This window comes from Streptococcus sp. 29887 (genome assembly GCF_032595075.1).
GTDB lineage: Bacteria > Bacillota > Bacilli > Lactobacillales > Streptococcaceae > Streptococcus > Streptococcus iners.
Genome location: NZ_CP118735.1, coordinates 263,015 through 724,387, shown reverse-complemented (window position 1 = coordinate 724,387; position 461,373 = coordinate 263,015). Strand labels below are relative to the sequence as shown.

The window sequence follows — 461,373 nt, the reverse complement described above, 5'->3', positions numbered from 1 at the left end:
AGCTGCAGTTTCTTCACGGCTAGATAAACCAACAACTGCAATAGTTTTAGATTGTTTCAAGTAGTCAAAAATGACAGTTTGACTAGGATTTTGAAATGAATAGGTCATAGCTTTCTCCTTTAGGATACATCAAATCGAAAGATAAATAGAAATAAAACAAGTGCAAGGATTGCCACCAAGCGAATGGTCTTCTCTTCCTTTTCTGTCAGCCGTGTCCGATTGGGGAGTTTAGGAAAAACCAACATCAAGACAGCATAGGAGGCACAGCCGAGATTTGCCAGGTAATTGATTTTAGTAACCCTGGCTAATACCATACCTAATAGACAAAAGGAAAATCCAACCCAAAATTGCTGACCATAGGTTCTAGTCTTCAACCAGTCTACCATCTGCTACCTCATTCTAGCTAACTTTACTTCTTAGAAATATTGTACAGAACGTCCTTGAGCTCGCCAATTGTTTTCTTAAGGTTGGTACGGTCCTTGTCCATACCTGGATCTAGGGAGTAATAAATGGAGCCAACGACAACTGAATCATCATAGGCACCTGTCGATTCCATACGGTAGAAGGTAATACGAGCCATTTTTTGATCCTTCATAATTTGACGACCGACCTGCCATTCTTGGTTGTTTATGGTGACAATTGTCTTTTCAATAAATGAATGGTTGGTTTCAGCCATACGAGCCTCCAGCTCTTCTGGTGTCATATTACGGCCTTCTTCAAGAGGTGATGTATTAAATGCATTGATATTATACAGCTGAACCATAAAGTTACTAGAATTGGTCTTTACATCATAGACGGCTGCAATCGTTTCATCTTCCGTGTTCTCAGCGTTAATAGTCCAAGTTGCCGGCACATCATAGTAACGGAAATGTTCCTTAATATTGCCAGCCTCATCCTTTTCTGCAACACCATTGTTGGCAGCATGGATTTTGTGACCTTTTTGAGCTGGATCTGCCGGTGGATTAGCATTAACAACTACGACAGGAGCATTAGCAAGAACATTCATGGTTTCGTTGCTTGTGTCTTGTTTCTCTTTTAAAATAGGTAATTGTGTTGAAAAATCAGCTCCAGAAGGGTTGGTACCCTTGTTTTCCGTTTTTTCTCCACAGCCTGCCAAAAGCAAGCTACATAATCCAATACATACTAGTGTTTTCTTCATGTCATTCCTTTCTATTTTGCTTCATACCAGGTCTGTCCATCATTTTCATCGGCAATCAGTGGAACAGACAAGGCAATAGCTGATTCCATGGTTTCTTTCACAAGTTTTTTTACTGTTTCCAATTCAGTTTTTGGTACTTCAAGCACAATCTCATCGTGTACCTGAAGGAGCATGCGTGTTGACAGACCTGTTTCTACAATCGCCTTGTCCAAGTTGATCATGGCTACCTTGAGAATATCGGCGGCAGATCCTTGGATTGGGGAGTTGATGGCAGTCCGTTCCGCAAAATTACGGACATTGAAATTACGGGAATTGATTTCTGGCAATTCACGACGGCGCTTGTAGATGGTTTCTACAAAGCCCTTATCTCTAGCCTCACGAACAATGGTTTCCATATAGTTCTTGATACCTGGGAAACGTTCAAAGTAGGTTTCAATATATTCCTTGGCTTCTTTACGAGTAATGCCCAGGTTGTTGGACAAGCCGAAATCTGATATGCCATAAACCACACCGAAGTTGACTGCCTTGGCATTGCGACGGTCGTTCGCCGTCACATCTTCAGCCTTTTCAATGCCAAAGACCCGCATGGCTGTCGAGGTATGAATGTCCACACCTTTTTGGAAGGCTTCAATCAAATGCTCATCCTTAGAAATATGTGCCAAGACCCGCAATTCAATCTGGGAATAGTCGGATGCCAAAAGGACACTGTCTTCAAGCGAAGGTACAAAAGCCTTACGAATGAGGCGACCTTGTTCCAGACGAACAGGGATATTTTGCAGGTTGGGGTCCGTCGAAGACAGACGACCAGTTTGGGTCAAGTCCTGCACATATCGAGTATGGATCTTACCGTCTTCTAAAATGGCATCCTGCAAGCCGATAACATAGGTTGACTGCAACTTGGTAATCTGACGGTAGTCCAAAATCTTGGAAACGACGGGTGCAATTGGAGCAAGCCTTTCTAAGACATCCACGGCTGTTGAGTAACCTGTCTTGGTTTTCTTGGTGTATTCCAAAGGCAAGCCCATGTCTTCAAAGAGAATGGTTCCCAGTTGTTTTGGCGAGTTGATATTAAATTCCTGACCAGCCAACTCATAGATTTCCCTGGTCAACTGTTCAATTAGAACTTCATTTTCAGCCTGCATGGTCTGTAAGGTTTCTTTTTGAACCTTGATGCCTGTGATTTCCATCTTGGCTAGGACATTTGCTAGGGGCAATTCCATATCAAAGAGCAGGGAAACTTGCTGGTTTTCTTCCAGTTTTTCTAACATGACTGCTTCTGTTTCAATAAGAACTTGTAGCTTGTTGGCAAGATGTGAGAAGTATTCTGGTCTCTCTGGAAGTGCCAGTTTCGCCCCCTTGCCATAGACCACCTCGTCTGGCACCACTCGGGACTGACCATAAAGATTGGCAATGGTAGTAATGGCGTTGTCCTCTACTGTTGACAGGAGGTACTTGGCCAAACGGCTGTCAAAGCTAGCTAATGGCAAGTCAATACCGTAACGGGCTAGGAGGACTTTTCCACGTTTAAAATCATAGGTTTTAACAGGCTGATTTTCTAAGAAATCACGCAAGATTGGGCTGTCGAGGAGTTCTGGTCCCCCAACATAAATCTGCTCCTTGTCACCCCAAGCTAGTCCCACCAAGTCTTCTCGATGGTAGTTTTCGCCCAAGATTTCAAAATAGAAAAATTGATCTGCGTGTAGCATGCCCTCAGTCAATTCGGTGACTGTTTGAAACTCGACTGCAGGACGTTCTTCCTCAGCGCTAGTTCCCAACTGAGCTCTCAACTGCTTGAAGCCCATATCATCGTAGAATTGTCCTAGTTCTTCGACTTTTGGTCCCTCGTAGATAAGGTCATCCAGTCCGATTTCAATAGGTGCATTAGTGTCGATGGTCGCAAGAGTGCGTGACAGAAAAGCCTGTTCCTTATCAGCAATTAGGTTTTCCTTCATCTTGGATGCCTTCATGCTGTCGATATTCTCGTAAATACCATCCAAAGAACCATATTCGGTTAGGAGCTTAAGACCTGTTTTTTCACCGATTTTGGTCACGCCAGGGATGTTATCGGATTTATCACCCATGAGTGCTTTGAGGTCGATAAACTGAGTGGGAGTGATACCCATTTTTTCCATGAGGTAGGCTGGGGTAAATTCTTCGAATTCGGCAACGCCTTTCTTAGAAATCTCAACTACGGTGTTTTCGTCTGTCAGCTGGATCAAGTCCTTGTCACCGCTGACAATGGTCACATCGAAGGGAATGTCTGTCCGCTCTGCCATTTTGTCCAAGGTACCGATAATATCATCTGCCTCGTACTGAGCCAGTTCATAGTACTTAACCCCCATAGCATCCAACATCTGACGGATGAAGGGGAACTGCTCGCGGAACTCGTCTGGTGTCTTGGCCCGGCCCGCCTTGTAATCGGCGTACATCTCAGTACGGAAGGTGGTCTTTCCAGCATCAAAAGCCACGAGAATGTGGGTCGGCTCAATCCGCTTCATCATGTGGTCCAACATCAGATTAAAGCCGTAAATGGCGTTGGTATGCAGACCATTGGCATTCTTGAAACGGTCGATTTGATTATAAAGTGCAAAGAAAGCACGGAAGGCTACCGATGAGCCATCGATGAGTAATAATTTATTTTTTTTCATGTTTCTATTATAGCATGGATGGGGAAGATTTGTGGGTAGTAGAGGGCTGGAATACAAAGAAAATCCTAGCCGAGACTAGGATTTAAAATGTGTTTTCATATTGTCAGTTGATAATCTTCTTTGACCTCTTCAAAGAACTTATCTATATTGGCATAAATTTGATCGTATTGTAAATTATCATTCTCCTCAAAGAACTTCCTCTTTTGCTCTGATTCCAAAAACAGTCGATAATGGACTTCTTGATAGGAGTATTTGAAAAATGCTAACCATTGTGGATAGTTAATGGCAAGGGGATTTTCAGTAATAATGATTTTGCCGAGATTAACAGCTGTACTCACTGAATGAGCAGTAAAGAGTATGGTTCCCAACTTTGGATATTTTTTCCTATTAGTAGAAAAAGCAACAGCATCTGAAAGGCTGGCTCCCTGTGACAAGCGGCGACAAGCATAGCCTAATCTAACCAAAACTTCGATCAGCATCACTGGAATGGACATAGTAGCAAAGTGAATAAAATCATATCCATCTTGATACATTCCCTGAACGATTTGAGCAATGGTTTCTTCCTCTTTGCCAATTTCTCCAAACTGTAAGAGATTAAATAGACCCATCAGAGGAGCAGGTAAACCCATTGAGGTTGTGATATCTGATTTAAAATGGACTAATAGCTTAGCTATTGCAAAAAAGATATTTTCTTCTTTGCGATCTAGGTAGTTTGGCATGTCTTGAACTACAATTTTGCCAAATTTATCAATTGTAGTCATCTGCCCATTCATGATATCCAAGACTCCAATGATGAATCCCACTAATGGATCATGCCCCAAGGAATAGAGACGATGATATTGTGGAGATAGTCCATTTATAATACGTTCAGTATTTCGATTATCCTGAGCGTCAAATGGAACTTTTGCAAATTTCCAATTCTCCAAATCACCCGGAGAAAAAATAGTCTCAAATCTATTTCTGACATAGTTGGCAAGCGGTCCTGCATTAACTGACTTTGCTGGCATACCAATTAAAAGAATATCAACTAAAGAAGCTAGAATGCCACTGCCCACACCAAGCAAGATATCAAATTTATCCAGGTTATAAATTGCTTGGTATTCAGCTCTAAGTGCTGTTAGGACTTCACGATTTTCTGCTATTTCATCAGCAGTCAATATATCTTCAAAAACAATATCGTCCTGAACTTGCTGATTAGCCTTTTCTACTAATTGTTCCCATGAAAGTATGGCACGCTCTTTCTTGGAACCGATTTGAGCTTCTTTATTTTTAGTCATCTTAGCTTTACTTGGAAGTTGATAACCTAAAGAAATCAGAAGTTCTTCACTTGTCGAGATTCGCTGATCAAGTCGTTTGGTATCCTCCTGTCTTTGTTTTTCCAATCCTACCAATTCCTGTTGCTGGTATTTTAGAACTTTCAATACTTCCTTTTCGCCATGGCTATATTTATATCGACTCTGCTTGTTCTGATTCATCTTGCATCCCTATATCCTCTTTCAATTCTTCAATAGCTTTTTGCAATAGAATATTTAAACTGGTCAAATAATCAATCCGTTCTTTATTCTCTTGATTTTCAGATTTTAGAGCCTCGATGATAGCTTGATGTTTTTGTAATGCAACTTTATAGAGGCGTTTTTTCTCCTGTTGGAGATGTTGTTGGGTAAGAATATTGGCAATTGCTAAACCACCACCAGCTAAAATTGCAACTGGAGCTGCAAGTACAAACAAACCTGCTACCATGCCACCACCAACAAGGGCACCAGCAGCAGCTAAACCTGAGGTAATTCCTGCAGCCGAAAGCCCCACTGTTCCTAGTCCATATAAGGCACCGTAAGAAACAACACCGCCTAAGCCTGCTCCTAGCCCCATAGCCAACACATCTTTTAGAGGACTGTCTGCAATGACACGATTTGGATCAAGAGTTGATAAATCCGCTTCATTTACGATATGAACTACACTTTGTAATGATTCCATAGAATCAAAATGCATTTTCTTAGCTGGTTCTTTTTTTACACCAGACATTTCAGCAGATTTTTGATTTGTTTTGTCCCTGGTTTGAGTCGTCTTATTTGCCGATTTCCATAAATGATTCCAACCTTTTCCTAAATCAGCGCCAATTTGACCTACGAAATCTACTGAACCTTGAACAACTTTTCCTGCCTCATTGCCTACGATACCTAGTCCTTTACCAATCTCATTCCCAAGCTGACCTATTCCTAAATCAGCGCCAATTTGACCTACGAAATCTGCTGAACCTTGAACAACTTTTCCTGCCTCATTGCCTACGATACCTAGTCCTTTACCAATCTCATTCCCAAGCTGACCTAACATATCCAATGAGTTATCCACTGCATTCTGAACTCCCTCCACTACCAAATCAAAAGGAGCTTGTACCTTATTTTTCTTTGCGAAGTCAATTAGATTTTTATCAAAGGACGAAAAATCTAACTGAATATATTGCTCATCAGGTTGTACTTTGATTGCACCATTCGGATATTCTTCTAATATTTCAACCGGTGCACCTTTAGGAATGATTCTACCAACACAATCATCTATTAACTGGAAAAGGCTAACCATTTCAAATTGTCCTTCGTTCATGTGAGAACATCTAAGACCTTTACTTGGATAATCTTGCTCGAAATAATACGAAACTTCCATAATTAAACTAGGTAGGTAATCAGTAGTTCGATAGACTATTTCTTCTGGAATGCCAAAAAATGGTTCAGCGATACTGCCAGCTATAGCAGCCAGGGTGTCACTATCTCCACCAAGAGACACTGCATTACGAATCGCATCTTCAAAATCTTCTGCTTCTAAAAATGCTACGATGGCTTGAGGAACACTTCCTTGACAACTACTATCAAATTGATATGAGGGACGGATAGCATCCAGCGTAAAATCGAGATTGTAGAATCTATCAGCTACAAATTGTCTAATCTCTTCTTTATTTTTTCCAGTTCGAGCCAAAAATATTGCACCAGCTACTGCTTTAGCTCCCTTAATTCCTTCTGGATGATTATGGGTTACAGAAGCAACTCGTTCAGCCAAATCCAATGTCTCTTCTAATGATTTTCCTACATGACCACAGGCTGAGACACGCATGGCAGATCCATTCCCAAAACTATTGTAAGGATCAGAATCCTTGCTCTCAATCCATTTTTTAAATTGAGGTCCGTAGCCAGCTCTAGGATACAGCTTACCAAAATCTTTCATATTCAAGACTAAAGCTTTTTCTAAATCATCAAATAGTTCATTCAAACCCAAGAAACTAGCCGCAACTGCAGCTGTCATGACACTATCATCTGTAAATCGACAAGTTGGGTGGAATAAATCAAATTCTTTTGACTTATTATTTCTACCCTCAAACCGTGACCCAATTACATCCCCAACAATTGCACCAAACATAGCCTATCCTTTCTTTTTATGGACAAAAGAGAATTTTTTCTCTATAATTTTTATATATTATATCCATAATACTACCATATCCTTATCACTCTGTAAAGTGATTTTTTGTTATTTACCACTAAAAACGGTGATTTGTTTTTCAAATGGTAGTTTTCGGAGGAATTTCATGAAACAGTACCCATTACAAGAACATATTACAAATCGTATTCGATATCTTCGCCAAGAAAAAAAGCTAAGTCAAGAACAACTCAGCGAAAAAGCAGAACTCGGAACCAACTATATCCATAACGTTGAGAAAAAGTCTTCCAATATTAAAGTTGAAACCTTAGAAAAAATAATGGAAGCCTTGTCCGTCACTCCCGATCAATTCTTTAATTTTCAGATTTCCGAAGCCAGTCCAGAAGCTCGTGAAGTCTTTGAAGCGATTACTCAGCTTCCTCAAGAAAAACAAACTAAAGTATTACAAGCTATCCGACTATTACTTGAAACAATCAATGATTGATAAATACATTATCTTTGTTCCATTGGAAACAAAGATGCCCATAAGTATCCCATTTTATTGAACGAAAGATAGTAAAAATCCTAGCCGAGACTAGGATTTTTCTTTACGATAATAAATATTCTTCGCAACCACTAAACTATGTGGCTTTTCATATTCCTGATCCAGGTAAGATTGGTAGGTGCCTGGTGCGATAAATCCGCGCATACCAAGTATGTCGGTTCCAGCTTGTCCAATCACAGAATCAGCCAGAAGAACGCAATTAGTAGATAGGACGAAATAGGTTTTAAATTTAGATTTTCTAAATTTGAATAATTCCGCATGTATTGTTTCTTTCATTCGATAGGCATACATTTCAATCGGCTGTCCATCTGCCGTTTTCGATACTTTTTCAGGACTTGGATTCCAAGAAAGAAGCAGATTATCAATTTCAGCCAATCGAGTTTCTATTGCCTCTTCTTGCTCTGGTCTTAAACTCAGCTGGTAACCCAACATGGTCATTCCTTCTTGATTACAGAAGTCAACATAGGCTTGGCGCTCTGCTTTGAACAAGACCCCATCACCAATCGCACCACCCAAACGCTCAGACAGGACATCGTATGAGCCGTAACCATAAACCTGTCCTTTGTAACTCAAATCAACATGTCCAACAGCCCCAAAACCCTCTTCACCTACATGCACAAATATTTCTAAAATAGGCGTTTCTGTAATATCTTTTTGACTATTGTAAACTGATTGAGCCGTCTGATCCTTATTGTCAGCTAAATAATTATTGACTTTTTCTAGGGTCATCCGTGGTACGAGAGCTGCAAGGAACAAGGGTAAGGTTAGGCGGACATGACGCTTTAGACTCTGTTGCTCGATTGCTTCTTCAAATAGGAAGCCATCACGTAAATTGGTGAGTCCATACAAGATCAGATAACCTCCGATGACAATGGTTTGAACAACCAGCTGTGTGCCTGACACAAATAGGGAAGCCGAACCTAGTAAGGATAACCAAATTCCATCTATTAAATAGCGAATCCGTGGCTGTACCCCATCTTTTCGATATAGGTAAAAAGTAATGAAATTGATAAGAGCTGTAAAAAGTTGGTAAATCCCAACAAAAATAGCCGCGAAATAGAGGGGAATTTGAACAGCTAAATCGAGACTGGCTAGGATCCCGAAAAGAACAGCTTTCCCAACTAGTGCAATGACACTTTCACTCGATTTCTTCTTTCTGAAAAATGTCATGCTTAATTCATATAAAGCTAAAAAGAATAGACCTGCATGAATGAACCGAAGAATCAAACCTGGAAATTGCCAGCCAGCAATTAAAAATCCAAGTCCAAGAATAATCAAAATCAAACCTTGACCAACTAGTTTGCGACCTGTCAATCCCAATTCACTAATTTTTTTCATGCCTCTATTATAGCATGACTTCTATATTTCTCCTATAATATAAGAAGTCAAAGATAAATATAAAATAGCTAGACTTGAATAGCCCAGACTTGTCAAATATCTTCGATAGGTTTACAATAGTAACATGATTACAATTGAACGTGTATTAGAAATCTTAACCGCGGATGACAACTTCCGCCATATCAAAAATAACAACCTGACTGCAAGCACTTGGACTGAGGTGCAATTTGATGCTCTCAGCTATGACAGCCGTAAGGTTAGCCCAACAACCCTCTTTTTTGCCAAGGGCTTGGCTTTTAAGAAGGAATTTCTGGAAAAGGCTATTGAGGCTGGACTGGCTTTTTATGTGTCTGAAATCGACTATGAGATCAGCATTCCTGCTATCATCGTCCATGACATCAAGCAGGCCATGAGCCTGATTGCTATGGAATTTCATGGTCATCCCCAGAAAAAGCTCAAACTCCTGGCCTTCACCGGCACCAAGGGCAAGACAACGGCGGCTTATTTTGCTTTTAACATTCTTAAAATCAACCACAAGCCTGCCATGCTTTCGACCATGAACACCACCTTGGATGGCAAGAATTTCTTTAAATCTGCCCTGACTACGCCTGAAAGTCTGGACCTGATTGCCATGATGGCGGGGGCTGTCAAGAACGGCATGACCCACTTGATTATGGAAGTGTCCAGCCAGGCCTATCTGGTCAAGCGAGTTTATGGACTGACCTTTGATGTCGGTGTTTTTCTCAATATCAGCCCCGACCACATCGGTCCCATTGAGCATCCAACTTTTGAGGACTATTTCTACCACAAGCGTCTGTTGATGGACAATAGCAGAGCAGTCATTGTCAATGCTGGAATGGACCATTTTGAAGTCGTGAAAGAGCAAGTCAACTCCAAAGACCATGACTTTTATGGACCGAGCTCTGAAAATGAAATCACTCAGACAGCAGGTTTTGACTTCACAGCGACCGGCAAATTAGCTGGCCATTACGACATCCAGCTGATCGGTGGCTTCAACCAAGAAAATGCCATCGCAGCTGGGCTGGCCTGTCTTCGCTTGGGTGCGAGTTTAGAGGACATTCACTCAGGAATTGCCCAAACCAATGTCCCTGGCCGTATGGAAGTCCTGACCCAGCAAAATGGTGCCAAGGTCTTCGTAGATTACGCCCATAACGGCGATAGTGTGAAAAAGCTAATCGATGTCGTCTTGGAACACCAGACAGGCAAGGTCATCTTGATTTTAGGCGCTCCAGGTAACAAGGGAGAAAGTCGCCGCAAGGACTTCGGTCTTTTGCTCAATGACTATCCGCAGATTGAAGTGATCTTGACAGCTGATGATCCCAACCGTGAAGATCCAGCTGCTATTGCCCAGCAAATTCGTGCCCACATGAACCGTCCAAGCGACTTCATCTTGGACCGTGAAGAAGCTATCCGTAGGGCCATGAGCCAGACGACTTCTTCTCAAGATGCTGTCATTATCGCCGGTAAGGGAGCCGATGCCTACCAGATTGTCAATGACCAGCGTGAAGAATATGCTGGTGACCTTGAAATCGCTAAAAAATATAGATAAAACCTATAAAAGCCACCGCTCATTTGGAACGGTGGCTTATTTCAGTCATTCTGAATATTTCTTATAAAATAGCCAATAATAGTGAAGGAAGTAGAGAGCAAGGAAGACCAACAAAGAGAGAAAGACCATCCTCTTGGACACTGCAAATCAACTATTCCACTGTCAGGAAGAAGGCTAGTGAAATCATTCTCCCATTATTTTATATCTATTATGAAATTGCATAAAACTATGGACAAATATAATTGTTTTTCCTAAGTATTTCTGCTACTTCTTTGGCATTTTTATAATCATTCTTATTAAATTAAAATTGTCAGAAAACTCTTTGTTTCCCTCGATAACTATGATATAATAGAAATCAATGTGAGTAAAGGAGGACTTATGGTCACCATCTCAGCCAAGGATTTAGAACTTTCTTATGGACAAAAAACTGTTCTATCCGAGCTGTCCATTGAAATTCCAAGTGGAAAAATAAGTAGTATTATCGGTCCCAATGGGTGTGGAAAATCTACGCTATTAAAGGCTCTCAGCCGTATCTTGCCTGCGGATAAGGGAATGGTTTATCTGGATGGAAAACTCATCCAAGAACTGCCAACTAAGGAAGTAGCCAAGCGATTAGCCCTACTCCCGCAGGTCCAGGAAAATCTAGACGGTATCAGTGTCTATGACCTAGTGTCCTATGGACGCTTTCCCCATCAAAATGCCTTTGGTCGACTGACTGATTTAGATAAAGAGAAAATTGCATGGGCTTTGACAGAAACACAGACCATGGCATTCGCCCACACTCCTCTCCAATCCCTTTCAGGTGGTCAACGGCAACGAGTTTGGATTGCCATGGCGCTAGCCCAGGATACAGATATCATCCTTCTAGACGAACCGACAACCTATCTGGATATGCACCACCAGTTAGAAGTTCTTGAGTTGCTACAAAGGCTCAATCGGGATAATGGCAAAACCATTGTCATGGTACTCCATGACCTCAACCATGCCGCCCGTTTTTCTGACTACATCATTGCTATGAAAGACGGACACATTCTTCAAGAAGGAAGTCCAGAAGAAGTCATCACGGTTGAACACCTGCGCCAACTATTTGCTATTGAAGCAGATATTTTACCAGCCAGCCACTTTGGTTATCCAATATTAGCTACCTATACTCACGCAAAACCTTCTACAAAAAAATAAGGAGTTCCCATGAAAAAGTTTTTACTTTCTCTTAGTCTTGCTTTGTCAGTTCTAGTCTTGACTGCCTGCTCTGCTATTTCCCAAAAGGAAAACCAGACTAGCCTATCCACTATGCCAACTATCGAGGGCGTTACCTACTATGGTGATGTGCCAGCTCAGCCTAAAAAGGTTGTCAGCCTCAACTTTGCCAACACTGGTTATCTCTTGCAGCTGGGCTTTGATGTGGTCGGTGCGACTTCCTACGACTTGGAAAATCCAGCCTTCTCTGAAAAACTCAAAGGAGCTACTGCTGTTACCAGCGAGGATTTGGAAGCCATCGCTGCGCTGGAACCGGACCTTATCGTAACGGGTTCAACCGATGAAAAAATCGAACAACTTGCTGAAATTGCACCAACTATTTCCCTAGAATACGGCAAGCACTCCTATGCTGAAACCTTGTCAGTTTTTGGTCAAATCTTTGGTCAAGAAACTGCTGTTGAAAAATGGCAAACTACTTGGAAGGAAAGTGTTGCAAGCGCTGCAAAGGAAATCAAGGCAAAAACTGGGGATACAGCAAGCTTTACTATCATGGGCTACCTTGGTCAAGACCTCTACCTCTTCGGTAATAACTGGGGACGTGGTGGGGAAATTATCTACCAAGAACTGGGCTACACAGCTCCACAAAAAGTCAAAGATGAGGTATTTGGACCTGGTTTTCTAGCTGTTTCCCAAGAAGTATTGCCTGACTATGCAGGCGACTACATCATCTTGGCTGTGGAAGACGAAAGTGTCGCAGCTGGTCTATTAAATAGTGATGTTTGGAAAAACCTTCCAGCTGTTCAAAACAACCACGTTATCAAGGTAGATAGCAAGGCCTTCTACTTCAATGACCCGATTTCACTTGAGTACCAACTGAACGTTCTCAAAGATGCTATCACAAAATAAGGATTGATTCTCTATGTTTTTTAAACACTTGGAGAGAAAAAATGGGGAAGAGGTTACGGCTGGCTTCAAGGCTAGTCTGTCACCTATCCCTCTTTTTTTCCTTCTTCTCTTCATACTCTTATTGGGTTCCTACTGGGGCTTTCGTTTGGGGGCTATTTCCTATACTCATGACCAAATTCTCTCCGTCTTAAAAGCACCCTTGAAGCAGTCTGAACTTCAAGATGTTTTGATTGATTTGCGCCTACCCCGCATACTGGCGGCTGGCTTGGTTGGAGCTAGTCTAGCAACTTCTGGAAGCATTATGCAGGCTGTGACACGCAATCGCTTGGCGGACCCTGGACTACTGGGAATTCCTGCTGGTGCGGGGCTCTTTCTGATTTTGAAAATGGTCTTCCTGCCACATTCTTCTGAGCTCCTCAGTCTTTTCACCTGCTTGTTAGGTGCTGGAATAACTGCTGGCTTGGTTATTTTTTTCAGCCGGCAAAATAAATATAGCAATAGTCCACTACATTTGATTTTGGCTGGAATAATGGTTACCGCCGTCGTGCAAGCCTTGGGACAAGGAATGGCCTTATTATTTGACTTATCCAATCACATCATCGGACTAGAGGCAGGTAGCCTGACCTCGATTAGTTGGCACAGTCTATTGTGGATTGCACCGCTTATTCTACTGGTGCTTCTTCTGGCACAAGTCTTTGCCCATTCCTTGACCATTCTCAGTTTGGACGATACTGTGGCCAGGGCCTTAGGACAAAACACGCAGAAAATGACCCTCTTCTTCCTGACCATGGTTGTCCTCTTGTCTGCCTCTTCCGTTGCCCTGGTCGGTTCCCTCTCCTTTATCGGCTTGATTATCCCCAATCTCTTGACCTCTCTACTTCCCAAAGATTACCGTTATATCCTACCTTTTTCATCCTTGGCTGGTGCTGGTTTTCTCGTTTGGTTGGATTTGATTAGTCGAACTCTCCATCCACCTTATGAAACTCCCCTGTCCAGTCTAATTAGCTTTGTTGGCCTACCAATCTTTCTCTGGCTCATTCGAAAGGGGGAATGGCAAGCATGAAGAAAAAAGCTATCTTTCTCTTCCTCTCACTCTTGCTCATCAGTTTGTCCTGTTTGTCCCTCATTATTGGCTACAGTAAATTAGGACTGACCGACCTTTTGACTACCATGAGTGGACAAGCTAGCTCCGCTACCCAGTTGATTTTTTGGAAAATTCGTCTGCCACGTCTGATGGTTTCCATTCTTGCTGGTGGTGCTCTGGCAATCAGCGGACATCTTTTTCAAACCCTCACTCGAAATCCCTTGGCAGACTCTGGTATCCTTGGTGTCAATGCTGGTGCTGGACTTCTACTAACCCTCGCACTTACTTGGAATATTTCTTTCCAACTTTCTCAGCCTCTTCTGGCTTTAGCTGGCGGATTTTTAGCTACTGGCTTGGTTTATCTACTGGCCTATAAAAAAGGACAAGGGTTAGAACCAACACGCCTGGTCCTAACGGGTGTTGGTCTGGCTAGCTTGTTTTCAAGTAGCATGGTTAGCCTCATGGTTCGGTTTGACCGCTACAAGTTAGATAGTATTATAGGCTGGTTGTCGGGAAGATATGTTGGAGATGATTGGCAGACCATCAGCCTTGTCGGTCCTGGCTTACTTGTCCTCTGCCTGTTTAGTTTTATCCGCTTCTCCAGACTAAATATTCTGCAACTAGAAGCCGATCTGGGAATTGGCCTGGGCCTAAATCGACAAAAAGAAAGCATCCTCGTCTTAATCTTAGCCACAAGCCTAGCCAGCCTCAGCTCGCTCTTGGTAGGCAATACTGCCTTTGTCGGCCTCTTGGCCAGTCATTTGGCCAAACAATTAGTCGGCAAGCAGCACCAGTATAGTCTGCCCCTGGCCTTTCTAATCGGTAGCATCTTGCTCATCATAGCCGACATTATCGCACGGTCCCTACTTGTCGGAACAGGCATCCCAACCGGCATTATCGTCTCCCTTATCGGCGCTCCTTATTTTCTCTTATTGCTTAAAAAAGAAGGCTAGATTGTTTCCAGCCTTCTTATTCTTTTGCCAAATAATGTTCAATATCCGCTTTCAATCTTAGCGGGCTAGTTGTTGGTAAATAGCGTTTGACCACGCGCCCCTGTCTATCCACCAAAAACTTAGTAAAATTCCATTCTATGCGACCTCCTAATAAGGTCCTTTTCTCTTTTTTCAGATAGCGATAAAGCGGACTAGCATCAGGACCGTTTACAGCAATCTTTGCAAAACGTGGAAAATTTGTCCCATAATTCAAACTGCATGCCTGATTGATTTCCTCCGCAGAGCCTGGTGCCTGCTCTAAAAATTGATTACAGGGAAAATCCAATACGACAAACCCCTGGTCTTTATAGGTGTCATATAGGTCCTGTAATTCCTTGTATTGAGGAGCCAGACCACAACCTGTTGCCGTATTGACAATCAATAAAACCTGTCCCTGAAAGTCACTCATGGCCTGGTCTGTCCCATCTTGTTTTTCCACCCTAAACTTGTAGATACTCATGATAAGCACCTCCTTAATCAAAATAGGTTAATACATGCTGGATCTCATCTGAAGTAAGCTCACGGTAAGCTCCACATTCCAAATCCCCCAATTCAAATCCGCCAAAGGCCATGCGTTTGAGATAGGTGACCTTGACACCATAGGCTAAAAACATCTTCTTGACCTGATGAAACTTGCCTTCTGCCAACTGGATGGTCGCTCTGCTATGTCCCAAAGAAACCTCTAAAATGGTCAGCTCCGCTGGCTGACACCGAGTACCATCCAAGAAGGTGACGCCCGAGGCAAAAAAGGTTTGTGCGTCTGACCCCAAGGGTCCATTGACTTCCACATAGTAGACCTTATCGACATGGTGGCTGGGGTGGAGCATACGATAACCCAATGGACCGTTGTTGGTCACGAGAACCAGTCCCTCCGTATCTCTGTCCAAGCGCCCAACTGGATAAAGACCTTCCCTTCGGTCCTGAGGAGCAATTAGATCAATGACAGTTTCATGCTCCTTGTCGGTCACAGCCGATACCACTCCTCTTGGCTTATGGAGTAGATAATAGACCGAGCCTTCTAGCTCAACCATTTTTCCCGATACCTGTATATCTTGTAAGTCAGGATCAACGATCTGACTAAGACTACGAGCCGACTGTCCATCTATCCTGATTTGCTGGGCCTTAAATAATTTCTTGACTTGCTTGCGCGAACCAATTTGGGCCTTTTCTAAACACTTATCCAATCTCATACAACTATTCTAGCATAAATCATTTGGCTTGACTTTATTGGGAAATGTTTTATAATACTAATTAGTGATATATACAAAAATCTGTTTAATGGATTTTCTATTTTTGATAAAGGAGAATAGTATGGGACTTTTACAAGATGGCAAATGGGTAGATCAATGGTATGATACCAAATCAACAGGTGGCAAGTTTGTCCGGACTGTCACGCAATTTCGCAACTGGATTACGCCAGATGGACAGGCTGGTCCAACAGGAAAAGGCGGTTTCAAGGCCGAGTCTGGTCGCTACCACCTCTATATTTCTCTAGCTTGTCCATGGGCTAGTCGGACCTTGATGATGCGAAAATTGAAGGGCTTGGAAGACCATATTTCCTTGTCTGTCGTTCATCCCCTTATGTTAGAAAATGGCTGGACATTCGAAGATGGTCCAGGTGTTATCAAGGATCCCCTCTTTAACAGCGACTATCTCTATCAGGTCTATTTGAAGGCTGACCCAACTTACTCTGGTCGGGTGACGGTGCCTGTACTTTGGGACAAAGAAACCAATACCATTGTCAGCAACGAATCCGCAGAAATTATGCGCATGTTCAATACCGCTTTCAATGACATTACAGGTAATCATGACGACTACTATCCAGAACACCTGCAAGCTGAGATTGATGCCATGAATGATTTTGTTTATCCCAACATCAACAATGGAGTCTACAAGGCTGGATTTTCAACCAATCAGAAAGTCTATGAAAAAGAAGTCAAAAACCTCTTTGCTGCCTTGGACAAACTAGAAGAGCATTTGGCTGATAAGGACTATCTGGTGGGCAACCAGCTGACAGAGGCTGACCTGCGTCTCTTTACCACCTTGGTACGTTTTGACCCTGTTTACTTTGGACATTTCAAATGCAATATCAAGGCTTTGGTTGACTATCCAAACTTGTGGAATTACACCAAGCGGATTTACAACCATGCTGGCATTGCAGAAACGGTTGACTTTGACCATATCAAGCAGCACTACTACGGCAGTCACAAGACCATCAATCCTACTGGCATCGTTCCTGTAGGACCCGACTTGGACTGGACGCTTGAAAACTAAGAACAAATGTGTTCACTAACCGAGCTTAAAAATTCAGAAAACTAAGCATAAGAAAAATACCCACGGTGGTCGCCATGGGTATTTTTTGTGCTTGCTCAAGGCACTCAGGCTAAGTTTCTTGTCGTGTTTGTCTTGCCACTTACGGATTAGACACTCCGCAATTCGTTCTGCTGCTTGGCTGACTATCAAGGGTAGCAAAACAAGTTTCAGAAAACTATCTGCATAAGTTTTCACCTCCCAACTTGCGCTGTTTAGTGAATGTGACTTAGACAGTAGGCCATAGCTATTCGATCAGACTACAAAAATAGACCCACCGAAAAGGCATTAACATGAAGTTTTCAGCGGGTTCATTCATATAAAGTGGTTTTGTCTATTATGCTAACTTACTAGCTGCCGATTCATCGATGATGAGGACAACATCTTCATGGTTTTGAAGGACGCTTGCTGGAACTTGCTCCGTCACTGGTCCTTCCACTGTCGCCTTAATGGCGTCAGCTTTTTCCTGACCATAGGCCATGAGAACAATGGTTTTGGCAGATAGGATGTTAGCAATACCCATCGAGATAGCTTGTTTTGGAACATCTTCTGGATTTTCAAAGAAGCGGGCGTTGGCTTCGATGGTTGATGGCGCCAAATCGACAACGCGGGCAATTCCGTCAAAAGAAGCACCTGGTTCGTTAAAGCCGATGTGACCATTCCGACCAATTCCAAGGATTTGGAAATCAACTGGATGGTTTTCCAAGATGGCATTGTAACGCTCCAACTCCGCATCAAGATCAGCAGCCAGACCATTTGGTAAATAGTTTTCCTTGAATGGTTTGGCATTAAAGAGATGTTCTTTCATAAAATAAACATAGGATTGGTCACTGTCTTCACCTAAGCCGACATACTCATCTAAGTTAACTGATGTCACCTCAGAAAAGTCCAAGTCACTCTCACGAATCTGTTTATAAAATTCGATTGGGCTAGAACCTGTTGCCAAGCCAAGAACTTGCGCACCAGCTGCTAATTTCTGTTTGAGAATATCAAAGGCAATAGCTGCCCCTTCCACTTGGTTCTTAACGATATGAACTTTCATTCTTATTTCTCCTTTTTTGGTATAGACCGATTTTATAATTCTATTATATGGTATAGACCAATTTTTGTCAAGCCTTTCACATTATATTTTTTACTAATATTAGTATAATAAATTAGAAAATTATTGCTAACTCTTTCTCGTCCACCAAGACTTAGGAATACAACTATGGTATAATGAAAGTATGACAAATGTACTTATATACCTATTCTTTCTCGGTATTCTGAATTGCCTGGCAGGCTATCTCATCACCAATTCGAGAACACTAAAAATAATCTTTTTCTCAATTGGTCTTCCCTTGTTATTGCTTCCATTTGGCCTGCTCATCTATTTTTTAATACTAATTTAAACAGGAGAACTCATGAATACCGCAGATTTTGATTTTGAATTACCTGAAGAACTGATTGCCCAAGTCCCACTTGAGAAGCGCGACAGCTCTCGCCTACTCATCCTCGACCACCAGCAAAAGACCATGGTCGACAGCCACTTCGACCACATCATTGACCAGCTAAACCCTGGTGATGCTCTGGTCATGAACAACACACGCGTGCTCCCTGCCCGCCTCTATGGTTACAAGCCCGAAACCAATGGTCATGTGGAATTGTTGCTTTTGAAAAATACCCAAGGTGATCAGTGGGAAGTCCTTGCTAAGCCAGCCAAACGCCTGAAAGTCGGTACCACGGTTGCCTTTGGTGATGGAAGATTGACAGCCACTATCATTGAAGAATTAGAACACGGTGGACGAATTGTTGAGTTCACCTATGATGGTATTTTCCTTGAAGTGTTGGAAAGTCTTGGAGAAATGCCCCTTCCGCCTTACATTCATGAGAAATTGGAAGACCGCGAGCGCTATCAAACTGTCTATGCCAAAGAAAACGGATCTGCCGCAGCCCCAACTGCTGGACTGCATTTCACCCAAGAATTACTTGAGAAGATTGAGGCAAAGGGAGTGAAATTAGTTTACCTAACCCTTCATGTCGGTCTTGGCACCTTCCGACCGGTTTCCGTTGACAATCTTGATGAACATGAAATGCATTCTGAATTTTATACCCTATCTGCTGAAGCAGCCCAGACCCTCAATCAAGTCAAGGCTGCAGGCGGTCGGATTGTGGCAGTGGGTACAACATCTATTCGTACCTTAGAAACGATTGGCAACAAATTTGATGGTCGACTAGAAGCTGATGCTGGCTGGACAAATATTTTCATCAAGCCAGGCTATGAATTCCGCATCGTTGATGCCTTTTCAACCAATTTCCACCTACCCAAATCAACTCTGGTCATGCTGGTATCTGCCTTTGCTGGCCGAGAATTTGTCTTAGAAGCCTATAAACACGCTGTTGAAGAAGGCTACCGCTTCTTCAGTTTTGGAGATGCTATGTTTCTTCAATAGCGACACTTTCCTTGTCCATGGCCAATCCAGTCAAGACTTTCTGCTGAATTTTCCGTGTACAACCATATTTGTAGGAGGTTCCTATGAACAAGATTGAAAGTCGTCACCAATTGATTTTGTCCTTGGTTATGGAGAAAAAAATCCATACCCAACAAGAACTACAAGAACTCCTCAATTTGAACGGTGTAACTGTCACCCAGTCCACCCTATCCCGCGACATCAAGATGCTCAATTTGGTCAAGGTCAATGAAGACGATTCTTCTCATTATGTCATCAACCCCATTGCTCCAAGTCGCTGGGAAAAACGCCTTCGGCTCTATATGGAAGATGCCTTGGTCATGCTTAAGCCTGTTCAGCATCAGGTCATCTTGAAAGCCCTGCCAGGTCTGGCCAATTCCTTCGGCTCTATTTTGGATGCCATGGAAATCCCTGAAATCATTGCGACAGTTTGTGGCGATGATGTCTGCTTGATTATCTGTGAGGATAATGAAAGTGCCCAGTCTTGTTTTGAGTACCTCAAACAGTATGCCCCTCCTTTCTTCTTTAGCAAGGCTTGATTAGAAAGCTGTCGAATAAAAGAAAAGTTCTCAGACCAAACAATCTGAGAACTTTTCTTTTATTCAGCAGCCAAACGATAAATAGCTTCCGCGTAAATGTCCATTGTTTTGTACAAATCTTCCAATGGCATGCGTTCATTTTCCTGATGTTCCGTCTGTTCTGTGTCAGGGAAACAAGCTCCAAAAGCCACACAGTTTGGCATGGTTCGAGCAAAAGTCGCTCCCCCAGATGAGATAGGCTGGCTGTCCATATCTCCTGTTTTATCCTGATAGACGGACATGAGGGTCGATACAAGCTGGCTATCCAGTGGGACATAGAGAGATGCTAAGTAATCAAATTCTTCATAGGTCAGACCACACTCCTGAGCCTTGGCTTGCAGGGTCGCCACCAATTTTTCCTTGTCCGCTGTGACAGGTATGCGAATATCCAAACGAATTTCTGATTTCTTGGCATTGATGGTCAGACCCGCAATATTGAAACTCAAGGTACCTGACGGCTCGTCGGTTACATCGCCAAACAGCTTGAAGCCTGTGGCATCTTCTCCAATAGCATTGACAATAAAGTTTAAAGTCGGATGGTCTTCAAATTTGTCCAAGGCCTTGGCCAAACGTACGATGGCATTGACACCCTCAGCAGCATCCTTGGCGTGCCGCGAAATACCCAGAACGGTCACTTGGTCATCATTGCTTTCATAATCAAAGCCCAGCTGGTCCAACTCTGCCATGACCCCAGCTAATAAGTGGCCTGAATAGCTAGCCTTAGCAGGTACGACATTATAGGCAGTTCCCGCTTCGATACTCAGACAAGGGTGGCCTGGTCCATGCAATTTAGCTTGTAACAAGCCTTTTTCCGCATAGGTTAAAGGGAAGGAGGAATCAGGTGCAAAGCCCATAGTTGCCACTTCTTCTAGTTGATTGTAGCGATTCATACAGCGCCAAAGTGTTTCTTCATCGGTACCAAAAATAAAGCGAATACGTTTGGTAAAAGTGACACCTGCATCCATTAAAGCCTTGACAGCAAAGAGAGCCGCCATAGAGGGTCCCTTATCGTCTTGGACACCGCGACCAATCAGGAAGCCATCTTTTACGACTGCTTCAAATGGCGGTGTGTTCCATTGCTTGAGATCACCAGCAGGTACGACATCCAAATGACAGAGAACAGCCAGCAAGTCTTTCCCTTGACCAATTTCTGCATAGCCATAATAGCCTTCTGGATCCAGATAGGTAGTAAAGCCCATCTTCTCAGTCATAGCTAGGGTGTGTTCCAAGACATCCTGAATAGCCTGACCAAATGGTGTTTGGTTTTGACCTTCATGTAGGACAGACGGAAAAGCTACCAGTTCCTTAATCGCCTCGACACAAGCCTCTTGATGCTGTGCTTGAATAAAACTTGTTTCCATTGTTTCTCCTTTCAACAGATTAAAATATAGTTCTTTCTGTTTTCATTCTATCACAAATGGAAAAACTGAGCCAGATTTCATCTGCAATTATGACAAAATCTGACCCAGAATTTCGATTAGAAGAATGTCGCAATGACAAGAATCGCAATTGATGCAAGTACGATAGCTGCAATCAATTTACCTACAAATTTATACCAAGTTCCGATCTCTACACGACCTAAAGCCAAGGCTCCCATTACAATACCTGAGGTTGGAGCCACTAAGTTCAGTACACCAGAAGCAGCTTGGAAGGCTGTGATAATCAAATGAGCTGGCACATTAACAAACTCACCGAGAGGTGCCATAATACCCATGGATGCCCCTGCAAGACCAGATGTTGATGGAATTAGGAAGGACATGGGCAGGTAGAAGAGATAGGTCAAGATGATGAAGACTTGTGAAGACAAACCTTGCAAGCCAACTTCACCCCAGTGTAGAATAGTCGCTGTAATCATACCGTCATTCATGATGACTTGAATACCACGCGCCACCGCGCAGATAAGAGCAACACTGAGCAAGTCCGCCGCACCATTCATAAAGGCCTTCACCAGACGCGCTTCGTCCATGCCATAGACAATACCGACCAAGACACCTGCTACTGCAAAGAGCATAGCTCCTTCAGGGAAATACCACCAGCCAAATGGATAAGCCGAACTACCAATCACCTGACCGATACCTGGCAAGCCAAGCAACCAGGTATTGAAATCTGCAAAGACAGAAACACCCAAGTCTTCCCAAGGAATAAAGCTACAAATCATGACAACAAAAGTCAAGACGAAGACCCAAAGAACACGTTTTTGAGCTGGTGTTAAGACAGCATTGACTTCTTCAGATGTGTTGACATTGAAATGAGCCATATCTGCTTCACGTTGTTTGTAAACCAAGGATTTAGTTGGGTCGTTTTTCACTTTTTCAGCATAGTTGGCAACAAACCACACACCCAGGCCCAAAATGACGATAAAGAAGATAATCCGCCATATCATACCATCTGCCAAGGAAACTCCTGCTGCATCCGAAGCCACACCTGTCGCAAATGGGTTTACAGTCGAAGCCAAACAGCCGATTTGAGAACCCAGCAAGATAATGGCAACACCTGTAATACTATCAAAACCAACTGCCATCATAACAGGAACTAAGAGTGGGAAGAAGGCCATGGTTTCCTCACCCATACCGTAGGTAGAACCACCCAAGGCAAACAAAGGCATGAGGATGTAAATCAACATTTTCTCACGACCCTTGAAGCGTTTCACAATGGAAGCAATCCCCACATCAAGAGCACCCGTTTCATTGACCACGCCCAAGAAGGAACCAACCATCAGGATGAAGAAGGCAACGTCGATAGCCTTGCTAGTATCACCATGCCCCAACATAGCCCGAACTGGCGCCATCACAATATCCCAAATTCCCTGCGGATTTTGAGCTACTGCTTGGTAAGTGCCTGTAATATATTTTCCAGCTTCGTCTTTTTCATACTGACCAGCTGGAATAACCCATGTCATAACTGCCATAAAGGCAATAATGAGCATCAAAATAGAATACGATGAAGGCATTTTAAAGCCTTTTTTCACTTTTTCGCTCATCGCAAAAACCTCCTATAATATTTTTAAGTGAAATGTATCCACAATGACCTTATCAAATATCCACCTATCTTCAAGAGATTGCCATCTCTTTCAGAGTATCGTCTGAAAACATTGCTTATAGATAGATACTTGATAGAATGGATGGAAGGGGGAGGACCTTGAAAATCTGAAGGAAGACACTTATTGGTCAGCCATTTTCGCTAACCATCCATTTCTTCCCTACTCCCCCGTCCATCTCAAAAGAACTCGTTACTCTTTCACAATAATAGTACCGCTGTCTGATTCAATCAAGGCACCCAAGTTTTCGAGCGATGTAATGACTGCTTTTGATTGCGGTTTATGATTGACAAAGGCAATAGCAGCTTCTACTTTCGGTAGCATGGAACCTGGCGCAAATTGGTTTTGCTTGATATATTCTTCCAATTCAGCCACGGTAACTGTTTCTAATTTTTCTTGGTCTGGTTTGTTGTAGTTGACAAAGACATAATCTACACCTGTCAATACGATAAATAGGTCTGCATCGACTAATTCAGCCAAACATTGGGAAGCAAAGTCCTTATCAATAACCGCTTCCACACCTGTCAAGGTACCATCTGCTTCTTGAACGACTGGAATACCACCGCCACCAGCAGCTACGACTACTTCACCTGCATTGAGAAGGGTACGAATGGTGCCGATTTCCTTAATGCCTACTGGTTTTGGTGAAGCCACGACTTTACGCCAGCCACGACCGGCATCTTCTTTGAAGGTCGCACCTGTCTTTTCAGCTTCCGCCTTAGCTTCTTCTTCTGTGTAGAATGGTCCAATTGGCTTGGTCAAATTTTCAAAGGCTGGGTCATGTTTATCAACAATAACCTGGGTAACGACGGAAGCTACATCCTTTTCAATGCCTTCCTTAGCCAATTCATTTTCCAAGGCATTTTGGAGCCAGAAACCGATGGAACCTTCTGTCATAGCTACCAAGCTATCCAGTGGAAAAGCTGGGTTCTTTTCTGAATCAGCTGCCAGGTTTTGGAGCAACAGGTTTCCGACTTGAGGACCATTACCATGGGTAATAATCAAGTCGTCGCCATTTTTGATTAGTTTAACAAGGTGCTTGGCTGTTTGTACCAAGGCCTCTTTTTGTGCTTTAGCCGATGGGTCGGAGGATAAAATAGCATTGCCACCCAAGGCTACTACAATTTTACGATTTACCATATCTTGTGTTTTCGCCTCTCTTTCATATTCTAGAAATCGCTTTCATTTTTTTATCTAAGAAAAGGGGGCTGGGTTCAGCCCCCAGGAGGTGCGATGACTAGAGAATATACTCAATGAAAATCAAAATCAGACTAGGCGACGAAGATGAAGATAGAACTGAAGTTCATCAAATCGAGGCAACAACGTATGAGTTTGATTTTCGAAGAGTATTACACACGTGGAACAAATGGATCCCCTAAGGTAGCCGCCATCACTGCTTTAATAGTGTGCATACGGTTTTCAGCCTGGTCGAAGTGACGTGCATATTTGCTACGGAAGACTTCATCAGTTACTTCCATTTCTTCTACGCCGAATTTTTCAGCAACATCTTTACCATAAACAGTATTTGTATCATGGAAGGCAGGTAAGCAGTGTAGGAAGATAAGATTGTCGTTTTCTGCTTTTTTCACCAATTCCATATTCACTTGGTATGGTTTCAGGAGAGCAACACGTTCTGCAAATTTAGCTTCTTCACCCATGGATACCCAAACGTCTGTATAGAGAACATCTGCGCCTTTAACTGCCTCGTCAGCATTGTCAGTAATAAGAACACGCGCGCCGCTTTCTTTGGCAAAGCCTTCTGCCAATGCCACAACAGTTTCATCTGGGAAGAGTTCTTTTGGAGAGAAGATATGGACGTTGACACCAAGAATGGCACCTGTCACCAAGAGAGAGTTGGCAACGTTGTTACGACCATCACCACAGTAAACCAAAGTCAATCCTTCCAACTTGCCAAAGTTTTCTTTGACAGTCAAGTAGTCAGCCAACATTTGAGTTGGGTGCCATGCATCTGTCAATCCATTCCATACTGGCACACCTGAGAATTCTGCCAATTCTTCCACCATCTTTTGGCTGAAACCACGGAATTCAATACCGTCGAACATACGTCCCAAAACCTTAGCAGTATCTTCTGTCGATTCCTTCTTGCCAAGCTGGATATCATTTGCACCGAGGTATTCTGGATGAGCACCAAGGTCAATGGATGCTACTGTGAAGGCAGCACGAGTACGAGTAGATGTTTTTTCAAACAAGAGAGCAATATTTTTACCTTCCAAATAACGGTGTGGAATATTGCGTTTTTTCAAATCTTTCAAATGAGCTGAGAAATCAATCAACCATTCCAATTCTGCGCGTGTGAAATCTTTCTCTGCAAGGAAGTGTCTGCCTTTAAAAATGTTTGTCATTGTTTCTTCTCCTATCAGTTTATTCTATTTCATACAGTTTTATAGGTCTTCCCGTTCAAATGGCATGGACATACAACGTGGTCCACCACGACCGCGAACCAACTCACTTCCGCTAACCTTGATTAAACGAAGCCCCTTGGATTCAAGAATTGCATTTGTAATGGTATTGCGTTTGTAAACAACAACTACACCTGGTGCAATGGTCAGGGTATTGGAACCGTCATTCCATTGCTCACGCCCTGCTGCAACGATATTATCACCACCACAACGGATGAGCTCTACTTTTTCAAGACCCAAATTACTTGCCAAAACCTCTGCCAAATCACCATGTTCTTCTTCGATATGGAGAGTTTCATTTTCATAAGTCACAGAGAAGACACGGAGGGTTCCTTCTATTTCAGGGTGAATGGTAAATTTATCGTAGTCTACCATGGTAAAGACAGTATCCAAATGCATAAACTTGCGACTATTTGCAAACTCAAAGGCTAAAACTTTCTTGAAGCCAACGCCCCGTTCAAAAATATTAACTAATAGTTTTTCGATAGAGGCAGCATCTGTCCGTTGGGAAATACCCACTGCCAACAAATCTTTGGAAAGAATTAACTCATCTCCACCTTCGATACGGGTGGTTTCATCACGGTTATAGACCAGTGGAACCTTTCCAGCATAGTCTGGGTGATAGGTGAAGATATACTTACCGTAGAGGGTTTCACGGTTACGGGTTTCAGCATACATATGGTTGAGTGATACCGCATTACCAATGGTCGCAAATGGATCCCGTGTGAAGTAAAGGTTCGGCATTGGATCAATGGCAAATGGGTAAGATGATTCGACCAAATCTGTCAACCCTTTTTCATCAGCTGGAACCGGTGGCAGTTCTGCCTTTTGAACACCAGCCATGGTTTTTTCTACTAACTCCTTGTTATCCTCAATAGCTAGCAAGAGCTTACGAATGGCTTTCTTAGTAGCACGACCACGAATATTTGCTTCATCAAGATACTCATCGATAAATTGCTCACGAATTTCAGGTGTTACCAGTGATTCAGCGACCAATTGCTCCAGATAGAGCACCTCAACTCCTTCGTCACGAAGGGCTTGCGCAAAGGCATCGTGTTCCCTCTGAGCATCTTCTAGGAAGGGAATATCATCAAATAATAGACGCTCCAAGTGGTCAGGCATCAAGTTTTCAATTTCTTTACCCGGCCTATGTAGCATAACTTTTTTCAGTTTACCAATTTCTGAAAACACATGGATTGGATGATGTGACATGATCTGTCCTCCTAATATTTTTTTCTTTGATTGGAAATGTTAGTGGACCGTACGCTTTCCACCCTTTCCTTGACAACTACAGTCTATCAAATATCAGAAAGAAAAACTTGAAAACGTTCACATCTTTTTGAGAAATTCATCACATTTTTCACAGGATTTTTGGGTAAATATTAATAATATCACTTTAATTACGCATATTTCTATCTATCTATATCATTATGTGAATTTTTATTTTTTGTAAAAAAAGAACGAAAACTTCAATAAGTTTCCGTTAAATTGGCTAGAAAATAATCAACATCCAGATAAGTCAGGATTTTTCGCCTATAGATAATCTTTTTATCCTGCTTTAATTGCTTGAGAACATGGCTAACTGTTTCCCTTGTCGTTGCGGCCAGGCGAGCAATTTCCTGAATATGAATATCAAATGGCAAACTTGCCAACCCTTCCCGCTGGCACATATCCCAATAGAGAAGTGCTAAGGCCTGAACAACTCGCTCCGAAGCCTTGGACCGCATACTATTACGCAGGCGCAATTCCTGAAAGCCCAGGATTTTGGATAATTTTTGACAAATATAAACCAACTGACAAGGATTGGTCTTTGATATACTTTCAAATAAGGACATAGGGATAATCAAACATTCCAAATCTGTGATAGCAATAGCTGTGTAATGATAGGGTTTATCTTGGAACATGTCCGCCAATGGAAAGGCACCACCCTGTCGGATATAGTCCAGATAGGTAAAACTGTCTGTTTCATCATACTGTTCAATCCTGGCATAGCCCTTCTGCAAGACAAATAAATAGTCTCTTGGATCCTCGGCATAAAAAAATATCTGCCCTTTAGGAACCTTTCGAAAGCGGATATGCTTGGCCAGCTGGTCAAAGCTATCTCGGTTAAGGTTTTCAAAGGTTGGATGTTTCCTAAGATAGCTATACTGCTCGCGGCTGATCATTTTCAAGCTCCTTTATCAATCATTCTCCTACGATTATAACATATATTAACTTATAAGACGAATGATTATAATCAAATTTACAACAGAAAAACCAGCTCAAAAGAACTGGTTCGAAAAAACTATAAATCATCCGCAATCTTATTGATTTTCCGCAGTCGATGATTAACCCCGCTCTTTGTGATGGGTACTGTCAAACTATCTGCTAATTGTTGAATCGAATAATCAGGATGTTGGATACGGAGTTGGGCAATCTCTTGCAAGTCTCCCGTCAGCTGGTCTAAGCCTATGGTATCCATAATTTTTATAATGTTGTTGATGGTCTTCATGCTGGCGTTGACAGTTTTAGCAATGTTAGCCGTTTCAGCATTGTTAGCTCGGTTGAGGTCGTTTCTGGCCTCACGCAAGAGCTTAATATCTTCAAAGGCTGTCTTGGCTTCCTCTGCCCCTATGACTAAGAGAAAGTCCATAATATCTTCTGCCCGTTGCAGATAGGTAATGGTTCCCTTGCTTCGCTCAATAACCTTGGCATCCAAGAGAAATTTTTGTAACAGATTAGCTAAGTCATGGGCATGGTCACTATAAACAGAGGCAATTTCTAACTGATACCGTCCCTTTTCAGGGTCCTTGACAGAACCTGCTGCCAAGAAAGCCCCACGCAAATAGGCTTGGCTCCAGCTATCATTTTCAAGGACAAGGGGCGAAATCCCTGTTTCCAATCCAAAAAAACTATCCGCCAAATGCAAATCATTTAAGATGTCATTGACCCCCTCCTCAATGACTACTGCATAAACACGGTTCTTTTTGAGATTAGGTTTTTGATGGTGACGGATTTCAGCTTTTACCTGATAAAAATGCAGGAACAATTCGTAGATATGTCTTGCAATTTTGGCATTTTCAGTCGAGATAGACAGGGTCAAGCCTGATGAAGCCAGCCCCAGACTACCAGACAGTTTGATAATAGCTGACAGCTCACTCTTATTTTGAATAGCTTGTATCAAAAGCTCTTCTTTGACTTTTATAGTAAAACTCATGACCGCACCTGCAAAATCTTGAGCAACTCTTCTACCACCAAATCACCATCATGAAAAGCTCCGCCATTTTCCAAACGTAAGAAATTAGATGAAATCACACGGCGAGCTTGTTCTTGTAGGCCAGCAAAATCATGCTTAACCTGAACCAAATATTCATCAAACTGGTGGGTATTCATGTAGTCTTGCGGAACGGGTTCACTATTAACCAAAACAGTATCGATGAACTTTTCGCCCAGATGACCATTCAAGACGGTCACATGGTCAGCATCTGAGAAAAACTCAGTTTCACCACGCTGGGTCATAATATTGCAGACATAGGTCACTTCAGCCTTGGTTTCCTTCAGAGCTTTCCCAAGATCTGAAATCATGAGATTGGGCAGAATGGAAGTAAAGAGCGAACCAGGTCCCAAGACCACCATGTCACTCTCCATAATGGCCTCGACCACCTGACGACTGGCCTTAGGCTCATCATCATTGTAGGAATTGGTCACATAGACATGGCCAATCATGCCCTTATGTTTGGCAATCTTGCTCTCACCCGACACCTCAGTACCATCTGTAAATACAGCATGGAGAGTCAAGGCTTGTTCACTAGAAGGGTAAATCCGACCTGTCGTGTGGAAAAATCGAGTTAGCAGCCGCATAGCATTATAGGTCGAACCCTGCATCTCCGAAATTCCAGCAATAATCAGATTTCCTAGGGGATGTCCGGCCAGAGGACCGTCCGAATCCGCAAAGCGATACTGGAAAATCTTCTCATACAATTTGGGCATATCGGACATGGCCAGAAGGACGTTACGCAGATCTCCTGGGGGCGTCACCTGCAGAGCTTGACGAATTTCACCTGAGGAACCCCCGTCATCTGCTACCGTCACGATGGCCGTAATGTCCACATCCTTGTCCCGCAAACTCTTCAAAATGACTGGAATTCCCGTACCGCCCCCAATCACTGTAATCTTTGGTTTTCTCATGAGCGGTTGACCGTTTCCTTCCGTCTATCCTTGTCACGATGGCTACGATTGACAATCCAGTTTTTCTCCAAATCATCTGCCAAGCGTTTGGCAAAAGCAACGCTTCTGTGTTGACCGCCCGTGCAACCAACAGCAATGGTCAGAACAGACTTGCCTTCCTTCTGATAACCTGGCAGAATTGGCTCAATCAAGCCGATAAGGTGGCTGTAAAATTCTTCAGATTCCTGGTGGTCCATGACATAATCAAAGACAGGAGCATCCAGACCAGTCAGATTGCGTAATTCTTTCTGATAATAAGGATTTGGCAAGAAACGCACATCAAAAACCAAGTCCGCATCCAGAGGCAGACCATATTTGAAACCAAAGGACATGACTTCCACACGGAAGGATGGTTGATTGTCCTGACTAGCAAATTGCTCAGAAATGGCCATCCGCAGATTACGCGGTGTCAATTCTGTCGTATCAATGACATTCTGGCTCATATTTTTCAGAGGTGCCAAGAGCTCACGCTCAAGCTGTATCCCGTCCAAAACCCGACCATCTGCTGCAAGCGGATGCGAACGTCGAGTTTCCTTATAGCGAGCAACCAATTCGCTATCTGTCGCATCCAAAAACAAGACCTTGAAATCCAAATCTTCTGCAGATTCAATCTCATCTAAGACTTCTCGAATTTCCGAAAAGAAAGACCTGCTCCGCATATCCACCACCAAGGCAATCTTATTGTTGTCTTGGCTGTAGCGAATCAATTCTAAAAATTTTGGCAAGAGGGTCGGTGGCATATTGTCAATGGTAAAATAGCCCAAATCCTCAAAAGACTGAATGGCTACTGTCTTACCAGCTCCCGACATCCCTGTCACAATAACTAAGTGGAGTTTGTCTGCCATGACATTCCCTCCTTTTCTTTCTTAATCAATTACCGCAATGACTTCAATCTCAACCTTAACATCACGTGGCAAGCGCGCCACTTCTACCGCTGAGCGTGCTGGGAAATCTGATGAAAAGGCTGTTTTATAAACTTCGTTAAAAGCCACAAAGTCATTCATATCCTTGAGGAAACAAGTTGTTTTCACCACATGGTCAAAATCTGTACCAGCTGCTTCTAAAATGGCAGCAATATTTTTCAAGACCTGCTCTGTCTGTTCTTGAATGGTTACTCCCACAACTTCACCCGTTTCTGGTGACAAGGGAACCTGACCAGAAGCAAAGAGGAAATTTCCTACAACCTTACCTTGTACGTATGGTCCGATAGCTGCTGGTGCCTTATCTGTGTGAATGGTTTTCATCTGTCAATCTCCTTTATTCTTTCTAAGTCTATTATAGCATACTAGAGAGCGAAAATGAGCATGTCATCACCTCCTAGCAAAGCAAAATCTACACAACTTAGCAAACAAGCACATTGACACAAGAAAACAGACCACATTTGTAGTCTGCTTATGTATCTCTATCCTAGTTTCCTAGAATCTTACTTTTTATAGATTTCTTTACGATGCCCAACTTCAAGAGCTAAAATGACCATTTTATTGTCAATGATATCACAAATCACACGGTAATTTCCTACTCGATACCGCCACAGACCCTTGTACTCTCCGACCAAGGCCTTGCCAAACTGCCTTGGATGTTCCAAACCATCCAAACGTTTTTTCAAATCCTTAGCAAGCATCAGTCCCACATGCCTGTCCATTTTTTTCAACTGCTTCAAGGCATCATCGCTGAGCACAAGTTTATAGGCCATCTTCTAACTCCGCAAGCACATCATCTATCGAATGAGTTACTGGATTTTCTTGGAATTTCTTCAAAGCCTTGATGCCAATCTCATAATCCAGCTGGTCTTCAATCTGTTCCGCCAGTGCAGATTTGAATAACTCAGACAAACTTTTTCCCGTATGAATAGCATAGCTTCTAAAAAGTTCCTCTTCTGCTTCATTTAATCGCAGGGATACAATACCCATTATTCCACCTACTTTCTTATTGTAATACATTGTAAAACAATTATTCAGAAATGTCAACTAAAAGAAAACAGACCACATTTGTAGTCTGTCAGTAAATATTTATTTCGCAGTCTTTCAGTTTACTTTTAGTACTAGCTCTAACAGTCTAGGAATAGACTGTTAGAGGTCGGAAATAGAGCGAACGAAGTTCGTACCCAAAACTGCAGACTGCTTGTTCAGTCAAAAGACTGTATTACGGATGCAAGCGGTGCAACATTCTCGGGAACGGAATGGCTTCACGGATGTGTTTTGTACCAGCTACAAAGGTCACCATACGCTCAATACCGATACCGAAACCACCGTGTGGCACTGAGCCGTACTTACGAAGGTCAAGGTAGAATTCATATTCGGACTTGTCCATGCCGAGCTCGTCCATCTTAGCTACCAAGGCATCGTAGTTGTCCTCACGCATAGAACCACCGATAATTTCACCGTAGCCTTCTGGTGCCAAGAGGTCCGCACAAAGCACGCGCTCTGGATTACCAGGAACTGGCTTCATGTAGAAGGCCTTGAAGCTAGCTGGATAGTTGACAACGAAAGTCGGTACACCAAAGTAGTTTGAAATCCAAGTTTCATGTGGTGAGCCGAAGTCATCACCATGTTCGATGTGTTCGTAGTCTGTACCTTCATCAGCCTCATGCTCTTGAAGAAGGGTAATAGCATCATCATAAGCCACACGTTTGAATGGTTCTGCAATGTAGCGTTTAAGGGCATCCACATCACGCTCAAGAGTTTCCAAGGCTTGTGGAGCACGGTCGATAACACCTTGAATCAAGGCTTTGACATAAGCTTCTTGCAAGTCTAGTGACTCGTCATGGCTGAGGAAGGAATACTCGGCATCCATCATCCAGAACTCCGTCAAGTGCCGGCGAGTTTTTGATTTTTCCGCACGGAAAACAGGACCGAAGTCGAAAACACGACCAAGGGCCATAGCACCAGCTTCTAGGTAAAGCTGACCTGATTGACTGAGATAAGCTGGTTGACCAAAGTAGTCTGTTTCAAACAATTCTGTCGAATCTTCTGCCGCATTTCCAGACAAGATTGGGCTATCAAACTTGATGAAGCCATTCTTTTCAAAGAATTCATAAGTCGCATAGATGATGGCGTTACGGATTTGCTGGATAGCAACCTGTTTACGCGAACGCAACCAGAGGTGACGATTGTCCATGAGGAAGTCCGTACCGTGTTCTTTTGGTGTGATAGGGTAATCTTGTGACTCACCGATGACCTCGATGTCTGTCACATCCAACTCGTAACCAAATTTAGAACGCTCATCTTCCTTGACAATCCCTGTTACATAGACAGAGGTTTCTTGGCTGAGGCGTTTTGCAACATCAAACTTCTCCGCACCAGCTGCCTCGCCGAACTTTTCAATGAAGTTTGGTTTGAAAGCAACTGCTTGGAAGAAGGCTGTTCCGTCACGCAACTGCAAGAAAGCCAACTTGCCCTTACCTGACTTGTTGGCAACCCAGGCTCCAATGGTCACTTCTTGACCAACATAATCTTTTACTTGGTTAATGGTAATCAATTTTCTAGACATTATTTTTCCTCTTTTACTTTTTCATAAATGTGTGTAGTCGAGCCACCGCTTCTTTTAGTGTATCCATATCCATCGCATAGCTGAGGCGAATATTTTCAGGAGCTCCAAAACCTGCACCTGTCACCAAGGCGACACCAACCTCTTCCAAGATAGCAGTGGTAAATTCGGTCACATCTGTGTAGCCCTTCATTTCCATTGCTTTTTTGACATTTGGGAAGAGATAGAAGGCACCTTCTGGCTTGATGACTTCAAAACCTGGCACTTCTGCTAGTAATGGATAGATGGTGTTAAGTCGTTCTTCAAAGGCCTGACGCATGGTTTCTACCGTATCTTGCGGACCTGTAAAGGCTTCTATGGCCGCATACTGAGCAGCAGTCGTTAAATTCGAAGTCGTTTGTCCGACAATCTTGCTCATGGCCGCAATGATTTCAGGATTACCAACCGCAAAACCAACCCGCCAACCTGTCATGGCATAAGCTTTTGCAACACCATTGACCACAATAGTCTGCTGGCGAATGCTTTCTGAAATGCTTGAAATCGGCGTGAAGCTGTTCCCATTGTAAACCAAACGACCGTAAATATCGTCTGCCAAGATGAGAATGTCGTGCTCCACAGCCCAGTTTCCGATAGCTTCCAATTCCTCACGACTGTATATCATACCAGTCGGATTGGACGGACTATTGAGCAAGAGGACCTTGGTCTTGTCAGTCCGAGCCGCTTCCAACTGGTCAACCGTTACCTTGAAATTGTGCTCTTCCGTCGCTGTGACAAAAACTGGCACGCCTTCGTTCATCTTAATCTGGTCGGCATAGGAAACCCAGTAAGGTGTTGGAATCAGAACCTCATCACCAGGATTGATAACCGCCGCAAAGAAGGCATAGAGAACAAACTTGGCACCCGTGGCAAGAACGACTTGGTTGCGTTCGATGGAGTAGCCGTAGAACTTCTCAAAATAAGTATTGACCGCGTCCTTCAATTCTGGCAGACCTGAAGCCACTGTGTAAAAGCTGGCCTCGCCATTTTCAATAGAACGAACAGCTGCTTCTTGAATATTCTTCGGTGTGACAAAGTCTGGCTCACCCAAGGTCAGCTCTAAAATATCACGTCCTTCCGCCTTCAAGGCCTTGGCCCGCGCACCAGCTGCCAGGGTGACACTTTCTTCCATCTCTAAGACACGTTTTGATAGCTTGTTCATAAGCCCTCCTTCTTGACAAAACTTCCTGTTTCAAACTCTACTAAATAATAGGCTGTTCCTGATTTGACTTCCCAAATTGGCTTGCCATCCCGCAAGCCTAGAATAGTTCGCTCTACCTGACCTGCACCATTTTCCTTGGCAATAGCTTGCGCTTCTTCTTGCGAAATTCCCTGAGCCAAAGGATAGACATACACAGTGCTAGAAGCCTCTGGAATCAAAACTGCAACGTCTTCTCCCTGACTGGTAGTACCAAATACACTAAAATAGGTTTCCATGCCATTGTAGATAGAAAAATCCTTGACAGTTTGTAAATCTGCATATTCTGTAGCTACAGTAACTGCGTGACTACGCGCCTTGTTGAAGGGTGCTGCAGCCATATCCCAAATAGTAAAAATTGAAAAAGTTACAACACTGAGGAGGATAAAAGAGCCCAACACCAACTGCCCAGTCTTAGAAGCCATCCACTCCAAAAGTTGAAATATCTTTTTTTCCATAGTAGTCCTATTATACTACAAGTCACAAGAGATTTCCATTCTTTCAGCAAGTGAATAAGAATTTTACAGACATAATTTGCCATTTGACTTGCATATAGGACTAATTATTGCTAAAATATTCTCATGAAAACTGTTGAACAATCTTTAAATGAAAACAAGAATGCACTCCATAGCCTTGTCGTCTTTCGCAGAGCAGCCAATACCATCTCAAAATCAGAGTTAGAAACCATCAAAAAATACGGACTGACCGTCTGTCAGTTTGGCGTGATGGAAGCACTTTACAACAAGGGTAACCTCCGCATTCAAGACTTGATTGATAAGCTACTCAGCACATCTGGAAATATGACCGTCGTCATCAAAAATATGATACGAGATGGCTATGTCTATAAAACCAGTGACGCAAGCGACCGTCGCGCCTCCCTGATTGCCTTGACAGACAAAGGACGTCAGACCATCGAAGCTATCCTGCCAGAACACTACGATCATGTCGGACATATTTTCTCTGTATTAAGCCCAGAAGAACAAGAACAGCTGGCAAACATTTTGAAAAAATTTAAGAAAGAATGACAAATCCCAAAGCCTAAACAACTTTGGGATTTTGATATATTTTGCTCGATACAAAACCTGATTAGAACTTGAAAATAGACAATATATGGCCATAAACTTTGCTATACAAGAAATTTGACCTACCTATGACACCATTCTAACTATCCCAAAGGTCCTACTTCATTTCTGACACACTGCAAGGCCGCTCCAATTACCTGGTTCATATCGTAGTAACGATAGTGACCTAGACGACCACCGAAAATAACATTCTCCTGTTGTTCAGCTAGGCGCTTGTAAGCTGTGTAAAGTTTGTTGTTGCGGTCATTGTTAACTGGATAGTATGGCTCATCTCCACGTTTCCAAGTTTTAGAATACTCGCGTGTAATAATGGTTTTTTCTTGTGTACCAAATTCGAAATGTTTGTGTTCGATAATACGAGTAAAGGGTGTTTCACTATCTGTGTAGTTGACAACCGCATTTCCTTGGTAGTTTTCCATATCCAAGACTTCAGTTTCAAAACGAAGGCTACGATATTCCAACTCCCCAAGCTCATAATCAAAGAACTCATCAATCATACCTGTAAAGACAACTTTTGGATAGTTTGCCAAGTATTCTTCCTTATTAGCAAAGAAATCAACATTTATCTCCACATCGATATTTTCATGATCCAACATTTTTTCAACAATCTGCGTGTAACCACCGATTGGAATACCTTGGTAAGTATCGTTGAAATAGTTGTTGTCATAAGTCAAACGCACTGGCAAGCGACGGATGATAAAGGCTGGCAACTCCGTACAAGGTTTTTCCCATTGCTTCTCAGTGTATGACTTGATCAATTTTTCATAGATGTCTGTACCAACTAGGGAGATTGCTTGCTCTTCCAAGTTCTCAGGCGTTTTTCCTCCCAAAACAGCGCGTTGCTCAGCAATTTTTGCCTCAGCTTCAGCAGGAGTAACTACACCCCAAAGCTTGTTAAAGGTATTCATGTTGAATGGAAGGTTGTAAATTTCACCCTTGTAGTTGGCAACTGGTGTGTTGGTGTAGCGGTTGAATTCCGCAAATTGATTGACATAGTCCCAGATTTCCTTTTCAGAAGTATGGAAAATGTGTGCACCATACTCATGAACCTGGATGCCTTCTACTTCTTTGGTATAAATATTACCTGCGATGTGGTCACGTTTTTCAATCACCTTGACCTTTTTGCCTTTTTTAGCTGCTTCATGGGCAAATACGGCACCAAACAAACCAGCACCAACTACTAGATAGTCGTAATGTTTCATATATTTTGTATTTTTCTCCTAAACCTGATGATTTTGTGACAGTTGATCGATTTGTACAGAAGATAGACCGGTCAACTTTTCAATCATTTCATACGAAAAACCTTCACGCAACATTTGATAGGCGACATCTATACGACCTTTCTCCAAACCTTCTTCTAAACCTTCGGCTCTACCCTCTTCCTTACCTCGCCGTCTACCACGTATGTAGGAGCTTTCCAATTCGCCAAAGTGGTTGGAAGCATTACGTAACCATTGATCTACCATTTCGATTTCCTCTTAAACCTGATGATTTTGTGACAGTTGATTGATTTGATCTGAAGATAGACCGGTCAATTTTTCAATCAGTTCATACGAAAAACCTTCACGCAACATTTGATAGGCGACCTCTATACGACCTTTCTCCAAACCCTTCTCCAGGCCTTCTTCTAAACCTTCTGCTCTGCCTTCCTCCTTACCTCGCCGTATACCACGTATGTAGGAGCTTTCCAATTCGCCAAAGTGGTTGGAAGCATTACGTAACCATTGATCTACCATTTCGATTTCCTCCTCTGTCCATGTGTTTCTATCCAGCAGGTGTTCTGCTTTTTCAATAACATCTGATGTAGATTGACTAAATGCTCGGTTGGCGAAAAATTCTATCCATTGGCGCTGATTTTTCTCTAGCTGACCCTTGCGGAATTTTTTCAGTTCAATAATGACCATTTCAAATGGTTTTCTCAATTCTTCATGTTCACCAAATGGCAATTCCAAGACTTGACCCCCATCTTTTTCAGTCAGTACAAAACTGTGAATCGGCTGGTCATCATCAAAATACTTACTGGCCACTAAGGCAATCGAATATATCGGAGAAATTTTATCATACATATCATGCGTCTGCGTGACCTTGTCACGAACATTGGGCAAGTCCTTAACCAAATGTTGGCAGGAATAGGTCCATAAGCGCTTGATAAAACTATTTTGATAGGCAACCTGTATCTCAATGATGACTTGTGTTCCATCATCCATACGAGCCAAAATATCCACCGTAGTACTAAAGTGACTAGTCCTTTCTTTTTTCACATCCGCAATGGTTCCATTCAAAATCTGAACAGACTTGGGGCGAAAACCTAGAAAAGTATTGATGAAATCAATAGTGATTTCGTGGTCATTGAAAATCTTTTTTGCAATAATGTCAGCCATTGGACTGACTGCCTGACGGCGTTTTGTCATCTACTTTCCTCCGAATAAAGTAATCGAGAAATACTCCCTATCTATTTATTCGGAAAAGTTTCTAGTTATATTATAGCATGATAGCCAAAACTTTTCCATTTTTATAGTACACAAGTAGACGACAAATCGGGAATAAAGAACCTTTTGAGCACATTAAACATAATGGGTTTTGATTGCTTTGAATATAAAGAAAGAGAGAACGAAGTTCGTCCTCTCTAGGTGTTAGCTTTTCATCTACCCACTACAGTTGACAAAGATCCTTTTTAATGAATAGTTTCAACCTATATATTCACAACGGTAAGTCCTATCACTACGAATTCATTTTTTGTAAAATAAGAAGTGTCATTGATGATAGTTAATTTCTTATAAATATGCAATTATTTCTTCCTTCAAATTAAATTTTTATATCTAAATTAATTTTACAAATTGGGTATTGAAATACAAACTGACAAATGCTTTTCTACCTCAATCTAAACCAAATTCTTCTTAATCTCAGCAGGTACTCCAGCAACCATTACATTATCAGGAATTGATCTTGTCACAACTGAACCTGCAGCAATTACAGAACCTTTTCCGATTACAACACCTGGAAGAACTGTAACATTAGCTCCAATCCATGTCCCATCCCCAATAGTTACTGATTTACAAACAGTCTCACTAGATGCTCTTTGGACACTTTCCGAAATGTAGTGTGTAGCAGTGCTAATAAATACTCTAGGACCAATAAAAACACGCTTACCAACAGTTATAACAGTATCTTCTTTTAGCTGATCTCCAAAATGAAAAAAGCAATCATAACTAATAAATGAGTTATCTCCTATATATACATGGTCCAAATGATCAGAAGATACCCCCCCTAATATTTACACCTTTTCCAAGATTAGAAAATAATTTAAATTTAGCTCGAGTAATTTTCTCATTAATACTTTCAATTAATCTTTTATAAAATATATAGTTGTACTTCATAGGAATTCTCCCTATACTAATTTGAACCAGTAATAATATTATCAGTTATTAATTTTGAATTTCCATTAATAGGCTCAACTGAATATAAATCTTTCTTTATTTGTGAGGTACTAATTTCTGGTGTCCTCGGTAGATAGACAACTTCTACACCTTCTTCTCTAAGGAAATCAAATTTCCCTTCCCAATCATCACCCATGACAAAAGTATCTATATGGTATTCATGTACATCCGATTTTTTTTGATTCCAGCTTTGTTCAGGTATCACTAAATCGACATATCTAACGGCCTCAACCAGTGATTTCCTTTGTTCATATGTAAAGTAACATTTCTTTTGTTTTTCATTCCAGTTAAATTCATCAGATGAGACAACTACAACTAGGTAGTCACCTAATGCCTTAGCACGTTTTAATAAATTAATGTGCCCATAATGTAATAAATCGAAAGTACCATATGTAATAACTCTTTTCAAAATATGTCCTCCGTTATTTGAATATGCTAATCATCTAAATGACCAAAGAGCTGAGTGTCAATATGAAATGAAGGTGAATCAAAATCTTTCCAATTAGGATTTGGAGTTCTCCAGTCTCTTGTATATAGAGTTTCTAAATAAGGTTCAATAGGTTCTGGAAGAGACTTAGAACCTAATGCTGTTTCTAATTTTGCTACAGTTAATTCGAATGGCAAGATTAGATTAATTGATGTAAATTCTTTATCACTTGAATACTCAACTCCAGGGACTCTGTAGTATGCTTGAGTTTGACATTTTCCATTAGAGTTCACGTATAGAAAGAAATCAATATTAACTCCTTCAAGAAGATAAGCCTGCTCCGTAATTGTGTTATTGGTTTTGAATTCCTTAATTTTTTCTAATCCGTTAGAAACTAAAAATTTTTCAAACTCTAACCAATTAAATTGCTCATTCATCAAGATTCCTACATCAATATCGATATCTCCATTGATAAATTTTCCGTCTCTATAGAGACCCAAAGCACTACCACTAGCATAAAAAAAAGTATATGGAGATGCATCAAAAATACTATCTAGTTTTTGAGAAACTAATTCTCCATTTTCTAATAAAAACTTACTCATTTTTCTCTTTTTTGGTAATAGTAAAACATTATTCAATTTTAAAAATAAGTCATAAATAATCTTATTTTTTTTTATTATTTTTTTTATTTTGTGCATAGATACTCCTTAAAATCTAGCTATATTTTTTAATAATTAATGCTCTGAAAATAACCTCAATTATTGTAGTCAAAGAAAATAAATAACCTAAACTAATTGGATTTATTCTATGACAGATCCATAGAACTAATAATAGTAATACATAGACTGTAAAACTAAGAAAAATTGATATATTTGCGTATTTTTCTCTATTAATTGCTGATAATGCTGGAAATCCTAATAGATAATTTGGAAACATTAAAATCATACTGGGGATTAATGAAATTATTATATCTATCGCCCCGATGTATTCTATTCCAAAAATTAAAACTGTTAATTCTTTAATAAAAATAAAACAAATAATTGAAATGATAATTAATGCGGGTATAGTAATTTTTAATATTTTATAGATAATGTTTAGGTCTTTTGTTCTGATAAGGTATGGATACAGACTATCTGCTATAGGTGAATAAATTGAAAAGACCATTTGGGCAATTCTGAATGCAAATGAATAGTAACCAACTTCTACTTTTGAAGGATCTAGTACTCCAAGAATAAATATTCCTGCTGAGGAGTATATTACAGAGACGATTCTGGAGATGAAAAACTGTACTGAATCTAAAAATATCTCCGAAATTAACTTAAAATTAAATCTAAAATATTTAAAAACATTCACAATCCTATTTAAGTCAATCAATGCCCATACCAAAGCCAACGCATTTCCAATTAAGGTAGCAACTGGAATAAGATTCAAATCCTCTTTCGTTTTTAAAAAAATAAAAAGCAGTAATGTAAAAATTAATCTAATAAAAATTGTCCGATAAGTAAACGACTGCATTTTTTCCAAACCTCTAAAAACAAAGTCTGGTAAGAAGCCGTTAATTAGTATTGCAATTAGAAACCAAATATACAAAGGATAAAAACTACTCTCAACTCTAAGTAAGATTAAGTATATCCAAAGAAATATGATTGATACTACTGAAATAAGTAATTTAATTACAGATACACTCCAAAAAAGTTCAGTAATATATATTGGATTATTTCGATTTTTTGAAACTAATCCCGTCGCTGAAATAGTAAATCCAAAATCAATAAATAATGTAAAATATGTCATTAGGGCAGTTGCAATACCTAATTCTCCATAATATGAAACACCTAATACTCTAGCTTGTAATGGAATTGTTATCATGGAAAAAAATACTGTTGAAAATTTTAATAAGTATAATAAAACAGTATTTTTAAATAATGAACTCTTAACCATTATTTCCCCCTATAAATAATGCTAATAAGAGCTGGAAAATATCTGAAAAGAATTAAGGCTATTTTCTTACCTAAAGTATTTTTAGAATTCAAAACTTTAGGAAATGAAAAATATTTTTTATACTGAATATGGAATATTTCCTTTACATATTTATCAGAATAAAATATTTGATACTGTCCAAATGTGAATTTAAGAATCGAAGATACAAAATTATTTCTAATTTCATCTTTATCTAAAAGGATCAACCATTTCTCAAACTCATCATAAACCCATAATCTTGTATAGCTAAAACTTCTTGTATTAGTATTTCCCAACCTTAGCTTTAGATAATTATGGAAAACATAATTACTAGCAAAATATTTAGGTTTACGATTTAATAATTCCAAGTTAAAATAAACATCCTCAAAAGGTTGTGACACTTTAAACTTTATATCAACTAAGAAATCTTTTCTAAAGACTTTAGTCCACATTTCATATCTTATCAAATCTTGATTAACCACATTCTCAGTAAAGTAGTTAAAATCAACTTCCTGTAAGCAAGTAGACTCCATATTTATTTGATTGTAAATCTGTAACTCATTTTTAGAAAATACATCTTTAGACTTAAATGAAAATACATCCAAATTGTTCTTATCTAATGCTTCAACACATTTTTCTATTGCTATTGGATGAAGTGAATCATCCCCATCAAAAAAATATATGTAAAATCCATTTGCCTTTTCCAACCCAAGGTTTCTAGCAGCTGAAAGTCCCTCATTCTTTTGAGAGTAAACTTTCAACCTCCTATCAGCGGAATACTTTTCTAAAATATCAACACTATTATCAGTAGAACCATCATTAACAACAATTACTTCTAAATTTTGATAAGTCTGATTAAGTATTGACGAAATTGACACTTCTAAGTATTCCTCTAAATTATATACTGGAATTATTATTGAAACTAATCTATCCATATTATTGCTCCTATATTATTTTTTATCAGAATTTCGTACCACATTGACTAAAATTTTTAGTTTTTTAATCATTGAGTATTTTTTTACTTTGAGTGATAGGATTAAAATAATATAGGGAAATCAATAAAATAACTAAAAAATTCATTACTGCATTATATGAAAAGATATATCCTTTAACATTTACAAAAATAAGAGTAAAAAATACAAATAGTGTATACATTAGATTTCGATTTTCACTTAATAAATACCCTCGTACTAAGTTTAAAATTACAATAATAAAAATACAGATCAAATAGATATAACCACCTAACCAAATATCATTAATATAACCAATATCTGTACCTGCCATATTAAGTGTTGTATTCCCCATCAATCTTGTTCCTTGCCCGAAAATTTGTGAAATTCCATCTGGTAAGACTGTTCTTTGTGCAGATGTCACATATCCAAAATAACCTACCTCCTGACCATAAAAAAATAATACTATCTCTTTCATTCCAGCATATATCCAGTTTATAGTCGGGTTTATAGAATGTAAGGACAAAATAAAACTAGGTTGATATAAAACAAAATACATGGATAAGATTGATAAATTAATAAACAAAATGCCAATAATTTTCTTGTAGTTTATTAAAGAATAACAAAGAATTCCAATTAACAATACAACAATACCTGTCCTAGCATTGATAATCGAGGAAAATACAAAAATTGGAGATAAAAAGAGTGATAATTTTTTATACTTATTTGAAGACAGACCTAAAAACAATATCATGATTTGAACAATTGGAGTTGAATATGTTAAGTTTCCAGCCCATCCATACATTCGATGCCCTGAAAGGGCACTAACAATTTGAGATTGTCCAGCTAATAATAGTTGTGAAATAAAGAATTGCTGAAGCTGAGGGAAAAAGTAACTAAACCCTGCCAGAAAAGATTGAATTATTCCTGAAATAAATAATATCTCTACTACTCCGTCAGAGGTCTTAGCTAAAATTGATATTACTATAGCTGTCGGTATTAATTTAAACAATATATTTAAATGAGTACCTAAATTAGTTATGCTTTGATAATTGAAAGTGATTACAATTAGCAAGTACAATAAAATTAAAAAAATCGGTAAGATAAGATTGAAAAAAATTTTTTTATTAATGACTTTATTACCAGTAACAGTTTTCAAAAATAGAAAAACAAGAGAAAATATAGCACAAAAATCAGCTAAATAAATTCCAAATAATGGTGGATTATAAATAATTGAAAAAGTAAGAATTAGTAAAATTAGTCGTTTCAAAACAAAATCCTCAACTAAATCTTTATGCTAGCTAATACTTTAGCGATCTGATGTTCAGGCAATTTATTATTCTTAATAAAATTTAATGCGTTTATTCCCATTTTTTCTATCTCTTTTTTTTCTAATTTAGATATTGCGAGTAGTGACTCAACTAATGAATCATTGAAATTTTCAATTAAGTACATATAGTCATAATATTCATCAGGAATTCCAGATAATTTATATCCTAGCATTGGAGTTCCTGATGATAAATACTCCATTATTTTTGATGGAAAACTATATTTCGTGAATTCCTGATCATTTTTTCTCGGATTGATTAACAGATCTGACTTCGATTGTAATTCAACTACTTCTAAATTATTCAATATTCCTAGATATCTAATATTTCCAGCTTGTTTTGAAATTTCAATGACCTCATTTTTCATAGGTCCATCACCACAAATTTGAAGGATAATATTTGTATCTTTTAATTTACCAAATGATTCCAACATATCCTTGACTCCATACATTTTATCTAAAGTCCCCGTGTATAATACAATAAATTCAGCAGAATCTTCTACATCATCTTTCAGACTTTCAAAGTTATTTATACTAACTTCATTAGGAATCCCTTCAACTACAATAGCATTATTAGCCTGTAAATATTCAGCCACTGACTTTGTTATCGTAATAGTTAAATCAATTTTATCTTGAATACGTCTATACTCTTCAATTACTTTATTTTTTATCATTCTATAAAAATAGTAACGAGATAAGGATGGATTCATAAAAATTGGTAAATCTGGAACGATAAGTACAATCTTAATATCTTGATAATATTTTCTTAATAATTTTATCCAATTTAGATGCTCTGATGTTAATGCATAGAAAAAAAATATTAATTTATCGTTTTTGTGAGAACTTATCTTTTTTAGGTAGTTCAAGAAAATCTTTCTTTTTTCAATATTCGACACTATCGACAATGTACTATAAGATTGTTTAGCTATCACTTTACCATTACCGTCAAGTAATTCTGATTCAACGGTCTGACTTTTAAAACTTCTAGGATAATTTCCAACAAATGGGAAACTTATAGTATAAATTGTTTTAAAATCATATTGACGGATTCCTGTAAGGTATTGTCGTTGCAATTTATCTGCAGCAAATTGAATGGTCCGACGAGAATTTTTTAGAATAAATTCTCTACTTTCTTCAGAAATTAGACCACCTACAAAAACGCAAGAATAATTTTGAAATTTATCCTGCATATTATTTTCTCCAAACTACTCGATTCACATAATCAGTATAGCTGAGAATGATCCGTAATACCTTCTCTGATACATTTGGCATTGAATAGTCCGAAACAAGACGAAGAGTTTCGTTTTCCTGTGTTTCTAATACTGTCAATCCTTGTAGTACACGCTCAACATTAAGCCCTGTCATCATGACACTGGCTTCTTCCATTGCCTCAGGGCGTTCATGTGCTTCACGAATATTTAAAGCACGGAAACCTAAAATTGAACTTTCTTCTGAAATGGTCCCTGAATCTGACAACACTGCTTTTGCATTAATTTGTAAATTATTGTAATCATAGAATCCTAGTGGTTTCAGTAATCGCACATGCTCATTGAATTGAATATTCAACTGCTCAATACGTTTACGTGTACGAGGGTGAGTTGATACAATAACAGGAATCTGATATACTTCTGCAATACTGTTCAAAATATCCACCAATTTCAAAAATTGATGATCCGATCCTACATTTTCCTCACGATGGGCTGAAATAACGAAGTATTGTCCCTTTGTCAACCCCAAACGCTCTAAAATATCTGACTTCTCAATATCCTCTTTATGTTTGTTCAAAACTTCAAACATTGGGCTACCTGTTTTAATGACTTGAGCTGGGTGAAGTCCCTCTGCCAACAAGTATTCTCTAGCAATATCTGAGTATGTTAAATTGATATCGGCTGTATGATCGACAATTCGACGGTTTGTTTCTTCTGGAACTCGTAGGTCAAAACAGCGATTCCCTGCTTCCATATGAAAGACTGGAATATGACGACGTTTGGCTGCGATAGCTGTCAAACAGCTATTTGTATCTCCCAATACTAGCAAGGCATCTGGTTTAACTTCTTCTAAAACAGGATCAATTTTTAAGAAAATATTACCAATTGTTTCAATAGCTGTCCCAACTGCTGCATCAAGGAAGAAATCCGGCTTCCGGAGTCCAAAATCGTCAAAAAAGACTTGATTCAATTCGTAATCATAATTTTGTCCAGTGTGAACAACGATATGCTCGACTGCTTCAGATTCTTCTAACTGCTTCATGACTGCAGATAGCCTTATTATTTCAGGACGTGTCCCTACAACAGTCATCACTTTCAATTTATTCATTATTATACCTCTTCAAAATATGTATCTGGTCTATTAGGATCAAAAGCTTCATTTGCCCACATTACTGTAACCATATCAGTATCGCCAATATTCTCAATATTATGAGTATATCCTGTTGGAATATCAACTACTTCTAGTTTTTCTCCTGATACGAAATACTCCAATACTTCATCTGTAGCTACTTTTCTAAAGCGAATGACTCCAGTTCCTGAAACAACTAGAAACTTTTCATTTTTTGTATGATGCCAATGTTGGCCTTTAGTAATTCCCGGTTTAGAAATATTGATTGAGACTTGACCTCTATCCGTTGTTCTTAAAAATTCAGTAAATGAACCTCTATCATCAACATTCATTTTTAATGGATAAGAAAATTGGTCTTCTGGTAAAAAACTTAGATAGGTAGAGTATAATTTTTTAGAGAGAGGATCTGACATGTTCGCAAGAGATAAATCAGTTCTACTTTCTTTAAATGAGCTAATCATGTCTGCGAGCTTCCCAATAGTAACCCTATGCAATGTTGGAACATAATAATACCCATCTTTTTCATGTCCCTTACCACTCAAAGCTAGTTTCATTTCTTCAATCACATCATCTATATAGCAAAGTTCAATCTCTGCATTTGGATTATCAATTTGAATATCAATGCCTCTAGCAATATTATAGCAGAAAGTTGCCACTACAGTATTGTAATTCGGACGTGACCATTTACCAAATAAATTTGAAAAACGGTACACATATACAGGAACATTCTCTGCTTCTGAATAGGATAGTAACAAATCCTCTCCTGCTTTTTTACTAATACCATACTCGTTATCTCTAGTCGCTTGAATAGAGGACGATAAAACAATAGGTGCTTTATTGTTGTTTTTCTTCAATAGATCCAACAATTCGGAAGTAAATCCAAAGTTCCCTGCCATGAAGTCTTCTTGCTTCTCCGGACGATTGACACCCGCTAGATGAAATACAAACTCTACTTCTTTCGTCCACTCTTCCAACAATTCAAAGGGTGTGTCTAAATCATACTCAAAAAGTTCGATATCTTCTTGACGATTGAGTTCTGCAACTAAATTTCGCCCCAGAAAACCTTTTGCACCAGTAACTAGTATTTTCATTTTATTGCCTCCCACTTAGCAAGTTCCTCAACAACCAATGGTACCGTCAATAATTTTTCTTTCACTTCTTCCACTGTCATCAGTTCTGTATTATTGGAATTAAATTCAACAAGTGGATTTCGTTCCTCGTTACCCTCAGAAAAGTATTTATCATAGTTTAAATCACGCTTATCCGCCGGAACACGATAGAAATTTCCCATATCAATAGCATTGGCGCATTCCTCATTTGTCAACAAGGTCTCATACATTTTTTCTCCATGACGAATACCAATAACTTTCATCTCATTTTCAACATTGAATAGTTGGCGAGTTGCTTCCATTAGATCTCCAATCGTAGAAGCTGGTGCCTTTTGAACCATGATATCTCCTGATTGAGCATTTTCAAAAGCATATACAACCAGGTCAACAGCTTCTTCAAGTGTCATAATAAAGCGAGTCATAGTAGGATCTGTAACAGTTAATTCTTTATTCTCTTTAATTTGATTAATGAAAAGTGGCACAACTGACCCGCGTGAAGCAAGAACATTTCCATAACGTGTACAGCAAATCATCGTATCCTCCGGAGATACCGTTCTTGATTTTGCAACAACTACTTTTTCCATCATAGCTTTAGAGGTTCCCATTGCATTCACTGGGTATGCTGCCTTATCCGTAGACAAACAAATAACTTTTTTAACTCCAGCTTCTATTGCTGCTGTCAAGACATTTTCTGTTCCAACAACATTTGTTTTCACTGCTTCCATCGGAAAAAATTCACAGGATGGAACTTGTTTCAAGGCAGCAGCATGGTAAACGTAATCAACACCATGCATTGCATTACGAATGCTATTTATATCACGAACATCTCCAATATAGAACTTTAGTTTATCACTATATTCAGGAAATTTTTGTTGATAATGATGACGCATGTTATCTTGCTTTAATTCATCTCTTGAAAACACACGAATCTCTTTAATATCTGAACTTAAAAATCTATCTAATACAGCATTTCCAAATGACCCTGTACCACCTGTGATTAACAATACTTTATCCTTAAACATTTTCTTCTCCTTTAAAGTTTTTCATAATTACATTGTAGGAAGTGTTAACAGTATAATTTTCAATTAAGTACTTATAGGCATTCTCACCCATAATCTGTCTAACATCACTTTCATTAAGCACATCCATATTTTCAAAAAATTTAGTGGAATCACCACTCATACACCATAGACCAAACTGCCCCTCTTCTATTTTTTTTGATAAATCTGTAACCTTATCTGTTGCAGCAAGAATTGGTAGGCTATATTCCATATAGGACAATATCCTTGAAGGGAAGTTAGGAATTGTAAACCGTGGGTCTAGAAAAATTAATCCCACATCACAAATTTCTAGTAAACTATCAAATTTTTCTTTCGAAAGTTGGCTAATTAATTTAGCATTTTTTATCTTGTTTTCTACAAAGAAATGTTGAAGATTTGAAAACTCTGTACCCGAACCTACAATACAAATGAAACTCTTTGTAGCTTCTTCATTTTTCAAGATGATTTTTTTTAGAAATTCAACACCTTGGGGTTTACCGAGATTTCCTCCGTAAACATATATTACTTTATTTTCTGGCAAACTGAAGTCAGATTTTTTTGTTGTACTCAAGGTTTTCGGAGTAATCTCAATAGAATTTGGACAAACTTCAACTTTTTTTCCTTTTAAATCATTATTTTTTTTGATATATTCCACATTCGCTTCGGACATGCAGCCAATAACATCTGACTGATGGTAAAGCCTTAATTCTTTGGCTTTAAAAAAAGAATAAATTGGTGATCTTTTTGAGATCAGTCCTAAATCTACTGCGTTTTGTGGAAATATGTCCTTTAATAAAAGATAAGATCTTGCCGATGATTTTTTCTTCAAATACTTAATTACTGATGCAAAAGTAATTGGTGGAGTTGAGTATAGAATTAAATCAAAATTTTCATTTTTGAGGTACTTAGATATTGCCCTTTTAAATTGGAACTCTAACATCAACGTCGCAATACCTTTTTCTAAAAAATTTGATTTTGTAATATTTCCAGTCTTAACTCGTAGATAGCTTACTTCCGTTCCTTTTATGTACTGTGTTGCTAATCCTAGTCGCTTTTCATTTGGATGAACAATTGTTATGCTATGTCCTTCTCTTACAAATTTTCTCATAAGATCTGCATATATTGAACTTTCTTTCTCAATATCATCAATTCTCAATAAAGATAAAAAAACTATTCTCATTATTAGTAACTCAATTTTTCCTTAATTCCTTAGCAGGTATTCCAATGTATGTTTTATTTGATACTAAATTTTTTATAACAGTACTGCCTGCACCGATGGTTACAGAATTTTCAATATTAATATTGTTGATTACAGTAGTTCCAACACCAAGCCACGTATTATGACCAATTTTTACATTGCCCGCAATATGACATCCTGGAGAAAGATGAACGAAGTCCCCAATTATACAATCATGATCAACAGAAGATGCCGTATTTATTATAGCACCTCTCCCAATTGTTACATCAGAATTAATAACCACACCTGCCATAATAACTGTCCCAGCATTAACAACAACACGTCTTGAAATAACGGCTGATGGATGAATCAAAGTCGCAATCCTATCCTGAGGTAATAAACATTGTTTACTAGTTCTAATTTTGTTATTACCTATAGCTATAATAAATTCAAAGTCAGATAATTCTTCAATGTTTTGTGACGTACCAACAATAGGATACCCTGCGCATTCACCAGTAGCAAAATCATCTAAAAATACAATTTCCTTGTAGCCATTTTTTTCAGCAATATCAGCAACTACTTTCCCATGACCACTAGCTCCAATAATCGCAAGTTTTTTCATTAATTTCCTTTAAATTCTTCCATTGTGACAGAGTCTTCTGATGAAATCCCACTTCTCTTAAACACTGCTAAAACCGTTTGTAAAATAATTTTTACATCACCGATGAATGTAATATTATCTACATATTCAACATCCATTTTAAACTTTTCATCCCAAGTTAGAGAGTTCCTACCATTCGCTTGAGCATAACCTGTCAAACCAGGTCTAACCTCATGTCTCCTCGCTTGCTCCTCAGAGTAAAGCGGCAAATATTTTACTAATAGAGGTCTCGGCCCTACTATACTCATATTCCCCTTCAAGATATTAAAGAGTTCAGGAAGTTCATCTAAACTTGTTGAACGAAGCCATTTCCCAAATGCCGTAAGTCGAACACTGTCTGGTAAAAGTTCTCCCTTTTCATCTTTTTCATCTGTCATAGTTCGAAATTTATACATTCTAAAAATCTTTTCATCTTTGCCAGGGCGTTCTTGACTAAACAAGACTGGTGAACCCAACTTAAAGTATACTAGAATATAAAGCAGAACAATAACAGGAGATAGAAAAACAATCGCTATTAAAGATAAAATAAAATCTATCAAACGTTTAAAATATTTTTTGTATAATCCTTTATTCATATTCTCTTAGTTTCTATTCAAAACAAGCTTTAATTGTCTCAATAATAATATTCTGCTCTTCTACAGACATTTTATTATCACTAGGAAGACATAGTCCACGTTCAAAAAGATCTGTACCTACATCTGAGTAGTCTCCCGCAATATAAGCATTGGTTTGAGCTCTACCATTACCATTCTTTGTAATAAATGGATTCATTCTAAAAATTGGTTGTGAGTGCATTGGCTTCCAAATTGGGCGACCTTCCGCATTAATTGTGTTCAGGGCATCTAAAATTTCTGAAGGAGTAGTTTTTCCCTTCTCAGGAGTATAAAGAACATCATTATCAGATCGCACTTGCTTTGCCATAGCTTCTGGATTAATAGTCAAGCAAGATAACCAATAATTTGGTACTGAATTGCTTGAATCAAACGGATTCATTTTTATAGGTAAATCTTTCAATCCTTCTTGATAACGTTCATAGATAGCTTTTTTCTGGGCAATGTGCTCATCTAAATAAGACATTTGTCCACGTACCACACCTGCAATAACGTTGCTCATTCGGTAATTGTAACCAATCTCTTCATGCTGGTACCAAGTAGCCTGTTCACGTGCTTGTGTTGACCATTTTCTCACTTTATTTGCCGCCTGCAAATCATTGGTCAATAAAGCTCCACCGCTTGAACCAGTAATAATTTTATTTCCATTGAAAGAAATCACCGAATGCTGACCAAAAGTTCCTGTCTGTTGTCCTTTATAACTTGCTCCTAAAGACTCCGCTGCATCTTCGATAAGAACTGCACCGTGTTTATCACATATTGCTCGAATTTCATCTATTTTTGCAGGTACTCCATACAAGTGAACTAACACAACAACTTTTACATCCGGATAAATTTCGAATGCTTTCTCCAGTGCTTCTGGGTCCATATTCCATGTCTCGTACTCAGAATCAATAAACACTGGAATTCCACCTTCATATGTGATTGGATTTACAGTGGCTGAGAACGTAACATCCGAACAAAAAACATAATTGCCATTCTTTACCCCTGCTAGCTTCATTGCTAAGTGTAGCGCAGATGTTCCTGAAGAAAGTGCAACTACATGCTCACTCTTGGTATAGTTTTTTATCATTTCTTCCAGAGCATTGATATTTGATCCTGCAGTTGTCATCCAATTGGTATCATAGGCTTCCTTCATATATGCTAATTCATCACCATGCATAGTTGGCGAAGATAACCAAACCTTATTTTTAAAAGGGGTTGCTTTTCTTGAAAAATCAAATGCCATTATAATCTCCTCTTAATTAACTGTCTTGGTCAGTTAATTCTCAATCCTAAAATACTCTAAATAGTCCTTAAATAGATCTTGTGCCGCTAGACAAGTGTCCAATAGAAAACCATTCTGTTCTCCCCATTCGGCTAAGCCACGATAGTAAAAATACTTCATATCATCTCCAATGATAAAGGGCACATGTCCATGCTTGAGACATTCTTTGAACATAATCAATCGACCAACTCGACCATTACCATCTTGAAAGGGATGGATGCGTTCAAATCGAACATGAAAGTCAAGAATAGCCTCAAAGGAAGTCTCAGGCAAGCCGTGATAGTTGTTCAGCAATTCTTGCATGTCCGACTCCACTTCTTCAGGTAGGCTTGTTTCTCGACCGCCGACTTCATTTGGAAATCTCTTATACTCTCCGACCTGAAACCAGGCTTTCCGAGAATCAGACGTTCCTCTCTTCAAAATAGCATGGACACTCTTTATCCATCTCTCATTCAAGTCATCTTGAAAACTATCCAAAAGAAAATCGACTGCAGTAAAATGGTTGGTAGTTTCGATGATATCATCAACTCGTATAGTTGAACTTTCTTCAAAACCAATCGTATTGGTTTCATAGATATATCTTGTCTGATCATGGGTCAATTGGCTGCCTTCAATGTGGTTAGAATTAAAAGCCAACTCTATCTGAACCTTATGATATAGACTACCTTTCAAACCTTGATTTTTTTCTTCTAATAATCTATGACCTAGCATATCTTACCTCAAAAAAGTTTTTCAACCTTCCTAGAATTTAAATCTCATTTAAACTCTAGGAAAGTAAAAATAACTTTTACTTTCTTCTATTCTTGCTTAGCAAATTCAAGCAAGACGTTTCTTAATTCAATCTTATCTTTTGATAATAGACTATCAATAAAAGTTTGAACTACCTCATCTGCTTTATTGGTTACACGACCTACGAAAATCTTTTCATGAATCTGTTCGCTAACACGTTCTTCAGTGGATAGTAACTCTTCGTAGAGTTTTTCTCCAGGACGAATCCCAGATTCCACAATTCCAATTTCATCTTCAGTATGACCGCTTAATAAGATAACTTTTCTAGCTAGTTCTATGATATGTACTGGTTCACCCATGTCTAAGACAAAGATTTCACCACCTTGTGCCAAATGTCCAGCTTGGATAACCAAACGACTGGCTTCTGGAATCGTCATGAAATAGCGTGTCATCCTAAAGTCTGTAACTGTAACCGGACCACCTTTTTTGATTTGTTCCTTAAACAGAGGCACAACACTTCCACGACTACCTAAAACATTTCCGAACCGTACTGCAGCAAATTGTGTTTGTCCAGGTTCATTTAGGCCAGTAACAATCATTTCTGCTACCCGCTTAGTCGCCCCCATAACATTTGGTGGATTGACTGCCTTATCGGTCGAAACCATTACAAATTTTTCAACCCTAGCTGCTTTGGCTGCCTCAGCCACATTCTTTGTCCCAAAAATATTATTCTTTACTGCTTCATGTGGGTTATATTCCATCAATGGAACATGCTTATGGGCTGCAGCATGATAAACAAGATCCGGCTTATATTCAACCATGATTTCAAATAATAAATCTCTATCTTGAATATCCGCTATAAGAGGGATGAGTTCGAGCTTGTCTTGGCATTTTCCAGATAACTCACGATGAATGAGGTAAATAGAATTTTCTCCATGTCCCAGCAAAAGCAATCTCTTAGGTGAAAACTTGACAATCTGACGACACAATTCTGAACCAATAGAGCCTCCAGCCCCTGTAACAAGAATCGTTTTCCCCTCAAAGTAGTGATTCAGTTCTTCTTGGTCCAACTCAACTTCTGGACGGCCTAGAAGGTCTGCCACATCAATTTCCTGAAAAGCACTGACGGACATATTACCTGCCAGTATATCCTCAATACTTGGCATATTATTGACTTTTACACCTATGCTATTGCAGATCTCAACAACTTTTTCTCTTTCCTTACCATTTAAAGACGGAATAGCTATTGTTACTTGATCAACAGCCAACTCTTCAACCAATCGAGGTATGTCATTTCGATTTCCTAAAACCTTGACATTGCGAATAAAAGTCCCCAGTTTATTTGGATCTCGATCAACAATACCCACGATTTCAAAGTTCAACTTTCTATCTTTAACGGTATTGATAAAGATATTTCCACCATCTCCTGCACCCACAACAAGAATTCGCAAAGAACTATCCGCCTTATGAAGCGCGTTTTTCTTCGTGTCATGCATCACCTTCCAAATGATACGTGGAGTGATCAGCATGACAAATGATAGAACGATTGATACTAAAATAAATCGATAGCTAAAGGTTTGCCAGATGATTATTGAAAGTATCAAAAAAATAACGTGGGCTGAAAATAAACTCAGGCCAATTTTAATAAAACTTTGATAACCAGTGTATCTTGTTATTAGTGAAAACACTTTTAATCTAACGGATATTATTAGATAGAAGATAAGAATAAATAAAACTGCTAAGTAAAATCTATCGTCCGAAATATCTACAATAATATCTAAAAATAATCTACTTAAGATCATGGATAGGATGATTAAGCAGCTATCCATAAACATTAGTATTAATCTTTTACTGTTTCTCTCCAAAAGTTTGTCAGTAACAGTTCCTAAATCCATTCTCTTCTCCACAATCTAGTACAAACAGCCTACAAGACCTGATTTTTTAATAACATTAGCGGATTTTTCTTAAACAAGGCTTTTGCTTTATCTTGGCCATATTCTTCGGTAACCAGCTGATAAGCATCCTTCATAAATGGTGGACGTGTTGTAGTATTGTGCATATCACTTGCAACGCAGTGAACAAGGTCTCTTTCTAAGAAGTACTGAACACGTTTCTTAAACTCTTTAGACTTATCACCAATTAATCCTGGTTTCAAAACATGGCTACTATTGACCTGCATGTAACATCCCTTGTCAATCAGTTCCTCTACACGATCAGCCTTATAGGCCAGAGCATCGTAGCGTTCAATATGGGCGAGTAAGGGCGTTACTCCTAATAACATCACCTCATGAACGGCCTCTTGAATGTCCTTCCAAGGAGTTTTCATGCTAAATTCTAGCAAGACATAGCGTGACCCATTCATCGTTGGTAGTTTTTTCTTTTCTAACTTTTCTAAAACATCACGGCTATAGTAGATTTCAGCCCCATAACACAGCCGAACCTCTGGGTAAGCTGCTTTTACAGCCTCTTTCAGTTCAAGAAAATTAGCCATGATCACTTTTTCAGGTGTTTCAAACATGCCTTTGCGTCTATGGGAGGTTGCTACGATAAAGCGCACTCCTTGTCGGTGAGCATGACCAATCAAGGCCAAGCTCTCCTCAATACTCTTTGGACCATCATCCACACCAAAGATTACATGCGAATGAATATCAATCATCTCTCAAGTCCCTCTCTTATTGATGAAATACCTTTACTACCTTTAGGCTTTCTTCCCGTAATTACCATAATTTCCGTAATTACCATAATCACCATATTTTTCAGTTGTTACATCATATTTGTTCAAAATGACACCAAGGAATGATGTCCCGGTTTGTTCCAGCTGCTCTTTTACCTTTTTGACAGCTGAACGCTTGATATTACCAGATTCCACAACAACCGCCATAGCATCACAGCGTTGTGCAATAATAGCCGCATCGATAACCATTCCTAAAGGTGGACAGTCTACAATAACATAATCATAATAACGACGGAGGGTCGCAACCAAGTTTTCAAAATGCTTACTCTGCAAGAGGGCGGTCGGGTTTGGAGAAATTTTTCCAGACTCAATAACCGTCAAATTTTGGATATCAGTATCACACAAGCCCTGTGATAAATCTGTCGTTCCGGCCAGATAGTCTGTCAAACCAGTAATTTTCGTCGTTGGCTTGAAGAAACCAGACATTACGGAGTTGCGAATATCCGCATCGACTAGAACCGTTTTATAACCTGAGCGAGCATAGGCAATTGCCAAACTAGCTGCTGTCGTACTTTTTCCTTCATTGGATTGTACTGAAGTAATACCAACTACCTTGATGTCTGAACCGCTTAATTGAATATTGGTTCGAATGGCATTGAAATATTCTTCTGTTTTTTTAACAAGTTCTTTTTTCGTACGCGCAATTTCTAAAGTTGCCATATTTTTCTCCTATTTCAATTTCTTAGAATCGGGTACCACACCCAAAAGAGGCATTCCTAAAACTTCCTCAATATCCTGAGGACGTTTCACTCGGTCGTCTAGTACCTCAACAACCAAAACTAGTGCAACTGCTAGAAAACCTCCCGCTAATAGACCTAGAACGATATTACGTTTGGTCCGTGGTGTAGACGGTTCTTCGGCTGGAACAGCCTCTTCAAGCGTTGTCACGTCGCTGACCTTGGTTACTTCGATAATTTTCTGAGCCGCTACCACACGCAAACCATTTGCGATACGAGCCGCTTCATTAGGATCTGCATCACGGACAGAGATAGAAACAATACGTGTATCAACTGGAATACTTACCGCAATTTTTTCCTTGATGCTTTCTGTTAGACCGAGTTCTGTCTGTACTTTAGTCAACACATCTTGTGACAGGATAATTTCTTTATAGTCTTTAACTAGGTAGGAACCTGCTTGCAATTCTTGGTTGGTCAAGCCCGCACCTGCCTCAACATTCTGGCTAACCACATAGATTCGTGTCGTAGAATCATACTGAGGTGTCACTAGAAAACTGCTAAATGCAAAGGCAAGCATTGCACCTAGAAAGGCTGTTAAAACAATTAAAATTTTCTTTCTCCAAATGGTACGCAATAAAAATAGTACGTCGATTTCAATGGCATTTACTTCTTGCTTATTCATAATTTCTCCTAATTTATTTACTATTGTCCGTCCAAGACTGCTTGGATGGCTGATTTTACTTGTGTCAAACTATCTTGACTGATTTCCATCATGTAGAGCTGGGAACCCGGCATCGCATAGGATGGTAAATCCATACGACCATAGCCTGTCAAAGCTTGAGATTCCACAGTAAACTGGCTTCCAGACTCTAGCTGCCGATTGACTAAATCCATAATGGTTTCGATCGATAGGTCAGTTTGAATAGAACCTTCCAAACCTTTCAGAATGGCCTGGTAGTTACCTAAATTCTCTGGCGAACTGAGTTTCTTAATCAAGGCTGCAATGACCTTCTCCTGATTTTTTCCTCGATCATTATCTCCATTAGCTAAGGAGTAGCGTTCGCGAACAAAGGCAAGTGCCAACTCCGAATTTAAATGGATATTACCTACAGGAAATTGGTGACCACCAATATGGCTAGTAAACTCTTGATCATTGTAAACATCAATACCGCCAACCAGATCAATGAGTTGGAGGAAGGAGGTGAAGTTTAGTCGGATATAGTTGCTAATATCAATGCCATAAAGATTTTCCAAGGTGTGAACAGAAGCATTTACCCCGTAAATTCCTGCATGAGTCAACTTATCATACTGGTTTTGTCCTCCGTCAGCAATTGCAACATAGGAATCGCGTGGTGTCGTTGTCAAGAGTATCTTATGTGTTGTCCGATTGATGGTCATGATAATATTAACATCCGAACGAGATACCGACGAAATCGGCCCATAAGTATCTATACCACTAATGTAGATATTGAAGCTATCACCACTAGCCTGTTCTACCGCTGTTTCAACTGGTTTAGACATTTTGAAACTGTAGATTTTCTTCACTTTGGAAGAAAAATCTGGGTCTTCGCTTTCCAGAATATTTGTGAAAACTCCGTTTAAGACCATAGCCTGACTTTCGCCATTCATCATAGCTTGATAGGCTGTCAAGTAAGAACTGGTCGGCATAGTTGCTAACTGAACCGATTTGGTCGTAGACACATCCTGCAATAGGGCCGAAACATTGTCCTGATCATATTCAGCTGGAGCCAGCAAACTGGTTAACTGACTAATGTCACTGATATCACTACTTGCTGGGACCACAATACTCATTTCATATTCTGAAAAGGAAGCATTTGAATTCAGCTTGCTAGAAAAATCAACTACCTCTCGCATACCATAGACACCAGCTGAGGTGACAAGTAGCGAAAGGAGGAGAATAACTGTTGTGAAAATAGGCAATTTCTTGCGCCATATCAACCAAACAGTGAACAGCGCTAGTCCAATACTTACACCTGTAACGATATGGTTCAAATACCTAAAGTTTAAGATATTGTATCGATACATACTAAATAAAAACAGGCACAGGAAAATTAGATAGGCAACCCACAAGCCCCAATTGACCATTCGGAGTATTGTGGGCTTCTTTCGACCACTTCTCTTCTTCATAACTAACCTTTCTTCCAATAGTATTCTTCTCATTATAACACAGACTTCCAAGAATATCTACCTAGTTGCTACCCAAGAAAACGCTCTACTGCATGGAGAAAGCGTTATTTTACATCTATCTTATTGCGGTCGTTTGAAGACGATGGTCTGGGACGTAGATTGTTCTGGACAGTAATGAAATCCATCGACATCAAATTTTTTTATTTCTTCTGGATCTTGAATATTGTGCTTAGCCAACCACGAAAGCATCCGACCACGCCCTTTTTTGGAGATGGTTGAATGGACTTTTAGCTGACCATTTTTCTCTTCCTTGAAAATAACCTTGACCAATTTTTCCTGAACTTTTGGTGAAAAGACTTGTTCAAATTCTGACGAAGCAAGCGAGAGCAGGACATCCTCATCAGCCACCTCTGCATCATAATGGGAACGCCAGTATTGTTTTAAAGATTGTTTACCAATCTTTAAATTTCCCTGAAAGTCAAGACGATGGGGTGAAATGAGTTCAAATGGAGAGATGAGACCATATAAGGCTGTTGCCACCCGTACATGCTTCTTGTGATAGTTCTCCTCTTCTGCTGTCAGGTCCCTTCTAGTCATGTAACGATACATAAGGCCATCATATAGTTGCCAGGCCGGGTAAGACTTGGCTTGACTTTGCCTAATCCTCTGCCATCGATCCAGTTCTAACTGGGCCTTGTCCTCGGATAATTTATATAAACTAGCCAGCTCCTCTAGGCTATATTGACCAATAGCCTCTAGGACCGATATGCTGGTATCAGACAGGGTTTGAAAGGCTTGATTATCCAGATTGGTATTTAGTTCTTTGGCGTTAGGAATAATGATTTTCATTCCCTCATTATACCATATAACTACTTGGCTTCTCAAAGTAAACAATCTGGCTCGACCTTGTTTTTCCAAAAAAATTACCTTATACTAGTCTTAATCATTTCTGTAGGGGGACAGTTACAATGGATAAGTACCAGCGAATTATTCAGGATATCTTAGAGGGGATTGAAAACAATCAGTTTAAACGTGGTGAAAAACTGCCCTCTATTCGACAGCTCAGTCAGAACTACCAGTGCAGTAAGGACACTGTTCAGAAGGCCATGTTGGAACTAAAATACCAAAACAAGATTTATGCAGTAGAAAAGAGCGGCTACTATATATTGGAAGACAAAGACTCTAAAAACCAAATGGTTGAACTTGACCCTGCGGATTTTCAGGAGCTACCCTACGAGGATTTTCGAGTGTGCCTACATGAAAGTCTGATTGGGCGGGAGAACTATCTGTTTAACTACTACCATCAGCAAGAAGGGCTGGCAGAGTTAATCTCCTCTGTCCAACAACTCTTGATGAACTATCATGTCTACACAAAAAAAGACCAACTGGTTATTACAGCTGGTAGTCAACAGGCCCTCTATATCTTGACACAAATGGACTTCGGACCTGAGAAAACTGAAATATTGCTAGAAAACCCAACTTATTCCAGGATGGTTGACTTGATGCAACATCAAGCTATCCCCTATCAGACAATTGAACGGGATTTTGATGGCATTGACCTGGTCAAGCTGGAAAAAATCTTTCAAACTGGAAAAATTAAATTCTTCTACACCATTCCCCGACTCCACAATCCTCTGGGAAGCACCTACGATACAACAAGTAAGTCTTCCATATTGAAGCTAGCTAAGAAATACGGGGTCTACATTATCGAAGATGATTATCTGGCAGATTTTGATTCTAATCGGAGCCTGCCCCTCCACTATCTAGACACCGATAATCTGGTCATCTATATCAAATCCTTTACCCCTACACTCTTTCCAGCCCTGCGGATTGGTGCCATCAGTCTGCCCCAGCAGTTGAAGTCTGCTTTTATTAAACATAAGAGTTTGATTGACTACGATACCAACCTCATCATGCAGAAGGCTCTTTCCCTCTATATCGACAATGGAATGTTTGCCCGTAATACCCAAAATCTCCATCAGGTTCATCATGCCCAAAAATTAGATATAGAGACCAACATGGGCGAAACTTCACCAAATATTCCCTATCGCATTTCCAAAGGAAGCGTGACCTTCCAGCTGAAAAAAGGGCAGGTCAGTCCATTTATAGAGAAACAACTTGAAGGAGCCGCCTTCTTTTCTGGAGAGGACCATGATTTTCTACAAATTCAGTACACTAGTGATTTTAAGACAAGACTGGAAACCTTCTTAAAGAAAATGACAATGTGAGGACAACATTTGAAATAGATCCCCTACTAGCTATACTGTATTGCGAAACAAAGGTCCTCAAACCTGTAGCTTGAGGACCTTTCTTGTATCTAAGTCATTTTCAAAATGAACTCTTATTTTGAATTTATTTCATAACCCATCAAGAGACCGCCTTCTTCAGCGTAGAAGCTACAGAGTCCAGATGTTGCAACTTGGTCAACAACAGCATTTGGGAAACTTGCTTTTACAAGTTCTGAAAACTGCTGGAAAAACTTGGCGTTATTACGGTGAGCCATGACAATACGACCTCCCTTATAGCCAGCCTTCTTCATCTCATCAAAAGCAGCTGTGACAGATTTCTTATGACCACGCGCCTTTTGGAGCAATTCCAGCTTTCCTTCGCTACTTGCTTCACCAACCATACGGATATTGAGAAGGCCAACGACTGTTCCAATCAATTTGCTGAGACGACCATTTTTCACCAAATTATCAACCTTGGCAAGGACAAAGAGCAATTTACTATTTTCTTGGTAGGCGGTGATGGCTTGTACAAGCTCATCAAATTCCAAACCAGTCGCAATCAGTCGATTGATTTCATCCACAATCAAATCCATTTCCCCGCCAGCTGAAAGGCTATCAATGAGATGGATATTGACTTCAGGATGTTCCTCGACAAACATATCACGCGCCACACGAGCAGCATTGAAACTACCTGACAAACCACCTGTCAAGGTTATAACAACAACATTTTCCGCTCCCTCAAATGCTGTCTGATAGGCCTGTGGGCTTGGACAGGCAGAACTAGCAGCTTCAGAAGAGGCGTACATCACCTCCATCATCTTGTCAATATCCAAGTCAGCCTGGTCAACAAAGGTGTCTGCACCAATCTGAATGGTCAAGGGCACACTGACAAATTCTGTATCAGGGGCAAGGTTATTTAACTGACGATAATCACAGCCTGAATCTGCAACGATTTTCCATTTTTTCATGTTCTACTCATTTCTAGTGTTACTTTTTTATTTGACAATAGCAGACTATTTCCTTACAATTATATCATTAAACTAGTCCTTCTGAAAGCATTTTCTTTCAGATGTAACAGTCAGGAAAGGAAAGCTATGGCAGAACGTAAGATTTCACCAACTTCTTTAAAAAATCTCTATCAATCCAATAAAGAAACCAATCAACTGACCAAAGAATCTATCGAAACAGCTCTGCTATTTCTCCTAGAAAAAAAGGACATCAAGCAGATATCGGTATCCGAGTTGGTCAGAAAGGCTGGTGTGTCACGCAATGCCTTCTACCGCAATTACAAGTCCAAGGAAGAGATTTTGGAAACCTACTACGAGCGGACTTCTAGCAGCCTTAAGAAGAAATGGCAAGACTTGCAGGACAAGGTTCAAAAGGAGGGCGTCAAGCAGAGTTTTGCAGAGTTTGTCCAGGAGCAAAAACGCAAAGCAGAGCAAAGCAAAACCTTTTCCAATGTCAGTCAATGGATCAAAGAAAAAACAAAACGGGATTAAAAAGTCCTGTTTTTTTGTGCTTTCTCACCAAAAAAACTTGACCAAAATAGCCAAGTTTTTAAGGAGATTATGAAAATATTTAGGATTGACTATAGTATATCTCAACTGCCTACCGTTTCTATCGGTCTTAGGACTGATACTCTTCGAAAATCAAAATTATCCGTTGTCAACTTGCCTAGATGAACTTCAGTTCTATCGTCGGCTTCGTTTCCTAGGCTACTTTTGATTTTCATTGAGTATGAAAAAACTGTTCGGATAAGATTTTCTACAATTCCTCTATTTCTTTCCTAATTCTCTATTCTTTTTGAGGGCGGCAGCGACTGCCTTGATAATGGCATAGCGGAAACCTTCTTTTTCAAGAGCCACTACGCCTGCAATAGTCGATCCACCTGGCGAGGTCACTTCTTGCCTCAACTGGGATGGATGCTTGTCGCTGGATAATACCATTTGAGCAGTTCCAGCCAAGGTTTGTGCAGCCAAAATTTTCGCATCCTCCGCTGTAAGACCATTCTGCACACCCGCATCTGTCAGGGCCTCAATCATCTGATAGACGAAGGCAGGTCCACAGCCCGCGATAGCCGTCGCAGCATCTATCAACTTCTCTGGCACCTGCTGTACCTTGCCAGATTTTTCTAAAATTTGTTCCAATAGCTGAGCGAGTTCTTGATTGACCACGCTATAGGTTGTCATACCTTGGCCGATAGCGACAGGTGTATTGGGCATGATACGAATGAGGTTGTTTGCCGACACATATTCTGCCAGGCTGTCAATGGTCACTCCCGCTGCCATGGAAATCCAGATAGCTGATGGATTCTGGCTGATCTGGTCCTGTAAGCCTGACAAGACTGACTGAATCAGGTGAGGCTTGACCCCAAGGAAAATAAGCTCTGCCTGCTCTGCTATTTGACCATTAGAATAAAGCTGACCGCCCAGCTGTTCTTGAAGTGCCTGAGCTTTTGCTGGGTTGTGGTTGCTGAGGAGGAGCTGGGTATCTGGCTGCTGACTGACTGCATGAGCCAATGCTGCTCCCATGTTGCCCAGTCCGATAAATCCAATCTTCATCTTGACCTCCTAACGAATGTGGCCGTCGCCTGTGATGATGTACTTGTAGGTGGTCATCTCACGCAGTCCCATTGGACCACGGGCGTGCATCTTCTGGGTGGAAATGCCCAACTCGCAGCCCAGACCGAACTCGCCACCGTCAGTAAAACGGGTCGAGGCATTGACATAAACTGCCGCCGAGTCTACGTAGAGCGTAAAGAGGTCTGCCGTCTGGCTGTTTTCCGTCACAATGGCCTCGCTGTGCCCTGTTGAATGCTGAGCGATGTGGCTGATAGCTTCTTCCACACTTGAAACGACTTTAACTGCCAAGACATAATCCAGAAACTCTGTGTCAAAATCTTGGTCGCCTGCTGGTGTAGATTGGTTGAACAAAGCCTGAGCCTTCTCGTCAGCCCGCAATTCTACCTGACCAGAAAGAGCTTCTTCCAAACGAGGTAGGAATTGGCTGGCAATTTCTTCGTGGACTAGCAAGACCTCTGCCGCATTGCAGACAGATGGACGGCTGGTTTTGGCATTGACCACAATCTGCAAGGCCTTGTCCAAGTCTGCATCTTTATCTACATAGACATGGCAGATGCCTGTACCTGTTTCGATAACAGGCACTGTCGCATTTTCCACAACAGCTTGAATGAGCCCTGCGCCACCACGAGGCACCAAGAGGTCAATCTTGCCTTTGGCAGTCATCAATTCCGTCGCAGAGGCACGGCTGGTATCTTGGACTAATTCGATGACCTTAGGTGACACCCCAACTTCTTCCAAACCAGCTTTGAGGGCTGTGACAATAGCTTGAGCTGAATGAAAGGCTTCCTTTCCTCCACGCAAGATAACTGCGTTGCCACTTTTGATGGCCAAGCCAGCGGCATCTGAAGTCACATTGGGACGACTTTCGTAAATCATTCCTACCAATCCAAAGGGTATTGATTTCTTGCGAATCTGTAAACCGTCTGCCCGAGTGTATTCTTCCAAGGTCAAACCAACTGGATCTGGCAAGCCAATCAAGGCACGAATACCATCAGCCATAGCTTCAATCCGCTCTGTTGTCAGGAGTAATCTGTCCTGCATAACTTGGCTAATTTTGCCTTGGGCATGTTCCATGTCGATAGCATTGCCTGCTAGGATCGCCTCAGTTTGGGCAACCAACTGGTCTGCCATGGCTGATAGGGCTTGGTTTTTTTGTTCGGTTGTAGCAAGGTTGATAGAGGCCTTATGGGCCAATAAACTGTCTAATAATGCTTGTGTTGTTGTCATATCTTTCTCCTATTTAGTCTTTCAGTTTGCTTTTAGTACTTGCTCCAACAGTCTAGGAATAGACTGTTGAAGGTCAGAAATAAAGCGAATGATGTTCGCACCAAAAGCTGCAGGCAGCTTGTACAGTCAAGTGACTGTACAAGGTTGGAGATTGCACTTGCGAAGCAAGTTACTTCTACCAAGTACGGCAAAGCGAGTTCAAACAATCCGGTGGATTGTTTGAAGTTGGAAACAAGGAAACGAAGTTTCCTCATGCGTCGAAGTAATAAAAGATAAACTGAACGACTATAAGCTAACCCAATCGTTGCGGTGAATCAACACGCCTTCCGCTCTGCCATTTGCCAACTGGTCCTGCAAGTCCTTGGAGGACAATTTGACGCGGCCCTTACCAATCAAACGGTGGTCTGCTTGACTGTAAACTTCCACGACCTGTCCCACTTCAAAGTCGCCTTCCAGGGCTTTGACACCAGCAGCTAACAAACTGCGGCCTTGGTGCAACATGGCCTCAACCGCACCAGCATCCACCTCAACTGCTGCATCTGTCCGAGCGTAGAAAGCCATCCACTGCTTGCGTTGGTTCATGGCATGGTCATCTGCTAAAAAGAGGGTGCCACGATTGGCTTGAGTGACGGCTTGTAAAAGGGCCGTATCCTCCTTGGACGAGCAGATAAAGACAGGTACACCCGATTTGGTCGCAATCTGTGCCGCCTGCAATTTGGTGGTCATGCCTCCTGTTCCGTTGGACGAGCCAGCTCCTGCTGCCATGGCAAACAAGTCTTCCGTAATTTCCTTAATCTCTGGCAAATGTTTGGCGTTGGGATCGCTGTTAGGATTGGCCGTGTAAAGCCCATCCACATCTGTCAAGAGCACCAAGAGGTCTGCTTTCAAAAGGGAAGCCACCTGGGCAGACAGGGTATCATTGTCCCCTACCTTAATCTCCTCAATGGCAATGGTATCATTTTCGTTGATAATAGGAATAGCACGTTGTTTCAGTAAGACCTGCAAGGCTTGAGAGGCATTCTGATAACGTCTGGCATCCGCAAAATCATCCTGGGTCAACAAGATCTGAGCTGACACAATCCCATCTTTCATCAGGTTCTGCGTATATTCCTCAATCAACAAGCCCTGACCAACGGCCGCAGAAGCCTGCTTCTCCGCAATCTTGGTCGGTCGCTTGTCAAAGCCCAATCTCCGAAAACCAGCAGCAATCGAACCAGATGTTACTAGCACAATCTGGTAACCCTTCTGGTGCAACTGAGCTAGCTGATTGGTAATCCGAGCAATCTTAATGCGGTCCAAGCTGCCATTTTCTTGGGTCAGGGAGCTGGTTCCTACCTTAAAAACAATCGTTTTTTCTGTCATAATCTCTTCTCACAAAAACTAATATTTGGAAAATTATACCATATTTTAATCATAAAGAAAATCGCTGATATAAAGTATGGAGCGGAGGAAAGCATTCTTAATGATAAGGAGCTTGACAAAATGTAATATTTTCAAACACTAAAAGAAAAGGAAGCCTTGTTGCTCCCTTATACTTCTTCAAAAAAATCCTGAACAAGCCCTTCTATTTCCTTCTCATTCATACTTAAAACTTGATACTCTTTCTCAAAGAAGGAAAGAATTTGTTGTCCATAACGTTTGGTATGCACACGTGGATCCAAGACCAGAACCACTGAATCTTGTTTGTCATGTCGATTGGTACGTCCGATGGCTTGTTTTAACTTAATCATCATCATGGGCAGGCTGTAATCATAAAATGGATTCTTGCCTTGCTCACGCAGATGGTGATTGATTTTCTGGACAAAACGGTCCTTAGGATTGTCGAATGGCAGTCTTGTAATGACCTGAATCAATTGGTCCTGACTGGCAAAGTCTACTCCCTCCCAGAATACACCTGTGCCCAGTAAAATCTGACATTCACCCCGTTCAAATTTGCGTTTGAGGGGCATTTCTTGTCCATGCTTGTGTTGGGCTAGGTGGGGAATGTTATTGTCTTCTAGTAAATCCGACACTTGTAAGAGCAGGGAAATAGAGGTAAATAAGACCAAAATCGGTCGGCCCAGCTCTGCTATTTTCCCTAAGGAATGCACCAAATAGGTTGCGTGCTCTTCCTTGGAACCAGCCAGGATATCAGGGAGATTGGTCGGAAAGAGTAGCTGCTGGTTGGGCACTGCCTGTGTGGGAAGCAAGTCCATGGTGACCTGCTCAAAACCCAGTAGGTCGGCCAGACTGACCTTTTTGCTGATGGTCAAGGTGGCGCTGATACAGAAAATCTTAGTATCTGGCAGGTAAGTAGCCACATTCAAGAGGCTGTCCTTGGAGCCTCGCAAATAAGCAATTCGCTTGTCCTCAAGATACTTTTCTTCCAGCCAAAAACTGTCATAATAGTCTAGGAGTTGAGCCAGGTCCTGCAGGTCAATGTCCTGTAATTCAGCTAAATTCTGCTTGAGTTGACCTAAGTCTTCTTTTGCTATTTCCCTTTGACCATAATGGCGAAAACGATTCAAGAGGTGGTTGAGCTCAAATTGACAGGACTCATAGAGACGTTGGTCTAAAACCCTATCCGCCCTATCTTTTTTACTCTGCAATATTTGTAATAGCGCTGTAAGTTCCTGAGAATCTGTCGCTAGATTTTCGGCAGCCAAGAGGAATTTCTGAGCCTCATCAATGACCACCAAACGATTGTCCATCAGGGGATCTTGGTCCTTGAGGTGACTGAGGAAATAGGCATGATTGGTAATGAGCACCCTGCTGGATAGGGCTTGCTGATTCAAATGCTGCCAAAAATCCCAACCCCAGAAAAGACTGGTAGGCTCCAAGTTTCCATCATGGGCAATCTCATCAAAGTAGGCTTGGTAGCGTTGTTTCTGCTTGAGCTCATCCAAATCACCTGTTGTAGTTTCTGTCAGCCAGACAAGGACCTGCATCTTAAATTGATTGACTAGACGGTTGTCATCTTGTCGCTGCAAGGTTTTCCAAAAACTATCCAATTTGATAAAATGCTTGGGCGACTTGAGGGAAGCCATGGAAATATGAAAAATCTCTCGAAGCTTGCTCCCCTCGTTTTCCATAATCTGCTCTTGAAGGAGCTTGGTCGGCACCGTCACCAAGAGAGGCTGGTCCGACTTAGCAAGTAGTGGCAAGAGATAACCGTAGGTCTTGCCCAAGCCGGCCTGAGCCTGTATAAAATGTACTTGTTCTACATCAGCCAATCGGTTTTCAACCACTTGAGCAAAGGCAGTTTGTTTTTTGCGTTCGTGTAGACCTAGAAGGGCAATATTGGTCGCAAAATCTTCTGACAGATGATAGGCTGGCTGGGCTTTGACTGGCTTTTTCAATACCAAGCCATGAATACTTTCCAGATCGGTCGACATCGTTTCAGCTAGATAAGGCACCAGCTCATCAATAACTAGACGGGATTCAAAGAGTAGATTGTCCGCCAAATCAAGAATGTCTTCAACTACAGTTCGAGGCAAACTCTTGATTTTCTCTTGAATTTTGATAAGAAGTCGAGCCGTTGCCAGAGCATCTGAAATAGCCGTGTGTGCCTGGTCCAGACCCAAGTCCAAATGCTCTGCTAGATTGCCCAGACTGTATTTATCAAATGTCGGAAAAAATAATTGTGCTAATTCCACCGTATCCACGCGCGGAGTTAGCAATTCAAAGCCTTCAAAAAAGAGAGCTTCCGCCAAGAGATTGGCATCAAACTTGACATTATGGGCGACGAAAATAGCATCTCCAATCATGTCGTAAATGGTACTTGCGACCTGACCAAAATCAGGAGCCCGCTCCAACTGCTGGTCTGTGATTCCCGTCAGATTTTTAATATGGTCATCAAGTAGCTCGTAGGGATTGATGTCCGTCGCATAGCTGTCAATAATTTCTCCGTTTTCAACCAGAACAATCCCGATTTGAATGATTTTTGCATCGGCACCTGTACCTGTTGCTTCCAAATCGACAACGGCATACCGATTGCTTGGTGGTGTATCTTTCATACTGTTCATTATAGCACAATCGACCGTCAGGAAAAAGCCTCAAACAAAATCCATGAAGTCACTGGATTTTTTTGTTAGACTACTTATATAAAAACCGTTTCTGTGAGGAGAACTACCATGATTATCCACAAATCTGTCAATCCTGTTGCCTTTCAAAATACCTACTATATTGAAAATGATAGCCACCTACTTGTCGTTGACCCAGGAAGTGACTGGGCTAAAATCCAAGCCACTATTGAAAAAATTGGTAAACCGATTGCGGCCATTCTCTTGACCCACACCCACTACGACCATATTATGAGCTTGGACATCCTACGTGAAACCTACGATTTTCCACCTGTCTATGTAGCTGAAAGCGAGGCTAGCTGGCTCTATACACCAGAGATGAACCTGTCTGGCCTAGCTCGTCACGATGATATGGAAAATGTGGTCTGCCGACCTGCTGAGCACATGTTCCAATACCAAGACGACTACCAGTTTGACGGTTTCCATTTCAAGGTTGTGCCAACACCAGGCCACTCCATCGGTGGCGTATCCTTTATCTTTCCAGAAGCTGAAGCTGTTGTCACTGGAGATGCTCTCTTCCGGGAAACCATTGGACGCACAGACCTACCAACCAGCAACTTTGATGACTTGATTGCGGGTATCCGAGAACACATCTTCACCCTGCCAAACCACTACACTGTCCATCCTGGACATGGTCAAAATACCAGCGTTGGACACGAAAAAAACTTCAATCCATTTTTTAGATGACAAGAAAACCTGCCTAGTTCAGATTAAACCAGGCAGGTTTTAATTTACCACATAACCAGTCTCTCTTCGGGTGCCCTATACATTGGGTCACCTTCTTGAATATGGTAGACTTTATAAAAATCATCCATTTGCTGTAATTGGAGATTGACCCGAAATTCCTCAGGAGAATGTGTGTCTACCTGAAGTTGATAACGGCCATAATCAACCGCAACCATTTCTCGACGGCTACGGGCATAGTGCTCAAAAAATTCTTTTAGATTAGCTGACGGTTCTTCTTCTTTGAGCGTAGCCAAGGCAATCTGTATTCCTCCCAAATCCGCAAGATTTTCAGACAAGGTTAAATGACCATCTACTCTACCACCATAAACTTCCAGACCATCAAACAAGTCTACTAGGGCTTGATTTTTTTCTTCAAACGCTAGTCTATCTCGCTCTGTCCACCAGTCTTTTAGACTACCAGTCTCATCAAAATTTGCTCCTGTGGCATCAAAGGCATGAACAAACTCATGAGCGATAATTTTGCCAATCCCACCATAATTCTCGGCTACAGATTGATTTTTGTCATAATAGGGAGCTTGTAAAATAGCCGCCGGAATATAAATAGCATTCTGACTAGGAGCGTAGGCGGCTGTTACTTCACTTGCCGATACATTGCTAGCCCAAGTTTGTCTATCTATTGGCTGACTATAACGCTCGAAAACTCCTGTTCTAGCTTGAATCGTAATAGCCAAAACATTTTCAATATAAGACAAGTCTTCACGCACCTTTAATGACTTGGTCCAGTCGCTCAACTCCCTTGGATAACCGATATGATAAGTGATATTTTCTAATTTTTTAATTGCGGCTTGCTTGGTGGTTTGACTGAGCCAATCATTGGCTAGAATCCTTTCCTGATAGGTACTAGAGATTGCCTCAGCCATTTCCTGAATGGCAAGTAAGTCCGTTTCATCGGCATAGTTATGACCATAATAAACACCCAAGCTTTCCTTGAAAATTCCAGTCACATCCAGATAAGTCATGTAATCATTTGGATAGGAGGCTGAAACTCCTTGGACTTCTGCATGAAATCTCCCTGCTGTCTGCATGATTTCCCCAGTCAAATAGGGAGCTAACTTCATTGCTTGGCTAACCAAAGCCCATGATCGATATTCTGAGAAATTTTCTTCCTTGATAAATTGGGATAATTGTTCAAAATAGCTTGGATTAGAAACATAAACTTCCTCCGGTTCCAAGCCCACCAGTCCTACTAATTGTTCTCCAATCGATAAAGCTGGAGAGTAGTTTTTGACCTCTGAGAATGATCTAAGTTCTTCTGCGTTCACAGGCCCCCAATCACTATGCACATTCTCACTAGCTGGTAGAGTGTCAACGAGTCGATTGTCAAAAGCAATGGCACCTTCAACCAAAGCAGTAGCCTCCCCGTCTGAGTAGCCACATTTTTCCAAAATATGTCTCGCAGATATACGGTAAGAATCCATGAGTTTCTCACGAACAGTCCTGTCTTCATAGTAGGACTTATCAGGTAGAATCGTCTGAGGTGGTAGCAAAATTAGCATTCTTTCAGATGTGTTTCGTGGATTGGCAATCACATCAAGACCATAGGGCAATGGATAGTCCTTACGAATCCAATCTTGGCTAAGCGATTTCAGCTCGGAAAACGAAGCAATTCCCATCATTTCATCCAGTATCATTCTAGCTACTCTGACACCATCTTCTTCCCTTTTGGTAAAATCAAGACCTTGCTGATACAACTTGATAAATTCTACTAAATCCTCCGACTGAGGCTCTAGCTGACCAGCTACCATTTTGTCAAAATCCGATTTTAATTGCTCATCTACTTCCATTTGCAATCTTGTAAACTCATTGTAGAATGGTGTGCCACTTGATAACCAGCCACCATTTAACCAGTCCCTATTTATAGCTTGATAAAAATTAGTTTGGATAGTCGGTTCTGCTTTTTCAACTTGTGTTTGGTCATCTCCTATTTTCTGACCACCGCAGGCAGCTAAGAGACAGACAAAACCAAGCAAAACCAATCTAAGTAGACCTTGTTTTATCACGCGTCACTCCTTCACTTGTTTTCCACAAACTATTTCGACAGGAAAAGATGCAGAAAATAATTACTCCTCCGCATCTTTCTCTTTCCTCAACTCCCCAATCGTCTCAAAACTTGCCCGACCATCCGCAGCCAGCACCTCCTGCTCGTAAGCGTTAATAATCTGGGCAACGACTGGATGGCGGACCACATCCTTGGCTGAAAAATGGACGAAATCAATCTGCGGTATTTTGCTCAACTTCTCTGTCGCATCAATCAAGCCCGACTTAACCTTGCGAGGTAGGTCAATCTGACTAATATCCCCATTGACAATCATCTTGGAATTAAAGCCCAGACGAGTCAGGAACATCTTCATCTGCATAATGGTGGTATTTTGCGCCTCATCCAAGATAACAAAGGCATCCTCCAAGGTCCGACCCCGCATATAGGCCAGCGGTGCAATCTCGATAATCTCGCGCTCCATTAGGCGCGTGGTCTGCTCTTTGCCAAGGATCTGGTAGAGGGCATCATAGACCGGGCGCAAATAAGGGTCTACTTTTTCTTTTAAGTCCCCTGGCAAAAAACCTAAACTTTCGCCCGCCTCTACCGCAGGACGAGTTAGGACGATACGCTTTACCTGCCCCCGCTTGAGGGCTGTGACCGCGAGAGTAACCGCCAAGAAGGTCTTACCTGTACCAGCAGGACCAATTCCAAATACGATGTCATGACGCTTTACGCTATCCACATAGAGTTTTTGACCAAGGGTCTTTACGCGAATGGGCTTGCCGTAGTTATCCTTGATGATTTCTTCTTCGTAGAGGGCAACGAATTTCTCAATCTCATCATTTTTGACCATGGAAATAGCCGTGACCACATCTGGCGTATTGATGACCAGGCCTCGATTAACCAAGACTAAGAGGGACTGGATAACCAGGCGAGCTTGCTCCACCTGAATTACCTGACCGATAACTTGCACAACTTCTGTCCGTGCATGGATCACCACCCCCAATTCCTGTTCCATCAATCTCAGATGGCGTTCATTCGAACCAAATAGGCTAAACAAATCATCTGGATGTTTTAAATGAATATCAATTGAATGTTCTAGCAAGAAACTTCTCCTTTGGTAGCTTTTCTATTATTATACCAAAATTTTCCACCAACTGAATTTTCGAGGTAAAAAGAAAAACAGCGAACATGGCGACATTCACTGTTTTAGAAAGACCAAACTTGAATTTTCTATGTGGGGTGTAGAATAATTAAGAAAGGAAGGAAAGTTTGGTTTCCTGTTGTATCACCGTTTTCTCAGGTACTGTACTGAAATCATCAAGTTATTCCAGTAGCTTGAATCCAAACGGCTTATCAGGACAAATCCTATCCTGAATATATATTATACCCCCCCCCGAAAAAATGCAAGTATATGGCTTGAAAAAATATTCTTGTTCATTTTAAGCTATTTTTCAAAAAAAGAGTAGTTGCACTTTTACAACTACTCTCACATATTCATATCATCAATGTCCCAAATACTCTTCCCAAATGGCATCAAAGTCTGACATGGAAAAGGCAAAGCTAGCAGATTCTTCCAAAAATCGACTGACCTCATCAAAATTATCTGATTGCTTGGGAAAATCAACTTCCTCAAAAGCATAATCTGCTAAAATCGCAACAGGCTCATTGCTCTTAGGATTGCGTTGGGTCATCAACCAAGAATAAAAACTTCTTCTCACAACTCTTACTTTCTAATATGATTTTCTTCGTAGAGGGCAATATAGCGCTCCATAGACATCTTACTCACCAATTGGCCAATCAATTCATAGGGAATATTCTTGGGATTTTTCATGCGAACGCAGGATTTTCCCATGTCCATTTTGGTCGGAACCTGTTCCTGATACTTTTCTACAAACCAGTCATTCAATTCCTTATCCATATAAATTCCCATATGATAGAGGGCAATATGAGCCTTTTGTGAGGCCAAGGCCAAGAAAGGCAAGGGTTCCCCAGGTGTACAATGATAACCATTTGGATAGGCTGACAGAGGGACGTAATAATTGATCATCCCACCCAGCACACCGACCTCAAAACCAGCAGGCAAATGCTCAACAATGACTTGGTGAAGGCGTTCCACTGCTTCCTTTCGCCTATCTGGTAAAGTAGAAAAATAAGCTTCGATGCTTTCTACTTCATAATTCATACAATCTCCCTAACTAAAAAGTGCTATCTATTCCTACGTGAGCGCCCTTCCATTCTTAATTTTGTTTTACGAGCACGATCGCGTTCAACGACAACAATGATTAGGATAACAAGAACAATAGGCAGTCCAATGAGGAGAATTGGTAGGAATCTTGAAATAACAGAAAATAAAGCATCTGGGTTAAAATGTTCAGAAACCTGAAGCATACCTTGGGATTCAGATGTAGCATTCTCAATTGTTACTGCATTGTTTATCACTGGACTAACCCCTTCAAGTCCATTTTCTAAGATGAGAGTATTGTTTTCTATTAAAAATTTAGGTTCTGTTCCCTTTGGAATAGTTCCGTAGAAATCATTACTCAACTGAATGACTTGACCATTGATTTCGTGCTTACCAGCAGAAAATAATTTTTTATATTCAAAATCTTGATAAGACTTTTCAATCAGGGCATTCCCAAACGGATGACGCTTATATTCACCGTTCTGATCCGACCAATCTCCCACCCCCATAACGACAGCAATATGGCGTTGCTCTCCACGTTTAATCGTAGCGATATAGTTAAAGCCTGCACTTGGACTCGAACCCGTTTTTAAACCATCAACCCCATCAATTCCATATTGAGCACCTGGCAAGGAATAATTATAGGTTTTAAAGGTTTCCTCATAGGGAGTCCCTGCTTTAACGGTAACAACTGGATCTTTTGTATGTTCTAAAATCCCAGGATAATTCTTCAAAAAATGGTAGGTTAAAATAGCCAAATCACGCGCAGTCGTTTGGTTTGTTTGGTGAATGTCATAACGCGTTGGAACATAGTACCCCTCAAAAGCCACAGCAACTGCTCCACTTGCATTGTGCCACACTGTATTGGTCATCCCTAATTCTTGCGCCTTAGCATTCATCCTATCGATAAAAGCATCTGGGTCATTGTTTGACAAATGATTTGCAAGCATGATGGTTGTAACATTGGATGACGGGACTGCAGTCATCGTTATCAATTCTCTAACGGTGTAATCCACATCCGCCACTATTTTATTGTTTGAAAGTGCGTAGATAGTTGCAATAGCTTGATCAGTAGCCGTTGCGCGAATGATACTATCTTCCGATAATTCTCCTTTGGCTATCGCTTCATACACTAAATAAAGCGTCATTAGTTTACTCATACTTGCAGGATCACGAACCTCATCAACATTATCCTGCCATAGAATATCTCCAGTATTTCCATCAATTACAATGGTAGACTTGGGACGATTGACTTCACTGACTTCATAGCCAGCAGCTCGCGTAATGTCCATCAATTCATCTGCACGTACTGGTAGGAGGATCATCGTTAATAGAACAATTACCCAACAAACAATACTCTTTTTCACCTTTATCTCCTAAAATCCCCTATCTCAACCCAAGCATGGCTTCCTTGGCATGAACCATCTCTGTAATCATTTGGCAATAAGGAGTTGGAATGCCTGCACGTTTGCCTTTAAAAACAACAGCGCCATTTAGGTAATCAATTTCAGTCTTACGACCATTTTGCACCAAATCCTGATGCATAGATGGATAGTGATTAGATGCTTTTTTAGAAGCATCAATGATATATTTCCAAATAGCCTCTTCATCAATTCCAGCGGTTTCTGATTTGGCAACGGCGATGAATTCCTTGAAAATTCCTTGCACCAAATTTAGCCCGCCCTCTGTTCCAAAGAGTTCTCCAATGGTGCAATTCAAGATTGTACAAGTCGGATTCATGGTGCCATTGACACAGGCCTTTTGCCAAATAGCATTGATAACGTGGTCATCATAGGTCGCATTTAGACCAGCCTCATTAAACATAGCAATCATATCAGCAACTGACTGACCATCACCAACCATATTCTGCACAGAGATAGAACCAGGACCCTGCAAATGCGCATGACCAGGACCCTTAAGACCAGCCAACCAAATCGTTACACCGACCATAATACTCTCATCAGGCACATAACGGCGCATGGTGGTCGCATGTCCAAGTCCATTCAAGAGGCTAAGAACCTTAGTCTTTTCACCAATGATACCCTTAATATCCTGCAACATTTTTGGCAGCTGGTCCGCCTTGGTTAAGAGGATAATCAGGTCAGCAACTTCCGTCGCCTCAGTCGGCTTCATAATAGGGAGCTGGACGACATCATCAAAATCTCCCGTCACCTTCAGACCATTTTCACGAATCGCTTCGATATGGGCATCCCAATTATCCAACAAAATCACTTCATGCTTTGTCTTTGATAACTGATAGCCAAAACGGCAACCCATGGCACCACTTCCAGCGATATATACTCTCATTTTTAGATCAACTCCGTTCCAAACTCGTCTTGTTTGACCTTCCCAGCCTTCATCAAACCACCCAGGGCTTTTTTGAATTGTCCCTTGGAAATACCAAAGGTGGACTTGATATCTTCCGGAGCAGACTTGTCGTTCAAGGTCATAAAGCCCCCACTGCTCTCCAGATAAGTCAAAATCATCTGAGCATCATTTTCCAACATCTCAAATGAACGTGGTTTAAGAGAAAGGTTCAAGGTTCGGTCAACTGCCCGATAACCAATCACACGCGCCTCCAAAACCTGCCCCAAGCGTGGCTCGGCAAATCGTTCACTAGGATGGATAAATCCAAGCATATTGTTATCAGGTAGATAGACAAAGGTCCCTGTCATCTTCAGACGGTAAACGATGGCACGCAGGGTTTGGTTCTGCATATTATCATAAGCAGGGCCTGCCATCTTTTGAAAATCTTCTTGAAAGGCTGGTAGAGCCCAGATACGGTCTTTCTTATCCACGTCCAATTTCACATAAAGTTGGTCGCCTTTTTTAGGCCACAACTCCTTGATTTCAGGCAAAATATCCAAGGAAACAACCACCTGCTTGTCTGGTAAACCAGTGTCCACAAAAACACCCAAGTCTTTACGAACGTCAGTCACTGTTCCCCAACCAAAGCTAGTCCGGCTTGCTCCCACTTCTTTAGTGGTTAAACGCAGCTTTTGTTTCATATCTGTATAAGCGAAACCCTTGACAGATTGCCCTAGTTGGAACTCTCCTTCATCTTTTGAAAGAGCAAAGGTCAGCCCTTCTTTCTGGATAAAGTAAAATTGGTCATTTTGGTCGGTCACAAGACCAACCACATAGTGTGCTAATAAATCATTCATGATTTTCTTCTTTCTGATTAAAAATGGGAGTGGGAAAGAACTCAACTAGTCAAAAAAGAGTTCGTGTTCCCACCCCCGCACAGTTGATTAGGTCAGATTTCGAGTGTGAAACACGAACAAATCTGCCAATCAACCACTGCGCTGAGATGTTGACACGAACTCTGAGAAGTGGCTTTAGACTTTTTGCCCAGCCCCATTAGATGTTTATTGTATCATCACTTCCGTTAGACATGTTAGCAATGACATTTACTTGCATTTAAGGAAATCGATTAAACTTCCAACAATTCTTTTTCCTTGTCGGCAGTCATCTTATCGATAGTCTTGATGGCATCGTCAGTGACTTTTTGAATGTCTTTCTCAAGTGTTTTCAAATCGTCTTCCGTGATTTCTTTAGCTTTTTCAGCTTTCTTAGCCTCGTCCATAGCATCACGACGGATGTTTCGGATAGCCACTTTAGAGTTTTCACCCACTTTTTTCACATCTTTTGCCAAGTTTTTACGCGTTTCCTCTGTCAATGCAGGAATAACCAAGCGAATAACTGTACCATCAGACTGTGGTGTCAAACCAAGGTCAGATGCGTTCAAGGCACGCTCAATATCCTTCAAGATAGACTTGTCAAATGGTGTAATCAAGAGAACACGCGCTTCTGGAACGGTAATACCAGCCAATTGGTTCAAGGGTGTTGGAGCACCGTAGTATTCTACTGAAATGCGGTCCAACAAGCTAGCATTGGCACGACCAGCACGGATATGGCTGAACTCACGAGCCAAACTCTGATGAGATTGGTTCATGCGTTCTTGGGCTTTTGCAATAATTTCTTTTGACATAAGACTTCCTTCTTTATATTTTATCTTTTATTTTTCTTCTGTAGAATTAGAAACCGTTGTACCGATTTGTTCACCAAAGACAACACGCTTGATATTGCCTGGCTCGTTCATGTTAAAGACTACCAAGTCAATGTCGTTGTCCATTGACAGCGTAGAAGCTGTTGCATCCATGATTTTCAAGCCACGGCTGATGACTTCACGGTGGGTTAATTCATTAAATTTAACCGCATTTGCATCTTTCTTAGGATCGGCATTGTAGACACCATCCACACCGTTTTTAGCCATCAAGATGGCATCTGCTTCAATCTCTGCTGCACGAAGAGCGGCAGTTGTATCTGTTGAGAAGTATGGTGAACCGATTCCAGCACCGAAGATGACAATCCGACCTTTTTCAAGGTGACGCAAGGCACGACCACGAATATATGGCTCAGCCACAGACTGCATGGCAATTGCTGTCTGCACACGCGTATCCACACCAAGTTGTTTAAGGGAATCAGCCATTACAAGAGCATTCATAACCGTACCAAGCATACCAGTATAGTCTGCCTGCACACGATCCATACCAGCCTCAGCAGCAGGTTCACCACGCCAAAGGTTACCACCACCAATAACAAGGGCAATTTGAACACCTGATTCTGCTACTTCTTGAATTTCCTTAGCCATTGCTTGAACCGTTTGGATGTCAATACCGACACCACGTTCACCGGCCAAGGCCTCGCCAGATAGTTTGATTAGAATACGTTGGTATTTAGGTTTCATCATCTCTCTCCTCTTTTTTATCCCTACTATTCTACCACAAAATCAAAATTTTTTATAGAAAAATCTCCACGAAAAAAGGAAAATCCATTCCAGATTTTCCTAGAGTTTATTAAGCCAATTTTAGTTTGCGACGGAGCAAGTCTGCCCGACTGCCAATCAAACGATCTAGCTGTCGTGTCTTCAAGGTCAAAATGACAAAAACGAATACGCCCACCCCTCCCGAAAGGAGCAAATGAACAAAGCTCGATAGATAACCACCAGCTGGTAGCAAGTGATTGAGAAGCAATTCAAGTAGCCAAACAATGCCCCCCATAACCAAGGAAATCCAGCTGATTGTCACAATGTCTTTCACAATCAAACCTTCGTCCACACCTAAGACTGCGTCAATACGCTTATAGAATAAATAGAGCATGACGGTAAGACTGACCAGGGTTGAAAGGAAGGGACCGTAAACTTGGAAGAGATAAATCATTGGCAACTGCAAGATCACTTTTATCAGTATTCCAATTGCAAAATAGATAACCGCTCGACGATTTTCAAAAATCGCTTGAATAACAACACTGATAACAGAGTATAAGCCAAGAGGTAAAATCATGACCAGGTTCCAAACAAAGAGCTGTATTTCAATGTCCTGCGATTGACCGTAGAAGACTGAGTAGAGTGGTCTAGCCAACAAGACCGTTCCAACAATGGCTGGAATGGTAAAAATAAAGAGTAACTGCAAGTTATCCGCCACCAAATTGGAAGCTGCCTTCAAGTCTTTTTTTACAAACTTCTCAGTAATGAGTGGGATAGCTACACTGCCCAGACTGATAGAAATCCCGATAATCATCATGGTAATCTTATTGGGATTGGCAGACATAAAGGAATAGAGTTCCAAGAGTTCCGAATTGGTCAGGCTAGTAATCTTCTCCATGACATTGATAAAGGTAACTTGGTCAATAAATTGGAGCAACTGGATGGTCAAACTCAAAATAATAATCGGAATAGCATCCTTGACTGTTTCTTTGATGAGTTGACCTGTATTGACAGATATTTTCTGCTTCTTGGCATGGAGCAACTTACCCAAGTACCCCTGTTTCCAGAGAGTATAAACCAGAATTCCTACACTTGCCAGCATACCTACAAAGGCAGCAAAGGTCGACTGTACTACTGCGTCTAGATAGTTCCCATTGCCCAGCTTCATGATAATAAAGGTAGCTGCTAAAATCCAAATAACACGAACCAACTGTTCAGCCAACTGACTGATAGCGTAGGGTTTCATATCGTGCCGCCCTTGGAAAAAACCACGTAGGATACTCATAGCTGGAAAAATGAATAAGGGAGGAACCAGACTATACATGACTGGAATGAGTTTTTCTTTGGAACCTGACGCTTCAGCTAGCCAAGGCGAACTGATAAACATGGCTCCGGCAAAGACCGCACCAAAGACCAACATGAGCTTAAAGAATTCCCGAACCAGATAGAGGGAAACTTCTTCTTTCCCTAGTACATTGTACTTGGCAACCTGTTTGGCAATGGCGGTCGGCAAACCAGCCGTAGAAATCAAGAGGAAGTTGGCATAAATTTGATAGCCCATGCTAAATAAGGCATTGGCCTCCGCCCGATGTTCTCCCAGCCAGATATACCAAGGTATTACATAGGCAACACCCAGCAAACGACTGAGAAAATTCCCGGCAGTCAACCAGGCCATGCCTCGCACCATTGTTTCTTGCTCACGGGATTGGCCCGTTTTTGTTTGTTCAGACATGATAAAACTTCTTTCTTTTAAGATAATACTCTTCGAAAATCAAAATCAGACGTTGTTGACTTGATTTGATGAGTGAAAGGCTCCAGTGGAGCCTTTCAGCCTGTTACCTTGAAATAAAATAGTAACAGGGTTCTATCTGCATAAGTAGAAACGAACTACGTTCACCCATCTCCAACCTCCAAAGGTTCCCCAAACCTTTGGAGCTAGTCTGTTTTTGATTTTCATTGAGTATAACTCCTCTATTATAAACTTTTATCAAACCATTGTAAAATATGAGCAAGCAAAAGGGAGTGGGACAGAACTCAACAATTAAAAGAAGAGTTCGTCAACAAGTCCTTATTTCCAGTTGTTGAGCTGAAACAGTCTATCCCCAGACTGTTTCACTCCCACCCCCGCATAGCTCCAACAGTCAGAGTAGTGACTGTTGGAGGTTGGAAATAGAGCGAACTTTGTTCGCAACAGTCGTAATGGTCAGATTTGGAGTGTGAAACACGAACAAATCTGCCAATCAACCACTGCGCTGAGATGTTGACGCTAACTTTGAGAAGTGGTGCTGGGCTTGAGCCCAGCCTCGTTACTTAGAACCAGAATTCACAAGCGAAGTACTTTTAAACAAGAGCTAGTTTTTCGCTAATCAAGGCAGCTTTTTAGGGAATATTAACAAAGGCTGAGTAGCTGAAAATCTAGCCATAGGTGGAAGTGCTGAAGGGTGAATACAGGTTTTTAATCTTCTATAGAAGCATATTTTACTGCCAGGCCTTTCTGAACGGCTGGACGGTCTGCAATTTTCTCCACCCAGGCATTCAAATGGCGATAAGAGGCTACATCCAGAAATTCTGCTGAACCAGGATAGAGTTGACCTTGCACCAAGCGTCCATACCAGGACCAGATGGCAATATCTGCGATGGTATAGTCTTTTCCAGCAATATATTCTCTGGTCGCCAATAATTGATCCAACAAATCTAATTGGCGTTTGGTTTCCATGGCATAGCGGTTAATCGGATATTCCTGCGCTGTCGGAGCGTAATGGAAGAAATGCCCAAAACCACCGCCAACAAATGGCGCGGCGCCAGTTTGCCAGAAGAGCCAGTTAAGGACTTCTGTACGTTCCGCCCAAGCTTTGGGTATGAAGGCGTCAAATTTTTCTGCCAGGTAAAGTAGAATGTTGGCTGATTCAAAAACTGGAACCGGCTCCTTCTCAGAGTAATCTACCATAGCTGGAATTTTTGAATTTGGATTTATTCCAACAAAATCAGAGCCAAACTGGTCCCCTTGACCAATATTGATCAGATAAAGGTCGTAAGCAGCTTCGGAAATCCCTAACTCCTTCAACTCTTCCAGCATGATAGCAACCTTAATACCATTCGGTGTCCCCAAGGAATAAACTTGGAAAGGCTGTTCTCCTTTTGGTAGTTTTTGCTCAAAGCGACTGCCTGCTGTGGGGCGATTGCCCGAACGATTGTCATTTTCATCTTCCCACTTCCATACCAGTGGTTTTGCGTATTCTGTCATCATTCTTCCTCTAAATTATCTATTCCTAGTACATAACGTCGATAGGTCACTTGTAATTCCTGGATATAGCGCCCCAATTCTACCAACTCCTTTGGCGCTCTCCAGGTCAAGCCAGTCAATTCAGCATTGACAAATACCGACAACTGATCAGCCAACAAATAAAGATTATCTGACTGGTCGAGCTTCTGCGCAAATTCAACTACTTTCTCACGCAAGACCGGTGAAATAGCTTCCGGAGCCAGTTGATAAAGGGCAGATAAATGGGAGTAAAATTCTTCACGATTGGCTTTTTTCATACGAAACTCCTATAAATTATCTAATCGGGCCATATACCGACTATGGCTGACCTGCAGTTCCTGGATATAAGAAGCTAAATCAAGCAGCTCCTTTGGTGCTTTTCCAGCCTGCTCAAGTAATTCCCTATTCACATATACCGAAAGCTGACTCGCCAACAAATAAAGATTATCTGACTGGTCGAGCTTCTGAGCAAATTCAACTACTTTCTCACGCAAGACCGGTGAAATAGCTTCCGGAGCCAACTGATAAAGGGCAGATAAATGGGAATAAAATTCTTCACGATTAGCTTTTTTCATACGAAACTCCTATATCCTTGTTTTTTATATCAGTATAACCCTTTTTCAAACCTCTGTCAATATATCAAAAAAGACTGCCCTAAGACAATCTTTTTATTGATTAAAGTGAGTTTGGATCTACTTTAATACCAACACCTTGTGTTGTAGTGATAGATACTGAAGTCATGTAAGTACCTTTAGCTGTAGCTGGTTTTGCTTTAACCATTACTTCGTTGAAAGCTTTGAAGTTTTCAACAAGTTTGTCAGCATCAAATGATACTTTACCGATAAGAGCTTGTACGATACCTGCTTTGTCAGCACGGTAAGTGATTTTACCACCTTTAGACTCTTCAACTGCTTTAGCAACATCCATTGTTACTGTACCAGTTTTAGGGTTTGGCATCAAGTTACGTGGACCAAGTACACGACCAAGACGTCCAACAACTGCCATCATATCTGGAGTTGCGATAACAACGTCGAAGTCCAACCAACCACCGTTGATTTTAGCAACCAAGTCATCTTCACCAACAAAGTCTGCACCAGCAGCTTTTGCTTCTTCTGCTTTCGCACCACGCGCGAAAACAAGAACGCGAGCAGTTTTACCAGTACCGTTTGGCAACACCATTGCACCACGGATTTGTTGGTCTGCTTTACGAACGTCGATGTTCAAGTTGTAAGCAACTTCAACTGACGCATCAAATTTAGCGAAGTTAGTTTCTTTTGCAAGTGCAACAGCTTCTTCTACGCTGTAAAGTTTTGTGCTGTCGATTTTCTCAAGAGCAGCACGTAAGTTTTTGCTTTTTTTAGCCATTTTTATTCTCCTTGTAATGTGGTCATATCGATTTTCATCTCCCACGTCACCTATCGAAGCGATGAGGATATGCGGGTCTTGGGTTTGCTACTGATTAGTCAGTAACAGTGAAGCCCATAGAACGAGCAGTACCTTCGATCATACGCATTGCAGCTTCCAAGCTAGCAGCGTTCAAATCTGGCATTTTTGTTTCAGCAATTTCTTGTACTTGTGCACGAGTTACTGAAGCAACTTTCGTTTTGTTAGGTGTACCTGAACCTTTTTCAACACCTGCAGCTTTTTTCAAAAGAACAGCAGCTGGTGGTGTCTTACAGATGAAATCAAATGATTTATCTTCATATACAGAGATTACAACTGGAATGATCATACCAGCTTGGTCAGCTGTACGAGCGTTAAATTCCTTAGTGAATCCCATGATGTTGATACCTGCTTGACCAAGTGCTGGTCCGACTGGTGGAGCTGGAGTAGCTTTACCAGCAGGGATCTGAAGTTTTACAAGTTTTTCGACTTTCTTAGCCATCTTAAAAATCCTCCTATTGTGGTTTTGGCGGTAATTACAGATTTTTACCTCCCACAAATATGCGTTTTACACATACCTTTTCATTATACATGATTTTAAAAGAAATGCAAGCTTTATGTTTACTTTTCTTCACATTTTTTATAGAATGAAAGTATGTTTGAATCAATCCTCTTTATAAAAATCATTGCAGTTCTGTTCATCTTTCTGACCTTGGCAATTTCCATTATTGCCGTCAAGTTTTTTAAGCTGCACAAATACGGGCGAAACTTTGCTGATATTGCCTTTCCACTTTATGGCCTGGAATTTTATCTTATCTCGGACAGGATTTACTATAGCAGTCTACTCCCACACCTGCTCCTAGCCCTTTCCCTACTATCCATGGGATTGTGCGCCTTCTTCCTCTTTAAGAAAAAGGAATTCTCCTATAAGCGTTTTTTCAAAGTATTTTGGAGAGCTAGCTTTATCCTGACCTTCTTTATGTATTTGGCCTTGGTCATTGCTGTATTGACACTCAAATCCTAGAACAAAGCCCCCTGTAGCTAGCTGTTACAAGGGGCTCTTTTTATTCATGAATTTCTAAGGGGAGGCCATCTGGATCAAAGAAGAAGGCCATCTTCTTCCCGTCAAAATCATCTGTCCGGATAGGTTCATGCCGAATACCTAAACGGTCAAATTCTTTCAGAGAAGCTTCCACATCTGCCACTTTAAATGCAAGATGGCGAAGCCCAGTGTGTTCTGGATTGGGCATGGCTGGACGAATAGGTGCATCCGGCTTGATGAAAATTTCCAAGACCATATTTCCTTTTTTGACATTGAAAAGAATGTCATTTTTTTCTGGTCTGATATGTTCATCCAGCTGCTCAAAGCCTAATTTTTCAACATAGAACTCTCGTGTTCGTTCATAATGGCTACCAATAATAGCAATATGGTGGACTGCTTCAAATTTCATTACTGCGTTTCCAATACCTTTCTGGGTTTGGTGCCTTCTGCTGGACCAATCACTCCTGCTGCTTCCAATTCTTCCATCAGTCTAGTTGCTCGGTTAAAGCCGACAGACAAGCGTCGTTGGATCATAGAGGCACTGGCTTTCTGTGTTTCCACTACCAAGGCACGCGCTTCATTGAAGAGTGGATCTCCCCCCTCATCACCAAAGCCAGCCTCGCCATCCCCCTCTGCCACTTCACCAGGATCAAAGGTTTCGTCATATTCTGCTTCTGCTTGTTCCTTGACAAAGTTGACAATTCGCTCAACGTCGTCATCGGAAATAAAGGAACCTTGTAATCGAACGGGTGCAGACTCTCCAATAGGATGGAAGAGCATATCTCCACGACCTAGCAATTTCTCCGCTCCATTTTCTCCCAAAATGGTCCGTGAATCGGTGCCAGATGCCACCGCAAAGGCAACTCGAGATGGAACATTAGCCTTAATTAAACCAGAAATAACATCAACAGACGGACGTTGGGTGGCCAAAATCATGTGAATACCTGCTGCACGCGCCTTTTGCCCCAAACGAATAATGGCATCTTCCACTTCCTTGCTGGCTACCATCATCAAGTCTGCCAACTCATCGACAATGACGACAATGAGGGGAAGTGGAATTTGTTTTTCTTCTGAACGACTGTTAAACTCTTCTACCTTGGCATTGTAACCTTCCAAATTACGCACACCGATATGACTAAATAGTTCGTAGCGTTTTTCCATTTCGTCCACAACTTTTTGCAAGGCCCGAGCTGCCTTGCGCGGATTGGTCACTACTGGAATGAGCAAATGAGGGATGTCATTATAGACGGACAATTCAACCATTTTAGGGTCAATCATCATGAATTTGACTTGGTCAGGTCCTGCCTTCATCAAAATAGAAGAGATAATACCATTAACTGCAACGGATTTCCCTGAACCAGTTGAACCAGCAACCAAGAGATGGGGCATTTTGGTCAAATCAAAAGAACGGACTGTGCCATTGACTGCCTTACCAAGTGGAATTTCTAAGAGCTTGCTAGCATCTGTCTTGGATTGTTCCCAAAGTTCTCGGAAAGGAACCATGGCCACTTCTGAGTTTGGCACTTCGATACCAACCAAGGATTTACCAGGAATGGGTGCTTCAATCCGGACATCCTTAGCAGCCAGTGCCAAAGCCAAATCATCTGCCAGATTGGAAATCCGATTGACCCGCACACCGACAGCCGGTTTTAATTCATAACGGGTTACGGATGGACCGATCTCCGCACGCTCAACCACTACCTTTATACCAAAGCTCGCAAAAGTATCTTCCAAAACCTTGATATTTTGCCGAACAATCTTTTTCTCATTCCCTTGTCCTTTAGACTTGACAGGTGCAAATAGGTCAATGGACGGCAGTTTGTAAACCAAATTCTTCTTGGGTTTGAAATCAATCTGAATATCTTGACCATCATCTTCAGCAATAGGCTGGCTCTGAGGGGAAATTTCCTCCTCATCCTCCACCAGCATAACCGGAAATTCATCTTCTACCTGATGGTCATAGCCAGAGATAATAGGAACTTGGAAAGTTTGTTCTTCCAGGATTTCACCAGTTTCCAAGTCAATCCGTCTATCATCTAACTCAATGGTCTGAGTGTTTTCCGTTTCCTCTAATTGAAGTCGTTCTTCCACAAGACGAGCCAATTCTAGCTGACGTTTTTCTTCTCGTTCAGCCCGCTTAATCTCACGAAGCTCTGCCCTTTTTGCCTGCCCCTCAGCCAACTTATCCTTAGCCAGTGACAAGCCATCCGCCACATCATAGACAGACCATGGACCTAACTTAAAAATCCCAAAGGCCAAGACCAAGAAACCGATGAAGAAGGCACCGGCATTGGAAAAGAGGACGGACACCGGCCAATAAAAGACACTGCCCAGTAAGCCACCTCCAGCAAAGTTGGTCACCTGAAACTTTGATAAATCCCTCACGATAAGTTTGAAGGTCTGGTTGAATAAGTCACTTCCTTTATAACCTAGATCCAAATAAGCCTGAAATTCGATTAGAAGTCCGATAAGAAGAAAACAGAACCCCGATATAGTCCCTTTGCGACTGCGAATACGTGCCGGCGCAAAGAGGAAAATAAGGGCACCTACCAAAACTAGGTAGGTCACACTTCCAAACAGTAAGCGCAGTAAATTATAACTCGTTACCCCAAATGCTCCCAAGCGAATAGCAGCGAAGAGGACAAAAAGTATACCAGCCACTCGTAATGTGACATTTTTTACCTTATCTTGCTGGGCCTGTTCTGCCTTGGTCGGCCTGCGGGTCGCCTTTCCTTTTTTACTAGTTTTTGCCATAAAATCCTCAACTTTCTCAATCTCTTTATTTTATCATAATTGAGAATATTTTTCATATCAGAAAAAGCCCTGCATTCACAGGACTTCTCTTGGAGTGAAAGAATATTTTAGGGGGGACAATGTTATTTAATTGCCCGCTTACCTTCTACATAGAAGGTCGAGGTCAAACCACTATTTTCAATTTTTTGTCGTTTTTCCTTCTAGATAAGAAATTGGTAATGTGACTTGGAGAGGACGCTCCCTTTTCTCAATAATGTCGACTAAACAAGCCACTGCTTCTTGGGCCATAGCCTCTAAAGGTTGACGGATGGTGGAAAGTTCTAGAGAGCGTTCACTTGCTAACTGAATACCGTCATAGCCAATGACCTGCACATCTTCTGGAACCCGTTTACCCAATTTTTCCAAAATAGAGAGGGTGTCGAGAGCCACAAAATCATTGATGGTAAAAATGGCATCAATTTGCGGGTTGGCAATCAAAAATTTCTCTACTGTTCCAACAAAATCATCATAGGGTTCTTCCAAATCCAAGACTTGACAAGGAAAACCAGCTTCTACTATTCGTTTTTCAAAATAGATTCTGCGCTTCTTGGTTTCGTTGATGGTTTTATTGTGCCCACCAATAAAGGCAAAATGGCTACCACCTTTTGCAATCAAGATGTCCGCCGCTAGCTCTGCTCCTGCTTGGTTGTCCGAACTGACACAGGGAATAGCCTTATTTTCATAGGTGCGGTCGATACTCACAAAAGGAATATTGGACGATAGGTAATCATCAATGGGACTGTAGGTGATGGCGATAATGCCGTCCACCTTATTTTGTTGCAGCATAGTCAGATAATCCAGTTCCCTTTTTGGACCAGAAATATTGCAAAGGAGCAACTTGTAATTTTTCTTACTCAGTTCAACTTCAACATGATAGGCAAATTCTCCAAAAAAAGGATGCCAAACTGTCGGAATAATCAAGGCAATGGTTTCGGTCTTGTTCTTCTTCATGCCACGGGCGTAAACATCTGGGATGTAATTTAATTCCTTAATGGCTGCATTGACTTTTTCAAGCGTACTTTCCTTAATACCTGGCTCATTGTTGATAACTCTTGATACAGTTCCAACGCTTACACCAGCAACCCGCGCAACGTCTTTCATGGTGATTGATTTTTGCTCTTCCATGGTTTACCCCTTTCTTTTGAAACGTTTCAATAATTTACACTAGAATATCATTGATAGCGTTTTCTGTCAAGGGAAATAGACATATTAGCAAATAAAAACACCCAAAAAGCTAGAATGTTTCTAACTTTTGGGTGCCGTTCAAAAATCTTTTCTATTTTTATTTGTACATCTTCTTCATTGGGTGTTTTGCAAGCACTTCTGGGTGATTATCGAGAGCAGCTCTACCTTTTTCCGTCAAAGCATAACCTCTGACGGTAAAGTAAGGTGCCAGTTTTTCTTCTGTCAAGTTGTCCTTGAGGGCAGTGTCCAGGTCTGCTGCCTTCATCTTGGACAGACCTGTCACTCCTTCTGCTTTGAGGATATTTTTCTTAGCAGTCGAGGTGATATGGTCTAGGGAATCAAAGGCTGATTCCACATAGGCATAACCGTCTACGATCAACTGCTCCATGTGAGCAGGACCGTTGATACCATACATGTACTCAAAGTACTTGGAGTAGGGCGTCGTCGTTTCAAAAGAACCTAGGCTAATCCGCCATAGCAAAATAATATCACCTGGCAAAATGCCTTCTTCCAGACGAACCATATTGCGTTTGGGCACTGGCTTGGCTTCTAAGAGCCAGGTCGCTAGGTCGCGTTCTGGGGAGATATAGGGCTTGACCTCGTGGTCCTTATACATTTCTTCAATACGTTTTTCTAGTGACATGTTCAACTTTCTCCAAGGGTATTTCTATCAGCCTGACTGGTTTGATCGACCAAGATTTTTGACTGATAAACTCCTGCTATTATACACTATTTTGTGGATTTCAAACAGAAAAGGAACCCTAGCTCCGATTAAAGCCTAGGAATCGGGTCCCCTGAAAATGTAGGGTTCCCCTGTCGCCCTCAGCCAAGAGGGCAAATTCATCCGAGCGAACACGAAACTCTTGCCGTTTGCCTTCCCATTCGAAAGTCACATAATAATTGGTCCGTGCCATTTCATTACCAAAGACATGGGTCCGTTTGGCAACAAGCTTGGCAGTACACCTTTCTCTTGGTGACTGATTATTACGAAGCCACTCCGTCGTATTTTTGAATATCTGAAAACAAACGGTTCCTAGTATGAGTGTCGCAAGAGCGTAGAAAAACAACATAAACATACTAAGATTAGTAGTGAGGAAATCTCCGACGGGAGAGAGTACTCACTACTTTTTCTTTATGATAAAGTAGAGGTGTCTTGTTAAGTCGAGAACTCTTTTGACGCTAGACGTCGCATCAAAAACTGGCAAGGCACCTGTTTTAGAAAGAATGTTATCAAAGTATGTGGGACGCCAGACGTCGAGTATTGAAAATGACATCACTAAAACAAGGAATCATTCAAGACAAAGAGGTAATATCATGCGTGCAGTTTTTGGGATTGATGTGAGTAAGGCAAGTTCAGAAGTGGCCATTCTAGTCAATGGTGAGAAAGTTCATGGCTATACCATGTCCAATGACGCCTTAGGCTTTGCTCGGCTACTTGGCGATTTGAGAACCGTCCATAAGCCAGAAATCATCTTTGAAGCAACAGGTGTCTACTCTCGCCGTCTTCAAGCTTTTCTGGATGAACATGGCTATGCTTATATACGGCTTAATCCCTTAGAAGCTAAGAAGCAACTGGATAGCTTGCGTGTGCGGAAAACAGATCAAATTGACGCCGAAAAACTGGCTCAATCTCAATTTGTGCTGAATCGTAAACCCACTTATGTCCAAGAAGAAGTCTACCAAAACTTGCGGGATCTCAGTCGTTTCTATCAGAATCTGACCGAGGACATTGTTCGGGCTAAAAACCGCCTACACAAGATCTTACAGGTCACGTTCACTGAATTGGAAAATATCTTGTCAACACCATCTGGCGAACAATACTGGAACCTGGTCATAGCTTTTCCTTGCAAGGACTTCGTGCTTGATTTAAGCAAGGACGAACTCTCAGAGAGCATTCGTCAGTCCACCTCAAAACGGATTTCGGACAAGCGTGTGGCGTACTTAGCTGAGAAACTGATAGCACTAGCTAATCAATCTTATTGTGCTGTCAAGAAAACCTCTCCAATACTAGAAGAGGTGCGTTACTATGGAAAAGAATTGCTTCGGCTTTCTGAACAGAGACAAACTGTCCTAGACCAAATGGTGGAACTAGCTCAGCCATTACCTGAATATGACATTCTGCTCTCTATTCCTGGAATAGCTGAGACTACTGCAACAAGTATTATTGGTGAACTGGGAGATATTCGCCGTTTTCAGTCTGCCAATCAAATCAATGCCTTTATCGGTATTGACCTGAGACACTATGAATCTGGTAACTTCCTAGCTAAGGAACACATTACCAAGCGTGGCAATCCCTACGCTAGAAAGATTCTGTTCAAGTGTATCCATAATATCGCTTCAGCCAGTCACACCAATCCTTGCCATATCGCCGACTTTTATGAGAAACGAAAAAGACAATCGCAAACGACTTCTACAAAGCCACACACGATTGCCTCCATACATCGTCTCATTCGGACAATGTATTACCTCATAACGCATAACAAACTTTACGATTACACTTTAACCCAAAATCAGTAAGATTGTTTATGCAATATTATTGTAACACCTTATCAAAAATTTTCAACATAAGGTGTTAATTTCGTGTACTCTTTTTTACACGAAACCTTAGTCCAAAAGAAAACAATTTTCTTATTTTGACTATTGAACTCAAAATATTTTTCATCAAATACCTTGATAGGCTTGACAAATGGTAGAAAACAAACCCGAACTATTAACCAAATCTTCCATACTTAACTGCTCCTTTTTTACTAATAGTATATCAAATTATCCACAAAAATCTATAGAATTTTTGTCACTTCAGCAGAAAATTGAAAATTGTATGAAATCATGGTAAAATGAGCATAATTTTACGTTTCCCAGAAAGGATTATCCATGAAAAAACGACTATTTCTTGCTCTTGCATCTACAATTTTATTAACAGCCTGTGCAAGCAATTCCACTACCAGCACTGAACAATCAAGCTCATCTAGCTCCAGCTCGACCCTGGCAACCACCACGGACACAACTGCGTCTAGTAAGTATGCCAAAGACTTAGCCTACGCCATCAACAATCCCGATGCTAGCTTTCCACAGCTATCTAGCGAGGTTGCTGAAAACGAGGCGGCTGTAACAATCAAAACTACCCAAGGGGACATCACTATCAAACTCTTCCCTGAGCAAGCACCATTAACGGTGGAAAACTTCCTGACCCACGCCAAAAATGGTTACTACAATGGTACTATTTTCCACAGGGTCATCAAGGACTTCATGATTCAAGGAGGAGATCCTCTAGGAAATGGTACAGGTGGTGAATCTATCTGGGCTGGAAAGGGAACAACTATCGACGCCGGCTATGGTTTCAAAGATGAGATTTCTGCCTTCCTCTACAATATACGCGGTTCATTGTCTATGGCTAATGCTGGCGCAGGAACAAACGGCAGTCAGTTCTTTATCAATCAGAATACAACTGATATGTCAAGCCAACTATCATCTTCAAAGTATCCAACAAAAATCGTTGACGCCTATAAAAACGGTGGAAATCCAAACCTAGATGGCAAGCATACCGTCTTTGGCCAAGTCATCGAGGGAATGGATATTGTGGATAAGATCGCTGCTGTCGAAACAGATAGCAGTGATAAACCAAAAACAGATGTCAAAATTGAAGCTATTGAGATACTGAAAGATTACACCTTTGAATAAAGAAAGCCCAGCCGCTTGGCTGGGTTTTAAACTTGTTCTAAAAAGGCAATCAGGGTCTGAGCAGAACGCTCTCCTGCTTGAATGATAAATTCATCAAAGGTAATATTGGCATCCCCTTGTGCTGTATCGCTCATGGCACGGATGACTAAGAAGGGCTTACCTGTATTGACGGCCGCTTGGGCAATAGCCGCTCCTTCCATCTCCACAGCAAGAACTTCTGGGAAGTTTTCCTTTATGCTGGCGATCTTATCTTGACCGGCAATAAAACTGTCACCGGTTACAATCAGACCCTGATGACTGGTTATTTCCTGCTCTGCCAAAACGCCTGTTAACTGTTCTAACAAGACTTGGTCTGCTGGATAATACAATTCCTGCCCTGCCATTTGCCCATAGGCGTAGCCAAAAGCCGTCACATCAACATCGTGGTAGGCCAAGTGAGTAGCTACCACCACATCACCGATGGCAATCCCGTCAGCTACTGCCCCTGCTGAGCCTGTGTTGACAATGGCGTCCACTGCAAAGCGGTCAGCCAAGATGGCCACAGACATAGCTGACATGACCTTGCCAATGCCCGACTGGACAAGCACTACTTCATGCTGACCAATACGGCCTTGGTAATAGATCCGACCCAAGACAGCTACTTCTACCTTGTCTTGCAGCTGCTCTACCAAAATCTTCAGCTCCTGGGGCATGGCTGCGATAATTCCAAATTTCATGATTTCTCCTAAATAAATAAAACTGCAATAATAAAGATAATCAATAATACGATGACCCAAAAGAGAATTTTATTGACTTTTCCCCGAAATTCTTCGCGTTTGATGGTTTCAATTCTACGACTTTTGACCACCGATGGTTTGACAGGAATACGGATGGTCTGTCCTTCCTCGTAGCCTTGGTAGTCTTCATCTAAAATGGGCTCAAAAATCTTTTCATCCATGGATACCGTTTGCTTGGGACTAAAATGTCCAAAGCGTTCATCTGTATCAGCCTCCTGCATTTTTTTCACTCGTTTTAGTATGTCATCCGTTAACAAGGGCTTGCCCATTGCCAATTTCCTACTTTCTCATGAGTTGTAAATATTGAACCGCCATAATAGTCTTGGCATCACAAATATCCCCACTTGCGACCAAGTCCAAGGCTTCTTCTAGGGTTACATAAGACAGTTCAATGACCTCGTCCTCATCCATGGGACGAGGGTTTTCCACTTTAACCAAGTTATCAGCTAAATAGAGGCGAATACGCTCATTACAAAAACCGATAGCTGAGTAAAAATCTGCTAACAAGGTCAGCTTGTCACTGGTATAGCCTGTTTCCTCTTCCAATTCACGCAAGGCAGCATCTTCCAGCGTATCTTCTTCGCCTAGTTCCAACTTACCTGCTGGAATTTCATAGATAGCGCGCTCGATAGCCTTGCGGTATTGTTTAACCAAAATCATTTTATCTTCTGGAGTGACTGCTAAGACACATACTGCCCCCTTGTGAAAAATCAGTTCACGCTTGCCAGTCCCACCATTTGGCAAAGCCACATCATCGACAACGACATCAAAGATATGACCCTTGAAAATCTCTTTTCGCTCAATGGTTTTTTCTTCAAAATTCATAATAGTACCTATTTTTGGCTTGGGTGGAAGGGGAAGCGGGTCGCATAGCCTTCCTTGTTTTCCTGACGACCTCGACCAATCCCGATGGCATCTTTTGGAATGTCTTTGGTAATGGCAGAGCCAGCAGCAAGCAGGGCATTGTCACCAATTGTTACTGGAGCGATGATGGTTGAGTTGGAACCGATAAAGGCATTGTCGCCAATCGTGGTCTTGAATTTGTTTTTACCATCGTAGTTGACCGTAATGGTTCCAGCACCGACATTGACATTGCTGCCGATTGTCGCATTGCCCAAATAAGTCAAGTGACCTGATTTGGTTCCCTCACCTAGCGTAGAAGCCTTAACTTCCACAAAGTTTCCAACGTGAACATCTTTTTTCAGAAGGCTATCTGGACGAATATGGGCATACGGGCCAACAGTCACACCCTCTTCGATAACCGATTCTTCAATGTCTGAGTTGCTAATGACCACATCTGCAGCGATTTTAGAATCACGCACGCGGGTGCCGTTTGTCAAAATCGTGCGTTCACCGATGACTGTCTGACCTTTCAAGACAACGTTGGCTTCGATAACTGCTTCTGCTCCGATTTCTACATCAATGTCGATATAAGTTGCTTCTGGATTGACAAAGGTGACACCGTTAATCATGTGCTTTTCATTGATTCGCTTGCGCATGACAGTTTCTGCAGTCGCAAGGGCGATACGGTCATTGACACCGAGACTTTCATCAAAGTCTTTGAGGACATAGGCCCCAACTTTTTCGCCAGCCTGACGGAAAATAGAGATGACATCCGTCAAATAGTACTCACCTTGGGCATTGTCCGTATTGATCTCCTTAAGAGCTTCAAACAGACGCTTGTTGTCAAAGAGATAGGTACCGGTGTTGATTTCCTTGACCTGTTTTTCGAAATCGTTAGCGTCTTTTTGCTCAACAATCTTCAAGACTTCATCATCAGCATTACGGATAATCCGACCGTAGCCGAAGGGATTGTCAGCCTGAGCTGTCAAAATAGTCGCAACGTTTTTGTGGCTAATATGGAAGTTAATCAAGTTTTTCAAGCTCTCGCCTGTAATCAGCGGAGTGTCACCAGCAATAACAAGGGTCTGACCTTCCAAACCTGCCAAAGCTGGCTCAGCCATCATAACGGCATGACCTGTTCCCAACTGCTCTGACTGGAGGGCAAATGCTGATTGACCTTCTAAAACAGTCTGCACCAATTCTGCCTTGTGACCGACAATGGTTACAGTTTTGGCAGGCTCCATGGCATCCACGGCACGCTTGACATGCTCCAACATGGTAATTCCGGCCACCTTATGTAGGACCTTCGGTAAGTCAGACTTCATGCGAGTTCCCTTACCCGCTGCTAGGATAATTGCATAGTTATTGCTCATAAGTATCTCTCTTTTCATTTGTATATGACCCTATTATAGCAAATTTTGTGTTTTTTGGAAAATGACAGTATTATAAGGAATTTTCGTGAATAAAAAAACTGGAATGAAGCCAGTTTCTCAAAAATTTTTAGTATTAGAAAACAAACTAAAGGATGATTGCATCCAGTAGAACTGTCTATTTAGGATAAACCAATTCAAATTCTTCACAGACGACCAGCATATCTTCTGAGAAGGTCAGACCTGCTTCTGCCAGCCAAATAGTGAAGAGTTCCTCATGGACCTGCCGCCAGTGAACCAGACTTTTCGCTTTTATGTCAGACAAGTCACCTCCCTGACGGAACTCGCCCTCCATATAGGCATGTTCTTCCGTCACTTGGGAAAAGGGCGTCACATAGACCTTGGTGGTCTGGATAATGCACACAGCCTTACCTTGTCCGTCCAGAATGATGTCATAGCCACCAGCTGTTGGAATTTCTTCTCCCTCCACTGCGTAGAGGGCATGGGCAGAGCTGGTCGAGGTTTTTATGCCCCTGGCCACCAAGTCAGCCAGTCTATCAGCTTCCGCCCCAAAAGCCCAGGCCTCTGGCTCAGGACCTGCTTGGGGATTGATGGCAAGAAATTCTTGCCAAAGTTGTGTAGGGGTCATAGGGGGTCCTTTCTAGAGATTTGCCAATTCTTTGCTTGATCAAGTAAAGCCTCAAATCCATAAGGGATTTGATTTAGAAGTGTTTCGGTTATCCCAAACTGAAGTATCTCAACTAAAGCAATTAATTGAGCATCTGCAATGTCATGAATATCTCCACAAAGAAATTGCCACATCCCATCTTCCAAGTCGTGACTGATATAGGTTATCGGTTTATTCTCTTCACTTATGTGTTTACAGATTACCACTGCTACATGAGGATTATCATCAAAGATCAACATCACTTTCCTCCCTACTTCAAACTCCAGCCACCGTCAATGGTGATAATCTGGCCCTGCATGGAGGCGAGTTTGCCACTAGCCAGCATGAAGGTCAGCTCTGCTATTTCGTTGGGCTGGGTCCAGCGTCCAATCGGAGTCTGGTCTGCCACCCAGTCCGCCAGGCCACCAGGCTCAAAGTCCTTCTGGGTCATGCCTGTCTGGACGGCACCAGGAGCGATGCCGAAGACCTGGACCTTGTCCTTGGCATAGTCCAGGGCCAACTGCTTGGTGAAACCTGCCAAAGCGTGCTTGGAGGCAGTATAGGCAGAGCCTCCTCCACCTGCTAGGCTGGAGGCAATGGAGCACATATTGATAATGATGCCGGACTGCCTGTCCACCATTTGCTGCAGATAGGGACGAGTTAGTCTGGTCACCGCGAAAAAATTGACCGCGAAGACCTGAGCTAATTCATCCTCTTCAATATCGAGGTGGGGACGGTAGTCGTCTAGAATGCCTGCGGTGTTACAGAGGACATCGACTGACTGGCACCAGGAAAAGACGGGCGATAAATCGCCTGTCAGGTCCAGCTGTAGAAAGTGGAAATCGCCTGCCAAATCGGGCTTGCTGGCCTGATCAATCCCGAAGACACGCCAGCCATTTTCCAAAAAAATCTCCGCCTGTGCTAAACCAATGCCGCTGGAGACGCCGGTGATGAGGGCTGTCTTAGTCATGGACTTCTACCCAGTCGGTGGCAAGGACGTCGCAAGGGGTAGGGCTCCACATGGAGAAGCCCTCACCCTCGCCGGTCACGTTGATGAGGAAATAGGGCGTCGCCTCCAGCTTTTGCCCGTGGACCTCGATGGTGTCAAAGAGCTGGACGTAGTTCTCCGCCCCGCCCCAGCCTGTGCGAACGTACTTTTTCTTGGCTTTCAAGCCTGGTAAAATCTCTTCAAATGTCATTTGAAACTCCTTGTTCTTCTATCTTTCAACCATTATACCAAAAAATCGCTTCTATTTCGGTTTCCTCACCAACAAAACCGCAGTTCCAATCCAAAAGGCCATAGCTGCCAGAATGAGCAACACCAGATTGAACCAAACTGGGACGGTCATGACCATATTCACCACACCGCCAACAATCATAAAGAGATAACTAGGCATAAAGAGATAACTAGGCATAAAGACATAGCGGACCAACTTTTCCTTTTGGAAAAATAGCAGAGCGAGACCGAGCAAGGTGAGTGGTACTAGAAGCCCCCAGCCAGTCAAGACTAGGTCAGGTTCCTTGGGGATTGCCCAAAGACGAAGTCCACAAATTACTAGAAAAAGAAGGGGAATGCAGAGAAAGCTTGCCCAAACCTTGATTTTGCTGGTCTGGTAAATCAGACCGCGAATGATGAGGAAAATCCCTGCCGGCAGGAGGAAACTGAGAGCCGTGTCACACACCAAATCCAGCCAGTTGAGCGAAATGGTGCCTGTCCCTGCAAAGTCCATCAGCCATTGGCTGCCCAGGTAAATGATGAGCATGAGGCCACTCAGGTTTGCGACTTCCATGAAACCAATCGGAGGGAGGTAGCTGAGTAGGTCGTCTGCCATCTGCTTGCTGTCTTTGCCCAGAAAATCCTCCGCAGAAAGCCCGTCTTTTTGGGCTTCAAGTACGTCTTGGTAAATGGATAAGAGCTGGGCAGTCACTGCTTCTTCCTGCCTGTGAAAGACAGAGGCAATCATCATATAGCCATTGATACGGCCCATGTATTCCTTGTTTTCCTTGGTCAGCTGGTTTTCAATCACTTCAATCTGCTTGCGGTATTCCATTTGTTTGCTCATCTTATTCTCCTTTCACTTTCTCCACTTTTTCGACGAGTTCTCCCCACTGGACCCAGAAATCGTTTAAGTAGCTCAGCCCTTGGTCTGTCAAATAAAAATACTTCCTGTCTGGTCCGTCTGGCGAGGGCTTGTTTTGGCTGAAAATTAAGCCATTTTTTTCTAACTTCTGGAGCAGAGGATAGACTGTTCCTCCGACCATGTTTTCAAAGCCCTGTTTTCTCAACTCCTGAACCAGCTCATAACCATAAATCTCCTTCTGACTGATAATTTGTAAAACACAGCCATCCAGGACCCCCTTGAGCATCTGGGTTTCTTTCATACGTCCTCCTCTTCCTCTACAAAAAATCCAAACAGCAAGCCTGACGCTAACAGTATACTTAAGATCAAAATAGAATCCAAGGCCCAGCCAGTTATAATAGCCGTCACAAGCGTGATGCCTGCTAGTTTCCAATTTCCCCGACTTTTCTTATCCAACTTCATACTGCCTCCCTACCTAGTTTGTAATACCGACTAGTCTGATAAAAATAAAAGTGATTTTCTTTGTCATCTATCACTAGTTTGTTTTACCTATTAGCTTTGTATCTATAGTATAACGCAAGCTGACTAGTATGTAAAGCATAATAGCGAATATTGAAAGAAAATAGAAATTTAGTTAAGCTTCTAGCCAACCCAGATTTGTCATTCCACACATATTTCGATATACTTGAAAAAAGAAAGGATTGCCATGCCGAATTTACTCAACTACATCGAAGAAACGCAATACGACAGCTTTTACGACCAGCCCCTCAACAAACTGGACATTCTGGCTCTGACCGAACTAGCCTATCTGCCTTTTGACAGACTGGTTCCCGCTTCCTTTACAGAAACTGGCATCCGGCTGGACCATCTGGCAGAGCAGTTTGAGGCCACCTATCAGAATGATTTCCCACCTTTTTCCATGGTGACCAAAAACCGCCTAGCCTTATTTACCCTTCTAGCCAAATCCATACGCTTCAAGTCTATCAAGGCATTTGGCTTCGTTGACGACTATCAGTTAGACCAAGAACAACAATTCTCCGCTATCAGCTATCGCCTAGATAGACAGACCATCTTAACAGCTTTTCGTGGGACTGACGACACTATCATCGGTTGGAAGGAAGATTTCCAAATGACCTATATGGATGAAATTCCTGCCCAGCGTTCTGCAAGTGGCTATTTAGAAAAGCTGATGGCTAGTCAAGATGGAAATTTCTATATCGCTGGGCATTCAAAAGGTGGAAATTTAGCCCTTTATGCTGCCAGCCAGCAAGCTCCTGAGTTGCAAGAACGCATCCTTGCTATTTATCCTTTTGATTCTCCTGGACTTCATAAAAAACATTTAGATGACCCTGGCTACAAGAACATCCAAGACCGTATCCACCCTATCATTCCTCAAAATTCTATTGTAGGAATGATGTTGGAAGCACCTAAAAACGCCCAAATTGTTCAGAGCAACACAGTCGGACTGCTCCAACACATCAGCTTTTCGTGGGAAATTGAAGGAAATGATTTCAAGTCAGCCCCCACCCTGACCAATGACAGCCTCCAAACCGACCAAACCCTAAAAGCTTGGACTGCCAGCCTGACGGATGAAGAATTAAAAGCATTCTTTGACCTCTTCTTTGGTATTTTCATTCAGGCAGGTATTGAGCGTTTCAGCGACATAACTGTCAATCCCCTACAAAAATTACAGGAAATGGACCGATTAAGGAAAGAATTCACTCCCCAAGAAGCTGAAATGGTGGACAAGCTCATTCGACTACTCTTCGATACACGCTATCAAATATGGAAAGAGCATGTTAACACCTCCATTCCAAGTCCAGACATTTCTCTGCCAGACTGGCGCAAACTCTTCCAATTGGATCATTCAGATAACTCAAAAACTAGCTCAGGTGACTGAACTAGTTTTTGTTATCGAATCTTCTTAAAAATTGAGATAGCTTTTCCAAGCCCTTAATTAAGGTTTCTTGTTCACAGGCAAAACCTAGACGGACATAGCCGTCACGTTCAAACCGATTACCAGGAACTAGAAGAACTCCATGTTCTTGCAAGAGTTGCAAGCAAAATTCTTCCATAGGCATCTCCACTGCAATCTTGACAAAGCTTGTGGATACGACCGCTGGTCGGATATAGGAAACCAAGGGTTCCTTCTCCATCCATTGGTCCAAAATAGCTAAATTTTCTTCTAAGATGCGCCGATTTCTCTTCAAAATCTCTTGGCGAGATGCCAGAGCGAGTTGGGCCACCATGTCATCAAAGACACCTGCACAAATCATAGTGTAATCCCGGTAATCTCTCAGAATATCGGTTACTTGATGATTAGCAGCCACCCAACCGACACGAATACCTGGCAGAGAATAGGTCTTAGACAGACTATTAACCGCAATACCCTTGTCATAGACATCAATGATAGACGGCACATCCAGTCCAGAAAAGGAACGATAGACTTCATCCGATAGAATGTAAGCCCCAACTTCACCAGCAATGGCTGCTAACTCCTCCAAATAAGCCCTATCCATGACAGCACCAGTTGGATTATTGGCATTGTTGATGCAAATCATCTTAGTGTTAGGACGGATGAGCTGACGCAGTTTTTCCAAGTCTGGCAACCAGTCATTTTCTTCCTCAATCTGCCACAAATCCACTTCTGCTCCTAAGGACTTTGGAATATCGTAGAGTTGTTGGTAGGTCGGGTAGAGAGAAATGACATGGTCACCTGGCTCAATCAAACTATACAGAACTAACAAGTTGGCCCCTGTTGCCCCATTGGTTTGGAGAATTTGTTCGGGACTGACCTGTTCGTAGAGCTGACTAACAGCTTCTTTAAATTCCGGTGAACCTTCTATCCAGCCATAATTAAGTTTAGTGCCCTGCAATTTTTTATAAAAATCCTCAGGATTGGTACCCGACAAGGCGAATAATTCATCTAAGGTTAAGGCAGAAATGGACACTCCTGCAATGTCATAGGTAGCGCTGGTTTCATGGACATTTAGCCACTCCTCAACGCCGAAACGTGGTAATTTCATTTTTATTCCAACTTCATTTTTTTACTGTCTATATTGTACCACATTCTTCAGGCTTAGTGATGAGGGATTGTTCCAGTGCCGACACTTGAAAAATATATAGTATTTTAGTTTTCATTTACTACGCTTACCTATTGATGATAGCAAGCGTTTTTGTGTAAACGCTTACTATATAGAAACTAATTTCAAAATATTCATAATCAGGCTATCCACTGAAAATAGAATGCAGGATGACATCTTAAAACATAGAAAAAACCAGCCTAGAAAAATCTAAGCTAGTTTCTTCTAATTAACCTTCATTTCTTTCTTCTGAGACTGGTTCCGTCACAACATCATCAATGGAAATTTCAATATCCTCTGATACAATGACAGCGTCCTCGACTTCTTCTTCCGTCACATCTACCGTTGGAGCCTTGACTGTTTTAGCCTTAATAGCTTCCAAAATATCCGCAGTAGTCAGATTTTGTTCTGCAATTTTTTCCTTGATTTGCTCAAAGGTTTCGACAGATTTTTCCTTACCTGACTTGACCAAATCTTCAACAGTCAATTCACCAGTTTCCAACTGGGTTTTGACTTCTGCAAAGCGGTCTGTAGCTTGTTTACCCAAATCCTGGGCCTTGTTGACCAAATCAGCATTGATTTCCTCATGATTTTCCTTGTAGTCATTGGCAAAGTTGACTACTTTTTCTTTGACCGCTTGACCGGTTTTACTTGCCAGAAAGGCTGCCGCAGCTGCACCACCAGCCACTCCCAATAAGATACTGGTCAAAACACTAGATTTTTTTACCATTTTTTTCTCCTTTCTTACCTAAGAGAGATGAGATAGTTGACAAGGCAGAGAGGGCTCCGCCAGCTTTAACCGTATTGGCACCTGCCGACTTGGCCTTGACCGTCAAATCACGCGCCGAAGCATTCAAGTCAGACACAGAAGTGGACAAATCTGCCACCGCAACAAACAAAGGGTCCAAGGTCGAAACCTTCCCGTTGACATCTTCCACCAAAACATTGGTCTTGGCCAAGAGTTCATTGGTCTGGTAGAGAGTCACATTCACATCGCTGGTCAAGACCTTGAGGGTCTGTTGGGCCTCTTCCGTCACCGTCCCCAACTTTTTCAATAACAAGATAACATAGATTGCAACCGCCGCAATGGACAGGGCAATAATCAAGACAGAAATTTCAATAATCATACCTTCTCCTTTATGATTGATAAAATGGAATAGAAGTTTTTCTTCTCCGCACCACAACCATGCTAATTCCAATGAGGATAAGAAGTCCAGACAGCCATTGGGAAACACGAATTCCCAAGAACATGAGGCTATCTGTCCGCAGGCCTTCTATCAAGAGGCGACCAAAACCATACCAAATCAGGTAAAAGGCTGTGATCTCACCTTGCTTGAGCAAGTTTGGCCGTCTACGCAAGACACAAATCAAACCAAAACCAAGTAGGTTCCAAAGACTTTCAAACAAGAAGGTCGGCTGACGATAAGCTCCATCAATGTACATCTGGTCACGGATAAAAGCTGGCAAATAGTCCAAACTCGCCACTGCCTTACCATAGGCCTCCTGGTTAAAGAAATTCCCCCAACGTCCAATGGCTTGAGCAATCATGACTGAGGGAGCTACCACATCCAGAAAATCTAGCGTATTGATAAAGCGGTAGCGAGTGAAGAAATAAAGTACAAGGGCACCTGTTATCAAACCACCATAGATAGCAATGCCACCATTCCAAATGGCAAAGACAGAGAGCAGATTATCCTTGTATTCACTCCAAGAAAAAGCTACATAGTAAATCCTTGCTCCGATGATGGAAAGTGGAAAGGCCAACAAGATAAAATCTAAAATATCATCCTGCAAAATCTTCTTGCGTGGTGCCTCCTTAGTCGCCAGGTAAACACCCAAGACCAAACCCAGCAAAATACAGATAGCATACCAGCGAATTTCTAAGGGGCCTAATCGAATGGCAATTGGATCCATATACTAGCCCTCTTCCTTATTCTGCTGGATAAGATTTCCTAGACGCTCCTCAAAAATTTTAGTAGCGTCGTAGCCCATCTGCTTAGCACGGTAGTTCATGGCTGCTGCCTCAATGACCACAGAAATGTTTCGACCTGTCTTAACTGGGATACGAATTTGCGGAATAGAAATGCCAGCAATTTCAATAGTATCGCCAGAATTCCCAAGACGATCAAAGACCTTGCCCGTTTCATAATTTTCCAAGTAGACAGCCAATTGAACCTCTGATGAATCCTTAACAGCACTGGCACCATACAAACTCATGATATCGATAATTCCAGCTCCACGGATTTCTAGTAGGTGGCGCAGAATTTCCGCAGGCTCACCCCAGAGGGTCACATCATCCTTGGCATAGACATCCACACGGTCATCCGCAACCAAGCGGTGACCACGCTTGACCAACTCCAGACCCGTTTCACTTTTACCGATACCAGAATCCCCTTGGATGAGAACACCCATCCCGTAAATATCCATCAAGACACCATGAACGCTAGTCCGTTGTGCAAGTCGGCTATCCAGATAGGAAGACAATTCCCCTGATAGACGGCTGGTCGCAGTCTTGCTCCGGCAAATAGCAATCTTCTTCTCCTTAGCTGCTCGATACATCTCCTCTGGGATTTCCAAACCACGCGCCACAATGATTACTGGCGTTTCTGGTTGAAACATCTGCGAGAGCACTTGATAGCGGTTATGGGCTGTCATGGCCATCAAATAGGACCATTCCTTCATCCCCATAAGCTGAATACGCTCTGGAGAATAATAATCAAAGTAACCTGTCATTTCCAAACCAGGCCGGGTAATATCCGCAGTAGTAATCTCTTTTTTGAGTAATTCCTCAGTGCTGTAGGCGCACTCAATCCGCAGATTGTCAAGCAAATCTTTCACAAATACGGTCATTTCTTCCCTCTCTTTCGGTTTTAGTATATTATACCACAAGCATGGGGTGGGAGGGCAAAACAAGTAGAACTTTTCCTCAGAATATAGGTGCTTCTGACATCATAGTAGTTGTTAATCAGATAAGGAATTATCACGCTACTACAAAATTCTTTGGTAATCTGTTATACTATTGATAGAAAAACAACAATAAGGAGAAGAGATTATGGAGCCATTATTCCTGACACCTGTCATGCATGAAAAAATTTGGGGTGGCAATCGCCTGAAAACCAACTACCACTACGACATCCCAAGCGAAAAAACGGGTGAATGTTGGGCTATTTCTGCCCATCCAAATGGTGTCACTACCGTTTCAAACGGTCGCTATGAGGGTCGTGGACTAGATGACCTCTACACAAATGAAAAACAGCTATTTGGCAACCCAAAAGATAAGGTCTTTCCACTCTTAACCAAAATCCTCGATGCTGAAGATTGGCTCAGCGTCCAAGTCCATCCTGATGATAGCTACGGCCTAGCTCATGAAGGCGAACTTGGAAAAACAGAATGTTGGTACATTTTGGAAGCCGAGGAAGGGGCTGAAATCATTTACGGTCACAATGCCCAATCCAAAGAAGAACTCCGCCAGCAAATCCAAGCTGGAGATTGGGACAAGCTCTTGACCCATGTACCCGTAAAAAAAGGCGACTTCTTCTTCGTTCCAAGCGGGACCATGCACGCCATCGGTAAGGGTATCATGATCTTAGAAACCCAGCAGTCTAGCGATACAACCTACCGGGTCTATGATTTTGACCGCCGCGATGATGCTGGAAATCTTCGTGAACTCCACATTGAAAAGTCTATCGACGTATTGACAATCGGTCCCGTAGCCAATTCAACACCTGCCCAACTCAAAGTAGACAAGCTTGACACCACCCTCCTGGTTTCTAATCCCTTCTTCACTGTCTATAAATGGCAGACCAAAGGAGAAATCCAGATGGAGCAAACCGTTCCCTACCTACTTGTCAGTGTTATTGACGGTCAAGGAACCATCCAGGTCGGTGAAACCAGCTACCCACTTGAAAAAGGAACCCACTTCATCCTGCCGGCCGATGTGACTGAATGGACCTTTACAGGCCGGATGGAAATCATCGCTAGCCATGCCAATTAAGAACCTCTATTCTCATTTTAACATCAAAAAACTTGAGCTTTCAAAACTCAAGTTTTTTTTCTATTCAAACCAAGATTTATGTATCTTCTCCGCATCCTTTATCTTTCGAGGACCAGTTCCAAAGCGTTCCGCATCCCTATCTTCCTTGTAGGGCAGGAAGTAAGCCCCTGCAATATAAAGTGCCAGTGTGAGCAAAGAAGTTTTTCCTAAAAAGAGGGCAGCTAGAAAAAGTACACGAGTGACCCAAGCTTCCCAGCCCAATTTGTGGGCTAGACCTGCAAGTACCCCCGATACAATCTTACCCTGTCTTACCTTATACAAATCAATTGACATCTTTTATTCCTTTCACATAGATAGCCCCCTGTCCCATCTGCCCTTTCACAAAGAGCAAATCACTGCCAGATTTTTCAAACTGATAGGGGCTATCTTTCTTCTTACGATTAACTAGAACCTGACCAGATGAAGAAAGCAGTTGCCCTTGTATCCCTTGAGATTTTCCTGGGTAGAGGGTGACTTGCGCCTGGTTTAATTGAACAGATAGATGCTGTGGGTAGCCACCGCAGGTTGTCAAGCGGATATCCTGTTGTTTTTTATCCCTTGCACTACGGATAGAAATATCCTCAAACGGTAAATAATCCAAGCGAGCATCTGCCTGCCCCAGTTCCAAGTCAAGTACGGACATCCATTCCTGAGGCAAATTAATGGTCAGACGACAAGGCAAGCTGCTACTAAAATACAGACCACGTTTCTCCACATAGATACGAGGCAACTGGTTTTCAGGAGCATCTTGATTGTAGATAATTTCAACCCCGACCTGATTAGACTTAGCCTTGGTCATGGTTAGCCGTCCTTCTGATAGCTGTAAAAATAAGGATTCTATCCCTTCAAAGCTATAGGCCTGCTTCAATTTTGACGAAGCAAAGACCTTGAAATTGGGCAAGGTAAAGCCAGTCTTGTGTTTTTCTTCCACAAAGAGCACATCCGGTCGTTCCTCAAATTTCAAAAAACAGGCCCGTGCCTCTTCCTTGGTCAAAATCCCCTTTTCATAAAGCTCAATCAATCGTTCTTGTTGTTTCTGTACCATGATTTCACCTCAATTCCCTTCTAGTATATCACAAACTTCCTGAAAAACATCAGCCCAAAGGCTGATATTGGCAAACCGAGGCTAATCCAGAAGACTGGAGCACCTTTTCTGAAAATAATTGAAAATGTGACAGCGAAACAAGAAAATAGAAAGAAGTATCTCAGATTTGGACGGTAAAAAATGAATACGCTTGGGAACTGCGTAAGGGCTTTCTATAAAATTATATCATGTAGATAGAAAAATCCCAAGACTTTCCGAAATTTAGAATGACAAAGCATAAAGAAAACCAGTCCTCAGTAGGTATCTAAGAACTGGTTCTTTTATGATTTATGAAATTGTCCTCTAGGAGCCCCCGACATTTCCCACATCGGTATTTTTTTAGGTCAATGCGGCGCTTGCGCTGATAGATTTGTCCACAGGACTGACAGCTATAAATCAAACTAGGCTTGGCAGTTTGTTCTAGTTTGGGAGCATAGCGCAGGCCGTCCACCGCAGCCAGCAGTTCCTTAAAGTCCTTGTCCCCATGCCGATAGCCTTTCTTCTCAAAGTAAAGATGGTAATGGCAGAGCTCGTGGCGGACAATCTTCCGAAAGACTTCTAAACCTTGCTCCTCTAAGTGCTTGGGATTGAAGTCCAAGTGGCCATCTTTAGGAAAGAAGCGACCACCCGTTGACCTCAATCGTCTGTTCCAGACTGCGACATGCCGAAATTCCTTACCGAAGTCTTGCAGGGAAACTTCCTGCACATACTTATTCAGATCCATTTGGCTTCAAAAGGCTAAGACCAATACGGTTACGTTTGATATCTACTTCAGCCACCCAAACGGTTACAATTTCCCCAACGGCGAGGACTTCGCTAGGATGCGGAAAGACTTGTTGGCGTCCATTTTTATCCCGTTTGCGCTTAACCATGCGTGAAATGTGGACCAGACCATCCTCGTGGACACCGATATCCACAAAGGCTCCAAAGTCCACAATATTGCGGACCGTGCCTTGCAATTCCTGTCCGACTACCAAGTCCTTGACATCCAAGACATCTTGGCGGAGGACTGGTGCTTCAAAGTCATCCCGTAAATCACGACCAGGTTTGAGCAAGTCTGCGATGATGTCCTTCAAGGTTTCCTGACCGACACCGATTTTTTCTGCCGTATCTGCAATAGCAAGCTGCTTCAATTTTTCCTGCGCAGCCTCATCTAAGTGGTCAATCGCTAGAAGTTCTAACAGGTTTTCCACAGCCTTGTAAGACTCGGGGTGCACGCCAGTATTGTCCAAAAAGTTAGTCGCATCTGGGATGCGTAAGAAACCAGCTGCCTGCTCAAAGGCCTTGTCACCCAGTCGAGGCACCTTTTTGAGTTGCTGACGAGAGGTCAGGGCACCATTTTCCTCGCGGTACTTGACGATGTTCTCAGAAATGGTCTTGTTGAGACCAGCCACGTGAGCTAGAAGGGCTGGACTGGCCGTATTGACATTGACACCGACCTGGTTGACCACAGTATCAACCACAAAGTCCAGGCTTTCAGACAGAGATTTCTGGTTGACATCGTGCTGGTACTGGCCGACACCAATGGACTTGGGATCGATTTTGACTAGCTCAGCCAGAGGGTCTTGCAGACGGCGGGCAATGGAAATGGCAGAGCGTTTCTCGACGGGGAGGTCTGGGAACTCGTATCGCGCCAGCTCAGAAGCTGAGTAGACAGATGCTCCGCTTTCATTGACGATGACGTAAGAAACTTCTGAAAAGTCTTTGAGCAAATCAGCGACGAAGGCTTCAGACTCACGGCTGGCCGTTCCATTTCCGATAGCAATGATTTCCACTTGGTATTGCCCAATCAGGTCTGCCAAGTCTTTTTTAGCCTGAGCAATTTGTCGCTGACCAGCCGGCTCAACTGGATAGATGACCTGCGTAGTCAATAGTTTTCCAGTCTGGTCTACCACTGCTAGCTTGGCCCCTGTTCGAAAGGCAGGGTCAAAACCAAGGACAACCTTGCCTTTTAGAGGAGATACGAGGAGCAGATTGCGGAGGTTTTTAGAGAAAAGTTGAATAGCTCCTTCTTCTGCTTCTTCCGTCAATTCTGTCCGAATACGGCGCTCCATGGCAGGTAGAATTTTCTTCTTAATAGCCTGCTGGATGACATCCTTGATATAGCTATTAGACTGTGGAAAACGCAACTCAAAGAAACGAATCATTTTATCCACATTGTGTTCAAAAGAAACCTTGAGAATACCTAGCTTCTCCCCACGGTTAATGGCCAGGGTCTTATAGCCCTGCATCTTCGCCACTTTCTCAGAAAAATCATAGTAAATCTGAAAGACTTCCTTCTCGTCTGCTTCTTGATCTTTTAGCTCTGAAGTCAGGCTTGAATTGGTTTGTACTTCATGATAAACCCAGGCCCGAAGCTTATTGTCTTCTGAGATAGCTTCCACCAAAATATCCACAGCACCAGCCAAACAAGACTGAGCAGTGTCAAAGCCCTCGCAGATAAAGCCAGCAGCCTGTTCTTCCAAGTCAGCCACATTTTGCAAAATCAATCGAGCCAGCGGGAACAGTCCAGCCTCACGCGCCACCGTTGCCTTGGTCCGACGTTTTTCCTTATAAGGCAGATAGAGCTCTTCCACATCTGCTAATTTTTCCGCTTCCTCGATAGCCTGACGAAGCTGGTCTGTCAACTTGCCCTGTTCTTCAATCTTGGCAAGGACAGTAGCCTTACGGTCAGCAAGAGCAGTCAAGGCCTTATCCCGATCAATGATAGACTTGATGACCACCTCGTCCAAGTTTCCCGTCACGTCCTTCCGATAACGAGCAATAAAGGGAATGGTATTGCCTTCAGCCGTCAAGGTTAGGACTGTATCAATCTGTTTTAAACTCACGCCCAATTCCTGAGCAATTTTCAAATATTTTTCTTCCATAGCTACTATTATAGCATGAAAGTGGTAGGTTGGAGATGACAAAAGAGTATGCTGCAATGACAACATACTCTTTTATATTAAAATTCTGCCAAATCAGGATCCAACTGGCCTTTTAGGCCTGTCAATGTATCCAACTGAGCAACTGCTTCAGGACTAATGACCAAATCTTCTATCTCCAAATTAGCCTGGATGTTTTCTGGGCTGGTTGATTTTGGCAAGGGTAGGAAGCCTTTTTCCAAGGACCATGCCAATGCTAGTTGGGCAACGCTACAGCCTGCTTCCTTGGCCAAGTCCGCGGCTTCTTGACTTTGGAAGAGGGTTCCTGTACCAAATGGACTATAGGCCTCCAAGAGAATGCCTTTGGATTTACAGTAGGCAACTAATTCTGGCTGAGGAGTTCCTGGGGCCAGCATAATCTGGTTGACCATGGGTGTGATTTCAGCCGTTTCAAGCAAGCCTTCCAGGTGATGTTCCATAAAGTTAGACACCCCGATAGCCTTGACCTTACCTGCACGATACAAGTCTTCCAAGGCTTTCCAAACTTGGGCATTGCGCTCCTTCCAGCCGATACCGTCACGAATAGCCTTTGGATTTGGCCAGTGGATGAGGAGCAGGTCCAGATAATCCACGCCCAGCTTGGTCATGGATCCTTCAACTGATGCCAGTGTGTCCTCCACACCAATCTTGTCATTCCATACCTTGGTTGTCAGGAAAATATCCTCACGTGCCACACTGCTATCAGCAATGGCCTGACCGACGCTGGCTTCGTTGCCGTAAATTTGAGCCGTGTCAATGTGGCGGTAGCCTGCTTCCAGAGCATAGAGAACAGCACGATGTGCTTCTTCGCCATCTGGGATTTGCCAGGTGCCAAAGGCGATTTTTGGAATGGAAACACCATTTGATAATTGATATGTCTTCATAAAAGACCTCCTGTATGTTCTAGTTCCAGTATAACCTAAATTGTAAGCCCTGACAAAAATTTTGTAGAAAAAAGACACCCGAAGGTGTCTGCTCACATTTATCTCTAAAACTTATCTTTCGAAATTGATTTTTTTCGCTAACTTATCAATGACTACTGCACCAACCAATAGGGACAGCAATTCTCCACCTGCAGTTGTCAACCAAGTTAAGAAGAATGGCAAATCATATAAGAATTTCAACTCTAGAGCGATTGTAAACATGGTCGCTGCGAAAAAGAATGAGAAATAGAAGAATGCCTTGTTAAACAAGCCTCCGAAGAGATAGTCTTTCTTGTATTTTTCAAAGAGGATCACCCCAAGGCTAACAAAGATAAGGGTTGAAAATCCACCTACAAAGAGGTCAATCACACCGAAACCAATCAAGTTAGAAATCATACAACCGATGGTCACGGCGATGATATACTTACGGTTGTAAAAGGCCAAGAAATTGAGCATTTCTGACAAGCGGAACTGAATGGCTCCGAAGGAAATGGCGTTCAATGGTGGTGTCAGAGTCAAAGCCACATAGATGGCTGCGACAAGAGCGATTTCTGCCAAATCTCTGGCAGTCCATTTAGATGTATTCATAAAAATTCTCCTTTAGCAAAATGCTTAAAATATGCTTGGGTAAAGTGAGCAAGCCCCAAGGGTCATTGAAAATTCAACAACGTTGTCTAGTATAGCATATTTTCCAAAAAAATGGTAGACTATTCCTTATGAAAAAGTTATTTTATCAACTCATAAACAACGAAGTCATTCTTTATTTGATTGCTGGTGTCGCAGCAACCCTGGTCTATATGGTCACTCGAATGGGACTATTTTTAGTCATCCCTTCCATTCTCCTAGTCACCCTTTTGGCCAATGCAGTTGCCATCCTCTTTGCCTTCTGGACCAACGACCGTTTTGTCTTTAAGCAAGAACATAATGGCTGGCCTCAGCGACTGGTCAAGTTTGTATCTGCTCGCATCGCAACCTTGGTTATGGATATGGCCCTAGCCTACTTACTGGTTCAAGCCTATCCACAATTGATTGGACAATTTGTCAATCATGACCTGACTCTTGTCAATGCCATTGCCACACTCTTCTCACAAGTATTGGTTATCGTACTCAACTATTTCTTGAGTAAATTGTTTATTTTTAAAGATACGAAATGAGGCTCCGAACGGAACCTCACTTTTTTTACAAATATAGCTTGTTTTTCCAAGTTTATTCTTTATCTATCGGTGTAAATCGGCTTTTTATTCTGTTCAAGATGGAAACAATATCCCCATCTCTTGCATGAAATTCTTCCACTTGCATACTTTGAACGCTGGCATTGATAACCGCTCCAACAATCAGGACTTGCGCCATAAATATAAACCAGAGCATGAAGACTAGGAAGATAACGGCTGTAACCATACGAAAATCCAACAAGCGATTGGCATAATTATCCACATAGATAGTGAAAAGCTTGCCAACCGATGTCATAACCAAAAGAACAAAGCTTGTTCCAGGCAGAATATAGCGGATTTTCTGAATACGAATATTGGGTAAGAAAAAATAAAGCATGATCAAGCCTGTAAATAAGGCGATTAGACCCACTAATTGCGTCTGACTAAGCAGACCTTTTAGCCACTGGTTATCCAGCGGAAAAAGTTGACTAAGGTAAGAAATAATGACCTGACCAAAAGTCAGGAGGGTCATACTCAGCAGAATAATGACTTGTAAACCAATTCCTAAAAATATGCCTATCAAATGCCCGACAATAAAATCTCGATGCTCAGTGATACCATAGGCCTTGTTGACGGCCTTTTGCAAGATGGTCATACTGCGCGACAGGGTCCACAGGGTCGTCGCAATCGAAATTCCTAACCAAGACGACGACGGCTTGGTCAAAATAGAGGTGATAAAGTCCGATACTGAAGGATAGAGCTTATCCGGTACAAATTCAGCCACAACCGACAAAACCAAGTCAATGTCGAATGGAAAATACGGAAGTAGATTGGCCAGGGTTAACAAGATCGGAAAAATACCGATTAGCAAATAGTAGGCCACCGCCACACTGGTCACATCAATATCCGCATTCCGATAAAAAGAAAAGAAGGTCGAGCAGAATGTTTTCAAACCTTCAACAATTTTGGTTTTCTTCATTCCCTCTCCTTCTCTCTAGCTATTTTAATAGGTTCCCTCTTCACCTTGACTTGTCAAAATGACCGGACCATCTTTTGTAATGACAAATTGATGTTCATATTGGCAAGATAGACCACCATCAAGTGTCTTATGAGCCCAGCCAGTCTTCATATCCGTGTCAATTTCCCAGGTACCAGTGTTAATCATAGGCTCGATAGTCAAGACCATCCCTTCACGCAAGCGAAGTCCACGGCCTTTTGTTCCATAGTGGGGAACCATTGGCTCTTCGTGGAAGGTTGGACCCACACCGTGACCCACCAAGTCACGAACAACACCATAGCCAAGCCCCTCAGCATATTCTTGAATAGCAGCACCGATATCTCCGATACGATTGCCAACAACTGCCTGTTCAATACCGCGGTACAAACATTCCTTGGTCACATCCATCAAGTTCTGCACTTCTTCAGACACCTGACCAACTGCATAAGCCCAGCAAGAGTCTGCACAACCACCACGATAGGTTTGAGTGATTTTCTTCATAGCCTTGACATCATTAAAGTTGAGCTTAGACACGTCAACAACTGATTTGTCCAAAGGCTCACTGAGGACCATATCGACCTTGAGCAAATCGCCTTCCTTGAGTTTGTAGTGGCGTGGAAAGGCATGAGCCACTTCATCATTGAGCCCGCAGCAAGTTGCATAAGGATAATCCATCAACTCACCATCAACACCAATTTGAAGGGGCAAGACATTTTTCTCCTTACAAGTTTTACGAACATATTCTTCCACTTCCCACATGTCAACGCCTGGTTTGATGATGTCGCGCAAACCGATATGGACACCTGCTAGCACATCGCCAGCACGGTTCATGGCATCAATTTCTCTTTGAGATTTAATAGTAATCATTCATTTTCTCCTACATTTCTAAACTAAAATCAGCCCTCTTCAAGCTAAATCTTAGGTATTTTCTCATTTTATGGCTGTAGCGGTCACTGCCACGATATTGCTCCACTTGTACAAAACCCGTTTTTTTGGCAACCATCTGACTGGCCAGATTTTCCTCATGGGTGATGATAGTTAGTTCTTTAAGACCAATTTCATAAAAGGCCAGAAAGACCAGATTTTTCACCGCTTCCGTCATCAGCCCTTGACCCCAGTAGTCTTTTTTTAGGAAATAGCTGAGCTCCGCAGTAAGTTGACCTTCATCGATTTTTTCAAAACAAAGCGCACCAATCATCCGCCCTGAAACCTTGTCAATCAAGGCCCAATTCCCCAAAGGGTTACGCATAAATTTCTCAACCATGGTCGCAAGAGCCAGGTTCTTATCTTTCAAGGCTGGAAAGATAAAAGGAAGATTTTCAGGACGTGCAACAATCGCATAGAAATCATTCCCATCTTCATAAGAAAAGGGCCTCAAAATCAACTGTTCTGTTTCAAAGCAAGCACATTTAGCCAGACTTGTCCAAATTGTCATAGTGTACCCAAGGGGCTGAGAAATTCTCCCAGCCCCAGTTTGTTTGATTAAGTAAAAATTATATTTGAGAGCCGTCCTAGTCCTCAATCAACTGAATGTCAGCCCCAAGCTCAGTCAATTTCTCAATAATGTTTGAGTAGCCACGCAAGATAAACTCAATATTGGTAATTTCTGTGCGACCTTGAGCCATCAAACCAGCAATAACCATGGCAGCTCCGGCCCGCAAATCCGTTGCCTTAACTGATGCACCAGTCAATTGATTTGGACCTTCAAAGGCAATGTAATTACTACGAGTTGAAATATTTGCACCCATATTCGCCAATTCCTGCACATGACCGACACGTTTTTCATAAATGGTATCGATAATTTTTCCAGTTCCCTCTGCTGTCAAAAGGAGCGGTGTAATTGGCTGTTGCAAATCTGTCGCAAAACCAGGATATGGAGAGGTTTTGATGCTCACTGCCTTCAATTTTTCTTGTTTTTCAACAAAGATACTGTCTTCAGAAACGGTCATGCGAACGCCCATTTCTTCCAACTTAGCGATAAAGCTTTCCAAGTGTTCATAAAGGACATTATCAATGCGGATACCTTCACCTACTGCGGCAGCAAGCGCAATATAGGTTCCAGCTTCGATACGGTCTGGAATCACTTGGTGACGGGTTCCATGAAGGCTATCTACACCGTCGATAGTGATAATATCTGTACCAGCACCACGAATATGGGCACCCATGTTATTCAGAAGTGTTGCAACGTCAATGATTTCAGGCTCACGAGCTGCGTTTTCAATGACTGTACGACCCTCAGCTTTAACAGCAGCCAAAATCGTATTGATGGTTGCCCCAACGCTGACCACATCCATGAAGATATGAGCTCCTTGGATACGTTGACCATTGGTCGCCAAACGCATATAGTCACCTTCATAGGTCGTTTCAGCACCCATAGCCGCAAAGGCCTTCAAGTGCAAGTCAATGGGACGTGGACCCAAATCACAGCCACCAGGCAAGCCCACAACTGCTTGACCGAAGCGACCAAGGAGGGAACCGTAGAAATAGTAAGAAGCTCGCAAGCTATTGATTTTACCAAATGGCATAGGCATATCTTGTACACCACGAGGGTCAATTTCAAGCGTTTCCCCATCACGTTTAACAGTCGCCCCCATAGTTTCCATAATATCAATTAAACTATCAACATCTGAAATTGCTGGAACACCGTCTAGTGTGACAACACCGTCCGCCAAAATGATAGCCGGAATTAAGGCCACAACTGAGTTTTTGGCACCGCTAACGGTTACAGCTCCTTTCAGTGTCTTTCCACCATTGATAACAATCTTTCTCATACTAACTAATCACTTTCTCTTATTAACCTCATTAGAGTGGGAAATTTTCATTTCCAAAAAGGCAATACCAAATATTGATCCATTGCTTTTGACAAGTAGTATACCCATCCCTAATTGATTGCCTTAAAAAAGGCATACGTTTTATTCTACCACAAGGCAAGATAAAAAGCTAGATATTTGATACATAAAAGAAAGACAGGTCCTTTCGGACCTATCCTAAAAATCATCTATTTCTATCACTCATTTACAGCAGACTTTAATGCTTCTACCTTATCCAAGCGTTCCCATGGCAAGTCAATATCTGTCCGACCCATGTGACCATAGGCTGCCGTTTGCTTATAAATCGGACGTTTGAGGTCTAGCATTTGAATAATACCAGCTGGACGTAAGTCGAAAATCTGACGAACAGCTGCTTCTAATTTGCTTTCCGCTACTGTGCTCGTACCGAAGGTATCGATGCGAACTGAAACTGGGTGGGCAACACCGATGGCATAAGCCAGCTGCACTTCCGCCCGCTTAGCCAAACCAGCTCCTACGATATTTTTAGCGATATAGCGTGCTGCATAGGAAGCTGAACGATCCACTTTGGTCGCATCCTTACCAGAGAAGGCACCGCCGCCGTGACGAGAGTAACCGCCATAGGTATCAACGATAATCTTACGACCTGTCAGACCTGAGTCCCCTTGCGGACCACCAATAACAAAGCGACCTGTTGGGTTGATAAAATAGTTGGTTTGTTCATCCAGGTATTGAGCTGGAATAATGTCCTTAATGACACACTCAATGACATCCTGACGAATTTGCTCTTGACTAACTTCCGGATCGTGCTGAGTTGAGATAACGACTGTATCCACACGAACAGGTTGATTGTCTTCATCGTATTCAACTGTTACCTGTGACTTAGCATCTGGACGTAGATAAGCAATTTCCCCAGATTTTCGTAATTCTGCCAAACGGCGCACCAATTTGTGACTTAGTGAGATGGGCAATGGCATGAGTTCAGGCGTTTCATCTACCGCAAATCCAAACATGAGCCCCTGGTCACCTGCCCCAATCAAATCCAATGGATCTTGACTAGCATCTTGGCGTGCCTCCAAGGCTTCATTGACACCTTGGGCAATATCTGGTGACTGTTCTACTAGCGACGGATGAACCCCAACCGACTCTGCAGCAAAACCATACTCACCCTTGGTATAGCCAATCTCAGCAATGGTATCCCGTACCACACGGTTAATATCTACATAAGCAGTGGTTGAAATCTCACCAAAGACATGAACACTACCTGTATAAACAGCCGTTTCCGCCGCTACGTGTGCATCTGGATCCTCTGCTAAAATAGCATCCAAAATAGCATCTGAAATCTGGTCAGCAATCTTATCCGGATGTCCTTCCGATACTGACTCAGACGTAAACAACTTACGTTCTGACATAAAAATGTCCCCCTTAAAATAAATTGTTACTAAGGTTACAAAGAACTAGTCGAAGACTAGTTCTTTGCGAAAGACACCTGTCTTGAGCAAAGGAAAAATCCTATTTGCGAAAGACTTTTGTCTTGTGCAAAGGAAAAATTCCAGATACTCAACGAGAAAGACAATACCAGACTATATGAGAGTAGCCTAGCTTTGAAGAAAATGGTGACTGAAGTGTAGTAAAGTTTTCACGCTTACTATTCACTGTTACCTGTTTCTTTGATTGTGTTTCAAATGTTTCTGCAAATGTTAACTAGTCTATAAACTACCTTTTCGGGACCTAATAACGTTTCTAGTATAGCATAGATTGACCGACTATCCTAGTATTTTCTAAAAAATAAAGAGAGGTGTGCAAGACAACCTCCCTTACTAAATAAATTCTGCTTCTGCAATCGCCTTTTTAACAGTTTCCAGTTGTAAATGAACCAGCTCACAGCCCTTTTCCTTGTAAAGATACTGGGCATAGTCATCCATTCGGTATTCGTTGATATAGACGACACGCTTACAACCAACCTGTAGCAATTGCTTGGAACAATTGAGGCAGGGGAAATGGGTCACATAGGCAGTAAACCCTTTTGGAATTCCCCTTTCCGCTCCTTGTAAAATGGCATTGACTTCCGCATGCAGGGTCCTAGCACAATGACCATCAATCATGAGGCATTCCTGATCCAAACAATGCTCGGTTCCTGAAACAGAACCATTATAGCCCGTCGCAATGACCTTATTATCCTTAACCAAAACCGCACCGACCTTGGCCCGCTTACAAGTCGCCCGATTGGCAATCAAGAGAGCTTGGGCCGCAAAATATTCATCCCAGGCTAAACGATTTGTTGACATGATTTCTCCCTTCCACTCAATCCACCATTCCATAAATTTCTGCTATATCTTGTGCCGTAATGATACCAACAATATCTTCAGGAGAATGAAGCTTCTCATTATTTTGACGAGTAACCAAAACAGTTGTCCGTTTTCTTCCTTCAAAATGATTGATCAGCTGGTAAAGGCTTGTATCAGTTGGCAAAATAAGCACCTGAATACTATCCTCCTCGCAAGCCAAGACATCCGCCAGACTGGCTTTTTCTAATTTTTCACGGATAGAGCCCGTTTCCTTACTAGCCTTGGCCAACCAATTTGCCAATCCCTTATCTGACACCAAACCCTGATAGGATGTGCCTGAAAAGATAGGAAATTTGGAAACATGCTCACGCTCTACGATTTCTAAAGCCCTGGTCAACTTATCCCGACTATCAAACAGAATAGGCTTGAGTTTCTGGGTCTTTTGCAAATAGTCTGCGATAGTAATCGGTTCTTGGTACTGGGCAATAACCTTTTCCAAAACAGAAATTAACTCTTGTGAAGGCTGAGCCACTTCTTTCAAGCCTGTTCGTCTTTCATGGACCACAAGATTGCGTAACTGCCGAGCTACATAGAGATTGTCCCAGTTGGCTTGGACAGGATTGACTGGGCTTAAGTCCTTGGCCTTGGCCAACATGGAACCAACATCCGCATGTTCCCCATCCTCAACTTGACAGACCTTGCGCAAGACCTTGTCTAGGTCATTAAAGAGCTCTAAAAAACGGTTTTCATTCATCTTAGTCTACCATTGCTGATTTTAAATAGGCATCCACCATTCGCTCAGTCGCCTGAACAGAATCCAGATGGGTGCGTTCATAAGAATGGCTAGACTCAATCCCCGCACCTAGTAGGGCGTGCTTGACATCTGCACCTGCTCGCATGGCTGCTGAAGCATCCGAACCATAATATGGATAAATGTCTAATTTATATGGAATACCATCCCTCTCCGCCAAGGCTACCAAGTGCTGACGGAGTTCGTAATGATAAGGGCCTGAACCATCCTTGACGCAGATAGAAACTGTATATTCATCTGTCTGCTGGTCGTCGCCCATTGCCCCCATATCCACCGCTAGATACTCAACCACCTGAGCAGGAATGCTGGAATTGGCACCGTAACCAATTTCTTCATTATTGGAAAAATAGAAATGGGTCGTGTAAGGCAGGGCCACTCCCTCTTCCTTATAAACCTTCAAAAGATGGAGCAAGATCGCAGCTGAAACCTTATCATCAAGGTGGCGGCTCTTGATAAAGCCTGTTTCTGTCACAATAGTCCTTGGATCAAAGGAGATAAAGTCACCGACTTCAATCCCTAAGGCCCGCGTCTGATCGGCACTGGTCACTTTTTCATCCAAACGAATTTCCATATTGGTCTGGTTACGCTCGGCTGTGCTGGCATCTCGATAGACATGGACAGAGGTCTGGTGCATCAAAATCGTACCCGTAAAGGTCTTACCATTTTTGGCACAATGGACGAGGCAGTTTTCTCCCTCAATAGAAGGGTAGCCAAATCCCCCTACCAAATCCATTTTAAGTCGGCCGTCTGGCTTAACTGCACGGACCATGGCACCCAAAGTGTCCAGATGAGCAGTCAACATTCGGTGTTTCTGGTCATTTTCCCCAGGAACTGTCACCAAAACGCCTCCCTTGGCGGTCTTGATAGCCTCATAGCCGAAACCTTCTACTTCTGCCTTGATGTAGTTCATCATATCCGTCGTATAGCCCGTTGGCGACGGAGTGTTGGTTAGTTTAACGATGTAATCAAGTGTCTTCATGAAAACCTCCTTATTTTAAACTATTATATCATGTTTTAGGACATTTTTTTGCTATAATGAAGACATGAAAACCTACCAGAAGATTTATTTACTATTAAAAGAAAAAGAAGACTACATCAGCGGAGAAGACTTGGCACAGGAATTAGGTATTTCTCGGACCTCCATCTGGAAAGCTATTCGCCAGTTAGAGGCACACGGACTGACCATTGAGGCCGCCCGCAATCGTGGCTACAAATTGGCTGAAGGCGACTTACTCCTGCCAGACTTGATTGCCGAAGAACTCCAACTACCTGTCCACCTCAAAGCCGACAGTGACTCGACCCAGCTAGATGCCAAGCAAGGTATTGAATCCGGTCATAAAAGTCCAGCCCTCTACCTAGCTCCCCATCAAAATAGAGCCAAGGGGCGCTTTGGGCGTCCATTTTATGCTTCCAAGTCAGGCGGTATCTATATGTCCCTCCGCCTTTCTCCAAATGTCCCCTTCCTTGAATTTAAACCCTATACTATTCTGGCTGCCGCCGCTGTTGTCAAGGCCATTCAATCCCTCTGTGACCTAGATGTCCAAATCAAGTGGGTCAATGACATTTATCTGGGACAGAAAAAAGTAGCTGGCATTTTAACAGAAGCAATCTCTTCCATGGAAAACCAACGAGTGACTGATGTCATTATTGGAGTGGGTATCAATGTTCATATCGATGATTTTCCAAAAGAGCTCCAGCAATCCGCTGGAAACCTCTTTGACGACCAGCCACCATTTACCCGCAATCAGATGATTACAGCCATCTGGAAAGCCTTTTTAGAAACCGATGAAAAAGAATTGATTGCCCTTTATAAAGAAAAATCACTTGTCGTGGGGCAACAAGTGAGCTTTGTAGAAAATCAGGTTGAATTCAGGGGAACAGCCATTGCCGTCACCGACACAGGCAATCTAGTCATCCAACTGGATAACGGCAAGGCAAAAATCATCTCCAGCGGAGAAATCAGCCTTACTTCTTGGTCTGCTTCTCCACCAAACGAATAAATCGTGTCACCTTGTAAGCAAAGTGGAGGTTGCGAAAAGCTATGAAGGCAAAAATACCCGCAAGCAAAAAATCCTTGGAGAGAATAGAGATATTCATAAAGTAAACTGCAATAAGTGTCGAAATAGACAAGAAAAGAAATTGTGACATTTTCATAGCTAAATTATACCAAAAAATCAGCCAACTGGCTGATTTTTTATACCCCTTCTTTCTATGTATGCTAGCTAAACAAGAAAACACCAACTCAGTCGGTGCTTTCTTAAGGAGATTATGAAAAATATTTAGGATTGACTATAGTATACTTTAATCAAGCATATTTCACATCAGTCCTAAGACCGATATTGCTATCAATCATTTACTATCTCAACGGTGTCTGCTAGAAAGCCAAATTCTTCTGGAACAGGGCTTTCTTCTTTAACTCTTTCTTGTGTTTTTTGCCCCTTGGCCTTGGCTGAAAATTCAGCTCGTATGCTGACCCAATCTTCCTGAGCAATGGCCAAAATCTGTGGTGAAAAACCTGCGGCCTTGCTGAGAATGTTGCCAAACATGGTGTTTAGATTATCCCGTTTCATGGTCTGTTCGGCATTGAGTGGGGATTCAAATGCAAGAATGGCGTGGTTTTCATTGGCAGCTACTGGCTGGGAACCAACAAGCAAGGCACGATCTGCTCCTGACAAGCTCTCAATAATTTCACCCCAGGCATTTTGCAGGCGGGTCAAATTCTCACGCGCCTGAGCTGGATTTTCCATGGCTTCCTGCAAAATAGCATGAACCTTGCTGGTATCCAGTCGGTATTTTTTCGGTGCTTGTGGCTTGCGTGAAACGGGCTTGGCAGCACTTGGCTGGCTAGAGAGTTGGCTCAATTGCTTCTGTAAGTCAGCCACTTGTTCTTGTAGTTTACTGATTTGGCTGAGCAAATCCGCTGGCAGCTCTGCCATTGCCCCCGAAGTAGAACCACATTCAGCCAAACGAATAGTCATCATTTCAGCGTAAATCTTGGGTTGGGGGCTGGACTTGATGTCCGCCAAGCCCTTGGTCACCAACTCAATCATGGTAAAAATTCGATCCTGAGCCAGTGATAGATTGTCCGTAAAACCAGCCGTCAGGTGGGTATTCTCACCGCCAGTCCGAACGATGAGGAGATCCCGCAGATAATGCAAGAGGTCTGTCGCAAAACGGCTCATGCTCTTGCCCTGGTCAAACAAGATCTGCAGGTGTCCCAGTGCCGACACACTGTCCGCCTGACGCAGACTAGCTATATAGTCATCTAGAGCGCGCAGGCTAATGGAACCCGTGATTTCCTCGGCAATTTCCAAGGTAACCTTCTGGTCATGGCTGAGACTGAGAGCTTGGTCCAAAATAGACAGGGCATCCCGCATCCCACCTTCTGCACGACGGGCAATGATAGTCAAAGCCTGCTCGTCAAAAGCCAGACCTTCCTGGCTCAAAATCTTAGCCAAATGGGCCTGAATATCCGTCACCTTGATGGACTTGAACTCAAAGCGTTGCACCCTCGACAAAATGGTCGCAGGAATCTTGTGCAACTCCGTCGTGGCTAGGATAAAGACCACATTCTCAGTCGGCTCCTCCAAGGTCTTCAAGAGGGCGTTAAAAGCCCCGGTTGACAGCATGTGGACCTCGTCAATGATATAAACCTTGTAGGTGGCAAGACTTGGTGCATAGGTCGATTTGTCCCGAATGTCACGGATTTCATCGACACCATTGTTTGATGCCGCGTCAATTTCAATCACATCTTCTAGACTTCCCTCGGTAATGGCCTGACAGATATAGCAATCGTTACAAGGCTCACCATCCACCTGATTGGGACAGTTCATGGCCTTGGCAAAAATTTTGGCCGCCGAAGTCTTCCCCGTACCACGAGGACCTGAAAAGAGATAGGCATGGCTGATTTTCCCCTGCTCAATGGCTTGCTTGAGGGTGGTCGCCACCACTTCCTGCCCCACCATCTCTCCAAAGGTCTGGCTGCGGTACTTCCGATATAAAGCTTGGTACATTAAGATTTTTCTCCAAACATAGCAAAATTCCAGTCCGTTTTCTCTACAAGGAGGGCAACGAACTCTTCTAGGTATTCTTGGTCAATGGCATCATAATCAGCCACCAGTCTGGAATCCAAGTCCAGAACGCCCAGCAACTGACCGTTCTTCACCATGGGCACCACGATTTCTGACAGGGCTGCCGCATCGCAAGAAATGTAGTTGTCGTGCAGACGAACATCATCTACGAGAATGGTCTGGCGCTTGGCAGCAGCCTCACCGCAGACACCCTTTCCAAGTGAGATATGGACACAGGAAACGCCACCCTGAAAAGGCCCCAAAATCAATTCTTGCCCATCATATAAGTAAAAACCTGTGAAGACAGAATTAGGCAAAGCCTGATTGAGAAGAGCTGAAGCATTTGACATATTGGCAAGCGCGTTGGTTTCCCCATCTAACAGAGCTTCCAACTGGGTCAAAAGTAATTGGTAATTTGATTTTTTTTCTTCTTTATTCATAGGTACATTATAGCATAGAAAGACGGAGCTTGATAGTGCCGACTGCTAGAAACCAACAAAAAACGAGATCTTTCAATCTCGTTTAAAGGGTTCTTGATTAAGATGATTTGCGTGAGCGTCTTTTCACGACTAGCCCTACTAGTCCCAGTAAGCCCAGACCTGTCAGGTGTAGGACGGAGCTGACTTCACCAGTAGCTGGTAAAGTTTTTGCCTGTGACTGACTAGTTGATGCAGGTTTGACAGTTGTCCCTTTAGTCTGCGTGTGGCTACTTGAGCCAGTCTGATTGCTTTGAATAGATGGAGCTACCACCGGCTGCACTGATTGGCTTACGGAGCCTGGTTGAACCTGACTAACAGGCTTGCTAGCCTGATAAACGATACCATAGTGTGAAAAATGACTCACAACAAAGCTAACTTGATTAGTTGCCTTGTCTACAGTAAATGGTAATTCTTCAACAGCTCCTGTACTTGCTAGGAAGTAGATAACCTTTTCAATCTCTTTTCCAGCTGCCACTGGCAAGGTTACGGTAGCTTCTTCAGTGATTTGGACAAACTGACCTCTAGTATCAAGCGTCTTAATATCGTATAAATCAACCTGATGTTCTGCCAAGCCTTGAGGAAGTTTGGCAAATACTGCAGGATCATTTTCCTTCGTAACGGATAGTGAGGCAACCTTAGCCACATCCTCACCACGCACTCGTACAGTTACAGACGATGACGTTTCGGTCACATCTTTATATGAATCAAGGGAAGTGACCTTACTAGGTTCCAGCTGTTCTTTTACTGTCGGTTTAATTTCTTCTGATACAGGATTAGTAGTTTGATCAGTGCTTGGCTCGACAGGGCTAGTAGAGGTATTGACCGGCTTTCCTACTGTAGTCGTCGTTTCGCCTTCTTGCTTAGGCTGAGAATTCGTTTCGCTCAGTGTGGAAGGGGTTGTAGTTGTAGCATCAGAAGTTGGCTTCGTTTCGTTAGGAGAAGTATCTTTCACTTTCTCAGAACTTGAAGCTGGAACAATCGTCGGCCACACTCCTTGTGCCAATGGGATTCTGGTAACAGTATTTTCTGGAATCTGATTTTTAGGATACTGATAACTCAAGGTAAGTTGCCTTCTGTTATTTTGAGAACCATAAAAATCAGATACAACATAGCTCGATAACTGACCATAATTAGAATTGACTAAGAGCTCTGGAGCCACGGAGTTTTTAGAAGGAATAGAATAATAAGTTAGAGCTCTAAATTCTCCATTTATTTCATGTACTACTTTCAATAAATAAGAATGATCAACTGCCGACAATACCTTTCCAGTATAGTCTTTAGGAGGTATAGGAAGCTCATTTCTTTCCTTCCCTTTCCAAGCATAGATAAAAGAATACATCCCTTTTATTTCTGATTTTCCATCATTGGTAAGCGTTTTAGGGGTATTCGGCAACTCCGAATCTAATGAATACAATTCAAAATCTTCATAGACAGGTGGGGCAAGTGTGATACTTTCTCCAAATTTTAAAGTAATTGATTTGTGCTCAATTGGATAGTCACCAACTCCGCCACCCTCATGGAACAACAATCTAGTTATTACATCAAAAGTAACAGACTGATCATCGGATTTCTTTGCTTTTTTTACTAAATATAAGCTCAGAGAATCGCCATCAGTCACCTCCTCATAACTATATTCTAGTTTCTGAGTTTCTGAAGAGAGATGAGTTTCAGGATTGAAACTAAATGTATAGCTATCACCAGGATTTAAATTCACTACCTCTTCTGATAAAACCTGATCGCTATCATCATAGCTTGTAAATCGTACTGTTTTCGTCACGCCCTCTTCTGATTTACTCGCTTTCTTGAACTGGTCGCTGGTATAAGTTGCTCCATCTTCAACTTCATCGTAATGATAAGTTAAATCTTGTCCCTCTTTCAATGAATAATCAATTTCATTAAAATCAAATGTATAGGCCCCATCTGGATAAAGCGTTACCTGTTCAGAGTTGGTGTAGCTTTCGCTACCATCTTCATTATAAAATTTAACAACAAAAGTAGCAGTTTTAGGTACTTGATGAACTGAAGCGTCTGACTCTGACTTGCTATTTCCCTCAGTTTCATTAGCAGTTGTTTCGACGGACTTGCTATCTGACGATGGAGCAATTGGTTGGTCTGTCGGAGTTTCAAGCGATTTTGAAACAGGAACTAAATCTGCCATGGCTTGCTTCAGGATTGGGATAGCATTCTCAACAAATTGATAACCAAATAAATAGGTTGCATTTAGCTCATTTAATGTTTGGTGATTATCAACCCCATCCAAGCTCAATGAAGAAAAGGTTAAATCATCATTGTAAGCAGTAGCAATACTTTGTGCTCCAAGATAAATCCGAACATCGCCTTCGTAATTTCTATTCCAGGATTCTTCTGTATAGTCCGATGGATTAAGAGCTTTTATCTGACCAACTAAATCACGGTAGCTCTGGATCATGGTCTTTATTTCAGCCTTTCTTGCTTCCAAAGCTGGATCCACCTGCTCATTTGCATATACCTCTGTCGAACCAACTCCCTTAAAATCTACTGGCTCAACCAGTCCACCTAAAACTGCGACCGCAAGCAATCCAATACCTAGTCGAGTCCATTTGTGAACTTGTTTTTGGCTAGAACTTCTTTTGATTTTCATATAAAAACCTCCGTTTTATAATAATACTTCTGTATCAAAAACACTTTCACCAGTATACTAAAAAAAAAAAAAAACTGCGTCAAGCAATTTTGTGCTTTATAGATAAATGTTCGGTTCTTTCAGCTATTTCAAAGGACTTTTCATGATTTTCAGAAAAAGAAAAAGGCTTTCACCTATTTCCAAATCCAAAAGATAATAAGGACATCAATCAAGACACCCACAGCCCAAGCTAGCTGAAAATACTTTTTCTGGGTTTTGTGACGGAAATGGGTTCCACCTGCCCAGGCACCTAGACCACCACCCAAGTAAGCCATTAGTAATAAGGTTTTTTCAGAAATTCGATAGGCATCCTTTCTGGCTTTGCCCTTATCCAGACCATAGGTCAGAAATACAATTATATTCCAGACCATCAAAACCATACTCACCATTTGTTGAATGGACATTATCTTCTCCTTCTCTCACATTTCTTTTATAACTCTATCACAAACTATCTGACAGCACAAGAAAAAACGGCTCTATAATTTCTGTAGTGGGTAAATCCACTGTAGAGATTATGGAGCCTTTTTGAGTATATACAAAAAGTCCCATATGACCTATAATGAAAAGCAACCACACTCACATTAGAAAGACTCATATGGAACAACTTTATCATACCACAGAACTAATTGGAATCAAAGACAAAAACATCAAAATTCTCTTCGTTTTGAAACATCAGACCCATCTAGAAATCAGGGCAAAGCTAGATTACGACAGCCCTGGTTGTCCTCATTGCCAAGGGAAGTGTATCAAGTACGATTTTCAAAAGTCGTCAAAGATTCCGATTTTGGATTGCCAGGGGTTTCCAACCTTACTCCTGCTTAAAAAACGCCGGTTTCAATGCAAATCTTGCCAAAAAGTGACTGTAGCTGAGACAGCTCTAGTCAAGAAAAACTGTCAGATTTCCCAACCTATTTGGGAAAAAGTGACACAACTCCATACAGAAAACATGACCAATATAGCCATCGCTAGGAGATTACATATCTCCGTATCGGTCGTCCAGAGGAAACTGGCTCAGTTTCAATTTGAGCATGATTTTACAACATTACCAAAAGTCTTGAGCTGGGATGAATTTAGTCGGAACAAGGGAAAACTCGCCTTTATTGCTCAGAATTTTGAGACGAGATCGATTGTGACCATTCTTGACAACAACCGCCAAACCACCATCAAGAACTATTTCTACAAGTATCCTAGGGAGGTCAGAGAAACTGTCAAGGTCGTAACAGTGGACATGTCGGGTAGCTATATTCCCATCATCAAACAACTATTTCCAAGAGCTAAAATTGTCCTTGATAGATTTCACATTATCCAACATCTGAGCCGTGCTATGATGACGACTAGAATTGATATTATGAAGACTTTCGATACGCGTTCCCTACCTTATCGATCCATGAAAAATCACTGGCGTATTCTCCAAAAAGATAGCCGTAAACTGTCTCTGAATCGCTTCTTTTCTCGCACTTTTGGGCAAACAGTAACACCGAGAGAGGTTGTCCAGAAAACATTGAATTTCTCTGAGGAACTGAAATTCTATTACGAACTCTATCAGATCCTTCTCTTCCATTTCCAAGAGATGAACTCGAAATATTTCTTCGAGCTTCTAGAAGACAATCTGGAGCTTGTCAATCCTGCCTTTAAAACTGTTTTTAAAACTTTTCTAAAGTATAAAACGTACATCACGAACGCAATGGAGCTTCCATATTCCAACGCTAAGCTGGAAGCGACCAATAAACTCATCAAAGACATCAAGAGGCAAGCGTTCGGCTTTAGGAACTTTACGAACTTTAAAACCAAGATATATATTGCTTTAAACATCAAAAATGAGAGAACGAATTTCGTCCTCTCTAGGTGTTAGCTTTTCGTCTACCCACTACAGTTGACAAAGAGCCGAAAAAACGGCTCGGAAAGCCGAACCGTTACAAACTTGCTAGGGTATCTTCCAACCACTTGAGCTGGGCACGATTGCGCTCGATAGCTCGGGTCAAAATCAAGTAGTGACCATAGTTGTCTTGAATACTCTCCTTGGTTGAGAATAACTCAACCTTGCGACTGTCTAGGTGTTTCAAGTGCTTGGTGACTAATTCAATTTGATTCTCCAACAAACCTGGTATCCGTGGATCTTTCTTATCACGGATAAAGAACATCTTAATAGAAAACAGATCCTTTTGTTGAGGAGTTTCATCATTTGGAATGGATAGCCAATCTTCCAAAATCTGACGACCTGTCGCAGTCATAGCATACTGCTTCTCTTTTTCATTGCCAGGAACCGCATGACAGGTAATCAACTCTTCCTTGGTCATGCGTTTTAGCTCTGGATAGACTTGACTATGAGCTACCTGCCAAAATTCTCCTAAATCGCGTTGAACATAGTCGGTAATCTGCTTACCAGTTACCATCTGACCGCTAGCACCCATTATCCCTAGTATTATATGGGGTAATATTCTCTGCTTGGGCATCTTAACCACGCTCTCTTAATATACTCTCCACCTTGGTGTTGATCAAGTCGATGGCTACAAGATTGCTGACGCCTTCAGGAATGACGATATCTGCATAGCGCTTGGTCGGCTCGATAAACTGGTGATACATAGGTTTCACCACCGTGGTGTACTGTTCAATGATACTATCTAAGCTACGCCCACGTTCTTCCATATCTCTCTTAATACGGCGAATGATGCGAATATCATCGTCAGTATCGACGAAGATTTTAATATCCATCAAATCCCGCAACCGCTTGTCTTCCAATACCAAAATACCTTCCACAATAAATACATCTTGTGGCTCCTGACGATAGGTCTTATCTGAACGGGTGTGCTGAGTGTAATCATATATCGGAATATCCACTGAACGCCCTGCCAACAATTCACCCAGATGGTAAATCATCAAATCTGTGTCAAAGGCTAGTGGATGGTCATAATTGGTCAATATCCGTTCTTCAAAGGTTAGGTGTGACTGATTCTTATAGTAAGAATCGTGTTCAATCATTGATATGCGAGCATTTGGGAAATTATCCAGAATGGCACGCGACACACTTGTCTTGCCACCTCCAGATCCGCCGGTTACGCCAATAATAATGGGTTTCTGAGTCATCATCATCTCCTTCTATTTTCAATACTATTTTACCACGAAACATGGTATAATGGAAAGGATAACACATAAAGAAATGAGAATTTATGCTAAATTTTGGTATTATTGGTACTTCAGACATCAGTCACAAGTTCATTTCCTCTGCTCATTTGAGTAAATATCTTCAATTATCAGCGATATTTTCAAGAAAACTAGAAACTGCTATGTCATTTTCAACAAATTACGAAAATGTAAAATTATACACAGAATGGATAAAATTCCTTTCTGCACCCATTGACTTGGTCTATATTGCCAGTCCAAACGCCTTGCACTTTGAACAAGCAAAAGCTGTTCTCATGGCCGGTAAACACGCTATCGTTGAAAAGCCTATGGTGTCCACACCTCAAGAATTGGCCCAGCTTCGTCAGATTGCTAAGGAAAATGGTGTCTTCCTATTTGAAGCAGCTCGCAATTACCACGAAGAAGCCATCGCTATTATTAAGGACTTCTTGAAGGATAAGACTGTTTGGGGTGCCAACTTCTCCTATGCCAAATATTCTTCTAAAATGCCTGACCTCTTGGCAGGACAGACCCCAAATATCTTTTCAACTGATTTTTCTGGCGGAGCCTTAATGGATCTGGGTGTCTATACCCTCTATACTGCCATTGGCCTCTTTGGCAGACCAAATGCAGCCCGATACGCTGCCCACCAGCTCCCTTCATCCATTGATTTGAATGGAACTGGGCAACTGATTTATGATGATTTTCTAGTAAGCATTCAGGCTGGAAAGAATATCACTAGCAATCTACCGAGTGAAATTTATACTAGTGAAGGCACCCTCACCCTCAACGCCTGCCAACATATCAGCTCTGCTATTTTTACCAAACATGACGGTAGCCAAATTGTCCTCCCTATCCAAGCGCAGGAAGAGCCTATGCTGGAGGAAGCGCAAGCCATTGCCCAAGTCATCCAGCAGAACAATCATGAGCTAGCAGAAGAATGGCTGGATGTGGCTGAGGCCGTCCATCAAACTCTTTACACCATGCGCCAAGACGCAGGAATAACCTTTAAGGCGGATACCCATGAAAACTAATTTCCCAACCAGCTGGACTGACCAGCTGACTCAACTTGGCTTTGAGGACTTTACACCCATCCAAGTCCAAGCCTTCCAGCCAATCAGAACTGGCAAATCTCTCCTTGCCATCAGTCCAACAGGTACGGGCAAGACCCTTGCCTACCTCTGGCCCAGCTTACTGGCTTTGACACCTAAAAAGGCCCAACAATTACTGATCCTGGCTCCCAATACCGAGTTGGCTGGTCAAATCTTTGACGTCTGCAAAACCTGGTCAGAGGCTATTGGTCTTAACGTCCAACTCTTTCTTTCAGGTTCTAGTCAGAAACGGCAGATTGAGCGATTAAAAAAAGGACCGGAAATCCTGATTGGAACTCCTGGCCGCATTTTTGAGTTGATAAAATTGAAAAAAATCAAGATGATGAATATCAATACCATTGTCTTAGATGAATTTGACCAGCTCTTTTCTGATTCCCAATATCATTTTGTGGAAAAGATTATTGGCTATGTACCTCGTGACCACCAATTGATTTACATGAGTGCAACAGCTAAGTTTGACCGTCAAAAGATTGCTCAAGATATTGAAAGTATCGACTTATCTGAACAGAAATTGGATAACATTCAACATTGCTACATGATGGTGGACAAGCGTGACCGCTTAGAAACCCTTCGCAAGTTTGCCAATATTCCAGACTTTCGTGCTCTGGCATTCTTCAACAGCCTATCAGACCTGGGGGCCAGCGAAGACAAGCTCCTATATAATGGAGTAAACGCTGTTTCTCTGGCTTCGGATGTCAATGTCAAATTCCGCAAGGTCATCATTGAACGTTTCAAAAACCACGAACTCAATCTTTTATTGGCTACAGATATGGTTGCGCGTGGGATTGATATTGATAACTTGGAATGCGTCCTTAACTTTGACGTTCCATTTGACCAAGAAGCCTATACCCACCGAGCTGGACGGACTGGTCGCATGGGCAAGGAGGGGCTAGTCATTACCCTAGTATCCAGTCCAAGTGAAGTCAAGCAGTTGAAAAAATATGCTCAAGTCCAAGAAGTCATCTTGAAGAACCAAGAACTCTATAAAGTATAAGAAAAAGGAGGTCGAAACCTCCTTTTTAATGTTGCGCTGGACCATTGGCTTCCTGATCATAATAAATATGTTGGGGATTGAGATTTGGTCCCAATAATTCTGTTGTCGTCACTAGATTGTAGCCCTCAGATGTGAGGAACTGTAAGACAGGTTCCAAACTATCCACTGTCGGCTGACGGATATCATGCATAAGGATGATGCAGCCAGGACAAGCTTGCTCTTTCACTCTTTTAAAAATGGCATGGCTATCTCGATTTAGCCAGTCCTCTGTATCCACATTCCAGTAAATTGATGGAAGTCCCATAGCATCCACCACTGCCTGATTGACAGCTCCAAAAGGTGGACGCACCATGGTTGGACGCTTCCCAATAGCTTTTTCAACAATAGCCTGAGTCAACTCAATTTCTTCTTTAATTTGCTCGGTTGAAAGACGTGTCAAATTTGGATGGCTCCAAGTATGGTTAGCAACTTCATGCCCCTCCGCTACCATACGCTGGAGGATTCCCTCATTTCCTTCTACGACACTTCCCAATACAAAGAAGGTCGCCTTAGCATTGTATTTCTTTAAAAGGTCCAAAATAACCGGTGTCGTCGCAGGATTTGGCCCATCATCAAAGGTCAAGGCAATTTGACGAAGGGCTGTTTTATCCACTTGGTTTTGAGCAAGATACTGATCATAATTGGCCTTGTCAACATCTGCCAGATAATCCCCCTTCATAATCGGGAAGAAATCTGAAATAGCTAGTTCCAGACTAGCTGTCTTAAAAACTTCCTCAGACAATGCCAGAACTAATTGACTATTGGCATAACTAAAGACCACTGTTTCCAAGTCTAGATTTTGAAACTCTGCAATAATCCTGGCTTTTTCTGCCTCATCCAAGCCTTGACTGGTCAATTTTTCCTGCAACTTATTGACCATAATGGTCTTGGCGGCATTCAAGTCCAAGAACATATCCCCCAAGGTAAAGAGTTGCTGGTCCTCTGTCAGCAAGACACGTTCAGGTCTAGCCTCCTCCTCTTTTGTTACTTGTAAGGATTGGACAGCATACTGCTCACTATGGATTTCATGGGCACGAACCTTTTTAAAATTGGTCTGCCCCTCCTTGGTATGAACAACAAGGACATTCTTTATTTTTCCTGACGGCTTCTTATAGCCTAACTTATGGCGGACATGTCCCACTATTTTTTGTTCTAGTTGGGTAATTCTCTGACCAGACGGGTCTTTGGGTATGGTCGCAAGAACATGCGTAGAACCGATATTCCCCTCTTCTAAATCAGATGATTGTCCTTTCAGTACCAATTCTTCTTTCTCTTTAATAAAATGCGTTAATTGCCAATCTTGGAAGTTGCGGTATAGATAAATACTTGCAACCACCATCATGGCTACTAGAAATGCATTCAAGAGAAGCCAAAACAACTTTTTCATTTTATATTCATTCCTTTTCATATTCACCTTATACTATAATATAGGTTTATTCTCTTTCTGTCAAGCATAGCAAAAATTGTTCACCCCTCAAAACGAACATTCTTCCTGTTCATAGAAAAAAAGACTGCCTCGGCAATCTTTTAAGCTTAATTAGCACGGATGACTTCTACACGGTAGCCATCTGGATCTGTCACAAAATAGTAGCGACCTGGACTACCTGGCAAGCCCTTGATGTCTGTCGTTGGATAGCCTAGCTCCTTATGCTTAGCATTATCCCCTTCCAAATCATCTGACGAAAGGGCCAAATGCGAGAAGCCATCGCCTACGATATAAGGACCATGGTCATAGTTATAGGTCAATTCAATCTCAAAGTCATCCCCTTCAAGCGCCAAGTAAACCAAGGTAAACTTGTGCTCTGGATAGTCTTTGCGACGAGTTTCTTTAAATCCGAAAGCTTCCTCATAAAATTTTTGTGAAGCTTCTAAGTTTTCAACACGCAAGCAGGCGTGCAACATTTTCTTACTAGCCATATTGATCTCCTTTATTATTTGATAGATTTAGTATAGCACATTTTCTGTAATAAAACGCCTACTCAGTATGCAAAAACACCTGAGCAAGCTCAGGTGTCAATGAATTATGCTTCCAAGTAGTACTCTTTCACAATGTTCAAGTTTTCATCCAATTCGAAAACAAGTGGTGGGAAGTTTGGAATTTCCACATCCATGATTTCATCATCAGACAAGCCTTTGATGTGTTTTACAAGGGCACGGATAGAGTTGCCGTGTGCACCTACGAAAACATTTTTGCCGTCTTTCAAAGCTGGAGCAATCTTGTCTTCCCAGAATGGAAGTGCGCGCTCAAGCGTTACTTTCAAGTTTTCTGCATCTGGGATAACAGAACCGTCAAGGTGAGCATAACGACGGTCAGTGTGCGCTGAATGCTCATGATCCTTAGCCATTTCTGGTGGCAAAGTATCATAAGAACGACGCCAGATATGAACTTGATCATCACCAAATTCTGCTGCTGCTTCAGCCTTGTTCAAGCCAGTCAAACCGCCGTAGTGACGCTCGTTCAAACGCCATGATTTTTCAACTGGTACCCACAATTGATCTGCAGCTTCAAGAGCCAAGTTTGTTGTCTTGATAGCGCGTTTCAATACTGATGTAAAAGCAAGGTCAAAATCAATACCTGCTTCTTTGATCAATTTACCAGCGTCGATTGCTTGTTGAGTACCTTTTTCAGACAAATCAACATCAGCCCAACCAGTGAAAAGGTTAGCTTTGTTCCATTCAGACTCACCATGGCGAGCAAAAACCAATTTTACCATTTATGGATTCTCCTTTATATTTTGAGGTTTCCCTCTTATACTTCTCTATTTTACACGAAAATGTAAAAAAATGCTAGCTTTTCCACAATCTGTTTACGCTTTCATTCACTTTCATGTAAATTCAGTCTGTAGACCTATCTTTCTTCTTATGAAAAAAAATAAAATCATGGTATAATAGTTGGGCTGAACACGACAGTTCAAAACGATACCATATAGGAGTTATCATGCAAAAAGTAGCTATCGTGTCTGCCTACCGTTCTGCCATTGGCAGTTTCGGAGGTAGCCTAAAAGATATTGAAATCGCTGATTTAGGGGCGCAAGTTCTCCAAGCAGCTTTAGAAAATAAACAAATTTCAGCCAATCTTGTTGACGAGGTCATTTTCGGCAATGTCCTTTCAGCTGGTCATGGACAAAATATTGCCCGGCAGATTGCCATTAAAGCTGGTCTTCCAGAAACCACATCTGCTTACTGTGTCAATAAGGTTTGTGGCTCCGGATTAAAATCAGTCCTCCTGGCTGCCCAATCCATCATGCTTGGTGACAATGATGTGGTTCTTGCTGGAGGCATTGAAATCATGAGCCAAGCTGCCTACCTCTCCAAATCCAGCCGATTTGGCAGCAAGTTGGGTCATATCTCCCTCGAAGATTCCATGCTAACAGACGGTTTGACAGATGCCTTCAACGACTATCACATGGGCATTACAGCAGAAAATGTAGCTGAACGCTATCACATCAGCCGTGAAGCTCAGGACGTCTTTGCATACAGCAGTCAAGAAAAAGCTGCCAAAGCTATTACTGAAGGTCGTTTTGTAGATGAGATTGTTCCGATTAGGCTCAATAGTCGCAAGGGAGAAAGCATTTTTGACAAGGATGAATACCCCCGTCTAACCCCGCTTGACAAACTAGCCACTCTACGACCGGCCTTCAAAAAAGACGGTACGGTCACTGCTGCCAATGCTTCTGGTATCAATGATGGCTGTGCAGTCCTCCTTCTCATGTCTGAGGAAAAGGCTACCGAGCTGAACCTCACACCACTGGCCTATATCGAAAGTTATGCTACAAGCGGCCTAGATCCTGCCCTCATGGGAATGGGACCTGTTACTGCAAGCCAACAGGCGCTGCAAAAGATTGACAAAACAGTTGAAGATATTGACTTGTTCGAGCTGAACGAAGCCTTTGCAGCCCAGTCTATTCCAGTTGTTGACCAATTAGGAGCTGACCCTGCAAAGGTCAATGTCAACGGCGGTGCCATCGCTCTCGGTCACCCAATCGGAGCTAGTGGCAGTCGAATTTTGGTCAGTCTCATCCACGAACTCATCAAGCAAGATAAAGAGCTGGGTCTCTGTGCCCTCTGTATCGGAGGCGGTCAGGGTATCTCCCTTATCGTTTCCAATGCACAAAAAAATAGCAACTAATCATTTGTAAACAAAGGATAAAGTATGAACATCGGTATTGATAAAATCGGTTTTGCGGCACCCGATTATGTTTTAGATTTGGCTGATTTGGCCCTCGCCCGCAACATTGACCCTAACAAATATAAGATTGGACTTCTCCAGTCAGAGATGGCTGTCGCACCTGTTACACAAGATATTGTTACCCTTGGTGCTCAAGCTGCTGCAGCTATCTTGACAGAAGAAGACAAACAAACCATTGACATGGTCATCGTCGGAACTGAGTCAAGCGTGGATCAAAGTAAGGCCGCTGCTGTATCTATTCACGGTTTGTTAGGCATCCAGCCCTTTGCTCGCTCCATCGAGATGAAGGAAGCTTGTTACGGAGCCACAGCTGGACTAAGCTTAGCCAAGAGCCATATCGCTCAATTCCCTGAATCCAAAGTCTTAGTGATTGCAAGTGACATCGCCAAGTATGGAGTAGCTTCAGGAGGCGAGCCAACTCAAGGTGCTGGCGCCGTTGCCATGTTGGTCACTGCTAACCCACGCATTATGGTTCTCAATAATGACAATGTTTGCCAGACTCGCGACATTTATGACTTCTGGCGACCAAACTATGACAAGTACCCTCGCGTTGATGGTCGCTTCTCTACAATCCAATACACCGACTGCCTGACCACAACCTTTGATTACTACCAGAAGAAAACTGGCAAGTCACTGGAAGATTTTGCAGCCATGTGCTTGCACATCCCCTTCTCCAAGCAAGGTCTCAAAGGTTTACAAGCCATCGCTAAAAATGAAGAAACCCTCAACCGCTTGACAGAGCGCTTCCAAGAAGCCATCGTCTATAACAAGGTTGTCGGCAATATCTACACAGGCTCCATCTTCCTCTCTCTCCTTTCCCTTTTGGAAAATAGCAGAGCGCTCGAGGCAGGGGATCAAATCCTCTTTTATAGCTATGGTAGCGGTGCTGTCTGTGAAATCTTCAGCGGTCAGCTGGTGGATGGTTTCCAAAATCAATTAGAAGAAAACCGCTTAGAAAAACTCAACCAACGTAAAAAAATCAGTGTAGAAGAATACGAAAATATCTTCTTCCAAGAAGTCAGCCTAGACGAAACGGGTACGGCTATCGACCTACCCACAGACCCAGCACCATTTGCCCTTATCCAAGTAGATAAGCACAAACGCATCTATCGTAAATAAGCATTTTACCTATCATTCATTGGAATAATGAATGATAGGCTGATCGAATTTCCAGCACACTTTTCACAGTTAGCGTCAACATCTCAGCGCAGTGGTTGATTGGCAGATTTATTCGTGTTACCACACTCTAAATCTGACCATTTCGACTGTTGCGAACAATGTTCGCTCTATTTCCAACTTCCAACTGTCTCCCAGACAGTTGGAACTATGCGGGGGCGGGCTAAAATAGTCCAGTAGACTATTTTAGCCCGAGCCTATTGTTTGGAAGCGAGGAAAACTCTTTTCTATCAGTCAAGTTCTTTCCCGCTCCCCAAAACGGCGCCCTTTGGCTCTCAACCAAGGGCGCTTTTCTTTAGAAATTAGAAAGAGGAAATCATGGCACATTTCTCAGGATTCTATAAAAAATCACGTCAAGAACGCATTGATATTTTCCATCACCATCGTTCCCTATCCGAAGATAGCCTAGACATTCTTTACAAAGATGAAAACCTGTCTGAAGCAATTGCAGGTAAGATGGCGGAAAACCATCTGGGAACTTTTTCCCTACCCTTCTCTGTTCTGCCTGAACTGCTTGTGGATGGACAAATGTATTCTGTACCGATGGTCACTGAAGAACCTTCTGTGGTTGCAGCTGCCTCTTTTGGAGCCAAAATCATTGCCCGGTCTGGCGGTTTTACAACCACCATCCACAACCGCATCATGATTGGACAGGTAGCACTTTTTGATGTTCCTGATCATAGCAGAGCAAAACAAGTTATTCTTGACCAAAAGGACAATATTTTAGAAACTGCCAATCAAGCCCATCCATCTATTGTGAAACGCGGAGGGGGCGCTCGTGACCTGACTGTGGAAAGTAAGGAAGATTTTCTGATTGTCTATCTTCAGGTGGATGTTCAAGAAGCCATGGGTGCCAATATTCTCAATAATATGCTGGAAGCCATTAAGGATGACTTGGAAGTACTTAGCAATGGACAGGCTTTGATGGGTATTCTTTCCAACTACGCAACGGAATCCCTGGTCACTGCCCAGTGCCGTCTTTCCATCTCCAACCTTGCAACTAGCTCAGCTATTGCCCAAGAAACTGCTCAAAAAATCGCCCTGGCTAGCAAGCTGGCTCAGCTGGACCCTTATCGTGCTGCGACCCATAACAAGGGGATTTTTAACGGTATTGATGCCGTGGTGATTGCGACTGGAAACGACTGGCGGGCGGTGGAGGCTGGCGCTCATGCTTTTGCTAGTCGTGATGGCCACTATAAAGGGCTATCCACTTGGACAGTTGACGGGGAGCATTTGGTCGGCTCCATCACCCTGCCCCTTCCGATTGCATCGGTCGGTGGCTCCATTGGACTCAATCCCAAGGTGGCCGTTGCTTTTGACCTGCTCAACCAGCCCAAAGCCCGCCAACTGGCCTCCATCATCGCTTCTGTCGGGCTCTGTCAAAACTTTGCTGCCCTGCGTGCCCTAGTCACCTCTGGCATTCAGGCGGGACACATGAAACTCCATGCCAAATCCCTAGCCCTGCTTGCTGGCGCTGAGGAAGATGAAGTGGACAAACTAGCCCAGCTCTTGCGTCAGGAAAAACACAGCAACCTTGAAACTGCACAAAAGCTCTTAGCAAAAATGAGAGAACACTAAAAAAGAGGGAACCCCTCTTTTTTTAATCAATTATTTTCTCCATACGGAATTTTTGTGGTTTCATACCCAAACGGTCATAAAAGCGAACAGCCCCCGCATTGTCTGCCAATACATCCAAGGTTAGATTGTGGCAGCCCTGCTCCTTGGCATAAGAGAGAGCAAATGTATACAATTGCTCACCAATTTTTTGACCACGCGCAGAAGAGCCTACACACAGATCATCAATATACAAGGTCTTAACTGGTTCCAAAACATCACCAGTCGCAGTCGTGATTTCACAAAAAAGATGACCAACAACCTGACCTTCCAGTTCATAAACAAAAACTGACTTAGCAGGATTGTCCAAAAGTTTTCTTAATTCTTCCTCAGAATATTTTTGACCCTCACTCTTAAAAATATCTGGTCGTGCTTGATGATGAACCTGTAAAATATCTTGCAATAATTCATTTAATACTGGAATATCTGATTGTGTAGCTTTACGTATGGTCATAAAAATCTCCTCTTACTTTTGTTCTCTATTATAACAAAAGTTTGTTTTTTAACAAAATAGGTCTAAAGACCGATGAATTATCTGAAAATTCGGTTATACTGTAAGTGTATCCTAAAATTTTTCATAAATCTCCTTAAAAATCAGTCTACAAGGCTGGTTTTTTTGTTTTTCCAAAGTTACAAGTACTGTGATACAATTTGTCGATTACCTGTCACAAGGTCACCTACTCTTGTCAGCCGTCTAGCAGAAAACAGAGTTCCCTTGAAAGCCATCATGGACCGTGTCGGACATGCAGATGCTAAGACTACAACCCAAATTTACACCCATGTCACAAAGAAACTCAAGGCAAATGTAGCTGAAATCATGGAAAATTACTGATTTTATGCCCCAAAAATGCCCCAAAACACAGAAAAAAGCCCGTCGGACAAGCTAGAAAGCTTGATATGACGGGCTTTTTGATGCTTAGCCTCGCTCACTTATTTTTAGGCGAGGGATAAACCAGTCTATTCCCAGACTGGTTTTGCTCTCCTGTTTTCAAGCAAAAGATAAAAAGGTCCACTGGACCTAGTTTTGCTCTCCTATTTTCAAGCAAAAGATAAAAAGGTCCACTGGACCTTTTTATTATTTTACCGCATCCTTTTAATAGATGATAATTTCATAAGTATTATATAGTAGAAAATCTTGTTCTAATAGTGTTCATAAGTAGTAAAAATGAACAATTCCGACTGGTTAATATTGGTAAGTTTTAAACTTATGCCCCAATTTTGCCCCAACAAGAAATTCTGAATATTTTGGGGCATGCTTACTCTACTTTACTGTATTTTTGGCAAACAAAAAAGCCCCCAGCAATCGCTGAGGGGTTTTTGAAATACAATGATAGCGGTTGGGCGGCGTATCCAACATCTCAGGTACTCTCTCGAGTGCGTCAGGAGCCTTTCTGACCTCGTTATCATTCATTGTATTTAGTTTACTACTTATCTTCTATTTTGTCAAATGCTTTGATGCGACCGTTTCTCTTCATGTGATTTAATTTGGAATCTGTGATGTCATAAACCGAAGCCACAAAGAAATAGTCGTTTTTCTTATCTAGTTTGACAGCGACCAGAACATTATCTGCAAGGACTTTGATAACTTCAAAACTCTCTGTCTTCACATTCTTATTTTGACCAACAAAATCCGGCGAATCCAAAATAGTAGCAACATCTGGGATATATTTGATCATCTTTCGATGTCTGCTTTTTAACATATGTTTTTCAAGATTTTCTTCGTGGATCAGGATATCGGTTGCAGAAGTTTCTAACCCTACTATTTCCTTGATTTTTTGACTGATTTTTACATTGTATTTCATGATTTTTATTATACCACATTCCTTTTCACAAATCATAATCCCCAGCAAACGCTGGGCTGAAAAACTATTCTACACGCCCCCATGTTTCCACGGTCTGGCCATTTTTACGAACCTTAATCGGCATCCAACGACGGACACCAGCACGGGCAGAAACCCACGAAATCCAAACAAATCCATTGTATTCCACACGGACACGGTCATAGCGAACTGTTTCCCCCTTGTAATACATCCCTTGGGTCTTGCCCGATAGGTTAGGTTCATTGCGGAAGTAAATATCCTCGCTGGCTGTGAAACGCCCTGCTTCTGCATACTCCTGAGCCCCAGTCTGTGCGCCAGCCTGTCTAGGTTGGACTGTTGCTACTTGCGGGGCAGGTTGTGGGGTTGCTACTGACTTACCTTGCAGTTGGGCAAGATAGCTCTGGACCTTACGTTTGAAACCTTCCCAGTTGCCATTATCTAAGATACGATGTGGGCAATATTTTCCAGACCAATCCTGATGCTTGCGAATGCGGTCAATCCCCCAACCCATCTGGTGCAGGATAATAGCTGCCAGCTTAGCCCCATTGTCCTCGGACTTGGCATACCTTGGATTACCTGGGGTCAAGCTGTGGCAAATTTCAATACCGATAGAGGTCAAATTACCAGGACCAAGACCATCACCGCAATGCCAAGCATTACGATTGTGGGCAATCGCCTGAATGGCCTGAACATCATCGACAGCCCAGTGATACGAAACTTCATTCCAGTTGCCATTCATGTAGCTAATCTCAGCCAAGGCAGACGCGTCATTGGCTGTGTTGTGGATGGTCAGCCATTGCGGTGTCATGGCATTTGGACACTTGATACCCACCTTAGCAGCAGGCACTGGCATTTGTACAATTTTCAAACCAAGATTAGTCATTTGTTTCCCCCTTACCATCTAAGTCGTCTGTTTCAGAAAAAGTGTGGTCGGCAATATTTTTTTGATAGAGCTTGTCATCAAACTCCATGACTTCATCGAATTTCATTGTATCCTCCTACTGATTTTCTTTGTGATAGTTCTTGCTGGAAATCCCTAGTACAGTCCCTAGGAACGTCGCAAATAAGGCAATTGTGCCTGTGATGACCGACGTATCAAACTTGTATAAAGCACCCAGCCCTGTTATCAGTGTGATAACTGCTGGCACAACCACAGTCACGATACGTTTGGCAAGGTCGTACTCTTTATTGCTTAATGTCATCCTACCCCTCCTTCATAGGCAATTGAATATAGATTTGATACATGGTTTCAATTTCACCATTACCACCCAAAATCTTGTAACTATCAAAGAGTTTGGCAATCTCACGGCGTTCCTCAAGCGTTGTCCAGCCACGTTCGATAGCTGTGTCCAAGTCCTTAAAAAGCGTATAGCGGCGGCTACTGCGACTGCTGTTCTTGAGATTGTCCATATCGCTTTTTACAGCTTTTATGTTGCTCTGGTTGTCGTCAGCTACTTTCTTCAAGTTAGACACATCATCTTTGATACTCTCCATACCCTGTTTGAGTTCACCAAATTGAGCCTTATTGAGATTGTTAGACCGTGCCGCAAGATAGCCAAAACCACCAGTAGCGATGACACCGATAGTAGGTGCCACCGCTCCGATGATGTTTAAAATGTTATCTGGCATAGGCTAGACCTCGGTTGATTCTGCCCCTTGTGGGTCTGACCAATCTGGGTTGCCATGCTCATCAAATTTCATAATCCAATACTCTTCGTTGAGCATATCAGCAATGTTGATAGTCGTCGTAGTACTACCCCACTGGTTAAATGCCCAAATCGTTTCCACGTCCACAAATTTACGGCGACCATTCACAATTGCAGGACGCTTTTGGACATCGCGGTACATGTAGAAATCCTGCGTTGATGACTTGCAGCGGATAAATTCACCATTCTCTTTCATGTAGTGGAGCGCAGTCGCAAGGTCAAATGGTTGAGTAGTTTCTTCGAGGTTAAGCAATACGTTGTCAATAGTTTGAGTCATGATTATTCTCCTTTTTGTTCAATGATTTCTTCTGGTTTAGTAGCTTCGTCCAGTTGCTGAGTTAGATCATTAATTTCTGCCTGCAGACTAGCGATGGTACGCTGTGCCTCAGTTAGTTGTACAGCCAGCAAGTTCTTCGTCGTCATTTCCTCTGACAGTTTTGTCACGAGGTCGTTATTGGTCAAGCGTAGCGCTTGATTGATTTGTTCTTGGTTCATGTTTATCTCCTATTTATTATCCATTGTTTAAACGAATAGGTATTCCCATTCACGATTATATATACATCGGTGTCATCAAAGGCTATCCCGTTGCCAGAGTTTCTGGTAAGTTTCAACCCGGAATTACCAAAAGGATCAAGCCTCAGGTAGCCGTACGATTTCGTTGCCAGAGGGTAAATTTTGTCGGAAAGATATATTGGACTTGCAATACGCACTTCTCCGCTTCCGCCATCAACTTGAATAGCGGTACTGTACATGCCATTCGTCATTTCATAGCCTAAAGCAAGTGAATGATTTTTATTTGTATAAATATCAATCCCTTTTGATAATCCGGTACCTAACCTTGTAATATTTCCATATCCAATTCGTCCGACTACAGAATTGCCATCTTTGAATAAGAAACCGCTTTGATTATTATTTACGGTGATTAGCCCAGTTGTTAAATCAAAAGTAGTCACGTTGTTAACTGCAGATATAGTCTTCCCACGTAGCCAGCCTATCAAAGCATTCTCGATTTTCGCTTTGATAAATTCAGCATCAAGACCCTTGATCTTCGACACATCCAAGTTAATGATTTTAGCTATCCCTGCATCAATCTCACCGATGTGAGCCGTACCGATTTGACCTTTACCGATCATAGCTTCTTTGATGACACCGTCCTCGATGTATGTTTTACCAGTAATTTGTACGAGACTACCGTCAATCTTGACTGACCCATCTTTGTTTAGGTTGAGCTGGTTAAGTACATTGCCTGAGCTGGTCAGATTTTTAATCGCATAAGACCCAGCTAACGTGCTGACTTGGGTCTTAAGCCCGTTAGTACCAGACACCTCTTGGACCAAGCCAGCTGCCGTCTGAGTAACCTTACTGACATTGTCCAAAATGCTACCTGTCTCACCGACAGCACCAATAGTACGAGTGTGACTATCGACCGTGTCTGTGACATTATGTAAGGCTGTGACGGTGGCCAGGTCTTCAGGAGCTGGAGACCATGAACTAGCCATCGTACCAGCTTCTAGCTGCCATTCGCACAAGTCTAAGTAAAACTCAGCCAAATTTGGCACAGGAGGCAAAATCTGAAACGGATTAGCTCGTAATATAGTCATCCCTTTGATAAATTCAAAATCAAATGAATAGGTCTTCCATTCAGGCCCGATAGAGATTTGGCTTTTATTCCACGGCAAGTTGTTTGATGTACTACTTATCAAAATACCCATCACATTCATGTTGACTGGACTGCTTGCCCTTGCTTTAAAGCTAATTTTTCCTTTTCCAGACGTAGGCATTTCTGAGCTAAATCCCCCAATTTTGGTGTATAGTGATATGAGACTAGGATTAAGCGAGGGATTTGACCGTCTAATGCGTATAAACTCTCTGCTTCCATCTTTTAATTGTTCCGTTGATATTGGACAGGCCTGTGTGTCATTTGACAGCACCGAGACAGTTCGGCTACCAAGGATATAATTTCGTCCCCCTGCCTCCGTCGGTATCATGGCTTTAGTCTCACTTATCGTCCGGCTAAAACTATCCGCAGTCTCTCTGACGAGGTTTTGGACTGTTGTAGCCAAGGCATAAGGTTGCAATGCACTACTTGTAATATAACCACGACCTGTGATGTTGCTGTCAACATCAGACTTGGTCTGATAGCCTTTATCTGTGATTGCTTTATCAACTTGCGTACTTGTCAGACGTTTACTAATCTCTTGTGCATTTTGAGTAATCGCTGTCTCTGCACTACTCACACGACCAGTTAGTGTGTTGTAATCCGTTTGAGATACTTTACTTGATACGTCCCCTATCAGTTGATTGATTTTAGTCTCAGCAGTAGAGACCTTATCTTGAGTCGTTGTCAAGCGATTGGATAGTTGAGTCTGCCCTTCGGCGGTCTGAGTAATTAAGGTCTTAGTAGAGCTTAACTCCGAATTGATATCCTCTGGAGCTGGTGACCAGTCGCTTGGAATAGACGACAGTTCGAACTTTGGACGACCAGCTAAGGCTGTTCCACCAACCTGTATGTACATATTGACCCTATTTGCGCTGACGACAGACACGCCTTGCGGGATTTGTTTGGTCACCGAAATCCGTTCCCTCGGTTGGGTGCCTGATACGATCTTTTGACATTGCAGATACAAGACTTTACCGTCTGATAGATTAAGCCTTATCTCACACCCAATACGTGACAGTCCTCTTGAATCAGGAACTAGGTTTTCTCCCTTAATATCTAGACTAATAGTGACATATTTCCCTGAATATGCGTAGTCAATGAACTCTGGAGAGGTATCAAAATACCTACTTCCAGAGGTCGCATACACATCGCTTTTTAGGATATAGTTCCGCCCACCCAAATCACTCGGAATTTTACCCTCAACTCGAGTTAATTCCGTCCGAATTTGACCAGCCACGGTATCTACCTTGGCGCTAGCTGCATCGATTTTGCCATCAAGCGTCCGTGTGTTGGATGTTAGCTCAGTCAACTTACGGTCCACAGTCTCTTGATAAGTCGCTATATTTTGCAAATCGGTCTTAGCGGTATTTAACGCCTGACTAACCGTCGCTACCTGTGCTCTCGCATCTGCGATAGCTTCGGTCTTGACCTGGTTAGCTCTAGCCAATGCACTAGCAGCATCCGTCTTAGCTTGGTTGGCAAGTGATTCGACAGAATGGGTTTTGGACAATATATCCGCAACCTGTCTATCGTGTTCCTCAGATTGTGCTTGCATGGTTGTGTTGACTTGAGCGATTTCGGCATTGATACTTTCTTTAAAAGCCTCGACATCATTTATTACCGGCGGTTCTAGCCACTCCGCACCATTCCAGTAATACATCTTGGTCGTATCGCCAACTGTGAGATACAGGGTATCTCCCTTGGTTAAAGTCCCTTTCGGCACATCCTGTGGAAATTCTGTACCAAAGTACACGGTTGATTTACCGTCGGCTGACACCAGCGCTCTATTCGCTGTTTGAATTGCGCTTTCTGTCTCTTTTGAAACATTAGCTACACTACTCTTCAGCGAACTATATCCAACACTTTGTTTTTTAACTGATCCGATATCATTACAAGTTATGGCATGATCAATCACTTGACCTTTGATATCATATTTGGTTTCAAACGAGACGATACGTACGCGTTCTTTGAAATTGATATCTTCGTCAATGACCGTGATATAATCTCCAGCCAACGGTCTGGTGTATCGATAACCAGCTTTTTGCAAATCCTCCATGGCCAGCTGGACCGAGATAGAGTAACTATTTTCAACAGATTTTTTCAACACCGCCAGGAAGTTCTCGGCTATCGTAAATCGTTCATCAACATACGGCTCACCTTCCAAACGGCCATATATTGCTGCTAACGGAGAGACATACTCTACTTCAAGCCTGCCCTTCGAGTGGTCGTTCTCATCATGCCAAGCCCCCAAGCCTTTTTGATAAGTGATAAAATCACCTATTCGTTTTTCGATGCTTAGATCATTCAAGTTTAACTTTTTGCGGACAACTGTGGATAAATCTGTGCCGGTCCGTTCCAAAATCCGAACCACTTTTCCGCGTACTTGAAATTCAACACCAGCATGTTTTACCAAATCGTTGAATAGCTCAAGTCTCTTTTTCAGTCCAAAATTCTGCTTTCGCAAACTTCCGACTTCTACCTCAAGGTTGTATCGGTAACCACTGCCGTTGAAAATATGGTCTAGAAAAGTTTGAAACGGATAACTACCATCCAATTCCGAATAGACAGACGTCTTATCAAAATCCCAGAAGAATTGATGGACGGCATCGAACTGAACGATGTTTATTTTTCCGAGACTTTTCGGTTTTGCGTAAATGACTTTGTAATACTCATCTTCAAATCGAACACCCCATCCCTTCTCTATCTCAAGATTCCCATGCACAGTCCCCGAAAGCGACCTTTCGCCGTTCACGGAATTGGTATAGTTGAAGGTCGTTAATGCACCAATTTCATTTCCTTTATGATCTAAAAATGTTAGCATAGCACCTCCTTATTTATACAATTCCACAAAATTCAATAACTTAATAGTGCCATTAAAATTTGTGATAATTTGAGATTGTTTTCCAACACTTGGTTTAATCACGAAATATTCGTGGTTGGTTTTAGCTGTCACGCTTTGACCATTTAAAATCGTTTCGATGCCTTTGAGTTTGAATTTATCGCCAAGCGTCAAATTCGATGCCTGTTCAAACGTAAATCGCCTTCCGTCAATCTCAAAATAAAAACTAGATTGACCGCCAGCCGAAACCAATTCAACTTCAAAAGGCCAATCTAATTGACTTAGTTTAGCCGTTCCGTTATACGGTATAAGCTTGTTTGTCACCGCAAGTTCTCTCGGAACAGTCTGTCCAAACGGTAGCTCAGTCGTAACAAAAGACATTGATACGTCATACTTCAATCCTGCCGATGATTTCCCTATAAAAGAATAAGAACATCCATCCTCGGAAAGCACTTGATATCGGTAATGCCATGCTTTGTGTGGTAATTCCGAGACTGCTATGTCGCCAGTCGTGTGTCCAGGCAATTCAAAATTGTACAAATCATCTTTGACTGGCACCATTTTGGTAATATAAAATGCCTCGTCATCCATCAACAAGGCATTTAAGCTATCTTTTTTCGCTTCAAATTCTTCAATACTGATGCATGATAATCTCGCTGAAACCCGTATTGCTTTTTCAACAAAAACTGCATCTGCTAGTATTTTGCCAGAGCGCCCCCGCACCTTTCTAGAATCAAGCTCAAGAGCGGGAGAGGACTCACTGATAGCTATGTTGTATAAACCTAATTGCGAGAGTCTGATTGACAGACCCTCTTTATTTACCAATAAATCCATATTTTTCCTTCCTACTCATAAATAAAATATTCATTCTTTTGATATTCTCTTGATTCTTTCTCTTTGACAGAGGTGTAGATCTCATCGCCAACCAACTCATTGTGGATTTCAAAAACTGGCTCTGATAATTGACTTTCTAAGATGCCACTACTCAAACTTTCCAAGGAGTTTGAAATTCCATTGGCAGAAATCGAACCTGTAGAGGTGATGTGACTTTCTAATCCGTACTTTTGATCTGTAACAGCTTGGGCATATTGCTGACCCATGCTTTCGATTTTCCCTAGCCAATCTGCCATACCATTGTACATACCTTCGCCGGTGAATCCACCCAAAGCGAAAGTTGCACGAGACGGCGAATGGATGTCTAACGCTCTCCTGATAGTATTTACAACGTTATTTGCAATTGAATTAGCAATAGCATAGATAGAACCTGCAGAGCTAGCAAGGCCATTGGCAAAGCCGATACCTGCATAGTAACCGGCGGAATTCATCCCTCCGCTTGTACTTCGCATAACATTAATCATCTGATTTCCAGCATTCCGTGCAACACTTAATGCTTGGTTCATACCATTGGAAACTGCGTTTTGAACGGTATTCATACCATTTCGGGCTACGTCAGATGCCTTGCGGAACGAATTGGTAAATGCCGAATTAAATTTATTGCCAAACGATTGAATATCAGCATTTAATTTATTAAAGCTAGTTGTAACTGTCTGGTTAATACCTTTCATGGAATTATCGACAGATAACTTAGCTTTATTAAAGTTTGTCGTCACATTATTAGCCATTTGTGCACTTGAGGCATTCGCTGAACTTGAGGCTTGGTTTAGTCCAGCCGTAACATTACTTGCCAAACCACTCGTCGCGCTACTTGCGTTTGATTGCATCGAAGCCATGTTTGAAGTGACTGTAGCATTCATGGTTGATGCCGCGTTATTTGCATTTGCTTGAGCAGTTTGTAAATTCGATGTCACCCCAGCGGATAGACCTAAAGCTTCGTTTACTGCCGACAAATTCATCGACGATGCAGCTTGATTGACTCCATCAGCCATTGTCTGAGCTGCAGAAGTTGCGGACACGTTGGCCGTGTTCAAGTTTGAAGTTACGCCATTAGCTAATGCAATTGAGTCAAGGATTGCTTGCGAACTCATTGTCCCAGTCTGCCCGTTAACCCCAGTTGCCATTTGAATAGCTTGGTTGGTAGCTTGCATGTTGGCAAGCCCCATATTTTGATTAATGCTATTCAACATCGCTGTCATGTCTACGTTTGTGTTCGTAGACATCTGACTCGTTTGTGTTGCAACATTGGTAGTCATTGTTTGAGCATCTGTCGAAACCTTTTCCGTCGTTTCCGAGCTCTTACCGGTCAAGAAATCCCAAACTGAAGAAAAGCCCGTCTTGATACCTTCCCAAACTCCAGACAAAGCATTTGGGATAGCTTCTAACATCGCTTGACCAAGGCCGAGGATAAGTTTAACCCCTGCCTCCATAATTTGAGGCAGTCCCATAATCAATGTCACTACCAATTGGAAAATTAATTGTATTCCAGCAGCAATCAATTGAGGCAAAGCTTGAATGATTCCACCGATTAGTGACTGAACAATTTCCATTGCAGTTTGAACAATCGTTGGAAGGTTTTGGATCAATCCGGATACCAATGTGACAATGAGAGTCACACCAGTACCAAGCAAGGTTGGCAAGCTTTGAACAAATCCAGATATCAACGTTGTGATAACTGTACCGGCTAAACCTACCACTACAGGTAATAATTGAATCGCACCATTTACAAGATTAGTTAAAATCTCGGCGCCCTTAGCAATAATTGTCGGCAAATCATTTTGAATCCCGTTTGTAAACTGAGTTATGATTTGCGTTGCCGACTCTTGTATCTGAGGAATATTTTGGATAATTCCCAAAACAAGATTATTTAGGAAATTAAGGCCGATAATTATTAACTGAGGCAAGGCAGAGATGATAGTTGTGACGAAACTTGTAAAAACAGTGAGTGCCGAACTAATGAGAGATCCAGCATTTTGCCCAACCCCACTTACTAGCGAGCTGATAATATCTACACCAGCCTGGACAATGACAGGGAACATGACTGCAAAAGTCTGAGCAAGTTTTGCAATCAATTCGGAACCTAAAGTGATTAATTGAGGAATCTGACTTGTGATTCCTGCCACAAATCGCTGAATGACCTCAGGTCCCTTGGTCTGTACCATTGTTAAAACTTCGTCAATCTTATCTCCAAACATTTTATAGACAAGACCTAGCCCAACCAATACCATTCCAAGGATTGCTGCAGGACCGACTGAAGCAAGCGCAATACTTACGACACTAGACATACCTTGCGTCATCATAGCTAGAACCGACAGTCCTTTGCTGGCAGCATTACCAAAGATTGCTGGCAAACCTGTCATTTTAGCGGCAAATATACCGATAACCGACGATGCGCTAGATATAACACCAGAAAACAATCCACCAAAATTCAGAGCTCCGACAGCTACACCGCCTAATCCTGCCGTGAGCATTTGTAACCCTGCCACAGCTGGACCAAAAGCCAGTGAGCCAACTAACAAAGCAATCGCTGGCGCAACATTGCTAACGCTAGCCTTGAAAGCATCTAATTGTTGAGTTGATACTTTCGTTCCGTTCAAGAAATGATCCAATACCGGAGGAATCTTTTCCATCATATTGACAAAGTTATCTATCGCTTGAGATTGACTTAATTTGTCAATAAATCGATCTAACGCTTTCACAAAGACAGTAAAAATCGGCAAAACGGCACTGCCGACTTTAATTTGGAGCGTTTCGAATGACCCACTGAGCCCTTCTATCGCACCTTTAAAGTTGTTTAACTTCTCGGCAGCTACATCTGCAGCAGTAACCTTGCTGATTTCAGCTTGCATCTTGTTCGCGCCATCAGCGCCTTCATTCATCGCAATGGTTGCTGCACGAACAGCATCAGTACCGAACATGGTTTTAAGTGCTAACTGTTTCTCTTGGTCAGTCAAATGACTAAGTTTTGTATTCAGCAACTCCGAAATTTCTGCAAACGACTTTATCTTACCTTCAGCGGTAAAGAATTGGTTTGCTCCGTCTGCTGTAATCAGACCTAAATCTGACATCAAATTCCGAGCTTTCTTAGTCTGCGGTTGCAAGTTCATCAGCATCGTCTTGAGTGATGTACCTGCATCCGAGCCTTTAAGCCCATTTTGAGCAAACACAGCCAAAGCGTTTGTTGTATCATTAAATGACAATCCAAGTCCAGATGCTACTGCAGATACCATGGAAAGCCCGTACTTCAATTCGCCAACATCTGTAGCTGATGCGTTCGCTGCACCCGCTAACTGGTTTGCTGCATCTACTACTGTCAAATTATCATTTTTAAAGGCATTCAAAGCAGTCGAAGCGATTTCAGCGGCCGACTTCAAATCAAGTTCTCCAGCAGTTGCTAGGTTTAGAGCTCCTGTTAATCCACCTGCCAAGATATCCTTAGTGGACACGCCTGCTTTGGACAACTCTTCAATCGCATCTGCTGCTTCACTCGCTGAAAACGCAGTCTCAGCACCGGCTTTAATGGCCGCATCCTTAAATTGCGCCATCGTTTCGGCACTAGAACCTGTCACCGCTTTGATGCTACTCAACTTCGCTTCAAAGTCAGCAGACTTAGTGATTGCACCACCTATTGCCGTCTTAATGCCATTAAACGCTGCGTATGCAAGAGAGATACCAGCGACCTGTTGAATTAAATTGGTAGATGCGCTCGCAGCTCTATTTGTGTGACTTACTATGCCGGTCAGGGCTGAGACGGCCTTGCTCCCCATTGTTTGGAAACCTGTGCCAAGTCCTTGACTGACCTTTGTTGACAACTGACTAACAGTATTGGTTAATTTACCAGCGAACGAATTGTTAAAAGAATCTGCCTTAGTATTTAATTTCGAAAACAGATTAGACCAAGCGTTAGTAATTGGCGAAACAATTCTGTTTCCAAGGGCCTCTATCACTCTACTACTTGCATTTTGAACGCTACTTATAAACGGATTCAATGCCGTAGACAGCTTGCTAAATCCGTTTCTAATAGGTTCAGGAATCTTTTCGCCTATCCTGGAAGCAATACGTTGAATTTCACCAAGCGAAAGATTCAATCCGGTCGAATAAGCATTGCCTAAACGCTGACCCAAAGATTGACCGTTGCTTGCCAATTGAGCCATGACCTGCCCGACCATTTGAACCAAACGATTTGAACTATTGACAGCTGAGTCTTGAGCCTTTTGAAAAGCTTTTTGAGTAGATGCGGCAATCTCGTTCATAGCTTGCTCGTATGACTTCGTATCTGCTCCGATATAGGCATTTATAGCTCCGTCAAAAGCCATTTCTCACCTCTATCTATTTCTAAAATGAGCGTTTAATTTTTCGATTCTTGCCAACATGTCGGTCGGCTTATTTAGTTTGATTTGCTTCGAAGCATTAAACACTTTGCGTACTTTTTCCTTTTGTTTTTTCTTCGAAAGCTTATTTGGAGACACTTTTTTAGCATTTAATGTGTAGCGTAAGTTCAGAGCTAACTCTGCTAAATGCTCTTGTTCATCCAACTTCCGATAATTCAAGCCTTCAAGTAGGGCATCTAATTCCCACTTATTGCAAGAATAAATGGTATCAAGGTCTGTCAGACCGAGTCTAGCACACTCTGTTAAGACAGAGCGCTTTTCATCGTACCAATAATTTCGTCGAACTCTTCCAGTTGCATTTCTGAGTCCTCCTGAGTTTCGAAGTAACGACGAGCCTTTTCCAAATTCTTCAAATACTTCGAAATCTTGCTCTTGAAAAAACCAGAATCAACCATTTCTTGCTTGATTTCATTGAAGATAGAATCGTATGCTGCCTCAATTTCCATCCCTTCTTCGACGACCAAATGTTCGATGTGATTGCCGACAGCTGCAATGATATCGTTCTCTGCGACATTCTTAGCAGATTTAGGCATGGAAATTTTAATTAGATCCACAATACCAGAATCTTCCTTGTTAAGGATTTTTAAGAATAGAGCTCCAACGCCATCATTGTTGCTTTGACCTGTTTCCTTATTTCGTGTAGCCAATTCTTTGTCAACGCTAAACATCAATGCGTAATCAAATTTAATATTTACAACAGTTGATTTTACTTTAATTTCCATTTTATTCCTCCAATAAATAAAAGGGCTGACCTAAGCCAACCCTAACAAAATACCGATAATTAAGAGCTAGAAGGTTCTGGCTTAACCGGAGCACTTTGAATATTGTCATAGTCTCCAGTTGTTTCACCAGGATTTTGATATTCATAAACGCTATTCAGCATTTCGATTTCTTCCTTGGTGAGCGGGAACATTCCATCTTTCAGCGCTCCGATGACATTGCCAGTCCAACTTACTTCAACGAATTCACCAACAGCGTTGTTTCGCTCAAAATCAGCCACCTTGGCATATCCGAATTTAGCAGGGTACAAATCTTTACCGCCTTCATTCTTCTTGACTGATTCATCCGCAATTACTTCCCATACCTTAATGCTCTTGCCAGTACGCGAAGCCTCTTCTACCACGCCAATTGACGGATCAGCAGGAGCGAAATACTGTGTTAGGTCCACAGAGTGTTCATCCGTTGACTTTTCGACCAGACGTCCTTGCTGAGTCTGCTCATCAAGATATTCACCACCAAGAGTGGTGCTTCCGTCTGTGCGATAAGCCGGCAACATAGCAGCACTGCCAAGTTCTGCATCGACCGATTGGATGAAGTAAAAAATCTTATTCCCCGTAATCGGCTTGGCAGTCGTGATTTCAATATTTTTCTTTTCTTCAGACATTACAGTCCTCCTTTAATAAATTGTTTCTGTTATTTTGACAACAATATGATAGACAAGTCGTCCAACTGACTTATCCTGCAACACATTGCTTGTGATACGCTTGTTTCTTCCGAGGCTACGGACTATTTTCGAACGCATCTCCTCTGCGTAGGTCCTGCTATCTCCTGGCAGAAAACAATCAATTTGCACGGTCATATCCTCGATAAGAGCCCCTGTTTGAGCAGTTTTGCCAGAATCCGTGGAGTTCGTCCCAATGACAATGAATGGCTCGGGGATATCTGGAGATGGAAGCTCAAAGTGAATTGGCAACTCCAAAATCGAAAGTCTATCTTGGATACTTTTCAAGTATACCGTGGATGCTTGATACTCCAAATTCCATTACCTCCTAAACATTTTACTTAGATTCCTCATCAAGACTGGGTACTCCTCCTCAAGAGCAGGAAAGAGAAACGGTTGAGCGGATTGATAGCGAGTACCTAGTTCGACATAAATTGAGTAGTCGACCGGTGAAGATACCATCCACACCAGAAAGCGGTACTGGACACTGTAGATACTCAAGCTCATCCAACCAGTATCCCATGGAGCCAATTCCTTAGCCCTTAACTCAACCCTCAAACTTGACCGGCTAAGTTCTCTATTGACAGCTTGCTGAGCTCGCTTAGGCATCTGTTGGACCTGGTTAAGATACCGTTTTAGACCTTTGACGCGATAAGTTACACTCATAAAAAAATTACCGTACTATTCTTGTGATACTTTAGTCCTGCGATAGCCCTTTCTTTACCTCTATACTTAACGGACTGGATGTCCATGTGATTGCCTTGTAAGTGCAATTTCACAGCCTCGAGAGTATATTTCCCGTACACCCCAAGAAATTCCTTATCAGTCAGAGTTCCTCTCATGCAAGGGATTGGCTTGGATTCAACCTTGACTTTCGTTTGTCCCAAGTATTCATCTTTGGTTATTGTTCGAATTAAAACTACACGGTCGCTATAAATCATATTGACCTCCTAGAAAAATCTAGCAACACCTCGACCTGTCTGTCTACGGCCGAGAGCAACACGACGAAGGGTTGTATCGTACTCGTCGAGATAGCTATCCCAATTAAACGACCGTCCTTCCTCGCTATCAGCCTTAGCCCCTTCACTATTCAAGCGATTGTATCGCTTAATAGCAACATCGCGGACCACGAAAGTCAAACTTTCGGGAATGCTTAGGATATCTGTCTCGCTATAATCATTGATTTTAGCCAGGATGCGTTCAATGGACTCATCAATAGCCAAATTTATCAATTCGTCTTGAGTGGTATCTGTGCTTGCAATCCCTTTGTAGACTTTTATTTCAGCCTTGAGTTTCGTTTTGTCCATTGAATCCCTCCTGTCGTTAATTACCCACCAACGCCTGGTGCGGCTGCTTGAATAGTCGCTTCGATAACACCTTCTGGGATTTCAGCAAAGAGCGTATTAGCGCCAAAGAACACAGACTCAAAAGTCAAGTTTTTCAATTGGCGGTCACGAGATGCTGCGATAAAACCAGTTTCGTCAGTATAGTCAGCAAAGAGATTTCCGAGATCTGATGAGTTGACATTTAAGTATGCCCACACCAAGTTTTCGACTGCTGTCGTATAGACTTTTCCTTGTGGAATAGCGTTTAATACGATAACGTTTTCAGTACCTAAGAAGTTCTTGAGCAAAGTCATGCCGAAGGTATTTGAAGCATCGGCTAGCACTTTAGTATCGCCTAGGTAATCAGCGACATCAAGCGGGTTAACCAGAGAGACAAGCGGTGCACCGTCGAATTCTTCAAAAGTGGCAGCTTTACCCCAAGAAGCAGCAAGAGCCTTTTGCAAACTGGTAGATTCGATGCGAGTTGGATTTGCACCCAAAAAAGTCACAAATTGCTTCTTGATACCGTTTTGGATGTTGCGCATCAACTTCAAATCCGCCTCATCAATAGCGCGGGAAGCACCATGGCGAGCAATCGCTTCAGCACTTACTGCACGGCGGCGTTTAAACCATTCCACAGTAAATTCTTTCGCTTTCTTGCGAGTAACTTTAGACAACGGGATGTCTTCGCCTTCTCCGACCGCGTCAGTCTTCTCTACGACATCCCATTTGTAAGTCTGGATTTTCATGTCGCTGGATAGCGGCAGCATACGTGTCACGCCCAAAAGTTGCAATAGTTCTTTGATATTTGTGGAGAATTTCTCGACAAAGTCAATCGTCTTGATTTCTCCAAGGTCATTCATTTTAGTCAAATTTGTTTCAGCCATTTTAGCCTCCTCTTGTAAATAGATGTCTGTTCTCAGCAATTAATTGCTGGCGTTTTTCGGTGTCTGAAATCGCCATGATTTCAGCCTTTGTATATCCACCCTGGGTGTTCCCTTGGCGTGGTTTGTGTTGAGTCAATCGTGCATCCACACGCTTCTCAACTTCTCCATCAAAGATTGTCCGCAAGTTTGAGATGTTAGATTTTACCTGATCCGCGGAATCAGCCAAAACAACATCTAAGAATTCTATCGGCAGACCTTCGTCTTGTAGGATTTCCAAGGTAGCGATTCGCATTTCCTTTTCAGCAATCGCACGTTCACGTTCTGCGATGGCGTCTAGTCGTTTTTGCTCTTCTTCCTTAGCACGCTCATCTTTTGATAGCTTAGCTAAACGTTCTCCCTCGCTCTTAGCATTTTCCAGAGCTTTGGCTTGTTCGGCCTCCCACTTGGCGCGCTCAGCAGCAATCATCTTGCTTAAGTCTGAACGCGTAAAGGTCCGTTCCTGCTTGGTATCAACTGTTTCCTGTGTGTCGACTTGTTCGGTTTCTGTTGATACTTCTTCTTTGATTTCTTCTGACATAATTGTCCTCCAGCGGTTACGCCGCCACCCGATAATCTCGTTTTACGCCCGGCGGCGATACAGTGCAAGGATTAACGTCGCTAGCAAAGTTTGGACACAAAGAAAACTGGTCGATTTCAACCAGTTTTAAGTAATTTAGAGTAATTTCAAGTAGTCTTTCCTACTGTCAAGATGAGTGACCACCTCCTATTGTAAAAGTACTGCTGATGCAGACCAACCTGCAATATTATCCAAAAAGAACACCCCGCCTTTTTCTTGATTTGTGCTCTTGCCAAAATAATCAAAAGAAACGTATTCATCTGTCACATCCACATTACTTACATCTTGAAACAATAATGTTTCGCCATTTTTCAAAAAAATAATAATTTGTTTTTCCATTTTTCTCCTACTTTCTACCAAACCAAGACTTCTTGGCGTTGCTATTGGCCACTTGTTTTTCGATTTTATCAAATCTCGAATTAGTAGCCTGGGCATTGCGTTCGATAATCAAACGTAGGTCAGTGATTTCTTTTGCCTGCTTAACAATCTTGTCATTCTGCTCAATCACAGCTGACATAAGCAAATGCTCACGAGCTAAACACTCAGCTAACTTAATTTCAAGCCAGCGCTTCTTCTTGATACGCTTGTTCATGATTCACCTCTGAATTTTGAAATAATATCAGACAAAAACTGATAAACGATTGCAACCCACAGCGCTAGCAACAAAAGTGCGACCAACGACAAAAATAAAAAGCAGATAAAATACCAAAGTAGTTGTATCATAATACTCCATTCTTTTGGGAATAAGAAAAGCACATAGATTTCTCTAGGTGCTTAAGTTATAACTAATATTTTTAAAAAGCTCTATATAGTATTCGACATCAATATCATTACCCTTAAATCCATCAATTCCAAGTACATCTAATGCTGCTATTGCTAATGCACTGATTGGGGCATGAGTGACAGGGACTTTTTGATTGTCGAAAAGAAGTGATTTTAATTCGGTCACAGTCTTTTCTGAAATATCCTTTCGCAAAACGGAATTTCTTATAAAATTCGCTTTTTCCATTACACCCATAACTAGTACCCCCTTTCAAGTATTGATTTTATTGCTTCTTCCTTGAGTTTCTCTAATCTAATTATATAACTTTCGGGAACCTTAAGCAACTTATTTAGCGCAATTTCTGCATCATATGCTCTTGTCTCGTACCAAACAGCTAAATCTTTGTCCCAAACATCTCGCGATGCTGTCCAACCTCTCGAATAATCATCATTCGCATGTGTTGCTTCGTGGACCAATGCACTATAGCTAGCTTCTTTATTTATATAAATTCGTCCAGGATTTCCTAAAACAGGAGAGCCTTGATAGGTCATATTTGGTGACTCCCCGAAAACTACTTCAACACCGATTTTTTCTAAGGACTCGATTACCCTCTTGGAATCTTCTGGATGACTTTCAAACGCTGACCCCATGAATTCTCTAATCGGGTCCTCGTAAGTGTTAAATTCTTTCATGTACTCTCTTTCAATCCCAAGCTCCTCCTCATCAGGCACAATCCCTGACCGGCAATTAAAATGAAAAGGCGGAGCGTTCAGCCCAACCTTCATTTCATCTAGTCTATATCGTTTGTCTTCTGCATGAATCCTGCGACAAATCTCTGTTGTACGATTGTCCATGTGGACAAGGATGCGATAATATTCCAACCCTGCGTCCATGTACCGTCTAGCGGTCGCAGCGTTTACCACGGCAGTCCCATCAGTCCTAATCAATGTCTCCGCACGATGCTTGGCCACAGTGTACTTCTTAGCAAGTTCTTTGGCCAATACTCTAGGATGTTCGCCGTGAACAAAACCTCGCTTCAAGGCCTCTTTCAAATCCCTGGCCAAGTTATCGACGTGACCCCACAATTGCTCGGAGTAATTCTTGGCTTCAAACGGGGTCCTGATGACCTCTCTGAGTGCTGGGTCGTTCAACGTGCCCGACCTACCTCCCATGGCCTTTCGATAAGCATACTCGGCACTAGATTTTAGATAAGACTCAAAAGACTTATCCAGCAATCCCTTCAACACGCCCATCTTATAAACAATTTCCATGTTTAGCACATCCATTCGACTGGCCATGGAAGACATATACTGCTCATTGATTCGTCTGAGTAGTTCAGGGTCTTTCTCAGCCTGTTTTCGGTACCGTTCGACATTTGCCCGATAGTTGCTCAAATCTTCCCTGATGAGCCTCTGACGAGCTTCTGCTAAGCTAATCTGATTATCTTCAGCGTACTTGTTGTAAAACTCAAACAAGTCCTTCTGTAAGCTCAAAGAAGCCTCGGAATAGATTTGAGATAACTCCTTAAAAAAAGCCTCGTCGGTCATATCCTGATGTTTGAAGATGTCATCGACCCGCTTCTGCCAATAATCATTGTGATTCTTGGTCATCTTTCTCACCTACAATCCGTGGCTGTGGCTCCACTTCTGGCTCCTGGGCCTTCAAACGCTTCAGCTCCTCTTCAGCATCTACCCCAGTGAATGAAGATAGCAAACTGAACAAAGTCTCATCGCTGATAATGCCGTATAAAGCCTTGATTTGCTCGATCAACTCATTATCGTTCGCAGGTAGATTCGGAGTGAATACGATATTCGTTTGGTTAATCGCATCGTAGTTTGTAGCTTCTGACCCACGGATTGCCCAGACATTGACTGCGAGCCGTAGTCGTCTCATCAATCCCTTACGGAATAACTTTTCTGACATTCCACGGTAATTCTCCGAGCCCATGAGTTTATATCTCATAGCCACACCAGATTGCGTGCCAGCGAAGTTGTCATCGTTGGTGTCTGGTGTAAACGTGAATCGAAGGATATCAGCTACAAGGCGTTTTTTGTAAGCTTCCGCCCCTGATGAATCGTATTCCTTGACTAAGTAAAATGCATTCGGCTGAGCTCCGTCTGGGTTAGGATTGTCATCAAGTAACACGATTTGAGCTTCTTTAAAGCTTTTTGTCACTGCCAAGGCCCCGTTAGGATTAAGATTCCCATCTTCGTCAAAATCTTCCTCACTACCCGTATGAGGATTGCCGATGATAACCAATAGCGCATCGTTACTGTTTTGCTGGAAATTGGCCAATTCTGACTGTGATAAGTCATAAGCATCTATGTTATCTAGGACTGCTTCAAATGCCCCTGTCCTATCCTCATTGTTGCTATATTCGTTTATAGGGACACCTCGCAAATAATGAGGTTCCTCGTTGGTCAATGTCATACCTGTGACTTGCTGATTATCGTCAACATAGGTGTAGATTGCGTTTGCCGTATAAACCTTGATAATGAATTTTTTATGTCCCATACCATAGTCAATATTGTAGTAATTGACTGCCATGAGAGATTGCTTATCATATCCGTCGTCATAGATGACAAAAGTCTTTTCTGGATCAAATTTGTACAATTTCACCAAGACTTGCGACTTATCATCTTTTCGATAAGGCATAATCAATTCGTAAGCACGACCATAGATTGATAAATCTTTCTTGATGAGTACATTGTGGTACTCTTCGTTGTTCTGGTCGCTAAATTCCTTGATTTTGACCAACAGTTCCTCGTCTGCATTCTCGTACTCTACCGGTTGACCAAGCATATAGCCCTGTTCGAAAGTAGTGATATATTTAGCAAAATCGCTTGAAATACGGTTATCGGCGGCATACTCATCGGTCTTAGCTGGACGGTAATTAATGTTATTATCTCCCAGATAGTACCGCTTGAGCTCTTGCAATCGAGGCAGTTGGTTAGTTCTGTGGGTTGACACGTACCGTTGTAATTGTTTGATCCACTCTTGCGACGCCCATTCAATTGCATCAAAATCTTCCTGCAGCATAATTATCTGCTCGTTGGCTAGTTGAACAAAACGAGTGCCTTTCAAAAACTCTACTTCCATCTCTCACCTCCTAGCGAAAAGCCCTAATAGCATTTCTTAATCTTTCTTTTTGTGATTTCTTCTGCTTATAAATTCTATCTTGGATAGCATATCTAACCGCATCTAAGCAGTGGTTGTAACTATCAACAGGCTCATTGATGTACTCATTCGTAGCCTTGTCCTTCTTCCAAGTATAGTTCTCAAGCTCTTCAATGGTCTTCACGCAACGTTCATCTACTACGATGTCATATTGCAAGATATACTGGATGCCCTGCATGACCGACCCAGGACCTTTCTTAGCGTCGATGATTCGAGGTATGCCAGAGTTTCTTAATTCCTGGTTGGATTTCTTCTCGGCCGAGTCCGCCCTGATTTCCTCCTTGGCATATCCGAGGCTTTGAATAACTTCAGATATTTTGTCGTTCGTCAGGTTCTTTCTCACATACTCTTCCATGATGTAGAGCTTTCGGTTTTCATCATCAATCTTGACATGCAGGAATGCTGACGGATCATTGATGAAACCGTAGTCAAGACCAAAGTAGGACGGCAGATGCCTCATGTTGTCCTTGTTGAGCAACTTTTTCTCATATTTTGGAAACACCAACTTGTCTAGAGTTGCAAATTCCCCCAGGGCATAAATCTTGTAATATGCTTCATTTCTGTTAGCCAGCTCCTCGATGTTTTCACGAGTTATTTTGTCCAAGAAACGATTATCTTTATATGTCGTCTGATAGACAACGGTATTTTTAGGTTTTTTAACAAAAAATGCATTATAGACCCAGTTAACTTTAGATACCGGGTTAAACATCAAAAAAATCTGTTTCATTTTGTGCTTCTTATCCCTCAAACGTAGTGTAAGTTGTGTGTAATCATCCAAAGTAAACTCCGACGCTTCTTCCATGACCACGTCCGAAATACCTTTGATGGACTTGATTTTCTCTGGGTTATCTAGACCCTTGAAAATAAATTGAGCACCGTTTGGCAGCTCAATCCGATAGGCTGAATTATTAACCTTGCACTTATCCAGAATCTGAAAATAATCAAGACATTGCTTGACATCCTCAAAAATCGAATCATAGACTGTGGCCCCAACCTTTCGCAGAAATAAAATCTTACGAGGATGCTTCCAGTCCTGACACGCTTTAAAGACGACCTTTTGGATGACTCCGTGACTCTTTCCAGAAGATGCTCCACCGTAATGTACCTCGGTAAATGTCGAGTAGTCGTAGAGCTTGTCGTAGATGTGCTTATTGAAGACTCTGCTGGGATAGTTAATGACGATATTGATTTTAGGTCTAGTCTTCGTCAGCATCCCACTCACCTACCTTGATTTCAATCGTTCGTTGAGTGATTTCTTGCTTATCTGTCCAGATACCGTATCGTTTGCCAATCAATTCAGCAGCCTTAATTCTATCCTTAGCTCCGACATCAATATCTATGACCTGCTGACCAAGCTCGCCTATACTGCACAGTGTCTGTTCCTGAGTCTGACCTCGCATGACTGATGTGAGGTACTCAAGCACTTCCTGCTGATCAGCAACCTTTTCTGATTTCAGCTCCTCCAGCCGTTCGTCGATATAGGCTTTGATAACAGGTTTTAACAAGTTTTCACTTCCAACTTGCTGGGCCGAACGCTTTGCATACCCAGCCCTAATTGCTGCTTCAGTCGCATTTCCGCAGATGATATACTCATCTGCAAAACGTTGTTGTTTAAGCGTTAATTTGCTCAATTTTCTACCACCTTTCTGTAAAATAAAAAGCCACACTTCGTTGTGTGACTTTGCTTAGACTTCCAACTAAGCTGTGTGGGTTTGCGATGTTACTGTTGACACATCTAAGAATTGTGCTGTTTCCAACCAGGTTGCCACCACATTATAACGACTTAGGCACGCTGTAACAGTTGACTGCCATATCGCCTTAACGGGAACAGCAGGAATCGAACCTGCACATAGCGTTATGCCGTGGACGTCACACGGACTTGCTCAGGGCGCTACCCTTGCCAATTTCCAATCTTGGCTCATGTTCCCGAAAGGAGAGTGTGGGATTCGAACCTACGGACCGCACGTAGGCGGCCACCCGTCTAGCAAACGGGCGCATTCGACCAACTCTGCCAACTCTCCCGAAATAGATACCGAGTTCGATTTTCTAAGGAGATTGGTTGTCAATTAATAATGACTGAAAAATGTAAATACATATCTCTTCTCGGTATCCGATAATACTATTTTACTACATAAAAACGCTCATTCACTTGCAAGTTACTAGCAAATGTCTCCCAAAAACTTACGAAAGACCAGTAACTCACCACCACGGTAATTCTCGGCGAACTCAATCGCTCCACGCTCGAGCATACGATAAAACTCGCTTTCAGAATACCCTAAATCGGTATAGATAGCTTTATCTTGCTTAATGTGCCATTTGCAATACTTCTCAATCAGTATCTGCCTAATGTACGGGTCTATAACTCTGTTAATCGCTTTGGTGATTTCTTCTAACTCGTCGCACGCAGCAACTCTATTCGTGACCTGAATTTCAGTAGCTTTGTTAGTAAATCCACTTGATTTTGGTTCAAAAGAGTACGTGGCGGTCAATTTTGGTGTGTATTCCTCGCCAGCCATTCTGGCGTACCGTCTGTATAATTCTAGCACTTCGTAAGCGTTCTTTTTCGTAAAATACTTATCTATTTCTTTAAATAACCGCACTGCCGTACTCCTTTTGTGATATAATAGTTTTAGGTTTTACTCACAGTCAGTACAAGTGTGCTGGCTTTTTTATTTTGTCCTCAACCCGTACCGCAATAGGGTTTTGGACGGTGAAATATTTAAGATTGTTTCCTTTCTTTATTTGCGGTATTTCCCTTGTTTTACCACAATCCACAAGGGACAACGACTGTAAAGTTAAATGTTATTTGTGGCTGACCGTACTGCCATTGGTCCAATAATGTGTATATTTATTTCGCAAAGGAGTTCCTCCTTCTTTTTTTATTTTTGGCAGAATGACCAACCGACCTGTGACAATCGGTAGGCCTGACATTACCGCCACGCAATAACCGGATTTTCAATTTTCACTTTCCACGAAGTCTTGTCAAGTGGGTCTAGCTGACAGAAAGTCGGTCTGTGTTTTCGGAGTTTCGGTCTACTTTGGCCTTTTAACTCATCATACATGCGATTGATTTCTGCTACATATTTCAATTTTGTTTTTGCACCGTCCATCCAATCTTTGACAGACGTTCCATGGCTAGCTCCAACCAATTGAGCCAGGCTGTCATATGATATTCCGAGCCGATGTTTAAGGTAACTGAGTTTTTCAATGATGTCTACACCATCGTCTTTGATATGGTCTTTAGTATCTTCGTGCATCTTCTGCAATTTATGTATAACATCAGGCGGATTGGTATGTTTGCGTTCCCAATGACATATAGTTGTTTTAGGGACTTCCAATAGTTCCGCAAGCTCTTTCTGCGTCATGCCAAGCTTCAACCGTAGACCTTTCAATGTGCCTTCTGCATACGGTTCTGGCTCGGGTTTCGGTGCGTGTTTGTTAAATCTATGCCGTTTAATCATAAATCCTCCAACGCTACCCACCGAAATTGTGGGTATTTCTTTGCTTCTTCTTGGGTGCATTTGTACCCGAATTGAGATACCACCTTTACTACTGCAGTATCTTCAATGCTAAACCTATCTCTGTCATCATCTAATTCGACATAGGTATACTCCCACATGCTCGGCTCTGGCACATCGACCAGAAGCACGCCTAGTTTTTCGTTAGTCATTGGTTGCCTCCACCAATTCCGGATTCTCATAGATGTTGCCGATGAGTTCAAGGTGGTCGGATAAATAGACGTGTAAAGGTGTTCCTCCATTCAGAACCTCTACACAAAAAGCTCCTTCTGAATAATAGATTTTCGACAACTTTTCATCAAAAATATTAACCACATCTCCCTCAAAAATCTCCTTGCCATTTTTATCAAACACCTCTGTGGATGCTCCAATAGTTTTAGGGTCTACTGGACGCCATTCAGCGATAGTGATGTACTGGTCGTTACTCTCAATGACACCATTCACGATATAAGCATAGTTCCCATCTATAATCAGGTTACCATACATCCATTGACCTTTATTATTGTCTGAAATTGACACTCCTCTAAACTTCGGTACTACCATTCTTCTCCTCTTTCTACACGTTCAACCAAACAATCGCCACAGTACCCTGTCTGAAAGATACTGCTATAGTCCGATGTGCCCTCTTTGTACTTGCACCCGCATTCTTCGCAGGTCTCAATTTTCGGTATCATTTTCTGCCTCCTGTCATTTTTTTGTTGTGATTTTTACATAAATCCATACCGTGAAATCTGTTAGAACAATTATCACAGAGTTGCTTGTCACAGGTAAGAAACCTTGGTTGCTGATTTTTAAATAAACTGAAACTTCGATAGAATGTTATTCCTGTCTGACCAATTATAAAATCACACAACTTTATTGCTCTTCTCTTGTAGCATTCATGGCATATATCATGTTTCGGTATGAATTGGACAACGTTGGTCGTCATTTTCTGCCTTCACCTCTTTCGCAAACTGCCAAGCCCACTCAAAATCCTGTTTAATTTCGGATTCGGTGAGTTGATTATCTGGGTCTTTTTTCCAGTTATAGTTGGGTAGCTCATCCCAAAAGATATCACCTCCAATAAATACCTTTCCATTTTCTTTACACAAAAATGTGACCACATCTAGGCAATTTGGGCCTGGTATCTCGACCGTGTATAGCTTCTCCCGCTCAATCTCGTAGCCATAAAGATAAGCTAAGTGTAGTTTTTTTACATTGCAATCATAATTTTTGTAAACCCAATTCCAAACAGATTCGTCAACAACATCATAATTGAGACCGAACAGACCATGTTCATCTAATGTATCTATCCACTCCGCCACATACTTCGGCACCACAACCTTCTGCGGTTCGTGGATTTGGGAGATGATATTTAATACCGATGCCTTTGATATTGGTTCATCTACAAAACGTTCATACTCTCCCATTTGTTCAATTCGTTTTAACGCTTCCTGCTTCTTCATCTGTTTCCTCCAAATGTTCCTTTCTCCAACGTTCTTTCTGGGCAAATATCTTTTCCGCATCCAATCGCCAAGGATGGTTGTCGCTCCGTTTTTCTGGTTGGACCTTGATACCGTGCTCGTAAGCATAGTTTCTTAAATTTTTGACCGTCCCACCAGTCCGCTCAGCTATCTCACGGTATGATAACCCTTGTTCTGCTAAATATCTGATTTCATCTTCGTCGCGATAAATCATCTCATGCTTGCGAATACCTAATCGGACAACTTGTGTCTTAATAGCACTTTTGGTCCGTTTCAATCTCTCACAAACAGCTTCCATAGGCAGAATTGGATACAATTGACGTAATTCGTCAATCTCATCCGATGTCCAAGGTCGTCTAACTAATCCACCTTTATTGGTTCCTTTTGTAAGTTTCCAAACCTTACCTTTCACACCGCATACTGTACGACCAAGTAAAGCAGCCACGTCTTCATAATTGCTCTCTTTATCTTCGATAGCCAGCCAAAGATAATCTAGTTCTTCTTCTGTGTACAATCTGACAAGACCCATTGCTTTCCTCTTTCCTGTGTGGCGTATAGATAGGCGACACCATTCTTCCTGTTAACGTAATACCGCATCTGCCCATCCTTGGACTCGTACACGTCCTGCACCTCTCCGAGATGGATATTGGGCTTGGTGTTGATTTTGTGACAGGTTGTTATAATTTCATCGACTAACATCAACTCCCCCTCCTAAAATAATGTAATCTGCCTAGGATAGACATCCGCTAATGCTATCCCGACTCTATCGCAATCACGTTGGATTGCTAAAACATCAATAACTGATACAGCTTTATTACGTTTTAAGCTGTAATGTGGGTATGTATATCCGTCGTTATCTATTTTGGCAATAATACCCGATTTGTTTGTGGGTGTAGAAAGTGCTAGGTCAATCCATTCCAATACTAATCTCCCCGCCCTTTCAAATCCTCCTCTTTCACAAACGTACCATTCACCATCCGTCCCTTACGGTCTTTGATTTCGTCGTATGCGACTTCTAGACAATCGACCAAATCCAATCGCAACTGATAGGCCAGTACAATCAAAGTGACCAAGGAATCACCGAGCGCATCTTTTAGTGCTCGCTCTGGATTCTCGAACTTGGTTGGTTTTAATAACACATCTCGGATTTCACCGACTTCTTCTGTCACTCGCATCCATTGGATTTTAGGGTCTGCCTCATGTAAATCCCTCTCTAATGCCCAATGGACAACTTTATTTTTCAATTCTTCAAAATTACTCATGTATCTCTTTTACCTCTATTTCGATTCTGTATTTATCTTTCAGGCCACTCAAACCACCATACTCAAACGTCATAAACTTAATCACCTCATGACTATCATCTGTCCAGATGCCAGCGTCTGTCATGCCGTCAACCAAGGCTTTCACAGTCGGATAAAAGTTCGGTGGATCCATCCGTCTTTTAGTCGGTGCGTATATCGTCACCACAAGCCCACAGGGGCGTTTTTTTGTGTAAGGGGTATATTTACCCTTGGGAATATTTAAACACCCAATTTGGCGAAGATAGGCGGTAATTTTAGCCTTCCGTGCCCAGCTCATTCTGTCATTAGCGTTCAACATCTCTTTTTTGCGCTTAGTGTTAGACAAAATAAATTCAAACTTCAACTAATCGCCTCGCTTTCGTCTCGTTGGTTCGCTTGATATAGGCCGGCGACTTGTAAAAATGTATCGTCGATACCTTCACACCGAATTGTTCAGCTAATTCTTTTGCGGTACCGATTGCCAGTAGCTTATCGCCTTTGTAGAGAGCGTACTCTTTTTCATGAGCTACCATACAAAATCAGAATGGTAAGTCATCATCAGAGATGTCCATAGGGTTTGAATTACCAAATGGGGGCTGATAGCCTCCTTGGTTGTTTCCACTTTGGAAATTACCACTATTTCCATTTAAAAATGTATCGATAATAATCTGCGGTGTCTTAATAACCTGACCTTGCTGGTTTGTGTACTCGTTTAAGCGATAAGTACCCTCGATCTCTACCAACTGACCGATAGCATTTTCCAATCGTTGAATGTTATCACGGAAAGCAATAACATTGATGTAGCCATTCTTCCAATTTCCGTCTTCGTCTTTCCCATTCGCAAAGCTCATACTGGCAGTCATCATTGTGTCTGTCTTTTTGTTGTACTCGTTGTTAAAATTGATATATCCTTTGTTTGTTACTTTCATTGCTTATTCTCCAATTTCTTTAATAGCCCATCTGCTAGCGAGATTTGCTCCATGGTTATATCTTCGATTCTGGCAACTCCTAATTTTTCACAAAACCATCTTGTGATTGAACCGTCATTCTTGCCTGTCCGTTCGATAACAAACTGAATAGCGTCCTTGTATGCTTTGACTACTTCTGTCGGTATTTTAGTCTTCGCTTCTTTTTTCTTCTCGATTTCATCAACTAACGAATCAACATCCTCTTCACCAATCCCAAATAAACCTTGCAAAGCATATTTTCCTGCATAGGAACTAACTGCTCCTGTCCATTGCGGCACCTGCATTTGTTGGACTTGTTTAAGCTCGCCAGTTTTATAATCTTTTGTGTTCAAAATCGGCACAGTGTCAAGCTCTGAAAATCTAGTAGCGCAACGAACTTCATCACCTTTCTTAGCAGTCGCTGTAGCTTTAACAAATATCCTGTCACCTACTTCCACCAAATCGTCAGACACATTAATTTCCCAACCGCTATTCAATGTTTTGAAATGCGTGAAAATATCTTCTGCATTTCGAAAAGTATATTTAACTCCCTGCTTGCTAGTCTTACCGATTTGCATTTTTGTTTGTAATTCCGCAAAACTCATCGTCATATCACTTTACCTGTAAACTTTCTTTTTCAATCAATGTTGCGCCTTCGATGACTTCACCAGATTTTAAATGTTTAGCCAATTCAGTCTTAATAGGCTTGTACTCCAATTTCATAAACTCAAGTGGTATTTTTGTTTCGTCTAAAATGTCCACTTGCTTTGATTTTCGGAGTGAGACAGTGAACAATCCAGCGATCACTTTTTGTTTATTGCTCATCTTCAAAGCTCGTTCAATGGCTTCCTTATATTTTTCTGCCTTAGCTTTGGCATTTTTTTCTTTTTCGTAAAATTCCTGTTTCGCCTGTTTGAAACATTCTGCATCTGATAATGCGTTTTTCCACATCTTGACAAAATATTCGATGTTCTGTTCCAAATCTCCTTGGAAGTCAATGCTATCCAAAGTGTCATTGAATGTTTCATCGTCTAACTCCATCGCTTCCAGTTGTGCATAAATCCCTTCAAGTTCGTAAAGATAGCTCATTATTTTCTCCTTGCTAAGCCTCATAGCCTATAGCTACATTGTCTTTCCATTCGTCATAGGCTCTGTCTTCATCTTCGTCCATCTTCCAGATGTCGACCAGCGGTTCTGGCGGTGTGCTTAACCATGTATCATAATCAAACATCAAAACTCCACCTTTCCGCCAATCTCGGACCAACCGGCCCACTCATCCAGTTTCTTCTGGATAATGTGGTGTTTCTGCTGCAATAACAGTCCTCTGACCTCGTCGCCTATCTGACCATACCTCTCTTCATGGTCAGTAATCATTTTCAATTTTTCTTGCATTGTTCCTCCTAAAACGGTAATTCTCGTCTACTCTGTGCATTATCTGGATATTTAAAGATATTGTTCATCGCACCTTTCATAATTCGGCTAACAAGTGAGCGGTCATACACCTTCTGCATCTGTTCCCCTGTCAAATTGGTGTTGATGATGGTTGTGTCACGTTCGTCTAAAATCTGATAGAGGATATTTTGCTTCCAGTCGTTCGCTTCCTTGGCTTGTCTGCCAAATGTCGATTCCTTACCCAGGTCATCCAGAAAGAGATAATCAGCTTTTGTGAGCATGTCAATCATCTGCTGGGCGCTAGTCCCGTCTTTGTAACCAAACCCCTCTTGGATACGCTGAAACATCTTCGGCACTGAGATGAACAACACGCTCTTCGGTTCAGAGATTGACCGCCAGTCCATATTTAGTTTTCTAGCGATACTGATAGACAGATGGCTCTTGCCGATACCGGGCTTACCTTGGATAATAGCGTTCCCTTTGCCTTGGTGCTTAAAGTAAAACTCATTCAGCCTTAAAGCAAACTGTTTCGCTTCTCCCTCGATTCGATTGGTAATCGTGTAGGTTTTGTAAGATGCGTCTTTTAACTCTTTTGGTATCATGCTCTTCTTGGCGAATATGTCGTACGAACTAGCCCACGTTTCAGCTTCCAAGGCTTGGCCTACCTCTCTAATCTGTTGCTCGTTCATCTTCTCCCTGGTGCATTCAGGGCAACAAGTGATATACCGTGGCACTGTTTCATTCTTAACCATGACCTTATGCTTTGTTCGCCATAGGTAGACCTGATGTTTCAAACACATCTCATCTATCACATCATGGACTTCTCCAATCTTCATTTGCGCCTCTTTCTAGTAGGGTGGTGGGTAGTTTGGGTCTGGTGTGTCAACCTCTTTCCTTGTCCAACTCTTCTTAGCGAGTAAATAATCCTGTATCGCCGTGACAGTTTCCAAGTTGTTATGGACATACCAGTCTAGACAACACCTCTCCACCCAGCGAATTGTTTTCTTATTACGCAATGTCGCTTCTGAGATAGCGAAGTCAATAATCTCAAACGGGTAATCACCCAACATCTTCGTTACGGTTTCAAGTTCAATTGGTGTTAAATCTTTTCCCCAATTTTGTCTAATGGTGTAGACAATTTTTTTCAAGGGATTTTGCTCGCTAGTATTATTATTTATATTATTTAATTCAGTATTATTTAATTCAGTATTATTAGGGTAAAAATTTTTTACCTCCGTAGGTAAAGATTTTTTACTTACGAGGTAAAGATTTTTTACCTCGTTAGATAAAGTATTTTTACTAACAACATACTTAATCAAGTAAAGTTTACTAGCTTGGTTGAAAGTTTTTTTTTCTTCTAAGAGCCCAAAATCAATCAGTTCTTTCTTTGTTTTAATCGCAGTGGGTTTAGAAATCCCTAGAATTTCTTGTATCGCCTCGACAGTTAGAAAATGATAAACTCTTCCGTCACCATCTATATAGTTGTTTTTAATGGACAACTTATGTCTATCAATCGCAATCATGTATAATAATTTGGCATATCCAGAAAGTTCTCTGTACTTTTCCCCGTGGAAGAAATTTTTGGGCATTTGATAGAATTGCGCCATCTCAAAATCGTCAACAGTAAAGTATTTAGATTCCATTTGAATATACACCCTCTATCGCTATGTTGTTGATACGCTCTAAATATTCCTGTTTAGCAATTTTATTGATTGCTGTTACATAGCTAACTCCAACTTTGATTCTTTTTCTGCGATTAGTTTTTGTTATGCAGTCGACTATAATGAAACTATCTTCCTCGTAGTCGTTATTAAATTCTGCTTGCTTAAATCTACAAAATATAGTGTTTCGATAGTCTATTTCAATAGCAATGTAATCGTTGTAATTTACAGTAATACAATATCCGACAGGTCCTTGTTCGAAACAAGCTGTAAATGCCGGCTTAAACTCACTTAATCTTGCTCTCATATTCTTCCCTCAACTTTCTAATGTTTCCAATCGCTTATCATAAGCACGGATATACCACTCTTTCAGTTCTGCATATAGCTCCTGCGCCATTTCGTATTCCTCTTCGGTCAAGTCTCGGTTATTGGATTTGCCGAAAACATTCAAGACCAGAGAGCGAACAGAATTGTGAATCTGTCCAAATGACAACTTGTGGTAGCTTGTTTCGTCTATCACTTCGTTATACCGTGGTTTGTTGGTGTAGATAAAGCCAACAGGGTTGACGGACTTCACTCGCCAATTTTGGCTCAGCCTTGCTACGACTTCAGGATACTTCTGGTTGATTTCCAGCAACTCGCTACCCTCAAAAGCTACAGGGCTAAACAATCCTTGCGGTGTGATTGGCTTGTGTTCCATGCGTTCCTTGATAAGCGCTTCTAATTCTTCTTCGGTTAATGTGTATGTTTTTGCCATCTGATTGCCTCCTAGTTGTAATATCTACCTTGTGACTGAATATAAGCCCCATAATTCGCATTAGTCAGGGGTCTGGTGTGTTTACCCTCGGAAACTTTTTTCGGCTTGCTATGGGCTTGAAAAGTGCCTAAACCAACGCAAAACCATAGAAAGAGGTTCAGAGGTGTCAAAATGGCAATCAATGTTAATGTTTGCTCGATTGTTAATGTTAGTTCTTCCATGATGTGTCCTTTCGATTTCAAGGTACACAAAAAGCGTACCCTATTTTATCCCTGTATCTTTTAAGGGTTCACAAAATAGAGTACGCATGTTATAATATTTACGTGCCTACTTTGTGGGTGCTAGGACTTGTTACACTATCGCTTTGGTCGGTTGAGAGTGTAGCAGGTCTTCTTTTTATTTTGTAAGATTTTCAAAAGCTTTTCTCAAAGTCTCTGGTTTAGTCAAGTTATTTTCTTCAGCATATTTATTTAATTTGCTGTCCAACTCCTCGCTAATTCTCACAGTCAATTTAACTGTATTTGAGTTAACGCCTTTTGGTCGTCCTACTTTTTTAGGTTTGTCGCTCACTGAGTTCATCACTCCTTTCATGTCGACACAAATATTATAATTTATGTCGTCAATAATGTCAACCCCCTAAACCAAACTTTTTTTTGCGTACTCTATTCAATTTTTAAAGGACACTGCAATCTAACACGATTGCGGATTAACTAGCCACTAATAACTGATAAGCTTCTAAATCCAACTCCACCATGACACCTAAATTCTTAATAGAGGTGTCAATCTGTTTGCGGTATGCTGCGATACCTGCTTGCCGTTCTTCTTCTGTCTGAGCGATGAAATAACCGAAATGGTTGTCACGTTTTAGCCCGTAAACAGGGATTTTGAACTTGTTTCTCAACTTAACGACAATTTGTTCTACAGTTCTTTTCTCAATCCCAGTCACTCGAGTAATATCTTTTCGAGGTTTTGGGTTATCAAATGTTGCATATTTTACCTCTGCAAAAACAACCCGCTCATTTTCCGTCATATTGTTAATCATCTTCTGAAATTCCGTCATATTCTAAAATCCTTTCTACTTACAAATCCCACTATTCTTCATTACGACCGCCACAGAATCGACGATTGTTCTCAAATATCGATTTTCTGTCTGCAAGTCATTTACCTTGTTCCGGAGTTGAATATATTCTTCAACACTGATTTCAACCGTTGTATGATTATCCTGCATGTCTGCCCCACTTTCTAGCCGAGCAGGCTGGTGCATCAGCGAATTTGATTGGTTCCCAATTGGCAAGTGTTTGTTGAGCACTAGATTTCCGCGCTAACCGATCAGCTTCAACTGCACGTTCACAAGCTAGGGCTGTCAGTTGCTCTCTAAGTAATTCCGCTTCACGTTCCTTGCGTCGTTTTTCCGCATTCCTGTAATCAATCGCCGCAACCACTACACACGGAATGGCAAATACTGCACAGGTTCCGATGGCTATAAAAATAGATTCTGTCATTCTAAACTCCTAACTGTTTTTCTCGTTTGATATTTTCTAGCATTTCTGCCAATGTTTCTTTCTTGGGTCTGTATCGATTACGACTTTTCCACTTGATAAACAATCGGAAACCTTCGTAGTTAACAAAGACAATTCGATGAGTTGGATTTTCAATGTATTCCCTGAAGTCCGGATGCTCACGCATTTCTGCAGCCCAAACTTTAGCCGTTGTAACAGTCAATCCTTCCCAGATTTGGCAAAGGTGTGCATAGTCACCAGCTTCTGCCTTTTCAGATTGCTTAGCTGGTCTGTAAACTAATTCTGCTTTTGGCATAGCCATTCATTCCTTTCTGTGATATAATTTTGTTAGAAATTTTTTGTAAGCTCCTGACCTTTGTCATGGGGCTATTTTTATTAGCTTTTTGCTAATTCGTCCAGACTCACATCAAGAGCTTTGGCGATTTTTTTTACTGTTTCAAAGTGCAAATCTTTAACCTTTCCGTCACGAAGTCGATAAAGCATTGCTGGATCAAGTCCTGCATTCAATGCTAGCCTATAAACCGAAAAATTTTTTTCAGCCAAAATTCGTTCGATATTTTTCCACAACATATTGTTTTACTCCTTAGCCCAACGCACAATTGATTCAATCAAAAACAGTATTTCTCCAAATTCAAATGTCATTGACATGACTGATGATTAAATAGCGAGATAAGTTCTGCCGAACACTCTAATAAAATATCTTTATTTTTCTCCAAATCTTCAATAGTTTGGAGTTTTTTTATTATCGAATCCAATTTATCCATATTCTCACTCCTTTCTAAATTTGCTATAATAAAAATAAAAACGTGAGGTAAATTATGCTAACTAAAATAAGTATTGCATCTTCATTAAAGAAAACTGTTGAGATTGACGACTTTTGTCCTAATTGCAAAAAGCCAACCAATCCCCATTTAGTAAATTCCACTTACTTCGAACTAAATAATACAGCGAATAGTGTAGTAGCTACTTTTAGATGTTTAGGGTGTCTTCACTTTTGGAATGAAGAGTTTATTGCAACCTACACTTCAAATGACTACATAGTCGAACATCTTAATGTTACCCCTAGCCTCCCAAGTGACATACCTATATCTGACGATGTAGAGTTAGTTTCTCCAATTGGAAAACAAATCTATGTTCAAGCTCTAAAAGCAGAACATGAACAGCTCGACCACATCGCAGGCATCGGATATCGAAAGGCGCTTGAGTTTTTCGTTAAAGATTTCTCTATTGTCACAAATCCTGATGACGAAGATAAAATCATTAAAATGCCGTTAAAACAGGTTATCGAAAAATATATCAAGGATGATGATCTTAAAACATTTGCACTAGCATCTGCTTATATTGGTAATGACGAAGGTCATTACTATAGAAATAATCCTGATAAAGATTTTTCTCATCTCAAAAATTACCTTCACGGAGTTATTCACTACATGGAAATGAAGCTCAATTTTCTTGATGCTCAAGAACTTGTGAGTCGCTCGAAGAAATCTTAGCGCCAAGTTCATCCACCTTCTCCGCAATATACGTCACAGTCCTCAGTATTTCATTGAGGGCTGTTCTTTCTAGTTCGTTCATCCCCTTCTCCTTTCTAGTTTGGTCGGTTCTCCTCCCTGTGCTATAATCGATATATCAACACAGAAAGGAGGTGAATCACATGGAACCTAACTACTTCCATGTTCGATTCAAGCAAAGCGACAATGTGTCCTACTCAACACCGTCTGCTGAAGGTAGAGAAATCATCTCTATCAAAGGTGCTGAAGTGACAAAAATGCTCTTTGCTGACGGCAATGAATTATTGAGTGTTATTCACGATGGCTTCGTCGATGTCTACGCAACGTTCCCAATCGTTCTTAAACACCAATAATTCTCCATCTCTATACCAACAATCGCCCTCTACTGCGTTTGTTGGTTTTTCGTTTCCATGAAAAATTCGATTCGGTCTCATAATCGTCTCCTTTCTAGCCCTCAAGAACTAGACGCTTAGTCTTGATGATGACTTCTTCAATACGAGCACGTTTCAAGCCTTCACTGATAAAATAATCAATAATAGCACTACGGCTCATTCCTGTACCAAGCGACAAGTTATCAACCTCGTCGTAGTTCTCACGACTAATGACCACAGTAGGACGGTTATTCCCTTTCTGCCCTGTACTTGGGCGACCGTATCTTTGTTTTGACATGTTAGCCCCTTTCTAGTTTGGTTGGTTTACAAAATTACGTTTTAATTCGTAATTCGTTCCCAAAAAAATATCGTCTTGTGCAACTTTGTAAAATTCAGCTAATTGAGCAAGTAAGTCCGCTCTAATTCGACTGCTATCATTTTCGTATTTCAAAAGCGTTTGCTGGTGGATGCCGACCATATCAGCTACCTCTTTGGCAGTAAGACCAGCATTGACACGCAATGCTTTTAAAGACCATTTCAATACCCCTCACCCCTTTCTAAATTCATCTAGGCTGACATCCAAAGCGTCAGCGATTTTTTCCATTTTTTTGAAACCAATATCGTGATGCTTGACATTATATATGCTTGTCTTTGGAATACCTGCCATTTTTGCCAAGTCAACGACTGTCAGCCCTCGTTCTACCAATATTTTTTGTAGTTTTTCCCACATAATATCCTCCTTGTAAATCACTAGATATAGTAATGTAAGATATTTGTAATACTATATCTAGTAATTTGTGCTATAATATTCTCATGAATAACCCAACATCTTTTATTCATGAAATTTTGATAGAAAGGAGATAGGTATGAACAAATTAAATCCAAAACCAACCGCTAGTAAAAAATATAGTTGGGAGGAATTAGATTCCTACTTAACTATGATTTTTACTACCCAACATGATCATCCTAAAGCGTCGATAAACTACCATAACTACAACATGTCCAAAGACGAGATTATTGAAGAAGCAAGAAAATCTGGTTACCATGTCACAGATGAAGGAAACGGCTATTTAACTTTCGAGTAAAAATAATTAAGATTATCAGAAAGTTGGGATAGTATGACTTGCAACTTCGATATTTCAAAAGCAATCTGTTCTTCAGGTTGCTTTTTTATTCGCCCGCTATACGGATAACGCTTCGGTTTCATCTCTTCCTCCTTTATTTCTTCTTCCTCCACTTCACAATCTGCCGTATCACAAACGATAGAACCAACAAACCAGCTAACCAATAGATCATTGCATTCTTTGGCAAATGGTGGTATACTTCAAATAAGAGGTTGGGGCTTTCGCCCCTTGCTCTTACTTTTTGTTTTGTAAGTTCCGCTTGTGCTCAAGCACTTGTTTGTGCCATAAGCGAGCTTCTCTTACTAAGCCTAGAATGATAATCGGGATTGCTAAATCGTTATCAGCTAGGCTTTTTAGTATGTCCACCATTTGCTTTTCCTCCTGTTTTGATTCGGTTAATTCCTTAACCTTGATTAGATTATACTACGAATTAAATCGTATGTCAACAGTTTTTACGAAAAAAGTCGAAAAAATTTTGTATTTTTATTTTACAATTACGAAATAATTCGATATTATATAGTAAAGATAAAAAAGGAGATAATGTTATGGTTCGCGGTAGAGGAAAATTAACACCGCAAGAAATTGAATTGATGAGCGTGATTTCTGCTAACATCAATAGATATCTGACGGAACAGAATAAAAAACAAATCGATTTATCAAGGGGGACGGGTATTCCGCCGAGTACATTAACAGGGTATGTGAAAGGAACATCATTGCCAATTCCTGGTAACGTCCAAAAAATCGCAGATTATTTTGGATTGAAGAAATCAGATATAGACCCACGGTTTAAATCCACAATCCCTTCTTCTTCCATCCCTCTTCCCAACTTCGACCCACGTAAGACTATTCTGCTATCTAACTATGACAAGCTCAACAACACACGCAAGAATAAGCTCCTAGCGACCTCTGAGACGCTTCTAGCCGAAGAGCAAGGAAAAGTCATTGACATATCAGAAAAACGGGCAGAATACGACGCTAGGAAGCGTATCAGCCTACCCGTACCAGGCAAGGTGTCCGCAGGGACAGGCTACTGGCAAGAAGATGACTACGACACCATGGTGGACTTCTACGCAGACGACATTCCGGACGAAAGCAAGTACGACACCGTCGCAGTCGTCGTTGGCCACTCCATGGAACCCAAAATCAAAAACGGCGACTTCCTCTTTATCAAACTCAAGGACCAGGTAGATCTAAACAAAATCGGAATTTTCCAAGTTGACGGCGAAAACTACGTCAAGAAACTAAAAAGCGACCATCTACAGTCACTGAACCCAGACTATGACAACATCCCCTTCACCGAAGACATGCGCACCATCGGTGAAGTGGTGGATATTTATAGGGGATAGGAGGAAACATGGTAAAACAAATGACAAATAAAGAGGTCACCCATTTCAAAAAAGAAGTATTGACCGCATTAGATAAGTATCTGACCAGTTTAATATCCAAAGGAGAAAGTTCAAAAGCTACTAAAATAATAACTTGGATAAGAGATTGGACAAATTTTCTTAAATTTGAAAATAAATTCCAATCTAAACGGCTGCCTGCATTACAAAGAGGGAGCATTGTTAGCGCCAATCTCGGTTTCAACCTTGGCCAAGAGTACGGTGGTCCTCACTATGGAATTGTTTTAAATACTAGTGACTCACGTAGAAACTCCGTTGTGACGATACTCCCACTAACATCAATAAAACCTGAAACAAATTTGGAACATCTAGAGCATTTCAAATTAAATCTCGGGGACGAACTCTATCAATTACTAGGCCTAAAACTCCAAACTAAGAAAGCTCAATTAACTGAAAAGCAAGCTGAAAGTAACAGACAATATTCAGACATAATAGAAAGACTTTCCAAACTTGAACAATCACTTTTGGTAGAGTTTGAAGAGTATAGCTCTGATCCAATAACTTTAGCCAAAAGGTCGCAAGCCATTCTTTCCGATATGGATGGAATCACAAAGGATAAAGAGAGCTTTGAACAATTGATAGATGAATTGGATAAAGAAGAGGAGAACTTAAAAAATATCGCAAGGCAAGTTTTAAAAATGAAAAAAGGGAGCATAGCACTCTTAAACCAAGTAACGACTATTAGCAAAATGCGGATTTTTGATCCTAAAAATCAAACATCTGTATTATACGACATTGTTCTCTCAAAAGAAACAATGGATCGAATTGATGTAGCTTTGAAAAATTACATCATAAAATAATTGACATTTTTACAAACGAGGTTTATAATTATCTTACAAGGTCGCTAGACGACATAATAAAGATTTGGTCTCTCGAAGACCATTAAGCCTCACTTTAGCGAGTGAGGCTTTTCTTCTTAATTATTGAAACGTAACAAAAAAGCCCACGCTATCAACCAACCAAAGCGAAGCGTGAGGCAACATGTATAAAGAATTAGGCATTAAAAAGCCCTTTTCTTTGTACCCATTTTAACACAGAAATGAGGTAAAATCAATGTGGACTGAAGCACATAAATCCGGAAAAGTGAATTTTGTTGAAAGATACAAAGATCCATATACTCAAAAGTGGAAACGAACATCCGTCCTCATGGAGAAAGATACTCCACGGATCAGAAAAGAGGCCCAGAAAATACTGGATACAAAGATAGCGGACATCCTCAGCAAGCTGAAAAGCTCTGAAATGCTATTTACTGATTTATTCGACCAATGGTGGACTTTCTACCAGCAAGAAATCAAACGCACTTCAATCGCTTCTCTGAAGGGCAATATTAAGGAAATCAGAGACAGTTTTGGTCTGGGTATCAAAGTAGTCAATATTGACCCAAAATATGTCCAAAATTACCTAGACAACCTAGATTGCTCCAGGAACAAGAAAGAGCGTACCAAATCCATGTTGAACCTTGCTTTTGATTATGCAGTTGACCTGGACATCATCAAAGACAATCCTGCTAGGCGAGCTAAACTGCCACGGATAAAAAAGACCTTGGAAGACTGGAAAAAGATTGAAGAAAAATATCTTGAGGAAGAGGAAATTAAGCCCCTGCTGAAAGAATTGTTCAGGCGACCTAGCACATACCGAGCTGCATTACTAGCAGAATTTATGAGCCTAAATGGCTGCCGTATTGGTGAAGCGGTCAGTCTTGAACCAAACAATCGTGATTTTGAAACCAAGGTCTTACAACTGCACGGGACCTATGACCACACAGAAGGTTACCGCAACGGTGAGAAAACAACGCCAAAGACTAATGCTTCCTATCGCGAAACAATTATGACCACCCGCGAAATGGAAATTATTCAAGAGTTTGAATTTATGAATGAGCTAGAAAAAAATACTAACCCACGATATAAAGATATGGGCTACATCTTTACAACCAAGAATGGCGTACCTATACAAACCAACTCTTTCAACCTAGCCTTGAAGAAGGCAAATCAGCGACTTGAAAAACCAATTCAGAAAAACTTGACCAGCCACATCTTCCGCCATACCCTTGTCAGTCGTCTAGCAGAAAACAGAGTTCCCTTGAAAGCTATCATGGACCGTGTCGGACATGCAGATGCTAAGACTACAACCCAAATTTACACCCATGTCACAAAGAATCTTAAGGCAAATGTAGCTGAAATCATGGAAAATTACTGATTTTATGCCCCAAAAATGCCCCAAAACACAGAAAAAAGCCCGTCGGACAAGCTAGAAAGCTTGATGTGACGGGCTTTTTAATGCTGAATTATTTTACCGCATCCTTAAGTGCTTTACCAGCTTTGAATGCTGGAACTTTTGAAGCTGCGATTTTGATTTCTGCACCTGTTTGAGGGTTGCGACCTGTACGTGCTGAACGCTCACGAACTTCAAAGTTACCGAAGCCAATCAATTGTACTTTTTCACCAGCTGCAAGGTAGTCTGCTACTGCTGCAAATACTGCATCAACAGCTGCTGCTGAATCTTTTTTAGTCAATGAAGTTGCTTCTGCAACTTTTGCAATCAAATCTTGTTTATTAGCCATTTTGCTAAGTCCTCCAATAATTTTCTGAGATTTTACTCACTTTTATAGTGTACCGAAATTTAGTCATTTGGTCAAGTTTTTAATGCTGGTTTCTTACCTTTTTCTGTATATATCAACAATAATTTGGTCATTGTATAAATCAATGGTATTGGCCTGACCGTAAAGGCCAAATTTATTGTCCAATTCTGTTATTTTTAACTGAATTGCTGCCTCTTGGGAATTTATTTTGACAAAGGTGGGTAATTTGTAGTTTTTTTGCAGATAGGCTAAAACTTCTGCCTTGGGCAAGGACAAATTTCCTGCTGAAATTTCCAATATTCGTAGAAGAACATTGCCATCTTCCATTTTGAGAGGTTGAAAATAGATATAGAGGGGAATTTTCGCACCAAAAACCTGATAGGTTCCTTCAAAAACAACCTGTTGGTTAGTCACAAATAATTGGTAAGAAAAATTCTCCGTTTGATAATCTTTTAAATAGTTGGCAATGGTTTGATTAAGGGCTTCACGGTTGGTCGCGAAAGTCCCCACTTTTGCATCTGTCTGGCTAGATGGTACCAATTCCGTCATATTTTCTCTCTTAACTTGGATACGATTGAGAAAAACCAGACCCGCCCCCAATGTCAAAGCCAATTGAACCAAGAAGAGCCACTTCCAGATATTAAGGTGTCCAGCTTTTCTCAGTTTCATACATCTTCTCCAATAGTGCTTTTTTCATGATTTCATATCCCGTATTATTGGGATGAAAATGATCATCTTCGTACAATAAATTATTTGTGCTAGCCGAACTAGACTGGCTAAGCCCCATCTCGCCTTCCAAACCTTTATAGAGCAAGTCATTGATTTCTACAAAGTAAACATCCTTGTATTTTTCCGTGATTTGCTTGGTTGTCTGATTCCATTTATCAACCACAGTCTGCATCTCGGTCAATTCAGGAAAACTGAGATAGAAGGGATTGTAAATTCCCAAAATATAGATAGGGAGATCGGCATTCTCCTGTCTTGCCCGTTTGACAATCTTTTCTAGATTTCTCCCATATTCCCTTGCCGGCTTATCAAAGGTAGAGAGCTTGAGGTTACTTAAATTACTGACAATGACCTTACGAAGATCATTTCCACCGACCGTCAAGGTTAATAAATCAGCTTCTTTTAAGGCCTGTTGGAGTTCCTCATTCTCCTTCATCCGCTTCAAGATTTGCTTACTGGTATTGCCGGAAACTCCAAAATTTTGAACGTCTACCTCATAACCGTACTCATTGACTAGCGACTGGGCAAGCAAGGGGACAAAACCACCTTGACCTGTCACATCTCCCACTCCTTCTGTCAAGGAGTCCCCAAGAGCCAAATAGCGAAATTTCCTATTCACTGAAAGACCTAGCTCTTCCTGACTGATGCGTGACGGCGCCTGTGGGATTAACTGATGGAATAGGAAGATTGACCCTAATAGACAGAGAAAAAAGAAGACAAGTCCCTGTATCAACTTCCGATTATTCATAGCGAACTAGGATAGCCCAGGCATCTTCACCAGTGTGGGTTTGGATGATGGAACCTGTTTCCAATACAGAAATATCTGTTTCTACATGGGGCTGGAGCAAGTCTTTTATTTCATTGGCAAAGTCCGCCTTACCTGAGTAGGAAATACCAATTTCTGCAAGATCTTTATTGTTCAGACCGATTGCAAATTCATCCAACCATTTTTTGAACGCCTTATTGCCACGTCCTTTTACAATCGGAGTTAATTGATGATTCTTCATTTCCATGATAACACGGATGTTAAGCAGGCTACTAAGCATGCCTTGTACACGACCGATACGACCGCCCTTGACAAGATTTTCTAGGGTAGATACCCCGATATATAGTTCAGTCTTATCTTTGACCTCTTCAATGGCCGTAAGGATTTCTTCCTTGTTAGCACCAGCTTGTGCCAGTCTAGCCGCTTCCACTACCTGAAATTTTGCTGCCTGGTCGGTAAAGCCAGAGTCCAGAACAGTCACATCTGCACCAGACAAGGTAGCTCCTTGACGGGCTGCTTCAACCGTTCCTGACAAGGCATGAGAAAGAAGGATCGCAATAATCTGACTACCATCTTTAGCTAATTGGCTAAATGTTTCCGCAAAAAGACCTACCGGTGGTTGACTGGTCTTCGGTAAGTGCTTGGCTCCTCTCATCAATTCGAGAAACTCACCTTCTGATAAGTCGCTATCTGAATAGACAACCCCATCCACCATAACAGACAAAGGAATGATGGTAATCCCCAACTCCTTAGCCAAACCAGCTTCTATTGTAGTACTAGAATCTGTTACAATTTTAATCTTCATCATCAAGTGTCCTTCCGTTCTCTTCTGTATTATCCTTTATTATAACAAATTTCAAGCTAAAAATAAACATAAAAACAAAAGCAAAAAAGGCTAGTTGCCTAACCTTTTTCAACCAATTCTTTTGCTTGGCTACGGGCTGCATCCGTAATCTTGTCACCTGCCAACATCTTGGCGATTTCCTCGATACGCTCCTCTTTGGTCAAAAGGCGGACGCGGGAAACAGTCGAGTGGTCATCAGATATTTTCTCAATAAAGAACTGATAATCCGCGATGGCAATCACCTGTGGCAAATGTGAGATAGCCAAGACCTGACCATATTGTCCAATTTTATAAATCTTCTGGGCAATGGCCTGGGCAACACGGCCTGAAACTCCTGTATCCACCTCGTCAAAGACGATAGAAGTCTTGCCTTCCTTACGAGCAAAGGCTGACTTAATAGCTAACATCAAGCGGGATAATTCCCCACCCGAAGCAACCTTGACCAAAGGCTTGAAGTCTTCACCAGGGTTGGTAGAGATGTAAAACTCCACCATTTCATTCCCCTCTCGGTTAAACTTACCCTTGGCAAAACGAACCTGGAAGCGAGCCTTTTCCATATACAAGTCTTGTAATTCTTGACGGATAATCTCTTCCAGCAACTGGGCCAATTCATGTCGGGACTGGCTGAGCTGACTAGCTAAGGTCACTAATTCCTTCTCCATGGTCTTGAGTTGCACTTCCAAGTCATCTCCAGATAGGTCATTTCCTGTTAGAAGATTGTATTCTTCGCTGATCTTAGCAAAATAATCCAAGACATCATCGACCGTTCCACCGTATTTTTTAGTAATGGTGTGGAGCAAATCCAACCGACTTTCTAGCTGCAACAGGCGATTGCCATCGAAGTCTAGATTATCCACCACATCACTGAGGCGCTTGGTCACATCTTCAACGACATAGTAGGCTTCTGTCAGACTGCTAGAAAGCTGCTGGTATTCTGGGTCAAATTCTTCTAAGCTTTGCAGGTCCCCCATGGCTGAACGAAGGTTGTTCAAACTTGAAAAATCTTCATTGTCCAACAGAGCATAGGCATTGGTCAAGGTATCCGCAATCTGCTTGTGATTGAGTAACTTATCCCGCTCTTGATTGAGCTGAACATCCTCGCCAGACTGCAGGTCTGCTGCTTCAATCTCAGCAATTTGGTATTCCAGCATCTCAATGCGGGCCTTATGCTCCTGCTCATTTTTCTGCTTTTCGAGCACTCGTTTGCGGAGGCTACGATAGGCATCAAAAGTGGTCTGATAGCGGTCTTTTAAAGCCCAAAACTCATCTTCTCCAAAGCTGTCTAAAAGACGGATATGGTGCTGGGCCTTCATCAATTCTTCCTGGTCATGTTGGCCGTGGATGTCCACTAGGTGCTGACCGATTTGTTTCAAGACAGATAAATTAACCATCTGCCCATTGACACGGCTGACCGAACGGCCATTTTGTAGGATTTCCCGACGGATAATGAGTTCGTCCGCAACTTCAATCCCCTGTTCACTCAAAATCTGTTCCAGAGCTCTGCTATTTTCAAAGGAAAAAAGCCCCTCAATCTCCGCCTTGGCTGCTCCGTGGCGAATAACATCCGTCGTCGCACGCGCCCCTAACATCAGGTTCATGGCATCGATGATGATGGACTTTCCGGCCCCCGTTTCACCAGATAGGATGGTCATCCCCTTTTCAAAATTGAGGGATACCTGTTCAATAATGGCAAAATTCTTAATCGAAACTTCTAATAACATGACCTACCACCCTTTTATCGTACGTTCTAAATTGGGGATGGTTTCCTGGTCCTTCAGAATGAGCAGAATACTGTCATCATCAGCAATAATCGAGAAGATTTCCTCTTGGAAATACTCACAAATCTGCCTTTTTACGACCGTTGCACTCCCTGGTACCAATTTTAAGTTGACCATCTTGTCCATGACTGCAAAGTCAAGAATATTATTGGACTTGACCTTGACTAGGCTACTTTTGGGCAAGCCATAGACATATCCCTTGTCAGCTGATGGAACCTTGATAATGCCTAATTCCTTGATATCACGGGACACCGTAGCCTGGGTTGCATGAACCCCCAAGGCTTCCAAGCGTTCCACAATTTCTTCCTGAGTATCAATGGGAAATCGGACTACCAAATCTTTAATGACTTCTAATCGTTCTCGTTTATTCATCCTTCTTAAATTCCTCGTGTGCTTGATCGACTATATTTCTTATTTCACTGTGTTCAATCGGGCTAGGCTGGCTTGATTTCTCCAAATGAGCTAAAAATTCCGTGTTGCCATGACCGCCTTGAACAGGTGAAAAACTAAGGCTCTTTACAGAAAAACCGGTTGCGACAGCCATAGCAGTCACATCCTCCAAGACCTTGATGTGAACTGCCTTATCCTTGACAATCCCGTTCTTACCGATATGCTCCCGACCTGCTTCAAATTGGGGTTTAACCAAGGCCACGACCTGACCACCGTCTGCCAAAATACCGTGAAGGGCTGGTAAAATCAAGCCTAGAGAGATAAAACTGACATCAATCGAAGCAAAACTTGGCTGACCCACTTCAAAATCCGCCAACTCAGCATAACGGAAATTGTACTGTTCCATGCTGATGACACGCTCGTCCTGGCGCAATTTCCAAGCCAGTTGATTGGTTCCGACATCAACAGCATAGACCTGCTTGGCGCCAGCCTGCAACATGACATCCGTAAAACCACCTGTAGAAGCTCCAATATCAATGGTCGTTTGCCCCTCAACTGATAGGTCGAAAACCTGCAAGGCCTTTTCCAATTTCAGACCACCACGGCTGACATACTTGAGTTTTTCGCCCTTGAGTTTAAGCTCAATTCCCTCGTCAATCTTCTCGCCTGGTTTGTCGTAGCGTTCGCCATTGATGACCGATACCACTAGCCCTGCCATAACACCGCGCTTGGCCTGCTCTCTGGTTTCAAAAAGCCCCTGTTTGTAAGCCAGTACATCTACTCTTTCCTTAGCCATTGATTCGTAAACTTTCTATGATTTTTTTGATTTCTTCTCTTGAAAATGGGACTAGTTGAGCCACTTGATCTAGCTCACTGCTTGCTTGATTCAGGCTGTCTTCTAGAAAGACTTTTGAGGCCTCCAAGCCCATCAGAGCTGGGTAGGTAGACTTCTCTGCCAATAGATCCTTTTGAGGTGTTTTTCCGATTTCCTCAAAAGTGGCCGTCACATCCAATATATCATCCCGCACCTGAAAGGCTAGACCGACTAATTGACCTGCTTTTCGCAAATGGTGGATAACCTCATCTGACTGTCCAGCAATCAAACCAGCTGCGACAAAGGGAAAGGTCAATAATTTTCCAGTCTTATTGGCATGGATGGCTTGTAATTGTTCGAGAGATAATTTTTGTCCCTCGCCTGCCATATCCAAGACCTGACCAGCAACCATTCCAAAAGTCCCAGATGCCTGAGAAAGCTCTCTCACGAGAGCAAGGATGGTCTCAGCTGGCAAATCTACCTGAGCCAAAAATCCAAAAGGATCTAAAAATAGACTGTCCCCTGCTAAAATAGCTGTCGCTTCGTCGAATTTCTTATGGTTGGTCAAACGTCCCCGACGGTAATCATCATCGTCCATGGCTGGCAGATCATCATGTATCAGACTACCAGTGTGAATGAGCTCGACACAGGCAGCCACTTGGTAATGAGCTTTTTGCAAGGTCACTCCAAAAGCTTCCAAAAGCGTCAAAAGGAGCAAGGGACGAATTCGTTTCCCGCCAGCCTGTAGCGAATAAAGAACCGCTTGATTGAGCCGCTCAGCTACCTGAAGTTGGTAAAAGTCTGCCATGGTTTCCTCAAGTCGCTGCAATTTACTGGCTCCCATTAGTTCATCTCCGCTTCACTTCCATCCGCCTGCATGACCTTGACCAAGGTCTTTTCCGCTTCAGCAAGTGTCTTTTGTAAATCCTTAGATAAAACCATACCCTTTTGAAACTCGGCAAGTGCCTCTTCCAAGGCTACATCCCCACGCTCCAATTTGGTTACAATTCCTTCTAATTCAGCTAAATTTTCTTCAAATGTTTTTGTCTTTTTGGACATGTTTTACCTCCGCATCAAGTTGACCATCCTTCATCTGAATGGTCAGGTGTTCACCCTTTTGTATAGTTTCCACACTGTCTAGGACCCGACCATCTTGTAAAAGCATGGCATAACCACGAGCCACAATGCGACTGGTGTCCAGCATGGTCAGTGCCTCAATCAGCTTGTCTGCCTTGGACATCTTATTGTCATAGATATTGGCCATATTGCTCTTCAAGAGTCGTTCCTGCTGGATAATTCTTTCTTGGAAACTCTCGACTTTACGGCCAAGTTGTAAGCCTTGTAGGCGTTGATTGAGTAATAAGCTAGCCTGTTTCTGCTGGCTATATACTTCTTTCATCCGTGTCTGCAATTGATTGGTCAAGCGGTCTAATTTTTGCAAATAACCATCGTATAAGCGTTCAGGCTGGCGGAACATAACTGACTGACTAATTTTCTCAACCTGCCCTCTCAGGAATTTCAAGCGATTGGTCATGGCCTGATAGGCTCGATTTTCCTGCTGATTTAAATAGCCCAGTAAGTCTGCCTTGGTCACAGGGGTCGCCAATTCTGCTGCAGCTGTCGGAGTGGCTGCCCTTCGGTCTGCCACAAAGTCTGCCAGAGTTGTATCCGTTTCGTGACCCACACTGGAAATGATAGGAATACGAGATTCAAAAATAGCCCGAACCACTATTTCCTCATTGAAAGCCCACAGGTCTTCAATAGAACCACCACCACGACCAACAATGAGGACATCCAAATCATCACGCTCATTGGCTCTTTGGATATTGGCAACAACTTCTTGAGCAGCCCCATCTCCTTGCACCTTGGTCGGATAGAGGACTATTTCCACACCAGGAAACCGCCGACTGACTGTGGTAATAATATCTTGAATGACCGCTCCGCTAGGACTGGTAATGACACCGATTTTCTTAGTAAACCGTGGCAATTCCTGCTTGAATTCCTGTTTAAACAGGCCTTCCTGGGTCAGAGCTTGTTTGAGCTGTTCAAACTTGATAGCCAAGGCTCCAATACCATCTGGCTCTGCCTTTTCAATTATGATGGAATAAGCACCACTAGGCTCGTACAATTGCACACGCCCGACCACATTGATTTTCATTCCCTCTTCAAGATCAAAGCCCAGATTTTTATAGACACCAGCCCACATGGTCGCCTGAATGATTGCCTTATCATCCTTGAGCGAAAAATATTGATGGCTAGGTCGTTTGCGGAAATTGGACACTTGCCCTGTTAAATAGACCTTCTCCAAATAAGGATCTCGGTCAAATTTTAATTTTAAATACTTGGTTAGATGGCTAACCGTTAAATATTCAACCATGTCCACTCCTTCTGTCTGTATCTCTACTATTATACCAAAAATTGCACATTTATACAGAACTGGACACATCATTTCCAATAGCTTTCCTGTGTTTTTTTCTGCAATTTGCTATATAATAGTTTGTGAGAAAATAGGAACTTGATAACAGGTTCTAAGGAGTTTATGATGAAAATTGACGATTTACGAAAAAGTTCCAATATTGAAGACCGCAGGGGACAAAGAAGCTCAGGTCCGTCTTTCTCTGGTGGTTCAGCTGGCGGAAATCTCTTACTAAGCTTGCTCTTCTCCCGTCTAGGTTGGAAGGGAAAATTGGTGCTAGTGGTCCTCCTATTTGCTTTTGGTGGCATGTCCAATCTAGGTGGCCTACTTTCACCAACAACCAACACCAATCCTTATCAGTCTAGCCAGGTTACGACAAGCGGTAGCAGTGTTTCTGACGCAGATGCAGAATTCATGAGTAAGGTACTGGCCTCAACAGAAGATTTTTGGACACAAGAGTTTGCAAGAAATGGTCTAACCTACCAAGCACCAACCCTTGTTTTCTATACGGACCAGACCCAAACAGGCTGTGGAACCGGTTCTGCTCAAGCCGGCCCCTTCTATTGTTCAGCTGACCGAAATATTTATATTGATACATCTTTCTATCAGGAATTATCTAGCAAATACAAGGCTGCTGGTGACTTTGCCATGGCCTATGTCATCGCTCATGAAGTTGGTCACCATGTCCAAAATGAATTGGAAGTCCTTGGTGCCTACCACCAAAAACGTGCTCAATTATCAGACAAGGAAGGCAATGCCCTCAATGTCCGTCTAGAATTGCAAGCTGACTACTATGCAGGAGCCTGGGCCAAATATGTCGATGGTCAGGGTATCTTAGACGTTGGCGATATTGATGAAGCCATGAATGCTGCCCATGCAGTTGGTGATGACACTCTTCAACAAGAAGCCTACGGCCGTACTGTCCCAGATAGTTTCACCCACGGTACTTCTGAGCAACGTAAAAAATGGTTTAACCTTGGATATACCTATGGTGACCTTGCCCACGCCGACACCTTCTCAGTAAGCAATCCATAAAAGCAATCCCCAGTTTCATGACTGGGGATTTTCTTATAAAAAAATGAGGTCAGCTCTTGCCAACCTCGCCTACTTACCTATTTCCCACTTCTGACACAAGCCTCGAAGGTCTGCTCCATGAGCATGGTAATGGTCATAGGGCCAACTCCACCTGGAACAGGGGTAATATGGCTAGCAACTTCTGCTACTTCATCATATTTGACATCCCCAATCAGTTTGCCATTTTCATCACGATTCATACCCACGTCAATCACTACTGCACCTGGCTTGACAAATTCCTTGGTTACAAAATGTCCACGACCAATTGCAACGACTAAAATATCCGATTGACAAGCCAATTCTGCAAGATTTTTTGTACGTGAATGAGCAATGGTTACAGTTGCATTGGCATCCAAAAGGAGCTGAGCCATAGGTTTCCCAACGATGTTGGAACGACCGATAACCAGAGCTGACTTGCCTTCTAAATCTATCTGGTATTCCTTAAACATTTCCATAATCCCTGCGGGTGTGGATGGAATCATTACCGGGTGGCCTGACCAGAATTTACCCATGTTGGTCGGGTGGAAACCGTCCACATCCTTGTCTGGATCAATGGCTAACAAGACTTTCTCTTCACTGATATGGGCTGGTAGTGGCAACTGTACCAAGATCCCATGCCATGCATCATCTTGATTGTAGCGCTCAATCAATTCCAAAAGTTCATCTTCTGAAATGCTAGCTGGCACTCGTACAACCTCACTCTTGAAACCAGCTGCAAGGGCTGAACGTTCTTTATTTCGGACATAGACCTGGCTGGCTGGGTCTTCTCCAACCAAAATAACGACCAAGCCTGGTACCAGGCCCTTTTCCACTTTTAATCGAGCTGTTTTTTCTGCCAGAGCTGCCTGCATTTTGGCTGCCAAGGCCTTTCCATCAATCACTGTCATTGCTTAAAATCTCCTCATTTTTTCTTCATTATACCCTATTTTCCACTGATTTGACTAGGTTCTCACCCAATTCATCTGAAAACAGCAAAAAACTCCGAACAATGTCGGAGTTCCTTTACAAGACTTTGGATAAGAAATCCTTGGTCCGTTCTTCCTTGGTGTGTTCAAAAACTTCTTCTGGAGTTCCATCTTCAACAATGTAGCCTCCATCCATAAAGATAACACGGTCTGCCACTTCACGCGCAAAGCCCATCTCATGGGTTACGATAACCATGGTCATCCCAGACTTGGCCAAGTCCTGCATAACCGCAAGTACCTCACCAACCATTTCAGGGTCAAGGGCAGAAGTTGGTTCATCAAAGAGCAAGACATCTGGATCCATAGCTAAACCACGGGCAATGGCAATCCGCTGTTGCTGACCACCTGATAAACTTTGTGGATAGGCATCCGCCTTATCCGGTAAGCCAACCTTTTCAAGCAATTCCTTGGCCTTGGCTTCAGCTTCTGCCTTAGCAATTCCTTTTGTCTTAATAGGTGACAAGGTAATATTTTCTAATACGGTCATATTTGGAAAAAGGTTAAACTGCTGGAAAACCATCCCCATCTTTTCACGCATCTTGAAAATATCATTTGATTTGTCCGTAATATCGACCCCTTCAAAAGTCACCGTCCCCTTGGTCGGCACCTCTAAGAGATTCATGGTACGCAAGAAAGTTGATTTTCCTGAACCTGAGGGACCGATAATGACAACCACTTGACCTTGCTGGATATCTAAATCAATCCCTTTTAAAACTTCATTTTCACCAAAATACTTATGAAGATCTTTTATGGAAATAATTGCTTCTGTCATCTTAGTGTCCTCCCTTGTTTAATTTTTTCTCAAGAGCTTGAATGCCTAGGGTCAAAATACTGGTCATCATCAAATAATAGAAGGCTGCAAAAATAAGCGGACTTTGAGTGAGATAAGTCGTTGTCGCAACTGTCTGAGCACCATTCCACAACTCAATAACACCAATGGTTGATAGGAGCGAACTGTCCTTAACAATGGTTACAAACTCATTTCCCAAAGCAGGGAGAATATTCTTGATAGCCTGTGGCATAATGACATAGCGCATGGCTTGTTTTGGACGAATACCTAATGAATAAGCTGCTTCCAATTGACCCTTTGGCACAGCATTGATACCCGCACGAATGGTTTCAGACACATAGGCTGCGGAGTTCATAGAAATGACAATAATCCCTGGAATTAAACGCGTCAAATCTACATCTAAAATCCCTATTTGGATAGTCGGTGCAACAAAATTGGTCATGGCAAAGGCAATCATAATCTGTACTACCATTGGAGTACCGCGGAAAATCCAGACATAAATATTGGCAAGCCAAACCAGAACCTTATATCTACTGCGTTGGGCAAAGGCCAAGAGCGTCCCTAAAATACTACCAAAGAAAACCGAGAAAAAAGCGATAATAAGGGTTACAAGGGCCCCATAATTAAAATATGCCCAATAATCAGGCAAGAAAGAAAAATCCATTCATTCACTCCTCAAATATGATTTAGACACCATTATACCATTTTTGAATATTTATGCAACTGTTTTTGCTTAGATATTCATTTTATTGCAAGAAAAAAGCACCTATCGGTGCTCGAGCTTGTTCTTAGTACAACAATTCGTAGATTTCCATCGCAATCAAGTCAATGCTGTCAAACGTATAGGTTTCACGAGCAGCGACATCACGCAAGGTAAATACTGAACCATTTTCCTCGTCATAGCTATAAGCCACTTCTGCAACAACAACACCTTCACGCTCAAAATTACGTTTCAATGTACCGCCATCGTTAGCCATAGCTTCCAGACGATTGATAATTCTCACCAAATGTGATTCCATATTCCTTCTCCTAATCCTTTTTATAAAAACATTTTACCACATATTATAAAAAAAGTCTTGATTTTTCAACATTTTCTTGTCAGTTCCAAGGCATCCAAGAGATTATGTTCCGAATATAGCAGTTTCTTGATTTTTCCCTAAATCTTGTTATAATAAAGCTATAACTGACCTTTATTGACTATTTGACAAAGGTCCATTGCAAAGAAAGAGGTAGAACGATGCTCTGTCATAACTGTAAAATCAACGATGCAACCATCCATCTCTATACCAATCTAAATGGTAAGCAACAACAGGTAGATCTCTGCCATAACTGCTACCAAATTATGAAAACTGACCCTAATAATGCCATCTTGCGTGGTTTAGGGGATTTAACAAACCCAAATAATATGGACCCTTTCAGCGAGTTCTTCAATCACTTGGGAGGCTATCCAGGAAACACTCCAGCTGGCAAGAAACGTGACCAAACCCCACCAACACAAGCAGGAGGGAACAACGGGCGTGGTGGGCAAACTCCATCACCTCAGCAACCACAACAACCAAATGGATTGTTAGAAGAGTTTGGTATCAACATGACGGAAATTGCCCGCCGCGGTGATATTGACCCAGTGATTGGCCGTGACCAAGAAATTACACGTGTCATCGAAATCCTCAACCGCCGTACCAAGAACAATCCTGTCCTCATCGGTGAGCCAGGTGTCGGTAAAACCGCTGTTGTTGAAGGGTTGGCTCAAAAAATTGTCGACGGCGATGTGCCACAAAAATTGCAAGGTAAGGAAGTCATCCGATTAGATGTTGTCAGCCTGGTACAAGGAACTGGTATCCGTGGTCAATTTGAAGAACGTATGCAAAAACTAATGGAAGAAATCCGTAATCGTCGTGAGATTATCCTCTTTATCGACGAAATCCACGAGATTGTCGGTGCTGGCTCTGCTGGTGATGGCAATATGGATGCTGGAAATATCCTCAAACCTGCCCTTGCCCGTGGCGAAATGCAGCTAGTCGGTGCAACAACCCTCAACGAATACCGTATTATCGAGAAGGATGCAGCCTTAGAACGCCGTATGCAACCTGTAAAGGTCGAAGAACCAAGCGTTGAAGAAACCATTATCATTCTCAAGGGTATCCAGAATAAGTATCAGGACTACCACCATGTCAAATACTCTGACGCCGCTATTGAAGCTGCTGCGGTCCTTTCAAATCGCTATATCCAAGACCGTTTCTTGCCAGACAAGGCCATTGACCTACTGGACGAAGCTGGTTCTAAAATGAACCTGACCCTCAATTTTGTTGATCCAAAAGAAATCGACCAACGTTTGATTGATGCCGAAAATCGTAAGGCCCAAGCAACTCGTGACGAGGACTATGAAAAGGCTGCCTATTTCCGTGACCAGATTGCCAAGTATAAGGAAATGCAAAAGGCAACCATCAGCGAGGAAGACATTCCCCTCATTACTGAAAAGGAAATTGAAGCCATCGTAGAACAAAAAACCAACATACCTGTTGGCGATTTGAAAGAAAAAGAACAATCTCAATTAATCAACCTGGCTAGCGATCTCAAGGCACATGTTATCGGTCAAGATGAAGCTGTTGATAAGATTGCCAAGGCCATTCGCCGCAACCGTGTTGGTCTTGGTGCCCCAAACCGCCCAATTGGCTCCTTCCTCTTTGTTGGACCTACCGGTGTCGGTAAAACAGAGCTGTCCAAGCAACTAGCGATTGAACTCTTCGGTTCAGCCGATAGTATGATTCGCTTCGATATGTCTGAGTACATGGAGAAACATGCCGTTGCCAAGCTAGTCGGTGCCCCTCCAGGTTATGTAGGCTATGAAGAAGCCGGTCAGCTAACGGAAAAAGTCCGCCGCAATCCTTACTCTCTCATCCTCTTGGATGAGGTAGAAAAAGCTCACCCTGATGTCATGCACATGTTCCTCCAAGTCCTAGACGACGGCCGTCTGACAGATGGACAGGGACGCACAGTCAGCTTCAAGGACACCATTATCATCATGACTTCAAATGCTGGAACTGGTAAGGTTGAAGCAAGTGTAGGCTTTGGAGCAGCCATGGAAGGTCGCACCCAGTCGGTTCTTGGCCAACTCAGCAATTTCTTCAGTCCAGAATTCATGAACCGCTTTGACGGAATCATCGAGTTCCAACCACTCAGCAAGGAAAACCTTCTCGAAATTGTCAGCCTCATGCTTGATGATGTCAACAAACGCTTGTCTAACAACGGTATTAGCTTACATGTGACAGATAAGGTCAAAGAAAAGCTAGTTGATCTAGGTTACGATCCCAAAATGGGGGCTCGGCCACTACGCAGAACCATCCAAGATCAAATCGAAGATGCCATTACAGACTTTTACTTGGAAAACCCAAGCGAAAAAGACCTTCGCGCTGTTATGACCAGCAAGGGGAACATTCAAATCAAGGCACATACAAAAACAAAATAAGTAGGAAAAGCGGGACTGGTAACTTGACCAGTTCCATTTTTTCAAAAATCCTTCCTCGCATAGAAAAAATACCTGATTTGACCAGAAAAGTCTAGTCTGAGGAAAAATGTAAGAAAAATGGTATAATATAGTCATCTCAATTGAAAAAGGATTTAGTTTACTATGAATATTGCCGTTTTTGGAGAAAAGAAGGCTGACGTAGACTATCAAAATCGATTTGGTGTCTATGCTGTTATCCCTGATGAAAAGAAAGAAAATATCATCCTCGTTCAAGCACCAAATGGTGCCTGGTTCCTACCAGGTGGGGAAATCGAAAAAGGGGAAAATCATCTCATCGCCCTAGAACGCGAACTAATGGAAGAGCTTGGTTTTACAGCTGAAATTGGTCACTATTATGGTCAGGCTGACGAATATTTCTACTCTAGCCATCGAGATACCTACTTCTACAACCCCGCTTACATCTATCAAGTGACCAGCTACCACCAGGTCGGCCTACCTTTAGAGGATTTTAACCACATTGCCTGGTTCCCAATCGATGAAGCCATCGAAAAACTCAAACGAGGCAGTCACAAGTGGGGAATTGAACAATGGAAATTACAAGAAAATGTGTCTGATAACTAGCCAAAACACCCCCTAGCGTGCTATAATGGAACTAAAGAGATGTAGGAGGTTCCACATGAAAATCATAAATACGACAAATAGTCATTCATACCTGGTCCAAAATCAGTTGGCCAATACCGATGCCTTTCTAGTAGAAACCTATTCTGCTGGTAATACAGATGTTATTTTCACACAGGCCCCTCGTCACTATGAACTCTTGATTAGCAACAAATACAGGGCTGTGCAACAATCCGAAATCGAAAAAATCCGTGATTTCTTCCTTCACCGCAAGATTGATGAACGAACAATTGACAAGGCTGCTATTCAAACCATCCATACCGAACGGTTGATTGAAATGTCTATTCCCATTATCACTGAAATCTAAGAAGCCGAAAGGCTTCTTTTTTTGACCAATTGACAATAAAAAAGCCTATCGCTAGATAGACTTTAATTAACGAATATGGATTGCTTAGGCTTCAAAACCTTGAGCTACTGCTTCAGCAAAGTTTTCTTCTACTACGCTAGCACAGTGGTCACAGATTGTTGCACCATAGCTACGCTCAACAACGCTAGTATCAATGCGGCGGCAACGGTCACACACCTCTCCAGCTGCACGTTCTACAGCAAAGGCAACTTCATCCACCACAAGTGCTGTTGAAGGGGCAGTTTCAGTTGTTACTGTCAAGTTTGAAACGATGAGTAACTGAGCCAGGTCTGCATTCAAGCTCTCCAAGAAGGACTTGGTTTCAACTGACACATAGGCAGTCAGATGTGCTTCTAGCGATTTACCAATCACTTTAGCATTACGTGCTTCTTCCAAGGCTTTTTGAGCTTTTGTACGGAAGACCATAAAGCTTTCCCAATCAGCTAAAAGCTGCGCTTCATTGCCAAATGTTTCCACCTCTGGCATTTCCGCCAATTGTACAAATTCTTCTACTTCATGTTCCAAGTAGGACCAGATCTCTTCTGCCGTGTGTGGCAAGATCGGAGTCAAGAGCTTGGTAATTTTCACCAAGATGTCATAGAATACTGTCTGCATCTGACGACGAGAAAGCGATTTAGCACCATCAATGTAGACGACATCTTTGGCAAAATCGAGGTAAAAGGCTGACAAATCAAGTGTTACAAAGTTTACTACAGATTTGTAAATAGCCATGAAATCATAATTGTCGTAGGCTTCACGGATTTGAGCTACCAACTTGTTAAATTTCACCAAGAGATACTGGTCAACAGAACGAAGCTCGTCGTATGCCACCGCATCGCTTGCAGGATTGAAATCAGAAGTATTTGCAATCAAGAAACGAAGGGTATTACGGATTTTACGGTAGGTTTCAGAAACCTGTCCAAGAATATCCATAGACACACGTACGTCGTTTGAAGTATCCACAGAAGTTACCCACAGACGTAAGATTTCTGCACCAAACTGTTTCTCAACATCACTTGGAAGGATGGTATTTCCTAGGGATTTAGACATCTTCATGCCTTTACCATCAAGGACAAAACCTTGTGACAAGATAGCTTTGTATGGGGCATGACCATTTACGGCTACAGAGGTGATCAAGGATGAGTTAAACCAACCACGGTATTGGTCAGAACCTTCTAGGTAGAGGTCTGCTGGATAGGCAAGGTTTTCACGGGCATTCATAACGCCATTCCAAGACGAACCTGAGTCAAACCAAACGTCCATGATGTCTGTTTCTTTGGTAAATTCGCCATTTGGTGAACCTGGGTGAGTGAAACCAGCAGGCAAGAGGTCTTTTGCTTCAGATTTCCACCAGATGATAGACCCATGCTCTTCAAAAAGGGCAGCAACGTGGTCTGTCACTTCCTTGGTCATAATGGCTGTACCATCTTCTGCATAGAAGATTGGAAGCGGCACACCCCAAGCACGCTGACGAGAGATGACCCAGTCACCACGGTCACGGATCATGTTGTAAAGACGCGTTTTACCCCAAGATGGATTGAAAGTTGTTGCTTCGATTTGGTCCAAGATTTCCTGACGGAATTTAGAAACAGAGGCAAACCATTGCGGTACTGCACGCCAGATGATTGGCTTCTTGGTTCTCCAGTCGAATGGGTAGGAGTGATTGATCACTTCACTAGCAAGGAGCAAGTCACCCAATTTTTCTTTGACAGTTGGCACAACCTTGTCATAGAATTGACCTTCAAAATCAGGACCCGCAGCTTCATTCATCAAGCCACGTTCGTTGACAGTTACAGCAACTTCCAAGTCATATTTGACACCGACATTGTAGTCATCCTCACCAAAGCCTGGAGCCGTATGGACGATACCAGTACCCGAGTCCGTTGTGACGTGGTCACCCAAGATAACCAATTCATCAACTTCAGCATCCCATGGGTGTTCGGTCACAATGTATTCAAACTCAGCACCCTTGTGTTTTGAAATCACTTCAAAGGTTTCCCAACCGAATTTGGCTGCCAAGCTATCTACCAAAGCTTCTGCCAAGATGTACTTACGGTCTGAGCCAGCAGGTTGAACCAAGACATAGTCAATGTCTGCTCCCATTGTCAAACCGCGAGAAGCCGTTACCGTAAATGGAGTGGTTGTCCAGACAACGATGTAGCTATCTGTATCCAAGAGTCCCTTGCCATCTTTGACCTTGTTGGCATAGTAGAGAGAAGTAGAGTCAATGTCATGGTATTCGATTTCAGCTTCGGCAAGGGCTGATTCAGATGACCATGACCAGTAAACAGGCTTGGCACCACGGTAGATATAGCCCTTGTCTGCCATAGCACCGAAGACACGGATTTGAGCTGCTTCGTAGTCTTTTGTCAAGGTGATGTATGGATTTTCCCAGTCCGCAGAAACACCCAAGCGTTTGAAATCATCACGTTGCTTGTCAACCTGGCTGAGAGCATAATCACGGCACATTTCAAGGTATTCGACCAAGTCCATTTCCTTGCGTTTGACACCTTGTTTTGCCAAGACTTGCTCAATCGGAAGACCGTGCGTATCCCAACCCGGTACAAATGGTGCACGGAAGCCAGACATAGACTTAGAGCGAACGATGATGTCTTTCGAAATCTTGTTCAGGGCATGTCCAACGTGGATATTTCCGTTTGCGTATGGAGGGCCATCGTGGAGGTGGAAGGCTGGCTTGCCTGCGTTGAGTTCTTGACGACGAGCATACAAGTTTGCTTCATCCCAAGCCTTTTGCCATTCTGGTTCACGAGTTGGTAAGCCTGCACGCATTGGAAAGGCTGTTTGACCTAGATTAAGGGTTTCTTTTAATTTCATTTTATCTCCTTTTAAAAAGTTAATTCCATTTTTATTTCTTGTCCAATCATACCAACTGATTGGAAGCCAAATTTTTCTAAGATGTACCGCATTTTATGATTGCCGATTACATAATTCATGGTAATTGTGTGGCAACTTGGATCTTCCTTAGCCAGACCAATCACTTGCCGGATGACTTCCTTACCATAGCCTCTATTTTGATAATGCCTGTCTATTAACAAACGCCACACATAGTAGCTCTTGTCTTCTTGTATAGACAACAATACAAAACCTACGATTTTCTGTCCTGATTTGACTGCATAAGGAAGGAGAGTTCCTTCATCCCGATAGAGCCAAGCCTGAGCTAGAGAATATTCAACCGTTGCAACTCGACGCTGGTCCTCTTCTAAGACCTGCACTTGCAAGACTTCTTCAAAATTATCCTTATTTACTAATTCTAATCCGATCATAACAAACAAAAAAACTCCCGCCAATAAGGACGAAAGTTCGTGGTACCACCTTAGTTTAGATAGGGTTGCCCCCATCCCTCTATGTTCGTAACGTGAACCGACGTCTTTCCCTACTTAACTGTTCAGGAAAGATCAGACAAAGGGATCCTTGACTAGAAAGGGATTGCAGGTCTTCCACCATCACCTACTCGCTGAAAATATTTCTAGCAATACTGTCTTTGTATCTGAAAACTATTCTGTCACGGAAACTTCAACTGTTTCCCCTTTGTCGTAAGCTTCTGCTTGACGAGCTAATTCTGCAATTTCTTCAGAGGTTAACTGACGAGTATAATCTAAGCTATCCTCTTCAATCGATACTTCCTCATCCAAAGCCTTATGAAGCACCTCACGGAAGGCTTCATCACTGGTTTGAATATAGGTCGCTGTCGGACGAAGAATCTCTTCCCATTCAGACGAATTAACCAGTGATAATTGACTTTCCATGGTTGATTTCAAACGCTGATGGAAAATACGAGTTTTATTCTTCAATTCCTCAGTTTCAATAACAATTTTCTTAGCATTATCCGTTGCATTACGAAGGATTTCGTTAGCCTTATCCTTAGCTTCATGCAAAAGGGTAGCTGCATCGTAATCGGCTTGCTTAACAATATTTGTTGCCTGATCCTCAGCCGCATGTTTTACCTTTTCCGCTGTATCTTGCGCTAAAAGTACTGACTTACTCAAGGATTCTTTCATTTCATCGAAATATGTCAAGCGCTCACGAAGTGTCTTTAATTCTGTTTCTTGCTCATGATTTTTACGTATCAATTCCTCATAATCACGAGTAACAATATCCAAAAAATCATCTACTTCGTCCGCATCATAACCTCTAAATTTGGTTGCGAAAGTTTTATCTTTTAATTCTAGTGCTGTAAGTGCCATTTTTCCCCCTATGTTTTAATCATTTCTAACTTTAATTTTACTTTACCTTGCTTAGAAAAACCTAAAAGTTCGCTTACTCGAATTCTACCGTATTTCCTAAGACTAATCAATTGTCCTAACTCAACCTGCCTACCTGCTTGTTCTACCTGAACATAGTCCAATTTTACATGACCAGCTGCAATCAACTTGTCTACCTTGGTTCGTGACAGATGGAAGGCTACAGCAATTAGCTTGTCCAATCGCATACTGGAAACCAAGACTTCCTTAAAGAAAGGTTCTTCATTCATTTGGACTGGCGTAGACTGCCAATCTCGTTCCATCAGCTTAACAGGAACCCTTGCAATTTTAGCAATGGTCTGAATTGCCAGTTCTCCAAACTTCTTATCCAAAAAAATGAGTAACTCATCTTCTCTAATAAGAATATCACCTAGGTATTCTCTCCGAATACCTAATTTATTCAAGAAAGTTCCCAGTACCTGTGAATGTGATAAACTGTGAAACTTTCTAGAGTAGACAAGTTCTAGGGCCATCACATCAAAATCTTTTTTGTCCAAGACATAGTAGCTAGGAGCAAGAATGACACGAGAATACTCTGTCGGGACAAGGTCCCTTGTCGAAAACGCTTGTAAGTGGTAATAATTGGCAATCATCTGAGCAATAGCATCCTGCCTAGGATTTAGAAAACTTGTCAATCTATAGGAATAAGTATCCTCAACTTGCTGACACATATCCATCACCTTCTCGACAAATTCCCTCTCCTCTCGGGCAAAATGTTCCAAAATATGCTTTTCACTCTTCATGTTTATACCAGGCCAACTAAGAGTTGCACCAATAGGCGCGTTCCCATATTCAAGACTAGCATGGCCACCAGGACTGTCAAATCTAAGCCCATAAATTGTAAGTTCAAGCGCCGAAAGGGTTTCAAGAGCGGACTAACTAGACTTTCTAAGAAACGACCAAGGGGACTTGTGAATAGAGCAGGGAACCAACTCAATAAAGCGTAGGCAAATAAGAGATAGGAATAAATCTCTACAAATTTTAATAGGATTAAAATCAGAATTTGCATACGCTTATCGCTTCATATCAAAATCGAAAGTCGTATCTGCCCCTTGTCCATTATTGGCATTACGCAATTCTTCAATATGTACAGTAACATTGACGGGCGTCAATAACCACATGGTATTAGACACCTTCTTTAAATTACCAGATAAAACCGAACGTGCTCCATCTAGATAATCCAAACAACGTCTTGCCTGCTGCTCAGACATATACTGAAAATCAATCAAAATACTAGCATTGTCCAAGAGTAGATTAACCATTTCCGGAGCATCTTCATACCGCTTTGGAAACTTAATGTCAATCGTAGATTTGTTTTCCGTACCAGTGTCAACCACCTCGTGTTGACGCTCCATACGAGGACGTTGATTATCTACACGAACTTCTCTTCTATTTTCAATCTTAGCAGGTTGTTCTTTTGAAGCGACACTTGTCTGCTGAGCAACTCGCATTTTTGGTCTTTCATTTGGCATAGAATAAGCTTCTTCTTGCTCAGTTGCCTCATTGACATCGTCAACCTCAAAGTAATTGAATAAATTTTTAAATGTATCTTTTAGTGCCACGGTTTTCTCCCTATTTCACTGACTCAAAAAATGCCGTTCCTATTCTCACATAGGTTGCCCCATGTTCAATAGCTATGTCAAAATCACCACTCATGCCCATGCTTAATTCTGTAAAGGGCATACCGGGTAACTGCCGACCTGCCAACTCTTCTTGAACTTGCTTCATTTTAGAAAATATAGAAGCAAGCTCTACTTCATCTGCTTCAAAAGGAGCCATTGTCATCAAGCCAACAAGCTCAACATTTTTATAGTTAGCTATTTCAGATAAGACATCATCAATCTCCGACAAGGCAAAGCCATGCTTACTTTTCTCACCAGATATGTTGACTTGTAAAAAGCACTTAATTCTTCTGGTTGCTCGTTTATCGATCTCTTGAGCTAATTTGACAGAATCTAAGGCATGGAAATAGTCTACAAAATTGATGACATCTTTAACCTTGCGTCTTTGCAGTGTACCAATCAAGTGCCAAGTGAGATTTTGGTCTGCCAAGGCCTTATATTTATCTAAAAACAGGTCAACTCGGTTTTCACCGATGTGCCTTACCCCTGTTTTTACTAGCTTATTAGCAATAGAGCTGTCAACATACTTGGTGACAGCTATTACATTTACAGATTCAATTGGACGCCCTGCCTTTTCAGCTGCTTGAGCCACAGCTAAAAATACATTATCCTTGTTCTTTTGGAAATCCATCTTAACGGTTTCTGAAGAATGGTGGGGTATCCAACTCATCTTCATCATGCTCCATTGAAAACTTTTCAACAGCTACTGTTGAAGCTGGTTCTGTATCAGTGGGACGGATTAGATTTTCTCGACGTAAGTCCCATTCACCAAATGCTGAAGCTTTTGGCGTTTCTACCTGAGCTACTGCAGTGCGAACGGGAGCCGTTGCTGGAGCTACTGGATAATCAAAACGTTGTGTCTGACGTGGTGTAACAGTTTCTGTACGATGACGGACAGCTTTTTCAGCCGCATCCTGACGAACACCTGTCGCCACAACGGTTACGCGGATTTCATCCTTCATGGTCTCGTCAATAGATGTTCCCAACCAGATATTCACTCCTTGACCAGCTGCTTGATGAACAATCTCAGATGCATCCTCTGCTTCCGTCAAAGTCATATCATAGCCACCTGTAACGTTGACAATAACATCTTCCGCACCATCGATAGTTGTTTCAAGAAGTGGTGAGTAAATTGCTTTACGAGCGGCTTCAATAACACGGTCTTCACCAGTACCGATACCAATACCCATAAGAGCATTGCCCTTGTTTTCCATAACAGTCTTCACATCCGCAAAGTCCAAGTTAATCAAACCAGGATTGGTAATCAAGTCTGTAATGCCTTGAACACCCTGACGAAGAACATTATCAGCTTCACTCAAAGCTTCCAAAAGAGGTGTCTTCTTGTCAACAATTTCAAGAAGATTGTTATTTGAAATAATCAAAAGTGTGTCGACTTGTTCGCGAAGTCCTTCAATACCTTCGATGGCAAAGTTGCCACGTTTGTTTCCTTCAAAACCAAATGGACGTGTTACAACAGCTACTGTCAATGCACCCAAATTTTTGGCAATACGTGCGATAACTGGTGCTGCACCTGTACCTGATCCACCGCCCATACCAGCAGTGATGAAGACCATGTCAGCTCCTGTAAGAACATTGGTCAAGACTTCTTCGCTTTCCTCAGCTGCCTTACGACCAACTTCAGGCTGACCCCCAGCACCTAGACCGCGGGTTAATTTTGGACCCAACTGAATAACCGTTTCCGCTTTTGAACTACTCAAAGCTTGCACATCTGTGTTGGCTGCGATAAACTCAACACCTGCTACACCTTCTTCAATCATACGGTTGATAGCGTTACCACCGCCACCGCCGACACCGATTACTTTAATGACAGCACCATGACTTGCTGCTGCTTCAAATGAAAATGCCATAGTTTATATCACCTTTTCTATTCTCTTATTCAAACATACTACCGAACAAACCACGGATACGCTCTGTAATATTGCCTTTGTTTGCTGAACGTTCCTCATTCACTTCGTTATTGTAAATAGGAATAGATGTTTCTTCACTTTCAACCACATTCAATTCCTTAACAATTTCCTTTTGGATTGGTTGGCTAACACGAGGACGTGGAAGGCTAACATCTATTGGTTTGTGTCTTAACATGGTTTCACCATTTACTGCATATTGAGCAATTTTCTCAACGTCCTCTAGTTCACCCACGTATTCTACAAGGCTAATCACACTTGCAAAGGCTGGATTACGGATACCGATTTGATTTGGAACGAAGAGTTTGGTATGAACACCGAAGACCTCTTGTGCCAAGTCAGTAATACCTGGCAAGATAGCACCGCCACCTACAAGAACAATGCCACCTGGCAAGTCCAAGGCCCGTGTTCTTTCTAAGTCCTGTTTCACTCGCTCAAAGATTTGGCGAAGGCGAGCTGCAATCACTTCTGATAGGTAGCGTTCTGTTACTTCTACAGGCGCATTCTCACCAATAACCTCAACTGTAAATTTTTCCTTATCACTTGCTTCTTGTGGGAAGGCAATGCCATAATTGTATTTCAAATTCTCAGCAATGCTCTTTGAAGTTGTCAAGACTTTAGAAATGTCATTGGTGATGTAATCTCCGCCTTCTTGGTAGATATTGGTATATTGCAATTCCTGACCACGCATGACTGCTACGGTTGTTTGACCACCACCGAGATCAATCACTGTTGCACCAAATTCACGCTCTCCCTCATTCAATACAGAACGGGTCAAGGCAAGGGGAGAAATGACAACATTCTCAACCTGTACACCTGCACGTTCAACCGTTTTACGAAGGTTGTGAAGGATGGTACGTGGACCAGTATAGAGCATCCCACGCATCTCCAAACGAATACCCATCATGCCACGAGGATCTTTAATTCCTTGGAAACCATCAACTGTGAATTCCTCTGGAATAAATGAAATTACTTCACGTTCTGGGGTCATGCTCTTAGTCAATGCTGACTTCACAACATTTTCTACATCTACGTCTGTAATTTCTTGAGAATCCGTTGTGACAGGAATCATGCCTTGAGTTGGCTCGATTTGAAGTAGATTTGCAGGCAAACCAACGTTAATTGACTCAATACGCAAACCTGACTTTTCTTCCGCCTGCTCGATAGCTTTTTTTATCGCACCAGCAGCAACCTCAATATTGACAATAATCCCATCCTTGACACCAGCACTTTTCACATTGCTGACACCAATCACGTTCATTTCATTTTCATTATATTCTGCAACCAAGACTTTAACGGAGCTTGTACCAATATCTAATCCCGTAAAAAAGCCGTTTCTAGCCATTCTATCAGTCCTCTCTTACTTCCACTTTAACAAATCATCTTCCATTTTAAAAAATAGTATAATTAGTCATCTTTCATTATACCATATTCTATTCGAATTTGGGGATAATAAAGGATTATTTTATAATTTTTTCTTTATCCAACTATCAAATTTCACTTGAATAGCGATAGATACCAACTTCCATATCAATTGTTATTGGTCCCTCTGCTTCTGCCGCAATTTTATCATAATAAACAAGTTTTTCAGTCAATTCACTAAGGGGCACCATAACTGTATTTCCATCTGTCATACTGAATGTTAATAAATCAGCTGTTACCTGACTTGGAGTTAAACTTACAGTCTGGATTTTCTCCCTAATCGTAGGTTCAATCTCTCCAAGGGCAATGGCTAATTGTTTTACCTGATTTTTATCTGATAATTGAATGGTCGTATAGGTTTCCGGTAAGAAATCGGCTGCTACTGCCTCAGTGCCTACATTACCACTAGATAGAACAGGGTATAGCTGATTATTCTGCTGAATATAGCCAATGATAGCGTATTCTTTGATGCGGATAGTGAACTGGTTTGGAAACTGATAGCTAATCTCCGAAGTTTCCACAGATGGATTATTTTTTTTCACATTCTCAGCGTAAGCTGATGCATTCAACAAGGTAGTCAAGACATAGTCCTTCTCAGAAATCAAACTATACTTGATGACCTGTTCAGCTGTCAGCTTATCCTGACCTTTGACAACGATGTCTTTCGCCTTACTAGTTGGGGAAATGAAGTAGAGAGAAAGGGCCGCAAGTAATAAACTGACCACTAAAATAGGGACAGATTTCCAAATTACTTTTTTAGGTATTTCTACTTGCTTAATCTTCTTTCCTTCCAACTTATTCTTAGGAACAGAGCTAAGCTTGCCAGGCTTCTTAATCCCCTGAAAAAGCTTTTTCTTCTCTTGAACAATTGAAGGAACTTCCTCACTATCATCCGCTTTCACCTTACTTGCTAAATAGGCCTGATGCTTAGCCTTCCACTGTTCAAAAAAGGCACTTTTTTCTTCCTGAGAAGCTTCCATAGAAGGAACTTCTATGTCTGTCTGGTCATGGATCGTAGGTTCCTTATCATTTTTTTCGGTCATTGCACCTACCTCCCCATATCATCCCGCAATAAATTGTAAAAACTATCTACAGATTGGATTTCTTTAGAGTTAGCCATATTATTTTTGTAAAATTCCTTGTTTTCCAACAAATTTTCAACTTCGGCTAGTAGATTTTCCAAGGTCAATTGACTTTCATCAATTTGTTTGGAATACCCTTTTTTCTCCGCATAGAGAGCGTTTTCTATCTGATCCCCTCGACTAGCTTGACGTCCCAGGGGTACAATCAAGTGAAGTTGTTGCATGGCAATCAACTCAAACAGGGTATTGGAACCACCACGGGTAATAACGACATCCGCCAAATCCATCAAGGGCTGGTATAGTTCTGTTACATAGTCAACTCTATATAGGTTTCTATCTAATCGGTTAAGGCTACTATCCCCTGTCAAGTTGATAATATTGAACCGTTCTGTCAAGGCTACCATATGTTGACTAATCAAATCATTAAATACCTTAGCTCCTCCTGAACCACCTACAAATAAGAGAGTAGGTAAGGACTTGTCAAAATGACTAAGGATTTCTGGCAACTGGATTGGTGTAACTTTATCATTGGCTTGCCCCACTTTTGTAACCGCGCCAACATGTTTGACCTTGGTCAAACTAGCAGGTTGTTCAAAAGTACTATACATGGTTGTTGCAAATTTGTAGGCAATTTTATTGGCCAAACCCATAGACAAATCAGACTCATGAATGAAAACCGGTACACCGAGTAGTTTGCCTGCAATGACCGGCGGAACTGATACAAAACCACCTTTTGAGAACAGGGCCTGGGGTCTAATTTTAGCAATAATAGCTAACGATTGTAGCACCCCAAAACCAACCTTAAATACATCCAGCATATTCTGGAAAGAAAAATAGCGTCGTAATTTTCCTGTAGCAATCGAATGGAAGCGTACATCTAAGTCTGATTTTACAATCTGCTCATGCTCAATTCCATTTCCATCACCTATATAGTGAACTTCCCAGCCATCTTCAATAAAACGGGGAATCAAGAGAAGGTTGAGGGTCACGTGACCCACAGTACCTCCACCTGTAAAAACAATTTTTTTCATTAGTTACATAACTCCTCGTAGGTCTGCAAGAAAACATCTCCACGCACTTCAAAGTTTGGATACATATCCCAACTTGCATTAGCAGGGCTTAAGAGCACAACATCCCCTTCTCCTGCCGCTTCGAAGGCCTTCCGAGTTGCGTCCGCAATATCCTCTGCAGCAAGAGTTGGTACTCCTGCCTTGTCTGCTGCTCGCTGAACACGCGGGGCTGATTGACCCAGAATAACCATTTTCTTCAAACCAAGCAAATCTGGAACCAATTCATCAAATTCGTTGCCTCTATCCAAACCACCAGCAATCAAGATTACCTTACTATTATCAAAACCTGACAAGGCTTTTTGGGTCGCCAAAATATTGGTCGATTTACTATCGTTATAGAAGGTTACTCCCTTGATTTTACCAACCAATTGCAAGCGGTGTTTCACTCCACCAAAGGCAGACAAGCTTTCTTGAATAGCTTGGTTAGCAACTCCCCACAACTTAGCAACAGCAATCGTTGCCAAGGCATTCTCAATATTATGAGTTCCTGGAACACCAATCTGGTCTGCATCCATGATGAACTCACCCTTGAAATAGAGTTTGCCATCTTGCAAATAGGCACCATCCACCACTTCTTTGGTTGAAAACGGAAGAACTTTAGCCTTGGTTTTTTGAGCCAAATCCTTGGCTTCTTCTTGATTGAAGTTCAGAACAATCGTATCTTCTTCGTTCATCTGGCGTTGAAGCATCCATTTGGCTGCTACATACTCTTCATAGGTTCCATGATAGTCAATATGGTTGGCACTCAAATTAGTAATAACTGCCACATTTGGATGGAAAGCCTCTGTTCCCATCAATTGGAAAGAGGACAACTCCATTACCAAGGTATCATCCTTGGTCGCTGTTTGCGCGACAGAACAGGCTGGATAGCCAATATTTCCACATAATTTTGCAGACTTATTTCCTGCATTTAGGGCTTCCGCAATCATGGTTGTGGTTGTTGTCTTACCATTTGACCCTGTAATTCCGATAATCGGAGCATCTGAAATCAGGTAGGCCAATTCAACTTCTGTCCAGACCGGTATGCCTTTTTCAAGGGCTTTTTCAACCATCGGATTATCATAGCGGATACCTGGGTTCTTAACCATAAGAGCAAAATCCTCATCCAACAACTCCAGCGGATGGCCACCACAAACCACACGAATTCCTTCCTCAAGAAGTCCTTGAGCTGTCGGATTTTCTTCAAATGGCTTACCGTCATTTACTGTTACAATAGCCCCTAAGGTATCCAATAGGCGAGCTGCCGATTCGCCCGACTTAGCCAAACCGAGCACCAAAACTTTTTTATTTTTAAACGTATCAATCATTTTCATAGTATATTTCCTTCTTAAACCTCTAGAATGGTTCAGACGCTTCCTATCCTGTTTAGAAATCCCAAACATTCTAACACTTTATTTTACCCTTTACATGAAGCTTTTTCAAGCTAAAGGGAGTGGAAAAAGCTGGAATAGGGGGAAAATTCATCTTATTTGTCAATTCCTTATAAAAGTGATAGACTTAAAACGAAAATATTTTATTATAAGGAGTATTATATGACTACTATAATCGATAGTTTATTCTATCCTTTGCTTTCTGCTTTGCCAGGCGTCATCCGTATGCTTGTCCTGGTTATCATTGCCTTTGTGTTGGCTGGTTTATTACGCAAGCTAACTCTAGCTGGTTTGAACAAAATCCAGTTCTCACAAAAATTACAAGAATGGGGTGTTATTAAGCCTGAAGATAATGGCCAAGCCCTCATCAAAACACTTGGTCAACTTGTTTACTTCCTTGTGATTCTCTTCTTCCTTCCATCTATCTTGTCTGGTTTGAATATCAGCAGCACGGTAGATCCAATCTCTAGCATGTTTGAGAAATTCTTTGCCTTTATTCCAAACATGATTGCAGCTGGTTTGATTATCTTTGTTGGAACTTTCTTCTGCAAATTTATCAAAGGTCTGTTGACTGGTGTCCTAGAACGTTTAGACATTGATGCATGGTATACTAAAGTTACTGGTCAGGAAAAATTGCCATTTGACAGCAAACAAATCATTTCTGTCCTATCAACTGTTGTCTATGTATTGATCTTCATTCCGATCTTAACCTTGGCTTTGGAAACACTTGGTATCACAAGTATTTCTCAACCAATCGTTACCATTCTTAATCAAGTGATCGGTATCCTACCAAATGTTTTGGTTGCCCTTATCTTGATTGCAGTTGGTAGCTTTGTAGCTAAATTGATTGGCAACCTTCTTGAAAATCTTCTTGAAACTGCCGGCATCAACAACTACTCTAAATACCTATTCGCTAAAGAAGAAGCTAACTTTGAATTGTCAGCTATCATTACTCAAGTCGTTCGTGCTATCATCATCGTTTTCTTCTTTGTCCAAGCTATCCAAGTATTGAACCTTGAAGTATTTAATTCTGTTGGTTCTGCCCTACTTGCTTATCTGCCATCACTTATCAGCGCTCTTGCTATTGTTATCTTGGCAATCATCGCAAGCAATCTAGTAGCTAACTTCCTACAAAAAGTTACGGATAGCCCTCTTGTTATCACCATTGTACGCTACTTGATTATCGTATTTGCAGTCTTCATGGCTCTCGATCAATTGAAGTTTGCACAACATATCGTTCAATCAACCTTCACAATTATTCTTGGTGCACTAGCAGTAGCCTTCGCCCTTGCCTTCGGTTTAGGTGGTCGTGACTTTGCTGCAAGACAACTTGAAAAATTAGAAAAGAAAATTGATAAAGAATAACCATTACAAATAGCCTGAACACTCGTTTGGGCTATTTTTATACCTTAAAATCCTGAGAAAAAAGGCCGAACCAACTGTCCAGCCTTTTATTCTATTATTAACTTATTTTCCTTTAGGAGAACTATCTAGATAGTGAATATCCCTCATAGCCCAGCCCCCAATGAAAATCATGATCAAACCAAGCCAGAAATTTGTAGAAAACTGCATGATTTTTAGAAATCCAAGAATGAGCGCGATAACCAGTACGACTAGCAAAAACACTGCTAAAATCAAATTGATAGTCCCCTTGACATTTTTAGGGGCTACAAAAATATAAAAGAGTACCAATAAAATCGCTAGGATGAGGTAAAACATAGCTCTTCTCCTCGGAATTATTCTTCAGTTGCTAATTTTTTCTTCTTAGCCGCCTTGTCGCGCTCTGCCTTATTCAAGATTTGCTTACGAAGACGGATTGACTCAGGCGTTACTTCCATGTATTCATCATCGTTCAAGAATTCTAGTGATTCTTCAAGGGTCAAGATACGTGGTGTCTTAATTACAGACGTTTGGTCTTTGGTAGCTGAACGAACGTTGGTCATTTGTTTAGCAGTCGTGATGTTCACTGTCAAGTCATTTTCACGTGAGTTTTCACCGATAATCATTCCTTCGTAAACCTCAGTACCTGGGTTGACAAAGATTGTACCACGCTCTTCGATACGCATGATTGAGTAAGTAGTTGCCTTACCTTGATCGATAGAAACAAGGGCACCACGGTGGCGACCACCAATCTCACCTTGAACAACTGGCAAATACTGGTCGAAGGTATGGTTCATGATACCGTAACCACGAGTCATAGAAAGGAACTCTGTTGAGTAACCAATCAAACCACGCGCAGGTACAAGGAAGACAAGACGAGTTTGACCATTACCAGTTGAAATCATGTCCAACATGTCACCCTTACGCTCTGAAAGAGATTGGATAACAGAACCTTGGTATTCTTCTGGTGTGTCGATTTGCACGCGCTCAAATGGCTCCATTTTCACGCCATCGATTTCCTTGATGATAACTTCTGGACGTGATACCTGTAGCTCATAGCCTTCACGACGCATGGTTTCAATCAAGATAGACAAGTGCAATTCACCACGACCAGAAACAGTCCATTTGTCTGGCGAGTCTGTAGCTTCTACGCGGAGAGAAACGTCTGTCTGCAATTCTGCCAAAAGACGCTCTTCGATCTTACGTGATGTTACCCATTTCCCTTCACGACCTGCAAATGGTGAGTTGTTGACCAAGAAAGTCATTTGAAGAGTTGGCTCATCAATACGAAGAACTGGAAGTGGCTCAACCGTATCAGTTGGTGTTACAGTTTCACCAACGAAGATGTCTTCCATGCCTGAAACGGCAATCAAGTCACCAGCTTTTGCTTCTTGGATTTCTTTACGCTCAAGACCGAAGAAACCAAAGAGTTTTGTAACGCGGAAGTTTTTCGTTGTACCGTCTAGTTTTGAAAGGGTAACCTGGTCGCCAACTTTAACAGTACCACGGAAGACACGACCGATACCGATACGACCTACGAAGTCGTTGTAGTCCAAAAGCGATACTTGGAACTGCAAAGGCTCATCTGAGTTATCGACTGGCGCTGGAATATGCTCGATAATGGTATCAAAAATTGGTGCCATTGTTTCTTCTTGGTCCGCTGGATTGTCAGACAAGGAAGAAGTTCCGTTGATAGCTGATGCATAAACTACTGGGAATTCCAACTGGTCATCATCTGCACCGAGTTCGATGAAGAGTTCAAGGACTTCATCCACAACTTCTTCTGGACGAGCAGATGGCTTGTCGATTTTGTTGACAACAACGATTGGTGTCAAGTTTTGCTCAAGAGCCTTTTTCAATACGAAACGGGTCTGTGGCATAGTTCCTTCGTAGGCATCTACGACAAGAACCACACCGTCAACCATTTTCATAATCCGCTCAACCTCACCACCGAAGTCCGCGTGTCCTGGTGTATCCATGATGTTGATACGAGTACCGTTATAAGCTACAGCAGTGTTTTTAGCAAGGATAGTGATACCACGCTCTTTTTCGATATCGTTTGAGTCCATGGCACGCTCATCCAATTGCGTACGCTCATCAAGGGTTTGAGATTGTTTCAATAATTCATCAACGAGGGTTGTTTTTCCGTGGTCAACGTGGGCAATAATGGCAACGTTACGGATGTCTTCTCTAAGTTTTGTCATAATATCCTCTGTATCTTTTAATTTAACTAAAAAAGTATATCATAGATTGGCGAAAAAATCACAGATAATCACATTGTAAATGTTTTCAGACAGGACTTTGGAAGAAAAGGAAAAGAGATTGAAAACCAACCTCTCCTCTTTCTTACAAGATATTTTCAAAGTTATCACGCACTTCCTGTGGCCATACGCTAGATTGAACTTCACCGATATGTTTCTTACGAAGCAAGAACATGGCCAAACGAGATTGACCAATCCCACCACCAATAGACAGTGGAAGCAAGCCGCTCAAGAGCGCCTTGTGCCAGTCAAACTCTAGGCGGGCCTGATCACCAGTAATGGCTACCTGACGACGAAGGGCTGCCTCATCAACTCGAATACCCATTGATGACAATTCAAAAGCTGAACCCAGAACTTCGTTCCAGACCAAGATATCCCCATTGAGTCCCTTGTAATCCCCTTCTGATGGACTAGTCCAGTCATCGTAGTCAGATGCACGGCCATCATGTGGCTTACCATCTGCCAGTTCTCCACCAATACCGATTAGGAAGACCGCTCCGTATTCTTTAGCGACAACATTTTCACGTTCTTTTGGCGTCAAGTCTGGGAAGTTTTTCACTAGGTCTTCTGTATGAATAAAGGTGATTTTCTTTGGAAGAACAGACTCAATGTCATAGCGAGCCTCCACAGCCAATTCTGTCAGGCGGATGGCCTTATAAATCTGCTCAACCGTTTCCTTCAAATAAGCTAGGTTACGACGACCTGCTGGAATAACTTTCTCCCAGTCCCACTGATCCACATAAACCGAATGAATTTCATCTAAGGAGTCCTCATCAGGACGCAGGGCCTTCATATGAACAAAGAGCCCTTCTCCCTCATTAAAACCGAATCGAGCCAGGGTATGACGCTTCCACTTAGCAAGAGAGTGTACGACTTCGTAAGTTGCATCAGGAATCAATTTGACATTAACTGACACGGCATTCTCCACTCCTGACAAATTATCTTGAATACCGTCCCCGACACGACTTAAAATCGGTCCTTGCACTTCGACGATTTCTAACTTGTCTTTCAAATACTGTGTGAATGTATTTTTGACGAAAGAAATCTCCTCTTGCTGATGAATGAAGCTTTTCTTCATACCTTACCTCCTCGTAAAATTGATACACCTATTATACTCTTTTTTTTCAACTTGTAAAGCCTTTTTATTAAATATTCTGATAATTTAATGAACTATTAGAAATCCTGATAAGAAAATTGTTTCTGCAATTCTCTTATCAACTCTTCTGTCAACCGTCTAGGTCCACGGACAGCTTTCACTCCTAGGTCCATCATGCGTGATTTCGGCAACACATCATCAGTTAGTTGAGCAAGCAACTCTACCTGCATGAGTTTCTTTTCTGTCGGAATATCTGATTCCCCGTGATTTTCTAAATTCGCTCCTAAGACACGACAAACATAGCGAATGACCTGTACAGGCGCCGTCACATAGATGGCTACAATATCTCCAGCTTGAATGGTTGATTTTTGTGGCCAATAGACTACCTTATTTTCCGCAAACTCTGTATCAATATCATAGACCTTTGGATTGGCTGGAATAACCCAGTAATCAGGCCCTTTCGCCGCCTTGTAGGATTTTGGCCCCACCAGATAGCGACTTTTCTCAAGGAGGGCAAACACCGTCTGGTCCTCCACAGTCTCATCCAGCAAGACCGACACCCAAGACTTCTTAGACATGTGATAAGCTGGGAAAATGCCCGACTGACTTAGCAGCTTTGCTATTTCTCGACTATCGACCTTGAGATTGACAATCTCCACCTCTTCTTGAGAACCGCTCCCATCCAGCTTGTCCCTCGGAATCTGACTGACCAGGGCGTACCACTTGTTATTGTTGGGATGGCGAAAAGCCCCATAGGTCGGCAACTTGGCAAAAGGATAGTCAGGAAGGTCGCCCCACTTCTCCTTGATGAGCTGGGCTATGCGGTTGCTTTGGTCTTTGGAAAATGGCAGAGCGACACAGCAGGCTCTCTCTACCCGAGCCAAAATGGTCTGGTAAGCCTCACGCACCTGCCCCACAAAAGCCCCAGCCGGCGCAGTCACCATATGGGCAGTATAGACCTCCTCCATCTCACAATCCCAAACATAGGACGACAGCTGACCAGCCTCATCAACTTCAATCACCGCCTCAAACTGCCCCTCCATGAAGACCTCACGGTAGGTGTAACGATTGTTGGAGAGGATAAAACCGAAAGGGATGAGAGAGGGGAGGTGGATTTTGTAAGAATTAGTTTTGTTCATAGATACCTTTCACTAAATTATTAATCCCACTCACCTAATAAAACTTCTTTCAAAAATTTTTTAGGAATCCAAAATGAGTGTTTCGTTATTCTTCTTCCGTCTGGTAGTTTGTCAGTATCTGATAATTTACCCTTACCTACAAATTCATTTGGTCGGATTTCGTAGTAGGTATTTTGAGCATGAATTTTTGTAAATAAAATTGTATTTACTTTACTTTGAGGAAAGTTTGTCGAGACTTTATTACCATTTAGCTTCAGTTCAACTCCATCTCGAATAATGTTTCGGGTTTCATTCCAAACTCGTTGAATCTCAGGAATTAGCCTATCCGGAAATCCCCAAAACTTTATACCATCTAACACAAATAACTTATCTGATACTTCTCTAAAGATAACAAATAGAAATCGTTTATTGCAAATCTCCAAATAAGGATGAGATTCCTCCCACATATCATTCCTTGCCAATTCTTCAAATTGATAAGTTTTAAAAGGAGAATCTTCTTTGGGCAAGCCATTTTTATCTACCCGAATGACTCGTAAATTCATATTGGCTTTTTGAAATTCTTGTGTCTTATCAAGGTCACCAGTTAGTCCCAAAATATTTTTAATTAAGGTACTATTTTTTCCTTTTGCTTTAGGATTCACCTCAAATCGGCTATATAATTCTTCCTCAGAAAATCCTTTATAGGCTAAAATTTTGTCTGCAATAACCTGTGTAAATGATTTTTTCTCGCCTCTGGCAGTTGCTAATATACTTTCTTGATCAACTTGATTGAATATCTTATGATTGATTAAATAAGTCATATAACTTGACTTTAATTCCCAAGCCCTTTGTTTTGCTAGAATGTCACTAAACGGCTGAATACGAAAATCTTTTCCTTTTCCCGCACCTTTTGTACAGGTAGACAAGTAGTTTCCATCGGATTCAGAAAGTTCATGGGCTTTACCTTGCTTAATCTTTTCTACAATGCGATTATAATCCTCAAGGATAACCTCCATATCCTCTTCAAACCATTCATACAAGAAGACTTTTTCAATGATATAATCTGACATGGTCTGCCCCGGAATGAGACCATTGTAAAACAGTAAAAGTATTTTAGAACATTTTTGCCATAGATGAGTGGAGTAAAAGTCATCTAGATTTTCCTCCATATAGTTTAATATTGTTAAAACTAATCGCTCTTTTGCACTAATTGTTCCATTCTTGTTCACTTTAAAAGGCGTTACTTTTAATTCCACTCCAACCTTATCAAAGTCAGCGGCAGAATCACTATTGGGCTGATAACCATAGAAATACTTTTCTATGTAATTGCCATATTGCCCCTTAGATTTCATGCTGATTTCTTTATCAACAACTTCTGAAGGCGTACCCTCTTTAAAATCTTGATAAGTTTTATAAGGTGAAACTTGGTATTCCGCAATAATCTCTCCAAGTGATCTATCTAATAAATATTGAGAATAATCAAGAATACTTTGAATATCTGTCTCATCATAATTGAATAACTGCTTTTCCATATTAATTTCCTTGCTAAATTCTTATAGCTCTATTATATCAAATAAAAATCCTTGATCGAAATTGTTTTTTACGCTATAATAGATAGTATTAAATGAACTTGAGGAGAAAAAATGAATATTCTCGAACTCTTTGCCGGTGTAGGCGGTTTTCGCATCGGTCTTGAAAATGCTGACAAAGATTACTTCCAAACAAAATGGGCAAATCAATGGGAGCCTTCTCGAAAATCACAGGATGCTTTTGAAGTTTACGATTTGCATTTTCCAGATAGTGAAAACATAAATATTAGTATCTCGGAAATTTCTGACGAAAAGTTTGCTGAGATGGATCCAGACATGATTGTTGGTGGTTTTCCATGCCAAGACTATTCTGTCGCTCGCAGTAAAAAGAACGAACAAGGAATTGAAGGAAAAAAAGGAGTTCTCTTTTGGGAAATTATCCGTGCTACTCGTATCACTAAACCTAAATATCTTATTTTAGAAAACGTTGACCGTCTTCTAAAAGCACCTTCTAAACAAAGAGGACGTGACTTTGCAATCATGTTGACAGCCTTTAACAATCTCGGCTACTCAGTTGAGTGGAGGGTTATCAATGCTGCTGAATACGGACGTAGTCAACGTCGCCGTCGTGTCTTCTTCTTTGTTTATCGAAATGACACGACTTTTGCAAAAAGACTTGACAAACAATTTGAAAATACTGAATCTGTATTTAACGAAAATCGCTACGATGACTACCTGTTCCATTCAGGATTATTTGCCACTCAGTTCCCAATTAAATCAACACCAATAAAAAATCGCCAAGTCTACTACGAATTGGCGAATGATATTGTTGAAGTATCAGACAATTTCACAGGTACAGTTTGGAATACAGGGGTAATGAGACACGGCAAATACTATTCCGTCGATACTCAGTGTGACTATAAAGGTCAACCAATCACTCTTGGAGAAATCTTACAAGATGAAAAAGATGTACCTGAAAAATACTTTTTGACAGACCCCGCTAAACTAGAAAAATTCCAATATCTACGAGGTCCTAAAAAAATTGAGCGAACTTCGGCAGACGGTCATACCTATACTTATTCCGAAGGTGGAATGTCACCAACCGATGACCTAAATCTACCTGGACGAACTATGTTGACTTCCGAGGGGACAGTTAATCGCTCCACTCACTTTATCAAAGTGAACAATCGACATCGTCTGATTACTCCTGTAGAAGCTGAGAGATTACAAGACTTCCCAGATGATTGGACAAAGCAGAAAAAATTAGCAGATGGCTCCATTGTAGAAGTATCTGATAAAATGCGTATGTTCTTTATGGGAAATGCCCTCGTAACTGAAATTGTACGAAAAATTGGGGAATATATAAAAACACTCGACTAAAATTAGTTGAGTGTTTTTGTAATCAAATTTCTTCCCTCATCATTTCAAGAATTTCATTTCGCTCATCAATAGTAAATTCTGGACTAATGCATTCAGATTCAATTGCACTAACCATTACTTCCTTTTTATCATTCAACCTATTGTATATCTTTTTATCAATTGTAGAACGCATCCCCTCTTGTCCATCCAACATCAAATAGAAATAGTTGGTTTCTTGGTTTTTTGGTAGACCAAGCCTGTGTATGCGGTCTCTCGACTGGAGCATATGTGTTAGATTAAAAGAGTATTCAAAATAGATAGCATCATGAGCTACCATATGTAAAGAGACTGACTCAGCAAGCGTATGAGGATTTGTTATTAACACATCATATTCCTGATGTTGATAGTCTAAAATTATCTTTTCCCTTTCTTCTGCATTAATGGCTCCATAAATTGTCGCAACTCTCATACCTAGTTTTATTAAAGCATCCCGCAATCTCTCAATAGAATCTATAAAAATACACCAGATAATGTGTTTTCTATTTTGTAAATACAATTGTTTCGAAAGCTTAATACACTCATTAAATTTCGTGCTGGCGCCGATGGAATCCAACAATAAAAGCTCTTCTTTAGAGTAACGAGGGGTATCGTCGATGATTTCTAATCCAATATCACTTATGTCATCATACTCCCCGTACATCTCACTTGTAATACTTTTTTTTAATAATTCTGGATTTGAAGATAGCTGAATCAATCGAATATACAATTTAAATGGATTATGACTGAATTTTCTCCATAATAAATTGATAACATCTTGTTCTGCATCAGTTGCATTCACTCTAAGTAATTGATCCTCATTTTCAACTGGAACATTTAACTGTTTTTTGGTAACTCTCCAAAAGAAAGGAGCCAACTTATGATTTAGTTCCTCAATTTCAGTCTTCTCAAGATAATTCAACTGTTGTTTTGTGTATCCAAAAAAAGAATTATATTCATTAGAGTACAGTATTTGAAGAAAATTCCAAATATCTTGATAACTATTTGGAATAGGCGTACCTGTCAGAACAATGCGATAAATTACGTTTTGACAAAGTGCAATCGCAATCTGTGATCGAATCGAATCAATCCTCTTTATCTTGTGAACTTCATCAAACACAAGCAATGTTTTTTCATCAATGATTTCGCTCAACTCTTTCTCATAGGTTGGAAGCGACTCATAGTTTATCAAAAACAAATTAAACTTGCCCGTATTTTTATAAAACATTGCCGAAGAAAAATCTGGTGAATGGATATCAAATACAGTTAAAGTCCGTTTTTGATCAAATACTTTTTTAAACTCTTCTTTCCAGGATAAGAAAGAATTTTTAGGTCCAATAACTACTAATTTATTAATTTTATTAATCTGAGAACTTGATAAATAGGCATATGCCCCATAAACCATAGATGTTTTTCCTGCTCCAGGAACTGAAAAGTTCGCAGAACGCTTCATAAATGTATGAAAAAAACTTACCCACAATTGTAAATCAAAAAGAGGGCGACTAATTTCAGCCTGTACAATTTTTGCAAACTGATTAAATTCTTCTTCAAAAGCTCTATCTTTTTTCTTTATTAATAACCCTCTGTTAGCTATCTCTGAAATTTCAAATTTATGCAAACTAATGAATGTTTCAACTGAATTAGATACTACAATTTCTGTTTTTGTTCTTTGTCCATACCTATTGAAGCAAGCAATAATTTCTTCCACTTCATTAGAATTAAGATTCGATCTAAAATCAGTGATTTCAGTGTTTAAGAGTCCCTTTTTGATTAACTTTTTTAACGATCTCTGTCTTGAATCGATTTTTTTATCCAGAAGATTATTTTGAATTTTTAGTCCATCATCATAATATATTACTATTGCATTTTTTCTTAACATCGCTTTATCCACTAAAAAACTACCATTACTATATGAGATTAACTGAGATTTTACAATCTCATCGATGGATTTTACAAATATCATCCCATCACTTGAGTCATTATTCCACAATAGCTCAAATTCTTCTAATTTCATTTGCAAAATTGTTGAATTATTTTTCCAACTTTCTAAAACAGTAATTTCTTCATAGTTTTTAATGAAAGCTGCCTCAGTTTCATTCAAAGAACCAGAAAAATAAACAATATTCCCAATCTGATCTTTAAAAATTCCGTATTTTGCATGAAACAACCCAGATGTCGTAAACCCTATTTTTATATCTACTAATCCGATTTCAATTAAAAAACCTAAATTTGCCAAATTTTTCTGTTGATTTAAATTCAGAGTTTTCAAGTCTATTTTGGCAATTAATTCTTGCTCAAGTCTCTTTCTATTTACATATCCAGAAACAATATCATTATAATCAGTTTCCGATAATTCATGTGATACAATTAACCGAAACTTGCCCTTATTTTTGTATAATGACTCTAAGCCCGCTGCGAAGTATGATAAGGACGCTCCGCTAAAATACCCACTAACTCTATTATATTCTACTGCCTCACTTAAAGCTATGTTATAAAATGATTTTGGTATATCATCATTTTTTGTTGAATATATTTGTTTAAATGAAATACTCGATAACATTAATAATCACTCAATTCTTGAACTAATAATTTGACATTTTCTAAAACTCTTCTAAAGTCATTTATAGAAGATTCGTCTAATCTAGATAATGCATCTCTATCAATTTCGTTAATAACTGTATAACCTCTATTGAGAATATCTAATGGTTTATTCTTCGCATTTTGAAGTTTCTTTTTTTCTACGAATGACTCTGTAAGTTTTGATACTTTTTCTGATATTTCTTTATCTAATTCAATTTTTTCATCGGATCCACTTTCAGCATAAAAATAATCAGTTGTATCATCTAAAATTTGAGCCTCTTCCACTTCTTCCAATAGCTTTTCACAAAGTTTCCTATCTTCAAAAACCATTTTCAATTCTCGAATTCGACGTGTTACATCACCATCTAGAGTCAATATATTTGTAAATAGGTATTCTTTAATATCATCTTTATCATAATCATCAATTTTTTTACTAGTTAGTATTTTATAGATTTCACGCAAGGGGCCGTCTACCTTTTGATCTCTAGCTAAATAAAATCGTTTTGGTTGATTAATAAATTCTAGATATTCAATTAATAACTTAGCAATCTCAATTTCTTTTCGAATCTCAGAAACAGAAAGTTGCGTTTCTCTATGATACTCTTCAACCGAAAAAGTACCACCATTTTCTATTAAATCTCTATAGATATCAACTAAGCGATCAATAGGATTATAATCAACCCGAGACTCTACAGCATGCTGAAGATTCAATTCTAAACGCTTAATATCTTTCTCGGTATATTTCTCCTTATCTAATATGATTGCTTCCAGGTAATTAAACTCTGCCCCGGCACCATCTCTTGACAGTTGCCTCATTGAAGTGAAGCGTCTATTCCCATCCAGTACAATTCCATTGGACAAAACAACTGCTGGTTCGGTTTGAGACATAATTTTGATATTAGCTTTCGTTCTTTTCAATGCCTCCGGATTGCTTTGTTCAATGTAGCCTTCGATAATATTGTTGAATTCTACGGTACTCTCTGGAAATATATTCCCATCATCTATATATTTTGAAACATAGGTAGCAATACGACCATTCTTTTTATTATATACCAAGTAGTCTATAGGTACTCGATAAACATCAAAGATTCTTCTCTCTCCTTGAATTGATAACTTCTTAGTAGAAATTGGGTCCCCCAATTGAAGCGAAAATAAATTCATTTTCCATATACCTCCTTTAAAAAATCTTCTTTATAAACATATACCTTGTTTAAATCCTCAGAATAATGAATACCTTGTTGGATCAGTCTTCTTCTTACATCATATTCCTCTAACTTTATACCATATCTATTATTAATATCCATTGTAAAATCCTCAACATTTACAAATTTTATATCTAATAATAAGTCGACTAAAAAATCATTCAAATTCTTTTTAATACCTGATTTGCAATAGATGTTTGGAAATCCTACACTTACTGCTTTAAATTTATCTGATGTACTAATTAATCTATCCAAAGAAATTTTACTAAAACCATCGTCAAATAAATCTGTTTGTAGCCCATCTGTTAATATTGATATTACCGAAAAATAAGCATTTTCATCAACGAAATTTTCAACTTTAGTTACAAATTCTCTTAATCGATTCGAATCAAATCCTCTATTTTCTAAATATTTAACATTTATAAATGAATCACTAGTAATTTTTAAAATTTTATATTCAGTTTCTAACATTCTTATTGTATTATAGTATTCGCTTGATTTGACAATTTCATTATCCTCTTGCTTAAAAATTTTATGTGATAGTATATAGGTAGATAAGGCTTCAATTGCACCTCTATAACTATTTTTAATGATTATTGAACCACGTTGAAAAAATCCTAAGGCAAATATTTTTTCAGGGCTCAAAGGAAAAATTCCATGTTCTTTTGCAATTTTCTCAAATACTGACAACGAATAAAATTCTTCCGTAAAGTACTGCTTTAATGATTCAGTAAACCCGATTATGTTAGATTCTGTTATAAATATCGTTGAAGTACTTAAATATCCACCAAATTCAACTGAAATGTAAGCTCCTAAAGACCCCTTGTGTAATCCAAATTTTTTATTCATAAAGTTTAAAAACTGATCCGTCTTCTGATTATTAAATAATTTTAAATAAGAAAAAACATATTCTTTTTTACTTAAGGCCCCCTTTACAAATTCTGGATTTCTATTCAATTGAATCCCAAGATTTTGTACATTGTATTTTTTAATAAAGTTATGCAATTCTGAACCATCTAGAATATCTATACTTTCAAAAAAGTCAATATGACGCTTGTAAACATAATCCATGTTATAAGCTCCATCATCTAAATAAGAAAATATACTATGTAGATAATTACTTATTTCATCATTAACTAAGAATTTATGATAGCGATACCCATTCCCCATTGAAAAAATAACATGGTTATAACGTTCTAACTGACTCTCTAACGATTTAATACTCTTAAATTGTAAGCTAGTTTTTTTATTTTCCTCAGAGAATAAATACATCAATTCATCACCTTTAAAATACTTTTGCAAGTCACAATATTTTTTAAGTACGTTAATTATGATGTTTTCTCTGGATTGTTTTTTGATTTCCCCATCAATAATCATATAATTCGATAATGATAGGATATATTCTTTAATTTCATCTGAATAATCTCCGTTTAATATTTCAGTACTTATTGATTTTTTCCCTTTTTTTAGACTAATATTCAGAAACTCATAAATTCTATCGTCTGCAGCAAAAACTTTTTTAAATACTTCTCTTGAAATATCAAATTCTGAAAATAATTGACCAAATTGGTTAACTTCAATGATTGGAGGCATACTTTTTTGAATTTTTTTTAATATCTGACGTATTCTTTCTCTAGTTAACCCAAATTGATTTCCTATCTGTTGTAAGGTATTACCATTCAAGCGTGATAACAAAATATCTTTATGTTTAAACTCTGATTCTAAGAAGGAATCCAAACTTACTGCTGATTCCAATAAAAATCCATTTTTTTGTATTGTTGATGTTTCAAAAACCTCTTCATTATCTATCAGCTTTACATCTTCACTAGAAGTACTCTCGGAAAGCATATTATCATATTTTAAAAGATTAGTTGGATTGACATCTGTTTTCCCCTTTTTATAAAGTAATCTTAATAGTTCATACACTCTTCCATCAGAGTTAATAATCGATGTAAACACCTCTTTTGAAATATTCAAATCCTGATAAACCGACTTATACTTTTCGATTTCTTTTATAACCGGCATTTTGTTTTGAACAGTTGATTTTATTCGATATCGAACAACTGCCTCTTTGGTATCAGTTATTTTTGCGATTGTAGAATACTTGTTTCCCTCTAATCTTAAAAGAAGAAGCTCTTTATTTTTAAAATCAGACTCAAGAAAATTTTTAATAGAGATTTCTTCATTATCTGTTTCTATTTCCTTCTGAGATTTTATAAAATTTTGCACATCGAATGAATAATTATCGTAATTAATTTTAAAATACTTATCAAATTTATCTAAAAAATTCAGACATTCTAAATTTAATACAAATTCTCCATCAACCTTAGTAACTAATCCTGATTCTACCAATTGCTTAACTATTTTTTTATTTTCTATGATTAGCTGGTCGTTCATTTCTATAGTCATTTTTGATATAAATTTACGAAATAAATTCCATCTGCTCATTTCATTTCTAACAGTTTCTTCGAAAGCTTGTTGTTGATATAATTCAAGATAGTCTTTTGCTTTTTGCATGGCTGCTGTACTCTTATTTTCATCTGAGCATTTATGGACCAAAAACTCAGTAAATTTTTCTATTGAATCCGTTTTACAATACAATTTACCCCCTTCAATGTTAGCCCCAACAGATTCAAGCAAGAAAATCTCATCAAAAATATTACTATTCATGATTTCAACAAAATTTTGATAAATCATTCTACAAATTTTATTGTACTTTCCTCTGGTCAAATTTTTATTAAATTTCTCATATTTCACAAAAAAATCCAATAATTCTATACCCAATTCTGAATATGACTGTGCCAAATATTTCGTTAGACCAAATTTTCTTAAAAAAAATAAAGTTAAAGTCATCTTTTCACCCTTAAAAATTTCATTATTCTGATTACATCCGTATATTATTTTCCATTAAATAAGAAAAACATAAAATAACTATTTCAATCATCAATTCGATATATTTTAATTTTCAGCTATAAAATCCCAATTGTTATCAAATACCATTATACCACAAAACCCAGCCTTTTTAGGCTGGGCATTTGTTTAATCTAGTATGGCTAAAATCAGCTTGAGACTAGGAAACGACACCGCAGACAGTACTTGAGTACGGCAAGGTGAGTTGACGAAGTATCAAGTGGTTTTAGACCACTAGACCAGTTTTTTCATCTCTTCAATCCGTCCTACTGTCGCATCGTATTTTGCTTGGTAGTCGGCTTGTTTTTCTTTTTCTTTTTCAACGACTTCTGGTTTGGCGTTGGCGATGAAGCGCTCGTTGCTGAGTTTTTTGCCGACCATGTCTAGTTCTTTTTGCCATTTGGCAAGCTCTTTGTCTAGACGAGCCAACTCTTCTTCGACGTTGAGGAGGTCGGCGAGTGGCAAGAAGATTTCAGCACCGGTGATAACAGCTGACATGGCTAATTCTGGTGCAACGATACTTGAGCTGATTTCCAACTGCTCTGGATTTGTAAAGCGTCGGATGTAGTTTTCATTTGCCTTGAAGAAGGTTTCAAGATCAGAATCCGCTGTCTTAATCAAGATAGTAATCGGCTTAGATGGAGCAACATTCACTTCTGCTCTGCTATTTCGCACCGAACGGATCAAGTCCTTGAGGCTTTCCACACCCTTATGAGCTTCCGAATTGTCAAAGGCTGGGTTGACAACAGGGTAAGTTGCCACCACGATAGATCCCTCTGCATACTGGGCAAAGATCTCTTCCGTCACAAACGGCATGATAGGGTGGAGGAGGCGAAGGATTTGGTCCAGCGTGTAGAGGAGGACAGAGCGGGTCATGACTTTCTCAGCCTCGTTGTCGCTGTAAAGCACTTCCTTGGTCAGCTCCACATACCAGTTGGCGAACTCTTCCCAGATGAAGTTGTAGAGGATGTGACCAGCCACACCGAACTCGAACTTGTCGAAGTTTTCAGTGACCTTGGAAATGGTTTCGTTGAGGTTGTGGAGAATCCAGCGGTCCGTCACGTTGCCAGCCTGACCAGCTGCGACTTTTGCGACATTCTCACGCGCCGCATCCAAGGTCAAGCCTTCATTGTTCATGAGGATATAGCGGGAAATGTTCCAAATCTTGTTAATGAAGTTCCAAGACGCATCCATCTTCTCATAAGAGAAGCGGACATCTTGACCAGGGGCAGAGCCGTTTGACAAGAACCAACGCAAAGCGTCTGCACCGTATTTCTCGATAACATCCATTGGGTCAATCCCGTTTCCGAGCGACTTGGACATCTTGCGACCTTCTTCGTCACGGATCAAACCGTGGATCAGCACGTTCTTGAATGGCTGACGACCTGTAAACTCAAGCGATTGGAAAATCATGCGTGACACCCAGAAGAAGATGATGTCGTAGCCTGTTACCAAGGTTGAAGTTGGGAAGTAACGCTGGAAGTCCGCCGCATTTTCGTCAGGCCAGCCCATTGTTGAAAATGGCCAAAGGGCAGAGCTGAACCAGGTATCTAGGACATCCTCATCCTGTACCCAACCGTCACCTGCTGGAGCCTCTTCTCCGACGTACATTTCGCCAGATTCGTTATACCATGCTGGAATCTGATGACCCCACCAAAGCTGACGCGAGATAACCCAGTCGTGTACATTTTCCATCCATTGTAGGAAGGTATCGTTGAAACGTGGTGGGTAAAATTCTACCTTGTCTGCTGTGTCTTGGTTGGCAATGGCATTCTTAGCCAATTGGTCCATCTTAACAAACCACTGGGTTGACAAGCGTGGCTCGACTACAACACCTGTACGCTCAGAGTGTCCAACAGAATGCACACGGTTTTCGATTTCCACAAGGGCACCTAGTTCTTGCAACTTAGCAACCGTTGCCTTACGAGCTTCAAAACGGTCCATACCTGCAAATTCACCTGCCAACTCGTTCATGGTACCGTCGTCGTTCATAACATTGACTTGTGGCAGATTGTGGCGTTGACCGACAAGGAAGTCATTTGGATCGTGGGCAGGAGTGATTTTCACAACCCCTGTACCAAATTCTGGATCTGCGTGCTCATCCGCAACGATTGGGATAGGTTTATTCACGATTGGCAGGATAACATTTTTGCCAATCAAGTCCTTGTAACGCGGGTCTTCTGGGTTAACCGCCACCGCAACATCACCGAACATGGTTTCAGGACGAGTGGTCGCAACTTGAAGGGCACGTGAACCATCTTCCAACATGTAATTCATGTGGTAGAAGGCACCTTCGACATCCTTATGAATGACTTCGATATCTGAAAGGGCTGTGCGAGCCGCTGGATCCCAGTTGATGATAAATTCGCCACGGTAAATCCAGCCTTTTTTGTAGAGTTCTACAAAGACCTTGCGAACAGCTTTTGACAAGCCTTCGTCCAGCGTAAAGCGGTCACGTTGGTAGTCCAAAGACAGACCCAACTTACCCCATTGCTCACGAATGGTCGCTGCGTACTCATCCTTCCATTCCCAGACTTTTTCGAGGAATTTTTCACGCCCCAAGTCATAACGGGTCACGCCTTGCTCCCGCAAGCGTTCCTCCACCTTAGCCTGAGTCGCAATCCCCGCATGGTCCATACCTGGAAGCCAGAGGGTGTCAAAGCCCTGCATACGCTTTTGACGGATGATAATATCTTGAAGGGTTGTATCCCAAGCGTGTCCCAAGTGTAACTTACCAGTTACGTTTGGCGGCGGAATGACGATAGAATACGGCTTGGCCTCCGCATCGCCTGACGGCTTAAAGACATCTTGGTCCAACCAAGTTTGGTAACGACCAGCCTCAACCTCGGCTGGATTGTATTTTGGTGATAATTCTTTTGACATTATTTTTTCTCCTTTAGTATTCTTTAAGAAAATTGGTTTATACTATCCTCAAGCTAGAAATAGCCCAATTCTTTTTCATATAATCTCCTAGAAATAGTCAGTCCTTGGGGCTGGCTATTTCGTTTGTTCTTGCTCAAGTTCCTCCATTTTTTGGAGAATCAGTTGAGCTACGTCATTGGCAGAAAGATGAGTATTATTAATTTTGAGATAATGCTGAATGCCCTCTGGAATGCCTAATGAGGTATATCGACATGTATCAGCTGTAGAAAGAATCTCAGCCTCTGAAACTTCAATGTGTCGTTTCAAAGGTTTATGGGTCAGTCGATTTTCTGTCCGATTACGCCGCAGACGTTCTTCCAAAGCAGTTTCCAACTCAACAAATAAAATTTCCTGACCATGATGATGAAAAATCGTCTGAACAGTTGTAAGGAATTGAACATCTATGAGATTTTTAAAATTAATCAAGGCAGTTCCGATTAGTTGGCGGCCTGACCTAGCAAACACATCATAAACAGCAAATGTAATACGTGTATTGAGGTCAAACATATCCTCAGAAAATTCAGGAATAAAACGTAGGCTAAAATCAATCGAATCGTGATTATGAAAAAGGGTCATCCCTGTCAATTTCGCAACTTCCTGCCCAACGGTCATCTTGCCAGAAGCTTGTGCTCCAATAATAATTAGATTCATACTCCCTCCCCAACCAACTCAATCTTTATCCCATCTGGATCTTCCAAATAGAGGGCGTAGTGGTCTGGTCCTCCTGCATGGGGATAGCGGTCGTCGTAGAGAAATTTGACTCGTCTGGTCAAAAATTCCTTCCGCCATTGGTCAACATCATCAGGTGTTCCTGCATGAAAAGCTAGATGATTGAGCCCCGTACGGCAACGGTGATAGCCTGCCTCTAGGAAATCCTTTGGCGTTTGGACAAAGACCAGGTACTGCTCTGCTTTTTTATAAGATAGCCCTTCCTCCCACTCCTGATAGAGCGAGTAGCCCAGCTTGGTCAGGAGAAAGTCGTAAAATGCACGCGAAGTTTCCAAGTCAGAAACGTAAATTTCAACATGATGTAGCATATTTCTCCTTTCCAAATGAAAATCCCTGCCTAGACTTGCTAGACAGGGACGAAGTTATTCCGCGGTACCACCCTTGTTCAGATACATTATCTGCACTTTGCTTATTCGATTCACATCATCAGCAACCAGTTTTGACATTTGTGCGGATTTCTCAGTACCACCGCTTCCTGTGACAAATGGGGCTCAAAACACCTCTGAATAGCTTTATTGTAACAGAATTATGAACTGTAAGCAAGAAAAATAAGTCTAAGATTTGAATTGAATTCCTTGAGCTTTTAAGTGTTCGACACTAGTTTTTCCAATGCCATCTAAAGCTAGTAATTCTTTTTCAGTCCATTTTTTAAAATCTTCTAACTTATGAATACCATTTTCGTAAAAAATTCGAACTCGTTTTTCCTGCAAATGCACAAGCTCTGGCAGTTGGTAGAACTTATAGAAATGTTGAATCGTTCCCTCACGATTTTCCTCAATTTCCCTGGTCATTTGATTGACTCTTTTAACCAAATCCCGTCTACGGTCCAGGAAATCCTGCATAAATACCAGCGAGTTAAACATGGTATCTGATTCACTAATAACAAATAGACCATTTTCTTCAAAAGCCACCGTCGGCCAATGACCAATTTGAAAGATCCATGAATATTCAGGATAGCGTTCAAGAATTAGTCGCAAGACTGACTTAGCCACAGCAAATTCGCCCCTAACCATAGAAGCTATTAAAAAATGTATAGCGGTCGCATCTTGAACTGTTGCATTCTTTAATTCATTTTCAAACTGGTTCTGTAGATATTCAAAGTCAAAAACCTGATTTTTAACGCTCAATAATATAAAAATAAAGTCGCGATGATAGGCTTCTTGGGGATGACTTATAATAATATCGCACAAATCATTGGCTAATCCGTACAGACCTTTTTCAAAATAAAAATATAAGATATTTAAAACGATTCCTAAACTGTAACTTGGTTCTTCCTTATTCCAGGCTGGGCAACCTTCCTCGAGCCACAATTCAATAGCCTCTGCCGCAAATAAATTGATATCTTCGAGATTTTCATATCCCCATTCAGGGTATTCAAACTTGTACAATTCAAATCGAGCACCTAGATGCTCTGGATTCAACTTCAAAATCTCTCTAAGACCACTCTTGATTTCATGTGGATACTTCCTGTAAACAACCTCCCAAAAGAGTTGATCTGTTGATAAACCATTCATTTCTTGTCCAGTAAGTTTTTTCTTCGAATGAATAGAAACAACTTTCTTCCGATTTTTCTTCTTTGCCATTAGATTTTCTCCTTGAATATTCTAATTCTATTATAGCAAGAGAAAAAGAAAAAACCAACTCATTTCCGTTGGTTTCTGTTATATTAAGCGCTCAACTCAATCCCTTTTTCTTTCAACTGCTTGATGGTTGCAGGACCGATACCTTTAAGAGCCAAGAGCTCTTTTTCTGTGTGGCTTGCAAAATCAGCCACAGATTGAATACCTGCTTGGTAGAAGGTTTCCAAACGTGCTGCTGCAATGCCTTCCAAACCAGGAAGTGACAAAAAGTCTTCCAAAGAAGGCGCTGAAGAAGGCACCTCTGCTGCAACTTCTTTCACTTGTTCAAGAGCCTTCTCCACTACCGTTTCTACCTTTTCAGCGACAGGTGCAACTACCTCACGCGCTACATTCGTAGTCAGATGACCTGCACGTCTTAAGTCTGCTATGTATTTTTTCAATTGTTTCTTACGATTTACTTTTTTCTTTGCCAAGATTTCTTTCCTCTCTTTAATAATGTCTCTGGCCAAACAAGCCATCTGGTAAATCATGAAAGCCCTTGCCAGCATGATAGTTGGCAAATTTCCCCTGGATAAAGCGATAAGCGTCTAACTTACTTTCGTAACGGATGTAAGCATCCGCAGCACGCGCATCCCTATCCTCTTCCAATACACGACGGCTTTCTTCTACCGCCATCTCGTTTACCATGACCTGAGTGTTGACCCAAGCTTCAAATTCCTTTAAAAATTCTTGTTCTTTTGTCATTATTTTCCTCTTTCGTCTGCTTCAATCGAAACACACCGATTTATTATACCACATTTTCCAAAAAAGACAAGAAGCCCTATCTGTCTAGCAGGTAGAGCCTCTCCTTCTTACCAAGTAAATTGATAAACTGTTTCAGACAAGAATTCCTCATCTTTTTCCAGCAAAATAGAGCCAAAGCCATCTAGGTTGCAAGCATTTGGCAGAGCCTGGCATTCCAAGCTAAAGGCACCATGGTAGGCAGCCAAAGCTTCAACAGGATAATTGTAGGTGTAGATGACCACTGATGGCTGATTGGTTCGCACGCGCAGACTTATTTTCCCATCTGGGCTGACAACTTCAACCGGAACCTCTACCTGCTCCAAAAGCCATGGATGGTCATAACCTTTCACAAGGATATTCTGAGGGTACTGGCTGTCAAAGCCCTGAGCAAATCTTGCTCTCTCCCTAAAGTCAAACGGTGTTCCCGTTACATCCTCTAAGACACCTGTTGGCAGATTATCCTCACCAAGCGGAGCATAGCGATTTGCCTCAATCCGAATTTCATGGTCTGCTACTGACTGCTGAAAATCCCCAGTTAAGTTGAAATAGATGTGATTGGTCGGATTGAAAATCGTATCTTTGCTAGACACCGCTCGATAATCCACCGTCAACTCGTTCTGGTCTGTTAGACCATAAATAGCCTCAACCCTCACATCTCCTGGAAAACCATTGAAACCATCTTTTAGGACAATCCCAAAGTTAACTTGATTTTTTTCATGGTCAAGAGCAACATCCCAGTACTGTTCATTTGCCGTATCAATCCCACCATGCAAGGTTCTGCTAGGTTCATTTTCTGTGAACTGATAACTGGTTCCCTTTATCTCAGCCTGAGCACCTGAAATACGCCCCGCTACTGGGACAATAGTTGAACCAGGGTACAAGTCTGTCTTACGGTAATCATCATCCGACTCAGCAGCCAAACTGACATTCCGTAAGCCACCATTTTCATCTACTGGTAAGAGCACTTCTACCACTCTGGCACCAAAATCTGTCAGACTAACCTGCATACCATTTTTATTTTTTAAGCAATAGAGCTTCGCTTTTTCACCAAAATCTTTTACGTCAATCATTGCTTTTCCTCACAACATCAAATGAGGGGAGGCAATCAACTTGCTTCCCCTCAGGATACTTAAAGCCTCATCATATAGATGACTAGTCAGAAAACTGGAATGAGAGCAATTCTGCCAAACCCATTTCTAGAATCGGGCTTTCTTTGGTCACTTTCTTATTTCAAGGTGACCAGCTGAAACAGTTCCCCGAACTGTTTCACTCATCATCCTCATCGCTTGTTAGTAGGCTGTTGACGTGGACGAGGTTGTTTGTACCAAATTCCACATAGTCAACTGCTTCACCAAGTAGGACGCCGTTCAAGAAACCAATGACCATCGGCATGTTCATACCTGCATAGAGGTCAAACTGCCCACCGTCAATCAATTTACGGGAAACAACGTTGGCTGGTGTTCCGCCCAACAAGTCAGCGAATACAACAAAGTCATCTAATTTAGCAACTGTTTCTTCAAATTTTTTCTGGAAGTCTTCTGGACCTTCTTCTGGCAAGAGGGCTACTGTATAGATGTCCTCCTGAGGACCCATAATCATCTCAGTTGATTTTTTCAACTCTTCACAGAAGATACCATGACTTACTAAAACTAAACTCTTACCCATATGCTTACATGCCAAAGACAAACTTACCGATTGCTGAAAGCGTTACTGCAAGCACAATGATAATCAAGATAGCCTTAGTAGAAGTCATACCTTTGCGTCCTAGCAACCAGAAGACAAAGCCTGTGAAGATAGCTGGTACCAAACGAGGGAAGATCGTGTTGAGCAAGTCTTGTACATCAATCACTTTTTCACCAACACTTGGAGCCCAAGATACTTCAAAGTTAATCATAGTTGCAATCAAGGCACCCATCATGAAGACACCCATTACAGAAGCAGCATCTACAAGAGCTGTCAACTTATCACGCATAGTTGTGATGAGTTTAGTACCTTCTTTATAGGCAATTTCCAACTGTTTCCAACGGAAGATGTCATAAGCTACTGCTACAGCTACCCAAAGGAAGATACCTGCTGGAGTTCCTTCTTTAGCCATAGTCGCTGCTACAGTACCCATGATAGCTGGAACAAGGGAACCAAAGATAGAGTCACCGATTGGGGCAAATGGTCCCATCAAGGCTGTCTTAATACCGTTAACCGCATCCTTAGAAGCTACACCGTCGCTTTCTTCAAGCGCCAAGTCAATACCAGTAATGATGGTATGGAAGAATGGAGAAGTGTTGAAGAATTGAGTATGCAATTTCATCATTTCCTTCAATTCAGGAGTACCATCTCCATACATTTTACGAAGCTGTGGCAAAATCATGTAGAGGTAACCAGAACCCTGCATCCGCTCATAGTTCCAACCTAACTGATAAGTGAACAAGCTACGTTTGTTGATTTGATTAAAATCTTCTTTTGTTAGTTTGTAATTAGATTTCGTCATCTTCAATTTCCCCACTTTCTGAAACTGATGGAGCAACCACTGCTACTTTTTGGCTATTTTTGAAGTGAAGCACTGAAAGGAAAGCACCCACAATAGCGATACCGATCATTGACAAGCCTTTAAAGTTGTTCACAAAAGCGATACCTGCATCTTCAGGAAGAGTGCCAACGATACCAGCAACAGCACCACCCAAAGCTGAAACGTTACCGTAAAGAACAGTCAACATAGCTGTAAGGGCAAAACCAACTGCCAAGTAGTGAAGGTTGCGTTTCAATGGAAGGTAGTGGAGCAAGATTGCAAAACCAAGACCTGGAAGCATACGAGCCGCAAGTGTCAAACCATCTGCAATCCATTTATAGGTTTCAATAGCATCAACCATTGTTTTAACGAATTCGCCACCAAAAGCAAGGGCAAGGAACACAGGAAGTGCACGAGATGCTGCCCATGGAATAGCTCCAAGAAGGTAGTTGCGTTCGATTGCTGCATAGTCAAATTTTTCAACAGCAGCATCTACACGGTGTGCGAAGTATGTAGTAGAGAAACGACCTGCAATATCTGTATAAACAAGAAGTGCTGCTACAGGTACTGCGATAGTAGATACGGCCAATTCTGGGTCAATACCTTGTGATACTGAGAAAGCTGTTGCAAGAACCGCACCAGAAGTTGCGTCGATACGTGATGCACCACCGAAAGTACCTACACCAAGTACCATCAATTGAAGAGATGCTCCAATGGTCAAACCAGTTGCCATGTCACCCATGATCAAACCAGAGATGAACCCTGCGAAGACTGGAGAACCAGCTGACGATACAATTGTCAACTCATCACAAATCTGATAAGCAGAGTAGAGCGTTAGAAGTAATATTTGCCACCATTGCATAATAGTGAACCTCCTTTAAAATTTTTCAAAAATATCCGAAGTTTATCTGACCTTATCCAAGAGTGGCATAAAGTCTTTTGGCGTGTCGCCTGGTACCATTTGAGCGATCAATTTCACTCCCTTAGCAACCAAGGCATCAAAGTCCGCAATGTCCTTGTCTACAACGTTAATAGAGCGAGTAACAGAGCGAGTTTCTGGTGATTGTGACATATTGCCGACGTTCAATTCAGCAAGTTCTACACCATATTCAACCAAGCGGAGGAAGTTTTCAGGACGACGGGCAACAATCAACAAACGTTGCGCATCATATTTGCCTTCCTTGATGTTATTAGCTGCTTTTTCGATTGGCAAAATAGATAATTTTACCCCCGGTGGGCAGGCTAATTTCAAACCTTGTTTCTCAATGTCGTTTTGAGCAACCGCATCATCGATAACCATGATCCGACTAATATTTAATTTAGTCGTCCAAAGGTTAGCAACCTGACCGTGGATCAAACGACCATCAATACGTGTAGCAATAATTGCCATATACTTTTCTCCTTTTCTTCATAAATCTTTCTGCTAGATGTTCTCTGCAGAACACCTACACCTCTTTATAAACGGGTTCCTGTGAAAAACTAATCTTCTCTCTATATTGTCCTTCCGTTTCAAAAACGACTATTTCATTAACTCCTTTCTTTAAGTATCCTTTTGGAATATAGAGATAGAGGATTGGACCTTTTTCCCAGAAACGTCCGATATTTACATTGTTAACAAATACAACACCCTTACCAAAACCTGTCATGTCCAAGTAAGTGTCTGCCAGGTCTTCTAGTTCAAACTGGTAGCGATAGAAGGCTGGTTGCCCCTCCTGCCACTCTTTCGTGAAGTCTAGTCCAGAAATATCATCCAGTGGCAATGAGTACATATCCCAATTACTGATATAGTGCAAATCTGCTATGGCACCACGACCCAAACCTTTGGATTGTGTAGGTGCAGTCAATTTATGACCGTAATTGACTCGTCCCATGTTTTCAACTAATACTGCTAGTTCAACCTGGTTAGACTGGAACTCTAATTCAATATCTTCACCAATTTCTGTCTGATACTGGGTTGTAACCAAACGACCATCGGCATAGACCTGAATACGATCTCGAGCATCAATGACACGAAGTCGCTCTGCCTCATCCTTATCACGTTCTAGCCGTGTTTTATAAAGAATATAGCCTGTCGATTGACCCAACTCTTCCATATTTTTTGGATAGAAGCTAGATGAGTAATCGCTTACATTTTCTAGTGTCGCAAATAGGCTAACTTTTTCTTTCAAACTTACTGACGGAAAGGCTTTGGCTTCCTTAATCAGTGGTTCTGAATACTCCAGTTCAGGATATTTTTCCTTCATCAAGCCTTGCAAGGCATAGAATTTCTTGGTAGGATTACCAGCCTCATCTAGAATTGCATCATAGTCATAAGAAGTGACCTGTGGCAAATCGATTTGACCTCTAGCTGAGCAACCATTCATGAATCCAAAGTTGGTTCCACCATGGAACATATAAAGGTTAATCGATCCCAATTCAATACAATCCATGACTGCTTGAGCTAGCTCATCTGGATCCCGTCGAATGACTTCATCACCCCAGCGGTTGAACCAACCATCCCAGAATTCCATACACATGAGCGGCCATTTCTTATCGTACTCGTCAAAGAAATCCTGCATCATAGCGAAGTTTTCCTTGGCTTTCGACCCGAAATTCCCTGTCACCAAGACATCATCCGCAATCATGCTACCTGCTCTCAGACAGGCTCTCCATGGTCCATCTGATGTAAATAGCGGAGCTGTCAAGCCATATTTACGCATCAATTCAGCCACTGCTCTTAGGTACTCTTTTTCTTCACCATAGGAACCATACTCATTTTCAACCTGGAACATTAGTATGTTGCCATTTTGCGAGAGTTGGAGCTTGGCTAACTTAGGAAGAAGAGAAGCGTAATATTCATCTAGGTGCTTCAAGTATACAGGATCACTCGAGCGTACTTGAAGCTCTTCCGTCATCAGCCAAGCGGGTAAACCACCCCACTCCCACTCTGCACAAATATAGGGGGAAGGACGAACAATTGCATAAAGCCCTAGTTCCTGAGCAATTCCCAAGAATCGCTCGATATCTAGTATTCCTTCAAATGAAAACTCGCCTTTCTTAGGTTCATGCAAGTTCCAAGGAACATAGGTTTCAACTGTATTAAAACCTAGAGCTTTAAGGTTAAATAAGGAATGGTACCAATCATCAGGATGAACCCTAAAATAATGAATGGCTCCTGATAATATCTTAAAGGATTTACCATTTAAATAAAAGTCATCTTTTATCGTAAATTCATTCATATTGGCTCCTTTTTCGTAACCGTTTTCTTATCTGTCATTATATTAACATTTTCCAGTGGTTATGTCCAGTCTTTTTTGAAAATTATTTGTAATTTTTTTACAAATAGACAAAAAATCCCGTTCTAATGCGTTTTCATAGCGCATTTTTTATATTTTGAGCTATTTCCTTTGATTTATCAAGATTGATTTAGTATACTAACAAGTAGAAAGGAAGTTATAGTAATGAAAGTACCAAAGTATCAACTCATACAAAATGATTTACGCCAACAAATCATTTCTGGAAAATTTGAAAATGGCGATAAATTTTACACAGAATCTGAATTGACAAAACTATTTAACGTTAGCTCTATTACGGTTATCCGTGCTGTAAATGAATTGGTTAAGGATGGCTACCTGATTCGGCAACAGGGCAAAGGAACCTTCGTTTCCCGTTCCCGCAAAGGGCGCTTGGTAGAATTCTCCGATATCGAAGTTTTCCCAATGGATAAGGATACTGTTGTCGTGCTCTCTTGTGAAAAAGGCAATGACCCTGAAATCCTTGAAAAACTCAACTTGGATAAGAATGATTTCTACTATAAGATTGTTCGTGTGCGTTCAACAGAAAATACACCATACATCTTCCACAATTCCTATATCCCTCAACGATATATTCAAAATCCGGATGCTCCACTAGAACATTATCAGTCTATCTACCAACGCTTCAAGTTGGACTACAACATCCATATGTCTGAGGAACCGTTTGTTGAAACCAATGAAATTGTTAGCCCTTGTCCAAAAGACGTTTCAAAACATTTGAATTTAAAAGCAACAGAACCTGCAGTTCTTCAAAATAAAACAACCACTCACAGTGCAAGTGGCGAAATCATGGAATATACTGAAACCTACAAGCACTGGAAATATTACAAATTCGAAATCACAGCTAACCACCGTTAAAAGCAAAAAACGCAGACTTAACCATCTGCGTTTTTCTATTTCTGATGAATAATCTTATATCGAAACTGATCCGCTCTAGCAATACTAAATGTATACTCAATCAACCTATTTTTATCATTATAGGTCTTTCTCACCAGATGAAGAACTGGACTATTACTCGGAATCCCCAATATCTTGGCTTCATTGTCTAGAGAAATACTGGCATAAAATTCTTCTTCTGCCAAACGAACAACCTGTCCATAGTCTTCCAGAAAAATTTCATACAAAGGTTTTTCGCTCATCCTACCACTTGTCAAAGTAGGAAAAAGTGAAACAGGCACATAAGTCCTCTCCAGCATCATTGGAATCTCATCAGCTAGACGAAGACGTTCTATTTCAAATACAAGCTCTCCACAGCTGACCTGCAACTGCTGAGCAATAAAATCGGTAGCCTGTATATTTCTAAAGGATAAGATAATCGTCCGAGGCACTTTCCCCATTTTTCTCATCTGATCAGTGAAGCTATAAGCCTGGGATAAATCTACAGCAGTATCCAAGATTTCTGAAACATAGGTTCCCTTGCCATGTTTCTTATAGACCAAACCACGCTTTTCCAACTCCTGCAAGGCTAGGCGAACGGTAATGCGACTGACCCCATGTACCTGTGTCAATTCCCGCTCTGAAAGCAATTTATCATTTGGCGCCATTCTCTCACGAATAGCTACTTCTAGTTCATCGACCAACTGCAAATAAAGGGGTTTGTCATCAAATTGACCACTCATAGTATCCTCCTTTCGAATCTGCACAATCTTTCACCATTATTTTACAACAAATTCACTATATTAACAAGATGTTGATGTAACATAATTTATACAAAATGGAAAAAACTGAGCAAGAGCCGAAAATTAAAGGTTACTATAAGAGGGTCACTTCATCTGGTAGGGTAATGGTTTCCTTGCCCTGCTTATCCATCACCAAAATCGTTGACGGATAAAAAGGATCAAAGCGACTGTTCAAATCTAAAGCAATGGCATTTTTATAGCCCTCTTGAGAAAAAACAAGTGTCACCTTCCCCTTCCTATTTTTGATGGAAAAACGCAAGACACTTTTTAAGGGAATGACTCCCTTTAAGTAGTTATCAATAAAATACCAAAAACTGTCAATGACCTCTCCTGGCAATGAGGTGACAACACCAAAACTTGCGTACCGTCCATTTGTTTGATCAAAAGCCATCTTTTTCTCCTTCATGGTAAGAAAAAAACCTGTAAGACAGGATTTTCTTTTCTAACTTTATCTACTTCGCAGTTCTAAATAGCGTTTGTACCAGATATTAACATAGGCTGGAGAGAAGGGACCACGTTGATTGTTGATCCAGTCCACCAGAATCTTGACATTTTCCTTCAAAATAAAATCAATATCACTAGAATACTTCATAGCCTTGCGGTGACGCTCGTATTCGTCCACATCCAAGAGCCTTTTCTCACCATCAGCAAAGACCTTGACATCTAGGTCGTAGTCGATGTACTTGAGGGCTTCGTTGTCTAGAACATAAGGACTAGCAAGGTTACAATAGTAGGAAACACCGTTTTCACGGATCATTGCAATGATATTGAACCAGTATTTTTTATGAAAATAAACGATTGCTGGTTCTCTCGTTACCCAACGTCTGCCATCATTTTCAGTCACTAAGGTGTGGTTATTGACCCCAATAACAGCATTTTCCGTTGTTTTTAATACCATGGTGTCACGCCAAGTGCGATGAATTTCACCGTCATGTTTATAACTTTGAATAGTAATAAAGTCGCCTTCCTTTGGTAATTTCACTTTGTTACCAACTTTCTACTATTACAATTTATCTTGACTATTATACCATATTTTTTCAACCTAGGCGAAGATTTTTCTCACAGATATTCACGAAGGGCTGTTTTTATAGTATCGAAATCAAATCCTTTGCGGGCCAAAGCCTGTGTCAAACGTTGTTTCAGCTCATATCCCTCATATTTTCGACTGTATTTCCGATACTGCTTATCCAACTCCTTGGCAATCAACTCTGCTTCATTTTCTTCATCAGATGTCAAGTCTAATTGAGCAAGGCTTTGTTTGGCAAGCTCATAGGAAAATCCCTTGGACATCAAGCCCTGAACCAACTTATCCTGTAAGGCTCGAAGAGGCAATTTAGCTTGGTATTTTCGACATAATTTTTCTGCAACCCTTTCAGCCAGATCTGAAAAATCAACCTCTGCCAAGCCTCCATCAATCAAGGATTTTGAAATTCCCTTGGCCATTAACTTTTGACGAAGCATAGCTGGTCCCTTGTCACCGTTCAAGCCATTCTGACGGATATAGGTTTCTACATAGGCTTTATCGTCAATCCACCTATCTTCTTCCAAATTAGTAACAATTTTTAGAGCAGTGGCTCCTGCAATCTCATATTTTTGCAGATATTCCAATACTTCTTTTTTAGTTCTCTGCTTGAAGGAAATGAAATACAGGGCTAAATTTTTTCCATAGGAAAATTGGGCAAAATCCCGAATGGCTTGAAATTCCTCTTCTGTGATGTCCTTGTCCTTACTGAGCATGAAGCGAACAATGGTATCTTCTGTAATATAGGTGTTTTCCTGTCCTTCAACTTCTAAGAGATAGAGCCGTTTTTTCTTTTCGATTTTTGTAATTCTCATTCTTTCATTATACAGGAATTTTCGGTAAAATAATAATATGAATTTACAAGTAAACCAACGAATTCCCTTGAAAATCAAGCGAATGGGTATCAATGGCGAAGGTATTGGCTTTTATCAAAAAACGCTAGTCTTTGTTCCTGGTGCCCTCAAGGGAGAAGAAATCTATTGTCAAGTAACCTCTGTTAAACGTAATTTTGTGGAAGCAAGGCTACTGAAAATTAACAAGGAATCAAAATTCCGGGTCAAACCAAGCTGTGACATCTATCAAGCCTGTGGTGGTTGCCAAATCATGCACCTCCGTTATGACAAGCAACTGGACTTCAAGCAAGACCTGCTCCAACAAGCCTTGAAGAAATTTAAGCCAGCAGGCTATGAGGATTACCTCATTCACCCAACTATTGGAATGGTTCAGCCAAGTCATTATCGGGCTAAATTACAGTTTCAAACCCGTTCATTCAAGGGTCAAGTCAAGGCTGGGCTCTATGCTGAAAATTCCCATCGCCTGATTGGTATTACAGACTGCTATGTCCAAGACAAGGAACCCCAAAAGGTTATCAATAGGATTGCTGACCTCCTAACTAAGCACCGTATCCCTATTTACAACGAGCGTAAGGAGCAGGGCATTCGTACGGTTATGGTTCGTAGAGCCCGTCAATCTGGTCAGGTTCAGGTTATTTTTGTCACCTCCTGCCAGGTCAATCTGACCAAACTCATTGAAGAAGTAACCAAGCAATTTCCTACCATTGTCACTGTTGCTCTAAACTGGAATAGACAGAAGACCAGTGATATATACGGAGAAAAAACGGAGATTCTCTGGGGCAAACAGGCCATCGAAGAGGCTGTTTTGGACTACGAGTTCTCCCTGTCACCTCGGGCATTTTACCAACTAAATCCCCAACAAACGGAAGTTCTCTATGGTGAGGCTGTCAAAGCTTTGGATATAACAGGTAATGAGGCCCTAATCGACGCCTACTGCGGCGTAGGAACCATTGGCTTTGCCTTTGCCAGAAAGGTCAAGTCTGTTCGGGGGATGGACATCATACCAGAAGCCATCGAGGATGCTAAGGCCAACGCCAAACGGATGGGGCTGACTAACACTCACTATGAAGCGGGGAAGGCAGAAGAGATTATTCCTAAATGGTACAAAGAAGGCTACCGTGCAGATGCCTTAGTGGTCGACCCACCTCGGACTGGCTTAGACGAAAAGCTCCTCAAAACGATTTTGGAATACAAGCCTGCTAAGATGGTCTATGTATCCTGCAACGTTTCAACCCTGGCCAGAGATTTGGTTGAGCTGACTAAAGTCTACAAGGTTGAATACATCCAATCCGTTGATATGTTTCCCCATACCGCACGAACTGAGGCAGTTGTGAAGTTGAGTAGGAAATAGCATAGGGGAAACTAAAAATAGGACGATAGAAAAGTTAAGCTATAAGAAGCAGTTTCAAATAAAACAAAACGAATGCTACAGGGTAGAATTTTATAACTACCTTGAGCCATTCGTTTTTATATTCGGCTATTTACTCCAATTTTTTAAACGGTATATTAGACATTACTAAAGGACAAGGAAAGGTACTAAATGCCCTAGAACTACCATATTCCAACGCCAAACTGAAAAGCTACCAATAATCTCATCAAAGTCATTAAGAGAAATGCCTTTGGTTTCAGGAACCTTGAAAACTTTAAAAACAGATTTTGATTGCTTTGAACAGTGAAAAGGGCTGGAAGATCCCTTTTCAGCTTATCTCCCAAAAACAAGAAAGAGATAAAGAAAGAAAGAACGAATTTCGTACTCTCTAGGTGTTAGCTTTTCATCTACCCACTACAGTCTTATGGAGCCGCAAAAAGCAAAAAAAGTAGCATTGCTACTCTTTGAAAAATAAATCGGGAAGACAGGATTCGAACCTGCGACACCTTGGTCCCAAACCAAGTACTCTACCAAGCTGAGCTACTTCCCGCTGTTATTAAAAATAAAGCTCCCCTAATGACATCATTAAGCGAGTCATGCACCCTAGAGGATTCGAACCTCTAACCGCCTGATTCGTAGTCAGGTACTCTATCCAGTTGAGCTAAGGGTGCTTCTATAAAGTCCATGCCGAGGACCGGAATCGAACCGGTACGATGTTGCCATCGCAGGATTTTAAGTCCTGTGCGTCTGCCAGTTCCGCCACCCCGGCCTCTCAAAGCGAACGACGGGATTCGAACCCGCGACCCCCACCTTGGCAAGGTGGTGTTCTACCACTGAACTACGTTCGCAATCTCTTCAAATGCCGGCTACATGACTTGAACACGCGACCCTCTGATTACAAATCAGATGCTCTACCAACTGAGCTAAGCCGGCCTATTATTATTTCCTTATGCGGGTTAAGGGACTTGAACCCCCACGCCCGAAAGCGCCAGATCCTAAATCTGGTGCGTCTGCCAATTCCGCCAAACCCGCATATGACTCGTGCTGGGCTCGAACCAGCGACCCATTGATTAAAAGTCAATTGCTCTACCAACTGAGCTAACGAGTCGTAAATATGACGCAAACTCTGTTTGCTCTATTTCCAACTTCAAATAGTCTCCTAGACTATTTGAACGGTCCCGACGGGAATCGAACCCGCGATCTTCGCCGTGACAGGGCGACGTGATAACCGCTACACTACGGGACCTATGGGAGTTAACGGGATCGAACCGCTGACCCTCTGCTTGTAAGGCAGATGCTCTCCCAGCTGAGCTAAACTCCCTATTCGCTAAGCGACTACCGTATCTCACAGGGGGCAACCCCCAACTACTTCAGGCGTTCTAGGGCTTAACTGCTGTGTTCGGCATGGGAACAGGTGTATCTCCTAGGCTATCGTCACTTAACTACTGAGTTTTGTCAACTCAAAATTGAATATCTATATTCTAACAAGAAACCGAACGCTTGTCAATATTGACTTCGTTGAATTTTGCTTATCTAGGATAAGTCCTCGAGCGATTAGTATTGGTCCGCTACATGTGTCGCCACACTTCCACTTCCAACCTATCTACCTGATCATCTCTCAGGGCTCTTACTAACATAAAGTTATGGGAAATCTCATCTTGAGGTGGGTTTCACACTTAGATGCTTTCAGCGTTTATCCCGTCCCTACATAGCTACCCAGCGATGCCTTTGGCAAGACAACTGGTACACCAGCGGTAAGTCCACTCTGGTCCTCTCGTACTAGGAGCAGATCCTCTCAAATTTCCTACGCCCGCGACGGATAGGGACCGAACTGTCTCACGACGTTCTGAACCCAGCTCGCGTGCCGCTTTAATGGGCGAACAGCCCAACCCTTGGGACCGACTACAGCCCCAGGATGCGACGAGCCGACATCGAGGTGCCAAACCTCCCCGTCGATGTGAACTCTTGGGGGAGATAAGCCTGTTATCCCCAGGGTAGCTTTTATCCGTTGAGCGATGGCCCTTCCATACGGAACCACCGGATCACTAAGCCCGACTTTCGTCCCTGCTCGAGTTGTAGCTCTCGCAGTCAAGCTCCCTTATACCTTTACACTCTGCGAATGATTTCCAACCATTCTGAGGGAACCTTTGGGCGCCTCCGTTACCTTTTAGGAGGCGACCGCCCCAGTCAAACTGCCCGTCAGACACTGTCTCCGTAGATGATAAACCTACCGGGTTAGAGTAGCCATAACACAAGGGTAGTATCCCAACAGCGCCTCAGTCGAAACTGGCGTCCCGACTTCGTAGGCTCCTACCTATCCTGTACATGTGGTACAGATACTCAATATCAAACTGCAGTAAAGCTCCATGGGGTCTTTCCGTCCTGTCGCGGGTAACCTGCATCTTCACAGGTACTAAAATTTCACCGAGTCTCTCGTTGAGACAGTGCCCAAATCATTACGCCTTTCGTGCGGGTCGGAACTTACCCGACAAGGAATTTCGCTACCTTAGGACCGTTATAGTTACGGCCGCCGTTTACTGGGGCTTCAATTCAGATCTTCGCTTGCGCTAAACCCTCCTCTTAACCTTCCAGCACCGGGCAGGCGTCACCCCCTATACATCATCTTACGATTTAGCAGAGAGCTGTGTTTTTGATAAACAGTTGCTTGGGCCTATTCACTGCGGCTGACGTAAAGTCAGCACCCCTTCTCCCGAAGTTACGGGGTCATTTTGCCGAGTTCCTTAACGAGAGTTCTCTCGCTCACCTGAGGCTACTCGCCTCGACTACCTGTGTCGGTTTGCGGTACGGGTAGAGTATGATACAACGCTAGAAGCTTTTCTCGGCAGTGTGACGTCACTAACTTCGCTACTTAACTTCGCTCCCCATCACAGCTCAATGTTATAGATACAAGCATTTGACTCATATCACACCTCACTGCTTAGACGGGCACTTCCAATCGCCCGCTTTAGTTAGCCTACTGCGTCCCTCCATCACTTCATACTCTAGTACAGGAATATCAACCTGTTGTCCATCGGATACACCTTTCGGTCTCTCCTTAGGTCCCGACTAACCCAGGGCGGACGAGCCTTCCCCTGGAAACCTTAGTCTTACGGTGGATGGGATTCTCACCCATCTTTCGCTACTCATACCGGCATTCTCACTTCTATGCGTTCCAGCACTCCTCACGGTATACCTTCTTCACACATAGAACGCTCTCCTACCATAACACCTAAGTGTTATCCACAGCTTCGGTAAATTGTTTTAGCCCCGGTACATTTTCGGCGCAGGGTCACTCGACTAGTGAGCTATTACGCACTCTTTGAATGAATAGCTGCTTCTAAGCTAACATCCTAGTTGTCTGTGCAACCCCACATCCTTTTCCACTTAACAATTATTTTGGGACCTTAGCTGGTGGTCTGGGCTGTTTCCCTTTCGACTACGGATCTTAGCACTCGCAGTCTGACTGCCGACCATAAATCATTGGCATTCGGAGTTTATCTGAAATCAGTAAACCGAGATGGCCCCCTCATCCAAACAGTGCTCTACCTCCAAGATTCTTAATGTCGACGCTAGCCCTAAAGCTATTTCGGAGAGAACCAGCTATCTCCAAGTTCGTTTGGAATTTCTCCGCTACCCACAAGTCATCCAAGCACTTTTCAACGTGCCCTGGTTCGGTCCTCCAGTGCGTCTTACCGCACCTTCAACCTGCTCATGGGTAGGTCACATGGTTTCGGGTCTACGTCATGATACTAAAGCGCCCTATTCAGACTCGGTTTCCCTACGGCTCCGTCTCTTCAACTTAACCTCGCATCATAACGTAACTCGCCGGTTCATTCTACAAAAGGCACGCTCTCACCCATTAACGGGCTCGAACTTGTTGTAGGCACACGGTTTCAGGTTCTATTTCACTCCCCTTCCGGGGTACTTTTCACCTTTCCCTCACGGTACTGGTTCACTATCGGTCACTAGAGAGTATTTAGGGTTGGGAGATGGTCCTCCCGGATTCCGACGAGATTTCGCGTGTCTCGCCGTACTCAGGATACTGCTAGGTATAAAGACTATTTCGAATACGAGGCTATTACTCTCTTTGGCCTACCTTCCCAGGTAGTTCTTCTATACTCTTTAAGTCCACATTGCAGTCCTACAACCCCGAAGAGTAAACTCTTCGGTTTGCCCTCCTGCCGTTTCGCTCGCCGCTACTAAGGCAATCGCTTTTGCTTTCTCTTCCTGCAGCTACTTAGATGTTTCAGTTCACTGCGTCTTCCTCTACACTACCTTAACAGTAGTGAGTGACAGGCATTACCTGCCGGGTTCCCCCATTCGGACATCCCTGGATCATTGCTTACTTACAGCTCCCCAAGGCATTTCGTCGTTAGTCACGTCCTTCATCGGCTTCTAGTGCCAAGGCATCCACCGTGCGCCCTTATTAACTTAACCTTATTAACCTAATTTTTAAAAAAATTAGAAAACTCATTAAATATTCACAGCGTTTTCGGTTTATTTTCTTGTTACTATTTCTTAATGTATCCTTGCAGATACATCAGGAATGTTTGATAGATATTCAATTTTCAATGGACAAAATCTTAACAACTTCCGTTGTTAATGGAGCCTAGCGGGATCGAACCGCTGACCTCCTGCGTGCAAAGCAGGCGCTCTCCCAGCTGAGCTAAGGCCCCACAAGACCTCTCAAAATTAAAGAAGACTAACGTACAGGTTCCATTTCCTTAGAAAGGAGGTGATCCAGCCGCACCTTCCGATACGGCTACCTTGTTACGACTTCACCCCAATCATCTATCCCACCTTAGGCGGCTGGCTCCTAAAAGGTTACCTCACCGACTTCGGGTGTTACAAACTCTCGTGGTGTGACGGGCGGTGTGTACAAGGCCCGGGAACGTATTCACCGCGGCGTGCTGATCCGCGATTACTAGCGATTCCGACTTCATGTAGGCGAGTTGCAGCCTACAATCCGAACTGAGACTGGCTTTAAGAGATTAGCTTGCCGTCACCGACTTGCGACTCGTTGTACCAGCCATTGTAGCACGTGTGTAGCCCAGGTCATAAGGGGCATGATGATTTGACGTCATCCCCACCTTCCTCCGGTTTATTACCGGCAGTCTCGCTAGAGTGCCCAACTGAATGATGGCAACTAACAATAGGGGTTGCGCTCGTTGCGGGACTTAACCCAACATCTCACGACACGAGCTGACGACAACCATGCACCACCTGTCACCAGTGCTCCGAAGAGAAACCCTATCTCTAGGGCGGTCACTGGGATGTCAAGACCTGGTAAGGTTCTTCGCGTTGCTTCGAATTAAACCACATGCTCCACCGCTTGTGCGGGCCCCCGTCAATTCCTTTGAGTTTCAACCTTGCGGTCGTACTCCCCAGGCGGAGTGCTTAATGCGTTAGCTGCGGCACTGAGTCCCGGAAAGGACCCAACACCTAGCACTCATCGTTTACGGCGTGGACTACCAGGGTATCTAATCCTGTTCGCTCCCCACGCTTTCGAGCCTCAGCGTCAGTTACAGACCAGAGAGCCGCTTTCGCCACCGGTGTTCCTCCATATATCTACGCATTTCACCGCTACACATGGAATTCCACTCTCCCCTTCTGCACTCAAGTTTGACAGTTTCCAAAGCGTACTATGGTTAAGCCACAGCCTTTTACTTCAGACTTATCAAACCGCCTGCGCTCGCTTTACGCCCAATAAATCCGGACAACGCTCGGGACCTACGTATTACCGCGGCTGCTGGCACGTAGTTAGCCGTCCCTTTCTGGTAAGATACCGTCAAGTGAGAAACTTTCCACTCTTCTCACAGTTCTTCTCTTACAACAGAGCTTTACGATCCGAAAACCTTCTTCACTCACGCGGCGTTGCTCGGTCAGGGTTGCCCCCATTGCCGAAGATTCCCTACTGCTGCCTCCCGTAGGAGTCTGGGCCGTGTCTCAGTCCCAGTGTGGCCGATCACCCTCTCAGGTCGGCTATGTATCGATGCCTTGGTGAGCCGTTACCCCACCAACTAGCTAATACAACGCAGGTCCATCTCATAGTGAAGCAATTGCTCCTTTCAAACATCTACCATGCGATAAATGTTGTTATGCGGTATTAGCTATCGTTTCCAATAGTTATCCCCCGCTATGAGGCAGGTTACCTACGCGTTACTCACCCGTTCGCGACTCACTTATCTCGGTGGAGCAAGCTCCGGTGAAATAAGTGCGTTCCACTTGCATGTATTAGGCACGCCGCCAGCGTTCGTCCTGAGCCAGGATCAAACTCTCATAAAAAGTTTTGATTCAAACTCAAGCTATCACTAGCTTTCCGTTTTATTGTTTTTGTTCATTGACGATTTATCATTCGATAAATCACCCTGCACGTTTGGTTCGTCTTCTTTAATTTTCAAAGGTCTTGCTCGTCGCTCTTGCGACAACTATCTTAGTTTATCATTTCTTCAACTGCTTGTCAACACTTTTTTGAAACTTTTTTTATTTTCTTTTTTCGTGTTGTCTCGCTTCAGATTTGACAACTCAATTATTCTATCATCTTCATTTGACCTTGTCAACTACTTTTTGAAACTTTTTTTCAAACGGTTAACAGGTTCTCCAAAAGACAACTCAATCATTCTATCATCTTCATTTGACCTTGTCAACTCTTTTTTAATATTTTTTGATAACGAAAAACAGCTACAGGTGTAGCTGTTCAAATCGCTTATTGGCGAACTTCAAGAAGTCCCAAATCTCCGTCCTCGCGTTTGTAAAGGACGTTGGTTGTACCGTCGTTAGCATCAGTATAGATGAAGAAGTCGTGTCCTAGCAATTCTAATTGAAGGATAGCTTCTTCCATATCCATGGGCTTCAAGTCAACTTGTTTGGTGCGAACAACTTTTACTTCTTCTTCCGCTTGCTCTACAAGTTCATCTGTAAAGACTTGACCTGTTGCAACTTTTTGACGGTGTTTTCTTTCAATCTTAGTTTTATTGCGACGAATTTGGCGTTCAATCTTATCTACGACAAGGTCGATAGAGCCGTACATTTCTTGTGAAATGTCTTCTGCACGCAGAGTGACAGTTCCTACTGGGATAGTCACTTCAACTTTAGCACGCTTATCTCGGTAAACTTTTAGATTGACCTTAGCATTCAACTCTTGATTTTCATTGAAGTATTTCTCAATCTTTGCTACTTTCTCTTCTACATAAGTACGAAGTGCATCTGTAACTTCAAGGTTTTCTCCACGAATACTGAATTTAATCATATTAGTACCTCTTTCTTGGCTTTCGCCTTTCTTCACTATTATTATATCACATTACCAAAAAAATGCAAGCGTTTTCTTATCGTGCGAGTGAAAATGTTTTGATTTCTTTCTGACTTGTTTTCATGAAAAGCCTTGTAGCAAGCTGGATTGTAGCCCCTGTTGTGTAAATATCGTCAACTAATAAAATTTTTTCTGGGAGACTTTTTTCATCCACCAGATAAAATGTTTGTTCTGTTCCTAGCCTCTCTTCTCGACTTTTTGAGGATTGCTTTTGGCTAGCTCGTTTGCCTAACAATTCTTTATAGGGGACCCTAGCCGCATCCAATATTCCTGTCACTTGATTAAATCCCCGTTCTTCTAGTCGTTCTTGACTGAGCGGAATGGGAACGATTGTATAGTCGGAATAAGGTTCTAGAGCTTTTTGGACTTGTTCTGCAAAGATTTTCCTGAGGATGTAATCGCCTTGAAATTTGTAGCGACTAAAGTAATCTGCCATGGCTTCATTGTACTGAAAAATAGCTGTGTGAGACACTGATTTCCCTTGGCTTAACCAGTAACGACAGTCTTTGCAGGTCTCTTCTTCTCCACTTTTAGCACAATGCGAACAGTGTTGCTCTGCTATTTCTTCAAAAGTAGCCATACAGTCATTACAAACTCCTGACTGGGACTTACCAAAGAAAATAAGCTCAGAAAAGGTTTGTCTGGTTTTCATGGTTTGATCACAGAGTAAGCAGTTAGACATAGCCTGCCTCCTTGTTCATTTGTTTGATTTCTGCAATAGCCTTTTCAATGGAACGAGTAGACCCCTCGTGGAAAAATTGGAGCAAGCCTGTCGGACGGTCTATACTTCGACCTACACGACCAGCAATCTGTACAAGACTAGACGATGTGTAGAGGTAATGATTGGCTTGGACCACTATAACATCTACTTTTGGAAAGGTGACACCACGTTCTAAAATGGTGGTAGAAATGAGAATGGTAATCTTTTGATTGCGAAAGCCTTCTACTATATCAAGTCGATTTTCAGTTTGACTGGATACAAAGCCAACAGTTTCTTCTGGAAATGTTTTTTCCATTATCTTAGCAAAATCTTGACCTTTGGAAATTTCTGGCACAAATATGAGCAAGGGGTGACCTGTTTTTCTTTGTTCTTGAATGGCTCGAGTAAGTTTGGGGGCTAATTTCTGTTTTTTTAGATTGGCATCAAATTTGGAAAACCAAACCTTTTGCGGAACAACCAGTGGATTGCCGTGAAATCGTCTGGGGAGGCTGAGCCGTTTTAATTTGCCTGTTTTGACTTTTCTGTCCAGTTCATCTGTTGACGTTGCCGTCAAAAATACTTGGACACCGTCTTCCTTAACCGCGTTATCAGCAGCACGGTAGAGCATGGGGTTGTCAGCATAGGGAAAGGCGTCGACTTCGTCAATCAAAACCAAATCAAAGGCCTGGTAAAATTTTAGTAACTGATGGGTGGTCGCTACAACAAGCGGCGTTCGGAAATAGGGTTCTGACTCTCCATGTAGCAAACTAATCGGTACTGAGAAGTCATCTTGAAGGCGCTTATAGAGTTCTATGCAGACGTCTATTCGAGGACTAGCTAGACAGACTGCCCCTCCTTTATCAATCACGGATGCAACTGTATGATAAATCATTTCCGTTTTTCCTGCTCCTGTTACAGCATGAACCAGTGTAGCCTGTCTTTTTCCTACATTCTCAACCAATCCATCTGAAATCATTTGCTGCCAATCTGTTAATGTCCCCTTCCATTTCAAACACCTATTTACAGGAAATTCTTCCTGTGGAAAATGATAGAGTTCTTCATCTGACCGTACTCTGCCTAGAAGCAAACAGGCTCGACAGTAGTAGGCATCATTTGGCAATTTATTTTCTTCTTCAAAAGCTGTACCACAGCGAAAGCAGGCATGCTTGTCGGTGACACTGGATAGCTTCTCTGCTTTTTCTCGCTCTGCTGGGGTCAATTGGTATTTGGTAAATAGTCTTCCATAATAATTTTCTAATTCTTTCATCACTTATTTATTCGGAATTTCTTGTCAGTTTTGAAAAAAATTAGTACAATTTGCTTATGAAAGAATTTAAGACGATTAAAGAAGACGGTATTGTTGAAGAAGAAATTAAGAAATCTCGTTTTATCTGTTTTATGAAGCGAGTGACCAGTGAGGAAGAGGCTCGCGACTTTATCAACAAGATCAAAAAAGAACATTACAAGGCCACCCATAACTGCTCTGCCTTTGTCCTTGGAGAAAATATGGAAATCAAGCGGTCCTCAGATGACGGGGAACCGTCTGGTACTGCTGGAGTACCCATGCTAACGGTTTTAGAAAATCACCAACTGACCAATGTCGCAACAGTGGTTACCCGCTATTTTGGTGGTATCAAGTTAGGTGCTGGCGGTCTAATTCGTGCCTACGCTGGTGCTGTTGCTAGTGCTGTCAAGGAAATTGGGGTTGTGGAAGTCAAGGAACAGGAAGGAATTTCCATCACCATGTCCTATGCCCAATACCAAGAATTTGCCAATTGGCGTGCGGAGCGAGGTCTGGAAGAGTTTGATACTCAATTCACGACCGAGGTGTCAACCATGATTTTTGTGGATAAGGAACATTTGGAAAAAACTTTGGCTAGCCTGACGGAGTTTTACCATGGAAAAGTTCAGGCGGAGAAGACTGACAGCCGTATCGTTGAGGTACCTGTCCATTAAAAAAGACTATCGTTATGATAGTTTTTTTACTTATTATATAGCTATTTATAGTTACAACTCCCCGACTATTCCCCGACCTCTGGACAAGGTCTTTTTTTCCGCAAAACGGCAATTTTGCAAAATGTCCGTGATAAAGGTAAAGTCTATTGTGCAATTTTGACTGCTTTTGAACAATAGAATACTGTATCCTACTGTATCCTACTGTATCCTACTGTATCCTACTGTATCCTACTGTATCCTACTGTTTCCTACTGTATCTTGAGCAACAAAAAAGGCCCAGCAATCGCTGGGCTGAAATCTATTTTATTGTTCCCCACAGGCTGATTCTGTTGCCTGCGCTATCCGTCTGACCTATCGCCACATAATTACGATAGCCGGAGCTACCGATATAGCTAATCCAACGGTAGCCATTAGCAGAGCCCTTGCTGTCATATTTGACAGATCGGCCAGGTTCGTAAACAGCTACGATTTCACCGTTAAGGCTAGGCGCACGGCGTACATTGATTGGGCTATCTCCGACAGTAAATGTACCGGTCTCTGGAATCAGCTCAATTTCATCCGAAGTTGGTTGGGCAATTTGGGTATTGCTACCAGCTGAGTACGGTGGACGGAACCATCCTACCACGTTTGAAAAACCACGCTCGTTAAAACGGGCAGGCCCTCCAACCTCTAAAGCGTCCCAGTTGCCGTCAATGTTTTGCTCGACGGTTTGCATGGTATATCCGTCGCTATCGGCTATCACGATACCAGTATGTCCGTAATTAACACCGCCGAAGAAGGCGTTAGATACAAAGAAATCGCCTGCTTGCGGATTGGCATCAGTAGGCATGTAATGGACTTCCCAACCGACTGCAGCAGCCGAATTGAGCAAGTCGATAGCGTTGCCCCACAAATCAACACCAAACCAATGTTTGGCAGTGTAGCTTGGCACATCCGCACATTGCGTACCAAACATGCCGTCCTTGTCAACACCCATGCCAGCGTTGGCTAGGTTAACGAAAAATTGTACTACTTCATTTGCGGTTGTCATTTAACACCTCCATAAATGGTAAAAGCAAAAATGCAATCGGCGCCAATATAATCAACGCCAACACACAAAAAATAATTTTAAGAGTCCTCATCAGTCCACCTTCGGCTCGTAGTAGTGTAGAGCCTGTTCGCTATCAGCAATCCCGTTAGTTGTCGGGTCGTTGATGACACCGACCACGGTTAAGATGGACATGATTGTGCCAAAAGTGGTTTCCCAATCCTTCGGCACCCAATTAAAGCCTAATTGCTGTGTCAATAGCACAATCAATGGCATTAAGGTCCACCAAAATGTCTTATTTCGGAGTCGTACACCCCAATTGATTTTACGCATATTATCCCTCCTTTATTTGTAATTGTATATAAATTTGGTACATGGTTTCTATCTCGCCGTTACCACCAAGTATCTTGTAGCTATCAAATAGCTTGGCAACTTCCCTGCGTTCTTCCAGCGTTGTCCATCCACGCTCGATAGCCATTTCCAAGTCCTTGTACAGCAGATACCGACGGCTACTGCGACTGCTATTTTTAAGCGTTTCTACTTCTTCCTTGACATCATTAAGGCTGTTTCGGTTATCGCTAACGACCTTTTTTACATTGGACACATCGTCTTTGATGTCTTCCATACTCTGTTTAAGTTCGCCGAATTGAGCCTTATTGAGATTGTTAGACCGTGCCGCAAGATAGCCAAAACCACCAGTAGCGATGACACCGATAGTAGGTGCCACCGCTCCGATGATGTGTAAGATTTGATCTGCCATAGGCTAGACCCCTGGTGTTTCTGGTGCCTGTGGGTCTGTCCAGTCTGGGTTGCCATGTTCGTCAAATTTCATAATCCAATACTCTTCGTTGAGCATGTCGGCAATGTTAATGGTAGTGGTAGTACTACCCCACTGGTTAAATGCCCAAATCGTTTCCACGTCCACAAACTTGCGACGACCATTTACAATTGCAGGACGCTTTTGGACATCACGGTACATATAAAAGTCCTGTGTTGCCGACTTACAACGGATAAATTCCCCATTTTCCTTCATGTAGTGGAGTGCAGTCGCAAGGTCAAATGGTTGCGTTGTTTCTTCCAAATTAAGCAATGTGTTGTTAGTAGTTTGAGTCATGATTATTCTCCTTTTTGTTCAATGATTTCTTCTGGTTTAGTAGCTTCGTCCAGTTGCTGAGTTAGATCATTAATTTCCGCCTGCAAAATGGCGATGGTATGCTGTGCCTCAGTTAGTTGCACAGCCAGCAAGTTCTTCGTCGTCATTTCCTCTGACAGTTTTGACACGAGGTCGTTATTGGTCAAGCGTAGCGCTTGATTGATTTGTTCTTGGTTCATGTTTATCTCCTATTTATTATCCATTGTTTAAACGAATAGGTATTCCCATTCACGATTATATATACATCGGTGTCATCAAAGGCTATCCCGTTGCCAGAGTTTCTGGTAAGTTTCAACCCGGAATTACCAAAAGGATCAAGCCTCAGGTAGCCGTACGATTTCGTTGCCAGAGGGTAAATTTTGTCGGAAAGATATATTGGACTTGCAATACGCACTTCTCCGCTTCCGCCATCAACTTGAATAGCGGTACTGTACATGCCATTCGTCATTTCATAGCCTAAAGCAAGTGAATGATTTTTATTTGTATAAATATCAATCCCTTTTGATAATCCGATACCTAACCTTGTAATATTTCCATATCCAAATCGTCCGACTACAGAATTGCCATCTTTGAATAAGAAACCGCTTTGATTATTATTTACGGTGATTAGCCCAGTTGTTAAATCAAAAGTAGTCACGTTGTTAACTGCAGATATAGTCTTCCCACGTAGCCAGCCTATCAACGCATTTTCGATTTTCGCTTTAATAAATTCAGCATCAAGCCCCTTGATGTTCGACACGTCCAGATTGATGATTTTAGCTATCCCTGCATCAATCTCACCGATATGTGCCGTACCGATTTGACCTTTGCCAATCATAGCTGACTTGATAACACCATTTTTGATATAGGTCTTGTCACCTATGCTAATAAGACCCTCATTAATCCTGACAGAGCCATCTGGATTTAGGTTAATCTGCCCCAACACATCGCCTGCTTTGGTCAAGTTTTTAATCGCATAAGACCCTGCCAATTGACTCACCCGTGTAGCCGTACCGCTAATCTTATCCTTTACTTCGGTTAGAAACAGGCTATCAGCCATAACCATACGAGCTACTTTATCCTTGATACCAGTTTCCGTTGAGCCGATGATTCGCTCGTAAAGACTTGTCGTTTCCTTGACTGTTTGAAATTCCGTCTTCGTCGTATAGTTTGCTAAATCACCAGCGTTTGCAATTTTTGTCCATTCTTCCCACGTAGTGCCAGCACCATAGCGCTCAAATGTAGCGCGGTCTGTTTTAGCGGTCTGTTTGACTTTCCCTCCCGACGAATCATCCCATTGAACGTTCGTTGTCAAAATTGCATATGCGCTTTCGCCGATTAATCCAATTACTGTTGATCTTTTAAATTCCTCGACTGTTTGTCTTGGATAATTAGTCCAATACCATTGCGGACTTTGATTGTCACTACGAGTATCTTTAATTTTTTTATCAGCAAGTATAGCTTGATTAACCTGCGTACTTGTCAGACGTTTACTAATCTCTTGTGCATTTTGAGTAATAGCGGTCTCGGCACTACTTACACGACCAGTTAGCGTGTTGTAATCGGTCTGGGATACTTTGCTGGATACGTCCCCAATCAATTGATTGATTTTAGTTTCGGCAGTAGAGACCTTATCCTGAGTCGTTGTCAAGCGATTGGATAGTTGGGTCTGACCTTCGGCGGTCTGAGTAATTAAGGTCTTTGTAGAGTTTAACTCCGAATTGATATCCTCTGGAGCTGGTGACCAGTCGCTTGGAATAGACGACAGTTCGAACTTTGGACGACCAGCTAATGCAGTACCGCCAACTTGGATATACATATTCACTTTGTTCGCACTTACAACCGAAACTCCCTCAGGAATTTTTCGCGTAACCGAAATTCGTTCCCTCGGTTGCGTTCCTGATACGATTTTTTGGCACTGGAGATACAAGACTTTACCGTCTGACAGATTTAATCGCAACTCGCACCCAATACGGGATAGTCCTCTTGAATCAGGTACAAGATTCTCGCCCTTGATGTCCAAGCTAATGGTCACATACTTTCCAGAGTATGCGTAGTCGATAAATTCGGGAGAGGTATCAAAATACCTACTTCCAGAGGTCGCATAGACATCGCTCTTTAAGATATAGTTCCGCCCGCCCAAATCACTCGGAATTTTACCCTCAACTCGAGTTAATTCCGTCCGAATTTGACCAGCCACGGTATCTACCTTGGCGCTAGCTGCATCGATTTTGCCATCAAGTGTCTGTGTACTTGAAGTCAATTCAGTCAACTTACGGTCTACAGTCTCTTGATAAGTCGCTAGATTTTGCTTGGCAGTGTCAGCTGTTGACTTAATCTCATTGAGTTTCAACGTTGTTCCGCGGACATCCTCTGTGTAGGTTGATTTCGCAACATAGTCGGTAGCAATCGCAGTTCGCTCTGCTGCTATCTGTTTAGCAGTCTCAGTCCGACTAGCAGTCAAATATTGGCTGGCTCGTGTGCCTTCCGCGTCTTTGTACGTTTCCAGGCTTTCAATCCTTGACTTAAAGCCTTCTGCCGTCTGTTGAGCGTATGACTTAGCATCTACTGCTTTACCATCCGCTGTTTCTATCCGTCTAACAAGTTCTGCGCTATTCTCGGTCGCATTTCGGACATAAGTTGCAAACTCAGAACGAAAATCTTCCGAAGGTTCCGCATAATCCTCTTTAAAATCTGAGATATAAAGCATCATATTTTTGATTGACACGTTTGTATTTACCGGGAACGAGTTGCTAAAACGTATAAATACATTATCTGCCCAATATGATGCATTGGAACTACTTAAGTCAATAATTAAGTCAATATGTTGTACATCTGTCGTGTTGCCTTTGAAAGTAACGCTTGATGAGTACCAAGGTGTCGCTTCGAAATGGACTCTCGTTGTAAAATTTTGCGGAAGAGCTGGACTAAAAGCAATATCAAACGACACCCTCACCTTATTTCGCTCAAAACGTAAGGTATTTTTCCAAAAATCTTCGTAGATATATGTCCGAAAATCCTGCGTTACGGCATTAGTGATAAGGTAGCTTCTATCTTTTGCATTTTTGAAGTAGTTTCGATTGCCAATTTTGATACTTTCGAATCTCTCTTGTATCCCAGTTAAGCCTACCTCAATCGTACCAGTCCGACGATTGATACTATCAATCTGCCCTGTCTGAGCATTGACAGTCTGCGTTAGGGCTTCGTACTGGGTTCTGGTTTGGCTCAGAGTGTCTTCTACTGTCTTGGTCCTAGCGGTGACACTAGCGATATTCTGCGTAGCTTCCTGCATGGTTCGTGACAGTTCTGCGACTGTTGACCTGGTACCATCTGCCAGAGTTTCAACGGTCGTCACACGATTGGTCAAAGCCGTCTGTGCTCGTGCTTGCTCCAAAATCTTGCTCGCTTGCAAGTTGAGGTCATTGCGCAAGGCTGTGGCACTTGCTTGGCTATCTCTAGCCTTTTGGTCCGCACTAGCGATTGCTGACTGTAGCTCAGTCTTAGCAGTGTAAAACGCCTGACTAACCGTCGCTACCTGTGCTCTCGCATCTGCGATAGCTTCGGTCTTGACCTGGTTAGCTCTAGCCAATGCACTAGCAGCATCCGTCTTAGCTTGGTTGGCAAGCGATTCGATAGACTGGGTTTTGGACAATATATCCGCAACCTGTCTATCGTGTTCCTCAGATTGTGCTTGCATGGTTGTGTTGACTTGAGCGATTTCCTCCGCAATCCTATCTCGCAAGGCTTCACTCTCGTAGGTTCTCAGAATTTCTTCCCAGACTTCTCCAGTCCAACGAAGCATGATTTTGTGCCCTTCGTGCTCTGGATCTGGCTTATACCAAATATCGTTAATCAGCACTTTACCTGGATACTTGACAGTAGGGTCTTCAGCACCGTACCAGTTGTTGTTAAAGCCGTCTGCACTCGGCAGATAATCAGGTAAGTTCTGGACGAAGTTGGAGAATTCATTATTAACAAACTGTTCCACAGCCTTGTCCGCAATGGTCTGAACTTTGGCTTCGTTACTTTCGCCAATCCTATCTCCAAGCTTGATGTCGCTGGATTGATTATTGAGTCGGTTAAAGGTAATTTCGAAAATCCGAGTATCATAGTCCAGTTTCTTGTCATGCCGAACTACTCGAATGGTATCCCCGATTTTTACACCTTTCAGGTAAACGCTAGATGTCTTCAAGGTCAACTGCGGACGTGCAGAATCCACTAAAGCCCTGTAAGTCCGTTCAATCAAGACTTCTGGATTTTCTTCTTCTGAAAAGTCCACAAAGCCGATTTTAGGACGCATAGAGCCATCAGCATTCTTGATACCATATTGTCTGGTCATCAAGGGCAATTCTAGGTATTTCTGCCCTTTAGGCTTATCAACTGGTTTGCCTTGTGTCCTTGACCAAACCACATCTTCAAATGTGATTTTTCGACCGTAGCCGTCACCAGTTTCTTCACCCTTGCCACGTCCGACCAGGGCAGTAAAGATGTTGGTACGTTCCACCTCTTGTAAGATTTGCAAGGCATTGTGACCATAAACCACACGCTTACCAATTGCTTCACCGATTCTTTGTTTAAAATCAATATAGCGAGCACCGATGCGATTGCCGTTCATCTCGACGAAAAATTGCATCTCCAAATCCCAAACTTCACAGACCTTTTTCAAAGCATCGAAAATCGATGTGTAATAAAAATTGGTACTGTGTGGAGTGGTTTCTCCGACAAAGCGAGCCTGCCAGTTAGTTCCAGCGAGCAAGTCTGTAATCACATCACGGGCAAAGGCATTCTTTGGACGCTTGTCATAGACAGGTGACTTCCGAAGCTCCTCAATCCCAGACTGGACACCAATCAGAGTTGTCAGACTATCTGAAAATTTCTGGGCCACGTAGAAATAATGAAAGGTATGAGCATCTTCCATGGTCTGAATAGCCATGTATTCGACCTGCTCAAGCTCATCCGCATTCAGTCCTTTGAGTTCAACCGTCAATCGATCAGACACGTAGCGTTCAGTTGTCAATGCGTACTTCTGCAAGGCAGTCTTGACAGCTGATTTTCTGACAATCTTGATTAGCTTCTCATCTTTATCAAATAAATAAATCACGCTCTCTCATCCCTCCAAACTACATTTTTTACTGTGGCATTCTTTGCCGTGATAGTATCTCCATTCTTGACCGTGAATTGTTCCAGCGGACTGAACCGCTCCAGCTCACTGAGGATGTTTCTTCCGTTGTAGGTGGCAGTTACTTCTTCATCTCCAAATGTGACCACAATGTCTTTTCCAGCCACATAAGAGCCAGCAAAAGATAAAATTTTAGTCCCGTTGATAATCTGTACCTGGTTAACCGTCCCAGTCGGTGTGACCGTGATAGACTCAGGCAAGACTTCAATGGCATCGGATAAAAAAATCAGCCCAGTGGAATTCTGGGCATTTTTCTTTTTGTAGCCATCTGGCACTATCAGGGCGAACTTGCTGACAACAGACAAGGATTTTTCCTCAATGTCATCCGCTCCGCTGAAATAGCCATAGTAGGTGTAAGTCGGCTCGTCCTTGAATGTAATTTCCAGATAACCGCTACTAGCAAGTGTCCGCAAAATCCTGTTGAGTTTCGCAAACTTATCCCGCATATCCGCACTGGTTCTAGCTTTTAGTTGGTACTTGATTTCAAGTACACGCTCATCATCAGACACATCTTCCACCCATACGCCACGGCGGCCAGGGACAGAGGCTGTCTTAACCGATTGGCCAAGCAACCCCCTACCTGTTACCGTCAAATGGCGGTAGCCCTCAACCAGTTGATTGAGGGGTACACCGTTGATGGACATGTTGTCGGAGGGGACAGCTTGATTTAGTTGAGTACTCACTGTTGTATCTTTAAAATCGTACATATTCCCTCCTAGTATTCTTCTAAAACTAATTCAAGTTTTTGAGTATCTGTAATGTCATTCGTAAAGGCGCGGAAACTATTCGTGCCAAGTGTTAAATTAATGTAAGCTGGCTCTTTTCGGTTCAGTTTCATTTCGTGTTCCATAGCTCCGCTAAATGCGACAGATGGACTGAAATTGTTAGATAGCGCAGAGATTCCGGTCTTGATTACAGCAAAATCCGGAGTGATATCTATATTGTTCGATAGCAAATTTGAGATGGTGTCAGCGACCCCGGACACAGTATTTTTTACGGTGCCAAACCCAGTTTCTAACCCTTTATTCAAACCACCCATGATAACATTACCAGCTGGAATCAAGAGTCTTCGGTCATAACTGATTGGGCCTTTGTTGTTTCGAATCCAGTCAGCGATGCCGCCGATGAAGTTCTTCACACCTTCATACGCAGATTTCAAACCATTCAAAAATCCATCAATAATGGCACGCCCTGCTGCGAAGAGGTCGATGTTCTTTAATCCATCGAAAATGCCTTTCACTCTTTCGACCAACTCCGACACACTATTTTTCAAATCTTCCCACGCACGCTTTGCCCCAGAAACAAGATTGTCGATTGTGTTTTGGACGCTTGATTTGAGGTCGTTCCATGCATTGATTGCTGTTGACTTAATGTTTTCCAATGTTGTCGCCAAGAAAGACTTTAACCCTTCCCATGCACGTTTCGCGCCATCAACAAGATTTTGAATAGTATTCGAAACGCTTGTTTTTAGGTTCTCCCAAGCGGTAGATGCCGTTGACTTGATACTTTCCCATGTTTGGCTCAAAAATTGTTTTGTGTTTTCAAAGCTTGTCTTGACGAAGTCGACTACAGCGTTAACCACGGTATCAAAAATCAGCTTGATGCCGTCCCAAACCTTTTGAAATGCATCTTTAATGGATTGCCAGATTAAATCAATATCGGCTTGTAGCTGAGTAAAATTCCCTGTCACGAGGTCGAGAATAATCAACAAAGCCCCCATAAAGATGGATTTGATGAATTCCCAGACACCTTGAAACATCATCTTGATGCCTTCCCAAAGCGGAATAATAAAGTCTTTAATCGAATTCCAAACGGTCTCCCAGATTCCTTTGATTAAATCTAGCCCAGATTGAAAAACAGATTGTAGAAAAGTGATGGCGACTTGAACCGATTCAAGAATAGCCGTCCATGTATCTGATGCAAAGGTTTTTATCGCTCCCCAGACGGTTTCCCAAACACCTTTTAGATACTCCATACCTGTCGACAAAGCTGCCGAGAGAGAATCAATTGCAATTTGCAATATAGACTTAATCGCTTCCCAAATCGTTGAGAAAATCCCTTTGAACGATTCCCATGCTGCATCCCAGTCGCCGTTGATTAATGCAGTTGCGGTATCAATAATTCCTTTAATAACATCAAAAGCAGTTTGGATAATCGTTTTAATAATTTCCCAAACACCAGATATAATTGGACTCAAGGTGTTCCACACTGCAGTAGCGACCGAAACAATAGTGTTCCATAAACCAGACATAAACGGCTCAATTGCTTGCCATACTGATTTCACTTTTTCGACCACAGTAGATATAACAGATGAGAAAGTGCTCCAAGCCGATGAACCGAATGAGGTGATACGATTCCACAAGGCGCTGAAAAATTCCTGAAGCGATTCCCAAACCCCTTTGATAGATTCGACGATCGGAGCGGTTTCAGCCACTAACCAATCCCAAACCTCTGTCGCTTTCGTTTTGATGAAATCCCATGCTGTTGCGAAAGCGTTTTTGATTGACTCCCAAGCGGATGTAACGACATTTCTAAAACCTTCGCACTTAGCCCATAATGTCGCAATGACAGCGACTAGGCCCACCACAAGGCCGATGACCCAACCAATTGGATTGGACATAAACGCAGCACTCAAAACGCCCCAGGCGGCTGAAAGACCTCCTGTGACAGTTCCTGCCGAAGTTAAAGCGGTTCCTAACGACCCAATAAATCCAAGGGCACCACTAATCCATCCACCAATTTTGCTAAAAATATTCAGACCGCCAAGAGCTGCACTAGCAACCTTTGACTCCCCCGCAAGAAACGTCAACGCAGAACTTGCCGCTTGCGAACCTTTGCTCATGCCGAGTAAAGCGTTCCCTGTATTGAAGATATTTTTTCCGATGTTCAATCCAGTTTTGGCAGTCGTTACCGCACCAGAAAATAGCTTAATCGCGCCTGTCGCGGTGTTAATAGTCGATCCTGCTAACTTAAACGCACCAAAAGCTAACGCAATAGCTTTTATCTGAGCAGGTGAAAGTTTCGATACAGCATTCGCAACTTCAGTTACCGCATCAGCGACTGTTTTAAATGCAGTTCCGACTGTTGCGCCCAAGTTCGACACATCTCCGCCAGAAAATGCTTTAACGACATTCTTCAAGGCTTCCCACAAAGCATTGAGCGCATCTTTTGCACTACCCAGCGCCCCAGAACTAGTAAAACCCGAAACAAAGCGCTTAGCAGATTCATAACCTTTTTGAAGGCTGCTAGAGATTTTGGAAATTACGCCATCGATATCAATCCCGTCTAAGAATTTCCCAAGCCCATTTGCAACCTTAGAAAAATCAATCTTATCTAGTTCAGCACCAACAGCAGATATAGCTTTTATTCCAAATTTATTTAGATGGTCAAAAGCAGACATCAATTTATTGGATAACCCTTCCTTTGTCCCATCAATCGCCTGGTCAACCGTTTTAAACTCTGTAGCCATCTTTTGAAACGAACTATTTGCGTCTCCGGCCACAGCAATCATTGTGTTAAAGAAATCTTCCGTGGAGACTTTTCCGTCTTGAACAGCCGTCACCAATTCAGATGTCGTCATCCCCATTGCTTTTGCGACAGCTGAAATACCTGCTGGCGTTTGTTCCAACATTAACTTAAAATCAGCCCACGCAACCGTTGGTTTGGCTGCCATCTGCACTGCTTGTTGAGACAAGGTTTTCATGGCCTGTGCTGGATTTTCAGCCGCACCAGCCAAACCACCAAAAGCCATGACTAACTTTCCTGTGTCTTTGATACCAACCGCAGCAAGCTGAGCATAAGTGGAAGCCATGTCAGACGCAGAATAAATAGTCTTGGTCGCATAGTCCTGCATAGAGGCCTTTGCGGCATCAATTTCTTTTCGACCAAAACCCAGCTCTGACAAATTCCCATCGAACGTTTTCCATGCCTTGGCAGAGCTAGTCAAATCTACACCCATAGAGGAAAGACCCGCACTAACAAGACCGGTCATCTTAGAAACCGCAGAGCTGACCAGATTTGCCCCCAACATGCTCTTAAACATGGAGGTTGCTTTATTGCTTGTTGAGTTAAAAAAGTTAGACGCTTTGTCTAGACCGGTGATTGCCTTATTGGCCTTATTTAATGTTGAGGTAAATGATTTATCAACGACTGATAATACCGCTTCAACTGAGTATGATTCAGCCATTTAACCCTCCTTTCTAAACGTTGGCTTTTTTCAGCAAGCTATACAATTTGTCATCCTGTATCACATCCAAATCCATCTTGCCAGTAATCTTCTCGATAGCCTTTTCATGATCAAAGAAATCTTCAAATTTCTTAAAGACATAGACTTCATTCTTGCCCCTTTTCTTAGTCGCCTTAACTTGGCGATTGAGCCAAGCTTGTTGATGAAGATTATGCATGGTGTCGATACTTTGTAGAGCCTTTCCTGTCATAAGCAGGTCATACTCATACAAAGTCATTCGCCCGATAGCGTCCATATCTGTAATACCAAGAAAGCGAACGCAGTTGATGACAATTTGCTCAAAGGTTTCAGCCGAGCTTAACGGCTTTAGGCTTCGACCTTCTCCATTTCGCGCTTGAGATTGCCGATAAAGAGCTTTGACGCATTGGACTGTTCCAATTCTGTCTCAACTTCCAAGAATACCGCCTCGATATCCTCAACCTCATCCAAATAGTCACAAATCGCATCAAAACTTGGACGGGATTTCTCTGTAATCGTACCAACATGGAGATATTCAGCCAGTGTCGTAATCTTACGAGCCAACAAGAATGGCGCCGTTGTTTCAAGACCCATTCCGAATTCACCACGATCATCTTTCATGACATGGCGCTTGTCCATTTCCGTTACAAACTTCACGCCAAACTTAACTTGATACGTTTTTCCTTTGATTTCCAATTGCATGTGTTTTTCTCCTTGCTAAAAAATAAAGCGCCCAATAACGGGCGCAACCTTATGAACTAGATTTTACAGTCGTATCCTCAAAGACGTACTGCACCACTTGAGCCTGTTCTTCGGTAAGTGTCGCTTCTCCTTTGGCTCCTACGCCATTAATGCCAAATTCCATTTCGAGCTCAACAAGGTCTTCGGCGTTCTTAGTTTTGTTAAAACTGGTTAAATAGCCTTGGTAGTACGTCGCCTCATACTTATTGTTAGATGTATTCTTTGCACCTTTTTCAATTTCCCAAATTTCAACTATTTTCCCTGCATCCATTGCAGATTCCAATTTTTCGACCAACGGGTCTTTTTCAGCCATAATAGATGTCGCTGACAATGTTGCTTCGATACCGCCGACCGTTTGAAGCACTCCGTCTTTGGTTTGAGACGTGCTGGTATCACGGCTCTTCTCTGTGCTATGTTCTGTCTGGAACGCTAGCTTTGCAGCAACCTCTTTAGTCGCATCGTCTAAAATACGAAACAACAAAATTGAATCAATACCTTTTTTTGCTACCGGCATAATTACTCCTATCTAACTGTAAAAACAAGGGTTAACCTCGCTCGTTTGAGCGGGTCAACCGTAGTAGTATCATCCATCATTTCGATAGATGATTTTGCAATATTTAAAGACCAACGATATCCGTCAGTCTGCTCCACGGACAGGGCTTGCGCAAAAATAGCAGACCCCATATCTGAGACCTGCTTTCTTTTTTTCTGCAAGCCCCAGACGCTAACAAGCAAGGTCACAGCCCCCTTGATATCTGTCTTATTTGGCACATGGTCCGTAGTCGTTGATTCTAACTCAACAAATGGATAAGGCACCCTGTCCATCGGCTTATAGTCATAGACCGAAAAACCGAGATTCCTAATCCGTTTGTACATTTCATCGAAAATTGATTGGTCTCTTGTTTTAATCATTTAACCAACCTTTCTAGATCTTTGACAAAGTCTTTTTTCACTTCGTCAAAAGCTGGGCCAACAAACGGTTGAGCGCTCATATATCGCGTACCTTTTTCTAGATAGGCGGAATAATGAGTGGTCGGACCAGCTTTCGCAGTCAGTTTGTTTGCAGAAATGGACAACTGCACCGAACGCCTCGTTGCACCAGTCGGTTTAACAAATTTCTTGCCTTCCCAGTGCCCACGAAATACAGCTTTCCTAACAATCGTGCGTTGTAATTTTGCGCCGTTTTTTTGGACAATGTCCTTTACTGCGTCCATTTTTTGAATCGCTTTCAGCTTCTGCCCTAGTTTATCCAATCCAACAAACTTCATCGTTGCTTTAACCAATGCTGTTGTCTCCTTCCAAGTATAAAACCTTTGAGTTCTGTTTATCAGCCAGGACTTTGTATTTTTTATCTTTGTAAACACAAACGACGTTAGTGACTGTTAATGGATTTTGAAGATAGCATATCTTTCGCTCTAATGCATAATCGCCAAAAATCTGCATCGATTTCTCAACGCCCAAATCGACGATGTGACAAGGCAAAACAAATTCTTCATTGGCACCGCTGATGTACTCGCCAATATCAGGGTCATAGAATTCAGCTCCAGTTTTTATGAAAACAATTCTATCCGCGTATCTCATATCATTTTAAACCCCGCTTGGAAGTCGCTAGCAAACTGACGGTGAATAACCTTGTCGTAGCTAGCAAAATCATCAAGGTCAAACGACATAGACAGTCCTTCGACCCCGTGACTTGACATTCCTTCTGAACCTAGCTTGTTGAATCGTTTTACCATCACTTCGACAATGACAAACTCCAATTTGGCAGGGATTATTTCTTGCCCTGTATAAGCTATGAAATGAGCTTCTGTGAGCTTCTGAATCACTTCCAAGAGATTATCTTGCAAGTTATCAGAAATCCCCAACAGTGCCTTTACTTGCTCGATAATCCCCATATCGTTACTCCTTCAAGGCTTCAATCAAAGCTTCTTTGTCAAGGGCAGAATAACCCTCAACGCCCTTTTCTTTCGCCACTGCTTTCAATTGCTTGATTGTCATTTCTGACAAATTAAGCTGTTCTTTTTCGTAATGACGACGTAATAGCATTCCCATTAGTTGCCTCCGAATCGTACCACTTTCGTATCGTCATAGAGATAAACACCATAATGCTCATCACCAGTGATGACTGTAGTTTTCTTCAAGATGTCGCGGTCAGTCTCAACAGAAACATCGCGTTTCATGTTGATAACAAAAGCGCCATAACGAGCATCATCCTCTGCATCTGTCGAACGTGCGGAAATGGCAACGATAAAGCCTTGGCCAGCCGTCACTTTCTTAGAACGAACGATTTCAACACCCAAGACTTCACCAAACACACCAGAAACAAGCGCTTGAGCCCCAAGCTCAGACCCACGCAAAAAGTCTTTGCCTGCTGCAGTACGTAACTTCATAGCATCTACCGGGTTGAAGATACCAACATAACGCACATCTTCCTCATCAGCAAAGATATCGAGTGCTTTTTGGATGGCTTCAAGTGTATTCGGCGCATCTGTTACGTGCTGGGTAGCTGTCTTAGCCAATTCGATAATATCGCTATCCATCTTATCGGCAATAGCCAGACGGAGTTGACGAACAGCTTCACCGACAGGGTCACCCATGCCAGATAGGATAGCTTCATCAGTGATTTCATAACCTGTAGCGATTTTCTTGATGGTCATTTCAGTAGTAGTTGTTCCAAGCTTGTTCAACGGAATTGCTTGACCTTCTGCTACTTCGGATGCAGCACCTGTATAAGTAAACTTCGGTACAGTCAATTTTGTACCAGGTTGACCAACAAGTGTGCGTTCAATGGTTGCTAGAGGCGTAAACTTCAAAGACTTAGGCAATTTAGCAGAAATATGATTTGCCATTACCTGTGGATTGATTAAATCTGCGATTTTAGTTTGTGTCATACTTTAATATCCTTTCGATAATTTCTCATATAGTTCTGGATCAGATTTTTGCAAATCCAGTTGAGCACGATAGCTCATGCGATTAAATTGCTCTTGGGTAATACTTGCTGAAGTGGTTTGTTCAACCTTCTTCGGCGTCTTACCTTTGAGCATTTCGCTAACTTTCTTGTCAGCAAGGTCATTCACTAAAGCCGAGAAGCTATCTACGGCCTCTTGAGTAGCTTCTGCGGTGTCTTTGACGACAAAGCCTAGGATTTTATCATCAGCAACCAAACCACTCTCAGAAAGCATTTTGGATGCTTCTTTTTCGAGCCCACTACGGTTGATTTTAGCTTCAAGTTCAGCGATGTAATCAGCTTGTTTCTTAGTTTCATACTCAGCTTTTTGCTCGGCGTTCATCTGACGTAGCTTTTCGGCCTCATCCAGCTTTTCCTGAATACGTTTGTTAAACGATTTTTCTTGTTTAGCCAAACGCTTTTCAATCAATGCGTTCACTTCCTCTTGAGTGAATGTTTTTTCAGTAGTCTCAGCCGTCTCCGAGGTGTCGACTGTCTCTTTTTCGGTTTCAACTACTGTATCTTTAATATCTTCTGCCATACGGCACCTCCTTTTTAAGTCCAGAGTGGACTGATTAACCTTGGCTTTTAACGTCTTCAAAGTTTGGACAAAAAGAAAACCGTATGGAATTCCACACGGTTAGGTTATGCGATTGGCGCAGTCTTTCCTGCTGTCAAGATGTGGCACCTCCTAGTCCAGAAGGTCAGCCGATACAGACCAACCTGCAATATTATCAAAGTAGAAAGCACCACTTTTTTCTTGATTTGTACTCTTTCCAAAGTAATCGAAAGCAACATATTCATCTGTCACATCCACATTACTTACATCTTGAAACAATAATGTTTCGCCATTTTTCAAAAAAATAATAATTTGTTTTTCCATTTTTCTCCTACTTTCTACCGAACCAAGATTTTTTGGCATTACTATTGGCCACTTGCTTCTCGATTTTGTCAAATCTCGCATTTGTAGCTTGTGCATTGCGTTCAATAATCAAACGTAGATCAGTGATTTCTTTTGCCTGCTTAACAATCTTGTCATTCTGCTCAGTCACAGCCGACATAAGCAAATGCTCACGAGCTAAACACTCAGCTAACTTGATTTCAAGCCAGCGTTTCTTTTTGATGCGTTTGTTCATAGCGACCTCCTTTCTATTTTTTGCAACAAAAAAGCACTTAGATTTCTCTAGGTGCTTATTAAACAATTTTATAATCAGCTAAAAAACCATTGGTTAAAGGCATAGTTGGATAAAAATCACGTTTGGCAACTCTATCAAAGATTTTTCTAACCTTATTCACAGGATCCCAAATAATGAGGTTGCCGAAATCATTTCCGTAATCCATAAAAATATAATTCAAAGGTGTCTTACCGTCAATCGGACTCTTGCCTGGAGTTCCTATCTTACTGATATTTACAAAACATTTCATCCAATCATCATACATGGTTAATCACCTCTTTCTAACCTTATTATACCATACTTCTTCGGCTTTTTGAGCTAATAACTCGTATTTTTCAGGATTATTATAGACTTCCTCAGTACCGTAAGTCAAATACTGTCGAACATGCTCGTTCTCATGAAGTAATGTTTTAACCAGTTGCTCTTCGCTAGTAAAAGCATCGGGGTATAAATAAATTTTTCCGACCTCTTCTGCCGAAGCACCCCCGCAAAAACCTGTTCCAATCAAATCTTTTTGTTTGACAAGGATTATCTTAGAATTGCTTAGGTCGATATCAAAGTCACGAGCTAGCCTACGAACGCTTGAAAGCCTCATCGGGATTTTAAGAGCTTTAAACTCACCCTTCAACGCTCCTCTACGGAATAATTGAGGTTCTTCATTCGACAGAGTATATGTTGATTTCGAAACATTCGCCCCTGTCGAACAATGGCACCAAGGGTGCATGGGAGCAGCATTCTCTCCAGGCTCCATGTCCTTGACTTTGAATATCTTTCCGTCCAACTTAGCGCAGTCCCTACATGCTGACGGTTCTGCGATGAATTCATATTCATCATAACCATTTGCGATATAGGCTTGTTTCTGTCCCTCGGTAGCTACTCGAGCACCTTCTGTGACTGCCAAACGCTTGGCTTCACTAACAGTAACATTGAACTCCTTCCGAAGTTGGGCAACCATGGTAGTCGGGTTTTTCCCTTGTAACAACAATCGCTCTGTCATCCTGGCAACAACTTCACGCAAAGCAGTTTGCCTTTTCCAGATATTGTCAGACCAATTGGCTCCATGGAAAGGAGTATTTAAGATAGCCTGTGCCGTAGTACCGATTTGACTAGCTGTCAAAACAGACTGACCAAGCAAGCCAGATTGTGTTTCTATGGCCTTGATAAATTCGTCGTTCAAAAAACGCTCCGTCAAATTTCGCTCATCTTCTGCCAGAGCAATCAATTCTAGATCCAGATTATATTGCAACAAAGCTAGCCGATTGGTCTTCATTTTCAAGTTGTACAATGCCAACTCAGAGTTTGCCCGTGCAGAAAAATTCTTCTCGGCCACATACCGCTTGGCTTTCTCCTCGAAAGACTTGACATCAAAATCATCAACTCGAGCCTTTACTTCAGCCAAGGACAAACCATTCTTATCAGCGTAACGTTGCTCAAAGGCTCTAATTTCCTTTTCTAGCTCGTTAAAGTGATAGGAGTATAATCTATCCATTTCAACGCCTAACGTCGCACCACGCTCCATTTTGGCTAGCTGTTCAGCTTGTATCCGTTTTTTCCAATCATCACTCGCCATCAGCAATCACCTTCTGACTATCTGGCTGAAGGTCTTTGTCCGTCATCCGCTCATTTATGGCGATTTGTTTAGATAACAAGCTGGAACTCTCTTCTTCTTTTGCCATCTTCTCCAATTCATCTTGTGGGCTATCCACAATAGATAGAACAGATAACTTAGTAGCATTGGAAACTTGACCTGAAAGCTGAGCTACAATCTGCGCTTCCTCGAGTACGTTGCGTGGCACATTTCTTGTGAATTGGTACTTGATACCCGTCCAGCCATCGCTCGGAACACTTGCCATAGGCACATTAAAGACAATCTCATACAGACGATTAAAAGCGGACTGCATCTTCCTATCTTTCATCTTGGCTAGATTATCCATAGCTTGTAATTTAAACGCTAGGGCAGTCCCTGAAGCATTTCCAAAGTCTTCCTCGGACAGATTTGCGACCATAGACACCGCAAAGATGGACTCTTTGAGTAAAGCAATTAGATTTTCTTGAGTTGTATCTGAGTTTGGCTTCTCCAGGAAGCCAACATCAGGCAACGGGCCGTCCAAACCGTTCTTCCATAAATTGAAGATACGATTCTCACGAATCTGCCCAGCCATATCTCCGTCCAACTCAACACCTACTACTTTCAAATAAGCGTCAGCAAAATAGTCAACATCATTGGCTTTCTCGCTTGCAGCCTTGTTCAATGCATTAATTAGTGTCTTGACACTATCAAAGATGCCTTGACGTTCCTCGTTCTCAATCAATTCAACGACTGGTAATCTGCCGTAGATGTGAGGAGTACGTTCGTGAAATGTGACGCCACCTCCCTGTTGAAAAGTTGCGTCAATGACTTCCGACGCAGTGATAACCTGTCCATACCCAGTTGCCGCACCCTCATCAAATGCGTACCGAACAGCAAAAAACGGCTTTTCTTGGATACTGTCATCGTGGACAATAAGCATATTGACTGGGCTATTGTAGGTTGTTCTGGTATTACTTTCTTCATCCTGATAGACATATAGAAAAGCATGGCCGAAAATATCTGCAATCTTGGCCAGCTCAAACTCGCTGTCTTCCATGTCATTCAATTTACGGAAATTGTCAATGAAATCTACAACAGCAGTATCATCGTGAGTAATTTTCACTGGAACTCCGATTTGATACCCACTGAACGTATCAACGATATATTTAGCATAATTGATGACTAGTCTATTATCTGGTTTCCATGGGTCTTTAGGACTACCCTTTAAAATACTATGATTTGACATGTACATGTCTTCGTTTTCAAGATAGCCTTTAAGTAATTTTGAACGATGCAAGTCAACAGCATCTGCCACCAACTCTGGCGTAATTTCTTCCGCTGATGTTGTCAATAGCTTTCGTTTGTTTATGCTAACTAGCGACATTAAAAACCTCCCTTAAATAATTTGATTTTGCTACCAACCCCCTGAAATTTTGAATAGATAGCATAACGAAGTGCATCCAGTACATCATCATTCTTCTTTTCTGGCTCGCCTGTTTTCTCATTCCAGACATACTGATAGACCTCATCCTTGAATTTTTCAACCTTTTCTGAACAAACAAAAAAGCGACCTTGCTTCATCAACTTAGCCACTTGTTCAATTCCACTCAGAACAGATTTATCAGCGTTCACACATTTTAAATGCTCCCGTTCAAACCGTGCGACATGTTCAGGTCGGGCGGAGTCTGCATAGAAATAGATATTTCCATAACGAGATTTGATGTCTTTAGCAATCTCCACCCAGTAATCAATTTCTTGGTACTGCGCCGAGTATTCTTCTAAAAGGTAGACTCTACCATCTGCCGTTTGTCCACAAACAACAATAGACCCATGGTGTTCATATCCCCAGTCAACACCAGCATAATAGATTGTGATGTCGTCTGTTGGAATGTCCTCGCTAGATATGAGCATATCTTCCTTGAAATCACGATAAACAGCCCCTTCACCGCTGACCCAACGACCGTAGATACCACGTTCTGTAAACATACCGCTCGGCGTTGTTGCGATAAGGTTCTCAATGTAGCGCTGATTTAAGAAGGTATTATCGAATATCGTAAAATGATTGGCGATAATACTCTTGTCATCTGCTTTGTCGATATAATCTTTTTTTAGCCAGTGATTTGGATGGTCTGGGTTAGTGTCGCAAATGATACGAGCGCCAAACCCTGAACAACGCTTGCGAATTTCATCAAAGACTTCCTTGTTGGCAAGTGTCGCTTCGTTGATATAAGCTCCGTATGCCGTCATACCACGGATAGCGCGTAAACCAGCGACAGAACCTGTGAAGGTCGTAACCACATACACGCCAAACAATGTGAAGTTTCCGTGCTTATCAAACTTGAAGTCGATACCGTATTTCTCCGATAGTTCCTGCAAGATGTTAGTCCGCAAAGTACCAGCACTGGTAGCACCAAGGATGTACATTGGATTGTCAACACCGCAAGTCTTAGCATTTCTTTTCGCTCTGCGCAACTCCATGAGGAACAGATCGTTGTCCAACTGGGTCTTACCTGCACGAACAGCTCCATGGTTTATCATCATGTACCAATCTTCACGCAAGGCCCGTTTTAGAATGCTGAGTTGCTTATTGTGGTACAATCTATCTATTCCCATTTATTTCCTCTTCTAATTTGTCAAACAGCTTGTCTAGGGCTAGTTCTGTTCGATTGACGTTCTCGCTGTCAGACAGCATTTTAACCAAGCTATCTGCTGATTTTTGTCTTTCTTTGATTCTCGGAGGGACTTCCTCGATGCTGGTAGTGCCGCTGATCGAAGTCACAATCTCGAAATCAGTTTCTTCTCCTCGTAATACTCTTGTGTGGAATTGCTTTATTTCGACCAAGGATGCAATGGATAGTTCTGTACTACGTTTTTCAAAGTTTTCCTTTAATATTTTAATAACTTCTTGGACGTGAAAAAAGTCGGATAAAGTGACAAGTTTATTTGCTGTATTTTTCGCTGACTTATCCGAATACCCCGCCTGTCGCGCTGCTTCCGTAGCATTCTTAAATCCACTTGAAACATAAGCGAGTACGAACTGCTTCTGTTTTTCTCTTGCTGATGGCCAATCTGACATCAGCTTAATTGCATCGCTAGTTAGCTCGTCAATAATTTGTTGATGTCTATCAATGACCATCACCTCCAATCAAAATTAAAAAGCCACACTTCGTTGTGTGACTAATGCATATTGGGTCAGAGCGATATGCAATTCTCTGACCTCATCGAGCCAAGCCCCTCTTAGGGTTACTTGCTCTTGACACGGGAACAGCAGGAATCGAACCTGGTGCCCTATGGTTGTTCCAAATAAGCACTACCTCATCTGTCCCCCAAACGCTGAGATTACACGTCTTATTGATTGTCTTTCGCAACCTTATGAGTTAGTCGCTTATCCACTAGAATCCCTCCCAGTAACAATCATGCACGGTTGGTTAGACCAACCACCCCTTACGTCACAAACTACTAAGCCGTTTTTCAATTAACGAAAACCCCGCTAAAGGTCTAGGCTGCTTTACTCTTCGACTTCACTCTCCTCCTTGCGAGATTCAAGTGGGTAGCCTAGCTACCGAAGTGCACTTTCATTTTGCGACGGGCGATGTCTTTCGCTTTAAAACAATATTTTTATTCCAAACATAATAAACTCTATGCATTGTCAGCATACCATAGACGTGCATCGCCATGCGTTTCGTTTCCTTTTGAGAAACAAAATGCGCAACGCCTATTATTACCTTCTGGTTAGCAACCTTCCGGCTCGTTACATATCCACGGGTATTCAACCCAACAATATGTAACATGGTGTCCGCTCTTGACGCGACTCTCGAACTTTGACACCTTCTTCATCCTCCATATTCGTCTCAAGCACTACTGACGTAGTCCATCACCGATTGGCTCTTGGAAAAGCTCTTTGACTTCACACGTTGCCACCTAGCAGATGACACAAGAACTTGATTGCTTAGATTGACCATTGCTGGCACTAAGATTGGTATGTCATAATCTTAGTTTTCCTGTGTCACCACAGATTATCTAGGCTAAGCCCTAAAGGAGAGTGTGGGATTCGAACCCACGGACCGCACGTAGGCGGCCACCCGTCTAGCAAACGGGCGCATTCGACCAACTCTGCCAACTCTCCCGAAATAGATACCGAGTTCGATTTTCTAAGGAGATTGGTTGTCAATTAATAATGACTGAAAAATGTAAATACATATCTCTTCTCGGTATCCGATAATACTATTTTACTACATAAAAACGCTCATTCACTTGCAAGTTACTAGCAAATGTCTCCCAAAAACTTACGAAAGACCAGTAACTCACCACCACGGTAATTCTCGGCGAACTCAATCGCTCCACGCTCGAGCATACGATAAAACTCGCTTTCAGAATACCCTAAATCGGTATAGATAGCTTTATCTTGCTTAATGTGCCATTTGCAATACTTCTCAATCAGTATCTGCCTAATGTACGGGTCTATAACTCTGTTAATCGCTTTGGTGATTTCTTCTAACTCGTCGCACGCAGCAACTCTATTCGTGACCTGAATTTCAGTAGCTTTGTTAGTAAATCCACTTGATTTTGGTTCAAAAGAGTACGTGGCGGTCAATTTTGGTGTGTATTCCTCGCCAGCCATTCTGGCGTACCGTCTGTATAATTCTAGCACTTCGTAAGCGTTCTTTTTCGTAAAATACTTATCTATTTCTTTAAATAACCGCACTGCCGTACTCCTTTTGTGATATAATAGTTTTAGGTTTTACTCACAGTCAGTACAAGTGTGCTGGCTTTTTTATTTTGTCCTCAACCCGTACCGCAATAGGGTCCTTGGACGGTGAAATATTTAAGATTGATTCCTTTCTTTATTTGCGGTATTCCTTCTCGCTTTACCACAATCTGCGAGAAGACAACGACTGTAAAGTTAAATGTTATTTGTGGCTGACCGTACTGCCATTGGCCCAATAATGTGACTTTAATCTACAAAGGAATCCTCCTTTTAAATTTATTTTTGGCAGAATGACTTACTAACCTTTCACAGTTAGTAAGCCAGTAGAAAAGTATCCGTCTTTAACATAAGATTGAGATACCATGAGCCAGTTACACTCAGACAGTCGGCTCTTCACTGGATAGCACATTCTCATAGCACAGCATAAGCTTGGAGAATACAAATGACAGAAATTTCAAGAAATATGTAGAGGGCGACCTATGAGTTTACATGGGTCGACAAACGTGAAACCTATCGCTAGGTCTCAGGGGTTGTTAGCCCCTGAGCGCCTCTCTTTCTGTCTGTTTATTTGTCATATATTCACCATTTTTAACCTTTCTTTTTAGAGACAATTCTTGACCACGGAAAAAGGTCTCCGCCCAGATATCTATTGTTTCCTACTAACCAAAACTAGGAAAGTGTTGACAAAAACGTTTCGGTTAGATTAGTCTTGATATTGTTTCCTCTTTTTTATTTTACCCATTCGGGTAATAAGCTTGTGACCTGTTACAATCACAAACCCTTAAATATGTTTTCGTTGTAGCCCATAAACTCCAAGCAACCGCATTTTCTGAGTTCTAAAGCAATTTCGTAGGCTAGCCTGGTTGTCGCTTCTTTCGAAAAACCAACATAGACATCATCTAAATATGTACCGTTCAAAAACAACTTGTGCAGCTTAATCGCAAACTCTCGAACGTTTTCTACGTCAATATCGACCACAAACCAGAAAGACTTCTTGTCCTCAACCCATCTGCAATAAAGCATATTTTTGACGACATAGCCATCAATACCCGGGATTTTAAAATCGGGTTTCAAGCCCATTAATTCTTTAGGTCTAGACTTTTGCACTTTTAGCATGATGTCTGTGAAACCTTGTTCGTTCGCCTCGTCCTTGGACAAATGCTTTAGATACACCCCTATGCCACTCTTTAAGACACCGCTCCTGACGCTTTTTCCAAAAGCATTCTTCGGTATCTGGTATTCAAGTAAAGCTAGCGCTTCATCTGTCACCCACTTGTCAATCTCAATATTTAATACATTGCTCCACGACTTACGGAAAACCCAATCATTAGCGATATTAACTAGACTCATCGCCACGCAATAACCGGATTTTCAATTTCCGCTTTCCACGAAGTCTTGTCCAGCGGGTCTAGCTGACAAAAAGTCGGTCGGTGTTTTCGGGGTTTCGGTCGGTGTTGGCCTTTTAACTCATCATACATGCGATTGATTTCTGCTACATATTTCAACTTTGGTTTTGCACCGTCCATCCAATCTTTGACAGACGTTCCATGGCTAGCTCCAACCAATTGAGCCAAGCTGTCATATGATATTCCGAGCCGATGTTTAAGGTAACTGAGTTTTTCAATGATGTCTACACCATCGTCTTTGATATGGTCTTTAGTATCTTCGTGCATCTTCTGCAATTTATGTATAACATCAGGCGGATTGGTATGTTTGCGTTCCCAATGGCATATAGTTGTTTTAGGGACTTCCAATAGTTCCGCAAGCTCTTTCTGCGTCATACCAAGCTTCAACCGTAAGTCTTTCAACGTGCCTTCTGCATACGGTTCTGGCTCAGGTTTCGGTGCGTGTTTGCTAAAACGATGCCGTTTAATCATAAATCCTCCAAAGCTACCCACCGAAATTGTGGGTATTTCTGAGCTTCTTCTTGGGTGCAAAGCATCGCCTCTGCCCTAACCGTTTCTTTTGTATCCGCCATGAAAATACTGTGAGTTCCATCGCTATATTCTAAGTAATTATACTTTGCATGCCTCGGCTCTGGCACATCGACCAGTAGCACGCCTAGTTTTTCGTTAGTCATTTAGTACCTCCAAATCAAAACCGCTGTCAATAAATCTATAAGTCAATTCTGGATTGATTCCATTGCCTAATCTTTGATAAATCAAGGCCATACCTTCGTTCGAAAAGAGTGTGCCTAAATAATGATTTAAAGACATTTTGACAAGCTTCCTAAATGCATTATTTCTACTTTCGCTACGAAATGGTTGACCTTTTACAATCGTTCTGCTGCACCACATTAATAATTTTGCAATTATATCACGTTTGTCTTTACAATCTTCAATTTTGAAATATGTATTTGTTATCGATATGAGTATCAATTCAAGATTATGGTTAATGTATGAACCAGGAAAGCAATCCATTAATGCTTTTAACTCTCCTAAAATACTAGTTTCCATTTCCTACCCCTCCCTAAAATCTGGGTGTTCTAACAACTCAGGATTTTCAAAAACATTTCCAACCCTCCCAAAGGCACGGCTGGCGTAATAACAAACAGGTTCGAACATGCCGTGGTGTAGCTTTACTGGTAAAAGCTCGCCTGAGTGCATTCTAACAATATCGCCCTCAAAAATTTCCTTGCCGTTTTTATCAAACACCCCTGTGGACTGCATGAGGATTGCTTCACTAAATGGAATGTATCTTCGGATTACTTTTGAGTAGAAAGGATACACTCTTTCCTCTGTATACACAATTATTTCAACCTCACTCATAGCTTTTTTGATGGTATCCCACGCTCTAAACTTCGGTATCATTTTCTGCCTCCTTCATAAAATAGCCAACTAGAACCTAATCCAAACATTATCTTCTGAGCAAGCATCATCTCGTGGATGATGTTAGGGACAAACGAATAAAATATCAGAATAAATCCAATAGACCTCAATAATTGTTTCATCTACTCAACCTCTCGATTTCTCCCTGCGTTTGGTCTTGTTCCTGAATCAGACGTCTAAGTGTTTGCTCTTTCTTCGCTTGAATGATTAAAGGTAATTTATTAAGCTCATCAACCTCTTCTAATAACCGTTCTGACCTTTTTTTAACTCTATTAAAATTCTCACTCCAGTCATATTCATCCCAACCGAATATCCGTCTCATCTCATTTTTATATTTTTGTTGCTGACTATCAAGATTTTTAATAGCTATAGCGTAAACCAAGATAAGGGCTGTATTTAGCACGACACCTATTATTCCTAAAATGACAATTCCGTACATTAAATACTTATCCATCACTCCACCTCTTTCGCAAATTGCCAAGCCCAGTCAAAGTCCTTTTTAATTTCTTCCTCGGTTAGCTGAAAACCTTTTTCTTTCTTCCAGTCATTACCAAATTCTTTTTTGATAATTACTTGCCTAAAGCCATTCATCATTAGCACATTAACTTCATTCCCAATTTTGTTAGGGTTAGGTATTTCAACTGTATATAGCTTTTCCTCCTCCACTTCGTAGCCGTCAAGCCATGCACGAGCAAAAGCATTTTGATTAAACCCCACCCAACTAAGGCATCTGTTTAATTCCCCTGTGAACGTATCAGCAAGTCCTTTACCAAATTTTGATATTGGTTCAATAGCTCCTAACAAAGTTAAGCCATTAGCCTTACAGTAACCAATCCATTCAGATACATATTTTGGTATCACAACCTTTTGTGGTTCATGTGGTTTCTGAAACTGATACACTTGTTCAACCGTTGTTCTAAAAGGCCTTATGGGACCGTGAATCGTGACATCAACTCCGTCATTGTATCTTTCATTGATTGTTACAGGTATAAACTCCGTACACCCGTTCACTTCGTAAAAATCATTCTGTTTCATCTGTTTCCTCCAAATAATGTTTTCATGTCATTCCGCCAAACGTGCGACCCATCGCATTTTACAAAATCAATACCATAATGGTAGAGATACCAACTAACAGCACTGATTGAGATTCCGAGCGTTTTAGAAATCTCACGTTTGGTCATACCAGCCCTTGCCAACTTTTTAACTTCTTCTAGACTAGGTTTCTGACGGTATCGTACAGCGCCAATCTCGAAACGCTTATTCTTTACAGCACTTACCGTTCTGCCTAGTACATCGGCCTGTTCTTGTATCGTTAACGTGATGCATGTCTTTTTAATAAATGCAATCTCTTCATCCGACCAGCCTCTAATATGCTTCTTGGTAATGCCAGCTTTCTCCCTGCGGTAATAATAAGCACGTCTAGAGATACCTAGATGTCCCGTTACACTTTTGACAGTGCTGTTCTCTGGGTATTGGTATAAATGACGGATATAATCTAATTCATCCTCTTGGATTCGTTTACCACCGATATAAACTCACCTCTTTTCTGTGTGGCGTACAAATAAGCCACACCATTCTCCCTGTTAACGTAATACCGCATCTGTCCATCCTTGGACTCGTACATATCCTGAACCTCTCCCAGATGGATGTTGGGCTTGGTATTGATTTTGTGACAAGTTGTGATAATGTCATCGACCGTCATCTACTTCTTCCGTCCTTTCAACCACTCAGGCATCTCATCGCCGACAGATACGCTGTCATACTGCTCCCTGGTCACCAGGAACTTACCATAAGGCTTGACCTCGACATAGTAATGTCCGTCAACCACATCCTTAGCCGTGACCTTGCCGAACATGTCTATTCCTTCGTTGCCGACACGGTAGATGATGATAGGTTCGCGGGATTCCAGTCTATTGATTTCAAGCAATGCTGCTATCAATGCAATCCCAAAAATTATTGCAATAATCAACGATAGATTATCTTCTTTCATTCGCTTTCTCCGTCTCCTCGATTAGCCAGTCCAGGTATCTGCCTAGCTTTTTTAGGTCCTCAAGGCCATTCTTGCTCCGCTCCCGAAGTAGGTATTTCAGGGCATTCCCCTTGTAGTAACCTCTTAGCTCTTCCTCGGTCAGGAAGTTCTTGATAACCTCGATAGCTTCCAAACCATACTTACCTTGGTAATGTTTTGGTTTGGTTACGTTGTCGAATTGCCCCTCTTTTCCTTCTACACTTGCTAACGCCCAACTTTTTGGCTCACCCATCACAAATCCTCCTCTTTCACAAACGTACCATTCACCATCCGTCCCTTACGGTCTTTGATTTCGTCGTATGCGACTTCTAGACAATCGACCAAATCCAATCGCAACTGATAGGCCAGTACAATCAAAGTGACCAAGGAATCACCGAGCGCATCTTTTAGTGCTCGTTCAGGATTTTCAAACTTTGTCGGTTTCAGCAGTACATCTTGGATTTCTCCGACCTCTTCCGTCACTCGCATCCATTGGATTTTCGGGTCAGCTAAGTGTAGATTTTTTTCAAATGCCCAACAGACAACCATATTTTTTAGTTCTTCAAAATTCTTTGCCATTCTTCTTCCTCACTTGTTCAATATATTTTTGCTTTTGTTCTTCAGTCAGATGGCTGGCTAAAAATAGCGTGTCACCTTCCACCCAATAGAAACCCTTGTTTCCAACTACGGTATCAACGATCGATATCTGCATCAATTATCCTCCTTGCATCCTCAACACTTCTAGCTACACCAGCTAAGGCGCCAGAAATACGCATCCTTTCAATAAATTTTACTTGCTCAGGTCTCACACGACCTTTTTCATTTTTTACTTCGATAAAAAATATTTGTCCATCTGGTCTAAATCCAAACAGGTCACTAAACCCTCTTGGCAGACCTGTATCAAAATAGCGTCCATCTGCCGTGCGGACTTTACCCACATTAGCACGGAAAGTTGGATAGCCACACTTGGCCAATTCCATGCGGATCTGCGATTGTATGTCATGTTCCGATAGTGACATAATTCACCTTCCTTCTTGCTGATTCTATTGTTCGTTCAAATTCTTCTTGTGTGAATACATCTCTGCCCTTGACTGTTCCAATGATGACCATTAAATCTGCGAGACTTTGATTATTCTCAATAGCCCAGCAGCTCGCCTTAAACAAATCGTCGTTCCGATTCATACACGTTCCAGTGATGATTCGGTCATAGGCCTCTTTTCCTTCGTGGCTACCATTCAAACTCGTTGGCAATGAGTCGCTAAAATACTGTGTGATAATCTGTTGTTTCGGTTTAAAAACTTCCTGTTCAAATATGCCATCGTAATACGGCAATTCTTTGACTGCTTGCAGCACTTCTCTACCTTCAGATGGAAATATCTTCACGTAGTTGTTTTCATTGGCCTTAATATCAATTCCAGGCATGACTCCGATTTTCTGTGCATAGGGTATATCTTCACGCTTTTTAAATAAGACATGCATCCCACCGCTTGCAGTTAATTCCAGAAATGTATTGTTAAAATTATTAATCAGTTCTCGCCTGTACTCGCTTCGTAATATTGATGAATACCCATCTAAGCCATAGTCGTTCTGGTCAGTGGACAGAACAGATAGCAAGTCCGCTTTCTGCGACCGTAAGAGAAATTTCAATCCTTCTGCAATCGTCACATCCATATTGTGAGTATCAATATCAATAGCCCACACGCCACGCATCAAGAGGGCATAGTCACAATTAAACCAATTGACTGATTTGATAATCTCTTCTGTTATCGGAATATCCTTAAATTTAATAATCGGATTGCCAGTCTTTCGGCTTAACGGAATGACCTGATAGCCTTTTTTTAGAAAAGCTAGTGCTGTGTCGTGGTACATGGTGTGAAACCCCCTTAACTCTAGTCGTATCAAGGGTTTACACCCTTTCGGTAACGAGGTTTACGGAATTCAGCTCCCCCACCCCTTATATATATAAAATAAAATAATTAACAATATATAAGTCTTATTGATGAGTGGGTAACTCCGTAACCTGTGTAAAATAATAGCTGAAACCTTTATTCAGTAAGGGTTTAGACGGTTACAAGGAATGTATAACTACCCCAATACCGCCTGTGACCTCACATGATAAATTTGTTAAAACGCTCTTGATTTTCGATAATATATCCTCTAGCTGACTTGCCATTAACCTTCTTAGAGGTAGCTTTGACCCCAATCCTTGCTAACGATTCACCTAAAGCGTTCATATTCTTTCCGTAAACTCTATCAGACAGTGCGACTACTTCCTTATTCCCTGTCCTCTGCACGAAATCAATCTCTTGCAGAGCGTTTATCAGTGCCATCTGAAAATCGTCCAGGTCAATATCGTTGAATACTTCCACATTCTTCCACAGATACATCTCATCCTGTTGCTTGAAATATTCCATAGAATTCAGTAGAAACCCAAGACTGCCTGCGACTTTCGGCGACTTGTCTCGATTCGTGAACGCCTGCCAGTATTTTGCGAATATCTCTTCACGTTCAAAATCTGTCTCACCTTCTGGCCTATCCTGATACTGAATCAAGATTTTCCGTCCATTCATCTCATCAGATAGCGCGACTGTCCTGTTTGTATCAATACACAGCACACTAGACAGACTAACCAGTGACTGGTTCTGTCCGATTGACCGTGCAACGTGCGTTCGTTCGGTTGCGATGATTTTAAGTACTCGCTCCATTGCAAGGCCTTGAATATCACCCTGCTCCGTCGCAAGGGCCATTTCTCCGCCTGAAAACATCGCCCAGGCTTGCAGGGCCTCAAAGCCATTCGATTTTAGCGTGTCCAGCTCGACATCGATTTTTTTAAATAACCCAGACAACGCTATGTGCCGAAGACCCTTCCCCGTTCGTACCCCAGATTTTGAGATGAAGAAATTGGTCTTGGGTCGAATACCACATGCGACTTGTGCCATGTAGTAGGCTTGAAGCTGTGCGTTGTGAAGCGACTGACTGTCTGCGATGACATACTCAAGGAATTCCTGGGCGATTCTCTGCGATGCCTGGGCATCCGATAGTTTCACAGGGTAATGCTTGAAATAGGATACATTCTGCTTGGGTGGTTCGATTCGTAGTTCGTTGGCTTCCAGATCAATGATGAAATCCTGCCCTGCGATTTGATAAAGTTGGATATAATTGATTGGCTTAACACCTAGAAAATGATGGATACCTGATAGGATTTCCATGATGTGACTGGCATCTTTGAATCCGTAACGTGTCTGCAGAGCGTACTCGTCCAAAATCCGAAACTGCCGATTGCTGACATCGTAGAGATAGCCGTCAGAAATCGTATACCTGCCAATCAGATAATCAATGACTAACTTAGCGAAGGGCGGAAAATTCTTCTCTGAGTTGTATTTCACAGTCGCTGGATTGTCATCCGTTTCGTTGGACATCCAGACATCGCCATAGATAAACCTGTGTGTCTTGCGACCGTCACTTGCGAAATAGCCGATGTCCTTAGGTTCAACCGTTGCTGATTCAAAATAGTAGTGTACTTGGTTTTTATCGTTCACATAATGGATTTTGTATAATTGTTTCTTTAGTTCCGCTTTTAACACCGATTCGCCAAACAGACTGGACCCCCAGTCCGTTTGATAAAGTAACCGGTCAAGCGAATCGGATAGCGATTTCATAGATTACCTCGTAGAATTAAAACGGTAAATCATCGTCAGCAACTGGTGATGCTGCAGTAGTCTGCTCTTTCCAAACGTGGTGTGAATTCGGTACATCTGAAGCGTTGGTGAACCGTACTTTCGGATATTTCTCACCGTTGTATTCCTCCAATTTCACACGAACCTTCGCAGTGCGCCCCTTGAAGTCATTGAGAAAGGCTTCAAAACTGTCATAATGCTTGCCCTCTGGGATACCGAGCGCCTTGGCTTTACCCATCAAAATACCCATGTGGTATTTATTGGTCTGTGTCGAACGGTACTGTTCATCCCACAAGTGAGCATTCTGCTTCTCTTGCTGGACATCGTTTCGGACAACGTAGTCAATGACAACACGTAGCTTACCATTCTTGTTCTCTGCTTCGTACGCATCGAATACGATCATCTCGTAGTCCTGCTCTTTGAATTCCTGATACTCTTTAACATCTGAAAAATCTGTTGTAAATCCCATGTTTAATACCTCGTAATAATTTTATTTTTTTGTTTTTCGACCCATTGCAAAGCTCGATAGTATTCCTTGCTAGAAACACCCGAGATGCGAATGATGTCATCGTCTGGTACATCTGTACCTGCGTAGTAGAAAAGTAGTTTATATAGCGGTTTTCCGCCTTTGATACTGGCCCGCGCTTTGGCTATTTCCCAGTTCTTCGCTAGGTTCTTGCCGAATTTCTGTTCAGCCAAACGTGCCTGCTGAAATTCTTTCTGCTTGATTTCAACCAATTCAGCTTCAATTCGTTCTTTCTCAGCCTGCTCACGCTCACCGAAATTATATCCACACATATCACACACCGATTGATTCAATGGCCACATGGCCGAACAGTCTGGGCATTGTTTCGCCTGGATCGTGTTTTCGGTTTTACGTGCTTTCTTCCACCCTCCTTGGAAATACTCTTTCCAGTTGTGCGGGGTGTAGGGCAGACCATGTATCTGCCAATTGACAACACAGTCGATGATAATGGCTATCTTGCCAGGTTGGTAACGCATGGACCGCATGGACTGTTGAAGATACAGTACCAGTGATTTCGTGGGCCTACATAGTATCGTCACAGAGCAGTCCGGCACATCGAAGCCCTCGCTGATTAAGTCCACATTGCACAAGACTTGTATCTCACCGTCACGAAAGGCTTGCATAATGCGCTCACGTTCGATTTTAGGCGTTTTAGAGTCGACATGGACCGAAACTATACCTGCTTGATTAAATTCGTCAGAGAAGCTCTTAGAGGCCTCTATCGAATGAGCATACAGAATAGCTTTCTGACCGTCTGCACGTTTTCGGTACTCCTTGACCACGTTGCCATAGATGGCCTTGCCGAACGCTTCATCAATCGACTGGTTGGTATATTCACCATTTCTGGTCTTGAGCTTTGAGGTATCAATCGAAAGTAAACTGTAATACCTGCAATTCGCAAGCCTTTGGTTATCAATCAACCATTGGACAGACTTGCCCTCAACCATAACATCGTATGTATCGGTGAAACCAGACCCATTAAGTCTCCAAGGGGTCGCCGTAAAGCCTAACCGTGGGACATCTTCGAAATATTTGTAGATAGCCTGGTAGGTACTCGCTTTCCCATGATGCCCTTCGTCTGTGATGATCAGCGTAGGTTTCTGGATAACAGATAGCCTGTTCTTCGCTCTTCCGACTGTCAGTAAGTCAACACGACTGAGATTGACCTCGTGTCTTGTTAGACTGCCAGTTATCTGCTCAATCAATTCCTTGCGGTGCACTAGGAACAGTACCCTGCCACCTTTTTCCGTAGCTCGTTTGATAACTTCTGATATGACAACGGACTTACCGCTTCCAGGTGGGCTGACAATCATAACATTCTTATCAGCTATCTGCTTGCGTGCCCTATCAATCAAATCTAGTTGGTAGTCAAATAACTTAAACATTAAATGCAAACAACTCCTCAATCGGACAGGCTGTCCGTTCATCCAGTCGATTCTTAGCGTAGGTCCCTTCCGAACCTTCGAGGATAACCCCGCGATTCCCACTCTTAGCGTTGACCATGATTCGACCGACAACATCTGTCAATCCAAGCAACTGGTTCAGCACATTAGACCGAATCTGTGGCACATACTGAGTGATTAACTGTCCTGTGTCCAGGGTCAATTCTCGCGTATCTTCCCAAGCTGTCACATAGATATTGATAGGCTTAGAGTAGATAGCTGTCAGCACACGCAGAAAGTAGTTGGTCCATTGGTTGTAATGTTGTAATTCATTGGAAATACCATTCTTTGATGACTTTCCTGCTTCGACAAACCAATCAGATTGAAAGCTGGTTAGATTATCAATGACTAGATTGTCATATTCGCTGAGTAGAGAATCGACTTCGGTCAGGAATATCTTCATAAATTCTGTTGGGTGATTCCGGTCGAATTCGATGACATCGATATTATCCGTACCGCCCAAGACCTTGCTAGAATGGTCCATGTCCAAGACTAGCGTTCGGCCCGTCAGAGACTTGATAACACTGGTCTTCCCAAGGCCGGGCTTTCCGTACAGCAGGACACGCCAATTCTTCGTCCGTTCGATTTCGCTTGCTTTTGTAATCTTCATTTCTGCCACCTTTCTATCACATCAGCAACTGCTTGCTCTGTATCATAGGATTCACGCACTTGCTTGCGTTTTTCGTTAAAAATATCTTCTAACGGTAACTCTTCGAAAAGCGTCTGAAATCGAGCGATGACTTCAGCCATTGTTTTTCGTATATCTTGCTCAATTTCTTCCGCAACCTTTGCCTTCAGTTGTATTTTTGTTTTCGGCTCATTTACATAAATCTCGCCTTTATAGTCAAATCTATCAAACCACGAAGGTTCGACAATCAACCGCTTGTCATCCGCTATGTAGATTTTCATAAATCCTCCATAAAATGATTTTCCAAAAATTTAACGTATGCAACGATATACTCCAACTGGTCATGGTCGTAACCTTGTTTGTGAGTGATCATGCAGGTAACATAGTGATCATGCATAGCCATAAAATCTTTGATACCTATTGCTGCATCACTTTCCATCAATTCGATTAAATCTTGTCTTGTCATAGCTTGCTTACCTCGTAAAGCAGATTTCTGATTTCGCGAGAGTTCAATCGGATTTGGTTGCTATCACTTTCTCTGCGATTGGCCTCACGTAAAATCTCAATCTGTTCTAGCAAGATTTCCTTGGCATACTCACGAAATTCAGCTTGCTGTTCTGTGATTTTAAAATGTTGGGTGTAATCAATGCCCCCATCCGGCAACCGAACGCAAAGATTATGCTTGCAATCTCGGGATACAGTGCCCTTGACCGTCGTTTCTTTGATGCCCAATGCTTCGGCTACTTCGCTAGATGTAGCGTTAGGATGTTCCTTGTAATATTCTCTGATTCTTTCTGCGTTAGTCATAAGCTCTCCATTTTCCAATAATTCTTGGTTCTTCATCTGATTGGCAGTATGGACAAAATGTCATCGGCTCTTCTGAGCGTGATTCCCATTGTTCAAGACAGTCATCACACACGTATTCCCTATCGTAAATTGTCATACCAACCCTGCCTGTAATTTAGCAATCTTCAATTCCATAGCCAGCTCATAGGGCGACATGGATTGATAAAACTGTCGTGCTTTACCTGTGATATAGACAATCTGGTCGATAAGGTTTTCTCTGCCGATACCCTCGTTAATTCGCATGTCTACCCCACTTTCTAGCTGTCCGAGTTGGTACCTCATCAGCAAACTTGATTGGTTTCCAGTTTATAAGAGACTGTTTAACACTGTTCTTCCAGGCTTGTCTATCTGCTTCAACTGCCCGTTCACAAGCCATAGCGATTTTGTAGTCGAGCAAAAGCTCCTGCTCACGTTTCTTCCGCTCCTTCTCGGTCTTCCGTTGCTCCAAAATGCCTACTGCCAATACGGGCAGGGCGAAAATTGATAATGATAATAATGCTTCTGTCATAAATTATTTCCTCGTTTCAGACCTTGTCCAGATTGGTCTTTTAGTCTTTTTCGCTAAGCCAAATTTTAATAGCTCTTTTCTTCCATTTTGTTCCCTCTTGTTCTTTAGGGAAATTCGGTAATTTTCTGTATTTATCAAAGACGGTCCCGTCTACCTTTAGAAATCTGATGCAATCCTTTCGGTTCATCATTTCTGGGAAACCATCGTCGTTGTCCTTTTCTAGTAAAATCTCGTTTACAACATCTCTTATTATCGATTTTATCCAGTCGGACAAGTCAACAAATATCTTGTCCATAATAGGCCTCCTATGTTATAATTCTGTTAGATAATTTTGTAAGCCACTGTTCCCGCAGTGGTTTTTTGTTACCTAAATTCGTCCAGACTGACACCCAAAGTGTCAGCTATTTTGACAACATCCTCAAACTTCAAGGATTTCTTTCTTCCCATTTTTAGATCGATTAGGCTATTTTGATGCAAACCAGCTTGTCTAGCAAGTTGGTTTTTATTCAACCCTCTTTCTTCGAGTAATCTTTCAATTATTTCCCACATATATTCCTCCTGTATACTAGATATAGTATTTAAAAAGCTATTTTCAACTAGATATTGATTTTTCAATATCATTTTGCTATAATATTCTCATGAATAAAATCCTTTACACTCTTTATTCATAATTTTGATAGAAAGGAGAAAATTTATGCAGAAAGTTATAAATGCAATGGCGAAAGATGAAGTTACGTTTCTTCCTTACAGTGTAGAATTAACTAAAGGGACAATTCTGCACGAACCAGAAGCCTTGTTAAAGTTTGCTACTACGACTGATAATCAAACTTTCATACATAACTTAATCGTCTATGAGGACGGACTAACGATTCTTTGCGATTCAAGCGTGCCAACTGTATGGTCAAACAGAAAGCCGCATGTTTTTACCGATGAGAATGGCGCGCAAATCATCACTTTTCCAGATCATGAATAAACATCGTACCATCAGGAACATGAAATATTATTCGTTTGTTCTTGGATATTAGAATCTGCTTCTTGGTAGATTCTATTTTTATTATCTTCATCCCTTTCTCCTTTCTAGTTTGGTTGCTCTCTTTCCGTGATATAATAAATACGGAAAGGAGGTGAAGTTATGAATGTGAAATATTTCATTTCTGCAAACTTGAAAGAAAAGCAGGTCACTCTTATTTTTTCAAGTGGTACAGAACTAACATTCGTTAAAGAGAATATTGATAGTAATTTTAAGTATGATGACTCGTTGATTGAACTCATTGAAAAAGATACCAACTACAATCACTTAATCAATCTCGATTCAGTAATAGCCGTACGCGTCATTGATTAGCTCGTAGCCTATCAATGTAGTCAGCATAAGTCTCATGAGGAAATTTCCGCCTATCTTCCTCATATTCATCGCCTATCGCTACTGTGGTAGGCTTTTCTAATGCATCAGCAATCTGTGTTTTTAATTCCAACTTTATTTCATTGAGCCGTTGAATTGCCTGTTCCAGTTCTTCGGCTTTTTTCTTTACATCGTCAATCGCTTCATGAAGTTTTTCAGCTCCTACGAATTCAATATTGACTTTCATTTTTCCTAGTTGCATTTTTCCTCCTCCTTTCTAGTTTGGTCGGTTCTCCTCCCTGTGCTATAATCGATATATCAACACAGAAAGGAGGTGAATCACATGGAACCTAACTACTTCCATGTTCGATTCAAGCAAAGCGACAATGTGTCCTACTCAACACCGTCTGCTGAAGGTAGAGAAATCATCTCTATCAAAGGTGCTGAAGTGACAAAAATGCTCTTTGCTGACGGCAATGAATTATTGAGTGTTATTCACGATGGCTTCGTCGATGTCTACGCAACGTTCCCAATCGTTCTTTAACACCAATAATTCTCCATCTCTATACCAACAATCGCCCTCTACTGCGTTTGTTGGTTTTTCGTTTCCATGAAAAATTCGATTCGGTCTCATAATCGTCTCCTTTCTAGCCCTCAAGAACTAGACGCTTAGTCTTGATGATGACTTCTTCAATACGAGCACGTTTCAAGCCTTCACTGATAAAATAATCAATAATAGCACTACGGCTCATTCCTGTACCAAGCGACAAGTTATCAACCTCGTCGTAGTTCTCACGACTAATGACCACAGTAGGACGGTTATTCCCTTTCTGCCCTGTACTTGGGCGACCGTATCTTTGTTTTGACATGTTAGCCCCTTTCTAGTTTGGTTTGTTTTGTTTAAAGTTCCGTTTTAAAACGGATTGTTTGCCTAAAAAAATATCATCTTGATTAACACGGTACAGTTCAGCCAGTTGCGCAAGTAAATCAACCCTAATGTCCATGCTATCTCTTTCGTATTTCAAAAGCGTTTGCTGGTGGATGCCAATCATATCTGCTACTTCTTTCGCAGTAAGACCTGCATTAACACGCAATGCTTTTAAGGACCATTTCAATACCCCTCACCCCTTTCTAAATTCATCTAGGCTGACATCCAAAGCGTCAGCGATTTTTTCCATTTTTTTGTAACCAATATCGTGATGTTTGGCATTATATATGCTTGTCTTTGGAATACCTGCCATTTTTGCCAAGTCAACGACTGTCAGCCCTCGTTCTACCAATATTTCTTGTAGTTTTTCCCACATAATATCCTCCTTGTAAATCACTAGATATAGTAATGTAAAATTTTTGTAATACTATATCTGGTAATCTGTGCTATAATATTCTCATGAATAACCCAACATCTTTTATTCATGAAATTTTGATAGAAAGGAGATAGGTATGAACAAATTAAATCCAAAACCAACCGCTAGTAAAAAATATAGTTGGGAGGAATTAGATTCCTACTTAACTATGATTTTTACTACCCAACATGATCATCCTAAAGCGTCGATAAACTACCATAACTACAACATGTCCAAAGACGAGATTATTGAAGAAGCAAGAAAATCTGGTTACCATGTCACAGATGAAGGAAACGGCTATTTAACTTTCGAGTAAAAATAATTAAGATTATCAGAAAGTTGGGATAGTATGACTTGCAACTTCGATATTTCAAAAGCAATCTGTTCTTCAGGTTGCTTTTTTATTCGCCCGCTATACGGATAACGCTTCGGTTTCATCTCTTCCTCCTTTATTTCTTCTTCCTCCACTTCACAATCTGCCGTATCACAAACGACAGGACCAACAAACCAGCTAACCAATAGATCATTGCTTTATTTGGCAAATGGTGGTATACTACAAATAAGAGGTTGGGGCTTTCGCCCCTTGCTCTTACTTTTTGTTTTGTAAGTTCCGCTTGTGCTCAAGCACTTGTTTGTGCCATAAGCGAGCTTCTCTTACTAAGCCTAGAATGATAATCGGAATTGCTAACTCGTTATCAGCTAGGCTTTTTAGTATGTCCACCATTTGCTTTTCCTCCTGTTTTATTCGGTCATTTCCTTGACCTTGACTATATTATAATCCGTTTTAAAACGGATGTCAAGTATAAAAACGAAAAAAAACGAATTTTTTTTGTATTTTCATTTTACAAAAACGATTTAAAACGGTATTATTATAGATAGAAAAGTAATCGGAGGTATTAAAAATGGCCAGAGGGCGAGGAAAAGCAACCCCGCATGACCTAGAAGCAATGCAACATGTTTCAGGTATGCTTCAAAGGTTACTTGCTGAAAACGACTTAAAACAATCTCATCTAGCGGACAGGTTAGAAATCCCAAGAAGTAGTTTTAATGAATATGTAAAAGGAACAGCTTTACCAAGACCTGGTAACGTCCAAAAAATCGCAGATTATTTTGGATTGAAGAAATCAGATATAGACCCACGGTTTAAATCCACAATCCCATCCACTTCCATCCCTCTTCCCAACTTCGACCCACGTAAGACTATTCTGTTATCTAACTATGACAAGCTCAACGACACACGCAAGAATAAGCTCCTAACAACCTCTGAAACGCTTCTAGCCGAAGAGCAAGGGAAAATCATTGACATATCAGAAAAACGTGCAGAATACGAAGCCAGAAAGCGTATCAGCCTACCCGTACCAGGCAAAGTGTCCGCAGGTACAGGCTACTGGCAAGAAGACGACTACGACACCATGGTCAGCTTCTACGCAGACGACATCCCAGACCAGAAAGATTTCGACACCATCGCCATCGCCGTCGGACACTCCATGGAACCCAAAATCAAAAATGGCGACTTCCTCTTTATCAAAATGAAAGACCAAGTCGACCTAAACAAAATCGGAATTTTCCAAGTAGACGGCGAAAACTACGTCAAAAAACTAAAAAGCGACCATCTACAGTCACTGAACCCAGACTATGACAATATCCAATTCACCGAAGACATGCGCACCATCGGCGAGGTCGTGGAGGTGTATAGGGAGAGGTAAATACAACACCAGAAATAAATATCCTTGACTATTTCACTCATTTTGGTATAATGAGGTTAGTCAAAAGCCTTGTTCGTCAAGGATACGATATTTATTTATAAAGCCTTGTTCGTCAAGGACAAACAGTCTGGTGTACTTTTCTAAGTGCACCTTATTTTTTTATCAAGGAGTTACCATGGCATTTCAACAAGGAGAAGTCTACCTTGTCAATTTCACACAAAAAGGCGGAAATGAATTTTACGGCAAGCACTACGCTATCATTCTGACGCCGCCCGATAAAACAGACGGCACACTCTTAGCTGTACCATTAACAGGCAAAAAAGCAGGCAAAAAATACCGAGGTGGTATCACACTGGATAATACCAAATACCAAGACACACCATCAAAACCCAAAGCCTACGCCTATGTCCGAAAAATACAAGAAATTGACAAACGCAAAATCATCTACAAGACCAAAAAGCAAGTAGCCCCCTCTGGAGTTCCCCTTACCGACAAATCAGGAAAGGAACTATTCCAGAAAATATACAAACCAACCTACCAACTCGACCAGACAGATCTGGACAAGCTAAAAGCAAAAATCAAAGAAGTCTTGCAATTAGATATCGAATAACAAAAAATCCCCACACTTCCAACCGACCAAAGCCGAAGTGCAGGGTAACCAAATAAGCAAAGACCAGCTATTCAGCAGGACCTTTTGCGTACTCTAATTATATCACTTTAAGGAGGTGATGCCAATATCCTTTCGAAAAAACCTTGTCCAGATTGGTCTTACAGAAAGGAAAAGAGAATGAAATATACAAAAACAAAATACCCAAATATTTTTACGTACGAAACCCAAAAAGGATTGCGTTACTATGTCCGCAGAGGATACTTTGTTAATGGCGACAAGAAAGAATTTACCAAGAGCGGACTACGAAGCTTGAAGGACGCCCAGAGAATTCTAAGGGATATTGAAGAAAGGATTTATCATGATGAAATGGATGTCAACCTAGAACTGACTTTAAATGAATACTGGGAAATCTACTCAGCAAAGAAAGAAAAAACAGGTCAATGGAATGATACATCCATCTACACTAACGCAGGCATTTATCGTACCATGATAAAAGAAAAGTGGGGAAACCTCCCGCTTAAAAAAATAAATCGCAACGATTATGAAGAACATCTGGCAGAAATGCTTGGCCAGTACCGCAGAAATAGTGTGCTTACCAGTAATCGACTTTTGAATTCCATTTTAAACGATGCTGTCAAAAATGGAAATCTTAGACAAAATAAATTGTCTGGCATTTATCTTGGGGAATCAGAGTTAGAACCTCTTAATAAAGAGTTAAAAATCGATGATTTTCAAACGTGGATAAAAACCGCAGAAGAATTACTATCGACCACACATTTTGCATTTGTCTACCTGACTATTTTTGGACTTAGACGCGGGGAAGTCTGTGGTATCAGGTTCATGGACGTTACTTTCGATTCGAATAATCGAGCAGTCTTAAATATAAGAGACTCTCGTTCCAACAGGACAAAAGATGGTGCTGGAAGAACAAAAACAGAAAGTTCTGTGCGTTACGTAGTTTTAAACGACAGAGGCAGCGAGCTGTTGTTACAGATCATGGAAACAGCAAAACAAGTCAAAAAGAAAGCAGACGTCATTATTGAGCAAGAAAAGGATTACCTGAGCATCCGAATAAAGAATAATAAATACTATTTGGAAAGACCTGCTTTTTTAAACAAAATTTTTAAACGAGTAAGTGAGGAATGTGGTATCTATATCACTCCACACATTATGCGTCACTTCTTTACCACTCAATCGCTCATTGCTGGAGCTAGACCAGAAGATGTCATGCACTTCCTGGGACATGCAAGCCTTCAAACAACCAAACAATATACTCACATCAAAGAAGAACGAGCACATAATGTTACTGATCTATTTGACAAGAAAGTTCTATAATTTTCCCCGACTTCTTCCCGACAATTCCCCGACAACTACACCGAGTTATGACAATATCAACAATAAACATTTTTTCAAAAAGCTAGTAGTATCAACGTTTTCAAATTGTTACATAAATACCATGATTGGTTGGGTATAGCTTTTTCTTAACGCTAAGATAGTTTTTTTATATTATACTTTTTAGCTTTTCTACTATATACTAATAGTAACATGATTTGGAGGTGCCTTATGGCTATTTATCAAAATATTACGCAATTAGTTGGAAAAACGCCAATTATCAAGCTCAATAATATTGTTCCTGAGGGAGCAGCGGATGTCTATGTTAAGTTAGAAGCCTTTAACCCAGGTTCTTCTGTCAAAGACCGTATCGCCTTGGCGATGATTGAAGATGCTGAAAAGGCTGGTACTATCAAGCCTGGCGACACTATCGTTGAGCCAACCAGTGGTAATACTGGTATCGGACTTGCATGGGTTGGTGCAGCTAAGGGCTACAAGGTGATTATTGTTATGCCTGAAACCATGAGTATTGAGCGTCGCAAGATTATTCAGGCCTATGGTGCTGAACTTGTCTTGACACCTGGTAGTGAAGGTATGAAGGGTGCCATCGCCAAGGCAAAAGAAATTGCCGAAGAGAAAAATGGCTGGGTTCCGTTCCAGTTTGCCAATCCATCCAATCCAAAAGTTCATGAAGATACAACAGGACAGGAAATTTTGGAAGACTTTGGTGCAACAGGTCTGGATGCCTTTGTATCAGGCGTCGGTACCGGTGGTACCGTATCAGGTGTTTCGCATGTTTTGAAAGCGGCTAACCCAAACATTTCCATCTATGCCGTAGAAGCTGACGAGTCCGCTGTGCTGTCTGGTGAAGCTCCTGGACCTCACAAAATCCAAGGAATTTCAGCTGGTTTCATCCCTGATACCTTAGATACGGCCGCTTACGACGGTATTATCCGTGTCAAATCTGATGATGCTCTGGCTACTGGTCGTGCAATCGGTGGACAGGAAGGATTCCTTGTTGGTATTTCATCTGGTGCAGCTATCCACGCAGCTATCGAAGTTGCGAAAGAATTGGGTGCTGGTAAAAAAGTATTGGCTATCTTGGCAGATAACGGGGAGCGTTACTTATCTACTGCCCTTTATGAATTTGGGCTCTATAATATCTGTAGTGGGTAAATCCTCTATGGATATTATGGAGTCTTTTTGATTGTAGAAAAAAAGTCCCATATGGCCTATAATGAAAAGCAACCAAACTCACATTAGAAAGACTCATATGGAACAACTAAATCTTATCACAAATCTTCTCAGAATTAAAGACAAAAATATCACTATCTCTAATGAATATGATATGGGAACTCACTTAGAACTTCATGGTCATTTGGATTATACAGCCCCTAAATGTCCCTCCTGCAAGGGACAAATGGCAAAATACGACTTCCAAAAACCCTCCAAAATTCCCTACCTAGAAACTGCTGGTTATCCCTTGCTTATCCGACTTAGAAAGCGTCGCTTCAAGTGTAAAGATTGCAGAAAAATAGCGGTCGCTGAAACTCCTCTTGTCAAGAAGAACCACCAAATCTCCGTCGCTGTTAACCAGAAGATTGCTCAATTACTCATCGAAAATCAAGCAATGACACATATTGCACACAGGCTATCTATCTCAACCTCATCAGTTATGAGAAAGCTTAATGAGTTCAAGTTTGAAACAGATTGGAATACCTTACCTGAGGTGATGAGCTGGGATGAGTATGCCTTCAAAAAGGGGAAAATGAGCTTTATCGCTCAAGATTTCAACTCCCTAAATGTCATAACTATTCTAGACGGAAGAACACAAGCAACCATCCGAAACCACTTTCTACGCTATCCTAGAAAGGTTAGAAATCAAGTCAAAGTCATTACCATGGATATGTTTAGTCCTTACTACAAATTGGCTAGACAGCTATTTCCAAACACCAAGATTGTTCTGGACCGCTTTCACATTGTGCAGCACCTTAGCCGTGCTATGAACCGCGTTCGTATTCTAATTATGAATCAATTCGACAGAAAATCGCAGGAATACCGGTCCTTGAAACGCTACTGGAAATTGATACAACAAGATAGCCGTAAACTCAGCGATAAACGATTTTATCGCCCTATGTTTCGCATGCACTTGACTAACAAGGAAATCCTAGAAAAACTACTGTCTTTTTCAGAGGAACTACGACAGCACTATGAACTCTATCAGCTTCTCTTGTTCCATTTCCAAGAGAAAAACTCAGATCATTTCTTTGACCTTATCGAACAGGAAATAGCCAATGTTAATCCTATTTTCCAGACGGTATTTAAGACATTTCTAAAGGATAAAGAAAAGGTTTTAAACGCCATGGAATTGCCTTATTCGAACGCCAAACTGGAAGCTACCAACAATCTCATCAAAGTCATTAAAAGAAATGCCTTTGGTTTCAGGAACTTTGAAAATTTTAAAAAACGTATTTTGATTGCTTTGAACATAAAGAAAGAGAGAACGAACTTCGTCCTCTCTAGGTGTTAGCTTTTCATCTACCCACTACAGTTGACAAAGAGCCTGAATTTGATAATTAATACAAAGCAAAAGAAGGTCGGGAGTTTCTCCCTAAACCTTCTTTTCTTTTTGTTCTTTGAGGTATTCTTTAGCTTCCTGGATCCATCTCGGAAGACTTTTAGCCAACGGACTAAAGCCGATTTTATTTCGTTCATTGGTAAATCTGTGGTGTCGAGGAATTTTTTGCTGTTCTTCTTCAAGCGTTCGGATAGATAGGCTGGCTTTTTCTGTGTATTCATCAAAATCAACCACCTGTACCAAGACCTCTTGACCAATCTTGACATGGTCGTAGATGTTATCCACAAAACCTGTCTTGATTTCGGAAATATGAATCAAACCTGTCGTGCCATTTTCTAAGTCTACAAAGGCTCCGTAAGGTTGAATTCCCGATACCGTTCCCTTGATCTTATCTCCAATCCTCATCTTAATCCTCTATTTCGATGGTTTCAATCACCACATCTTCAAGTGGACGGTCTGCTGAATCTGTATCAACCCCAGCAATGGTATCGAGTACAACAAATGATGCTTCATTAGCTAGGTGACCGAATACGGTATGACGTTGGTCTAAATGTGGCGTTCCCCCATTTTCAACATAGGCTGTTGCAATTTCTTTTGGCCAACCACCACGCTCTAATTCTTTGGCATTGTATGGGAAGTTTTGATTTTGAACGATAAAGAACTGACTTCCATTGGTGTTCGGTCCTGCATTGGCCATAGACAAGGCGCCACGAAGGTTGAAGGCTTCCATTGAAAACTCATCTTCAAATGAAGCACCATAAATAGACTCACCACCCATACCTGTACCAGTTGGGTCACCACCTTGAATCATGAAATCCTTGATAATACGGTGGAAAATAACACCATCGTAGTAACCATCCTTAGACAGTGCAATAAAGTTAGCTACTGTCTTAGGAGCAATTTCTGGGAAGAGTTTAAGGGTTAGCTCACCATGATTGGTTTTAATATGTGCTACTGGTCCTTCAAATTTCTCCAGATCTAGTTGTGGGAAGTATTTTTCTTTTTCTACCATACCTAATTTCTCCAAGGCATCGAAAATGCCATCTTCTTCTACTTTTTTTGTAATATAATCTGCACGTTTTTGCAGTTCTGGATGAGAATGCCCCATAGCAATGCTAATCCCTGCATAGTCAAACAATTCAATGTCATTTAGTCCATCACCAAAAACAAGGACATTTTCAGGTTTCAAACCAAGTTTTTCAACTACTTTAGCCACACCAGCAGCCTTGGAGGAGTCTTTTAGGACAATATCCGATGAGATAGCATCCCAACGAACCGTACGTAAATCATTTTGCAAGTCTTCTGGTAATTCAACTTCCTGTCCATCCTTCTCAAAGGTCAACATCTGATAAATGACATTGTCTTTATAAAATTCTGGGTCTGTTTCCAGGCCTTCGTAAATTAAATCAATCACCTGACTAATTCGTTCTGTACGAGCAGACAAGGCACCTTTTTGGCTACCCAATAAACCATATTCAATACCAACTTCCTTGGTCCAGGCGATTACTTTTTCTACTAGGTCCTGAGGAAGCGGTCGGTGATGAACAAGCTTTCCTTTGGCATCTTCAACATAGGAACCGTTTATCATAGCAAAGAAATCTGGCTGGAGGGCCTTAATTTCTGGCACCAAACCATAGGGTGTCCGACCAGATGCTATTCCGGTTAAAATCCCCTTTTCTTTCAAGGATTTAAAAACCTGCTGAATAGAATTAGGAATATAGCCCGTATTTTTGACACGCAAGGTATCATCAATGTCGAAAAAGACAATCTTTATTTTTTTTGCTTTGTATTTTAATTTTGCATCCACTATATAGACATCCTTTCTAGAAACGAACTTATTCCCATTATACCATTATTCTTCCTCTTGTGCTACCAGGCCATGTTGAAAGGCATAGACAACCGCTTGGGTCCTATCGCTAACCGCAAGTTTAGAGAGAATATTGGAAACGTGGGTTTTTACGGTTTTCAAGGAAATGAAGGACTCATCCGCAATTCGTTGGTTGTCATAACCCTTGGCTAGTAGGGTTAATATTTCACGTTCGCGGGCCGTTAAGTCATCGTGCAAGTCTGGGTGGCGTTTATGGTGTTCCACTTTTTTCTCCACTTCGGTTTCAATAGCAAATTCCCCACGCGCCACCTTGCGAATAGCAGTCAAAATCTCATCAGCACTAGAGGTTTTTAACATATATCCTTTAGCACCCGCTTCTAGAACTGGATAAATTTTCTCATTGTCAAGGTAGGAAGTCAAAATGACAATCTGTGCTTGAGGCCATTCCTTAAGAAGAGCTAAGGTAGCTTCTACACCTGTCATCTTTGGCATAACCAAGTCCATGACCACCACATCTGGCTTGACTTCCAGGGCCTTTCTCAGCCCCTCTTCACCATCGCTAGCTTCTGCAACAACTTCCACATCTGCCTGTAAATTTAAATAACTTTTCAAACCTAGACGAACCATTTCATGATCGTCAACTAGCATCACTCGAATCGTATTCATCTTCTTTTCCTTTCAATAGTGGGATACGAATATCAATGGCAACACCCTTATTCAGCGCTGAGCGAATCTGAATGGTCCCTGCCATATCTTCCACCCGTTCCCGAATATTTTGCAAGCCATAACTAAGGTCGCCGCCCTCCTCTTGCTTGAAACCAACACCATCATCCGTCATTTTTAGCTGTAACTCAGTTTCTTTTTGGATAAGATAAACATCCAGATGCTTGGCCTTGGCATGACGCAGGGTATTGCTGATAATTTCCTGGGCAATTCGAAAGAGGTGTTCCTCGATCAGCTTTGGTAGCTCTTCCACTTCATGTTGGAAATGGACGATGATATTACTCTTATCACTGACCTCTCGTAAAATGAGTTCGAAGCCTTCTACCAAGGTCTTGCTCTCTAGCTCACTTGGTCGGAGATGAAGTAGTAAAATCCGCAAATCCCTCTGGGCAGCCTCAATCATATCCTTGACCAAAACCAACTGCTCTTGCAAGGTTTCCTGGGGCAGATTAGGTAAACTGGAGGACAGACCCGATAAAATCATACTGGTCGCAAACAATTCTTGACTGACCGTATCATGCAAATCTCTGGCAATCCGTTTTCGTTCGCCCTCAACAATTTCCTCTCGCTTAACCAAATCTTGATTATCTACCAACTGGACTTGACGGGTCAAGGTCCTAACCTTGTCCGACAATTGAAGTAAGAGTTGATCATTTTCACTATCTGTTCGGATACTTTTATTTTTCAAAATAGCCTGTAACTTTGCTCGCATAACCTGAGTGGAAGCCAGACTAACCGTTTGAACCATGACCGCTAAAAAGAGAGTCAGTACGATAACTAAAAGAATAAGAGTAAAAACAAGTTGTTCTGTAGAAGTCCATAAATTAACATCTAAGAGCGAATGGTTGAGGAGGGGGAGAGTAGAAGAAATGACCACAAATACAATCAGGCTGGCAAACCAGGCCAGGAGGAAATAGGTACGTTTTCTCATACGCGAACTACCTCCACATCTCCGAAAATATTATTTGTCACAACCTTTACGCGTTTATGAGATTCTTGATAGTCGGGGCTATTGATAGCGATACTCTCATTTCGTAAATCCCAAGTCGAATGTTCAAGGAAGGTTACTTTTCCATAAACAGTGGTGGCTGTCAAAGAAACCTCCACATCGATTGGAACGATAATTTTTGTCCTACCAAAAGTTTTTCGAATGACGACAATATTATCTCGCCCCACCAAGACTGTCTTATCCAAATCGACTACATCATTGCCAAACAAACGGACAATATTGATGTCTTCAAAACCAAAACGGTCTTGTGAATGGTCATGATTTCCAAACCACCTATTCTTTTCTTTTTGCACTTGTAAGGCATAGTCAGTAAATACTATCTGAGTGTACTGATTGCGTTTCTCATAACGTGAGAAGAAATTGACAAACATATAAACAACCAGGAGCATAACACCTATGATGAAATAGGGATTTAAGACAAAGACCAGAAATACTAAAGACAGCGAGCTGACTAATAAGACACTATTTAAACGCCGTCCTAGAAAATACCAGGCCAGTAAGAGTAAGGCTGAGAAGAGCAACAAGGTCCGACTGGCCTCATTGGCAACGACATCAAAAGCTGCCATAGTAAAGAGCATACTTTCTATCAGCAGAAAAAATTGAACTTTTCTCATAATCGCATCCTTTCTTTACTATTGTAACAAATTTTAGATAAAAGAACTCCGACCAGGGTAGGAAATACTACAAGTTTATCCTACGTTAGCAAAAAGGACCTGAGTCCTTCTCGCTAGAAGAAGAACCCAAGTCCAAGTGGTTTATTAAATGCAAGAATTCAGTTTAACAAAGCCCCTTTGCGCCTTTGAACAAGGCAAAAAAACATGATTGCAAAGGGAGGTGTCCCTATAAACTACTGCCCACTATCTGATATAGAAGCAGAGGATGAACTAGAAGAAGATATACTGCTTGCTGTTGAGCTAGTCGAGGAACTCTCTGAGCTAGTAGTAGCTGTGGCTACCGATACATATAGAGTAACGGTCCCCTCGATAGTATTACCTGCTGCTGGATATTGACCAATAACAATATCACTTGTAGTTGAATAGTAACTCCTATCCTCTTGTTTTTCGATATTGGCAACCTTGACACCCAAGGTTTGCAGTTGGCTGCTGGCCTGTGAATAGGTGAGGTGACCAGAAGTTAAATCAGGCATGATCAATTCCTTACCTTTAGATACTTCAAGATTGATGACCGCTCCTCTCTCAAGTTCGGTATCCGCCACTGGATCTGTACTGATGACTTGTCCAGCCTCAACAGACGAACTATAGACTTGCGTAATGGTTCCAATATAAAAACCTGCATCTTGAAGCATTTGGGTGGCTGATTCCTGGCTTCTTCCAATCACATTTGGTACCACAACTCCTTTAGAAACGTAGAGTGTGATGCTACTACCTTTTTCAGCTGACGCATTGACTTCTGGATTGGTCTTGATGACGACACCTTTATCAACCGTTAGGCTATACTCCTCTTTAACAGAAACCTGTAATCCTAGTGCTTCCAATTCTTGTTGAGCTGTTTCCTGGTCTTTACCACTGACATCTGGAATGACAACCATTGCAGCAGTAGCAATGACTAGGTCAACCTTGCTTCCCTGACGTTTGGAAGAATTAGCGCCTGGAGAAGTCCGAATAACCAACCCTTCAGCCACTTCATTGGTTGCCTCTTTTGTAACATTGCCTACTTCCAATCCAGCAATTTCAATCATCTCTTGTGCCTTCTCAACAGTTTGTCCTGCTACATTCGGCACCGTAACCGTTTTTGGTGAGTTGAAGAATATCGAACCAACTGCCATGAGGGTCAACAGAAAGACACCGAATAGGACTTTGAAACGGGTTCGAACCCCTTGTCTAGCCTTGGCTACTGGTTTAGCAACTGCTTTTTGTTTCGAGTTGTCCTGCTTACCTGTCGGCTGTTTATCAGCCTTCGTTTTGACAGCCTCTGCACTAGCTACTGGCTTGATATCAACATTTGCCTGAGATAACTTAGGCAAAGTTTTTGTATCAACCTTGTTCTCCTCTAGGACAACTTTGGGTTCATTCCTACGATCCAAGGACAAGGATGAGGCTAGGTCTGTGTACATTTCTGCAACAGACTTATAGCGCTCGCTTAATTTTTTAGCTGTTGCTTTTAACACTACGTTTTCCAAAGCCTGTGGCACATTGGCATTCTCTTCTCTAACCGATGGCAGTGGTTTTTGAAAATGCTGAAGTGCGATAGTCACAGCACTATCCCCATCATAAGGGATACGGCCGGTCAACATCTCAAACAAGATAATTCCCATTGCATAGATGTCACTTTGAATAGTTGCTTTAGAACCACGCGCCTGCTCCGGTGAAAGATAGTGGACAGAGCCCAGCATGGAGTTGGTTTGGGTCAAACTGGTTTCCGCAAAGGCAACTGCAATACCAAAGTCCGTTACCTTAGCGACACCACTTGATGTCAAGATAACATTCTGAGGTTTCAGGTCCCTATGGACAATACCACGAGTATGGGCCATCCGCATAGCTAGGAGAATTTGTCCCATGATACGAACTGCTACATCGTTTGAAAGAGGAGCATTCTCCTTGATATAGCGTTTCAAGTCAAGGCCATTGATGTATTCCATGGCTAGATACTGTTGACCATCTTCCTCACCAATGTCCGAAATACGAACAATATTTGGGTGATCCAGGTCCGCCATAGCACGCGCTTCCCGTTGGAAACGCTGGATGGCAATCTGGTCAGTCTGATAGTTGGTGCGGAGGACCTTAACAGCCACTTCTTCCCCATCCAATATCAAATCCCTAGCCAGATAGACATCCGCCATACCGCCTCGACCAATTTGCCGGACAATCCGATAGCGTCCAGCAAAGATCTTACCGATTTGAATCATTACCTAGCCTCCTCCGTAATATGAAGCAAGCCTACTGTAATATTATCCAAACCTCCTGCATTATTAGCGAAACGTACCAAGGTTTCTGCCTTACTTTCCAGTGATACACCGCTCACTATAATATCGCGTATATCTTCTGCAGATACCATATTGGTCAGTCCATCACTGTTAATTAGAACGTAATCACCAACTTCCAGAGTTTTCAAGGCAATATCTGGCTCAATTGGTTCTGCCTGTCCAATGGACTGGGTCACAATATTTTTCTGCGGATGACGAAGGGCTTCTTCTTCTGTCAATTGACCTGCACGAACCAAGGCACCTACTAATGAATGATCATTGGTTAAGCGAGTATATTCCCCATCACGAACTAGACCAATTCGAGAATCGCCAACGTGGGCATAAATCATCTGATTGTCAATCACCACAACTGCTTCTAGCGTCGTTCCCATTCCACGGTATTCTTCCGTTTGCCCAAGTTCATGGATTTTTTGATTTTCTGCATCGATAATAGCAATCAACCATTCACGGACATCATTCAAGGTTACCAATTGTGTATCAACCCAAGCAGCGCCCAAATCAGTTGCAGCCATTTCACTGGCAATATGGCCTGCACGGTGTCCGCCCATGCCATCTGCCAAGACCACCAAGTCGATACCTGCACGGTTCTTATAACAGTTGATATAATCTTGGTTGTTCGAACGTTTTTGTCCAACGTCAGTAAGTAATGCAATTTCCATAATTTTCTCTCGTTGCTATGCAACTTCCTCCTCTTATTCTAGGATTTTCTTCTAAATTGACCAATGAAAAATCCATCCGTCTGGTATTGTTCAGGGGTAATCAACAGGCAGCCATCCACCATAATATCTGCTCGCGGATGTTCTAACAGAACCTGCTCAAAATTGGGATGGGTTTGTAAAAACTCGTCAATAACCTCTTGATTTTCCTTAGCAATAATCGTACAGGTGCTATAGGTAATTATACCACCGATTTTCAGGCTTTGGCAAACACTGTCCAAAATCTGCAATTGGATGGTTTTTAAATTCTCAAAATCCATAGCCGCCTTGTTGTAACGAATATCAGGCTTACGTCGAATGAGCCCAATACCTGAACAAGGGGCATCCACTAGGATTTTATCAAAGGTATCTGGACCAAATTCCTCATGAACACGACTGGCATCCAGACGTTTGGTTTCAATCTTATCTGCTAGCCCTAATCGTTTGGCATTTTCTTCAATCAAGGCCAGTTTATGCTCATACAAATCAAGGGCCATGATTTTACCACTTGTCAGGTAGCTAGCCATGTGGCAAGTTTTGCCACCAGGGGCCGCACAGGCATCTAAGATTTGTTCTTCACCCTGTATCTTTAATGTCGGCGCCACCAATTGACTGGTTTCATCTTGAATGGTAATCAACCCTTGCTTAAAGTAATCCGTAGCCGCAAAATGTCCATGGGGCTTAACCAAACCGACAGGGGATAACGGAGAATGTTGGGCATCTAGTTCCTCTGCCAGTCTATCTATTTGCTGACTATCTGTCACACGGATGCTGGCCTTGTTCCGAATATGTAAGCTTTGAAAAATTTTCTCAGCACGTTCATCCCCATATTCTGCAATCAAGGTTTGAACTAGCCAAACAGGTACAGAGTACTGGATCGATAGACGTTTATTTTTTCGTTTGATGTCCGCAGGATTGGGCAAGTTCGTTTGACTGATTTTTCGCAAAATGGCGTTGACAAACTTGTCCGCTCCACGACCTCTTTTGGCAAGAGTAACAGCCTCATTGACAACTGCATGAGTTGGAAGTTTATCCAAATAAAGCATCTGGTAGAGGCTCAACATAAGAAGATAGTAGACCCAAGTGTCCAACTTTTCTCTATCTTCGATAAAATGTGCCAAGTACCACTCAAGCGTAATTTTACGAGAAACCGTCCCATAGACCAGCTCCGTCGCCAATCCCCTGTCCTGCATCGACAAGGCAGAAGCTTCCAAAGCTTTATTGAGTGCAATATTGGAATAAGCTCCTTGTTCAAAGACATCTTCCAGTACAGATAAGGCTAGACTTCTGGCTGTTTCATGTTTATTAACCACCAAATTGATCTCCTACTGCAATCTCTCGACCTGCACCATTTAAAAAGTCTGCAATGGTCATTTTGGGCTTACCAGCTGGCTGAACAGTTTTCAGAGAAAGAGCTCCCTGTCCTGTCGCAATGACCAATTCTTTCTTGCTTCGAGCAAGCACTTGACCGACTGGACCTGAACCTTCTACTTCGACAGCTTCTTGAATTTTAAACCGTTCGCCTTGCCAATAGGTATGGGCAACTGGCCATGGGTACATACCACGAATCTGATTGAAGAGTTGACGAGCTGACTTGTTCCAATCAAGCACTTCTTCTTCTGGCTGAATATTTGGCGAGAAAGTTACTTGTTCTGAATCTTGAGCGACTGGTTTCAAGTCGCCAGCAATGTAGGCTGGCAAGGTTTGCAATAGCAAATCCCGTCCAACAACAGCCAACTTTTCAAACAAGGTTCCAACATTATCCGTTTCTTCAATGGCAATGCTATCACTGGAAATCATATCACCTGCATCCATTTCCTTGACCATTTCCATGATGGTCACACCCGCTCGCTCATCACCGTTGATTAGAGCATAGTGGATAGGTGCCCCACCCCGGTATTTAGGAAGAAGAGAGGCATGGACATTGACCGCAAAGTCAACAGAGTTCAACAATTTAGTCGGTAGGAATTGCCCGAAAGCTGCTGTCACAATTCCATCTGCTCCCAAGTCCATCAGGTCAGCCATTTCTTGACTTCCTGATAACTTTTCCGGTTGATAGACTGGTAAATGGTGTTCCAAAGCCACTTCTTTCACAGGTGTCATTTGAATGACTTTTTTACGACCAACAGCTCGGTCAGGCTGGGTAACAACAGCCAGAATTTCATACTGTTCATCCGCCAAAAGACCTTTTAAGACTGTCGCAGAAAACGCTGGCGTTCCCATAAAAATCAACTTGGTCATCTTCGTATTCTCATCTCCTTTTCCTTTAATCATTGCTACTAATTCCATTATCCTTTAATTATACCATTTTTGCTTATTTTTTCCTTAATTCAAGGTTTATTTGAAGCATATAATCAAAAAAATGCAAGGCCTATCCAGACCTTACATCATATTCTGCGGTTCATTGTCAATAATCAAGCGCAAATCTTGGTTTTCTCTCTCCTGCGTCCAATCCAAAATCTGATTGAGGACTTCTTCCAAACGGTCTTCGTATCGGTATTTCAAGATAATCTGGTAGTGGTAGAGATTATGGGTTCTGGCAATGGGCTTGGGAGTTGGTCCTAAAATTTGAATAGCCTCCGTTAAGTGTTGACGGAGAAAGGCTACTGTTTCATAGGATTTTTTCACGACAAATTCTTCCGACTTGTGCGAAAAGGTTAGACCAACTGTAAAATAATAAGGCGGATAGCCAAGATTTTTCCGAATGCCCATCTCATAACGATAGAAACCTTCATAGTCCTGCTCTTTGGCAAAGGCAATAGCATAGTGGTTTGGGTTGTAGGTCTGAATTAAGACCTCCCCCTCCTTATCTGCCCGACCAGCCCGACCAGCTACCTGAGTTAGCAACTGGAAGGTTCGCTCAGAAGAACGAAAATCAGGCAAATTGAGGGCCGTATCCGCATTGAGCACGCCAACTAGGGTCACATTTGGAAAATCCAAGCCCTTGGCAATCATCTGGGTTCCCAGAAGAATATCCGCTTCTCCTCGACCAAACCGTTCGAGCAAGTCTTCGTGAGCCCCTTTTTTCTTGGTGGTATCTACATCCATCCGCAAAATTCTAGCCTCTGGCAAGAGCTCCTGCAATTCATCGTAGGCCTTTTGCGTACCCGTCCCATAGTAACGAATAGAGGAACTCTGGCAGTTTGGACAAGTCTGGGGAATTCCCTTTTGAAAACCACAGTAGTGGCAATTCATGGTTTTTGTATCCATGTGAAGCGTTAGGGAAATATCACAATTTGGACACTGGTCCACAGTCCCACAATCCCGACACATGACAAAGGAAGAATAACCACGCCGATTCAACATGAGAACGACCTGTTCCTTACGAGCCAACTTTTCTCTAATCTTCTCAATCAAAACAGGTGTGAAATTGCTAGCCTCCTGCTGACCAATGTAATCTCGGAAATCCACAACTTCCACTTCTGGAATACGAGCCAAGGGATTAGCACGTTGGTTGAGCGTTAACCTACCATAAACACCTCGACTAGCCCGAGCCCGTGTTTCAAGACTGGGCGTAGCCGAACCCAAAACCAGAGTCGCTCGATTATAGTCTGCCCGCAACTTTGCCACATCACGCGCATGATAGCGTGGATTACTGTCCTGCTTGTAGGTCGCCTCATGCTCCTCATCAATGATGATAACACCCAAATTGGTCAGAGGGGCAAAAATGGCCGAGCGAGCCCCGACAACTACTTGGGCATTCTCCGCCTCAATCTTCCGCCACTCGTCATACTTCTCTCCATCAGACAGTCCAGAGTGGAGAATGGCAACCTTCTGACCAAAGCGAGAGATGAAGCGATTGGTCATCTGAGGGGTCAAGGAAATTTCAGGTACCAGCATAATAGCCGTTTTTTCCATTTTCAACACCTGGTCAATGACCTGTAGATAGACTTCCGTCTTCCCAGAGCCAGTCACTCCTTGAAGAAGAAAGGTCTGGCTTTCCTGACCGATAGAGGCCACAATCTCCCGAACCGCAATCGCCTGCTCTGGATTCAAATCCAAGGCTTGCGTTTTTTCCACCTTATCAAAAACTCCCTGAGTCCGCGACACTTCCTCCTCCCAGACTTCTATATAGCCTTTTTCTTGGAAATAGCGGAGCGTATCAGCTGAATAGTCTGCTTTTAGATTTGAAAGGAGCTGGTCTTCCGAGTGTTCCAGCAGAAATTCTCTTAATTGCTGCCGTTTTTTAGCCCGATTGCTAATGTCTGCTTCTCGTAATTTCTCCAGACAAACTCGGTACCATTTTTCTGTCTTGATTTGCTTTTTATCCTTGGCCACATAGTCAACCAAGATTTTTCCAGCCTGGGCCAGACGCATGATTTTTCCTTGCTCTTTCACGTCTAAGTCAGAAAAACGAATCTGGTCCTTATCACCGAACAGACTGACCTGCTCTGCTATTTCCAAGCCATGCCCCGGTCTGAGCAATTTGTCATAGGTGGAATTGAGAAGACTTGGCAACATAACCTTCAAGAGAGTAATTTTGTAGGAAAAGACTGACTTCCTCATCTGGTCAGCCAACCAAAATTGCTCTTGATTGATAACAGGACTATAGTCCAAAACTTCCGCAATCTCTTTCAACTCCTGCAAATCAAGCCTATCATCTTCATCAATCAAGTTAACTACAATTCCTTGAATGAGGCGATTACCCTTACCAAAGGGAACATGGACACGCACGCCAACCATGAGGCCCTCTTCCAAATCAGCTGGAACTCGATAAGAATAAGCTTGATCCGTCTGCATCAAAGGAACGTCTACAATGACCTCTGCTAACATAGAACCTCCTCTCTTTCAATAATTATAAGTGAAAAGAAACCCGGATGGCAAAACCAACCGAGTTTTCTATTAGATCTTTTCGCCTTCTTCTTTTTCTTTTGCGATTTGTTCTTTGATTTTCTTCTCTTCCTCTTCTGCCAAACGCTTCGCTTCTTCCGCACGACGACGAACTGCCTCACGTTTTGCTTCTGGATCTGGGTGAATAACCACATTGCCTGATTCAATTTCTTCCAAGGCACGAAGGGTTGACTTTACGGAAGTAAATTCTTGAGTTGGCTTTGCACCTGCTTCCAATTCATGGGCACGTTTTGCCTCAAGAATAACCAAGGAATACTTAGATGGTACCTTGTCCAATAAGGTATCGATAGATGGTTTCAACATCATAGTTCTGTTCTCTACTTTCTGTTAAGGTTCTGTTACTTGTTCACATCACGAATCATTTCATCATAACGACCGATTACGCGATCGACACGGAAATGCTCTGCTTCGATAATTCGTTTGACACGTTCTGCTGCCAATGGAACTTCATCATTGACAACTGCATAGTCATACTCACGCATGAGGGCAATCTCTTCCTTGGCACGTTCGATACGTTGTGCAATGACTTCCTCACTATCTGTCCCACGACCAACCAAGCGGTCTTGCAATTCTTCTAAATCTGGTGGCGTCAAGAAGATGAAAACTCCATCTGGAACTTTTTTCTTGACTTGAAGAGCTCCCTGTACTTCAATTTCCAAGAAAACATCAATGCCCTTATCAAGTGTTTGATTGACATAGGTCAAAGGAGTTCCATAGTAGTTGCCAACATACTCAGCATATTCCAACATCTGACCCTGACGAATCAAATCTTCAAACTCCTCACGGCTACGGAAGAAATAATCCACCCCATCAACCTCTCCAGGTCTTTGTGGACGTGTCGTCATGGACACAGAATATTCAAATTTATTATCCGAACTCTCGAAAATTTCCTTTCGAACAGTTCCCTTCCCAACTCCCGACGGGCCGGAAAATACGATGAGTAAGCCTCGCTCTTTCATGATATCTCCTTTAAAATCTTTCATTCTAGTGTAACAAAATTCCCTAGGAATTTCAACTGATTTTAAATGAGCAGGATATTTTTTCAAACAGAAAGGGAGCTGACTGGGCTCCCTCTGCATTATTTAGCAATATCTGTTGCTCTTGTTTCTCGAATGACAGTGATCTTGATATTTCCTGGATAATCCAAGTTATTCTCAATTTTTTCACGGACATCGTGAGCCAAGATAGTGATTTGATCATCTGAAATTCTATTTGGATGAACAATAATCCGTACTTCACGGCCTGCTTGAATAGCATATGATTGTTTAATTCCATCGAAGCTATTAGCAATCTCTTCCAAGTCTTGTAGGCGTTTGATATAGGCTTCCATAGACTCACGGCGAGAACCTGGACGAGCTGCACTCAAGGCATCCGCTGCTGCTACAATAACTGCGATAGTACTTGTAGCCTCGACATCACCATGGTGACTGGCGATAGTGTTGACCACAATCGGATGTTCCTTGTACTTCTTAGCCAACTCTGTACCAATTTCAACGTGGCTACCATCAACCTCACGGTCAATGGCCTTACCAACATCATGGAGGAAACCTGCACGGCGAGCCAGGTTGACATTTTCACCCAACTCCGCAGCGAGGACACCTGCCAATTTAGCCACTTCAATCGAGTGACGGAGGACATTTTGACCATAAGATGTACGGAAATGCAAACGTCCCATAATCTTAATCAAATCTGGGTGAAGGTTAGGCGCACCAACTTCATAGGCAGCTGCCTCACCATATTCACGAATGCGATTGTCCATTTCCACACGGTGTTTTTCAACCAACTCCTCAATACGAGCCGGATGAATCCGACCATCTTGAAGTAAGGTTTCCATAGTCATACGAGCAATCTCACGACGAATAGGGTCAAAACCTGATAGGACAACCACTTCCGGCGTATCATCAATGATAACATCGATACCGGTCAAACTTTCAAAGGTACGAATATTACGACCTTCACGTCCGATAATACGACCTTTCATGGCATCATCTGGTAGATGAACAGATGTAATGGTCTGCTCAGCTACATATTCACCTGAAATCCGTTGCATAGCCTGGGCCAACAAGTCCTTGGCCATCTTATCCGAACGTTCTTTGACCTCACGCTCTGCATCTCGGATTTGAGTTGCAATCTCATGTGTCAACTTATCGCGTGTATCTGTCAGGATAATATCTTTCGCTTCTTCCTGACTGAGTGCTGCCACGCGTTCTAATTCTAGAGCCTTTTGCTCTTCCAATTTAGCAACTTCTTGCTCACGCTCATCAATGTGTTTAGATTTATCCGTTAGACTTTGTTCTTTTTGCTCCAAAGTCTTTTCTTTAGTCGTCAAATTGTCATCTTTTCGATCCAAATTGCTGGCACGTTCGGTCAAACGCACTTCAATTTGTTTCAATTCTTGACGCTCTGACTTAAATTCTTCTGCGATTTCTTCTCGGTACTTACGAGCCTCCTCCTTAGCTTCCAAGAGTAATTCTTTTTTCAAGGTCTGGCGGTCACGTTCAGCTGTTCTTAAAATAGCTTCTGCTGCTTCTTCCGCATGACCACGAACATTACTAGCTTCTTGTTCTGCATTTAAAAGGGTTAATTCTGCAGTTTCTTTTGCAGATTTCATCTTCAAAGAAATGGCAAAGTAGCCAATTACTAAACCAATGAGAGCAGAAACAAAAGTCACTACAAGTGTAATGATTTCCATATTTCTACCTCTTTTTTAAATTCGATTTTCACAAAATCTGTATCTATTTTACCATAATTGAACCGATTTCACAATTCCAAATTAACAAATATGTTATAATAAATTCATCACATAGTTTGGAGGAACAAATGAAAAAAGAAGTTACCGTTGAAAGTTTTGAATTAGACCACACTATTGTAAAGGCTCCTTATGTCCGCTTGATTTCAGAAGAAGTTGGTCCAAAAGGGGATATTATCACAAACTTTGATATCCGTCTAATTCAGCCCAACGAAAATGCCATGGATACAGCTGGTCTGCATACTATCGAGCATCTCTTGGCCAAACTCATCCGTCAGCGTATTGACGGTCTGATTGATTGCTCACCATTTGGATGCAGAACTGGTTTTCACATGATTATGTGGGGCAAGCAAGATCCAGCAGAAATTGCTCAAGTCATCAAAGCGAGTTTGGAAGAGATCGCAGATGGAATTACTTGGGAGGATGTTCCTGGAACAACCATTGAATCCTGTGGAAACTACAAGGACCACAGCCTACATTCTGCTAAAGAGTGGGCAAAATTGATTGTTTCACAAGGTATTTCAAGCGATGCCTTTGAAAGAAAGACAATTTAAGAAAATAGGGTATAAAAAAAGCGGGTCAACCGCTTTTTTGTTTTGCTTAATAATCCAAGGCATCTGAATGACCTGAGCCATTACCAACAAAGTAACCTGTCTTACAGTTAATCGAGAAGAGATAGCTACCATCCGGTGTAAACATATTGTAATAACCATTTCCGTTAATGATGTTCACTTTTTCCAAGATATATTGGTTGCCTGTGATATAACCACGCTGTTGAGAAATAGCTACAATATTTTCTAGTATACCAGGGTTGAATGTCCAAGCTTCGTTATTAACATCGTCAATCATGGCTTGATTGTAAGGAACACGGCTGCGATCACGCTGTAGAACTACCCCTTCTGGTACAGGGATTCCGTAAATAGTTGCTGCTCCACTAATAGAACCAGCAACGCCATCACTGACTACCGCACTCTCGGTTGAGGCCGGAGCAGTGGTTTCTGCTATTGTCGAATCAGCCTGAGAGTTTTCAGCTGGAGCAGCAACTGCTTCGGTAGAGCTAGCAGCAACTTCCTGTTGAGAACGCCCAAAATTGACCACAGAAGCCAACAAGCTATCCACTGAGCTAATACCAGTGTTAGTAGCAGAAAGACTGACATCTGCTTTAACAGTGGCAGTGGTATCAATTTCACCATTTACGATGACTTCTTTATCAAATTGCCCATTGATTGCCTGAATAGCAGCAATGGCTTTTTCAAGGTTATCGTACTGTTCCTTGGCTTTTTTATGACTATCTGAATTTTTGTCCATCTTGTCCAAGAGGGCCTTCAACTCCGCCAATTTACCAAACTCAGAATTCTTCAATTTTGTCAAACTACTATCTGTAAAGAAGCTAGCATAGAGTTGTTCAAAGGCTAGACTGTTAGCATCTGCCGAGCTGTTAGCAGAAGTCGACGTTTGGCTAGTACTTGAACTACTAGCTGTTTCTGTGGTCGATTTATTTACTGAGTTCAACCACATGAAAGCTGTTGCGAGGATAGTGACAAAAAGAGCTGCTAAAGCTGACCAAAAATAGATTTTTTTCTTTCTATCCTTCTCTGCTTCCTCTGCCTGACCCCAATCATCGTCTTCCTCTTGTTCTTGGGAAACAGTCGCTATACTGTCAACCACTGCCGCACCTGCAATAATTGTTTCTTCCAAAGGAGCAGTCGGTACTTCTACCTGCTCAGTCACATCCTTGCCAACTGCAAGAATCTCATCAGTCACAGCCGTCGAAAGACTAGCTGTCTGAACATTCGTTTCTTCCTCATCGCCAGTAGGTTCTACCAGTGGCAAATGATTGACCTTGGTTTCAAATTTCTGCGACTCAATCTCTGTCCGATGTTGCTTGATATAACGATCTAAAAGACCATCATCCTCCGTCACACCTGCTTCGATTTCCTTATGTTTCTTTACGGCTTCTGCAATGGTTAAATCCTTAGCTACTTCAAAATCCAAAACTTTCTCATTTTCCAAGGGTAGCTTATTCTTATTTTCTTCCACGATATCCTCCTATTATTTCTCTTCTAGCATTTGACGCTTGACACGTTGACCAAAAAATTGATACAAATCTACTTTTAAGGTACCATTATATAATTTTCTCTTTTTATCAGCCTGACTACCAAAACGCTTCTCGAATTGCTCGTCACTGGTCAAAATAAACTTAGACCAGGTTTTTAAGGGCTCAAAGGTTTGCCCCATTTCACGATACAACATGATGATTGCGTCGTCATCCAACAAGCGTTCACCATAAGGAGGGTTTGAAATGATCACACCATTGATTTTATCCGTCCGCAGATCCTGAACTCGCATCTGTTTAAACACAATATCTTGGTCAACACCAGCAGCAAAAGCATTTTTCTTGGCAATTTCAACCATACGAGCATCGATGTCTGACCCCGCAATATCCAAGACCAAATCTGATTTAATAGCAGCCTGAGCCTCTTTTCGTAGATCTGCCACTAACTGGTCATCAACCCATGGCCATTCTTCAAAAGCAAAGCTACGTTTCAAGCCAGGAGCCATATTTTTGGCCAGCATGGCCGCCTCAATACAAAATGTCCCTGAACCACAGGTAGGATCAATCAAGGGTTTATCAGGATACCAGTTGGATAACTGTAAAATGGCCGCTGCCATGTTCTCCTTGATCGGTGCTCCACCTTTTTCCACCCGATAGCCACGCTTGAACAAACTAGAACCAGTCGTATCGATCATGATTGTTGCCACATCCTTCAAGATAGACACTTCAATCTTGAACTCTGCCCCAACTTCCTGAAGTGGCACTCCCTCTGGACGAGAGAAGTGTTTTTGTAATTTCTTAACAACTGCTTTTTTCGAAATAGCCTGTACACTCGGCTCATTGTGTAACTTGGATTTAACACACTTGGCCTTGGAAATTGGAAACTTGCATCCCAAAGGCAGATAATTCTCCCAATCCAAACCAAAAACTCCTTGGAAGAGCTCTTCAAAGGTTCTTGCTGGAAATTGACCAACAATAATTTTTATCCTGTCCGCCGAACGTAGCCAGAGATTGGTTTCGATAATCGCCTTCACATCACCCTCGAATCGTACACGACCATTTTCCACCTGGCACTCATAGCCGAGATTGCGAATTTCACGACCAACAACTGCCTCTAAGCCAGCTGCAGCGGTCGCAATCAATTCAAACTGTTTTTTCATTTTTTTCCTTCTAAAATAAAAGCTAGCAAAGCTAGCTACCTATTTATGCAATTTTCTGTAAGCCATGTTTTGTTCCAGTGGTACTAGGTTCTACCACCTTCGATAATCATCTGTCTACTGTTTTCACAGTCAGGATTTCAGTTCAATTCCATCCATCCCATGCCCCGACCAAAGTTTGGGTTGCTAGCTTGAGGGGTTTACCGCGTTCCATTTTTTACGTTTCCATAAAAACTTCGTCACTGTGGCACTTTCAGGTCTACTTTGGCATATCTGATGACGTAGCCATTTTAACCGCCGTAACGTTACCAACGTCCCTAGGCTTATTGATTCGCCTAGCACAAACACTACCGGCATCGCAGCCAGTGCTAGCATGGACTTTCCTCATGGTAGAAATCTACCACGCGATTATCCAAAAATTGCACGCAATTCCTATATTATTAGTCTTGAACAATTTGTTTGCCGAAAACTTCTTTCTCCAAACGATTTAAACGACGAAGAATATCAAAGTTTGTAGCTGATGACGGACGTTCTGTCGGAAGAACATCTTTCACTTCTTCAACGGCTGTTACTTTAGGAGCATTTGCTACCTGAGCTTTCAAACGAGCAATCTCGCCTTTTAACTCCTTGATAATAGCTTCGTAGGCATCATAATCCTTCATGATTTCATCTAAAAAGTCATTGACTTCGTCTTGATCGTAGCCACGGAAACCGACTTTAAAATCTTGTTCAAAAATATCTTTAGTTGTAAATTTAATACTTGCCATTTCTCTCTCCCATATCTAAAACATCACTAGTCCTATTATATTAAAAAAAATAGGGAAAAATCAAGTCAAATCACTCAGAATTTGAAAAATTTTCTGCCACCTCATTCAGTTGTTCAAAGGTAAGCGTTTTTCTATCATACTCCTCTTTTTTTAAGACTTGATGATACAAATATTTCAAATTAGTTTCATTTTCAGAATCGTAAAACAGATAGATTCCGTCAGTATTATCCACTAAAAATTTATTGTAATCTTTAAACTGACCAGGATTTTCATAACGAGGATAGGCATACTTAATGAAATCAACCTGTTTGAAGCGTTGCAATTTCAGCTGATTACCTTCATTCCAATGTTCTCCATGGTTTTCAAACATGAAAATAGATGCTATTTGAAACTCATAACCTTCTGAACGCAGTTCCTCTAAAACTTCCAATGCCCAATATTCAAATCCTAATTGACCTGTTAGGACAAACCAGGTCACTCCATCCTCCAAAAATCGAACAAGATCCTTCTTGATAGCCAACTTTATAATAGCTAACCGTGGATCCTTGTCCGTAAAAACACCTACATCTGTATGCTTGTAACCTGTTATCAAAAGGCTCTTAGTATCCATTCCTTGTACTCTTTTCACTAATTGTGGTATAATATGCTGATATTATTTTATCAAGAAGGAGTTCTATGGTCAATTATCCTCATAAGATAGCTAAAAAAATCAATAGAACCAATTCTGTTTCATCTCAAAAAATTAGCTTCGCAAATCGAGGGATGTCCTTTGAATCTGCTATCAACGATAGCAATCTGTACTACCTAGCTCACGAGATTGCGGTTATCCACAAGAAACCGACTCCTGTGCAGATTGTAAAGGTTGATTATCCGAAGAGAAGCCGTGCGAAAATTGTAGAGGCCTATTTTCGACAGGCATCTACAACGGATTACTCAGGGGTTTTCAGGAAACATTATATCGATTTTGAGGCCAAGGAAACACGACAAAAAGCATCTATGCCTATGAAGAATTTTCATGAGCATCAGATTGAACACATGAAACAGGTTGTAAAGCAGGGTGGCGTATGCTTTGTTCTTCTTCACTTTTCAACGCTAAAAGAAACCTATCTCTTACCTGCCGTTCACTTGATTGAATTCTACCAAGTAGATAAGGGAAGCAAATCCATGCCTCTCTCTTTCATTCGACAATTTGGCTTTGAGATTCAAATGGGACGCTTTCCAAGCGTACCCTATCTGGAAGTGGTTGAAAAAAATTTATTAGGTGGTGACTCTTTTGAAAACTACAAGTATTAAAAAAACTCTCCTAGTAGTTGCAAACGTCTTATTAGCTGGCTTTATTCTTACCTTTCTAGTCGGTTCACTCTTGGTAGGTTACTGGATAGTAACAGCTCCCAAGCTAACCGAAGAAAGTTTGACAGCCACAGTATCCAGTAAGATTTATGACAAAAACGGAAGTCTGATTGCTGACCTGGGAGCAGAAAAGCGTTCTAGCGCCAAAACTGAAGAAATTCCGACTGATTTGGTCAATGCCATCGTTGCGATTGAAGATCAGCGTTTCTTCAACCATCGAGGTGTGGATGTTATCCGTATCGCTGGTTCTTTGGTTAACAACCTGACAGGTGGACGCTTACAAGGTGGTTCAACCCTAGACCAACAGTTCATCAAACTGACCTACTTCTCAACTTCTTCCGAGGACCAAAACATCAAACGGAAAATCCAAGAAGCCTGGTTAGCAACCCAACTGGAAAAAGACAAGACTAAGCAAGAAATCTTGACCTACTATGTCAACAAGGTCTTTATGGCCAACGGGAACTATGGTATGAAAACTGCTTCTAAGGCATATTATGGGAAGGACTTAAAGGACTTAAGCCTGGCTCAACTAGCCTTATTAGCAGGTATGCCGCAAGCTCCTAACCAATATGACCCTTACACCAATCCAGAGGACGCTAAAACACGGCGGGACTTGGTACTGGCTGAAATGTTGGAAGAAAAGTACATCGATAATGCCCAGTACGAGCAGGCAGTACTTACTCCTGTCACAGATGGTCTACAGGCCCTAACTAATGAAACAGCTTATCCTGCTTACATGGACAACTACCTCAAGCAAGTCATTGAAGAAGTAGAAGCAAAAACAGGCTACAACTTATTGACTACCGGTATGGATGTCTATACAAACGTGGATCCTGCTGCACAACAGCAATTGTGGGATATCTACAATACGGATATGTATGTTGCCTATCCTGACGACTTGATGCAGGTAGCCTCTACGGTTGTTGATGTTTCAAATGGTAAGGTTGTCGCACAGTTGGGTGGCCGCCATCAAGCAAGTAACGTTTCCTTTGGTACCAACCAGGCTGTTGAAACCAACCGTGACTTTGGTTCGACCATGAAACCCATTACCGACTATGCTCCTGCTTATGAACATGGCATCTACACTTCAACGGCTGACATTATCGTCGATGGACCTTACAATTTCCCTGGCACAACTATCCCGGTCAATAACTGGGACAAGCAATTCTACGGATCCATTTCAATCAAGACAGCTGTTCAGTATTCACGTAACGTTACGGCAGTCAAGGCTCTTGAAGCAACTGGACTAGAAAACTCTCTGGCATTCTTGAACAGTATCGGCATTAATTATCCAGAAATGCACTACTCAAATGCGATTTCTAGTAACACTTCCGATACAGGTCGTCAGTATGGTGCAAGTTCTGAGAAAATGGCTGCAGCCTATGCTGCCTTCGCCAACGGCGGAACTTATTATGCTCCTCAATATGTCAATAAAATCGTCTTCAGCGACGGAACCGTTTCTGAGTATGCTCCTCAAGGCACGCGTGTTATGACGGAAGAAACAGCCTATATGATGACAGATTTGATGAAATCGGTATTGACCTACGGATACGGTTATAACGCTACCGTCAGCGGTATCCCAATGGCAGGTAAAACAGGTACGTCCAACTATACCGATAGCGAAACAGATACTATCCTAGCTTCCATCCCTGAAGCAAACTACAGCTATATGGTTGTACCAGATGAGAACTTCGTCGGCTATTCTAGCCAATATGCTATGGCTGTTTGGACTGGCTATACCAATCGTATGACCCCTATCCTAGATAATGGTATGAGAATTGCCACCGACGTTTATCACCATATGATGGCCTATATGCATTCTGACTATACTGCTAGCGAGTGGGAAGTGCCAAGTGGACTTGTACGATACGGTTCAAACTACTATTTGAGAGGTAGCCGTTCGCTAAACAATGCTTACAATAGTTACAATAATAGCTACAACAGTAACAACAACTACAATACAAGCAGTAGCTCAACAACGCCAAGTTCGAGCTACACTGAAACAACAAGTGAACAGAGTGTTCAAAGCACCACTACGGAAACTGCGAGCTCTGCAAACACTACAGAAACTACTGCAGTTGAAGCTAGCGCTAGCGGCGCTGAAACCACAACAGCTTCAACACCAGCTGCTACTACAACATCCTCTGAGCAAACGGATGGACAATAAACAGAAAGAGGTTAGGCCCCAAGTCTTACCTCTTTCTCTATCCCCGATAACTCTAGCCCAACTCTCCACAATTTCAACAATTTATGGTAAGATAAATCTATGAAACCTGAAGTATTTTACAAGACCTTGTCTGACCAAGGCATTCAACTAACTGACACACAGAAACAACAATTCCAGCGCTATTTTCAACTGTTAGTGGAATGGAATGAGAAGATCAATTTAACAGCCATCACTGAGGAAAGCGAAGTCTATCTCAAACATTTTTATGACTCTATCGCTCCAATTCTTCAAGGCCATATCCAAAACGAACCCCTTCGCTTATTAGACATAGGAGCTGGAGCTGGTTTTCCAAGTCTTCCCATGAAAATCATCTATCCTCAATTAGATGTGACCATCATCGACTCTCTCAACAAACGGATTAATTTTTTGCATCTATTGGCTGAGGAATTGGGTTTGGATAATGTTCATTTCTATCATGGGCGGGCTGAAGATTTTGCCCAAGATAAGCAATTTCGTGCTCAATTTGACCTTGTCACCGCTCGGGCAGTTGCACGCATGCAAATCTTATCTGAGCTAACCATTCCGTATTTAAAACTCAATGGCAAACTCATTGCCCTCAAAGCCTCTAGCGCTGAGGACGAATTGGCTCAAGCTAAGAACGCCCTGACCCTCCTTTTTGGTAAGGTCATTGAAAACGTTGACTATCAATTGCCAAACGGCGATCCACGCACACTAACCATTGTGGAAAAGAAAAAGGAAACTCCCAATAAGTTTCCAAGGAAGGCTGGTATGCCAAATAAACGACCACTGTAAAAGGAGTTTCATGCGAAACTCCTTTTCTCTATTTCCACGGGTTGTAAAAACGTCCACCATTCACAAATAAAAGTCCTATTGTAATGAGAATAAGCACTAAAATAAGGGCTAGAACTAGATAATCAATACTTTGCAAGGCTTGGTAGCTATACCAGGTTCTTTTTTTATTTTTCCCGAAACGACGCAATTCCATGGCTGTTGAAACGGTATCAATTCGCTCTAAGGAACCAAAAATCAAGGGAATAACCAGAGCTAGATTGCCCTTAATACGGTCCATTAACTTACCTTTCTTAGATAGCTCCAAACCACGCGCTTCCTGGGACATCCGAATAGTATAAAACTCCTCCTGAATATCTGGGATATAACGCATGGTCAAACTAACCGCATAGGCTACCTTATAGGATACCCCAATCTGATTTAAGCTTGAAGCAAACTGGCTCGGATGGGTTGTCATCAAAAAGACAAGAGCCAGAGGCACTGTACAAAAATACTTCAAGAGTAAGTTAAACAGATAAAAAAGCTGCTGACTAGTCAAGGAATAGGAACCAAAACCAGAAAGGATAACCGTTTCAGCCCCATAGAGCTCTACTCCGTACCTTGGTGCAAACAGATGAACCATCAAGGCATTTAAGAGGGCAAAAACAATTGTAAACAGCAGAACAAGGGACACATCCTTATAACGAATACCGGATAGTTTAAATAAGGCCAGCGAAAAAAGAGCTATAAAGGCAATCAAACGGGTATCGTAGGTCACCATGGCAAGAATAGTCACGATCAGAAAAAACAAGAGCTTGGTAACAGCAGACAAATCATAAATGATGCCTCTTCCTTTATGGTAACCAATTAGATGTTGTTGGCTCATTGCCCCCTCCTTTCTTCCTGCATATAGAACATGGTCAATTCCAACGGGTTTACTGCCAAGCGTTCTGCCAAGTGGAATATAGATGTTTCCTTCAAATTGGCTTCTTCAATGACCTGGCTATTTGACAAGATTTCTGCTGGACTAGCATCTTCGATAATCTGTCCATCCACCACAACAATAGCCCTATCTGAATAATCCAACATCAACTGCATATCGTGAGTAATCATCACAATGGTATGTCCTTGAGCATTTAGTTGGTCCAAGAAATCCATCATCTCCTGGTAATGACGGTGGTCCTGCCCAGCCGTTGGTTCATCCAAAAGAATAATCTCTGGATTAAGCACCAAGATAGAGGCAATGGTCACCCTCTTCTTCTGACCGTAGGACAGGGCTGAAATAGGCCACTTACGGTACTGGTACAAACCGCAAACTTCTAAAATCTTGAAGACCCTAGCCTCAATTTCTTCTTCCGCCACTCCCCTCATTCGCAAGCCAAGGGCTACTTCGTCAAATATCATGGTCTGACTAATCATCTGATTAGGATTCTGAAGGACGTAACCAATGCGCTCCGCTCTCTCCTTGACAGAATCGTCCTTGATAGATTTACCTTGCCACAATATCTCCCCATCAGGTTGAATAAAGGCACACAAGGCCTTGGCCAAAGTGGATTTCCCAGCCCCATTTTTTCCGACGATGGCCAGGCGTTCACCCTTATAAATATTTAAATCAATGCCTGAGAGAATGGTTTTATCAGAGTAAGCGAATTGCAAATTACGAGTTTCAAGTAAGACATCCTTTTCCTCTTCTCCTACATTCACATGAGGAAGTTTACCAACTTCTAACGAACCTAGTTCAAGTTCCCAGACTGAAGAGAGGTTGTCAGATCTTTCAATTGGATAACCTAAGCTTCGTAAGGTAGAAATATAGAGTGGCTCTCGAATACCATTTTCTCTTAATAGACTTGACTGCAAAAGCTGATCTGGATGACCATTGAACAAAATCCGCCCTTCGTTTATCAGTACAATCCTATCTACCTGTCGATAAAGGACATCTTCCAAGCGGTGTTCAATGATGATGGTCGTTGTTCCCTCTTGTGCATGCAAACGATCAATCAAGTCAATGGTATCTTGTCCAGATTTGGGATCTAAATTGGCCAGAGGTTCATCGAATAACAAAATAGGACTTTCATCAATCAAGACCCCTGCTAGGCTGACCCGTTGCTTCTGACCTCCCGAAAGATCCTGAGGACGATGGCTGAGCAATTCTTTTAGTTCCAAGCGTTCTGCCCAATCATGAACTCGAGCTTTCATAGTCGCCAAAGGTTCCATATCATTTTCCAACGCAAATGCCAAATCTTCAGCAACAGAAAGCCCAATAAACTGACCATCCGTATCCTGCAAGACAGTGCTGACCAAGAGAGATTTTTGGTAAATGGACTGGTCGAAAGCAGACTGCCCCATCAACTTGAAATCTCCAGAATGGGTTCCCTTATGAATGGCAGGGATAATCCCATTCAATACCTGACCGAGAGTGGACTTGCCTGAACCAGATGGTCCAATAATCAACACCTTCTCTCCTTCATAGATGGTCAAATCAATACCATGTAAGGTCGCATCCGTCTGCGCATTGTATGTAAAAGAAAAATTCTTGAATTCGATGACTTTTTTCATATTCCTATTATATCAGAAACCAGCATGAAAAAAAGGAAGAATTCTCCCTTTCTCTCAATCCATGAGCTATGACGAACGATGAGAAAAATCATCTCAAAGTTCTTCACCTCTCACTCAGCTTTTTTCTACAAAAGATTTCAAAAAAGCTTGCTCATTACTTTCTATCTGCTGGCAAAACTCTTTAAAAGAAGATGTTTCTTGAGGAATGACCAACCCTACTTTTTCAACAGTAACAGGCTCACTTCGTTTCTGACCGATACCTTCTAACAATTCATATCGCTTATTCTCTTCATTTTTTCCAGCATAAGGAAAGAGATAAAAGCCTTGTTGAGCATTAAATCGATACATATAGGCAACTAACTGCAGGTAGTCCGCTCCGTTAATATTTTCGAGCGGTTTATACTTAGCATCCGCAACAATTGACCGATCTGATACAGCAACAAAGTCTGGGTATATCCGCCCATTTCCTCTTTGAAACATGGAAAAACTGCCACTTTTAGCTTTATTTCTCGGATGATGAAACTCTTCCCCCAACAGTTGCGCCAGGTATTCTTCCCAGAGCCAGGCCACATCAAATAGAATGCCATGGATCTTCTGTTCACTTTGACCAATACCATGCATTTGACCCCTTAAAATCATGAGACAGAGTTTTTGTAAGGATCTGTATTCATGAAAATATGCATGACGAACCGGTGTAAGCTGGTTTTGGTAGATTATGTAGTTCCTGTCAGCAAATTGGTAACTTGGTGTTGCTCGAATGACTGCCTCAACATTCTCTCTATCTTTTGATTGAAATAATTCAACTGAACGTGATAAGGGATGAGACTTGATAAACTCAATGGTATGCCGTATCAATTGCATCAGATTATTATCAAAAGAAAACTCTCTGATGTTGTAGGCAATCCTGCCCTCAAACGGTATACTATTCTTCAGTTGACGGGCGACGTCCAAGGTACCTTTCATGTTCGCATCATGATATTGAAATCGACGGTACTCTTTGTAGAGGCCTTTTCTCATTGCCGCTTGAAGAAATGAGGGAAACAGGTAAATGTAAAGCTGATAAAATTGTTGCTCAAGCGAAAGTGAGGTTTCCAAGTTGGTCACATTCAGGTGGAGAACTTTTTGCAACATATAATGTAAAAAATAATCTTCAGTATCATTTTGAGCAAAGCGAGAATGAATCGTCACTCTTTCTGGACCACATCCAATAAATCCAATGACATTCCCAGTTCGCAAAGTATCATCAACCGTCTCAAATACTTTATCGGATTTTTCAAGATCCGAAATTTCTTGCCAGCTAGTTGGAAATAAGAACAGACCGTGTTCTTTTGATAAAAAATCCAAACTTCTATCTACCAACTGTTCTGTCAATTGGGGGTACTTATCTTTAAAGGTAGTTTTAGAAATTCCTCGTTGGTTATCCTTTATCCACATAACCTGTATCCTCTAGTTTATCAAAAGCAGCTTTCAACCCTTCTAACACTTCTGCTTCTTGGTAGCTACCACGCAGGTATTCCTCCAATAAAGGCTGTATATAATCCTTCCAAAACAGGTCATAATCATAGTCTAGTTGAGGTAAAACTAAAAAGTATGATGGTCCGATATGGTAGTTTCGGTTGAGATCCGCCACATTTTCAATAGCATTATTCAAACTTGTCAAACGGCGGCTGGCTTCGCCAATCTCACTAGCATCCAACTGATTCTCCCACATACCTAAACTTTCTGCAGCGGTTATTTCCACAAAGCGAAAACGTCGTCGCATGGCAAAATCAAAACTATCCACCGAACGGTCAATATCATTCATGGTACCAATGATATAGACATTTTCCGGAATATAGAACTTTTCTTCCCCTTCATGCATATTGGCATACTGAGTCGAAATTTCTCCCTTCTTGCCACGATAACCAGGATCAATAGCATAGAACAACTCTCCAAAAATCTTAGAAATCTCCCCACGGTTGATTTCATCGATGATGAAGACGAATTTTTTGTCAGATTGAATATCTTCAGGCGCTTGATAGGGTTTTAGACCGAATTTTTGTTTTAAAGCAGCTAACACAGTCCGACCGGAACTTCTATAATATTTTTGTTTATCATAATTTTTATTTTTATATAATTCATAAACATAGCGCCTTGGTAAAGTACTACCAGATGTACCGCTATCATAGTTTATTGTTAGATTTTGTCTGCTATTTACAGTTAGATAAGATGTCTCCGTTACATATTCTTTCTTTTCAGAGGAATTAATAAATTCTAGGTAACTTTCCCAAGCCTCATCAAAATTGTCCTGTCCTCCAATTTTTGAGGAAGCAATAGCCTTTTGACAAAATTCTTTGAAAATTCCAGGTTTGATGTCAAACTTGATCTCTCCTGAATCATCTTTGACAGGTCTTAAACCTTCCACAAAATCGGTGTAATCATAGGAAGGGTGAAATTGAACAAAGCCAATCTGTTCTGGATCCCCACCCGTTAACTCCTCTGCAATTTGCTTGGCAAGATAGGTTTTTCCTGTACCAGGTGCCCCACGGAGGATGAGGTTGTGGGAGATTTCCAATATATGTTTGTACTCGAAAATATTGTCTTTCTTCATCGTTTCACCTTTATATTTGCTCCAGCTAGGATGATTGAAAAAATAATGATAATCTTGTTCCTTTCTCTCTTGACTGATTGCAAAGTCAACTAATTGCCTTGTTTCTTCTTCACGATTTTTAATAGTAGAAGGTACCCAAATAGTCTCTTGTCCTGTAAAAAAATACCATTCACGTTCTACATAACTTTTTTCCCACTCCACAATCACCGTATGACCATCATCCAAAACTTCCTTAACTTTTCCCATTCCACGAATGTTCATTACTGAGACCGTCATCTCATCTTTTATTTCAAACGGTAATTTTTTCTTTCTAGTATATGAAGTCTTTGCAAATAAGATATCACCTGGTTGCATTGTCTTCAATATTTTGTACATCTTTTGATACTGTTCACTATCCTCATTTCCTCTCCAACCTAGCTCCCACTTCCCCTTTTGTTTGAATTCTTCAAGGTAATCTTTCTCTCCAAGTTTGCTTCCGACAAAATAAAAAGTTCGGGCTCTCTTCTCATTTCGCAATACAATTTCGTTATCCATCTCATTTCTTCCTTTCATCTATCTTTCTTACAAAAAAAGTTCCTACTATGTCATTATATCATAGCAGGAACTTCTTATCTATTATATATTATACAAATACTGGTAACTCTTCACCAATCACTTCCAAACGCTCTGACCATTCTTGGCGAGTCAAACCGTTTTCTGAGATGTAACGGTTGCGCTCATGGGCACGGCATTCCGCTGAACAGCCACGGACATACTTGTGTTCATTTTCTTCTGAGGTCAAGATACGGCGGTTACAGAATGGATTGCCACAGTTGACATAGCGCTCACATGGTGTGCCATCGAACCAGTCCTTACCAACGACAACTGGGTCTACATGGTTAACATCGACCGCGATACGCTCGTCAAAGACGTACATCTTACCATCCCACAATTCACCACGTACTTCTGGGTCTTTACCATAGGTTGCGATACCACCGTGCAGCTGACCGACATCCTTGTAGCCTTCACGAACCATCCAGCCTGAGAATTTCTCACAGCGAACACCACCAGTACAGTAAACCACCACGCGCTTGTCCATGAATTTTTCTTTGTTATCACGAACCCATTGCGGCAACTCACGGAAGTTGCGGATATCTGGGCGGATAGCTCCGCGGAAGTGACCTAGGTCGTACTCGTAGTCGTTACGGGTATCCAAAACAACTGTATCTTCATCCAAGAGAGCCTCTTTGAACTCTTTTGGTGATAGGTAGGCACCTGTTGTCACGAGTGGGTCAATATCGTTGTCAAAGTCGTTGTCTTCCAAACCAAGATGAACAATTTCTTTTTTATAACGAACAAACATTTTCTTGAAAGCTTGCTCATTTTCTTCATCAATCTTAAACCACAAATCGCTGAAGAGTGGATTAGCATGAACGTAGTCCATGTACTTTTGAGTTGTTTCATAGTCACCAGAAACAGTACCGTTGATTCCCTCATCAGCAATCAAAATACGTCCTTTTAGTCCGATAGACTTACAGAAAGCCAAGTGCTCAGCAGCATACTCCTTGGCATTTTCAATTGGAACATACTTGTAGTATAACAATACACGAATGTCTTTTGACATGATTTCTCCTTCTCAATCTTTGCAATAGATGATAGATTTCTGACATTTCTCATAAAAAGTCAACAACCATTATACCGCTTACAAGACTAAAAAACAAAAATCTGAACTGGAAATTACTCTTCCAATTCAGATTTGAGTTGTTTTAATTTTTCCAAGGCATCATCACCAATAAGCTGGTCCACCTGTCGCTTATGGCGCTTGGCAATATTTTTCTTCCACTTATCCTCTATGGGATCGGTCTGCTTATCCCTTTTTTTCGGCACTTCCACTGCCTCCTTCTCTTGCCATTCTACATCTTTAATCATCTCTTTCCAGTAGGTGACAATAGCAGAGCAGAGATAGGTTTGTAGTAAGCTCAGCCATTTTTCAACAAAAGTCGACGGTGGTCTATCCTCAACCAAGCGATAAGTCCTTTGGAGTTCAATGAGCTGGGATTGATATTTTTCCCACTGAAGCATGGATTTACTTGGTTTCTTGCTGTAAAGACGGCTTTGCCGGATAACCTCTATATAGGGAGCTACAAATCGGCTAATCCGTATTTTGAGAGAAGAACGAGAAAGATAGGTGGCAGTCAATAAACCTGATGCCAAAAGACGTTCCACCTCCCTAGCCTGATTATCAGGAAAACGATAGTGGACCAAACAGCTAGCCTCTTCTTCCTCAATGAGTAAACGAACCTGTAACCTGCCCTTATGCCAACTAGCGAAAATATCCTGCTTAGCATCCCAAGCTTTCTGAAAAAATTGTAGCAAGTAGTAGCCTTGTTTGGTCAAGACATACCAACTTCCCTCTTGATAGAGGTAGTTTCGAATAGCCCCCTTCATGTAAAATTCCCCATGAAAATCATAGAAGGTGGGTTGTTTGTAGCTTGAGGTAGATGGATGATTACTGATGCGAAAGACCTTGTAATAAATCGTATTCCACAAAACACATATATATATAGAATCTGTCGTTCCAGACTGATAAATGGTTAAAATCTCCTCGCCTGGATTGAGAATAGAATGAATAAGGGGAGTTAGATTTTCTTCTGTCCAAGCCATACATCACCCCTCCCTTCATCTGATAATTTCTATTCTTTTATTTTATTATATCATACTGTCAATATCTTTCTCAAAAAAATCAACCTAGAAAATTTCTAGGTTGATAGTAACATTCGGTTTTTATTCTATTTTTGATAGTCCTGTTCGTGAAAGTTCTTAATCTTTTGACAAACTACCTGTTTTCGTTTGCGAACGAGCATAAACTCCAAGAAGAATAGTACCAGCAATGGCTATTGTAATACTATTGACAACTCCAGCTACCAAGCCCTGAGTGAATACCTTATTTGCTGCTTCACTATAGATAACAATATCCAATACTGGAGCGATAATTCCCCAGGCAATAACATTAGCAACTACTTGGAAGATATTGAAAACTACAATATCTTTTCCTTCAAAAATCCCTTCCTTAACACGAAGACGATTTTTTGCAAAGCCAATAACCAATCCTACTACTCCTGAGGCTAAAATCCATGACCACCAAGGTCCGTATGTCAACGAATCTTTAAGCGTATGGCCAATAAAACCTACTAAAAAGCCAACTACTGGACCAAATACAACTGACAAAAGTGCCTGAACAGCGTATTGGAGCTGAATTGAAGTATTTGGAACAAAAGTAGGAATGTTGATTAGCAAGCCAATGACAACAAAGAGGGCAGCACCGATACCGGTAGCTACGACAGTTTTGATAGAATTATTTTTCATAAAATTCTCCTTCATTTTCTTTAATTACTAATGCGTTTGATTTCGATATGCCAGTTTTGACCGACACCGACATTATAGGCCTTGGCAAAGGATCCTTGGTTAATGGCCAAGCCCACTCGATAGAGTGAATTGATATAGAGCAGGGGTTGACCGATGCGGACATCCGCAAAAGACTTGCCATAGGTCACTTGGTTTTGGTAGACCAACATGTCGTTGTTGTAGATGGTCACTTCAAAACGGTCCTCAAATTGCGGCTTCAAGGTATAAAATTCCTCACGCGTGATTGAGGTCCATAGTGAACCAAAGCGAACATCCAAGATGTCGATAGCTCCTTTGACAAAGTCTTGTCCAACTTCTGTCGGAACGGTTGGAATTTCAACAATATCTGCCACCTGCAACTCTGGTCCAACTTCTTCAAAACTGATATGACCTGAGGCTAATTTTGCACCTGTGTATGCATAAACATCACGACCATGGAAAGTATAGGAATGCTCCGTATTGGCACGGCGATTGGCCACTTCTGAAATTTCACGAACAGCCTTAATGCCCACATGTTTCTTGATGAAAGAAAGCGTTCCGTTATCCGGGGTAACGATATAGTGTTTTTGTTCCGTCAAAGCCACCACACTTTTACGCTTAGAGCCTACTCCTGGATCAACAACAGATACAAATGTCGTGCCTTCTGGCCAATATTCAACTGTCTGAAAAAGACGGTAAGAGCCTTCGAAAATATTGTAAGGTGTAATATCGTGGGTCAGGTTGTGAACAACTAGGTCACGTGACTCCTGAAGAGCCACACCAATCATAGCTGACACGGCACCATCTACTAGACCAAAGTCCGATTGTAAAACAAGTAAATTATTTGACATAGCTCCTCCTAAAAATGATACTGTTCTATCATATCAGAAAAGCTACAAGCTTTCAAATAGCTATTTTCTAGGGATGGTTATAGTTATCTATTATAACTAGATAATACTACAAACTTTCTCAGTCACACAAAAAATAAATTTTTTAAAAAAACGCTTGCATTTCAAAAATTATTGTTTTATAATAATTTTACAGATAATATTATCATAAAACAATAATAATCGGAGGTTTGCTATGAAAACCAATCTACTCAAAACAACTGGACTATTAGCTGGTTGTGTTCGTTTCTTCTTCTATTTATTAATTGCAGGCAATATTTTCTTTAGCCTGGCTGGTTTCAGAGGCGACTCATTTGTGATAGGCTCTTGGGAATACACCTTTAACAAACCCATTGACCAGATTAGTGTTTGGCTCATCCTTTTAACAAGTGGATTAATCTTAATCATCTTGGCGGTACTCAGTCACATTGCTCACTTGCTTCAAAAGTTATGTAAATTGCTTCTGGAAGAAGATTATTTCGCTTCAGCTAGTCTGGAACTTTATCAGAAACTCTTCATCAGTTTGCTCGTCTTGACTGCTGGACAATTTTGCCTAACCAGCTTGATTGCCTTGACAAATGCTACTGGACCAACCAACTTCCTCAATCTGCGTTGGTCAGATTTCATCCTCAATGCCCTCTTCCTCTTCGCAACTTATTTTGTCTGGACCTTAATACAAAAGGGGCAACAATTAGCAACTGAGAACAGTGAGTTTATCTGATATGGAAATGATTCGCGTAAACTTAGACAAAGTCCTCAAAGACCGACAAATGACTTCCAAGGACCTAGCAGAGCAAGTTGGCATCACCGAAGCCAATCTGTCCATTCTCAAGACAGGCAAGGCAAAAGGTATTCGTTTTAATACCTTGATGAACATCTGCCGCATCCTAGACTGCCAACCAGGGGATATTTTGGAATATGTGGATGATGAAGAGTGATAGAGTTCTCCTAGATTTAAGGCTTCAAAGAAAACCAGCTTCCGCTGGTTCTCATTTCCAACCTTTTAATAAAAATGACTGTCCCCCGGACTTTTGAGTATAAAGAAAACTGCCTGCCGGCAGTTCCAATCTCCAACCTTTTAATATAAAAAAAGTGCTAGTAGATTTCTCGATAAAAAGAAAACCAGCTTCCGCTGGTTCTCATTTCCAACCTTTTAATAAAAATGACTGTCCCCCGGACTTTTGAGCATAAAGAAAACTGCCTACCGGCAGTTCCAATCTCCAACCTTTTAATATAAAAAAAGTGCTACCAGCACTTTTTTTATATTAAAACCCATCTACATTCGTGTAGATTTTTTGTACATCTTCGTCGTCTTCGAGGGCGTCGTAGAGTTTTTCAAATGTTGCCAGGTCGTCCCCGTCAAGTGATACTTCTGATTGTGGGAGCATTTCAAGTTCAGTAACGTTAAACTCTTCAATACCTGATTCCTTAAGTGCCACGATTGCCTTGTGCAAATCAGTTGGTGCTGTATAAACAGTGATTGTGCCGTCTTCTGCTTCTACGTCATCGACTTCCACATCTGCTTCAAGAAGCAATTCGAAGATGGCATCTGCATCATCACCAGCAAAGACAACTACGCCTTTTTTATCAAACATGAATGATACGGAACCAGACGCACCCATGTTACCGCCATTTTTACCAAAAGCAGAGCGCACGTTAGCTGCCGTACGGTTTACATTTGATGTCAAGGTATCAACGATAATCATAGAACCGTTTGGTCCAAAGCCTTCGTAACGACCTTCTACGAAAGTTTCGTCTGTGTTTCCTTTTGCCTTGTCAATGGCCTTGTCAATGATGTGTTTTGGAACCTGCGCTTGCTTAGCACGGTCGATAACAAATTTCAGCGCTGAGTTTGTTTCTGGATCTGGGTCACCCTTTTTCGCTGCTACATAGATTTCAACACCAAATTTGGCGTAAACTTTTGAGTTAGCACCGTCTTTTGCGGTTTTCTTGGCTACAATATTGGCCCATTTACGTCCCATGGGGAACCTCCTACATTTTATAAAATCGCTTTATTATACCATAAATGGCAAGGATTGAGAAGATTTTCAAAGGCAAAAGACAAGCTCTGATGAACTTGTCTTTTACTTTTTACAACTCAACTGTCGCAACTTGGCTATCTTGACTGACCTGTCCAAGATTTTCAAGGCCGACAGATTTGATTTCTGCTGTGTTTGTGAAGGCAACGACGATGGTTGTTTCACGTCCTGCTGAGCGAATGGCTTCAAGGTCTGCAACAAGGAGCAAATCCCCTGCTTCAACACGTTGACCGTCTGTTACCTTAGCCGAGAATGGAGCCCCGTTTAGTGCAACTGTGTCTAAACCAACGTGAACTAAAACTTCTACACCCTTGTCAGACAAAATACCGACAGCGTGTTTGGTTGGGAAGACACTGGTGACAATACCTGAAACTGGTGCGTAAACATTGCCGGAGCTAGGCTCAACTGCATAACCGTCGCCCATCATTTTTTGTGAGAAGACTGGATCTTTCACTTCTGTGATGGCAATGGCTTGACCTTCAGCAACAGCATAAACTGCCTCGGTCACACCCTTGAATTGTGCTTCCTCAACTACTGTTTCACTTGCAACAATTTCCGTACGAGGAATAGCTACGCCTGATTCTAGTAAGTCTTGAATGTCCGATTTGAGAACATCTGCTTTTGGTCCGTAGACTGCTTGAACACCTGAGTCCTTGATAATCAAGCCCATAGCACCAGCCTGTTTCCAAGCATTTTCATCTCCAACCTGTGCCACATCTTTGACACTTACGCGAAGACGAGTCATACAAGCATCCACATCTGCGATATTATCACGACCACCAAGCAAGTTGATGATTTGAACCACTTGTGAATTGGCATCCGCAGTATCTACGTTTGAGTTTGAAACCACATCCGTTGTTTCTGTATCATAGTTACCATTGCGTCCAGAAGTTGCTAGGTTGAATTTTTGAATCATGAAGTTGGCAATGAAGTACATACCAACCGCAAAGAGGGCTGTTACCCAGATAAAGTTGACAACGTCCATACCAATACCGGCTTTAATCGCCATCGGTGTACGTGTAAGGAATTCGATATTACCAAATGAGTGCATACGCAAATTGACAATATCGGCCATGGCAAATGCTGCACCTTGTACAAATGCATAGACTACATAGAGTGGCATTGCTGCAAACATGAACATAAACTCAATTGGTTCTGTTACACCTGTCAAAAAGACGGCTGCAGCAGATGAAAGGAACATACCACGATATTTTTTCTTCTTATCCTCATCAACGTTGCGGTACATAGCAAGGGTCAAGCCCATGAGAATACCAGAGGAACCAATCATTTGACCTACTTTAAAGCGAGCAGGCGTTACATTAGCAAGCAAGTCATTGTACTGAGTCAAATCACCAGCATCCTTGAGGTTAATCAAGTCTGTAATCCAAGCCAACCAGAGTGGATCTTGGCCAAATACTTGTGTACCTGCTTGTGCACCTGTCAAGATGTCATAGGTACCACCAAGTGATGTATAGTTCATTGGAATGGTCAACATGTGGTGAAGACCAAATGGAAGAAGCAAACGTTCCAAGGTACCATAAACGAATGGAGCTACAATAGGAGCGGTGTCTTGTGAGGTTGCAATCCATTTACCAAAACTGTTAATACCAGTTTGTACAAGAGGCCAGAAGATTGCCAAACCAAGCGCTACAAGAACAGAACGATAGATGACTACAAACGGCACAAAGCGTTTTCCGTTAAAGAAGGTCAATACATCTGGCAACTTGCGATAGTTGTAGTATTTGTTGTAAGCAGTCGCACCAACAAAACCAGCAATAATCCCTACAAAGACACCCATGTTCAAAGCAGGCTGACCAAGGATATTGACAAAGTAGCCAGATACTGGAATTTGAGTCCCAAAGACTGTGCTAACAGTCGCAGTCGCATCAGCCAACATATCAGTCGTTACACCAAAGAAGTGACCTGTTATCAAGTTAATCAAGATGAAGGCAAGACCAGCAGAGAAGGCACCACCAGCTTTCTCTTTAGCCCAGCTACCACCGATTGCCAAGGCAAAGAGCAAGTGGAGGTTTCCGATAATCCCCCAACCGATTTGGGCAATGATATTCCCAATACGAATGAGCAATTCTGATTCTGGACTGATTAGTGGAATCGAGTTTCCGATAGAAACCATGAGACCTGCCGCCGGCATAACGGCGATCACGACCATCAAACATTTACCGAATTTTTGCCAAAATTCGAAACTAAGAAATTTTTTCATATGTTTCTCCTAAATTTTTTCTTGGTCAGTTGACCTTTAAATACTAATGTTAACTTCCACACCAAAGTGGTCTGAAATAATGGGAAGATTATCTCCATTGAAAATCACACGACTGGATTGAACCTGTCTTTTCTGATTTAAGAACACATAGTCCAGACGTTTTTCCTGACTATGACCTGCCCACCCATCAATGGCTTTTTCAACGGTGATTCCCCTATCCTTTTTCTCAGCCAAATCATAACTATCATATAAACCTAAGTCCTTGATTGCTTGATAGGCTTGTGGATTTGACAGGGCATCCGTATTGAAATCTCCCATTAGAATTTTCAAGCGGTCCGAACTTGTCCGTTCCACAATCGAGCGGATATTCTCCAACTGATTTTCTTCTTTACTGTCAGGAAGATTGATATGACAGGAATACAAATCTATCAACTCATTCCCATATGCCACCGTCAATCCTATAATCTTGCGAGAAAGGATTGATGTCAATTCTTTGTTCTGACTGCAATAGAAGGCATCCACTTCATAGACAGGTAGTTTGGTCAAGAAGGCAATTCCTTCATCGTACCTATCGTAACCAATATGGGAATTGGACCAGAAATAAGAATAGCCTGTCACACCAAGATCTTTCAGTTTTTCAAGCAAAACCAAACCATAATTGTCTTGGCGTAAGTCCTTGGTCACCAAGGAACTTGTCATCAGCTGATTGACTTCCTGAAGAGCAATCACATCGTATTGCTTTTGGGCAATGGTCTGAGCTAAAATATCCAATTTCTCATGCTGGTCCTCTTCTAGCCAGGCATGAACATTGACTGTTAGTAACTTCATGTCGCTCCTTTCTATTTACTTCGTAAAACGTATTCAACTTGTAGTCTTATTATAACGTAAACGTTTTCAAGTGTCAATAGTTTTACGGAATAATTTTGTAAGTTTTCCGTAAAAGTTGTCTAGACTTAGAATACTGACCTTTGGCATTTTTTATGATATACTAACGGTAAATAGCACACTAGGAAGTTAACCCAATGAGTAAATACAAAAAAGTCTATGCTGACATCAAGGAAAAAATTGAACAAAATATCTGGCAGGCCAATCAAGAGATGCCTACAGAAAATGAACTGATGGAGATTTACTCCTTTTCCAAGGATACCATTCGTAAGGCCCTATCTCTCTTGGAGATGGATGGCTATATCCAAAAACGTCAGGGACGAAACTCGATTATTTTGGACCATAACCTCGTTCGAAAACCATTTGTGTCCGAATTGAAGACCGTCAGTGAACTCAACCGCTCTGCCCATCATCAAGTCCAGACCGAATTGACCAACCTCTATATTGTCCAAGGTCAGCCAGAGATCATGAAGGAATTGGAAGTGGATGAAAAAACGGATCTCTACCGTGTCAGTCGCGTTCGGACTATCGACGGTGAGCGATTAGAGTATGAGATTTCCTACTTTGACCGCAGGATCGTTCCCTATCTCAGCAAGGAAATCGCTGAAAGCTCCATTTATCAATATTTGGAAAACGACCTTGGCTTAGAAATTTCCCATTCCCGCCGAGAAATTTCCTTCCGCTTTGCGACGGAGGAAGAAAAATCCTTGCTTGATCTGGCTGACTACGACATGGTGGTTTCCGTCACTAGTACCACCTATCTGGCAGACGGCCGTCCTTTTCAGTACGGCACCATTACCTACCGACCAGACAAGGTCACCTTTGTATCTATGGCCAAACGATAAAATTAAACATACCAAAAAAGAATGTTCCCACTCGGAAACATTCTTTTGTTTTGGATTAGTTACTGTGCCAGATGTCTTGGTTGTACTGCTCGATTGTACGGTCAGATGAGAAGAATCCTGCTTTGGCGATATTGTGAACAACTTTTCTGTTCCAAGATTCTTGATCTTCGTAGTCTGCAAAGACTTGCTCCTTGACTTCAATGTACTCAGCCAAGTCAATCAAGGTCATGAACCAGTCTTTAGAGATCAATTCATGATGTAAGCGACCAAGGCGTTCTTCATTCCCAAGTGCAAGCACTTCATCGCTGACGATAAAGTCAACTGCACGTTTGATATTGGCATCGCCATTGTAGTAGTCTGCAGATACGTAACCAGCCTTGTCGTACAAGTCGATAATGGTATCTGAATCCTTACCAAATGTGTAGATGTTGTCCATACCAGCCAACTCTGCAATCTCCACGTTGGCACCGTCCATGGTACCAAGCGTCAAAGCACCGTTGAGCATGAATTTCATGTTACCAGTACCTGATGCTTCTTTAGAAGCCAATGAGATTTGCTCAGAAATGTCTGTCGCAGGGATGAGTTTTTCAGCAACGGTAACGTTGTAGTTTTCCACCAAGTGAACGTTGAGGTACTTGCTGACTTCTGGGTCATTGTTGATCAACTCAGACAAGCAGAGAATCAAGTGGATGATGTCTTGGGCAATCACGTAAGCTGGAGCTGCCTTACCACCGAAGATAACGGTGATTTTACGTTTTGGCAGGTTGCCGTTCTTGATTTCAAGATACTTGTGGATGACATACAAGGCGTTCATTTGTTGGCGTTTGTACTCGTGGAAACGTTTGATTTGTGTATCGATAATAGAGTTTTCGTCCAATTCGATACCCTTGTTGTCTTTGAGGTAACGTTTAAGAGCCAATTTATTGTTGTGTTTGATTTCAGCCAATTTAGCATGAACTTCCTTGTCATCTGCAAAAGCAAGCAATTTCTCCAACTTGGTCGCATCTGTCAAGTATTCATCACCAATCAATTCCTTGATGTAATCAGCAAGGTCTTGGTTAGCAAATTCCAACCAACGACGGAAGGTGATACCGTTTGTCTTGTTATTGAATTTCTCTGGGTAAAGCTCGTAGAAGCCTTTCAACTCAGAGTTTTTCAAGATTTCAGTGTGGAGAGCCGCAACCCCGTTGACAGAGTTTGAGAAGTGGATATCCATGTGAGCCATGTGCACACGACCAGACTCGTCGATGATGTGAAGAGCAATATCAGCTACTTCCTTAGCTACCAAGGCATCCAATTCCTTGATGATGCCTACCAAGTGAGGCACTACTTCTTCCAAGAATGACAATGGCCATTTTTCAAGGGCTTCTGCCAAGATGGTGTGGTTGGTGTAACCAGTCATGTTCTTAACGATGCCAACTGCTTCTGCAAATTCCAAGCCGTGTTTTTCAGTCAATAGACGAATCAATTCTGGAATAACAAGTGAAGGGTGGGTATCGTTGATTTGAACATAGGCATAGTCTGCCAAGTCACGCACATTTGAGCCACGGTCAATCGCTTCATCAATCAAGAGCTGGGCAGCATTTGACACCATGAAGTATTGTTGGTAAATGCGGAGCAATTCACCGTTCTTGTCTGAATCATCTGGGTACAAGAAGAGGGTCAAGTTTTCTTGGATAGCCGTCTTGTCAAATGAAATGCCATTTTCAATCAAGCCGTAGTTAACAGACTGGATATCAAACAAGTTGAGGTAGTTTTTAGTGTTTTTCTTGTAACCAAGGATGTCCAAACGGTCCAATTTAGATGTTAATGTGAAGTTTTTGAATGGAACATCGTAGCTGATTGTCGTTGGAATCAACCAAGAATCATTTTCAATCCAGAAGTTTGGCTCTGCATCTTGTTGGTTGTCCTTGAAGACTTGCTTGAAGAGACCACAGTGGTAGTTAAGACCAACACCCTCACCGTTGATGCCAAGTGTTGACATAGAATCCACAAAGCAAGATGCCAAACGGCCAAGACCACCGTTACCAAGTGATGGTTCTGGTTCCACGTCTTCAACCTGTGCCAAAGACTTGCCAGCTGCTACTAATTCTGCTTGAATGTCCTTGTAAACACCCAAGTTGATCAAGTTGTTTGACAAGAGTTTACCGATAAGGAACTCTGCTGAGATATAGTAAACCTTGCGTTTACCTGTGTTTTTTGGCATATCTGCCGCTGATAGTTTGACATAGTTGAGCAACTGAAGATAGATTTCTTCGTTGGTCATATCTGCTAATTTCTTGTTGGCCTTGCTTTCTGCAAATGTTGTAAAGTTAATCATGTTTTTCATTTCCTCGTTGATATAGTGTAGTCATTTTGACTAAGAAGTCTATGCGGTCCTGGGTTAAATCTTCGGCTTTCATCCGCCATTCCCAGTTGCCTCCAACAGTTGAAGGCATGTTCATACGGCTGTCTTCACCCAAGTCCAGAACATCTTGCATGGTCGCAATAGCTGTATCGCTGACCGTTGCAAACAGTGTTCTAAGCATGGCTTGAGTAACTGGCTCAATCGGTTTTCTGTTGGTATAGGCATCTACAAATTCCTGTTGTTCAGGCTCTAGATTGTTATACCAGCCATTAACCACCTCATTATCATGGGTACCTGTATAGGCAATCGAATTTGGCACACAACGGTGTGGGATGTCAATGCTCTCCCCCGTCACATCGAAGAAGCCAAATTCCAGGATTTTCATACCTGGGTAGCCGCAATCTGCCAGAAGTTTACGTGCCTTAGCATCGATATTCCCAAGGTCCTCCGCAATAATCGGCAGGTCACCAAGGGTTTCTTTGACCGCCTTGAAGAGATTGTAACCTGGGCCTGGCTCCCAAGTGCCAACCTTGGCAACTTTAGCATCTCCAGCTACCTGCCAGTAGTCAGAAAAGCCTTTGAAGTGGTCAATTCTCAAGACATCGTAGATCTTGAAGCTCTCGTGAATACGGTAAATCCACCAGTTGTAGCCAGTCTTTTCATGTTGTTCCCAATCATAAAGTGGGTTACCCCAGAGCTGACCGTCCGCAGAGAAGTTATCCGCTGGTACGCCTGCCACATAAAGTGGCTTGCGTTCGCTATCAAGCTTGAAGAGCTGTGGCTTGGTCCAAACTTCCACACTATCTGCCGATACGTAAATAGGCATATCTCCGATAATTTGGATATGGTGCTTATTGGCGTAAGCCTTCAACTGCTTCCACTGGCTAAAGAAGAAATACTGCGTTACTTTAAAGTAATCAATTTGGTCCGCCAATTCCAAGCGGTATTTTTCAAGGGCTTCTTCATTTCGAGCAACCACTTTCTTGTCATCCCATTCTTGTAGGGCCTTGTTGCCAAAATGTTCTTTAATGGCCATGAACTCTGCATAGTCATTTAGCCATGATGAATTAGCTTTTTCAAACTCTTGAAAGGCTACTTTACGCTTGTCATCAGTCAAGAAATTTTTAACAGCTCTTTCCAAGATTGGACGACGTGCTTCGTAAATCAAAGCGTAGTCCACTTTTTCTGGATTGTCCCCAAAGTTCACATCTTGGTAATCAAAGTTGGCCAATAAATCTTCTTCTGCCAATAAATCAAAATCAATTAGGTGGGTATTTCCAGCGATAGCTGAAAATGATTGGTAGGGAGAATCCCCATAACTGGTCGTTGTGAGAGGAAGAAGCTGCCAGTAGGTCTGCTTGGTTTCAACCAAGAAATCCACAAAATCATAGGCAGGTTTTCCAAAAGTACCGATACCAAACTTGCCTGGAAGTGAGGTGATATGCATTAAAATTCCACTGGTACGATTCGCCATAAAAACGTTTTCCTTTCTTTCAAGTACAATGATAGTTTAACGCAAACGTTTGCACTTGTCAAGGAATTATACAAGATTTTTAAAAACTTTTACGTAAAACCACTCAAAATCTCCCATAAATACGTATTCTACTGCTCTTGTGACCGTTAAACAAAAACAGAAATTCTGAGTATTTTAACCCAGAATTTCATTATTATTCGATTATTTTATGAAAAGGTTTGCTCGCTGATTTGAATCTCATTTTCTACTACATCAGCCAACAAGTTTGTCACATCTAGGTGATCCAGATAGTAATCCGTTACCTTGTCTCGAATCTGATTTTCAATCACACGGCGCAATGGACGAGCTCCCATAGCCTGATCATAGCCTTCTTCCATCAAGAACTCTTTGGCTGCCTCAGTCACTTCTAAGTGAATACCTTTTTTAGCTAGGGTCTTATTGACCTGGGCTAACATCAAATCTACAATTGCCTTGAGGTCTGCTTTGCCCAAGTGTTTGAATTCGATAACTGCGTTGAAACGGTTGAGAAATTCCGGACGGAAGAATGGTGCAATACGGTCCATGATATCTTGCTCTTCTTCACCTTCTGCCATTCCATAACCAAAACCAGCATTAGAAGTCGCGATAATAATGGTATTTTTAAAATTAACTTGGTTGCCCTGTCCATCAGTCAAATGCCCGTCATCTAGCACTTGCAAGAGGAGGGTAATCACTTGTGGGTCTGCCTTTTCAATCTCATCCAAGAGGACAATGGAGTAAGGATTGCGGCGGACACGTTCGGTAAGAGTATGGGAATTGTCGTCGTAGCCCACATAACCTGCCGTGGTCCCAATCAGCTTGGAAACGGCTGTCCTATCGCTGTATTCAGACATGTCCAAACGAATAATGGCATCCTTGTTACCAAACAAGTCTAGCGCTAACTGTTTTGCCAACTCTGTCTTACCCACACCTGTCGGACCGACAAAGAGGAAGGAACCAATCGGACGGTTTCCGTCATCAAAACCTGCACGATTCCGACGAATGGCACGAGATACAGCTTCCACCGCATCGTCTTGACCGATAACATTAGCTGCCAGACGATTTTTCAATTCCTTGAGTCGTTCAATATCAGAAGCTCCCATTTGTGAGACTGGAATTCCTGTCATCCGCTCAACCGCCTGAGCCACATCATTAACAGTCGCTACCACTTTCTGTTGCTCTGTATGAGTGTCAATCTGTTTTTGTAGCTTATCAATACGGACTTTTTCATTCAAGGCTTTTTCATAATCCTCTTTCTCAGCTGCTTCCAACTGCAACTGTTTTGCCTCAGCCATTTCTGCTTCCAAGGTCTGAATATCTGTCACAGGATGTTGTGCAGCCAAGTGTGCAGCAGTCACATCGACCAGGTCAATAGCCTTATCAGGCAAGCTACGTTGTGGAATATATTGGACGGAATAATCAACCGCAGCTCTCAAAACCTCATCTGGCAAGGCAATATTGTGGTGGGCTTCATAAAGCGGCTTAATCCCTTTCAAAATCTGGTAGGTGTCTTCTGCGGACGGAGCATTGACCTTGACTTCATTAAAACGACGGGCCAGAGCGGCGTTCTTGTGAATGGTATTGCGGTATTCGTCCTGTGTAGTGGCACCGATAACCGTCAATTCCCCACGGGATAAAGCTGGTTTGAGAATATCCGCTAAGCCCTTGGAACCGGAGTCTCCACCAGTACTACCAGCTCCCAAAATCTGATGAATTTCATCAAAGAATAGAATGATATTTCCTGCTTTTTTGACTTCATCCACAAGATTTTGCACATTTTCCTCAAAAGCTCCACGATACTGAGTCCCAGCTTCCAAACCTGAAATGTCGATGGAAATGATTTCCTTGTTCTTAATGGCTGCTGGCACATCACCATTGACAATGGCTTGAGCCAAACCTTCTACTACCGCTGTTTTACCAACACCTGCATCACCGACCAGAACAGGATTATTTTTCGTACGACGAGCTAGGATTTCAGAGGTTTCTTGGATTTCCTTGTTTCTTCCAATAACAGGATCCAGCTTACCTTCACGCGCATCTTTGGTCAAATTGCGACCAAGTTTTGCCAGAATTCCGTCTGACTTTATCTGACCTTTAGCCTGTGCTTGAGCCACTTCTTCTGTCTGTGGCAGGCGACCAGTCTGACGGTAAAGGGCAAATTCCTCTGGGGTCACTTCACGCCCATTGATAGAATAACGGCGACGTTCTGTGCTGTAGCCACCCATATTGCCCATGAGTTGATTGAAAATATCGTCCATATTGTTAAAGTTATTGAAATTGTTGTTCATCGTTTATACCTCGTTTATAAATTCTATTTCTTTTGACTTTTACTGACCTTTATTTTTAAAAAAATTGATTTAGTCTTTTAGTTTGCTTTTAGTACTAGCTCTAAAGGTTTGGGGAACCTTTGGAGGGGGAAATAGAGCGAACAAAGTTCGCATCAAAAGCTGCAGGTAGCTTCAATAGTCCAGCGAATTATTAAAGCTTGGAAATCGCGCTTACGATAGTAAGTAACATTCGTAAAGTACGGCAAAGCGAGTTAACGCAGTAATAAAAGATAAACTAAATGACGCTAATAGGGTATAATCCTGTCTTTCATAGCAACCTCCTTAGAAGTTTGTCCTTTACTGACCAATTGTTCAATATGTCAGTCAAACTTTTGCGTTTGACCTAAACTGACCTTTTGGTTAAAGAAATCGTAAGGTCCTTTACCTTACGAATCTTATTCTACACCATTGGTCAGTAAAAGTCAATGATTTTGTTTGACCTTTTTTGACTTTTTATAGTCGAATGAATTAGCTTTCAGACAAGGAACTGAGGCGCAGGCTATACTAAAGTATGGCAAGGCAAAAGTGACGATGTATCAAAGTTAATTCAAATGACTATAAAAAAATCTACCTGACGGTAGATTTAGATGATAATCCCTTCCAAATGATCCAGTTCATGCTGAACAATCTGGGCTTGGAAGTCTGTCAGCTTTAGGCTCTGCTTTTTCCAAGAAGCATCCAAAAACTCCACTTCAATCTCCTGATAACGAGTGATCGGACGGGTACCTTCCAACGATAGACAGCCCTCCTCGGTCTGATAGGGCTTGGCCTTGCTGATGAGGACGGGATTATACATGACCAGGTTGGTAAAACCCATGTTGACGATGATAATCCGCTTTTTGACGCCAATCATGTTGGCCGCCATGCCCACGCAGGCGTGAGCGTTGGCTGTTAGGGTGTCCTGCAAATCCTGACCGACTTGTAAATCCAGTTGCGTCGCAGGTTCAGACTTCTGCTGCAGGAAGAAAATATCTTTCATAATAGGTTGAATCATGGGGTGTCTCCTTATAGTATTATGTTAGTAGAAAATAAATTTCTTTTCTGTTGAATCAAATCTTAGAGAAGTAAATTCATCTTTGCAAAATTTTAAAAATTCAATCAGATAAATTACCTCGAGTGCACTTTTGAAATAATCCTCATTCCCACTTTGAAAACCATCGAGTAATCCAACAAGCGCTTCTATAAAAACATCTAATGCTATTATATTAGTATCTTCTATAAGTTCGAAAACACCTTCTAACGCTTTTTGTAAATCCTCAAAACTATTCAAAATTTCGAGAATTTTCTCCTGCTCTTTTTCTATATACTCAAACTCTACTTTAAAATTTATCCCTTCTAAGCTTTTAACTAACTGAGGTATTTCTCTTAAATTTATCAGTCCTCTCTTACAACGAAACATGAATAGATTAAAGATAAAATTTTGAATAAACCATTCATCACTATATTTTTTAGATAAGAGCTCAATAATCCTTTCCTGACTCGGAATAGTTGTCACAACCGGTTTAAATTTCTCTTCAACAATCTGTTGATAAGTATTCTCCATATCTTCCTTATTCATCAAGACAAGTACTTTTTGATTGCGGTGGTTGGCCAGGTGATCTATGAATCCAAGCAGATCGTTATAATCTTCGGGATTATCTTTTTGGTTTTCACTATAAGTAACACGTTCCAAATCGTCGAAAATAACAAGAGAATGTTTTTTCATCAAATCTAAACCCAGAATTTTATAAGACCATTTGACTAGACTACTGACAACAGGAATATGGTCTAAACTACCAAAGGTCGAATGTTGCTCAATCTCTTCAATCAAAACCCTCTCGGCCTGTTCCCTTGTCCGAATACCAAAACAGGAAATGTAGTAAATTTCACACGGTTTGTAGAGTTGATTTTCAAAGAAAGTCCGAATAAAGTGGGTTTTCCCGCTCCCCCATGCACCATTTATCCAAAATATATTTCTTCCCAGCTCTTCCTTTCGATTCAAAAAAGAAACCAAGTCCTCTTGGAAGGAGAAACTATATTCAGGGTATGCATCTTCATCTAATAATGAATAACGAATAAAGTTATACCGTCGCAAGATGCTCAAAATAATCTTCGCTAGAATCAGCAGAAAGGTGGATACTAACAAAATAGTCAATCTATTCACATAAGGCCATTGTATCCAGGAAAAATTCATTAAATAGTTACTAACAGGTTTAAGAATTTCCTTCACCAACTCTTCTCGCAAAAGAAAATAGACAATCCACGCCAAAGCTAAACCTTGCTTGTATCTTCGGACAAACCATCTCTCTCCGCTCCAATCTACTCGTCGTACAGACTTTTTGGCGAGTTCTTTTAACTTTTTACAAATTTTTTCTTTCATAACTTCCTCCTCATTTTAGTATAGCAAAAAAGCCTAGTTCTCACTAGACTTTCCTTATTTATTCTTGGCAATAAATCGCAATAGCTTGACTAACAAAACTGGCTGTTCCTGGTCCACCTGCTCGGTCGATATTGACTGTAAATCGTTCATCGTCAACGTACATAATACCTAGCCCCTGCAAGATTTCCTTGGTGCAGGGGTAGAAGTTTTCTGTGATATAAGCCTGCAGGTTGACCACCTGAGCCTGTACATCTGGATGACTTGCTTCCAAGCTCTGCATTTTTCCAAAAGCTTCAAAAATACTCTGCATCTCTCGGGCAAACACTCGGTCCTTACTGGCATCGTAACCTTCTTCAAACTCAGCATAGGCCGCAGTCTGTCCCCACCGCTCCTTGGCCTCCGCCTTGTAGGCTTCTAGTTGACTGCTGTCAAATGCGTGAAAATCCATGACTTCTCCTCCTTTTTCTGTAAGCAATCTGGCGTGATTGATGATGCGGTCCAGCCGTTCCCTTTTGAGCTCTAAAAGGGTAATATGGTCCCGAAAGACCTGCTGACGATTGACTTCCTTCACGTCCAGAAGCTGCTGAATATCTTTGAGAGGAAAATCCAACTCACGAAATAAGAGAATTTCTTGCAGACGAGCCAAATTCTCCTGATTATAGTAGCGATAACCATTTTCAGCCACAAATGCTGGTTTGAGCAAACCAATCTGGTCATAGTGATGCAAGGTCCGCACCGTCAATCCTGTCAACTGACTGACTTGCTTTACCGTCCATTTTTCTGACATGGAAACCTCCTCTCTATGACAGTATAAGGGATAACGTAGGGTGAGGGTCAAGAACTTTATAAAATTTTTTCCCTCATCTCACTCCACCCTCACCGGCACGCGCCCATAGGTCTGCTCTGCCATTGCGTCAGCGCCCAGTTGATAGACCAAATCCGCCTGCTGGGTCAGGCTGTCCCAGGGCTCTTTGCCGATCCGCGTCACTAATCCCACCCGCTCCTTGACGGTCTTGAGATAGGCCTGGCCTCGAGTTGAAAAGCCTAGGACATGGACCGCTTCTGGCAAGGGACTTTCCACCGCATTGACCAGGATGTAGGTCAGCACCCGCCGCACCCGCGCCTTGGTGTAGCGTTTGGTCGCAACAGTTTCCACTAACTCCTCCACGGTCGCTACGCTCCCAATAGCAGAGCGGATACGACTAGCTAGTTCTTCGTTGACCTGAAAGACCTGACTGAGATCTGGGTGGGTCGCAATCTGGTAGCGGAGCAGAGGAAAATAGTTTCTCCAGCTTACCTTGGTCGCCTCTTCAAAGAGACTAGCAGACGGTAAAAAGTCACGCACCAAGTCCAGCTGGTCAGCACCCTTGCGGATAGCTGTCGCCGAGGCGTAGGACGTTTCCACCTCTTCCGAGTGAAACCCAGCCCCCTGCCGCTGAACAGGGCTGAGCTGAATGCCTGTTCCAGCCACCGCCTTGGCGTAAGCCAGAGCCAGAATATGATTGGGCGTGTCACCTGTGAAGGTTAGACCCGCAAATTCCTGCCACATAGCCTGGGTCTTCTGTGGATAAGAAAGATGGTCAGGCAAGTTTTTCACAAAATTTTCCATCTCTTCCGACTTATCCACATAAATATCCGCGATTTTCTGGTAATCCAGCATTTCTTCCGTACCGAAAACCAGTTTTTCCACACCTAGCCTGTGTAAAATGCTGATTGCTCCCTTGGCAAAATGGTCAGCCGACTGGACCGACACTAAAAAGGGCATCTCAACAACAAGATCTGCCCCGTGTTCCAAAGCCATCTGAGCCCGTGTCCACTTATCCACAATGGCTGGCTCACCCCGTTGCATAAAATTACCAGACATAACCACGATTTTCAAGCCTTCCGCCTGTTCCAGCAGGTATTTATGCCCCGTATGAAAGGGATTGTATTCTGCTATTATCCCTGAAATCATGCCCTACCTCCTAGATTTTATTCAACCATCTACAACCTAATACCTAAATTACAGCAAACTCTTTTTCTGCAATCTGTACTGCTTCAAGTATATCCTCTTCTGCTAAAACCGTGCGTTTTGAGATAACTCTTTCAACCTCTCGTTCAATTATTGACTCTCTAGTAAACATCCTATTTTTAACAGATTGCTTTTTCTGGAACATGTCTTTAAGTCGTTCTCCTAATTTCTTATCGAAGATATTATTTTGAATTTCTTTAAACTCTTCTTCTGAAAGCGCCATAGCCATAACAATATCAATAAATTCTTCTTTTAGAATTGCAAACATCTCAATTCTGTCATCTTCTATATAGTTGTCTAAAACAACCTTAGAACCAACAGCAGCCAATGTTCCACCAGCTACTGCACCTACAAATGATCCAACTGGACCTAAAAATGCTCCAGCAACCGCACCACCTGCAACTCCACCTAGTAAGCCTGTTCCTGCTACTAGGCTATTTTTTAATAATTGTTGGCTAGATATTCTACCTTGCAGTAGATCAAATACGTCCGGACCTACAGTAATTCCGAATGAAATAACTCCTGCTGCTTGTCTAGCAACAGTATTGGCTGCGACATTCTTAACTGTTTGATCAGCGATTTTTTTAGTAAGAATTTTTCCAATTTGTTGAGAAGCTGTGTATATAGCTGCGCCCAACAATATCGTTTTTACTCCAGAATAGATTGCTGATTTTGCAGCTTCTTCAGTATCTTTTCCAGCCCATTTTTCCATTGCAAAAACAAGGACAAAGCTTATTCCTGCAGCTGGAATAGATTGAATAGCTCCATCAATGGCATCATATTTTAATGAAACAATATTTCCGCCCTTGGCAACCAGTTTTGCCTCATTATAAGTAACATTCCCTTTTCTAATAATCAGATAGGCATCATCAGGCTCACTATGACCCGGAACTTTTCCAGCTTTTATTTTTTTCTTCATGAGTTGAATTGATTCATTATACTGGTCTTTAGGAACTTCTAACTGCATCCCCTTATAACGGTATTCTCCTCCATTAGCCTTATCAAATGCTGCATTTATCGTTCCACTAGCTTTTGCATAGTATTTTGTTTGAATTTTTTGATTTCCAACAATTCTATCTGCCCCATTTTTAACATTATCTCTCCCTACTTGCTCTACTTTTTGGAAAGGATACTTTATCTTGTCTATTACATTATTAGCATATTCAGCTGCATGCCCATGTCCTTGAGGAGCTTTTGCAATAGCATTAAATTGAATATCTTTCAAATGAAAACCTAGCATCATATTTAAACCTATAATTGATCCTATTTTAGCTCCATTTTGAAAATTCTCTGTATGAAAATCATTTTTTTGCAAACGATCAATAACTTTTTCTAAATAGTTTTCATGTAAATCTGCCGTATAACCTGTTTTGATAATTGAGTTTAAATTTGCAACTATATTTTTTTGTTGAGCGTCATCAAATTGAAAATTTAGTCTCTCAATCTTATTAGGATAAAAAAGTAGAATTTTTTTACCCTTACAAGTAATCTTCCATAAACCTTTTAAAGGGAAAAACTTTTTGCTAATTTTATACTTAACATCAGCATCATTATTGCTATTTTCGATTTGTTCTCTAAAATAAAATCCATCCTGGGTTAACAACAAACCATATTCCAAAAACTCCTCGTCAATTTTGCTCCTAATAGGACTATAGCCAAAAATCTCCAAATTCTCTACGTCATTAACTGTACAAACAAAATCTTTGCTCCCCAATATAAACCATCTAGCCCGACCGTAGGGAATCTGCGTACTAGAATATTCAAAAGACTCGGCTAATTTGCATAAATAATCACGAATAATATCTTCATCGTATTCATGTATTTGACGACTTGATTTTAACCATATTTGAAACAAAGCTACATAAACTAATAATAACAATAAAAGAATAACAAATATTGCAACCAAGATAATGATAGCTACATTCATATCCAATACCACCTATTTCTTCTTACACTTGAAAAACCACCGCTGGCTAGTTTCTGTCGGAGCTTGATTTTCAAAGTCCGCAAAGACTTCCACAGAGGTAAAGCCAGCTTCTTTCAATAATTCCATATAGGTTTCAATCGGATAGGTCCGCTCTTCATGAACTTCATCCCGACGAATAAACCGCTCCTCTTGACTGTCCTCATCTTTGACAAAGAAGGTCAATTCATGAACAATCGAATGCTCATGCTCACCTTCATAGGTATCCCAGACAAAGGCAAAATCCTCGTAGTTTTCATGGTAGCTGTAGCCTGCAAATACTTCCTCCATTTGATAGATGGAGTGAACGTCAAAAAGGAAAGTACCACCTTGATTGAGAACAGAATGAACGCCTTCAAATACCCGCAAAACGGCTTCTCGGTCTGCCATATAGCACAGACTGTCCGAGTAACAGGTCACCGCATCAAAATCTCCAACACCTTCCAGAGCCATCATATCTGCTTGGGCCAGTTCCATCATGACACCAGCAGCTTCTGCTTTTTTCTGAGCCAATTCCAACATTTCATAGGACAGATCAAGCCCTGTCACCTCATAACCCTTTTGAGCAAAACGTACAGCCTGAATCCCTGTCCCACAGGCCAATTCTAAAATTGTCTTGGTGTCTTGTGGCAAGTTCCGCAAGCTAAAATCTGTCCATTTATCATACAAGCTGTCATCCATGATTTCATCATAGACCGCCGCAAATGTTTCATAAGTTGCCATATTTTCCTTTCATAAAAAGCAGCCAATCGACTGCTTCATTAACTTACTCAGTTTTCAAGAAGTCCATCACTTCTACTCAAACAAACTTAAACTCTCTATGGTCACTTTCGAGTTTCAGGGTGACCAGCTGGAACGCTTCCTTACTTTATTTTAGGTCAGATCCGAATAGCCCACAGGACTTTTCGTATCCACCAAACTGTCTCCTTATTCCTCGTCTAAAAAGTCTGCGACTTCCAAGAAGCTACCTTCGTGCCATAATTTTTCAAGATTGTAGAGGTCTCGCATTTCTTCAGAAAAAATATGCACCACAACACTACCGAGATCCAAAAGGACCCAGCCACCAGTGCTATCACCTTCGACACGGCCACCTTTAATACCGGCTTCTGCAACCTTTTCACGGATATTTTCCGCAATAGCATCCAACTGGCGACTATTCATTGAACTGACAATTACAAAATAATCTGTCAAGCTAGTCACACCCTGAACATCAACCACAACAAGGTCTTCAGCTCGCTTGTCATCAGCAGCCTGGACTACAACTTTTACTAAATCTAGTTCTTTCATTTTATCCTCTTAAAATATTTTCTAATGTATCTACCTGGGCAAAATTCCATGACCAGATGTTTTGGTAGTGGTCAATCAAGTCTTTGGCATCCATTTTTCCTGTATAACCTGTCGTTGTTCCATCCTTTATAATTGCGAGTTGATAGCCGTACTCAAAGGCAACCTTGACCGTCGTATCAACACAAAAATTGGTTGCCATCCCCATAATGATGAGCTTGTTTATCTTTTGTTTTTGCAAGTAAGAATGAAGCCCCGTCTCTTTGAAAGCACTATTGAAAGTTTTATCGAAAATCATTTCATTTTCTAAGGGTGCAACCAAAGGATGAATTTCCCAATCAGGCGTATCTTTGACCAATTCTTGATCGTGATGGCGAATATAGATAACCTCAATCCCTGATTGTCGAACCAGTGCAAGACTATCTTGCCAAAGCTGGAGCCTTTCTTCAATAGCAAATGGCTTACCCTCCACTACCAAATTCTGAATATCAATGACTAATAGTGCTGACTTCATCTTACCTTCTTAACTCTCCGACATAAGCATTATAAGTTTCCAAAGTTTGTGGATAAATGGGAACCCCCTTCTTGGCCAAGTAGGAAATGGTCTGGGCAGTTTCATAAGCTACCGCCTTGTCCAAGGACTCTTTTGCGATACGACGCGCCTCGTCCACCCCAGGAAAATCCCGATTGGGTTCGATGTAGTCCGCCACATAGAGTACTTTGTCCAGCAAGGTCATCTGCCCAGCACCAACGGTGTGTCGTTGAATGGCTTGGAAAATCTCCTCATCTTTCAAGCCAAAATCTTCTGCGATCTTATAGGCGCCAACTACACCATGCCAGATGTTATTATCCCAGTTAAGCAGGTCCTTGTCCAAATTATACTTGGCAATCAAGTCCAGAAAGACTTGGTCTTCCACTTCCTTGGCATAATCATGCAAGAGTGCTGCCAGACTGGCTTTTTTCGGATCACAGCCATATTGGTCTGCCAAGGCAAGCGCCGCCTCTTCCACACCCAAGACATGTTGAAAGCGCGCTGGCTTCATGGCTGCACGGATTTTTTCCAAAAGAGCCTGACGGTCAAATGTCAAATCTGTTGCAATCATTGGTAAAGTCCCTTTTCTTCGATATAGTCCAGAACTTCATGAGGCACCATAAAATTCGGCACTCGTCCTTGCTTGATAAAACTACGCACCATGCTGGAGGAAATGTCCATCAAGGGTACATCTACCCAGATAACCGGATAGGACGTCCCTGCCTTATAACGAGGACGCTGGACACCAACAAACTGCACCAACTGGACCAATTCATCAATCCTGTGCCATTTTGGAAGGTAGTCTACCATATCTGCACCGATGATAAAATAATAATCCGTATCAGGATTTTTTTCCTTCAGCAATTTCATGGTGTCGTAGGTATAGCTGACACCACGGCGTTCTAGTTCAATGGTTTCAATCCCCAAGCCCTCTATACCTGCAATAGCCATCTTGAGCATGGAATAGCGATGGTATTCGTCAATAGTTTCTTTTTTATCCACATGAGGTGGAATGAATTCTGGCATGAGCAAGACCTCATCCAACTTCAACTGTTGACGGACCTGGTCTGCCACAATCAAATGAGCATTGTGGACAGGATTGAAATTCCCTCCCAGAATCCCCACTTGTTTGCGATTGGTTTCTTTCTTTTCAACCTCTAATTCAACCTTGGTAAAGGGTGTTAAGAGTTCAATAGCCATAGGCTCTCCTTCTTAGATTTCTTTGACCTGTTTGGAAATTTTACGGTTCTCTTTCTTGCTAGATTGTTTGAATAAAATCAGGATGCGACCGATTTTTTGGACCGTATCCACACCGATTTCTTCTTCCAAGATTTCAGCTACTTCGTGGATGTTTTCATCCGTATTTTGTAGCAAGGTCACCTTGATCAATTCACGCGCATCTAGCGCCTGACGAACACTGGTTTTAATCTGGTCATTTAGACCATTTTTCCCAATCTGAATGATGGGTTTAAGACTGTGTGCCTGACTGTTCAAAAAGGCACGTTGTTTTGAAGTTAATGACATCTATTTTTCCTATGTTTCTATATTTATTGGCTAACAAATGTAACCAGTACGCACATCTAAATAATGGCCTTACGGATGACCACATCCACACCCTTAGGCGCCCAGGCAGCAATCTTGGCCTTTTCATTGACACGAATCCAACCAAGTCCTGAGAAGACCACATCCGTCTTCTCGGTGATGGTAAATTCATGGCGGACCAATTCTGGAAATTCTTTCAATTCCTTGCTGGTTGGCGGCACTAAAAGTGAGCCCGCATGTTTCTGGTAAAATTCACTAGCCCCCTGCAGTTTGGTGCGGTGGAGTTGCAATTCATTGTCAAAGAAGGCCGTAAAGCCTTGGCGTTCACCAGCCACAAAGTCAAATCGTCCCAGACCAGCCAAGAACAAGGTCTGTTCTGGATTGAGCTGGTAGGTCTTTGGCTTGATTTCCTTGCGAGGGCTGATGTACTTGAGGTTTTTAGCCGTCAAGTAATGAGCCATCTGGTGACGATGGATAATTCCTGGCGTGTCATAGATGTAGGAACCATCATCCAGAGGAATTTCAATCTTATCCAGTGTCGTTCCAGGGAAACGTGAAGTCGTAATGACATCCTTGTCCCCTGTGATTTCTTGGATAATGGCATTGATCAGCGTTGATTTACCGACATTGGTCACGCCGACCACATAGACATCCCGTCCCTTGCGGTGCTGTTCAATCTTTTCAATCAAGTCCTTGATAGCCTGCTTGTTTTGAGCAGAAGTCAAGACCACATCAACTGGTCGCATGCCGATTTCATGCGCCCGCTCGGTCAACCACTGAGTGACCTTGCCTGTCTTGACAGACTTGGGTAAAATGTCCTGCTTGTTGCCGACCAAAAGCACATCATTTCCAGAAATAAAACGAGGCAAACCTGGAATGACTGACCCATTGAAATCAAAAATATCAATGACATTGACCACCAAGGCATCACTTTCTCCTACGCTATGGAGGAGTTTCAAGAAATCGTCATCCGAGATATTGACATCTGAAATCTCATTGTAATGGCGCAAACGGAAACAACGCTGGCAGTAGAGTTGCCCTGTTTCCAGGCCTTTTTCTAAAGCTGATTGAGGTGTAAATCCAGCAACAGTCTTATCTGTCGTCTGAATCTGGGCACCACAGCCGATACAAAATAATTCTTCCACTTACATCTCCCTCTTGTAATCTATCGCTCCATACTTAGCGATGATTTTTTTCATGGTCCGCCGCTCACGCCAACGGTTAATCTGCGTATTGATAGAGTCCGTCTGAATCAAGGGTTTGACCAGCACAGACTTGAGCCCAGCTCGCTTAGCAGCCCGAATGTCTGTCATCAACTGATCCCCAATCATAACCACCTCATGTGGCTGAACATCAAAGCGTTTTAAGGCGCGGTTAATCCCAAAGGTGAAAGGCTTGAGCGCAAAGGCTTCAAATTCAATCCCAAAAGGTGCAACTGCTCGCTTGACCCGCTCGTATTTGTTGTTGGAAACCACCACAACGGGAATGCCTGCGGCCTGTAAATCCTGTAACCACTGGCGCATCTCTGGCGTACCATCGGGATTATTCCAAGCAATCAAGGTATTGTCCAAATCGACAAAGACTACCTTGATACCCTGTTTTTTCAAACTATCAACTGTCACATCATAGGCCTTTTCCAAGGCAAAATCTGGCATATAATTTTCTAACGTCACGGACTTCTCCAAAGATTTTTATCAGACAATTATACCATTTTTCTAGGAAAAAGGCGAATAGATAGCCAAAAGGAAAACACCCGGTGGAACCGAGTGCCAATTCTATGAACCTATTTGCTTTCTAAAATCCAATCCTTAGGAATGAAAATCATATGGGTCAACAACCAATCAATATCCAGCGAGTATTTTGAAAAGGCAAATCCAATTTCCTCAACACCGGATTCTTCCTTATCTAAGCCCAAAATAATTGCAGCATGACCATAATCAGCATGACTATCATCAAATAGACGCCAAGTTAGAGCCTTGTAAACCAATTTTTTGGCATCATAGAGCGTATAAGCCTCTCGATATTCTGAAAAGGCTAGACAGTCCTTGCCTTTTGGCTCGACACCCTTGATTTGAGCAATAGCAATAAGACTATCATAGTTGTGATAACGGAGGGAGCTACTCAAGGATTGAGCCAAACTGTCTGCATAATCCAGGGCTAAATCACTGACCTCCACAGCTACAGTTCCCAACTGTTCCCGCAATGGATTGAGCAAGTTCGCAGCAAAGCGAGCTAACTCTTCACGGATTTCCTGTGGCAAATTCTCAATATCTTCCAGAATAACCTTTCTATCTTGCTCAGAACCCTTGTAGACATTGATGTCTAGCCCCTGCTCACCCAGTTTTTCCAGTTCCGAATCAAAACCTGTTTTCCCAGCTTGAACATATTGAGCGAGAGTTTCATAGTAACCTTCTGGCAAGATGATCCGCTCTAGGTTGTCAGCTCTTTCAATGATTGTCATGGTTTTCTTCCCCCGTATGTTTGATATTCTTATTGTAACAAGATAAGGGAAAATTGTAAACCTTTTCAACTTTTGTTACATATTTACACCAAGTATATGAATACAAGTAATTCATCGCTACCAAAACAAACGAGTTCCATGAACCTGATCCACAGGTATTTTTTCTAGTAATTCAGGCACATTGTCCACTGTCAAGCCACCACCAATTAAGATTTCTATCTTACCTTGGGCATAGGAAACAAGCTCCTGCAACCAATCGACATTATTCAAGGCTGACCCCGTCAAACTGCCTCTTGTCAAAATCCGTGTCACTCCATGGGCTGCCAGCCAATCAATAGCCTCAAATTGACGTTGGCGAGGGATTTGATCAAAAGCCATGTGAAAAACAATTTGGCAACCCTGCGACACAGCAAACAAGCGTTCCAAAGCAACTTGATCCAGCCAATTATCCTCTGTTAAAACACCAAATACTAAGCCATCTGAGCCTAGTTCTTTGGCAACCTTACAGTCTTCCACCATCATCTCAATCTCTGCCTCATCGTAGCAAAAATCACCACCACGAGGGCGAATCATGGTCATGACAGTCGCATCGTTTTCATGAGCTAGTCGAACAACATAGTTAATCACTCCATAGCTCGGAGTCGTTCCCCCAACTGCTAAATTATCACAAAGTTCTATCCGCTGGGCACCCATTGAGATAGCTTTTGCTACATCTATATGATTTTCCGAACAAAATTCTTTTATCATTTTCATTCCTCTTAAGTCTTTTTCTTAAGTATACCAAAAAAGAGTATATTAACCAATACTCTTTTCGGTAATCAAAAAATCCTTTAGCGAAATCAGCAGAACTGCTAGTAGAATACAAACCATGCCGACTAAATCCATGCTCGTAAAAACCTCATTAACCAACCACACTGCAAAAATAATGGAAGCAACAGGTTCAATAGAAGCTAGCAAGCTGGCATTGACCGGGCCGACCATGGTAACCCCTTTGAGAAAAACTGTATAGGCAAAGATGGTACCGACACCAACAATCCCCACTAAGCCAAACATACTTCCACTATCTAATTGAAGGGGTTCTTGCCAGGTCTGTAAACCAAAAGTAACCATCAGCCCTCCCATCAACATCCCCAGACCAATGACCGACAAACTACCATACTGGTCAATGACTTGGGCAGGTAGGATAATATAGAGAGCATAGGTCAGGGCTGAGAAAAGTCCCCAAGCTAAACCAAGCGGGGTAATCGCTAGTTCAGTCAACTGTCCATGGGTTGCCATAAAAAAGGTTCCTACAATTGCCAAGACAATCGAAATCACTTCAACCCCTGTCGGTCTTTGCCTATCTTTCAAGCAAGTATAGGCTAGCACTAAGATAGGGCAGAGGTATTGGAGAACTGTTGCCGTTGCCGCATTTGTATAAGCAATAGCCTGTAAATAAGCCAGCTGATTGAGGGCTAGGCCAAACAAGGCAAAAAGACATACCGCTAGCAAAGCGCGTCCATTTTTCAAGAGTGCCAGCAAATTTCTCCTAGCTGTCACAGCACACAGACCGAGCAAAACAAGACCTGAAACCATCAGGCGCATGGAGGTAATCAACTGTACAGACATGCCTCGTCCGATTAAATACTGTCCACTCACCCCTGACAAGCCCCAGGCAATCCCTGCTATTAAGGTTATCAAGGTTCCCCATCTTTTTTCAGTCATCCTAACTCCTTCATCTCGTGTCAATAGTCCCATTATACCAAAAGAGTAGGACCACGTCCCACTCTTTTCTTACAATTAGGTTGCTAAACCGACAAATTCCACAAAGCGCATAAAGGCCGCCTGACCTTCTGGAGTTCGTTTATAGACACCTGCATCTTCTAGGACACGGGCAAAAATTTGTCCGACGGAATCTCGAATAACTTGTTCGACGGTTTCTTCCGTCGCATCTGGGTGAGCTGTTTTCAGGCTTTCCGCCCAAGGTTGATGATAGGCTGCCACCTGACTAGCTTGACCCAGTAAGTATTTCTTGACTTCAGCCAATTCCGCCTTCAAACGTGGAGGCAAAATCGCCAAGCCCATGACCTCAATCAAGCCAATGTTTTCTTTCTTGATATGTTGGACATCTGGGTGTGGATGGTAGATACCGTCTGGAAATTCTACCGAGGTCTGATTGTCGCGGAGAACTAAATCCAACTCGTACACATCTCCTCGTTTCCGAGCAATCGGGGTAATGGTATGATGGGGCGTTCCATCCGTTTCAGCCTTAATCTGAACGGCATCATCTGAGTAGCTCCGCCATTTTTCCAAAATCTTAGCCGCCAGGCTCAATAGCGCTGGCTTATCTGCCGAGCTCAAACGAATAACCGACATAGGCCACTTGACAAGGCCAGCAGATACGGACTCAAAGCCCTCAAAGACCAGCTGGCGTTCTATCGCTGCCTTTTCCATGGCAAAACTATGCCGCCCACCTTGATAGTGATTATGGGTCAAGATGGAGCCACCCGAGATGGGGAGGTCTGAGTTGGATCCGACAAAATAATCTGGAAAGATGTCCAGCAAGTCCAACAGCTGTTCAAAGGTTTGGGGACTGATAACCATTGGAACATGCTCTTGGTTCAAGAAAATAGCATGTTCATTGTAGTAGGCATAAGGCGAATACTGGAAGCCCCACTTTTCCTTGCCAAGATCTAAGCGAATAATGCGGTGGTTGGCGCGTGCTGGATGATTAATCCGACCTTGATAGCCCTCGTTTTCCATACAAAGCAGGCACTGAGGGTAATTAGAAGCTTCTGCTAAACGGGCTGCCGCAATGGCTTTGGGATCCTTCTCAGGTTTGGACAGGTTGATGGTAATTTCTAGGTGGCCGTAGTCTGTCGGTGTCTGATAGTAGATATTTTTCGCAACAGCAGCCACCTTGATGTAGTCATTACGCTTGCTCAAGGCATAGAAATCTGCCACAGCCTGCTCTGGACTGTCCTGGTAGGTCTGCCAAAAATCACGATTGACCTGACTAGGACTTGGCGTGATTAAGTCCATCAAACAAGCCCCAACCATGTCCTGTTCTTCCAATAATTCTCCAACAAAACCAGTTCCAACCCCGTGAGCCAATAATTCTTCCTTGAGTTCAATCAAGTCCTCTAACTCCGTTTGGACAGTCAAAACTTGCTCTCCCACCAGAGCCAAGACCCGATTGCGTAGGTAAAGGGCATCCATTTCCTCAAAATCACTGTTGGCAATAACCTGCTCAACAAAACGATCCACCAATCCAGCCATCATTTCTCCAATCTATTTTCGAGATAAAACGCGAGAGCCTCCAGCAATCTCCGCTACATAGAAGCTTGGCTCATAGCCAACCACTTCAGTGTAGGTCTTGCCGACATTTTCCGTGAAGGCTTCAACCTTATCCTTGTGGACAATGGCAATGCCACAGCCACCGAAACCAGCTCCTGTCATCCGAGCCCCGAGAACCCCTTCTTGTTCCCAAGCGGTATGGGCCAAGGTGTCCAACTCTAAACCTGTCACTTCATAATCATGCTCCAGGGAAACATGGGAAGCATTGACCAAACGACCAAAGGTTGCCAAATCCCCTTCTTCCAAGGCCTTACGAGCTTGCAAGGTCCGTTGGTTTTCCAAGACAGCATGGCGGGCACGCTTGATACGGTTTTCATCTTTGATTAAGTAACTATATTGGTCAAAGGTCCACTCATCCAATTCACCTAGAGTTTGAATAGTCAAGACTGCATTCAATTCTTCCACAGCTTTTTCACATTCTGCCCGGCGCTCGTTGTACTTAGAATCCGCCAATTCACGACGTTTGTTGGTGTTCATGATGACGATCACATGGTCACCCAAATCCAGCGGTACCAATTCATATTCAAGTGTATTGGTATCTAGATAAATGGCACGCTGGTCTGCTCCCATACCGATTGCAAACTGGTCCATAATCCCAGAATTGACACCGATAAAATGATTTTCCGTCTGTTTGCCGATTTTCACCAAATCAAGTCGCGTCAATTCAAGTCCATACAATTCTTCTGCGATAATACCGATCAAGAGTTCCAAGGAAGCTGATGATGACAAGCCTGAACCATTTGGAATATTTCCGTAAACAAAGACTTCCATCCCTGTATCAATGACATGCCCTGCTTCTTGCAAGAATTTAAGAACTCCCTTAGCATAGTTGGTCCAGTTGTCCGCCTTGTCGAAAACCAAGTTGTTCAAATCTACCTCAATCACACCAACTTCTTCAAAGTTAGCAGAATAGAAACGCAAAACTTGGTCATCACGTTTGCGAGCAGCCCCGTAGGTTCCCAAGGTAATAGCCGCAGGGAAAACATGACCACCGTTGTAGTCTGTATGCTCACCAATCAGGTTAATCCGCCCAGGTGAGAAGAAAGTCGCATCCGCCTCTTGACCAAACACATCGAGAAAGGCTTGCTTGAGTTGTTCTGTGTTCATAGGAACCTCCTTGATTTTGTAATCGTTTTCTTTTATTGTACAACACAAAAAAACAAAAGTCAATAAATTTACTAAAGTTTTACTAATTTTAATTTTTGTGCTATACTAGATACAAATAGATAGGAGAATCCCATGGTTACTATTAAAGACATCGCTGAAAAGGCTCAATTATCATCTGCCACCATTTCCCGCGTACTCAAGAACGACCTGACCCTATCCGTCAGCCAAGAAACCCGCGACCGCATTTTCAACTTGGCACAGGAATTGGGCTACACCAAACACATCAAAAAACAAGCACCTCAACAAAAGGGCACCATCGGCATTGTCCAATGGTACACTGAAAGCGAAGAGCTGGCCGACCTCTACTACTATTCCATCCGTGCCAGCATCGAGCAGACCGCTAGCCTCCTGGGCTATCAAATCGTCCGCTCCTTCAACGACCTGACCAATCCCCTCCTCCAAGAAGTGGACGGCATCATCGCGGTTGGCAAATTTTCTTCTGGGCAAATAGCAGAGCTAGCCAGCTTATCACCCAAGCTGATTTTTGTGGATTCTGATACACTGACCGAAGGATTTTCCTGCATCACGACTGACTTTGAACACTCTGTACAGACAGTTATTAACCACTTCCATTCACAAGGTCTGACAGACATTGGTCTCCTAGTTGGACAGGAAGAAACCACAGACGGCCACCAACTGCCAACAGACCCCCGCCTGACTGCCTTTCGTGACTACCTAAACACCTTGGGTATTCTCCAAGAAAGCTATATCTACCAAGGAAAATTCTCCACCCAGTCGGGCTATGAGCTGATGAGCCAGGCTATTGAGGATCTAGGCGACCAACTACCGTCAGCTTTCTTCATGGCCAATGACACCTTGGCAGTCGGTGCCCTTCGAGCCCTTCAAGAGCGTCAAATCGCAGTGCCCGATAGAGTTCAACTCATCACCTTTAACGATACAGCCATCACCCGTCAGGTCTATCCAGCCCTGTCTTCTATCAGCGTCTTCACCGAAGAAATGGGCCAGGAAGCCATGCAGCTGCTAGACCGTATCATAACTAGTCCACACCCCCACCATCCCCGTAAAATTAAGCTAGGTACTCAGCTGGTTATTCGGGAGAGTTCTTATTGAAAGTGTAAAAACCGAGAGTTCCAACGAATTCTCGGTTTGCTTCTATTCATTTTAATCCAACAACTTAGCCAATTCCTGAGCCAAGAGTTGTTGTGCAACTTGTGGGTTGGCTTGTCCTTTAGTCGCTTTCATCAAGAAGCCTGTAAAGGCCTTATCGGCATTGCGTTTGCCAGACTTGAAGTCAGCTACAGCCGCTTCATTATCCGCAAAGACTTGGTGGATAATCGGAATGAGGACAGCTGGATCTGAAATCTGTACCAAACCAGCCTTCTCAACGTAAGCCTTAGCAGAGCCACCTTCCTTAGCCAGGTGAACAAAGACTTTCTTAGCAATCTTAGATGAAATGGTTCCATCTGCAATCAAGGCTATCATTTCAACCAAGTTTTCTGGTGTTAGAGCGATTTGCTCAATAGTCTTACCTTCAGCATTGAGGAATTGAGCTACTTCACCCTGCAACCAGTTGGACACTTGTTTGGCATCGCCACCTGCTGCCACTGCTGCTTCAAAGAAGTCAGACAGAGCTTTGGTTGATGTCAATTGACCTGCATCATATGCTGTCAAGCCCAAGTTTTCCACATAGTGAACACGGCGAGCCTTAGGAAAGACTGGCAATTCTGCACGTACTTCCTCAATCCAGCTATCGTCAATCTCATAGAGCGGTAGATCTGGCTCTGGGAAGTAACGGTAGTCCGCTGAACCTTCCTTGACCCGCATAAGAATAGTTTCCCCAGTAGATTCATCGTAACGGCGAGTTTCCTGCTGGATTTGACCACCTGAACGCAAGATTTTGGCCTGACGTTCTACTTCATGCTGCAAGCCCTTGCGAACATAGTTGAAGGAGTTGAGGTTTTTCAACTCAGTCTTGGTACCAAATTTCTCCTGACCATAGGGGCGAAGAGAGATGTTAGCATCCACGCGCATAGAACCTTCTTCCATCTTGACATCTGAAATACCAGTGTACTGGATGATTTCTTTAAGGGCTGTCAAGTAGGCATAGGCCTCTTCAGGCGAGCGCATATCGGCTTCTGATACAATCTCAATCAATGGCACGCCCTGACGGTTGAGGTCTACATAAGAGTAGCCGTCTGTCCCGTGGGTATTCTTACCAGCATCCTCCTCCAAATGCGCACGTTCGATACGGATTTTCTTGGTTGAACCGTCTTCTAGCTCAATCTCAATCCAACCATTGTAGCCGATTGGCTCGTCAAACTGGGAAATTTGATAGGCTTTCGGGTTATCAGGATAGAAATAGTTCTTCCGGTCAAAGTGCATTTCCTTGTGAATGTCCATGTTCAAGGCCAAGGCTGCCTTGATACCAGCATCCACAACACCCTTGTTGAGAACTGGAAGGACACCTGGGAAGGACCAGTCAATCACATTAGTATTGGCATTTGGGTCCTCACCAAAATGAGCAGATGAAGGTGAGAAAATTTTCGAGTTGGTATTCAACTCCACATGGACTTCTAGACCAATAATCGTTTCAAAGTTCATTAGTTAGCACCTCCAAAAATCACAGGTTGTTGCTTGTGGTAGTCTGTTGTCGCTTCAAAGGCAGCAGCCACTTGGTAAATGGTTTCTTCTGAATATTTTGGACCAATCAACTGCAAGCCAACAGGCAAGCCTTCTACAAAACCAGCAGGAATCGAAATACCTGGAAGACCTGCCAAGTTGACAGGAATAGTCAAGAGATCCGCCAAGTACATGGCCACAGGGTCATGGTTGAGCGTGTCCAAACCAAAGGCAACCGTCGGAGCAGTTGGCCCCAAAATCAAGTCATAGTCCGCAAAGACTTTCTCAAAATCTTGGATAATTAAAGTCCGCACCTGACCAGCCTTCTTGAAGTAGGCATCGTAGTAACCAGACGATAAACTGAATGTTCCCAACATGATACGACGTTTAACTTCCTCACCAAAACCTTGGCTACGGGTTTTCACGTAAATCTCATCCAAGTTTGTCGCATCTTCTGCACGGAAACCATAACGGATTCCGTCAAAACGTTGCAAGTTAGAAGAAGCCTCTGATGAAGCAATGATGTAGTAAACGGCAACCCCATACTTAGAATGTGGCAGGCTGACTTCCTCGATAATCGCCCCCAGGCTTTCCAAGTGCTTAGCCGCCTTGAGAATAGTTTCCTTAACCTGCGGATCAATCCCTTCGCCCATGTATTCTTTTGGCAGAGCAATCTTCATACCCTTGATGTCCTGACCAATCTTGCTAGTGAAGTCAGCAATTTCATTGATGGTTGATGTCGCATCCTTGACATCATGGCCAGAAATAACATTCAATAATTGAGCATTTTCCTTAACTGTCTGTGAAAATGGACCAATCTGGTCAAGAGATGAACCAAAGGCAATCAAACCAAAACGTGACACCGTTCCATAGGTCGGTTTCATACCAACGATACCATTAAAGGCTGCAGGCTGGCGGATGGAGCCGCCTGTGTCAGAACCGAGTGACAAACGGACCTGACCAGACGCAACAGCAGCAGCTGAGCCACCTGATGAACCACCAGGAACTTTTGTCTGGTCCCAAGCATTTTTGGTCGGTTTGAAGGCAGAGTTCTCATTAGAACCACCCATAGCAAATTCATCCATGTTGGTCTTACCAACAACAATCATATCCTTGGCATAGGCTTGGGAAACTGATGTCGCATCGAAAATCGGCTCATAATTATAAAGCATTTTTGAAGCAGCAGTGGTCAAAATCCCCTTCGTAGAGATATTATCCTTAACTGCCAAGGGAATACCAGCCATAACATTGTTCGCGTCAATTCCCTTTTCATCAAGAGCAACCGCCTGCGCCAAGGCCGCATCTTCTGTGATAGTCAAGAAAGCATCCACTGCTCCCTCACGGCTCTTAATGTCTTCCAAGGTTGCCTTGGTCAACTCAACCGCAGAAATCTCCTTCTTGACAAGGAGATCATGCAATTCATCAATGGTTTTATTGTTAAAAGTCATTAGGCATCTCCTCCCCCGTCTAGAATAGCTGGTACCTTGATAAAGTTATCTTGTGATTCAGGCACATTTTTAAAGAGCTCCTCACGGCTCTCACCTTTTTGGGCAATATCTGCTCGCAAGACATTCTTACGGTCAGCCATGGTTGTCGTTACCGCCACACCTGTCGTATCTACTTCATTGAGCAATTCAACCATATCGACAATCTTGCTCAAACTTGTCGCAAATTCCGCTGTTTCCTGGTCCGAAAATTCCAGCTTGGACAGCTTGGCAACGTGACGGACTTCAGCTTCAGAAATCTTCATTCTTACTTTCCTCCTAATGGAAATCTATCTTCTCATTATACCATATTTCCAGCTCCACACAAAGGTAGATATTCCCTCCGATGGAAGCTTTTTTTCGGCAAAAAACCAGTCTAACGACTGGTTCCTAAACCCTAATCTATAATGGTCGCACCAAGCACATGGCGCAGATGGTTGAGAGCAAACTGATGGCTCTCCTCCGTCAATGCGGCAATTGCAGAAGCCACGACCTCAATCCGATAGCCTTTATTGTAGGCATCAATGGCTGTATGCAGGACACAGATATCAGACAGGACACCTGTCAAGACCACCGTATCCACCCGACGTTCTCTCAAACGAACATCCAAATCCGTCCCAGAAAAGGCCGAGTAATGCCGCTTGTCCATCCAACGAACACGGGCATGATTCTTGTTTTCGCTATAAAAATCCGCCAAAGGACCATACAAATCTCGCCCGTCTGTTCCCATGATATTGTGAGGTGGAAAGAGCTTGCTTTCAGGATGCAAGTCATCCCCCTCTTCATGACCATCAATGGCAAAAACGATATAGTCCCCATTTTCAAAGGCTTCCCTTGTCACCTGGGCAATCCGCTCAGCAATAGCCTGAGCAGGTTTCCCCGCGGTTAATTTGCCATGGTCAGCCACAAAATCAACCGTATAATCAATCGAAATCAATGCTTTTGTCATCTTAGTAGTCACGTTTCTTAATTTCATCAAAGATAGCTGGAATGAGGACCTTCAAATAAGTTCCTTTCATACCAAGCGAACGACTTTCAATAATCCCTGCACTCTCCAACTTGCGCAGGGCATTGACGATCACAGAGCGAGTAATGCCGATACGATCTGCAATAACAGAAGCCGTCAATTGACCTTCATTACCATTCAATTCGCCCAAAATAGCCGCAACAGCCTTCATTTCAGAATAGGAAAGGGTATTAACCGCCATATTGACCGCTGCACGACGACGAATATTTTTCTCATCCTCTTCCCGCTGGAAGTTGAGCAATTGAATACCTACTACTGTTGCCGCAATCTCAACCAAAATCAAATCTTCTTCGTGGAATTGCTCTTCATTGCGCCAGATAATCAAGCTGCCAAAACGGATTCCCGTCACATGGATAGGAGCAATGGTGGTCAAACCATTCGGGTAGATCGAACGAGATTCCACAGGAATAGCTGTCAGCTCACTCTCAACTGGCAAGTTAACCTGGGTATCATAGACCTGAGCAATCGATTTTACATATTCTTCTGGATACTGTTTGTTAATATAGAACTCTTCAACCCTGTCATTATTGGTCTTGTAGTTCATATGATAACCCAAAATCTCACCCTCACTATTGATAATGCAGGCGTTGCAATCAATTATATCAGATAAGTGCTCCGCGATGGCATTGTAAGGCAATTCTTCTGCCAATTGCTCTTCGGAACGCTTCAAAATAGAAGTAATATCCCGAGTTTTTTCTAATAATGTTGTCATATGTTCCTCTTTTTACTGTAATTACACTTATTATACCGAATTATTAGGCAAATTTCAACAATTATCAGAAAATTTACTATTTTTGAAATAGTACTTACAATTTCAAGTAAGAAAAAGGGAGTGGGAAAGAACTCGACCAGTCTAAAAAGAGTTCGTCTTCCCACCCCCGCACAGTTGATTAGGTCAGATTTGGAGTGTGAAACACGAATAAATCTGCCAATCAACCACTGCGCTGAGATGTTGACACGAACTCTGAGAAGCGAGGCTGGACTTTCTGCCCAGCCTCCAATCTTATCTACGGTATTGACGCAAGAAACGAGTCATTTTTTCCTGAATTTCTGCCAATTCGTCTACACGTGGCAGATAGACAATTCGGAAATGGTCTGGATCTTTCCAGTTGAAACCACGACCATGAACAAGCAAGACTTTTTCCTGTTTTAAGAAATCCAAGACAAACTGTTCATCATCGTCCACTCGGTACATATCGCGGTCAATCTTAGGAAAGACATATAATCCCGCCTTTGGCTTGACTGCTGATAAACCAGGAATATCATTGATAGCCTTGGTAATAAATTCTCGTTGTTCGTACAGACGACCACCTGGCATGAGTAGTTTGTCAACAGATTGAACACCGCCCAAGGAAGTCTGAACAACTTGCTGAGCCAATACGTTTGAACACAAGCGCATATTGGACAACATGTTCAAGCCTTCGATATAGCCTTTCACATGTTTCTTAGGTCCAGACAAGACCATCCAACCCACACGGAAACCACAGATACGATGGGATTTTGACAAACCATTCATGGTCACGACAAATAAGTCCGGTGCCAAGGTCGCAATCGGAATATGAACCGCACCGTCAAAGACCATCCGATCATAAATCTCATCAGAGAAAATAATCAATTCATGTCTGCGAGCAATATCAATAATTCCCTCCAAGACCTCTTTGGGATAAAGAGCACCCGTTGGGTTGTTAGGGTTGATCAAAACAATGGCCTTGGTCCGTGACGTCACTTTGGCCTCCATATCAGCCAAGTCTGGGTACCAATCCGCCGCCTCATCACAGACATAATGGACAGCCTTACCACCAGCCAAACTCACAGCTGCCGTCCAAAGTGGATAGTCAGGCATAGGTACCAAAACCTCATCCCCATTGTCTAGCAAGCCCTGCATAGACATAACAATCAGCTCACTGACACCATTACCAATATAAATATCTTCGATATCCACATTTGGAAACTTCTTCAACTGACAATACTGCATAATCGCCTTACGGGCTGAAAAAATTCCCTTACTATCAGAATAACCTTCTGACTTGCGAGCATTGTGGATGAGGTCACGAATAACCTCATCTGGAGCAGTAAAACCAAATTCAGCAGGGTTTCCTGTATTCAGGCGTAAAATCTGCTCACCGTTGGCACGCATACGCATAGCTTCTTCCAAAACTGGACCACGAATATCATAAGCTACATCATCTAATTTAGTTGATTTATTAAACTGTTTCATGTCGTCACCTCGACTTTCTTCTATTTTTCTATTTTACTTTAAAAGCAAAAAAAGCACAAGAATACCTTTACATTTTCTAAAAAAAGACTTATAATATAAATGTAATAATAATCTATCATTCTAGAAATGAAGACTTGCTGAAAGGAGTGACTAGTATGACACAATCTTACAAGACCATCCTCGTAGCTGTCGATGGATCCACAGGTGCTGAATTAGCTCTGCACAAGGCAATTCATGTTGCCAAACGCAACCAGGCTCGATTGGTTATTGCCCATGTAATCGACACACGTGCCCTTCACAATGTTGTTGCCTTTGATGCCTCTGTCTATGAAACATTAGAAAAAGAAGCGGAGCTATTGCTAGAAGAGTACAAACAAAGCGCTGTTGAAGCTGGATTGGCAGAAGTTCAAATCCATATCGAATTTGGTAATCCCAAAACACTCTTGGCAGTCGATATTCCTAAAGAAACTGGTGCCGATCTCATGTTACTTGGAGCAACAGGTCTTAACGCCTTCGAACGCCTCCTAATCGGTTCTTCTTCCGAATACATCATGCGCCACGCAAATATTGATTTGCTCATCGTCCGCGATGGTGAAAAAAGCTTATAAAACACGAAAAGAGGCTGGGCAAAAACTAGCCAATAACTAAAAAAATACACAGACAGATTGAGCTGCTTCAGATGAAATCCAGCCGAACTGTCTGTGTTTTTCTTTCTGTTTCTACTCTCTTGGACTAATTTCTTAGCCAATTTCGTTAGATTCATGCTCATTAGGAGGAATCCTATCTCTGTTTCAACCACCTTTTGACCTCTGACATGGACTCTGCGCACGCCAAAAACACCCTTCATCCTACCAAATACAGGTTCGACATCCACCTTGCGTTTGGCATAAATGCGGGCTCCCTCTTTACTTGTCAATTCCTCTTTGACTAAGTTCTTGAAATAGTTCCACGTAGGATTATACTGAATTTGTTTGAGGTTTCCTTTTTCCGTCCGTGCTAACTGGTCTAACTCTTTACTAGCTTGTACAGGATCAGCTTCGTAAATCTTAATATCTTTCTCAAATCCATACTTGTCCATTCTTCGTGAATAATTCTTAAACGAGTAGACAACCCCATCTGGCTTTATCCATTGGTCAGAATCTTCCAAGTAAGTCCAGTTTTCAGGATTGGCATCACTCTTCTTGTAGCTTTTCTTCTGCTCTTTCTGATATGTTCCGTAGGGAATCAGAGGTGTTTTCTCCAGGTCATCAAGGATAAAGCTATAATTTTCTTCACTACCATAACCTGCATCTGCGACAATGTGTTTAAAGAGTTCTAGGGTTTGGATGGATTGAAGAAAAGGCTTGAGTGTACGAGTGTCAGTTGGATTCGGAAACAGTCCGTAAGCTAAGGCAAACTGGCTGTTTGTGCCAAGTTGGAGGTTGTAGCCCGGTTTGAGCTGACCATTCTTCATATGATCCTCTTTCATTCTCATGAATGTAGCGTCGGGATCTGTTTTTGAGTAGGAGTTTCGTTCTTGTAAAATCTGTTTATCTCGTTCGTACTTCTGTTTCCGAACAAGACAATCTTCTTTCAACTTTCTCTTGAGTTTCTTAATTCTTCTTCGTTTCTGTCTGTTGGCTGAGCCACCTTTGATGACTTTAGGCTCTTGTGAGATAGCTTCTTCCACCTCATCCAATACTTGTTCGGTTTCTTGTAGGAGTTGGTTTAGTCCCTCGCTAGTGAGGCATTCTTCCTTGGACAAGGCAGTATTCACCCCTTCTTGGACTAGTTTGTCATAAAGGGCAGAAATGTTTCCATTCAAGGCATCTTCGTAGCGTTCAACGGCCTTTTTCCACGTGAAGGAATACTTGTTGGCATCAGCTTCTACCTTTGTTCCATCAATGAAGAGAGCCTCATCTTCAATCAAGCCATTCTCTCTGAGGAGGAGGGTGAAGTAAATGAAGGTAGTTTTGATGAGCTGATTGGCGTGTGTGCTAGCCCGAAAACTGTTTATGGTCCGATAACAGACATAGGTATCCTGACTCAGCCATTTCATAGGAATGACTTCTTCATTCATTTGAACGATTTTCCGACCAGAGAATACCTGGCGAGCGTAGGCAAACAGGGTCATTTTAAGCAACATAGCTGGATGAAAGGCAGGACGACCTGTGTGGGAAGTTTCTTCTAACAGAACGGATAAAGGAATAGTATCCACAAACTGACTAATCAGACGAGCCTCATGCGTTGCAGGTAAATCCCAAGCAATATTTAATTCCAAACTTAACTGATTTGTGTTATACTGTTTATACATTTTCATGCCTTTCTAGTTGTTTTGTCGTTATTATAATTATAAAGCATGAAATGGAAAACGAGCAACTCCTAATTGGAATTGCTCGTTTTTTTACTGTGAGAAGCTAGTTTTTGCCCAGCCTCTTTTCATCTGTCTTTCAAGCTCTTTAGCAATCTTTTTCTCCGGTGCAAACTTCTCTTCCCAGTCCTCTGGCTTTAGAATTTTGTGAGTAATCGGATCAAAATGCGCCCTACCATCCGGAAAAACTTTTCCCATATTGGCAGTATGCACCAAATCAAAAATAGGTGCTGGATCTACCCCCATTAAGACAAAAGAACCATAGGTAAAATACAAAATGTCCAAGAGAGCATCTGCCTGGTCCTGCAATGATCTACTAGCCGGACCCTTGCCTTTCACCTTTTCAACGGCCTTATCCAAGCCATCATGCAACTGATGAACATACTCTTGAAAAGCCTCCTCACTTTCCGAAGAGGCATGCAAAAATTCTACTATCTCCTCAAGCTTAAAGCTAGAACGGTACAGCGCCATCTGCCCATCATATACCCTTGGACTTTCCTGAGTATCACCATCCATCAAGGCATGAAAAGCTTTCACACGATTAAAATTCTCATCTCTGCTCTGAAACATTGTTTTCCTCCAGTAAACCTAACTGAACGAATGCCTTATAAATACCATCGCGGTTGTTGCTATCTGTCACAAATGAGGCCACCTTACGCACTCTCTTAGTTCCATTTCCCATAGCCACCGAATGTTTAATGGCCTTTAACATTTCATAGTCATTATTCGAATCGCCAAAAGCCACAACTTCATCTAAACTAAAACGATATTTCTCAGCAACCTTTAAAATTCCAGATAGTTTTGAACTCCCCTTACTGATAATATCCGTTGCATAGGGGCTGGAACGAGTAAAAGACAAGTCCTGACATCCTGCTTCCAATTCTCTGGTTTCTCTCTCTGTTGTCAGCATCATGAGCTGATAAATCGGCTGTTCCAAATACCCCCTCAGGTTTGTCTGTCGCTGCGGTCGAACCAAGCGCACCAGACGGTTAAAAATAAAATTCACCAAACCAGCAAATCTATCAGGAATGAGGCGACTAAGACGATAGGCAACATTTCCTGTCCCTGTGGACATAATTCTGCTACCAAAAACTCCCTTCGATGTTCCAAGAGCCAAATCCTTATGGTTGATCCGAGCATAATCCATCATCTGTTCAACTTGTCCAACTTCTAAAGCACGGCTATGGAGAACCTCTTCTCGCGAAAAAATGTATTGACCATTGTAAGTAATCGCCAAATCCAAACCTAGACTAGCCATATATTGCAAGACAAATCGAGGGTCCCGACCAGTTGCCAAGCCAATCAGTATCCCCTTTGCTTTCAAGGAATTGATGGCTGAGATGGTTGATTTACTCACTGTACGTTTATCTGTCAATAAGGTACCATCAATATCAAAAAATACAGCCTTAATCGCCAACCATCTCACCACCTTTCTTAGAATTGTGTTACAATTAGTATAACACAAATTGAAAGAAACAGAAAATTTATGAAAAAAATTCTCGCCCTACACACAGGTGGAACTATTTCCATGCAAGCCGACCAAGAAGGTCATGTGACAAGCAGTCAAGTCAATCCAATGACACAAATCGACACACCCATTGAAGAAATACAAGTCACATCCATCGATTTTCTCAATGTTCCAAGCCCTCATATCCGTTTGGAACACATGATGACCCTCTATCAAAAAATCAAGACTGAACAAGCAAACTTTGATGGTTTTGTCATTACCCACGGCACCGATACACTTGAAGAAACAGCCTATTTTCTCGATACCATGGCCATACCGGAAAAACCAATTGTATTAACTGGGGCCATGCGTTCATCCAATGAACTTGGTAGCGACGGAGTTTACAACTACCAAACAGCCCTCCGTGTCGCAGCGGATGAAAAGTCTGCAGACAAGGGAGTGCTAGTCGTTATGAATGATGAAATTCATGCCGCCAAGTATGTTACCAAGACCCATACAACCAATGTATCTACCTTCCAAACACCAACGCATGGGCCGCTTGGACTGGTTACCAAACGTGAAATTCTCTACTTTAAAACAGCTGAACCACGCGTACGCTTTGACCTGTCAGCTCTATCAGGAACAGTTCCAATCATCAAGGCCTATGCAGACATGGACACTGTTCTCCTCGAAGCTCTGACAAAAACTGACATTTCTGGACTAGTTATCGAAGCACTTGGAGCAGGTAACCTCCCACCCACTATCCTTCCAACTATCAAAAAACTCCTGGAACGAGGACTTCCTATTATTCTAGTTTCTCGTTGCTTTAACGGCATTGCCGAACCCGTTTACGCCTATCAAGGCGGTGGCATTCAGCTAGAACAAGACGGCATCCTCTTTGTCAAAGAATTAAATGCACAAAAAGCTCGCCTGAAACTACTAATTGCCCTCAATGCCGGCTTAAAAGGACAAGCCTTAGCTGACTACATCCAAGGCTAATCACAGCTGCACGCTCAAAACCACAAAAGACCGAACAATCGGTCTTTTTTCAATCTTTCAAATCTAATCTAATTCTTCCTTATCCTTCAAATGTTTCAGCAAAACTGACCAGTTTGGATTTTCCTGCCAATTTTCTTCACTAACAATCTTACTAGCAACTCGTCTAGCCTCCTCCAGAATTGGATAATCTTCAACAATATTAGCTACCTGAAATTCTGGTAAACCCGATTGGCGAGTACCAAAAATTTCACCAGACCCACGCATTTTTAAATCTGCCTCAGCTAGTATAAAACCGTCCGTCGTTTCTGTCATAATCTTCATCCGTTCCTTACCCGACTCTGTTTTAGGATTAGCTACCAAAATAGCATAGGACTGCTTATGCCCACGTCCAACACGCCCCCTCAACTGATGAAGCTGACTTAAACCAAAACGGTCGGCATCCATAATAACCATAACTGTTGCATTAGGGACATTGACACCGACTTCAATAACGGTTGTCGAAACCAAAATATCAGTCTTTTGCTCCTTAAAGGCCTGCATAATGGAATCCTTTTCTTCATTCTTCATCTTACCATGCAACAAATCCACAGTAAATTGTCCACCAAAATGAGCTTGTAAGTCAACCTGCAAGTCAATTGCATTTTTCAAATCCAAGGCCTCAGACTCGTCAATTAAGGGAGAAATAAAATAAACTTGAGCTCCCTTTTTTAATTCCTTTTCAAGCCATTCTAAAACGGTAGGCAACTGCTGATGCTTGACCCATCGAGTAATAATGGGTTTCCGTCCAGCAGGTAATTGGTTGATAATAGAAACATCCATATCTCCAAAGGCTGTTATAGCCAAGGTTCTAGGAATAGGCGTTGCTGTCATCATGAGCACATCAGGATTATCCCCCTTTTCTCTAAACAAACGCCTTTGTTTAACACCAAATCGATGTTGCTCGTCAGTCACGACAAGCCCTAGCTTGTGATATACTACACCCTCTTGTATCAATGCATGGGTACCAACTATCATCTGAACCCGTCCATCAGAAATCGCCTCTAAAGTAGTCCTACGCTCGGAAACCTTCATCCCACCCGTTAAGAGCGCAATAGATAAATCGGGGAATAGCTGGCACAAACTCTCATAATGCTGTTCTGCCAAAATTTCTGTTGGAACCATAATAGCCGCTTGCATACCAGCACTTACCGCTGCCAACATCGCCAAGCCTGCAACTACTGTCTTACCAGACCCCACATCTCCCTGCAACAAGCGGTTCATATGGAGAGAAGCTCCCATATCAGCCAAAATCTCTTCCAAAGCAGTTAGTTGCGCGTCCGTCAAAAGAAAAGGTAGTTTCCCAATTTGCCTGTCCAATTCTACCTTATCAAAATCAATCTTCAAACCACTAGAAAGGTCACGGTTCCCAGCTTTCAACAATTGCAATTGCAACTGGAAATAAAATAATTCTTCAAACTTAATGCGGCGCAAGGCTTGACGGTATTCATCCAGATTAGACGGAAAATGCATAGCAAAAACAGCCTGTTTTCGATTTAAAAGACGATACTTCTCTAATAAAACTACCGGCAAATTCTCATCCAACAAATCCAAATAACCATTATCAACTGCTGATTTAATAGCTTTGACCAACTGAGATTGAGAAATACCTTGAGCCACATGATAGACCGGCTGTAAATCCTCAGCTACCTGAGCCAACAACTTCATACCAGTCAAACTAGCCTTTGCCTTATCCCACTTACCCCAAATTGCAATGTCCTGCCCCATTGCAATCTTATCAGCTAAGTAAGGCTGATTGAAAAAAGAAACCGACAGAACTATCTCACCCTGCTTAATCGAGAAACGTAGCCGATTTCTCTTATAACCATAATACTGCACATTAGCCGGAGATACCACGCTACCAACCACTACAGCCTTTTCCCCATCTTGCAAATCTAATATAGACTTACTTTCAAAGTCCTCGTACCGAAATGGATAATAAGTTAATAACTGCCCAATCGTCTCAAGATTCAATTTTAAAAATTTCTCTGCTGATTTTGGACCAATTCCAGGCAAAACCGATAAATGATCTGATAAAGTTTTCATAATTCAATTATACTATAAAAATAAGCAGTAAAAACAAAAAAAGGGCATTGCCCTTCAATATAGTCCGTACGGGATTCGAACCCGTGTTACCGCCGTGAAAAGGCGGTGTCTTAACCCCTTGACCAACGGACCATGTAACTAAAGATTTCTCTTTACTCCGCCAACAGGGCTCGAACCTGTGACATCATGATTAACAGTCATGCGCTCTACCAACTGAGCTATGGCGGAATTTCGCTAAGCGACTACCGTATCTCACAGGGGGCAACCCCCAACTACTTCAGGCGTTCTAGGGCTTAACTGCTGTGTTCGGCATGGGAACAGGTGTATCTCCTAGGCTATCGTCACTTAACTACTGAGTTTTGTCAACTCAAAATTGAATATCTATATTCTAACAAGAAACCGAACGCTTGTCAATATTGACTTCGTTGAATTTTGCTTATCTAGGATAAGTCCTCGAGCGATTAGTATTGGTCCGCTACATGTGTCGCCACACTTCCACTTCCAACCTATCTACCTGATCATCTCTCAGGGCTCTTACTAACATAAAGTTATGGGAAATCTCATCTTGAGGTGGGTTTCACACTTAGATGCTTTCAGCGTTTATCCCGTCCCTACATAGCTACCCAGCGATGCCTTTGGCAAGACAACTGGTACACCAGCGGTAAGTCCACTCTGGTCCTCTCGTACTAGGAGCAGATCCTCTCAAATTTCCTACGCCCGCGACGGATAGGGACCGAACTGTCTCACGACGTTCTGAACCCAGCTCGCGTGCCGCTTTAATGGGCGAACAGCCCAACCCTTGGGACCGACTACAGCCCCAGGATGCGACGAGCCGACATCGAGGTGCCAAACCTCCCCGTCGATGTGAACTCTTGGGGGAGATAAGCCTGTTATCCCCAGGGTAGCTTTTATCCGTTGAGCGATGGCCCTTCCATACGGAACCACCGGATCACTAAGCCCGACTTTCGTCCCTGCTCGAGTTGTAGCTCTCGCAGTCAAGCTCCCTTATACCTTTACACTCTGCGAATGATTTCCAACCATTCTGAGGGAACCTTTGGGCGCCTCCGTTACCTTTTAGGAGGCGACCGCCCCAGTCAAACTGCCCGTCAGACACTGTCTCCGTAGATGATAAACCTACCGGGTTAGAGTAGCCATAACACAAGGGTAGTATCCCAACAGCGCCTCAGTCGAAACTGGCGTCCCGACTTCGTAGGCTCCTACCTATCCTGTACATGTGGTACAGATACTCAATATCAAACTGCAGTAAAGCTCCATGGGGTCTTTCCGTCCTGTCGCGGGTAACCTGCATCTTCACAGGTACTAAAATTTCACCGAGTCTCTCGTTGAGACAGTGCCCAAATCATTACGCCTTTCGTGCGGGTCGGAACTTACCCGACAAGGAATTTCGCTACCTTAGGACCGTTATAGTTACGGCCGCCGTTTACTGGGGCTTCAATTCAGATCTTCGCTTGCGCTAAACCCTCCTCTTAACCTTCCAGCACCGGGCAGGCGTCACCCCCTATACATCATCTTACGATTTAGCAGAGAGCTGTGTTTTTGATAAACAGTTGCTTGGGCCTATTCACTGCGGCTGACGTAAAGTCAGCACCCCTTCTCCCGAAGTTACGGGGTCATTTTGCCGAGTTCCTTAACGAGAGTTCTCTCGCTCACCTGAGGCTACTCGCCTCGACTACCTGTGTCGGTTTGCGGTACGGGTAGAGTATGATACAACGCTAGAAGCTTTTCTCGGCAGTGTGACGTCACTAACTTCGCTACTTAACTTCGCTCCCCATCACAGCTCAATGTTATAGATACAAGCATTTGACTCATATCACACCTCACTGCTTAGACGGGCACTTCCAATCGCCCGCTTTAGTTAGCCTACTGCGTCCCTCCATCACTTCATACTCTAGTACAGGAATATCAACCTGTTGTCCATCGGATACACCTTTCGGTCTCTCCTTAGGTCCCGACTAACCCAGGGCGGACGAGCCTTCCCCTGGAAACCTTAGTCTTACGGTGGATGGGATTCTCACCCATCTTTCGCTACTCATACCGGCATTCTCACTTCTATGCGTTCCAGCACTCCTCACGGTATACCTTCTTCACACATAGAACGCTCTCCTACCATAACACCTAAGTGTTATCCACAGCTTCGGTAAATTGTTTTAGCCCCGGTACATTTTCGGCGCAGGGTCACTCGACTAGTGAGCTATTACGCACTCTTTGAATGAATAGCTGCTTCTAAGCTAACATCCTAGTTGTCTGTGCAACCCCACATCCTTTTCCACTTAACAATTATTTTGGGACCTTAGCTGGTGGTCTGGGCTGTTTCCCTTTCGACTACGGATCTTAGCACTCGCAGTCTGACTGCCGACCATAAATCATTGGCATTCGGAGTTTATCTGAAATCAGTAAACCGAGATGGCCCCCTCATCCAAACAGTGCTCTACCTCCAAGATTCTTAATGTCGACGCTAGCCCTAAAGCTATTTCGGAGAGAACCAGCTATCTCCAAGTTCGTTTGGAATTTCTCCGCTACCCACAAGTCATCCAAGCACTTTTCAACGTGCCCTGGTTCGGTCCTCCAGTGCGTCTTACCGCACCTTCAACCTGCTCATGGGTAGGTCACATGGTTTCGGGTCTACGTCATGATACTAAAGCGCCCTATTCAGACTCGGTTTCCCTACGGCTCCGTCTCTTCAACTTAACCTCGCATCATAACGTAACTCGCCGGTTCATTCTACAAAAGGCACGCTCTCACCCATTAACGGGCTCGAACTTGTTGTAGGCACACGGTTTCAGGTTCTATTTCACTCCCCTTCCGGGGTACTTTTCACCTTTCCCTCACGGTACTGGTTCACTATCGGTCACTAGAGAGTATTTAGGGTTGGGAGATGGTCCTCCCGGATTCCGACGAGATTTCGCGTGTCTCGCCGTACTCAGGATACTGCTAGGTATAAAGACTATTTCAAATACGAGGCTATTACTCTCTTTGGCTTACCTTCCCAGGTAATTCTTCTATACTCTTTAAGTCCACATTGCAGTCCTACAACCCCGAAGAGTAAACTCTTCGGTTTGCCCTCCTGCCGTTTCGCTCGCCGCTACTAAGGCAATCGCTTTTGCTTTCTCTTCCTGCAGCTACTTAGATGTTTCAGTTCACTGCGTCTTCCTCTACACTACCTTAACAGTAGTGAGTGACAGGCATTACCTGCCGGGTTCCCCCATTCGGACATCCCTGGATCATTGCTTACTTACAGCTCCCCAAGGCATTTCGTCGTTAGTCACGTCCTTCATCGGCTTCTAGTGCCAAGGCATCCACCGTGCGCCCTTATTAACTTAACCTTATTAACCTAATTTTTAAAAAAATTAGAAAACTCATTAAATATTCACAGCGTTTTCGGTTTATTTTCTTGTTACTATTTCTTAATGTATCCTTGCAGATACATCAGGAATGTTTGATAGATATTCAATTTTCAATGGACAAAATCTTAACAACTTCCGTTGTTAATGGAGCCTAGCGGGATCGAACCGCTGACCTCCTGCGTGCAAAGCAGGCGCTCTCCCAGCTGAGCTAAGGCCCCACAAGACCTCTCAAAATTAAAGAAGACTAACGTACAGGTTCCATTTCCTTAGAAAGGAGGTGATCCAGCCGCACCTTCCGATACGGCTACCTTGTTACGACTTCACCCCAATCATCTATCCCACCTTAGGCGGCTGGCTCCTAAAAGGTTACCTCACCGACTTCGGGTGTTACAAACTCTCGTGGTGTGACGGGCGGTGTGTACAAGGCCCGGGAACGTATTCACCGCGGCGTGCTGATCCGCGATTACTAGCGATTCCGACTTCATGTAGGCGAGTTGCAGCCTACAATCCGAACTGAGACTGGCTTTAAGAGATTAGCTTGCCGTCACCGACTTGCGACTCGTTGTACCAGCCATTGTAGCACGTGTGTAGCCCAGGTCATAAGGGGCATGATGATTTGACGTCATCCCCACCTTCCTCCGGTTTATTACCGGCAGTCTCGCTAGAGTGCCCAACTGAATGATGGCAACTAACAATAGGGGTTGCGCTCGTTGCGGGACTTAACCCAACATCTCACGACACGAGCTGACGACAACCATGCACCACCTGTCACCAGTGCTCCGAAGAGAAACCCTATCTCTAGGGCGGTCACTGGGATGTCAAGACCTGGTAAGGTTCTTCGCGTTGCTTCGAATTAAACCACATGCTCCACCGCTTGTGCGGGCCCCCGTCAATTCCTTTGAGTTTCAACCTTGCGGTCGTACTCCCCAGGCGGAGTGCTTAATGCGTTAGCTGCGGCACTGAGTCCCGGAAAGGACCCAACACCTAGCACTCATCGTTTACGGCGTGGACTACCAGGGTATCTAATCCTGTTCGCTCCCCACGCTTTCGAGCCTCAGCGTCAGTTACAGACCAGAGAGCCGCTTTCGCCACCGGTGTTCCTCCATATATCTACGCATTTCACCGCTACACATGGAATTCCACTCTCCCCTTCTGCACTCAAGTTTGACAGTTTCCAAAGCGTACTATGGTTAAGCCACAGCCTTTTACTTCAGACTTATCAAACCGCCTGCGCTCGCTTTACGCCCAATAAATCCGGACAACGCTCGGGACCTACGTATTACCGCGGCTGCTGGCACGTAGTTAGCCGTCCCTTTCTGGTAAGATACCGTCAAGTGAGAAACTTTCCACTCTTCTCACAGTTCTTCTCTTACAACAGAGCTTTACGATCCGAAAACCTTCTTCACTCACGCGGCGTTGCTCGGTCAGGGTTGCCCCCATTGCCGAAGATTCCCTACTGCTGCCTCCCGTAGGAGTCTGGGCCGTGTCTCAGTCCCAGTGTGGCCGATCACCCTCTCAGGTCGGCTATGTATCGATGCCTTGGTGAGCCGTTACCCCACCAACTAGCTAATACAACGCAGGTCCATCTCATAGTGAAGCAATTGCTCCTTTCAAACATCTACCATGCGATAAATGTTGTTATGCGGTATTAGCTATCGTTTCCAATAGTTATCCCCCGCTATGAGGCAGGTTACCTACGCGTTACTCACCCGTTCGCGACTCACTTATCTCGGTGGAGCAAGCTCCGGTGAAATAAGTGCGTTCCACTTGCATGTATTAGGCACGCCGCCAGCGTTCGTCCTGAGCCAGGATCAAACTCTCATAAAAAGTTTTGATTCAAACTCAAGCTATCACTAGCTTTCCGTTTTATTGTTTTTGTTCATTGACGATTTATCATTCGATAAATCACCCTGCACGTTTGGTTCGTCTTCTTTAATTTTCAAAGGTCTTGTTGTTATCGCTCTCTCGCGACAACTATCTTAGTTTATCATTTCTTCAACTGCTTGTCAACACTTTTTTGAAACTTTTTTAATTTCTTTTTTCGTGTTGTGTCGCTTCAGATTTGACAACTCAATTATTCTATCATCTTCATTTGACCTTGTCAACTACTTTTTGAAACTTTTTTTCAAACGGTTAACAGGTTCTCTAAAAGACAACTCAATCATTCTATCATCTTCCGTTCCGGCTGTCAAGAACTTTTTAATATTTTTTTCATGCCACTGTTCTCTCGAAATTATATGTAAAAGAAAAAGTTGCTCACTATTTCTAGCTTGAATACAGTTTACAAGAACAAACTTAAGCGAAACTGAAGGTTTTCATACTCATTTAGAATCAGGAGGAAAGCTATCTACCAATCAAATGGAATGCAGAGTATTTCAATTTTGAAGTTTTTGAGCAGAGTACGGCTAGTCGCCAATCTGAACTTAAATATTGAATTTTTACACATAGTAATTGTTCTTGCATGCTATTTTTAATTTTTATTGAGTATTATTTCTTGTTTGTCAGATATGTTATAAATGTCTAAAATGAAGAACTACTTCTAGCTAGCAACTTATTATTTTCATTTACAGGTACAAAAAAGTCGCTAGACTATTCTAACGACTTTCTTATTATACACGCTCAACTTTGCCTGATTTAAGAGCACGAGCTGAAGCCCAAACTTTTTTAGGTTTACCATCAATCAAAACAGTAACTTTTTGAAGGTTTGGTTTAACTGCGCGTTTTGTTTGGTTCATAGCGTGTGAACGGTTGTTACCTGATACAGTCTTACGACCAGTAAAATAACATACTTTAGCCATTGTATATTCCTCCTCATTTGATCAAATATATAGGATGTGCTAGCACCACATACCATACTATTCTAACAGAAAAGAATGGACTTGGCAAGAAATATTTTTATTTTTTATTCTCATTCTTCTTGCTAGCTAGGCTAGAGCAATTTCAGATGCTTGGTAATTTGTTTTTCCTTCTATAAAAGAACTTCATTTTGCTTTAGTAGAAATAGGGCTTAGACAATAGTGCACGGACCAGGTTTGCAAAAAAAGAACCCAACATTTGTCAGGTTCTCAGTATTATTCTATTTAAGCTTTGTTTGCTCGAAATCAAAGATTTTTCACAAAATCATTAAGCTTTATTGGCTGAACCAAATACGTCGATGCGCTCTTCAACAGATGCTTGGATAGCTTTTACGCCGTCAGCCAAGAATTTACGTGGGTCAAAGAGTTTTTTCTTGTCGTATTCTGCTTCGTTTGCTTCATAAGCTGCTGCAAATTTACGAGTTGCGTTTGCAAATGCGATTTGGCACTCAGTGTTAACGTTAACTTTAGCAACACCCAATTTGATTGCTTCTTGGATTTGCTCATCTGGAATACCAGAACCACCGTGCAATACGATTGGGAAACCTGGTACAGCTTCAGTCAATTTACGCAAGTGGTCAAGGTCAAGACCTTCCCAGTTTGCTGGGTATGGACCGTGGATGTTACCGATACCAGCTGCCAAGAAGTCAATACCAGTTGCAACCATTGCCACTGCATCTTCGATTGGAGCCAATTCACCAGTACCAACGATACCGTCTTCTTCACCACCGATAGTACCAACTTCAGCCTCAACTGAGATACCTTTAGCGTGAGCCAATTCTACAACTTCTTTAGCTTTTGCAAGGTTTTCTTCAACTGGAAGGTGTGAACCATCAAACATGATAGAAGTGTAACCAACTTCGATACACTCAAGTGCATCTTCGTAGTGACCATGGTCAAGGTGAATCGCAACTGGAACAGTGATGTTCATTGACTCGATCAAGTTAGCGATCAAGTTGCGAGCTACTTTGTAGCCACCCATGTACTTAGCTGCACCCATAGAAGTTTGGATAAGAACTGGAGCTTGTTTTGCTTCTGCTGCACGCAAGATAGCTTGAGTCCACTCAAGGTTGTTTGTGTTAAATCCACCAACTGCATAACCGTTGTCACGCGCTGCTTGGACAAATTTTTCTGCTGAAACTAATGGCATTTCGATAGCCTCCTAATATTTTTTGAGGTTGTACCTCATACCCTTCTATTCTACCATTTTTATTTTGAAAATGCTAGTTGAAACTATACTGTTTTGAGAAAATTTTCACATATGTTTCATGATAAAATAACTTCTCTCCATATAAATGCTCTTGCTTCGTATTTCTTGCTTTTAAATTTTCCAGTGAAACTTGATAATCCTCTGAAGACGTCCAACTTCTATTTATAGAAAACAAGTCGCGAGATTAAAAATTACATATTCAAAAGACAAAGTAAAAGGACTAGCCTTAGCTAGTCCACTTATGCGGAGAGTGGGACTTGAACCCACACGACCTAAAGCGGTCACAGGATCCTTAGTCCTGCGCGTCTGCCAATTCCGCCATCCCCGCTTAACACAAGAACTAGTATAACACGAGAATGGACAGCTGTCAACACTTTTTTGAAAAAAATAATTATTTTTTCATTGAAAGTTCTATAATGAAGTTAGCCACCTTGCCTTGCTCAAAAATATTTATTTCACTATCTTTGGGTAAGCTGGTAATTTCATTTGATAACAGGCTTGAAGTTGTTAGGCTAATAGTAGCCTTGGTTTGGCTACCAAAACAGGTTCCAGAGATCTTCTTATCAAAGTATATTCATTTTAAGGCACAAGAAAACACCTCTGTGTATACTTGTAGTTCACCACAAAGCCCTCACTAAGATGTTACACCTAGTGGGGGCTTTATGTTCGTTTTCATTATTCTGTGGGTGAGGGCGGAGCCATCATGGATGTCTTTCCCGTCCCCTATTTACTTTTCATTCTCAACAGCAGCTGTGACGAAGGCGGTATAGAGGCCCTCTGGACGGTTGGGTCGAGATTGGAGTTCTGGGTGATATTGACAGGCAACAAAGAACTTATTCTCAGGAATTTCAACGATTTCAACCAGGCGGTTGTCTGGCGATACGCCTGAGAAGACAAAACCAGCTTCTTCAAATTGTTGACGGAAGTCATTGTTAAACTCGTATCGGTGGCGGTGACGGCGTTGGACAACTTCTTGATTGTCATAGGCTGCCGCAGCTTTTGAACCACGTTTGAGCTTGCTTGGATACAAACCTAAACGAAGCGTTCCACCCAAATCTTCCACGCCAATTTGATCACGCATGATATCGATAATCGGATACTTGGTTTCAGGATCCAGCTCAAAACTATTGGCTCCTTCTAATCCAAGAACGTGGCGAGCAAATTCCACACAGGTCAACTGCATGCCCAAGCATACCCCCAACATAGGCACATCATTTTCACGCGCATAGCGAATGGCTTGGATTTTTCCTTCTGTGCCACGGTGACCAAAGCCACCAGGTACGATGATTCCCTGGGCTTGTCCAAGGCGGTCAGCTACATTTTCTGCTGTCAGGTCGTTGGCATTAACCCAATCCAACTCAATCGCAGCATCGTTGGCATAGCCAGAGTGTTTCAAGGCTTCTACAACTGAAATGTAGGCATCTTGGAGTTCGACGTATTTACCAACAAGGGCAATCTTAACAGTCTTCTTGAGATTTAACACCTTATCAACCATGGCTGACCAATCTGTCATATCTGCTGGCGGCACATCCAGTTTCAAGTGGTCGCAGACAATCTGGTCCATGTTTTGCGCCTGCATATTGAGAGGAATTTGATAGAGGTGTTCAACGTCCAGCGATTCAATCACCGCTTCTGGCGCTACATCACAGAATTGAGCTAATTTATTTTTTATGCCTTGACCTGCCGGCTGTTCTGTCCGAATCACCAACATATTTGGCTGAATTCCAAGTCCACGCAGTTCTTTGACCGAATGTTGGGTTGGCTTGGTTTTCATTTCTCCTGCCACTTTGAGATAAGGCAAGAGGGTCGTATGAATGTACATAACGTTTTCAGAGCCAACATCTGCCTTCATCTGACGGAGAGCTTCAAGGAAAGGCAAACTTTCAATATCTCCGACAGTTCCACCTACTTCTGTGATGATGACATCCGCATCTGTCGTACGGGCTGCTCGCTTGATTTTGTCCTTGAGAGCATCTGTGATATGTGGAATCACCTGAACCGTTGCTCCTAGGTACTCTCCTTTGCGTTCTTTACGAAGGACTTCGCTGTAAATTTTACCAGTTGTGACGTTGGAGTATTTGTTGAGGTTGATATCGATAAAACGCTCATAGTGACCGAGGTCCAAGTCAGTTTCTGCACCATCATCGGTTACAAATACTTCTCCGTGTTGGTAGGGGCTCATAGTTCCTGGGTCAATGTTGATGTAGGGGTCGAATTTTTGAATGGTGACTTTTAAGCCTCTGTTTTTCAAGAGGCGACCCAAACTTGCTGCTACAATTCCCTTACCAATCGATGACACCACGCCACCAGTTACAAAAATATATTTTGTCATGCAAACTCCTTTTCTACTGTCATCATCATGATGGGGTAGATGTCAATAATGATGAAGAAAAAACAAAAATAGCTCCCTACGAATAGGGAGCTCCGACCTCAAAAGAGGTGCCCGATAATATCTTATCGCAATCTCATTGCCTTGTCAAATACAATTTTATATGACTATTCGTCTACAGGCTCTTCATCTGAGTAGTCATCATCGACTTCACCCAAATCAACCTGTTCTACATCCAATTCATCATCGGTGATAATTTCATTGATTTCAGAATCGTATGACTCCACCTCATCCTTCTCATCATCAGGATTTTCATCATCATATTCAGATGTCGATCTGTCAGAGTAGTCGTCTTCATCTTCTGGATCATCATGACCGTAATCGATGGCATCTTCATCTCCGTCCATAAAGGCATTGACACGTTTTTTCTTACGTTTCGGTGCATCTTCATCATCTTCTTCAAGAGTGATCACTTCTTCATCAATTTCATCAATAGCATACCAAGAACGTAATCCCCATTTATTTTCACCGAGCGGAATAAAGCTACCATCCACATTCAAATCTGAATAAAAAGTTGGCAAGGCTGCTCGAATCTCGCTATTTGATTTTTCAAGGTAATTTTGAATTTCATTGACCAAATCATTGAAGTACATTTCATTGTCACGTCCGCGTTCTTCCAAAATAGCACGGGCTACTTCAATCATGGAAAGTTCACTTTTTTCTTGTCCTGCAAATACGTTTAATTCCAAGGCTCTTCTCCTTTTTTGTCTTTCCTTTCCATTTTACGCTAAAACTCTTAATTAGTCAAAGATAAGTGAAAATTTTTTTAGAAAAGAAAAGCCTAGTCGGCACTGCCAAACTAGACCTCTTTTTTCTTCCTAGCGACTAACTAGGCTTCCTCTCTCTTTTTGAATAAAAGAAATGCGGATAGGCTTGTCAAGCTAGCCACAAGATAGAAACTCATATTTTCTACAACTCCCGTTGCTGGAAGGGTTTTAGTAGAAGAAATCTGTTTCACTGAACCTTGTTCTCCTGCTACTGATGGCACAGGAACTGGCTTGATGACTTCTGGAAGTGTCAGATTCTTCTCCGGTCTTGAAGCAGCATCTGCATAGTCAGAGCCTTGTTTTAACTCTACTTGATTACTGAAACCATCACCATCTGTATCGGCAGTCAAATCAAATGTCAGAAGGGCTGGGGTGGTCACAGATGAACCGGTCAGTTCCAAATGACCTTCTGGTAATTCTAGATAAGCTGGCTCACCTGTGGCTGTTACAACTGGAACTGAACCTGCATTTGCATAATCAGAACCTTGCTCCAACTCTACTTGATTACTGAAACCATCGCCATCTGTATCGGCAGTCAAATCAAAGGTCGGAAGGACTGGGGCAGTTACAGATGAACCGGTCAGTTCCAAATGACCTTCTGGTAATTCTAGATAAGCCGGCTCACCTGTGGCTGTTACAACTGGAACTGAACCTGCATTTGCATAATCAGAACCTTGCTCCAATTCTACTTGGTTACTAAAGCCATCGCCATCTGTATCAGCTGACAAGTCAAAGATTGGAAGGGCTGGGGCGGTTACGGAAGAACCATTCAGATTCAAATGACCTTCTGGTAATTCTAGAAAGGCTGGCTCACCTGTGGCTGTTACAACTGGAACTGAAGCCGCATTTGCATAATCAGAACCTTGCTCCAATTCTACTTGGTTACTAAAGCCATCGCCATCTGTATCGGCAGTCAAATCAAAGGTCGGAAGGACTGGGCTTGTGACAGAAGAACCCTTTGATGTCACATCTGGAACTGAACCTGCATTTGCATAATCAGAACCTTGCTCCAACTCTACTTGGTTGCTGAAGCCATCGCTATCTGTATCAGCTGACAGGTCAAAGACCGAAGGCGCTGGGCTTGTGACGGAAGAACCCTTTGATGTCACATCTGGAACTGAACTTGCATTAGTATAATCAGAACCTTGCTCCAATTCTACTTGATTGCTGAAGCCATCGCCATCTGTATCGGCTGACAGGTCAAAGGCTGGAAGAACTGGAACATCATTTGTGAGAGATTTTCCTCCATTTTCAATGTCTCCCTTGGCTGTCAAAATCAGATTCAAATAGTTGCGAACTGCCTCTTCGACCTTATAAGTCGTCGGAGCATCTACCACACCATAACCTGTAGGCACTTCAATGCGGATTGAATAGTCCCCATGTGTAACCAAACGTTCAAAGACTTCCGGAGCATAACGAGCACGAGTAAGCTCAAGCTCTTCTCCGCTCTGATTAACCAAATATACTTTAGTTCCTTCTGGCACTAGACCACCAAAATCTGCTAGAACCGGAGAACGGTCTACAGCAATTACTCGGAAATCAATACCAACTAAACTATTCTCTTCTGAAACAGTAAATGTTTTTATGAGAGGCTCACCGTCAATGAGACGAACCTCATCCTTATCGAACAAATGCAATTCAACTGTGTAGGTACCAAACGGAAGCAGTTGAATATTACTTGTCGGACCAGCTGGTTTCAATAACTCAAGCTGATTTCCTTCTGCATCTCTAATAATATAATTATAGGCAGTTGGGTATTCTTGATCAGTCTGGTCATTGATAATCTGTACAACAACAACCCCATGGTCGCTTGGCACTTCTGCAAATTCAGATAAATTGGCACTTAGAACGTTACCCGCCTGATCCTCTACTGCATAGAAGAAGCTAGAAATGTCCAGTGGACGACCTAAGATGTCCTCTGTCGGCAATTGATACACACCATTTTCATCTGGTTGTACATAGACACGACGTGGCTGGGTCAATACTTCTTTCAATGGACGACCAGTTGGACCAATATTATTTGGATTTTCAATTTCTACTGGTTGCCCATTTTCATCTTTTGTATGGATAACATAGTAAACACGCTCACGGTAAATCGGCATACCGTAGGCAATCGGAGCACGTGGTTTAAAGGTCATTGCCTCCATATCCACAACACCCGTTGTAATAGCAGGGCGAACACGATTCAATTCAATGGTATAGGTAATGAATTGCTCCTTGGCACCAGATGTTTCAGGCAGGTATGAAATAACGTATTGATACTTACCATCTGGCAAATCTTGACCGTTCTTATCCTTACCTTCCCAGGCAGATGTTTCAATCAAATGTGCACGTGGATTAGTAGGACGACCAGCATAGAAATTCTTCGGCCCGCTGATTGAGTCCCCTTGCCATAATGGCGTCTTACGCTCTGTATCTTCTGCGGCATAAACTGTCGCTTGTAAATTACGGAAGTTACGAAGGAATACGCCACGGAAAACAATTCCATCTCGGTTTCCGTCTCCATTTGGAGAAAGAGCGAGGATTGGCTGGCCATTCTCATCTTTTTTCAAGAGGAAATTTCCGTCTGCATCTTCAAAAGTACCCAAGATAAATGGAGATTGAACACCATATTCACCTGTTTCATGGTTAAATTCCGCTTTACCAGATAACAAGGCTGTGTAGAAGTTTTTCTCATCTACTGCCAAACCACCTGTCACAGAGAAATCATTTTCTGTATAGAAAGGAGCTTCCTCGGTAGAAAAATCATAAATCGATTTCTCTAAAACTGCCAAATCTTGGAATTTCCCTCGGAAACCAACGAATGGAAGACTGACCAGATCCATTTGATCATCTTTATTTAGGAAGCGAACAAAACCTTCCAAATAATAACCATTTGGCATCAATTGAGCTAGTTCCTCTGCATAACTAGACGCATCTAAAGAGATAGTCACTGTCTTGCTAGAATGTGCATCGACAGTAATTTCCTGTCCCTCAACCTGTGTCAATTCCCGTGCCGTCAAGCTGAATGTACCGTTCTCAACAGCATCTGTATTCAAGTGTGTCTTGTAGGTAACAGTCTGAGCCTTGTCAGATGTATTGTAGAGCGTCACATCAAAGCTGAAGTTGTCTTGGACATTACCTAGTGAAATGCTCGGATAACCTTCGCTACCTAAAACATACAAGTCTGTCGCAATAGCCGCTGGAACATCAATCAAACCTGAACCTTGCTGTCTTGGTGAAACATAAGCATTGGCAGTCGCATCAAAGTGTGGACGAGCTGTTGACATCAAGACTTGCTTGATACGGTCTTGAAGAGCTTGTCCTGTCAAGCCATGATATCTCTCCATCAATCCTTTTTTAATAAGGGCTACAGCACCTGCAACATGCGGAGAAGCCATGGACGTACCGTTCATGCTAGCATACTTGCCATCATTGATACTGGAATAAATAGCTCCACCCGGTGCAGTAACATCCGGTTTCAACTCACCATCTGCCGTCAAGCCCCAGCTGGTAAATTCAGACATCTGATTGCCCTCTGGATTGTCCATCATGGCTTTCTTTTTGTCAAACACTAGCTTGTAGGTGCCTGTGCCTGATTTATCTGCCAATTCCAAACCAAGTGCTTTAGGAATAAAGATAGATGGGATAGAACGAGCTTCTCTTGAGGTTACCGCCATTGATAGGTCATTACCTGTATCAATGTTATTGAAAATAACTGCTCCAACTGCTCCATTTTTCTTGGCTTCAGCAATCTTAGCATCAAACGAAATTGCACCACGTTGGATCAGAGCGACTTTGCCATTAAGGTCTTTCCCTTGGAAATCTTCAGGATTACCAATACCGACAAAAACGTAATCGTACTCTTGGCTGGCATCAAAGTCTGGTAGACCGCTAGGCTGAGTGTAGGTTCCCTTACCATTGTTAAATGCTGGCTGGTTTTCCATACCTCGAATGGTAAAGACATCTTTTACGATATGGGTATTATTGAAAGAAGCCACCGCAATGGAATCCTTAGCTGCTGCCGGAGAGGCTACTAGACCATAATCTGGATTTTCGACCCAAGGATTATCCTGTCCATCTCCCCAAACACGGTCGTTACCCGCCGCAATAACAACGGACACTCCACGTTTCTTGGCATCTTCAATAGCTTGGTTTAAAGCAACACTGGCATCAATCAAAGAACCTGCTGCCGAACCCAAACTCAAGTTAATGACATCAGCACCCAACTTGACAGCGTCTTCAATCGCTCGGATATAAAGAAAAGGCTGGGTTCCACTACCAAAATTCTCTGAAAAGACACGCATAAACATAAGCTGAGCTTCAGGTGCTACACCCACAATCTTTTGCCCAATGCTATCTTCCTGAGAAGGGTTTCCTGCTGCAATACCTGCAACGTGACCACCGTGAGTGGCTTCCTTGCTTTCTTTTACCTCATTATTTGTATCTAGATAATTATAAGCAAAGACGATTTTTTCACTGTACCATTGACCGTAATGAATACCCGCCTGTTCTTTCACAACAACAAGTTCTTCCTCACTTTGATACTTGGCCTTTGTGATATCTGTCAGACGATAGGCATCGTGCTCCACATCAATACCAGAATCGACAATGGCAATGACCATCCCTTCTCCCTTGTTGCCTGCCTCCCAGACAGTAGGAACATTGATGAGAGCATTGCTCTCCTCTGAAAGCACTTCCTCGCCTCCAGAAAGCTCGGTAGCAGTAGCAGAATTATCCAGGGTAGACTCCGAATCAGTAACTACAGGCTCTACATTCTCTGTAACAAGAACAGCAGCCCCAACCACATCCTCTGTCTGAACCTGGTCAGTAACTGGTTCAACTACACTTGAAGCTGGTTCAACCATATTAGAAACTAACTGGGTTTCGCCGACATCTTCTTCTTTCTCCGTCAATGACAGATCTAAACCTTGATCAGCCACTGGAGCTAGGTCTGTTTCTACAGAATGGGCCATTGAGTTATCCACTGTTACAAGCGGAAGTGTATTGGTTTCATTCGCTAAAACAGGCACTGCCACATAAGTTGTAGCCGTCAAAAGAGTCAATAAACTACTTGCCTTCAATAGTCGATTGACCAAATTGCGATTTGCCATAAACATAACCTCCTTTTTTAGATTTGTATTCTACATACAAAAAATATTTTATCACGAAATCGCTTTCTGGACAATACTGAATTTTCAGATTTTTTTGAAAAATATAAGAAAAGCTTCTGCCTTCCACTTAAATGACTAGCATAGTGCCAACCATTCAAGAGACTGCAAAAGCTCATTTTTTATTCTGAAACAGAATCTGTTACCCTGCTTTCTATACTTTCTGTCGAAACAACTGAAGAAGCTACTGGTTCAACTGGAGGAACTAATTCAGATGGTGCCTCTAACTCCTTGACTGGCTCTTCTACAGCTGGGGTTGTTTCTGAAGCTGCATCCGTCGGCATTTCACTTGACGGGCTAGTTTCAACCTCGGTTTCTTGCGATTGACCACTTTCTTGACTGTCAGATGTGTCTGTTTTTTCTTCCGATGCAAAGCGTTGGGCTGGCGTTGCAATAATAGACGAAACGCTTGGTTGAGTCCCTGCTTCTGTAGGTCTAGTCGGCTGAGGGGGCTCTACTACAACTGGTGCATTGGATGCTAGCAAGGCTTCAGCTAGTGCTAATTCTGTTTGAGGATTGAGGGCCGCTTTTTCCACACGGTAGAATCCTGAGCCATCCGCTCTAGGAATTCGGAAGGCTGTTTGAGATACCTTGGTTTTTGGATCCAAAACATCTTGCGGGTCAAAAATATAGCCGTCTTTTGTTATGTACTTCCCTGCTGCCTTGGCGGTTGCCAATTCCTCTGCCGAATGGATAATTTGCCAGTTTTTCAAGCCTGCCCGTCTATCAAGCGGCGTCACACGTTTGGCCAATTCTTCCGCATCACGTTTATTAAGAAGAGCTTCTACAGCTGCTAGTTCCTCTTGTGAAAGGTCTTTTTTAGCTACTGAGCGTAAAGAACCTCCTGTCGCTCTTGGAACGCTAAAGGCTTGACTAAAGATAAAGCTGGCTGGATCCAAGACATCTTCTGCTGCAAAGATATAACCATCATTGGTCGCAAACTTACCCTGCGCACGCGCAGCCATGACTTCTTCAGCAGTATAAACAATCTGCCAATTTTTCAAGCCATGGCGCTCTGCTTTCGGTATAGCATTTAAAATCGACGGAACCTCTTCAGCCATTTCTCCATCGCCATGCCCAGCTGTTGTCCAAGCTGATGGACGAACATCCGGATGTTGCATGATGTAACGAATGGTTGCAATTTGTTCCTTGCTCAACCAAGTATAAGGCAGAACATGGATATGGTCTATGTGAGGAATGACAAAGGAAGTACCCGTATCGTAAGTCGCATTAGCTCCCTTCATTGGAATCTTGTCCATAGTGACCAACATGGCAGGTTGAAGATCTCCTTCAGCCAACGGAGCAATGTCAAAGATATATTGTTTATCTTTTTCTGATAGGGTTAATTCTGCAAATGAGATTTTCATCCAATCCAATTCGTCACGGCTATAAGAATAAGTCTTACCTGCTTGCTGCACATGATAGACAACCTTGCCGTTCAATCTTTCCTTGCCTGTAACCAATTTATAGTCAAAGTCTGGACGATTCTCTTCTAAGGCTGTGCTTGTTTCAACCGTAGGCTTTTCTGTTTCCACAGACTCCATTCCTGCTGAAACTATACTGCCAGACGGAGCAAACACTTGATTTTCCTTGGGCTTATCCGTTTCTAATGGACTTGTCGGTTGAGATGGTAGTGGACTATCAATAATTAGATTATGTATTGGTTTTGTCGATAATACCGGAGCACCTGTTTGCTCTCTCACCCACTCTTCCACTTGCCTGATTTCAAAGTCTTCCAATTCACCAAGACCAACATAATGGAAATGGTCCCCATGACTAGCAATCAAGCCATGCTCATCAACTGATGTTATGGATTCTTTGCTAAAAACGTAGCCATCACTTGTAAAGTAGGCCTTGCCATCCAATCCCTTACCATAGATAGAAATTGGCCGTCCCATATAGGAATGAACTTTCTCCCTAGGTTGACTAGGTTTTACGAGATCAACAGGAAGACTTGGTTGGCTTAATAGACTTGAATTAGCAGGTTCAGTAGCATGAGATGCAAGAGTAGGCTGGGAAGATTGAACAGGACTGATTGGACTAGCCACTGACGAACTAGGAAACGTCACTGGACCAGCCGTTTCTGTCGGTCTATCTTCCGAAACCGATGCATATGAAACCGAAACACCTACACCAATCATCCGAGTAATCTTCTCTTCCAAGGCTGACATCTGGTTATAAGGGATGAAATGATGGTGATCTCCATGGGGAACAACAACACCTGTCGCAGTTTTCTTAGTTATGGTTCGTGGATCAAAGACCAGGCCATCTGCTTCCACATGACGTTGGGATAAAGGTGTCGCATCCAGCTGAGCCAACAAGCTAGCCAAATCTTGACCCTGTACTGAAACAGGAGTTTCCTGCCGAACTTTCTGGGTGTGATTTCCATAATGACTTCCAGCACCTGACTGGTTCCCAGACTTTTTATTCCAGTAATCCTGAGCAGCTTTTAACTCTGTTGCTGAAAGATCTTTTTTCGGAATGAAATGGAAATGGTCCCCATGGGGAACAATAAAGCCATCACCGGTATCTTCAATGACATCTGTCGGATTAAAGACATAACCATCGTCAGTCTTGTAGGGACCATCTGAATGGCTAGAACCTGTCGCCTGTCGCTTGCTATCAGCCGATGTAATCCCTTTCTGTCGTTCAACCTCTTCCTTGCTCCGAACATTTTTCTGCTGTTTGACATCTTTCAAGTAAAGGTAATATTTCCCATCTACCTTGATAACATAGCCATCTTGAACCTCATTGATAATGTGACTATCTTGAAGGACATAATTCGGATCCTTCATGACCAATTCTTCACTAAAGATTGCATCGAAAGGCACCTTGCCATTGTAATAATGGAAATGATCTCCGTGAGATGTCACATAGCCTTGGTCAGTAATTTTGACAACAATCTGCTCAGCATCAATATTTTCCTTTGCCGAAACCTGTTCCGGAGTTAATTGCTCCGCAACCAATGACTGTTCCTTTTGACTATCTTCAATATAGGACACTCGATTTTTTTGTTCTTCTGTCGCCTGATAACGACCCAACTGGTAGCTACACACACTCATCCCCAAAACAAGGGCTGCTACCGAACCAACAAGAGCTTTCTTCTTCATTTTATCTCCTCTATCAATGATTATTTCAATTCTTGAGCAAGAGTTTCTAAAACCTGCTCTAAGTTTTCTAAATAGGTCAAGTTATTTTCTGGATCTGCCTCCAGAGGATCCAAGACCTTCAAGTCCACACCTGTCGAAGTTGCCAGAGCCTTAGCCAATTTATCCGACGTTCCCTTTTCGGTAAAAATCGTTTGTACCCTGTAAGTGTCGACAAACTCTTTAATCTCTGCCAACTGCCTTGGGCTAGGTTCTTCCTCAGATACCCCTGCTATCCCCAACTGCTTCAATCCAAACCTCTGGGCAGTATAGGAAAAGGCAGTGTGTTGGGTCACGAAGGTTTTTGAACTGGCCTTAGCAAAGATTGGAATATATTTGTCCGCCAACTTTTTGGCATTCTCATCCAAAGCCTTAGCATTTTCCCGATAATAATCCGCATTTTCAGGATCACTCTCTGCCAAAAGTTCCCCAATTTCAAGGGCTTCCTGTCCGACCAAGACCGGATCCAGCCAGGTGTGGGGATCATACAAACTAGCCTCATCAATCCCCTGACCAACTTCCATATCTTCTAGACCAGGAACTTTTAACAAAGGCAGGCTTGTAGATGCTTCTAAGACCTTGACGGACGAATCCTGTAAATTCGGATCCAAGCGCCCTGCCCATGACTCTAAAATCCTTGAGTGATAAATAAAGACATCTGCATCGTAAATGGCTCGTATATCTGCCGCTGATGGTTCGTATGAATGAATTCCCGAACGCGAACCAATCATCCGAACATCATTCTTATCTCCCGATACTTCCTTAACCAATGAATAAATAGGGTAAAATGATGTCACAATCCGCATTCCTGACTGAACCTGACTAGCCTCTTTCTGAACCGAGCAAGCCATCAAGCACAAACCAGCTAGAACAGAAAGACAGGCTCTAAGTATTTTCTTTAGCATATTTCCTCCTTTTCACAAAAAACATTAACCAGTTAAGTTTATATCACAAAATAATTAACCAGTCAAGTATTTTTAAAAAATATATACTAATTTATCAAAAAACAAAAAGAAAACCCGACTAAGTCGAGTTCAGAATGAAGACAAAGTCGTTAGAATTATATTTCTAACGGCTTTTTCATATGTAAAGTAGTATAATAGAGATAGGAATACTAGCTAATAAGCAGAGGGAGAATCGCTATGTTACACAAAGAAAATCCAGACTACAATCGCGGTCAATTTGGTTTCTACAGTTTAGATGACCTTGTTCCTCAAGATCATCTCCTTCGTCAAATAGAGGAAGCTATTGACTTCTCCTTTATCTATGACTTAGTCGCAGATAGCTATAGCGATGATACAGGGCGTCCTAGTCTTGACCCTATTCTGCTCATTAAAATTCCAATCCTTCAGTGTCTCTTCGGCATTCGTTCCATGCGTCAAACCATTAAGGAAATCGAAGTCAACACTGCCTACCGTTGGTTTCTTGGTCTTCGACTGGATGATAAGGTGCCTCATTTCACTACCTACGGAAAGAACTATGTCCGTCGTTTTCAAGATAGACAAGTTATTGAAGGCATTTTCACCCATATCTTAGGTCTCTGCGTCAATGCAGGCTTCATAGATCCAACAGAAATTTTCATTGACGGTACCCATATCAAGGCTGCGGCGAATAATCGTAAATTCATCAATCGTGAAATTGAAAAGCAAGCCAAGTTTATGAGTGACCAGCTAGAGATTGAAATTAACAGGGATAGAGAAAAGCATGCAAAAAAGCCGCTAGGGCCCGCAAAAGAGGAGGGACCCATCGCTAAGAAAATTTCTACAACTGACCCTGAAAGTGGCTGGTTTCATAAAGGGGACCATAAGGAAGTATTTGCTTATACAGCTCAGGTTGCTTGTGACAAGCATGGTTGGGCTCTGGCTTATAGCGTGGAGGCTGGCAATGTCCATGACAGCCAGGCCTTTCCTGTACTCTTCGCTAAACTCCAACCCTTTCAGCCTAGCTTTCTCGTTGCCGATTCTGGCTATAAGACCCCAAGTATCGCTCGCTTCCTCCTAGAACAAGAGATTACTCCAGTCTTTCCGTATACACGACCGAAAGGAAAGAAAGGGAAACTACGCTCGAAGGATTTTGTCTATGATGAATACTATGACTGTTATATCTGTCCTGAGAATCAGGTCTTAACCTATCGCACTACAACCAGAGAAGGTTATCGGGAATATAAGAGTGACTCAGCTATCTGTGCTACTTGTCCACTTCTATCAATTTGTACAGAAAGCAAGAATAAGCAGAAAGTGGTAACTCGACACATTTGGAAAGAGGCTTTAGAAAGCTGTGAAGAGATTCGGCACAGGAAAGGTATGAAGGAGCTCTACCAGAAGCGGAAAGAAACCATTGAACGCCTCTTTGGGACAGCCAAAGAGTACCACAATCTTCGTTACACAAGAGAGAAAGGCAAGTCCAAAATGGAGGATAAGGTTGGACTGACTTTGGCGTGTTTAAATCTCAAGAAATTGGTAAAAATGAGGGCAGGGAAGCCTTTTTATTTTGTCCAAATAGCCACTATTCTGGCAAAAAGACGGACTATCAGACCAATAAACAGAAAAAGACAAACATCAAGCGAGATGTTTGTCTTCATTCTGAACCCGACTAAGTCGAGTTTCCAATTTTCACTATATTATTTTACAGTTGCAGTGCTTGTAATCACTTCTACAGCTTTCTTCACAGCGATGTCGTGTTTAAGCATTTCTGGTGAAAGCAAGCTACGAACTTGTGCCACTTCCATACGGTAAGTAGCTGCCAAGTCTTCGATTTCTTTCTCGATTTCAGCATCAGTTGCTTCAAAGCCTTCTGCTTTCGCTACTGCTTCAACAACCAAGTTAGTCTTCGTACGTTTTTCAGCATCTGCTTCGTATTGCTTATGCAAGTCTTCACGAGTTGTACCAGTGATTTGGAAGTACATGTCTGGTGAGATACCTTGTTGTTGCATACCACCCAAGAATTCATTGATTGCACGGTGAACTTCTTCGTGGATCATTTCTTCTGGCAATTCAACGATCTCAGCGTTTTCTACAGCCAATTCAAGAGCTGCTGATTCAACTGCATCGTCAAAGGCAACTTCTTTTGCTGCTTCCAATTCTTTGCGGTATTTAGCTTTCAACTCATCAAGTGTTTCTACTTCTTCGTCGATGTCTTTTGCCAATTCGTCATCCAAGGCTGGAACTTCTTTTGCTTTTACTTCGTGGATTTTTGTTACGAAGAGGGCTGGTTTACCAGCAAGGTCTGCTGCTTGGTAGTCTTCTGGGAAAGTCACTTCAACGTTTACTTCCTCACCAGCTGCGTGACCTACCAATTGTGCTTCAAAACCTGGGATGAATTGACCTGAACCAAGTCCAAGTGAGAAGTTCTCACCTTTACCGCCGTCAAATTCAACGCCGTCGATTGAACCTACAAAGTCGATAACAACTGTGTCGCCTTCAGCTGCTGGACCTTCTTTGATAACCAATTCAGCCAAGTTGTTGCGCTCACGCTCGATTTTTGCATCAACTTCTTCATCTGTTACTTCTTTAGTAGCTTCTACTGAAACTGCCAAGTTTTTGTAGTCACCCAATTTTACTTCAGGTTTTGTCACAACTTCAGCAGTGATTGTCCAGTCTTGACCTTTTTCCATAGACACAACGTCGATTTTTGGTTGTGCAACCACTTCAAGACCAGCTTCTGCAACCGCTGCTTCATAAGCTGCTGGTAACAATGCATTTACAACATCTTGATAAAGTGCTTCTTCACCAAATTTTTGGTTAAATACGGCACGTGGCAAGTGACCTTTACGGAAACCTGGAAGATTGATATCTTTCTTAACTTTGTTGAAAACGCGATCCAATTCTGGTTTGATGGCATCTTGACCAATTGTGAAGGTCAATACGCCACGGTTTGTTTCTTTTGCTTCAAATGATACAGACATTCTGTCATTCTCCTTAAAATTTTATTGCATACTCTTCATTATAACACAATTGACAGGGATTTCAACGATTTTATAACGGACTTTTGGGAAATGGCAGAGCTTCTGCCCAATCTTCTAATCTGGTTGTTGACCGTCGTGGGCTAGCCATTTGCAGTCTGTCAAGGTCATTTCTGAAAAGATCGCTTCAAAAGAAGAGTCTTCTGGTGAACAGGCATAGATACCAAAACGAATTTTCCTGCCGCCTTGGTGCAAATGGCAAATCCGCATTTGCTCAAAATGGATACCGTCTTTGGAGTTTTCAATGCAAAAATCACTGCCCCGTCGGCTCAAACGGTAGTAAATTGACTTGACAGAAGCAGGAATTTCCTGGGTTGCCCAGTCTGAAAAGCCCTGATTGGTCACAACGCTGCCCAGGTGCTGAAACTCCTCATTTTCATACTCAATCGAGCCCTTAATCCAGTTTTCCGAATCCTGATAGACCACAACACCACACTGGTCAAAGCGAGTATGGCTATTGGAAAAATCCGTCTTAACCGTAAAGGAAAAATACTCTTCCTCCGTGTCCATCAAGAGCAGGGGAGCATTATCATTGACAAAATGGTAGTAGGTCTTCTGCCACAAGTCTGTATGAGCTTGGGTTGTGATTCTAATTTCTTTTTCCGAAATCTGATAATTTTCTGGTTCTCGCACCCAGTAAAAATTTTTGGTGTTCATGTTACTCCTTAGTTCGTTCGTCTATAAAAGTCATCATCCGCTCAAATGCTTTAGCAGATACCGGGTCATTTCGTAAATTCGCCACAAAACCATGTGGCTTTTCAAGCCCTTCTTCCGCTAAAGGATCGACCAATTCATTTTCAACTCCCGCTTGCTGCAAGGCCTTATTGAGCGACACCATATCTGTCCGATACTCGCTTCCCAGCAGGAAACTAGCTGGGTAGTCCTTGTTCACATGGGAAATCGGGTTATAGGCATTGATTTCTTCCTCACTTAGATAAATGGTTTCTGAAACATAATTTCCAACCAACATCTTGGTTGCTAGGCTAAATTTGGCATAATCTAAGGGAGCATCATCGATGACCAGAGCCTTGACATGTTCTTTTGCAATACTTGGTTCAATGTTCAATAGCTGAGCGTAATCATTGTTGGCTAAGAGGCTACCGTATTGTGCTACCATGATGGCACCTGCGGATGAACCCATCAAGACAACATTGTCCATGTTCAAATGGTATTCTTCAGCGTGTTCCTTTATGTAGGCAAGGGCCTGATTCATCTGAATCACAGGTGTTGGGAAATGGTGGTCTGGTACAATAGCATAGTCAACATTGACCACATTATATCCTTTTGACACAATATCGTCAATGAGATAGGTGGCTTGGCTGGCAGCCAGAGGGTCCCCCATATTTTTACTCCCTCCAAAGAATCCACCACCGTGGAAATAGAAGAGGGTTGGACGGTCAGCTTCAAAATTTTGGTCTGGATAGATAATATCTAAAAAGCTGTTAGGGTAGTCCTTGCTATAGGCAATCTCACTTTTCAGATACTGACCATTCTCTTTCAGACCATCAATGGGATCGTAAAGAGGACTGTAAGAGTTGGGTGAACTCTCCTGGTACATAAACGATTGAATGACACCGACCATCAACTGCGGATGATTGGTAACGGACACATAGGCAATGATACCGAGACTAGCTACAATCCCAAGGGGCCATAAGATAATTTTTTTAAATTTTTTCATGAGTTCTCCTAATCTAATAGTTCTAATCCATAACTGCTTACCTGTCCATTGACAGCATCATGTAGCCAATCAGCCACACTCTTGTCCTGAAACATAGGGGTAAAGAATGTTGAGAAGTTAATGGTGGTGTGCTGAGTAGCTGTGGTTTTTTCATCTTGACCATAGTTCCAGATAAAAATACCCACTCCCTCAATCTGAGTTTGAAGCTCTTGTACCATCTGTTTGAGCTTGATTTGAAAGTCATCACTGCTCGCTTTTGTTGCATCTGCTAGTTTCCCTTGGTCAATATAGGCCTGATATTGCTGAAGAATTCCATCTCGATAGGAAATATCAAACAATATCTTAACCTTATCCCCTCGCTTCTCATGGAGGGCTACTAAGCTATCCAAAACAAGATTGTCTGAATGCAGACGATCACTAATAGAAGTCGGGGTCTTCCAGACATTTTCTGCTATGCTTTTCCAATTATCATGTCTCAAAAAGGAACTATCCACTGCAACTGTGACATTTTTCGCTGTTGGAAAATGAGAAATGACATCATCCGCTAGCAGTGAGGTCGCAAATCCGCCAGCTGAAAATCCAGTCACCAGAAGCGTATCGGGATTACCTATGTGAGACTTAGCAACCGCTAAAATACTCATCAGATTGGAATAACCTTGGTGATGGACTACTTGCTCTTTTCCGTTATCGTCTACATATGAAAAGCTTTGGGTCCCTGCATGAAAATCTCCTGTCCCATACGGAAGCACAATCATAGTCCAGTCCTTAAATGGATTATCTTCCTGCGAACTACCGATTCCCCAAGTTGCGACATAATCTTGATGGCCAATTGTGGTCGCAAAATAGCGTGTGCCACCACTAGCAGTCTCTTCATTAATACTAACTCCACCACCAAAGAAATAGACCATCACCTTATTCTTCTCTTTACCAATACGAAGCAGGCCGTGCGCCTGGTTGCCTTGAGAATCTACAACCCCTTCGGGACTGAGGCGGTACCATTCATTCACTTGTGGGGTCTGAGCAACAAGCTCAGGAGCTGACCAGCCAAAGGTCATTTTATAGGCAATAAAACCAAGCAAGGCTAGAACAACTGTTACAGCCGCTACTATTTTCCAAACTTTTTTCATACTTTCTTTTTTCTGTCCTTTATGGTATATTTTTAGAAACAAGTGTTTCGTTTTTATCAGTATAGCAGATGAACAGTGGGAAAACTAGTCCCAGCTCTGCTATTTGCCCAAAAGGAAACAAAGGAAAGGAAGTGTTTCGCATGGAAAGAGTGAAGCGGAAAGAGTCGTTATTTGTGGAGAGTGTCGTGGAGGCTTTGTGGGAGTTGCTGGAAGACAAATCCTTTGAAAAGATTAGTGTGTCAGAGTTGGTGGAGCGAGCTGGCATCGGTCGGGTGACCTTTTACCGAAACTTTTCCAATAAGGAAGAGGTGCTCGAACGGTCTTTCACCATGGAGTTACAAGCCTGGTTGACCGAACGACAGATTGACTTGTCGGATTGGTCAGATGCTCATCTCTTACTGGCTTTACGGCAATTTTTTGACTTTTGGCATGAGCAACAGGATAAGATTCGCTTATTAACTGCCAACCATTTGGACTACTTGCTCGAGGAGGTCTTGGACAGCTATTTCAAAGAAAGACTGGGGGACTTGACCGATGATTTTCACCTGCAATTTATCGTGGGGGGATTTTTCCGAGTGCTTAAAACCTGGGTTGCTAGAGGCTGTAAGGAAAGCCCTGATGACATCATGCGGTTGATGGGAGAGCAATAGAGCAAACTTGTCAACGTTCTTGCCCAGACCAAGCAAAAAGACTTAGACAACTGTTTTTCAGTCACTCTAAGTCTTTTTTGTATATAGTGGTCATTGTGAAAAGATGACAATTTAATTCCTTTTCACTTTTTCTTCAATGGCTTTTTCTAGGTCAACCAGAACATCAGACATATACATAGTTTTCAATTCTTTCTCCATAGCTGTCTGGACTTGGACGAGTTTGTCGTCCACAGCGGCATGGATATTTCCCCCCACGATACAGTCAGGATGGGGATTTTCATGAAAATTAAACAAGCCTTTCTTATCGATATTGTCAACCGTAACAAAGATGTCATAAAGGCTAATGTCATCAAGTGGCTTTGCTAAACGAAAACCGCCGCTGCCCTGCTTGGCATCTACAATTCCCGCATCCTTCAAACCAGATAGAACCGAGCGAATGATAACGGGATTGGCTTGAATGCTAGTTGCCAAAACCTTGCTGGTAACACGTTGCTGGTCTTGAAAGAGATGGATAAAGGCCAAGGCATGAATGGCAATGGTAAATTTATTTGAAATCTGCATAACAACCTTTTACTCGCTGACAAGGCTAATACGTGCTTTGAGATGATCACCTGATGCAATCTCGTCAATCATACCAATGGCATAATCTGCATAGGAAATAACGCTTTCTCCCTTGCTATTCAAGACCAACTCTTCGCCGCCAAGAATATAGCGTCCTGTCCGTTCACCGTCTGCTTGGAAATCACCTGCCGGGCTTACATAGGTCCAGTTGACATCATCTACTTGACGAAGGGCCTCAAGTGCTTCCTTGTGAGCATTTAGCACAGGCAATACTTCCGCTGGAAACTCTGTCACATCTGCCACAGTCAAGGTATGTTCTGGATTAACATAGAGGCTTGCCGCTCCACCAACCACAAGTAAACGTGTTTGCGAACCTTTTAGGATAGCCGCCAAATGTTTGGCTGCATCAGGAACCATATGGACAGTGTCTGCTGTCCAGGCACCTACTGCATCCACTACCGCATCAAAACCAATCACATCATCAGCTGTCAGGTCAAAAACATCCTTTTGAAGAACCTGCTGTGCGACTGTCTTATTTTCACCACGAACGATGGCCGTTACTTCAAAACCACGTGCTACCGCTTCTTTCACAATCAAGCTACCTGCTTTACCGTTCGCTGCTACTACTGCTATTTTCATTTTCTTTTCCTCCGAAATGGTTTTTGTTGTAAATTGTTTTGTTACAACTTTTTTGAAAATTGTTGGCAGGTTCATTTATCGTAGAAAAAAGATCTGAGATGAACTCTCAAATCTTTTCTAGTCTATTCTACTTCCTCCTCGGTTTCAAGGCTGACAGGCCGTGTGCCTTGACGGTTTGGAGAAGATAGGGCCAGGCATGTTGACTGACGGTGACAGCTTTTCCCTTGGCCAAGCGTTTCATCTGGGCCTCGTAATAACTGACACCGATAATGGGACCAAGGGCCTTATCCAGTTTTGGAAGACCTGTTGTCAGGCGAGGCGTTGTCAGTTGCACATCACCGCCTTGACGGTAATCATTGACTAGACTTGCACGAAGGACAAAGGGTCTGGCAAGGCCAATCATGGACACACCATCCTTAATAGCCTCCTCCATCTGCGTGACTTTTCGGAAACCGCCCGTTGAAACAATAGGAACAGAAGTCAAATCTGCTAGAGTAAGGGCGTAGGTGACAAATCCAGCACCATTCTCATAGTCACTGCCAAAGACAGGTGCCTCATAATTGCCACCTGAAATTTCAATCAGGTCGATACCCAAGTCAGACATGGTTTTCACCACATGCTTACAATCTTCAAAACCAAAGCCCTCTTCCTTAAAATCAGAAGCATTCAATTTCAAGGCGATGGTAAAATCTGGTCCCACTTTGTCACGCAGACCTTGATAGACTTCCACCAAAAAGCGCATACGATTGTCCAGATTGCCACCATAGCGGTCCGTCCGCTGATTATCTGCTGGTGAGAGGAATTGATTGATCAAGTAACCATGTGCAGCGTGTAACTGTACACCTGTAAATCCTGCTGCTTTTGCCCGAAGGCCTGCTGCAATAAATTTATCTCTAACTTCTTTGATGTCAAACACGGTCATTTCTCTCGGTGGACGAAAGGCAGAAGCTGAGCCTCCAGAAATCGGAATGGCACTGGGTGCAATCGGAGTTTGATTGATCGACCGATACATCTGTTTGCCAGGGTGATTGAGCTGGAGCCAGATAGGCACACCGTTCTTTTTCCCAACGGCTGCCCATTTCCGAAATTGAGCCAGATGAGCGTCTGAATCAAGGACCACATTGCCCGGCTCACCAAGGTAGCGGCCGTCCACCATGACATTGCCTGTCACTAAGACGCCCATTCCCTGCTTGCCCCAAAAATCATATAAGGAAATCAAGTCATCCGAGGGAGCTCCCTGACTATCTGCCAGGGTTTCGCTCATGGCGGATTTGAAAAAGCGATTATCTAAGACCTGACCATTGGGCAGTTGGAGGTTTTCTAACAAAATCTTAGTCACCGTAGCTCTCCTTAAATGCTTGGATTTTCTTATCAAGATAGGCTAGTAAGGCTTGGCTCTTTGCCAAATCAAATCCTTTCAAGCTGACCTTAGCCAACCTTTTCTCCGCAAAATAACGACCTGATACTCCAGTCACCTCTGGTGACAAGCTTAAGTAGTAACCCGTTTCAATCCCCTGGTCCAAATCCTTGGAAAATAGTTTCATCAGACTGGTAAGAATCCGACTTTTCAGGTTGCGTTTGATGCCATCATTGCCCAAATTTGTCGCAATCAAGCCAGGATGGTAGGCATTGACGGTCACAGATGCCCCTTGCTTTTCTAAGGCCTCTGCCTGAGCTATTGCCAGCCAAATGGTGTAAAGCTTGGCATTATTGTAAGCCATGGCTGCAGAATAGCTCTGCTCTAAACCAAAATCCAAGCCTTTGGTTTGTGCAAAATGGTGCATGAAGGAAGAGGTGTGAATAACCCTGCCTCCTGCTTTTTCCAGCAAGGGCAGCAATTCCGTCGTCAAGATATATGGAACTTGGACAGACAGCATAAAGGTCATCTCAATATTTTCTGCCGTTGCCACGCGAGCATCACCAAAGTAAGCACCCGCATTATTTAACAAGACATCAATCTGCTCAAAATCTCGTTTAATCTCTTGGCTGAAACGATAGACATCTGCTAACTTGGAAAAATCTGCAAGATAGCCGTGAATCTTTTTATTTCCTGTCTTTAGTTGAATATCACTGAGGGCTACACGGAGCTTTTCGCTATTTCGCCCGTGCAAGATCACTTCATGACCTTCACTAGCTAGTTTCATGGCTAGGTGTTTGCCGATTCCATCTGTCGATCCTGTGATTAAAATGGTTTTAGGCATTGCTTTCCTCCAAAAAGGCTAGTAAGGTTTTTGAAAACTCTTCTGCATTTTGGAAGATCGAGCCGTGTCCTGCATTTGGATAGATGATCAGTTGGCTATTTTTGATCTTCTCATGCATGGTGTAAGAATTTTCTGTTGGAACCTGCATATCCTTATCACCGTTAACGATCAGAGTTGGCTGGGTGATAAAGGTCATGTCGTCTTGTGGCTCTCTTCCCCAGCGTTTGATAGCTTTCAGCTGGGTCAAAAATCCTGGAACATTCATGTTCTTATCTGCATGAGCAGCACTTCTTTGCCCCATACGACCCAAGACTTTTTCTGCCTCCAAACGACCTGCTTCATCATGATTGTAGAAGATGTAGCGTTTCGGATCGACACGCTCCAAACCAGCCTTCAGCATATAGCGGAAGGTTTTTCCGGTCACCTTATCGACTTCAAAACCACCACGAGGACCTGTACCTGCTAAAATCAAGCGGTTGACCAATTGACTATCCAGACGAACGATTTCTTGAGCAATAAAACCACCCATAGACAGACCCAGCAAATTGATTTTTTCATGACCCAAAGCCTTGATAATGGTAACAGCCTGCTCAGCCATTCCTGGAATATTCGGAGCCACCTTGCCCTGACTAGCTCCCACGCCAGGAAGGTCTAGGACAATTACATGGTGCTTTTCAGCCAGCAAATCCAGCAATTTTGGATCCCAGTTGTCCAAGGTCGCGGCTAGGTGAACCAGCATGACCAAAGGGATGTCAGACTTGCCCTTGCTGAGCTCACGGTAGGCGATTTTATTGTTTGAAACGGTGATGTATTGGTTTTTAGTTGTAATATATGACATGATTTTTTCCTTGTATATCTTATTGTCTTAGTTGAAACTGAGGACGGTTTTTCCGCGTGAACGACCGTTGGCAACCTTATCAAGTGCTGCGTTGACTTCTTCAAATGGATACACGGTATCGATAGACGGTTTAATTTCGAGCTTGCTGAAAATGTCTGCTACTTCTTGCAGTTGGCGACCATTGCTCTCTACGAAAATGAAATGGTAGTGAACACTGTATTTCTTAGCCATTTTGTCAAATTGACGACCAGCTAGGCCAAACAAGATTTGTTTCCATTTTGGCAAATTCATGCGCTTGGCAAATTCACCATTTGGCATGGCACGAAGGGAAACCAGCTGTCCACCTTTTTTCATGATTGACATTTGTTTTTCCGTTTCTGCACCACCAAGTGTGTCCAAGACATAGTCAACATTGCTAAGTGTTTTGGTGTAATCTTCTGTCTTGTAATCGATAAACTGGTCTGCACCCAATGCCAATACCCGCTCTGCATTTGCCCCATCGCCATTCGTGATAACGGTCAAGCCCTTGGCTTTGGCAATCGGGATAGCCATACCGCCGACACCACCAGTTCCGCCTGAGATGAAGATAGTCTTGCCTGCCTCAGCACCCATGAGGTCGAGAGCCTGCATGATGGTCAAAGCTGTCAAAGGAACAGCAGCCGCTTCTTCATCTGTCAAGTAGGCAGGAACCTTAGCAAGAGCCTGAGCGTCAACCGCTACATACTCAGCGAAAGCACCGATACTATCAAGTGGAAGACGACCGAAGACACGATCACCTGCCGCAAATGTCGTCACGCTTGAACCTACTTCTTCAACCAAGCCAACCACTTCATTTCCAGCTGTTTGTGGCAATTTGTAAGGGACAATCAATTTCACATCTCCACGTGAAATCATGTTGTCCAATGGATTAACGCCTGCTGCGGTGACTTTGACAAGGACTTGGTTCGATTTGATTTGTGGTTTAGCAATTTCTGTAAGGTTAAGGGTGATATTGTTTTTGTTATAAGCTGTGTGTTGTGCTGCTTTCATGTTCTTCTCTTTTCTTTAATATTATTTGTTCCTGTATCACTTACAGGTTCAAGTTTGGTTTTATAAAATCTGACCTCGGTCAGATTCGGGTTTCTTGTGCGGATTGATAGAGATTATCAATCACATTATCTAAGGATTGACGACTGAGTTGATGTTCCAGTTCTTGTTCAACGCTGGAAAAGATGGGAACCATTGCACCTTCTATATGCTGCCCAACCGGACAAGTAAGATTGGCATTCTGGTGTATCTGAAATAGGCGAATATGCTCCACTTCTTGCGTCGCAAGGTAGATTTCCAATAAGCTAATATCCTTAGGGGACTTGCTCAATTGGTATCCTGATCGCCCTTGGTGCGAGGTGATTAAGCCTGCATTTTTCAAAAGTGCAATCACCTTGCGGATATAGCTGGCATTGGTACCAACGCTCTCAGCTAAGGCTTGCGAGCTAAGTATTTCCTTACTCTCACTGATCATGGTCAGTATATGAAGGGCTACTGAAAACTTTGTATCCATTCGGTCTCCTTTATGTTCTTGTATCAACTACAAGAACAAGTTTATCATAAGTTAGACTTCTTGGCAAGTCTTTTGCTTTATAGTCATTTGAATTAACTTTGATACTTCGTCACTTTCGGCTTGCCGTACTCTACGAATGTGACTTGCTTCGCAAGTCTTATTTCCAACCTAGAACAGCCTCTAGGCTATTCTAGCAACCTGCACCTCAGTTCCTTGTCTGAAAGCTCATTCATTCGACTATATTTTTTTATTAAGCATTCTACCAAGAAGTTGCTTGTCTTACATGCGTTTGCCGTCTAGGACAAATGGCAAGGTTTTTTCTATATGATAGACGTGGACTGCTGAGGCGTATTGCACCACTTCTGCATTCAACTGCGGAGCTAGGTTGGCATAGAAGGCCTCTCTTGCAGCCTGATCCGCAAAACCTAGGATGATAGAGGCATGAAGATGGTCTTCTTTAGGATTGTCATGGGCAACATTGGGGGTATTCCAAGTCGCTTTATTCCAAGGAAGATAGACCTGTGTCCGTACTTCCGTTACCTCAGGGATAGTTGCCAGTTGACTGGCAAGTCCATCTTGAACAAATGTTTTGAAGCTGCCGCTCTTCACACCATCTTTGCGACGGAAGTAAAGGACATCACGCAGTTGGGTTGGGGCCTGAGTGCTGGTATGATACCAACGTGATGAATATGGGAAGCCCATGTGCATCAAGGTCCGACGGAAAACATTGACCTCATCTTCAAATGCAAGAGCCGTCTGACGGCGACCGCCTATTGGTGCCAATAACTTCTGGTAAGTCACTTCCGCAATGCCATCAATCCGACGGTCTTCTGGAATAGCCGTCTCCAAGCCTGTCGCTTTCGGCCAAAAACTATGTTCTGTCGCACTCAAATGTTGCTGGCGGTATTCTAGTAGACCCGGTGAAGCTGCGATAATCTGTGCATGACCGCCACTCCAGTAGTCCATCCCCTCTTGACGTGCTTTATCCTGACGCATCCATAATAAAATGGACAGTGAAAATCGTTGTTGGTATCCTTTTGTCATGTTTTCTCTCTTTGTTCTTGTATCATTTACAGGAACAAGTTTAGCATAAGCCAGACCTCTTGGCAAGGATTTGGCTCAAAAAAAGGGAGTGGGACAAAAATCGGTAACCCGCAGGGTTCGATTTTGTCGTCCCACCCCCGCACAGTTGAGTAGGGCTGTAAAAGCTGATAAAATCAGCTAATTAGAGCCCACTCAACCACTGCGTCAAGTTTAACGATTGAAAAAAACTAAGGAGGCCAGGAATTTTATACGAAAACTCAAAAGAATGCAAAAATTCCCTCCCTATGATATAATCAAAGCGAAAAAATTTTTTATGTTAGACTACTAGCTCGTCCCTAGTAGTCTTTTTCTGTGCTAAAAATTCAGGATACGTTATCTGCTCTTGTAAGAGGATATAAGCTATTTTTAATAATTGATGTGCAAGGGCAATTGTTGCTTTTTGTGAACCACGCCGACTTTGAATCTGATAAAATCGTTCAGCTAGAGGACTACCTTTTTGGTTCCTGGCGGCGAAAGCGGCTTGGCATAAACATTTCTTCAAATAAGAATTTCCGTGTCGAATCTTGGTGCTTCGTTTTTTACCAGCACTCTCATTATTACCTGGACAAAGTCCAGCCCAAGAAGCTAAATGTCCAGCAGTAGGAAACTGACTCATGTCAACACCAACCTCAGAAATGATAACAGAAGCTGTAATGATATCAATGCCTGGGATGGAATCCAATATCTCTACATGGTTTTCATATTGTGATAGATAGACATTCATTCGCTCTTCCAACAACCCAATCTGCTTCTGATAAAAATCATAAATCTCCAATGACTGCTTTAACATAAAGCGGTGATGGTCAGAAAAATAGCCATCCAAGGCTTCCATAAGCTGCGGTACTTTCTTCTTCAAGCTGGTGTAAACTGATTGATGGACAATGCGAGGTGTGATAGGCGTCCCATCAACCAGTAGCTGAAGGAGATTGCGGCCAGATAGTCCCATTATATCTTCGATATAGGTTGTTAGCTTGATACCACCTGATTGAAGAATTTTATGGATACGGTTTGTTTCTCGATTGCGACTTTCCACATAATGTTTTCGTTGTCTGGTCAACTCCCTCAATTCTTGAATAGTTTCATCGGGAACGAAACTCCGAGGAAGCAGACCAATCCGTGTTAATTTGGCAATCCAGTGAGCATCCTTCTTGTCGGTTTTCTGACCTGGAATAGCCTTCATGTGGGCTGGTTGAGCGAGTATCAACTTGAAGTCACCACATAGAGCATGCCAGACAGGTCGCCAATAAACACCTGTACTTTCCATACCAACAGCTTCCACATGAAATTGACTGAGAAAATCGTGGCAAGCACGTAGGCCTTTAGTCCTTGTATCAAACGTAGCCATCTCACGCTTTGGACGAGTTGAGGTGAGTGGTCCGTGTAGGATACAGACAACGATATTGGCTTGATGGACATCAATACCTGCACAAGATTGATAGAGAACATCCATGACAATTCCCTCCTTCTAAAAATTAGAGAGCTTATCTACCGAATTTTAGTCGTATTTTTATACTCATGCCTATCGCATATTCTGGGGTGCTCGTCAGTAGAGTGGGTTAGTTTTTCCCGCGATGACTAACATCATTAACTCGTCAACCACAAAGCCCTCACTAAGATTATACACCTAGTGAGGGCTTATGTTCGTTTTCATTATTCTGTGGGTGAGGGCGAAGCCATCATGGATGTCTTTCCCAGCCTCCTAATTCTTCCGTATGGTATCTTCCTGATAAGCCGCACGAGCTCCGCCGATTAGTTTTGGTCGGCTGGCAAGGGCGGTAACATGAGCCTGTCCAATTTCACGCAGGCTAGGTCTAATCGGAACTTGGACGTGCTTGATGTGCATACCAATAGCTGTGTCGCCAATGTCTACACCGGCCTGAGCAGTGATAAACTCGACTTCCACCGGGTCCTTCATATACTTGAAGGCCGCCAACTGTCCAGAACCACCTGCATGAAGGGTGGGCAAGACATTGACTATTTCCAAATCCTTCTGGATTGCCAATTCACGCTCCACCACCAAGGCACGATTGAGATGTTCACAGCCTTGGACAGCTAGATAGATACCTTTTGGCTCCAGGATTTCCAAGATGGTTTCAACAACCACCTCACCAACTTCCAGACTGGAATTTTTTCCAATATGCCCACCGATGACCTCACTAGAAGACAAACCTAGAACAAATATCTGCCCCTTTTGAAGATTGCTGAGTTCTAGGACCTCTTCGATAACTTGCTGGGTTTGAACTTTGATTTTATCGAGTGACATAGTTAATAGCACCGCTTTTCTCAACTAATTTAGCCACTGCAAACCCTAAACCCATCCCGACAAAGTTTTGCATGCTATTGCCAAAAACACTTTCAATGGCTTTGAGGTCGTTAAAATAAATCCGAGATGCCAGGTAGTAACCCCCAACCATAGAGAGCGTCGCCAAGACTAAACCGAGAATCCGTTTCTTGCCTGTCCAACCCGCAAAATAACCCTGAGCCCCGTGGAAGACCAAGCTAAAGAAGGCCCACTGGGGATAGCCCAGCAAGAAATCTATCAAGAGCCCTGCCAAACCACCGACAATAGCTCCTTCTTTCTTGCCCAAGTAAAAGGCTGTAAAGTAAACTCCCACATCCAAAAGTGTGACAAAGCCGGATAGGGTCGGCATATGAACATGGGCCAAGACCAGGGTCAAGGCTGTTAAGATAGCTAATAATACTAATTCTTGTGTTTTTTTATTTCTCATATTGAATTACCCCATATTGATCTGATTTTGAAATAGCTGTATGGACAAAGTGCTTGGACAGTCTGACTGCCTCTAAAGGATCTTGACCCAGCAAGAGCTGACTGGCAATGCTGGACGCAAAGGTACAGCCTGCCCCTACATTGTTTTCTGACAGCAGAGGGGACTGGAGCACCACCACTTCCTGACCGTCGTAGAAAACATCGACCGCCTCTGAGCCACCCAAGCGGTTGCCTCCCTTGATGACCACCGCCTTGGCTCCCAAGTCATAAAGCGCCACCGCCGCCTGCTTCATCTCCTCCACCGTTTTGATGTCTTTTTGGAGCAATAGCTGAGCTTCTGCCAGGTTTGGTGTGATAATGCTGACATAGGGAAGGAATTTCAAAAGTTCATCTCGCAACTGGCTGACCTCGGTATCATGCGTTTCCTTGCAGACCAAGACCGGATCCAAAACCACAGGAATATCCTGGTGAGCCTTGATAAACTCCAAGGCCTGCTCTGCTATGTCCACCGTGGGAAGCAAGCCGATCTTAATCGCAGAAAAGGGGACATCCTTCAAACTAGCCAGCTGCTGGGCAAATACCGCCGCATCCGTCGGAATGACCTCGAAACCTTTTTCCGTCATAGCTGTCAAGCAGGTCACCGCCACAAAGCCATGCAGGCCATGAACCGTATAGGTCGTCAGATCCGCATGGAGGCCGCCACCGCTAAAAATATCGTTGCCCGAAAGCGCCAAAATATACTTAGTCTTCATAGATAATCTCCTTTAGATAGAGGCCATTTCCTGCCGCAGTCGGACCCGCCAAACCACGATCCTTTTCTGCCAAAATCCGTTTAATCTGCCCAACAGGCATGCGACCATTGCCAATTTTCAGTAAGGTCCCAACCATATTCCGCACCTGCTTATACAAAAAACCGTTGCCTGAAAAGGTAAAAATCAAAAACTGCCGCCGCTGGTCGTATTCCATGTTTGCCGCTGTGATGGTCCGTACCTTGTCCTCAACCGAGGTCCCTGAAGCCGTAAAGCCTGTAAAATCATGGGTCCCCACCAAGTCCTGAATAGCTTCTTCTATCAAGCTCAAGTCCAAATCATAGGGATAAAAGGTCGCATAGTGGCGCATCATGGGATTCTTAGGTCGCCCAATATCCACCAGAAACTCGTAGGTCTTGCTGTGCTTGGCGTAGCGACAATGAAAATCATCCGCCACCTGCTCCACACTGACTACATCAATATCCTCAGGTGTTTGAGTATCAAGGGCAAAGCGGAGCTTCTCAGCATCTCGACTGCCAGCCAAGTCAAAGTGTATCACCTGACCGTAGGCGTGGACCCCCGCATCTGTCCGACCTGCTCCATGAACGATTACTGGCTGGCCACTGTTCAATCTTACTAACGTTTTTTCGATTTCTTCCTGAACGGTACGGGCATGGGGCTGGCGCTGAAAACCAGAAAAATCATGGCCGTCGTAGGAAATAATTGCCTTATATCGTGTCATGTTCTGATTGTAGCACAAGCAAACTTAGAAAAACAAGCCTATAAAACAACAACTGTCCTAGCACAGACGTTCAACCTCCTATTAGATTGACAGAGCTAAGAAAATACACTATAATGAAAACAGGAATTGAAATTTAGAATTGTTATTATTACATCGTAGAAAGGAGGGAAGCATGACCCACCATCATAGTAGTGACCATCAAGCGGATTTCGACCACGTCATCCAACACCTTAAGGAAAAAGGAGTTCGTATCACTTCGACTCGTAAGGCTGTTGTAGCCTACATCATCGAAAGCGATGACCACCCAAGTGCTGAAATGATTTACCAAGATCTTCTACCAGACTACCCAGGAATGAGCCTAGCCACTGTTTACAACAACCTGAAACTTCTGTTGGAAGAAGGATTTGTAACAGAAATCAAACGAACCAATGATAATACGACCTATTATGACTTTATGGGTCATGATCACCTCAATATTATTTGTGAAGTGTGCGGAAAAATTACAGACTTTATGGATATCGAACTACCTAGTCTGAAAAAAGAAGCCCAAGACCAGACAGGTTATAAGGTCACAAAAGAGGTCCTAGCTATCTATGGTATCTGTCCTGATTGCCAATCTAATAAGTCATAAAATAGCAGAGCGAAATATTTCGCTCTTTTTTCTTTCCTTGGAATTGTCTGAAAAATCTTATTTAGAATTATTGTAATTAAGCTTGACATTTTATTTGTAATTGTTATAATTAAGTCATAGAAAGATATTTCGAGGAATTTTTTATGACACTAACACAACAATTTAAACAGAATAGTCACATTATCACAACTGCTGTCTGCCTAGTATTTATCCTGGTAGGGATAATCCTGCTACAGACCGAGCAAGGATGGGCACCCATCCTCTTCATTTCAGCCTTTGTCATCGGAGGCTACCAGTCAGCCAAGGAAGGACTGACAGAATTGTTGGTTGACAAACACCTGTCTGTTGACCTGCTCATGATTTTGGCGGCTATCGGATCTGGCCTCATCGGCTACTGGATGGAAGGAGCCCTGCTCATCTTCATCTTCTCCCTGTCTTCTACTCTGGAAGAATTAGCCATGGAAAAAAGCAAGAATGCTATCGCAGCCCTCATGAACATGACGCCTCCAACGGCTCGTAAAATCGAGGAAAACGGGGATATCACTGTTTTGGACACAGCAGCTATTCACATTGGCGACCTCTTACAAGTCCGCAAGGGTGACACTGTGCCACTGGATGCCACCCTCATCAGTCCGCAGTCCATCTTTGACGAATCCATGATTACAGGTGAGCCACTTCCTGCGGAAAAAGGAGCTGGTGCGGCTGTTATCGGCGGCACTATCAACCAGGGACCAACTGTGACCGTACAGGTTACGGCTGAGAAAGGAGATGCCCTCTTCGATAAAATCGTCCAGATGGTCGAAAATGCCCAAGAATCCAAATCAAAAACAGCGACTTTCATTGAAAATATGGAAGATACCTATGTCAAGGTTGTCTTGGTGGTGGTACCGCTCTTTATCCTCTTTGCTCATTTTGCTCTGGGCTGGAACTGGTTGACTGCCTTCTATCGTGGTATGATTCTCTTGACCATCGCTTCTCCATGTGCACTGGTAGCTTCTTCTTCACCGGCGACACTTTCTGCCATCAGCCGTGCGGCACGCAAGGGCATGATTATCAAGGGAGGTGACATTGCGGACAAGATTGCCAATCTAGAGGCCATCGTCTTCGACAAGACAGGCACATTGACCATTGGGAAACCTGAGGTTGTCGGTGCGACCTATCTTGGCGATGAAAAGCTGATCAAGGAAGTCGTTCAGGCAGTTGAAAAACAATCGAGTCACCCAATCGCTCAAGCTCTCATGACCTATACGGCTAACAGCTCTGCTATTGCCCTCCAAAGCCTAGAAGACGTGACCGGTAAAGGATTGGTGGCGGTCTATGAGGGCGACAACTGGAAAATCGGTAAGGCGGGTTTTGTGGTAGATAGTTTGGTAAGTCCGCTGTCTGCTGACTTGCTGACGCAAATCGATGAGGCGGAGAGCACTGGGAAAACCCTGGTTTATGTCAGCCAAAATGATGTGCTAGTGGCGATCTTCATGGTGGAAGACAGTTTGAAGCCTGAGAGCAAGCAGCTGATTGCCCAGTTGAAAGAGATGGGGGTGACACCAATTCTCTTGACGGGCGACCAAGAAAAGACGGCTCGTTATGTGGCGAGTCAGGTCGGTATTGACCGTGTGATTGCCAACTGTCTGCCGACGGATAAGGCTGCTGTTATCCAAGAACTGCAAACCGAGTTTGCATCAGTCGGTATGGTAGGGGACGGTATCAACGATGCTCCTGCCCTTGCCCAAGCCAATGTCAGCTATGCTATGGGAAGCGGAACGGACATCGCTATGGAGTCAGCTGACATCGTACTCATGGAAGATCTGACGAGAATTCCTTACTCCATTCGTCTCTCTAAGAAAATGCGGAGCATCATCAAGCAAAATATCGTCTTTGCCCTGTCTGTCATTTCCCTTCTTATCATCTCTAACCTCTTCCAGTCTATCAACCTCCCACTCGGTGTGGTGGGCCACGAAGGATCAACGATTTTGGTGATTTTGAACGGACTGAGACTCTTGTATTTCAAATAGCAGAAAACCGTCGGGCAACTGGCGGTTTCAAATTGAAGACAAACATTGTAAATCATGTTTATTCTTTCTATTTTATGGAGAAAGATAAATATGGCCATAACTTAAGTCACACCATACTGGAGCAACTTTAGCCAAACAAGCAGGTATGAGCTTAGAAGCTATTTCAGAGGCTCTAACCCACAGTGACACCTTGACAACTCAGATTTATGTCAACACCTCAAATGTTGTTCCAATGGCAGTTGGAGAAATTACCTACCGAAATCTGAAAAAATAATTGTGTGAATTTGGTGTGAAAAGTGGTGTGAATTTTGCTAAAAAAACACCCCATGGTGTGAACCATGAAGTGTTGTAAATGCTGTAATGTAGCTGGTTCTTAACGTTTTGAGAATTTCTCTATTGAAAATTATGAACCCTCAACCCTTACAAATCCCTTTATATCAACATTTTCAAAAATGAAACTTCCATAAAAATGGACTAAAATCCATAAATTTGGATAAAATTGACACCAATTAACACCACAAAATAGACTAGTCATCAGTAGGTCAAACTAATTTGACCTACTTTATCTTATAGATGGATAATTTATTAATCAAATTCAAAATGATAGATCAAGTATTTTATAAATTTATCGGTATAAGAAGACAAAAAAACTAATCAATACGAGTTATTCTTCAAGAAAAAATCTTTTCAAAATTATTTCTCTTTTAGGAAGTTCGACTTGTTTCTGATTATCTCCATATAAAGTATTATATAACTCGATACAAGCTGTATATATGGACTTAATTTCTATAGCCTCAAAATAATAGTATAGAATACCAATGTCTAATCTTTCTGTTGAAAAGACCATCTCTTTATCTAAGTGAGCCAAGAGTTTGTCGCGAAGCAATTTGATTTCATCAATATTTTTTTGTTCTTTATCAATACCCTCTTGAATGGTATTCAAAATTGATAAAAGAGATCTATCTTTGGTACTATGTCTCAACTTAGATAGAATCTTAAAAATACCATTTTTTTCTCTGATATCAAAAATTTTAGTTATACCGAAGACAACTCTATAAAATAATGATTCATATGTTACATTTCGTACTATATCATATCTAATAGATGATTGTACTACTCCATCATGCCACTCATCGTTTACAATTTTTACTATTTCAAGTGCAGCAATTATTGATCTAAGTTCAAGGATCATAGTATGAAAATGAATCATTATTTTAGAGTCATCATCTGGTAATTCATCAGCGAAATTCTTTCCTACAAAATCTTTTAAATCACAATCATTCATAAGCTAACACCTATTTAATAAATCTTCTTACTTTTACTCAAATTGATAATTCATTCTGCTTCAAAAATATTTTCGAGATTACAAGCATATGTAATGTCCTCTCTCACTAAGTATATCATACCCCATAGGAATACATCTACTACGATTTTTGTATCGCTTTATCATCTTGTAATTAATTCATTGATAAAGATTTCTCAAAATATAGCTGAACCCCTTCAACACTTAATTTAATTTTTCATAATATTAAATTAAGCAATAAACCCCACTAACTTATATTCAGCCAGTGGAGTTTTTGAGTGATTTCCGTAGAATATTTAAATTACTTAACTATGGTATTTACTCAATAATAATATCAAAATATTTTGTATCAACCTCTTTTGGAGCGACGTAACTAATATTTCGTTTGGCATTGAATATGTCAGATTCTTCCAATGAAGTAGAGAGTCCGCTCCATGGTTCTAATGCGATAAAGGGACTCTGATTTGTAGTTGACCAAATCACTAAATATGGAAAATCATCAAATGCAATCGAAAGTTTCTTCTGATGATTTTTGGATTTCAAAGTTACCTTTCGTGATGCTAATTGATCCAATGTTATGGCATCATGCTCAAACAGTTTATAGGACAAGTCCAAGGTCTTTTGATTTTCCAAGAATGGCCGGCGGTCTCGCAGATCAAGTAAGCCAGTTTCTGGAAAACTTCTAGGTACTGTACAAGATTCTACTTTTTCAAATTCTAAATAATAGTCTTCATAACTCTCACCATCCAACAAGGGACAATTAAAACCTGGGTGACCTCCAATAAAGTAAGGTAGCTTTCTATGTTCCTCAAGGTTTTTCACCCGATATTCAGTTCGAATTGTATTGCCAAGTAGTGAGTAGTTAATGGAAAGTTCAAATTCAAAAGGGTAATTTTTCACGGTTTCTTCGTTTGATGAAATAGAAAATTCCAAAGAGTTCTCTGTACTATTTACATTTTTGAACATCATTTTTCTCACAAGTCCATGCCTTGGAATTGTGCCTGTAAATGTCGGTCTTTCTGCAGGTTCATAGATAGCCCAATCATTTCGTAAACTTCCACAAATCGGAAATAGAACTGGTGCTTGACCGCTCCAATAGGTCGGATCTCCTTGCCAAAGATACTCGATACCCTCCTTGTCTTTAATGGAAATAATTTGCCCACCTAATTCAGAAAATTGTGCTGTTAAGTTCTCATTTTTTAATTCGAACATAAAAACTACCTCCCTTATATGAAAACAAGGATGCTAACTTGAGCTAGGCATCCTTGTATTAGTTTTATTCAATAACCTGTGTTTCTGCTACTTTCTTATACCAATAAGCACTTTTCTTTGGATAGCGTTCTTGGGTCTCAAAGTCAACATAGAACAATCCATATCGTTTCTCGTATCCATTTGACCAAGAAAATACATCCATCAAGGACCAGATGAAATAACCTTTAACATTGGCACCATCTGAGATTGCATCTGAAATCACCTCTAAATGCTTTTTCACGTAGTCGATTCGACCATCATCATAGACTGTACCATCTACAAACTCATCTTTATAGCCTAGGCCGTTTTCAGTGATGTAGATTTTCTTATAGTTTGGATAGTCATTTTTCACACGCATGATTTGATCATAAAGACCTTGTGGGTAGATAATCCAATCCCAATCCGTTTTCGGAATATCGACTGGAGATTCTCTACGACCAACTCCCTTGATTTGATACTTAGAACTTCCCTTTTCACCTTTACCATTATGGATAATTTCCGTTTCTCCATCATGAGCTCTCATCCAATCACTCATATAGTAATTGATGCCCAAGAAGTCGTTCAAATCTTTTGCGGCATCTAAGGCAGCGAAGTCTTCATCACGAAGGTCTAATTCCCCACCATTCACTTTCAGAATATGTCGTACACCTTCAAGCGTTTTTTCAGAATAGTAACCCAAGTATGTAGCATCGAGGATAAATTTATTATGAATAATATCTTCTAGTTCCGCTGCACGAACATCGTCAGGGTTGGTTGGATCATAAGGATATTTCGTTGGTAATGCGTGTACAACACCAATTTCTCCACTATAACCAGCATCCTTGTAGAGCTTAACCGCCTTGGCATGTGAAACCATCATATTATGGTGAGATTGGAATACCTTAGCTAAGTCATACTGAATCCCTGGTGGGAACTTACCTACAAGATACTGTCCGTCACCAATTGGACCGATTTCATTAAAGGTTGTCCAGTAATTAACTTCAGGGAATTCTTTGAAGCAAAACGCTGCGTAATTGACGAAGTGTTCAATGTTATCACGATTTAGAAAGTCACCATTAGAATGCAATGTTTCAGGCGTGTCAAAATGATGAAGCGTTACAAATGGTTCTACGTGACGTTTATGGCATTCCGCAAATAATTTATGGTAAAACTCTACTCCCTTAGGATTCACTTCTCCAAAGCCTGTTGGGAAGATACGAGACCACGCAATTGAAATCCGAATGCCGTTTACCCCAAATTGTTCACTTAGTTCTAAATCAACTGGATAACGATTATAAAAATCAGAAGCTGGTTCCGCAGTGTACCAGTAATTATCTTCTAGATACTTGTCCCACGCAACACGACCTTTTCCATCCGTCTGTGTAGCACCCTCTGCTTGATATGCAGCAGTTGCTCCACCAAATATAAAATCTTTCGGTAATGTTTTAACCATATGCCTACCTTCTTCTATCAAAAATAAATAAAGGGGTAGGAGTTGGAGATGATAACTCCCTCCCCTTTTGATTCAGAATCTGTATTCACAAGTGAAGTGCTTGTATATAAGAGATAGTTTTTCGCTAATCAAGGCAGTTTTTTGAGGGAATACTGACTGTATTTTGAAAAAAACTAACGATGAGTAGCTGAAAAACTAGCCTTAGATGGAAGTGCTGAACTGCGAATACAGGTTCTAAAACTGTTGTTTGACAAAGTCAAGAGCACCTTGACCATCACGTGTGAGTTTAATGTATTGAGCCCCTTCAGTTTTGGCAAGTTTAATACCCAATGCATCGGTTTCTTGTTTAATGTCATCGTAGTTTGATGCTACTTGAGGTGCAAGGATGACTAATTGATACTCTGGCAAAATCTCACGGTGCGCCCCATAGCTTCCTGCTGTAGCTGTAACTGGAACACCATATTCTTTTGCAGCTTTAGTTAGAGCATTGGCAAGCAATCCGCTTGTACCACCCCCTGCACAAAGTACCAGAACGTTGGTTTGTTCAGAAATTTCGGTATCGACCGCAGCCTTTTCAAGAATAGCATCCGCTTTGGCGGTATTAAAGTTAGCCGCCACTTTCTCTTTCAAGCTATTTTCAACTTTCCCTGATTGTTCTTCAGCAAGAATTTGCTCATCGTAAACTTTCAAGAATGGATAATAGATAAGTACATCGACAACTACCAATAAGATAGCTAGTGCAAAGGCAAGTGGAGCAAAGTTTGTTCCCATTACAATCCCCAATGGTCCTGGAGTTGTCCATGGCAAGTTAACGCTGAAACTGTTCATTTTAAGCGTATCAACAAAGAATTTGAAAATCCATACGTTAGCAATTGGAGCTAAGATGAATGGAACAAAGAATACTGGGTTGAGTACAAGTGGTGCACCGAACAAGATCGGTTCGTTTACACCAAAGAAAGTTGGAACAACTGAAGCACGTCCAATTGCTTTATTTCGTTTAGACTTAGTCAACCACATAAACATGAATGGCACAACCAAGGTAGCACCTGTACCACCCATTGTCACGATAAACATTTGAGTACCTGAAGTCAGGATTTTGTCCGCATGTTGACCCGCCTGTAGAAGCTGGAAGTTGGTTTCAATATTGGCATAAGTAATGGCTGCAATTGCTGGTTCCACAATAGATGGACCATGAATCCCTACAAACCAGAACAAAGCATAGGCACCAAAGATAATGGTAATACCAACATAACCATCTGCGGCTGTAAATAGAGGCTCAAATAATTTCAGAATCGCCTCAGCAACGTTTGTTCCAAGGAATTGACGTGTCAGAAGATCAATTCCATACAAGACAAAGATAGACAATGCATATGGAATCACATCTTTAAATGCCTGGGATACGTTCGGTGGAACCTCGTCTGGCATACGAATGGTGACATTGTTTTTCACACAGACCTTATAGATATTAACCGTAATGAAGGCTGCTAGAAAGGCTGTCAAAAGTCCCTTTGTTCCCATGTAACCATTGGCAAATCCACCTTCAATACCATCAGAAGCCAGTAATAAGAAACCTGAAATTGAGGCAATCATGGTTGAAATGAAGTTAATCTGATTGGTTTTTGGCAATTGACGGTTAAACGCATCTGTCAAAGATTTTGCGGTCGTTCCTGCAACTAAGACAGCTACAATACCCATTGTATAACCGTAAGGTTTCATGATAGCCGCAACTGCTTCATCAGACCAAGTAAAACCAAAGATATTAGGAACAAAAGCCACCAATAGGAAGATACTTGAGAACAAGATAACCGGCATGGCAGCGATAAAACCATCACGGATAGCCCTTAAATAAGGGTTTCTCGAAATCTTTTCAAAGAAAGGCTTCCCTTTCTCAATGAATTCAATCAATTTATTCATTATTTATCACCTCGTTTGTACAGTTCAATCATATGACTCATCATATCTTTCAATAATAATGTCGTCATGAGATGGTCTTGACCATGCATGAGCGTCACACTAAAGGCTAAATCCTCACCAGCCGCTTCTTTCTGCAACAAACTTGTCTGAGCATGGTGGGCTTCAACAATACAAGCATTGGCCGCTTCAACTAGTTCTTCTGCTTTTGCGTAATCGCCTTTTTGAGCAGCAGCCAGTGCCTCCATCAAACGAGAACGAGCATCACCAGCGAATGCAACAATCTCAAAACCTAATAACGTAATTTCTTCTCTGTTCATAATATGAACCTCCTTTTAAAATTGAATTGATTTACAATAGCCGTTGAATATGTAATACAATATAGAACCTTTCACTATCATTTACCGGCTCATCAACCAATGATGTAATCATCTCAAAAATCTGACTTCCAACCTGATGGGCTCTTGGATTCTGGAGCTTGATGTACTGTTCCAGACTAGCAATCGATTCATTTGACTGATGGGATCTATCTAAGTAATTCAGAAAATAGGACAAATGAATCATAAAGCGATCATAAAAATTACTATTTTCTTTTGAGCGTTTAATCCCATTCTCTATCAAAATTTGTTCAACCTCAGCAATAATTTTCTTACTGATGTCATGTTCTTCACTAGTGGGATGAATTGTTTCACCTTTTGCATTGATTAAGTGAAGTGCAATTCTACCAATCTCATCATTTGGAAAATCTTTTAGCAACTTTTCACGAAACATAGCTAAGGCTTCACGCGCCATTTTATATTCCAATGGATATTCGGCTGAAATATTGGGTAGCTTACTTTCTTGATAACTATTCTTTAAAACCGCCTGATATGCACAATAGATATGATCTGTCAGTGTCACATATAGATATTCTTGTACAGGGTAATGATAAGTTTCTACCAGATGATTAATAACCGTGTAGGTTGCCGAAATAAAATCTAAGGGAATATCTTTTAATAAGGTTAGAAAATTTTCTTTGGCTTCATCATTTTTTAGCGAAAAGATATTTTCTATCTTGTCCTTAACAATTAAATCCCCTTTCTTCTTTTGAAAGGTTATACCTAATCCCATCACGACTGCCTGTTCCCCATGTTCATTTTTCACCAGGGCAGCGTTATTATTTAGTGACTGTATAATCCTAAACATATATCCCTCCTATATTTTTAAGCAAAAAAAGACTACAAACAAACCGAGAATATCCTACTCTCAAATCCATTTGTAGTCTTGCCTAATCGAATTAGTTACAATCCACTCTATTCTTGCTGATGAGATTATTATAGCATATTCTCAGAAAATGTAAACCCTTTCTTTTAAGAAAATGGTTATTTTTTCAATTATTTTTCTAGCCAAGAAGTTGCTGTTTGAGACAAGACTGCATCAAGTCCCTCGATATTTTCACGACCAACAGTACGTAACCATTCTCGCGCAGCTTCTTCACCCTGTTCAATATAGACTGGCACAACACCCGCCCACGTCGCACGACCGCAGAGAACACCGTTAAATTTTGCACCTGCTTCATGTGCAAACACTAGTGTATCTTGGAAAAGCTTAGCAGAAACACCTGCACTTAGATAGATGTATGGCAAATGAGTTGATGCTTCTTGTTGACGGAAATATTCAGCTGCTTCTTCTTTTGTATAGACGACTTCCCCTGTTCCAAAGCCTTCTACAAAATTCATGTTCACAGGTACTTCTACCTTGAGAACATCCACTCCAAATCGTTCATCCGAAAAGACTTTCATAGCCTCATTTACTTTTCGAGGTTTGACTTTTGCAAATTCCACACTGGCATTGTCTTCAATCGTTTCATCATAGCTCAAAATTTCCAAGAAGAATGGTAAACCTTCTGCCTGACATTCTGAACCCAAGCGTTCAATATAGGCATGTTTTTGAAGATTGACGTATGGATCACCATCAACGTCATAGTAGAGTAGAAACTTAATGGCATCTGCCCCTTCTTCTTTTAGTCGTTTTACAGACCACTCTACTAGGCAATCTGGTAAGCGACTAGTTGAGCTGGTATCATAGCCAGTTTTTTCATAAGCCAAAAGCAAACCGCACTGTTCGTCACGGGCGCGTGATGCTGGCAAACCAAATTCAGGATCTAACAGAATTGAGGAAGAAAACTGTGTTAATTCCTCTGAAACTAGTTTCTTTAGTTCTTCCATCTGCTCCACAGTAGGTTCTTCTGCCTGATGTTTTGCCATCATTTTTTTCAGGGCTCCACGTTGGTCAAAAGCTAAAGCTGAAATAATACCTGCTTTATTGCTTACTTTTTCCATGTATTTTCTTTTATCTGCTGTTACTACCATATTATACCTCTTCGACTTCGATTTGAGAATACAACGATTCTGCATTTTCTAAATTGACGTAACCCGTCTGTTCTTCCTGGGCATTTAACATGCCTAAAACATTAGCATTTTTTAATAATTCTGCATCAGGTAAAGCATGTACCAAACCTGCTGCAATACCTGCAACAGTTGAATCTCCTGACCCTACTGGATTGACGACTTTGATTTTTGGAATTCTGACACGATAGAACTTGTCATTGTGCTTGGCAAAAGCCCCCTGTGCCCCTAATGAGACGACTATCCAATCAATTCCTTGGAAAAGTTGACCAGACAAAACTGATTTCAACTCTTGAATATCATCAGTAACTTCTTTACCAATCAGTTGTGATAACTCTTCTGTATTCGGCTTAATAACTGTCGGCTTCTGCTGGCTCTCTAAAACGTTTTTCAGCGCCTCACCAGAACAATCCAGAACAACAGCCACACCGCGTTTTTTACAAAGTTCAATTATTTTAACATAGTAGCTACTAGCAAGTCCCTTAGGCAAACTTCCTGAAATGACAACTACATCTACATTGTTCAGGATAATTTCTAGATGTTCGATAAAATTCAAGGCTTCATGTTCTTGAATAGTTGGCCCTTGTTCTAAAATCTCCGTCTGTTTGCCATCATGAAGGACTGCAATACAATTACGTGTTTCATTCCCGATTTCTACAAATGAGCTTTTAATATCCTTTCGAGTGAGTTGTTTCTTTACATAACTTCCAATCTCACCACCAATGAAACCAGTAGCCACAACATCTTCACCGATTTGTTTCAAAACCCGTGTCACATTGAGTCCCTTACCACCAGCTGTTTTTTGAACTTTTTCTACTCGATTGACCGTATCCAAATGAAAGGCATCCAATTGATAGGAAATATCAACCGACGGATTTAAAGTGATCGTCAAAATCATGTGAGCCTCCTAGTCGTGGTATTCTCCACGATCCCACTTTTCAAGAAATTCCGTAAAGAACTCTGGATTAGCCTGCTCTTGATTGAGCGTTTCAACTGCAGCTATCTTTTCGATTAAACGTTTGTTTTCTTCAGTTGGTTTGTATTCTGCTTTAATGAAGGCTTCAATGATGTCACACATGAGCAACTCACCCGTAATTTTCCCTCCAAAACCAATGACGTTGGCATTTAACTCTTCCTTAGCGTACAGTGCGGAGGTCATATCACGAACCAAGGCTGACCGAACACCAGGAACCTTGTTTACAGCATTGTTGATTCCAACACCTGTTCCGCAGATACAAATTCCCAAATCTGCTTGTCCGCTTGCAACAGCTTCACCAACTTTTTTACCAAAGATCGGGTAATGAGTACGAACATTGTCATAAGTCCCAAAGTCCAATACTTCATATCCTTGATTTTTCAAATAATCTACCACTGCGATTTTTTCATAGGTTACAATGTGGTCACAACCGATTGCAATTTTCATCTCTTATTCTCCTTTATTTACAACAATTAGCACATTTTATTTAGCATATCAACACGAATTTGGTGACGGCCGCCATCATACTCACCTTCAACAAATCCTTTAACGATATTTTTAGCAATTCCTTCTCCTACAATCTCACTACCGATTGTAATAATACGCGAATTGTTGTGTCCTCTTGTCATATAGGCAGAACGTTCATCTGAAACTTCTGCAGCAATCATGCCTTTGACTTTAGTTGCGGTCATAAATGGACCAACACCATAAGCATCAATCACAATACCAAGATTTCCTTCCTCTTGATTGACTGCTGCAACTACTGCTAAAGTTGTGTCAACAAAATCACTTCCATCACTGACATCTTTAAAGTCATATGATTTTTCTAGCAAATAATCTTTAATAACGTCTTTTAGTTTTGAGCCCGCTGGATCAGCACCGATAATGATTGTCATAACCTATCTCCTAACAAAAATAGAAAGTTGTAGCCATATTTGGCAGAAAATCTTTGTTTTGCAAAACTTAGAAAAAGCGTTTTCGCTTTTTATGTTTAAATTATACAACCAAATAAACACAAAGTCAACATATTTTGTTTTATTTTTGTTTATTTTTTTCGTATACAAACAAAAAACCAACATTTTGCTGTTGGTTTTGATAACTTTATGATTTTGTAGTGATAATTTCGATGTACTTACTTAATAATTGGTAATTTTCATCCTTTGCATTCATATCTGTCACTAGAGCAGTTACATCATTCAAATCACAAAAAGAAGTAAAATCATCTTTTCCAATTTTTGAGGCATCCAGCAGTAGATATTTTTCTAAAGAATGCTTAATGGCAATATTTTGCGTATAGGCTTCAGCTAGGGTAGAGGTCATGACATCAGTTCCCTTAAGTCCGTTACCTGAAAAGAAAATCTTGCTGAATCGCATTTTTTCTAAACTTGTATTGGTAATTTCTCCTACAAAGGATTCTGTCACTTGGCGATATTCTCCCCCCAGAAGAAAGACTTGAAACTCCTCAGTCTTCTTTTGAGATAGGATGGTAAAAACAGGCATACAGTTTGTGATGACTGTTAGGCGAGGATTTTTAATGGCCTCAGCCAGAAAGGCCACTGTTGTTCCTGGACCTAAAAATACCGTGTCTCCATCTTCTATCAGTTGTGCAGCCCTTTCCGCTATCTCTTGCTTGGCTTCCTTATTCTGAATGTGTTTCTCAGAATGGGAATATTCCCGATATTGAAAAGCCTTATTACTTCTAGCACCGCCGTGAATTTTTGTTAAGACACCTTGCTCTTCCAATTCAATAAAATCACGTCGAACAGTCATATCAGTAACATTTAGCAATTCAACAATCTCAGAAATTCGAACTGTGCCTTTTTTGTTTACCAATCGTGTAATTTCTTCGAGTCGTTCTCGTTTATTCATGTTTAATCCTTTGTTGTTTTGTTACATTATATCAAAAATAAACAAGAATATGTTGGAATTTTGAACATTTGTTTTAAATGATCATTACAACTTTATTATGCGAGCAATCTTCGCGAGCAGGTTTTGCGCGGTTCGCAAAACATCAGTTCGTTAGAACCGACTGCAAGGAAAAAAGAAAGCATGGGTGCTTTCTTTTTGGGCTGCAAGCCTACGTGTTTAGCGATGAGTAACGATAGTTTACTCACGCTAAACACGTATCTCATCAAAAATGAGATTATCTCAATAATAGCATCAGTAGAATAAATAAAAATTGGCAGAAAATATCGAAATCTCCTGCCTTTTACCTATACCACAGACTTAGTTGGCATCTCGCTCGACAGAAAAGCTTGTAAAATTGTGACAAAGGCTCTGGGACACAATAGACCAGAGGAATTTCCTCGTTCCTACGCTTATATTTTATTGAAACGTTAGGTAACATTGAACAATTTTCAAAAATCTAGCCTCAATTCATTACACATGTGGCATAATACTTGTATCTAGAAAATGAAAGGAATTCTATATGTTACCTCAAAATAATTCTCCTCTTCTGTTAAATAGACAACAAGCAGCGGAACTACTTGGAATAGATCCTAAATCATTTGATAAGTACATCAGAAGTCACCCAGACTTTCAATGCTTTATGGTAGGAAAACAAGAGCGCTATTTGAAGTCAAAACTGGTTAAATTTATTGAAAGCCACTGCGATTGACGGATAATGATTGATAAAATTAGATTTTTCATATATCCTATATGTGACTAGTCTATTTTATCAATCATTTTTTATAGAAAGGCTGATAAAATGGCAACAATAACAAAACGTGGTAACTCTTACCGTGCAACTGTATCACTTTATAAGAAAGGAGAATATAAACGAGAAACCAAAACCTTTAGCAACAGAAAAGATGCTGAGCTTTGGACACTAGAAATGGAACTTGAAAAAGGTCGTGGCAAAAACATTGCCGAACGCTCCACCCTATTTCCTGATTTTTATAGAAATTGGGTCCATACGGTCAAGAAAAATGACGTTCGCGAAGCCACCTTTATTAACTATAAACGAACTCTCGTAATAGTTGATGACCTTTTTGGTGGTATTCAACTTAAACACCTTGACGATCTCGTCATGCAAAAGAAAATCGACCAATATGCTGAAACCCACTCTAAAAAAACAGTAAAAGAACTTGTTCTTAAAATCCGTGGTTCATTGAAATATGCGTATGCTCGTGGTTTGATTAGTAATGACTTTGGTCATCTTTTGAAAGCAAAAGGACAAGAACAACCTAAACGAAATATACCACTATCTATCACAGAATTTAAAAAACTCAGACAATACTGCCTAAGTCATACTGAGGATGAATTTAATGTTCTTGTTGCTCTCGCCCTTGAGACAGGAGCAAGGCGTGGAGAACTTTTAGGAATTAAAAAAGAAGATATTTTTGAATATGGTATCAAAATTCTTCGATCAATTAGTCCAACTAATGACGATACCCAGCTTAAAACCAAACATTCTAAGCGTGATATTTCCATCAACGAAGATGTTTATCAAGCTGTGACAAAACTTGCACAAACAAAAGAAGGCTATATCTTTGATTGGAATGGATTCAAGCAAGCTAGTCAACTTCAAAAGCTGTTAAAACAGCTGGGATTAACAAAAACGACATTTCATGGACTTCGTGACACGCATGCCTCATTTCTCTTTTCAAAAGATATTAGCCTAGACTATATTTCTCGTCGTCTAGGTCATAACTCTATCTTAACAACACAACAGTATTATCTAGAATTGATGCCAGAAAAAAAGCACCAGCAAGATGCCGATGCTTTAAGTCTCTTAAACGACTTATCATTATAATTAACACCAACTGGCACCAAAAAAGTGCCATAATCGTTGGTATAATAAGGTTTTGATTAACGTTTTGAGAACTGGCTAGCTTTACGTGCTTTCTTAAGACCTGGTTTTAAAAACTTTTGTTTGAATAAATTTCAAAAGCTTTTAATATCAACGTTTTCACGGGTTTTCAAAACTTAAAATTTCATCCAATTTCAACTAATTTCATCAAAATAAGGTAAATTTTCGAGCAAAATAAGCAAAATCGGACCAGAAAATACCAAAGTTTACCTTATTCTTGATTCTAGAAAATGCACCACCCCAAAGTATTCATTTTTAATTTTCACACACTCTATGTATAATATAGTTACAAAATTGGGAGGCGTAGCTAATGAATGTTCCACTGAGTATCAGTACTACAAAAGTTTGCAAAGAGGAACCGAATATAGAAACCAGCATTCTCAAAGCTGGGCCAACTTTTGACTTTGACAAAGAATTAGAAAATGCTAGGAATCAATACGATGAATTATTGAAAGAATTAGCGGATAAGTGAAAAAAAGTGGTTATCGACCTGATTGTTGATAACCGCTTTTTCTGTATTCTACTGTATTCTACTGTATTCTACTGTATTCTACTGTATTCTACTGTATTCTACTGTATTCTTATTACTAATAGTACCCTGACTGCAATCACTTATCAACCAAAAGATAATATTGATTGCGGTCATTCTTACTTGAACCAAACCAAGTAATGATTTCTAGGTCACGAAGATTATGAAGTAATTTAACAACAAATGATCGACTCCTACCTGTAAGCTCAATGGCTTTTGCCGTTGTCATTCTCTCGCCTGAATTATACATATAGTGGACAATCAGTTGCTCATCCGCATTAAGGTCGCCAAAATCAGTAAACTGTTTCTCTAAACTGTCTCTGGTTCGTAGGTGTCGGCTGACAATATTATTTTCAAGCGTCAGAACAACCTTGTTTCCAGGTTCTGAGTATTTTGGTTCATGGAGAAAGGCTGATTCCATTTCCGAGTAGATACGTTTAACACCTTTATTCATCTCACGAACCCTTACGTGATGATAGCAAAATAAAATGGCTCCCGAAATGAATTCAGAAGCCACTAGGTGTAGTCTCTAGCAATCTACACCGCTATCGATGTTACTATTTTACCATTTGAAAATTTTTTCGTCAACTATTTATCCTTACTTCTTTAAATGTAATCATCGATTTTTTTCAGTTTATTAAAAGCATCCGTCCCAAGAATTCTATTAAATTCACTAGTTGGAATTACATTCTTCAAATCGATGATAATTCGTTTAAATTCTCTTGTTAATCTTTTTAGTTCCGTCTTTGAATAACCAAAAGCTTTTAGATACATGATGATAAGAGATAAATAATCGACTATAGATTTAAATGATATATTGGTAATACCAAATTTAATCCTCAAATCATTTAATAAAGTATTATTTATCCTGCGATTCTTAAAGCGAGTATCAAAAATAATATGATTATGTGCAATACCATTTCTTAATTCATTCAAAATAAAGATATGATTCGTTAAATGATCTGCATTCGTATCCATATGGTCATATATTCCAAGATTAGTGAGCACTTCTTTTCGATCCTCTTTATGCATTTGTTTTACAAAATCGCCCAGCTTACCAAGTGAAACAATCTCAAACATTACCCATAGCGGTATAGGTTCCCCTGAATTAATTTTATGTGTTACCATTTTATTCTTACCATAATTCATATGGACGCTACTGTGAATATTTTTTTGAAGGTTTAACCGATTATTCAACATCATCGTTTTATCTGAACCACTAAAACGATGGTAGTCTGTTAACTTTTCGCTGTAGATACTTTCAAATGTTGGATTTGACTCACTGACCAACTCATCTAAAATATAATTTTTAATGGAGGTTTCAATAGATACTAAGGGTGAAAATAATAAATCTTTGAGAGCAGTATCAAAGTTATAAACAGCAATAATTTCATCAAAATGGCTAAAGGAGAATAAATTCCTTCTTTCTTGATAAAAACGATAGCCCTTATATCCATGATAATAGCCCATTCGCAACAACATTTTCTTATGATTAGAACCACCTATATCTATTCCATGCATCGTTCTAATATGCTTCATCAATGCATTGGTTGATTTTCCTTTTTCCACGGTTCCTCCTGTATTTCTAATTTTTAATAATTAATACCGCTCCTGAGTATCTCAAAATATTAAACAAAGAGAGTCCTCATCAGCATTTCATCGTCCCAGTCAGAAATATTTATTTTGACATTTTTATCTTTACACATCGCTTTTAACAGGCGTAGAAATTTTTTATTATCTGCACCAGTCAGTATTTCATCATAACAAGATAGAACGTCTTTGTTATCAGAAAAGATAATTGGAATTTTTCCTAAAGCTTTATTTATTTCGGAATAATCCCCATTATACCCCTGATTTAGCGTATGGCGTAAACTAAATAATTCAATCACAAAATTGCGCTTTGTTATCTTCACTAACATTTTTCGTTGATAATATTCTGCTACAAGCGTTCCAACAATACCCGATGTAATAAACGCTGTTAAGATTTCCATTCTTACCCCATCTCCTTCACTTTACTTTCAATAAATTCAAGCTCATCATCCGAAAGCCCATATTTTCGATAGAGTTGTGCGTCTATCTCGGCGACTGATTGTGACCAATCAATGTCCGAGTTAGACGCATTCTTTTTTCTAGTCCATCCTTCTAACATTAGCTTTCAGTTCAACAATAATACTTTCTGGTACATTAAAGTAAACATATAGCTGTCTTTCAATCTCTTCAACAGATTTCGACCAGTCAATGATAGAATAGTCATTAAAATCAAACCACGGAACATTGCTCCAAACTTCTTTAGTAGCATTATCCTGAGTAATTTTTAAAGTTCCTAACATTGCACGCGCAATATCTGTTTTAATATACTTCAAACAATTCTCAGCTTCCCTCTCGGTATCAAAAGCACCAAAAGAAATAAAGGTTTGTGTGTGACCCACGAGTGGGGTACCCACGAGTGGGGTACCCACGAGTGGGGTCGATAGAACTTCGCCTATCGCCCCACTTCCGTTTGACTTCGGAAGTAAAACTTTGTATTTATTCAAATTATCATGTTCTTGAACATAAGTCTTCTTTATCCACTTATAGACACGTTCATTATTTTGTCTACCATAAATACGAATACACTCTGTATTTTTTGGACTATCCGTAAAAATTTCAGGCAATTTATCAAAAATATTTGAACCAATCGATTTTTCTTCACTTTGTTTAATACGCCCTTTTAATTCTGGGTTTTCCTCATAAACTAATTTAGTCAATTTATAACTACTACGTCCGTAGAGATATTCATTAAATGACCTCTTAATTTTATGACGGATTAAATGAAACAAGTCATTTAACCATTCTATTGGCGTAAAGGTTTCAATCGCTCCAAAATTTTCCTTAGTATCTCGGTAAGTTACAGCTACGCCACCCTTGATGTCTGTATTTGGAAAGACTTCATCTGACTTTTGAGAGAAATAAATCACTTTTAGATGCTCATCAGCCAGCATTTTTTGATTCCATGCTTTCGGAGTTTGACCGGCATTAAAGAGAAAACGAGCGGGTGTGATTAAAACCGCCTTATCCGCAACTTCATAAGCCAAATCCATAAACTTATGATAGATTGGCTCATCACGAGCAACATCTCCGATCCCTTCATTTTGATACGGAGGATTTCCTATCACTACATCAAATTTCACCTTGTTAAATGCCTCCTCGACTAGTTTTTTACCTTGCTCACTATCTGTTTTTAGGGTATCTGTCAGACTTTCTATGTAAGTCACATTGGTTTTGTACTTCCTATAACCTGTCAGTGTACGTTCGGTAATGGTTTTTGCCATTGGTGTTTTGGCAATAGCATAGATATTATTCGCTAAAATCTCCTGATAAACTTGGTCAGCTTCAAAACGGTTATCATCATTTTCTGCCACTCGTTGATAATACAGACTAATGGCACTATGAAGGGGATAGAGACCTGTCTTCGAGTTGATATCTAAAATTTTAGTTTCTCTCTGATAAATAGATGAGGTAATCTCATTGTCTACCCAGTGAAGATTTGACCTCGCACCATCTGTCGCCGACTCAAAGTTATCATCATAGAAGTTCAATCCGCCTACTGACTTAGATACTTGTAGATTGACCACGCGCCAAGGTGTCAGTACAGTTTCCTTGTCAGGATTTTTAAAGGTCCCAAACAGCTCTGCAATCTGCTCCGCCCGCTCGATGAAGTCCAGATCATCAAATGATTTCGCACGCTGACGGATGATACGACCAGCCTCGATAAAGACCTCAGCATCATAATACTTGGTAATCTCACTAAACATTCCCTTGGTGAAACCTTTTGGCATGAACTCTTTCCACGATTCATCATCCACCTGCTTGATAAAGTCCTGAATGGTGATGTCTTTTGATAAATCGACTGCCATGCCGTAAATCATCATCGGAATACGGATAGAAACCCCGCGTAAAATAGAAATCATATTTTTCCGCTGTTTCTTCGCTTCTTTTTGTTTTTCGATAACCTCTAGATCTTCTGCTGTTCGTTTAGCTTTTGGTTTCTTTTTAGCTTTTTCAGCTTGCTCATGCTCTTCAGTTGTCAATCCATTTTCATTGATTACAACTTTCTTAGGCGTTTTTTGACTCTGTGTCTTACCAACGATAGCATTGAGTTTGGTAAACATGCTTGCATCATCAGCAGTTAAAGTTAAAAGATTGTCATTATATAGACTGTCGTCTTCAAAACCTGACCGCACTGCCTTTTCAGCATAAACTTTCTTGAGCTGTGTCAACATTCTATCCACATCGTAGGTCTTCATTCCATTGTCTGAAGTCCCTAAGATTGGCATAAAGTTTAGAAGACGAGCCATGGCTTGTTTTTGAGCCTGCGTATTCTTTTTCCCTACACCTGAGTTAATCTGGGCACTCTCCGCCATGACAGTCAAGGCTCTGTCAGGGGCAAAATCAAAAACATAACAATTCGTCTTCATTCCCAATTTCTCATGAGAAAAAGGCGTCTGGGCACGAAAGGCAGCTTGTAGGTAGTTCATGGCACTATTGGTATTTGACAAAAACAAGACTGCTGTCCACTCTGGGATATTAACACCTGTAGTTAGTTTACGAACCGTCAGGGTAATGGTTTTTGTCTGCGAAGGGTCTTTACCAATAGCAGAACGAACTTTCTCTATGTCCGCATCGTTAGCAATTCCATCATCGCTACTTGCTCCTCGAACAACATTAACAATTTTATATTCTTTCCCGAAAATAGGGTGTTCTTTAAGCAAGTCCTCAAAAGCATTAGCTTCTTTAACACCTGGCATAAGCCAAAGCGTGTGACGCAACTCTTCACGATAAGACTTCGTTGAAAAAGGGTAGTTCGTACGACTATCTGGATGTGTGATATTATCTAAGAATTGGCGAACCTCTTGCTTATAAACAAGTTGACCATCCTCAGCCACACGGAAAAATTCCCTAAAGTTGAACGATTTACTCTCATCAGAAAAACGTTCCTTATGCTTCATTTCAAAAGTGTACATCGATACTTTGGGCAAAGTTTCATAAGGATTTGGCTCACTTGGACGTTCTAATTCCCACTTCTTCTTAGCCTGTTGTTCCATGACATAGTCCCAAGTATAGACTTGCTCCTCGTCAAATTGATCCAAAAGATTGAAAGGTGTCCCAGATAGTTCAAGTATCTTTGTATGCTCTTTGACCAATTCTTTCATAACGGTGTCACTGAGCTCGGTTTGCGTTCCCTCGTGTGCCTCATCAATGATAATCAAATCCCAATCCACATCTACAAAATCTTTCAGATTTGCTTGTCCACCATTGTACCGAAGCAATTGGATTGAAGCAAAATACACAAAAGGTTTTTCTCCTCGCTTCAGGTTTTCAAGCGTTTCTCCTTGATTGACTGAGCCATAATCATACCCATCGGCGCTCATCTTCATTTTCTTGAAATCATCAAACCAAGAATGCGCCACAACAGGGCGATGAGTCATGATGAGAACTTTTTGAAAAGCCTCATTCTTGACTAATTGCAAGGACGTCAGAGTTTTGCCAAAACGCATTTTAGCATTCCAGAGCATTCGGTCTTTTTTCTTAAAGACTTTTTGCGTCTGCTCGACCGCTGCCTCTTGTTCTGGACGAAGGGTGATAACTGGTTCTTCAATAAATGATTCTTTGGCAGTAATATTTAGATAATTTCTACCTTCTTTAACAGCTTTAATAGCAGCCTTAGCTGTCTCTAAATCCGTCTTGAACCACTCTGTTCCTTCCAGTTGTTCAGCCTGTTTAATCCCTGAACGCTTCAAGACATTATGCACATCATAATCATGGAACCAGGACTTGGTCGCCTTTTTGTAAGCAAGCTCTACCCAACCAAGCGTATAAGGCAGACCAGATGTTTTCATGTATTGATTAATACGTTTTGGGGCAACAGTACGTAAAAAGTCACTATTTGGAGACCAATCTGTCTCAATATCATCCGAAGAAACGCTACCCTCACCAATTTTTTGAGTCCCTTCAAAGGCATTAAATAGTCCACTTTCATTGTTAACTGTTTGAATATAGATAAACTTCCGCTCAGCCGTAGTGTACATTTCTTGTGCTCTCGGTTCTAAAAACTGACCAATTGCACTGGCTTTAATATCCGGTTCAATATAGGTCAGCATGACCCAAGCTAGTATGTCAAAGACTTGTTTTAGTGATTTTAAGGCATTTTCTTTTGTCGCATCTTCTGGATTAAGGACATGGGCAGAATTATTCCCCTTTCCCTTGATATCATAAAAGTGATCGACGATTGTTTTATTGGGAATAAAGTCTCTTATCTCTCTTAGTACGTCATTAAAGGTGGCGCGCTCACTAATATCTAAATATTCTCTATCGGCAACCAACCTCGCTGTATTCTCAGCAACTTTTCTTACCTTAGTTAGCGTGCCTTCATAATCCCCATGTGTATAATTTTCTTCAGCCATATTTATGGTTCTAAAAAGCTCAGCTGTATCTATATCAATTGCCAAAAATTCAAAATTTGAAATCATAGCCTAATCTCCTAGTAAATACACTTTTTGAATGGTTATCTCTTTTATCACATCTGCTTTTTCAACAGATTCATTCTCAATAACAAATTCATCATCTATATCAAAAAAACTCAGTTGTCCTTCTACGACTGTCCGATCGTCTTCTACTTCCTTACCCAAAAGTTCTGAAAGTGCAAAAGGGATTTTTCTTACCAAACTTGGATGCCCTTTGACCAGTTGCCACTCATTGAACCTAATAGGCTCCCCTGTGACTGGATGCTGCTGAGTCAAGGTATTTCCTCTCACAATATTTTTATGAATAAGATAGTGTGCTGATTGATAGATATCATTTTTGCTATTTAGTCTAGTTCCAAAAGCTTGCTCGTACCAATCTAAATAACAAAGAAACATCCGTGAACGTGCCACTTCCAAATTATCTTCTAAAAACTCTATGCCATATATGGACGAGAGAGCAATCAAAGACTTTGTTTTCCAATTTCGTTTGTCATACTGTCTGACCACAGCCTCTAGCTTTCTCTCTAAAATAGCTTGCAAAAAATTTCCATCGCCTGCAGATGGCTCTAAAAAGGTCTTATATACACTTTCACAAGCTTCTTTCACTCCAGGAGTATCCAGCATTTTCTGAACCATCCAAGCAGGTGTAAAGACTTCTCCATGTTTTTGAACACGTTGTTTTGATTTAATTAAGCTCTCTTCCAAAACCTACTCCTTGAAAACGTTTATATCTCCACCTATTATACCATTTTCTATGCCTAACTTTAACTATTTCTGAGAGTGTTTGAAGTTACCTGAAATAATGTAACTTAGCTCTCAAAAAGTCAAAGCATGAACAGAACTTAAATTTCATTTACAATACATGGTGTCTGATACTGACAGATAATCAGAATACAAGAAAACCGCAGATAATTTACTGCGGTTCTGTTTACATATTTTGTATTTACTAAACTTCTTTTTGACATTCACCCAAAGTCTCACAATCCTTCATAAATCTAAATACAATCTGATCTAGTTCCGTAAAAATCTGTCCTAATACTCAGTACCATTAGTTTTTTACTAAACCACTCTTGCAACAAATAAGATTATATATTTAGATACTTCTCAACAAATCTTTCAATTCCAATAACTTCCATTTCTGCCATCGCTTCAGTCCATAATCCAATCACATAATGTTCCAAAATAATTTTCATAGTAATGCGAAATTGATGAAAATCATTTTTCCAATTTGAAAAATTAAATTTCACATGGATTGATTCGTGCAATCCATCTTCTAAGTCTATCGTAACAAAACAATCCGATTCTTCCGTTTCATAATATATTTTAAAGTGAATGTCACAACCATCATTTTCAAGCAACAAATCATAATAATCATTATCAAATGTTCCCGGGATAATCGCAAAATCTTTTTCATGACCATAATCCATTGCTTTAATGTCTGTTTCTAAAATCGTTTGTTTCAAAAATTTGATAATAATTCTGTGGGATTCTAACATTTTCGATCCTCCTTTACTGTTTTCGAATCCATATTGAAGTAAGTATTTGTATTTTAAATATCACATGATATGCCTCCTTTTTCTTCTATATTGAGTATGCCACTTTTTTCAAAACAAAAAAATCGTGTTGCGAATCCATGTAAGCGAAAATGTTTTTCGTTTTTTTATTTTTTTGAAAAAGCGACATAATAATATTGAATATATTGAGCGAATAGAGAAAGGAGATGGTAAAACTTTATCATTTGAATAGTACACTGGGCTCGGTGAAAATACATTTTCAATTGACATTGTTCTCTTTTTTAAGGTGTCATTGACTTAAGAAAAGAGATCGAAAAATAATGAAATAAATGGTTATTCTACGGAATGGAATGACGTACAGAATAACCATTTATCAAGAAAAATGGTACAAAAATAAGTGTTTAATAGTAGTAAAAAGTAATAAGTAAATTTGAAAAATAACCAATCCAATGACATAGAAAAATACATTAGATAAGAAAACGGTGATTACTGAATCTTACTTAAAACGTTAGTCCTAACAGGCAGCCTCAACGTGTATTTTTCCGAGCATACCCAGCTCATTCTACAAAAAAGGGTGGGAGGCAATTTAACAGTAACAAGCATTTTTAAGAAAGAAAGGAGAAAGAAAATGCCAAGAAAAAGAAATTCATTAAAACACGACATTTTCGTCGCAGCAACAAAAAATGTTACAAATAATACATCTAGAACATCATACAAACGTTCAGCAACTCGATTCTCAAAATGGGCTAAGGTTAATGGAATAAAGAAAATTTCTGATATTACAGAAGAAGTTCTTCAATCATATCACGACGACTTAAAAAATGATCCAAAGCAATACACTCCTGCCACTATCCACACATATTTAGCTCCAATAGCTAAAGCTTCCGGTATCAATTTAAACCGAATTAGAAAACAAAAGCGCTCAAGTGATAAAATCGTTCGCGGACGAATACGTGAGTCAAACGAACAAGGGAAAAAACAAGAATTGAACTCTCTCTTCTCTCGGCTGATTCAATTTCAAAAAGTTGTTGGAATTCGTCGGAACGAATTAAAAAACCTTACCGGGTCAGATTTAATAGAAGATGAGTATGGAAATTGTTACGTCCTTGTTAAACGTGGCAAAGGCGGAAAAAAACAAATGCAATATATTCTGCCGAATGACATCGAGTTTGTAAAGCAAACTTTTGCTGGGATAGGAGAAAATGAACCTATCTTCTCTGAGAAAGAAATGAACAACCAAATCAATTTACATGCCCTACGCGCACAACATGCGCGCGATAGCTACTTCTATTACCTAAAAAAAATTCAAGCTAATCCGAAAATGCGACAAGCACTTTCACAGTTATTAATCTCCAAATGGGAAGAAGGGCATCAGAAATTGAAGAACGAGTCACAAAGTAAATACGAACGACAGCGTAAAAATTTTATTTATGATTTAAGAGATGAAGCATATGTATTACGCGGAACAAACAAATCAAAAGCACTAGTGTCAGGAATGCCAATTGCTTATAATCGCTTGGCTTTAATGGCCGTATCAGTATTAAATCTTTCACACTGGCGTCTCTCAGTTACAGTAACAAATTACATTCTGTAATGATTTTTTGATTTGAGTTTTCTGGCATAATTTCTTTGTAGATATTGAAGAAATGGAGGAAAATAAAATGAGGAATCAAAATAATCTACAAAAATTAAATCGAAACACAATTTTAGCAAGAGGAAAAATCGTTGAAGTAAATGACCAAGATATCGTACCATATCTTGGTCTTTTTATCAGAAACGGCGCCGGTCGTAAGCACACATATTTGAAATGTTATTTTAATCGTGAAAAATTTCAATTGAAGAAGGGAATGACGGTATCGATATCAGGTCATATCGAAAACATTAGTACAAAGAATAGCTACGAAATTATTATAGATACCATCCAAGAAGAGCAGACGGAATTGGCGGTATTCTTCAATAAAAAGCCTAGCTTTGGTTTTGCATATCCAAACCACTTCGCAAAAATGTTTGTTTTTGGCAAGGTTATTAATAAACATTTAAAACCAAATTCAAATTGGATCGAGATAGTTATTCAAGATAATTGCAAAAATAAAGTAAAAGTTCAATACAGCACAAAAATGCGTGTCAATGAAACACGTTTCAGAATCGGAGACAATGTTTACTTATCAGCATTGCCAATTTCAACCACAAAAATAATTCAAGAGGAAACACTCATTTTCGAGAATTATATACTTGATGATATCGTTATAGAAAGAAAATAGAAAAATAGAGATGAATTTTTTGAAGTTCATCTCTATTTTTTGTTATTTTTTCTCTGAAAAAGTTCTGAATGTGGCATAATTCATTTCGAGAAACGAAAGAGGAAAAAATGGTCTCAAAAATTACAAGAGGTATGTCAGATGAGGAAAAACAAAAAATCTATGATGAGAATATAAAAGAAATGGAAAGTTGTTTTTCTGTAACAAATGCATTTTGGGGTATAGATAAAGTAGTTCTTTCATTGAAAGGACAGTTCCACATCAACAACCAGGAATTAGATTTAGCTGCTTCTATGAAAAATAATTTTTCTATCACGAAGAAATACGATAAGTTAGGCACCATCTCAGAATTAGATATCAAATCATCGACTTTTGGTTCATTTTTTATGGGAAAAAATCAGTATGATGGCAGTTATTATTATCGTATTCAATTGATTCATGGCGGATTAAACATTGCTACTGCTTCAATTGATGGAATTAATAAAAGATTGAACAGAGCTCTATCGATTTTGGAACTTGAAACAGGAATTTCATGTACGATATATCATTGCGAATTCCAAGAAATCGAACTTGCTTTCACAATGGCAATACAATCTGCTTTCCATTTGCAAACAAGAGCATTACTTCTACGTTGTCTGACACATAAGAAAGTGAATTTTGCTTCCTCTTCAAAAAGTATCAAAGACAAAGATTATGATCGTTTGACGACCAATGCCTATAAAAACAATCAGCAAGTTCTTTACAATAAAACTAAGAAAGCCAAAAAGCTTGGACAACTTGATAAAGCAAAAACAGAAGATTTTGAAGTGTATCGTTTCGAGACCGTTTTGCAAAAAGATAAGATTAAATCCTTTCTTCGTACCTGTGTTCTAGCAGAAATTGATGATCTGAAAATCATTCAATACTTAGAAGAATTAGTTTCTAGTGGAGTCTTCAATTTCATAAAAGAAATCGAACAATCAGTAATAAATACTGACAGAGAATTATCCAAAATTTTCAAAGCAAAACCACGTGCGACATTCGAAGAATTGTTGAAAAAACAGATTAACGTGTCACATTCAACAAACACTCCGCTAGTTTTAGATGAAGAAATACTTAGTCTAATAAATGTTAAATTTATATCAAAAGAAAATAGATCACGGTATAGAAAAAATTTGATTGCCAAAAGTCAGAAAGAATTAAATATTAATTCTGAATCATTTTATTTTTCTGAGATGATTACGTGGAATGTATTGATTATACTACGATTGATGTTTGATGCTCTTGATTTTGCAAAGGCACATGGTTTAGGGTGTCATAAAATTTACAACAAGAATGAATTACATATTGTACAGATTCCAACTTTTCCAAAAGAATTCAGAAATGAAATATACTCATTGAACAATAAATTACGTCGAAAACATCATTATAAAATTGATTTATATAAATTAATTTTGAATCGATTGTTGAATTTAAAAGAATTATTTAACGGTTTTTAATATGATTTTACAACTTTGTAAAACCTCCAAAACGTTGATATTACAGCATTTCGTAAAAAAATTGTCTTCCCAAACGGAAGATGAACAAGCATTAATATTCTGTATCTTTTAAAAAATTAACAGTTTTTAGTTCACAATGTGGCATAATGACTAATAGTAAATCCAATAATAAATATCAACAGAAGAGGTTATAAATGCAAGTTATCTTACCAAACGAGCAAGTCCAACAAATCCAACTTTTGATAGCAGAATTGATCAAGAAAGAAATTCAAATCAACATAGAAAACCGAGGTCTTAATAGCCCCTATCTGAACAAAAAACAAGCATGTGAGTATCTCGGCATCTCAAACAATACACTTGATTCATGGATTAAACAAGGGCTTCCATCTATTAAGATCGGAAAAACAGTTCGTTTCAACAAACAAGCCATCGACTCATGGCTACTTTCGCAAAACTAGAAATATCTAACTTTTTATTTTATAATTGTCTTGATATTTTCTGGTTCGAAAAGAGGAGAATATCATGACTATCACTAAGACAAAAAACGGAACATATCGCTTAAAAGTGTATATTCCAACGGAAGCACGGATGCCACTTGGTATCGTCAATAATAACTATTTTGATAAGCGTTTCAAAAGTAAAAAGGAGGCACGACAAGCAGAGATAGACCTTTTAACAAAAATCAATCAGATTGAGAACAATGAGTTTACAGGGCTAGGCAAGATAGACATTCTATTCAAAGATTTTTACGAAAATGTCTGGTGGGAGTATTATAAAGCAGGACAGACCACTTCAACTACAAAGCCCCCAAGCAGGTCAACTATAGCCAATACAAAAACTTGTTTCAAAAAACATATTTTACCTATGCTAGGTAATTACACTATTCAATTTCTCAATCAGAACAAGCAAGTTATTCTAAACTTGATGACTGCTAAAGCTAATGAATACGCCAATTTCAAGACCTTGAGAAGCTATGTAATTTCCATATTTGATTGGGCAGAGGAATTAGAATATATAGAATCAAATAAAGTTGCTAAAACCTTGCGTCGTATCAAAGCAACCAAGAAAATCCAATTAGCGGAAGCAAAGAGAGATGAAGACCTCTACCTTACACAGGAACAACTACAAGAGTGGTTCTCGGCTTTCCAAGATGACTTGACTAATGAAAAAATTTCGCTTAAAGACTATGTTCTATTTTATCTTACCTTCTTCTTGGGAGACCGAAAATCTGAATCTTATGCTTTGCAGTGGAAACACATTAATTTTGAAAAATCCCAAATTCAATTACTCCAAGCACTAGATAGGTATGGAGATGTGAAATCAACCAAAGGGAACAAGAAAACAACCTTTGCTATTTCATCTGACTTACTTCAACTTCTCCAGAATTGGAAAAAACAACAAAGGCAAGAACTTGCAAAGTTTGGAATCATTACAAATCCTGAACAGTTCGTCTTCACTTATATAGATACCAAAGGAAACATCAATAAACCTCTGCACGCAGATTATCTAAATAACAAAATGCGAACAGTTAAAAAGCGTCACCCACATCTGACACACGCTACACCTCATAAACTCCGACACACAGGGGCAACACTTGCCAAACAGGCGGGAATGAGTTTAGAAGCTATTTCAGAAGCTCTGACCCACAGTGACACCTTGACAACTCAGATTTATGTCAACACCTCAAATATCATTCCAATGGCTGTTGGAGAATTTGCTTTAAACTCTCTGAAGCAATAAGGTAAAAATAAGGTAAATTTTGGCTCTATAATATCTGTAGTGGGTAAATCCTCTATGGATATTATGGAGTCTTTTTGATTGTAGAAAAAAAGTCCCATATGGCCTATAATGAAAAGCAACCAAACTCACATTAGAAAGACTCATATGGAACAACTAAATCTTATCACAAATCTTCTCAGAATTAAAGACAAAAATATCACTATCTCTAATGAATATGATATGGGAACTCACTTAGAACTTCATGGTCATTTGGATTATACAGCCCCTAAATGTCCCTCCTGCAAGGGACAAATGGCAAAATACGACTTCCAAAAACCCTCCAAAATTCCCTACCTAGAAACTGCTGGTTATCCCTTGCTTATCCGACTTAGAAAGCGTCGCTTCAAGTGTAAAGATTGCAGAAAAATAGCGGTCGCTGAAACTCCTCTTGTCAAGAAGAACCACCAAATCTCCGTCGCTGTTAACCAGAAGATTGCTCAATTACTCATCGAAAATCAAGCAATGACACATATTGCACACAGGCTATCTATCTCAACCTCATCAGTTATGAGAAAGCTTAATGAGTTCAAGTTTGAAACAGATTGGAATACCTTACCTGAGGTGATGAGCTGGGATGAGTATGCCTTCAAAAAGGGGAAAATGAGCTTTATCGCTCAAGATTTCAACTCCCTAAATGTCATAACTATTCTAGACGGAAGAACACAAGCAACCATCCGAAACCACTTTCTACGCTATCCTAGAAAGGTTAGAAATCAAGTCAAAGTCATTACCATGGATATGTTTAGTCCTTACTACAAATTGGCTAGACAGCTATTTCCAAACACCAAGATTGTTCTGGACCGCTTTCACATTGTGCAGCACCTTAGCCGTGCTATGAACCGCGTTCGTATTCTAATTATGAATCAATTCGACAGAAAATCGCAGGAATACCGGTCCTTGAAACGCTACTGGAAATTGATACAACAAGATAGCCGTAAACTCAGCGATAAACGATTTTATCGCCCTATGTTTCGCATGCACTTGACTAACAAGGAAATCCTAGAAAAACTACTGTCTTTTTCAGAGGAACTACGACAGCACTATGAACTCTATCAGCTTCTCTTGTTCCATTTCCAAGAGAAAAACTCAGATCATTTCTTTGACCTTATCGAACAGGAAATAGCCAATGTTAATCCTATTTTCCAGACGGTATTTAAGACATTTCTAAAGGATAAAGAAAAGGTTTTAAACGCCATGGAATTGCCTTATTCGAACGCCAAACTGGAAGCTACCAACAATCTCATCAAAGTCATTAAAAGAAATGCCTTTGGTTTCAGGAACTTTGAAAATTTTAAAAAACGTATTTTGATTGCTTTGAACATAAAGAAAGAGAGAACGAACTTCGTCCTCTCTAGGTGTTAGCTTTTCATCTACCCACTACAGTTGACAAAGAGCCTAAATTTTGAGGTGAACTTTTCAAAAAATCACGAAAAAAGCACCCATGAGGTAAACTCTTGAGTGCTTTGAAACGTTGATATATCGCTGATAATTAACGTTTTGAGAATTGTGAAGCCTTACGTGCTTTCTTAAGACCTGGTTTCTTACGTTCAACCATACGAGCGTCACGTGTAAGAAGGCCTGCGCGTTTCAATGAATCGCGGAAGTCTGGGTCTACTTGAAGCAATGCACGCGCGATACCGTGACGGATCGCACCTGATTGACCACCGTAACCACCACCGTTCACGTTAACGAAAACGTCGTATGAACCTTGTGTTGAAGTTACTGCGAATGGTTGGTTGATAACCAAACGAAGGTCAGCGTGCGGGATGTACTCTTCTACATCTTTTTTGTTTACTGTGATTTTACCAGTACCTGGGACCAAACGTACGCGTGCAACCGCGTTTTTACGACGACCAGTACCTGTGTATTGTGCTTGTGCCATTTAGATTACGTCCTTTCCCTTAGATAAGACCTGAAATATCAAGTACTTCTGGTTGTTGTGCAGCGTGAGTGTGCTCAGCACCTACAAACACTTTCAATTTCATGCCTTGTGCACGACCAAGTGTGTTGTGTGGAAGCATACCTTTAACTGATTTTTCAATCAAACGAACAGCGTTTTTAGAACGCAATTCACCAGCTGTGATTGATTTCAAACCACCTGGGTGCAATGAGTGAGTGTAGTACACTTTGTCAGTTGCTTTTTTACCAGTCAATTTCACTTTCTCAGCGTTGATAACGATAACGAAGTCACCAGTATCAGTGTGAGGTGTGAAAGTTGGTTTGTTTTTACCGCGAAGAACGCTAGCAACTACTGCTGAGAGGCGTCCAAGAGGTACATCAGTAGCATCTACTACATACCATTTACGTTCAACTTGGCCTGGTTTAGCCATAAATGTTGTTTTGTTCATGATTTCTCCTATACGAATCGTTTTTGTTTACAGGGCGGATGTTCCGGTCCGCGGGTATTTGGAAGGTTCCGGGGCCTTTCAAATGGGGTAAACAATACCGTCTATCATTCTATCAAAACTATTGTTCTCCGTCAAGTTATTTTACTTTACTTTTTTTATTTTTTCTTCAACCTAAAGCAAGGATAGAAAAATCGAACAGTTACAGCAGAAAAATGACACCAAATCCCTATCTTCTTACCGATTGCCCCATTTTGAAATAGGTATGTCGCTTGCCTCTGACCGCCAAAGACAAGGCCAAGAGATTTTCAGGGTCTGGCATGCGACCATAGCCCCCGTCTCCGATGTGGTGGATGTCCGAGCCCACCCGCTTGTTGCTGAGCCCAAACTCCCGCACCGTCTGGCTGTCCGCACTCTCTTGACTGGTTCCAATGGTCGAAATGACTAAAGCCCCACGCGCCTTGACCTGACTAACGATTGGTGCCACAATCTCCTCCCGCACACCCGGCACCGTTCCGACTGCAGGTATGAGAACACCGTCTGCCCCCAGCTCCACAAAGTCCAGCAGGGCTTGACTATCCACGACCGACTCTCCCAGACCTGCACCGTGCATTTTTCCTGCAAAGATCAGGCCTTCAAAGTGTTCTTTGGCAAGGCCAATAGCAGAGCGAATTGCAGCCATAGACACACCCGTAGCAGGATTGCCTGTCAGCATGATAAAATCTACGCCCAGGGCTTGGGCCTGTCCCAGACTTTCTGGACTGACCTGACGCCCAAGTTTAAGAAAAACCTGCTGGTCTTGAACCTCTTGGCTGCTATCCACAGGCTCCAAGTTTATCCCAACCAATCGACCCGTCAACCGCTTGATTTCAGCGATGGGTTTGTCGCAGTCGTAAAAACCAACAATCTCCGGATGAAACACATCCAATTCATTGAGCACCAAAAGGTCACAACCAAAAGCAGCCATCATCTCCGCATTGGTCACCCCTGCAATCAAGGGAGCCGCCGTCACCACCGTTTCCCCCATGATAATCCGACCTTCACTGGATAGAATGGACTGCTTGAGCTCCTCCTTGGTCGCTCCCACCATATCACTGGCATAGCATGACAATAAACGTTTCATAAGAACCTCCAAATGGATATGTTTAGTTGTTTGTAATCGCTTTCTTTTGTTAGAAAAAGAAAAGAGATTATCTCTCTTCTTTATTGATAGATAGGATAGCTAGCACCCCTGTACCTGTATGGGTGGCAATGATTGGCCCCAACTCAGTCAAGAGGACATCAGTCACACGGCTATCTTCCAACAAGGTCGCTTTGAGGGCTTCAGCAGCTTCCAAATCACCTGTATAGGCCACCATAACCGTAGAATGATCCAAATTATCCAAGGTCAGGTTCAACATTTCCTTGATTCCTTTTTTACGACCACGGATTTTGGCAATGGCTTCTAACTTCCCTTCCGCATTGAGAGCAAGAAGAGGTTTGATATTGACTAGACCGCCAATGAGAGCAGCTGCCTTAGACAGGCGGCCACCACGCACCAAATGGTTGAGGTCGTCGACCAAGAGATAGGTCCGCAAACGTGGCACCAAGTCCTCGATGAGCGCCTTGGTTTCAGCTAAGGACTTGCCCGCTGCACGTGCTTGCGCAGCCTGCATAACTAAGTAACCTTCACCGATAGCCGCAGCCTTGGTATCTACGATTTCAATGACAGCATCAGGATAAGCATCCAAAACCATATCGCGTGCAATGACTCCACTCTGATAGGTTCCTGAAAGAGCAGATGAAAAGGCGAGATAAAGCACTTCCTGACCTTCCTTGGCTGCCGCCTCGAATACTTCTTCAAATTGACCAACATTGACCTGACTGGTTGTCGGCTGGCCCCCTGTTGCCATTTTCTCCAACAATTCCCCAGAAGTCAAGCGGTTTTCCCCAACGGTTTCATAGGTCACACCGTCAAGGTTTATGGTCAAACCAAGCACGGTTACATCATTTTCTTGCAGCCAGCTAACTGGCAAATCCGATGTCGAATCGGTTACGATTGTAAATGTCACTCTTTCATTTCCTCCATCATTTCTTTTAAGGCTTGAAAATTCCCATCTGACCAGGGATTGAGTCGTGGGGTGTAGAGTTCTACCTGGTCCACAAACTTGTCCAAGTCCTTCTTGATGACTCTGGTTCTCTCCTCCAACTCACGTGCCGAAACCCGTAAAGCGCCTTGGGAGAAGACCACCCACTGTTCATTGAGGTCGCTGGTTGCGACGGAAACCTGCTTGCGACGGTCACTATTGAACTGGGCGCTGAGTCGTTCGATATAACTATCTGCCGTCTCTTCTTCCTCTGTAAAAATGACCGATGCCTTGAATTCATCATACTGCTGGCGAAGACCTGGCACATGGTGGGCATCAAAGACACAAATCACCTCGATCTGTTCAAAGGCTGCGTAGTGAGACAAGGTGCGAAGCAAGGTCGTTCTGGCCGCATCCAAGTCTCCCTTTTTAAAATCTTGCTTAGTGGCCTGCCAAAAGGCAATCATGTTGTAGCCATCTACAATGAGAACTTTTTCTTTCATTTAGATTTTCTTCCGAAATACTTCGTACATCAGCACAGCCGCCGCCACGCTGGCGTTGAGGGATTGGACATGGCCCTTCATAGGGATAGTAATCATCTCATCCACCTGCTTTTTGATATTGCTGGAAATGCCCTTGCCTTCGTTGCCAATAATAAGGGCTAGCTTGCCAGCCGTATTCCACTTGTGGCTTGGAGTTCCGTTCATATCCGTGCCAAATACCCAGAAACCAGCCTCCTTGAGTTTGTCGAGGGTTTGGCTAAGATTGGTCACTCGGGCGATTGGGACATGGGCCACCGCACCTGTTGAGGTCTTGGCCACAACGGGCGTCACGCCAACTGCTCGGTGCTTGGGAATGATGATGCCAGCTACCTGAGTGGCATCTGCGGTCCGCAAAATCGAGCCGAAGTTGTGGGGGTCTGTCAGACCGTCTAAGATGAGAATGAGGGGATTATCTTCCTGCTCTGCTTTTTCCAGAATTGTCGATAGGTCTGCATAGGCAAACTCAGAGACCCGCAGGACAAAGCCTTGGTGGACGGCACCTTCTGTCATGTCGGACAGGGTCTTCTTGGGCGTCCAGGAAATTGACACCTTCTTCTCTGCCGCCAGTGCCTTGATTTTTTCTACATTTTTTCCGCGCAAATCATCCTGAATGTAGAGTTTGTTGCCGGTGTTGGCCTCCAAACTCTCCACTACAGCATGTACGCCATATACCATATCATTTTGTTCCATAAGAGTATTATAGCATAGGTTGACTGAAAATAGGCACTCACTATATCACAGCTGAAAAACTTGACCTCCTTACCAAACCATGGTATTCTGTCATCTATCATTTATCCGTACAACCGGAAACAAAAAGGAGAATGTATGACACTTATTTTGGGAATTGTGGCAGGGCTGATTGCCTTTGCTATTGGTGGTTTATGGTATGGTTTGATTTTCCGTGATGCTTGGATTGAAGCCTCTGGCATTGACATGGCCAAGGTAGAAGCTGACCGTCAGGCTGGGAAAAATGGCCAGAAGGAAATGGTGATTTCCCTTGTCATTGAAGTACTGACTGCTGTTGTGGCTATTTTCTTCATCAAAACCCTCGGTGTTTCACCACTTCACGCAGCTGGCGGTATGGGCGTGATTGCTGTCCTTGCTTCATTGAAAAACTACATCTTTGAGCAACGCCCTATCAACCTCATCCTCATCAACGAAAGCTACAAGCTGGTCTGCTACCTGGTTGTTGGTATCCTAGCTCTATTTGCCTAAACATTCCCCTCCTAGCTTTAGGAGGGTTTTGTTTTATGGTACAATAGAAACAGATTAAGACCAAAGGAGCCACCATGTCCCTTTCCCTCCGCACCATCAAACTGATATTTGCCACCGTACTAGCTATCTACCTGGCGACCGCCCTGGGTTTGTCCTATGCGACGGCAGCTGGCATCATCGCCATTCTCAGCGTCCTCGACACCCGCAAGTCCAGCTTCAAAATGGCTCGCAACCGCCTCTTTTCCACCCTCCTGGCCCTGACCATAGCCGTCCTGACCTTTGCTCTCTTCGGCTTTGGCATCTGGACCCTGGGCATCTACCTGGCACTCTACGTCCCTCTGGCTTACCGATTCAACTGGGAGGCTGGCATCGCCCCCTCGACTGTCCTCGTCACCCATCTCTTGCTGGAGCAGGATATTTCTCTGATTTTTTTGGGAAATGAGCTGGCGCTTTTTCTGATTGGGGCAGGACTGGCACTTTTGTTTAACCTCTATATGCCCTCGCAAGAAAAGCAAATCGAGGCCTACCACGACCAAGTCGAAGACCTGCTCAAGCAGATTCTTCTTCGCTTTGAAGCCTTTCTGCTAAATGGCGACGGACGAAACGAGGCAGAACTGATTACGCAGCTGGATAAGACCTTGGATGAGGCCCTGAAAGTCGTCTACCTAGACCGCCACAACCAGCTCTTCCAGCAGACCAACTACCAGGTCCATTACTTTGAAATGCGGGCCGCACAAAACAAAATCCTGCGGACCATGGCAGGAAATATCAACAAATGTTTACTGGAAGGCAGAGAAAATGTCATCCTGTCCAGCCTCTTCGAGCGAGCAGCCCAGCAACTGAGCCGAGAAAATTCTGCCAAGGAACTGCTTCTGGACATCGAACTCTTCCATGCCACCTTCCGCGAGCGACCTCTGCCGCAAACCAGGGAAGAATTTGAAACCCGGGCCACCCTCTTCCAACTCCTACACGATATGGAAGCCTTTATTCGTCTCAAGGTTGATTTTTATGAAGTTTATAAAGATGAAGAACCGTCAGTTTAAACCGACGGTTCTTCTATTTTTCCATGAAATTCATCTGATACTTGGTTGTGCAAATGCACGAAAGATAGACCCATCATGACCGCATTCCCTGCGACAGCAATGATGAATTCCTCCTTGGTGGATACCTTCCCCATCCAAATGCATATAATCAAAATAAGGTTGTAAAGCAAAATATAAAGAGCCGTTATCCGAATTTTTTTCAGTAGTATTTTCATGGGTACCTCCTGTAAGTGTTTTCTATATTTATTATATAGAATTCAAGAAGCAATAACAAGTATTTATGTTTTCCTAGCCAAAAACCGCCAGATTTGCATCTGACGGTCAGGTGTTTTATGAACAATTTTAGAAAGGTTAGACAATCGCCTTGCTTGTTTCATCATCAAAGAAATGAGCTTTGTTGAGGTTGAAGGTCAAGCGAACCTTGTCTCCTGGATTGTGGTAGTCACGCGCATCAACACGAGATACGAATTCAGTGTTTCCAACCTTAGAGTAAAGCATGGTTTCTGCACCGAGAAGCTCCGATACAACTACTTCTGCTTCTACGATTGAAGATGGATAAGTGTCCAATTCCAACTGAGAAGCCTTGATGTCTTCTGGACGGATACCGAGGGTAAATGATTTGCCATTGTAGCCTTTTTCTTCCAAGTGCTTGCGACGACCTTCTGGAAGAGCTACCTTGAAGCCATCACCAGCAAGTACACCGTCTTGAAGTGTTACTGTAAAGAAGTTCATAGCTGGGCTACCGATGAAGCTAGCAACAAACTTGTTAACTGGGCGGTTGTAGAGCTCTTCTGGGCTACCGATTTGCTCGATACGGCCGATTGTACCTGTACCTGCTGGGTTTTTAGTCGCAGACATGATAACGATACGGTCTGCCAAGGTCATGGCTTCTGTTTGGTCGTGGGTTACATAGATGGTTGTCGCACCGATACGGCGGTGGATTTTAGCAATCTCTGTACGCATGGATACACGGAGTTTAGCATCCAAGTTTGACAAAGGCTCATCCATCAAGAATACTTTGGCATCACGAACGATGGCACGACCCATGGCAACACGTTGGCGTTGTCCACCTGAAAGGTCTGCTGGTTTGCGTTCCAAGAATTCTGTCAAACCAAGGATTTGAGCAGCTTCTTCTACACGTTTTTTGATTTCGTCCTTGCTGTACTTACGCAATTTCAAACCAAAGGCCATGTTGTCAAATACAGTCATGTGTGGGTAGAGGGCATAGTTCTGGAATACCATGGCAATATCGCGGTCTTTTGGAGCCACATCATTCATGAGAACGCCGTCGATGTATGCTTCCCCTTCTGTGATATCTTCCAAACCAGCAATCATACGAAGAGTTGTTGACTTACCGCATCCTGAAGGACCTACGAATACGATAAACTCCTTGTCCTTGATGTCCAAGTTAAAGTCTTCAACAGAGTAGTGCTCGCTGTTTGGGTATTTTTTATAGATATTTTTTAAATTCAATTGAACCATGTTCAATCCTCGCTTTCTTTGATAGTTTTATTATAAATGAAAACGTTTTACTTTTCTCTGTCAATGTGAACAAAAATAAAAAAATCTTTTGTACATCTTGCACAAAAGATTAAAAATCCTGTTCCATGATGACCTGATAGCAAACAGCTAAATCCGTCAACTCTTTTAATTGCAAGCCCGTCCAATCATACCATTTATCCAAACGGTACTGAAGGGTATTCCGATGAATATAGAGGGACTGGGCCGCCTTTGTTAATACAGCCCCCTCTTTCCAAAGCGCCTGAATTTCCTTTTCCATTTGCTGGTGGGCAATCATATCTCCCAGACCTCTTCTGATAATAGGATAAAGCTGACCAGCCCATAGATGAAGCTGACTAAAAGTTAGTAGACCAGACTGATGATGGCTTAATCTCCAGTGCTGAAAGAGAGATTGTTCTGCCTGAATGAGCATGGGCCAGGATTGCAGCAGTCTTGCTGGCCAGATCTGACCTAGAAACAAGGTCATTCGCAACCCAAAATCAAACTCCATGGTCGCAAGGGTATCACCTAGGATTTCTCTAACATCAAATAGAGAGGAGCTGTCTAAGATAAAGCTGTAGTCCTGACCATTGGTCGTGTAGTAGGTCTGAAGATTAGGCAGAAGCTTGGTCATCATATCCAGCCAAGCTTGCTTCCCCTCTTCATCTGATACCGTCCAAATATGGGCGTGGATAACTTGAAGTTTACTTAGAGCCTGCGGAAGGGGGCCCGTCCCCTGAAGATAACGAGCCCAAGGATGACCTGCCTCCTGGGGTAGTTCACCCAAGAATAACTGCAACAGGCCCCGTTCTCGCTCTGTGATATCCTCTTGAGCTATCAAGAGCCAGCTACCATCAGCTAGAGGCAAATGAATGCCCACTCCATCTACTTTTTCAGCTACCATTTTTGCTTTTGGAAATAATTTCTGCAATTGATCCTTACTGGTCATCTGGCCTCACTTTCATTCTGTCATGACGGTTTCTTAATGGTTAGCTTCGATAAACCCAACACACCAAGCGACCAACTCTTCCAAGCGTTCCATCTGCTCAGTCATGTGCAGATAGCCCAAAACCGCCTCAAAGCCTGTGGACATCCGATAGGTGACCACATCCGCATTCTTGGCCTTGGTGTGACTGTTGGTATTGCGGCCCCTCTTGTAGATTTCTTCCTCTTTTTCGGTCAATAGCTGAGCTTCTAAGAGGGCAGAGATCAGGCTTGCCTGAGCCTTGGCCGACACATACTTGTTAGCCTCTCCGTGCAATTTATTGGGCTTGGTCAGTCCCTTGAAAATCAAGTGCCGTCTGACATACATGGAATAGACAGCATCCCCTTCAAAAGCCAGGGCAATGCCGTTGATGAGATTGACATCTATTGCCTTAGTCACGTGTCCACCTCACACCATCCTTGGTATCCAAGAGCTTGATGCCCTGAGTTGCCAATTGATCACGAATACGGTCAGCCGTCGCAAAGTCCCGATTGGCACGCGCTGCTTGACGCTCTTCTATCAAGGCTTCAATCTCGCTGTCCAAGACTTCTTCTTCAAAGACAATACCAAAGACAGCGAGCATCTTGCCAAAGGCTTCTTTTACAGTTTCATCGTAGTTGCCTGAATTGATCCACTTGGCAAAGTCAAAGATAGCCGTAATCCCATTTGCCGCATTGAAATCATCATCCATTGCGGCTTCAAAGGCTGCCAGATGTAATTCAAGAGCCGACTTATCCACAGAGTTTTGCACAGGTTGTGTATAAGTATTTTTCAGATATTTTAGATTGATTTCCGCATCTGAAATGGCCTTTTCCGTATAATTCAACGGACGGCGGTAATGTTGGGTAGATAGAAAGAAGCGCAAGACTTGACCGTCAATTTGTTCCAACATATCATGAGCTGTCAGGAAATTGCCCAAGGACTTGGACATCTTCTCATCGTTGATGTTAAGCATGGCATTGTGCATCCAGTAATTCGCAAAGGTTTGACCTGTTTTGCACTCAGACTGGGCGATTTCATTGGTATGGTGAGGGAATTCCAAGTCCGCTCCACCACCGTGAATATCAATGGTATCTCCCAAAATCTCTGTCGCCATGACCGAGCACTCAATATGCCAACCTGGACGGCCTGCTCCCCAAGGACTTTCCCAAGATACTTCACCTGGCTTGGCAGTTTTCCACAGGGCAAAGTCGAAAGGATGTTCTTTCAGCTGACCTTCTCCCTCAACCCGACCAGAAGCACCAGCCTCCAAGTCAGACAGGGTTTTGTTGGCCAAACGAGCATAGTTTTCAGCCTTTTCCACACGGAAATAAACATCCCCAGCCGCCTCGTAGGCGTAACCCTTGTCAATCAAGACCTGCACAAAATCAATGATTTCATCCATATAGTCGATGACACGAGGGTTTTTGGTAGCGGGTTTGACACCCAGTTTTGCCACATCTTCCTTGAAGGCTGCGATAAATTTATCAGACAGTTCCTTGGTTGTCATGCCAGCTTCATTAGCAGCTTTGATAATCTTGTCATCCACATCCGTAAAGTTAGAAATGTAAGCTACATCAAAGCCACGGTATTCAAAATAGCGGCGGATGGTATCAAAAGCCACTACACTACGGGCATTTCCGATATGGATATAGTTGTAAACCGTCGGACCGCAGACATACATTTTTACCTTACCTTCTTCCAATGGCACAAAGTCACGTAAACTGCGGGTCATAGTATCGTAAATTTTAATCATAGTTTCTCCATTACTTCTGAGTATTCTTTAGGACTTGATACTTTTGATACAATTTTACTAGCCAATAAGCTGTCGCAGCCAACCAAATCATCCCTAGCTGCCAGTTTCCTTGGGAAAATTTAAGGATAAATAGAATTGTTCCACCAATGGCGGTCAACACATAAGGCCAGTTTTGTCTTACTAATTTTTTTAACATGATCTACTTTCTAATTTTCTTGCAATGACCATGGCCACTTCAAAGAAGGTCATACTGTCAGCCGTCCGTTCTTCCCGACGGGTATCCCATTCATTCTTGTGGTGGTCCACATAGTCTGCCGTGTAGAAAAATTGATAGACCTTGGCTTGACGAAAGTTTGCCCAGGCCATGATAGCAGAAGCTTCCATATCGACCACCATGGCACCAGCGGCTAGGCGACGCTTGACCTTGGCAGCTGTTTCCCGATAAAAAGCATCCGTGGTCCAGGTCTTGGCCCGCACGTGCTCAATTCCTGCTTGATCCAAGGCCTTTTCCATGGTTAATAGCAGAGCAGAATCATAGCTGATTTCCTCGCTAGCAGGAGCGTAGTGGTAACTAGTTCCCTCGTCCCGAAGAGCAGAGCTAGGAAGGATAATCTTATCCGCAGCAAGCGACTTATCCAAAACACCGCAGGAACCAAGAACGATAAAGTTCTCAAACCCACAGGCTTTCAGTTCCTCCAAGTGACCAACTGCCATGGGAGCACCGATTACTGCCAATATGACCGCAACCTGCAGTCCATCTCTTTCCAAAATATACCAAGGATGACGACCGTTTAAGGTCTGTAAATGACCACCTTCTCTGCTCTCAGGTAGCTGACGGACACGATCTACAATTTCCCCATTGAAGGAGAAAATCATGGTCTCACATACCTCTCCGCCACCACGAATAGCCTTGTCCGTTGGTTCAATGACTGCAGAGGTGTTTTCAAATTCTTCTAGTAGCATATCATTCTCCTTTTGGGTCTAGGTAAACTACTTGTGTCTGCTTTGTAAAACCGATATTTTCGTACAGCCGCTTAGCGATGAGGTTATCATCTTCGACGGCGATTTGAAAAGGTTTGTCGTTTTTCCTGATAAGGTCATTGATGACAGCTTTGACTAAGTAAGTACCGTAACCTTTTTGTTGCTGGTCTGGTGCGATAGCTAAACCGTAAAGGTAGTTATCATCGGTCGATATATCTACTGTGCAAGAACCGATAACCGCTCCGCTATGTTCCAAAAGATAAAGTAAACTATTCGCATCCGCAATGGATTCACGCACGTAGCGGAGCGCCACCTCATAGTCGTTACCGAATGCCGCAGTCTTACAGCGTGCAATACTGTCTGCATGGTGAGCCTGTGCCAAACTTACTGTGAGTTCAGCCTGTTGTGAGAACTGATAAGGCTCTCGCTCACGTCCCAGCCATGTCTCCGTATCCGTATCTTCTACCAAGTTCCATGCTGTCGCAAGGTCTGGGTGCTTGTCCAGAAAGACACGTTCGGTCTGAAAGGTCACACTAGCGATAGGATACATAGCCGTCTTCATCTGGTAGCAATCATAGAGCTTGCGTGCCAGACCCTGTCTGCGGTAGTCTGGGTGCACGAGAATTGCAAGTTCTACATCCTCATCATCGGCATACACAGTCAAGAGCCCCACCAACTGTTCGCCTTGATAAGCCAAGAAAAAAGCTGGCATTTCGGGGTCAAAGTTGAGCATATTTGACAGGTAAGGGGCACGATAGGTTCCATCATGGGTTTGTACAGTACTTATCAGAGTTTTTGCTGCGGATAACTGCTGGGGATTTAGGACATTAGTGGCTAGTATCATGCTTATTTTTCCTCTCTATGGCTAAATCACATAGGACTTACCATATGTGGCTTTCCTACAAATGCGATGAATGATGGCTGGCTTCTCTCAGCTCTGCCAGTTTGGTGGTGTAGTGTTCACGACCACCTTCCATGTCATGAATGACCTTCTCATCTTTTTGACCATGGACACGGACGATTTTAGCCGGCATACCGACCACTGTCACATCTGCTGGAACATCGGCTAGAACAACGGCAGCTGCACCCACTTTAGCATTTTCCCCAATCTCAATAGGACCAATAACTTGAGCGTGGGCAGAAACCAGAGCTCCTTTTCGCACGGTCGGGTGGCGTTTACCGCAATCCTTACCAGTACCTCCCAGGGTCACCCCGTGGTAGAGCATAACACCCGACTCGATAATGGCAGTTTCTCCGATAACTAGACCTGCACCGTGGTCAATGAAGACCCCTGAAGCAATTTCCGCACCCGGATGTATCTCAATATTAGTCCAAAAACGCCAGAACTGGCTGTGCATCCGAGCCAGTAGCTTGAAGCCTTTCTTCCACATCCAATGGGACAGACGGTGGGCAGCCAAGGCCTTGACACCTGGGTAGGTCAAAAGAACTTCCAAGGTCGTCCGTGCTGCCGGATCTTTTTCTTTTACAATCTCAATGGTGTCCTTCCACCAACCCATAGTCACTCCTTCTAGCGAGAAGACAAGCCCGCTACCGAACTTGTCTACTCAGCTTATTTCTTTTCAACCTTGTGGAATTTGAATTCACCAAAGTTGTTGTCTTTTTTCTCTTTGTGGTCTCTTGGACGGCGAGGTTTGTCAGAACGCTCGCGTTTTTCTGGCTCCACATAACCTTCTGGTTTTGGTAGAAGAGCTTTCATAGAAGCATCAACACGGCCTTTATCATCAATCTTGATAACTTTGACGTCAACAATATCGCCAATTTCAACCAAATCTTCTGGTTTATTGACACGGGTCCAAGCCATTTCAGAAACGTGAACCAGAGCATCAGTCTTGTCGAAAAGGTTGACAAAGGCACCGAATTTCTCCAAACGAACCACTTTTGCTTGGAAGACTTCGTCCACTTTTGCTTCACGAACAAGACCTGCAATGATTTCTTTTGTGCGCTCAATTGCAGCACGATCTGGTGAGAAGATAGCCACAAGACCGTCTTCGTCGATATCGATTTTCACGCCAGTTTCTGCAATAATCTTATCAATGGTTTCGCCACCCTTACCGATAACAATCTTGATTTTATCTACATCAATCTTGATAGTGTCAATCTTCGGTGCAGTTGGTGCCAAGTCAGGACGAACTTCTGGGATAGTCGCTTCGATGACATCGAGAATTTCAAAACGTGCCTTCTTAGCTTGTGCCAAGGCTTCTTCCAAGATTTGTGGTGTGATACCGTCAATTTTAATATCCATTTGAAGGGCTGTGATACCGTCACGAGTACCCGCTACCTTGAAGTCCATGTCGCCGAAGTGGTCCTCAAGACCTTGAATATCGGTCAAGACAGTGTAGTTTGTCCCGTCTGAAATCAGACCCATGGCAATCCCTGCAACTGGTGCCTTGATTGGCACACCACCTGCCATGAGGGCAAGGGTACCAGCTGTGATAGAAGCCTGTGATGAAGAACCGTTTGACTCCAAGACTTCTGCCACCAAGCGGATAGCGTAAGGGAAGTCTTCTAGGCTTGGCAAGACTTGCTCAAGAGCACGCTCACCAAGGGCTCCGTGACCAATCTCACGACGACCAGGTGCTCCGTAACGACCTGTTGATCCCACTGAGTATTGTGGGAAATTATAGTGGTGCAAGAAGCGTTTCTTGTACTCATCATCCAAACCGTCGATGATTTGAGTTTCACCCATTGGGGCCAAGGTCAAGACAGAAAGGGCTTGCGTTTGACCGCGGGTAAAGAGACCTGAACCGTGAACGTTTGGCAAGAAGTCCACTTCTGCATCCAGCGGACGAATCTCATCGACACGGCGACCGTCTGGGCGGACCTTGTCTTCTGTAATCAAACGACGAACCTCTGCGTGCTCCATGAGTTCCAAGATTTCATGAACGTCACGCATGATGCGGTCGAATTCTTCGTGTTCAGCGTATTTCTCTTCGTAAGCTGCGATGACCGTCTCACGCACGGCATTGGTCGCATCTTCACGAGCCAATTTTTCTTCAACCTGCACCGCTTTTTTCAAATCGTCATTATAAGCTGCGACAATCTCAGCCTGCAATTCTGGGTCCACTTGAAGAAGCTCCACATCTGCTTTTTCCTTGCCGACAGCTGCCACGATTTGATTTTGGAAATCAAGGAGTTCTTGAATAGCCGCATGACCTTTCAAGAGGGCTTCCAACATGATGTCTTCTGATAATTCTTTGGCACCAGACTCAACCATGTTGATAGCGTCCTTGTTACCAGCCACTGTCAAGTCAAGGAGGGACGCTTCCATCTGAGCCTTGTCAGGGTTGATGATGAGCTCACCATTGACATAACCGACCTGCACACCTGCGATTGGACCGTTGAATGGAATGTCTGAGATTGCCAATGCCAATGAAGAACCAAACATGGCTGCCATTGGAGCAGAAGCATCTGGATCGTAAGAAAGCACTGTGTTGATGACTTGGACTTCATTACGGAAACCTTCCGCAAACATTGGACGGATTGGACGGTCAATCAAACGAGCTGTCAAAGTCGCATCGGTTGATGGACGGCCCTCACGCTTCATCCAGCCTCCTGGGAATTTCCCAGCAGCGTACATTTTCTCTTCATAGTTGACTTGGAGAGGGAAGAAATCACCCGTCGCCATTTTTTTGGACATAACCGCCGCAGTCAATACTGTTGAATCGCCATAGCGAACGACCACCGCACCATTAGCTTGTTTGGCAACCTGACCAGTTTCAACGACCAATTTCTTGCCAGCAAAAACCGTTTCAAATACTTGTTTTGACATGAAAGTTCTCCTAATTGTTAATTTACGTGTTTTCTACAAAGTTCAACCCAATAGTATTACTGGATTCAGCTTTGCACAAAACCACGTACTAAGTTCTATTGTAGCATAATTTTGAGGAAATGAGGCAAAATTTCTTTAAAAGAAAAGCCACTCCAACGGAGCAGCCTTTCGAGGATAACAAATACTTTTAACTCGTTTAACTTAACGCTTGATAGAGGTCCCAATCATCTTGTAGGTATGGCGACGACCACGGACCGCAACCGACAGTTCAAAAATATTTTCTAGCGGTGCCATACCACCAAAACCAGCATCTCCAATATGATGGATGTCAAAACCAACCATCTTATTCCAGAGACCAATTTGTTTGATAGTCGCAATATCCGAGGATTCCTGACTCGTTCCTAGACCTCCGACAGTGAGAACGCCTTTCTCTTTCAAAAGCCCCACAATCTGCGCACACGTTTCAATGGTGCTTCCTGGTACAGACCCCGGCGATGGAATCAAGACAATATCTGCACCAGCATCCGCAAAGGATAACAGAGCCTCTTGATCAAAAATTGGATCTTTAGAGCCTGCCCCATGCATCTTCCCTGCGATAATCACTCCCTTGAAAATGGTCTTGGCAAAGCGAATAGCTTCTGCAATGGTCTTATTTGTGATCCCTGCGCCTGGGTTGCCTGTGATACAGACAAAGTCAAATCCCTGTTCGTTAAGAGCTTGCAAGGTCTTTGCATTCACCTGGCGACCTTCATTGATCTCCAAGCGCTCTTCTAGCATCTCTGCTTCTAAGTCAATTGGTTCTAGATTGACCCCAATCGGTCGACCTGTCAATTCTCTCAAACGAGCAATTGGCCGATCTGTCACATCCAAGCCTGGAATCTCTGGATGGAGGACATCCAAGGTATTCATCAAAATCAAGTCAGCACCGAATGCTCGTACCAATTCTGCATTGGTTACACCAGGCAAGGCAGAACCTGCATGTGTCACATTTTCGGCCATGATAACTCGACCTTCGCTGGCCCGAATCGCATTGAGCAATCCTTCTCTATCTAGGCCTTCAAAATCACTGGCTACGCAGTTGAGTAATCGTTTCATCCTGCAGCCTCCTCTTCTTCCTTGCGCATCCGGTTATCAATACGTTTGGCAAATGGATAGTAAATCGCTACTGCAATCAGAATATTTACAATCTGTAGAATAGAACCACTAATGTGCCCACCTGTTGATAAATAACCACTAATGATCGGTGGCGTTGCCCATGGAATCATAATCCCAACTGTTTTGTGAACCAGACCCCAATCCATGGCCAAGTATGAAACCGTTGCTGTTACCAGTGGAGTTAAAATAAATGGAACTGCCAAATCAAGGCTCAGTACAATCGGGAAGCCGAACAGCATCGGTTCGTTAACAGAGAAGATATCTGGAACAATCGCCAATTTTCCGAGCGCCTTATTTTGTTGGCTCTTGGCAAAGAAGAAGAGGAAGATGGCTAAACCAATAGAGGCACCACTACCGCCCAACCAAGCAAAGTTATCAAGGAATGGCTTGGTCACGATGAAGGGCAATTCCAGACCTGCTTGCCAAGCTTCACGGTTGGCATCTGTATTCATAAACCACACAGGGTCCATGATGGAGCTTACCAATTGACCACCGTGAACACCAAAGAGCCATACAACTGAGTTGAACAAAACAGCCAGCAAAGCTCCCCATAAGGTATTACTTGCACCTTTCAGTGGCTCTGCCAAAATGACCAGCATGACTTGGAAGATATCTGTGAAACCAAGGGCCTTGAAGAGCAAATCAATACCAGCAAAGCTTGAGATAATCACAAAAGCTGGAATCAAAGAAGTGAAGGACTTCGCCACCATCGGTGGTACACTTTCTGGCATCTTAATCACGATGTTTTTCTGGATGAGGATGCGGAAAAGTTCACCCGTAATCAAGCCTACCACAACTGCCACAAAGAGTCCACGTGACCCAAAATAACCAGTACTCATCATCCCTTCTTGAAGAGGGACTAAAACAAGGTAAGCAGCCAAGGCGATCACACCAGCACTGGTACCATCCACCTTGTAACTATCCGCCAAACGCTTGGCAATCCCAAATACTGCGACCAAGCCCATGATGCCAAAGGTACCTGTGATCAGACCACCCAGATAACTCATGGCTCCTACCTCTGTTAAAAAGGCTTCCCAAGCAGGGACAGGGAAACTTTGAATAATCACAAAGAGACTTCCCACCAAAATCAATGGCATGGTCAGAACCATTCCATCACGCAAGGCAATAATGTGTTTTTGTTGACCAATTTTGTAAGAAAATTGCTCTATCTTATCCAAAAACGTTGTTTTCATACAACTAACCTCCTTTTATTACGATTGATAAAGTGACAAGGCCAAATCCAAGACGGCTTCACCATTGAGCATACCGTAGTCACGCATCGGAATCACATCCAAGGGCTTATCTCCAGCCAGAGACTCAATATCCCCACGCAAGAACTTAATTTGCGGCCCTAGCAGTATAACATCTGCCTTACCGACATTTTGTCCCGCTTCATCCGCAGATACCGCCCAAATAGTGGACTCCAAACCACGACTGTCAGCCGCCTTTTGCATCTTGGTTACCAAGAGGCTCGTGGACATTCCAGCCGAACAACACAACAAGATATTGATCATATCTCTTTCTCCTTTTCTCCTAATTTTTGATATAGATCCAATAGATAACGTGATAAGTCACGAATCACCAAGGTTGACATGAGATGATCTTGGGCGTGTATGAGCAAGAGATTAAGCTCTGCCTTATCTCCTCTGAATTCTCCCTGTATCAGCTCCGTCTGCAAGCGGTGGGCTTCTACAATCTTATCCTTGGCCATGTCCATTTGCTGACTAGCTGCCTGCAAATCCCCTACGCTAGCCAAGCGAATCGCTTCCATGTAGTCCGACCTAGCATCACCTGAATTGGCAATAATTTGCATCGAATCTTCCACATTAGTAAACATACCCCTTCAACTCCTTTTCCTTAATTTTTTGCAAAATCACTTGTAAATTGTCAGCAGTTGGTGCTTGCAAGAGCCCATCCACATAAATATCTTCAATCATAAAAGTCGATAAAATTTGATAAATCAATCTGCTGACAGGATCAATCGTCGGAAGAGACGCCAGCACAACCACGCGCACCTCTGAACTTTCCCAGTAAACAGGACGATCCAATACAGTAACCGAAACAAAGTGTTCGTCTACCTTTCCCTGTGGGTGCAGAAGAACCATCTTATGCCCTAACTGAGTAACCCCCATAGAAAGGCGTTTGAGAACTTTTTCTGTCACATCAATCCCACGCACCTGCTCAATATGCCGACAAATATCTTCTACCAACTGCTCCTTACTCTCAAAGGGCAGCTGATCCAGGAAAATCACTTCTTCCAGCAACTGATTCACAAAGAAATTTTCAGTTGTTGTCAACTGCTGTTTAATCGCTTCCTTATCCCGTTCCTCTAAAAAGTAGGATACATAGTGTGGATTATAAGGAGTTAATACTGGCAATTCAACGGTCGAGACAATGCAGTCATAGGCCGACAAGTCCTGCTGGGCAATCTCTTCTGGATTGCAGACAGTTACTTGGTGAATGTAGCGGCCAAAAAGACGCTGATAAGTGGATTGGAGGAAATCCTTTCCGCTCTCACTATCAAAACACACCACCAACATATGCTTTTTCAAGTCCTTAATCTGTGAAGTACAGGTCGCAAAGATGAGGGATAAAAAACCAATCTCATCTTCTAAAATAGGTGCACTCCATTCTCTAGCTAAAGCCCCTGACAGTAGACTGGCCATGACAAACTCATTTTTAAGGTTCTGTTTGATTTCAGCTAATAGCGGATTTTTTAGAATCACTCGATTTTTCACTCGTTCATGAAGCTTTTGCACATGAGACCAGAGGCTATTGATAAAATCCTTATCCCTACTAAAATCCAAACCAAAGGCTTCTTCTACCATAGACAAACAAAGATTGAGCTGCCGATTACTCGCTAAAGAAGATACCTTGACCCGAAAAGAGTTGATCGTTTCTTCTATGCTGACAATATCTGCTGTCTGCAAGCCCCATCCGTATTTCTCAGATAAATCAGCCAAACCTGTCTTACTTGAAACAGCCACCTCTGGTAAGCCATACCCTCGCTGAACCCTTGTCAAGGTCGCTCGTAAAATAGACAAGACATTGGCACGGTAAAAATCCGTCTGTACACCTTGGATGAGTAAGAGTTGCTCAATTGCTATTTTCTCCTCTTTGGATAAATCGTATAGCTCTACCCCTTCCACCAAGACCATCATCAAGCGGATATCTTTCTCCTGGCCATCCAGATACATCCCATAGTGGGGACGTGTTTTAATATCAATCTGATACCGCTCCAATAATTCTCGCAGAGCACGAACAGTATTGGACAAGGTTTTTTTAGAAATATAAAGGGCTACTTCCACTTGTTCTGACTTGACATAGGGCTGTTTCAATAACTCATTAAGCAAGTAAATTTGACGTTGCTCAGCACCAGATATGCCCTGCCTACCGTCTAATTCAGCCACTAATTTTTGGTAATGGTCTTGCTGACGAATCTGCAAACGATAGCCCTGTCCTGTTTTGGAAACAATGGAACCAATCATCTGTTTGGCCATGCTCTCGTTAAGATGGGCAATGGATTTTTGAACCGTCTTGACACTCACGCCAATCTTTTGAGCCAGTTGAGCAGAGGTTACATAGCCTCCTTTTTCTAATTCCTTAAGGATAAGCCATTCTCTTTGATACATATCGACCTCCTTATCTTTATTGTAACCGCTTTTATTTTTTTCTTCAATAGCGACTTTTACCTTAATCATTAAGGAAATTTTTGCTTCAAAACAACTAAAAACAGCGAAATAAATCGCTGTTAAAAGAATACTACCTCTACCGGACCCATATATAGGGGAAGAAAGGCAACAAAATCAGTATGGAAATGACCGAGAAGATGGCATTATCTCCTTTTTACGGCACACAAAAAGCCCTTGCGGGCTTTTTCTTAACGACGGAGTCCGAGTGAGTGAATCAATTCACGGTAACGGTTAACGTCTGTGCGGCGTAGGTATGCCAACAAGTTACGACGGCGACCGATTTTTTTCATCAAACCACGGTAAGTTGCGTGGTCTTTTTTGTGTTGTTTGATGTGGTCGTTAAGGTGGTTGATTTCCCAAGTAAGTACTGCTACTTGTACTTCAACTGAACCTGTGTCGCCTTCATGACGAGCATATTGTGCCATGATTTCATTTTTTTTCTCTTTTGAGATTGCCATGATATGTTCTCCTTTGTTTTTGAGCCTAATCCGAGTGACAGGTTGGCGACCTGTAACCAAGAAAAAGCTAGATTTGTCCTTTTGGACCTCATTTATTCTATCAAGGATTGTCTTTTTTGTCAACTGATTTGAAAACTAGCTGAGCAGCTCTGCTATTTTCAAAAAAAGCCAGCTTTTGCTGACTGTTACTTTAACTTATTCTGCTTTTGGCAAGATAAGATTGAGGACGATGCCGACAATGGCTGAGAGGGCTGTTCCTGACAGGGTAATGGCACCGATGTTGAGTACTGCACCACCAAGGCCTAAGACCAGCATAGAACTTGCGATAATCAGGTTGCGGACTTGACCGAAGTCAACACGGCTTTCAATCAAAACTTTCAAACCGTTTGAGGCGATAACACCGTAGAGCAAGATAGACATACCACCAAGAACAGCACTTGGAATAGTAGAGATAAGGGCTGTAAATTTACCCAAGAATGAGAAGGCAATGGCAATCAAGGCTGCGTTACGGATAACGGATACTGATGCGATACGGGTCATACCGATAACCCCTGTATTTTCACCATAAGTCGTGTTAGCAGGTCCACCGATAAAGGCTGATACAGCAGTCGCCACACCGTCACCAATCAAGGTACGGCTGAGGCCTGGCTCCTTCAAGAACTGGCGACCACAGATTTGGCTGAGAACCGTGTGGTCTCCGATATGCTCCGCGATGGTCACCACCGCGATTGGCAAGATGGCAATCATTTCTGGACCAAAGTAGAAATTGTAGGCCTTGAAGGCACCAGTTTCAAATGGTAGGTAGAAACCTGGCAGTTCAAACCAAGCTGCTTCCATCACAGGTGTGAAATCAACTAGTCCAAGGAAGATGGCAATCACATAACCACCGACGATGGCAATCAAGAAAGGAACAATCTTGGCGAAACCTTTCCCTTTGGTATTGACAAAAGCCACAATCAAGAAGGTAGCAATAGCCGCTACGACATTTCTCCAGTCACCGTCTGCGACAAAGCCTGCCGAAGTCACAGCAGAGTTGGCAAGACCAAGTCCAATCACGATAATCATAGGACCGATGACAATCGGAGGCAAGAGGCTGTCAATCCACTTAGTACCGATAACTTTGACAAGTGCTGCGATCAACACATAAATCAAGCCGACGAAGAGAATACCTGTCTGCGCTGCTGACACATCGCCACCCATTTCCTTGATAGCAAGCGCCATAGCCGAAATGTAGGCAAAGGATGAACCCAAGTAAACCGGAACCTTGAACTGCGTCGCTACTTGGTAAATCAAGGTTCCAATACCTGAGGCGAAGAGGGCAACCGAAACTGGCATACCGAGAATCAAGGGCACCAAAATCGTCGCACCAAACATAGCGAACACGTGCTGGAAACTCAACAAAATCCCTTGAAGCGGGGCTGGTTTCTCATGGACATCAAACAAAAGATCGGCTTTTGTACTCATAAATCTCCCATTCTGGGTACACAAAAAGACCCAGACTTTCTAAATATACATAGTCATAGGCCCTTAATGAATTATCCTGTTGTCTTTCTCACCTCACGGGATGAGTTTAAAAACCTACGCTTTTGGTATTGTAACACAAAGAGGAAGTTTTTTGCAAGGAATTTTGTAAATTTTTATTTTTCTTGGAGACAAGACTAGCAAACATAAGGGGAATAAACTGAAATTCAAAACTTCCGAAAAAATCAAATATTTTTCGTACGATCTATAAATCCCTTAACTAACATTAAAATCTTATCTTCATGCTCTCTGATTGTCCCACTATTCCAATTGTCGTCAGAATTTCCAGTAAGTTTAGCCATCCATTGCAGTTTTAGACTTTGGTTTCCAAATATCTTTTCCCATTGGCTATACTTGGCCTGAGGTCTAGAATTCCCAAACTTCGAATTTTGACTGTCCGTGATAATACAAAGGTTTCCGAAAGAATGAAGCAGACTATCAGACATTCTTAACATCCCACTATCTTCAAAATTTGGATTCTGAGGATACCAGTGTTCAACGGAACGACGATAAGTGAATCTAAAATTCCTTGAATCAAAAAAGTACTCCTGTAGATTATTTTGATTTTTCCATAAGACATAATCAATAAAATTGAAAGCATAGATAGGCATATTAGGGTAGCATCTAAATTCTTGACCATCTTCTGTAAATAACCGACCATCAGCATATCGAACTGCCAATGCTTCTAGAAAAATTACAAACTGGTGTCCAAATGCTTCATCTTGCAAATGCTCAACATTCTCGAATAGATAGACCAAAGTCTCATATAGCCAACGACTATCTCGATTTGATGTAAAGGTCACTGCAAACATAGACTGGAGCATAATAATGGTATCATTCACTGCTTTATCCGAAAAAGTATTATTCTCAAAATGTTCTTTTACAAAGTAAGACGTATATTTTTGGTTATTTCTCTGATATTCGTAATAAGTCCCCTTCCTGAGAAACCAATCATTTTGGGAACGCCTTGAAGTATCTTCGCTTGCGTTTCTAATGACATAGTTATCAAATAGGTGTCTGATGCTTAATAACGTTTCCGAGAAGTAAATGACCCAATCCCTTCCTTTTTCACTTACCATAAAAACATCAAGTAGTTTCTTATCATCTAATTGAACATCTTGTGGGGAAATATTTTCAATAATAGAAACAGTATACAAGAGTAGTGTTTCAAAGTTAATGACGGTTGTATATTTTCCAGTTTCTTTTTCGTCTACGATGTCATCAAAGACCAATGAACTTGAATCTTCTAGGGTATCTAATATACTTTTTTTTGAACTATTTGTGTTATCAATAAATCGATAGATATTGGCTAATTTATAATTTGAAAAATGCCAACCAAAAATGTTTTCTCTTTCTTTAAACGTTTCCTTTCTTTTCTTTCTCATTTGAAATGATTTAACTACCGGCTTCTCGAAGTCTGCACAGGCATCCCAGATTTTAGCAAACTTAGCAGCTTCATCATCGTCAAGCTTCGCCATCAATTGAGCCTTAATAATTTCATGAGCTTCCAATTGCTCCCCTCTTGAATTAAACCGCTCAAAATAAAGATTCAAATCTAAGTCAGTAGGTAGCATATTTCTAAAAATAATGACGTGTTGAAAGAGGTACTCAGCATATACCGTCACTTCCATTTTAAACTGTTCGGACAGAATTTTATTTAGTGCTAATTTGGTGTTTTGGTAACCTCTAATAATCTCATCCATATTCTCAAATTCAGCACTACTATTTTCAAATAACTGCTGCAAAGATGCATTGGACTGCTTACGCGCTTCAAAATTTAAGAGTTTCAAGTCAGGGATCTCAATGTGATACTCATTTCTCAAAACCAATGCCAACAAAGTCAAAGCTGTTGTTCTCTGTTGCCCATCAATAATATGGTACATATTTCCTTTTTGATGAACAACCAGTGTTCCGATATAATAATCAGGACGTTTTTCACGTTCGTTGTAAGCGTCTGCTATGTCAATAAGCAATTGCTCAATCTCATCATATGTCCATGAAAAATTTCGCTGATAAAGAGGAACAATGTATTCATCTTCAGTCAGAAGTTTTGTAACTGTCAAAGTAGCTGTCTTAGTCATTTATTAAGCTCCTCTTCCTCAAGAATTTTCTCCAAGGTAAAATGTTCAAATTGATCACGATTGATTTTCTGCAAAAAATCGCTTGGTGTACTAGCATGTTGTAATAGCTGAAATAATTTTTGAACTGTACGCCGTTGAAAAATTCCACCCGCAGCATAATTGGCTAAAGTGCTATCATAAATGGCACGCGCTTTTATACGTGGATAATAGGCCCATATAAAAATTGTTTCAACAATATCTTTATCTAAAGCTCCCTGACCAAATCTATCCACAAAAAGCAATACTAGATTATCGAATAAATTACGATTCCGGTTATAACGTTGTTTAGCAGAATGCAAAATCTTGAGCATTTTGGAATCTAGACTGAGACTTTCAAACCAAGTTTCTCTATGTTGAATCATTTTGTGTGACTGATTAATATAAGAGAAAAAGTACTCTCCATCAATAATTGGCATCGTTAAAGAAATAGGATAATCAATATTTTGTTCTTTTAATAGTCTAAAGAGATTCAAATAAGGGTATGCGTTATGATGTAAACCGACACCTTTAAAATCATCGATAAAATCTTCTGTAAAGCGAAGGTATGAACCCTGACGACGTTTAGTCAACCCAGTTTCACCAATTGACCACCGTCGCACTCTAAAAAGATATTGGTTAAATAAATCTTTTAAATTGACCTTTTCGTCTGTAACAATTTTTTCCCAATTTTCGATTAAATCTTCACTGATTTCAGAGGCATTTCTCAAATGATAGGCTTTAAGCAGGTCGTGTGGCTCTAGAGCTTTTCCTCGATTGTTTTGAGAATCAAAAAGTTGGAAAGCTTCAGATAATCGATTATGTGGCATTGTAATAACAGCAATTTCACAATTTTTAAGAAGAAAGTCACATACTTTTTGCGCCTTTTCATCATCTAGGTCAATCAGTATTTTCCACTCTTCAAAATTTTCCTTAGCATGTTGACACGAAACCACGTCAAATTTTTGATTTAGTAACTGCTGGGCACCGATATAATCGTTCAACTTCCCTAAAGCCTGTAAAAATAATGCAACGGAAATAGTCCGTTGTTGTCCATCAACAATATCTAAAGTTTGTTTTTTATCATGTAAAATAAGAGAACCAACTTGATAAATGTCCTTTTTAGAGTCTATAACTTCTTTGACATCATAGAATAAGTGGCGAATGTGTTTTCGTTGCCATTTATAAGGGCGTTGATAATTTGGGATATGGAGCCTATTGTCCTTCAAAAGTTCCTCTAACGTCATATGCCTCAAAGTAATATCAGTCATTCTACTTATTCTCCTATTTTTTCTCTACACTTGCATTCGGAATCATTTTCGCATGCATCTCCGCAGCTGTTTTATCGTAAAACGGTCCTGCAATCGTATTTCCAAATTGATCTACCACAATCCATTCTTGCATATACTTCCCCTCCTTTCAATCAAGAGTTATAGTACTGATACAACCATTCTAATACACAGAGTGGACAAATAGTGTCCCCTATATCTAATTTTTATAGTTTTCTTGCATATTTTTGAGGAAATGTTTCATATCTTCTACAAGCGAAGCCGGGGAAAGCACAGTCAGTGCATCTGCCTGACTCAGCAACCAACGTTTTAAGCCTGGTGTGTCTTGACTTACAAATTCAATGATGTTGCCTTCGGAGTTGATTTCGATAATCTTTGCTGTCGGAAATTGATCCAAGACAATGGTTGGATCATAGCTAAATCTGACTCTTATGGTTAATTCCCGTCCCATAAAAGAATCCACGCGCTTATTCCGTACCTCACCATCTCGAAACTTTTTGCCATAAGAAATATCCGGTTTCTTCTCAGTCGAAACTTTCCATTCTAAAATCCGATCTAACTTTAAAGTCATATAGGATGAATGTTTTAGATTATAAGCTACAAGGTAAAAGTAATGACTATCGTAGTAGAGTGACA

General features: G+C 41.8%; 471 protein-coding genes, 17 tRNA genes, 6 rRNA genes, 1 other RNA gene, 9 pseudogenes, 1 riboswitch and 1 other annotated feature (2 of these 506 only partly in view). Of the genes and pseudogenes, 78 read left to right on the top strand and 426 right to left on the bottom strand.

What is annotated here, in order from left to right; translation table 11 throughout:
- The 6 genes and pseudogenes from PW252_RS03870 to PW252_RS11285 form a co-directional block, all read right to left on the bottom strand.
- A protein-coding gene (locus tag PW252_RS03870; protein ID WP_248050807.1) for a CoA-binding protein crosses the window boundary here: on the bottom strand, positions 1–108 show its 5' portion. 327 nt of this gene lie to the left of the window's left edge; the window shows 108 of its 435 coding nt (coding positions 1–108); its start codon is at positions 106–108; the stop codon falls past the left edge of the window.
- A gap of 11 nt (positions 109–119) precedes the next feature.
- Positions 120–386, bottom strand: a complete 267-nt coding sequence (locus tag PW252_RS03865) for a hypothetical protein (RefSeq protein ID WP_248050806.1) — start codon at positions 384–386, stop codon at positions 120–122.
- Between the two features lie 23 nt (positions 387–409).
- Positions 410–1,159, bottom strand: a complete 750-nt coding sequence (locus PW252_RS03860) for a glucose-6-phosphate isomerase (RefSeq protein WP_248050805.1) — start codon at positions 1,157–1,159, stop codon at positions 410–412.
- A gap of 11 nt (positions 1,160–1,170) precedes the next feature.
- Positions 1,171–3,807 carry a DNA polymerase I gene (gene polA / locus PW252_RS03855; protein WP_248050804.1) on the bottom strand — a complete coding sequence of 879 codons (2,637 nt, stop codon included), beginning with the start codon at positions 3,805–3,807 and terminating at the stop codon, positions 1,171–1,173.
- Between the two features lie 95 nt (positions 3,808–3,902).
- Positions 3,903–5,282 carry a hypothetical protein gene (locus tag PW252_RS03850; RefSeq protein ID WP_248050803.1) on the bottom strand — a complete coding sequence of 460 codons (1,380 nt, stop codon included), beginning with the start codon at positions 5,280–5,282 and terminating at the stop codon, positions 3,903–3,905.
- Positions 5,283–6,438: 1,156 nt separating this feature from the next.
- A pseudogene (locus PW252_RS11285) lies at positions 6,439–7,212 on the bottom strand (ADP-ribosylglycohydrolase family protein); the annotation flags it as partial.
- 166 nt (positions 7,213–7,378) lie between these two features.
- Here PW252_RS11285 and PW252_RS03840 point away from each other — a divergent pair.
- On the top strand, positions 7,379–7,714 hold the full coding sequence (locus PW252_RS03840; RefSeq protein WP_024376627.1) for a helix-turn-helix domain-containing protein: 336 nt from the start codon (positions 7,379–7,381) through the stop codon (positions 7,712–7,714).
- Positions 7,715–7,804: 90 nt separating this feature from the next.
- On the opposite strand, the gene PW252_RS03835 is transcribed toward PW252_RS03840, so the two are convergent.
- Positions 7,805–9,112, bottom strand: a complete 1,308-nt coding sequence (locus PW252_RS03835; RefSeq protein WP_248050801.1) for a hypothetical protein — start codon at positions 9,110–9,112, stop codon at positions 7,805–7,807.
- Between the two features lie 124 nt (positions 9,113–9,236).
- Here PW252_RS03835 and PW252_RS03830 point away from each other — a divergent pair, with 124 nt between their 5' ends.
- From PW252_RS03830 to PW252_RS03810, 5 genes are all read left to right on the top strand, one after another.
- Positions 9,237–10,682 carry a UDP-N-acetylmuramoyl-L-alanyl-D-glutamate--L-lysine ligase gene (locus PW252_RS03830; RefSeq protein WP_248050799.1) on the top strand — a complete coding sequence of 482 codons (1,446 nt, stop codon included), beginning with the start codon at positions 9,237–9,239 and terminating at the stop codon, positions 10,680–10,682.
- Between the two features lie 378 nt (positions 10,683–11,060).
- Positions 11,061–11,861, top strand: coding sequence for an ABC transporter ATP-binding protein (locus tag PW252_RS03825; RefSeq protein WP_248050797.1), 801 nt, complete (start codon positions 11,061–11,063; stop codon positions 11,859–11,861).
- A gap of 9 nt (positions 11,862–11,870) precedes the next feature.
- A complete protein-coding gene (locus PW252_RS03820) occupies positions 11,871–12,785 on the top strand; it encodes an iron-hydroxamate ABC transporter substrate-binding protein (RefSeq protein WP_248050795.1) in 915 nt (304 codons plus the stop codon).
- Between the two features lie 13 nt (positions 12,786–12,798).
- On the top strand, positions 12,799–13,848 hold the full coding sequence (locus PW252_RS03815) for a FecCD family ABC transporter permease (RefSeq protein WP_248050793.1): 1,050 nt from the start codon (positions 12,799–12,801) through the stop codon (positions 13,846–13,848).
- Positions 13,845–14,822 carry a FecCD family ABC transporter permease gene (locus tag PW252_RS03810; protein WP_248050791.1) on the top strand — a complete coding sequence of 326 codons (978 nt, stop codon included), beginning with the start codon at positions 13,845–13,847 and terminating at the stop codon, positions 14,820–14,822. Before PW252_RS03815 ends, PW252_RS03810 begins: the two co-directional genes overlap by 4 nt.
- 16 nt (positions 14,823–14,838) lie before the next feature.
- On the opposite strand, the gene PW252_RS03805 is transcribed toward PW252_RS03810, so the two are convergent.
- Together PW252_RS03805 and PW252_RS03800 are read right to left on the bottom strand one after the other, a co-directional pair.
- Positions 14,839–15,321, bottom strand: a complete 483-nt coding sequence (locus PW252_RS03805; protein ID WP_248043691.1) for a glutathione peroxidase — start codon at positions 15,319–15,321, stop codon at positions 14,839–14,841.
- A 13-nt stretch (positions 15,322–15,334) separates the two neighbouring features.
- Positions 15,335–16,051, bottom strand: coding sequence for a pseudouridine synthase (locus tag PW252_RS03800; protein WP_105118370.1), 717 nt, complete (start codon positions 16,049–16,051; stop codon positions 15,335–15,337).
- Between the two features lie 121 nt (positions 16,052–16,172).
- Here PW252_RS03800 and PW252_RS03795 point away from each other — a divergent pair, with 121 nt between their 5' ends.
- The gene (locus PW252_RS03795; protein WP_248050789.1) at positions 16,173–17,135 is read left to right on the top strand and encodes a glutathione S-transferase family protein; all 963 of its coding nucleotides are present in this window, start codon (positions 16,173–16,175) and stop codon (positions 17,133–17,135) included.
- 373 nt (positions 17,136–17,508) lie between these two features.
- On the opposite strand, the gene PW252_RS03790 is transcribed toward PW252_RS03795, so the two are convergent.
- Positions 17,509–18,213 (bottom strand): glucosamine-6-phosphate deaminase, encoded by a 705-nt coding sequence (locus PW252_RS03790; RefSeq protein WP_248050787.1) that lies wholly within the window; start codon positions 18,211–18,213, stop codon positions 17,509–17,511.
- A 358-nt stretch (positions 18,214–18,571) separates the two neighbouring features.
- Between PW252_RS03790 and queA the strand changes: the two genes are divergently transcribed.
- The gene (gene queA, locus PW252_RS03785; RefSeq protein WP_248050785.1) at positions 18,572–19,600 is read left to right on the top strand and encodes a tRNA preQ1(34) S-adenosylmethionine ribosyltransferase-isomerase QueA; all 1,029 of its coding nucleotides are present in this window, start codon (positions 18,572–18,574) and stop codon (positions 19,598–19,600) included.
- An 83-nt stretch (positions 19,601–19,683) separates the two neighbouring features.
- Positions 19,684–20,157, top strand: a complete 474-nt coding sequence (locus tag PW252_RS03780) for an arginine repressor (protein ID WP_105118366.1) — start codon at positions 19,684–19,686, stop codon at positions 20,155–20,157.
- Positions 20,158–20,216: 59 nt separating this feature from the next.
- On the opposite strand, the gene PW252_RS03775 is transcribed toward PW252_RS03780, so the two are convergent.
- The 15 genes from PW252_RS03775 to PW252_RS03705 form a co-directional block, all read right to left on the bottom strand.
- Positions 20,217–21,557: a dipeptidase gene (locus PW252_RS03775; protein WP_248050783.1), complete on the bottom strand. Its 1,341-nt coding sequence runs from the start codon at positions 21,555–21,557 to the stop codon at positions 20,217–20,219.
- 116 nt (positions 21,558–21,673) lie between these two features.
- Entirely contained in the window at positions 21,674–23,176 is a 1,503-nt protein-coding gene (locus PW252_RS03770; RefSeq protein WP_105118364.1) for a YfcC family protein, read from the bottom strand.
- 249 nt (positions 23,177–23,425) lie between these two features.
- The gene (arcC, locus tag PW252_RS03765) at positions 23,426–24,373 is read right to left on the bottom strand and encodes a carbamate kinase (RefSeq protein ID WP_248050781.1); all 948 of its coding nucleotides are present in this window, start codon (positions 24,371–24,373) and stop codon (positions 23,426–23,428) included.
- A 209-nt stretch (positions 24,374–24,582) separates the two neighbouring features.
- Complete coding sequence (gene argF / locus PW252_RS03760) at positions 24,583–25,596, bottom strand: ornithine carbamoyltransferase (RefSeq protein WP_105125559.1); 1,014 nt, start codon at positions 25,594–25,596, stop codon at positions 24,583–24,585.
- A gap of 39 nt (positions 25,597–25,635) precedes the next feature.
- On the bottom strand, positions 25,636–26,868 hold the full coding sequence (arcA, locus tag PW252_RS03755) for an arginine deiminase (RefSeq protein WP_172091668.1): 1,233 nt from the start codon (positions 26,866–26,868) through the stop codon (positions 25,636–25,638).
- A 254-nt stretch (positions 26,869–27,122) separates the two neighbouring features.
- Positions 27,123–27,818 carry a Crp/Fnr family transcriptional regulator gene (locus tag PW252_RS03750; RefSeq protein ID WP_248050826.1) on the bottom strand — a complete coding sequence of 232 codons (696 nt, stop codon included), beginning with the start codon at positions 27,816–27,818 and terminating at the stop codon, positions 27,123–27,125.
- Between the two features lie 119 nt (positions 27,819–27,937).
- Positions 27,938–28,849 (bottom strand): DNA-binding protein WhiA, encoded by a 912-nt coding sequence (gene whiA / locus PW252_RS03745; protein WP_248050776.1) that lies wholly within the window; start codon positions 28,847–28,849, stop codon positions 27,938–27,940.
- Complete coding sequence (locus tag PW252_RS03740) at positions 28,846–29,820, bottom strand: YvcK family protein (protein ID WP_248050774.1); 975 nt, start codon at positions 29,818–29,820, stop codon at positions 28,846–28,848. The genes whiA and PW252_RS03740 overlap by 4 nt, the downstream gene beginning before the upstream one ends.
- Positions 29,817–30,704: an RNase adapter RapZ gene (rapZ, locus tag PW252_RS03735; protein WP_172022276.1), complete on the bottom strand. Its 888-nt coding sequence runs from the start codon at positions 30,702–30,704 to the stop codon at positions 29,817–29,819. The genes PW252_RS03740 and rapZ overlap by 4 nt, the downstream gene beginning before the upstream one ends.
- Positions 30,705–30,725: 21 nt before the next feature.
- The gene (locus tag PW252_RS03730) at positions 30,726–31,103 is read right to left on the bottom strand and encodes a RidA family protein (RefSeq protein ID WP_172049525.1); all 378 of its coding nucleotides are present in this window, start codon (positions 31,101–31,103) and stop codon (positions 30,726–30,728) included.
- Between the two features lie 179 nt (positions 31,104–31,282).
- Positions 31,283–31,552 (bottom strand): type II toxin-antitoxin system RelE family toxin, encoded by a 270-nt coding sequence (locus tag PW252_RS03725; RefSeq protein WP_248050772.1) that lies wholly within the window; start codon positions 31,550–31,552, stop codon positions 31,283–31,285.
- On the bottom strand, positions 31,542–31,769 hold the full coding sequence (gene relB / locus PW252_RS03720) for a type II toxin-antitoxin system RelB family antitoxin (protein ID WP_248050770.1): 228 nt from the start codon (positions 31,767–31,769) through the stop codon (positions 31,542–31,544). The genes PW252_RS03725 and relB overlap by 11 nt, the downstream gene beginning before the upstream one ends.
- Before the next feature lie 232 nt (positions 31,770–32,001).
- Entirely contained in the window at positions 32,002–33,348 is a 1,347-nt protein-coding gene (asnS, locus tag PW252_RS03715) for an asparagine--tRNA ligase (RefSeq protein WP_248050767.1), read from the bottom strand.
- A 13-nt stretch (positions 33,349–33,361) separates the two neighbouring features.
- The gene (locus PW252_RS03710; protein ID WP_248050766.1) at positions 33,362–34,543 is read right to left on the bottom strand and encodes a pyridoxal phosphate-dependent aminotransferase; all 1,182 of its coding nucleotides are present in this window, start codon (positions 34,541–34,543) and stop codon (positions 33,362–33,364) included.
- Entirely contained in the window at positions 34,540–35,037 is a 498-nt protein-coding gene (locus PW252_RS03705) for a cell wall elongation regulator TseB-like domain-containing protein (protein WP_248050765.1), read from the bottom strand. Before PW252_RS03705 ends, PW252_RS03710 begins: the two co-directional genes overlap by 4 nt.
- A 123-nt stretch (positions 35,038–35,160) precedes the next feature.
- Between PW252_RS03705 and PW252_RS03700 the strand changes: the two genes are divergently transcribed.
- Positions 35,161–35,604, top strand: a complete 444-nt coding sequence (locus PW252_RS03700; RefSeq protein ID WP_248050764.1) for a MarR family winged helix-turn-helix transcriptional regulator — start codon at positions 35,161–35,163, stop codon at positions 35,602–35,604.
- A gap of 140 nt (positions 35,605–35,744) precedes the next feature.
- Here the strand turns inward: PW252_RS03700 and glf are convergent, their stop codons facing one another.
- From glf to yaaA, 24 genes are all read right to left on the bottom strand, one after another.
- Positions 35,745–36,863: a UDP-galactopyranose mutase gene (gene glf / locus PW252_RS03695; protein WP_248050763.1), complete on the bottom strand. Its 1,119-nt coding sequence runs from the start codon at positions 36,861–36,863 to the stop codon at positions 35,745–35,747.
- Positions 36,864–36,881: 18 nt separating this feature from the next.
- Positions 36,882–37,127, bottom strand: coding sequence for a hypothetical protein (locus PW252_RS03690; RefSeq protein ID WP_105118348.1), 246 nt, complete (start codon positions 37,125–37,127; stop codon positions 36,882–36,884).
- Positions 37,128–37,139: 12 nt separating this feature from the next.
- Positions 37,140–38,072: an Rpn family recombination-promoting nuclease/putative transposase gene (locus tag PW252_RS03685; protein ID WP_248050762.1), complete on the bottom strand. Its 933-nt coding sequence runs from the start codon at positions 38,070–38,072 to the stop codon at positions 37,140–37,142.
- 470 nt (positions 38,073–38,542) lie between these two features.
- The gene (locus tag PW252_RS03680) at positions 38,543–38,908 is read right to left on the bottom strand and encodes a DapH/DapD/GlmU-related protein (RefSeq protein ID WP_248043705.1); all 366 of its coding nucleotides are present in this window, start codon (positions 38,906–38,908) and stop codon (positions 38,543–38,545) included.
- A gap of 146 nt (positions 38,909–39,054) precedes the next feature.
- Complete coding sequence (tagD, locus tag PW252_RS03675) at positions 39,055–39,507, bottom strand: glycerol-3-phosphate cytidylyltransferase (protein WP_248043706.1); 453 nt, start codon at positions 39,505–39,507, stop codon at positions 39,055–39,057.
- Between the two features lie 26 nt (positions 39,508–39,533).
- Entirely contained in the window at positions 39,534–40,223 is a 690-nt protein-coding gene (locus tag PW252_RS03670; protein ID WP_248043707.1) for a hypothetical protein, read from the bottom strand.
- A 16-nt stretch (positions 40,224–40,239) separates the two neighbouring features.
- A complete protein-coding gene (locus PW252_RS03665) occupies positions 40,240–41,463 on the bottom strand; it encodes an oligosaccharide flippase family protein (RefSeq protein WP_248043708.1) in 1,224 nt (407 codons plus the stop codon).
- The gene (locus PW252_RS03660; protein ID WP_248043709.1) at positions 41,463–42,416 is read right to left on the bottom strand and encodes a glycosyltransferase family 2 protein; all 954 of its coding nucleotides are present in this window, start codon (positions 42,414–42,416) and stop codon (positions 41,463–41,465) included. Before PW252_RS03660 ends, PW252_RS03665 begins: the two co-directional genes overlap by 1 nt.
- Positions 42,417–42,480: 64 nt before the next feature.
- Positions 42,481–43,701, bottom strand: a complete 1,221-nt coding sequence (locus PW252_RS03655) for a hypothetical protein (protein ID WP_248050761.1) — start codon at positions 43,699–43,701, stop codon at positions 42,481–42,483.
- A gap of 14 nt (positions 43,702–43,715) precedes the next feature.
- On the bottom strand, positions 43,716–44,948 hold the full coding sequence (locus tag PW252_RS03650; protein WP_248043711.1) for a glycosyltransferase: 1,233 nt from the start codon (positions 44,946–44,948) through the stop codon (positions 43,716–43,718).
- 1 nt (position 44,949) lies between these two features.
- Positions 44,950–46,074 (bottom strand): non-hydrolyzing UDP-N-acetylglucosamine 2-epimerase, encoded by a 1,125-nt coding sequence (gene wecB, locus PW252_RS03645; RefSeq protein ID WP_248043712.1) that lies wholly within the window; start codon positions 46,072–46,074, stop codon positions 44,950–44,952.
- Between the two features lie 2 nt (positions 46,075–46,076).
- Positions 46,077–47,186 (bottom strand): polysaccharide biosynthesis C-terminal domain-containing protein, encoded by a 1,110-nt coding sequence (locus PW252_RS03640; RefSeq protein WP_248043713.1) that lies wholly within the window; start codon positions 47,184–47,186, stop codon positions 46,077–46,079.
- Positions 47,183–48,226 (bottom strand): polysaccharide biosynthesis protein, encoded by a 1,044-nt coding sequence (locus tag PW252_RS03635; RefSeq protein ID WP_248043714.1) that lies wholly within the window; start codon positions 48,224–48,226, stop codon positions 47,183–47,185. The genes PW252_RS03640 and PW252_RS03635 overlap by 4 nt, the downstream gene beginning before the upstream one ends.
- Positions 48,219–49,424: a glycosyltransferase family 4 protein gene (locus tag PW252_RS03630; protein WP_248050760.1), complete on the bottom strand. Its 1,206-nt coding sequence runs from the start codon at positions 49,422–49,424 to the stop codon at positions 48,219–48,221. The genes PW252_RS03635 and PW252_RS03630 overlap by 8 nt, the downstream gene beginning before the upstream one ends.
- 10 nt (positions 49,425–49,434) lie before the next feature.
- Entirely contained in the window at positions 49,435–50,043 is a 609-nt protein-coding gene (locus PW252_RS03625) for an acetyltransferase (RefSeq protein ID WP_248043716.1), read from the bottom strand.
- Complete coding sequence (locus PW252_RS03620; protein ID WP_248043717.1) at positions 50,043–50,657, bottom strand: sugar transferase; 615 nt, start codon at positions 50,655–50,657, stop codon at positions 50,043–50,045. The genes PW252_RS03625 and PW252_RS03620 overlap by 1 nt, the downstream gene beginning before the upstream one ends.
- Positions 50,658–50,670: 13 nt before the next feature.
- Positions 50,671–51,921: a DegT/DnrJ/EryC1/StrS family aminotransferase gene (locus tag PW252_RS03615; protein ID WP_248043718.1), complete on the bottom strand. Its 1,251-nt coding sequence runs from the start codon at positions 51,919–51,921 to the stop codon at positions 50,671–50,673.
- 33 nt (positions 51,922–51,954) lie between these two features.
- Positions 51,955–52,671, bottom strand: a complete 717-nt coding sequence (locus PW252_RS03610; RefSeq protein ID WP_248043719.1) for a Fic family protein — start codon at positions 52,669–52,671, stop codon at positions 51,955–51,957.
- A gap of 86 nt (positions 52,672–52,757) precedes the next feature.
- Positions 52,758–54,584, bottom strand: a complete 1,827-nt coding sequence (locus PW252_RS03605) for a polysaccharide biosynthesis protein (RefSeq protein ID WP_248050758.1) — start codon at positions 54,582–54,584, stop codon at positions 52,758–52,760.
- A gap of 29 nt (positions 54,585–54,613) precedes the next feature.
- Complete coding sequence (gene cps4B, locus PW252_RS03600) at positions 54,614–55,345, bottom strand: capsular polysaccharide biosynthesis protein Cps4B (protein WP_248050757.1); 732 nt, start codon at positions 55,343–55,345, stop codon at positions 54,614–54,616.
- 42 nt (positions 55,346–55,387) lie between these two features.
- On the bottom strand, positions 55,388–56,083 hold the full coding sequence (locus tag PW252_RS03595; RefSeq protein ID WP_105113432.1) for a tyrosine-protein kinase: 696 nt from the start codon (positions 56,081–56,083) through the stop codon (positions 55,388–55,390).
- Between the two features lie 9 nt (positions 56,084–56,092).
- Positions 56,093–56,782, bottom strand: coding sequence for a YveK family protein (locus PW252_RS03590; RefSeq protein ID WP_248050756.1), 690 nt, complete (start codon positions 56,780–56,782; stop codon positions 56,093–56,095).
- Between the two features lie 20 nt (positions 56,783–56,802).
- Entirely contained in the window at positions 56,803–58,248 is a 1,446-nt protein-coding gene (gene cpsA, locus PW252_RS03585; RefSeq protein WP_248050755.1) for an LCP family glycopolymer transferase CpsA, read from the bottom strand.
- A gap of 120 nt (positions 58,249–58,368) precedes the next feature.
- Positions 58,369–59,097 (bottom strand): peroxide stress protein YaaA, encoded by a 729-nt coding sequence (gene yaaA / locus PW252_RS03580; RefSeq protein ID WP_248050753.1) that lies wholly within the window; start codon positions 59,095–59,097, stop codon positions 58,369–58,371.
- 119 nt (positions 59,098–59,216) lie between these two features.
- Here yaaA and PW252_RS03575 point away from each other — a divergent pair, with 119 nt between their 5' ends.
- Positions 59,217–60,476 (top strand): aminotransferase-like domain-containing protein, encoded by a 1,260-nt coding sequence (locus PW252_RS03575; RefSeq protein WP_248050752.1) that lies wholly within the window; start codon positions 59,217–59,219, stop codon positions 60,474–60,476.
- 113 nt (positions 60,477–60,589) lie between these two features.
- Here the strand turns inward: PW252_RS03575 and PW252_RS03570 are convergent, their stop codons facing one another.
- Positions 60,590–61,444, bottom strand: coding sequence for a DegV family protein (locus PW252_RS03570; RefSeq protein WP_248050750.1), 855 nt, complete (start codon positions 61,442–61,444; stop codon positions 60,590–60,592).
- A 126-nt stretch (positions 61,445–61,570) separates the two neighbouring features.
- Here PW252_RS03570 and PW252_RS03565 point away from each other — a divergent pair, with 126 nt between their 5' ends.
- On the top strand, positions 61,571–61,975 hold the full coding sequence (locus PW252_RS03565; protein ID WP_316716843.1) for a TetR/AcrR family transcriptional regulator: 405 nt from the start codon (positions 61,571–61,573) through the stop codon (positions 61,973–61,975).
- A gap of 276 nt (positions 61,976–62,251) precedes the next feature.
- Here the strand turns inward: PW252_RS03565 and proC are convergent, their stop codons facing one another.
- The 4 genes from proC to PW252_RS03545 form a co-directional block, all read right to left on the bottom strand.
- Positions 62,252–63,037 carry a pyrroline-5-carboxylate reductase gene (gene proC, locus PW252_RS03560; protein WP_248050749.1) on the bottom strand — a complete coding sequence of 262 codons (786 nt, stop codon included), beginning with the start codon at positions 63,035–63,037 and terminating at the stop codon, positions 62,252–62,254.
- A gap of 9 nt (positions 63,038–63,046) precedes the next feature.
- Positions 63,047–64,285 (bottom strand): glutamate-5-semialdehyde dehydrogenase, encoded by a 1,239-nt coding sequence (locus tag PW252_RS03555; protein ID WP_105118327.1) that lies wholly within the window; start codon positions 64,283–64,285, stop codon positions 63,047–63,049.
- Positions 64,286–64,570: 285 nt separating this feature from the next.
- Positions 64,571–65,647 carry a glutamate 5-kinase gene (proB, locus tag PW252_RS03550; protein WP_044673267.1) on the bottom strand — a complete coding sequence of 359 codons (1,077 nt, stop codon included), beginning with the start codon at positions 65,645–65,647 and terminating at the stop codon, positions 64,571–64,573.
- Between the two features lie 167 nt (positions 65,648–65,814).
- Positions 65,815–68,289 carry a bifunctional DnaQ family exonuclease/ATP-dependent helicase gene (locus PW252_RS03545; RefSeq protein ID WP_398582950.1) on the bottom strand — a complete coding sequence of 825 codons (2,475 nt, stop codon included), beginning with the start codon at positions 68,287–68,289 and terminating at the stop codon, positions 65,815–65,817.
- 108 nt (positions 68,290–68,397) lie between these two features.
- Here PW252_RS03545 and PW252_RS03540 point away from each other — a divergent pair, with 108 nt between their 5' ends.
- Positions 68,398–69,033: an MBL fold metallo-hydrolase gene (locus PW252_RS03540; RefSeq protein WP_248050747.1), complete on the top strand. Its 636-nt coding sequence runs from the start codon at positions 68,398–68,400 to the stop codon at positions 69,031–69,033.
- Positions 69,034–69,077: 44 nt separating this feature from the next.
- Here the strand turns inward: PW252_RS03540 and PW252_RS03535 are convergent, their stop codons facing one another.
- The 15 genes from PW252_RS03535 to rplK form a co-directional block, all read right to left on the bottom strand.
- The gene (locus PW252_RS03535) at positions 69,078–71,093 is read right to left on the bottom strand and encodes a M13 family metallopeptidase (protein ID WP_248050746.1); all 2,016 of its coding nucleotides are present in this window, start codon (positions 71,091–71,093) and stop codon (positions 69,078–69,080) included.
- Positions 71,094–71,153: 60 nt separating this feature from the next.
- Positions 71,154–72,176, bottom strand: a complete 1,023-nt coding sequence (locus PW252_RS03530) for a PhoH family protein (protein ID WP_248050745.1) — start codon at positions 72,174–72,176, stop codon at positions 71,154–71,156.
- 400 nt (positions 72,177–72,576) lie between these two features.
- Positions 72,577–72,792, bottom strand: coding sequence for a YozE family protein (locus PW252_RS03525; protein ID WP_105124615.1), 216 nt, complete (start codon positions 72,790–72,792; stop codon positions 72,577–72,579).
- 5 nt (positions 72,793–72,797) lie between these two features.
- Positions 72,798–73,256: a DUF1801 domain-containing protein gene (locus PW252_RS03520; protein ID WP_248050743.1), complete on the bottom strand. Its 459-nt coding sequence runs from the start codon at positions 73,254–73,256 to the stop codon at positions 72,798–72,800.
- Between the two features lie 23 nt (positions 73,257–73,279).
- Positions 73,280–74,623, bottom strand: a complete 1,344-nt coding sequence (locus PW252_RS03515) for a DUF1958 domain-containing protein (RefSeq protein WP_398582949.1) — start codon at positions 74,621–74,623, stop codon at positions 73,280–73,282.
- Between the two features lie 19 nt (positions 74,624–74,642).
- Positions 74,643–75,563 carry a 2-dehydropantoate 2-reductase gene (locus tag PW252_RS03510; protein WP_248050740.1) on the bottom strand — a complete coding sequence of 307 codons (921 nt, stop codon included), beginning with the start codon at positions 75,561–75,563 and terminating at the stop codon, positions 74,643–74,645.
- A 2-nt stretch (positions 75,564–75,565) separates the two neighbouring features.
- Positions 75,566–76,420 (bottom strand): CvfB family protein, encoded by an 855-nt coding sequence (locus tag PW252_RS03505; protein WP_248050737.1) that lies wholly within the window; start codon positions 76,418–76,420, stop codon positions 75,566–75,568.
- A gap of 269 nt (positions 76,421–76,689) precedes the next feature.
- Positions 76,690–77,247: a ribosome recycling factor gene (frr, locus tag PW252_RS03500; protein ID WP_044690115.1), complete on the bottom strand. Its 558-nt coding sequence runs from the start codon at positions 77,245–77,247 to the stop codon at positions 76,690–76,692.
- A 27-nt stretch (positions 77,248–77,274) separates the two neighbouring features.
- Positions 77,275–78,009 (bottom strand): UMP kinase, encoded by a 735-nt coding sequence (gene pyrH / locus PW252_RS03495; protein WP_172029101.1) that lies wholly within the window; start codon positions 78,007–78,009, stop codon positions 77,275–77,277.
- Positions 78,010–78,115: 106 nt separating this feature from the next.
- Positions 78,116–79,756 carry a putative polysaccharide biosynthesis protein gene (locus PW252_RS03490; RefSeq protein ID WP_248050734.1) on the bottom strand — a complete coding sequence of 547 codons (1,641 nt, stop codon included), beginning with the start codon at positions 79,754–79,756 and terminating at the stop codon, positions 78,116–78,118.
- Positions 79,757–80,479: 723 nt separating this feature from the next.
- Positions 80,480–81,268, bottom strand: coding sequence for a glutathione-dependent disulfide-bond oxidoreductase (yghU, locus tag PW252_RS03485; RefSeq protein ID WP_248050824.1), 789 nt, complete (start codon positions 81,266–81,268; stop codon positions 80,480–80,482).
- The gene (locus tag PW252_RS03480; protein ID WP_248050731.1) at positions 81,268–81,564 is read right to left on the bottom strand and encodes a hypothetical protein; all 297 of its coding nucleotides are present in this window, start codon (positions 81,562–81,564) and stop codon (positions 81,268–81,270) included. Before PW252_RS03480 ends, yghU begins: the two co-directional genes overlap by 1 nt.
- 9 nt (positions 81,565–81,573) lie before the next feature.
- Positions 81,574–81,861, bottom strand: coding sequence for a bacteriocin immunity protein (locus PW252_RS03475; protein ID WP_248050727.1), 288 nt, complete (start codon positions 81,859–81,861; stop codon positions 81,574–81,576).
- A 100-nt stretch (positions 81,862–81,961) separates the two neighbouring features.
- A complete protein-coding gene (gene rplA / locus PW252_RS03470) occupies positions 81,962–82,651 on the bottom strand; it encodes a 50S ribosomal protein L1 (protein WP_105114539.1) in 690 nt (229 codons plus the stop codon).
- A 94-nt stretch (positions 82,652–82,745) separates the two neighbouring features.
- Positions 82,746–83,171: a 50S ribosomal protein L11 gene (rplK, locus tag PW252_RS03465; RefSeq protein WP_105118180.1), complete on the bottom strand. Its 426-nt coding sequence runs from the start codon at positions 83,169–83,171 to the stop codon at positions 82,746–82,748.
- A 153-nt stretch (positions 83,172–83,324) separates the two neighbouring features.
- Between rplK and PW252_RS03460 the strand changes: the two genes are divergently transcribed.
- Complete coding sequence (locus PW252_RS03460; RefSeq protein ID WP_105124608.1) at positions 83,325–83,693, top strand: DUF3397 domain-containing protein; 369 nt, start codon at positions 83,325–83,327, stop codon at positions 83,691–83,693.
- 40 nt (positions 83,694–83,733) lie between these two features.
- Here PW252_RS03460 and gloA2 read toward each other — a convergent pair whose 3' ends face one another.
- The 5 genes from gloA2 to PW252_RS03435 form a co-directional block, all read right to left on the bottom strand.
- A complete protein-coding gene (gene gloA2 / locus PW252_RS03455) occupies positions 83,734–84,120 on the bottom strand; it encodes an SMU1112c/YaeR family gloxylase I-like metalloprotein (protein ID WP_248050725.1) in 387 nt (128 codons plus the stop codon).
- The gene (locus tag PW252_RS03450) at positions 84,120–86,465 is read right to left on the bottom strand and encodes a DNA translocase FtsK (protein ID WP_248050722.1); all 2,346 of its coding nucleotides are present in this window, start codon (positions 86,463–86,465) and stop codon (positions 84,120–84,122) included. Before PW252_RS03450 ends, gloA2 begins: the two co-directional genes overlap by 1 nt.
- Positions 86,466–86,642: 177 nt before the next feature.
- On the bottom strand, positions 86,643–87,629 hold the full coding sequence (locus PW252_RS03445; RefSeq protein WP_248043741.1) for a LacI family DNA-binding transcriptional regulator: 987 nt from the start codon (positions 87,627–87,629) through the stop codon (positions 86,643–86,645).
- Between the two features lie 157 nt (positions 87,630–87,786).
- Entirely contained in the window at positions 87,787–88,332 is a 546-nt protein-coding gene (locus tag PW252_RS03440) for a hypothetical protein (protein ID WP_248043742.1), read from the bottom strand.
- Positions 88,333–88,450: 118 nt separating this feature from the next.
- Positions 88,451–88,759 (bottom strand): DUF2500 domain-containing protein, encoded by a 309-nt coding sequence (locus tag PW252_RS03435; protein ID WP_316716842.1) that lies wholly within the window; start codon positions 88,757–88,759, stop codon positions 88,451–88,453.
- A 244-nt stretch (positions 88,760–89,003) separates the two neighbouring features.
- Here PW252_RS03435 and PW252_RS03430 point away from each other — a divergent pair, with 244 nt between their 5' ends.
- On the top strand, positions 89,004–90,206 hold the full coding sequence (locus tag PW252_RS03430) for an IS110 family RNA-guided transposase (RefSeq protein ID WP_316716841.1): 1,203 nt from the start codon (positions 89,004–89,006) through the stop codon (positions 90,204–90,206).
- A gap of 354 nt (positions 90,207–90,560) precedes the next feature.
- Positions 90,561–91,367 (top strand): peptidylprolyl isomerase, encoded by an 807-nt coding sequence (locus tag PW252_RS03425; protein WP_248050716.1) that lies wholly within the window; start codon positions 90,561–90,563, stop codon positions 91,365–91,367.
- Between the two features lie 26 nt (positions 91,368–91,393).
- On the opposite strand, the gene PW252_RS03420 is transcribed toward PW252_RS03425, so the two are convergent.
- The 11 genes from PW252_RS03420 to PW252_RS03370 form a co-directional block, all read right to left on the bottom strand.
- A complete protein-coding gene (locus PW252_RS03420; RefSeq protein WP_248050714.1) occupies positions 91,394–92,083 on the bottom strand; it encodes a 5'-methylthioadenosine/adenosylhomocysteine nucleosidase in 690 nt (229 codons plus the stop codon).
- Between the two features lie 8 nt (positions 92,084–92,091).
- A complete protein-coding gene (macP, locus tag PW252_RS03415; RefSeq protein WP_105117471.1) occupies positions 92,092–92,412 on the bottom strand; it encodes a cell wall synthase accessory phosphoprotein MacP in 321 nt (106 codons plus the stop codon).
- A 10-nt stretch (positions 92,413–92,422) separates the two neighbouring features.
- Positions 92,423–92,968 carry an NUDIX hydrolase gene (locus PW252_RS03410; RefSeq protein ID WP_105144475.1) on the bottom strand — a complete coding sequence of 182 codons (546 nt, stop codon included), beginning with the start codon at positions 92,966–92,968 and terminating at the stop codon, positions 92,423–92,425.
- Between the two features lie 8 nt (positions 92,969–92,976).
- On the bottom strand, positions 92,977–94,359 hold the full coding sequence (gene glmU / locus PW252_RS03405) for a bifunctional UDP-N-acetylglucosamine diphosphorylase/glucosamine-1-phosphate N-acetyltransferase GlmU (protein ID WP_248050711.1): 1,383 nt from the start codon (positions 94,357–94,359) through the stop codon (positions 92,977–92,979).
- A 175-nt stretch (positions 94,360–94,534) separates the two neighbouring features.
- A complete protein-coding gene (locus tag PW252_RS03400; RefSeq protein ID WP_248050707.1) occupies positions 94,535–95,005 on the bottom strand; it encodes an ASCH domain-containing protein in 471 nt (156 codons plus the stop codon).
- Entirely contained in the window at positions 95,002–95,283 is a 282-nt protein-coding gene (locus PW252_RS03395) for a hypothetical protein (RefSeq protein WP_172015660.1), read from the bottom strand. The genes PW252_RS03400 and PW252_RS03395 overlap by 4 nt, the downstream gene beginning before the upstream one ends.
- 11 nt (positions 95,284–95,294) lie before the next feature.
- On the bottom strand, positions 95,295–95,993 hold the full coding sequence (locus PW252_RS03390) for a 3-oxoacyl-ACP reductase (protein WP_248050705.1): 699 nt from the start codon (positions 95,991–95,993) through the stop codon (positions 95,295–95,297).
- Positions 95,986–96,222 carry a DUF2829 domain-containing protein gene (locus PW252_RS03385; RefSeq protein WP_004194840.1) on the bottom strand — a complete coding sequence of 79 codons (237 nt, stop codon included), beginning with the start codon at positions 96,220–96,222 and terminating at the stop codon, positions 95,986–95,988. The genes PW252_RS03390 and PW252_RS03385 overlap by 8 nt, the downstream gene beginning before the upstream one ends.
- A 51-nt stretch (positions 96,223–96,273) precedes the next feature.
- Positions 96,274–97,086 carry a DUF1129 domain-containing protein gene (locus PW252_RS03380; protein ID WP_248050702.1) on the bottom strand — a complete coding sequence of 271 codons (813 nt, stop codon included), beginning with the start codon at positions 97,084–97,086 and terminating at the stop codon, positions 96,274–96,276.
- 1 nt (position 97,087) lies between these two features.
- Positions 97,088–97,405, bottom strand: coding sequence for a PadR family transcriptional regulator (locus tag PW252_RS03375; protein ID WP_248050701.1), 318 nt, complete (start codon positions 97,403–97,405; stop codon positions 97,088–97,090).
- The gene (locus PW252_RS03370) at positions 97,402–97,566 is read right to left on the bottom strand and encodes a hypothetical protein (protein ID WP_248050700.1); all 165 of its coding nucleotides are present in this window, start codon (positions 97,564–97,566) and stop codon (positions 97,402–97,404) included. The genes PW252_RS03375 and PW252_RS03370 overlap by 4 nt, the downstream gene beginning before the upstream one ends.
- A gap of 244 nt (positions 97,567–97,810) precedes the next feature.
- Here PW252_RS03370 and PW252_RS03365 point away from each other — a divergent pair, with 244 nt between their 5' ends.
- The gene (locus tag PW252_RS03365) at positions 97,811–99,004 is read left to right on the top strand and encodes a DUF2974 domain-containing protein (protein WP_248050699.1); all 1,194 of its coding nucleotides are present in this window, start codon (positions 97,811–97,813) and stop codon (positions 99,002–99,004) included.
- Position 99,005: 1 nt separating this feature from the next.
- Here the strand turns inward: PW252_RS03365 and PW252_RS03360 are convergent, their stop codons facing one another.
- From PW252_RS03360 to hprK, 5 genes are all read right to left on the bottom strand, one after another.
- A complete protein-coding gene (locus tag PW252_RS03360; RefSeq protein WP_248050698.1) occupies positions 99,006–100,130 on the bottom strand; it encodes an aminotransferase in 1,125 nt (374 codons plus the stop codon).
- 286 nt (positions 100,131–100,416) lie between these two features.
- A complete protein-coding gene (locus PW252_RS03355) occupies positions 100,417–100,917 on the bottom strand; it encodes a YtxH domain-containing protein (protein WP_105125406.1) in 501 nt (166 codons plus the stop codon).
- On the bottom strand, positions 100,901–101,311 hold the full coding sequence (locus tag PW252_RS03350) for a DUF948 domain-containing protein (RefSeq protein ID WP_192873102.1): 411 nt from the start codon (positions 101,309–101,311) through the stop codon (positions 100,901–100,903). The genes PW252_RS03355 and PW252_RS03350 overlap by 17 nt, the downstream gene beginning before the upstream one ends.
- A 13-nt stretch (positions 101,312–101,324) precedes the next feature.
- Complete coding sequence (gene lgt / locus PW252_RS03345; protein WP_248050697.1) at positions 101,325–102,101, bottom strand: prolipoprotein diacylglyceryl transferase; 777 nt, start codon at positions 102,099–102,101, stop codon at positions 101,325–101,327.
- Between the two features lie 3 nt (positions 102,102–102,104).
- Positions 102,105–103,037 (bottom strand): HPr(Ser) kinase/phosphatase, encoded by a 933-nt coding sequence (gene hprK / locus PW252_RS03340; RefSeq protein WP_248050696.1) that lies wholly within the window; start codon positions 103,035–103,037, stop codon positions 102,105–102,107.
- Between the two features lie 199 nt (positions 103,038–103,236).
- Here hprK and manA point away from each other — a divergent pair, with 199 nt between their 5' ends.
- Positions 103,237–104,181 carry a mannose-6-phosphate isomerase, class I gene (gene manA, locus PW252_RS03335; protein ID WP_248050821.1) on the top strand — a complete coding sequence of 315 codons (945 nt, stop codon included), beginning with the start codon at positions 103,237–103,239 and terminating at the stop codon, positions 104,179–104,181.
- A gap of 60 nt (positions 104,182–104,241) precedes the next feature.
- On the opposite strand, the gene PW252_RS03330 is transcribed toward manA, so the two are convergent.
- The 6 genes from PW252_RS03330 to PW252_RS03305 all read right to left on the bottom strand — a co-directional run bounded on the left by PW252_RS03330 (position 104,242) and on the right by PW252_RS03305 (position 109,718).
- A complete protein-coding gene (locus tag PW252_RS03330) occupies positions 104,242–104,514 on the bottom strand; it encodes a PspC domain-containing protein (protein ID WP_105125401.1) in 273 nt (90 codons plus the stop codon).
- Positions 104,504–105,265, bottom strand: a complete 762-nt coding sequence (locus tag PW252_RS03325) for a hypothetical protein (RefSeq protein ID WP_248050694.1) — start codon at positions 105,263–105,265, stop codon at positions 104,504–104,506. Before PW252_RS03325 ends, PW252_RS03330 begins: the two co-directional genes overlap by 11 nt.
- A gap of 304 nt (positions 105,266–105,569) precedes the next feature.
- Positions 105,570–106,028, bottom strand: coding sequence for a SprT family protein (locus PW252_RS03320; RefSeq protein WP_248050691.1), 459 nt, complete (start codon positions 106,026–106,028; stop codon positions 105,570–105,572).
- Positions 106,015–108,171, bottom strand: coding sequence for a Tex family protein (locus PW252_RS03315; RefSeq protein WP_248050689.1), 2,157 nt, complete (start codon positions 108,169–108,171; stop codon positions 106,015–106,017). The genes PW252_RS03320 and PW252_RS03315 overlap by 14 nt, the downstream gene beginning before the upstream one ends.
- Before the next feature lie 77 nt (positions 108,172–108,248).
- A complete protein-coding gene (locus PW252_RS03310; protein ID WP_248050687.1) occupies positions 108,249–109,091 on the bottom strand; it encodes an aldo/keto reductase in 843 nt (280 codons plus the stop codon).
- 111 nt (positions 109,092–109,202) lie between these two features.
- Entirely contained in the window at positions 109,203–109,718 is a 516-nt protein-coding gene (locus tag PW252_RS03305; protein WP_248043757.1) for a QueT transporter family protein, read from the bottom strand.
- Positions 109,716–109,817: riboswitch (PreQ1 riboswitch) on the bottom strand. Its footprint overlaps the gene before it by 3 nt.
- A 29-nt stretch (positions 109,818–109,846) precedes the next feature.
- Here PW252_RS03305 and PW252_RS03300 point away from each other — a divergent pair.
- On the top strand, positions 109,847–110,284 hold the full coding sequence (locus PW252_RS03300; RefSeq protein WP_248050684.1) for a GtrA family protein: 438 nt from the start codon (positions 109,847–109,849) through the stop codon (positions 110,282–110,284).
- Positions 110,285–110,336: 52 nt separating this feature from the next.
- On the opposite strand, the gene PW252_RS03295 is transcribed toward PW252_RS03300, so the two are convergent.
- From PW252_RS03295 to PW252_RS03260, 8 genes are all read right to left on the bottom strand, one after another.
- Positions 110,337–111,260, bottom strand: coding sequence for a YihY/virulence factor BrkB family protein (locus PW252_RS03295; protein ID WP_248050683.1), 924 nt, complete (start codon positions 111,258–111,260; stop codon positions 110,337–110,339).
- A 24-nt stretch (positions 111,261–111,284) separates the two neighbouring features.
- Positions 111,285–112,145 (bottom strand): methionyl aminopeptidase, encoded by an 861-nt coding sequence (locus PW252_RS03290; protein WP_248050681.1) that lies wholly within the window; start codon positions 112,143–112,145, stop codon positions 111,285–111,287.
- 10 nt (positions 112,146–112,155) lie between these two features.
- Complete coding sequence (locus PW252_RS03285) at positions 112,156–112,713, bottom strand: GNAT family N-acetyltransferase (RefSeq protein ID WP_248050680.1); 558 nt, start codon at positions 112,711–112,713, stop codon at positions 112,156–112,158.
- Between the two features lie 76 nt (positions 112,714–112,789).
- A complete protein-coding gene (locus PW252_RS03280) occupies positions 112,790–114,049 on the bottom strand; it encodes a UDP-N-acetylglucosamine 1-carboxyvinyltransferase (RefSeq protein ID WP_172029270.1) in 1,260 nt (419 codons plus the stop codon).
- A gap of 236 nt (positions 114,050–114,285) precedes the next feature.
- Positions 114,286–115,479, bottom strand: coding sequence for a methionine adenosyltransferase (gene metK, locus PW252_RS03275; RefSeq protein ID WP_248050678.1), 1,194 nt, complete (start codon positions 115,477–115,479; stop codon positions 114,286–114,288).
- 408 nt (positions 115,480–115,887) lie between these two features.
- Positions 115,888–116,355, bottom strand: coding sequence for a deoxycytidylate deaminase (locus PW252_RS03270; protein WP_248050819.1), 468 nt, complete (start codon positions 116,353–116,355; stop codon positions 115,888–115,890).
- Positions 116,356–116,371: 16 nt separating this feature from the next.
- Positions 116,372–117,109: a CBS domain-containing protein gene (locus PW252_RS03265; protein WP_248050676.1), complete on the bottom strand. Its 738-nt coding sequence runs from the start codon at positions 117,107–117,109 to the stop codon at positions 116,372–116,374.
- Between the two features lies 1 nt (position 117,110).
- Complete coding sequence (locus PW252_RS03260) at positions 117,111–118,145, bottom strand: M42 family metallopeptidase (protein ID WP_248050674.1); 1,035 nt, start codon at positions 118,143–118,145, stop codon at positions 117,111–117,113.
- A gap of 64 nt (positions 118,146–118,209) precedes the next feature.
- On the opposite strand from PW252_RS03260, the gene birA reads away from it, so the two are divergent.
- Positions 118,210–119,166 (top strand): bifunctional biotin--[acetyl-CoA-carboxylase] ligase/biotin operon repressor BirA, encoded by a 957-nt coding sequence (birA, locus tag PW252_RS03255; protein WP_248050671.1) that lies wholly within the window; start codon positions 118,210–118,212, stop codon positions 119,164–119,166.
- Here the strand turns inward: birA and PW252_RS03250 are convergent.
- The 5 genes from PW252_RS03250 to PW252_RS03230 all read right to left on the bottom strand — a co-directional run bounded on the left by PW252_RS03250 (position 119,132) and on the right by PW252_RS03230 (position 124,778).
- A complete protein-coding gene (locus tag PW252_RS03250) occupies positions 119,132–119,263 on the bottom strand; it encodes a DUF3272 family protein (protein WP_267160992.1) in 132 nt (43 codons plus the stop codon). The two genes, birA and PW252_RS03250, sit on opposite strands and share 35 nt — an antisense overlap.
- 248 nt (positions 119,264–119,511) lie before the next feature.
- Positions 119,512–121,179 carry a DNA polymerase III subunit gamma/tau gene (dnaX, locus tag PW252_RS03245; RefSeq protein WP_248050668.1) on the bottom strand — a complete coding sequence of 556 codons (1,668 nt, stop codon included), beginning with the start codon at positions 121,177–121,179 and terminating at the stop codon, positions 119,512–119,514.
- Positions 121,179–121,676 (bottom strand): GAF domain-containing protein, encoded by a 498-nt coding sequence (locus tag PW252_RS03240; protein WP_248050667.1) that lies wholly within the window; start codon positions 121,674–121,676, stop codon positions 121,179–121,181. The genes dnaX and PW252_RS03240 overlap by 1 nt, the downstream gene beginning before the upstream one ends.
- A gap of 97 nt (positions 121,677–121,773) precedes the next feature.
- The gene (locus PW252_RS03235; protein WP_248050666.1) at positions 121,774–124,335 is read right to left on the bottom strand and encodes an LPXTG cell wall anchor domain-containing protein; all 2,562 of its coding nucleotides are present in this window, start codon (positions 124,333–124,335) and stop codon (positions 121,774–121,776) included.
- A 173-nt stretch (positions 124,336–124,508) separates the two neighbouring features.
- A complete protein-coding gene (locus PW252_RS03230; RefSeq protein WP_029997757.1) occupies positions 124,509–124,778 on the bottom strand; it encodes a DUF1294 domain-containing protein in 270 nt (89 codons plus the stop codon).
- A 191-nt stretch (positions 124,779–124,969) separates the two neighbouring features.
- Here PW252_RS03230 and PW252_RS03225 point away from each other — a divergent pair, with 191 nt between their 5' ends.
- The gene (locus tag PW252_RS03225; RefSeq protein ID WP_248050664.1) at positions 124,970–126,226 is read left to right on the top strand and encodes an ISL3 family transposase; all 1,257 of its coding nucleotides are present in this window, start codon (positions 124,970–124,972) and stop codon (positions 126,224–126,226) included.
- A gap of 61 nt (positions 126,227–126,287) precedes the next feature.
- Here PW252_RS03225 and PW252_RS03220 read toward each other — a convergent pair whose 3' ends face one another.
- Positions 126,288–126,827 (bottom strand): PadR family transcriptional regulator, encoded by a 540-nt coding sequence (locus PW252_RS03220; RefSeq protein ID WP_044691056.1) that lies wholly within the window; start codon positions 126,825–126,827, stop codon positions 126,288–126,290.
- Position 126,828: 1 nt separating this feature from the next.
- On the bottom strand, positions 126,829–127,458 hold the full coding sequence (gene udk / locus PW252_RS03215; protein WP_248050662.1) for a uridine kinase: 630 nt from the start codon (positions 127,456–127,458) through the stop codon (positions 126,829–126,831).
- An 83-nt stretch (positions 127,459–127,541) separates the two neighbouring features.
- Here udk and PW252_RS03210 point away from each other — a divergent pair, with 83 nt between their 5' ends.
- Together PW252_RS03210 and PW252_RS03205 are read left to right on the top strand one after the other, a co-directional pair.
- On the top strand, positions 127,542–128,528 hold the full coding sequence (locus tag PW252_RS03210; protein WP_248050660.1) for a Gfo/Idh/MocA family protein: 987 nt from the start codon (positions 127,542–127,544) through the stop codon (positions 128,526–128,528).
- Positions 128,518–129,600 (top strand): DEAD/DEAH box helicase, encoded by a 1,083-nt coding sequence (locus PW252_RS03205; RefSeq protein ID WP_248050658.1) that lies wholly within the window; start codon positions 128,518–128,520, stop codon positions 129,598–129,600. The genes PW252_RS03210 and PW252_RS03205 overlap by 11 nt, the downstream gene beginning before the upstream one ends.
- A 25-nt stretch (positions 129,601–129,625) precedes the next feature.
- Here the strand turns inward: PW252_RS03205 and PW252_RS03200 are convergent, their stop codons facing one another.
- The 3 genes from PW252_RS03200 to PW252_RS03190 all read right to left on the bottom strand — a co-directional run bounded on the left by PW252_RS03200 (position 129,626) and on the right by PW252_RS03190 (position 132,353).
- Positions 129,626–131,026 (bottom strand): polysaccharide deacetylase family protein, encoded by a 1,401-nt coding sequence (locus PW252_RS03200; RefSeq protein WP_248050655.1) that lies wholly within the window; start codon positions 131,024–131,026, stop codon positions 129,626–129,628.
- A gap of 146 nt (positions 131,027–131,172) precedes the next feature.
- A complete protein-coding gene (gene gloA, locus PW252_RS03195; protein ID WP_105209607.1) occupies positions 131,173–131,556 on the bottom strand; it encodes a lactoylglutathione lyase in 384 nt (127 codons plus the stop codon).
- 104 nt (positions 131,557–131,660) lie between these two features.
- Positions 131,661–132,353 (bottom strand): phosphoglycerate mutase, encoded by a 693-nt coding sequence (locus PW252_RS03190; protein ID WP_105118139.1) that lies wholly within the window; start codon positions 132,351–132,353, stop codon positions 131,661–131,663.
- A gap of 224 nt (positions 132,354–132,577) precedes the next feature.
- Here PW252_RS03190 and PW252_RS03185 point away from each other — a divergent pair, with 224 nt between their 5' ends.
- From PW252_RS03185 to PW252_RS03175, 3 genes are all read left to right on the top strand, one after another.
- Entirely contained in the window at positions 132,578–133,768 is a 1,191-nt protein-coding gene (locus PW252_RS03185; protein WP_248050654.1) for an acetyl-CoA C-acetyltransferase, read from the top strand.
- A gap of 24 nt (positions 133,769–133,792) precedes the next feature.
- On the top strand, positions 133,793–134,947 hold the full coding sequence (locus tag PW252_RS03180) for a hydroxymethylglutaryl-CoA synthase (RefSeq protein WP_248050653.1): 1,155 nt from the start codon (positions 133,793–133,795) through the stop codon (positions 134,945–134,947).
- A 375-nt stretch (positions 134,948–135,322) separates the two neighbouring features.
- A complete protein-coding gene (locus tag PW252_RS03175) occupies positions 135,323–136,582 on the top strand; it encodes a hydroxymethylglutaryl-CoA reductase, degradative (RefSeq protein WP_248050652.1) in 1,260 nt (419 codons plus the stop codon).
- 22 nt (positions 136,583–136,604) lie between these two features.
- Here PW252_RS03175 and PW252_RS03170 read toward each other — a convergent pair whose 3' ends face one another.
- Complete coding sequence (locus PW252_RS03170; protein WP_248050651.1) at positions 136,605–137,072, bottom strand: GNAT family N-acetyltransferase; 468 nt, start codon at positions 137,070–137,072, stop codon at positions 136,605–136,607.
- A gap of 225 nt (positions 137,073–137,297) precedes the next feature.
- On the opposite strand from PW252_RS03170, the pseudogene PW252_RS03165 reads away from it, so the two are divergent.
- Positions 137,298–137,450 (top strand): annotated as a pseudogene (locus tag PW252_RS03165) (tyrosine-type recombinase/integrase); the annotation flags it as partial.
- Positions 137,451–138,042: 592 nt separating this feature from the next.
- On the opposite strand, the gene PW252_RS03160 reads toward PW252_RS03165, so the two are convergent.
- From PW252_RS03160 to PW252_RS02900, 53 genes are all read right to left on the bottom strand, one after another.
- Positions 138,043–138,420, bottom strand: coding sequence for a PBECR3 domain-containing polyvalent protein (locus tag PW252_RS03160; RefSeq protein WP_024394270.1), 378 nt, complete (start codon positions 138,418–138,420; stop codon positions 138,043–138,045).
- A 64-nt stretch (positions 138,421–138,484) separates the two neighbouring features.
- Positions 138,485–139,321, bottom strand: a complete 837-nt coding sequence (locus PW252_RS03155; protein ID WP_248050650.1) for an N-acetylmuramoyl-L-alanine amidase — start codon at positions 139,319–139,321, stop codon at positions 138,485–138,487.
- 115 nt (positions 139,322–139,436) lie between these two features.
- Entirely contained in the window at positions 139,437–139,640 is a 204-nt protein-coding gene (locus PW252_RS03150) for a phage holin (protein ID WP_248050649.1), read from the bottom strand.
- Position 139,641: 1 nt separating this feature from the next.
- Positions 139,642–140,067 (bottom strand): hypothetical protein, encoded by a 426-nt coding sequence (locus tag PW252_RS03145; protein ID WP_248050646.1) that lies wholly within the window; start codon positions 140,065–140,067, stop codon positions 139,642–139,644.
- A 3-nt stretch (positions 140,068–140,070) separates the two neighbouring features.
- Positions 140,071–140,421: a hypothetical protein gene (locus PW252_RS03140; protein WP_248050644.1), complete on the bottom strand. Its 351-nt coding sequence runs from the start codon at positions 140,419–140,421 to the stop codon at positions 140,071–140,073.
- Positions 140,422–140,423: 2 nt separating this feature from the next.
- Positions 140,424–140,639, bottom strand: coding sequence for a hypothetical protein (locus PW252_RS03135; protein ID WP_248050639.1), 216 nt, complete (start codon positions 140,637–140,639; stop codon positions 140,424–140,426).
- A 2-nt stretch (positions 140,640–140,641) separates the two neighbouring features.
- Positions 140,642–144,526 carry a phage tail protein gene (locus PW252_RS03130; protein WP_316716840.1) on the bottom strand — a complete coding sequence of 1,295 codons (3,885 nt, stop codon included), beginning with the start codon at positions 144,524–144,526 and terminating at the stop codon, positions 140,642–140,644.
- 108 nt (positions 144,527–144,634) lie between these two features.
- Positions 144,635–145,477: a phage tail family protein gene (locus PW252_RS03125; RefSeq protein WP_248050634.1), complete on the bottom strand. Its 843-nt coding sequence runs from the start codon at positions 145,475–145,477 to the stop codon at positions 144,635–144,637.
- Between the two features lie 11 nt (positions 145,478–145,488).
- Entirely contained in the window at positions 145,489–149,853 is a 4,365-nt protein-coding gene (locus PW252_RS03120; protein ID WP_248050632.1) for a phage tail tape measure protein, read from the bottom strand.
- Positions 149,854–149,862: 9 nt separating this feature from the next.
- Complete coding sequence (locus PW252_RS03115; RefSeq protein ID WP_248050631.1) at positions 149,863–150,072, bottom strand: hypothetical protein; 210 nt, start codon at positions 150,070–150,072, stop codon at positions 149,863–149,865.
- Between the two features lie 98 nt (positions 150,073–150,170).
- Positions 150,171–150,650: a hypothetical protein gene (locus PW252_RS03110; protein WP_248050630.1), complete on the bottom strand. Its 480-nt coding sequence runs from the start codon at positions 150,648–150,650 to the stop codon at positions 150,171–150,173.
- A gap of 59 nt (positions 150,651–150,709) precedes the next feature.
- On the bottom strand, positions 150,710–151,312 hold the full coding sequence (locus PW252_RS03105; protein WP_248050628.1) for a phage major tail protein, TP901-1 family: 603 nt from the start codon (positions 151,310–151,312) through the stop codon (positions 150,710–150,712).
- Between the two features lie 12 nt (positions 151,313–151,324).
- Positions 151,325–151,684 (bottom strand): hypothetical protein, encoded by a 360-nt coding sequence (locus tag PW252_RS03100; protein WP_248050626.1) that lies wholly within the window; start codon positions 151,682–151,684, stop codon positions 151,325–151,327.
- 6 nt (positions 151,685–151,690) lie between these two features.
- Positions 151,691–152,035 carry an HK97-gp10 family putative phage morphogenesis protein gene (locus tag PW252_RS03095; RefSeq protein WP_248050625.1) on the bottom strand — a complete coding sequence of 115 codons (345 nt, stop codon included), beginning with the start codon at positions 152,033–152,035 and terminating at the stop codon, positions 151,691–151,693.
- Between the two features lie 284 nt (positions 152,036–152,319).
- Positions 152,320–152,676: a phage head-tail connector protein gene (locus tag PW252_RS03090; protein WP_248050621.1), complete on the bottom strand. Its 357-nt coding sequence runs from the start codon at positions 152,674–152,676 to the stop codon at positions 152,320–152,322.
- A gap of 20 nt (positions 152,677–152,696) precedes the next feature.
- Positions 152,697–153,581, bottom strand: a complete 885-nt coding sequence (locus PW252_RS03085; RefSeq protein ID WP_248050619.1) for a phage major capsid protein — start codon at positions 153,579–153,581, stop codon at positions 152,697–152,699.
- A gap of 1 nt (position 153,582) precedes the next feature.
- Positions 153,583–154,158 (bottom strand): DUF4355 domain-containing protein, encoded by a 576-nt coding sequence (locus tag PW252_RS03080; RefSeq protein WP_248050616.1) that lies wholly within the window; start codon positions 154,156–154,158, stop codon positions 153,583–153,585.
- Between the two features lie 186 nt (positions 154,159–154,344).
- On the bottom strand, positions 154,345–154,536 hold the full coding sequence (locus PW252_RS03075; protein ID WP_248050613.1) for a hypothetical protein: 192 nt from the start codon (positions 154,534–154,536) through the stop codon (positions 154,345–154,347).
- Between the two features lie 7 nt (positions 154,537–154,543).
- Positions 154,544–154,789, bottom strand: a complete 246-nt coding sequence (locus PW252_RS03070; RefSeq protein WP_248050611.1) for a hypothetical protein — start codon at positions 154,787–154,789, stop codon at positions 154,544–154,546.
- Between the two features lie 174 nt (positions 154,790–154,963).
- A complete protein-coding gene (locus PW252_RS03065; RefSeq protein ID WP_248050608.1) occupies positions 154,964–155,215 on the bottom strand; it encodes a hypothetical protein in 252 nt (83 codons plus the stop codon).
- 2 nt (positions 155,216–155,217) lie between these two features.
- A complete protein-coding gene (locus tag PW252_RS03060; RefSeq protein ID WP_248050605.1) occupies positions 155,218–156,570 on the bottom strand; it encodes a minor capsid protein in 1,353 nt (450 codons plus the stop codon).
- On the bottom strand, positions 156,551–158,059 hold the full coding sequence (locus tag PW252_RS03055) for a phage portal protein (RefSeq protein WP_248050603.1): 1,509 nt from the start codon (positions 158,057–158,059) through the stop codon (positions 156,551–156,553). Before PW252_RS03055 ends, PW252_RS03060 begins: the two co-directional genes overlap by 20 nt.
- 10 nt (positions 158,060–158,069) lie before the next feature.
- Positions 158,070–159,350 (bottom strand): PBSX family phage terminase large subunit, encoded by a 1,281-nt coding sequence (locus PW252_RS03050; RefSeq protein ID WP_248050601.1) that lies wholly within the window; start codon positions 159,348–159,350, stop codon positions 158,070–158,072.
- Positions 159,334–159,768 (bottom strand): terminase small subunit, encoded by a 435-nt coding sequence (locus tag PW252_RS03045; protein ID WP_248050599.1) that lies wholly within the window; start codon positions 159,766–159,768, stop codon positions 159,334–159,336. Before PW252_RS03045 ends, PW252_RS03050 begins: the two co-directional genes overlap by 17 nt.
- Before the next feature lie 191 nt (positions 159,769–159,959).
- Positions 159,960–160,065, bottom strand: a tRNA-OTHER gene (locus PW252_RS03040).
- A gap of 3 nt (positions 160,066–160,068) precedes the next feature.
- Positions 160,069–160,158: transfer RNA gene (locus PW252_RS03035), tRNA-Ser, on the bottom strand.
- A gap of 138 nt (positions 160,159–160,296) precedes the next feature.
- The gene (locus PW252_RS03030) at positions 160,297–160,737 is read right to left on the bottom strand and encodes an ArpU family phage packaging/lysis transcriptional regulator (protein ID WP_099831245.1); all 441 of its coding nucleotides are present in this window, start codon (positions 160,735–160,737) and stop codon (positions 160,297–160,299) included.
- Positions 160,738–161,067: 330 nt separating this feature from the next.
- Positions 161,068–161,598 carry a helix-turn-helix transcriptional regulator gene (locus PW252_RS03025; RefSeq protein WP_248050362.1) on the bottom strand — a complete coding sequence of 177 codons (531 nt, stop codon included), beginning with the start codon at positions 161,596–161,598 and terminating at the stop codon, positions 161,068–161,070.
- Positions 161,595–161,807, bottom strand: coding sequence for a hypothetical protein (locus tag PW252_RS03020; protein WP_248050365.1), 213 nt, complete (start codon positions 161,805–161,807; stop codon positions 161,595–161,597). Before PW252_RS03020 ends, PW252_RS03025 begins: the two co-directional genes overlap by 4 nt.
- Positions 161,800–162,198: a YopX family protein gene (locus PW252_RS03015; protein WP_248050366.1), complete on the bottom strand. Its 399-nt coding sequence runs from the start codon at positions 162,196–162,198 to the stop codon at positions 161,800–161,802. The genes PW252_RS03020 and PW252_RS03015 overlap by 8 nt, the downstream gene beginning before the upstream one ends.
- Before the next feature lie 347 nt (positions 162,199–162,545).
- Positions 162,546–163,100, bottom strand: coding sequence for a DUF1642 domain-containing protein (locus PW252_RS03010; protein ID WP_248050368.1), 555 nt, complete (start codon positions 163,098–163,100; stop codon positions 162,546–162,548).
- Positions 163,069–163,647 carry a hypothetical protein gene (locus PW252_RS03005; RefSeq protein WP_248050369.1) on the bottom strand — a complete coding sequence of 193 codons (579 nt, stop codon included), beginning with the start codon at positions 163,645–163,647 and terminating at the stop codon, positions 163,069–163,071. Before PW252_RS03005 ends, PW252_RS03010 begins: the two co-directional genes overlap by 32 nt.
- Positions 163,648–163,829: 182 nt before the next feature.
- Entirely contained in the window at positions 163,830–164,039 is a 210-nt protein-coding gene (locus tag PW252_RS03000; RefSeq protein WP_238139087.1) for a hypothetical protein, read from the bottom strand.
- A 2-nt stretch (positions 164,040–164,041) separates the two neighbouring features.
- Positions 164,042–164,380 carry a MazG-like family protein gene (locus tag PW252_RS02995; protein WP_248050370.1) on the bottom strand — a complete coding sequence of 113 codons (339 nt, stop codon included), beginning with the start codon at positions 164,378–164,380 and terminating at the stop codon, positions 164,042–164,044.
- A complete protein-coding gene (locus PW252_RS02990) occupies positions 164,373–164,717 on the bottom strand; it encodes a RusA family crossover junction endodeoxyribonuclease (RefSeq protein ID WP_316716839.1) in 345 nt (114 codons plus the stop codon). Before PW252_RS02990 ends, PW252_RS02995 begins: the two co-directional genes overlap by 8 nt.
- Positions 164,718–164,751: 34 nt before the next feature.
- Positions 164,752–164,931 (bottom strand): MerR family transcriptional regulator, encoded by a 180-nt coding sequence (locus PW252_RS02985; protein ID WP_044775184.1) that lies wholly within the window; start codon positions 164,929–164,931, stop codon positions 164,752–164,754.
- 6 nt (positions 164,932–164,937) lie between these two features.
- The gene (locus PW252_RS02980) at positions 164,938–165,327 is read right to left on the bottom strand and encodes a single-stranded DNA-binding protein (RefSeq protein ID WP_248050372.1); all 390 of its coding nucleotides are present in this window, start codon (positions 165,325–165,327) and stop codon (positions 164,938–164,940) included.
- Positions 165,324–165,956, bottom strand: coding sequence for an ERF family protein (locus tag PW252_RS02975; RefSeq protein ID WP_248050373.1), 633 nt, complete (start codon positions 165,954–165,956; stop codon positions 165,324–165,326). Before PW252_RS02975 ends, PW252_RS02980 begins: the two co-directional genes overlap by 4 nt.
- A 1-nt stretch (position 165,957) precedes the next feature.
- Positions 165,958–166,434: a siphovirus Gp157 family protein gene (locus PW252_RS02970; protein WP_248050374.1), complete on the bottom strand. Its 477-nt coding sequence runs from the start codon at positions 166,432–166,434 to the stop codon at positions 165,958–165,960.
- Between the two features lie 13 nt (positions 166,435–166,447).
- The gene (locus tag PW252_RS02965; protein ID WP_316716838.1) at positions 166,448–166,576 is read right to left on the bottom strand and encodes a hypothetical protein; all 129 of its coding nucleotides are present in this window, start codon (positions 166,574–166,576) and stop codon (positions 166,448–166,450) included.
- Entirely contained in the window at positions 166,576–166,737 is a 162-nt protein-coding gene (locus tag PW252_RS02960) for a hypothetical protein (RefSeq protein ID WP_248050375.1), read from the bottom strand. Before PW252_RS02960 ends, PW252_RS02965 begins: the two co-directional genes overlap by 1 nt.
- A gap of 8 nt (positions 166,738–166,745) precedes the next feature.
- Positions 166,746–167,573 carry an ATP-binding protein gene (locus PW252_RS02955; protein WP_248050378.1) on the bottom strand — a complete coding sequence of 276 codons (828 nt, stop codon included), beginning with the start codon at positions 167,571–167,573 and terminating at the stop codon, positions 166,746–166,748.
- A gap of 12 nt (positions 167,574–167,585) precedes the next feature.
- Entirely contained in the window at positions 167,586–168,380 is a 795-nt protein-coding gene (locus PW252_RS02950) for a replication initiator protein A (protein ID WP_248050380.1), read from the bottom strand.
- The gene (locus PW252_RS02945) at positions 168,370–168,705 is read right to left on the bottom strand and encodes a hypothetical protein (RefSeq protein WP_248050381.1); all 336 of its coding nucleotides are present in this window, start codon (positions 168,703–168,705) and stop codon (positions 168,370–168,372) included. The genes PW252_RS02950 and PW252_RS02945 overlap by 11 nt, the downstream gene beginning before the upstream one ends.
- A gap of 9 nt (positions 168,706–168,714) precedes the next feature.
- Positions 168,715–169,155 carry a hypothetical protein gene (locus tag PW252_RS02940; protein WP_248050382.1) on the bottom strand — a complete coding sequence of 147 codons (441 nt, stop codon included), beginning with the start codon at positions 169,153–169,155 and terminating at the stop codon, positions 168,715–168,717.
- An 11-nt stretch (positions 169,156–169,166) separates the two neighbouring features.
- Positions 169,167–169,376, bottom strand: a complete 210-nt coding sequence (locus tag PW252_RS02935) for a hypothetical protein (protein ID WP_248050383.1) — start codon at positions 169,374–169,376, stop codon at positions 169,167–169,169.
- A 175-nt stretch (positions 169,377–169,551) separates the two neighbouring features.
- Positions 169,552–169,734, bottom strand: a complete 183-nt coding sequence (locus tag PW252_RS02930; RefSeq protein WP_397640674.1) for a CopG family transcriptional regulator — start codon at positions 169,732–169,734, stop codon at positions 169,552–169,554.
- A gap of 127 nt (positions 169,735–169,861) precedes the next feature.
- Entirely contained in the window at positions 169,862–170,215 is a 354-nt protein-coding gene (locus PW252_RS02925; RefSeq protein ID WP_044760888.1) for a hypothetical protein, read from the bottom strand.
- A gap of 15 nt (positions 170,216–170,230) precedes the next feature.
- The gene (locus PW252_RS02920) at positions 170,231–170,383 is read right to left on the bottom strand and encodes a hypothetical protein (protein WP_161497484.1); all 153 of its coding nucleotides are present in this window, start codon (positions 170,381–170,383) and stop codon (positions 170,231–170,233) included.
- A complete protein-coding gene (locus PW252_RS02915; RefSeq protein ID WP_248050384.1) occupies positions 170,373–170,657 on the bottom strand; it encodes a hypothetical protein in 285 nt (94 codons plus the stop codon). Before PW252_RS02915 ends, PW252_RS02920 begins: the two co-directional genes overlap by 11 nt.
- A gap of 1 nt (position 170,658) precedes the next feature.
- Positions 170,659–170,970, bottom strand: a complete 312-nt coding sequence (locus PW252_RS02910; RefSeq protein WP_248050385.1) for an excisionase — start codon at positions 170,968–170,970, stop codon at positions 170,659–170,661.
- A gap of 80 nt (positions 170,971–171,050) precedes the next feature.
- Entirely contained in the window at positions 171,051–171,245 is a 195-nt protein-coding gene (locus tag PW252_RS02905) for a helix-turn-helix domain-containing protein (RefSeq protein WP_029997361.1), read from the bottom strand.
- A 68-nt stretch (positions 171,246–171,313) separates the two neighbouring features.
- On the bottom strand, positions 171,314–171,439 hold the full coding sequence (locus PW252_RS02900) for a hypothetical protein (protein ID WP_268933364.1): 126 nt from the start codon (positions 171,437–171,439) through the stop codon (positions 171,314–171,316).
- A gap of 54 nt (positions 171,440–171,493) precedes the next feature.
- Here PW252_RS02900 and PW252_RS02895 point away from each other — a divergent pair, with 54 nt between their 5' ends.
- Together PW252_RS02895 and PW252_RS02890 are read left to right on the top strand one after the other, a co-directional pair.
- Positions 171,494–172,168: a hypothetical protein gene (locus PW252_RS02895; RefSeq protein ID WP_248050386.1), complete on the top strand. Its 675-nt coding sequence runs from the start codon at positions 171,494–171,496 to the stop codon at positions 172,166–172,168.
- Between the two features lie 161 nt (positions 172,169–172,329).
- A complete protein-coding gene (locus PW252_RS02890; protein WP_029172966.1) occupies positions 172,330–172,539 on the top strand; it encodes a hypothetical protein in 210 nt (69 codons plus the stop codon).
- Between the two features lie 94 nt (positions 172,540–172,633).
- Here PW252_RS02890 and PW252_RS02885 read toward each other — a convergent pair whose 3' ends face one another.
- Genes PW252_RS02885 through PW252_RS02875 form a run of 3 tightly spaced genes read right to left on the bottom strand, consistent with a single transcriptional unit; the run spans position 172,634 to position 173,287 of the window.
- Positions 172,634–172,855, bottom strand: a complete 222-nt coding sequence (locus PW252_RS02885; protein ID WP_248050387.1) for an antitoxin — start codon at positions 172,853–172,855, stop codon at positions 172,634–172,636.
- Positions 172,856–172,867: 12 nt separating this feature from the next.
- Complete coding sequence (locus PW252_RS02880) at positions 172,868–173,098, bottom strand: helix-turn-helix transcriptional regulator (RefSeq protein ID WP_167786271.1); 231 nt, start codon at positions 173,096–173,098, stop codon at positions 172,868–172,870.
- A 6-nt stretch (positions 173,099–173,104) separates the two neighbouring features.
- Positions 173,105–173,287 carry a helix-turn-helix domain-containing protein gene (locus tag PW252_RS02875; RefSeq protein ID WP_248050389.1) on the bottom strand — a complete coding sequence of 61 codons (183 nt, stop codon included), beginning with the start codon at positions 173,285–173,287 and terminating at the stop codon, positions 173,105–173,107.
- A 136-nt stretch (positions 173,288–173,423) separates the two neighbouring features.
- Between PW252_RS02875 and PW252_RS02870 the strand changes: the two genes are divergently transcribed.
- The 4 genes from PW252_RS02870 (at position 173,424) to PW252_RS02855 (ending at position 177,280) form a co-directional block, all read left to right on the top strand.
- The gene (locus PW252_RS02870) at positions 173,424–173,642 is read left to right on the top strand and encodes a hypothetical protein (protein ID WP_044692075.1); all 219 of its coding nucleotides are present in this window, start codon (positions 173,424–173,426) and stop codon (positions 173,640–173,642) included.
- 584 nt (positions 173,643–174,226) lie between these two features.
- The gene (locus tag PW252_RS02865) at positions 174,227–175,027 is read left to right on the top strand and encodes an XRE family transcriptional regulator (RefSeq protein WP_248050391.1); all 801 of its coding nucleotides are present in this window, start codon (positions 174,227–174,229) and stop codon (positions 175,025–175,027) included.
- Between the two features lie 8 nt (positions 175,028–175,035).
- On the top strand, positions 175,036–175,884 hold the full coding sequence (locus PW252_RS02860; protein ID WP_248050393.1) for a type II toxin-antitoxin system PemK/MazF family toxin: 849 nt from the start codon (positions 175,036–175,038) through the stop codon (positions 175,882–175,884).
- 253 nt (positions 175,885–176,137) lie between these two features.
- Positions 176,138–177,280, top strand: coding sequence for a tyrosine-type recombinase/integrase (locus tag PW252_RS02855; RefSeq protein ID WP_248050395.1), 1,143 nt, complete (start codon positions 176,138–176,140; stop codon positions 177,278–177,280).
- An 88-nt stretch (positions 177,281–177,368) separates the two neighbouring features.
- Here PW252_RS02855 and PW252_RS02850 read toward each other — a convergent pair whose 3' ends face one another.
- The 10 genes from PW252_RS02850 to xseA all read right to left on the bottom strand — a co-directional run bounded on the left by PW252_RS02850 (position 177,369) and on the right by xseA (position 185,357).
- Positions 177,369–177,644, bottom strand: a complete 276-nt coding sequence (locus PW252_RS02850; RefSeq protein WP_105106668.1) for an HU family DNA-binding protein — start codon at positions 177,642–177,644, stop codon at positions 177,369–177,371.
- A 93-nt stretch (positions 177,645–177,737) separates the two neighbouring features.
- Positions 177,738–178,331, bottom strand: coding sequence for a YpmS family protein (locus PW252_RS02845; RefSeq protein WP_248050396.1), 594 nt, complete (start codon positions 178,329–178,331; stop codon positions 177,738–177,740).
- Positions 178,303–179,136, bottom strand: a complete 834-nt coding sequence (locus PW252_RS02840) for an SGNH/GDSL hydrolase family protein (protein ID WP_105209601.1) — start codon at positions 179,134–179,136, stop codon at positions 178,303–178,305. The genes PW252_RS02845 and PW252_RS02840 overlap by 29 nt, the downstream gene beginning before the upstream one ends.
- Positions 179,129–179,962: a DegV family protein gene (locus PW252_RS02835; protein WP_248050399.1), complete on the bottom strand. Its 834-nt coding sequence runs from the start codon at positions 179,960–179,962 to the stop codon at positions 179,129–179,131. The genes PW252_RS02840 and PW252_RS02835 overlap by 8 nt, the downstream gene beginning before the upstream one ends.
- 95 nt (positions 179,963–180,057) lie before the next feature.
- Positions 180,058–181,719 carry a DNA repair protein RecN gene (gene recN, locus PW252_RS02830; RefSeq protein WP_248050402.1) on the bottom strand — a complete coding sequence of 554 codons (1,662 nt, stop codon included), beginning with the start codon at positions 181,717–181,719 and terminating at the stop codon, positions 180,058–180,060.
- A gap of 3 nt (positions 181,720–181,722) precedes the next feature.
- Entirely contained in the window at positions 181,723–182,148 is a 426-nt protein-coding gene (locus PW252_RS02825; RefSeq protein WP_105113726.1) for an arginine repressor, read from the bottom strand.
- Positions 182,141–182,962, bottom strand: coding sequence for a TlyA family RNA methyltransferase (locus tag PW252_RS02820; protein WP_248050405.1), 822 nt, complete (start codon positions 182,960–182,962; stop codon positions 182,141–182,143). The genes PW252_RS02825 and PW252_RS02820 overlap by 8 nt, the downstream gene beginning before the upstream one ends.
- Complete coding sequence (locus PW252_RS02815) at positions 182,955–183,824, bottom strand: polyprenyl synthetase family protein (protein WP_398582948.1); 870 nt, start codon at positions 183,822–183,824, stop codon at positions 182,955–182,957. Before PW252_RS02815 ends, PW252_RS02820 begins: the two co-directional genes overlap by 8 nt.
- Complete coding sequence (locus PW252_RS02810) at positions 183,824–184,039, bottom strand: exodeoxyribonuclease VII small subunit (RefSeq protein WP_029186527.1); 216 nt, start codon at positions 184,037–184,039, stop codon at positions 183,824–183,826. Before PW252_RS02810 ends, PW252_RS02815 begins: the two co-directional genes overlap by 1 nt.
- Positions 184,014–185,357: an exodeoxyribonuclease VII large subunit gene (gene xseA, locus PW252_RS02805; protein ID WP_248050408.1), complete on the bottom strand. Its 1,344-nt coding sequence runs from the start codon at positions 185,355–185,357 to the stop codon at positions 184,014–184,016. Before xseA ends, PW252_RS02810 begins: the two co-directional genes overlap by 26 nt.
- Before the next feature lie 165 nt (positions 185,358–185,522).
- Between xseA and ypfJ the strand changes: the two genes are divergently transcribed.
- Positions 185,523–186,431, top strand: a complete 909-nt coding sequence (ypfJ, locus tag PW252_RS02800) for a KPN_02809 family neutral zinc metallopeptidase (RefSeq protein ID WP_248050467.1) — start codon at positions 185,523–185,525, stop codon at positions 186,429–186,431.
- 77 nt (positions 186,432–186,508) lie between these two features.
- On the opposite strand, the gene PW252_RS02795 is transcribed toward ypfJ, so the two are convergent.
- The 4 genes from PW252_RS02795 to PW252_RS02780 form a co-directional block, all read right to left on the bottom strand.
- A complete protein-coding gene (locus PW252_RS02795) occupies positions 186,509–187,357 on the bottom strand; it encodes a bifunctional methylenetetrahydrofolate dehydrogenase/methenyltetrahydrofolate cyclohydrolase (protein ID WP_248050409.1) in 849 nt (282 codons plus the stop codon).
- A gap of 115 nt (positions 187,358–187,472) precedes the next feature.
- A complete protein-coding gene (locus tag PW252_RS02790) occupies positions 187,473–188,207 on the bottom strand; it encodes an amino acid ABC transporter ATP-binding protein (RefSeq protein WP_172050118.1) in 735 nt (244 codons plus the stop codon).
- A gap of 1 nt (position 188,208) precedes the next feature.
- On the bottom strand, positions 188,209–188,889 hold the full coding sequence (locus tag PW252_RS02785) for an amino acid ABC transporter permease (protein WP_105109884.1): 681 nt from the start codon (positions 188,887–188,889) through the stop codon (positions 188,209–188,211).
- 124 nt (positions 188,890–189,013) lie between these two features.
- Complete coding sequence (locus tag PW252_RS02780; protein ID WP_024532454.1) at positions 189,014–189,244, bottom strand: DUF1797 family protein; 231 nt, start codon at positions 189,242–189,244, stop codon at positions 189,014–189,016.
- A gap of 218 nt (positions 189,245–189,462) precedes the next feature.
- Here PW252_RS02780 and PW252_RS02775 point away from each other — a divergent pair, with 218 nt between their 5' ends.
- From PW252_RS02775 to PW252_RS02765, 3 genes are all read left to right on the top strand, one after another.
- A complete protein-coding gene (locus PW252_RS02775) occupies positions 189,463–191,691 on the top strand; it encodes an ATP-dependent Clp protease ATP-binding subunit (protein ID WP_248050411.1) in 2,229 nt (742 codons plus the stop codon).
- A 162-nt stretch (positions 191,692–191,853) separates the two neighbouring features.
- Positions 191,854–192,312 carry an NUDIX hydrolase gene (locus tag PW252_RS02770; RefSeq protein WP_105113717.1) on the top strand — a complete coding sequence of 153 codons (459 nt, stop codon included), beginning with the start codon at positions 191,854–191,856 and terminating at the stop codon, positions 192,310–192,312.
- Positions 192,313–192,367: 55 nt separating this feature from the next.
- Positions 192,368–192,676, top strand: coding sequence for a DUF1827 family protein (locus PW252_RS02765; RefSeq protein WP_105113716.1), 309 nt, complete (start codon positions 192,368–192,370; stop codon positions 192,674–192,676).
- Between the two features lie 84 nt (positions 192,677–192,760).
- Here PW252_RS02765 and ileS read toward each other — a convergent pair whose 3' ends face one another.
- From ileS to murD, 12 genes are all read right to left on the bottom strand, one after another.
- On the bottom strand, positions 192,761–195,550 hold the full coding sequence (ileS, locus tag PW252_RS02760; protein ID WP_248050414.1) for an isoleucine--tRNA ligase: 2,790 nt from the start codon (positions 195,548–195,550) through the stop codon (positions 192,761–192,763).
- Positions 195,551–195,561: 11 nt separating this feature from the next.
- Complete coding sequence (locus tag PW252_RS02755; RefSeq protein ID WP_248050417.1) at positions 195,562–195,999, bottom strand: GNAT family N-acetyltransferase; 438 nt, start codon at positions 195,997–195,999, stop codon at positions 195,562–195,564.
- A 22-nt stretch (positions 196,000–196,021) separates the two neighbouring features.
- Positions 196,022–196,232 (bottom strand) — a binding site (T-box leader).
- Positions 196,231–196,920, bottom strand: a complete 690-nt coding sequence (locus PW252_RS02750; RefSeq protein WP_248050421.1) for a DivIVA domain-containing protein — start codon at positions 196,918–196,920, stop codon at positions 196,231–196,233. (Overlaps the previous feature by 2 nt.)
- Positions 196,921–196,928: 8 nt before the next feature.
- Positions 196,929–197,720: a YlmH family RNA-binding protein gene (locus PW252_RS02745; RefSeq protein WP_248050425.1), complete on the bottom strand. Its 792-nt coding sequence runs from the start codon at positions 197,718–197,720 to the stop codon at positions 196,929–196,931.
- Positions 197,721–197,722: 2 nt separating this feature from the next.
- Complete coding sequence (locus PW252_RS02740; protein ID WP_105124757.1) at positions 197,723–197,986, bottom strand: YggT family protein; 264 nt, start codon at positions 197,984–197,986, stop codon at positions 197,723–197,725.
- A 4-nt stretch (positions 197,987–197,990) separates the two neighbouring features.
- Complete coding sequence (locus PW252_RS02735) at positions 197,991–198,539, bottom strand: cell division protein SepF (protein ID WP_248050429.1); 549 nt, start codon at positions 198,537–198,539, stop codon at positions 197,991–197,993.
- Positions 198,540–198,549: 10 nt separating this feature from the next.
- Entirely contained in the window at positions 198,550–199,230 is a 681-nt protein-coding gene (locus tag PW252_RS02730) for a YggS family pyridoxal phosphate-dependent enzyme (RefSeq protein WP_248050432.1), read from the bottom strand.
- Between the two features lies 1 nt (position 199,231).
- Complete coding sequence (ftsZ, locus tag PW252_RS02725; protein ID WP_248050435.1) at positions 199,232–200,467, bottom strand: cell division protein FtsZ; 1,236 nt, start codon at positions 200,465–200,467, stop codon at positions 199,232–199,234.
- 25 nt (positions 200,468–200,492) lie between these two features.
- On the bottom strand, positions 200,493–201,869 hold the full coding sequence (ftsA, locus tag PW252_RS02720; RefSeq protein WP_248050436.1) for a cell division protein FtsA: 1,377 nt from the start codon (positions 201,867–201,869) through the stop codon (positions 200,493–200,495).
- Between the two features lie 145 nt (positions 201,870–202,014).
- The gene (locus PW252_RS02715; RefSeq protein WP_248050437.1) at positions 202,015–202,989 is read right to left on the bottom strand and encodes a cell division protein FtsQ/DivIB; all 975 of its coding nucleotides are present in this window, start codon (positions 202,987–202,989) and stop codon (positions 202,015–202,017) included.
- Positions 202,990–202,994: 5 nt separating this feature from the next.
- The gene (locus tag PW252_RS02710) at positions 202,995–204,059 is read right to left on the bottom strand and encodes a UDP-N-acetylglucosamine--N-acetylmuramyl-(pentapeptide) pyrophosphoryl-undecaprenol N-acetylglucosamine transferase (protein ID WP_248043793.1); all 1,065 of its coding nucleotides are present in this window, start codon (positions 204,057–204,059) and stop codon (positions 202,995–202,997) included.
- Positions 204,059–205,411 carry a UDP-N-acetylmuramoyl-L-alanine--D-glutamate ligase gene (gene murD / locus PW252_RS02705; protein WP_248050438.1) on the bottom strand — a complete coding sequence of 451 codons (1,353 nt, stop codon included), beginning with the start codon at positions 205,409–205,411 and terminating at the stop codon, positions 204,059–204,061. The genes PW252_RS02710 and murD overlap by 1 nt, the downstream gene beginning before the upstream one ends.
- A gap of 219 nt (positions 205,412–205,630) precedes the next feature.
- Here murD and PW252_RS02700 point away from each other — a divergent pair, with 219 nt between their 5' ends.
- On the top strand, positions 205,631–206,833 hold the full coding sequence (locus PW252_RS02700) for a mechanosensitive ion channel (protein WP_248050439.1): 1,203 nt from the start codon (positions 205,631–205,633) through the stop codon (positions 206,831–206,833).
- A gap of 102 nt (positions 206,834–206,935) precedes the next feature.
- On the opposite strand, the gene PW252_RS02695 is transcribed toward PW252_RS02700, so the two are convergent.
- The 5 genes from PW252_RS02695 to PW252_RS02675 form a co-directional block, all read right to left on the bottom strand.
- A complete protein-coding gene (locus tag PW252_RS02695; RefSeq protein ID WP_248050441.1) occupies positions 206,936–207,187 on the bottom strand; it encodes a DUF3165 family protein in 252 nt (83 codons plus the stop codon).
- Between the two features lie 17 nt (positions 207,188–207,204).
- Positions 207,205–209,052, bottom strand: coding sequence for a translational GTPase TypA (typA, locus tag PW252_RS02690; protein ID WP_248043796.1), 1,848 nt, complete (start codon positions 209,050–209,052; stop codon positions 207,205–207,207).
- A gap of 142 nt (positions 209,053–209,194) precedes the next feature.
- The gene (asnA, locus tag PW252_RS02685) at positions 209,195–210,187 is read right to left on the bottom strand and encodes an aspartate--ammonia ligase (protein ID WP_105117488.1); all 993 of its coding nucleotides are present in this window, start codon (positions 210,185–210,187) and stop codon (positions 209,195–209,197) included.
- A 95-nt stretch (positions 210,188–210,282) separates the two neighbouring features.
- Positions 210,283–211,344, bottom strand: coding sequence for an MmcQ/YjbR family DNA-binding protein (locus PW252_RS02680; protein WP_248050442.1), 1,062 nt, complete (start codon positions 211,342–211,344; stop codon positions 210,283–210,285).
- Positions 211,345–211,364: 20 nt separating this feature from the next.
- Complete coding sequence (locus PW252_RS02675) at positions 211,365–212,855, bottom strand: Sau3AI family type II restriction endonuclease (protein ID WP_248050443.1); 1,491 nt, start codon at positions 212,853–212,855, stop codon at positions 211,365–211,367.
- A 111-nt stretch (positions 212,856–212,966) separates the two neighbouring features.
- Between PW252_RS02675 and dcm the strand changes: the two genes are divergently transcribed.
- Positions 212,967–214,232, top strand: a complete 1,266-nt coding sequence (gene dcm / locus PW252_RS02670) for a DNA (cytosine-5-)-methyltransferase (RefSeq protein WP_248050444.1) — start codon at positions 212,967–212,969, stop codon at positions 214,230–214,232.
- Between the two features lie 22 nt (positions 214,233–214,254).
- Here dcm and PW252_RS02665 read toward each other — a convergent pair whose 3' ends face one another.
- The 15 genes from PW252_RS02665 to PW252_RS02595 all read right to left on the bottom strand — a co-directional run bounded on the left by PW252_RS02665 (position 214,255) and on the right by PW252_RS02595 (position 232,674).
- A complete protein-coding gene (locus tag PW252_RS02665; protein ID WP_248050445.1) occupies positions 214,255–216,807 on the bottom strand; it encodes an SNF2-related protein in 2,553 nt (850 codons plus the stop codon).
- Positions 216,807–217,988 (bottom strand): ParB/RepB/Spo0J family partition protein, encoded by a 1,182-nt coding sequence (locus tag PW252_RS02660; protein WP_248050446.1) that lies wholly within the window; start codon positions 217,986–217,988, stop codon positions 216,807–216,809. Before PW252_RS02660 ends, PW252_RS02665 begins: the two co-directional genes overlap by 1 nt.
- Positions 217,985–220,882, bottom strand: a complete 2,898-nt coding sequence (locus PW252_RS02655; RefSeq protein WP_248050447.1) for a sigma factor-like helix-turn-helix DNA-binding protein — start codon at positions 220,880–220,882, stop codon at positions 217,985–217,987. The genes PW252_RS02660 and PW252_RS02655 overlap by 4 nt, the downstream gene beginning before the upstream one ends.
- Before the next feature lie 291 nt (positions 220,883–221,173).
- Positions 221,174–223,822 (bottom strand): valine--tRNA ligase, encoded by a 2,649-nt coding sequence (locus PW252_RS02650; protein ID WP_248050448.1) that lies wholly within the window; start codon positions 223,820–223,822, stop codon positions 221,174–221,176.
- A gap of 114 nt (positions 223,823–223,936) precedes the next feature.
- The gene (locus PW252_RS02645) at positions 223,937–224,512 is read right to left on the bottom strand and encodes an AAA family ATPase (RefSeq protein WP_248050450.1); all 576 of its coding nucleotides are present in this window, start codon (positions 224,510–224,512) and stop codon (positions 223,937–223,939) included.
- The gene (locus PW252_RS02640) at positions 224,509–224,898 is read right to left on the bottom strand and encodes a VOC family protein (protein WP_248050452.1); all 390 of its coding nucleotides are present in this window, start codon (positions 224,896–224,898) and stop codon (positions 224,509–224,511) included. The genes PW252_RS02645 and PW252_RS02640 overlap by 4 nt, the downstream gene beginning before the upstream one ends.
- Before the next feature lie 246 nt (positions 224,899–225,144).
- Positions 225,145–226,173, bottom strand: a complete 1,029-nt coding sequence (locus PW252_RS02635; RefSeq protein ID WP_105124361.1) for a helix-hairpin-helix domain-containing protein — start codon at positions 226,171–226,173, stop codon at positions 225,145–225,147.
- A gap of 83 nt (positions 226,174–226,256) precedes the next feature.
- Positions 226,257–226,643, bottom strand: a complete 387-nt coding sequence (locus PW252_RS02630) for a helix-hairpin-helix domain-containing protein (protein ID WP_248050454.1) — start codon at positions 226,641–226,643, stop codon at positions 226,257–226,259.
- 16 nt (positions 226,644–226,659) lie between these two features.
- Positions 226,660–226,914 (bottom strand): DUF1912 family protein, encoded by a 255-nt coding sequence (locus PW252_RS02625; protein ID WP_248050455.1) that lies wholly within the window; start codon positions 226,912–226,914, stop codon positions 226,660–226,662.
- Between the two features lie 107 nt (positions 226,915–227,021).
- A complete protein-coding gene (locus tag PW252_RS02620) occupies positions 227,022–228,023 on the bottom strand; it encodes an aldose epimerase family protein (RefSeq protein ID WP_248050456.1) in 1,002 nt (333 codons plus the stop codon).
- A gap of 196 nt (positions 228,024–228,219) precedes the next feature.
- Positions 228,220–228,618: a PTS sugar transporter subunit IIA gene (locus PW252_RS02615; protein ID WP_248050457.1), complete on the bottom strand. Its 399-nt coding sequence runs from the start codon at positions 228,616–228,618 to the stop codon at positions 228,220–228,222.
- A 4-nt stretch (positions 228,619–228,622) separates the two neighbouring features.
- Positions 228,623–229,438 (bottom strand): PTS system mannose/fructose/sorbose family transporter subunit IID, encoded by an 816-nt coding sequence (locus PW252_RS02610; protein WP_105113637.1) that lies wholly within the window; start codon positions 229,436–229,438, stop codon positions 228,623–228,625.
- The gene (locus PW252_RS02605) at positions 229,425–230,321 is read right to left on the bottom strand and encodes a PTS mannose/fructose/sorbose/N-acetylgalactosamine transporter subunit IIC (protein ID WP_248050470.1); all 897 of its coding nucleotides are present in this window, start codon (positions 230,319–230,321) and stop codon (positions 229,425–229,427) included. Before PW252_RS02605 ends, PW252_RS02610 begins: the two co-directional genes overlap by 14 nt.
- Positions 230,322–230,360: 39 nt before the next feature.
- A complete protein-coding gene (locus tag PW252_RS02600; RefSeq protein ID WP_105117480.1) occupies positions 230,361–230,846 on the bottom strand; it encodes a PTS system mannose/fructose/N-acetylgalactosamine-transporter subunit IIB in 486 nt (161 codons plus the stop codon).
- Positions 230,847–230,901: 55 nt separating this feature from the next.
- A complete protein-coding gene (locus PW252_RS02595) occupies positions 230,902–232,674 on the bottom strand; it encodes a glycoside hydrolase family 35 protein (protein ID WP_248050458.1) in 1,773 nt (590 codons plus the stop codon).
- A gap of 222 nt (positions 232,675–232,896) precedes the next feature.
- On the opposite strand from PW252_RS02595, the gene PW252_RS02590 reads away from it, so the two are divergent.
- On the top strand, positions 232,897–233,607 hold the full coding sequence (locus PW252_RS02590; protein WP_105124356.1) for a GntR family transcriptional regulator: 711 nt from the start codon (positions 232,897–232,899) through the stop codon (positions 233,605–233,607).
- Between the two features lie 35 nt (positions 233,608–233,642).
- Here PW252_RS02590 and PW252_RS02585 read toward each other — a convergent pair whose 3' ends face one another.
- The 4 genes from PW252_RS02585 to recX form a co-directional block, all read right to left on the bottom strand.
- On the bottom strand, positions 233,643–234,368 hold the full coding sequence (locus tag PW252_RS02585; RefSeq protein WP_248050459.1) for a GntR family transcriptional regulator: 726 nt from the start codon (positions 234,366–234,368) through the stop codon (positions 233,643–233,645).
- 133 nt (positions 234,369–234,501) lie between these two features.
- On the bottom strand, positions 234,502–234,819 hold the full coding sequence (locus tag PW252_RS02580; protein ID WP_248043808.1) for a DUF960 domain-containing protein: 318 nt from the start codon (positions 234,817–234,819) through the stop codon (positions 234,502–234,504).
- A 57-nt stretch (positions 234,820–234,876) separates the two neighbouring features.
- Positions 234,877–235,410 (bottom strand): nucleoside tri-diphosphate phosphatase, encoded by a 534-nt coding sequence (gene ntdP, locus PW252_RS02575; RefSeq protein ID WP_105117475.1) that lies wholly within the window; start codon positions 235,408–235,410, stop codon positions 234,877–234,879.
- A gap of 77 nt (positions 235,411–235,487) precedes the next feature.
- Positions 235,488–236,264, bottom strand: coding sequence for a recombination regulator RecX (recX, locus tag PW252_RS02570; RefSeq protein ID WP_248050460.1), 777 nt, complete (start codon positions 236,262–236,264; stop codon positions 235,488–235,490).
- A 37-nt stretch (positions 236,265–236,301) separates the two neighbouring features.
- Between recX and rlmD the strand changes: the two genes are divergently transcribed.
- Together rlmD and PW252_RS11280 are read left to right on the top strand one after the other, a co-directional pair.
- Positions 236,302–237,654 (top strand): 23S rRNA (uracil(1939)-C(5))-methyltransferase RlmD, encoded by a 1,353-nt coding sequence (gene rlmD / locus PW252_RS02565; protein ID WP_248050463.1) that lies wholly within the window; start codon positions 236,302–236,304, stop codon positions 237,652–237,654.
- Between the two features lie 179 nt (positions 237,655–237,833).
- Positions 237,834–237,963 (top strand): annotated as a pseudogene (locus PW252_RS11280) (transposase); the annotation flags it as partial.
- A gap of 185 nt (positions 237,964–238,148) precedes the next feature.
- Here the strand turns inward: PW252_RS11280 and PW252_RS02555 are convergent.
- From PW252_RS02555 to PW252_RS02480, 16 genes are all read right to left on the bottom strand, one after another.
- Positions 238,149–238,222, bottom strand: a tRNA-Pro gene (locus tag PW252_RS02555).
- Between the two features lie 47 nt (positions 238,223–238,269).
- Positions 238,270–238,343 (bottom strand) — tRNA-Arg (locus tag PW252_RS02550).
- 14 nt (positions 238,344–238,357) lie between these two features.
- A tRNA-Leu gene (locus PW252_RS02545) sits at positions 238,358–238,441 on the bottom strand.
- Positions 238,442–238,448: 7 nt separating this feature from the next.
- A tRNA-Gly gene (locus tag PW252_RS02540) sits at positions 238,449–238,520 on the bottom strand.
- A gap of 12 nt (positions 238,521–238,532) precedes the next feature.
- Positions 238,533–238,605 (bottom strand) — tRNA-Thr (locus PW252_RS02535).
- 17 nt (positions 238,606–238,622) lie between these two features.
- Positions 238,623–238,704, bottom strand: a tRNA-Leu gene (locus PW252_RS02530).
- Positions 238,705–238,707: 3 nt separating this feature from the next.
- Positions 238,708–238,780, bottom strand: a tRNA-Lys gene (locus PW252_RS02525).
- 65 nt (positions 238,781–238,845) lie between these two features.
- Positions 238,846–238,918 (bottom strand) — tRNA-Asp (locus tag PW252_RS02520).
- A 2-nt stretch (positions 238,919–238,920) separates the two neighbouring features.
- Positions 238,921–238,993, bottom strand: a tRNA-Val gene (locus tag PW252_RS02515).
- Positions 238,994–238,998: 5 nt separating this feature from the next.
- Positions 238,999–239,114: ribosomal RNA gene (rrf, locus tag PW252_RS02510) — 5S ribosomal RNA — on the bottom strand.
- A 92-nt stretch (positions 239,115–239,206) separates the two neighbouring features.
- Positions 239,207–242,109 (bottom strand): 23S ribosomal RNA (locus tag PW252_RS02505).
- A 166-nt stretch (positions 242,110–242,275) separates the two neighbouring features.
- Positions 242,276–242,348, bottom strand: a tRNA-Ala gene (locus PW252_RS02500).
- A gap of 52 nt (positions 242,349–242,400) precedes the next feature.
- Positions 242,401–243,957 (bottom strand): 16S ribosomal RNA (locus PW252_RS02495).
- The 16S, 23S and 5S rRNA genes sit together here with 10 tRNA genes alongside, the layout of an rRNA operon.
- A gap of 421 nt (positions 243,958–244,378) precedes the next feature.
- Positions 244,379–244,921 carry a ribosome hibernation-promoting factor, HPF/YfiA family gene (gene hpf, locus PW252_RS02490; protein ID WP_105117239.1) on the bottom strand — a complete coding sequence of 181 codons (543 nt, stop codon included), beginning with the start codon at positions 244,919–244,921 and terminating at the stop codon, positions 244,379–244,381.
- A 76-nt stretch (positions 244,922–244,997) separates the two neighbouring features.
- On the bottom strand, positions 244,998–245,663 hold the full coding sequence (locus PW252_RS02485) for a ComF family protein (RefSeq protein WP_248049339.1): 666 nt from the start codon (positions 245,661–245,663) through the stop codon (positions 244,998–245,000).
- Complete coding sequence (locus PW252_RS02480; RefSeq protein ID WP_248049337.1) at positions 245,656–246,948, bottom strand: DEAD/DEAH box helicase; 1,293 nt, start codon at positions 246,946–246,948, stop codon at positions 245,656–245,658. Before PW252_RS02480 ends, PW252_RS02485 begins: the two co-directional genes overlap by 8 nt.
- 56 nt (positions 246,949–247,004) lie before the next feature.
- Between PW252_RS02480 and PW252_RS02475 the strand changes: the two genes are divergently transcribed.
- The gene (locus PW252_RS02475) at positions 247,005–247,637 is read left to right on the top strand and encodes a YigZ family protein (protein WP_248049335.1); all 633 of its coding nucleotides are present in this window, start codon (positions 247,005–247,007) and stop codon (positions 247,635–247,637) included.
- Between the two features lie 298 nt (positions 247,638–247,935).
- Here the strand turns inward: PW252_RS02475 and PW252_RS02470 are convergent.
- The 52 genes and pseudogenes from PW252_RS02470 to PW252_RS02215 all read right to left on the bottom strand — a co-directional run.
- Positions 247,936–248,652 (bottom strand): annotated as a pseudogene (locus PW252_RS02470) (SH3 domain-containing protein); the annotation flags it as partial.
- Between the two features lie 105 nt (positions 248,653–248,757).
- On the bottom strand, positions 248,758–248,997 hold the full coding sequence (locus tag PW252_RS02465) for a phage holin (RefSeq protein WP_248049333.1): 240 nt from the start codon (positions 248,995–248,997) through the stop codon (positions 248,758–248,760).
- 1 nt (position 248,998) lies between these two features.
- Positions 248,999–249,424 (bottom strand): hypothetical protein, encoded by a 426-nt coding sequence (locus PW252_RS02460; RefSeq protein WP_248049331.1) that lies wholly within the window; start codon positions 249,422–249,424, stop codon positions 248,999–249,001.
- Between the two features lie 3 nt (positions 249,425–249,427).
- Positions 249,428–249,778, bottom strand: a complete 351-nt coding sequence (locus tag PW252_RS02455; RefSeq protein ID WP_248049330.1) for a hypothetical protein — start codon at positions 249,776–249,778, stop codon at positions 249,428–249,430.
- A 2-nt stretch (positions 249,779–249,780) separates the two neighbouring features.
- Positions 249,781–249,996, bottom strand: a complete 216-nt coding sequence (locus PW252_RS02450; protein WP_105144558.1) for a hypothetical protein — start codon at positions 249,994–249,996, stop codon at positions 249,781–249,783.
- Between the two features lie 2 nt (positions 249,997–249,998).
- Entirely contained in the window at positions 249,999–254,897 is a 4,899-nt protein-coding gene (locus tag PW252_RS02445) for a phage tail spike protein (protein WP_248049329.1), read from the bottom strand.
- Positions 254,894–255,682 carry a distal tail protein Dit gene (locus PW252_RS02440; RefSeq protein WP_248049328.1) on the bottom strand — a complete coding sequence of 263 codons (789 nt, stop codon included), beginning with the start codon at positions 255,680–255,682 and terminating at the stop codon, positions 254,894–254,896. Before PW252_RS02440 ends, PW252_RS02445 begins: the two co-directional genes overlap by 4 nt.
- Positions 255,683–255,690: 8 nt before the next feature.
- Positions 255,691–259,161, bottom strand: coding sequence for a tape measure protein (locus PW252_RS02435; RefSeq protein WP_248049327.1), 3,471 nt, complete (start codon positions 259,159–259,161; stop codon positions 255,691–255,693).
- A 13-nt stretch (positions 259,162–259,174) separates the two neighbouring features.
- Positions 259,175–259,438: a hypothetical protein gene (locus PW252_RS02430; RefSeq protein WP_248049326.1), complete on the bottom strand. Its 264-nt coding sequence runs from the start codon at positions 259,436–259,438 to the stop codon at positions 259,175–259,177.
- Between the two features lie 89 nt (positions 259,439–259,527).
- Positions 259,528–259,881: a tail assembly chaperone gene (locus PW252_RS02425; RefSeq protein WP_105160796.1), complete on the bottom strand. Its 354-nt coding sequence runs from the start codon at positions 259,879–259,881 to the stop codon at positions 259,528–259,530.
- Between the two features lie 49 nt (positions 259,882–259,930).
- Positions 259,931–260,434 carry a phage major tail protein, TP901-1 family gene (locus tag PW252_RS02420; protein ID WP_248049325.1) on the bottom strand — a complete coding sequence of 168 codons (504 nt, stop codon included), beginning with the start codon at positions 260,432–260,434 and terminating at the stop codon, positions 259,931–259,933.
- A gap of 8 nt (positions 260,435–260,442) precedes the next feature.
- Entirely contained in the window at positions 260,443–260,832 is a 390-nt protein-coding gene (locus PW252_RS02415; protein WP_248049324.1) for a phage capsid protein, read from the bottom strand.
- Complete coding sequence (locus PW252_RS02410) at positions 260,829–261,203, bottom strand: HK97-gp10 family putative phage morphogenesis protein (protein ID WP_306455673.1); 375 nt, start codon at positions 261,201–261,203, stop codon at positions 260,829–260,831. The genes PW252_RS02415 and PW252_RS02410 overlap by 4 nt, the downstream gene beginning before the upstream one ends.
- Positions 261,196–261,501 carry a hypothetical protein gene (locus PW252_RS02405; RefSeq protein ID WP_248049321.1) on the bottom strand — a complete coding sequence of 102 codons (306 nt, stop codon included), beginning with the start codon at positions 261,499–261,501 and terminating at the stop codon, positions 261,196–261,198. Before PW252_RS02405 ends, PW252_RS02410 begins: the two co-directional genes overlap by 8 nt.
- Positions 261,498–261,815, bottom strand: coding sequence for a phage head-tail connector protein (locus PW252_RS02400; protein WP_248049320.1), 318 nt, complete (start codon positions 261,813–261,815; stop codon positions 261,498–261,500). The genes PW252_RS02405 and PW252_RS02400 overlap by 4 nt, the downstream gene beginning before the upstream one ends.
- Positions 261,816–261,819: 4 nt before the next feature.
- A complete protein-coding gene (locus PW252_RS02395; RefSeq protein ID WP_248049319.1) occupies positions 261,820–261,972 on the bottom strand; it encodes a Rho termination factor N-terminal domain-containing protein in 153 nt (50 codons plus the stop codon).
- Complete coding sequence (locus tag PW252_RS02390; protein WP_248049318.1) at positions 261,972–262,811, bottom strand: N4-gp56 family major capsid protein; 840 nt, start codon at positions 262,809–262,811, stop codon at positions 261,972–261,974. The genes PW252_RS02395 and PW252_RS02390 overlap by 1 nt, the downstream gene beginning before the upstream one ends.
- A gap of 3 nt (positions 262,812–262,814) precedes the next feature.
- Positions 262,815–263,408 (bottom strand): DUF4355 domain-containing protein, encoded by a 594-nt coding sequence (locus PW252_RS02385; RefSeq protein ID WP_248049317.1) that lies wholly within the window; start codon positions 263,406–263,408, stop codon positions 262,815–262,817.
- A 150-nt stretch (positions 263,409–263,558) separates the two neighbouring features.
- On the bottom strand, positions 263,559–263,750 hold the full coding sequence (locus PW252_RS02380) for a hypothetical protein (RefSeq protein WP_248049316.1): 192 nt from the start codon (positions 263,748–263,750) through the stop codon (positions 263,559–263,561).
- A 7-nt stretch (positions 263,751–263,757) separates the two neighbouring features.
- A complete protein-coding gene (locus PW252_RS02375) occupies positions 263,758–264,003 on the bottom strand; it encodes a hypothetical protein (protein ID WP_248049315.1) in 246 nt (81 codons plus the stop codon).
- A 58-nt stretch (positions 264,004–264,061) separates the two neighbouring features.
- Positions 264,062–264,307 carry a hypothetical protein gene (locus tag PW252_RS02370; protein WP_172097069.1) on the bottom strand — a complete coding sequence of 82 codons (246 nt, stop codon included), beginning with the start codon at positions 264,305–264,307 and terminating at the stop codon, positions 264,062–264,064.
- Between the two features lie 6 nt (positions 264,308–264,313).
- Complete coding sequence (locus PW252_RS02365; protein WP_248049313.1) at positions 264,314–265,612, bottom strand: minor capsid protein; 1,299 nt, start codon at positions 265,610–265,612, stop codon at positions 264,314–264,316.
- Complete coding sequence (locus PW252_RS02360) at positions 265,602–266,996, bottom strand: phage portal protein (RefSeq protein WP_248049312.1); 1,395 nt, start codon at positions 266,994–266,996, stop codon at positions 265,602–265,604. The genes PW252_RS02365 and PW252_RS02360 overlap by 11 nt, the downstream gene beginning before the upstream one ends.
- Positions 266,996–268,225, bottom strand: a complete 1,230-nt coding sequence (locus PW252_RS02355) for a PBSX family phage terminase large subunit (protein WP_248049311.1) — start codon at positions 268,223–268,225, stop codon at positions 266,996–266,998. Before PW252_RS02355 ends, PW252_RS02360 begins: the two co-directional genes overlap by 1 nt.
- Positions 268,212–268,748, bottom strand: a complete 537-nt coding sequence (locus PW252_RS02350; RefSeq protein WP_248049310.1) for a terminase small subunit — start codon at positions 268,746–268,748, stop codon at positions 268,212–268,214. The genes PW252_RS02355 and PW252_RS02350 overlap by 14 nt, the downstream gene beginning before the upstream one ends.
- A gap of 900 nt (positions 268,749–269,648) precedes the next feature.
- Positions 269,649–269,738 (bottom strand) — tRNA-Ser (locus tag PW252_RS02345).
- A 138-nt stretch (positions 269,739–269,876) separates the two neighbouring features.
- Positions 269,877–270,317 (bottom strand): ArpU family phage packaging/lysis transcriptional regulator, encoded by a 441-nt coding sequence (locus PW252_RS02340; RefSeq protein ID WP_099831245.1) that lies wholly within the window; start codon positions 270,315–270,317, stop codon positions 269,877–269,879.
- A gap of 774 nt (positions 270,318–271,091) precedes the next feature.
- Entirely contained in the window at positions 271,092–271,670 is a 579-nt protein-coding gene (locus PW252_RS02335; RefSeq protein WP_248051665.1) for a hypothetical protein, read from the bottom strand.
- A complete protein-coding gene (locus tag PW252_RS02330; RefSeq protein ID WP_248051663.1) occupies positions 271,667–272,197 on the bottom strand; it encodes a helix-turn-helix transcriptional regulator in 531 nt (176 codons plus the stop codon). Before PW252_RS02330 ends, PW252_RS02335 begins: the two co-directional genes overlap by 4 nt.
- Entirely contained in the window at positions 272,194–272,400 is a 207-nt protein-coding gene (locus PW252_RS02325) for a hypothetical protein (protein ID WP_248051661.1), read from the bottom strand. Before PW252_RS02325 ends, PW252_RS02330 begins: the two co-directional genes overlap by 4 nt.
- Complete coding sequence (locus PW252_RS02320) at positions 272,393–272,776, bottom strand: hypothetical protein (RefSeq protein ID WP_248051659.1); 384 nt, start codon at positions 272,774–272,776, stop codon at positions 272,393–272,395. Before PW252_RS02320 ends, PW252_RS02325 begins: the two co-directional genes overlap by 8 nt.
- Before the next feature lie 3 nt (positions 272,777–272,779).
- Positions 272,780–273,130: a YopX family protein gene (locus tag PW252_RS02315; protein WP_248051658.1), complete on the bottom strand. Its 351-nt coding sequence runs from the start codon at positions 273,128–273,130 to the stop codon at positions 272,780–272,782.
- 136 nt (positions 273,131–273,266) lie between these two features.
- Positions 273,267–273,602, bottom strand: coding sequence for a hypothetical protein (locus PW252_RS02310; RefSeq protein ID WP_248051657.1), 336 nt, complete (start codon positions 273,600–273,602; stop codon positions 273,267–273,269).
- Positions 273,602–274,183: a DUF1642 domain-containing protein gene (locus PW252_RS02305; RefSeq protein ID WP_248051656.1), complete on the bottom strand. Its 582-nt coding sequence runs from the start codon at positions 274,181–274,183 to the stop codon at positions 273,602–273,604. Before PW252_RS02305 ends, PW252_RS02310 begins: the two co-directional genes overlap by 1 nt.
- 460 nt (positions 274,184–274,643) lie before the next feature.
- Positions 274,644–274,850 carry a hypothetical protein gene (locus tag PW252_RS02300; RefSeq protein ID WP_248051655.1) on the bottom strand — a complete coding sequence of 69 codons (207 nt, stop codon included), beginning with the start codon at positions 274,848–274,850 and terminating at the stop codon, positions 274,644–274,646.
- Positions 274,851–275,117: a DUF1372 family protein gene (locus tag PW252_RS02295; RefSeq protein WP_316716837.1), complete on the bottom strand. Its 267-nt coding sequence runs from the start codon at positions 275,115–275,117 to the stop codon at positions 274,851–274,853.
- A 7-nt stretch (positions 275,118–275,124) separates the two neighbouring features.
- Complete coding sequence (locus PW252_RS02290) at positions 275,125–275,409, bottom strand: DUF3310 domain-containing protein (protein ID WP_248051653.1); 285 nt, start codon at positions 275,407–275,409, stop codon at positions 275,125–275,127.
- The gene (locus tag PW252_RS02285; protein ID WP_248051651.1) at positions 275,409–275,735 is read right to left on the bottom strand and encodes a MazG-like family protein; all 327 of its coding nucleotides are present in this window, start codon (positions 275,733–275,735) and stop codon (positions 275,409–275,411) included. The genes PW252_RS02290 and PW252_RS02285 overlap by 1 nt, the downstream gene beginning before the upstream one ends.
- Complete coding sequence (locus PW252_RS02280) at positions 275,719–275,868, bottom strand: hypothetical protein (RefSeq protein WP_248051650.1); 150 nt, start codon at positions 275,866–275,868, stop codon at positions 275,719–275,721. The genes PW252_RS02285 and PW252_RS02280 overlap by 17 nt, the downstream gene beginning before the upstream one ends.
- Complete coding sequence (locus PW252_RS02275) at positions 275,849–276,175, bottom strand: VRR-NUC domain-containing protein (protein WP_248051649.1); 327 nt, start codon at positions 276,173–276,175, stop codon at positions 275,849–275,851. Before PW252_RS02275 ends, PW252_RS02280 begins: the two co-directional genes overlap by 20 nt.
- A complete protein-coding gene (locus tag PW252_RS02270) occupies positions 276,156–277,025 on the bottom strand; it encodes a bifunctional DNA primase/polymerase (protein ID WP_248051648.1) in 870 nt (289 codons plus the stop codon). Before PW252_RS02270 ends, PW252_RS02275 begins: the two co-directional genes overlap by 20 nt.
- A 239-nt stretch (positions 277,026–277,264) precedes the next feature.
- Positions 277,265–278,815, bottom strand: a complete 1,551-nt coding sequence (locus tag PW252_RS02265; RefSeq protein ID WP_248051647.1) for a phage resistance protein — start codon at positions 278,813–278,815, stop codon at positions 277,265–277,267.
- A gap of 16 nt (positions 278,816–278,831) precedes the next feature.
- Positions 278,832–279,302 carry a DUF669 domain-containing protein gene (locus PW252_RS02260; protein WP_248051646.1) on the bottom strand — a complete coding sequence of 157 codons (471 nt, stop codon included), beginning with the start codon at positions 279,300–279,302 and terminating at the stop codon, positions 278,832–278,834.
- A gap of 2 nt (positions 279,303–279,304) precedes the next feature.
- A complete protein-coding gene (locus tag PW252_RS02255; RefSeq protein WP_248051645.1) occupies positions 279,305–280,744 on the bottom strand; it encodes a DEAD/DEAH box helicase in 1,440 nt (479 codons plus the stop codon).
- Complete coding sequence (locus PW252_RS02250) at positions 280,737–281,411, bottom strand: AAA family ATPase (RefSeq protein WP_248051643.1); 675 nt, start codon at positions 281,409–281,411, stop codon at positions 280,737–280,739. The genes PW252_RS02255 and PW252_RS02250 overlap by 8 nt, the downstream gene beginning before the upstream one ends.
- Positions 281,408–281,710: a hypothetical protein gene (locus PW252_RS02245; RefSeq protein WP_248051641.1), complete on the bottom strand. Its 303-nt coding sequence runs from the start codon at positions 281,708–281,710 to the stop codon at positions 281,408–281,410. The genes PW252_RS02250 and PW252_RS02245 overlap by 4 nt, the downstream gene beginning before the upstream one ends.
- Entirely contained in the window at positions 281,707–281,895 is a 189-nt protein-coding gene (locus tag PW252_RS02240; protein WP_248051639.1) for a hypothetical protein, read from the bottom strand. The genes PW252_RS02245 and PW252_RS02240 overlap by 4 nt, the downstream gene beginning before the upstream one ends.
- Positions 281,892–282,236 carry a hypothetical protein gene (locus PW252_RS02235; protein ID WP_105106975.1) on the bottom strand — a complete coding sequence of 115 codons (345 nt, stop codon included), beginning with the start codon at positions 282,234–282,236 and terminating at the stop codon, positions 281,892–281,894. The genes PW252_RS02240 and PW252_RS02235 overlap by 4 nt, the downstream gene beginning before the upstream one ends.
- Positions 282,237–282,368: 132 nt before the next feature.
- Entirely contained in the window at positions 282,369–282,518 is a 150-nt protein-coding gene (locus PW252_RS02230) for a hypothetical protein (RefSeq protein ID WP_248051637.1), read from the bottom strand.
- Entirely contained in the window at positions 282,508–282,783 is a 276-nt protein-coding gene (locus PW252_RS02225) for a hypothetical protein (RefSeq protein WP_248051635.1), read from the bottom strand. Before PW252_RS02225 ends, PW252_RS02230 begins: the two co-directional genes overlap by 11 nt.
- A 40-nt stretch (positions 282,784–282,823) precedes the next feature.
- Positions 282,824–283,078 (bottom strand): hypothetical protein, encoded by a 255-nt coding sequence (locus tag PW252_RS02220; RefSeq protein ID WP_002936992.1) that lies wholly within the window; start codon positions 283,076–283,078, stop codon positions 282,824–282,826.
- A gap of 68 nt (positions 283,079–283,146) precedes the next feature.
- The gene (locus PW252_RS02215; protein ID WP_024395623.1) at positions 283,147–283,332 is read right to left on the bottom strand and encodes a helix-turn-helix domain-containing protein; all 186 of its coding nucleotides are present in this window, start codon (positions 283,330–283,332) and stop codon (positions 283,147–283,149) included.
- A gap of 145 nt (positions 283,333–283,477) precedes the next feature.
- Here PW252_RS02215 and PW252_RS02210 point away from each other — a divergent pair, with 145 nt between their 5' ends.
- Positions 283,478–283,756 (top strand): hypothetical protein, encoded by a 279-nt coding sequence (locus PW252_RS02210; protein ID WP_024395624.1) that lies wholly within the window; start codon positions 283,478–283,480, stop codon positions 283,754–283,756.
- Between the two features lie 159 nt (positions 283,757–283,915).
- Positions 283,916–284,125: a hypothetical protein gene (locus tag PW252_RS02205; RefSeq protein ID WP_248051633.1), complete on the top strand. Its 210-nt coding sequence runs from the start codon at positions 283,916–283,918 to the stop codon at positions 284,123–284,125.
- Here the strand turns inward: PW252_RS02205 and PW252_RS02200 are convergent.
- Positions 284,115–284,384: a hypothetical protein gene (locus tag PW252_RS02200; protein ID WP_248051631.1), complete on the bottom strand. Its 270-nt coding sequence runs from the start codon at positions 284,382–284,384 to the stop codon at positions 284,115–284,117. The genes PW252_RS02205 and PW252_RS02200 overlap by 11 nt on opposite strands.
- A gap of 81 nt (positions 284,385–284,465) precedes the next feature.
- Here PW252_RS02200 and PW252_RS02195 point away from each other — a divergent pair, with 81 nt between their 5' ends.
- Positions 284,466–284,666 (top strand): hypothetical protein, encoded by a 201-nt coding sequence (locus PW252_RS02195; protein WP_248051629.1) that lies wholly within the window; start codon positions 284,466–284,468, stop codon positions 284,664–284,666.
- A gap of 103 nt (positions 284,667–284,769) precedes the next feature.
- Here PW252_RS02195 and PW252_RS02190 read toward each other — a convergent pair whose 3' ends face one another.
- From PW252_RS02190 to PW252_RS02180, 3 genes are read right to left on the bottom strand one after another with little or no spacing between them, the layout of a single operon-like run.
- Positions 284,770–284,991 (bottom strand): antitoxin, encoded by a 222-nt coding sequence (locus tag PW252_RS02190; protein ID WP_248050387.1) that lies wholly within the window; start codon positions 284,989–284,991, stop codon positions 284,770–284,772.
- A gap of 12 nt (positions 284,992–285,003) precedes the next feature.
- Entirely contained in the window at positions 285,004–285,237 is a 234-nt protein-coding gene (locus tag PW252_RS02185; RefSeq protein ID WP_248051627.1) for a helix-turn-helix transcriptional regulator, read from the bottom strand.
- 6 nt (positions 285,238–285,243) lie between these two features.
- Positions 285,244–285,426 (bottom strand): helix-turn-helix domain-containing protein, encoded by a 183-nt coding sequence (locus PW252_RS02180; protein ID WP_248051626.1) that lies wholly within the window; start codon positions 285,424–285,426, stop codon positions 285,244–285,246.
- 136 nt (positions 285,427–285,562) lie between these two features.
- Between PW252_RS02180 and PW252_RS02175 the strand changes: the two genes are divergently transcribed.
- From PW252_RS02175 to PW252_RS02150, 6 genes are all read left to right on the top strand, one after another.
- Complete coding sequence (locus tag PW252_RS02175; protein WP_044692075.1) at positions 285,563–285,781, top strand: hypothetical protein; 219 nt, start codon at positions 285,563–285,565, stop codon at positions 285,779–285,781.
- A 586-nt stretch (positions 285,782–286,367) separates the two neighbouring features.
- Positions 286,368–287,171 carry an XRE family transcriptional regulator gene (locus PW252_RS02170; protein WP_248051492.1) on the top strand — a complete coding sequence of 268 codons (804 nt, stop codon included), beginning with the start codon at positions 286,368–286,370 and terminating at the stop codon, positions 287,169–287,171.
- A 175-nt stretch (positions 287,172–287,346) separates the two neighbouring features.
- Complete coding sequence (locus PW252_RS02165; protein ID WP_105144520.1) at positions 287,347–287,781, top strand: type II toxin-antitoxin system PemK/MazF family toxin; 435 nt, start codon at positions 287,347–287,349, stop codon at positions 287,779–287,781.
- Between the two features lie 177 nt (positions 287,782–287,958).
- Positions 287,959–289,116 (top strand): tyrosine-type recombinase/integrase, encoded by a 1,158-nt coding sequence (locus tag PW252_RS02160; RefSeq protein ID WP_248051491.1) that lies wholly within the window; start codon positions 287,959–287,961, stop codon positions 289,114–289,116.
- A 228-nt stretch (positions 289,117–289,344) separates the two neighbouring features.
- Positions 289,345–290,289 (top strand): cysteine synthase A, encoded by a 945-nt coding sequence (cysK, locus tag PW252_RS02155; RefSeq protein ID WP_248051490.1) that lies wholly within the window; start codon positions 289,345–289,347, stop codon positions 290,287–290,289.
- 97 nt (positions 290,290–290,386) lie between these two features.
- Positions 290,387–291,643 (top strand): ISL3 family transposase, encoded by a 1,257-nt coding sequence (locus PW252_RS02150; RefSeq protein ID WP_316716633.1) that lies wholly within the window; start codon positions 290,387–290,389, stop codon positions 291,641–291,643.
- An 81-nt stretch (positions 291,644–291,724) separates the two neighbouring features.
- Here PW252_RS02150 and PW252_RS02145 read toward each other — a convergent pair whose 3' ends face one another.
- The 13 genes from PW252_RS02145 to PW252_RS02085 form a co-directional block, all read right to left on the bottom strand.
- Complete coding sequence (locus PW252_RS02145; RefSeq protein WP_105117730.1) at positions 291,725–292,096, bottom strand: S1 RNA-binding domain-containing protein; 372 nt, start codon at positions 292,094–292,096, stop codon at positions 291,725–291,727.
- A gap of 1 nt (position 292,097) precedes the next feature.
- Entirely contained in the window at positions 292,098–293,498 is a 1,401-nt protein-coding gene (locus tag PW252_RS02140) for a bifunctional Cof-type HAD-IIB family hydrolase/peptidylprolyl isomerase (protein ID WP_248050116.1), read from the bottom strand.
- A gap of 45 nt (positions 293,499–293,543) precedes the next feature.
- Positions 293,544–294,185: a response regulator transcription factor gene (locus tag PW252_RS02135; protein WP_105124382.1), complete on the bottom strand. Its 642-nt coding sequence runs from the start codon at positions 294,183–294,185 to the stop codon at positions 293,544–293,546.
- Positions 294,157–295,173, bottom strand: a complete 1,017-nt coding sequence (locus PW252_RS02130; protein ID WP_172082768.1) for an envelope stress sensor histidine kinase LiaS — start codon at positions 295,171–295,173, stop codon at positions 294,157–294,159. The genes PW252_RS02135 and PW252_RS02130 overlap by 29 nt, the downstream gene beginning before the upstream one ends.
- Positions 295,170–295,865 (bottom strand): cell wall-active antibiotics response protein LiaF, encoded by a 696-nt coding sequence (liaF, locus tag PW252_RS02125; RefSeq protein ID WP_248050118.1) that lies wholly within the window; start codon positions 295,863–295,865, stop codon positions 295,170–295,172. The genes PW252_RS02130 and liaF overlap by 4 nt, the downstream gene beginning before the upstream one ends.
- Positions 295,866–296,098: 233 nt before the next feature.
- Positions 296,099–298,117: a Stk1 family PASTA domain-containing Ser/Thr kinase gene (gene pknB / locus PW252_RS02120; RefSeq protein WP_248050120.1), complete on the bottom strand. Its 2,019-nt coding sequence runs from the start codon at positions 298,115–298,117 to the stop codon at positions 296,099–296,101.
- The gene (locus tag PW252_RS02115) at positions 298,117–298,854 is read right to left on the bottom strand and encodes a Stp1/IreP family PP2C-type Ser/Thr phosphatase (protein ID WP_105117725.1); all 738 of its coding nucleotides are present in this window, start codon (positions 298,852–298,854) and stop codon (positions 298,117–298,119) included. The genes pknB and PW252_RS02115 overlap by 1 nt, the downstream gene beginning before the upstream one ends.
- A 38-nt stretch (positions 298,855–298,892) precedes the next feature.
- Positions 298,893–300,206: a 16S rRNA (cytosine(967)-C(5))-methyltransferase RsmB gene (gene rsmB, locus PW252_RS02110; protein WP_248050122.1), complete on the bottom strand. Its 1,314-nt coding sequence runs from the start codon at positions 300,204–300,206 to the stop codon at positions 298,893–298,895.
- A complete protein-coding gene (gene fmt, locus PW252_RS02105; RefSeq protein ID WP_248050218.1) occupies positions 300,196–301,131 on the bottom strand; it encodes a methionyl-tRNA formyltransferase in 936 nt (311 codons plus the stop codon). Before fmt ends, rsmB begins: the two co-directional genes overlap by 11 nt.
- A gap of 141 nt (positions 301,132–301,272) precedes the next feature.
- Complete coding sequence (locus PW252_RS02100) at positions 301,273–303,663, bottom strand: primosomal protein N' (protein ID WP_248050123.1); 2,391 nt, start codon at positions 303,661–303,663, stop codon at positions 301,273–301,275.
- Between the two features lie 69 nt (positions 303,664–303,732).
- On the bottom strand, positions 303,733–304,047 hold the full coding sequence (rpoZ, locus tag PW252_RS02095; RefSeq protein WP_004195201.1) for a DNA-directed RNA polymerase subunit omega: 315 nt from the start codon (positions 304,045–304,047) through the stop codon (positions 303,733–303,735).
- A gap of 32 nt (positions 304,048–304,079) precedes the next feature.
- Entirely contained in the window at positions 304,080–304,700 is a 621-nt protein-coding gene (gmk, locus tag PW252_RS02090; protein WP_043025413.1) for a guanylate kinase, read from the bottom strand.
- Positions 304,701–304,819: 119 nt separating this feature from the next.
- Positions 304,820–306,433, bottom strand: a complete 1,614-nt coding sequence (locus tag PW252_RS02085; RefSeq protein WP_248050124.1) for a ribonuclease Y — start codon at positions 306,431–306,433, stop codon at positions 304,820–304,822.
- A gap of 128 nt (positions 306,434–306,561) precedes the next feature.
- Here PW252_RS02085 and PW252_RS02080 point away from each other — a divergent pair, with 128 nt between their 5' ends.
- Entirely contained in the window at positions 306,562–307,044 is a 483-nt protein-coding gene (locus PW252_RS02080; protein WP_172054340.1) for an S-ribosylhomocysteine lyase, read from the top strand.
- A 46-nt stretch (positions 307,045–307,090) separates the two neighbouring features.
- Here PW252_RS02080 and PW252_RS02075 read toward each other — a convergent pair whose 3' ends face one another.
- From PW252_RS02075 to PW252_RS02055, 5 genes are all read right to left on the bottom strand, one after another.
- Positions 307,091–308,530, bottom strand: a complete 1,440-nt coding sequence (locus tag PW252_RS02075; protein ID WP_248050125.1) for a cell division site-positioning protein MapZ family protein — start codon at positions 308,528–308,530, stop codon at positions 307,091–307,093.
- 12 nt (positions 308,531–308,542) lie between these two features.
- On the bottom strand, positions 308,543–309,706 hold the full coding sequence (locus PW252_RS02070; protein WP_248050126.1) for a THUMP domain-containing class I SAM-dependent RNA methyltransferase: 1,164 nt from the start codon (positions 309,704–309,706) through the stop codon (positions 308,543–308,545).
- A gap of 53 nt (positions 309,707–309,759) precedes the next feature.
- Positions 309,760–310,123, bottom strand: an RNA gene (gene rnpB / locus PW252_RS02065) — RNase P RNA component class B.
- A gap of 20 nt (positions 310,124–310,143) precedes the next feature.
- Positions 310,144–310,470 carry a cell division regulator GpsB gene (gpsB, locus tag PW252_RS02060; RefSeq protein ID WP_248050127.1) on the bottom strand — a complete coding sequence of 109 codons (327 nt, stop codon included), beginning with the start codon at positions 310,468–310,470 and terminating at the stop codon, positions 310,144–310,146.
- 70 nt (positions 310,471–310,540) lie between these two features.
- Positions 310,541–311,080 (bottom strand): SLOG family protein, encoded by a 540-nt coding sequence (locus PW252_RS02055; RefSeq protein ID WP_248050128.1) that lies wholly within the window; start codon positions 311,078–311,080, stop codon positions 310,541–310,543.
- A gap of 65 nt (positions 311,081–311,145) precedes the next feature.
- Here PW252_RS02055 and recU point away from each other — a divergent pair, with 65 nt between their 5' ends.
- The 3 genes from recU (at position 311,146) to rsmG (ending at position 314,800) form a co-directional block, all read left to right on the top strand.
- Positions 311,146–311,763 (top strand): Holliday junction resolvase RecU, encoded by a 618-nt coding sequence (gene recU / locus PW252_RS02050; RefSeq protein WP_248050131.1) that lies wholly within the window; start codon positions 311,146–311,148, stop codon positions 311,761–311,763.
- Entirely contained in the window at positions 311,744–313,987 is a 2,244-nt protein-coding gene (gene pbp1a / locus PW252_RS02045) for a penicillin-binding protein PBP1A (protein ID WP_248050134.1), read from the top strand. Before recU ends, pbp1a begins: the two co-directional genes overlap by 20 nt.
- A gap of 99 nt (positions 313,988–314,086) precedes the next feature.
- Entirely contained in the window at positions 314,087–314,800 is a 714-nt protein-coding gene (gene rsmG, locus PW252_RS02040; protein WP_248050137.1) for a 16S rRNA (guanine(527)-N(7))-methyltransferase RsmG, read from the top strand.
- 28 nt (positions 314,801–314,828) lie between these two features.
- Here rsmG and PW252_RS02035 read toward each other — a convergent pair whose 3' ends face one another.
- From PW252_RS02035 to PW252_RS02000, 8 genes are all read right to left on the bottom strand, one after another.
- Positions 314,829–315,662: an energy-coupling factor transporter transmembrane component T family protein gene (locus PW252_RS02035; protein ID WP_248050139.1), complete on the bottom strand. Its 834-nt coding sequence runs from the start codon at positions 315,660–315,662 to the stop codon at positions 314,829–314,831.
- Entirely contained in the window at positions 315,659–317,332 is a 1,674-nt protein-coding gene (locus PW252_RS02030; protein WP_248050141.1) for an ABC transporter ATP-binding protein, read from the bottom strand. The genes PW252_RS02035 and PW252_RS02030 overlap by 4 nt, the downstream gene beginning before the upstream one ends.
- A 114-nt stretch (positions 317,333–317,446) precedes the next feature.
- Positions 317,447–318,766, bottom strand: a complete 1,320-nt coding sequence (locus PW252_RS02025; RefSeq protein ID WP_248050142.1) for a 5-methylcytosine restriction system specificity protein McrC — start codon at positions 318,764–318,766, stop codon at positions 317,447–317,449.
- A complete protein-coding gene (locus PW252_RS02020; protein ID WP_248050144.1) occupies positions 318,750–320,456 on the bottom strand; it encodes an McrB family protein in 1,707 nt (568 codons plus the stop codon). The genes PW252_RS02025 and PW252_RS02020 overlap by 17 nt, the downstream gene beginning before the upstream one ends.
- Before the next feature lie 88 nt (positions 320,457–320,544).
- Entirely contained in the window at positions 320,545–321,525 is a 981-nt protein-coding gene (gene trhO, locus PW252_RS02015) for an oxygen-dependent tRNA uridine(34) hydroxylase TrhO (protein WP_248050147.1), read from the bottom strand.
- A 113-nt stretch (positions 321,526–321,638) separates the two neighbouring features.
- Positions 321,639–322,565, bottom strand: coding sequence for a hypothetical protein (locus PW252_RS02010; protein WP_248050149.1), 927 nt, complete (start codon positions 322,563–322,565; stop codon positions 321,639–321,641).
- Positions 322,566–322,721: 156 nt separating this feature from the next.
- Positions 322,722–323,267, bottom strand: a complete 546-nt coding sequence (locus tag PW252_RS02005; RefSeq protein WP_248033440.1) for an ECF-type riboflavin transporter substrate-binding protein — start codon at positions 323,265–323,267, stop codon at positions 322,722–322,724.
- A gap of 20 nt (positions 323,268–323,287) precedes the next feature.
- Complete coding sequence (locus tag PW252_RS02000; protein WP_248050150.1) at positions 323,288–324,136, bottom strand: SAM hydrolase/SAM-dependent halogenase family protein; 849 nt, start codon at positions 324,134–324,136, stop codon at positions 323,288–323,290.
- Between the two features lie 232 nt (positions 324,137–324,368).
- On the opposite strand from PW252_RS02000, the gene PW252_RS01995 reads away from it, so the two are divergent.
- Both PW252_RS01995 and PW252_RS01990 read left to right on the top strand, forming a co-directional pair.
- Positions 324,369–324,893 (top strand): hypothetical protein, encoded by a 525-nt coding sequence (locus tag PW252_RS01995; protein WP_248050153.1) that lies wholly within the window; start codon positions 324,369–324,371, stop codon positions 324,891–324,893.
- Position 324,894: 1 nt separating this feature from the next.
- Positions 324,895–325,110 (top strand): helix-turn-helix domain-containing protein, encoded by a 216-nt coding sequence (locus PW252_RS01990; protein WP_248050156.1) that lies wholly within the window; start codon positions 324,895–324,897, stop codon positions 325,108–325,110.
- A 327-nt stretch (positions 325,111–325,437) separates the two neighbouring features.
- Here the strand turns inward: PW252_RS01990 and PW252_RS01985 are convergent, their stop codons facing one another.
- From PW252_RS01985 to PW252_RS01975, 3 genes are all read right to left on the bottom strand, one after another.
- Positions 325,438–326,154, bottom strand: a complete 717-nt coding sequence (locus PW252_RS01985; RefSeq protein WP_248050159.1) for a YebC/PmpR family DNA-binding transcriptional regulator — start codon at positions 326,152–326,154, stop codon at positions 325,438–325,440.
- A 109-nt stretch (positions 326,155–326,263) separates the two neighbouring features.
- Positions 326,264–328,432 (bottom strand): PTS transporter subunit IIBC, encoded by a 2,169-nt coding sequence (locus tag PW252_RS01980; protein WP_248050160.1) that lies wholly within the window; start codon positions 328,430–328,432, stop codon positions 326,264–326,266.
- Positions 328,433–328,468: 36 nt separating this feature from the next.
- Positions 328,469–329,260 carry an endonuclease/exonuclease/phosphatase family protein gene (locus PW252_RS01975; RefSeq protein ID WP_248050161.1) on the bottom strand — a complete coding sequence of 264 codons (792 nt, stop codon included), beginning with the start codon at positions 329,258–329,260 and terminating at the stop codon, positions 328,469–328,471.
- Between the two features lie 194 nt (positions 329,261–329,454).
- Between PW252_RS01975 and PW252_RS01970 the strand changes: the two genes are divergently transcribed.
- Positions 329,455–330,162, top strand: coding sequence for a GntR family transcriptional regulator (locus tag PW252_RS01970; protein WP_248050162.1), 708 nt, complete (start codon positions 329,455–329,457; stop codon positions 330,160–330,162).
- A gap of 55 nt (positions 330,163–330,217) precedes the next feature.
- Here the strand turns inward: PW252_RS01970 and glgP are convergent, their stop codons facing one another.
- The 21 genes from glgP to PW252_RS01865 form a co-directional block, all read right to left on the bottom strand.
- Positions 330,218–332,482, bottom strand: coding sequence for a glycogen/starch/alpha-glucan family phosphorylase (gene glgP, locus PW252_RS01965; protein ID WP_248050164.1), 2,265 nt, complete (start codon positions 332,480–332,482; stop codon positions 330,218–330,220).
- Complete coding sequence (gene malQ / locus PW252_RS01960) at positions 332,475–333,983, bottom strand: 4-alpha-glucanotransferase (protein WP_248050167.1); 1,509 nt, start codon at positions 333,981–333,983, stop codon at positions 332,475–332,477. Before malQ ends, glgP begins: the two co-directional genes overlap by 8 nt.
- 206 nt (positions 333,984–334,189) lie before the next feature.
- Positions 334,190–336,289 carry an ATP-dependent Clp protease ATP-binding subunit gene (locus PW252_RS01955; protein ID WP_248050168.1) on the bottom strand — a complete coding sequence of 700 codons (2,100 nt, stop codon included), beginning with the start codon at positions 336,287–336,289 and terminating at the stop codon, positions 334,190–334,192.
- A gap of 622 nt (positions 336,290–336,911) precedes the next feature.
- Positions 336,912–337,322, bottom strand: coding sequence for a peptide deformylase (locus tag PW252_RS01950; protein WP_248050171.1), 411 nt, complete (start codon positions 337,320–337,322; stop codon positions 336,912–336,914).
- Positions 337,323–337,346: 24 nt separating this feature from the next.
- The gene (locus tag PW252_RS01945) at positions 337,347–338,687 is read right to left on the bottom strand and encodes a P-loop NTPase fold protein (RefSeq protein ID WP_248050175.1); all 1,341 of its coding nucleotides are present in this window, start codon (positions 338,685–338,687) and stop codon (positions 337,347–337,349) included.
- A 58-nt stretch (positions 338,688–338,745) separates the two neighbouring features.
- A complete protein-coding gene (locus PW252_RS01940) occupies positions 338,746–339,474 on the bottom strand; it encodes a MerR family transcriptional regulator (RefSeq protein ID WP_248050183.1) in 729 nt (242 codons plus the stop codon).
- Between the two features lie 78 nt (positions 339,475–339,552).
- Positions 339,553–340,641, bottom strand: coding sequence for a nucleotidyltransferase (locus PW252_RS01935; RefSeq protein ID WP_248050200.1), 1,089 nt, complete (start codon positions 340,639–340,641; stop codon positions 339,553–339,555).
- Between the two features lie 43 nt (positions 340,642–340,684).
- Positions 340,685–342,625 (bottom strand): hypothetical protein, encoded by a 1,941-nt coding sequence (locus PW252_RS01930; RefSeq protein ID WP_029751050.1) that lies wholly within the window; start codon positions 342,623–342,625, stop codon positions 340,685–340,687.
- 12 nt (positions 342,626–342,637) lie between these two features.
- Positions 342,638–343,384 (bottom strand): class I SAM-dependent DNA methyltransferase, encoded by a 747-nt coding sequence (locus PW252_RS01925; RefSeq protein WP_024404210.1) that lies wholly within the window; start codon positions 343,382–343,384, stop codon positions 342,638–342,640.
- 204 nt (positions 343,385–343,588) lie between these two features.
- Positions 343,589–343,948, bottom strand: coding sequence for a ribosome silencing factor (gene rsfS, locus PW252_RS01920; RefSeq protein WP_172017998.1), 360 nt, complete (start codon positions 343,946–343,948; stop codon positions 343,589–343,591).
- Position 343,949: 1 nt separating this feature from the next.
- Positions 343,950–344,459, bottom strand: a complete 510-nt coding sequence (locus PW252_RS01915) for a cysteine hydrolase family protein (protein ID WP_172017996.1) — start codon at positions 344,457–344,459, stop codon at positions 343,950–343,952.
- Between the two features lies 1 nt (position 344,460).
- Complete coding sequence (gene yqeK, locus PW252_RS01910; RefSeq protein WP_248050202.1) at positions 344,461–345,048, bottom strand: bis(5'-nucleosyl)-tetraphosphatase (symmetrical) YqeK; 588 nt, start codon at positions 345,046–345,048, stop codon at positions 344,461–344,463.
- Positions 345,045–345,677, bottom strand: coding sequence for a nicotinate-nucleotide adenylyltransferase (locus tag PW252_RS01905; RefSeq protein WP_014637492.1), 633 nt, complete (start codon positions 345,675–345,677; stop codon positions 345,045–345,047). Before PW252_RS01905 ends, yqeK begins: the two co-directional genes overlap by 4 nt.
- Positions 345,678–345,689: 12 nt before the next feature.
- On the bottom strand, positions 345,690–346,001 hold the full coding sequence (yhbY, locus tag PW252_RS01900; protein ID WP_004195298.1) for a ribosome assembly RNA-binding protein YhbY: 312 nt from the start codon (positions 345,999–346,001) through the stop codon (positions 345,690–345,692).
- A 56-nt stretch (positions 346,002–346,057) separates the two neighbouring features.
- Positions 346,058–347,164, bottom strand: a complete 1,107-nt coding sequence (gene yqeH / locus PW252_RS01895; RefSeq protein ID WP_029186836.1) for a ribosome biogenesis GTPase YqeH — start codon at positions 347,162–347,164, stop codon at positions 346,058–346,060.
- On the bottom strand, positions 347,165–347,692 hold the full coding sequence (locus PW252_RS01890; RefSeq protein ID WP_105118579.1) for a YqeG family HAD IIIA-type phosphatase: 528 nt from the start codon (positions 347,690–347,692) through the stop codon (positions 347,165–347,167).
- 110 nt (positions 347,693–347,802) lie between these two features.
- Positions 347,803–348,480, bottom strand: coding sequence for an SEC10/PgrA surface exclusion domain-containing protein (locus PW252_RS01885; protein WP_248050205.1), 678 nt, complete (start codon positions 348,478–348,480; stop codon positions 347,803–347,805).
- Between the two features lie 117 nt (positions 348,481–348,597).
- Positions 348,598–349,227, bottom strand: a complete 630-nt coding sequence (locus PW252_RS01880; RefSeq protein ID WP_248050207.1) for a copper homeostasis protein CutC — start codon at positions 349,225–349,227, stop codon at positions 348,598–348,600.
- A 48-nt stretch (positions 349,228–349,275) separates the two neighbouring features.
- Entirely contained in the window at positions 349,276–350,184 is a 909-nt protein-coding gene (locus tag PW252_RS01875) for a DMT family transporter (RefSeq protein ID WP_248050210.1), read from the bottom strand.
- 75 nt (positions 350,185–350,259) lie between these two features.
- Positions 350,260–351,741, bottom strand: a complete 1,482-nt coding sequence (galT, locus tag PW252_RS01870) for a UDP-glucose--hexose-1-phosphate uridylyltransferase (RefSeq protein WP_248050212.1) — start codon at positions 351,739–351,741, stop codon at positions 350,260–350,262.
- A 9-nt stretch (positions 351,742–351,750) separates the two neighbouring features.
- Positions 351,751–352,923: a galactokinase gene (locus PW252_RS01865; RefSeq protein WP_248050214.1), complete on the bottom strand. Its 1,173-nt coding sequence runs from the start codon at positions 352,921–352,923 to the stop codon at positions 351,751–351,753.
- Between the two features lie 132 nt (positions 352,924–353,055).
- On the opposite strand from PW252_RS01865, the gene PW252_RS01860 reads away from it, so the two are divergent.
- Positions 353,056–354,054 (top strand): LacI family DNA-binding transcriptional regulator, encoded by a 999-nt coding sequence (locus PW252_RS01860; RefSeq protein WP_248050215.1) that lies wholly within the window; start codon positions 353,056–353,058, stop codon positions 354,052–354,054.
- Between the two features lie 51 nt (positions 354,055–354,105).
- Here PW252_RS01860 and gatB read toward each other — a convergent pair whose 3' ends face one another.
- From gatB to PW252_RS01830, 6 genes are all read right to left on the bottom strand, one after another.
- Positions 354,106–355,545: an Asp-tRNA(Asn)/Glu-tRNA(Gln) amidotransferase subunit GatB gene (gatB, locus tag PW252_RS01855; RefSeq protein ID WP_248050216.1), complete on the bottom strand. Its 1,440-nt coding sequence runs from the start codon at positions 355,543–355,545 to the stop codon at positions 354,106–354,108.
- Positions 355,545–357,011, bottom strand: coding sequence for an Asp-tRNA(Asn)/Glu-tRNA(Gln) amidotransferase subunit GatA (gatA, locus tag PW252_RS01850; protein ID WP_248050217.1), 1,467 nt, complete (start codon positions 357,009–357,011; stop codon positions 355,545–355,547). The genes gatB and gatA overlap by 1 nt, the downstream gene beginning before the upstream one ends.
- Complete coding sequence (gatC, locus tag PW252_RS01845) at positions 357,011–357,313, bottom strand: Asp-tRNA(Asn)/Glu-tRNA(Gln) amidotransferase subunit GatC (protein ID WP_011921930.1); 303 nt, start codon at positions 357,311–357,313, stop codon at positions 357,011–357,013. The genes gatA and gatC overlap by 1 nt, the downstream gene beginning before the upstream one ends.
- Positions 357,314–357,444: 131 nt before the next feature.
- Positions 357,445–357,996 (bottom strand): cysteine hydrolase family protein, encoded by a 552-nt coding sequence (locus tag PW252_RS01840; protein ID WP_248050220.1) that lies wholly within the window; start codon positions 357,994–357,996, stop codon positions 357,445–357,447.
- Position 357,997: 1 nt separating this feature from the next.
- The gene (gene codY / locus PW252_RS01835) at positions 357,998–358,786 is read right to left on the bottom strand and encodes a GTP-sensing pleiotropic transcriptional regulator CodY (protein WP_105118588.1); all 789 of its coding nucleotides are present in this window, start codon (positions 358,784–358,786) and stop codon (positions 357,998–358,000) included.
- 291 nt (positions 358,787–359,077) lie between these two features.
- Positions 359,078–360,292, bottom strand: coding sequence for a pyridoxal phosphate-dependent aminotransferase (locus tag PW252_RS01830; RefSeq protein WP_105118589.1), 1,215 nt, complete (start codon positions 360,290–360,292; stop codon positions 359,078–359,080).
- 155 nt (positions 360,293–360,447) lie between these two features.
- Between PW252_RS01830 and PW252_RS01825 the strand changes: the two genes are divergently transcribed.
- The gene (locus PW252_RS01825; RefSeq protein ID WP_105118590.1) at positions 360,448–360,900 is read left to right on the top strand and encodes a universal stress protein; all 453 of its coding nucleotides are present in this window, start codon (positions 360,448–360,450) and stop codon (positions 360,898–360,900) included.
- 124 nt (positions 360,901–361,024) lie between these two features.
- Here PW252_RS01825 and PW252_RS01820 read toward each other — a convergent pair.
- A pseudogene (locus PW252_RS01820) lies at positions 361,025–362,585 on the bottom strand (IS1182 family transposase); the annotation flags it as partial.
- Positions 362,586–362,675: 90 nt separating this feature from the next.
- A pseudogene (locus PW252_RS01815) lies at positions 362,676–364,059 on the bottom strand (Cof-type HAD-IIB family hydrolase).
- A 69-nt stretch (positions 364,060–364,128) separates the two neighbouring features.
- Here PW252_RS01815 and PW252_RS01810 point away from each other — a divergent pair.
- The gene (locus tag PW252_RS01810) at positions 364,129–365,088 is read left to right on the top strand and encodes an asparaginase (RefSeq protein ID WP_248051619.1); all 960 of its coding nucleotides are present in this window, start codon (positions 364,129–364,131) and stop codon (positions 365,086–365,088) included.
- Between the two features lie 63 nt (positions 365,089–365,151).
- Here the strand turns inward: PW252_RS01810 and recG are convergent, their stop codons facing one another.
- From recG to PW252_RS01735, 15 genes are all read right to left on the bottom strand, one after another.
- Entirely contained in the window at positions 365,152–367,170 is a 2,019-nt protein-coding gene (recG, locus tag PW252_RS01805) for an ATP-dependent DNA helicase RecG (RefSeq protein ID WP_248051621.1), read from the bottom strand.
- Between the two features lie 60 nt (positions 367,171–367,230).
- Positions 367,231–367,302 (bottom strand) — tRNA-Glu (locus tag PW252_RS01800).
- Between the two features lie 23 nt (positions 367,303–367,325).
- Positions 367,326–367,398: transfer RNA gene (locus tag PW252_RS01795), tRNA-Asn, on the bottom strand.
- 5 nt (positions 367,399–367,403) lie between these two features.
- Positions 367,404–367,519: ribosomal RNA gene (rrf, locus tag PW252_RS01790) — 5S ribosomal RNA — on the bottom strand.
- A 92-nt stretch (positions 367,520–367,611) separates the two neighbouring features.
- Positions 367,612–370,514: ribosomal RNA gene (locus PW252_RS01785) — 23S ribosomal RNA — on the bottom strand.
- Between the two features lie 166 nt (positions 370,515–370,680).
- Positions 370,681–370,753 (bottom strand) — tRNA-Ala (locus PW252_RS01780).
- Between the two features lie 52 nt (positions 370,754–370,805).
- Positions 370,806–372,362: ribosomal RNA gene (locus tag PW252_RS01775) — 16S ribosomal RNA — on the bottom strand.
- A 782-nt stretch (positions 372,363–373,144) separates the two neighbouring features.
- Complete coding sequence (gene rpmB, locus PW252_RS01770; RefSeq protein ID WP_001140948.1) at positions 373,145–373,333, bottom strand: 50S ribosomal protein L28; 189 nt, start codon at positions 373,331–373,333, stop codon at positions 373,145–373,147.
- Between the two features lie 325 nt (positions 373,334–373,658).
- Entirely contained in the window at positions 373,659–374,540 is an 882-nt protein-coding gene (locus tag PW252_RS01765) for a class II fructose-bisphosphate aldolase (protein ID WP_105109964.1), read from the bottom strand.
- A 302-nt stretch (positions 374,541–374,842) separates the two neighbouring features.
- Positions 374,843–374,928: transfer RNA gene (locus PW252_RS01760), tRNA-Leu, on the bottom strand.
- Positions 374,929–375,327: 399 nt separating this feature from the next.
- On the bottom strand, positions 375,328–376,932 hold the full coding sequence (locus PW252_RS01755; protein ID WP_248051516.1) for a CTP synthase: 1,605 nt from the start codon (positions 376,930–376,932) through the stop codon (positions 375,328–375,330).
- 164 nt (positions 376,933–377,096) lie between these two features.
- The gene (gene rpoE / locus PW252_RS01750) at positions 377,097–377,678 is read right to left on the bottom strand and encodes a DNA-directed RNA polymerase subunit delta (protein ID WP_248044674.1); all 582 of its coding nucleotides are present in this window, start codon (positions 377,676–377,678) and stop codon (positions 377,097–377,099) included.
- Positions 377,679–377,818: 140 nt separating this feature from the next.
- Complete coding sequence (locus PW252_RS01745; protein ID WP_316716836.1) at positions 377,819–382,849, bottom strand: S8 family serine peptidase; 5,031 nt, start codon at positions 382,847–382,849, stop codon at positions 377,819–377,821.
- Between the two features lie 179 nt (positions 382,850–383,028).
- A complete protein-coding gene (locus PW252_RS01740) occupies positions 383,029–386,016 on the bottom strand; it encodes a pneumococcal-type histidine triad protein (protein WP_316716835.1) in 2,988 nt (995 codons plus the stop codon).
- A gap of 20 nt (positions 386,017–386,036) precedes the next feature.
- Positions 386,037–386,957 carry a metal ABC transporter solute-binding protein, Zn/Mn family gene (locus tag PW252_RS01735; protein WP_248051517.1) on the bottom strand — a complete coding sequence of 307 codons (921 nt, stop codon included), beginning with the start codon at positions 386,955–386,957 and terminating at the stop codon, positions 386,037–386,039.
- A 237-nt stretch (positions 386,958–387,194) separates the two neighbouring features.
- Between PW252_RS01735 and PW252_RS01730 the strand changes: the two are divergent.
- Positions 387,195–388,648, top strand: a pseudogene (locus PW252_RS01730) (IS1182 family transposase).
- 24 nt (positions 388,649–388,672) lie between these two features.
- Here the strand turns inward: PW252_RS01730 and tig are convergent.
- The 4 genes from tig to PW252_RS01710 form a co-directional block, all read right to left on the bottom strand.
- A complete protein-coding gene (tig, locus tag PW252_RS01725) occupies positions 388,673–389,956 on the bottom strand; it encodes a trigger factor (protein ID WP_105117369.1) in 1,284 nt (427 codons plus the stop codon).
- A gap of 114 nt (positions 389,957–390,070) precedes the next feature.
- The gene (locus PW252_RS01720; protein WP_248050262.1) at positions 390,071–390,670 is read right to left on the bottom strand and encodes a DUF1349 domain-containing protein; all 600 of its coding nucleotides are present in this window, start codon (positions 390,668–390,670) and stop codon (positions 390,071–390,073) included.
- Position 390,671: 1 nt separating this feature from the next.
- Positions 390,672–391,691: an alpha/beta hydrolase gene (locus PW252_RS01715; protein WP_248050260.1), complete on the bottom strand. Its 1,020-nt coding sequence runs from the start codon at positions 391,689–391,691 to the stop codon at positions 390,672–390,674.
- Between the two features lie 8 nt (positions 391,692–391,699).
- The gene (locus tag PW252_RS01710) at positions 391,700–392,818 is read right to left on the bottom strand and encodes a pectinacetylesterase family protein (RefSeq protein ID WP_248050258.1); all 1,119 of its coding nucleotides are present in this window, start codon (positions 392,816–392,818) and stop codon (positions 391,700–391,702) included.
- Between the two features lie 140 nt (positions 392,819–392,958).
- Between PW252_RS01710 and PW252_RS01705 the strand changes: the two genes are divergently transcribed.
- Positions 392,959–393,468: a TetR/AcrR family transcriptional regulator gene (locus PW252_RS01705; RefSeq protein ID WP_248050256.1), complete on the top strand. Its 510-nt coding sequence runs from the start codon at positions 392,959–392,961 to the stop codon at positions 393,466–393,468.
- 111 nt (positions 393,469–393,579) lie between these two features.
- Here PW252_RS01705 and PW252_RS01700 read toward each other — a convergent pair whose 3' ends face one another.
- The 13 genes from PW252_RS01700 to truA form a co-directional block, all read right to left on the bottom strand.
- Complete coding sequence (locus tag PW252_RS01700; RefSeq protein ID WP_248050255.1) at positions 393,580–394,029, bottom strand: Rrf2 family transcriptional regulator; 450 nt, start codon at positions 394,027–394,029, stop codon at positions 393,580–393,582.
- 9 nt (positions 394,030–394,038) lie between these two features.
- On the bottom strand, positions 394,039–394,668 hold the full coding sequence (locus PW252_RS01695; protein WP_248050253.1) for an NAD(P)-dependent oxidoreductase: 630 nt from the start codon (positions 394,666–394,668) through the stop codon (positions 394,039–394,041).
- A gap of 127 nt (positions 394,669–394,795) precedes the next feature.
- The gene (locus tag PW252_RS01690; protein ID WP_248050251.1) at positions 394,796–396,007 is read right to left on the bottom strand and encodes an NADH:flavin oxidoreductase/NADH oxidase family protein; all 1,212 of its coding nucleotides are present in this window, start codon (positions 396,005–396,007) and stop codon (positions 394,796–394,798) included.
- Entirely contained in the window at positions 396,000–396,869 is an 870-nt protein-coding gene (locus PW252_RS01685; protein ID WP_248050249.1) for an SDR family NAD(P)-dependent oxidoreductase, read from the bottom strand. Before PW252_RS01685 ends, PW252_RS01690 begins: the two co-directional genes overlap by 8 nt.
- Positions 396,862–397,707, bottom strand: coding sequence for an alpha/beta fold hydrolase (locus PW252_RS01680; RefSeq protein ID WP_248050248.1), 846 nt, complete (start codon positions 397,705–397,707; stop codon positions 396,862–396,864). The genes PW252_RS01685 and PW252_RS01680 overlap by 8 nt, the downstream gene beginning before the upstream one ends.
- Positions 397,708–397,734: 27 nt before the next feature.
- Positions 397,735–398,736 (bottom strand): NADP-dependent oxidoreductase, encoded by a 1,002-nt coding sequence (locus tag PW252_RS01675; protein ID WP_248050247.1) that lies wholly within the window; start codon positions 398,734–398,736, stop codon positions 397,735–397,737.
- A gap of 79 nt (positions 398,737–398,815) precedes the next feature.
- Positions 398,816–399,247, bottom strand: coding sequence for an Rrf2 family transcriptional regulator (locus PW252_RS01670; protein WP_044669829.1), 432 nt, complete (start codon positions 399,245–399,247; stop codon positions 398,816–398,818).
- Between the two features lie 279 nt (positions 399,248–399,526).
- Positions 399,527–400,291, bottom strand: a complete 765-nt coding sequence (locus tag PW252_RS01665) for a hypothetical protein (protein ID WP_248050245.1) — start codon at positions 400,289–400,291, stop codon at positions 399,527–399,529.
- A 316-nt stretch (positions 400,292–400,607) separates the two neighbouring features.
- Entirely contained in the window at positions 400,608–401,780 is a 1,173-nt protein-coding gene (locus tag PW252_RS01660) for an IS110 family RNA-guided transposase (RefSeq protein WP_248050243.1), read from the bottom strand.
- A 249-nt stretch (positions 401,781–402,029) separates the two neighbouring features.
- The gene (locus PW252_RS01655) at positions 402,030–402,593 is read right to left on the bottom strand and encodes a TIGR01440 family protein (protein ID WP_248050242.1); all 564 of its coding nucleotides are present in this window, start codon (positions 402,591–402,593) and stop codon (positions 402,030–402,032) included.
- Positions 402,580–403,059: an ECF transporter S component gene (locus tag PW252_RS01650; RefSeq protein WP_248033773.1), complete on the bottom strand. Its 480-nt coding sequence runs from the start codon at positions 403,057–403,059 to the stop codon at positions 402,580–402,582. The genes PW252_RS01655 and PW252_RS01650 overlap by 14 nt, the downstream gene beginning before the upstream one ends.
- The gene (locus PW252_RS01645) at positions 403,049–403,810 is read right to left on the bottom strand and encodes a bifunctional hydroxymethylpyrimidine kinase/phosphomethylpyrimidine kinase (RefSeq protein WP_248050241.1); all 762 of its coding nucleotides are present in this window, start codon (positions 403,808–403,810) and stop codon (positions 403,049–403,051) included. The genes PW252_RS01650 and PW252_RS01645 overlap by 11 nt, the downstream gene beginning before the upstream one ends.
- Complete coding sequence (gene truA / locus PW252_RS01640; protein WP_248050240.1) at positions 403,800–404,549, bottom strand: tRNA pseudouridine(38-40) synthase TruA; 750 nt, start codon at positions 404,547–404,549, stop codon at positions 403,800–403,802. Before truA ends, PW252_RS01645 begins: the two co-directional genes overlap by 11 nt.
- 172 nt (positions 404,550–404,721) lie before the next feature.
- Here truA and PW252_RS01635 point away from each other — a divergent pair, with 172 nt between their 5' ends.
- From PW252_RS01635 to PW252_RS01625, 3 genes and pseudogenes are all read left to right on the top strand, one after another.
- Positions 404,722–405,180 carry a Fur family transcriptional regulator gene (locus PW252_RS01635; RefSeq protein WP_105117353.1) on the top strand — a complete coding sequence of 153 codons (459 nt, stop codon included), beginning with the start codon at positions 404,722–404,724 and terminating at the stop codon, positions 405,178–405,180.
- Positions 405,181–405,323: 143 nt separating this feature from the next.
- Positions 405,324–407,192, top strand: a complete 1,869-nt coding sequence (locus tag PW252_RS01630; RefSeq protein ID WP_248050239.1) for a heavy metal translocating P-type ATPase — start codon at positions 405,324–405,326, stop codon at positions 407,190–407,192.
- 103 nt (positions 407,193–407,295) lie between these two features.
- A pseudogene (locus PW252_RS01625) lies at positions 407,296–407,466 on the top strand (site-specific integrase); the annotation flags it as partial.
- Positions 407,467–407,856: 390 nt separating this feature from the next.
- Here PW252_RS01625 and PW252_RS01620 read toward each other — a convergent pair.
- From PW252_RS01620 to PW252_RS01570, 11 genes are all read right to left on the bottom strand, one after another.
- Positions 407,857–408,477, bottom strand: a complete 621-nt coding sequence (locus PW252_RS01620) for an AbiU2 domain-containing protein (protein WP_248050237.1) — start codon at positions 408,475–408,477, stop codon at positions 407,857–407,859.
- Between the two features lie 336 nt (positions 408,478–408,813).
- A complete protein-coding gene (locus PW252_RS01615) occupies positions 408,814–409,707 on the bottom strand; it encodes an aldose 1-epimerase family protein (protein WP_248050236.1) in 894 nt (297 codons plus the stop codon).
- A 64-nt stretch (positions 409,708–409,771) separates the two neighbouring features.
- Entirely contained in the window at positions 409,772–411,178 is a 1,407-nt protein-coding gene (lacG, locus tag PW252_RS01610) for a 6-phospho-beta-galactosidase (protein WP_029173086.1), read from the bottom strand.
- Between the two features lie 234 nt (positions 411,179–411,412).
- A complete protein-coding gene (locus PW252_RS01605; RefSeq protein WP_248050234.1) occupies positions 411,413–413,092 on the bottom strand; it encodes a lactose-specific PTS transporter subunit EIIC in 1,680 nt (559 codons plus the stop codon).
- Positions 413,092–413,409: a PTS lactose/cellobiose transporter subunit IIA gene (locus PW252_RS01600; RefSeq protein ID WP_003048451.1), complete on the bottom strand. Its 318-nt coding sequence runs from the start codon at positions 413,407–413,409 to the stop codon at positions 413,092–413,094. The genes PW252_RS01605 and PW252_RS01600 overlap by 1 nt, the downstream gene beginning before the upstream one ends.
- Before the next feature lie 31 nt (positions 413,410–413,440).
- Positions 413,441–414,274 carry a PRD domain-containing protein gene (locus PW252_RS01595; RefSeq protein ID WP_248050233.1) on the bottom strand — a complete coding sequence of 278 codons (834 nt, stop codon included), beginning with the start codon at positions 414,272–414,274 and terminating at the stop codon, positions 413,441–413,443.
- Between the two features lie 188 nt (positions 414,275–414,462).
- Positions 414,463–415,440: a tagatose-bisphosphate aldolase gene (lacD, locus tag PW252_RS01590; protein ID WP_248050232.1), complete on the bottom strand. Its 978-nt coding sequence runs from the start codon at positions 415,438–415,440 to the stop codon at positions 414,463–414,465.
- Position 415,441: 1 nt separating this feature from the next.
- On the bottom strand, positions 415,442–416,374 hold the full coding sequence (locus PW252_RS01585; RefSeq protein WP_248050231.1) for a tagatose-6-phosphate kinase: 933 nt from the start codon (positions 416,372–416,374) through the stop codon (positions 415,442–415,444).
- A 9-nt stretch (positions 416,375–416,383) separates the two neighbouring features.
- On the bottom strand, positions 416,384–416,899 hold the full coding sequence (lacB, locus tag PW252_RS01580; RefSeq protein ID WP_018031055.1) for a galactose-6-phosphate isomerase subunit LacB: 516 nt from the start codon (positions 416,897–416,899) through the stop codon (positions 416,384–416,386).
- Positions 416,900–416,925: 26 nt separating this feature from the next.
- Entirely contained in the window at positions 416,926–417,348 is a 423-nt protein-coding gene (gene lacA, locus PW252_RS01575) for a galactose-6-phosphate isomerase subunit LacA (RefSeq protein ID WP_018031056.1), read from the bottom strand.
- Between the two features lie 205 nt (positions 417,349–417,553).
- Positions 417,554–418,321, bottom strand: a complete 768-nt coding sequence (locus PW252_RS01570; RefSeq protein WP_099806802.1) for a DeoR/GlpR family DNA-binding transcription regulator — start codon at positions 418,319–418,321, stop codon at positions 417,554–417,556.
- A 559-nt stretch (positions 418,322–418,880) separates the two neighbouring features.
- On the opposite strand from PW252_RS01570, the gene PW252_RS01565 reads away from it, so the two are divergent.
- From PW252_RS01565 to PW252_RS01555, 3 genes are all read left to right on the top strand, one after another.
- Positions 418,881–419,069, top strand: coding sequence for a helix-turn-helix domain-containing protein (locus tag PW252_RS01565; RefSeq protein ID WP_002935229.1), 189 nt, complete (start codon positions 418,881–418,883; stop codon positions 419,067–419,069).
- 90 nt (positions 419,070–419,159) lie between these two features.
- Positions 419,160–420,206, top strand: a complete 1,047-nt coding sequence (locus PW252_RS01560; RefSeq protein ID WP_248050230.1) for a tyrosine-type recombinase/integrase — start codon at positions 419,160–419,162, stop codon at positions 420,204–420,206.
- Positions 420,207–420,573: 367 nt separating this feature from the next.
- Positions 420,574–420,735, top strand: a complete 162-nt coding sequence (locus tag PW252_RS01555) for a hypothetical protein (protein WP_248050229.1) — start codon at positions 420,574–420,576, stop codon at positions 420,733–420,735.
- A gap of 136 nt (positions 420,736–420,871) precedes the next feature.
- Here the strand turns inward: PW252_RS01555 and PW252_RS01550 are convergent.
- The 6 genes and pseudogenes from PW252_RS01550 to PW252_RS01525 all read right to left on the bottom strand — a co-directional run.
- Positions 420,872–421,255: pseudogene (locus tag PW252_RS01550) on the bottom strand (ATP-binding protein); the annotation flags it as partial.
- 143 nt (positions 421,256–421,398) lie between these two features.
- Complete coding sequence (locus PW252_RS01545) at positions 421,399–422,361, bottom strand: Abi family protein (RefSeq protein ID WP_105117335.1); 963 nt, start codon at positions 422,359–422,361, stop codon at positions 421,399–421,401.
- A gap of 59 nt (positions 422,362–422,420) precedes the next feature.
- Entirely contained in the window at positions 422,421–422,783 is a 363-nt protein-coding gene (locus tag PW252_RS01540) for a hypothetical protein (protein WP_105117334.1), read from the bottom strand.
- 138 nt (positions 422,784–422,921) lie between these two features.
- Positions 422,922–427,301, bottom strand: coding sequence for an Eco57I restriction-modification methylase domain-containing protein (locus PW252_RS01535; RefSeq protein WP_248050228.1), 4,380 nt, complete (start codon positions 427,299–427,301; stop codon positions 422,922–422,924).
- A gap of 3 nt (positions 427,302–427,304) precedes the next feature.
- Positions 427,305–428,000: a DNA methyltransferase family protein gene (locus PW252_RS01530; protein ID WP_105100887.1), complete on the bottom strand. Its 696-nt coding sequence runs from the start codon at positions 427,998–428,000 to the stop codon at positions 427,305–427,307.
- 380 nt (positions 428,001–428,380) lie between these two features.
- On the bottom strand, positions 428,381–428,791 hold the full coding sequence (locus PW252_RS01525; protein WP_172097800.1) for a hypothetical protein: 411 nt from the start codon (positions 428,789–428,791) through the stop codon (positions 428,381–428,383).
- A 646-nt stretch (positions 428,792–429,437) separates the two neighbouring features.
- On the opposite strand from PW252_RS01525, the gene PW252_RS01520 reads away from it, so the two are divergent.
- The 6 genes from PW252_RS01520 (at position 429,438) to PW252_RS01495 (ending at position 435,686) form a co-directional block, all read left to right on the top strand.
- Positions 429,438–430,403 carry a site-specific integrase gene (locus tag PW252_RS01520; protein ID WP_172049421.1) on the top strand — a complete coding sequence of 322 codons (966 nt, stop codon included), beginning with the start codon at positions 429,438–429,440 and terminating at the stop codon, positions 430,401–430,403.
- Positions 430,404–430,470: 67 nt separating this feature from the next.
- Positions 430,471–431,070, top strand: a complete 600-nt coding sequence (locus tag PW252_RS01515) for a hypothetical protein (RefSeq protein WP_248050226.1) — start codon at positions 430,471–430,473, stop codon at positions 431,068–431,070.
- A gap of 107 nt (positions 431,071–431,177) precedes the next feature.
- The gene (locus PW252_RS01510; protein WP_248050224.1) at positions 431,178–432,545 is read left to right on the top strand and encodes a hypothetical protein; all 1,368 of its coding nucleotides are present in this window, start codon (positions 431,178–431,180) and stop codon (positions 432,543–432,545) included.
- A 194-nt stretch (positions 432,546–432,739) separates the two neighbouring features.
- Complete coding sequence (locus PW252_RS01505; protein ID WP_248050222.1) at positions 432,740–433,003, top strand: helix-turn-helix domain-containing protein; 264 nt, start codon at positions 432,740–432,742, stop codon at positions 433,001–433,003.
- Between the two features lie 64 nt (positions 433,004–433,067).
- Positions 433,068–434,285 (top strand): site-specific integrase, encoded by a 1,218-nt coding sequence (locus PW252_RS01500; RefSeq protein ID WP_105111303.1) that lies wholly within the window; start codon positions 433,068–433,070, stop codon positions 434,283–434,285.
- 144 nt (positions 434,286–434,429) lie between these two features.
- Positions 434,430–435,686, top strand: coding sequence for an ISL3 family transposase (locus tag PW252_RS01495; protein ID WP_316716633.1), 1,257 nt, complete (start codon positions 434,430–434,432; stop codon positions 435,684–435,686).
- A 127-nt stretch (positions 435,687–435,813) separates the two neighbouring features.
- Here PW252_RS01495 and rpsI read toward each other — a convergent pair whose 3' ends face one another.
- From rpsI to rlmB, 6 genes are all read right to left on the bottom strand, one after another.
- On the bottom strand, positions 435,814–436,206 hold the full coding sequence (gene rpsI / locus PW252_RS01490; RefSeq protein ID WP_002942223.1) for a 30S ribosomal protein S9: 393 nt from the start codon (positions 436,204–436,206) through the stop codon (positions 435,814–435,816).
- A gap of 19 nt (positions 436,207–436,225) precedes the next feature.
- Entirely contained in the window at positions 436,226–436,672 is a 447-nt protein-coding gene (gene rplM / locus PW252_RS01485) for a 50S ribosomal protein L13 (RefSeq protein WP_027972471.1), read from the bottom strand.
- Between the two features lie 226 nt (positions 436,673–436,898).
- Positions 436,899–437,792 (bottom strand): DUF7916 family protein, encoded by an 894-nt coding sequence (locus tag PW252_RS01480; protein WP_248051252.1) that lies wholly within the window; start codon positions 437,790–437,792, stop codon positions 436,899–436,901.
- 67 nt (positions 437,793–437,859) lie between these two features.
- Positions 437,860–438,720 (bottom strand): DegV family protein, encoded by an 861-nt coding sequence (locus tag PW252_RS01475; protein WP_248051254.1) that lies wholly within the window; start codon positions 438,718–438,720, stop codon positions 437,860–437,862.
- A complete protein-coding gene (locus tag PW252_RS01470) occupies positions 438,717–439,238 on the bottom strand; it encodes an NYN domain-containing protein (protein ID WP_248051257.1) in 522 nt (173 codons plus the stop codon). The genes PW252_RS01475 and PW252_RS01470 overlap by 4 nt, the downstream gene beginning before the upstream one ends.
- Complete coding sequence (rlmB, locus tag PW252_RS01465) at positions 439,239–439,967, bottom strand: 23S rRNA (guanosine(2251)-2'-O)-methyltransferase RlmB (RefSeq protein ID WP_248051258.1); 729 nt, start codon at positions 439,965–439,967, stop codon at positions 439,239–439,241. It lies immediately after the preceding gene.
- A 135-nt stretch (positions 439,968–440,102) separates the two neighbouring features.
- On the opposite strand from rlmB, the gene PW252_RS01460 reads away from it, so the two are divergent.
- Together PW252_RS01460 and PW252_RS01455 are read left to right on the top strand one after the other, a co-directional pair.
- A complete protein-coding gene (locus tag PW252_RS01460) occupies positions 440,103–440,492 on the top strand; it encodes a DUF1761 domain-containing protein (protein WP_248051259.1) in 390 nt (129 codons plus the stop codon).
- Positions 440,493–440,566: 74 nt separating this feature from the next.
- Positions 440,567–441,535 carry an aromatic acid exporter family protein gene (locus PW252_RS01455; RefSeq protein WP_172029069.1) on the top strand — a complete coding sequence of 323 codons (969 nt, stop codon included), beginning with the start codon at positions 440,567–440,569 and terminating at the stop codon, positions 441,533–441,535.
- On the opposite strand, the gene PW252_RS01450 is transcribed toward PW252_RS01455, so the two are convergent.
- The 20 genes from PW252_RS01450 to PW252_RS01355 form a co-directional block, all read right to left on the bottom strand.
- A complete protein-coding gene (locus PW252_RS01450) occupies positions 441,532–441,750 on the bottom strand; it encodes a hypothetical protein (protein WP_248051260.1) in 219 nt (72 codons plus the stop codon). The two genes, PW252_RS01455 and PW252_RS01450, sit on opposite strands and share 4 nt — an antisense overlap.
- 136 nt (positions 441,751–441,886) lie before the next feature.
- Positions 441,887–443,017 carry an ABC transporter ATP-binding protein gene (locus PW252_RS01445; protein WP_044677868.1) on the bottom strand — a complete coding sequence of 377 codons (1,131 nt, stop codon included), beginning with the start codon at positions 443,015–443,017 and terminating at the stop codon, positions 441,887–441,889.
- 109 nt (positions 443,018–443,126) lie between these two features.
- Positions 443,127–443,984, bottom strand: coding sequence for a helix-turn-helix domain-containing protein (locus PW252_RS01440; RefSeq protein WP_248051261.1), 858 nt, complete (start codon positions 443,982–443,984; stop codon positions 443,127–443,129).
- A gap of 33 nt (positions 443,985–444,017) precedes the next feature.
- Positions 444,018–444,419, bottom strand: a complete 402-nt coding sequence (locus tag PW252_RS01435) for a Mini-ribonuclease 3 (RefSeq protein ID WP_248051262.1) — start codon at positions 444,417–444,419, stop codon at positions 444,018–444,020.
- The gene (gene cysS, locus PW252_RS01430; RefSeq protein ID WP_248051264.1) at positions 444,412–445,755 is read right to left on the bottom strand and encodes a cysteine--tRNA ligase; all 1,344 of its coding nucleotides are present in this window, start codon (positions 445,753–445,755) and stop codon (positions 444,412–444,414) included. The genes PW252_RS01435 and cysS overlap by 8 nt, the downstream gene beginning before the upstream one ends.
- Before the next feature lie 10 nt (positions 445,756–445,765).
- Complete coding sequence (locus PW252_RS01425; RefSeq protein ID WP_024418656.1) at positions 445,766–445,951, bottom strand: hypothetical protein; 186 nt, start codon at positions 445,949–445,951, stop codon at positions 445,766–445,768.
- Positions 445,945–446,718, bottom strand: coding sequence for a nucleoside phosphorylase (locus PW252_RS01420; protein WP_248051266.1), 774 nt, complete (start codon positions 446,716–446,718; stop codon positions 445,945–445,947). Before PW252_RS01420 ends, PW252_RS01425 begins: the two co-directional genes overlap by 7 nt.
- Before the next feature lies 1 nt (position 446,719).
- Positions 446,720–447,580: a GNAT family N-acetyltransferase gene (locus PW252_RS01415; protein ID WP_248051268.1), complete on the bottom strand. Its 861-nt coding sequence runs from the start codon at positions 447,578–447,580 to the stop codon at positions 446,720–446,722.
- 55 nt (positions 447,581–447,635) lie between these two features.
- Complete coding sequence (gene cysE / locus PW252_RS01410; RefSeq protein ID WP_024390851.1) at positions 447,636–448,253, bottom strand: serine O-acetyltransferase; 618 nt, start codon at positions 448,251–448,253, stop codon at positions 447,636–447,638.
- A gap of 53 nt (positions 448,254–448,306) precedes the next feature.
- Complete coding sequence (gene pnp, locus PW252_RS01405; RefSeq protein ID WP_248051270.1) at positions 448,307–450,526, bottom strand: polyribonucleotide nucleotidyltransferase; 2,220 nt, start codon at positions 450,524–450,526, stop codon at positions 448,307–448,309.
- 201 nt (positions 450,527–450,727) lie between these two features.
- Positions 450,728–451,621 (bottom strand): DUF7916 family protein, encoded by an 894-nt coding sequence (locus tag PW252_RS01400; RefSeq protein ID WP_024379146.1) that lies wholly within the window; start codon positions 451,619–451,621, stop codon positions 450,728–450,730.
- Positions 451,618–452,874: a PTS sugar transporter subunit IIC gene (locus tag PW252_RS01395; protein ID WP_029694185.1), complete on the bottom strand. Its 1,257-nt coding sequence runs from the start codon at positions 452,872–452,874 to the stop codon at positions 451,618–451,620. Before PW252_RS01395 ends, PW252_RS01400 begins: the two co-directional genes overlap by 4 nt.
- 18 nt (positions 452,875–452,892) lie before the next feature.
- Entirely contained in the window at positions 452,893–453,195 is a 303-nt protein-coding gene (locus PW252_RS01390) for a PTS sugar transporter subunit IIB (protein WP_032512675.1), read from the bottom strand.
- Complete coding sequence (locus PW252_RS01385; protein WP_024379143.1) at positions 453,192–453,518, bottom strand: PTS lactose/cellobiose transporter subunit IIA; 327 nt, start codon at positions 453,516–453,518, stop codon at positions 453,192–453,194. The genes PW252_RS01390 and PW252_RS01385 overlap by 4 nt, the downstream gene beginning before the upstream one ends.
- Positions 453,508–455,313 (bottom strand): BglG family transcription antiterminator, encoded by a 1,806-nt coding sequence (locus PW252_RS01380; protein ID WP_248051272.1) that lies wholly within the window; start codon positions 455,311–455,313, stop codon positions 453,508–453,510. Before PW252_RS01380 ends, PW252_RS01385 begins: the two co-directional genes overlap by 11 nt.
- Before the next feature lie 248 nt (positions 455,314–455,561).
- On the bottom strand, positions 455,562–455,831 hold the full coding sequence (gene rpsO / locus PW252_RS01375) for a 30S ribosomal protein S15 (protein WP_002938849.1): 270 nt from the start codon (positions 455,829–455,831) through the stop codon (positions 455,562–455,564).
- Positions 455,832–456,026: 195 nt separating this feature from the next.
- Positions 456,027–457,295 carry a uracil-xanthine permease family protein gene (locus tag PW252_RS01370; RefSeq protein ID WP_248051274.1) on the bottom strand — a complete coding sequence of 423 codons (1,269 nt, stop codon included), beginning with the start codon at positions 457,293–457,295 and terminating at the stop codon, positions 456,027–456,029.
- Between the two features lie 242 nt (positions 457,296–457,537).
- The gene (locus PW252_RS01365) at positions 457,538–459,433 is read right to left on the bottom strand and encodes a GmrSD restriction endonuclease domain-containing protein (RefSeq protein WP_248051276.1); all 1,896 of its coding nucleotides are present in this window, start codon (positions 459,431–459,433) and stop codon (positions 457,538–457,540) included.
- Positions 459,430–460,719 carry a DUF262 domain-containing protein gene (locus tag PW252_RS01360; RefSeq protein ID WP_248051277.1) on the bottom strand — a complete coding sequence of 430 codons (1,290 nt, stop codon included), beginning with the start codon at positions 460,717–460,719 and terminating at the stop codon, positions 459,430–459,432. Before PW252_RS01360 ends, PW252_RS01365 begins: the two co-directional genes overlap by 4 nt.
- Before the next feature lie 217 nt (positions 460,720–460,936).
- On the bottom strand, positions 460,937–461,373 hold the final stretch of the coding sequence (locus tag PW252_RS01355; RefSeq protein WP_248051278.1) for a helix-turn-helix transcriptional regulator. It continues 514 nt past the right edge of the window; 437 of the gene's 951 nt are visible here — the last part of the coding sequence; the start codon falls outside the window, past its right edge; the stop codon is at positions 460,937–460,939.

Excerpts from the sequence above, each read along its gene's own strand:
- PW252_RS03865 (WP_248050806.1), bottom strand. The coding sequence starts at position 386 with ATGGTAGACTGGTTGAAGACTAGAACCTATGGTCAGCAATTTTGGGTT.
- PW252_RS03860 (WP_248050805.1), bottom strand. The coding sequence starts at position 1,159 with ATGAAGAAAACACTAGTATGTATTGGATTATGTAGCTTGCTTTTGGCA.
- polA (WP_248050804.1), bottom strand. The coding sequence starts at position 3,807 with ATGAAAAAAAATAAATTATTACTCATCGATGGCTCATCGGTAGCCTTC.
- PW252_RS03850 (WP_248050803.1), bottom strand. The coding sequence starts at position 5,282 with ATGAATCAGAACAAGCAGAGTCGATATAAATATAGCCATGGCGAAAAG.
- PW252_RS03840 (WP_024376627.1), top strand. The coding sequence starts at position 7,379 with ATGAAACAGTACCCATTACAAGAACATATTACAAATCGTATTCGATAT.
- PW252_RS03835 (WP_248050801.1), bottom strand. The coding sequence starts at position 9,112 with ATGAAAAAAATTAGTGAATTGGGATTGACAGGTCGCAAACTAGTTGGT.
- PW252_RS03830 (WP_248050799.1), top strand. The coding sequence starts at position 9,237 with ATGATTACAATTGAACGTGTATTAGAAATCTTAACCGCGGATGACAAC.
- PW252_RS03825 (WP_248050797.1), top strand. The coding sequence starts at position 11,061 with ATGGTCACCATCTCAGCCAAGGATTTAGAACTTTCTTATGGACAAAAA.
- PW252_RS03820 (WP_248050795.1), top strand. The coding sequence starts at position 11,871 with ATGAAAAAGTTTTTACTTTCTCTTAGTCTTGCTTTGTCAGTTCTAGTC.
- PW252_RS03815 (WP_248050793.1), top strand. The coding sequence starts at position 12,799 with ATGTTTTTTAAACACTTGGAGAGAAAAAATGGGGAAGAGGTTACGGCT.
- PW252_RS03810 (WP_248050791.1), top strand. The coding sequence starts at position 13,845 with ATGAAGAAAAAAGCTATCTTTCTCTTCCTCTCACTCTTGCTCATCAGT.
- PW252_RS03805 (WP_248043691.1), bottom strand. The coding sequence starts at position 15,321 with ATGAGTATCTACAAGTTTAGGGTGGAAAAACAAGATGGGACAGACCAG.
- PW252_RS03800 (WP_105118370.1), bottom strand. The coding sequence starts at position 16,051 with ATGAGATTGGATAAGTGTTTAGAAAAGGCCCAAATTGGTTCGCGCAAG.
- PW252_RS03795 (WP_248050789.1), top strand. The coding sequence starts at position 16,173 with ATGGGACTTTTACAAGATGGCAAATGGGTAGATCAATGGTATGATACC.
- PW252_RS03790 (WP_248050787.1), bottom strand. The coding sequence starts at position 18,213 with ATGAAAGTTCATATCGTTAAGAACCAAGTGGAAGGGGCAGCTATTGCC.
- queA (WP_248050785.1), top strand. The coding sequence starts at position 18,572 with ATGAATACCGCAGATTTTGATTTTGAATTACCTGAAGAACTGATTGCC.
- PW252_RS03780 (WP_105118366.1), top strand. The coding sequence starts at position 19,684 with ATGAACAAGATTGAAAGTCGTCACCAATTGATTTTGTCCTTGGTTATG.
- PW252_RS03775 (WP_248050783.1), bottom strand. The coding sequence starts at position 21,557 with ATGGAAACAAGTTTTATTCAAGCACAGCATCAAGAGGCTTGTGTCGAG.
- PW252_RS03770 (WP_105118364.1), bottom strand. The coding sequence starts at position 23,176 with ATGAGCGAAAAAGTGAAAAAAGGCTTTAAAATGCCTTCATCGTATTCT.
- arcC (WP_248050781.1), bottom strand. The coding sequence starts at position 24,373 with ATGGTAAATCGTAAAATTGTAGTAGCCTTGGGTGGCAATGCTATTTTA.
- argF (WP_105125559.1), bottom strand. The coding sequence starts at position 25,596 with ATGACAAACATTTTTAAAGGCAGACACTTCCTTGCAGAGAAAGATTTC.
- PW252_RS03750 (WP_248050826.1), bottom strand. The coding sequence starts at position 27,818 with ATGATCAGCCGCGAGCAGTATAGCTATCTTAGGAAACATCCAACCTTT.
- whiA (WP_248050776.1), bottom strand. The coding sequence starts at position 28,849 with ATGAGTTTTACTATAAAAGTCAAAGAAGAGCTTTTGATACAAGCTATT.
- PW252_RS03740 (WP_248050774.1), bottom strand. The coding sequence starts at position 29,820 with ATGAGAAAACCAAAGATTACAGTGATTGGGGGCGGTACGGGAATTCCA.
- rapZ (WP_172022276.1), bottom strand. The coding sequence starts at position 30,704 with ATGGCAGACAAACTCCACTTAGTTATTGTGACAGGGATGTCGGGAGCT.
- PW252_RS03730 (WP_172049525.1), bottom strand. The coding sequence starts at position 31,103 with ATGAAAACCATTCACACAGATAAGGCACCAGCAGCTATCGGACCATAC.
- PW252_RS03725 (WP_248050772.1), bottom strand. The coding sequence starts at position 31,552 with ATGGCCTATAAACTTGTGCTCAGCGATGATGCCTTGAAGCAGTTGAAA.
- relB (WP_248050770.1), bottom strand. The coding sequence starts at position 31,769 with ATGGGTATTGTATCCCTGCGATTAAATGAAGCAGAAGAGGAACTTTTT.
- asnS (WP_248050767.1), bottom strand. The coding sequence starts at position 33,348 with ATGTCTAGAAAATTGATTACCATTAACCAAGTAAAAGATTATGTTGGT.
- PW252_RS03710 (WP_248050766.1), bottom strand. The coding sequence starts at position 34,543 with ATGAACAAGCTATCAAAACGTGTCTTAGAGATGGAAGAAAGTGTCACC.
- PW252_RS03705 (WP_248050765.1), bottom strand. The coding sequence starts at position 35,037 with ATGGAAAAAAAGATATTTCAACTTTTGGAGTGGATGGCTTCTAAGACT.
- PW252_RS03700 (WP_248050764.1), top strand. The coding sequence starts at position 35,161 with ATGAAAACTGTTGAACAATCTTTAAATGAAAACAAGAATGCACTCCAT.
- glf (WP_248050763.1), bottom strand. The coding sequence starts at position 36,863 with ATGAAACATTACGACTATCTAGTAGTTGGTGCTGGTTTGTTTGGTGCC.
- PW252_RS03690 (WP_105118348.1), bottom strand. The coding sequence starts at position 37,127 with ATGGTAGATCAATGGTTACGTAATGCTTCCAACCACTTTGGCGAATTG.
- PW252_RS03685 (WP_248050762.1), bottom strand. The coding sequence starts at position 38,072 with ATGACAAAACGCCGTCAGGCAGTCAGTCCAATGGCTGACATTATTGCA.
- PW252_RS03670 (WP_248043707.1), bottom strand. The coding sequence starts at position 40,223 with ATGCACAAAATAAAAAAAATAATAAAAAAAAATAAGATTATTTATGAC.
- PW252_RS03665 (WP_248043708.1), bottom strand. The coding sequence starts at position 41,463 with ATGGTTAAGAGTTCATTATTTAAAAATACTGTTTTATTATACTTATTA.
- PW252_RS03660 (WP_248043709.1), bottom strand. The coding sequence starts at position 42,416 with ATGGATAGATTAGTTTCAATAATAATTCCAGTATATAATTTAGAGGAA.
- PW252_RS03650 (WP_248043711.1), bottom strand. The coding sequence starts at position 44,948 with ATGCAGGATAAATTTCAAAATTATTCTTGCGTTTTTGTAGGTGGTCTA.
- wecB (WP_248043712.1), bottom strand. The coding sequence starts at position 46,074 with ATGAATAAATTGAAAGTGATGACTGTTGTAGGGACACGTCCTGAAATA.
- PW252_RS03640 (WP_248043713.1), bottom strand. The coding sequence starts at position 47,186 with ATGAAAATACTAGTTACTGGTGCAAAAGGTTTTCTGGGGCGAAATTTA.
- PW252_RS03635 (WP_248043714.1), bottom strand. The coding sequence starts at position 48,226 with ATGTTTAAGGATAAAGTATTGTTAATCACAGGTGGTACAGGGTCATTT.
- PW252_RS03630 (WP_248050760.1), bottom strand. The coding sequence starts at position 49,424 with ATGAGAATAGTTTTTTTATCTTTATTGAGAATTGATGATATTGAGAAA.
- PW252_RS03625 (WP_248043716.1), bottom strand. The coding sequence starts at position 50,043 with ATGAAAAAACTTGCGATTATTGGAGCTAGTGGTCATGGGAAAGTAGTT.
- PW252_RS03620 (WP_248043717.1), bottom strand. The coding sequence starts at position 50,657 with ATGAATAAAGGATTATACAAAAAATATTTTAAACGTTTGATAGATTTT.
- PW252_RS03615 (WP_248043718.1), bottom strand. The coding sequence starts at position 51,921 with ATGGCATTTGATTTTTCAAGAAAAGCAACCCCTTTTAAAAATAAGGTT.
- PW252_RS03610 (WP_248043719.1), bottom strand. The coding sequence starts at position 52,671 with ATGCTAGGTCATAGATTATTAGAAGAAAAAAATCAAGGTTTGAAAGGT.
- PW252_RS03605 (WP_248050758.1), bottom strand. The coding sequence starts at position 54,584 with ATGGATTTAGGAACTGTTACTGACAAACTTTTGGAGAGAAACAGTAAA.
- cps4B (WP_248050757.1), bottom strand. The coding sequence starts at position 55,345 with ATGATTGATATTCATTCGCATGTAATCTTTGGTGTGGATGATGGTCCA.
- PW252_RS03595 (WP_105113432.1), bottom strand. The coding sequence starts at position 56,083 with ATGGCAACTTTAGAAATTGCGCGTACGAAAAAAGAACTTGTTAAAAAA.
- PW252_RS03590 (WP_248050756.1), bottom strand. The coding sequence starts at position 56,782 with ATGAATAAGCAAGAAGTAAATGCCATTGAAATCGACGTACTATTTTTA.
- cpsA (WP_248050755.1), bottom strand. The coding sequence starts at position 58,248 with ATGAAGAAGAGAAGTGGTCGAAAGAAGCCCACAATACTCCGAATGGTC.
- yaaA (WP_248050753.1), bottom strand. The coding sequence starts at position 59,097 with ATGAAAATCATTATTCCTAACGCCAAAGAACTAAATACCAATCTGGAT.
- PW252_RS03575 (WP_248050752.1), top strand. The coding sequence starts at position 59,217 with ATGGATAAGTACCAGCGAATTATTCAGGATATCTTAGAGGGGATTGAA.
- PW252_RS03570 (WP_248050750.1), bottom strand. The coding sequence starts at position 61,444 with ATGAAAAAATGGAAAATCGTTGCAGATTCAGGCTGTGATTATCGTCAG.
- PW252_RS03565 (WP_316716843.1), top strand. The coding sequence starts at position 61,571 with ATGGCAGAACGTAAGATTTCACCAACTTCTTTAAAAAATCTCTATCAA.
- proC (WP_248050749.1), bottom strand. The coding sequence starts at position 63,037 with ATGAAGATTGGATTTATCGGACTGGGCAACATGGGAGCAGCATTGGCT.
- PW252_RS03555 (WP_105118327.1), bottom strand. The coding sequence starts at position 64,285 with ATGACAACAACACAAGCATTATTAGACAGTTTATTGGCCCATAAGGCC.
- proB (WP_044673267.1), bottom strand. The coding sequence starts at position 65,647 with ATGACAGAAAAAACGATTGTTTTTAAGGTAGGAACCAGCTCCCTGACC.
- PW252_RS03545 (WP_398582950.1), bottom strand. The coding sequence starts at position 68,289 with ATGAACAGTATGAAAGATACACCACCAAGCAATCGGTATGCCGTTGTC.
- PW252_RS03540 (WP_248050747.1), top strand. The coding sequence starts at position 68,398 with ATGATTATCCACAAATCTGTCAATCCTGTTGCCTTTCAAAATACCTAC.
- PW252_RS03520 (WP_248050743.1), bottom strand. The coding sequence starts at position 73,256 with ATGAATTATGAAGTAGAAAGCATCGAAGCTTATTTTTCTACTTTACCA.
- PW252_RS03510 (WP_248050740.1), bottom strand. The coding sequence starts at position 75,563 with ATGAGAGTATATATCGCTGGAAGTGGTGCCATGGGTTGCCGTTTTGGC.
- PW252_RS03505 (WP_248050737.1), bottom strand. The coding sequence starts at position 76,420 with ATGAATGATTTATTAGCACACTATGTGGTTGGTCTTGTGACCGACCAA.
- frr (WP_044690115.1), bottom strand. The coding sequence starts at position 77,247 with ATGTCAAAAGAAATTATTGCAAAAGCCCAAGAACGCATGAACCAATCT.
- pyrH (WP_172029101.1), bottom strand. The coding sequence starts at position 78,009 with ATGATGAAACCTAAATACCAACGTATTCTAATCAAACTATCTGGCGAG.
- PW252_RS03490 (WP_248050734.1), bottom strand. The coding sequence starts at position 79,756 with ATGTCTGAACAAACAAAAACGGGCCAATCCCGTGAGCAAGAAACAATG.
- yghU (WP_248050824.1), bottom strand. The coding sequence starts at position 81,268 with ATGACAGAATACGCAAAACCACTGGTATGGAAGTGGGAAGATGAAAAT.
- PW252_RS03480 (WP_248050731.1), bottom strand. The coding sequence starts at position 81,564 with ATGAAAAAAGCCAATCGTGAAGAATTTTACTCCCATTTATCTGCCCTT.
- PW252_RS03475 (WP_248050727.1), bottom strand. The coding sequence starts at position 81,861 with ATGAAAAAAGCTAATCGTGAAGAATTTTATTCCCATTTATCTGCCCTT.
- rplA (WP_105114539.1), bottom strand. The coding sequence starts at position 82,651 with ATGGCTAAAAAAAGCAAAAACTTACGTGCTGCTCTTGAGAAAATCGAC.
- rplK (WP_105118180.1), bottom strand. The coding sequence starts at position 83,171 with ATGGCTAAGAAAGTCGAAAAACTTGTAAAACTTCAGATCCCTGCTGGT.
- PW252_RS03460 (WP_105124608.1), top strand. The coding sequence starts at position 83,325 with ATGTTTGAATCAATCCTCTTTATAAAAATCATTGCAGTTCTGTTCATC.
- gloA2 (WP_248050725.1), bottom strand. The coding sequence starts at position 84,120 with ATGAAATTTGAAGCAGTCCACCATATTGCTATTATTGGTAGCCATTAT.
- PW252_RS03450 (WP_248050722.1), bottom strand. The coding sequence starts at position 86,465 with ATGGCAAAAACTAGTAAAAAAGGAAAGGCGACCCGCAGGCCGACCAAG.
- PW252_RS03445 (WP_248043741.1), bottom strand. The coding sequence starts at position 87,629 with ATGGAAGAGCAAAAATCAATCACCATGAAAGACGTTGCGCGGGTTGCT.
- PW252_RS03440 (WP_248043742.1), bottom strand. The coding sequence starts at position 88,332 with ATGTCACTAGAAAAACGTATTGAAGAAATGTATAAGGACCACGAGGTC.
- PW252_RS03435 (WP_316716842.1), bottom strand. The coding sequence starts at position 88,759 with ATGTTGTTTTTCTACGCTCTTGCGACACTCATACTAGGAACCGTTTGT.
- PW252_RS03430 (WP_316716841.1), top strand. The coding sequence starts at position 89,004 with ATGCGTGCAGTTTTTGGGATTGATGTGAGTAAGGCAAGTTCAGAAGTG.
- PW252_RS03425 (WP_248050716.1), top strand. The coding sequence starts at position 90,561 with ATGAAAAAACGACTATTTCTTGCTCTTGCATCTACAATTTTATTAACA.
- PW252_RS03420 (WP_248050714.1), bottom strand. The coding sequence starts at position 92,083 with ATGAAATTTGGAATTATCGCAGCCATGCCCCAGGAGCTGAAGATTTTG.
- macP (WP_105117471.1), bottom strand. The coding sequence starts at position 92,412 with ATGGGCAAGCCCTTGTTAACGGATGACATACTAAAACGAGTGAAAAAA.
- PW252_RS03410 (WP_105144475.1), bottom strand. The coding sequence starts at position 92,968 with ATGAATTTTGAAGAAAAAACCATTGAGCGAAAAGAGATTTTCAAGGGT.
- glmU (WP_248050711.1), bottom strand. The coding sequence starts at position 94,359 with ATGAGCAATAACTATGCAATTATCCTAGCAGCGGGTAAGGGAACTCGC.
- PW252_RS03400 (WP_248050707.1), bottom strand. The coding sequence starts at position 95,005 with ATGACCCCTACACAACTTTGGCAAGAATTTCTTGCCATCAATCCCCAA.
- PW252_RS03395 (WP_172015660.1), bottom strand. The coding sequence starts at position 95,283 with ATGTTGATCTTTGATGATAATCCTCATGTAGCAGTGGTAATCTGTAAA.
- PW252_RS03390 (WP_248050705.1), bottom strand. The coding sequence starts at position 95,993 with ATGACTAAGACAGCCCTCATCACCGGCGTCTCCAGCGGCATTGGTTTA.
- PW252_RS03385 (WP_004194840.1), bottom strand. The coding sequence starts at position 96,222 with ATGACATTTGAAGAGATTTTACCAGGCTTGAAAGCCAAGAAAAAGTAC.
- PW252_RS03380 (WP_248050702.1), bottom strand. The coding sequence starts at position 97,086 with ATGAGCAAACAAATGGAATACCGCAAGCAGATTGAAGTGATTGAAAAC.
- PW252_RS03375 (WP_248050701.1), bottom strand. The coding sequence starts at position 97,405 with ATGAAAGAAACCCAGATGCTCAAGGGGGTCCTGGATGGCTGTGTTTTA.
- PW252_RS03370 (WP_248050700.1), bottom strand. The coding sequence starts at position 97,566 with ATGAAGTTGGATAAGAAAAGTCGGGGAAATTGGAAACTAGCAGGCATC.
- PW252_RS03365 (WP_248050699.1), top strand. The coding sequence starts at position 97,811 with ATGCCGAATTTACTCAACTACATCGAAGAAACGCAATACGACAGCTTT.
- PW252_RS03360 (WP_248050698.1), bottom strand. The coding sequence starts at position 100,130 with ATGAAATTACCACGTTTCGGCGTTGAGGAGTGGCTAAATGTCCATGAA.
- PW252_RS03355 (WP_105125406.1), bottom strand. The coding sequence starts at position 100,917 with ATGGTAAAAAAATCTAGTGTTTTGACCAGTATCTTATTGGGAGTGGCT.
- lgt (WP_248050697.1), bottom strand. The coding sequence starts at position 102,101 with ATGGATCCAATTGCCATTCGATTAGGCCCCTTAGAAATTCGCTGGTAT.
- hprK (WP_248050696.1), bottom strand. The coding sequence starts at position 103,037 with ATGACCGTATTTGTGAAAGATTTGCTTGACAATCTGCGGATTGAGTGC.
- PW252_RS03330 (WP_105125401.1), bottom strand. The coding sequence starts at position 104,514 with ATGTCAATTGATTTGTATAAGGTAAGACAGGGTAAGATTGTATCGGGG.
- PW252_RS03325 (WP_248050694.1), bottom strand. The coding sequence starts at position 105,265 with ATGGTACAGAAACAACAAGAACGATTGATTGAGCTTTATGAAAAGGGG.
- PW252_RS03320 (WP_248050691.1), bottom strand. The coding sequence starts at position 106,028 with ATGGATCTGAATAAGTATGTGCAGGAAGTTTCCCTGCAAGACTTCGGT.
- PW252_RS03315 (WP_248050689.1), bottom strand. The coding sequence starts at position 108,171 with ATGGAAGAAAAATATTTGAAAATTGCTCAGGAATTGGGCGTGAGTTTA.
- PW252_RS03310 (WP_248050687.1), bottom strand. The coding sequence starts at position 109,091 with ATGAAGACATATCAATTATCAAATGGTGTTTCCATTCCAAAAATCGCC.
- PW252_RS03305 (WP_248043757.1), bottom strand. The coding sequence starts at position 109,718 with ATGAATACATCTAAATGGACTGCCAGAGATTTGGCAGAAATCGCTCTT.
- PW252_RS03300 (WP_248050684.1), top strand. The coding sequence starts at position 109,847 with ATGAAAAAGTTATTTTATCAACTCATAAACAACGAAGTCATTCTTTAT.
- PW252_RS03295 (WP_248050683.1), bottom strand. The coding sequence starts at position 111,260 with ATGAAGAAAACCAAAATTGTTGAAGGTTTGAAAACATTCTGCTCGACC.
- PW252_RS03290 (WP_248050681.1), bottom strand. The coding sequence starts at position 112,145 with ATGATTACTATTAAATCTCAAAGAGAAATTGATGCCATGAACCGTGCT.
- PW252_RS03285 (WP_248050680.1), bottom strand. The coding sequence starts at position 112,713 with ATGACAATTTGGACAAGTCTGGCTAAATGTGCTTGCTTTGAAACAGAA.
- PW252_RS03280 (WP_172029270.1), bottom strand. The coding sequence starts at position 114,049 with ATGAGAAAGATTGTTATCAATGGTGGAAAGACACTGAAAGGAGCTGTA.
- metK (WP_248050678.1), bottom strand. The coding sequence starts at position 115,479 with ATGTCAGAACGTAAGTTGTTTACGTCTGAGTCAGTATCGGAAGGACAT.
- PW252_RS03270 (WP_248050819.1), bottom strand. The coding sequence starts at position 116,355 with ATGTCAACAAATCGTTTAGCCTGGGATGAATATTTTGCGGCCCAAGCT.
- PW252_RS03265 (WP_248050676.1), bottom strand. The coding sequence starts at position 117,109 with ATGAATGAAAACCGTTTTTTAGAGCTCTTTAATGACCTAGACAAGGTC.
- PW252_RS03260 (WP_248050674.1), bottom strand. The coding sequence starts at position 118,145 with ATGAAGACACTTGATTACATCGTTAAACTAACCAACACTCCGTCGCCA.
- birA (WP_248050671.1), top strand. The coding sequence starts at position 118,210 with ATGAAAACCTACCAGAAGATTTATTTACTATTAAAAGAAAAAGAAGAC.
- PW252_RS03250 (WP_267160992.1), bottom strand. The coding sequence starts at position 119,263 with ATGAATATCTCTATTCTCTCCAAGGATTTTTTGCTTGCGGGTATTTTT.
- dnaX (WP_248050668.1), bottom strand. The coding sequence starts at position 121,179 with ATGTACCAAGCTTTATATCGGAAGTACCGCAGCCAGACCTTTGGAGAG.
- PW252_RS03240 (WP_248050667.1), bottom strand. The coding sequence starts at position 121,676 with ATGAATAAAGAAGAAAAAAAATCAAATTACCAATTACTTTTGACCCAG.
- PW252_RS03235 (WP_248050666.1), bottom strand. The coding sequence starts at position 124,335 with ATGAAAATCAAAAGAAGTTCTAGCCAAAAACAAGTTCACAAATGGACT.
- PW252_RS03230 (WP_029997757.1), bottom strand. The coding sequence starts at position 124,778 with ATGTCCATTCAACAAATGGTGAGTATGGTTTTGATGGTCTGGAATATA.
- PW252_RS03225 (WP_248050664.1), top strand. The coding sequence starts at position 124,970 with ATGGAACAACTTTATCATACCACAGAACTAATTGGAATCAAAGACAAA.
- PW252_RS03220 (WP_044691056.1), bottom strand. The coding sequence starts at position 126,827 with ATGCCCAAGCAGAGAATATTACCCCATATAATACTAGGGATAATGGGT.
- udk (WP_248050662.1), bottom strand. The coding sequence starts at position 127,458 with ATGACTCAGAAACCCATTATTATTGGCGTAACCGGCGGATCTGGAGGT.
- PW252_RS03210 (WP_248050660.1), top strand. The coding sequence starts at position 127,542 with ATGCTAAATTTTGGTATTATTGGTACTTCAGACATCAGTCACAAGTTC.
- PW252_RS03205 (WP_248050658.1), top strand. The coding sequence starts at position 128,518 with ATGAAAACTAATTTCCCAACCAGCTGGACTGACCAGCTGACTCAACTT.
- PW252_RS03200 (WP_248050655.1), bottom strand. The coding sequence starts at position 131,026 with ATGAAAAAGTTGTTTTGGCTTCTCTTGAATGCATTTCTAGTAGCCATG.
- gloA (WP_105209607.1), bottom strand. The coding sequence starts at position 131,556 with ATGGCTAGTAAGAAAATGTTGCACGCCTGCTTGCGTGTTGAAAACTTA.
- PW252_RS03190 (WP_105118139.1), bottom strand. The coding sequence starts at position 132,353 with ATGGTAAAATTGGTTTTTGCTCGCCATGGTGAGTCTGAATGGAACAAA.
- PW252_RS03185 (WP_248050654.1), top strand. The coding sequence starts at position 132,578 with ATGCAAAAAGTAGCTATCGTGTCTGCCTACCGTTCTGCCATTGGCAGT.
- PW252_RS03180 (WP_248050653.1), top strand. The coding sequence starts at position 133,793 with ATGAACATCGGTATTGATAAAATCGGTTTTGCGGCACCCGATTATGTT.
- PW252_RS03175 (WP_248050652.1), top strand. The coding sequence starts at position 135,323 with ATGGCACATTTCTCAGGATTCTATAAAAAATCACGTCAAGAACGCATT.
- PW252_RS03170 (WP_248050651.1), bottom strand. The coding sequence starts at position 137,072 with ATGACCATACGTAAAGCTACACAATCAGATATTCCAGTATTAAATGAA.
- PW252_RS03160 (WP_024394270.1), bottom strand. The coding sequence starts at position 138,420 with ATGAAATACAATGTAAAAATCAGTCAAAAAATCAAGGAAATAGTAGGG.
- PW252_RS03155 (WP_248050650.1), bottom strand. The coding sequence starts at position 139,321 with ATGACTAATCTTGGTTTGAAAATTGTACAAATGCCAGTGCCTGCTGCT.
- PW252_RS03150 (WP_248050649.1), bottom strand. The coding sequence starts at position 139,640 with ATGACATTAAGCAATAAAGAGTACGACCTTGCCAAACGTATCGTGACT.
- PW252_RS03145 (WP_248050646.1), bottom strand. The coding sequence starts at position 140,067 with ATGCCAGATAACATTTTAAACATCATCGGAGCGGTGGCACCTACTATC.
- PW252_RS03140 (WP_248050644.1), bottom strand. The coding sequence starts at position 140,421 with ATGACTCAAACTATTGACAACGTATTGCTTAACCTCGAAGAAACTACT.
- PW252_RS03135 (WP_248050639.1), bottom strand. The coding sequence starts at position 140,639 with ATGAACCAAGAACAAATCAATCAAGCGCTACGCTTGACCAATAACGAC.
- PW252_RS03125 (WP_248050634.1), bottom strand. The coding sequence starts at position 145,477 with ATGGATTTATTGGTAAATAAAGAGGGTCTGTCAATCAGACTCTCGCAA.
- PW252_RS03120 (WP_248050632.1), bottom strand. The coding sequence starts at position 149,853 with ATGGCTTTTGACGGAGCTATAAATGCCTATATCGGAGCAGATACGAAG.
- PW252_RS03110 (WP_248050630.1), bottom strand. The coding sequence starts at position 150,650 with ATGGAAATTAAAGTAAAATCAACTGTTGTAAATATTAAATTTGATTAC.
- PW252_RS03105 (WP_248050628.1), bottom strand. The coding sequence starts at position 151,312 with ATGTCTGAAGAAAAGAAAAATATTGAAATCACGACTGCCAAGCCGATT.
- PW252_RS03095 (WP_248050625.1), bottom strand. The coding sequence starts at position 152,035 with ATGAGTGTAACTTATCGCGTCAAAGGTCTAAAACGGTATCTTAACCAG.
- PW252_RS03090 (WP_248050621.1), bottom strand. The coding sequence starts at position 152,676 with ATGGACAAAACGAAACTCAAGGCTGAAATAAAAGTCTACAAAGGGATT.
- PW252_RS03085 (WP_248050619.1), bottom strand. The coding sequence starts at position 153,581 with ATGGCTGAAACAAATTTGACTAAAATGAATGACCTTGGAGAAATCAAG.
- PW252_RS03080 (WP_248050616.1), bottom strand. The coding sequence starts at position 154,158 with ATGTCAGAAGAAATCAAAGAAGAAGTATCAACAGAAACCGAACAAGTC.
- PW252_RS03075 (WP_248050613.1), bottom strand. The coding sequence starts at position 154,536 with ATGGAAAAACAAATTATTATTTTTTTGAAAAATGGCGAAACATTATTG.
- PW252_RS03070 (WP_248050611.1), bottom strand. The coding sequence starts at position 154,789 with ATGAACAAGCGTATCAAGAAGAAGCGCTGGCTTGAAATTAAGTTAGCT.
- PW252_RS03065 (WP_248050608.1), bottom strand. The coding sequence starts at position 155,215 with ATGGGTGTAATGGAAAAAGCGAATTTTATAAGAAATTCCGTTTTGCGA.
- PW252_RS03060 (WP_248050605.1), bottom strand. The coding sequence starts at position 156,570 with ATGACCAAGAATCACAATGATTATTGGCAGAAGCGGGTCGATGACATC.
- PW252_RS03055 (WP_248050603.1), bottom strand. The coding sequence starts at position 158,059 with ATGGAAGTAGAGTTTTTGAAAGGCACTCGTTTTGTTCAACTAGCCAAC.
- PW252_RS03050 (WP_248050601.1), bottom strand. The coding sequence starts at position 159,350 with ATGCTGACGAAGACTAGACCTAAAATCAATATCGTCATTAACTATCCC.
- PW252_RS03025 (WP_248050362.1), bottom strand. The coding sequence starts at position 161,598 with ATGATTAAACGGCATAGATTTAACAAACACGCACCGAAACCCGAGCCA.
- PW252_RS03020 (WP_248050365.1), bottom strand. The coding sequence starts at position 161,807 with ATGACTAACGAAAAACTAGGCGTGCTTCTGGTCGATGTGCCAGAGCCG.
- PW252_RS03015 (WP_248050366.1), bottom strand. The coding sequence starts at position 162,198 with ATGGTAGTACCGAAGTTTAGAGGAGTGTCAATTTCAGACAATAATAAA.
- PW252_RS03010 (WP_248050368.1), bottom strand. The coding sequence starts at position 163,100 with ATGAAGAAGCAGGAAGCGTTAAAACGAATTGAACAAATGGGAGAGTAT.
- PW252_RS03005 (WP_248050369.1), bottom strand. The coding sequence starts at position 163,647 with ATGGGTCTTGTCAGATTGTACACAGAAGAAGAACTAGATTATCTTTGG.
- PW252_RS02995 (WP_248050370.1), bottom strand. The coding sequence starts at position 164,380 with ATGAGTAATTTTGAAGAATTGAAAAATAAAGTTGTCCATTGGGCATTA.
- PW252_RS02990 (WP_316716839.1), bottom strand. The coding sequence starts at position 164,717 with ATGTTGAACGCTAATGACAGAATGAGCTGGGCACGGAAGGCTAAAATT.
- PW252_RS02985 (WP_044775184.1), bottom strand. The coding sequence starts at position 164,931 with ATGGTAGCTCATGAAAAAGAGTACGCTCTCTACAAAGGCGATAAGCTA.
- PW252_RS02980 (WP_248050372.1), bottom strand. The coding sequence starts at position 165,327 with ATGAAAGTAACAAACAAAGGATATATCAATTTTAACAACGAGTACAAC.
- PW252_RS02975 (WP_248050373.1), bottom strand. The coding sequence starts at position 165,956 with ATGACGATGAGTTTTGCGGAATTACAAACAAAAATGCAAATCGGTAAG.
- PW252_RS02970 (WP_248050374.1), bottom strand. The coding sequence starts at position 166,434 with ATGAGCTATCTTTACGAACTTGAAGGGATTTATGCACAACTGGAAGCG.
- PW252_RS02965 (WP_316716838.1), bottom strand. The coding sequence starts at position 166,576 with ATGTTTGATTATGATACATGGTTAAGCACACCGCCAGAACCGCTGGTC.
- PW252_RS02960 (WP_248050375.1), bottom strand. The coding sequence starts at position 166,737 with ATGCAAGAAAAATTGAAAATGATTACTGACCATGAAGAGAGGTATGGT.
- PW252_RS02955 (WP_248050378.1), bottom strand. The coding sequence starts at position 167,573 with ATGAAGATTGGAGAAGTCCATGATGTGATAGATGAGATGTGTTTGAAA.
- PW252_RS02950 (WP_248050380.1), bottom strand. The coding sequence starts at position 168,380 with ATGGAATCTAAATACTTTACTGTTGACGATTTTGAGATGGCGCAATTC.
- PW252_RS02945 (WP_248050381.1), bottom strand. The coding sequence starts at position 168,705 with ATGAGAGCAAGATTAAGTGAGTTTAAGCCGGCATTTACAGCTTGTTTC.
- PW252_RS02940 (WP_248050382.1), bottom strand. The coding sequence starts at position 169,155 with ATGGCAAAAACATACACATTAACCGAAGAAGAATTAGAAGCGCTTATC.
- PW252_RS02935 (WP_248050383.1), bottom strand. The coding sequence starts at position 169,376 with ATGGAAGAACTAACATTAACAATCGAGCAAACATTAACATTGATTGCC.
- PW252_RS02930 (WP_397640674.1), bottom strand. The coding sequence starts at position 169,734 with ATGAACTCAGTGAGCGACAAACCTAAAAAAGTAGGACGACCAAAAGGC.
- PW252_RS02925 (WP_044760888.1), bottom strand. The coding sequence starts at position 170,215 with ATGACGGAATTTCAGAAGATGATTAACAATATGACGGAAAATGAGCGG.
- PW252_RS02920 (WP_161497484.1), bottom strand. The coding sequence starts at position 170,383 with ATGCAGGATAATCATACAACGGTTGAAATCAGTGTTGAAGAATATATT.
- PW252_RS02915 (WP_248050384.1), bottom strand. The coding sequence starts at position 170,657 with ATGACAGAATCTATTTTTATAGCCATCGGAACCTGTGCAGTATTTGCC.
- PW252_RS02910 (WP_248050385.1), bottom strand. The coding sequence starts at position 170,970 with ATGCCAAAAGCAGAATTAGTTTACAGACCAGCTAAGCAATCTGAAAAG.
- PW252_RS02905 (WP_029997361.1), bottom strand. The coding sequence starts at position 171,245 with ATGTTGTGGAAAAATATCGAACGAATTTTGGCTGAAAAAAATTTTTCG.
- PW252_RS02900 (WP_268933364.1), bottom strand. The coding sequence starts at position 171,439 with ATGGATAAATTGGATTCGATAATAAAAAAACTCCAAACTATTGAAGAT.
- PW252_RS02895 (WP_248050386.1), top strand. The coding sequence starts at position 171,494 with ATGCTAACTAAAATAAGTATTGCATCTTCATTAAAGAAAACTGTTGAG.
- PW252_RS02890 (WP_029172966.1), top strand. The coding sequence starts at position 172,330 with ATGGAACCTAACTACTTCCATGTTCGATTCAAGCAAAGCGACAATGTG.
- PW252_RS02885 (WP_248050387.1), bottom strand. The coding sequence starts at position 172,855 with ATGTCAAAACAAAGATACGGTCGCCCAAGTACAGGGCAGAAAGGGAAT.
- PW252_RS02875 (WP_248050389.1), bottom strand. The coding sequence starts at position 173,287 with ATGTGGGAAAAACTACAAAAAATATTGGTAGAACGAGGGCTGACAGTC.
- PW252_RS02870 (WP_044692075.1), top strand. The coding sequence starts at position 173,424 with ATGAACAAATTAAATCCAAAACCAACCGCTAGTAAAAAATATAGTTGG.
- PW252_RS02865 (WP_248050391.1), top strand. The coding sequence starts at position 174,227 with ATGGTTCGCGGTAGAGGAAAATTAACACCGCAAGAAATTGAATTGATG.
- PW252_RS02860 (WP_248050393.1), top strand. The coding sequence starts at position 175,036 with ATGGTAAAACAAATGACAAATAAAGAGGTCACCCATTTCAAAAAAGAA.
- PW252_RS02855 (WP_248050395.1), top strand. The coding sequence starts at position 176,138 with ATGTGGACTGAAGCACATAAATCCGGAAAAGTGAATTTTGTTGAAAGA.
- PW252_RS02850 (WP_105106668.1), bottom strand. The coding sequence starts at position 177,644 with ATGGCTAATAAACAAGATTTGATTGCAAAAGTTGCAGAAGCAACTTCA.
- PW252_RS02845 (WP_248050396.1), bottom strand. The coding sequence starts at position 178,331 with ATGAAACTGAGAAAAGCTGGACACCTTAATATCTGGAAGTGGCTCTTC.
- PW252_RS02840 (WP_105209601.1), bottom strand. The coding sequence starts at position 179,136 with ATGAATAATCGGAAGTTGATACAGGGACTTGTCTTCTTTTTTCTCTGT.
- PW252_RS02835 (WP_248050399.1), bottom strand. The coding sequence starts at position 179,962 with ATGATGAAGATTAAAATTGTAACAGATTCTAGTACTACAATAGAAGCT.
- recN (WP_248050402.1), bottom strand. The coding sequence starts at position 181,719 with ATGTTATTAGAAGTTTCGATTAAGAATTTTGCCATTATTGAACAGGTA.
- PW252_RS02825 (WP_105113726.1), bottom strand. The coding sequence starts at position 182,148 with ATGAATAAACGAGAACGATTAGAAGTCATTAAAGATTTGGTAGTCCGA.
- PW252_RS02820 (WP_248050405.1), bottom strand. The coding sequence starts at position 182,962 with ATGGCTAAGGAAAGAGTAGATGTACTGGCTTACAAACAGGGGCTTTTT.
- PW252_RS02815 (WP_398582948.1), bottom strand. The coding sequence starts at position 183,824 with ATGGGAGCCAGTAAATTGCAGCGACTTGAGGAAACCATGGCAGACTTT.
- PW252_RS02810 (WP_029186527.1), bottom strand. The coding sequence starts at position 184,039 with ATGTCCAAAAAGACAAAAACATTTGAAGAAAATTTAGCTGAATTAGAA.
- xseA (WP_248050408.1), bottom strand. The coding sequence starts at position 185,357 with ATGGTTGAATATTTAACGGTTAGCCATCTAACCAAGTATTTAAAATTA.
- ypfJ (WP_248050467.1), top strand. The coding sequence starts at position 185,523 with ATGAAAATTGACGATTTACGAAAAAGTTCCAATATTGAAGACCGCAGG.
- PW252_RS02795 (WP_248050409.1), bottom strand. The coding sequence starts at position 187,357 with ATGACAGTGATTGATGGAAAGGCCTTGGCAGCCAAAATGCAGGCAGCT.
- PW252_RS02790 (WP_172050118.1), bottom strand. The coding sequence starts at position 188,207 with ATGACAGAAGCAATTATTTCCATAAAAGATCTTCATAAGTATTTTGGT.
- PW252_RS02785 (WP_105109884.1), bottom strand. The coding sequence starts at position 188,889 with ATGGATTTTTCTTTCTTGCCTGATTATTGGGCATATTTTAATTATGGG.
- PW252_RS02780 (WP_024532454.1), bottom strand. The coding sequence starts at position 189,244 with ATGGAATCACATTTGGTGAGAATTATCAATCGTCTGGAAGCTATGGCT.
- PW252_RS02775 (WP_248050411.1), top strand. The coding sequence starts at position 189,463 with ATGCTCTGTCATAACTGTAAAATCAACGATGCAACCATCCATCTCTAT.
- PW252_RS02770 (WP_105113717.1), top strand. The coding sequence starts at position 191,854 with ATGAATATTGCCGTTTTTGGAGAAAAGAAGGCTGACGTAGACTATCAA.
- PW252_RS02765 (WP_105113716.1), top strand. The coding sequence starts at position 192,368 with ATGAAAATCATAAATACGACAAATAGTCATTCATACCTGGTCCAAAAT.
- ileS (WP_248050414.1), bottom strand. The coding sequence starts at position 195,550 with ATGAAATTAAAAGAAACCCTTAATCTAGGTCAAACAGCCTTTCCAATG.
- PW252_RS02755 (WP_248050417.1), bottom strand. The coding sequence starts at position 195,999 with ATGATCGGATTAGAATTAGTAAATAAGGATAATTTTGAAGAAGTCTTG.
- PW252_RS02750 (WP_248050421.1), bottom strand. The coding sequence starts at position 196,920 with ATGGCACTTACAGCACTAGAATTAAAAGATAAAACTTTCGCAACCAAA.
- PW252_RS02745 (WP_248050425.1), bottom strand. The coding sequence starts at position 197,720 with ATGAAGAGTGAAAAGCATATTTTGGAACATTTTGCCCGAGAGGAGAGG.
- PW252_RS02740 (WP_105124757.1), bottom strand. The coding sequence starts at position 197,986 with ATGCAAATTCTGATTTTAATCCTATTAAAATTTGTAGAGATTTATTCC.
- PW252_RS02730 (WP_248050432.1), bottom strand. The coding sequence starts at position 199,230 with ATGGATTTCCAAAAGAACAAGGATAATGTATTTTTAGCTGTGGCTCAA.
- ftsZ (WP_248050435.1), bottom strand. The coding sequence starts at position 200,467 with ATGGCATTTTCATTTGAAGCAGCAGCAAGTCATGGTGCTGTCATTAAA.
- ftsA (WP_248050436.1), bottom strand. The coding sequence starts at position 201,869 with ATGGCTAGAAACGGCTTTTTTACGGGATTAGATATTGGTACAAGCTCC.
- PW252_RS02715 (WP_248050437.1), bottom strand. The coding sequence starts at position 202,989 with ATGACCGAAAAAAATGATAAGGAACCTACGATCCATGACCAGACAGAC.
- PW252_RS02710 (WP_248043793.1), bottom strand. The coding sequence starts at position 204,059 with ATGAAAAAAATTGTTTTTACAGGTGGAGGTACTGTGGGTCACGTGACC.
- murD (WP_248050438.1), bottom strand. The coding sequence starts at position 205,411 with ATGAAAATGATTGATACGTTTAAAAATAAAAAAGTTTTGGTGCTCGGT.
- PW252_RS02700 (WP_248050439.1), top strand. The coding sequence starts at position 205,631 with ATGACTACTATAATCGATAGTTTATTCTATCCTTTGCTTTCTGCTTTG.
- PW252_RS02695 (WP_248050441.1), bottom strand. The coding sequence starts at position 207,187 with ATGTTTTACCTCATCCTAGCGATTTTATTGGTACTCTTTTATATTTTT.
- typA (WP_248043796.1), bottom strand. The coding sequence starts at position 209,052 with ATGACAAAACTTAGAGAAGACATCCGTAACGTTGCCATTATTGCCCAC.
- asnA (WP_105117488.1), bottom strand. The coding sequence starts at position 210,187 with ATGAAGAAAAGCTTCATTCATCAGCAAGAGGAGATTTCTTTCGTCAAA.
- PW252_RS02680 (WP_248050442.1), bottom strand. The coding sequence starts at position 211,344 with ATGAACAAAACTAATTCTTACAAAATCCACCTCCCCTCTCTCATCCCT.
- PW252_RS02675 (WP_248050443.1), bottom strand. The coding sequence starts at position 212,855 with ATGGAAAAGCAGTTATTCAATTATGATGAGACAGATATTCAAAGTATT.
- dcm (WP_248050444.1), top strand. The coding sequence starts at position 212,967 with ATGAATATTCTCGAACTCTTTGCCGGTGTAGGCGGTTTTCGCATCGGT.
- PW252_RS02665 (WP_248050445.1), bottom strand. The coding sequence starts at position 216,807 with ATGTTATCGAGTATTTCATTTAAACAAATATATTCAACAAAAAATGAT.
- PW252_RS02660 (WP_248050446.1), bottom strand. The coding sequence starts at position 217,988 with ATGAATTTATTTTCGCTTCAATTGGGGGACCCAATTTCTACTAAGAAG.
- PW252_RS02655 (WP_248050447.1), bottom strand. The coding sequence starts at position 220,882 with ATGACTTTAACTTTATTTTTTTTAAGAAAATTTGGTCTAACGAAATAT.
- PW252_RS02650 (WP_248050448.1), bottom strand. The coding sequence starts at position 223,822 with ATGTCAAAAGAATTATCACCAAAATACAATCCAGCCGAGGTTGAGGCT.
- PW252_RS02645 (WP_248050450.1), bottom strand. The coding sequence starts at position 224,512 with ATGAATCTAATTATTATTGGAGCACAAGCTTCTGGCAAGATGACCGTT.
- PW252_RS02640 (WP_248050452.1), bottom strand. The coding sequence starts at position 224,898 with ATGCTACATCATGTTGAAATTTACGTTTCTGACTTGGAAACTTCGCGT.
- PW252_RS02635 (WP_105124361.1), bottom strand. The coding sequence starts at position 226,173 with ATGGCAAAGAAGAAAAATCGGAAGAAAGTTGTTTCTATTCATTCGAAG.
- PW252_RS02625 (WP_248050455.1), bottom strand. The coding sequence starts at position 226,914 with ATGACAAAAGAACAAGAATTTTTAAAGGAATTTGAAGCTTGGGTCAAC.
- PW252_RS02620 (WP_248050456.1), bottom strand. The coding sequence starts at position 228,023 with ATGATTGACGTAAAAGATTTTGGTGAAAAAGCGAAGCTCTATTGCTTA.
- PW252_RS02615 (WP_248050457.1), bottom strand. The coding sequence starts at position 228,618 with ATGGGTAAGAGTTTAGTTTTAGTAAGTCATGGTATCTTCTGTGAAGAG.
- PW252_RS02610 (WP_105113637.1), bottom strand. The coding sequence starts at position 229,438 with ATGACGAAATCTAATTACAAACTAACAAAAGAAGATTTTAATCAAATC.
- PW252_RS02600 (WP_105117480.1), bottom strand. The coding sequence starts at position 230,846 with ATGGCAATTATTGCTACACGTATTGATGGTCGTTTGATCCACGGTCAG.
- PW252_RS02595 (WP_248050458.1), bottom strand. The coding sequence starts at position 232,674 with ATGAATGAATTTACGATAAAAGATGACTTTTATTTAAATGGTAAATCC.
- PW252_RS02590 (WP_105124356.1), top strand. The coding sequence starts at position 232,897 with ATGAAAGTACCAAAGTATCAACTCATACAAAATGATTTACGCCAACAA.
- PW252_RS02585 (WP_248050459.1), bottom strand. The coding sequence starts at position 234,368 with ATGAGTGGTCAATTTGATGACAAACCCCTTTATTTGCAGTTGGTCGAT.
- PW252_RS02580 (WP_248043808.1), bottom strand. The coding sequence starts at position 234,819 with ATGGCTTTTGATCAAACAAATGGACGGTACGCAAGTTTTGGTGTTGTC.
- recX (WP_248050460.1), bottom strand. The coding sequence starts at position 236,264 with ATGAGAATTACAAAAATCGAAAAGAAAAAACGGCTCTATCTCTTAGAA.
- rlmD (WP_248050463.1), top strand. The coding sequence starts at position 236,302 with ATGAATTTACAAGTAAACCAACGAATTCCCTTGAAAATCAAGCGAATG.
- hpf (WP_105117239.1), bottom strand. The coding sequence starts at position 244,921 with ATGATTAAATTCAGTATTCGTGGAGAAAACCTTGAAGTTACAGATGCA.
- PW252_RS02485 (WP_248049339.1), bottom strand. The coding sequence starts at position 245,663 with ATGTCTAACTGCTTACTCTGTGATCAAACCATGAAAACCAGACAAACC.
- PW252_RS02480 (WP_248049337.1), bottom strand. The coding sequence starts at position 246,948 with ATGAAAGAATTAGAAAATTATTATGGAAGACTATTTACCAAATACCAA.
- PW252_RS02475 (WP_248049335.1), top strand. The coding sequence starts at position 247,005 with ATGAAAGAATTTAAGACGATTAAAGAAGACGGTATTGTTGAAGAAGAA.
- PW252_RS02465 (WP_248049333.1), bottom strand. The coding sequence starts at position 248,997 with ATGCGTAAAATCAATTGGGGTGTACGACTCCGAAATAAGACATTTTGG.
- PW252_RS02460 (WP_248049331.1), bottom strand. The coding sequence starts at position 249,424 with ATGGCAGATCAAATCTTACACATCATCGGAGCGGTGGCACCTACTATC.
- PW252_RS02455 (WP_248049330.1), bottom strand. The coding sequence starts at position 249,778 with ATGACTCAAACTACTAACAACACATTGCTTAATTTGGAAGAAACAACG.
- PW252_RS02450 (WP_105144558.1), bottom strand. The coding sequence starts at position 249,996 with ATGAACCAAGAACAAATCAATCAAGCGCTACGCTTGACCAATAACGAC.
- PW252_RS02440 (WP_248049328.1), bottom strand. The coding sequence starts at position 255,682 with ATGTACGATTTTAAAGATACAACAGTGAGTACTCAACTAAATCAAGCT.
- PW252_RS02435 (WP_248049327.1), bottom strand. The coding sequence starts at position 259,161 with ATGGCTGAATCATACTCAGTTGAAGCGGTATTATCAGTCGTTGATAAA.
- PW252_RS02430 (WP_248049326.1), bottom strand. The coding sequence starts at position 259,438 with ATGACTTTGTATGAGTATGACCTGCTTATGACAGGAAAGGCTCTACAA.
- PW252_RS02425 (WP_105160796.1), bottom strand. The coding sequence starts at position 259,881 with ATGCAATTGGAAATCAAAGGAAAAACGTATCAAGTTAAGTTTGGCGTG.
- PW252_RS02420 (WP_248049325.1), bottom strand. The coding sequence starts at position 260,434 with ATGCCGGTAGCAAAAAAAGGTATTGATTCAATTTTGTTGTTTCGTATT.
- PW252_RS02415 (WP_248049324.1), bottom strand. The coding sequence starts at position 260,832 with ATGATTAAAACAAGAGACCAATCAATTTTCGATGAAATGTACAAACGG.
- PW252_RS02405 (WP_248049321.1), bottom strand. The coding sequence starts at position 261,501 with ATGAGATACGCGGATAGAATTGTTTTCATAAAAACTGGAGCTGAATTC.
- PW252_RS02400 (WP_248049320.1), bottom strand. The coding sequence starts at position 261,815 with ATGGGGATTATCGAGCAAGTAAAGGCACTGTTGGGGATTTCTGATAAC.
- PW252_RS02395 (WP_248049319.1), bottom strand. The coding sequence starts at position 261,972 with ATGGGAATGCTATTACGTCGTCATTACGAAAAAGAACAGCTTAATTTG.
- PW252_RS02390 (WP_248049318.1), bottom strand. The coding sequence starts at position 262,811 with ATGACACAAACTAAAATCGCAGATTTAATCAATCCACAGGTAATGGCA.
- PW252_RS02385 (WP_248049317.1), bottom strand. The coding sequence starts at position 263,408 with ATGGCAGAAGATATTAAAGATACAGTAGTTGAAACCGAAAAAGAGACA.
- PW252_RS02380 (WP_248049316.1), bottom strand. The coding sequence starts at position 263,750 with ATGGAAAAACAAATTATTATTTTTTTGAAAAATGGCGAAACATTATTG.
- PW252_RS02375 (WP_248049315.1), bottom strand. The coding sequence starts at position 264,003 with ATGAACAAACGCATCAAAAAGAAACGCTGGCTTGAAATCAAGTTAGCT.
- PW252_RS02370 (WP_172097069.1), bottom strand. The coding sequence starts at position 264,307 with ATGTATGATGATTGGATGAAATGTTTTGTAAATATCAGTAAGATAGGA.
- PW252_RS02365 (WP_248049313.1), bottom strand. The coding sequence starts at position 265,612 with ATGGCGAGTGATGATTGGAAAAAACGGATACAAGCTGAACAGCTAGCC.
- PW252_RS02360 (WP_248049312.1), bottom strand. The coding sequence starts at position 266,996 with ATGTCGCTAGTTAGCATAAACAAACGAAAGCTATTGACAACATCAGCG.
- PW252_RS02355 (WP_248049311.1), bottom strand. The coding sequence starts at position 268,225 with ATGGGAATAGATAGATTGTACCACAATAAGCAACTCAGCATTCTAAAA.
- PW252_RS02350 (WP_248049310.1), bottom strand. The coding sequence starts at position 268,748 with ATGGTCATTGATAGACATCAACAAATTATTGACGAGCTAACTAGCGAT.
- PW252_RS02335 (WP_248051665.1), bottom strand. The coding sequence starts at position 271,670 with ATGAGTCTAGTTAATATCGCTAATGATTGGGTTTTCCGTAAGTCGTGG.
- PW252_RS02330 (WP_248051663.1), bottom strand. The coding sequence starts at position 272,197 with ATGATTAAACGGCATCGTTTTAGCAAACACGCACCGAAACCTGAGCCA.
- PW252_RS02325 (WP_248051661.1), bottom strand. The coding sequence starts at position 272,400 with ATGACTAACGAAAAACTAGGCGTGCTACTGGTCGATGTGCCAGAGCCG.
- PW252_RS02320 (WP_248051659.1), bottom strand. The coding sequence starts at position 272,776 with ATGGAAACTAGTATTTTAGGAGAGTTAAAAGCATTAATGGATTGCTTT.
- PW252_RS02315 (WP_248051658.1), bottom strand. The coding sequence starts at position 273,130 with ATGATACCGAAGTTTAGAGCGTGGGATACCATCAAAAAAGCTATGAGT.
- PW252_RS02310 (WP_248051657.1), bottom strand. The coding sequence starts at position 273,602 with ATGGATAAGTATTTAATGTACGGAATTGTCATTTTAGGAATAATAGGT.
- PW252_RS02305 (WP_248051656.1), bottom strand. The coding sequence starts at position 274,183 with ATGAAACAGAATGATTTTTACGAAGTGAACGGGTGTACGGAGTTTATA.
- PW252_RS02300 (WP_248051655.1), bottom strand. The coding sequence starts at position 274,850 with ATGACGGTCGATGACATTATCACAACTTGTCACAAAATCAATACCAAG.
- PW252_RS02290 (WP_248051653.1), bottom strand. The coding sequence starts at position 275,409 with ATGGGTGAGCCAAAAAGTTGGGCGTTAGCAAGTGTAGAAGGAAAAGAG.
- PW252_RS02285 (WP_248051651.1), bottom strand. The coding sequence starts at position 275,735 with ATGGCAAAGAATTTTGAAGAACTAAAAAATATGGTTGTCTGTTGGGCA.
- PW252_RS02280 (WP_248051650.1), bottom strand. The coding sequence starts at position 275,868 with ATGCAGATATCGATCGTTGATACCGTAGTTGGAAACAAGGGTTTCTAT.
- PW252_RS02275 (WP_248051649.1), bottom strand. The coding sequence starts at position 276,175 with ATGTCACTATCGGAACATGACATACAATCGCAGATCCGCATGGAATTG.
- PW252_RS02270 (WP_248051648.1), bottom strand. The coding sequence starts at position 277,025 with ATGTACCACGACACAGCACTAGCTTTTCTAAAAAAAGGCTATCAGGTC.
- PW252_RS02265 (WP_248051647.1), bottom strand. The coding sequence starts at position 278,815 with ATGAAATCGCTATCCGATTCGCTTGACCGGTTACTTTATCAAACGGAC.
- PW252_RS02260 (WP_248051646.1), bottom strand. The coding sequence starts at position 279,302 with ATGGGATTTACAACAGATTTTTCAGATGTTAAAGAGTATCAGGAATTC.
- PW252_RS02255 (WP_248051645.1), bottom strand. The coding sequence starts at position 280,744 with ATGTTTAAGTTATTTGACTACCAACTAGATTTGATTGATAGGGCACGC.
- PW252_RS02250 (WP_248051643.1), bottom strand. The coding sequence starts at position 281,411 with ATGAAGATTACAAAAGCAAGCGAAATCGAACGGACGAAGAATTGGCGT.
- PW252_RS02245 (WP_248051641.1), bottom strand. The coding sequence starts at position 281,710 with ATGAAAATCTACATAGCGGATGACAAGCGGTTGATTGTCGAACCTTCG.
- PW252_RS02240 (WP_248051639.1), bottom strand. The coding sequence starts at position 281,895 with ATGACAAGACAAGATTTAATCGAATTGATGGAAAGTGATGCAGCAATA.
- PW252_RS02235 (WP_105106975.1), bottom strand. The coding sequence starts at position 282,236 with ATGACTAACGCAGAAAGAATCAGAGAATATTACAAGGAACATCCTAAC.
- PW252_RS02230 (WP_248051637.1), bottom strand. The coding sequence starts at position 282,518 with ATGCGAATTAACGAGGGTATCGGCAGAGAAAACCTTATCGACCAGATT.
- PW252_RS02225 (WP_248051635.1), bottom strand. The coding sequence starts at position 282,783 with ATGACAGAAGCATTATTATCATTATCAATTTTCGCCCTGCCCGTATTG.
- PW252_RS02220 (WP_002936992.1), bottom strand. The coding sequence starts at position 283,078 with ATGGACAAGATATTTGTTGACTTGTCCGACTGGATAAAATCGATAATA.
- PW252_RS02215 (WP_024395623.1), bottom strand. The coding sequence starts at position 283,332 with ATGTGGGAAATAATTGAAAGATTACTCGAAGAAAGAGGGTTGAATAAA.
- PW252_RS02210 (WP_024395624.1), top strand. The coding sequence starts at position 283,478 with ATGCAGAAAGTTATAAATGCAATGGCGAAAGATGAAGTTACGTTTCTT.
- PW252_RS02205 (WP_248051633.1), top strand. The coding sequence starts at position 283,916 with ATGAATGTGAAATATTTCATTTCTGCAAACTTGAAAGAAAAGCAGGTC.
- PW252_RS02200 (WP_248051631.1), bottom strand. The coding sequence starts at position 284,384 with ATGCAACTAGGAAAAATGAAAGTCAATATTGAATTCGTAGGAGCTGAA.
- PW252_RS02195 (WP_248051629.1), top strand. The coding sequence starts at position 284,466 with ATGGAACCTAACTACTTCCATGTTCGATTCAAGCAAAGCGACAATGTG.
- PW252_RS02190 (WP_248050387.1), bottom strand. The coding sequence starts at position 284,991 with ATGTCAAAACAAAGATACGGTCGCCCAAGTACAGGGCAGAAAGGGAAT.
- PW252_RS02180 (WP_248051626.1), bottom strand. The coding sequence starts at position 285,426 with ATGTGGGAAAAACTACAAGAAATATTGGTAGAACGAGGGCTGACAGTC.
- PW252_RS02175 (WP_044692075.1), top strand. The coding sequence starts at position 285,563 with ATGAACAAATTAAATCCAAAACCAACCGCTAGTAAAAAATATAGTTGG.
- PW252_RS02170 (WP_248051492.1), top strand. The coding sequence starts at position 286,368 with ATGGCCAGAGGGCGAGGAAAAGCAACCCCGCATGACCTAGAAGCAATG.
- PW252_RS02165 (WP_105144520.1), top strand. The coding sequence starts at position 287,347 with ATGGCATTTCAACAAGGAGAAGTCTACCTTGTCAATTTCACACAAAAA.
- PW252_RS02160 (WP_248051491.1), top strand. The coding sequence starts at position 287,959 with ATGAAATATACAAAAACAAAATACCCAAATATTTTTACGTACGAAACC.
- cysK (WP_248051490.1), top strand. The coding sequence starts at position 289,345 with ATGGCTATTTATCAAAATATTACGCAATTAGTTGGAAAAACGCCAATT.
- PW252_RS02150 (WP_316716633.1), top strand. The coding sequence starts at position 290,387 with ATGGAACAACTAAATCTTATCACAAATCTTCTCAGAATTAAAGACAAA.
- PW252_RS02145 (WP_105117730.1), bottom strand. The coding sequence starts at position 292,096 with ATGAGGATTGGAGATAAGATCAAGGGAACGGTATCGGGAATTCAACCT.
- PW252_RS02135 (WP_105124382.1), bottom strand. The coding sequence starts at position 294,185 with ATGAATACGATTCGAGTGATGCTAGTTGACGATCATGAAATGGTTCGT.
- PW252_RS02130 (WP_172082768.1), bottom strand. The coding sequence starts at position 295,173 with ATGAGAAAACGTACCTATTTCCTCCTGGCCTGGTTTGCCAGCCTGATT.
- liaF (WP_248050118.1), bottom strand. The coding sequence starts at position 295,865 with ATGAGAAAAGTTCAATTTTTTCTGCTGATAGAAAGTATGCTCTTTACT.
- pknB (WP_248050120.1), bottom strand. The coding sequence starts at position 298,117 with ATGATTCAAATCGGTAAGATCTTTGCTGGACGCTATCGGATTGTCCGG.
- PW252_RS02115 (WP_105117725.1), bottom strand. The coding sequence starts at position 298,854 with ATGGAAATTGCATTACTTACTGACGTTGGACAAAAACGTTCGAACAAC.
- fmt (WP_248050218.1), bottom strand. The coding sequence starts at position 301,131 with ATGACCAAGTTGATTTTTATGGGAACGCCAGCGTTTTCTGCGACAGTC.
- PW252_RS02100 (WP_248050123.1), bottom strand. The coding sequence starts at position 303,663 with ATGTTAGCAGAGGTCATTGTAGACGTTCCTTTGATGCAGACGGATCAA.
- rpoZ (WP_004195201.1), bottom strand. The coding sequence starts at position 304,047 with ATGATGTTGAAACCATCTATCGATACCTTATTGGACAAGGTACCATCT.
- gmk (WP_043025413.1), bottom strand. The coding sequence starts at position 304,700 with ATGAAAGAGCGAGGCTTACTCATCGTATTTTCCGGCCCGTCGGGAGTT.
- PW252_RS02085 (WP_248050124.1), bottom strand. The coding sequence starts at position 306,433 with ATGGAAATCATTACACTTGTAGTGACTTTTGTTTCTGCTCTCATTGGT.
- PW252_RS02080 (WP_172054340.1), top strand. The coding sequence starts at position 306,562 with ATGAAAAAAGAAGTTACCGTTGAAAGTTTTGAATTAGACCACACTATT.
- PW252_RS02070 (WP_248050126.1), bottom strand. The coding sequence starts at position 309,706 with ATGAAAAAACAGTTTGAATTGATTGCGACCGCTGCAGCTGGCTTAGAG.
- gpsB (WP_248050127.1), bottom strand. The coding sequence starts at position 310,470 with ATGGCAAGTATTAAATTTACAACTAAAGATATTTTTGAACAAGATTTT.
- PW252_RS02055 (WP_248050128.1), bottom strand. The coding sequence starts at position 311,080 with ATGGATACTAAGAGCCTTTTGATAACAGGTTACAAGCATACAGATGTA.
- recU (WP_248050131.1), top strand. The coding sequence starts at position 311,146 with ATGGTCAATTATCCTCATAAGATAGCTAAAAAAATCAATAGAACCAAT.
- rsmG (WP_248050137.1), top strand. The coding sequence starts at position 314,087 with ATGAAACCTGAAGTATTTTACAAGACCTTGTCTGACCAAGGCATTCAA.
- PW252_RS02035 (WP_248050139.1), bottom strand. The coding sequence starts at position 315,662 with ATGAGCCAACAACATCTAATTGGTTACCATAAAGGAAGAGGCATCATT.
- PW252_RS02030 (WP_248050141.1), bottom strand. The coding sequence starts at position 317,332 with ATGAAAAAAGTCATCGAATTCAAGAATTTTTCTTTTACATACAATGCG.
- PW252_RS02025 (WP_248050142.1), bottom strand. The coding sequence starts at position 318,766 with ATGTGGATAAAGGATAACCAACGAGGAATTTCTAAAACTACCTTTAAA.
- PW252_RS02020 (WP_248050144.1), bottom strand. The coding sequence starts at position 320,456 with ATGGATAACGAAATTGTATTGCGAAATGAGAAGAGAGCCCGAACTTTT.
- trhO (WP_248050147.1), bottom strand. The coding sequence starts at position 321,525 with ATGTCAAAAGACATTCGTGTATTGTTATACTACAAGTATGTTCCAATT.
- PW252_RS02010 (WP_248050149.1), bottom strand. The coding sequence starts at position 322,565 with ATGGCTTGGACAGAAGAAAATCTAACTCCCCTTATTCATTCTATTCTC.
- PW252_RS02005 (WP_248033440.1), bottom strand. The coding sequence starts at position 323,267 with ATGAAAAATAATTCTATCAAAACTGTCGTAGCTACCGGTATCGGTGCT.
- PW252_RS02000 (WP_248050150.1), bottom strand. The coding sequence starts at position 324,136 with ATGTCAAATAATTTACTTGTTTTACAATCGGACTTTGGTCTAGTAGAT.
- PW252_RS01995 (WP_248050153.1), top strand. The coding sequence starts at position 324,369 with ATGAAAACCAATCTACTCAAAACAACTGGACTATTAGCTGGTTGTGTT.
- PW252_RS01990 (WP_248050156.1), top strand. The coding sequence starts at position 324,895 with ATGGAAATGATTCGCGTAAACTTAGACAAAGTCCTCAAAGACCGACAA.
- PW252_RS01985 (WP_248050159.1), bottom strand. The coding sequence starts at position 326,154 with ATGGGACGTAAATGGGCCAATATTGTAGCCAAGAAAACCGCAAAAGAC.
- PW252_RS01980 (WP_248050160.1), bottom strand. The coding sequence starts at position 328,432 with ATGAAAAAATTTCTTAGTTTCGAATTTTGGCAAAAATTCGGTAAATGT.
- PW252_RS01975 (WP_248050161.1), bottom strand. The coding sequence starts at position 329,260 with ATGAAGTTACTAACAGTCAATGTTCATGCCTGGCTAGAAGAGGACCAG.
- PW252_RS01970 (WP_248050162.1), top strand. The coding sequence starts at position 329,455 with ATGAGTAAATACAAAAAAGTCTATGCTGACATCAAGGAAAAAATTGAA.
- glgP (WP_248050164.1), bottom strand. The coding sequence starts at position 332,482 with ATGATTAACTTTACAACATTTGCAGAAAGCAAGGCCAACAAGAAATTA.
- malQ (WP_248050167.1), bottom strand. The coding sequence starts at position 333,983 with ATGGCGAATCGTACCAGTGGAATTTTAATGCATATCACCTCACTTCCA.
- PW252_RS01955 (WP_248050168.1), bottom strand. The coding sequence starts at position 336,289 with ATGAACAACAATTTCAATAACTTTAACAATATGGACGATATTTTCAAT.
- PW252_RS01950 (WP_248050171.1), bottom strand. The coding sequence starts at position 337,322 with ATGATTCAACCTATTATGAAAGATATTTTCTTCCTGCAGCAGAAGTCT.
- PW252_RS01945 (WP_248050175.1), bottom strand. The coding sequence starts at position 338,687 with ATGAAAGAAAAAATTTGTAAAAAGTTAAAAGAACTCGCCAAAAAGTCT.
- PW252_RS01940 (WP_248050183.1), bottom strand. The coding sequence starts at position 339,474 with ATGTCAGAAAAATGGACGGTAAAGCAAGTCAGTCAGTTGACAGGATTG.
- PW252_RS01935 (WP_248050200.1), bottom strand. The coding sequence starts at position 340,641 with ATGATTTCAGGGATAATAGCAGAATACAATCCCTTTCATACGGGGCAT.
- PW252_RS01930 (WP_029751050.1), bottom strand. The coding sequence starts at position 342,625 with ATGAATGTAGCTATCATTATCTTGGTTGCAATATTTGTTATTCTTTTA.
- PW252_RS01925 (WP_024404210.1), bottom strand. The coding sequence starts at position 343,384 with ATGGCAACTTATGAAACATTTGCGGCGGTCTATGATGAAATCATGGAT.
- rsfS (WP_172017998.1), bottom strand. The coding sequence starts at position 343,948 with ATGAAAGAACTAGATTTAGTAAAAGTTGTAGTCCAGGCTGCTGATGAC.
- PW252_RS01915 (WP_172017996.1), bottom strand. The coding sequence starts at position 344,459 with ATGAAGTCAGCACTATTAGTCATTGATATTCAGAATTTGGTAGTGGAG.
- yqeK (WP_248050202.1), bottom strand. The coding sequence starts at position 345,048 with ATGATTGCAACAGATTTGACATTTGACCGTCAGGCTCTTTTGGAAAAA.
- PW252_RS01905 (WP_014637492.1), bottom strand. The coding sequence starts at position 345,677 with ATGGCTATTGAACTCTTAACACCCTTTACCAAGGTTGAATTAGAGGTT.
- yhbY (WP_004195298.1), bottom strand. The coding sequence starts at position 346,001 with ATGTCATTAACTTCAAAACAACGTGCCTTTTTGAACAGTCAGGCACAC.
- PW252_RS01885 (WP_248050205.1), bottom strand. The coding sequence starts at position 348,480 with ATGACAATCATTGAAAGAGCTGACAACCTAGAGCGGATCATCTTGCCA.
- PW252_RS01880 (WP_248050207.1), bottom strand. The coding sequence starts at position 349,227 with ATGATAAAAGAATTTTGTTCGGAAAATCATATAGATGTAGCAAAAGCT.
- PW252_RS01875 (WP_248050210.1), bottom strand. The coding sequence starts at position 350,184 with ATGACTGAAAAAAGATGGGGAACCTTGATAACCTTAATAGCAGGGATT.
- galT (WP_248050212.1), bottom strand. The coding sequence starts at position 351,741 with ATGATGGCTGGATTGGTGGATCGTTTTGTTGAGCAGGTTATTGCCAAC.
- PW252_RS01865 (WP_248050214.1), bottom strand. The coding sequence starts at position 352,923 with ATGAACACAGAACAACTCAAGCAAGCCTTTCTCGATGTGTTTGGTCAA.
- PW252_RS01860 (WP_248050215.1), top strand. The coding sequence starts at position 353,056 with ATGGTTACTATTAAAGACATCGCTGAAAAGGCTCAATTATCATCTGCC.
- gatB (WP_248050216.1), bottom strand. The coding sequence starts at position 355,545 with ATGAACTTTGAAACGATTATTGGTCTAGAAGTCCATGTGGAGTTGAAT.
- gatA (WP_248050217.1), bottom strand. The coding sequence starts at position 357,011 with ATGACTTTTAACAATAAAACCATTGATGAATTGCATGATCTCCTTGTC.
- gatC (WP_011921930.1), bottom strand. The coding sequence starts at position 357,313 with ATGAAGATTTCTGAAGCTGAAGTCCGTCACGTTGCCAAGCTGTCCAAG.
- PW252_RS01840 (WP_248050220.1), bottom strand. The coding sequence starts at position 357,996 with ATGACAAAAGCATTGATTTCGATTGATTATACGGTTGATTTTGTGGCT.
- codY (WP_105118588.1), bottom strand. The coding sequence starts at position 358,786 with ATGACAACATTATTAGAAAAAACTCGGGATATTACTTCTATTTTGAAG.
- PW252_RS01830 (WP_105118589.1), bottom strand. The coding sequence starts at position 360,292 with ATGAAACAGTTTAATAAATCAACTAAATTAGATGATGTAGCTTATGAT.
- PW252_RS01825 (WP_105118590.1), top strand. The coding sequence starts at position 360,448 with ATGACACAATCTTACAAGACCATCCTCGTAGCTGTCGATGGATCCACA.
- PW252_RS01810 (WP_248051619.1), top strand. The coding sequence starts at position 364,129 with ATGAAAAAAATTCTCGCCCTACACACAGGTGGAACTATTTCCATGCAA.
- recG (WP_248051621.1), bottom strand. The coding sequence starts at position 367,170 with ATGAAAACTTTATCAGATCATTTATCGGTTTTGCCTGGAATTGGTCCA.
- rpmB (WP_001140948.1), bottom strand. The coding sequence starts at position 373,333 with ATGGCTAAAGTATGTTATTTTACTGGTCGTAAGACTGTATCAGGTAAC.
- PW252_RS01765 (WP_105109964.1), bottom strand. The coding sequence starts at position 374,540 with ATGCCATTAGTTTCAGCAGAAAAATTTGTCCAAGCAGCGCGTGACAAC.
- PW252_RS01755 (WP_248051516.1), bottom strand. The coding sequence starts at position 376,932 with ATGACAAAATATATTTTTGTAACTGGTGGCGTGGTGTCATCGATTGGT.
- PW252_RS01745 (WP_316716836.1), bottom strand. The coding sequence starts at position 382,849 with ATGGCAAATCGCAATTTGGTCAATCGACTATTGAAGGCAAGTAGTTTA.
- PW252_RS01740 (WP_316716835.1), bottom strand. The coding sequence starts at position 386,016 with ATGAAGAAGAAAGCTCTTGTTGGTTCGGTAGCAGCCCTTGTTTTGGGG.
- PW252_RS01735 (WP_248051517.1), bottom strand. The coding sequence starts at position 386,957 with ATGCTAAAGAAAATACTTAGAGCCTGTCTTTCTGTTCTAGCTGGTTTG.
- tig (WP_105117369.1), bottom strand. The coding sequence starts at position 389,956 with ATGTCTGTATCATTTGAAGCAAAAGAAACAAACCGTGGCGTATTGACC.
- PW252_RS01720 (WP_248050262.1), bottom strand. The coding sequence starts at position 390,670 with ATGAACACCAAAAATTTTTACTGGGTGCGAGAACCAGAAAATTATCAG.
- PW252_RS01715 (WP_248050260.1), bottom strand. The coding sequence starts at position 391,691 with ATGAAAAAATTTAAAAAAATTATCTTATGGCCCCTTGGGATTGTAGCT.
- PW252_RS01710 (WP_248050258.1), bottom strand. The coding sequence starts at position 392,818 with ATGAAAAAAGTTTGGAAAATAGTAGCGGCTGTAACAGTTGTTCTAGCC.
- PW252_RS01705 (WP_248050256.1), top strand. The coding sequence starts at position 392,959 with ATGGAAAGAGTGAAGCGGAAAGAGTCGTTATTTGTGGAGAGTGTCGTG.
- PW252_RS01700 (WP_248050255.1), bottom strand. The coding sequence starts at position 394,029 with ATGCAGATTTCAAATAAATTTACCATTGCCATTCATGCCTTGGCCTTT.
- PW252_RS01695 (WP_248050253.1), bottom strand. The coding sequence starts at position 394,668 with ATGAAAATAGCAGTAGTAGCAGCGAACGGTAAAGCAGGTAGCTTGATT.
- PW252_RS01685 (WP_248050249.1), bottom strand. The coding sequence starts at position 396,869 with ATGCCTAAAACCATTTTAATCACAGGATCGACAGATGGAATCGGCAAA.
- PW252_RS01680 (WP_248050248.1), bottom strand. The coding sequence starts at position 397,707 with ATGTCATATATTACAACTAAAAACCAATACATCACCGTTTCAAACAAT.
- PW252_RS01675 (WP_248050247.1), bottom strand. The coding sequence starts at position 398,736 with ATGAAAGCAGCACAACACACAGCTTATAACAAAAACAATATCACCCTT.
- PW252_RS01670 (WP_044669829.1), bottom strand. The coding sequence starts at position 399,247 with ATGGATACAAAGTTTTCAGTAGCCCTTCATATACTGACCATGATCAGT.
- PW252_RS01665 (WP_248050245.1), bottom strand. The coding sequence starts at position 400,291 with ATGACAAAAGGATACCAACAACGATTTTCACTGTCCATTTTATTATGG.
- PW252_RS01660 (WP_248050243.1), bottom strand. The coding sequence starts at position 401,780 with ATGGATGTTCTCTATCAATCTTGTGCAGGTATTGATGTCCATCAAGCC.
- PW252_RS01655 (WP_248050242.1), bottom strand. The coding sequence starts at position 402,593 with ATGTCACTCGATAAAATCAAAGTTCAAACCCAGCAAGTTATCGAAGAG.
- PW252_RS01650 (WP_248033773.1), bottom strand. The coding sequence starts at position 403,059 with ATGAGAAATAAAAAAACACAAGAATTAGTATTATTAGCTATCTTAACA.
- PW252_RS01645 (WP_248050241.1), bottom strand. The coding sequence starts at position 403,810 with ATGAAGACTAAGTATATTTTGGCGCTTTCGGGCAACGATATTTTTAGC.
- truA (WP_248050240.1), bottom strand. The coding sequence starts at position 404,549 with ATGACACGATATAAGGCAATTATTTCCTACGACGGCCATGATTTTTCT.
- PW252_RS01635 (WP_105117353.1), top strand. The coding sequence starts at position 404,722 with ATGACCCACCATCATAGTAGTGACCATCAAGCGGATTTCGACCACGTC.
- PW252_RS01630 (WP_248050239.1), top strand. The coding sequence starts at position 405,324 with ATGACACTAACACAACAATTTAAACAGAATAGTCACATTATCACAACT.
- PW252_RS01620 (WP_248050237.1), bottom strand. The coding sequence starts at position 408,477 with ATGAATGATTGTGATTTAAAAGATTTTGTAGGAAAGAATTTCGCTGAT.
- PW252_RS01615 (WP_248050236.1), bottom strand. The coding sequence starts at position 409,707 with ATGTTCGAATTAAAAAATGAGAACTTAACAGCACAATTTTCTGAATTA.
- lacG (WP_029173086.1), bottom strand. The coding sequence starts at position 411,178 with ATGGTTAAAACATTACCGAAAGATTTTATATTTGGTGGAGCAACTGCT.
- PW252_RS01605 (WP_248050234.1), bottom strand. The coding sequence starts at position 413,092 with ATGAATAAATTGATTGAATTCATTGAGAAAGGGAAGCCTTTCTTTGAA.
- PW252_RS01600 (WP_003048451.1), bottom strand. The coding sequence starts at position 413,409 with ATGAACAGAGAAGAAATTACGTTATTAGGTTTTGAGATTGTTGCATTC.
- PW252_RS01595 (WP_248050233.1), bottom strand. The coding sequence starts at position 414,274 with ATGTTTAGGATTATACAGTCACTAAATAATAACGCTGCCCTGGTGAAA.
- lacD (WP_248050232.1), bottom strand. The coding sequence starts at position 415,440 with ATGGTAGTAACAGCAGATAAAAGAAAATACATGGAAAAAGTAAGCAAT.
- PW252_RS01585 (WP_248050231.1), bottom strand. The coding sequence starts at position 416,374 with ATGATTTTGACGATCACTTTAAATCCGTCGGTTGATATTTCCTATCAA.
- lacB (WP_018031055.1), bottom strand. The coding sequence starts at position 416,899 with ATGAAAATTGCAATCGGTTGTGACCACATTGTAACCTATGAAAAAATC.
- lacA (WP_018031056.1), bottom strand. The coding sequence starts at position 417,348 with ATGACAATCATTATCGGTGCTGATCCAGCGGGCTCAAAACTAAAAGAC.
- PW252_RS01570 (WP_099806802.1), bottom strand. The coding sequence starts at position 418,321 with ATGAATAAACGAGAACGACTCGAAGAAATTACACGATTGGTAAACAAA.
- PW252_RS01565 (WP_002935229.1), top strand. The coding sequence starts at position 418,881 with ATGTTACCTCAAAATAATTCTCCTCTTCTGTTAAATAGACAACAAGCA.
- PW252_RS01560 (WP_248050230.1), top strand. The coding sequence starts at position 419,160 with ATGGCAACAATAACAAAACGTGGTAACTCTTACCGTGCAACTGTATCA.
- PW252_RS01555 (WP_248050229.1), top strand. The coding sequence starts at position 420,574 with ATGAATGTTCCACTGAGTATCAGTACTACAAAAGTTTGCAAAGAGGAA.
- PW252_RS01540 (WP_105117334.1), bottom strand. The coding sequence starts at position 422,783 with ATGGAAATCTTAACAGCGTTTATTACATCGGGTATTGTTGGAACGCTT.
- PW252_RS01535 (WP_248050228.1), bottom strand. The coding sequence starts at position 427,301 with ATGATTTCAAATTTTGAATTTTTGGCAATTGATATAGATACAGCTGAG.
- PW252_RS01525 (WP_172097800.1), bottom strand. The coding sequence starts at position 428,791 with ATGTTAGAATCCCACAGAATTATTATCAAATTTTTGAAACAAACGATT.
- PW252_RS01520 (WP_172049421.1), top strand. The coding sequence starts at position 429,438 with ATGCCAAGAAAAAGAAATTCATTAAAACACGACATTTTCGTCGCAGCA.
- PW252_RS01515 (WP_248050226.1), top strand. The coding sequence starts at position 430,471 with ATGAGGAATCAAAATAATCTACAAAAATTAAATCGAAACACAATTTTA.
- PW252_RS01510 (WP_248050224.1), top strand. The coding sequence starts at position 431,178 with ATGGTCTCAAAAATTACAAGAGGTATGTCAGATGAGGAAAAACAAAAA.
- PW252_RS01505 (WP_248050222.1), top strand. The coding sequence starts at position 432,740 with ATGCAAGTTATCTTACCAAACGAGCAAGTCCAACAAATCCAACTTTTG.
- PW252_RS01500 (WP_105111303.1), top strand. The coding sequence starts at position 433,068 with ATGACTATCACTAAGACAAAAAACGGAACATATCGCTTAAAAGTGTAT.
- PW252_RS01495 (WP_316716633.1), top strand. The coding sequence starts at position 434,430 with ATGGAACAACTAAATCTTATCACAAATCTTCTCAGAATTAAAGACAAA.
- rpsI (WP_002942223.1), bottom strand. The coding sequence starts at position 436,206 with ATGGCACAAGCACAATACACAGGTACTGGTCGTCGTAAAAACGCGGTT.
- rplM (WP_027972471.1), bottom strand. The coding sequence starts at position 436,672 with ATGAACAAAACAACATTTATGGCTAAACCAGGCCAAGTTGAACGTAAA.
- PW252_RS01480 (WP_248051252.1), bottom strand. The coding sequence starts at position 437,792 with ATGAAACGTTTATTGTCATGCTATGCCAGTGATATGGTGGGAGCGACC.
- PW252_RS01470 (WP_248051257.1), bottom strand. The coding sequence starts at position 439,238 with ATGAAAGAAAAAGTTCTCATTGTAGATGGCTACAACATGATTGCCTTT.
- rlmB (WP_248051258.1), bottom strand. The coding sequence starts at position 439,967 with ATGGAACAAAATGATATGGTATATGGCGTACATGCTGTAGTGGAGAGT.
- PW252_RS01460 (WP_248051259.1), top strand. The coding sequence starts at position 440,103 with ATGACACTTATTTTGGGAATTGTGGCAGGGCTGATTGCCTTTGCTATT.
- PW252_RS01455 (WP_172029069.1), top strand. The coding sequence starts at position 440,567 with ATGTCCCTTTCCCTCCGCACCATCAAACTGATATTTGCCACCGTACTA.
- PW252_RS01450 (WP_248051260.1), bottom strand. The coding sequence starts at position 441,750 with ATGAAAATACTACTGAAAAAAATTCGGATAACGGCTCTTTATATTTTG.
- PW252_RS01445 (WP_044677868.1), bottom strand. The coding sequence starts at position 443,017 with ATGGTTCAATTGAATTTAAAAAATATCTATAAAAAATACCCAAACAGC.
- PW252_RS01440 (WP_248051261.1), bottom strand. The coding sequence starts at position 443,984 with ATGACCAGTAAGGATCAATTGCAGAAATTATTTCCAAAAGCAAAAATG.
- cysS (WP_248051264.1), bottom strand. The coding sequence starts at position 445,755 with ATGATTAAAATTTACGATACTATGACCCGCAGTTTACGTGACTTTGTG.
- PW252_RS01425 (WP_024418656.1), bottom strand. The coding sequence starts at position 445,951 with ATGTTAAAAAAATTAGTAAGACAAAACTGGCCTTATGTGTTGACCGCC.
- PW252_RS01420 (WP_248051266.1), bottom strand. The coding sequence starts at position 446,718 with ATGCTACTAGAAGAATTTGAAAACACCTCTGCAGTCATTGAACCAACG.
- PW252_RS01415 (WP_248051268.1), bottom strand. The coding sequence starts at position 447,580 with ATGATACTAGCCACTAATGTCCTAAATCCCCAGCAGTTATCCGCAGCA.
- cysE (WP_024390851.1), bottom strand. The coding sequence starts at position 448,253 with ATGGGTTGGTGGAAGGACACCATTGAGATTGTAAAAGAAAAAGATCCG.
- pnp (WP_248051270.1), bottom strand. The coding sequence starts at position 450,526 with ATGTCAAAACAAGTATTTGAAACGGTTTTTGCTGGCAAGAAATTGGTC.
- PW252_RS01400 (WP_024379146.1), bottom strand. The coding sequence starts at position 451,621 with ATGAAACGATTACTCAACTGCGTAGCCAGTGATTTTGAAGGCCTAGAT.
- PW252_RS01395 (WP_029694185.1), bottom strand. The coding sequence starts at position 452,874 with ATGAAAACAACGTTTTTGGATAAGATAGAGCAATTTTCTTACAAAATT.
- PW252_RS01390 (WP_032512675.1), bottom strand. The coding sequence starts at position 453,195 with ATGATCAATATCTTGTTGTGTTGTTCGGCTGGAATGTCCACGAGCCTC.
- PW252_RS01385 (WP_024379143.1), bottom strand. The coding sequence starts at position 453,518 with ATGTTTACTAATGTGGAAGATTCGATGCAAATTATTGCCAATTCAGGT.
- PW252_RS01380 (WP_248051272.1), bottom strand. The coding sequence starts at position 455,313 with ATGTATCAAAGAGAATGGCTTATCCTTAAGGAATTAGAAAAAGGAGGC.
- rpsO (WP_002938849.1), bottom strand. The coding sequence starts at position 455,831 with ATGGCAATCTCAAAAGAGAAAAAAAATGAAATCATGGCACAATATGCT.
- PW252_RS01370 (WP_248051274.1), bottom strand. The coding sequence starts at position 457,295 with ATGAGTACAAAAGCCGATCTTTTGTTTGATGTCCATGAGAAACCAGCC.
- PW252_RS01365 (WP_248051276.1), bottom strand. The coding sequence starts at position 459,433 with ATGACTAAGACAGCTACTTTGACAGTTACAAAACTTCTGACTGAAGAT.
- PW252_RS01360 (WP_248051277.1), bottom strand. The coding sequence starts at position 460,719 with ATGACTGATATTACTTTGAGGCATATGACGTTAGAGGAACTTTTGAAG.